Raw genomic sequence first — 329,447 nt, 5'->3', positions numbered from 1 at the left:
GGGCGCTTCCCTTCGGTCTTGCGTTTCCGACTCTATCAGATCTTTTCTCGATCCGATTTCCTCGGTGCTTTCCAGGTTCTCGCTCTCGCGTTTCCCTTTTCGGCGGTTCCGACTCTATCAGATCCTTTCGGCGTCTGACTCCCAGTCAGGGGGGTTTGCCTTCCCAGCTGTTGGGCCGTTCCGACGAGTGAGACTTTAGCGGATTCCTGGCTCCCGAGCTAATCGGGGGCCGACGTCCTTTCGAACGCGGATTCCTCATTTCGCAAATACGCACGCCAATGCAGTCGACACCGGAGCGTCGAATGAGTGGGTGGTGCTTGCGGAATGGCTGTCCGGGGACCGACCGGAGTCGGTGCTCACGTCGGACAACTCGGAGAACAGTACGGAGCGGTGCGGGGCGTGTCAACTCGCTCCCCAGGGGCACCCCCGGAGGCGTAGTGTGGAGGACGTGATGACGCGCACGTGTAGCCAGCTCTGGTGGGCCGCCTGACGGCGGCCGTACACACGTGTGCACTCAACGGCCGCCGCTTCGGCGGCCGTTCTCGTATCTCCCTCCGGGTCTTCGGGGGCCGGCCGCAGGAGCGGCGGTCCCGACCAGAAGGTGGAGTGGAGATGACTCGGGTCTTCAGCGGGATTCAGCCGACCGGGCACCTGACCCTGGGCAACTACCTGGGAGCCATGCGGCGCTGGGCAGAGGTGGACCAGCACCGGGCCGACTCGCTGTTCTGCGTGGTGGATCTGCACGCGCTGACCATGGACCACGATCCCGCGCGGGTGCGCAGGCTCAGCCGGCAGACGACCACGCTGTTGCTGGCGGCGGGGCTCGACCCCGAGGTGTGCACCGTGTTCCTGCAGAGCCATGTCGACGAGCACACGCGGCTGTCGTACCTGCTGGAGTGCGTGGCGACCGACGGGGAGATGCGGCGGATGATCCAGTACAAGGAGAAGGCGGCGAAGGAACGGGATCGCGGCGGGAGCGTGCGGCTGTCGCTGCTGACGTATCCGGTCCTGATGGCGGCGGACATCCTGGCGTACGGCACGGACGAGGTGCCGGTGGGTGAGGACCAGGCCCAGCACGTGGAGCTGGCCCGGGATGTGGCGGTGCGGTTCAACCAGCGGTACGGGCACACGTTCGTGGTGCCGAGGACGGCGCTGCCGCAGGTGGCGGCGCGGGTGATGAACCTCCAGGACCCAACGCGGAAGATGGGGAAGTCGGACAACTCGGGAGCGGGAGTCGTCTATCTGCTGGACGAGCCGGACGTGGTGCGCAAGAAGGTGCTGCGGGCCGTGACCGACAGCGGGCGGGAGGTCGTCTACGACCGGGCGGAGCGGCCCGGCGTCGCGAATCTGCTGGACATTCTCGCTGCGTGCACGGACGGGAACCCTGAGTCACTGGCGGACGTTTACGACTCGTACGGCTCTTTGAAGAGGGACACCGCGGAGGCGGTGGTGGAGGTGCTGCGGCCGGTGCAGGCCAGGCACCGGGAGCTGTGCGCCGATCCGGTGTATGTGGAGGGGGTGCTGCGGGATGGTGCGGAGAAGGCCCGGGCGTTGGCCAGGCCGACGGTCGATACGGCTTACCGGGCGATCGGGCTGCTGCCGCCCGTGGCGGAGCCTTCGCTGAGCGCCGCGCATTAGCCGGGCGGCGCTCCAGGAGGCCGGGCGGGTCAGTCCTTCTCGTCAGTCCTTCTTGCCGGAGGCGAGTTCGCGGCTGCGGTCGCGGGCGGCTTCGAGGGCGGCGATGAGGGCGGCTCGTACGCCGTGGTTCTCCAGTTCGCGGATGGCGTTGATCGTGGTGCCGGCCGGGGAGGTGACGTTCTCCCGGAGTTTGACCGGGTGCTCGCCGCTGTCGCGGAGCATCACGGCGGCGCCGATCGCGGACTGGACGATGAGGTCGTGGGCCTTGTCGCGGGGCAGGCCGAGCAGGATGCCCGCGTCGGTCATGGCTTCGACCAGGTAGAAGAAGTACGCCGGGCCGGAGCCGGACAGTGCGGTGCAGGCGTCCTGCTGGCTCTCCGGGACGCGGAGGGTCTTGCCGACGCCGCCGAAGATCTCCTCGGCGTGGGCGAGGTGTTCCTCGGTGGCGTGGCTGCCGGCGGAGATGACCGACATGGCCTCGTCGACGAGGGCGGGCGTGTTGGTCATGACACGGACGACGGGGGTGCCCGCTGCCAGGCGCTCCTCGAAGAAGGAGGTGGGGATGCCGGCGGCTCCGCTGATGATCAGGCGGTCGGCGGGGACGTGCGGGGCGAGTTCGTCCAGGAGGGTGCCCATGTCCTGCGGCTTGACCGTGAGGATCAGGATGTCGGCGGTCTTGGCGGCCTCGGCGTTGCCGACCGGGGTGACTCCGTAGCGGGTGCGGAGTTCCTCGGCGCGTTCCGGGCGGCGGGCGGTGACCAGGAGGTCGGCGGGGGACCAGCCGGCCCGGATCATTCCGCTGAGCAGGGCTTCGCCGATCTTGCCGGTGCCGAGGACTGCGACTTTCTGGCTCATGCGGTTCAGTCTGGCACCGGGGTGAGGTGCGCGGGTCCACTGTCCGGTGGGCGGAACGGGACCGGCCGGGGCTGTGGCCGGGCGCGGGCGGGGCCGGGCGCGGGCTGTGGCTAGGCCGTGCGGCGTCGTAGCGTCGCCGCTCCGAGGCCCAGGACGAGGACCGCGCAGCCGGCCACGATCAGGATGTCCCGGACGAAGGTCGCGGTGATGTCGCCGTGGTGCAGGACCTCGTTCATGCCGTCGACGGCGTACGACATCGGCAGGACGTCCGAGAGCGCCTCCAGGACGGGGTGCATGTCGGAACGGGGGGTGAACAGGCCGCAGAGGAGGAGCTGGGGAAAGATCACCGCGGGCATGAACTGGACCGCCTGGAATTCCGAGGCCGCGAAGGCCGAGACGAAGAGGCCGAGGGCCGTGCCGAGCAGGGCGTCGAGGAGGGCGACGAGGAGGAGCAGCCAGGGGGATCCGGTGACGTCGAGGCCGAGGAGCCAGACCGCGAGTCCGGTGGCGAGGGCGGACTGGACGACGGCGAGCGCGCCGAAGGCCAGGGCGTAGCCGGCGATGAGGTCGGCCTTGCCGAGGGGCAGGGCGAGGAGGCGTTCGAGGGTGCCGGAGGTGCGTTCGCGCAGGGTGGCGATGGAGGTGACCAGGAACATCGTGATCAGCGGGAAGACGCCGAGCAGCGAGGCGCCGATGGTGTCGAAGGTGCGGGGGCTCGCGTCGAAGACGTAGCGCAGCAGGATCAGCATCAGGCACGGGACGAGGATCATCAGCGCGATGGTGCGCGGGTCGTGGCGGAGCTGGCGCAGGACCCGGGCCGCGGTGGCGGTGGTGCGGGAGGCGTTGAGCGCGCTGGGGGCGGCGGCGGGGGCCGTCTGGGTGGTCGTACTCATGGGGTGCTCTCTTTCGTGCGGCCCGCGGCGGCCTCGTCGACCAGGTGGAGGAAGGCGGCCTCGACGGTGTCGGTGCCGGTGCGGGTGCGCAGGGCGTCCGGGGTGTCGTCGGCCAGGACCTCGCCCTCGCGCATGAGGAGGAGGCGGTGGCAGCGCTCGGCCTCGTCCATGACGTGGGAGGAGACGAGGAGGGTGGTGCCGCGGGTGGCGGCGAGGTCGTGGAAGAGGTTCCACAGGTCTCGGCGCAGGACGGGGTCGAGGCCGACGGTCGGTTCGTCGAGGACGAGGAGGTCGGGGGTGCCGAGGAGGGCGACGGCCAGGGAGACGCGGCCGCGCTGGCCGCCGGAGAGGTTGCCGGCCAGGGCGTCGGCGTGGCGGGTGAGGTCGACGTCGGCGATGGCCTGGGTGACGTGCTGGTGGCGGCGTTCGGCGGCGGCTCGGCCGGGGTCGAGGATCGCGGCGAAGTAGTCGAGGTTCTGGCGGACCGTGAGGTCGTCGTAGACGGAGGGGGCCTGGGTGACGTAGCCGACGCGGCTGCGCAGGGTGGGGTGACCGGCCGGATGGCCGAGGACGTTCAGGGTGCCGGTGACCTTGGCCTGGGTGCCGACGATCGAGCGCATGAGGGTGGATTTGCCGCAGCCGGAGGGGCCGAGCAGGCCGGTGATCCGGCCGCGGGGGACGGTGAAGCGGACGTGGTGGAGGACCGTGCGGGGGCCGCGGACGACGGTGAGCTCGTCGGCGTGGACGGCAGGGCCGGCGGGGGCCGGTGACGGGGGTGGTGGGTCCGCCGCATAATTCATCATGTGATGAATAATTGGGCTGGAGGTGTCGTGACGTCAAGGGGGTGGGTCTCGTGCGGGGTTGCGTCAGGGGGTACGGGCGACCAGGAGCAGGACGTCGTACGTCTCCTCGACCGTGCCGTCCGGGAAGACGTCGAGGAGGTGGGCGCGCTCCTCCTCCAGGAAGGCGGCCGTCCGTTCCGCGGGGGTGACGAGGAACGCCGAGTGGCTGCCGATGTTGGCGAGATGGGTGTCGATCGGGACGCGGCGGCTCCAGCGGACCGTGCGGCGCGCGAAGTCCAGGCGCCCACTGGGGTCGGCCGGCTGGTCGGGTCTGCCGGGCTTGCCGGCCTCGGCGGCGACGTCCGCGCCGAGGAAGCGGGCGGTGCGCCGACCGGCCTCCGCGGTCCACTGGACGTCCGGGGCGTGGGTGTTCCACCACAGGGCCAGCGCACCGCCCGGACGCAGTACGCGCAGTGCCTCCGGCACCGAGCGGGCCGGGTCGGTCCAGTGCCAGGCCTGGGCGTAGGTGACGAGGTCGGCGTGAGCGTCGGCGACGGGCAGGGCGTTGCCGTCGCCGCGGACCAGCGGGACGCGGGGCAGCGCGCGGCGGAACTCGGCGGCCATGCCCGCGCCTGGTTCCACGGCGAGGACGTCGGCGCCGCGGGCGTGCAGAAGGGCGGTCGCGATGCCGGTTCCGGCGCCGACGTCCACGGTCCGGGCGCCGGTCAGGGGGCGGCCGGCCAGTTCCTCGACGGCGTCGAAGAGGGCGGGCGGATAGGCCGGGCGGTTGGCGGCGTACTGGGCGGCGGCGGAGTCGAACGATCCGGCTCGGGCCGCGTGGAAGGCGTCAGGTTCGGCGGGTGACGGCTGGCCGGCGGTCATGGGGTCCTGTCTACGGCACCGCCGGCCGCCTGTCGTTCCGTTTCCGGCCTGCTATCCGCGGCGCTTCTTCCGGGACGGGTTGCCGGTGCGACGGGTGGTGCGGCGTTCGTGGGCCTCGCGTGCCTGCTCGTACTCCTCGCGGTGCAGCTTCTCGCCGGGTGCCTCGGTGAGGGAGCGGAAGAAGTAGGCGAGGAGGGAGCCGACGAAGCCGATGGCGAGCAGGCCGCGCAGGCCGGCCTGGCGCTGCGGGTCGTGGCGCTTGCCGAAGCCCTCCCAGGTGTTGCGGAAGGCGAGCGCGCTGCAGATCGCGAACATGACGATGACCAGCACGGTCACGAAGGAGCCGGTCTCGGCGATCCGGATGCCCTGGTAGGCGAAGCGCAGCACCAGGCAGGAGAGGGCGGCAGCGGCGAGGGAACCGGCGGCGACGCCGGCGCGGCGGGCCGCGTAGCCCTGGTCGTGGTTCACCCAGGACGTGCCGAAGAAGCGCAGGGGTTCGGGGCGGGGGCCGCCGCCCCGGGCCACGCCGTCGCCTCGGGTCACGCCGTCGCCCTGGGCCGCGCGGCCGGCGGTGCCCGCCGTGGTGTCCGGGGTGCCGGTTTCGTCGCTCACGGGACGATTATGGCTCCGGCCGTCCGCGGGCTCCCGGGCGGGGCGGGTCTCGGCCGGGAGCGGGCGGGCCACCCGGCGGGCCGGACCTCGGCCACCCGGCGGCCCGGACCTCGGCCGGCACGCGCTCCGCCCACGCGGCTCACCGGCCGGACGGAGCCCCGCGCGACCCGAACGGCCCCTCCCGCCAGGCCGGGGCCCTCCCATCCGGCCCGGGCCCTCCCGTCGGGCCGGCCCTCGACCGGCACCGGCTCCGTCCGTCCAGCTCACCGTCGGGATGGTCCCCCCTCCCCACCGGAACGGCCCGCCCCGTCGGGGCGATACCCCGGCGGGACGGGCCGTGGGGCCGGGGTCAGCCGCAGCGGGAGGCGACGTAGCCGTCGCTGCCCGTGCCGACGTAGGCGTCGGAGACGTACTCGCCGCTGTCGATGAGGTCCCAGATGTTGCTCGTGCCGTAGGTGCCCGACACGGTCGTACCGGGCGTCTGGCAGTAGATCGGCACCCGGACGCCCTCCGGCAGGACACGGACCAGGTTGTACTGGGTGCCCGGGCCGCTGCGGACGTTCAGCCGGACGCCCGGGGCGACGGCGTAGGTGCGGACGGCTGCCGCCGCCTGTACCGCCGTGCCCTCGCCGATGCCCTCGGTCTCCTGCGCGTGGTCGATCGACATGAGTGGTCCTCCCCCGTGTGTCACTGAAAACAGGCCGCGTGACGCATGTGCGCGACGCGCACGCAGACGCTAGCAAGCCGCCTCTGTCCCGTACGAGTCATCGACTAGGCTCCGTGCGTCGCGCGCGCGGACGAAGAGCACGGGGGTGGTCCATGTCGCCACAGCGCAACGGTGGAGCGGGCGCGGAAGCGGAACTTCCCGCATACGCCGGTCACTACCGGCTGGAGTCCTGTCTGGGATCCGGTGGCATGGGGGTCGTCCACCTCGCCCGGAGCACCTCGGGGATGCGGCTCGCGGTGAAGGTCGTACACGCCGAATTCGCCCGGGATCCCGAGTTCAGGGGTCGTTTCCGGCAGGAGGTGGCCGCCGCGCGCCGGGTCAGCGGTGCCTTCACGGCGCCCGTCGTGGACGCCGACCCGGAGGCCGAACGGCCCTGGATGGCCACCTCGTTCATCCCCGGCCCGACCCTCTCCGACCAGGTGAAGCGGAAGGGCCCCATGGCGCCCGAGCAGCTGCGCCGGCTGATGGCGGGGCTCGCCGAGGCGCTGCGGGACATCCACCGGGTCGGGGTGGTGCACCGGGATCTGAAGCCCAGCAACGTGCTGCTCGCCGAGGACGGTCCGAAGGTCATCGACTTCGGCATCTCCCGGCCGAAGGACAGCGAACTGCGCACCGAGACGGGGAAGTTGATCGGCACACCGCCGTTCATGGCGCCCGAGCAGTTCCGGCGCCCCCGTGAAGTGGGTCCGGCCGCCGACATCTTCGCGCTCGGCTCGGTCATGGTGCACGCGTCCACGGGGCGCGGGCCGTTCGACTCCGACAGCCCGTACGTCGTCGCCTACCAGGTGGTCCATGACGAGCCCGATCTGACGGGCGTGCCGGCGGGTCTCGCGCCGCTGGTGCTGCGCTGTCTGGCCAAGGAGCCCGCGGACCGGCCCACACCGGACGAGCTGATGCGGGAACTGCGCTCGGTGGCGGCCTCGTACGACACCCAGGCGTTCATACCGGCGCAGCGGACGGGTGAGGACGGCCCCGCGCCGGAGTCCGCACCGGAGTCCGCACCAGGGCCTGCGTCGCAAGCCGGACCGGAAGCCGCACCGGAAGCCGCCCCAGGCCCCGCACCGGAAGCCGCGTCGGAGTCCGGGTCCGTGAGTTCCTCGCGCCTCCGGTCCGCCGGGCGGCGCCGCGGCCGCGGACGGACGACGGCGCTGGCGGCCGGGGGCCTCGGGCTCGCGCTGGCAGGTGTGCTCACCGCGGTGTGGCTGCCGGGCGGAAACGATCAGGCACCCGGGGGCGGGGATCGGCCGTCCCTGACGGCGGCTGCCGGCGGCACCTGGACGGCCCGGCCGGCGGTCGGCGGCGAGGGCATGCCGCACTGCGCGTACGGGGCGGGGAAGGTGCTCTGCGCGCGCCCCGGTGTCGTCTTCGCGCTCTCGCCGGACGACGGCGGGCTGCTGTGGCGGCGCTCGGTCGGCACCTCGTCCACCAGCGGGCCGCCGGCCGTCTCCGGCGGGCTGGTGCAGCCGTACACGGACGGCGGCTCACGGCTCGCGGGGCTCGCCCCCGCGACCGGCGAGCAGGTGTGGCAGCGCCGGCTGCCCGCGGGGACGACGGTGCGGTACGCCGGCGGTACGGCCCTGCTCGCGGGCGCCGACGGCACGCTCACCGGGGTGGACGGCGCGACCGGCGCCACGCGCTGGCGCGGTGCCGTGCCCGGCCGGGGCGCGGCCGCCTTCGTGGCGTTCCCCGGCGAGCCGGTGGCCTGGGCGACGCGCACGTCCGCCGACGGGACGAGCACCCGGGTGACCGCCGTGGACCCGGAGACCGGCCGGGTACGCGGGGACGTACGGCTGCGGGGCTGGCTCAAGCCGTTCGCGGCGCGGGACGGTTCGGTGTTCTTCCTGGCGGTGGACAGCGCGTACGGCGCCGAGGAGATCGTCCGCTACACCCCCGCGACGGGCGCGACCAAGCGCGTCGGGCTGCCCTCCGTGCTCGACGGGGCGCACGCCACCGTGCACGGGAACGTCGTCTACGTGCTGGCCACCGGCGGCTCCCTGGACGCCGTGGACATGGCGTCGGGCCGGCACCTGTGGCACCTGGAGACGTCGGTGAGCCGCGGTTCGGTGCCCGTCGTGCAGGGCGGCCGGGTGTACTTCACCGCGAGCGACGGCCGGCTGCTGGCCGTGGACGCCCACGAGGGCCGGCTCGTCGGGCAGACGCCGGCGCGGCTGGGCGCGAACTCCGCCCGGGTGATGAGCACCCCGCCCGCCCCGGTGCCGGCCGGCGACCGCGTCCTGGCCGCCGCGCCGGACGGCACGGTCTTCGCCGTGGACGGCCGCAAGCCGTCGGACTGGGGCGCTGCCCGGTGACCGGACGCAGGGGCCGCCCCCGTCACAAGGCGACCCCTGCTGCGACCGGTCAGCCCAGCCGGGACACGTCGCGCACCGCGCCCTTGTCGGCGCTCGTCGCCATCGCCGCGTAGGCGCGCAGGGCGGCGGAGACCTTGCGGTCGCGGTTCTTCGGGGCGTAGACGCCGTTCAGGGCCTCGGCGCGGCGGGCCAGTTCGGCCTCGTCGACCAGCAACTCGATGGTGCGGCCCGGGATGTCGATGCGGATGCGGTCGCCGTCCTGGACCAGGGCGATGGTGCCGCCGGAGGCCGCCTCGGGGGATGCGTGGCCGATGGACAGGCCCGAGGTGCCGCCGGAGAAGCGGCCGTCGGTGATCAGGGCGCAGGTCTTGCCGAGGCCGCGGCCCTTCAGGTACGAGGTCGGGTACAGCATCTCCTGCATACCGGGGCCGCCCTTGGGGCCCTCGTAGCGGATGACGACGACGTCGCCGTCCTTGACCTCCTGGGTGAGGATCCGCTGGACGGCCTCCTCCTGGGACTCGCAGACGACCGCCGGGCCCTCGAAGGTCCAGATCGACTCGTCGACGCCGGCCGTCTTGACCACGCAGCCGTCGACGGCGAGGTTGCCGCGCAGGACCGCGAGGCCGCCGTCCTTGGAGTACGCGTGCTCGGCGGAGCGGATGCAGCCGTTCTCGGCGTCGTCGTCCAGGGACTCCCAGCGCTCGGACTGGGAGAAGGCCTCGGCGGAGCGGACGCAGCCGGGGGCCGCGTGCCACAGCTCGACCGCCTCCGGGGACGGGGAGCCGCCGCGCACGTCCCAGGTCTTCAGCCAGTCGGAGAGGGAGGGGCTGTGGACGGCGTGCACGTCCTCGTTGAGCAGGCCGGCGCGGTGCAGTTCGCCGAGGAGGGCGGGGATGCCGCCGGCGCGGTGCACGTCCTCCATGTAGTACGTGCGATTCTTGGCGACGTTGGGGGCCACCTTCGCCAGGCAGGGCACGCGGCGCGAGACGGCGTCGATCTCGTCCAGGCCGAACGGGACGCCGGCCTCCTGGGCGGCGGCCAGCAGGTGCAGGATCGTGTTGGTGGAGCCGCCCATCGCGATGTCCAGGGCCATGGCGTTCTCGAACGCCTGGAAGGTGGCGATGTTGCGGGGCAGGACGGTGTCGTCGTCCTGCTCGTAGTAGCGGCGGGTGACGTCCATGACCGTGCGGGCCGCGTTCTCGTACAGGGCGCGGCGGGCGGTGTGGGTGGCGAGGACCGAGCCGTTGCCGGGCAGGGACAGGCCGATGGCCTCGGTCAGGCAGTTCATCGAGTTGGCGGTGAACATGCCGGAACAGCTGCCGCAGGTCGGGCAGGCGTTCTCCTCGATGCGGAGGATGTCCTCGTCGGAGATCTTGTCGTTGACGGCGTCGGAGATCGCGTCGACCAGGTCGAGGGTGCGGACCGTGCCGTCCACGAGGGTGGCGCGGCCGGACTCCATGGGACCGCCGGAGACGAACACCGTCGGGATGTTCAGGCGCAGGGCCGCCATGAGCATGCCCGGGGTGATCTTGTCGCAGTTGGAGATGCAGACCAGGGCGTCGGCGCAGTGCGCCTCGACCATGTACTCGACCGAGTCCGCGATCAGGTCGCGGGACGGCAGGGAGTACAGCATGCCGCCGTGGCCCATGGCGATGCCGTCGTCGACGGCGATCGTGTTGAACTCGCGCGGGATGCCGCCCGCCTCCCTGATCGCCTCGCTGACGATCCGGCCGACCGGCTGGAGGTGGGTGTGGCCCGGCACGAACTCGGTGAACGAGTTGGCGACGGCGATGATCGGCTTCCGGCCGATGTCCGCACCGGGTACACCGGAGGCGCGCATAAGGGCGCGGGCGCCCGCCATGTTGCGGCCGTGGGTGACTGTGCGGGACCTCAGCTCGGGCATCGTCGCTCGCTCCTTCAGACGGATGTGGCTGCTATCGAGCGTACGCCGGTCATCCAGTGGGCGGGACAAGGTGTCCGAATCGCGGGACAACCGTTTCACGGGGCCGTCAGGTGCCCCTGTACGACGGGGGCGAGGCGGGCGATGACCTGCTCCGGGTCCGCCGACGCCAGCGGCTCCACTTTGATCACGTACCGCAGCATGGCGCACCCCACGAGCTGGGCGGCCGCCAGCTCGGCGCGCAGCTCGGCGTCCGGCAGCTCCACCTGGGCGGCGATGCGGCGCACCAGCTGGGCGGCGACCAGACGGCGGAAGACGGCGGCGGCCGTGTCGTTGTTGACGGCCGAGCGCACGATCGCCAGCAGCGGGGTACGGGTCGTGGGGTTCTCCCAGATGCCGAAGATGAACCGGGTCAGCCTTTCGCCGACGCCGTCCAGGGAGCCCTCGGCCGCCGCGTCCGGCGCGTTCAGCGCGGGCGCGAAGGCGACCTCGATGGCCGCCTCGAAGACCTGTTCCTTGGTGCCGAAGTAGTGGTGGACGAGCGCGGAGTCCACCCCGGCTGCCTTGGCGATGCCGCGTACGGACGTCTTCTCGTACCCGCGTGCGGAGAACTCCTCGCGGGCGGCGGCGAGGATACGGTCCCGGGTGCCGGCGGACTCGGTGCGCGGGGGTCGGCCACGGCGGCGGGCGGGGGGCCCGGGCGGGGTGGCGTCCGGCGGCGGGGTGGCGGTCACCGGCCGGACACCCGCACGGCGGCCGCGGTCAGGTGCTTGCGCGTGAACTCCAGGGCCTCGGCGAGGTCGGCCTCGCGCTCGGCGCCGGACATCGCCCGCCGGGTGTTGACCTCGATCACGACATGGCCGTCGAAGCCGGTGCGCACCAGGCGTTCCAGCAGCTCGGCGCAGGGCTGGGTGCCGCGGCCGGGGACCAGGTGCTCGTCCTTGGCCGAGCCCCGGCCGTCGGCGAGGTGGACGTGCCCGAGCCGGTCCCCCATGCGGTCGGCCATGTCCAGGGCGTCGCTGCGGGCCGTCGCCGTGTGGCTGAGATCGATCGTGAAGTGCCGGTAGTCGTCGTGGGTGACGTCCCAGTCGGGGGCGTAGGCGAGCATCTCGCGGTCGCGGTAGCGCCAGGGGTACATGTTCTCGACGGCGAACCGTACGTCCGTCTCGTCCGCCATCCGCCAGATCCCGTCGACGAAGTCCCGGGCGTACTGTCGCTGCCAGCGGAACGGCGGGTGCACTACGACGGTGGAGGCGCCCAGCTTCTCGGCCGCCGCCCGGGCCCGCTGGAGCTTCACCCAGGGGTCGGTGGACCAGACCCGCTGGGTGATCAGCAGGCAGGGGGCGTGGACGGCCAGGACCGGGACGCCGTGGTAGTCCGACAGGCGGCGCAGCGCCTCGATGTCCTGGCTGACCGGGTCGGTCCAGACCATGACCTCGACGCCGTCGTAACCGAGGCGCGCGGCGATCTCGAAGGCCGTCGCCGTCGACTCGGGGTAGACGGAGGCGGTCGAGAGCGCGATGCGCACGTCCACGTCCCTTGGTTCAGCCACGTCCGTCACCTTACGGCGCTGGGAGGCCGGGGTGTCGGGTGCCTGTTCGCCGTTGTGAGGTTTGCCATTCGGGCGCCTGCGGGTCGTTCGTGGCTTGTCGCGCCCCGCGGCGGAGCCGCGAGGAGATACGGACCCGCGCCCTTCGGGGGCGCTAATCCGAACCCATGTGGTCGAGGCGCCGGAGGATGACGCCCTCCCTCAGGGCCCAGGGGCAGATCTCCAGTTCCTCCACGCCGAAGAGGTCCATCGCGCCCTCGGCGACCAGGGCGCCGGCGAGGAGCTGGGCGGCCCTGCCGTCCGAGACGCCGGGGAGTTCGGCGCGCTGCTCGGTCGTCATGCCGGCCAGGCGCGGGACCCAGGCCTCCAGGGACTCGCGCTTGAGTTCGCGCTGCACGTAGAGGCCCTCGGTGCTGCGGGCGGCGCCGGCGATGCGGGCGAGCTGCTTGAAGGTCTTGGAGGTGGCGACCACGTGGTCGGGGGCGCCTATGCGGCTGAACTCGCCGACCGTGCGGGCGATCTCCGTGCGGACGTGCCGGCGCAGGGCGCGGACGTCCTCCGGGGCGGGCGGGTCGCCGGGCAGCCAGCCGGCGGTGAGGCGGCCGGCGCCGAGCGGCAGGGAGACCGCCGCGTCCGGTTCCTCGTCCATGCCGTAGGCGATCTCCAGGGAGCCGCCGCCGATGTCCAGGACCAGCAGTTTTCCGGCGGACCAGCCGAACCAGCGGCGGACGGCGAGGAAGGTGAGCCGGGCCTCCTCCTCGCCGGCGAGCACCTGGAGCCGTACGCCGGTCGCGTCGGCTACGCGCGCGAGGACGTCGTCGGCGTTGGTGGCCTCGCGGACGGCGGAGGTCGCGAACGGCAGCAGGTCCTCGACGCCCTTGTCCTCGGCGGCCTGCAGCGCGTCCTGTACGACGGCGATCAGCTTGTCGATGCCTTCGTCGCCGATGGCACCGCTGTCGTCGAGGAGCTGGGCGAGCCGAAGTTCGACCTTGTGCGAATGCGCGGGCAGCGGGCACGCGCCGGGGTGGGCGTCCACCACCAGCAGATGCACCGTGTTCGAACCCACGTCCAGGACACCGAGTCTCATGTACGGAAACGCTACTGCCAGAACGTCCCCGCTCGGTCCCCGGAGCGGTGCTTGGCCACTTACCCTGGACGAGTGCCAAAGACGAAAAAGGCAAAGCCCGACAAAACTGTCAAAACCGACAAGGCGGGCAAAGCTCATAAGACCGCCAAAGCCCCCAAGGAGGCGAGGATGAGCGACGAGAAGGGGCTCGACTTCGCCCGCGCCTGGGTGGAGTTTCCCGATCCGGCGGACGACGAGCAGGTGTTCCGCTGCGATCTGACATGGCTGACCTCTCGCTGGAACTGCATCTTCGGCAGTGGCTGCCAGGGCATCCAGGCGGGGCGCGCGGACGACGGCTGCTGCTCGCTGGGCGCGCACTTCTCCGACGAGGACGACGAGAAGCGGGTCGCCGGACACGTGGCCCGGCTCACGCCGGAGATCTGGCAGCACCATGCCGAGGGCACGCGGAACGGGTGGGTCTCCGAGGACGAGGAGGGCTCCCGGCAGACGCGGCCCTTCCAGGGGTCCTGTATCTTCCAGAACCGGCCCGGGTTCGCGGGCGGGGCGGGCTGCTCGCTGCACATCCTGGCGCTGAAGGAGGGGCGGGAGCCACTGGAGACCAAGCCGGACGTGTGCTGGCAGCTGCCGGTCCGGCGGACGTACGACTGGATCGACCGGCCGGACGACACGCGCGTGCTGCAGGTGTCCATCGGGGAGTACGACCGCCGGGGCTGGGGGCCGGGCGGCCACGACCTGCACTGGTGGTGCACCTCGGCGACGTCGGCACACGGCGCGGGTGAGCCGGTGTACGTCTCCTACCGGGCCGAGCTGACGGAACTGATGGGCAAGGCCGGCTACGACCGCCTGGCCGAGCTCTGCGAACAGCGCCTGGCATCCCAGCTCCCCCTCCTGGCTCCCCACCCGGCCGACCCAGCGCCGTAGCACCGGTCCCGGCAGCACTCGGCGGGGACGGGGGCCGGAGCGCTCGGAGGCCCGGGCGCAGGGCCTACGTGTCCGACGGGCTCGGAGTGTCCGTGGCCGTCGGGGTGGGTGTGGCGGGCTCGGTGTCCGTGGGCGACGGGGTGACCGGAGGCGGAGTCGGATCCGTGGGGGGCGGGGACTGGCTCGCCGGAGGGTCCGTGGGGGGCGTGCTGGGCGAGGCCGAGGGCGGCGTGGCGGTCGGCCGGGACGTGGGGCGGGTGGGGGCCGTGCCGTAGCCGTCGATCGTGACGACCGCGCCCGCCGGTGCCACCGCCACCCGGGCGTGCCAGTGGCCGGACGGCTCGCGCAGATGGTCGACGTACACCTTGACCGTCAACGTCTGCCCGGGCCGGAGGGTTCCCGAGGACTGGCTGAAGTAGAGCCAGGCGGCCGATGTGGACGCCGACCAGCGGACCTCGGCCGTCCCGGACGCCGTGAGGGTGATCAGCGTGGTGTCGCCGTCGCCGGCGGCGCCGACGGCCAGCTGCCCCGCCCCCTGCCCGCCCCTGCCGTCGACGCTGACGACCTCCACCGAGACGTCCGCCTTGCCGTCCTTGCCGATCCGGGCGCCCGGCCTGACGCTGGCGTTCCCCGCGTTCTCGTAGCCCCCGGCGGTGTCGCTGCCCAGCGCGTCGGGTCCCTGCGCCTCGCGCGCGGTCGCGGAGCGGCCGTCGTCGTCCCCGGCCGGCCCGCCCCGGTAGGCGGCCCACAGGGCGATCACCGGCGCGGCGACCACCGTGGCGACGACCGTCGTCGTGACGGCCCGCGCGCGCAGCCGGTCGCGGCGGGCCGCGCGGTCCTTGGGGTCCATCGGGAAGCCGCGCCGGTCGAAGCGGGGCACGGCCGCGCCCCGCGCGCGCGGGTGGCGGGCCAGCGCCATCTGCAGGTCCGCGCGCGGGGCCGCCAGGACGGGCAGCTCGGCGGGGGTGACCGTGACGCCGGGCCAGTGGCCGGAAACGGCGCGCTCGGCGGTGCGCCGGCAGCGCGGGCAGTCGTCGACGTGCCGGACCAGCTCGCGGCGCAGGGCCGTGCTGAGGACCAGCCGGCTGTCCCCGGTGAGGTGGGCCACGCTCGGACAGCCGCCGGTGTGCACCACGGCCAGGGCCGCGCGGGTGCGTTCGACCTCGCAGGCGGCGGAGGCGAGCAGCTCGCGCGCGGCGGCGGGCTCCATGCCGAGGACGGCGGCGACCTCGTGGGCGGCGAGGTGGTGCCGTACGGCGAGCTCCAGGGCCTCGCGCTGCTCGGGCGTCGTGCCGGCGGCCTCCGGCCAGGCCAGCAGGGCGAGTTCGCGGCGCCGCTCCTCCTGGAGGTCCGGCGCGACGGGCGGGTCCTGGTCCGCTTTCCCGGCGCCGCCGCGGCCCGCCGCGTGCGTGGCCTGACGTTTCTGCTTGGCCTCGGCGAGCTTGCGCAGGCAGGCCCAGCGGGCCAGCGCGTACAGCCAGGCCCGGCGGTCGGCGGCGGTCACCGGCACCCGGTGGCCGCGCCGCTCGGCCAGGGCGAGGACGTCGCCGAGGGCGGCGGTGGCCGTGTCGTGGTCGCACAGGACCGACAGGCAGTAGGTGAACAGGCCGTCCAGGTACGGCTCGTAGCGCGCCGGCGTGCGCTGGGCGACGGTGCGCGCGGCGGCACGGTCGCGTGCCTCTCGCTCCGCGCGCCGCGCTTCACGTGTCTCACGGGCCTCGCGGTGCGCCCGGTGGGCGCCGGTCGTGCGGGTCGTGGTCTCCGGACTGCTGCTCATCACCCGTGCGACCGTAGGCGGCGGCGGAGTGCCCGTTCTGGAACCTTGAGCACTTTTAATCCGTACGGGTGAAACGATCCCTCATAAGGGGACAGGAACCTTTTATTCCGCAGCCGGATGCCAGCGGTCGATGGCGCATTGAGGACCACTCGTCCGTGCTCCCCGGTCCCCCGCATCCGGCTTCCGGCCGCGTTGTCGGTGCCGGGGGCTACGGTTTCCGCATGGCTGCCCGAACCAAGACCACCAAGGACCGCCCGTCCTACCGCTGCACCGAGTGCGGCTGGCAGACGGCCAAGTGGCTCGGCCGCTGCCCGGAGTGCCAGGCCTGGGGCACGGTCGAGGAGTACGGCGCGCCCGCGGTCCGTACGACGGCTCCGGGCCGCGTCTCGACCTCCGCGCTGCCCATCGGCCAGGTCGACGGCCGGCAGGCCACCGCCCGCACGACCGGTGTGCCCGAGCTGGACCGGGTGCTCGGCGGCGGCCTGGTACCGGGAGCGGTCGTCCTGCTCGCGGGCGAGCCGGGCGTCGGCAAGTCCACCCTGCTGCTGGACGTGGCGGCCAAGTCGGCGAGCGCCGAGCACCGCACCCTCTACGTGACCGGTGAGGAGTCGGCGAGCCAGGTGCGGCTGCGCGCCGACCGCATCGGCGCCCTCGACGACCACCTGTACCTGGCCGCCGAGACCGACCTGGCCGCGGTCCTCGGCCACCTGGACGAGGTGAAGCCGTCCCTGCTGATCCTGGACTCGGTGCAGACGGTCGCCTCCCCGGAGATCGAGGGCGCGCCCGGCGGCATGGCCCAGGTGAGGGAGGTGGCGGGCGCCCTGATCCGGGCCTCGAAGGAGCGCGGCATGTCCACCCTCCTGGTGGGCCACGTCACCAAGGACGGCGCGATCGCCGGTCCCCGCCTGCTGGAGCACCTGGTGGACGTCGTCCTGCACTTCGAGGGCGACCGGCACGCGCGCCTGCGCCTGGTGCGCGGCGTGAAGAACCGCTACGGGGCGACCGACGAGGTCGGCTGCTTCGAGCTGCACGACGAGGGCATCACGGGCCTCGCCGATCCCAGCGGCCTGTTCCTGACCCGCCGCGCCGAACCGGTCCCGGGCACGTGCCTGACCGTCACCCTGGAGGGCCGCCGTCCGCTGGTGGCCGAGGTGCAGGCGCTGACCGTCGACTCCCAGATCCCCTCCCCGCGCCGTACGACGTCCGGACTGGAGACCTCCCGCGTCTCGATGATGCTGGCCGTCCTGGAGCAGCGCGGCCGGATCAGCGCGCTCGGCAAGCGGGACATCTACTCGGCGACGGTCGGCGGCGTGAAGCTGTCGGAGCCGGCCGCCGACCTCGCCATCGCGCTCGCGCTCGCCTCCGCCGCCAGCGACACCCCGCTGCCGAAGAACCTGGTGGCGATCGGCGAGGTGGGACTCGCGGGCGAGGTCAGACGGGTCACGGGCGTGCAGCGCAGGCTCTCCGAGGCGCACCGGCTGGGCTTCACGCACGCGCTCGTACCGACCGATCCGGGGAAGGTACCGACCGGCATGAAGGTCCTGGAAGTCGCCGACATGGGGGACGCGCTGCGGGTCCTGCCGCGCGCCCGTCGCCGAGAGGCCCCACGGGAGGCGGAGGAGCGCCGGTAGACTTTGCCCTGGTCTCGCCCGTCCGTACGAACCGAGTGCGGGGACGGGGGCGCGTCTGAACCTGCGACCGGAGGAGTGCAGTGGCAGCCAACGACCGGGCAGCAGCTCCCGGAAAGTCCGGTGGGAGTGCCGGTTCCGATGGCCTGATGCGCGCCTCGCTGAGCGCCGTGGCTCCTGGTACGGCCCTGCGCGACGGCCTGGAGCGGGTCCTGCGCGGCAACACCGGCGGGCTCATCGTGCTCGGTTCCGACAAGACGGTCGAGGTGATGTGCACGGGCGGTTTCGTGCTGGACGTGGAGTTCACCGCCACCCGGCTGCGGGAGCTGTGCAAGCTGGACGGCGGCATCGTGCTGTCGTCGGACCTGTCGAAGATCCTCCGGGCGGGCGTGCAGTTCGTGCCGGACGCGACCATTCCCACGGAGGAGACGGGCACGCGGCACCGCACGGCGGACCGGGTCTCGAAGCAGGTCGGCTTCCCGGTCGTCTCGGTCTCCCAGTCGATGCGGCTGATCGCCCTGTACGTGGACGGTCAGCGACGCGTCCTGGAGGACTCGGCGGCGATCCTCTCCCGCGCGAACCAGGCGCTGGCCACCCTGGAGCGGTACAAGCTCCGGCTGGACGAGGTCGCCGGCACGCTGTCGGCGCTGGAGATCGAGGACCTGGTGACGGTCCGGGACGTCTCGGCGGTCGCCCAGCGGCTGGAGATGGTCCGCCGGATCGCCACCGAGATCGCCGAGTACGTGGTCGAGTTGGGCACGGACGGCCGGCTTCTCGCCCTCCAGCTGGAGGAGTTGATCGCCGGCGTCGAGCCCGACCGCGAACTGGTCGTCCGGGACTACGTTCCGGAGCCCACGGCCAAGCGGTCCCGCACGGTCGACGAGGCGCTGGCCGAGCTGGACGCGCTGACCCACGCGGAGCTCCTCGAACTCGGCACGGTGGCGCGGGCGCTGGGCTACACCGGGTCCCCCGAGACCCTCGACTCGGCCGTGTCCCCGCGCGGCTTCCGGCTGCTGGCCAAGGTGCCGCGCCTGCCGGGTGCCATCATCGACCGGCTGGTGGAGCACTTCGGGGGCCTGCAGAAGCTGCTCGCCGCGAGCGTCGACGACCTGCAGGCCGTGGACGGGGTCGGCGAGGCCCGGGCGCGGAGCGTGCGGGAGGGGCTGTCCCGGCTGGCCGAGTCCTCGATCCTGGAGCGCTACGTCTGAGGTGCGGCCGGGCGCCCGGGAGCCAGGTGCCGGACGCCCTTTCAGCACGCCGCGGCTCGCCTGCCCCCGGGAGCGCCGGGGACCTGCGCGACCAGCCACGGCGTACCGGCACCGGGACGACGCGCCCGCGCCGCCCCGGTCTCAGTCGGCCGACAGCACGAACGAGGCCTGTGCCTTCGCGAAGCCCGGGGTCCTGGCCTCCAGCAGGTACGTGCCCGCCTTCGCCGAACCCCCGGAGGGCGTCGCGCAGTGGGCCGCGCTCGGCTTGCGGTCCCACTTCACGGTGTAGGTGATGCTCTGGCCGGCCGGGACCCGGAACACCAGGCTGCCCGCGCCCCGCGGGCAGTCGGCCGAGGACCAGAACGCGTCGTCACCGTCCGCCGGCGTGATCGTCAACACCGCGCTCTTCGGGCCGAGATCGACCTTGCAGTCTGCCGACGAGCCGTTCTTCGCGGTGAGTTCGAAGGTCGGCGTCTGGTCGGGCGAGTAGGAGTTGTGCTCGCTGCGCAGGCCCAACGTGACCGCGCCGGAGGTGCAGTCGGGCAGCGAGGAGGACGCCGGGAGCGCGTCGCCCGTATCGACGTCACCGCCCACGGCGGCCGTACCCGAGCCGCCGCCGGAGCCCGAGGACCCGTCGGCCGAGCCGTCCGAGCCGCCGGCACTACCGGAGGCGGAACCGGAGCCGCCGCCGCTGGAGTCGCCGCCGCCCGACTCCTCGCGACCGCCCGGGTGTTGGCTGATCGCGGGACCGGACTGGGTCGGTCCGGGCGTGATGGTGTGGGTGGGATTCTTGCCGTCGGACCCGTCGGCGTTCTTCTTGCCGCCCCCGCCGCCGGCGACGAAGACCAATGTGACCACCAGCGCCAACAGGGCGACCACGGACAGCAGTACGACCCTCCGACGCCAGTAGATGGAGGAGGGAAGCGGCCCGACCGGATTGCGCAGAGATCCCACGGCGCAAACTGTACGAGAGATCGTCGCGCTGGCTTGCGCCACCCGCCGCGCCGCCATCAACTTTTCCGGATCATCATTCCGGCAACTGCCGCAGGCGACACGGTTCTTCACATTTCGCCACGCTCGGTGACCGTATGGTCACCCATTCCGCCCGCCAACCCGTGGCAGGATCGGAAAGGCCATGACTGAGAAGCTGCACGCCCCTGTGATCGCCTGGTTCGACGCCCACGCCCGCGACCTCCCCTGGCGCCGCCCGGAGGCGGGCCCCTGGGGTGTGATGGTCAGCGAGTTCATGCTCCAGCAGACCCCGGTGAACCGGGTCCTGCCCGTCTACGAGGAGTGGCTGGCCCGCTGGCCGCGCCCGGCCGACCTCGCCAAGGAGGCACCGGGCGAGGCGGTGCGCGCCTGGGGCCGGCTCGGCTACCCGCGCCGCGCACTGCGCCTGCACGGGGCCGCGGTCGCCATAGCGGAGCGGCACGGCGGGGACGTACCGACGGATCACGCGCAGTTGCTGGCCCTGCCCGGCATCGGCGAGTACACGGCCGCCGCGGTGGCCTCGTTCGCGTACGGCCAGCGGCACGCGGTGCTGGACACCAATGTCCGCCGGGTCCTGGCGCGGGCGGTGACGGGGGTGCAGTACCCGCCGAACGCCACCACCGCGGCCGAGCGGCACCTGGCGCGGGAGCTGCTGCCCGCGGACGAGCGGACCGCCGCGCGGTGGGCCGCCGCCTCCATGGAGCTGGGCGCGCTGGTGTGCACGGCGAAGAACGAGGGGTGCGGGCGGTGCCCGATCGCCGCGCAGTGCGCCTGGCGGCTCGCGGGCAAGCCGGAGCACACGGGGCCGCCGCGCCGCGGGCAGACGTACGCCGGCACGGACCGGCAGGTGCGCGGCAAGCTGCTGGCCGTGCTGCGGGAGGCGCACGCGCCGGTGCCACAGGCGGTACTGGACCGGGTGTGGCACGAGCCGGTGCAGCGGGCCCGGGCGCTCGACGGGCTGGTCTCGGACGGTCTGGTGGAGCCGCTGCCCGGCGGCCTGTACCGGCTGCCGCACGGCTGACGCACAGACAGGTCACAGCGCCGAGGCGTCTGTTACGGAGCCCCCGAGCCGACAAAGCGCCTCATAAAGGGACATTCAAGCTGCCTCCTTTACCCCGTTCGTACTTCCGTTACACAACCGACGGATAGCCGATTGCCAGCCGCAGGCTGGTCCGCACAGCCCCGTGACAACCACTCCGTAGCTTCTTCTCCGTGCCCGGCGGACCACCGGGCACGGAGACAGCAGGACTTCGGGCGACAGCCGGAAGCACAACGGGGAACGGAGGCGGTTGAACATGGCCCAGGGCGAGGTGCTCGAATTCGAGGAGTACGTCCGCACCCGGCAGGACGCGCTGCTGCGCAGCGCACGCCGGCTCGTTCCGGACCCGGTCGACGCCCAGGACCTGCTGCAGACCGCGCTGGTACGGACGTACGGCCGCTGGGACGGCATCGCCGACAAGCGGCTCGCCGACGCCTACCTGCGCCGGGTCATGATCAACACCCGGACCGAGTGGTGGCGGGCGCGCAAGCTGGAGGAGGTGCCCACCGAGCAGCTGCCGGACGCCTCCGTGGAGGACTCCACCGAACAGCACGCCGACCGGGCCCTGCTGATGGATGTCATGAAGGTGCTCGCACCGAAGCAGCGCAGCGTCGTGGTGCTGCGACACTGGGAGCAGATGTCCACGGAGGAGACGGCCGCTGCCCTCGGCATGTCGGCCGGAACGGTCAAGAGCACGCTGCACCGGGCGCTCGCCCGGCTCCGCGAGGAGCTGGAGGCCCGCGATCTGGACGCACGCGCGCTGGAGCGTGAGGAGCGGGAGCGTTGCGCGGCCTGACCGGCACCGGACCCGAAGGGGTCCGAGGCAGTACACAGGCGGTGATCGCGGTGGGGGCCGCGCTCGCCGCCCTCGCCCTTTTCGTCGCCGCGTGCGGCAGCGGGGGCACGGGCGCCCGGGACGAGGGCCCGGCACACGCCTCGGCGATGACCGGGGCCGCCGCCTCCCCCTCCCCCGGCCCGGCGGAGCGTTACCAGCGGGTGGATCCGGTGGCGCTGATCAAGGGCGACCCGGAGGTGTCGGGCGTGGTCAAGCGGGAGCTGAAGCCGTGCAACGGTGACGAGTACCCGGTCGACGTCTCCTACGGCAATCTGACCGACGGGCCGGTGGACGACGTCGTCGTCAACGTACTGACCTGCGCCGACGCGGTCGGCATCGGCTCCTATGTGTACCGCGACGACGACGGCTCGTTCCAGAACGTCTTCAAGAGCGAGGAGTCCCCGGTCTACGCCGAGATCGACCAGGGCATCCTGTCGGTGACCCGGCAGTTCTACGAGAAGGGCGACCCGATCTCGACCCCGTCGGGTGAGATCGTGACCCCGTACAGATGGTCGTCGGGACGGTTCGCCCCGGGGAAGTCCGCCCGCACCGAGTACAGCAAGGCGGCCGGCGGGGGCCCGACGCCCGCACCGGACAACTGACCGGCCGCACGGGCCCCCGTAGGACACCCCGACCCCACGACACCACGAGGACTGAGAGCACCGGGATGGCAGACCAGACCCACGTCCTGTTCGTCGAGGACGACGACGTCATCCGCGAGGCCACCCAGCTCGCGCTGGAGCGGGACGGCTTCGCGGTCACCGCCATGCCCGACGGCCTGTCGGGCCTGGAGGCCTTCCGGGCGAACCGCCCCGACATCGCGTTGCTGGACGTCATGGTGCCGGGCCTGGACGGCGTCAGCCTGTGCCGCCGGATCCGGGACGAGTCGACCGTGCCGGTGATCATGCTGTCGGCGCGTGCCGACTCCATCGACGTCGTCCTCGGCCTGGAGGCGGGCGCCGACGACTATGTGACCAAGCCCTTCGACGGAGCCGTACTGGTCGCCCGCATCCGCGCGGTGCTGCGCCGCTTCGGGCACGCGGGCGGGGTTGCGCAGGACGAGTCCGCCTCCGAGGTCGGCGGCGGCACGCTGTCCTTCGGCGAGCTGGAGATCGACACCGACGGCATGGAGGTGCGCCGGGCCGGGCAGCCGGTGGCGCTGACGCCGACCGAGATGCGGCTGCTGCTGGAGTTCTCCTCCGCGCCGGGCACCGTGCTCTCCCGTGACAAGCTGCTGGAGCGCGTGTGGGACTACGGCTGGGGCGGGGACACCCGGGTCGTGGACGTGCATGTGCAGCGGTTGCGGCAGAAGATCGGCCAGGACCGGATCGAGACGGTCCGCGGCTTCGGCTACAAGCTGAAGGCCTGAGCGGAGCGGCGGCATGCGGGGGATTCTGCGGCACCCGGTCCGGCGTATGGAGCGCGCGGGCCTGCGCACCGGACTCAGATGGAAGGTCAGCGCGGCGATCGCGCTGGTGGCCGGCCTGGTGGCGATCGTGCTGAGCCTGGTCGTGCACAACGCGGCCCGGGTCTCCATGCTGGACAACGCGCGCGAGCTGGCCAACGACCGGGTCCTGATGGCCCAGCGCAACTACGAGCTGAACCGGGGGCGGGTCTTCCCCTACATCAAGGTCGACGACCCGGAGCTGCCGGCCACGCTGCGCGAGAAGGTCGAGCGGGGCCGCCGGGCCAGCGATGTCTCCGAGCACGGCGGCGCGGCGGACATCTGGGCGGCCGTCCCGTTGCAGGACGGGCATGTGCTGTCCCTGCACAGCCATCTGCCGGACCGCAGTTCCGGCATGCTCCAGGACCTGGACCAGGCCCTGGTCATCGGCTCGGTCGCGGTGGTGCTCGGCGGCAGCGCGCTGGGCGTGCTGATCGGCGGGCAGCTGTCCCGCCGGCTGCGCAAGGCGGCGGACGCGGCCACCCAGGCCGCCAACGGCGAGACCGACATCCGGGTGCAGGAGGCCATCGGCGGGGTCGTCCGGGACGAGACCGACGAACTGGCGCGCGCGGTGGACGCCATGGCGGACGCGCTGCGCCAGCGCCTGGAGGCCGAGCGGCGGGTCACCGCGGACATCGCGCACGAGCTGCGCACCCCGGTGACGGGCCTGCTGACGGCCGCGGAACTGCTGCCGCCGGGCCGGCCCACGGAACTGGTCCTGGACCGGGCCAAGGCCATGCGCACCCTGGTCGAGGACGTCCTTGAGGTGGCCCGGCTGGACGGCGCCTCGGAGCGGGCGGAGCTGCAGGACATCATGCTCGGCGAGTTCGTGGCGCGCCGGGTCGCGGCCAAGGGCCCGGACGTCACCGTGCGGGTGGTGCACGAGTCGGAGGTCACCACCGACCCGCGGCGGCTGGAGCGGGTGCTGTTCAACCTGCTCGCCAACGCGGCCCGGCACGGCCGGCCGCCCGTGGAGGTGACCGTGGAGGGCCGGGTCATCCGGGTCCGCGACCACGGTCCCGGCTTCCCGGAGGAGCTGCTCGCCGAGGGGCCGAGCCGGTTCCGCACCGGCAGCAAGGACCGCGCCGGGCAGGGCCACGGGCTCGGGCTGACCATCGCGGCGGGCCAGGCCCGGGTGCTGGGCGCCCGCCTGACGTTCCGCAACGTACGCCCCGTGGGCGCGCCCCCCGGTGTCCCCGCGGAGGGCGCGGTGGCCGTCCTGTGGCTGCCGGAGCACGCCCCCACCAACACGGGCAGCTACCCGGTGCTGCCGACGTCGGGCAGCGCCTGACCGAGGGCCTGCGGCAGCCGGCCGACGGTGCCACGGGGGTCTGACCTCGCACTCGAACCGGCGCCGGCCGGCGCGGACCCGGCGGTCCCGGGAGCGGGTGGGAACGGCCGAAGGCCCCGGTGGCGGACACGCACCGGGGCCTTCGGACTTAGGGATGCTCAGACGGCTTCGATCACGGCCTGCGGCGCCGGGTCGGCGCCCTCCGCGGGAGCCTGCGGGCCGGCGCCCTTGAGCGGCACCTCCTTGACGAACAGCGCCGCGATCAGCACCACCAGCGCGATCCCGGCACCGAGCAGGAACGCCGAGTGCGTGCCCGAGGACACCGCGTGCTGGTAGGCCTCGCGCGCCGCCGCCGGCAGCTTCTGCAGGCTCTTGGCGTCCAGCTGCGCCGACTTCTCGGTGATGTTCTTGCCCAGCGCGCCGGCCCGCTCGGCCATGACGTCCTGCACCCGGTGGTTGAACAGGGCGCCCATGATGGCCACGCCGAAGGAGGAGCCGAGGGTACGGAACAGGGTGGTCGAGGAGGAGGCCACGCCCATGTCCCTCATCTCCACGCTGTTCTGCGCGACCAGCATGGTGATCTGCATCAGGCAGCCCATGCCCGCGCCGACGACGGCCATGTAGATGCCGGAGGTCAGCCGGGTCGTACCGGTGTCCATCAGCGACAGCAGGTACATGCCGACGATCATCAGAGCACCGCCGGCGATCGGGAAGATCTTGTACCGGCCGCTGTTGGTGGTGACCCGGCCTGCGACCATCGAGGTCACGAGCATCGCGCCGAGCATCGGCAGGAGCAGCAGACCGGAGTTGGTCGCGGAGGCACCCTGCACGGCCTGCTGGTACAGCGGCAGGAACAGGGTGGCGCCGAACATCACGAAGCCGGTGATGAAGCCGATGACCGACATCAGGGTGAAGTTGCGGCTCTTGAAGATGTGCAGCGGCAGGACGGGCTCGGCGGCCCTGGTCTGCCAGAACACGAACCCGACCAGCGCGGCCACGCCGATGCCGATCAGCTCCATGATCCGCGCGGAGGTCCAGGCGTACTCGGTGCCGCCCCAGGTGGTGACCAGCACGATAGAGGTGATGCCGACGGTCAGCAGGACGACGCCCAGGTAGTCGATGCCGGCCTTGGAGCGCTTCCTCGGCAGGTGCAGCACGGCGGTGACCAGGGCGAGGGCGACCGCGCCCAGCGGCAGGTTGATGTAGAAGGCCCAGCGCCAGCCCCAGTTGTCGGTGATGGTGCCGCCGACCAGCGGGCCGCCGATCATCGCCAGCGCCATGACGCCGGCCATCATGCCCTGGTACTTGCCCCGCTCACGCGGGGGGATCAGGTCGCCGATGATCGCCATGACGCCGACCATCAGACCGCCGGCACCCAGGCCCTGCACGGCCCGGAACCCGATCAGCTGGCCCATGTCCTGGGCCATGCCGCTCAGCGCGGAGCCGACGAGGAAGATCACGATCGAGCTGAGGAAGGCGCCCTTGCGCCCGTACATGTCACCGAGCTTGCCCCAGATCGGGGTGGAGGCCGCGGTGGCCAGGGTGTAACCGGTGACGACCCAGGAGAGGTGCTCCAGGCCGCCCAGTTCGCCCACGATCGTGGGCATCGCGGTACCCACGATCATGTTGTCGAGCATCGCGAGCATCATCGCGATCATGAGTGCGAGCAGCACTACTCGCACACTCCTGGGCTGTTTGCCCTCTGCGGTGGTTTCGACTGTGTCCGCCATCGTCTTCCCGTTTCCCCCTGCGGCAGTACTTACTTGCCGCCCGGCTAGTTCTCACTACACTGGGAAGGTAGACGCGCTACTAGCCGGGCGTCAAGTAAGTTTCCGCCGGAGCGCGAGGAGTACGAGGATGGGCCTCACCATGGACGGCACCAAACAGCAGCGCCGCGGCAACACCCGCCAGCGCATCCAGGACGTGGCGCTCGCACTCTTCGCGGAGCAAGGCTACGAGAAGACCTCCCTGCGCGAGATCGCCGAGCGGCTCGACGTCACGAAGGCGGCTCTGTATTACCACTTCAAGACGAAGGAAGAGATCATCGTCAGCCTCTTCGAGGACCTGACGAAGCCCATCCTGGAACTGATCGAGTGGGGCCGGGGACAGCCGCACACACTGGAGACCAAGCAGGAGATCATCCGCCGCTACAGCGAGGCGCTCCAGGGCGCGGAGCCGCTGTTCCGCTTCATGCAGGAGAACCAGGCGACGGTACGGGAACTGCGCATCGGCGACACCTTCAAGGACCGGATGCGCGGCCTGCGGGACATCCTCATCGACCCGGAGGCCCAGCTGGTCGACCAGGTCCGCTCGGTCAGCGCGATGTTCACGCTGCACGCCGGGATGTTCGTGATGCAGGACATCGAAGGCGACCCCCGGAAGAAGCGCGAGGCCGTTCTGGAGGTCGCCCTGGACCTGGTCGCGCAGGCGCACGAGCACGCCCGCGGGACTGAGTAGGTCAGACCTTCACACCCTGGGCGCGCAGGAACGCGACCGGGTCGACGGCGGAGCCGTAGTTCGGGGTCGTACGGATCTCGAAGTGCAGGTGCGGGCCGGTGGAGTTGCCGGTGGAGCCGGACAGGGCGATGTGCTGGCCGGTCTTCACGATCTGGCCGGGCCGGACGTCGACCCGGGACAGGTGCGCGTACTGCGAGAAGGTGCCGTTGCCGTGCTGGATGACGACGGCGTTGCCGTACGCGGGGCCGTCACCGGCGCCGTTGGGGCCGGCCTTGACGACGGTGCCGCCGTGCGCGGCGACGACGTCGGTACCGGTCGGCACGGCGAAGTCCTGGCCGCTGTGCTTGGCGGCCCAGTGGCTGCCGGCCTGCGCGAAGCTCGCGGAGAGCGTGTAGCTCTTCACCGGGTCGACCCAGGAGCCGGCGGACGCGGTGGCCGCGCTCGCGACCCCGCCACCCAGCACGGCCGTGGCGCCGATTCCGGCAGCCAGAACGGTCACACGGGCGCGGAGCGAGGACGGGCGGGAAGAGCGGGACGTGAAGCGCTGGAACATCTGGACCTCATGGGCTGGGGAACGGGTCGGCCACCCGGCGTACGGACGTCCGGGAAGACATCCGGCCGAGCGACCAATCCTTGGTAACCGAACACCCCATCCATCCCAAAACGCCCCATCTACGGCAGCGGGTCGTAGATGCCCGTAAAACGAAACACTTTCTTGACAGCCCCGCCGCCCGGTCAACCGGCCCCTGACAACGGGTTCTTCCAGATGGAATTGCTAGGCAAAAGTCCCTTTTTATCCGCTTTTGCGCGCACGGTGTATCCCACTATCCCGGCTAGTACCGGACATTTCGCCTGTGCCCCTTATCACCGGCGCCGCATACCGAGGATCGCGGAAATGTGACGCAGACCTCTAGGCACCTACCCTCCGGTAACCCTACGGTTCCCCTCGCGCCACCCTCGCCTCAGATCATGCCCCTGACATTCAGAGACGCGAGAGGACCTCCCACCGATGACCAGACGCCCCTGGGCGCGCCGCATCTCCGTGACCGCCGTCTCCGTGGCCGCCCTGGCCGCGACGGCCGCCCCGGCCGAGGCGGCTACCACGAGCACCTCCTCCGCGAAGGTCGACTACGCCACCTGGCAGAAGGACTGCCGGACCGTCATGGACCAGGCCCTGCCGTACCTGAAGGACCGCATCGCCGCCGCCCGGCCCGGCGAGAAGCAGGCGATCGTCCTCGACATCGACAACACCACGCTGGAGACGGACTTCGGCTTCAGCTACCCCCAGCCGGCCAACAAGCCCGTCCTGGACGTCGCCCGGTACGCCCAGGAGCACGGCGTCTCGCTCTTCTTCGTCACCGCCAGGCCCGGCGTCCTGTACTGGCCCACCGAGTACAACCTCGAACACGACGGCTACGACGTCTCCGGCCTCCGCGTCCGCGGCCTGTTCGACCTCTTCAAGGACGTCGCCGCCTACAAGACCGCCCAGCGCGCCGACATCGAGAACGACGGCTACACGATCATCGCCAACATCGGCAACAGCGCCACCGACCTGTCCGGCGGGCACGCCGAGAAGACCTTCAAACTGCCCGACTACGACGGACAGTTGTCGTAGGACCGGGCGCGCCCGGCACAGGCAGCTCCATCGCCCGGAGCGGAGACAGCTCCATCGCACGGAACGGCGCCGGGAACGCCGGAGGGGCCGGTGCCCGAAGGCACCGGCCCCTCATGCTCGGCCGCTCCGCAGGATGCTTACGCGTCCTTGCTCAGGTTGGGACCGGCCCCGCCCGCGGCCTGCTCGATCGGCGGGACGTCCGGGAGGGCCGACTTCTCCTCGCCCCGGAAGGTGAAGGTCTGGGTGTCACCCTCGCCCTCGGTGTCCACGACCACGATGTGACCGGGGCGCAGCTCGCCGAAGAGGATCTTCTCCGACAGCGAGTCCTCGATCTCACGCTGGATCGTGCGACGCAGCGGACGCGCGCCCAGCACCGGGTCGTAACCCTTCTTGGCCAGCAGCTCCTTGGCGGACTGGGAGAGCTCGATGCCCATGTCCCGGTCCTTCAGGCGCTCGTCCACCTTGCCGATCATCAGGTCGACGATCCGCAGGATGTCGGCCTGCGTCAGCTGCGGGAAGACGACCACGTCGTCGACGCGGTTGAGGAACTCGGGGCGGAAGTGCTGCTTGAGCTCGTCCGACACCTTGTTCTTCATGCGCTCGTAGTTGGTCTTCGTGTCACCCGAGGCCGCGAAGCCCAGGTTGAAGCCCTTGGAGATGTCCCGGGTGCCGAGGTTGGTCGTCATGATGATGACCGTGTTCTTGAAGTCCACGACCCGGCCCTGGGAGTCGGTCAGGCGACCGTCCTCCAGGATCTGCAGCAGCGAGTTGAAGATATCCGGGTGGGCCTTCTCGACCTCGTCGAAGAGGACGACGGAGAACGGCTTGCGGCGCACCTTCTCGGTCAGCTGGCCGCCCTCCTCGTAGCCCACGTATCCGGGGGGCGAACCGAAGAGACGCGACACCGTGTGCTTCTCGCTGAACTCCGACATGTCGAGGGAGATCAGCGCGTCCTCGTCACCGAAGAGGAACTCGGCGAGCGCCTTGGACAGCTCGGTCTTACCGACACCGGACGGGCCGGCGAAGATGAACGAACCACCCGGACGCTTGGGGTCCTTCAGACCGGCACGCGTACGGCGGATCGCCTTCGACAGCGCCTTGACGGCGTCGTTCTGGCCGATGACCCGCTTGTGCAGCTCCTCCTCCATGCGGAGCAGGCGGCTGGACTCCTCCTCGGTCAGCTTGAAGACCGGGATGCCGGTGGCCGTGGCGAGGACCTCGGCGATCAGCTCGCCGTCGACCTCGGCGACGACGTCCATGTCGCCGGCCTTCCACTCCTTCTCCCGCTTGGCCTTGGCGGCCAGGAGCTGCTTCTCCTTGTCGCGCAGGGAGGCGGCCTTCTCGAAGTCCTGCGAGTCGATCGCGGACTCCTTGTCCCGGCGGACGGCGGCGATCTTCTCGTCGAACTCGCGCAGGTCCGGCGGAGCGGTCATCCGGCGGATGCGCATCCGGGAACCGGCCTCGTCGATCAGGTCGATCGCCTTGTCCGGCAGGAAGCGGTCGGAGATGTACCGGTCGGCCAGGGTGGCCGCCTGGACCAGGGCCTCGTCCGTGATGGAGACGCGGTGGTGGGCCTCGTACCGGTCACGGAGACCCTTGAGGATCTCGATCGTGTGCGGCAGGGACGGCTCGGCGACCTGGATGGGCTGGAAGCGGCGCTCCAGGGCCGCGTCCTTCTCCAGGTGCTTGCGGTACTCGTCCAGCGTGGTCGCACCGATGGTCTGCAGCTCACCGCGGGCCAGCATCGGCTTCAGGATGGAAGCGGCGTCGATGGCGCCCTCGGCGGCACCCGCACCGACCAGCGTGTGCAGCTCGTCGATGAACAGGATGATGTCGCCGCGGGTGCGGATCTCCTTGAGCACCTTCTTCAGGCGCTCCTCGAAGTCACCGCGGTAGCGGGAGCCGGCGACCAGGGCGCCGAGGTCCAGGGTGTAGAGGTGCTTGTCCTTGAGGGTCTCGGGCACCTCGCCCTTGACGATGGCCTGGGCCAGGCCCTCGACGACGGCGGTCTTGCCGACGCCGGGCTCACCGATCAGGACCGGGTTGTTCTTGGTGCGGCGGGACAGCACCTGCATGACCCGCTCGATCTCCTTCTCGCGCCCGATCACCGGGTCGAGCTTGGACTCACGAGCGGCCTGGGTGAGGTTCCGGCCGAACTGGTCCAGGACGAGGGAGGTCGAAGGCGTGCCCTCGGCCGGGCCGCCCGCGGCGGCGGTCTCCTTGCCCTGGTAACCGGAGAGCAGCTGGATGACCTGCTGCCGCACTCGGTTGAGGTCTGCACCCAGCTTGACCAGGACCTGGGCGGCGACGCCCTCGCCCTCGCGGATCAGGCCGAGCAGGATGTGCTCCGTGCCGATGTAGTTGTGGCCCAGCTGAAGGGCCTCGCGGAGCGACAGCTCCAGGACCTTCTTGGCACGGGGGGTGAAGGGGATGTGGCCGGACGGGGCCTGCTGGCCCTGGCCGATGATCTCCTCCACCTGCTGGCGGACCGCCTCAAGCGAAATGCCGAGGCTCTCCAGGGCCTTAGCGGCGACACCTTCGCCCTCGTGGATGAGACCCAGGAGGATGTGCTCGGTGCCGATGTAGTTGTGGTTGAGCATCCGGGCTTCTTCCTGAGCCAGGACGACAACCCGCCGCGCGCGGTCGGTGAACCTCTCGAACATCGTTAATCGCTCCTCAGAGCGGTCAGGCAGTGGGGGGAACTTCCCCTCCCTGTCCTTCCGCAGCTTAGTCCCGCAAGCGGGGACCGCTCATTCCAACTGCCGACACCGTCGATGGCCTCCTGACCGTGTGCGCCGACATCTGTCCCAACCCGATGGTGCGAGACGATGTTCCCGCAGGCCAGGCAGTTACCCCAGTCGCCAGTACGCCGATGGCGAACGTGAGACGGCCTGTCCTGCGTGTCGCCCCCTCCCACTAGGCATGTCTTACCCGCAGGGACTGACACTCCATGCGGGAAGCCCCGGTTCCCTCCGCTATGGGCGAACAACCTCGCGCCTCCCCGGGCCCCCGCGCGCACCGTTCTCCCGCACCGTGCGCAGCCGACAGGCCACCCAGCGTAACCTGGAGGGGGGCTGGGCGTTTCACTTGGCATGGTTGGCTCGGTCTCCACGACCTCCACGGTCCCCATGACTTCCACGGTCCCCCTTCCTCGCCGGCCCCTCGACCCGGACGCACTCCTGACGGGTGGTCCCTGTGCCGGCCCGGACGCCCGGGCCCGGCACTGGTACGAGAACGATCTGGGGTGGCCGACCGTGCCCGGACGGCCGTTGCGGCTGCTCACGGGGGTGCGGTTCGACGTGCTGGACGTGCCGGCCGAGGCGGGCGCACAGGCGCTCCGGCATCTCGCGCCGGGCTCCCCGGTCGCCCTGCGGGGCGAGCGGATGGAGTTGCTGGTGGCCGCGGGCGGCGCGGAGGAGCTGCCCGGGCTGCTGGACTGGCTTGAGTGGGGCGCCGTACGCCTGGACCTGCGGGTCCTGGGATCGGGCGACACCCTGGAAGCACCGCGTCCGCCCACCGCGGCCGCTGCTTCGGAGTTCGTGCAGGGGGCCGCCGTGTGGCTGCGGCCCCCTGAGCCCGGACGCGAGGTCGAGGCCTCGCTGCCGGCCATGCCGGCCATGCCGGCCGTATCCCCCGTGGAGCGCGAGGGGAGCGCTCCCGATTTGGTACGACTGCTGGACACGGTGGCAGCGCACTGTCACCGGGCCCGGCTGCGGCGCGCGTGCGCCGGCCACACCGCCGACCGGCGGGATCAGCCGTTGGCCTTCTCGTAGGCCTCACGGATGGACGCGGGAACCCGGCCGCGGTCGTTGACCTCGTAACCGTTCTCCTTGGCCCACGCGCGGATCGCCGCGGTGTCCTGGTTGCCGCCGGAAGCGGCACGCGCCTTTCCGCGCCCGCCGGAGGAGCGGCCACCGGTACGACGCCCACCCTTCACATAGGGATCAAGAAGGCTGCGCAGCTTGTCCGCATTGGCAGTCGTGAGATCGATCTCGTACGTCTTGCCGTCCAGCGCGAACGTCACGGTCTCGTCCGCCTCGCCGCCGTCGAGGTCGTCGACAAGAAGGACCTGAACCTTCTGTGCCACCGCATTTCCTTTCATCGATAACGTTGAGGGTCGGGGATGTGCGGCGTCCGCCGTTTCGCCGCCCCTGTTATATGCAGTACTGCAGTACGTCGGAAAGCAAACCGCTTTTGCCGGAAAAACACAAACCCTCGGGAGTGACCCGGCGGACCGCGCGCGCCCGGAAACATGCGCGTTTCGGACATAGGGCACCGGGGCAATGACGATCACAGATGCAGAAGCATCCGGCTGTTGCCCAAGGTGTTCGGCTTCACTCGTTCGAGACCCAGGAACTCCGCGACGCCCTCGTCATAGGAACGCAACAGCTCCGCGTACACATCGGTGTCGACCGGTGTCTCGCCGATCTCCACGAAGCCGTGCTTCCCGAAGAAGTCCACTTCGAAGGTCAGGCAGAAAACCCGGCGAACCCCGAGCCAGCGCGCGGTCTGGAGCAACTTCTCCAGCAACTGGTGGCCGACGCCGGCGCCCTTGAGGCCGGGCTTCACCGCCAGGGTGCGGACTTCCGCGAGGTCCTCCCACATGACGTGCAGCGCGCCGCAGCCGACCACCTCGGCGTTGTCGTCGCGTTCCGCGACCCAGAACTCCTGGATGTCCTCGTAAAGGGTGACCGTGGCTTTGTCGAGCAGGATGCGGCCGCGGACGTAGGCGTCGAGGAGGTCGCGTACGGCCGGGACATCGCTGGTCCGGGCCCGCCGGACGGTGATGGCTTTTGCGGGGACTTCGGGACGCTCTGCTGACATGGGCGGACGCTATCGCCCGGCCGCGTCCTCTGCCGAGCCGGGGTTCTCCTCTTGCCGGGCTTCGGGGGCTTCCCGGGTTTCTTCCGGGCCCTGGACGATGCGTACGGCGTCCCTGAGGGCCTGGCGCTGTTCCTCGCTCATCATGCCGAAGAAGGCGACGAGAGCGGCGGCGGGGTTGTCGCTCTGGGACCAGGCGTCGTTCATCAGGGCGGCGGCGTACGCGGCGCGTGTCGACACGGCCTCATATCGATAGGCCCGGCCTTCCGCCTCACGGCGGACCCAGCCCTTCTGATGGAGATTGTCCAAAACCGTCATCACGGTGGTGTACGCGATGGAGCGTTCCTGCTGCAGGTCTTCCAGGACTTCTCGAACGGTCACCGGGCGGTTCCACTTCCACACCCGCGTCATGACCGCGTCTTCGAGTTCTCCCAATGGGCGAGGCACACCTCAGAACAATAGTGGGAGATCCCGGCAATGGCGTGCCGGACGTGCGCTAGGACTGCAAACGCGAACAAAAAGGGCGTACGACTCACTGAGCGCGCGGGCGCCGGGAGTCGTACGCGGAGGCCGGCCGGGATGTACGGGAGGCCTGCGGGCCGCTCAGGCGTCGCCACCGGCGGAGGCGTTGCGCGCACCCTCCACGCGCGCGAGCGCGGCGTCGACCGCGGCGTCCTCCTTGGCCTTGGCGGCCCCGCCCTGGGTCTTCACGATCACCCTGACCACACCGATGAAGAACACGGCCATGACGACCGGGGGCACGAGCGCGGAGACGTAGTCCATGCCTCCAGAGTAGCCACGGAGACCCGGCCGAACGGCGCGGGGGCACACGAACCGCCGCGAAGCGCGCCGCGGACGAGCGGCCGTACGGGGGCCCCGACGGCGAAGCCGCCCCACGGGGCCACCCGCACCGGACCCCGGAACCCGCCCGGGCGGTACGAGTACCAGCGGTACGGGCGGGCCCCCGCGGACCGGAGGCCGCCGGCGGCGAGGTCGCCCCCACGTGGGCCACCCGCACCCGGCCGCGAAAGCCGCACGGGGTGCGGGTGGGAGACACAGGCCCCACGGGCCCGAGGCCGTCGGCGGCGGATCCGCGCCACGGGGCCCCGCGGGGGAGACGGGTCGGCCAGGGTCAGCCCGCGGCCAGTTGGCGGGGCTCCGGTGGGGTCGGCTTACGGCGGGGGAAGACCTCGCCCGGCGTCGGAACGGGCCGCTTCGGGGCCGTCGGCTCGGACGCGGGCGGCTCCGCGGGGCGGGGTGCCGGCTCCGGCCGGGGCTCCACGGGCTCCTGCGGGGCCTCCGACGGCTCCCCGGACTCCCCGGCGCCCTGGCGCACCCCGGTCTCCCCCGCGCCGCCCGCAAGGGCCGTCAGGCGCGTGCGCGCGGGCGGCACGGCGGGCGCCGGCACCTTCCGCGCGCCCTGCGCGAACCGCGCCCGTACGTCCTGCTCGGCCAGCGCCTGGCAGCGGTCCAGCAGCGCCGCCGCCGCGGGGTTCCCGCGCAGCGCCCGCAGCGCGGCGAGGTCGTCCGGCGTCGGCCGGTGCCCGGCCCCCAGCGCCTCCTCCAGGAGGGTCAGGTAACCGGAGACGGTGCCCGGCAGGGCGGCCCGGTAGCGGTCCAGGTCGGCCACCAGGAAGGCGCGCAGTCTGGCCCCCTCGCACATCGCCTCGTCGAGCGACTCGGCGAGCCGGAAGCAGTCCTGCACGTCCTCGGCGGAGGCGTGGCCGGGGTGGAGGGCGAGGGCGAGGGCGCGGCGGAGCACACGCAGCTCCTCCACGCCGAACGCCATGCCGCCGCGGGATCCGTATGGCGTGGGCATGCGGCGAAGCTACCGACTAATCGGACAAAAGTGAGGAATCCGGATGCCGGTACGTCGCGTGTCGCGCGGGTTTCCCTCGTCCGGTGTCACGGGCGGGGCCGGCACCCGCGCGGGGCGCCGGCCGTGCCTCACAGCCGCGAGACGTTCCGCTCGTACACCAGGCGCAGCCCGATCAGCGTCAGCCACGGCTGGTGCTCGTCGATCACCGAGGACTCCCCCAGCACCATCGGCGCGAGCCCGCCCGTGGCGATCACCGTGACGTCGTCCGGGTCGTCAGCCAGCTCCCGCGCCATCCGGCCGACCACACCGTCGACCTGTCCGGCGAAGCCGTACACGATGCCCGACTGCATGGCCTCGACGGTGTTCTTGCCGATCACGTTCCGGGGCCTGGCCACCTCGATCTTCCGCAGCTGGGCGGCCTTGACTCCCAGGGCCTCCACCGAGATCTCGATGCCCGGGGCGATGACCCCGCCGACGTACTCCCCGCGCGCGGAGACCGCGTCGAACGTGGTCGCCGTACCGAAGTCGACGACGATCGCCGGCCCGCCGTACAGCTCGTTCGCCGCGACCGCGTTGATGATGCGGTCGGCGCCGACCTCCTTGGGGTTGTCGAACTGGATCGGCACGCCGGTCTTCACCCCCGGCTCGACCAGCACCGCGGGCACGTCGCCGTAGTACCGCCGGGTGACCTCGCGCAGTTCGTGCAGCACCGACGGCACGGTCGCGCAGATCGCGATGCCGTCGATGCCGTCGCCCAGTTCCTCGCCGAGCAGCGGGTGCATGCCCATCAGGCCCTTGAGCAGCACCGCCAGCTCGTCCGCCGTGCGGCGCGCGTCCGTGGAGATGCGCCAGTGCTCGACGATGTCCTCGCCGTCGAACAGGCCGAGGACGGTGTGCGTGTTGCCGACGTCGATCGTGAGCAGCATGGCCGTTACTCCGCCTCGCGCAGGTCCAGGCCGATGTCCAGGATCGGCGAGGAGTGCGTGAGCGCGCCCACGGCCAGGAAGTCCACGCCGGTCCCGGCGTACGCGCGCGCGTTGGCGAGCGTCAGCCGCCCGGAGGCCTCCAGCAGCGCCCGGCCGCCGACGATGCCGACGGCCTCCTCGCACTCGCCGGGCGTGAAGTTGTCCAGCAGGATCAGGTCGGCGCCCGCGTCCACGACCTCGCGCAGCTGGTGCAGGGTGTCGACCTCGACCTCGATCGGCACCTCCGGGAAGGCCTGCCGTACGGCCTTGAATGCCTGCGCGACGCCGCCGGCGGCGACCACGTGGTTGTCCTTCACCAGGGCCGCGTCCGAGAGCGACATGCGGTGGTTGACTCCCCCGCCGCAGCGGACGGCGAACTTCTCCAGCGAGCGCAGGCCCGGAGTGGTCTTGCGGGTGTCCCGCACGCGCGCCTTGGTGCCCTCCAGCGCGTCCGCCCACGCGCGCGTGGCGGTCGCGATGCCGGACAGCCGGCACAGGATGTTCAGCGCGCTGCGCTCGGCGGTGAGCAGGTCACGCGTGCGCGTGGTGACCGACAGCAGCTTCTGCCCGGCCTCGATCCGGTCGCCGTCCTCCACGTGCCGCTCGACCTCGAACTCGTCCGTGCAGACCACGGAGAGCACGGCCTCGGCGACCCGGAGGCCGGCCACGACGCCCGCCTCGCGGGCGGTGAAGTCGGCGGTGGCCACCGCGTCCTCGGGGATGGTCGACACGGTCGTCACGTCCACGCCGCCGTCCAGGTCCTCCTGGATGGCGACGTTGGCGATGTCCTCGACCTCGACCGGGTCGAGTCCGGCAGCGGCCAGCAGCTCGGCGAGCGCGGGGTCGAGCCCGCACTCCGCGTACTCTGCGGCTTCCTCGTCTCCCTCGGCGCCGCAGGCGCAGCCGTCGCCGCAGCCGCCGGTCGGGGCGAGGGGAAGGTCGTCGGTGCTCACGTCTGTCACTGCTCCTGGGGCGCTGTTACCGGATAGGGGGGAAGTCTGCGGTGTCGGTGGTGCGTACGGCCAGCGACCGGTCGGGATTGAGCCGTACGACGATGTGGCGCCGCCAGTCGGCGTCGTCGCGCTCGGCGTGGTCCTCGCGCCAGTGGCATCCGCGGGTCTCCTCGCGCAGCCGGGCGGCGGTGACCAGGACCCGGGCCACGCACAGAAGGTTCGTCGCCTCCCAGGTGTCCACGCCGGGCTCGGCGGTCTTGCCGTTCTCCCGGAGCGCGTCCCGGGCCTCGGCGTGCAGCTTCTGCAGCTGGTCCGCGGCCTTGGCGAGGGACTCCTCCGAGCGCAGCACGCCGGCGCCCTCGCTCATGATCCGCTGGATGGCGAACCGGGTCTCGGGGGCGAGCAGCGGGTGCGCGGGCTTGCCGGGGTCCGGGACCGGAGCGGGCACGCGCGCGTGCAGGCCGCTGCCGGCGTGGGCGGCCGCGATGTCGGCGGCGATCCGCTCGGCGTAGACGAGCCCCTCCAGGAGGGAGTTGGAGGCGAGCCGGTTGGCGCCGTGCACACCGGTGCACGCGACCTCGCCGCACGCGTACAGGCCGGGGACGGTGGTCCGGCCGCGGGCGTCGGTGCGGACGCCCCCGGAGGCGTAGTGGGCGGCCGGGGCGATCGGGATGGGCTCGGTGACCGGGTCGATGCCGTTGGCCCGGCAGGCGGCCAGGATGGTCGGGAACCGGTGCTCCCACATGGCGGCGCCGAAGTGCCGGGCGTCCAGGAACATGTGCTCGGCGTCCTGCTCCTGCATCCGCCGCATGATGCCCTTGGCGACGACGTCCCGCGGCGCCAGCTCGGCCAGCTCGTGCTGCCCCACCATGAAGCGCACGCCGTCCGCGTCGACCAGGTGGGCGCCCTCGCCGCGCACCGCCTCCGAGACCAGCGGCTGCTGCCCCTCCGCGTCCGCGCCGAGGAACAGCACGGTCGGGTGGAACTGCACGAACTCCAGGTCGCTGACCTCCGCGCCCGCGCGCAGCGCCAGTGCCACGCCGTCGCCGGTCGACACGGACGGGTTGGTGGTCGCGGAGAACACCTGGCCCATGCCGCCGGTCGCGAGGACCACGGCGGGCGCGTGCACGGCGCCCACGCCGTCGTGCTGGCCCTCGCCCATCACGTGCAGGGTGACACCGGCCGTACGGCCCCCGGCGTCCGTCAGCAGGTCCAGCACCAGCGCGTTCTCGATCGTGCGCAGTCCGCGCGCGCGGACGGCCTCGACGAGGGCCCGGGAGATCTCCGCGCCGGTGGCGTCGCCGCCGGCGTGCGCGATGCGGCGCCGGTGGTGGCCGCCCTCACGGGTGAGTTCCAGTTCCCCCTCGGAGGACTCGTCGAAGTGCGCGCCGGTGTCGATGAGCCGCCGTACCGCGTCGGGGCCCTCGGTGACGAGGATCCGTACGGCCTCCTCGTCGCACAGGCCCACGCCCGCCACCAGGGTGTCGGCCAGGTGCTCCTCGGGGGTGTCGCCCTCGCCGAGGGCGGCGGCGATGCCGCCCTGCGCCCAGCGCGTGGAGCCGTCGTCCAAGCGGGCCTTGGTGACGACGACCGTGGTCAGCCCGGCGGCCTCGCAGCGCAGGGCCGCGGTCAGACCGGCCACCCCGGAACCGACGACGACCACGTCCGCGGAGATGGCCCAGCCGGGTGCGGGCGCGTGCAGTCGTATGCCTGTGCTGGTCACGAGGCGGCTCCGAAGGTGAGGGGGAGGTTGTCGATCAGCCGGGTGGCGCCGACCCGGGCGGCGACGGCGAGGACGGCCTCGCCGGTGAAGCCGTCGCCGATCTCGGTGAAGTCGGCGGGGTCGACCAGCGCGAGGTAGTCCAGCTTCAGCGGCGGGTCGAGGCGGGCGGCCTCCTCCAGCACCTGGCGGGCGGCGGCACGCACGGCCGCCGGGCCGCCGGGCGCGGCGGTGGCCACCGCGTGCGCGTCGGCCGCCGCGCGGGACTCGCCTATGGCACTCAGCGCCTCGGCACGCGCGTGCGTGGAGGGCACTTCCCGGGCCCGCGCGCGCAGCGCCTCCTGCGCCGCGTGCCGGTCCCGGCCGGCGAACAGCGCGTGGGACAGCGCGAGCGCGGTACGCCGCTCGTCCGGCGCGAGGTAGCGGTTGCGGCTGGACAGGGCGAGCCCGTCCTCCTCGCGCACGGTCGGTACGGCGACGATCTCGACGCCGAAGTTCAGGTCCCGCACCATGCGCCGGATCAGGGCCAGCTGCTGGGCGTCCTTCTGCCCGAAGAGGGCGACGTCGGGACGGGTGAGGTGCAGCAGCTTGGCGACGACGGTGAGCATGCCGTCGAAGTGCCCGGGCCGCGAGGCACCCTCAAGGCGCTCGCCCATGGGGCCCGCGGTGATGCGCACCTGGGGCTCGCCGCCCGGGTAGACCTCGTCCACGGAGGGCGCGAACACGGCGTCGGCGCCGGACCGCCCGGCCAGCTCCAGGTCGGCGTCCAGGGTGCGCGGGTAGCGGTCGAGGTCCTCCCCCGCACCGAACTGCAGCGGGTTCACGAAGACGGTGACGACGACCTCGCCGTCCGGGCCGGCGATCTCCCGCGCGGTGCGGATCAGGGTCGCGTGGCCCTCGTGCAGGGCACCCATGGTCATCACGACGGCGCGGCGGCCGTGGCGCACGCGCGCGTGCAGCTCTCCGGCAGTGCTCAGCAGGGCGGTGGTCATCGGTCGTTCCCCTCGGTGCCGTTCGTCCCCTCGGTGCCGTCGGTGCCGTTCGTGCCGCCGGTGCCGTCGCCTCGCCGGCTGCCGGGGCCCGCGTGGCCCGCGTCGGCGAGTACCCCGAGGAGGTCCTCGGCCAGCTCCGGCTTCAGCAGCCCGTGCGCGAGCGCGCGGTCCGCGGTCGCGCGGGCCATCGCCAGGTAGCCGGCCACGGTCTGCGGGGCGTGCTTGCGCAGCTCGGTGACGTGCGCGGCGACCGTACCGGCGTCCCCGCGCGCGACCGGCCCGGTCAGGGCGGCGTCACCGGAGCGCAGGGCGTTGTCGAGGGCGGCGCCGAGCAGCGGGCCGAGCATCCGGTCCGGGGCCGTCACGCCGGCCGTGCGCAGCAGCTCCATGGCCTGGGCGACCAGGGTGACCAGGTGGTTGGCGCCGAGGGCGAGGGCCGCGTGGTACAGCGGGCGGTTCTGCTCGCTGATCCACTCGGGCTCGCCGCCCATCTCGATGACCAGGGCCTCGGCGGCCAGCCGCAGCTCCTCGGGCGCGGTGACGCCGAAGGAGCAGCCCGCGAGGCGCTGGACGTCCACCGGCGTACCGGTGAAGGTCATCGCCGGGTGCAGGGCCAGCGGCAGCGCGCCCGCGCGCAGGGCGGGGTCCAGGACCTTCGCGCCGTACCGGCCGGAGGTGTGCACGAGCAGCTGTCCGGGCCGTACCGCGCCGGTCTCGGCGAGCCCGGCGACCAGGCCGGGCAGGGCGTCGTCGGGGACCGTGAGCAGCACCAGGTCGGCGCGCTGGAGGACCTCGGCGGGCGGCACCAGGGGGACGTCCGGGAGCATCGTCTCGGCGCGCCTGCGGGAGGCGTCGGAGACTCCGGAGACGGCCACCGGGCGGTGCCCGGCGAGCTGGAGGGACGCGGCCAGCGCGGGGCCCACGCGGCCGGCGCCGACGACGCCGACGGTGAGCCGCGCGGGGCGGTCCTTGAGGTCTGGCTGGTGGACTGTACTCACGCGACGGCGGCCTTCCCGTTCCAGTCCGCTCTGGGTACCGGACGATTTCTCGTCATGTTAACGCTATCCGGTGCGGCGGCGGCCGGCCGTCCACAGGCTGTGGGTCACGCCACGCGGCCGGCGTTGCCCGCGTGCGGGGAAACCCCGGTGCCCTCCCGGCCCCGGCGCGGCATGATCCACGGCATGACCGACACGGCTGAACAGGACACCGGACAGCGGACGCGCGAACGGCTGCGGGAGCGGCGCGCGGCGGCACAGCGGCAGTCCCGGCGCGCGCTGTCCCGCGCCGGCTGGGGGAGCCCGATCCGCGACCGTCTCGCGCACCTGATGGACGCGGCGGAGGAGGTGTACGACCTGGACGAGCCCGCCGACGTCTACGGCAACCGGATCGTGGCGGCCCTGGAGGAGCGGATCGCCGCGCTGCTCGGCACGGAGGCCGCCGCGTTCTTCCCGACGGGCACCATGGCCCAGCAGGTGGCCCTGCGCTGCTGGGCGGCCCGCACCGGCGACACGGCGGTGGCCCTGCACCCCCTGTCCCACCCCGAGGTGCACGAGCGGCACGCCTTCAGCCAGGTCAGCGGCTTGCGCCCGGTCCGGGTGGGCGAGGGGCGCCGGCTGCCCACGGCGGCCGAGATACGCGAGGCCGAGGAGCCCTTCGGCGCGCTCATGCTGGAACTGCCCCTCAGGGACGCCGGTTTCGTGCTGCCCACGTGGGAGGAGCTGACCGAGGTCGTCGAGGCGGCCCGGGAGCGCGACGCGGTGGTGCACTTCGACGGCGCGCGCCTGTGGGAGTGCACCGAGCACTTCGGGCACCCCCTCCAGGACATCGCGGGCCTCGCCGACAGCGTCTACGTCTCGCTCTACAAGTCCCTCGACGGATTCGGCGGTGCCGCGCTCGCCGGCCCCGGGACGCTGGTGGAGGAGGCGAAGACCTGGCGGCACCGGTACGGCGGCATGGTCTTCCAGCAGTTCCCGACCGCCCTGTCCGCGCTGATCGGCCTGGAGCGCGAGCTGCCCCGGCTGCCGGAGTACGTCCGGCACGCGCGCGTGGTGGCCGCCGCGCTGCGCGAGGGCTTCGCGGCGGCCGGGGTGCCCTGGGCGCGCGTCCACCCGGAGGTGCCGCACACCCACGAGTTCCAGGTCTGGCTGCCGTACGCGCCCGGCGTGGCGGCCGAGGCGGCCGTGCGGCAGGGCGAGGAGACGTCGGTGCTGCTCTTCGCGGACGCCTGGGACGAGGGCGGTCCCGGGCTCGCGTGCACGGAGGTCGCCGTCCGTTCCAGCGGCCTGGAGTGGACGGCCGACGACGTCCGTGCGGCCGTACGGGACTTCGTGGACCGCCTGCCGGACCCGGCGTGACCGCGCGCGGGTGGCGGGGTTAACCGAGCGCGCGGGGGCGCAGCCAGCGGGCCAGCGTGCGCCTGAGCCGACCGCGCGCCGGGCGTCCGGCGACGACCGCGCGGAAGCGCCGGTGGTCGCGCAGTTCGCGGGCGAGGCCGAGGTCGTGGCGGCCCGGCGCGGGCGGTTCGGGCTCGCCGTGCAGACGGGCGCGGTAGGTGTCGAGGAGGTACTGCTGGGTGATGCTCATGGCGGATCGCCTTCTCGGGACGGTGAGTGATCACGTGGCGTCACCGACCGCTCGGTGACCGATCGGGCTCCGCGGCTGCCCCGGTGCCCTCAGCCTGCCCCCCGGCCCGCGCCGATGTCCCGTGGATTGACGGCTGCCGTCAATCCACGCGGGCACTGTCGGTGGGCGGGTGCACGATGGAGGCCATGAGCGTGACCATCGACATCACCGGACTGCCCCCGGAGCGGGTCTGCGTCGTGCCTTCTCCGCTGGCGGAGCTGGGGATGGCGTTGCACGCGCTGAGCGAGCCCGGCCACCACCCCGACCTGCGCGGCTGGGCGACCGCCGTCTCCTCCCGGCTGGACCCCTGCCTGGCCGACCGGCTGTGCGAGGCGGACTTCCTGTGGCGCACGACGTTCTCGGACGTCTTCGCCCCGTTCGCCGGCCTCCCGGGCGGACGCGCGGTCCCCGGGGCCACGCTCGCCGAAGAGCTGGACCAGCTGGACAAGCTGACGGACGAACAATTCGTCAACGCGGCCCTGGAGTTCACCTGCCAGCTGCGCTACGACGTCCAGGAACCCGGCCCGCTGGACGACCCGGAGCTGCGCCGGCGCTCCCTGGAGCTGGCCGCCGCGCGCGGGGCCGTGCAGGAGCGGTTCACACGCCGTCTGCTGACCGATCCGCCGGCCGTGCGCGCCTGGTTCCGGCAGCTGATGCTGGACTGCGACGACGCCTTCTTCGCCGACACCTGGGCCCGTGTCCAGCCCCAGCTGGCCGCGGACGCCCGGCACAAGACCGAACTGCTGCGCCGCAAGGGCCTCGGCGAGGCCCTCGCGTCCCTGTCCGGGGCGGTCTCGCTGGACGAGGAGGCCGGGCTCGTCACGGTCGACAAGCTGCTGGTGGGCCGCACGGCCACCGGTGACGGCGGCCTGGTGCTGGTGCCGACCAGCCTCGGCTGGCCGCACGTGATGGTGCTGCACCGGTACGGCTGGCAGCCCTCCATCGCCTACCCGGCGAGCGTCCCCCGGCCGCAGGCCCCGTCCGTGGAGCAGCTGACGCGCCGGATGGAGGCGCTGGCGCACCCGGTGCGGATGCGGCTGTGCCGGCACCTCGCGCGCGCCGCGCACACCACGAGCGAACTGGCCGACGCGCACGGCATGTCGGCGCCCGAGATATCCCGGCACCTGACGGTGCTGAAGAAGGCGGGTCTGGTCACCGACTGCCGGCGCGGCCGGTACGTCCAGCACCAGCTGGACCTGTCCGCGGTGGCCCGGCTGGGCAGCGACTTCATCGAGGGCGTCCTGCGCTGAAGCGCCCCGGCCCGGGTGCCGTACGCGCGCGGGCGTGGCGCGCCGGAGCCCGCGCGGGACCGGCCGTCAGCCGCGGCCGCCGGCCCGCACCAGCCCCGTCTCGTAGGCCAGCACGACCACCTGTACCCGGTCGCGCAGACCGAGCTTGGTCAGGATGCGGCCCACATGGGTCTTCACGGTCGCCTCGCTCAGCACCAGCCGGGCCGCGATCTCGCCGTTGGACAGGCCCTGCGCCACCAGGATCATGACCTCGCGCTCGCGCTCGGTGAGCCGTTCCAGTTCCTTGTGCCGGGGCTCCTTGCCGGCGGCGGGCAGCATCGGCGCGAAGCGGTCCAGCAGGCGCCGGGTGGTGGAGGGCGCGACGACCGCGTCACCGCTGTGCACGGCACGGATGGCGGCCAGGAGATCGCCGGGCGGCACGTCCTTGAGCATGAAGCCGGAGGCACCCGCCTTCAGCCCGGAGAAGGCGTACTCGTCCAGGTCGAACGTGGTCAGGATGAGCACCTTCGGCGGCTCGGGCTCGGAGCAGATCCGCCGGGTGGCCTCCACGCCGTCCAGCTTCGGCATCCGGACGTCCATCAGGACGACGTCGACGGAGGTGGACCGCACCACCTGGAGGGCCTCCACGCCGTCGCCCGCCTCCGCGACGACCTCCATGTCCGGCTGCGCGGCGAGCACCATCCGGAATCCGGTGCGCAGCAGCACCTGGTCGTCGACGAGCATCACGCGGATCGTCATCTGGCCTCTTTCGTCATGCTGTGGGGTGGCTTCAGCCACAGGTGTTACAGGTGTCGACAAGGTGCGCGCCGCTGCGTCAGTGCGCCGGTTTGAGCGGCAGCAGGACGCTGATGCGGAATCCTCCGCCCGGGCGCGGGCCGGCGTCCAGGGTGCCACCGACCATGCCGACCCGCTCGCGCATGCCGATCAGGCCGTGGCCCTGCCCGTCGGCGCCGCCCTCCTCGTACAGCTCGTGCGGGGCGCCCTTGCCGTCGTCCTCGACCAGCAGGCCGAGACCGTCGTCGAAGTAGACCAGGCGCACGCTCGCGCCCGCGTCGGGCCCGCCGTGCTTGCGGGTGTTGGTGAGCGCCTCCTGCACGATCCGGTACGCGGTCAGCTCCACGCCGCTGGGCAGCGGGCGCGGGGTGCCCTCCACCTTGAAGTCGACCGGCAGGCCGGAGCTGCGGCACTGCTCGACGAGGTCGTCGATCTGGTCGACGTCGGGCTGCGGGACGTACTCCCCGCCCTCCTGGTGCTCGCCGGTGCGCAGCACGCCCAGCAGGCGGCGCATCTCGGCCAGGGCCTGGCGACCGGTCGAGGAGATCGTCTCCAGGGCCTTGCGCGCCTGGTCGGGCGCGGCGTCCATCACGTAGGCGGCGCCGTCGGCCTGGACGACCATCACCGAGACGTTGTGCGCGACGACGTCGTGCAGCTCGCGCGCGATCCGGGCGCGCTCGGCGGCCACCGCGACCTTCGACTGCGCCTCCCGCTCCTTCTCCAGACGGGCCGCGCGCTCCTCCAGCTGGGCGAAGTAGGCCCGCCGGGTGCGCATCGAGTCGCCCAGCACCCAGGCGAGGGCGAAGGGCACCGTCTGGAAGACGGCTATGGCGATCTGCCCGGCGAAACTGGCCTGCTCGGCCGGCCAGCGGATCTGGGCCACGGCCGCCGCGCAGAGGCTGACGGCGAGGGCGAGCCGGGAGGCCCAGCGCGCGCCGACCGCCGCGACCGTGTAGGTGATCACCAGCATGGCGAAGTCGGCGACGGTCGTCTCGACGTCCAGGGCCAGCTGGGCCAGCCCGACCACGAGGGCGACGAGCAGCATCGGCTCCGGGAAGCGGCGGCGCAGCGCCACGACGGCGCCCAGGACGGCGGACACGGCCATCCCCTCGGCGATGGTCCCGTGGTGACCGGGCACCCCGTCGAGGTTGACCACACTCACCGCGGACACGCCGAGCAGGGCGACGGCCCAGAAGCAGTCGACCCAGGTCGGGTGGCGGCGGAGGAAGTCGTAGAGGCGCTGCACGTAACCCAGCGTAGGGAAACCCGATGCGTGCAGGGGTCAACCGAAGGGCCGATCCGCACCCGGCGCGCGTACTCCGCAAGGTGGATGCCGTGATCATCTGTGTGCCTAGTCTGGTGCGGTGACGGATGAGACGACCGCGGAGGACTCCCGCCCGCGTCCCGGCCCGCGCGGCTGGCGTGCCGCGGCCGAGGCGGCCCTGTACGGCCCCGGCGGCTTCTACCGGCGCCCCGAGGGCCCGGCCGGCCACTTCCGTACGTCCGTGCACGCCTCCCCGCTCTTCGCGCGGGCCGTGGCCCGGCTGCTGTGCCGGGTCGACGCGGCCCTCGGCCGGCCCGCGGTGCTGGACTTCGTAGACATGGGCGCGGGGCGGGGCGAGCTGGCCGGCGGGGTGCTCGCCGCGCTGCCGGCCGACGTGGCTGCACGCGTGCGTACGTACGCCGTGGAGATCGCCGACCGCCCGGCCGGGCTGGACGGACGGATCACCTGGCGGAGCGACCTCCCGGACACCGTCACCGGGCTGCTGTTCGCCAACGAGTGGCTGGACAACGTGCCCGTGGACGTCGTGGAGGTGGACTCCGCGGGAGTGCCCCGGCTGGTCCTCGTGGCGGAGGACGGCTCGGAACGGCTCGGGGGGCCGGTGACGGGCGCGGCGGCCGACTGGCTCGCCCGCTGGTGGCCGCTGCCGGCCGAGGAGGGCCTGCGGGCGGAGATCGGGCTGCCCCGCGACCGGGCCTGGGCGGCGGCCGTGGACCGGGTGGCACGGGGACTGGCGGTGGCCGTGGACTACGCCCACACCCTGGATACGCGCCCCCCGTTCGGCACGCTCACCGGTTTCCGGGAGGGCCGTGAGACGGCACCGGTGCCGGACGGTTCGTGCGACATCACGGCCCATGTCGCCCTGGACGCGTGCGCGGCGGCGCCCGGTCCGACGTACCCGCCCTCCGGCGCGGCGCGCACGCCCTTCGGTACGGCGCGCACCTCCGCCGATGCCTCCTCCGATGCGCCCCTCACCCCGGCGCGCACCACACCTCGTACGCCCCGCGACGCGGCGCAGGAGCCCCGCAGTACGGCGCACCGGACCAGCGGAACAGCTCGCGAGCTTCTCCCCGCGCGCCTCCTCACGCAACGCGCTGCTCTGCGCGCCCTCGACCTCACCGACGCACGCCCCCCGCTGGCGCTGGCCTCCACGGACCCCGCCGCCTATGTGCGCGCGCTGGCGGGTGCGGGCGAGGCCGCCGAGCTGACGGCACCGGGCGGCCTCGGCGACTTCGGCTGGCTGCTCCAGCCGGTCGGCGTCCCGGACCCCCTGGAGCAGGAGCCGGAGGGCCGGTAGCCCGCACGGCCCCGCCGGCCGGCCTACTTGTCGATGTCGCCGACCACGAAGAACATCGACCCCAGGATCGCCACCATGTCCGCCACCAGGGTCCCCGGCAGCAGCTCGGTCAGCGCCTGGATGTTGTTGTAGGAGGCGGACCGCAGCTTCAGCCGGTACGGGGTCTTCTCACCCTTGCTGACCAGGTAGTAGCCGTTGATCCCGAGCGGGTTCTCGGTCCACGCGTACGTGTGCCCCTCGGGCGCCTTCAGCACCTTCGGCAGCCGCTGGTTGATCGGCCCGGGCGGCAGCCCGGCGAGCCGGTCCAGGCAGGCGTCGGCCAGGTCCAGCGCGTTGTGGGTCTGCGCCAGCAGCACCTCGAAGCGGGCGAGGCAGTCGCCCTCGCTCCGGGTCGCCACCTCCAGGACGTCCTGGAGGTCGCCGTAGGCCAGGTACGGCTCGTCACGGCGCAGGTCGAAGTCGACGCCCGAACCGCGCGCGATGGGCCCGCTCACGCCGTAGGCGTGCACCGCCTCGGGCGCGAGCGCGCCCACGCCCCGCGTGCGCCCCCGGAAGATCTCGTTGCCGAGCACCAGGTCGTCGAAGACGTCCATGCGGGAGCGCACGTCGGCGACGGCCGCACGCGCGCGGGCGGCCCAGCCGGCCGGCAGGTCCTCCTTGAGGCCGCCGACGCGGTTGAACATGTAGTGCATGCGCCCGCCGGAGACCTCCTCCATGACGTTCTGGAGCACCTCGCGCTCCCGGAAGGCGTAGAACACCGGAGTGATCCCGCCCAGCTCCAGCGGGTACGAGCCGAGGAACATCAGGTGGTTCAGCACCCGGTTCAGCTCGGCGAGCAGAGTGCGCGTCCACACCGCGCGCTCGGGGACCTCCATGCCGAGCATCCGCTCCACGGCGAGGACCACGCCCAGCTCGTTAGAGAACGCCGACAGCCAGTCGTGGCGGTTGGCCAGCACGATGATCTGCCGGTAGTCACGCGCCTCGAAGAGCTTCTCCGCACCGCGGTGCATGTAGCCGATGACCGGCTCCGCGTGCACGATGCGCTCCCCGTCCAGCACGAGCCTGAGCCGCAGCACGCCGTGCGTGGACGGGTGCTGTGGCCCGATGTTGAGCACCATGTCGGTGCTCTCCGCCGCGCCGCCGATACCGACCGTGGTCTCCGTCGTAGGAGTCATGGCCCCAGTTTCCCCTACGTACGCTGGGCCCATGGAAACGGGGAGCGGAACGGAGAGCCGGGACGGAACCGGAGCGCCGGCGGAACAGCCGGTGTGGCGCGCGCTGGAGCCCGGGCTGCTGCGCGTGCGCCGGCTGCTGCTGGCGGTGTGGACGGGGGTGCTCACGGTCGCGGCGGGCCTGCTGCCCGGGCTCCTGGCGGGGCCCGCGTGGGCGGCCTGCGCGCTGCTGCCGCCGGTGTGCGCCGCCTGGTGCTGGCGGCTGCTGGGCCGCAACTGGCGCTCCTGGCGGTACGCCGAGCGCGCCGACGACCTGCTGATCAGCCGCGGTGTGCTGTGGCGTGAGGAGACGGTGGTGCCGTACGGGCGGATGCAGCTGGTGGAGGTGACCTCCGGGCCCCTGGAGCGGCGCTTCGGGCTGGCCACCGTGCAGCTGCACACCGCGGCCGCCGCGACCGACGCGACCATCCCCGGCCTGGACCCGGCCGAGGCGGAGCGCCTGCGCGACCGGCTGACCGAGCTGGGCGAGGCACGATCGGCGGGCCTGTGACGTCCCCCGGCCGCGCCGGCGGCATACCGGAGACCCCGCCCGTCACCGAGCGCCGGCTGCACCCGGTCACGCCCTTCCGCCGTGCCTGGGCGCCGCTCACCGTGCTGGCCGGCTGGGCGGTGCACGACCCTGGCGGCGCCCAGGAGCAGCTCACGCGGCTGACCGGCACCATGCTGCTGCTGGGCGTCGCGGTGCTGGTACCGGCGGCCGGTCTCTACGGCTTCCTGTCCTGGTGGTTCACGCATTACGCCGTCACCGGCACCGAGCTGCGCATACGGACCGGACTGCTGTTCCGGCGCACCGCGCACATCCGCCTGGAGCGCATCCAGGCCGTGGACGTCTCCCGTCCGCTCCTCGCGCGCGTGGCGGGCGTGGCGAAGCTGCGGATCGACGTCGTCGGCACCGACGACAAGGACGAGCTGGCCTTCCTGGGCGAGCGGGAGGCCCGTGCCCTGCGCGCGGAACTGCTGGCGCGCGCGGCCGGTTTCGCACCCGAGACGGCACGGGAGGTCGGTGAGGCACCGGCGCGGGTGCTGCTGCACGTGCCACCGCGCGCGCTGGTCCGCTCCCTTCTGCTGACGGGCGCCACCTGGGGCTCGCTGTGCGCCGCGGTCGTCGTACCGACCGTGCTGTGGCTGGTCACCGGCAACCTGTGGACGGTGCTCGCCAGCGCCCTGCCGTTGTTCGGCGCGGCCGGCGCGAGCAGCGCGGGCCGGTTCGTCACCGAGTTCGACTGGACGGTGAGCGAGTCCCCGGACGGGCTGCGCATCGACCGCGGGCTGCTCGACCGGGCGCACGAGACGGTGCCGCCCGGCCGGGTGCAGACGGTGCGGATCGTGGAGCCGCTGCTGTGGCGGCGGCCCGGCTGGGTGCGGGTGGAACTGGACGTGGCCGGCTCCGCGAACTCGGTGCTGATTCCGGTCGCCCCGCGCGCGGTCGCCGAATCCGTCGTCGCGCGCGTGCTGCCCGGCGTGACGGTGCCCCGGGAGCTGTCGCGGGTACCGCGGCGGGCCCGGTGGTGCGTGCCGGTGTGGTGGCGCGGGCACCGGCTCGCGGTCACCGGCGCGGTGTTCGCCGCCCGGAGCGGTCTGCTGCGCCGCCGGCTCTCCCTGGTCCCGCACGCCAAGGTGCAGAGCGTACGGCTCACCCAGGGGCCCTGGAGGCGCCGCTGGGGGCTCGCCGACGTCCACGTCGACACGGGCGCAGGCAAGACGGTCACGGCCCGTCTGCGCGACGCGCAGGAGGCCGCGCGCCTCCTCCACGAGCAGGCGGAACGCTCCCGTACGGGCCGCCGCGACGCCCGCCCCGACCGCTGGATGACCACCGGCTAGCCCCTCCGCCGTCCTCACGCACCGGGCCCGGTCCCCCTCGGGGGGGGACCGGGCCCGGTGCGTACGGCCGACGGTGGCTCAGGAAGCGGCGCTGCGCAGCCGCTGGACGTCGATCTGTTCCGTCTCGTCGTGCGCCGTCAGGTCGATGATCTGGCCGACCTCCCGGGAGCGCGCGTCGGCGGGCTTGAAGCCGGCCTCGGCCTCGGCCTTGTGCACGGCGAGCGCCTCCGCTCCGACGACGTCGGCGAGGTCCTCGTTCTGCACGGAGTCCAGCGTGGCCTTCGGCGCGCCCTTCTGGGTGCCGAAGAAGTCGAACCCGCCCTCGACCACCGGCCGCCGCGCGGGCGGCGCCGGTACGACGGCCACCGCGGTCGGCACCGTGAAGTGCCCGGCGGGCGGCTGCCCCGCGGGCGTGGCGGTCTCGACCGGACGGGAGGCGTCCGTGCCGTCCGCGTGGTCCACACCATCCGTGCCGTCCGCGTTGTCCGCGTTGTCCGCGTTGTCCGCGTTGTCCGTCACGGCCTCCGGGGCACCTTCTCCTTTGGCGACGGCGCCGGCCCCGGCCTCGGCCCCGGCTTCGAAGGCGTGCTCCGCGGGAGCCTCCGGCGCGGCGGCCCCGGCCTCGGCGTCGGTGTCACCGCCGGCTTCCGCTCCGTCCGGTTCCCCGTCCGGCTCCACCTCGTCCGGCTCCACCTCGTCCGGCTCCGTCTCGTCCGGCTCGGCCTCGGACGCCTCGACGCCCTCCGCCTCGGCGTCGACGCCGGCCACGCGCTCGGGCTCCGGCTCGGGCTCGACGTCGGGCCCGGGCTCGCCCGGAGTCTCCCGGCCGAACCGGACCAGGGCCGTCAGGGCCTGCCGGTAGAGCTGAGCGCCCTCGGGTGAGAACACCGCGTACGCCGCCGGCTCGCCCTCCGAGACCATCGAGGCAGCCGGGGCCGTCGAAGCCGCCGAGCCCGCAGGGGCCCCGGCGCCGGCCGTCTCCGGCTCGGAACTGCGCGCGGGCGGCAGCGCGGGCGACGACGAGGGCTCGGGCGCCCCCGCTTCGAGTTCCAGCAGCCGCCGTCCCTCCAGCGCGCTGGCGCGCTCGGTCTCCGCGGTGGCGTACCGGCGCAGCAGGGCCGCGTGCTCGTTGCGCAGGCCGGCCAGTTCGGCCCGCTTGGCGCGCAGCCGCTGCTCCAGCTTGGCGCGCAGTTCGCGCGACTCCTCCAGGTCGGTCTCCAGTTCGGCGACCCGTTCCTCGAACCGCCACTCGTCGCCGGCACGCGCCCGCGTGAGCTCGGCGACCTGCTTGCCCGCCTGCGCGTCCCAGCGGCGCATCACGACCGCGCCGGCGACCGCCGTCGCGGCGGCCGCCGCGGCCAGCGCGCGCAGCACGGTGGCCTCTGAGAACACCCAGGGACCCAGCGCGCAGACGACGGAGACGCCGGCGATCGCCGACGGGGGCAACAGCCGGTGCAGAGGCGGGGAATGGCGGTGGCGTCCACGTGGCATGGCCAGAAACTTACCGCGCGTAGGCGAATCATGGGCCCCCGCCCCGTAAAAACCCGGCCGGGTCGCGGTCTTCACCGGACGGCGGCGCCTTCGCCCGGTCAACGGTCGGTGAGCCGTCCGCTGATCCACTGGAGGGTCGGCGGGATCTCGCGCCGCCAGGTGTTGAAGTTGTGCCCGCCGCTTTCGAGGATGATCGACGAGATCCGGGTCAGGTCCGTGGCCTGCACCCGCTCGATGAACCGCGTCGTGGCCTGGTAGTTGTGCTCGCCGACCTTGCTGCTGGTGACGAGCAGCGAGGTGTCCGGTGCCTCCTCGTGCTGGAGCATCCAGAACAGGTCGGCGCGGTTCTGCAGCTTCTTGTCGCCGTGGAAGAGGTCACCGGTCGTGGGGTCGATCGGCGCCTTGTAGTACGGCGAGAGGCCCGCGCCGGCCGCGTAGACGTAGGGGTGGTGCATGGCGAGCTTGAGCGCGCAGTAGCCGCCGGTGGAGTCACCGATGAGGCCCCAGCTGCCCGGCCGCTTGCCGGCCCGGTAGTGGGAGAGGACGGCATCCGGCAGATCCTTCGCAAAAAACGTTTCGGCTTGCGGCCCGCCCGGCACGTTCACGCATTCCGTGTCCCGCGGCGGCGCCACGGTCGGCCGCATCATCACCAGGATCATCGGCTGCATCCGCCCGTCCTTCGTCAGCCGCTGCGACGTGCTCGGGTAGTTCAGCTTGTCCACCAGCGACCGCGCGGTGCCCGGGTAACCGGTCAGCACGACCGCCGTCGGGAACGTACGCGTGCGGTACTGCGGTTGGAAGTACTCCGGCGGCAGGTACACGTACGCGGGCGTGACGATGTGGGTCGTACGGCCGACGATGTCGACCTTCTGGATCTGGCCGCCTATCTCCGGCCGCGAGGCGCGCACGCCGGGCACGTCGGAGGTGGAGACCACCTGGAGCGGGCCACCACTGCTCCCGTGGGCCGAGTGGTCGATGACCACACCCTGTTCGGTCTCCTTGCCGAACAGGTCGGCCCAGCTGGCGTAGAACCCGAACGCCTGGTTGGCGGCGAGCCCGACGGAGGCGAAGAGCGCCACCTGGGTGGACAGCAGCAGACCGACCCGCCCGCCGACGGCCCGCCAGTTCCGGCGCGCCAGCCGCGGCCACAGCCACACCGTGCCGACGAACAGCACGACGGCGATCAGAATCGCCAGCACCAGCACTTTGTTGCTCGTGAGACCCATGGCTGTTTCCTGCCTGCGCTTTCCGCCCGTTCCCGCCCGCACATCGGCGCGCGGGCTTGCCCGGGGCTTTCCTTGGCCTTTGACCCGACTTTCCGGTGGGGAGTGAACCTCCCTCCCCGAGACACCGTCCTAGAGGGCGCAATGTCGCCGGACGCCCGATCGGGCCCGGGTCCAAGGTCTCTCGCAGAACTACGGGATGCGATGTCTGTCAGGATAGATGGGGAAATGTCGGGCGGGGTTCCGAGCCGATCAAGCCGGGCGCGGCGCATACTGCGCGGCCCGCGTCCCGAGGCCGTTCCCGCTCTGGTCGGCCGGGCCGCCGCGATCGTCGGTGCCCTGGACATCGCCGCGGGCGTCTTCCCGCGCTTCCGGCACAGCCGTATGCACGCTATCGCGGAAGTCCTGCCGGGTTCGTTCGGCCCCTTCGCGGCGGCGCTCTCGCTCAGCGCGGGCGTGCTGTTGCTGCTGCTCGCGCACGGGCTGAGGCGCCGCAAGCGCCGGGCCTGGCGGGCCGCGGTCGCACTGCTCCCGGCGGGCGCCGCCGCCCAGTTCGCCTACCGGCACTCGATCGTCGGCGTGCTCATCGCGGTCGCGCTGCTGGTGCCGCTGCTGCGCCACCGGCAGCAGTTCGAGGCGCTGCCGGACCCGCGCAGCAGGTGGCGCGCGCTCGCCAACTTCGTCCTGATGAGCGCCGGTTCGGTCGCCCTGGGCCTGGTCATCGTCAGCGTCCACCCGAACCGGACGATCGGCGACCCGAGCCTGGCCGACCGGCTGACGCACGTCATCTACGGCCTGTTCGGCTTCGAGGGCCCGGTCGACTACCAGGGCAACACCTCCTGGACGGTCGCGTTCTCCCTCGGCGCCCTCGGCTGGATCACCGCGGCCACCACCATCTATCTGGCCTTCCGCCCCGAGCACCCGGCCGCGCGCCTCACCGAGCAGGACGAGTCCCGGCTGCGCGCGCTGCTGGAGAAGCACGGCCGGCGGGACTCGCTCGGCCACTTCGCGCTGCGCCGCGACAAGGCGGTCGTGTTCTCGCCCAGCGGCAAGGCCGCGGTCACCTACCGGGTCGTGTCCGGCGTGATGCTCGCCAGCGGCGACCCCATCGGGGACGTCGAGGCCTGGCCGGGCGCCATCGAGCGCTTCATGGACGAGGCCAAGGCCCACTCCTGGACGCCCGCGGTCATGGGCTGCTCGGAGACGGGCGGTGAGGTGTGGACCCGCGAGACCGGTCTGGACGCCCTGGAACTGGGCGACGAGGCGGTGGTGGACGTGGCGGATTTCTCGCTCGCCGGACGCGCGATGCGCAACGTGCGCCAGATGGTCAAGCGCATCGAGCGGGCCGGCTACGAAACCCGGGTCCGGCGCATCCGTGACCTCGGCGAGGCCGAACTGGAGCGGGTCCGCCGGGCGGCGGAGGACTGGCGCGGCACGGACACCGAGCGCGGCTTCTCCATGGCGCTCGGCCGCATCGGCGACCCCTCCGACGGGAACTGCCTGATCGCCACCGCCCACAAGCAGGACGACGAGCCGGGCGAGTACGGCGACCTGAAGGCGATCCTCCACTTCGTGCCCTGGGGTCCGGACGGCGCCTCGCTGGACCTGATGCGCCGTGACCGCAGCGCCGACCCCGGCATGAACGAACTGCTCATCGTCGCCGCCCTGCAGGCCGCCCCGAAGTTCGGCATCACCCGGGTCTCGCTGAACTTCGCGATGTTCCGCTCGGCTCTCGCGCGCGGCGAGAAGATCGGCGCCGGCCCGGTGCTGCGCGCCTGGCGCGGGCTGCTGGTGTTCCTCTCGCGCTGGTTCCAGATCGAGTCGCTGTACAAGTTCAACGCCAAGTTCCAGCCCCGCTGGGAGCCGCGGTTCGTGGTCTACCGGGCCTCCTCCGACCTGCCCCGCATCGGCTTCGCCGCCATGCAGGCGGAGGGCTTCGTCAACTTCGCGCTGCCGATGCCGCGCTTCCTGCGCCGGCGCCGGGCCGCCGCCGGGCGCCCGTGCGCGCACGCCGTGACCGAACGGGACGTCCGAGCGGCCTGAGCCGCGGACGCGCCGGATGGTACGGCCCGGGCGGAAGCCCCTCCCCCTCCAGCCCGGGGGCTTCCGCCCGGGCCGCCGCGCGTTCCCGGCATCCGCCTGGGCCTACGCTGAACGTATGAACAACCTCAGCGGGCGCGGCCGAGTGGCCGGCCTTCCGGCATGGGACCGGTGCGCGGTCATGGGGGTCGTGAACGTGACCCCCGACTCCTTCTCCGACGGCGGCCGCTGGTTCGACACGACCGTCGCCGTCAAGCACGGCCTGGATCTCGTCGCCGAGGGCGCGGACCTGGTCGACGTCGGCGGGGAGTCCACCCGGCCCGGCGCCACGCGCGTGGACGAGGCCGAGGAGCTGCGGCGGGTCATCCCCGTGGTGCGCGGCCTTGCCTCCGAGGGAGTCGTCGTCTCCGTCGACACCATGCGTGCCTCCGTCGCCGAACAGGCCCTCGCGGCCGGCGCCGCCCTCGTCAACGACGTCAGCGGCGGCCTCGCCGACCCCGCGATGATCCCGGTGGTCGCCGAGGCGGGCGCCCCCTTCGTCGTCATGCACTGGCGCGGCTTCCTCCAGGGCGGCAACGTCAAGGGCGTCTACGAGGACGTCGTCGGCGAGGTCGTGGACGAGCTGCACGCGCGCGTGGAGGCCGTGCTGGCCGGCGGCATCGCCCCGGACCGCATCGTCGTCGACCCCGGCCTGGGCTTCTCCAAGCAGGCCGAGCACGATCTCGCGCTCCTCGCCCGCCTGGACCGGCTGCGCGCCCTCGGTCATCCCCTGCTGGTCGCCGCCTCCCGCAAGCGGTTCCTCGGCCGGGTCCTCGCCGGACCGGAGGGCGCGCCCCCGCCGGCCCGGGAGCGCGACGCGGCCACGGCCGCCGTCTCCGCACTGGCGGCGCACGCCGGCGCCTGGGCGGTGCGCGTCCACGAGGTTCGCGCCACGGCGGACGCGGTGCGCGTCGCACGGGCCGTGGAGCAGGCGCGCGCGGCGGACCCCGCGCGCGGGACGGACAGCGAGCGCCGGGCGGACAGCGAGCGCCGGGCGGAAGGAGAGCGGTGAGCGCCCCCCATACCGACGTGGAGCAGGTGGAGGCCGCCAACACCGCCTTCTACGAGGCACTCGAACGCGGCGACTTCGAGGAGGTCTCCTCCCTCTGGCTGACCCCCGCCGACCTGGGCGTGGACGAGACCTACCACGATCCCGCGGACTCCGGCGTGATCTCGTGCGTGCACCCGGGCTGGCCGGTGCTCACCGGCCGCGGCGAGGTCCTCCGGTCGTACGCGCTGATCATGGCCAACACGGACTACATCCAGTTCTTCCTCACCGATGTCCACGTCTCGGTGACCGGCGACACCGCGCTGGTGACCTGCACGGAGAACATCCTGAGCGGCGGCCCCGCCGAGGAGGGCGCGGAACTGGGCCCGCTGGTCGGCCAGCTCGTCGTCGCCACCAACGTGTTCCGGCGCACCCCCTCCGGCTGGAAGCTGTGGTCCCACCACGCCTCCCCGGTGCTGGCCGAGACCGACGAGAGCGAGGACGAGGACCACGTGAACGGCGTCAACCCGGACGACGGCCCCCTGGCCTGACCCAACCCGGGCCTCCGGCACGCGGACCCGGTCCGGGACGTGGACGTCGACGCGTGGACGTCAACGTGGACGTGGTTGGAATCACCTCCCCGGGGTAGGAGCGGCTACCAGTCCATGGCAGGACCGGTTTCGCCGGGGGAAACACCCGGTGAACCCTGCGGGGAGCGAGCCGCGCCCACGCCCCCGCGGCCCGGCCCTGTCGGTGCCCGCAGGTAGATTCGTCCGAGACCGGTGTGCCGCCCGCACGCGGTACGGGCCGGTCGTTCCCGACGATTGCAGGAGTGATTCGCGTGGATCGTGTCGCGCTGCGCGGCCTCAAGGCCCGCGGGCACCACGGTGTGTTCCCCAAGGAGCGCGAGGAGGGCCAGACCTTCATCGTGGACCTGGTCCTCGGCCTGGACACCCGGCCGGCCGCGGCCGACGACGACCTGGCGAAGACCGTGCACTACGGCATCGTGGCCGAGGAGGTCGTGGCCGTGGTCGAGGGCGAGCCGGTGAACCTCATCGAGACCCTCGCCGAGCGGATCGCCCGGACCTGCCTGAAGCACGAAGGGGTCCAGGAGGTCGAGGTCTGCGTGCACAAGCCGGACGCCCCGATCACCGTCCCCTTCGACGACGTGACCGTCACCATCATCCGGAGCCGAGTATGACCCGACCTTTCCGCCAGGGTCACAGCGACCCGACCGTCCAGCCGGTGCCCGCCTCGGTCGTCGAGCAGGTGGACGCCGCCGACACCACGCTCAGCAACCCGAAGTGGGCCGTGATCTCCATCGGCTCCAACCTCGGCAACCGCCTGGAGACCCTCCAGGGGGCCGTCGACGCCCTGGAGGACACCCCGGGCGTCCGGGTGAAGGCCGTCTCCCCGGTGTACGAGACGGAGCCGTGGGGCGTGGACCCCGGCAGCCAGCCGTCGTACTTCAACGCGGTCGTGGTCCTGAAGACGACGCTGCCCCCGGCGTCCCTGCTGGAACGGGCGCACGCCGTCGAGGAGGCCTTCCACCGCGTCCGGGAGGAGCGCTGGGGCCCGCGCACGCTGGACGTCGACATCGTCGCCTACGCCGGCGTCACCTCCGACGACCCGCACCTCACGCTGCCCCACCCGCGCGCCCACGAGCGCGCGTTCGTGCTCGCGCCCTGGCACGACGTGGACCCCCAGGCACAGCTCCCCGGCCGCGGTGCGGTGGCCGATCTGCTGTCCGGTGTCACCCGCGAGGGTGTGGCGCCGCGCGCGGACCTGGAACTCCGGCTGCCCGAGTAGTCGTTAAGGTCGAGACGGATCAAGACCACGACGACCACCGTCCGTCCGGGACGGAGCGACCCGGGACGGTCCGGGGGAACTGAAGGGACACCGTGAGAGAGCTGCGCATCAGGGTGCTGGCGGGCGTGTTCGTCGTGGCCGGCGTCCTGTCCTGGGCGGGCGCCCGCCTCTGGAACTCGGTCGGGACCCTTCCCGGCGTCCCCCTGGCCGCTCCGGTGGTCCTCGCGCTGATCGCGGTGGTCCTGCTGTCCACGGCGCTCTCGCTGCGCGCCCGGCTGAAGGCGCAGCGCGAGCGCCGGCCGGGCGCCAAGGGCGTCGACCCGCTGATGGCCGCCCGCGCGGTCGTCTTCGGCCAGGCCAGCGCCCTGGTCGCCGCCCTCGTCTCCGGCATGTACGGCGGTACGGGCGTCTTCCTGCTGGAGCTGCTGGACATCCCGGCCCGCCGGGACCAGGCGATCTACGCCGGTCTCTCGGTGCTGGCCGGCCTCGGCGTGATAGCGGCCGCCCTGTTCCTGGAGCGGGTGTGCAAGCTCCCGGAGGACGACGACCAGAACCCCCCGGGAGCGGAGCCCGCGGCCTGAGGGGCGGCCCCGCCCGGCGGCGCGGTGGGCGCGGTCAGCGCGCCATGATGAGGCTCATCGCCTCGTTGCGCGTGGCGGCGTCCCGCAGCTGACCGCGCACGGCGGACGTTATGGTCTTCGCGCCCGGCTTGCGGATGCCGCGCATGGACATGCACATGTGCTCGCACTCGACCACCACGATGACGCCCCGCGGCTCCAGGATCTCCATCAGGGAGTCCGCGATCTGCGTGGTGAGGCGCTCCTGCACCTGCGGCCGGCGGGCGTAGACGTCGACCAGCCGGGCGAGCTTGGACAGGCCGGTGATCTTGCCGGTCTCGGACGGGATGTAGCCGACGTGGGCGACGCCCCGGAACGGCACCAGGTGGTGTTCGCAGGTCGAGTACACCTCGATGTCCTTCACCAGGACCATCTCGTCGTGCCCCAGATCGAACGTCGTCGTCAGGACGTCCTCCGGCTGCTGCCACAGGCCGGCGAAGATCTCCTTGTAGGCCCTCGCGACCCGGGCCGGCGTCTCCCGCAGCCCCTCGCGGTCCGGGTCCTCACCGACCGCGATCAGCAGCTCCCGTACGGCGTTCTCGGCGCGCTTCTCGTCGAACTCGCCGATGCGGCCCTCGCCGTCCAGCGTCACCGGGTCGGTCATCTGGTTCCTCGTTCCTGTGCCGTGCACGCGCGTGTGCCTCGCGCTCCGTGTGCGGACATGCGAAATGCCGCGCCCCCCAGGCTAGAACCTGGGGGGCGCGGCATCCATTCCGGCCCTGTGGCCGGAACAGGGTCAGCTCGCCGTCAGTTCTCCCGGCGGTCCTCCGGGGACTGCTCGGTCACCGGGGCGGACTCCGCCGCGGTCGACTTGGCCGTGCTGATCGCCGCCGCCGAGCCGTTCGCACCGTTGGTCAGTGCCAGCTCCTTCGGGGAGAGCACCGGCGGGCGGGTGGACGGGGTCCGGCGGGAGGAACCGGTCCAGGCGGGCCGCGGCGGGCGCTTGACGATGGTGGCGAAGATCTCGGCGATCTCCTCCTTGCCCAGCGTCTCCCTCTCCAGCAGCTGCAGGACGAGGTTGTCGAGCACGTCGCGGTTCTCGACCAGGATCTCCCAGGCCTCGTTGTGCGCCGTCTCGATCAGCTTCTTGACCTCCTCGTCCACCAGCGCGGCGACCTCTTCCGAGTAGTCGCGCTGGTGAGCCATCTCACGGCCGAGGAAGGGCTCGCTGTTGTCGCCGCCGAACTTGATCGCGCCGAGCCGCTCGGTCATGCCGTACTGCGTGACCATCGCACGGGCCAGGTTGGTGGCCTTCTCGATGTCGTTCGCGGCACCGGTGGTCGGGTCGTGGAAGACCAGTTCCTCGGCCGCCCGGCCGCCCAGCATGTAGGCGAGCTGGTCGAGCATCTCGTTGCGGGTGGTCGAGTACTTGTCCTCGTCCGGCAGGACCATCGTGTACCCGAGGGCACGGCCGCGGGACAGGATCGTGATCTTGTGGACGGGGTCGGAGTTCGGCGAGGCCGCCGCGACCAGGGCGTGACCGCCCTCGTGGTACGCGGTGATCTTCTTCTCCTTGTCCGACATGATCCGGGTCCGCTTCTGCGGGCCCGCGACCACGCGGTCGATCGCCTCGTCCAGCGCCTTGTTGTCGATCAGCTTCTGATCGCCCCGGGCGGTGAGCAGCGCGGCCTCGTTCAGCACGTTGGCGAGGTCGGCACCGGTCATACCCGGGGTGCGGCGGGCCACGGCGGACAGGTCGACGTCGGGCGCGACCGGCTTGCCCTTCTGGTGGACCTTGAGGATCTCCAGGCGGCCCTGGAGGTCCGGCGGGTCGACCGCGATCTGCCGGTCGAAGCGGCCCGGGCGCAGCAGCGCCGGGTCGAGGATGTCCGGGCGGTTCGTGGCGGCGATCAGGATGACGCCGCCCTTGACGTCGAAGCCGTCCATCTCGACCAGCAGCTGGTTCAGGGTCTGCTCGCGCTCGTCGTGACCGCCGCCGAGGCCGGCGCCGCGGTGGCGGCCGACCGCGTCGATCTCGTCGACGAAGACGATCGCCGGGGCGTTCGCCTTGGCCTGCTCGAACAGGTCACGGACCCGGGAGGCACCGACACCGACGAACATCTCGACGAAGTCGGAACCGGAGATCGAGTAGAAGGGGACGCCCGCCTCGCCGGCGACGGCGCGCGCGAGCAGGGTCTTGCCGGTGCCCGGACGGCCGTAGAGCAGCACGCCCTTGGGGATCTTGGCGCCGACGGCCTGGAACTTGGCCGGCTCCTGGAGGAACTCCTTGATCTCCTGGAGCTCCTCGACGGCCTCGTCGCAGCCCGCGACGTCGGAGAAGGTCGTCTTCGGGGTGTCCTTGGTGATGAGCTTCGCCTTGGACTTGCCGAAGTTCATGACCCGGGAGCCGCCGCCCTGCATCTGATTCATCAGGAACAGGAAGACGACCACGATCAGGACGAAGGGCAGCAGGGAGAGCAGGACGCCGACGAACGGGTTCTGCTTGGACGGCGAGACCGTGTAGCCGTCCGGAATCTGCTTGTCCTGGTACTTGGTCTGCAGCGACCCGGCGAGCTGTACGCCCTGGTCGCCGATGTAGCTCGCCTGGATCTTGGAGCTGCCGTCGACCTTCTGGCCGTCCTTGAGGGTGACCTTGATGGTCTGCTCGTCGCCTGTGGTCAGTTTGGCCGACTGGACCCTGTTGTCATTGATCGCCGCAACGACCTGGCCGGTGTCCACCGTCTTGTAGCCGCCGGACGAGCCGACGACCTGCATCAACACGACCACGGCAAGGACGGCCAGCACGATCCACATGACCGGCCCACGGAAGTATCGCTTCACGTCCATCCATACGGAGCGGTGCCGCCCCGTCCCTCCTGCCATAGTGAGTTTGATAAGACAGTTCTTCTGACGGTACCCCAGCAATGTTGCCCGAAGCCGCACGGAGCCGTTTCGACGGCTGGGAATCCCGTCTCTGCATGCTCCAACGGAACGGAACCCGCTGGGGTTCCCGATCGTCCTGCCGGGCTTGGGCCGAGTGGCTCAGCCCACGGCCCGGGGCGGCTCAGCCGCCGTAGACGTGAGGCGCGAGCGTACCCACGAACGGCAGGTTGCGGTACTTCTCGGCGTAGTCGAGGCCGTAGCCGACGACGAACTCGTTCGGGATGTCGAAGCCGACCCACTCCACGTCGATGGCGACCTTGGCGGCGTCCGGCTTGCGCAGCAGCGTGCACACCTTCAGGGAGGCGGGCTCGCGCGAGCCGAGGTTGTTGATCAGCCAGGACAGGGTCAGGCCGGAGTCGATGATGTCCTCGACGATCAGGACGTGCCTGCCCTTGATGTCGGTGTCCAGGTCCTTGAGGATCCGCACGACACCGGAGGACTGGGTGCCCGCGCCGTAGGAGGACACGGCCATCCAGTCCATGGTGACGGGGGTGGACAGCGCCCGGGCGAGGTCGGCCATGACCATCACCGCGCCCTTGAGGACGCCTACGATCAGCAGGTCCTTGCCCGCGTACTCCGCGTCGATCTTCGCGGCCAGCTCGGCCAGCTTCGCGTCGATCTCTTCCTTGGTGATGAGCACCTGCTGGAGGTCGGCACCCATGTCTTTCGCGTCCACCCGCATCACTTTCGGTCGTCCCGCACTTGAGGCCGCGTACGCGGCCACGGCTCCGGCCGCATGCACGGCCCCCGGCCGCCCGGCCCGCCGGAGGGTCGCTCCGGGAGGGTCGGGATTCAGCCTTGCCGAATCACCAGTCTGCCACCCTGCCGCTGGGCGACGACTTTGCCCGGGAGATTGATGACTCCCTGGCCGCGCCAGCCGGTGATCAGGCGGTCGACTTCCTCGATGTGGCGGGCGAACAGCGCGCCGGCCGGGGCGCCGGCCTCGATGGCGGCCCGGCGCAGGATCCGGCGGCGCACGGCGGGCGGGAGGGCGTACAGCTTGGCGCACTCCAGCAGGCCGGCGGCGTCCCGTACCGAGGCCTCGGCCTGGCGGGCCCAGGCGTCCAGGGCGTCGGCGTCGTCGCGGGAGAGCTGGGCGGTGCGGGCCAGCGCCTCCACGACACCCTTGCCGAGGGCCTTCTCCAGCGCGGGCAGGCCCTCGTGCCGCAGCCGGGAGCGGGTGTAGGCGGGGTCGGCGTTGTGCGGGTCGTCCCAGACGGGCAGGGACTGGACCATGCACGCCTTGCGGGCGGTCTGCCGGTCCAGCTGGAGGAAGGGCCGCCGGTAACGGCCGCCGGCCCCCGAGACCGCGGCCATGCCGGACAGGGAGCGGGTGCCGGAGCCGCGGGCGAGGCCCAGCAGGACGGTTTCGGCCTGGTCGTCGCGGGTGTGGCCGAGCAGGATCGCGGCGGCGCCGTGGCGTTCGGCGGCGGCGTCCAGGGCGGCGTAGCGGGCGTCCCGGGCGGCGGCCTCGGGGCCTCCCTCGCGGCCGACGGTCACGGCGACGGACTCGACCGGATCGAGTCCCAGTCCCCGCAGCCGCAGGGCGACCTCGTCGGCGCGGAGGTCGGAGCCGGGCTGGAGACCGTGGTCGACGGTGACCCCGCCGGCCCGGAGGCCGAGCCTGGGGGCCTCGAAGGCGAGGGCGGAGGCGAGGGCCATGGAGTCGGCGCCGCCGGAGCACGCGACGAGGACGAGCGGGGAGGGGGGCCGCTCGGCCGTCAGGGCGGGATGCGCGCCGGAGGGCTGCGGGCCGGGGTGCTCGCGGGAGGTCTGGTGGTCGTTCAGGATGTCGTGGAGGGCGCGGCGGACCGCCAGGCGTATCGCCGCGACCGCAGGATGGGGACCCATGTCCGGTTCCCTTCATGAAGTTGTCCGGGGGGTGAGCCCGAGTCGGTCACTCAGAGTGTGTAGATGGTGACAGAAGCGGGCCGTTCCCCGAGCATTGCACGCCTACGCATGGCCCACGGTCCCTCGGACGGGTGATTGGAGGGGCGTTCGCCTGCCGTCGGCCGGATTCGTTTCACGACCGCCCCACCCGTTCACGCCTCCGGCCTGCGGTGCACCCGTGTGACCCAGTCCGCCGGTTTGGCGATCTCGGCCTTCGTGGGCAGGGTGTTGGGCGAGGTCCACACCCGGTTGAAGCCGTCGACGCCGACCTGCTCGACCACGGCTCGTACGAACCGTTCGCCGTCCCGGTACTGCCTGAGTTTGGCATCCAGACCGAGCAGCTTGCGCAGGGCCGTGTCCAGGCGGGAGGCACCCTTCGCGCGACGCTGCTGGAACTTCTCGCGGATCTCCGCGACGGACGGTACGACGCTCGGGCCGACGCCGTCCATGACGAAGTCGGCATGCCCCTCCAGCAGGGACATCACGGCCGTCAGGCGGCCGAGGATCTCCCGCTGGGCGGGGGTCTGCACCAGCTCCACGAAGGAACGTCCGCCGTCCTCCTCCTCGCCCTCGGGCCGGCCGCCGACGAGGGACTGGGCGGCTTCCCTGATGCGCTCCAGGAAGGTCATGGGATCGACGTCGGTCTCCGCCAGGAACGACTGGATTTCGCCCTCCAGGTGGTCCCGGAGCCAGGGGACGGCGGTGAACTGCGTGCGGTGGGTCTCCTCGTGCAGGCACACCCACAGGCGGAAGTCGTGCGGCTCGACGTCGAGTTCGCGCTCCACGTGGACGATGTTGGGCGCGACGAGCAGCAGCCGGCCGCCGCCGTTCGCGCCGGCCGGGAGGTCGCGGGCGGCGGGGGCGAAGGTCTCGTACTGGCCGAGGACGCGGGAGGACAGGAACGACAGGAGCATGCCGAGCTCCACGCCGGTGACCTTGCCGCCGACGGCGCCGAGGACCGCGCTGCCCGGGTTGTTGCCGCGCCGTTCCTGCATCTTCTCCAGGAGCGGTTTGAGGATCTCCCGGAAGCCGGCGACGTTGGCGCGGACCCAGCCGGGCCGGTCGACGACGAGGACCGGGGTGTCGTGGGTCTCCTCGGTGCCCATACGAGTGAAGCCCCGGACGTGTCCTTCCGAGGCCTTCGCGTGCCGGCGCAGCTCCGCGACGACGGCCCTGGCCTCGTCGCGGCTGACGTCGGGACCGGGGCGCACGAGCCGTGTCGCGGTTGCCACCGCGAGGTTCCAGTCGACCATCCCGGGAGAAGCGGTGCCGCCGAAGCCAGTCATGCTGTCAACCGTACGTGAGCGCTCCCGCTTCGGGCAGGCCATGGGGGCCGCGGGGTGGCGGAGGCGTCCGCGGCCCCCGGGACGGCCGTCAGCCCGCCAGGGCCGTCGCCGCCTTGTCCAGGGCCGCCTGGGCCTCCGGGGCGCTGGTCGTGCCCGAGGCCAGGAAGGCGAAGGCCAGGAGCCGGCCGTTGCCGTCCACGACCGTGCCGGCCAGCGTGTTCACCCCGGTCAGGGTGCCGGTCTTGGCGCGTACGACACCGGCGGCGCCGTCGGCGTACCGGGTGCTCAGGGTGCCGGTGAAGCCGGCCACGGGCAGGCCGGTGAGGACCGGGCGCAGGCCGGGGCGCTGCGGGTCGCCCGCCTTGACCAGCAGCGCGGTCAGGAGGCCGGCCGTGAGCCGGTCGTCGCGGTCGAGGCCGCTGCCGTCGTGGAAGGCGGCACCCGCCATGGGCAGGCCGAGCTTGCGCAGCTGCGTGGCGATGGCCTCGGCGCCGCCGGAGAAGCTCGCCGGCTGCCCGCCGGCCAGGGCCGTGTGCCGGGCCAGGGCCTCCGCGATGTCGTTGTCGCTGTTGGTCAGCATCCGCTCGACCAGGGCGGACAGCGGCGGCGAGGAGACCGTCGCGAGGGTCTGCGCGCGCGTGCTGGCCTTGGAGGGGCCGGGGGACGTGGTGGTGATGCCGGCGTCCTTCAGGAAGCCGGCGAACCTGGCCGCCGCGTCGGCCGCCGGGTCGCCCACCCGGGTGACCGGGCCGCCGGCGGAGCCGTCGGTGCGGCCCTCGTCGACGGTGAGGGCGCTGACCGGGGCGAGGTTGTCGTTGACGCCGATGGGGTGCAGGGCCGGGCCGGTGAACAGGGTGGTGTCGTAGGAAAGCGTGATCTTGTGGATGCCGCGCCGGTCCAGCGCCTCGGCGGTGTCCGCCGCCAGCGCCCGCAGGCCGGCCCAGCCGTCGGTCCGGGCGTGCGCGGTGAGGGTGGGGTCGCCGCCGCCGACCAGGACGAGCTCGCGGGTGTCGGGTTCGAGGGCGGTGCGGGTGGTGAGGCGGTGGTCGGGGCCGAGGGCGGACAGTGCGGCGACGGCGGTGGCGATCTTGGTGGTGGAGGCGGGGGTGAGGGCCTTGCCGGCGTCGGCGCCGTACAGGCGGGTGCCGGTCGCGACGTCGACGACGGCGGCCGCGTGCGGGCCGGGCAGCGCGGGAGCGTCCAGGAGGGGCTTCAGGCGGCCGGTGAGGTCCTCGGGCGCCGGAGGGGCCTTCTTGGTGCCGACGGCGCTCGTGGTGCCGCCCAGGGCCGCCAGGACGGGTGCGGCGCTCGGCGCGGGCCGGAGCCCTCCGCCGGCCGTGCCGGAGCCGCCGTGATCTGCGCCACCTGACCGCTCCAGGGCGGCGGCCCGGTCCCGCTCGGCCGTACGCTGACCGTTGGCGTCCCAGGGACCGGTGACGGTCACCACGCCGGCGGCCAGCGCCAGGCCGGCGGTGGCGGCGCCCGCGGTGTACTGCCAGGTCCTGACGGTCCGGGGGAGACGGGGGAGGTGCCCAGGCCTGACGCGCACGGCCCTCGCCAGCCCCACGAGGCGCGGCCGGGCGGCCGTCACGGCGCTCGCCAGACGCGGTCGTACGGCGTTCGCGATCCGCGCCATCCGCGGTCTCGCGGCTCGCCAAGGCCCCAGCTCTGGCACGACCACCAGCCCCTTTCGCGATCACACACCTGCGTGAGGGACACTTAACCACCAGAACTATGTGCTGATCATGGAGGAGCCACCGGTGGAGTTCGACGTCACGATCGAGATCCCGAAGGGTTCGCGGAACAAGTACGAGGTGGACCACGAGACCGGTCGGATCCGCCTGGACCGTCGCCTCTTCACCTCGACCGCCTACCCGACCGACTACGGCTTCGTCGAGAACACCCTCGGCGAGGACGGCGACCCGCTGGACGCGCTGGTCATCCTGGACGAGCCGACCTTCCCGGGCTGCCTCATCCGCTGCCGCGCGATCGGCATGTTCCGGATGACCGACGAGGCGGGCGGCGACGACAAGCTGCTGTGCGTCCCGGCCACCGACCCGCGTGTGGAGCACCTGCGCGACATCCACCACGTGTCGGAGTTCGACCGCCTGGAGATCCAGCACTTCTTCGAGGTCTACAAGGACCTGGAGCCCGGCAAGTCGGTCGAGGGTGCCAACTGGGTGGGCCGCACGGACGCCGAGGTGGAGATCGAGCGGTCGTACAAGCGCTTCAAGGAGCAGGGCGGCCACTGACCGGCCGGTTTGTCTTCCGCGGGCCGCGGCACCCTGCGTGGGGTGGCGCGGCCCGTTTGCGTACCCATGCGCATACTGAGGCCTACGGAAGGTGTCGTTCAGGAAGCGGTGCGAGGTGACGGAGGCGGAGGACCGAAAGCCCCGGTCCGACGAGGCGCGGTACGACCCGGAGATCACGTCCGAGTTCGCGATTCCCCGGGGTCTGGACGTCCCCAAGGGCGATGACTCGGAGACGACCTCCGAGTTCGCCGTACCGCAGGGGCTGCAGACGCTGCAGCCGTCGACTGCCGAGCCGGAGGGGTCGGCGTTCAGTCCGCCGAGCACCTACAGCACGGAGCACGCCCCGGCCGCGTTCACGCCGGCCACCGGGGTGCCGCTGGTCAGCCTGGTCAAGGACGCGCCCTGGCAGGACCGGATGCGCACGATGCTGCGCATGCCGGTGGCCGAGCGGCCGGCGCCGGAGCCGGTGCAGCGGGTGGACGAGGGCGGCCCGGCCGTCCCGCGCGTGCTGGACCTGACCCTGCGTATCGGGGAGCTGCTGCTGGCCGGCGGCGAGGGCGCGGAGGACGTGGAGGCCGCGATGTTCGCGGTGTGCCGGTCCTACGGCCTGGACCGGTGCGAGCCGAACGTCACGTTCACGCTGCTGTCGATCTCGCACCAGCCGTCCCTGGTGGAGGACCCGGTGACGGCGTCCCGGACGGTACGGCGGCGGGGCACCGACTACACGCGCCTGGCGGCCGTGTTCCGGCTCGTGGACGATCTGACCGACCCGGAGACCCATGTCTCGCTGGAGGAGGCCTACCGGCGGCTGGCGGAGATCCGCCGCAACCGGCACCCGTACCCCGGCTGGGCGCTGACCCTGGCCAGCGGGCTGCTGGCCGGTGCGGCCTCCGTGCTGGTCGGCGGTGACGTGATCGTGTTCGTGGCGGCCGCGGTGGGCGCGATGCTCGGCGACCGGCTGGCGTGGCTGTGCGCGGGGCGCGGGCTGCCGGAGTTCTACCAGTTCACGGTGGCCGCGATGCCGCCTGCGGCGATCGGGGTGGCGCTGACGCTGGCGCACGTGAACGTGAACGGCTCCGCGGTGATCACCGGTGGGCTGTTCGCGCTGCTGCCCGGGCGGGCGCTGGTGGCGGGCGTGCAGGACGGGCTGACCGGCTTCTACATCACCGCCTCCGCCCGGCTGCTGGAGGTCATGTACTTCTTCGTCGGGATCGTCGTCGGCGTGCTGGTCGTCCTGTACTTCGGCGTGAAGATCGGCGGCAAGCTCAATCCGGACGCGGTGCCCACCATCTCCGAGCGGCCGCTGATCCAGATCGCGGCCTCGATGCTGCTCTCGCTGACCTTCGCCGTCCTGCTCCAGCAGGAACGGTCCACCGTGCTCTGGGTGACCCTCAACGGAGGTGTCGCCTGGTCGGTGTACGGCGCGATGCGCTATGCGGGCGACATCTCACCGGTGGCCTCCACGGCCGTGGCGGCGGGCCTGGTGGGACTGTTCGGGCAGCTGCTGTCCCGGTACCGGTTCGCCTCCGCGCTGCCGTACACGACGGCGGCGATCGGGCCGCTGCTGCCCGGTTCCGCGACGTATTTCGGGCTGCTGTCCATGGCGCAGAACGACGTGGACAAGGGGCTGGTGTCACTGGCCAAGGCCGCGTCGCTGGCGATGGCCATCGCGATCGGGGTCCACCTCGGGTCGGAGATCTCCCGGTTGTTCCTGCGGGTCGGCTCCGCCGGGAAGCGGCGGGCCGCCAAGCGGACCAGGGGGTTCTAGACCCCCGCCCCCGCGCGCCCCGGCCCCGCTACTGCCGGCGGTGGTCGTGCGGGTACTGATTCGGGTCGTACTGGTTCGGGTCGTACTGGTTCGGGTCGTACTGGTTCGGGTCGTACGGGTTGGGGTCGTACCCGTTCGGGTCGTACTGCTCCTGGCCCTGACCGTACTGGCCCTGATCGTGCCGCCGCTGGTCGTACGCCTGCTGCTGCTCGTACTGCTGCTGGTCGTACTGCTGCCGGCTGTACTGCTGCTGGTACTGCTGGTCGGGGTGGTGCTGCTGCGGTGCGTACTGCTGCTGGTCGTAGTACTCGTCGTAGCCCTGCTGCCGGTTCCAGTCCTGCTGCTGCGGCTGCTGCTGGTGCTGGTGCTGGTGCGGAGGCTGCTGGTACTGCGGCTGCTCCGGCTCGATGCGGCGCAGGCGGGTCGTGGCGTCGTCCATGACCGGGGGCTGCTGGTACTGCTGCCGGTACTGCGGCTGCGGCTGGGCGGGCTGCTGCGGGGACTGCGGCCGGGGCTCGGGCCGGTTCTGCTCGGCCTTCTTCTTGCTCTTGCTCCGCGCGCGGAGGAACTCGATCCCGATCGGGACCACGGAGACGAGGACGATCAGGATGAGGATCGCCTCGATGTTGTTCTTGACGAGGCCGATGTTGCCGAGCCAATGGCCGAGCAGGGTGACGCCCGCGCCCCACAGGACGCCACCGATGACGTTGAAGACCAGGAACGAGCGGTACTTCATGCCGCTGACGCCCGCGATGATCGGCGTGAACGTGCGCACGATCGGCACGAACCGGGCCAGGACCAGCGACTTCGGCCCGTACTTCTCGAAGAAATCGTGCGCCTTGGCGACGTTCTCCTGCTTGAACAGGCGCGAGTCCGGGCGGTTGAACAGGGACGGCCCGACCTTCCTGCCGAACATGTAGCCCGCCTGGTCGCCCAGGACCGCGGCGAGGCAGATCAGGGGGATCGCGGCCCACAGCGGGAAGTCCAGGTCGCCGGAGGTGATCAGCAGACCGCAAGTGAACAGCAGCGAGTCACCCGGCAGGAAGAAGCCGATGAGCAGGCCGGACTCGGCGAAGACGATGAGCAGCAGGCCCCAGACGCTGTAGGTGCTGAGCAGGTAGTCGGGGTCCAGCCAGCTCGGGCCGAGGGCGAGTGTCATCACGGGTCCGGGCTCCTGAGGGGGTGAAGGCGGCTGAACGTGGATGGGGCGCCGTACAAAACTATCAACGTGAGGCGACCGCACCGGGTTCCGCGCGGTCCCGGCCGGTGCCCGGGGCCGCGGGCCGGCCCCGGGCCGGGGCGTCAGGACGTGGTGTGCCGGTCCGCGTTGGCGAGGATCGCGTCGCGCAGGTGTTCGGCGAGGCCGGGGTGCATGGAGTCGTAGAACGCCTTGAAGCGCTCGTCGGAGACGTACATCCCGGCGAAGCACCGGTGCATCTCGTACGGGACCTCGAAGTAGTACCGGCTGATGTGCCGGCGGTGCTCCTCGGCCAGCTCCATGGCCGCCTCGCCGGCCGGCCGCTCGCCGGCGGCGACCAGGGCGGCGTACCGCTCGCCCCAGTCGTCGACCTCGGCCTGGATGCGCTTCCAGTCCTCCTTGGTGTAGCGGGCGGCGCGGCGCTGGGACTCGGCCCAGGCCTCGGTGTCGCCCCAGCGCTGCCCGGCCTCCTCGGCGTACTGTTCGGGGTCCTTGTCCCCGAACACCTCGAACCGCTCCTCCGGCGTCAGGTCGATGCCCATCGTGCGTGCCTCCATGGCTTGCTCCACGGCCGCGGCCATCTTCTGCAGCTTCTCGATCCGGGCGGTCAGCAGCCGGTGCTGGCGGCGCAGGTGGGTACGCGGGTCCGCGTCCGGATCGTCGAGCAGGGCCGCGACCTCGTCGAGCGGGAAGCCGAGCTCCCGGTAGAACAGGATCTGCTGGAGCCGGTCGAGATCGGCGTCGCTGTAGCGCCGGTGGCCGGCGTACGTCCGCTCACCGGGGGCGAGCAGCCCGATCTCGTCGTAGTGGTGCAGGGTGCGCACCGTGACGCCGGCGAACCCCGCGACCTGTCCCACGGAGTAGCTCACTTTCCGCTCCTTGTCGTCGGTACGCGTCCACGGTGGTGCCTCACGTCACGTGAGGTGCAAGCCGCATTCGGTTCGGGGTGTTTGATACGTTCTGTCCGCTTATGGTGAGCGCGTGGCCCAGGAGACGACGCAGGCGCCCCCGAGCGTCCCGACCGCCCCGGCACGGGCTCTGCTGCCGTTCATCCTGCCCGCCGTCGTCGTGGGGGTGGCCGCGAGCCTGGTCTTCGTCGGGGTGAGCTGGGCGGCGGAGCAGCTCCAGCGCGTGCTGTGGGGGCCGCTGCCCGACGCGCTGGGCGTGGGCCGCTGGTCCGTGCTGTGGATGTCCGTCATGCTCACGGCCACCGGGATCGCCGTGGGGCTGGTGGTCTGGAAGGTGCCCGGCCACGCCGGTCCCGACCCCGCCACCCTCGCGCTGCACTCCCCCGTCCTGCCGCCCGCCGTGCTGCCGGGCCTGGTGCTGGCCGCCGGGCTCATGCTGGCCGGCGGGCCCAGCCTCGGCCCGGAGAACCCGGTCATCGCCGTGAACGTGGGGCTCGCCGCCTGGCTCGGCGGGCGCCTCCTGCCCCGGACGCCGGGCGCCCTGTGGCCCGTCCTCGCGGAGTCCGGGACGATCGGCGCGCTGTTCGGCACGCCCGTGGCGGCGGCGCTGGTCATCTCCGAGGCGCTGGCGGGGCGGCCCATGCGGGGCCGGCTGTGGGACAACCTGTTCGCCCCGCTGACCGCCGGCGCGTGCGGGGCCATGACCACCACCCTGGTGTCCCACCCCACCTTCGACCTGGGCCTGCCGCCCCTGGACCACCCGCACGGGAAGGACCTGCTGGCCGCACTGGTGATCGCCCCGGTGGCCGCGGCGCTCGGCATGTGCGCCGTCTACGCCTTCCCGTACGTCCACACGGTCCTGGGGCGGCTGCGGCACCCGATGCTGATGCTGCCGGCCGGCGGGGTCCTGCTGGCCGGTCTCGCGGCCCTGGGCGGCCACCTCACGCTGTTCAAGGGCCTGTCCGAGATCGCGCAGCTGGCCCGCGACCCGGCGGGCTGGTCGGCGGGACAGTTCCTCACCATGGCGGTGGTGAAGCTGGCCGCGCTGCTCGTCGCCGCCTCCTGCGGCTTCCGGGGCGGCCGGATCTTCCCCGCGGTCTTCGTCGGCACCGCCCTCGGCCTCGCCGCGCACGCGCTGGTGCCGGCCGTGCAGCCCTCGCTGGGCGTGGCCACCGGCGTCCTCGGCATGCTCCTGGCGATCACCCGACAGGGCTGGGTGAGCCTGTTCACCGCCGCCGTCCTGGTCGCCTCGCCCGCCGTCCTCGCCCTGCTGTGCATCGCCTCGCTGCCGGCCTGGCTGCTGGTCACCGGCCGGCCGCAGATGCAGTTGTGCGCGGACGGCACCCCGGTCCGCTGACCCTCATCCCCCTTGGAGGCAACCCATGGCCCTGCACAAAGGCTCCGGCCGGCACGAGAAGCGGACGGTGTCCGTCAACCCCTTCTTCGGGGAGGCCAACCCGGTCGGCGGCATGACCGAGGCCCCGCCCACCCACCGGCTGCCGGACACCCCGCTGCCCCCGTCCACGGCGTACCAGCTGGTGCACGACGAGCTGATGCTGGACGGCAACGCCCGGCTGAACCTGGCCACCTTCGTCACCACCTGGATGGAGCCGCAGGCCGGGATGCTGATGGCGGAGTGCCGGGACAAGAACATGATCGACAAGGACGAGTACCCGCGCACGGCCGAGCTGGAGCGGCGCTGTGTGGCGATGCTCGCCGACCTGTGGAACGCGCCGGACCCGGCGACCGCGGTGGGCTGTTCGACGACCGGGTCCAGCGAGGCGTGCATGCTCGCCGGCATGGCGCTGAAGCGGCGCTGGACGAAGCGGAACGCCGACCGGTACCCGGGCGCGCGGCCCAATCTGGTGATGGGGGTCAACGTCCAGGTCTGCTGGGAGAAGTTCTGCAACTTCTGGGAAGTGGAGGCCCGGCTGGTCCCCATGGAGGGCGAGCGCTTCCACCTGGACCCGCAGGCCGCGGCCGGCCTGTGCGACGAGAACACCATCGGGGTCGTCGGCATCCTCGGTTCCACTTTCGACGGTTCCTACGAGCCGATCGCCGACCTGTGCGCGGCCCTGGACGCCCTCCAGGAGCGCACCGGGCTCGATGTCCCGGTGCACGTCGACGGTGCGTCCGGCGCAATGGTGGCGCCCTTCCTGGACGAGGACCTGGTGTGGGACTTCCGGCTGCCGCGCGTGGCGTCGATCAACTGCTCCGGCCACAAATACGGCCTGGTGTACCCGGGCGTCGGCTGGGCGCTGTGGCGGGACCCGGAGGCGCTGCCCGAGGAGCTGGTGTTCCGGGTGAACTACCTGGGCGGCGAGATGCCGACCTTCGCGCTGAACTTCTCCCGGCCCGGCGCCCAGGTGGTCGCGCAGTACTACACGTTCCTGCGGCTGGGCCGGGAGGGCTTCCGCGCGGTGCAGCAGTCCACGCGGGACGTGGCGCGCTCGCTCGCCGGCCGGATCGCCGCGCTCGGCGACTTCCGGCTGCTCACGCGCGGGGACCAGCTTCCGGTGTTCGCGCTGACCACGGCCGAGGACGTCACGTCGTACGACGTCTTCGACGTGTCCCGGCGGCTGCGCGAGGGCGGCTGGCTGGTGCCCGCCTACACCTTCCCGCCCCACCGGGAGGACCTGGCCGTGCTGCGGGTCGTGTGCCGCAACGGCTTCTCGCGCGACCTGGCCGACCTGTTCGTCGACGACCTGACCCGCCTGCTGCCGGAGCTACGGCGCCAGCCGCACCCGCTGACCCGGGACAAGGGCGCGGCCACCGGGTTCCACCACTGACTCTCCGCGTCCTGGGCGCCCCGGCATTCCGCGTCCTGGGCGGGCAGGCCGGCTAACGGTTCGCCCCCGCCGGTGATGGCGGGGCGGAGGCGGGAGCGGGGGCGGCCTGCTCGACGCGGGCGACCCGGCCGAGGCTCCACGGCTCGGGGCCGCCCCAGGGGGCTGGGTGAGCACCCCCGAGATCACTGCCCCCAGGAGCCGCCCTGCTCCAGCGCCACCAGTTCGAACGCGGTCCTGCCGTCCAGCGACTCGCGGACGATGTCGGCGTGACCGGCGTGCCGGGCCGTCTCGCGGATCAGGTGCAGGCAGAGCCAGCGCAGCGAGACCCGGCCCTCCGGCGGGAACCAGGGGTCGGGCGGCAGCGGGAAGGTGTCGTCCAGGCTGGGCGCAGAGCGGATGAACTTCTCCGTCTCGGCGGCCACCTGCTCCCAGTACGCCAGCTGCGAGGCGACCGTCTCGTCCCCGGTCAGCCGGAAGGTCTCGTGCCAGTTCGACTCGTCGCGCCGCACCGCCGGCGGCTCCTGCTTCGCCCGGGCGATCCAGCTCTGCTCGACCTCGGCGACGTGCTTGAGCAGGCCGCCCAGAGACAGCTCGCTGGCACTGGGGCGGGTACGGGCCTGCTCCTCGGTCAGCCCGAGCAGCGCCCGGCGGATCCCGCCGCGCTGCTCCTCGATGAACGCGAGCAGCGCCCCGCGCTCGTCGCCCTTCGCCTCCGCCGGAACGTGCGTGACCATGGCGTGCCGCCTTTCGTCGGGCCGTTCGCCGGGGCCGTTCCCCCGACACCGAAGACGCTACGGGCCAATGAGGACAGCTGCTGTCCTCATTGGCCCGGGGTGCGAAAAGGCGGGACCACGGAACAGGCCGGCCCGCGGAACAGGCCGGCCGCGGAACGGGCCGGACGGGAGCCGGGCAAGCGGCGCGCGGCTAGAAGGGGAAGCCGCTGCGGCCGTGCTGCACCGAGATCCACTTGACGGTGGTGAACGCCTCCAGCGTGGTCTCGCCGTTGAGGCGGCCGAGACCCGAGTGCTTCTCGCCACCGAAGGGCACGATCGGCTCGTCGTGGACCGTGCCGTCGTTCACGTGGAACATGCCGGTGTCGATCCGCTTGGCGAAGGCCACGCCCCGCTCGATGTCGCCCGTGTGCACGGCGCCGCTCAGGCCGTAAGGGGTGTCGTTGACGATCCGGACCGCCTCCTCCTCCCCGTCGAACGGGACCAGGAAGACGACGGGGCCGAAGACCTCCTGCTGGAGCAGCGGGGAGCCGGCGGGGACGCCGGTCAGTACGGTCGGCCCGACCAGGTTGTTGGTGGTGGTGCCGCGCACCAGCGCGGTGGCGCCCTCGGCGAGCGCCTGCTCCACGGTGCCCGAGACGGCGTTGGCCTGCGCGGAGTTGATCACCGGACCGATCACGGTCTCCGGGTCGCGCGGGTCGCCGACCTTGAGGGTGCGGACCTTGGCGACGAACTTCTCGGTGAACTCCTCGGCGACGGAGGCGTCCACGAGGACCCGGTTGGCGGCCATGCAGACCTGGCCCTGGTGCACGAACCGGCTGAAGACGGCCGCGTCCACCGCGTAGTCGATGTCCGCGTCGTCCAGTACCACCAGCGCGCTGTTGCCGCCCAGTTCGAGCACCGAGCGCTTGAAGTGCTTGGCGCAGACGGTGGCGACGTGCCGGCCGATCTTGTCCGAACCGGTGAAGGAGATGACCTTCGGGACGGGGTGCTCCAGGAACGCGTCACCGATCTCGGCGATGTCGGTGACGACCACGTTGAGCAGACCGCCGGGCAGCCCGGCCTCCTCGAAGATCTTCGCGAGCAGGGTGCCGCCGGCGATCGGGGTGTTCTGGTGCGGCTTGAGCACCACGGCGTTGCCGAGCGCGAGGGCCGGCGCTACCGACTTCAGCGACAGCAGGAAGGGGAAGTTGAACGGGCTGATCACGCCCACGACGCCGACCGGCACCCGGTAGACCCGGTTCTCCTTGCCCTCGGTCGGGGAGGGCAGGATCCTGCCCTCGGGGCGCAGCGCGAGGTGGACCGCCTCACGCAGGAACTCCTTGGCGAGGTGCAGTTCGAAACCGGCCTTCACGCGCGTGCCGCCGAGTTCGGCGATGATCAGGTCGGCTATCTCCTGCTCGCGGTCCTCTATCAGCCGCAGGGCCCGCTCGAACACCGCACGCCGGGCGTAGGGGTTGGTCTCGGCCCACTTCTTCTGGGCACGCGCGGCGGCCTGGTAGGCCTCGTCCACCTCGTCGACCGTGGCCACCGTGATCGAGGCCAGCTTCTCGTCGTCGTAGGGGTTGAAGTCGATGACGTCCCAGGAGCCGGTGCCCGGGCGCCACTCGCCGTCGATGTACTGCTGGGCCAGGTCGGTGAAGTAGGACGACATGTGATCCCTCAATCGCTAGCGGACACCAGATCCGTGCATGCCTGAGCGAGCGTCATCCTACTTGCAAGTAAAGGGAGTTGGGGCCGGTCAGGACAGTTGCAGCAGACCCCGCAGCAGGTCCCGGCTCTCGTCGGGCCCGGGGCTGTCCTGCTGGAGTTCCTTCAGGGCCTGCTCGTACTGGGCGACGTCCTCCCGTTTGTCCAGGTAGAGGGCGCTGGTCAGCTGCTCCAGGTAGACCACGTCGGACAGATCGGACTCGGGGAAGCTGAGGATGGTGAAGGCGCCGCTCTCGCCGGAGTGCCCGCCGAAGCTGAACGGCATGACCTGCAGGCGCACGTTGGGCCGCTCGGAGATGTCGATCAGGTGCTGGAACTGGCCGCGCATCACCTCGCGGTCGCCGTAGGGACGGCGCAGGGCGGCCTCGTCCAGGACGATGTGGAACTCGGGGGCGTTGTCGGCGAGCAGGTGCTTCTGCCGCTCCAGGCGCAGGGCGACCCGGCGTTCGACGTCGGCGGCGCTCGCGCCCTTCATGCCGCGCCGGACCACCGCGCGGGCGTAGTCGGCGGTCTGCAGCAGGCCGTGCACGAACTGCACCTCGTAGGCGCGGATCAGCGAGGCGGCGCCCTCCAGGCCCACGTAGGTGGGGAACCAGCTGGGCAGGACATCGGTGTAACTGTGCCACCAGCCCGCCACGTTGGCCTCACGGGCGAGGGAGAGCAGCGACTCGCGCTCCGCCTCGTCGGTGATGCCGTAGAGCGTCAGCAGGTCTTCGACGTCTCTCGTCTTGAAGCTCACCCGGCCCAGCTCCATCCGGCTGATCTTCGACTCGGAGGCGCGGATCGAGTATCCGGCCTTCTCCCGCGTGATCCCCCGTGTTTCACGCAGTCGCCTGAGTTGCGAGCCGAGCAGCATCCGCCGCACCACCGATCCGGGCTCTCCCGCGCTCACGTTCGCCAGCCTCCCCAACCGTCTTCAGGGGCCGAAGTCTGCCACTAAAACACTCCGAGCAGTACTCGCCCGGTTACGGAAACGGAAAGAGCTCGGCCGTTTCTGCCGGGCTCCGATCGGCAAGAGGTCCGGACCTCTGGCGGGATCGACGTGAAGATGGCAGAAAAAATGGCCAAGAAGCGGTACGGGCAGGGCCATTTCGGTCGCGTGCACGTGCATCTGCCCTTGCATCTGCTCTGCGCATCCGAAACCATGGTGCAGCGCCACCGCTGCATCGCAACGACCGCGAATTCCCGGGAGTGCCTCGCATGGGGACGAATGGATCGACCATGCTCAAGCCGTTACGGCAGGGCCTTCCGCCGCTGGATCCCGCGGCCGTGTCCGATGCCGCCTCCTGCGCCCTGCCCGCCCGTTTCGAGGCGGTGCGCGAGGCCCGGCGCTTCACCCGCGACACCCTGGACCGGTGGGACGTCGGGGACCGCTTCGACGACATCTGTCTCGTCGTCTCCGAACTCGTGACCAACGCCCTGCGGCACGCGGTGCCGGCCGCTCCGTGCCGGGGCGAGGCGCACCACCCGTGCGTGCGGCTGCACCTGATGCGGTGGAGCGGGCGGCTGGTGTGCGGGGTGCGCGACCCCAGCCACGAGACGCCGGTCCCGCGCGACTCGGACGACTTCTCCGCCGAGTCGGGCCGCGGGCTGTTCCTGGTCGAGTCCTTCGCCGACAGCTGGGGCTGGCACCCGCTCGCGGGCACGCTGGATGGCAAGGTGGTCTGGGCGATGTTCCGGCTGCCGGCGGCCGGCTGACCCGTTCCGCACCGGCGGACGCGCGATGTCTACGCGCGTCCACTGGTCACGTACGGATGCGGGTGCCTCCGACATCGTTGCCATCCGGCCCTCGCGGACGGACGGTCCGCGTCAGCTGGTTATCAGGTGGTCGAACTCGCCGTCCTTGATGCCGAGGAGCATCGCCTCGATCTCCGCGCGCGTGTAGACGAGCGCCGGCCCGTCCGGGAACCGGGAATTGCGTACGGCGACCTCGCCGCCCGGCAAGCGCGCGAACTCCACGCAGGAACCCTGCGAGTTGCTGTGCCTGCTCTTCTGCCAGGCCACTCCGTTCAGCTGCGTGGCAGCCATGCCGTTGTACACGTCGTACCCCCCGTACACGCCGTCGACGTCGCGGTCCACAGGTCGCTCCCCGGTGGTGCACTGGCTGGTGAGGCCATAGATGCTGTGGTCAACTGACCCGGATCATAACTTGGTTCACGTGCGGATGCGTGAGCAAATGCACGTGCACGAGGAGTGGTCCTGCGATTACAACCTTGACGTCCGCTTTACCCGAAGCCGTTCCGGCACCTGCCCTGGAACAGGCAGGACATGTCCCCGGGCCGTCCGGGTCGAACCCCTCGCGCACTAGGAAGAGACGCGCACCGCGCCCTTCATGTTCCAGGGTCCGGGTGACGGTCCGGTCGGCGGGGTTGGCCGAGATCACCGGCACCGGCCGGGAGGAGATCACCCAGCCGCCGGACGACCGATTTCGTCAGTGAGTGAAACGAGTGGAATGCGGGAGCGACGCCGCATCCCGGGCACCCCCCGGCCCGCGCCGGCAGCAACTGCTGTCGGGCCGTGACGCGGTCGACCCGGGCAACCGGGTGACCCGGGTGACCGAGTGACCCGGGTGACCGAGTGACCCGGGTGACCGAGTGACCCGGGTGACCGAGTGACCCGGGTGACCGAGTGGCGCGCGACTGCGGGTCCTGTCGCGGCGCACCGTGCGGGCGGGCGGTGGTCAGCGCTCCTCTCGGAAGTCGACGTGCCGGCCGGCGGCCGGGTCGTACTTGCGCAGCGTCATGCGGTCCGGGTCGTTGCGGCGGTTCTTGCGGGTCACGTAGGTGTAGCCGGTTCCGGCCGTGGACCGGAGCTTGACGACGGGGCGGAGTTCATTGCGTGCCATGCCGACATTTTACTGAAAATGAATCCCATTAGCATCACTGTTGCGGGAGAGCTACGTCACCGTGTCCACGCACTGCATGCCCACCAGGGCCGGTACGTCCCCGGCTGCGGGCGGGCGCGCCGGCCGTCAGGACGGTGGACACGATCGGCGCCGAGGCGGCAGGCGCCCGCCCCCGCGCCCGGGGTGTGAGGGTCCGCTGGCGAAGCAGCGCAGGATCGCGAGGTACGAGCGGCGCAAGGATGTGGTCGCCCGGTACGCCGAGCGCCGCGCCGGACCGAAGGAGATCATCCGCCGGCCCGCCACCCCCGACCGGACGGCTCGCCGCCCGGCGGGAACTGCGCCGCCGGCCCCGGGACGCCAGTGCCGCGCGCGTGCGGAGCCGCGACCGGGCCGACGGCCGTCCCCGCGGCTGCCTGCGCGTCTTCGGCCTGTCCCGCGGCTGCCTGCGCGCCCGGGCGCACCGGGGACACCTGCCCGGGGTGCGGAAGTCGTCCTGGTGACTCCTGGTAGCTTGCGCTGCGGGCCGTCCGGCGAGGGCGGCCGGCCGCTACCGCGGAGGGAGCTTTCCGGTGACTACTGCGAATGCGAGGGTGCGGGGCGCGGCCCTGGCCGCGGGACTGGCGGGCGCGCTGGCACTGACGGCGTGCGGCGGCGGTTCCGGGGACGGGGGCTCGGGAGGTTCCGGCGAGAAGGCCGGCGCCCCAGCCTCACCGGGCACGTCTGCGGGTACGGCCTCGCCGGGTGTGACCGGCGCTGCCGCCGGGCTCCAGGGCAGCTGGATCACCACCGCCGACGGCAAGATCGTGGCCCTGGTGGTCACCGGGAAGCAGGCCGGCGTCTTCGTGACCGGCGGGACCGTGTGCAGCGGGACCGCGGGGGCCGAGGACCGCATGCAGATGATCCACCTGACCTGCCGGGGCGGCGGCAAGGAGCGGACCACCGGCATGGTCGACTCCGTCAACGGCACGACGCTGAAGGTGACCTGGTCGGGCGAGACCGGCCAGGAGACCTACACCAAGGCCGAGGGCGGCAAGCTGCCGTCGGGGCTGCCGACGGCGCCCGCCAAGCGGTGAGGGCGCCCGCGGGGGGAGACGGCGGCGTCCGCGGGCGGGCGGGGCAGGCGCCCGGGAAGCGGCGAAGGCACCCCTGAAGCGGTGAATCGGACCGGGGCGCGTGATCGCGTCCCGGGCGCAGGGGCCATGATGCGGGGAGACCGTCCCGACCTCGATGGGAATCTGCTCATGCGCGCCATTCCGCTCACCGTCACCGCCCTCGCCGCCGCTGTGCTGCTGACCGCCTGCAACGACAGCGGCGGGAACAAGAACGGCAAGAGCGGCTCCGCCTGCGACATCGGCGGGGTCTCCGTGCAGATCGGCTCGGCGAGCGCGGCACCGGCCGCCGGCGACACCGGCGAGATCCCGGTGAGCCTCACCAACCAGAGCGCGCCCTGCACCCTGGAGCACTTCCCGGCCGTCGTGCTGAAGGGCGGCGGCAGCAAGGCCACCGTGCCCGTGCTCAAGGGCGCGAAGGCGCAGAAGCTGAAGCTGGCCAAGGGCGACTCCGCGTCCTTCTCCATCAGCTACGTGCGCGGCAAGGACGGCGCCGGGAACGCGCTGGCCGCGAAGACCGTGACGATCACCCTGCCCGGCTCGGACGCCAGCCGCAGCTTCCCGTGGACGTACGGCCCGGTCGCCGCCAAGGCCGACGGGAGCGGGCCGGACGCCTCCGTGAGCGCCTTCCAGCAGGTCGGCGACTGAGCCTCACTCCAGCCGCGGACGGGCCCTGACCTGCGCCCGGTCGGCCGCGCGGGCCCCCTCGGTCCAGCCCGCCGCGTCGCTCACCCCGCGCAGCCGGGTCGTGGTGGTCTCCGGGAACATCCGCTCCAGCCGGCCGGTGACGGCTATCGCGCGCGTGGCCAGCACCGGCAGCAGGTCCCGGGTCACCTGGGTCTCGGCGGCGGCCGCGAGCCGGTCGCCCACGCGGTGCGCGTAGGCCGCGAGGAACGACTGCCGGAAGGTCTTGGTCCGCTTGCGTCCGCCGGCCCGCTGGGCCGCCTCCGCCTTGGCCATCGCGTGCGTGGCCTGCACCAGCAGGGAGGTGTAGAGCATGTCGACCGCCTCCAGGTCGGCCTCGAAACCGACGACCGTGGAGAAGCCGAGCGGTTCGTTCCACACCGCGCGGCAGTGGTTCGCCGTGGCCACCGCGTCCAGCAGGACCGCCTTGGCCTGTTCGTACGGCGGCTCGACCCCGATGCGGCAGGCGCCGGGCGCGTCCGGCGCGGGCGCCCCGGCGGCGAGCAGCGCCTCGTCGACGCTGTGCCGTGCCATCAGCTCCTGCGCCTTGGCGGTGAGCGCTTCGGCCTCCTCCGGGTAGCCGGTCGCCTCGGCCTTGGCGAGCAGCGCGCGGATGCGGCCGAGCATGCGGGAGGCGGCCGGGCCGGGGGTGCGGCGGGACTCCTCCTCCAGGGGCTCCAGGGCGGGCAGCCGCAACAGCAGGCGGTAAAGCTCCAGGACGGCCGTGGCGTGGGAGAAGCGGTCGGCGGCGCGGTCGGGGCCGGCGGGCAGCGCCGCCAGCTGGTCGGCCCAGCGGCGCCCGCGCGGCCGGTCCCGCCCGGACTGCGTGCGGATCAGCTCGGCGGCCAGGCGGACGTGCGCCTCGTCCAGCTCCCGCCGCACCAGCCGTACGACGTCGGCGGGCTGCCAGCCACGCTGCCAGGCCGTCGCCACGAAGTCCTCGCCGCGCCGCGCGAGTTCGGCGTCGGCGGCCGGGTCCGCGGCGAGCAGCGAGGCGCCCGTGTCGAGGCCGGTGTCGGTGTCGTCGTAGAGGGCGGCCCGGAAGGCACGCTCGACGGTGCTGGCGGTACTGGTCACGCCGTCGATCGTGCCACGGCCGACCGACAGCGCGCGGCGGCCGTCCACAGGCTGTGGACAGTGGACCGGCACGGGGGCGCGCGACGGCATGGCGGCGAACGTGTGTCAACTGTTGGTTGACGATCCCAGGTGGGCAACCTACGGTTGACACCATGGCGACCAACCCGAACACCACGGCATCCGTGCGCCTCGACGACCTCATCGAGGCGATCAAGAAGGTTCACGACGAACCCCTCGAACAGCTCCAGGACGCGGTGATCGCCGCCGATCACCTCGGTGACGTGGCCGACCACCTGATCGGGCACTTCGTCGACCAGGCCCGCCGCTCCGGCGCGTCCTGGACCGACATCGGGCGCAGCATGGGCGTGACCCGGCAGGCGGCGCAGAAGCGGTTCGTGCCCAAGGAGTCCGCCGACCTCGACCCCAGCCAGGGCTTCAACCGCTACACCCCGCGCGCGCGGAACGTGGTCATGGCCGCGCACAACGAGGCGCTGGCCGCCCGCAACGCCGAGGGCCGCCCCGAGCACCTGGTCCTCGGCCTGCTGGCCGAACCGGACGGCCTGGCCGCGAAGGCGATCACCGCGCAGGGCATCCCGCAGGACGCCGTACGCCAGGCGGCGACGGCCGCGCTGCCGCCCGCCGCGGACGACGTCCCCGACCTCGTCCCCTACGGCCCCGAGGCCAAGAAGGTCCTGGAACTCACCTTCCGCGAGGCCCTCCGGCTCGGCCACGACTACATCGGCACCGAGCACCTCCTGCTCGCCCTGCTGGAGCACGAGAACGGCCAGGGCGTCCTGAGCGGCCTCGGCCTCACCAAGCCGGCCGTCGAGGAGTACGTCGCCAGGATCCTGGCGCTGCTGCTGGAGCAGCAGCAGACCGAGACTCCCGGTGAGCAGGGGTAGAACCGCAGGTCACAGCGATTGTCAGACCCCCCTGCCAGACTCGCCGTCATGACCGACCGGTGGGCTCTCGCACCGGCCGAGGACTCGGGCGTGGACGTCGCCCCCCTCGGCCCGGACGGGCTGCCCGCCGGACCGGTGCGGCGGGAGAGCGATCTCGCCGAAGCGGTGCGGAGCCGCCCGGAGGTGACGCGCTGGGTGTGGCGGTCGACCCCCGAGGTCTACCCGCGACTGCTCGCCACGGGGGTGCGAGTGGAGCGGTGCTACGACATCGAGGACGCCGAAACACTCCTGCTGGGCCACGAGGGACGGCACGGCGAGCCACGCTCGGCCGCCGCCGCCCTGGCCCGCCTCCGCGGCGGTCCCGTCCCGCCCGACCCGCCGCAGCGCGCGGCCGAACCCGGCGCGCAGTCCCCGCTGTTCGAGCCCGCCGGCACCCGGCTGCCCCTGCCCGACCTGATCGCCGTCTACGCCGAGCAGCTGCGGCGGCACGAGAAGACCGCCCACCCCGACCGGATGCGGCTGCTGACCGCCGCCGAGTCGGCCGGGATGCTGGTGGCCGCCGAGATGAACCACGCGGGCCTGCCCTGGAGCGCCGGGGTCCACCGCGAACTGCTGCACGGCCTGCTCGGCGAGCGGTACGCGGGCGGGGGCGAACCGCGCCGCCTCGCCGAACTGGCCGACCAGGTGTCCGCGGCCTTCGGCCGCCGGGTGCGGCCCGATCTGCCCACCGACGTGATCAAGGCCTTCGCCCAGGCCGGGATCAAGGTGAAGTCCACCCGCCGCTGGGAGATCCGGTCCGTCGACCACCCGGCCGTCGAACCGCTGCTGGAGTACAAGAAGCTCTACCGCATCTGGGTGGCACACGGCTGGTCCTGGCTGCAGGACTGGGTGCGCGAGGGCCGGTTCCGCCCCGAGTTCCTCGCCGGCGGCACGGTCACCGGGCGCTGGGTGACCAACGGCGGGGGCGCCCTGCAGATCCCCAAGGTGATCCGCCGCGCCGTGGTCGCCGACCCCGGCTGGCGGCTGGTGGTGGCCGACGCCGACCAGATGGAGCCGCGCGTGCTCGCCGCGATCTCCCGCGACCCCGGCCTGATGGAGGTGGCCGGCCGCGACAGCGACCTCTACCAGTCCGTCTCCGACCGCGCCTTCTCCGGCGACCGGGACCAGGCCAAGATCGCCGTGCTCGGCGCGGTCTACGGGCAGACCTCCGGCGACGGCCTGAAGAACCTCGCCGCGCTGCGCCGCCGCTTCCCGAAGGCCGTCGCCTACGTCGACGAGGCGGCCCGCGCGGGCGAGGAGGGCCGCCTGGTGCGCACCTGGCTGGGCCGTACCTGCCCGCCGGCCGCCGGGGCCGGCGGGGACGCGACGGAGGAGGCGGGCATCCCCGTCGGCGAGGAGGAACAGGACGGCCGGACCGGCTGGGCCGCCGGACACACCTCCGCCGACTCCCGCGCGCGGGGCCGCTTCACGCGCAACTTCGTCGTGCAGGGCAGCGCCGCCGACTGGGCCCTGCTGCTGCTCGCCGCGCTGCGCCGGACCCTGCGGGACATGGCGGCCGAACTGGTCTTCTTCCAGCACGACGAGGTGATCGTGCACTGCCCCGCCGAGGAGGCCGACGCCGTCGTCGAAGCCATCCGCGAGTCCGCCGCCCTCGCCGGCCGGCTGACCTTCGGCGACACACCGGTGCGGTTCCCGTTCACGACGGCGGTGGTGGAGTGCTATGCCGACGCCAAGTAGCCCGGTGCCGCCGGGCGGTCGGGCCGCCGGGGCGTCAGCTGGACAGGCTGCCGGGGCATCAGGCGGTCGGGCTGTCGGGGCGTCGAGCGGTCGAGCCGCCGGGGGGTCAGGTGGGCGGGCCGTCAGCCAGCAGCTCCCGCAGCTCCTCCAGGACCGCCTGCTCGTCGGTGCCGTCCAGCGCCACGCGGGCCGCGTGCCAGGCGTCGTACGCCTCCGCCCGCCGCCCCTGCTCGCGCAGCAGCAGCCCGTGCTGGTGCAGGCCCAGCCCGCCCGTGTAACGGTCGGCGCGGGCGTCGGCGCGGTCCAGCAGCTCGGCGCACTCGCCGGCCGCCCGGCCGGTCTCCCCCAGCTGCCGCAGCGCGCGGACCAGGCCGAGCCGGGTCTGGGACTCGCCGTGCCAGTCGCCGTGGCCGCCGAGGATGCGCAGGCTCTCCTCGAAGTGCCGGGCGGCGGCGGCCGGTTCACCGAGCGCGAGATGGGCGTAGCCGATGTTGCAGTGCGCCGAGTGCTGCACGATGACCGCGCCGATGGCGTCCCCGATCGCGAGCGAACGCCGGTGCTGCTCGATGGCGGCGCGCGGGTCGGTGTGCTCGTAGAGGTTGCCGAGGTGGCTGCGGGTGACGGCCTCGCCGTAGGGATCGTTCAGCAGCCGCGAGTAGGCGAGGCTCTGCCGCAGCGCCTCCCCCGACTCCTCGAACCGTCCCAGTCCCTCCAGCAGCAGCCCGCGGTTGTTCAGGCAGCGGCGGATCCGGGAGGCCGTGCCCAGCCGCTCCCAGATCTCCAGGGCCTGGTCGGTGAGGGCCAGGGCGTGGTTCTGCCGGCCGGTCAGGAAGTGCAGGCCCGACAGGTCGCCGAGGGCGTACGCCTCCGCCGCCGCGTCCCCGAGCCGCCGTGCCGCACCGAGCGCGGCCCCGCCCAGGACCTCCATCTCGGCGACCCGGCCGCTGCGCTGCACATAGGGGAAGAGCAGCCGTACGAGCGCGGAGAGGTGGGCGGCGGTGCGCGGCTCGTCGGCGTCCGCGTTCCGCGCCACCAGCGCGACGACGTTCTCCAGCTCCACCTCACCCCAGGCGAAGGCCTCCTCGGCCGACTCGAAGGGTGCCAGGGCGGCCACGTCCGCCGCGTGGCCGGCCGGCTGCGCGGAGGTCGGCCGCCGCCGGTCGTCCTGGTCGAGCCCCGGCTCCACGACCGCTGTCAGCACCCGCTCGGCCATGGCGGCGTACCAGCGCAGGGCGGTCAGGTCGGGGGTGGCGGGGGCCTGCTCGGGGCCGCTGGGAGCGCGGGCCGGGCCGGCGGTGCCGTTCGCGTTGCCGGGGCCATGCATGGCCGAGCCGCCCTGAGGTTCCGTCCCGGCCGATGCGGAAGCTCCGCCGGAGCCCTCGGCCGTCTCGACCGGGGCCGGAGCTGAGGCCGGGGCCGGGGCCGGCTGGAGGCTGCCGGCGTCCGCCAGTTCGCGGGCGAAGTCGCGGACCAGGTCGTGGGGTGCGTAGCGGCCGTACGCCGTCTCCTCCAGGAGGGCGACGTCGACCAGGCGGTCCAGCGCGGCCTCGGCGCGGCGCTCGTCGGTACCGGTGAGGCGGGCGATCAGCGGGGCGCCGTAGGTCGGCAGGTCGAGCGCGCCGATGTGGCGCAGGGCGAGGGCCGCGTCCCGGTCGGCCTCCCGCTCGGCGGCGGCGAGCGCGTCGTGGGCGACGGCCAGGGAGCGGCGGACGCTCAGGTCGTCGTACTCCAGGTGCCGCAGCCGCCCGCCGGTCTCGGCGAGTTGTCCGGCCAGCACGTCCGGGGTGAGGGCGCTGCGGGCGGCGAGCCGGGCGGCGACCACGCGCAGCGCCAGCGGCAGCCTGCCGGTCAGCTCGACCAGCGCATGGCCGGCGTCCAGTCCCGCGCGCCCGCTCACCGCGCGTAGCAGCGCCGCGCTGTCCTCGCCGGTCAGCGGGGAGAGCGGGAAGCGCCGGGCACCGTCGAGCGCGGTGAGCGGCGAACGGCTGGTGACGATCACCGCGCAGCCGGGCCCGGCCGGCAGCAGGGGCCGCACCTGGGCCGCGTTCGCCGCGTCGTCCAGGACCAGCAGGATGCGGGCGGGCGCGAGCAGCGAGCGGAGCAACGCGGCGGCGGCGTCGGGGTGTTCCGGGATGTTCCGGGGCTCGGCGCCGAGGTCGCGCAACAGGGCGGCGAGCGCCTGCGTGGCGGTGAGCGGGGTCATGCCGGGCGTGGCGCCGTGCAGGTTGACGTAGAGCTGCCCGTCAGTGAAACGTTCCCTCAGCTCATGGGCGACATGCAGGGCCAGCGCGCTCTTGCCGACGCCGGCCATACCGCTGATCACCACGACCGCGGGCGCCGGGGCGGGCGGCTCGGTCAGCGTGCGGCGCAGCTCGCTGCGCACGTCGGCACGGCCGGTGAACTGGGCCGGCGGGGCCGGCAGCTGGGCCGGGCGCGGGGTCTGCCGCGCGGTGCCCCCGTCACCGTCCCGCGCGGACGCGGGCGCCGCCGGAGAAGCGGAGGGCGCGGGCGGCGCGGAGGCGGCCGTGCCGTCCGGGGAAACGGCTTCCCCCGTGACGCCGGCGCCTCGGGACACGTCACCGCCGCGCCGCGGGTGTCCGTCCCGCCCGTCCGTCCGCTGGTCGCCGTACTCCTCGTCCCGACGCGCCTCGCCGCTGCCCCGCAGCACCTCGACATGCGCCTCGCGGACCGCCGGACCGGGTTCGATGCCGAGCTCCTCCACCAGGCGGGCGCGCAGGTCCCGGTGGACGGCGAGCGCTTCGGCCTGGCGGCCGGTGCGGTGCAGGGCGAGCATCAGCTGGCGGTGATACGCCTCGCGCAGGGGATGCTCGGCGACCAGCGCCGCCAGCTCCGGCACGAGCGCGGCCAAGCGGGCTCCGCCGAGGGCCAGTTCGGCGTCGTAGCGCCACTCCAGCAGGAACAGCCGGGCCTCCTCCAGACGCTGCACCAGCGCGTAACCGCCGATGTCGGCGGGGAGTCCGCTGAGCGGGGTGCCGCGCCAGAGCGCGAGCGCGCAGGCGCAGGCCCGTACGACGCCCGTCCAGTCCCGCCGGGCGTGCGCGGACCGCGCCTCGGCGACCCGGGCGTCGAAGACGTGCACGTCCAGCTCGCCGTGGTCGACCCGCAGCACATAGCCCGGCGGTACGGCCCTGAGCCGCTCGGGGTCGTCCAGGAGCCGGCGCAGCCGGGTGACGTGGTTGTGCAGGGACGCCTGCGCGGAGACGGGCGGCGCGCCGCCCCACAGCGCGTCCTTCAGCGCCTCGACCGACACGACCCGGCCGGGCTCCATCAGCAAAGTGGCGAGCAGGACGCGGACCTTGGGGCTGCCGATGGCCCGGACGCCGTTGTCGGGGTGGTCGTCGCCGGGGACCGGTGCGGTGGGTGCGTGGGGGGCCGGGGTGGGGGTACCGGAAGAGGAGTCGCCGGGAGGGGGGTCGTCGGGGGTGCCGGGGGTCCCGGGCGGGGGGTCGTACGGAATCCCGTACGGCGGTCGGTCGTAGAGGACCGGCGGCCCCAGCAGTCCGAAGCGCAGCTCGCACTGCCGCATCACGCCGCTCCACTGCCTTCCCGCGCGGTCGGGGCCGACCGTGCTCTGCGGCGGGCGTGTGCCCGCAGTTTCCTGGCGGAATTCCGCCCTGTCCACAACGGTTTCCCGCCACCTTCCGCTCGCCGGCCGACCGCCGGTCCGGCACCGGAGTCCGCCCGACCGTCGGGCATGTGGCGCTGCTGACGGACGAGTTCCGGCCAACCGCTCCGCGACCCGCCGACGAACCGTTGGCCACATGTTAGCGATCCGTTGGCGAATCCTGATGTGATCATTCCATCGGATCTGGCCCGACGGCGCGCGCGTGAGTCGCGTAACTCGGGGGAGTGTCGCCGCAGGCTGGGTCCGGGGACGACAAGGGCCCCGGCCGTCGGAGGTGAACGACCGGGGCCCCGTCCCGCCTTGCGCCGTGCGGGCGCCTCGCCTTCTCCCACGCGGACGTTCCGCCGTTCCCTTCCTCCTGCCGGCCCGCCTTGACGGTTTTCCCTGGCTCTGTCGGCAGTTCGCCTCCGTCGGCCACCTCAGATGACGGGCGGGCGCCCCAGCCGGGTCAGCCGCCACACCGTCCGCCAGCGCATCGGCCGCCGTTCGCCGGCCGGCTTCCGCAGCCCTTCCACGAACCCGCCGCACCACGCCCGGAGACCCGGCAGGGAGCGGGTGCGGGCGAGGGTGAGGAGCGTCCACAGCCCGAGGTGCACCGGGACGAGCGGCAGCGGCAGCCGGCGCCGGACGAGCCAGACGCGGTTGCGGGCGTTGACGCGGTAGTAGATGGCGTGCCGGGCCGGGGAGGTCCTGGGGTGCCGGAGGAGCAGTTCGGGGGCGTACAGGATCTTCCAGCCGGCGTCGGCGGCCCGCCACGCGAGGTCGGTCTCCTCGTGCGCGAAGAAGAACTCGGCGGGCCAGTCCCCGGTCTCGGCGAGCATCGCCATGCGCAGGGCGTGCCCGCCACCGAGGAAGCCGGTGACGTAGCCGCCGCGCATCGGGTCCGACTTGCCCACCCGGGGCACGTGCCGCTGCTGGGTCTCGCCGTGCTCGTCGGCGATACGGAAACCGACGATGCCGAGACGGGGGTCGGCCGCGTACAGGTCCCGTACCCGGCGCAGCACGTCGGCGTCGACGAGCAGCCCGTCGTCGTCCAGTTCCACGACGACGTCGACGTCCCCGAACTCCCGCAGCCGGCCGAGCGCGACGTTCCGGCCGCCCGGGCAGCCCAGGTTCTCCTCGACGTCGACGGTCGTGACCTCGCCGGGCAGCGAGAGCCGGCGGGCGAACTCGGGCAGCCGGCAGCCGTTTCCGACGATCACGATGCGGACGGGGGCGAGGTCCTGCTTGGCCACGGACTCCAGCAGGGCGTCGACCTCGGCGGGCCGGTTGCCCATCGTCACCACGGCGACGGCGATCCTCGGCTCCCCCACGTCCCACATCCCATCCGGCCGACGGCGGCACCACGCTCCGACCGCGCGCTGCCCGCCGTTCACCAGGATGTTGCTTCGGCGGCGGGGGTTCACCCGGCACGGGTTCACTTTGCCGCGTCTTTGATCCGGGTTTGTCACCGAGAACACCTGCAGCCGTCGGAGGCAACACCGCCACCAACGACGAAACCCCAGGTCAGCTGATTATCTGACCTGGGGTTCCAGTGGAGCCGCTTTCGGGATTCGAACCCGAGACCTACGCATTACGAGTGCGTTGCTCTGGCCATCTGAGCTAAAGCGGCGCGCTGCCCGCACCATGGTGCGATTGGCAACGTCGGTAAGTCTACACAGTTTCGGGAGGTGCTTCGTACCCGCCCCGGAGGGGGTGGTTCCGGGGCGGGCGGGAGGGGTCAGGAGCAGCGTTTACCGGGGGATGGCGGGGTGCCGTGCAGGAGGTAGGTGTCGATCGCGGTGTCGATGCAGGTGCTGCCGCGGCCGTACGCCGTGTGGCCGTCGCCGTCGTAGGTGAGGAGGCGGGCCGAGGAGAGCTGGGCGGCCAGGGAGCGGGCCCAGCGGTACGGTGTCGCCGGGTCGCGGACCGTGCCGACCACCACGATCGGCGCGGCTCCCTTCGCCTCGATGCGGTGCGGCCCGCCCGTCGCCCGCACCGGCCAGTACGTGCAGCTGAGCGCGGCCCAGGCCAGGCCCGGGCCGAAGACCGGGGACGCCTTCTCGAACGCGGGCAGCGCCTTCTCGACGCCCTCGGGGCCGCTGAAGGCGGGTGGCAGGTCCAGGCAGTTCACCGCGGCGTTGGCCATCATCAGATTGCTGTAGCGGTCGTCGGTGTCCCGCTCGTAGTAGCTGTCGGAGAGCGAGAGCAGGCCGGCGCCGTCGTTCTTCCTCATCGCCGAGGCCAGCGCCTCGCGAAGCTCCTGCCAGGTCCCCTCGTCGTACATGGACGCGATCACCCCGGTGGTGGCCAGCGCCTCCCCCAGCTTGCGGCCGTGCGCGTCGCCCGCCGGGATCGGGTGGGCGTCCAGCTTGCGGAAGAACGCCTGCAGGTGGTCGCCGGCCTGCGCGGGCGTCGTACCCCTGCCGCCGAGCGGGCAGTCGGAGTGCCGTACGCAGTCCTTCGCGAAGGCCCGGAACGCCGTCTCGAAGCCGGCCGTCTGGTCCAGGTTCAGCCTGCGGGCGTCCAGGGACGGGTCCATCGCCCCGTCCAGCACCATCCGGCCGACCCGCCCGGGGAACAGTCCGGCGTACGTCGCCCCGAGGAACGTGCCGTACGACGCCCCGACGTAGTTCAGCTTCCGGTCGCCGAGCGCCGCCCGCAGGATGTCCATGTCGCGTGCCGCCTCGACCGTGGAGACGTGCCGCAGCAGCCGCGCCGAGCGGGCCCCGCAGCTCTCCGCGAACCTCCGGTCGGCCGCGACCAGCGCCTTCCGCTCCTTGGCGTCGTCGGGGGTCATGTCCGTCTGCGTGTACGCGTCCATCTGCCGGCCGTCGAGGCATTCGACGGGCTCGCTGCGGGCGACGCCCCGCGGGTCCATCGCCACCATGTCGTAGCGGGCGCGGACCTGCGCCGGGTAGCCGACGCCGGCGTACTGCTGGAGGTACGCGATCGCCGAACCGCCCGGGCCGCCCGGGTTGACCAGCAGGGAGCCGAGCGGCTTGCCCTTGCCAGTGGCCTTCTTGCGGGCGACGGCGAGCCGGACGTCTCCCGCGTCGGGCTTGTCGTAGTCCAGCGGGGCCCGCATCGTCGCGCACTGGAACCCGGGGACGCCGCAGTCGCGCCACCGCAGCCGCTGGGCGTAGTACGGCGCCAGCGCCGACGGCGTCGCACGCGGCAGCTCGGCGAGCGCCGCCTCCACCCTCCCGCTCGCCGACGGGGTCGAGTTCCCGGACGAGCAGGCGGACACGAGCAGGGCGGCGGCCGCGAGGAAGCCGGCCGTCAGGCGGATCGCCGGCCGGGTGCGGGTGCGCCGGTGCCGGCGGGAGCGGGGGGATGGACTGGTACGCATCGGTCGAGCGTAACGCTGAGCGACGAGATGAATGCGGTACGTGGAGAAGGGTGGCCCGTACGAGGGACGAAGCCGGGTCGGCTCCTGCGTGTCGCGGGACCGGGGTCGCCCCTACGAGTGACATCCCCACGAGTCACATGGTGCGCGGCGCCTCACCCCGCGCGCAACGCCATCGTCATCGCCTCCACCGCCAGCAGCGGAGCCACATTGCGGTCCAGGGCCTCCCGGCACGCGGCGATCGCCTCGATCCGGCGAAGCGTGGACTCGGGCGTGCTGCCGCGGGCCAGCCGCTCCAGGGCGTCCTCGGCGTCGGCGTTGGCGAGCGCCACGCGGGTGCCGAGCTGCAGGGCGAGCACGTCGCGGTAGAAGGCGGTGAGGTCGCCGAGGGCGACGTCCAGGCTGTCGCGCTGCGTACGGGTTCTGCGGCGCTTCTGCATGTCCTCCAGGTCCTTCATCACCCCCGCCGTGCCGCGCGGCAGCCGGCCGCCCTGGGTCGCGCCGAGCGCCGCCTTCAGCTCCTCGGTCTCCTTGCCGTCCATCTCCTCGGCGAGCTGCTTGGCGTCCTCGGCGGCCGCGTCGACCAGCTCCTGGGCGGCCTTGAGGCAGGCACCGACCTCGTCCAGCCGCAGCGGCAGCTTCAGCACGGCGGCACGGCGCTCGCGGGCCGCCGGGTCGGTGGCCAGGCGCCGGGCACGTTCGACGTGGCCCTGGGTGGCACGGGCGGCCGACGCGGCGACCGCGGGCTCGATGCCGTCGCGCCGGACGAGCATGTCGGCGACCGCCTCGACCGGCGGGGTGCGCAGGTTCAGGTGGCGGCAGCGGGAGCGGATGGTCGGCAGGACGTCCTCGATGGACGGGGCGCACAGCAGCCAGACCGTGCGGGGCGCCGGCTCCTCGACCGCCTTGAGGACGGCGTTCGCCGACTTCTCGTTCAGCCGCTCGGCGTCCTCGACCAGGATGATCTGCCAGCGGCCGGTCGCCGGGGAGGTGAACGACTTGCGGACCGTGTCCCGCATGTCCTTGACCAGGATCTCGGCGCCGACCGCGGCGACCGTGGTGACGTCCGCGTGGGTGCCGAGCAGCGCGGTGTGGCAGCCGTCGCAGAAGCCGCAGCCGGGGGTGCCGCCGAGGGCGCGGTCGGGGCTCACGCACTGCAGGGCGGCGGCGAAGGCCCGCGCCGCCTGGTTCCGGCCCGCGCCGGGCGGCCCCGTGAACAGCCAGGCGTGGGTCATCTTCGACGCCTCGGGCAGCGGCTCGTCCGCGGCGGCGGCCGTGACGAGGGCGTCGGCGTCCCGCGCGGCCGCGTCGAGCACCGCGCTCACCTTCTCCTGCCCGACGAGGTCGTCCCACACGGTCATGGGTCACGCCGCCCTTCCGTCACATCCCGCATTCCAAACTCCATTGTGCGGGTGGGGACTGACAACGGGGACCGGCGGAGGGTGGGGGCGGTGGGGGGGACACGCTGACGGTGACGTGGTGGTGGGGTGGTGGCGCAGGGGTAGGGCGGGGTGGGGCCGGGGGTGGGGTGCGTCTGTCCGGCCCGGGCAGGGCGTGCCTGGCGGCGGAGCTGCTTCTTTCCGATGCGGGGGCGCCCGCGAGCCGCCCGGCGCCCCCGTCCGTGGCCCGGGGCCCCTGTGGCCGGCCGTCACCGGCGCCTGGCGGGACCACCTCACGGCCGCCCGGAGGCACCGCACCGCCGACGTCCCGGGCGCCCGGCCTCACCGGCCGCCCGGGACAGTGCCGCTCAGCCCCGGCGGCCCCGGCCGCGTCCCTTGCGGCCCTGTTCCTCGCCGGCGCCCTGGTCGCCGTCCTCCCCCTCGTCGTAGGAGCCCAGCAGTTCGTCGGCCAGCGTCGGCAGGTCGTCGAGCGGGGTCTCCTCGGCCCAGTCGGAGCGCGGTCGGGTGCGGGGCGTGCCGTCGGCGTCGAGCTGGGGCATCTCGCGCGTGCGCGGTTCGGAGCCGTCGGGGCCCGCGGCGGGCTGCTCGTCGCGGAAGAAACCGGGCGGCACCCGGTCCGACGGGGCGTCGTCCCGTACGGGCGGCAGCACCGCGGTCTCGGCCGGCGAACCCGGAGCCACCGCCGGCAGCTCGGCCGTCTCGTCGGCGGACACCGGCGGCAGCACGGCCGTCTCGTCCGCCGCGCCCGACGGCACCCTCGGCAGGACCGCGGTCTCCTCGGCCGCCGGCGGCTGCGGCAGCTCGGTGGTCGCCTCGGAGTCGGAGGGAACACCCCGGGTGTCCCGGGCGGCGCGCTCCTCGCGCACCGGACGCAGCACCGTCGTCTCCTCGTCCGTGCCCCGCGTGTCCGTGCCCCGCGTGTCCGTGCGCGCCGTCCCGCGCGCGGCCTCGTCCGGCGAGACCACAGGCGTGGGGACCGTCACCGCGTCCGGGACCACGCCCGGGGCCGCGGGCTGGGGCGCGCTGGGCCTGCGTGCCGCCGCGTCGGCGGCCGCCGCGGCCTCGGCGGCCTGCCGGCGGGCCTCCTCGGCCCGCAGCAGCGCCTCCTCCGCCTTGCGCTGCGCCGCCAGGCGCCGGGCTTCCTCCTCGGCGCGCAGCCGGGCCTGCCGGGCCTCTTCCTCGGCGCGCCGCCGAGCCTCTTCCTCGGCCTCCTTGCGGCGCCGCTCCTCCTCGGCCCTGCGGCGGGCCTCCTCCTCGGCGCGTGCCTTCTCCTCGGCGAGCAGCCGCTGCCGCTCCTCCTCCGCGCGCCGGCGCGCTTCCTCGGCCCGCTGCCGGGCCTCCTCCGCCTGCCGTTCGGCCTCGCGCCGCTGCGCCTCCTCCAGCTCGCGGCGCTTGCGCTCCTCCTCCTCGGCGCGCAGCCGGGCGAGCTGCTCCTCGCGCTCGCGCTCCAGGCGCTCCTCCTCGGCCTTGCGGGCGGCCTCTTCCTCGGCCTTGCGGCGGGCCTCCTCCTCGGCCTTCCTGCGGGCCTCTTCCTGGGCCTTGATCTCGGCCTCGGACAGCGGCAGCACGATGTCCAGGCGGTGCCGGATCACGGTGGTGACGGCCTCGGGCTCCTGCCCGGCGTCCACGACCAGGTAGCGGCCGGGGTCGGAGGCGGCCAGCGTGAGGAAACCGGCCCGCACGCGCGCGTGGAACTCCGCGGGCTCCGACTCCAGCCGGTCCGGCGCCTCGGTGAACCGCTCGCGGGCGGCCTCCGGGGAGACGTCCAGCAGGACGGTGAGGTGCGGCACGAGCCCGTTGGTGGCCCAGCGGTTGATGCGGGCGATCTCGGTCGGGGACAGGTCGCGGCCGGCACCCTGGTAGGCGACGGACGAGTCGATGTAGCGGTCGGAGATCACCACCGCGCCGCGCTCCAGGGCGGGGCGTACGACCGTGTCGACGTGCTCGGCGCGGTCGGCGGCGTACAGCAGTGCCTCCGCGCGGTGCGACAGGCCCGCCGAGGACACGTCCAGCAGGATCGAGCGCAGCCGCTTGCCCACCGGGGTGGCGCCGGGCTCGCGGGTGAGCACGACCTCGTGGCCCTTGGCGCGGATCCACTCGGCGAGGGCCTCGGCCTGGGTGGACTTGCCGGCGCCGTCGCCGCCCTCCAGGGCGATGAAGAAGCCGTTCGCCGCCGGCGTGGTGACCGGGTCGTCGCCGCCGAGCAGCGCGTCCCTGAGGTCCTGCCGCAGCGGCACCCCGGACCGGTCGTCGACCTTGGCGAGCACCAGCGCGGCCACCGGCAGCAGCAGCGCGCCGACCAGCATCAGCGTGAAGGCGGCACCGCCGTGCGCGAAGACGAACCTGCCGTTCTCCAGCCGGTGCGGGCCGATCAGTGCGGCGACCAGCGGCGCGACCAGGGCGCCGAGCGCTATGAAGACGCGGACCACGGCGTGCAGGTGCTCGGTGGTGCGCGCCCGGCGGTGGTCCTCGGTCTCCTGGTCGAGCAGGGTGTGCCCGGTGTGGGCGGCCACGCCCGCGGCGACACCGGCCAGCGTGACGATCAGCAGGACGGTGGTGACGTCCGGGACCAGCCCGGCGGCCAGCAGCGCGATGCCGGTGACGGCGATCGCCAGGGCCAGCAGGCGGCGGCGGGAGAGCGAGGGCAGCAGCGCGGGGGCGGACCGGACGCCGATGGCGACACCACCGGTCAGGCCCAGCACCAGCAGGCCGTAGAGCACCGGGCCGCCGCCGAGGTCCTTGGCGTGCAGCACGCATACCGCGACGGCCGCCGCGATGGCGCCCGCGACGCCGGCACAGGCCGGGACGAGCAGCGGGATGGCGCCCGTACGGCCCTTGTCGACGCCGGTGCCGGTGCGCGGGCGGCGCAGGCCCTCCAGCGGGGACCGCGCGCGCGGGGTGCGCGTGTCGGGCAGTTCCAGGTAGACCAGCACGGACAGCGAGGCGGCGAACAGGCCCGCCGCCACGTACGACCCGAGGGCCACGTGGTGCTGGTCGAACCAGGCCAGACCGGTGCCGAGCAGGTTGTTCAACAGGGCGGCGACGACCAGGGCGGCGGCCGCCAGCGGGATCGCCAGGAAGGTCGTACGCAGCGACAGGCGGCGCAGCGCGTCCAGGTGGTCCGGCAGCGGCCGTACCGTCGCGCCCTCCAGGGGCGGGGCCGGCAGCAGGGCGGGGGCGGCGCTCTCCCGGCACACGGTCCACAGCCGCTCGGCGACGCCGGTGACGAAGGCGGTGACCAACAGGACCGCGAGCGCGTTGTCCGGCGTCCAGTCGATCCACAAGGGCGCGGCGATCAGCAGGGCGGCGCGCAGGCCGTCGGCGCCGACCATGGTCCAGCGGCGGTCGAGCGGGCCCTCCTGGGCGGTGAGCGAGGTCAGCGGGCCGAGGAGGACGGCGCCGAAGAGCAGCGCGGCGAGGATGCGGGCCGCGAAGACCGTCGCCACTGCGAACGCCACGCCCCGGTAGCCGCCGCCGAAGGCCCCTTCGGCTATGGCCGCCTGGAGGACCAGGACGACCAGGACGAAGAGGGAGAGGGCGTCGCCGACTCCGCTCACCAGCTGCGCGCTCCACAGGCGCCTCAACTGCGGTCGGCGCAGCAGCGAACGAACGGCGCGCTCGCGGGAGTCCGCGACCAGGGCGTCGTCAGGTGCTGTGGTGTGGGCCGTTGGCTGCTCGGCTCGCGTCATGCGTTCAGCCTATCCGCAGCCACTGACACCACACCTCACGTGTCCGGCACGAGCGCGCCCCGGCACCGAGGCGGTGCCGGGGCGTTCGTTTCGCGAAGCCGACCGGGAAGCGACCGGCGGCGAGGGAGCCGCCGGGCCGCGCGGGGTCAGTCCTCCGCGCCCGAAGCCGCCGTCTTGGAAGCCGTCGCCTTCTTCGCGGTGGTCTTCTTGGCGGTCGTCTTCTTCGCGGCAGCCGTCGTCTTCTTCGCGGCCGTCTTCTTGGCGGCGGTCTTCTTCGCCGGTGCGGTCTTCTTCGCCACCGCCTTCTTCGCGGTCTTCTTGGCGGGAGCCTTCGCCCTCTTCTCGGCGAGCAGCTCGAAACCACGCTCCGGAGTGATCGCTTCGACGCTGTCGCCGGACCGGAGGGTCGCGTTCGTCTCCCCGTCGGTGACGTACGGGCCGAAGCGGCCGTCCTTGACCACGACCGGCTTGCCGGAGACCGGGTCCTCGCCCAGCTCCTTCAGCGGCGGCTTGGCGGCGGCCCGGCCACGCTGCTTGGGCTGGGCGTAGATCGCCTGGGCCTCCTCCAGCGTGATCGTGAAGATCTGGTCCTCGGCCTGCAGCGAGCGCGAGTCCGTGCCCTTCTTCAGGTACGGGCCGTAGCGGCCGTTCTGCGCGGTGATCTCCTGCCCGTCGGCGTCGGTGCCGACGACGCGCGGCAGCGACATCAGCCTGAGCGCGTCCTCGAGCGTCACCGTGTCGATCGACATGGACTTGAAGAGCGAGGCCGTCCGCGGCTTCACCGCGTTCTTGCCCGTCTTCGGGGTGCCCTCGGGGAGGATCTCCGTGACGTACGGGCCGTAGCGGCCGTCCTTGGCGACGATCGCGTGGCCGGTGGCCGGGTCCGTGCCCAGCTCGAAGTCGCCGCTGGGCTTGGCCAGCAGTTCCTCGGCCAGCTCGACGGTCAGCTCGTCCGGCGCCAGGTCGTCCGGGATGTCGGCGCGCTGGTGCTGCTCGGTGTCCTTCTCGCCGCGCTCGATGTACGGGCCGTAGCGGCCGACGCGGAGCACGATGTCGTTGCCCACCGGGAACGACGACACCTCGCGCGCGTCGATCGCGCCCAGGTCGGTCACCAGCTCCTTGAGGCCGCCGAGGTGGTCCCCGTCCCCGTTGCCGGCGTCGGCCGCGCCGCCCGTGGCCGTCCCCTCGCCGAAGTAGAAGCGCTTCAGCCACGGCACGGCCTTGGCCTCGCCCGCCGCGATGCGGTCGAGGTCGTCCTCCATCCTGGCCGTGAAGTCGTAGTCCACCAGCCGCCCGAAGTGCTTTTCGAGCAGGTTCACCACGGCGAAGGACAGGAAGGAGGGGACGAGTGCCGTGCCCTTCTTGAAGACGTAGCCGCGGTCGAGGATGGTGCCGATGATCGACGCGTACGTCGACGGGCGGCCGATCTCGCGCTCTTCCAGTTCCTTGACCAGGCTGGCCTCGGTGTAGCGGGCCGGGGGCTTGGTGGCGTGCCCGTCGACCGTGATCTCCTCGGCGGACAGCGCGTCGCCCTCGGAGACCTGCGGCAGCCGGCGCTCGCGGTCGTCCAGCTCGGCGTTCGGGTCGTCGGCACCCTCGACGTAGGCCTTCAGGAAGCCGTGGAAGGTGATCGTCTTGCCGGAGGCGCTGAACTCGACGTCACGGCCGTCGGCGGCCGCGCCGGCGATCTTCACCGTGACGCTGTTGCCGGTCGCGTCCTTCATCTGGGAGGCGACGGTCCGCTTCCAGATCAGCTCGTACAGCTTGAACTGGTCGCCGGTCAGTCCGGTCTCCGCAGGCGTGCGGAAACGATCACCCGAGGGACGGATCGCCTCGTGGGCCTCCTGCGCGTTCTTGACCTTGGCGGCGTAGACGCGCGGGGTGGCCGGCAGGTACTGGGCACCGTACAGCTGCGTGACCTGGGCGCGGGCCGCGGTGACCGCGGTGTCGCTCAGGGTCGTGGAGTCCGTACGCATGTACGTGATGTAGCCGTTCTCGTACAGCTTCTGGGCGATCTGCATGGTCGCCTTCGCGCCGAAGCCGAGCTTGCGGCTGGCCTCCTGCTGCAGCGTCGTCGTACGGAACGGGGCGTACGGCGAGCGGCGGTACGGCTTGGACTCGACGGACCGCACGGAGAAGCGGGTGTTCTCCAGGGCGGCGGCGAGGGCGCGGGCGTTCGCCTCGTCGAGGTGAAGGGTGTTCGCGCTCTTGAGCTGTCCCACGGAGTCGAAGTCGCGGCCCTGCGCGACCCGCCTGCCGTCGACGGTCTGCAGGCGGGCGACCAGCGACGACGGGTCCGACGAGTCTCCCGCACGGCCGGTCGCGAAGGTGCCCGTCAGGTCCCAGTACTCGGCGGAGCGGAACGCGATGCGCTCGCGTTCCCGCTCGACGACGAGTCGCGTGGCGACCGACTGGACACGGCCGGCCGACAGCCGGGGCATGACCTTCTTCCACAGGACCGGCGAGACCTCGTAGCCGTAGAGGCGGTCGAGGATGCGGCGGGTCTCCTGGGCGTCGACCATGCGCTGGTTGAGGTCGCGCGGGTTGGCGACGGCCTCGCGGATCGCGTCCTTGGTGATCTCGTGGAACACCATCCGCTTGACCGGGACCTTGGGCTTCAGGACCTCCAGGAGGTGCCAGGCGATGGCCTCGCCCTCGCGGTCCTCATCGGTGGCGAGGAATAGCTCGTCGGAGTCCTTCAGCAGGTCCTTGAGCTTCTTGACCTGGGCCTTCTTGTCGGCGTTGACGACATAGATCGGCTCGAAGTCGTGGTCGACGTCCACACCGAGCCGACGCACCTCGCCGGTGTACTTCTCCGGCACCTCCGCGGCGCCGTTGGGAAGGTCGCGGATGTGCCCGACGCTCGCCTCGACGATGTAGCCGGGGCCGAGGTAGCCCTTGATCGTCTTCGCCTTGGCAGGCGACTCGACGATGACGAGTCGGCGACCGCCTTGTGCGGTCTCGCTGGTCGGGGACAACTTCGCTCTTCTCTCCGGTCGACGCTGGCGCCTCCCCAGGCCTTGGTCCCGGGGTCGCGGCGTACTGCCTGGCTCGTGTGACGCTGCGGAGTGTGACGCTACATCCCGCCCCCGTGTCAAACGGGAAAAGCCCACAACGGCCACTCGAACGGTAACCCGACTACCGCCATTCCTGCCGCCCGGACCGCCCGGTCGCCCCCGCACCCCTGTCCGGAGCGTAACGCTCCCCTCACGCGGCGGACACGGTGCGCACCCGCCTCAGAGGCGGGTCAGGCAGTATCCGGAGAGGGCCAGCGCGGCCGCGGCGGCCACGCTCGCGACGGCGGCCGATGCGACGCGGTTCACACCCACGGCCACCGGCTCCCCGCGCCGCAGACGCGTGCCGGTCCAGGCCAGCAGACCGCCCCCGAACAGGGCGAACACCACTCCCGCGAAGATCGCCGGACCACTCTCCATCATTCGCCCGCCCCCTGCCCGCCGTCGGTTCCGCCCAGCGCGGGGAGGGTGGCACGCGCGGGCGGCGAACAGGCGACATCGGGGTGAACGGACGGCACGTCCCGGTTCGAACGTACGTCCGAACCGGGACGTGCCGAATTCCGTGCGCATATTTTTCCGGCCGTTTTCCGGGAGCGGGTCCGTTCCGGCCGCCGTCGGCATGTTCCGGGCGTGCATGCCCCCGGCATACGACGTCGATCGCAGCACGATCAGAAGATGATCGGACCGTGTCTACGACGGCTGGGGCACCGGGGGTACGGCAGCTGCCCGGCCCCCTCTCGCGGCCCCCTGCCCCCGGTCAGCGCACCGGCTCCAGGAAGCCCTGCTCCACCAGCAGCCGGATCTGCGCGGGCGTGCGGTCGCGGAGCAGCACCGGGTCCTCGCCGACGAGCTGCGCGATGGCGTCCAGGATCCGGCCCGCACTCAGCGTGCCGTCACACACGCCCGCGAACCCGGCGCCGACCGTGTCCACCTTCGTCGCCCGGCGCATCCCTCGGTGCTGGCGCAGCACCACGTGCTCCGGGTCCTCCGCGCCGGGCAGCCCGACCTGCTCCTGGACCACCTCGGCGACGAGCCGGAAGTGGCTGTCCAGCAGTGCCGCGTCGTCGTGCGCCCGGAGGTAGTCGAGCCGGTCGAAGTGCGCCCGGATCGTCTCCCCGAGCGGCTGCTCGACCGGGTGCGGCCACTCCTCCACGGTGACGACGGGCTCGGCGGACCCCGTCCTGCGCAGGGTGATCCAGCCGAAGCCGACCGCCCTGGCCTTGCGCGCCTCGAACTCGTCGAGCCAGGCGTCGTACCGCGCCTGGTACTCCGCCGGATCCCCATGGTGGTCACCGGCGTCCCTCAGCCACAGCTCGGCGTACTGCGTGACGTCCTGCACCTCGCGCTGCACGATCCAGGCATCGCACCCGCGCGGCACCCACGACCTGAGTCTGTCCTGCCAGTCCTCCCCCGCCACGTGCTGCCAGTTCGCGAGGAACTGCGCGAACCCGCCCTCGTTCAGCCGTTCCCCTGCCTCCTGAACGAGCGAGCGGCACAGATCGTCCCCGCCCATGCCACCGTCCCGGTACGTCAGCCGGGCGCGCGGGGAGATCACGAACGGCGGGTTGGAGACGATCAGGTCGAACCGCTCGTCGTTCCGGACCGGCTCGAACAGCGACCCCTCGCGCAGGTCGGCGGCGGGTGCACCGGACAGCGCCAGCGTGAGCGCCGTGATGTGCAGCGCGCGCGGGTTGAGGTCGGTCGCCGTCACGCGCGTGGCGTGCTGCGCGGCGTGCAGTGCCTGGATGCCGGAGCCGGTGCCGAGGTCCAGGGCGGAGGTGACGGGCGTGCGGACGGTGATGCCGGCGAGGGTGGTGGAGGCGCCGCCGACGCCCAGGACGACCCGCTCGTCGCGCCGGCCGATGCCGCCGGCCCCGCCGACCGCGCAGCCGAGGTCGGAGACGATGAACCAGTCCTCGCCGCCGGGACCGCCGTAGGGCCGTACGTCCACGGTGGCGGCCACCTCGTCGCCGCCCACGCGCGTGAGCCAGCCCGTCTCCAGCGCGTCCTCGACCGGCAGCACGCCCGCCACGCGCGCGTGCGGCACCGGCTGCTGGAGCAGGAACAGCCGTACCAGCGTCTCCAGCGGCGTGTCGCCACGGGTCGCCCGGAGCGCGGGCACGGTCTCGCTGCGGGCCAGCGCCGCGTAGGCGGCGGGGCCGAGCAGGTCGAGCAGCCCGTCGGCGGTGAAGGAGGCGGCCAGCAGCGCGTCCCTCAGGCGTGCGGCGCTGTCGGGCCGGTCGGAAGCGGGCAGGGGAGCGAGTCCGGAGTCAGTCACGCCCCCATTGTGGCCCGCGCCGGCCGCCCGGGGCCGCCTGCGCGCGGCCGTCCGCCGGCGTCGGGCCGCGGTCGCCGGCGCGGTCAGCCCGCGGTCGCCGCCGGCGCCGGGGAGGCGGTGGAGGAAGCGGCGACCTTGCAGCTGGGCTGCTTGGCCATCGCCTTCTTGACGTCCTCCTGCTCCAGCCGCTTCAGCGCCTGGGTGCCGCTGTCGCTCTGCTTGCCGATCTCCTTGGACTGGCCGGCGACGTCCTTGAGGCCGCGGGCGAACTTGCCCTGGTCCTTGGTGTCGAGCCCGTCGACCTTCTTCTTCAGCTCGGCGTACGACGAGGAGAGGCCGGCGAGGTTCTGCGCGGCGTCCTTCTGCAGCTTGGCGCCGCCGTCGACGCCGGGGGGCGCACCGGCGGTGTCGAGGGCGTCCGCGAGCGCCTTGTAACCGTCGGCCATGTCCTGGAATGCCTCGGCGTACGTCTTCTGGGCGCTCTTGGGCGGGAGGTTGCTGTCCGTGGCGATGGCCGCGATCGCGGCGTTGGCCGACCTGATCTTGGCGTTCGGCGCGGGAACCGCGTCGCACACCGTCTTGGCCCAGGACACCAGCTTGGGGTCGGGCCCCTTCTCACCGCTGTCGCTGCACCCGGACAACGCCACTACCAGTACCGCACCGCCGGACAGTGCGGCCGCGAGCTTCTTGTTCACCGGATCGGTCCCTTCCATGGCTCTCGGCCCCCGGAATCTACACGGCGAACGCACCCCCACCCCCCGCCGGTCGAGTCATAAGTGGGCTTTTGTGACCTTTCGCACCACGGGAGAGAAGGCTCACGACGAGGGCGGGCACACACGGAAGCGGGCGGCCGGCGCGTCAGCACGCGCCGGCCGCCCGCCCGTTGACCAGGCCTTGGCGACCGGTCCTAGGAAACGACCGCGGCGTCCGCCGAGTTGGCGACCCGCTGGGCGCTGTCGTCGTCACCGACGGCGATCCCGCGCCGCTTGGAGATGTACACAGCCACGACGATCACCAGCAGCGCCAGGACCGCGATCCCGATCCGCACGCCGAGGTTCTTGTCGTCGCCGTAGGAGAACCTGATCACCGCCGGGGCGATGAGCAGCGAGACCAGGTTCATGACCTTCAGCAGCGGGTTGATCGCGGGGCCGGCGGTGTCCTTGAAGGGATCGCCGACCGTGTCCCCGATCACCGTGGCCGCGTGCGCCTCACTGCCTTTGCCGCCGTGGTGGCCGTCCTCCACCAGCTTCTTGGCGTTGTCCCAGGCGCCACCGGAGTTGGCCAGGAACACCGCCATCAGCGTGCCCGCGCCGATCGCGCCGGCGAGGTAGGAGCCGAGCGCGCCGACGCCGAGCGTGAACCCGATGAAGATCGGCGCCATGACGGCGAGCAGACCAGGCGTGGCCAGCTCCCGCAGGGCGTCCCTGGTGCAGATGTCCACGACCTTCCCGTACTCGGGCTTCTCGGTGTAGTCCATGATCCCGGGGTGCTCGCGGAACTGCCGCCGCACCTCGAACACCACCGAACCGGCCGAGCGGGACACCGCGTTGATGGCCAGTCCGGAGAAGAGGAAGACGACCGCGGCGCCCGCGATCAGCCCGACGAGGTTGTTGGGCTGCGAGATGTCCAGCGACAGGCTGAGCGGCGAGCCCGGCCCGGTCAGCTTCACGCCGACGTCCTGCACGTTGGTGGTGATCGCGTCGCGGTACGACCCGAACAGCGCCGCGGCGGCCAGGACGGCGGTGGCGATGGCGATGCCCTTGGTGATGGCCTTGGTGGTGTTGCCGACGGCGTCCAGGTTGGTGAGCACCTGCGCGCCGGCGCCCTCGACGTCACCGGACATCTCGGCGATGCCCTGGGCGTTGTCGGAGACCGGTCCGAAGGTGTCCATGGCGACGATCACGCCGACCGTGGTGAGCAGGCCGGTGCCGGCCAGCGCCACCGCGAACAGCGCCAGCATGATCGACGTACCGCCGAGCAGGAACGCGCCGTAGACGCCGAGCCCGATGAGCAGCGCGGTGTAGACGGCCGACTCCAGGCCCACCGAGATGCCGGAGAGGACGACGGTGGCGGGTCCGGTGAGGGAGGTCTTGCCGATGTCCCGCACCGGGCGGCGGTTGGTCTCGGTGAAGTAGCCGGTCAGCTGCTGGATGACGGCGGCGAGCAGGATGCCGATGGCCACCGCGACCAGCGCGAGGATGCGCGGGTCGCCTTCCTTGCCCTTGATCGCCGCGTCGGTGACGCCCTTGAGGGCCGAGTACTTCGACGGCAGGTAGACGAAGACCGCGATCGCGACCAGTGCGAGGGAGATCACCGCGGAGATGAAGAAACCGCGGTTGATCGCCGTCATGCCGCTGCGGTCGGCGCGGCGCGGGGCGACCGCGAAGATGCCGATCATCGCGGTGAGCACGCCGATGGCCGGCACCAGCAGCGGGAACGCCAGCCCGGAGTCGCCGAAGGCGGCCTTGCCGAGGATCAGCGCGGCCACCAGGGTCACGGCGTACGACTCGAAGAGGTCGGCCGCCATGCCCGCGCAGTCGCCGACGTTGTCGCCCACGTTGTCGGCGATGGTCGCGGCATTGCGCGGGTCGTCCTCCGGAATGCCCTGCTCGACCTTGCCGACCAGGTCGGCGCCGACGTCGGCGGCCTTGGTGAAGATGCCGCCGCCCACGCGCATGAACATCGCGATCAGGGCGGCGCCGAGGCCGAAGCCCTCCAGCACCTTCGGCGCGTCGGCGGCGTACACCAGCACCACACAGGAGGCGCCCAGCAGGCCGAGCCCCACCGTGAACATGCCGACGACGCCGCCCGTACGAAATGCGATCTTCATCGCGGTGTGCGAGACGGTGGTGAGATCCTTTTCCGGTTCGCCTTCCGCCGGGGTTGCTTCCCGGGCCGCCGCGGCGACCCGCACATTGCTGCGTACGGCGAGCCACATGCCGATATAGCCGGTGGCCGCCGAGAACAACGCTCCGATCAGGAAGAACAGCGAGCGGCCGGCTCGCTGATTCCAGTCGTCCGCAGGCAGCAGCATGAGCAGGAAGAAGACGACGACGGCGAATACGCCGAGCGTGCGCAGCTGCCGGGCGAGATACGCCTTGGCGCCTTCCTGGACCGCCTCGGCGATCCGTTTCATGCTGTCGGTGCCCTCGCCGGCCGCCAGCACCTGGCGGACCAGGATCCCCGCGACCACCAGCGCGGCCACGGCGACCGCCGCGATAACGGCCACGATGATCCGGTTGTCGTCGGTCAGGACCGCGGCTGCGAGGGAAGAGGGGTGACCCAACTGACGTGGGGTAGAAAGCCCCGCCATTCGTCCTCCTTGACGCTTGGGCTGAGCTCAAGATGTGGACGGATTGTAGGTACCAGTGGGTGATCTAAACAGGGGACGGTAAACGGAATTGGCCTGCATGCACCTACAGCGAACCCGAAAGAAGTAATGCCCCTGAGGCATTGACGGCCAGTTGGGCGCTTGATCAAATTATCAGGCTTTTTGATCGTGAATTCCTTCACGAATTCCCCGGGGTATCCGGAAAACACGACAGGGGCCCTGCTCAGCAGGGCCCCTGTGCGATGGTTCGGGTACGGACGGTCCGGCCGGCCGGACCGGTCAGGCGAGTGCGGCGGCCGGCGGTGCGGTCGGCCAGGTCATGCGGATCAGGCCGCCGTCCTGGCCGGTGCTGACCTCCACGTCGTCGACGAGGCCGCTGATGACCGCGAGGCCCATCTCGTCCTCCTCGATCTCCGCATCGACGTCCTGCGCGGCCCCGGGCGTGTCGCCGCCCGGAACGGCGTGCGGCGCCTGGTCGCCGACCTCGATGGAGAACTGTTTCTCATCCTCGATCAGCGCCACCTTCACCGGTGCCGTGACGCCGCTGTTCTGGTGCAGTCCGACGGCGCGGGAGCAGGCCTCGCCCACGGCGAGCCGCACCTCGTCCAGGACGGCCTCGTCCACTCCGGCCCTGCGCGCCACCGCTGCCGCCACCAGCCGGGCGGTCCGGACGTGCTCGGGCAGCGCGCTGAAGCGGAGTTCGACGGTGGCCATGCATCCCCCTCGCGACTACGGGCGTGCGGTAGGGGGGCGGGGCCCCGGGCGCCCACACCCCAGGTGTACTTCTGTGCCCCGGCCCGCCTGCTACGCATCCTCTGCCGCTACGCATCCTCTGCGTCGGTCCGGGACGGAACCGGCCGGACGGGACTGGCCGGCGTCGAGCTCCCGCAGGAGCCCGTCGCCGGCAAGCGGTCCGGATCGACCGGTGACCGATCAGTCGACGACCGATCAGTCGGTGGCCGCCACCGCTTCCTCGACCGAGGTGTGGATCGGGAACACCTTGGTGAGGCCGGTGATCCGGAAGATCTTGAGAATGCGCTCCTGGTTGCAGACCAGGCGCAGCGAGCCCTCATGGGCACGCACCCGCTTCAGGCCGCCGACCAGCACGCCGAGCCCGGTGGAGTCGAGGAAGTCCACGCCCTCCATGTCGACGACGAGGTGGAAATTCCCGTCGTTCACCAGCTCGACCAGCTGCTCGCGCAGCTTGGGCGCGGTATATACGTCGATTTCGCCACCGACCTCGACGACCGTACGATCGCCGACGGTACGGGTCGACAGGGACAGGTCCACGGATCCTCCAGCACCTTGCTATCGAGCGGTTCGCCCCTTGGGCACCTCGGCTTGCGGCCCCCGGGACGCCACGCCAGCCGCGATGGCATTCAATCACTTACCGGCAGGCGTGCACGACGCCTTGACTCCATTGTCCGTCACGCCAGTGACACACTCGGTGCCGATGGCCAAGAATCACCGATCCGATCGATCCCAGGCCCACGAGGCATCCCGCCCGTCTCCGGGCACGATCCTGGACCGGCTCGCCTCCGGGCCGAGCCGGGCTGCGCGCATCACTCATACGGAGCACTTGCCCCCGCGCACGGGCCGCCATGCCGTCTGGCCTGAGCGGATTCGGTCCGAGGTGATCGCGGCCGTCCAGGCCTGCGGCATCGAGCACCCGTGGGCGCACCAGGCGCTGGCCGCGGAGCACGCCCTCGACGGCGACTCGGTGGTCGTCGCCACCGGCACCGCGTCCGGCAAGTCCCTCGCCTATCTCGTACCCGTCCTGTCCACCCTTCTGGGCGGCGCCGAGGCGCCGAACGGCCGTGGCGCCACCGCCCTCTACCTGTCCCCCACGAAGGCGCTCGCGGCGGACCAGTGCCGGTCGGTGAAGGAACTTTCACAACCTCTCGGCACCTCGGTACGGCCGGCCGTGTACGACGGCGACACACCGTTCGAGGAGCGGGAGTGGATCCGCCAGTACGCCAACTACGTCCTGACCAACCCGGACATGCTGCACCGCGGGATACTCCCCGCCCACCCGCGCTGGTCCTCCTTCCTGAAGTCGCTCAAGTACGTGGTCATCGACGAGTGCCACACCTACCGGGGCGTCTTCGGCTCGCACGTCGCCCAGGTGCTGCGCCGGCTGCGCCGCCTGTGCGCCCGCTACGGCTCCTCCCCCGTGTTCCTGCTGGCCTCGGCGACCGCCGCCGAACCCGCCGTCGCCGCCCGGCGGCTGACCGGCCTGCCGGTCGTGGAGGTCGCCGACGACGCCTCCCCCCGCGGAGAGCTGGTCTTCGCCCTCTGGGAGCCCCCGCTGACCGACCTCCAGGGCGAGCGGGGTGCACCCGTACGGCGTACCGCCACCGCCGAGACGGCCGACCTGCTGACCGACCTGACCGTGCAGGGCGTGCGCTCGGTCGCGTTCGTGCGGTCCCGGCGCGGCGCCGAGCTGATCTCGGTGATCGCCCAGGAGCGGCTCGCCGAGGTCGACCGTTCCCTGGTCCGGCGTGTCGCGGCCTACCGCGGCGGCTACCTCCCCGAGGAGCGCCGCGCCCTGGAACGCGCCCTGCACTCCGGCGAGCTCCTCGGCCTCGCCGCCACCATGGCCCTGGAGCTGGGCGTGGACGTCTCGGGCCTGGACGCGGTGGTGATCGCCGGCTACCCGGGCACGCGCGCCTCCCTGTGGCAGCAGGCGGGCCGCGCGGGCCGCTCCGGCCAGGGCGCCCTCGCGGTCCTCGTCGCCCGCGACGACCCGCTGGACACCTTCCTGGTCCACCACCCCGAGGCCCTGTTCGACCGGCCGGTGGAGTCGACCGTCCTCGACCCCGACAACCCCTACGTCCTCGCCCCGCACCTGTGCGCCGCCGCCGCGGAGCTGCCGCTGACCGAGGAGGACCTGGAGCTCTTCGGCCCCGCCTGCACGGACGTGCTGCCGCAGCTGGAGGCCGCGAAGCTGCTCCGCCGCCGGACCAGGGCCTGGCACTGGACCCGGCGGGAGCGGGCCGCCGACCTCACCGACATCCGCGGTGCCGGCGGCCGTCCGGTGCAGGTCGTCGAGTCCGGCACGGGCCGTCTGCTCGGCACGGTCGACGCGGGAGCCGCGCACTCCACGGTCCACGAGGGCGCCGTCCACCTGCACCAGGGCCGCACCTACCTGGTGCGCTCCCTCGACCTGGAGGACTCCGTCGCCCTCGTCGAGCAGGCCGACCCGCCGTACTCCACGGTCGCCCGCGACACCACGGCCATCTCCATCCTGGAGACGGACACGGAGATCCCGTGGGGCGCCGGCCGCCTCTGCTACGGCTCGGTGGAGGTCACCAACCAGGTGGTCTCCTACCTGCGCAGACGCCTGATCACCGGCGAAGTGCTGGGCGAGACGAAACTCGACCTCCCTCCTCGTACGCTGCGCACACGCGCGGTGTGGTGGACGGTCACCGAGGACCAGCTGGACGAGGCCCGGATCATCCCGGAGATCCTCGGCGGCTCCCTGCACGCCGCCGAGCACGCCTCCATCGGCATGCTGCCCCTCTTCGCGACCTGCGACCGCTGGGACATCGGCGGCGTCTCGATCCCGCTGCACCCCGACACGCTGCTCCCGACGGTCTTCGTCTACGACGGCCACCCCGGCGGCGCGGGCTTCGCCGAGCGCGCCTTCCACACGGCCCGCGCCTGGCTCACCGCCACCCGCGAGGCCATCGCCTCCTGCGAGTGCGAGGCCGGCTGCCCGTCCTGCATCCAGTCCCCCAAGTGCGGCAACGGCAACGACCCCCTGCACAAGAGGGGCGCGGTCCGCCTGCTCACGGTGCTGCTGCGGGGGGCACCGGAGGAGAAGCCGCCGGGGGATACCGGGGATGGGGAGCCGGGTCAGGGCTGAGCCGGGGGCGGGGGACCTAAGGCTCGGGGGCGGGGCGCGGAGGCGGGACTGGCGGCCGGCGGCTGGCGTACGCGGCTCAGGGGAAGTGCCGTGGGCTGGCGGACGGGGGCTGCCGCGCGGCTGCCCACACGCCTGCCACGTGGCTGCCCACGCGGCTGGTGGCTGGCAGTGCACTGGCGGCTGGCAGTGCGTGGCCGACGGCTAGCGGCGGGTGGCTATCAGCGTCCGGGCTGCTCAGCACCTCTCGGCGCCGGGGTGTCACGCGCACCCGGGAGGGCGGGTGGTGCGGCCCGGGCCCCGCCTGGTACGCCTGGCGAGGGCGTACCCGCCGCACCCGCCGACCCCGCCGTACTCGCCGCACCCGCCGGCCCCGGCGTTCCCGTTGGCCCCTGCGCTCCCGCCAGCCCCGGGGCTCCCGCCAGCCCCGCCACTCCCGGTGGCCCCGCTCTCGCCCTGACCTCCGCCGTGAACGGCCCCCGTCCCGCGGCCGCCGTCACCTCCGAGGTGTCGCCCACGATCACGCACCGCACCAACCGCACCTCCTGGGCCGCAGCCAGCCGCTCGGCCCGGGCGCAGGCCGCCGCGCCGCCCTCCGCCCAGTGGTCCGCCGCCGCGAGCGCGGCGAGGTCGGCGCCACCGGCCGCCCGGTGCCGTACGACGACGGCCTGCCCGAGCGCGAGCACGGCACCGAACACCACGCACAGCACGGCGATCGCCCCGAGACTCCAGACGGTGGCGGACCCCCGATCGGAGTCGTGCCCCCGCCCCGTGCCCCCAGCCCCGCTGCCCGGCGCCTCACCGCCGCGCTGCCGGCCCTTCCACCGCCTGTGCGGGGATCCGGCCCGCCGCGCGTCACCGGCGCCTCCATACCCCCCGCGCGCGTCGCCCCCACGCTTCACGGCCCCACCTCCCCCGCGCCCGGCGCCGCGCCGACCGTGTCCTCGGCGAGCGCCACAGCCTCCTCCCGTACCTCGAACGGCAGCCCGGTCAGCACCGGCGGCCTGGCCACCACCGTCACGTGGACCCGGTCACCCTCGCGGGTGACGGTCACCCGTGCTCCCCGCGGTGCCGCTTCCCGGGTCACCGTCACCACCGCGTCGGCCGGGTCCTGACGGGCGGCGGCCCGGGCGCCCGCACGGGCCGCGTCCACGCACTCGATCTGCGCCGCCACCACGAGCAGCCCCCAGACCAGCGCCATCGTGAACGCCACCAGCACGGACAGCACCACGGCCGCCTCCGCGGTCACGAACCCCCGGTCACCGCCTCGCTCACATCCGCGCACTGAGCGCCTTCTTCACGATGTCCTGCAGCTCCGCCTGGACCTGACCGCTGCTGACGACCTTGTAGAGCACGACCGCGAACGCGACGGCCGCGATGATCCCCATGGCGTACTCGGACGTCACCATTCCGGCGTCCTGGCGGCAAGCCCCGCGCAACCGGACCGCTGCATTCCTGATCTTCCTGAACTTCCCGAACTCCGCGATCTTCCTGAACATGTCGACCCCCGTGAGGTTCTGATCCGTTGCCGTCTGGGCGTTTACCTGATGTCCGTCTGCCGACCCGCTCCCGTCCCCTCACCCCCCTCCCCTCACCCCGTCCGCCAGTCCGATCACGACCGGCAGCACCCCGACCGCGATGAACGCGGGCAGGAAGCACAGGCCGACCGGCGCGGAGATCAGTACGGCCGCCCGGCGTGCCCGGGCCGTCGCCGTGCGGGCCCACTCCGCGCGCGCGTCCGACGCGAGGCGGGAGACCGGGCCGACCGCGGGCATCCCGGACTCGTCGGCCCGCTCCAGCAGCCGGGCCAGCGCATCCGCGCCGGGCAGCGCCGCCAAGCTCCGCCAGGCGCGGGCCGGTTCACCGCCGAGCCGGACCTCCGCCGCGCCGCGTGCCAGCGCCTGGCCGACAGGGCCGCCGAGCGCCTCACCCACCGCCTGGGCGGCGATCACCGGAGCGGCACCGGCCGCGATGCAGGCGGCCAGCAGGTCGGCGGCGAGGGGGAGTTGACGCGCGGCCCCGGCGGTGTCGATCACCTCCTGCTCCCCCGCGGAGGCCTGCCGGGCCCGCCACCGCCACAGCGCCGCCCCCACGCCCAGCCCGAGCAGGCATCCGGTGACCCCGCCGACCAGCACCCACGCACCGCCCGCCGCTCCCACCGCCGGCAGCCACCGCCGTACGGCACCGGGGATCACGAACGGCGCTCCGGCCGTCGGCACATCGAGCCCCAGCAGCTCGGCCACCCGGCGCCGCGCCCGATGCCGACGCCGCGCCAGCTCCAGCCGCCAGGCAGCCCATCCGAGGGCCGTCACGACGGCCACCGCCATCCCCAGCCTGTGGACAACGTCCCCGCTCACACCGCCCGCCCCCTCTCCGCCGTCCCGGCCTCCGGACTGCTCACCGCGTCACCCACCGACTGCCTCCCTCCGCCTCCACCTGCCGTCTCGCACACCGCCGGCCTCATACCGCCCGCCCTTCCATCGCCCACACCCGCACCCACATCCGCACCGGGCGCCACCTCCCACGTCCCTGCCTCACACCGCCTCCGCAGCCCGCACGATCCACACCGCCCACCACATCCCGGCCACCTCGAACAGCACCCCGGCCGTCAGGCAGCCGAAGCCGGCCCCGCTGTGCAGCAGAATCCGCAGGGGATCAGCGCCCATGGCCGAACCGAGCAGCAGGCCGAGGGCGGGCAGCGCGGCGAGCAGCAGCACGGTGGCGCGGGCGCCCGACAACTGGGCTTGCAGATCGGCACGCTGGTCGCGTTCGGCACGCAGGGCCCCGTCCAGCCGGTCCAGGCCGGCCGCCAGCCCGGCGCCCTGGTCCACGGCCACCCGCCAGCACGCGGCGAGTCCGAGCAGGCCTTCCGCGCCCGGCTGCCGCGCCGCCGCTGCGAGCGCGCCGGCCACGTCCCCGCCGAACCGTGCCGCCGCCACCACGGCCGCGTGTGTGTCGCCGAGCCCGCCGGAGTCCCGCGCGGCCCGCAGCAGCGCCTCCCCCGGCTGCCGTCCCGCCCGCACCTCGCCGGCGAGCGCCCCGCACAGGGAGATCACCGCGTCGGCCCGCCGCTCCCGGGTCCGCCGGGCCTGCCGGGCCAGCCGCATCCGGCGGAGCACCGGCACCCCGGCCGCCCCCGCGACGGCCGGAATCAGCGAGGCACCCAGCAGGGCGAGCACGAGCCCGGCGACGAACGCCCACCACTCGGCTCCCCACCGGCCGCACCGGCGCCGCAGTTCCGCGAGGGTCTCCTCCCAGACAGGCGGTCCCGTCACCACCGCGCCGCCGCCGGCCAGCAGCAGCCGTGCCCGCCGCAGCCCGTGGTGCCGCCCGCCCAGCAGCCAGGCCAACGCACCGCAGCAGACCAGCGCGGCCCCCATGGACGCTTCACCGACCATTCCGGTCACCTCTCCCCGCTCCTCGAACCTCATCCGTCGTCGTCCCGAACCCGACGGTCACTCCGGCAGCCGCGCCCGCGGCCTCGCGAAGGCGCTCCCGAACTCGGCCGGCACCCCCAGCAGTTGTCGCAGCCGCTCCCACCCTCGCTCCCGCACGAACGCCCGCTCGCCCCAGCGCAGGGCCGGTACCGTCCGCACCAGCCCGGTGCCGTCCCGCTCCAGCACGTGCACCTCGGCGATCCGGCGCCGCCCGGACCGGTCCCGTACGAGGTGCACCACGACCGAGAGGGCGGCCGCCAACTGGCTGTGGAGCGCTGCCCGGTCCAGTCCGGCGGCCGTGGCCAGCGCCTCCAGGCGGGCCGGCACGTCCGCGGCGGCGTTGGCGTGAACCGTGCAGCAGCCGCCCTCGTGGCCGGTGTTGAGGGCCGCGAGCAGGTGCACGACCTCGGGTCCGCGCACCTCGCCGACGACCAGCCGGTCCGGCCGCATCCGCAGCGCCTGCCGCACCAGGTCCTCCAGGCTGACCAGGCCGGCGCCTTCCTGGTTGGCGGGCCGGGTCTCCAGCCGGACGACGTGCGGGTGGTCCGGCCTCAGCTCGGCCGAGTCCTCGGCGAGCACGATGCGCTCACCCGGTCCGACGAGCCCGAGCAGGGCGCTCAGCAGGGTCGTCTTGCCGCATCCGGTCCCGCCGCTGACCAGGAAGGACAGTCGCGCCTCGACCAGCGCGCGCAGGATCCGGTCGCCGCCGGGCGGCACCGTGCCGGCCGCGACGAGCTCCTCGACGGTGAAGGCCCGGGGCCGCACCACCCGCAGGGCCAGGCAGGTGCAGCCGACGGCCACCGGGGGCAGCACCGCGTGGAGCCGGGTCCCGTCGGGCAGCCGGGCGTCCGCCCAGGGCCGGGCGTCGTCCAGCCGGCGTCCGGCCACGGCGGCCAGCCGCTGCGCGAGACGTCGTACGGCCGCCGCGTCGGGGAAGGCCACCGCCGTCAGCTCCAGGCCGCCGCCGCGGTCCACCCACACCCGGTCGGGGGCGGAGACCAGGACGTCGGTGACGTCCGGATCGGCGAGCAGCGGCTCCAGGGGGCCGCTGCCGACGAGTTCGGAGCGCAGGTGTTCGGCCGCGCCGAGCACCTCCGCGTCGCCGAGGACGCGGCCCTGTTCGCGCAGGGCCTGGGCCACGCGCGCGGGGGTGGGTTCGGCGCCGCTCTCGGCGAGCCAGCGGCGGACGCCGTCGAGCAGGGCCGCGCCGTCGCTCCGGTCGAGTCCCGGCACGGTCATCGGGTGCCTCCCGCCTCGACCAGGGCGCGCTCCCAGAAGTGCGCGCAGAAACGGGCGAGCGGTCCGCGTCCGGTCGCGCCCGGTGGTTTGGCGCCGCCCTGCGGGCGCAGCAGCGCCGGTTCGACGGGCACCTCACCGGCCAGCGGCAGGGCGAGCAGCCGGGCCACCTCGTGGTCGTCGAGGCCGGGTGCGTACGGCCCGCGGACCGCCACCCGCAGATCGCGCACGACCATGCCGACGGCGGAGGCGACGCGGCCGGCCGCCGCGACCGCCCGCAGCTCGGCCGGGACGACGAGCAGGGCGAGGTCGAGCTGGGCGAGGGCTTCGGCGACCCCGTCGTCGAGTCGGCGGGGCAGGTCGACCACGACCGTGCCGCCGCGCCGCCGCGCGGCGGCCAGCACCGCGCGGACCGCGGGCGGCGGTACGGCGACGCAGTCGCCACGGTCCCAGCTGAGCACGCGCAGGGAGTGCAGTTCGGGCAGCGACTCCTCCAGGGCGCCGCCGCCGACCCGGCCGCGGGAGGCGGCGAAGGCGGGCCAGCGCAGTCCTTCGGCGCTCTCGCCGCCGAGGAGTACGTCGAGTCCGCCGCCGAGCGGATCGGCGTCCACCAGGAGTGTGCGCAGTCCCTCGCGCGCGGAGGTGACGGCGAGGGCGCACGCGAGCGTGGACGCGCCGGCCCCGCCCCGGCCGCCGATCACCCCGACGGTGAGGGCCGGACGGCCGATGCCCTCGGCGACGTCCGCGATGCGGTCGACCAGCCATGGCTCGCCGTCGGGAAGCATCAGGACGTGGTCGGCGCCGATCTGGACGGCTCGTTTCCACACCCCCGAGTCGTCCTGATCGCGGCCCACCAGCACCACACCGGGCCGGCGCGCGGCCCCGCGCACCCGGCGGGCGGCGTCGTCACCGACGAGCACGAGCGGCGCGGTCGCCCAACGGTCGTCGGATTCCGGTACGCCGTGATGTACCTCGGGTGTGGCGCCCGCCGCCGCGCACAGGCGCAGCAGATCGTCCAGGAGAGCGGCGTCCTCGGTGAGGATGAGCGGCCGTCCGGGCCTGCTTGCGGAGCCGGGCGGCGGATCGTGTGCGACGGTTCCGGTCACGGGTGTTCCCCCTTCGCTGCGCGGGCCGCGCGATCGCTGCGACCGCGCGTTTCCCAAAGGTGTGAAGAACCGGCAAGCGGCCTCCATATGAACGGCCGACAGAAACCGGCCATACGCCCTCCGGCAATCGGAACCGGCCATGAACTCGCCGCGGCCGGAGTGCGCTGGAATCACGGTGCAGCGATCCGCGAAATGATGTGGATCTTGCTCGAAAACTGTGGACAGGCCGGAGCCTGTGAATATCTCCGTCACCCATACCGGTGACCCCTGTGCTGATCCGTGTGCGACTTCCGGAGAGGAGTCTGACGATTACCCTGAGTGAGCAATCATGGGCATGGCAAAGGAGCGGCCAAGGCGGCGAGAAGCCGGCCGTACAGCCGCGCGGAGAGAGGGGAGGAGCGGTAAAACGCATCCGGACATGCGACGACCCCCGCCGGGGGGGAGAGCGGGGGTCGTCCCCACGGCCGACTCGGGGGGGGAGGAGTCGGGCCGGGTTAGCACGGTCGCGAACGATCCGTGACTTCCATGGTGTACCCGAGAGCCCTCTCAGGCAAACCCACGCGCCCCACCTTACGCCGAATGGTGGGCGCCTATGCTCAGGGGCGTGGAAAACCACTCCTTGCCCCGCGCAGCCGCCTTCTTTGACCTGGACAAGACGGTCATTGCGAAGTCCAGCACGCTCACCTTCAGCAAGTCCTTCTACCAAGGCGGGCTGATCAACCGCAGGGCCGCGCTGCGTACCGCATATGCCCAGTTCGTCTTCCTCGCCGGCGGCCTGGACCACGACCAGATGGAGCGCATGCGCGAGTATCTCTCCGCACTGTGCCGCGGCTGGAACGTCCAGCAGGTCCGGGAGATCGTCGCCGAGACCCTGCACGATCTGATCGACCCGATCATCTACGACGAGGCCGCCTCACTCATCGAGGAGCATCACGCGGCCGGCCGGGACGTGGTGATCGTGTCCACCTCGGGCGCCGAGGTGGTCGAGCCGATCGGCGAGCTGCTGGGAGCGGACCGGGTGGTCGCCACCCGCATGGTGGTCGGCGAGGACGGCTGCTTCACCGGCGAGGTGGAGTACTACGCCTACGGCCCGACCAAGGCCGAGGCCATCAGGGAGCTGGCCGGCTCCGAGGGCTACGACCTCGACCGCTGCTACGCCTACAGCGACTCGGCGACCGACCTGCCGATGCTCAGGACGGTCGGGCACCCGCACGCCGTGAACCCGGATCGCGCGCTGCGCCGCGAGGCACTCTCGCGCGGGTGGCCGGTTCTGGAGTTCCGCCGTCCGGTCCCGCTCAAGAAACGGCTGCCCGGGTTCTCCGTCCCGCCCCGCCCCGCACTGGTCGCGGCGGCGGCCATAGGCGCGGCGGCGGCGACCGCAGGCCTCGTCTGGTACTCCAGCCGGCGACGCGGCACCGCCTGAACGAGCGCCCGTTTCACCCTGTTTGAAGGTGAAAGTAAAGAAGTGGCGGCTGGGGTTCCGCTTCCTCCCGACTCGCGGTACAAAGAGGTTAGGCCCGCGAGACCAAGGGACATCCGCGAGGATCACCTACCACTACGCACTGGCCCCACGGACCCCGCATGAACACCAGGCACCCACGCGACGTCGACCCGTCGATTACGGGCCAGCCGCACCAGGTGACGGGCAAAGCTCCCCGACCTGATGGGCGCATATCGAGGACGCTTGGTAACCCGGTGAGCATGCCAGCGGCGGTACGAGAACTCGTACCGCCGCAACCCTTTTCCGGGAGACCCGCGGCAGTCCTCTCCGGGCGTCCCGCCCAGCCCATTTCCGGGACCGGAGTCCCGCAGCGCCCTCAGGCCGCGCCGCGCTGCAGCGCCTCGCACACCGCGGTCGATTCGCGCACGCCCAGCTCGACGGCCCGGCCGCAGTGGGCGATCCAGGCCGCCACACCCTCGGGGGTGCCGGAGACGTACCCGTCCAGAGCGGCCAGGTAGGAGGCGCGGCCCAGCTCGGCGTGGCCGACCTCGGCCGGGCAGACCGCCTTCGGGTCGAGGCCGCTGCCGATCAGCACGATCCGCTCGGCCGCGCGCGCGACCAGACCGTTGTGGGACGTGAAGGGGCGCAGGGCGAGCAGTTCGCCGTGGACCACGGCGGCGGTCACCAGCGCGGGAGCGGAGGTGCCCGCGATGATCAGGTCCGCCAGCCCCTCCAGCCGGCCCGAGACCTCCTCGGCGCCCGGCAGCGGCAGCTCGATCAGCGGCTCGTCCACCGGTTCGCCGGCCTGGCGCGGCCTGCCGACCTGGTCGTCCCCGCTCGCCGCGGCCACCAGGTGCAGCCGGGCCAGCACCCGCAGGGGTGACTGGCGCCAGATGGACAGCAGCTGCCCCGCCTCCGCGGTGAGCCGCAGGGCCGCCCCCATGACGCGGGCCTCGGGATCGACACTGAAGTCGGTACGCCGGCGCACCTCCTCCAGGGCCCAGTCCGCGCCGGAGAGCGCCGCCGAGCCGCGGGCGCCGCGCAGGGCCGCCTCGGAGGTGATCTCGTTGCTGCGGCGCCGCATGACCCGGTGCCCGTAGACCCGGTCCACGGCCTTGCGCACGGATTCCACGGACTCGGCCACACCGGGCAGCGAGCCCAGGGCCGCGAGCGGGTCGGCGGTCGCGCCTGTCGTACTCATGAGTACGACATTACGCACCCCACCGGCCGACCCCACGAATGAGTGGTCTTCTTCACTTCCCCGTGACACTTACAGCTATCGACCGACTACTCTTGGTGAACATGAAAATTGCTTTCGTCGGGAAGGGCGGCAGCGGCAAGACCACGCTCTCCTCCCTTTTCGTCCGCCACCTCGTGGCCACGGGCGCCCCCGTGGTCGCCATCGACGCGGACATCAACCAGCACCTCGGTCCCGCGCTCGGGCTCGACGAGCGGGAGGCGGCCGCACTGCCCGCCATGGGCGAACAGCTGCCGCTGATCAAGGACTACCTGCGCGGCCACAACCCGCGCATCGCCTCGGCCGCGACGATGATCAAGACGACCCCGCCCGGCGAGGGGTCCCGGCTGGTCCGGGTGAGCGAGCCCAACCCGGTCTACGACGCCTGTGCGCGGCCGGTGGAACTCGACGGCGGCGCCGTCCGTTTGATGGCTACAGGCCCCTTCACGGACGCCGACCTGGGGGTCGCCTGCTACCACTCGAAGACGGGAGCGGTGGAGCTGTTCCTGAACCACCTCGTCGACGGCCCCGACGAGTACGTCGTGGTCGACATGACGGCCGGCTCGGACTCCTTCGCCTCCGGCATGTTCACCCGCTTCGACATGACGTTCCTCGTCGCCGAACCGACCCGGAAGGGGGTCTCCGTCTACCGCCAGTACAAGGAGTACGCCCGCGACTTCGGTGTCGCCCTGAAGGTCGTCGGCAACAAGATCCAGGAGCCGGACGACATCGACTTCCTGCGCGCGGAGGTCGGCGACGACCTGCTGGTGACGCTCGGGCGCTCGGACTGGGTACGTGCCATGGAGAAGGGCCGGCCACCCCGGTTCGACCTCCTGGAGGAGCCCAACGCCCGCGCCTTGGAGACACTCAGGGCCACCGTCGACGCCACCTACGAGCGGCGCGACTGGGAGCGCTACACCCGCCAGATGGTGCACTTCCACCTGAAGAACGCCGAGTCCTGGGGCAACGAGCGCACCGGGGCCGACCTGGCGGCGCAGGTCGACCCCCACTTCGTGCTCGGCGAGAGTGTGGCGACGTCGGTCTGACGTCTACAGTCTGTCCGCCGGCGCCCCGGGCACGCCCTTGGGCGCCGGAGCCGGGCGGCCGGAAAGGAAGGACGCCCAGCCCTGCCGGGGCGCCTCGCCCACGTTCAGGGTGCGCAGCTTCGCCAGAGTCTGCGGGTCCTGGGCGTCCAGCCAGTCGGCCAGCTGGTGGAAGGAGACGCAGCGCACCTCGGGCTTGGTGCACACCTCCTTCACCACGTCTTCGACGGCGCGCATGTAGGTGCCGCCGTTCCAGGACTCGAAGTGGTTGCCGATGATGAGGGGCGCGCGGTTGCCGTCGTAGGCCCGGTAGAAGCCCTTGAGGAGGCCGTCGCGCATCTGGTCGCCCCAGTAGTCGAACTTGTCGGGGTCGCCCTGGGTCTGGGTGCCGGACTGGTTGACCATGAAGTTGTAGTCCATGGTCAGCTGCTCGTAGGTGTGGCCCGGGAAGGGCACCAGCTGCATGGACAGGTCCCACAGGCCCTGCTTCTTCTTGGGCCAGACCTGGTTGTTCACTCCGCTGGAGTCGTAGCGGAAGCCCAGCCGGCGGGCGGCCTTCATGAAGTTCTTCTGCCCTTCCAGGCAGGGGGTGCGGGCGCCGATCAGCTCCCTGTCGTAGTCGAAGGGGAGCGGGGCCGCCTGCTTCATGCCGCTGTTGGTCCGCCAGGACTTCACGAACTTCTTGGCCTGGGCGATCTCGCTCTCCCACTCCTCCACCGACCAGGTGCCGACCCCGCCGTCGGGCCCGCAGAAATGGCCGTTGAAGTGGGTGCCGATCTCGTTGCCCTCCTGCCAGGCCAGCCGTACCTGCTCCAGGGTGTCGGCGATGCCCTGCTCGTCATTGAAGCCGATGTCGGAGCTGCCCGGCGCGTGCTGGGGCGGCTTGTACAGCTCGCGCTTCTCCTTCGGCAGCAGGTACACGCCGCTCAGGAAGTAGGTCATCGTCGCGTTGTTCTCCTTGGAGACCTCGCGGAAGTGCGAGAACAGCTTCTGGCTGTCCTCGCCCGCGCCGTCCCACGAGAACACGACGAACTGCGGGGGCTTCTGACCGGGGCTCAGGCGCTCGGCCCGGGGCAGATGCGGTTGGGATCCGGTGTAGGCGGTCGATCCGTCGCCGATCGGCCGCAGGACGCTGCCCGGCGCCGGCGCCCCCTGCTCCGGGCCGGGCGCCCCTTCCTTCGTGCCGCTGGAGTCGGTCGCGCAACCGGCGAACGACGCCGCACAGGCCGCGGCGACCATGGCGCCGACGGCGATCCTCTGGGTGGCGGCCATCTTCCGCCCACCTTCTTCCTTCTCTCAGGCACACGCTGACGAGGGCCGTTTTCTGCGGGTCTGCCGGGCTTGCGCCGGCAGCGCCGCAAAGGTCGCACGTGACCGAGGAGGAATTAGTACGACAAGCCGATGAACTGCTTACTTCACTCCAGTAGGCGATCATCTACCCCGTTTGCCCCTAAAAGCTATGCTCTGGCTTTACGTGCCATTACGGTTCTTTTACCGAGCGTTGAACCATCCCGCCGCTGCACGCCGTGACCCACGGCCGCGACCGAGCCCGCCCATCGCCGCGGGTCCCACCCAATCCGCGACCGCGCCGCCCCGGAGGAGACGGGAACATGCCAGCCTGCGCACCCCCTCACACCCAGCAACCCCACCCGCCGCACAGCCCCGCACCCGCACCCGCACCCCGCCGCTTCCGCGTGGCGGGCGCCGACCTGTCCGCGGCCGTCGCGGTGTTCCTGATCGCCCTGCCCCTGTCTCTCGGCATCGCCCTGGCCACCGGCGCCCCGCTCCAGGCCGGCCTGGTCGCCGCCGCGGTCGGCGGGATCGTCGCCGGCCGGCTGGGGGGCTGCCCGCTGCAGGTCAGCGGCCCCGCCGCCGGACTCACCGTGGTCACCGCCGATCTGATCCACCGTTACGGCTGGCGGGTGACCTGCGGCATCACCGTCCTCGCCGGTCTGGCCCAGCTCGGCCTCGGCTGCCTGCGGGTGGCGCGCGGCGCTCTCGCGGTCAGCCCGGCCGTGGTCCACGGCATGCTCGCCGGCATCGGCCTCACCATCGCCGTGGCCCAGCTGCACATCGTCCTGGGCGGCAGCCCGGACAGCTCCGTCCTCGCCAACCTGCGCCAGCTGCCCGCCCAGTTGGTCCGCCTGGACCCGGCCGCCGTGTCCATGAGCACCCTGACCCTGGCCCTGCTCATGGCCTGGCCGCGCCTGCCCGGCCGGGCGGGGCGGCTGCTGCGCCGGGTGCCGGCCGCCCTCGTCGCCGTCACCGGCGCCTCCCTTACCGCCGCCTTCGCCGGCCTGACCCTGCCCCGGGTGGAGCTGCCGTCCTGGCACAGTCACGCCCTGGCCGGACTGCCCGAGGGCCCGGCGCTCGGCATCGCGGCCGCCGTGCTCACCACCACCCTGGTGTGCAGCGTGCAGTCGCTGCTCGGCGCGGTGGCCGTGGACAAGCTGGTCGCCGCCCGGCCCGGCCCGCAGTCCCACGTCGGCCGCTCCGACCTGGACCGCGAGCTGCTCGGCCAGGGTGCCGCCAACATCGTCTCCGGGGCCCTCGGCGGACTGCCGATCGCGGGCGTGGCCGTACGCAGTACCGCGAATGTGAAATCCGGTGCGGTCAGCCGGAACTCCACGATGCTGCACGGCGTTCTCGTAGTAGTCGCCGCGCTGCTGATGGTCCCGGTCCTGGAGGAGATCCCGCTCGCCTCCCTCGCCGCCCTGGTGATGGCCGTCGGCATCCAGATGGTGTCCCTGCACCACATCCGCACGGTGACACGCCACCGCGAAGTGCCGGTCTACGCCGCGACCACCCTCGGCGTGGTGGCCCTCGGCGTCCTGCAGGGCGTGCTCCTCGGGATCGCCGTGGCGGTCGCCCTGGCCCTGCACCGCCTCGCCCGCACCCGCATCACCCACGAGGAGAAGGAAGGAGTCCATCACGTACAGATCCGAGGTCAGCTGACCTTCCTCGCGGTGCCCCGGCTCAGCCGGACCCTGCATCTCGTACCCCAAGGCGCCCACGCCGTCGTGGAGTTGGACGGTTCGTTCATGGACCACGCGGCGTACGAGTCACTGCAGGACTGGCGCAGCTCCCACTCCGCGCGGGGCGGCACGGCCGACCTGGCGGGCCGGCGTGGCGGGATCCGGACCGCCGAGCGGGCCCCGGCAACCGAGTGCCGGTGCCGCCCCTGGACCCCCTGGCGCAACCACCAGTCCTGCTTCGCCGCGGCCCCCGCCGCGGCGGCCGGGCAGGAGGCCGGCCGGGAACTGGCCCGTGGGATCAGCTCGTTCCAGCGGAACACCGCCCCGCTGGTGCGGGAGGAGCTGGCGCGGCTCGCCCGGGAGGGCCAGCGGCCGTCCCAGCTCTTCCTGACCTGCGCCGACTCCCGCCTCGTCACGTCGATGATCACGGCCAGTGGTCCCGGCGACCTGTTCGTCGTCCGCAACGTCGGCAACCTGGTGCCGCCGCCGGGCGAGAAGCACGGCGACGACTCGGTGGCCGCCGCCATCGAGTACGCGGTGGAGGTACTCGGGGTGCGCTCCATCACGGTGTGCGGCCACTCGGGGTGCGGGGCGATGCAGGCGCTGCTGACCAGCGGGACCGGCCGGTCGGACAGCTCGCTGGGCAGGTGGCTGCGGCACGGGCTGCCGAGCCTGGCGCGGACGGCCGGCGACCTCGGCGACCGGCCCCGGCTGGCCGGCCGGGCCCCCGCGGACGCGGTGGAACGGCTGTGCCTGGCCAACGTGGTCCAGCAGCTGGCGCACCTGCGCGCGCACGCGACGGTCGCCCGGGCGCTGGCCAGGGGGGAGCTGGAGCTGCACGGCATGTATTTCCACGTGGGCGAGGCACAGGCGTACCTGCTCGCACGAACGGATGGAGCAACGGTGTTCGAGGATGTCCCGGAAGGCGTCGGCGGAGGTGAGGAGGCACACGGAAGGTCCGGGACCATCAGTCCCGGACAGGTCTAAACCAATTTTGCCGTCGACCCTTGTCATCGGCCCCCCGCGTCTGATGAGCTGTGGCCTGGGACACAACGGACACCCTTGGAAAGGGAGATGTCGTGAGCAACGAGAGCCTGGCCAACCTGCTCAAGGAAGAACGCAGGTTCGCGCCGCCCGCCGACCTGGCGGCGCACGCCAACGTCACCGCGGAGGCGTACGAACAGGCCAAGGCTGACAGGCTCGGCTTCTGGGCCGAGCAGGCCCGCCGGCTGACCTGGGCCAAGGAACCGACCGAGACGCTGGACTGGTCGAACCCGCCGTTCGCGAAGTGGTTCAAGGACGGCGAGCTGAACGTCGCGTACAACTGCGTGGACCGGCACGTGGAGGCCGGACACGGGGACCGCGTCGCCATCCACTTCGAGGGCGAGCCCGGGGACAGCCGCGCGATCACCTACGCCGAGCTGAAGGACGAGGTCTCCCGGGCCGCCAACGCCCTGCTGGAGCTGGGCGTGCGCAAGGGCGACCGGGTCGCCATCTACATGCCGATGATCCCGGAGACCGCGATCGCGATGCTGGCCTCGGCCCGGATCGGCGCCGCCCACTCGGTCGTCTTCGGCGGCTTCTCGGCGGACGCGCTGGCGACCCGGATCAAGGACGCGGACGCCAAGGTCGTCATCACCGCCGACGGCGGCTACCGGCGCGGCAAGCCGTCCGCACTCAAGCCGGCCGTGGACGAGGCGATCGGCAAGGTCGACAACGTCGAGCACGTGCTGGTGGTGCGCCGTACCGGCCAGGAGGTCGCCTGGGACGGCGAGCGGGACCTGTGGTGGCACGAGGTGGTGGGCCGGCAGTCCGCCGAGCACACCCCGGAGGCGTTCGAAGCGGAGCACCCGCTGTTCATCCTCTACACCTCGGGCACGACGGGGAAGCCGAAGGGCATCCTGCACACCTCCGGCGGCTACCTCACCCAGGCGGCCTACACCCACTGGGCGGTCTTCGACCTCAAGCCGGAGACGGACGTGTACTGGTGCACGGCCGACGTCGGCTGGGTGACCGGGCACTCCTACATCGTGTACGGCCCGCTGGCCAACGGCGCGACGCAGGTGATGTACGAGGGCACGCCGGACACCCCGCACCAGGGCCGGTTCTGGGAGATCATCCAGAAGTACAAGGTCACTATCCTCTACACCGCGCCGACGGCGATCCGGACGTTCATGAAGTGGGGCGACGACATCCCCGCCAAGTTCGACCTGTCCTCCCTGCGCGTCCTCGGTTCGGTGGGCGAGCCCATCAACCCCGAGGCGTGGATCTGGTACCGCAAGCACATCGGTGCCGACACCACGCCGGTCGTGGACACCTGGTGGCAGACCGAGACCGGCGCCATGATGATCTCGCCGCTGCCCGGCGTCACCGAGGCCAAGCCGGGGTCCGCGCAGCGCCCGCTGCCCGGCATCAGCGCCACCGTCGTCGACGACGAGGCGAACGAGGTGCCGAACGGCGGCGGCGGTTACCTGGTGCTGACCGAGCCGTGGCCGTCGATGCTGCGCACCATCTGGGGCGACGACCAGCGGTTCATCGACACCTACTGGTCCCGTTTCGAGGGCACCTACTTCGCCGGGGACGGGGCGAAGAAGGACGACGACGGCGACATCTGGCTGCTGGGCCGGGTGGACGACGTGATGCTCGTCTCCGGGCACAACATCTCCACCACCGAGGTGGAGTCCGCGCTCGTCTCGCACCCGTCGGTCGCCGAGGCCGCCGTCGTGGGCGCCGCGGACGAGACCACCGGCCAGGCCATCGTCGCGTTCGTGATCCTGCGCGGCACGGCCTCGGAGACCGAGGCGCTCCTCGGCGAGCTGCGCGACCACGTCGGCGCCACGCTCGGCCCGATCGCCAAGCCCAAGCGGGTCCTGCCGGTGGCGGAGCTGCCGAAGACCCGCTCGGGCAAGATCATGCGCCGGCTGCTGCGGGACGTCGCCGAGAACCGCCAGCTCGGTGACGTGACCACGCTGACGGACTCCACGGTCATGGACCTCATCCAGACCAAGCTGCCCGCGGCGCCCAGCGAGGACTGAACGGCACTCCGAGGGGCACCCGGCCGGCGAACGTGCCGGGTGGCCCCCGGGCGTCTACGGTGAAGATCACCGGACCCGGCGCGCGGCACTTTAGGTAATCTAAGCAAAGTGCCGTTCGACGCGGCACGCCAGGTGCGCCGGGAAGTCTGGTCGGCATGTGAATTCCGCCTGCCCCCGGAGGTCTCCCGTGACCGCGCCCCGCACCAGCCCCCGCAAGGCCCTCGGCCGTCTGTCGCTGCCCGAGCGGACCTTCGTCACGGACGCGCTGCGCACCGAGACCGTCGGCGGTGTCCTGCTCCTCCTCGCCGCCGTGGCCGCGCTGCTCTGGGCGAACATCCCCGGCCTGCGCGACAGCTACGAGACGGTCAGCCACTTCCACCTCGGCCCCGGCGCGCTCGGCCTCCACCTCTCGGTCGCCCACTGGGCCGCCGACGGCCTGCTCGCCGTGTTCTTCTTCGTCGCCGGCATCGAGCTGAAGCGCGAGCTGGTCGCCGGGGACCTGCGCGACCCCAAGGCGGCCGTGCTGCCCGTGGTGGCCGCGCTGTGCGGGATGGCCGTACCGGCGCTGGTCTACACCCTCACCACCCTCGCCGGGGGCGGCTCCGCACAGGGCTGGGCCGTGCCCACCGCCACCGACATCGCCTTCGCGCTCGCCGTCCTCGCGGTCATCGGCACCTCCCTGCCCAGCGCCCTGCGCGCCTTCCTGCTCACCCTCGCGGTGGTCGACGACCTCTTCGCGATTCTGATCATCGCCGTGTTCTTCACCGACCGGCTGAACTTCGCCGCGCTCGGCGGGGCCGCCGCCGGCCTCGCCGTCTTCTGGCTGCTGCTGCGCAAGGGCGTACGCGGCTGGTACGTGTACGTACCGCTCGGGGTCGTCGTCTGGGCGCTGATGTACAACAGCGGCGTGCACGCCACCATCGCCGGCGTGGCGATGGGCCTGATGCTGCGCTGCACCACCCGGGAAGGTGAGGAGCACGCGCCGGGCGAGCACATCGAGCATCTGGTGCGGCCCCTGTCGGCCGGGCTCGCCGTACCGCTGTTCGCGCTCTTCAGCGCCGGTGTGTCGATATCCGGCGGGGCCCTCGCGGACGTGTTCACCAGACCCGAGACGCTCGGCGTCGTCCTGGGCCTGGTCGTGGGCAAGACCGCCGGCATCTTCGGCGGCACCTGGCTGACCGCCCGCTTCACCCGGGCGGAGCTGAGCGAGGACCTGCGGTGGGCCGACCTGTTCGCGGTGGCGTCCCTCGCCGGCATCGGGTTCACGGTCTCCCTGCTCATCGGCGAGCTGGCCTTCGCCGGCGACGCCGTACTGACCGACGAGGTGAAGGCGGCCGTCCTCACCGGCTCGCTGATCGCGGTGGTGTGCGCCACCGTGCTGCTGAAGCTGCGCAACGCCGAGTACCGCAGGCTGTGCGAGGCCGAGGAGCGCGACGAGGACCTCGACGGCATCCCCGACGTGTACGAGCAGGACGATCCGGCGTACCACCTGCGCATGGCCGAGATCCACGAGCGCAAGGCCGCCGAACACCGGCGGCTGGCGGCCGAGCGGACGGCCGAGGCGCGCCACGGTCTTGCGGAAGTGCCGGGCGGGGCAGGCGATGGGGACGACCGTCCGGCATGATCTGACGAGACGGTACAAACCAAGACGGTACGCAAGACGATGACGAGAGACCTCAGAGGGAGATCGCGATGAGCGCACCCGACGGCAGCCCGGTCGGCGCCGAACGCAGCATCGGCCAGCTGTTCGCCTCGGCGACGACCGAATTGTCGGCGCTGGTGCACGACGAGATCGCACTGGCCAAGGCCCAGCTCAAGCAGGACGTGAAGCGCGGCGCGGTGAGCGGCGGGGCGTTCTCCGTCGCCGGCGCGGTGCTGGTGTTCTCCCTGCCGATGCTCAACTTCGCGCTGGCGTACGGCATCAGGACCTGGAGCGGCTGGAACCTGGCCGTCTGCTTCCTGCTGTCCTTCGCGGCCAACGTGCTCGTCGCCGGATTCCTCGCGCTGCTCGGCGTGACGTTCGCGAAGAAGGCCAAGAAGGGCCGGGGCCCGCAGAAGGTGGCCGCCTCGATGAAGCAGTCCGCGGGCGTGCTGCAGAACGCCAAGCCGCATCCGCGGCGCCCGGAGCTGACCGGGGAGCAGACTCCCGCGGCCATCGAGGCTGTGGCACGCTCGTCGTCATGACGGAACCCGCCGCCCCCTCGGCCGTACGGATCGAAGGCCCCTGGATCCACAGGGACGTCGCCGCGAACGGCGCGCGTTTCCACATCGCCGAACTCGGCGACGGTCCCCTGGTGCTGCTCCTGCACGGCTTCCCGCAGTTCTGGTGGACGTGGCGGCACCAGCTGACCGCGCTCGCCGACGCGGGCTACCGGGCGGTGGCGATGGACCTGCGGGGTGTCGGCGGCAGCGACCGCACACCCCGCGGGTACGACCCCGCCAACCTCGCGCTGGACGTCACCGGTGTCATCCGCTCGCTCGGCGAACCGGACGCCGCCCTGGTCGGTCACGACCTCGGCGGCTATCTGGCGTGGACGGCGGCGGTCATGCGGCCCAAGCTGGTCCGGCGCCTGGCCGTGGTCTCCATGCCCCATCCGCGGCGCTGGCGCGCGGCGATGCTGCGCGACGCCCGGCAGACGGCCGCCAACTCCTACGTCTGGGGGTTCCAGCGGCCGTGGCTCCCCGAGCGCCAACTGACCGCGGACGGCGGCGCGCTGGTGGGCCGGCTGATCCGGGACTGGTCCGGGCCGCGGCTGCCGGAGGACGCGGCGGTGGAGACGTACCAGCGGGCGATGTGCATCCCCTCCACCGCGCACTGCGCGATCGAGCCGTACCGCTGGCTGGTGCGCTCCCTGGGCCGCCCGGACGGCGTGCAGTTCTACCGCCGGATGAAGCGGCCCGTGCGGGTGCCGACGCTGCATCTGCACGGCTCGCTGGACCCGGTGACGCGCACGCGCAGCGCGGCCGGTTCGGGCGAGTACGTCGAAGCGCCCTACCGCTGGCGGCTGTTCGACGGCCTCGGCCACTTCCCGCACGAGGAGGACCCGGCGGCGTTCTCCACCGAACTGGTCAACTGGCTGAAGGATCCCGAGCCCGACCGGTGACGGTACGGTGCGCGGAGTACCCGGTTCCTGAACACTCGTCCCCCGAACGGCCACATGCCCGCCGCATAGGCCAATTGGGGGCCGCGCGGGCGGTTATCGACCTTGGGGCGGGGGCACACGTCCGGGTATGGGCTGGACGCACGACTACAGTGACGCACCCCGCAACCGCCGCTCGGCCACGGGCCTGAGCACGCCTCAGCGAGGCACCCCGCAACTCGCGGAAGCGGACCCCCGGGTGGGGATCCCGCGCATCCTGCGCCGCCGGGCCCGCTGGGTCTCGGTGCGCCTGCGCCACACGCGGGACTGAGCGCCACCGTCCTCACAGGGCGCAGCTGTCCGTACCCACCTGCTCGTTCGCCGTACGCCCCCGCCGCACGTCGGGCTGGATCTCGTCCGCCGTCAGGGCGTAACCGGTGTCCGCGTCGTCGAGGGACTTGGCGAACACCACGCCGTACACCTTGCCGTCCGGTGTGAGCAGGGGGCCGCCGGAGTTGCCCTGGCGGACGGTGGCGTACAGCGAGTAGACGTCGCGGCGGACCGTGCCGCGGTGGTAGATGTCCGGGCCGTTGGCCGTGATGCGCCCGCGCACGCGCGCGGCACGCACGTCGTACGAGCCGTTCTCGGGGAAGCCCGCGACGATCGCGCCGGCACCACCGGACGCGTCCCGGTCGGTGAACCGCAACGCCTTCGCCCTCAGGTCCGGTACGTCGAGTACCGCGATGTCGCGCTTCCAGTCGTACAGCACGACCTTCGCGTCGTACTTGCGGCCCTCGCCGCCGATCTGCACCCGCGGCGCGTCCACACCGCCGACGACGTGCGCGTTGGTCATGACGCGGCGGTCGGCGAAGACGAAGCCGCTGCCCTCCAGGACCTTGCCGCAGCTCTGCGCGGTGCCGGTGACCTTGACGATGGACCGCTGGGCGTGGAAGGCCACCGGGCTGCCGGCGAGGGCCGGGTCGGGCGGCTCCACGTCCTTGATCGGCTCGTTGGCGAACGGGCTGAAGACCTGCGGGAAGCCGTTCTGCGCGAGGACGGCGGAGAAGTCGGCGAACCAGGTGTCGGCCTGCGCGGGCAGCGCCCGGGACACGCCGAGGAGCACCTTGGAGCCCCGGACCTCCTTGCCGAGCGTGGGCAGGGTCGTGCCGGCCAGGGCGGAGCCGATCAGCCAGGCGACCAGGAGCATGGCCACGACGTTGACCAGCGCGCCCCCGGTGGCGTCCAGGGCGCGGGCCGGGGACCAGGTGATGTACCGGCGCAGTTTGTTGCCGAGGTGGGTGGTCAGGGCCTGGCCGATGGAGGCGCAGACGATGACCACGACGACGGCCACGACGGCGGCGGTGGTGCCGACCTCCGCCTGGCCGGTCACGGCGTCCCAGACGACGGGCAGCGTGTACACGGCGACGAGGCCGCCGCCCAGGAACCCGATCACCGACAGGATGCCGACGACGAAGCCCTGGCGGTACCCCACCACCGCGAACCACACGGCCGCGACCAGCAACAGGATGTCCAGCACGTTCACGTACGACACCCTGTCATGCGTGCCAGTCGAGCGGGACCTGCTTCCCGTGGTCCCAGGGCCGCTCCCAGCCCGCGTAGTGCAGCAGCCGGTCGATCACCCCTGCCGTGAAACCCCACACCAGGGCCGATTCGACCAAGAATGCCGGACCGCTGTGGCCTCTGGGGTGGACGGCGGTGGCGCGGTTGGCGGGGTCCGTGAGATCCGCCACGGGCACGGTGAAGACCCGCGCCGTCTCGTTCGGGTCGACCACGCCGACCGGGCTGGGCTTGCGCCACCAGCCGAGCACGGGCGTGACGACGAAGCCGCTGACCGGGATGTACAGCCTCGGCAGCACGCCGATGAGCTGCACGCCGGACGGGTCGAGCCCGGTCTCCTCCTCCGCCTCGCGCAGCGCGGCCCGCAGCGGTCCCTCGCGCTGCGGATCGCCGTCCTCCGGATCCAGCGCGCCGCCCGGGAAGGACGGCTGGCCGGCGTGCGAACGCAGCGAGCCGGCGCGCTCCATGAGCAGCAGCTCCGGGCCGCGCTCGCCCTCGCCGAACAGGATCAGCACGGCAGACTGCCGTCCCGAGCCGTTCTCCGGCGGCAGGAAGCTGCTCAGCTGGAGCGGCTGGATCGTGTCGGCGGCGCGCACGACGGGCTCCAGCCAGTCCGGCAGCCCTTCCCTGCTGAACGTCACCGAACCGCCCTGTGTCTCACTTGCCCTCATCGCCACCCCCGCCGCTCTGCCCTCTCCAACGCCCGGGACCCCCGGGATCGTTCCGTCACGCGGCGCCCAGTGGCGGCGCCGGCCTGCCGCCCGCGTCGAGGTAGGCCTGCGGGGGCTTGAGCCGCTGGCCGGGGAAGCCGCCCTTCTCGTACTTGAGCAGCTTGGCGGCCTTCTCCGGGTCGGTCTCGCCCTCGCCGTAGGCCGGGCAGAGCGGGGCGATGGGGCAGGCGCCGCAGGCGGGCTTGCGGGCGTGGCAGATGCGGCGGCCGTGCCAGATCACGTGGTGGGACAGGTCGGTCCAGTCGCTCTTCGGGAAGAGCGCGCCGACCGCGGCCTCGATCTTGTCGGGGTCGGTCTCGTCGGTCCACCGCCAGCGCCGGACCAGCCGCTGGAAGTGGGTGTCCACGGTGATCCCGGGCCGGCCGAAGGCGTTGCCGAGGACGACGAAGGCGGTCTTGCGGCCGACACCGGGCAGCGTGACCAGGTCCTCCAGCTTTCCGGGCACCTCGCCGCCGAAGTTCTCCACGAGCGCCTTGGAGAGCCCTATGACCGACTTGGTCTTGGCCCGGAAGAAGCCGCAGGGCCGCAGGATCTCCTCGACCTCCTCCGGGACGGCCGCGGCGAGGTCCTCGGGGGTCGGGTACCTGGCGAAGAGCGCCGGCGTGGTCTGGTTGACGCGCAGGTCGGTGGTCTGGGCCGACAGCACGGTGGCGACCACCAGCTGGAAGGGGTTCTCGAAGTCCAGCTCGGGGTGGGCGTACGGGTACACCTCGGCCAGCTCGCGGTTGATGCGGCGGGCGCGGCGGACCAGCGCGGTGGGGGACTCGCCGGACGGTGGCCGGACGGCCGTCTTCCTGACGGGCGCGGCCTTCTTGGCGGGCTTTTCGACGGCGGCGGCCTTCTTCACGGCGGCGGGTACCTTTTTGGCTGATTTGCCTTTTTTATTACTTCCTCCGGGGCTCTGTTCGCCCACAGCGGAATCATGACGTGCAACCACCCGCCCAGCCCCCTTGTCCTGTGCTCTCACCGGCGATTTGGACACCCGGCCAGCCTAAAGCCCGGCACCGACATCCGCCCCGGACCCCGCGCAGCGGCCCCCGATCGGACCCCTGACGCTTACCCCGGGACACCTGTGCGGCATCCTTGTGACAGATCACACTGTTTGGACCGTCCGGCAAAATGGGGAACACGGTCCCCTGGCACATGGGGGAGCAAGATCCCCTGAGCAGGTCGACAAGGAGAGAACTCGTGGACGACGTTCTGCGGCGCAACCCGCTCTTCGCGGCACTCGACGACGAGCAGGCCGCGGAGCTTCGCGCCTCCATGAGTGAGGTGACCCTGGCACGCGGCGACTCCCTGTTCCATGAGGGAGACCCCGGGGACCGGCTGTACGTCGTCACCGAGGGCAAGGTCAAGCTGCACCGCACTTCCCCCGACGGCCGCGAGAACATGCTCGCCGTCGTCGGCCCCGGCGAGCTGATCGGTGAGCTGTCGCTGTTCGACCCGGGCCCCCGTACGGCCACCGCGACCGCGCTGACCGAGGTGAAGCTGCTCGGCCTCGGCCACGGCGACCTCCAGCCCTGGCTGAACGCCCGCCCCGAGGTGGCCGGCGCCCTGCTGCGCGCCGTCGCGCGCCGTCTGCGCAAGACCAACGACGCCATGTCCGACCTGGTCTTCTCCGACGTCCCCGGCCGTGTGGCACGCGCCCTGCTGGACCTCTCCCGCCGCTTCGGCGTGCAGTCCGAGGAGGGCATCCACGTCGTCCACGACCTCACCCAGGAGGAACTGGCCCAGCTGGTGGGCGCCTCCCGCGAGACCGTGAACAAGGCGCTGGCGGACTTCGCCCAGCGCGGGTGGCTCCGCCTGGAGGCGCGGGCCGTGATCCTGCTGGACGTGGAGCGGCTCGCCAAGCGCTCGCGCTGACGCCGTTCCCGGCCGTACGACACGGGGCCCGCTTCCCGCAAGCCGGCCCCCGTCGTCATGCCCCCGGGCCCGCCCGGGCCGAAATCCGGCTGCCCCGGTCCGCCGGGGACGGCACGGTGGGCGCATGACCGTGCTCCCCGTCCCCAGAGGCCTCGACGCCCAGGGCCGACTGACCCGCGAAGGCTCCCTCGCGCGCGTGCAGCCCGTCTTCCGTCCGGTCGTGGCCGCCGTCCGCGACCGGCTGCCGGCCGTCTTCGGCACCCGCCTGCACAGCGCCTACCTCTACGGGTCGATCCCGCGCGGCACCGCGCGCGTGGGACGCAGCGACCTGGACCTGCTGATCGCCCTGTGCGAGGAACCGGCCGACGCCGACCGGGCCGCCGTACAGGCCCTCGGGGAGGCGCTCGACCGGGAGTTCCCGCAGATCGACGGCGTCGGCACCCTGCTCCACGGCCGGGAGCGGCTGCTGAGCGACCTGGAGCGGTACGACCTGGGCTGGTTCGTCGCCTGCCTGTGCACCCCGCTGCTCGGCGACGACCTCGCCGCCCGCCTGCCCCGCTACCGCCCCGACTCCCTGCTGGCCCGCGAGACCAACGGCGACCTCGCGCGGTGGCTGCCCCGCTGGCGGGAACGGATCGCGCGGGCGGAGGACACCGAGGAGGCCCGCCGGCCGCTCGTCCGGTTCATGTCCCGCCACCTCGTCCGCACGGCCTTCACGCTCGTCATGCCCCGCTGGCAGGGCTGGACCAGCGACCTGCACGAGATGGCCGAGGTGTTCGGCGCCTACCACCCCGTGCGGGCCGCGCAGCTGCGTACGGCGGCCCGGTACGGCTACGAGCCGGCCGGCGACCCGGCGGTGCTGCGGTCGTACGTCGACGACCTGGGCCCCTGGCTCGCCGCCGAGTACGCGCGCGTGCACGGCGTGAAGGCACCGCGCCCGGACCAGGGCCTTCCCCTCGGCTCAGGCCGGCCCAGGCGGACCAGCCCGGCGTGAGCCGAACGGCAGGCCCTAGATCAGCCCGTGGTCGCTCAGGTAGTCCATCTGCGCGCGCACCGACAGCTCCGCCGCGGGCCACAGCGAACGGTCCACGTCGGCGTAGACGTGGGCGACGACCTGGGCCGCCGTGCGGTAGCCGTCCTCGACCGCGGTCTCCACCTGGGCGAGCCGGTGGGCGCGATGGGCGAGGTAGAACTCCACGGCGCCCTGCGCGTCCTCCAGGACCGGCCCGTGGCCCGGCAGGACGGTGTGCACGCCGTCGTCCACCGTCAGGGACCTCAGCCGCCGCAGCGAGTCCAGGTAGTCGCCGAGCCGGCCGTCGGGGTGCGCCACGACCGTCGTACCGCGGCCCAGGACGGTGTCGCCGGTCAGCACGGCCCGGTCGGCCGGCAGATGGAAGGACAGCGAGTCCGCGGTGTGCCCGGGGGTCGGCACCACCCTCAGCTCCAGGCCGCCGACGGTGATCACGTCACCGGCGGCCAGGCCCTCGTCGCCGAGCCGCAGCGCCGGGTCGAGGGCACGCACGCGCGTGGCGGTCAGCTCGGCGAACCGGGCGGCGCCCTCGGCGTGGTCGGGGTGGCCGTGGGTGAGCAGGGTCAGGGCTATGCGCTTGCCGGCCTTCTCGGCCGTGTCCACGACGTTGCGCAGGTGGCCGTCGTCCAGCGGACCGGGGTCGATCACCACGGCCAGGTCGGAGCCGGGCTCGGCGACGATCCAGGTGTTCGTGCCGTCCAGGGTCATCGCGGAGGCGTTCGGCGCGAGGACGTTGACCGCGCGTTCGGTGGCCGGGCCGGAGGAGACCTCGCCCCGGGGCTGGCCCGGCAGCACGCTTGCGTCGGTCATGCGGGGCCTCCACCGGTGGTCCGGGCGGGCGTCGGGGCGGTCGGGACGTGTTTGGTGAACTCGTCGTGCCCGGGCCAGGACAGGACGATCCCGCCGTCCTCCAGGCGGGCCCGGGCCAGCACCGGGGTCATGTCGCGCGCGGGCGCGCCGGCCAGCGCCTGCGCCGCGCTGCCGTACGGCAGCAGCTGGCGCAGGGTGGCGATGGTGGGCGGCATCATCAGCAGCTCGCCCCTGTCGTACCCGGCGGCGGCCTCCTCGGGACGGATCCACACCGTGCGGTCGGCCTCCGTGGAGGCGTTCCGGGTGCGCTGCCCCTCGGGGAGGGCGGCCACGAAGAACCAGGTGTCGTAGCGGCGGGCCTCGAACTCCGGGGTGATCCAGCGGGCCCACGCGCCCAGCAGGTCCGAGCGCAGCACCAGGCCGCGCCGGTCGAGGAACTCGGCGAAGGACAGCTCGCGCGCGACCAGGGCGGCGCGGTCGGCCTCCCAGTCGTCGCCCGTGGTGTCGCCGACGACCGAGTCGGGGTCGGGTCCGGCGAGCAGGACGCCGGCCTCCTCGTAGGTCTCCCGTACGGCGGCGCAGACGATCGCCTGGGCGCCCGCCTCGTCGACGCCGAGCCGGTCGGCCCACCACGCGCGCGCGGGGCCCGCCCAGCGGATCTGGCGGTCGTCGTCACGCGGGTCGACACCGCCTCCGGGATACGCGTACGCGCCTCCGGCGAAGGCCATGGAGGCGCGTCTGCGCAGCATGTGGACGACCGGACCGGCGGGCGTGTCCTTCAGCAGCAGCACCGTGGCCGCGCGCCTGGGGGTCACCGGGGTGAGCGTGCCTGCCGCGAGCGCGCGGATGCGGTCGGGCCACTCCGGGGGATACCACTGACCGTTCGCCATGGCCGGAGGCTATCCCGTGTAGGGCGAATGTTCGAGAGGTACCCGAGGTCAGGGGGGTTACTGAGCGAGTTCCACCTGGATCTCGACCTCGACCGGCGCGTCCAGCGGCAGCACCGCGACACCGACGGCGCTGCGGGCGTGCACGCCCTTGTCGCCCAGGACCTCGCCGAGCAGTTCACTGGCGCCGTTGACGACACCCGGCTGCCCGGTGAAGTCGGACGCCGAGGCAACGAAGCCGACGACCTTCACCACGCGCGCGATGCGGTCCAGGTCACCGACGACGGACTTCACGGCGGCCAGTGCGTTCAGCGCGCAGGTGCGGGCCAGCTCCTTGGCCTCCTCCGGCGTGACCTCGGCGCCCACCTTGCCGGTGACCGGCAGCTTGCCCTCCACCATCGGCAGCTGGCCGGCGGTGTAAACGTACACGCCGGACTGCACGGCCGGCTGGTAGGCGGCCAGCGGCGGCACGACGGCCGGCAGGGTCAGGCCCAGTTCGGCCAGCTTGGTCTCGACCGCGCTCACGCCGGCTTCTCCTGCTTCTCGCGCTTGAGGTAGGCCACGAGCGACTCCGGGTTCGGACCCGGCACGACCTGCACGAGCTCATAACCCTGATCGCCCCAGCTGTCCAGGATCTGCTTGGTGGCATGGATGAGCAGCGGCACGGTCTGGTATTCCCACTTCTTGGTCATGGGGGCGACTGTAGCCGCTGCGACCCGGGGGCCCGGCGGCCCACCACGGCCCCCGTTGTCCACAGCCTCCCGCGTGAGTGTCGGCGGGACTGGTTAGGCTCGAAGACGTGAGCAGGCTCCAGGTCGTCAGCGGCAAGGGCGGGACCGGAAAGACGACGGTCGCCGCCGCACTCGCGCTGGCCCTCGCGACCGAGGGGAAGCGGACGCTTCTCGTGGAGGTCGAGGGCCGGCAGGGAATCGCACAACTCTTCGAGACAGAAGCACTTCCCTACGAGGAGCGGAAGATCGCGGTCGCTCCGGGCGGAGGCGAGGTGTACGCCCTCGCGATCGACCCCGAACTGGCCCTTCTGGACTACCTCCAGATGTTCTACAAGCTCGGCGGCGCGGGCCGGGCCCTGAAGAAGCTCGGCGCGATCGACTTCGCCACCACCGTCGCGCCCGGGCTGAGAGACGTCCTGCTGACCGGCAAGGCGTGCGAGGCCGTGCGCCGCAAGGACAGGTCCGGGCGGTTCGTGTACGACTACGTCGTCATGGACGCCCCGCCGACGGGCCGCATCACCCGCTTCCTGAACGTCAACGACGAGGTGGCGGGCCTCGCGAAGATCGGCCCGATACACAATCAGGCGCAGGCCGTCATGCGGGTGCTGAAGTCTCCGGAGACGGCGGTGCACCTGGTGGCGCTGCTGGAGGAGATGCCGGTCCAGGAGACCGCCGACGGCATCGCCGAACTGCGCGCGGCCCGGCTTCCGGTGGGCCGGGTCATCGTGAACATGGTCCGGCCGGAGGTGTTGGACGCGGCCGATCTGGAACTCGTACGGACCGTGGAGCGTTCATCGGTTGCACAGGCGCTCTCGGCGGCCGGTCTGGGCGGGGCCCGGCGCGGCGGGAACGCCGAGAAGCTGGTGGACCCGCTGCTGGCCCAGGCCGCGGAGTACGCCGAGCGGTACGCGCTGGAGCAGGAGCAGCGCGCGGTCCTGGCCGAGCTGGGGCTGCCGCTGCACGAACTGCCGCTGCTCGCCGAGGGCATGGACCTCGCGGGCCTGTACGAACTCGCCACCGAGCTGCGGAAGCAGGGGTTGTCATGAGTGCGGACCGGGCCGAGGCATCCGAGACGGCCGCGGGGCCCGAGCAGGGCCGGCGCCTCTCCTCCGCGCGCGTGCTGGACGTGGACCCGCTGCTGGACGACCCGAAGACGCGGATCGTGGTGTGCTGCGGCTCGGGCGGGGTCGGCAAGACGACCACCGCGGCGGCCCTGGGCCTGCGGGCGGCCGAGCGGGGCCGCAAGGTGGTCGTGCTGACCATCGACCCGGCCAGGCGGCTGGCCCAGTCGATGGGCATCGACTCCCTCGACAACGTGCCGCGCCGGGTGAAGGGCACCGAGGGCGACGGCGAGCTGCACGCCATGATGCTCGACATGAAGCGCACCTTCGACGAGGTCGTGGAGGCGCACGCGGACCCCGAGCGGGCCGCCGCGATCCTGGCGAACCCCTTCTACCAGTCGCTCTCGGCGGGCTTCGCGGGCACGCAGGAGTACATGGCCATGGAGAAGCTGGGCCAGCTGCGGGCGAAGGACGAGTGGGACCTGATCGTGGTCGACACCCCGCCCTCCCGCTCCGCGCTGGACTTCCTGGACGCGCCCAAGCGGCTCGGCTCCTTCCTGGACGGCCGGCTCATCCGCCTGCTGACCGCTCCGGCCAAGCTCGGCGGCCGCGCGGGAATGGCGTTCCTCAACGTCGGCATGTCGATGATGACGGGCACCCTGGGCAAGCTGCTGGGCGGTCAGCTGCTGAAGGACGTCCAGACGTTCGTGGCCGCGATGGACACCACCTTCGGCGGTTTCCGTACGCGCGCGGACGCCACCTACAAGCTCCTCCAGGCACCCGGTACGGCGTTCCTGGTGGTGGCGGCGCCGGAGCGGGACGCGTTGCGCGAGGCGGCGTACTTCGTCCAGCGGCTGGCCGCGGAGCACATGCCGCTGGTGGGCCTGGTGCTCAACCGGGTCCACGGCAGCGGCGCCGGCCGGCTGTCGGCCGAGCGGGCGCTCGCCGCCGCGGAAAATCTTGAGGACCCCCGCATTGTCGATCAGGGGGACGGGAAAGCTGGACTTCGTAACTCTCCCGACACGTACGGCAGTTCACAACCTCCCGCACCCGAGACCGCAGTCACCGCTTCCGAGGAAGGCTCCCCCGCCGACACGGAACGCTCCGTCGACCAGCTCACCGCGGGTCTGCTCAGACTGCACGCCGACCGCATGCAGCTGCTCTCGCGGGAGCAGCGCACGCGGGACCGTTTCACCGCCCGCCACCCCGAGGTGGCGGTCGTCGAAGTACCCGCGCTGCCCGGTGACGTCCACGACCTCGCGGGCCTGCGCGACATCGGGGACCGACTGGCAGCCGCGCGCCCGGAGGCCCCGTAGGCCGCGGGCAGTCATGGCGGCACACGTGGCACACGCGGTAGGCGGCCGGTCGCCGACGCCCTGCGCGGCACACGCGGGCGGCACGCGGCCAGGGTCGCGGGCGCGCGAGTGGCGGCCGGAGCGCACGAACGGCGGTCGCGGGCGCGCGCGACCTGCGCGGAGGAGGCTCCGCACGGTACGGCACGGCACGGCGGGCGCGGGCGTCGTATGCGAGGAGCGCGACTCCCGCACGCGGCGGTCACGCGTACACCGTGAGCGGTGGTCACCAGTACGCCGTACGCAGCAGTCGTGACTCCGCGCACGGCGAGCACGGGCACGCCGTGAGCGGCGCTCGCGGAGGTGGCGGTTGCCGGTGGCGGGCCTTCCCGGACCATGCGCCCGGGATACGCCTTGAGTGGGTGCCCGAGTGAGTGCCCGAGGGGGGTGCCCTCAGCTCACCGCCGCGTAGTTCTCGTACACCTCGTCGTTGTCGAGGGGCACGATCCCGATGCCCCGCTCGTACTCCGAGCGGGCGGTTTCCAGCAGTCTGCGCCACGAGGTGACGGTGGGCCGGCGGCGCAGCAGCGCACGGCGCTCCCGCTCCGTCATGCCTCCCCACACGCCGAACTCGACGCGGTTGTCCAGCGCGTCCGCCAGGCACTCGGTGCGTACCGGACATCCGGTGCACACCGCCTTGGCCCTGTTCTGCGCTGCTCCCTGAACGAACAGTTCATCCGGATCGGTAGTGCGGCAGGCAGCCTGCGCACTCCAGTCGGTTACCCAGCCCATACCGGCGCCGTCCTCTCCCGAATCGAGGCTCCCCCACGGCGGCAGCGGCATATTCACCGCCGCCAGTTGAGGACGTTACGGAAGGTGGGCACAGCGCAACACCCCCTGCGGGCCCAATCTTGAATGGCCCGAACGGACTATGGGTAAGCGGCAGATCACCCGCGGGAGTGAGCTGGCGACATGCGTGATCATCCCGGCAAACCGGGACAGTCGTGGTACGTCACACCGGGGCGCCAGGCGACACACGCGGCGGAATCGGGCTCGTCCCCGCGGGAGACGGGACGCTCCCTGCGGATCCCCGGCTGCGTCCGGAACGATTCGGGGTCGCCGGACGTATAGCTACATGACCGCACTGCTGTGACAGTTGAGAGCAGCTTAGGCCAAGGCCTGGGCGCGTGTCCGGCGAATGGGAACGCAGACCCCCCGCTTTGCCGTGCCGTGATGCGGTCGCTCCTTCGGAACGCTCAACAGTACGGATTAGGCTGCCCCCATGCCAAAGAAGCGCTCGGGCGGCGGTCTGTCGCCCATGCAGCAGGCCGCCAAGTTCCTCGGTGTCAGTGTCCTTGCCGGAGCCGTGATGGCCGGCATCGCGCTGCCCGCGGCCGGCGCGCTGGGCCTAGCGGCCAAGGGCTCGGTCAAGGGCTTCGACGAGATCCCGGCCAACCTGAAGAGTCCCCAGCTGAGCCAGCGCACCACGATCCTGGACAACCGGGGCAAACAGATCGCGACCGTCTACTCCCGCGACCGTACGGTGGTCGACCTCAAGGACATCTCGCCGTACATGCAGAAGGCGATCGTCGCGATCGAGGACTCGCGCTTCTACAAGCACGGCGCCGTCGACCTCAAGGGCGTGCTGCGCGCCCTGAACAAGAACGCGCGGGAGGGCGGGGTCGCCCAGGGCGCCTCCACGCTCACCCAGCAGCTGGTGAAGAACTACTTCATCGAGGAGGCCGGCGACGACCCGACCAAGGTCGCCGAGGCCACCCAGCAGACCCTGGGCCGCAAGATCCGCGAGCTGAAGTACGCGATCCAGATCGAGGACAAGCTCGGCAAGAAGAAGATCCTTGAGAACTACCTGAACATCACCTTCTTCGGCGAGCAGGCCTACGGCGTCGAGGCCGCCTCCCAGCGGTACTTCTCCAAGCACGCCAAGGACCTGAACGTCCAGGAGTCGGCACTGCTGGCCGGCATCGTGCAGTCCCCGAGCCGGTACGACCCGGTGAACGACGAGGCGGAGGCCACCAAGCGGCGCAACACCGTCCTGCAGCGCATGGCGGAGCTGGGCGACATCTCCCAGAAGGAGGCCGACGAGGCCAAGGAAAAGCCGCTCGGCCTGCACACCAGCCGCCCCAAGAACGGCTGCATCACGGCCGCGAAGGGCGCCGGCTTCTTCTGTGACTACGTCCGCCAGGTCGTCCTCACCGACCCGGTCTTCGGCAAGAGCAGGGAGCAGCGGGCCAAGCTCTGGAACCAGGGCGGCCTGACCATCCGCACCACGCTGGACCCGCAGGCCCAGAAGTCCGCGCAGGCGTCCATCAAGGACCACGTCTACAAGAGCGACGCCGTGGCCACCGCCGCGAGCATCGTCGAGCCGGGCACCGGCAAGATCCTCGCGATGGGCCAGTCCCGCCCGTACGGCGTCAACGTCAAGAACGACGAGACGACGATCAACCTGTCCGTCAACTCGGACATGGGCGGCGGCGCCGGGTACCAGCCCGGTTCCACGTTCAAGCCGATCGTCGCCGCGGCGGCCGTCGAGGGCGGCAAGCCCCCGACGCAGGAGTACTCGTCGCCGTACGAGATGGCGTACCCGAGCCCGGTGTCCGCGTGCAACGGCAAGACGTGGCGCGACGACCCGTACAAGCCGACCAAGCTGACCAACGAGAACGAGTCGGAGCGCGGCCCGTACGCCATGAAGGAGGCGACCGCGAAGTCGGTCAACACCTACTACGTGCAGCTGATCAGCGACATCGGCATCTGCCCGGTCGTCGACATGGCCAAGAAGATGGGCGTGCAGCGCGCGGACGGCCGCAAGATCCAGCAGGCGCCGTCCATCGCGCTCGGCACCCAGGAGGTCTCGCCGCTGACCATGGCGAACGCGTACGCCACCTTCGCCTCGCGCGGGATGTACTGCACCCCGGTCGCCATCGAGTCGATCACCCAGAAGGTCGGCAGCGACCAGAAGTCCCTGGAGGTGCCGAAGTCGACCTGCTCGCGGGCGATGTCGGAGAACACCGCGGACACGGTCAGCACGCTCCTCAAGGGCGTGGTCGAGGACGGCACCGGCCAGGAGGCCGGTCTCGGCAGCCGCCCGAGCGCGGGCAAGACGGGTACGACGGACGAGCGCTTCGCGGCCTGGTTCGTCGGCTACACGCCCAACATGGCCGGCGCGGTCTGGGTCGGCGACCCGCAGCACAAGCGCAAGATGACCAACATCACCATCGGCGGCGTCCCGCACGACAAGGTCTACGGCGGTGAGGTCCCGGGCCCGATCTGGCGCGACATGATGAGCGGCGCCCTTGAGGGCAAGTCCGTGGAGGACTTCCACCTGGTCGACATCCCCGACGCCACCCACGAGGGTGATGATCAGGGAAAAGGAAGAAGGGGGAGGGACGACGGCAACAACGGGGACACAGCAGGGGGGGGCCCCGCGTTGTGGGGGGGGGCCGCCCCCGCCGTCGTGATCACGCAGATCCGGCTCCGCCGTCGTACCGGGCGGGGCGGCTGCCCTGCCCGAAGCCGCTGCCCGGAGCCGCTGCCCTGACCCGAGCCGCTGCTCAGCCCGGGTCCGCTGCTCAGCCCTGGAGGAGCTTCTTCACCGCGGCGGCGACGCGGCCGCCCTCGGCCTGGCCGGCCACCTTGGGGTTCACGATCTTCATGACGGCGCCCATGGCCCGCGGCCCCTCGGCGCCGGCCGCCTTGGCCTCCTCAACGGCCTGGGCGACGATCGCGGTCAGTTCCTCGTCGGACAGCTGCTTGGGCAGGTACTCGGCGAGCAGCTCGCCCTCCGCCTTCTCCCGCTCGGCCTGCTCCGGCCGGCCGCCCTGCGCGAAGGCCTCGGCCGCCTCGCGGCGCTTCTTCGCCTCGCGGGTGATCACCTTGAGGACCTCGTCGTCGGAGAGCTCCCGCTTCTCCTTGCCCGCGACCTCCTCCTTGGTGATCGCGGTGAGCGTCAGCCGGAGCGTCGAGGAGCGGAGCTCGTCGCGCTCCTTGATCGCGGCGTTGAGGTCGTCCTGCAGCTTCGACTTGAGCGTGGTGGTCATGGGCCGATTGTCGCAGGTACACGGCCGCTCACGCCCGCGCATTTAACCGGGCCGCCGGTCTCGCCGTACCCAACCGGTCTGACACGATGGGCACATGCGCGCGCGATACGGAATCCCCCTTGGCATCGTGGCGGCCGGCGCCGCCGGCCTGGTGTATGCGGCGGGCTTCGAGGCCCGTTCCTTCCGGCTCCGACGGGTCACCGTCCCCGTCCTGCCCCCGGGCATGCGTCCGCTGCGTGTGCTGCAGGTCTCCGACATCCACATGGTGAGCGGTCAGCGCAAGAAGCAGCGCTGGCTGCAGTCGCTGGCCGGGCTGCGCCCCGACTTCGTGATCAACACGGGCGACAACCTGTCGGACCCCGAGGGCGTCCCCGAGGTCCTCGACGCGCTCGGCCCGCTGATGGACTTCCCGGGCGCGTACGTCTTCGGCTCCAACGACTACTACGGCCCCCGGCTCCGCAACCCGGCCCGCTACCTGCTGGAGAAGACGAACGGACGGCACGGCCTGAACGGCAACCCGCCGGTGGTCGGCGCGATCCACAACCCGTGGGAGGACCTGCGGGACGGGTTCGACGCGGCGGGCTGGCTGAACCTGACGAACACGCGGGGGGTCCTCAAGATCGAGGGCGCCTCCGTCGAGCTGACCGGCCTGGACGACCCGCACATCAAGCGCGACCGGTACGCCCAGGTGGCCGGCGGCCCGTCCGGTACGTACGACTTCTCGCTCGGCGTGGTCCACGCGCCGTACCTGCGGGTACTGGACGCGTTCACGGCGGACGCCTACCCCCTGGTGCTGGCCGGCCACACCCACGGCGGCCAGCTGTGCATCCCCTTCTACGGCGCCCTGGTCACCAACTGCGACCTGGACACGGACCGCGTGAAGGGCCTCTCCACCCACACGGCGGAGGGCCACACCTCCTACCTGCACGTCTCGGCAGGCTGCGGCACCAGCCGCTACACCCCGGTCCGCTTCGCCTGCCCCCCGGAGGCGACGCTGCTGACCTTGGTGGGGCGGGAGTAGACGGGAGGCCCGTGGGACCTGTGAGGCGCGTGGGCCTGTGAGACGTGTGGGGCATGGGAGGCGCGCGGGGCGTCGGGGGCGTCCCGACCGTGGTTAACCCACCCGGCCGCATCCGCCTGGCCGCACCCCTCCCCCGCTCCTAGCGTGAGGGCATGACCGCCCCGATACCCAGGGAGATCCCGGAACTGCCAGCGATCCCGGGTCCGCCCCTGCTGCTGCCCGCCCCGGTCCCGGCCACGGCGGTGGTGGCGCCGGTCCGCCGCCCCCTGGCCGCCGTGTTCCGCCTAGTGACCGCCGCGGCGGCGGCGCTCGGCGTCGCCCTCGAACTCCTGCTGGGCTCCCCGGCCCGCGTCCTGAGCTACTTCAGCGTCCAGACCGGCGTCCTGCTGGCGGTGGTCATGTTCCTGTCGGCCAGACGGGCCTGGCACGCCCGCCGCCCGCTCCCCTCGGGAGTGAGTGGCGCCACACTCCTGTACGTCCTGACCAGCGCCCTCGTCTACCACCTGCTCCTGGGCCACGCGACGCCTCCGTTCTCCATGACGGGCGCGACGGCGGCACCGGAACGCTGGCACACCCAGTGGGCGGTCCTCCAGATCCTCCACACGCTCGTCCCGACGGCGGCCGTGCTGGACTGGCTCCTGCTCACCCCGGCGGCCCGCCTGCACCTGCGCCAGACGGCGGCCTGGCTCCTGTACCCCCTGGCCTACCTGACCTTCTTCCTCACCAGGGCCGCCTTCCTCCCACCCACCAGCCCGTCCCGCTACCTCTATCCCTTCCTGGACGTGGCGGCCCACGGCTACCGCATCACCCTGGCCAACGCCCTCCTCCTGGGCCTCGCGATCTACGCCCTGGCCCTCCTCCTGGTGGGCCTGGACCACACCCGCCCGACCCCCGTCCGCCGCCGCGCCTGAACCGGATTTCGTCCAGGGCCACCAGTGGGCTAAAGTAAACGTCGTCGCCGCGAAAAGCAGCGACAGCGGGGTGTAGCGCAGCTTGGCAGCGCGCTTCGTTCGGGACGAAGAGGTCGTGGGTTCAAATCCCGCCACCCCGACGCCGTAGTACCAGGTCAGGGGCCTGATCCGCATCGCGGGTCGGGCCCCTGAGTGGTTCCGGGGGCCATTTCGACTGCGCCGCGAACTCGACCTCAGCGACACCGATGCCCTGAACGTCGACGACCTCGCCGCCCACCTCAAGGTCAAGATCGTCAGCGCCGAGAAGCTCGTGAGCCGTACCCGCCTCGAAGAACTCGAACGAGTCCAGGCGTACGCTTTCTCCGCCGCGACCTTCCAGGTCTCCGGCAGGAACATCGTCGTCACCAACCCGCTCCGCACCCCGGGCCGCAGGGCCAGCGACGTGGCCCACGAGCTCTCCCACCTCGTCCTGAAGCATGACCTCACCGAGATCCGCGAAGTCAATGGCATGCCCTTCAGGACCTGCCGCCCCGACGAGGAAGAACAAGCCACTGCCTTTGGCGGAACACTCATGCTTCCCCGCCCCCTGCTGCTCGGCGCAGTCCGCCGCCAGTGGGGGCCAGCGCAGATCGCCGAGCACTACGGAGTGACCGAAGAGATGGCCCGATACCGGTACAACACCACTGGGGTGGCCAAACAGGCCCGAGGCCGCTGACGGCGCCGGAGGTAGGCGCTGTCAGTCTGCCGCTTGCCGCCGGGACGTGGCGCGGGAGCAGGCAAGTACTTCGGTTCGCGGACTCTGCGCATGTCGGGCCGCCGTCAGCACTGAATGACGCACGCGTACGAGTGTGTGACGGTACGTCGATACGCGATCACCGACCTTCTCGACGACCTTGCGGGAGCATCTGCCGCATCGGCACGTTCGTCAGGTCTGACCGCCTCGGTTAGCCATCACAGCCGAAGCCTCGGCCAGCACCACCCAGGCCGCCTTGGTCCCGCAGTTCGTGACCTGAAACCCCCACTGTCCCTGGGTCAGCTCGTTCACGATGTGCAGGCCCCGTCCGCGCTCAGTGTGCAGCCCGCTCACTGCCTCCGACGCGGTGGCTTCCGGCGAGGACACGGCAGCCAGGTAGAGGTCCGTAGGGAGAAGAGGATTCCCGTCGTGGATCTCGCAGATGTATCTTTCGGCAACAGAGCGAAGGTGTACCTCGTACGGGCCGCGCGCGTGCTCGTGCGCGTTCGCCACGAGCTCCGAGACGGCCAGGACTCCGTCGCTGACGACGTCTCCTGACAGGCCCAGATCCTTGAGGACACGTCGCAGAACCGCGCGGGCTTCGCCGGTCGGGTTGATGGTGTGGTCGGTCCAGCGGTACACGAGGCCGAGAGCGGCGGACGGCGCGCTGATCATCGGGCGGCGGACCTCCTGTGGGTGACGTCGGTGGCCGTCTCCCGGAGCTGCGACGTGGTCGCGGAAGCGCGTCAGGCACGCCGCTGAGAGGCGTACGGCCGCAGGAAGCACCCCGGCTTCGGGCGCGCGACCCCGGGAGGATCGTGGCTCAGGCACCAGCCATGAGACCGGTCGCGAGTCACGCACTCAACGATGGCCGCCGGTGCCCCTGATGCTCATGGGCGTTTATGAGCGCGAGGGCCAGCGAGCGAAGAGGCACTCCAGCGAGACCGCCGACCCGCCGTCGGCCTGGGCTTCCGCCCGTCTGGTCACTGGGAGTATGGGCGGGTGAGTGCTGACGTGTTGGGACGCTGGGTGCCGGATCGCCCCGAAGATGTGGCCACAGTCTTCGCCAATGCGGACTTCCCCTGGTGGATCGCCGGTGGCTACGCGATCGAACTCGCGGTCGGCCGCGAGCTGCGTGCACACGGCGATCTCGACGTCCTCGTCCTCCGGCGTGACCAGGGGCTCGTACATGAACTGCTGGCCGACTGGGACCTGTACGTGGCGGATCCGCCTGGCCAGGGGGAGTTGCGACCGTGGCGTCCTGGAGAGGTCCTTCGACCGCCGCTCCACGACATCTGGTGCCGCCGCACATCCAAGGCGCCCTGGTCGGTGCAGCTCATGCTGGACGAGGCCGAGGGAACCCAATGGGTCTCACGGCGCACCCCGGAGATCCGGCTCCCGATCGACATGCTCGGGCGGACGAGCAAGACCGGCATCCCATATCTCGCGCCCGAAGTGCAGCTCTTCTACAAGGCCAAGGCGACCCGGGACAAGGACGAGACCGACTTCGAAGCGGTACTGCCGCTGCTCGACGCTCCGGCACGCGCCTGGCTGACGGACGCGATCAAGGTGATCGCGCCCGGCCACCCCTGGATTCGCCGGCTCCTGCCGGTCAGCCAAACGTAAGCAGCGGAACGTCGTAGAGGTCGGGGTTCCGGGGCCGGGTCATGGTGGGCGACGTGACTTCCACGATCAGCAGCTCGCTGAGGAACTGGACCTTGGCGCTGAGAAGATGGCTCGTCCTGCCGTCGGCCGACTGGGCCTTCAGACCGGCGGAGACGTGGATGTGCGGGAGTATTCCGCCGGTGGCGGGGTCCTGGGCGAGGGTGCCGGCGCCGAACGCCTCGACGTTGGTTACGTACGTCTTCGCCCAGACCGGTGCGTCCGGGTCCGCGAGCTTCTCGCAAGCACCCACGATCTCGGCCTCCGCGAAGGCTCCGATGAACGAGGGGATGTAGCCCTGCCGGACGCCGTTGTCCCGGCAGAAGGTGGACAGCGCCTCAAAAAAGTCCTCCCCGTGGTCGAAGGTGACGCCGAAGGTACGGCCGACGGTCAGCTCGTGAGCACGCATGTGGCGGGAGTCTCCTGATGAGGTGGGATCAGCGGGCGGAGGCGGTGGTGAAGGTCTCGCGGACCGTCGCTCCGTCGGCGCCCTGGGCGAGCAGAGCGTGCAGGAGGAGCCGCGCCTGATACGGGCCGAGGTCTCCAGCGCCGATGAGCCCACGGCCGAGGAGGTCCTTCTCGGAGCCGGCGAAGCCGTACGTGTCGGACAGGACGGGGCCGTTGCCGATGCGGGAGGCGAGGACCACGGGGATACGGGACGCGAGCTTGGTGAGCCCTTCGACGAGACGCTCCGGGACGTGGCCGATACCGAAGGCCGCGACCACGAGTCCGTCGCAGTTGCCGTCCCACAGGTCGAGCAGAGTGCCGTCGTCGCCGAGGGTGACGGTGTAGAGCCCGACGCGCGCCCCACGGTCGGGGGTGCCGACTAGCGGTCCGCGGGACGGCAGGCCGCCCACCATCCGCACCCGGTTCTCCGCGATCCGCGCGATCGGGCCGCTTGCTGGTGAGGTGAAGGCGGCGGGGCTGGTGGTGTGGGACTTGCGGACGGTCCGGGCCGAGTGGATCTCGTCGCCGAGTACGACGAGGCAGCCGACTCCGCTGAGTTCAGGGTCGGCGGCGGCCAGGAAGGCGGCATGGAGGTTGGCCGGACCGTCGGCGCCGGGCAGGGTGGGGTTGCGCATCGCGCCGGTGACGACGACCGGCTGCTCGTGGCCGTGGTAGAGGTCGAGGAGGAAGGCGGTCTCCTCGATGGTGTCGGTGCCCTGCGTGATGACGACGCCGTTGACCTCTCCGGTCTCCAGCTCCGCCGCGATCTCGGCCGACAGTGCGGTGAGGTCCTCGAAGGTCAGGGAAGCGCCGGGCAGACGTCGGAAGTCCCGCACCTTGAGACCGATGCCACTCGTGGCCAACGCGGGTACCGCCGCAAGGAGTTCGTGGGCCGAAAGCGCCGGTACGACGCCTCCGGTGGTGGGATCCGTGGTCATGGCGATCGTGCCGCCGAGGGAGAAGACCGCCACGTTCCTGACTGACTCCGTCATTCCCCTGCTCCCCTGTCCGGACGCCGCTGAGCGCTGCCTCACGAGTGGTTCACGCAGGCTATCGGGTCGGCGCCGTCCGGGTACGCGGAATGATCACCATCTGCTCGGCCACGAACCGGCAGGCTGCCTCCAGCCCTTCGAGGCCGAGCAACCGGCTGCGGGGCCTGGCAAGCCGATCCGTACCGGCCGCCGACAACTGTGCGCACCGGCGACCGAGCCAAGAGGCGTCGAGGCGGAGGTACTCCGCCGTTGCCGCCAGGCGCTGCCCTGCCTGCCCGGCCGCCGTGGCCGAGTGCTGGCTGACGTGGCCCGTCACATCGGCGAACGTCCGCAGGGCTCCCGGCCGCGCGGTGACCGCGAGGCGAGACGCCCCCTCGGTCCGTACCCATGAGGCGATAACGGCCCGGCGCCCGTGGGAGAGCGCGAAGCCGTCGGTGTGAGCGAAGCCTCCGTCGTCGGTCACCCAGGTGCAGATGCCCAAGGACTCCATGAGCGCGACGGCGAGGAAGAGCAGAACGCGCTCGTACGCGGGCGAGGAGGCAACAGCAGTCTCGGGGACGCAGAACCCCCGGCCGCTGGTACCGCCCGGACTCCGGGGTGCCATTCGTTCGAGGTAGCGGTATTTGTGCCGGAAGAACAGCCACGTGGCAGCCTCTTCACCGCGCTGTTCCCTGGTCCAGAAGGCGGGCGCGTCACCCAGGTGGTCACGGTGGCCCAGGATGTACCGGGCGGCGGTCTCCGAGCCGATCAGCATCCGGGAGACTTCGGTCAGGTCCTGGTCGGAGGCGGCTGGTGAGCCTGGGGAAACGGTGAGCGACGCCAGCGATGTGTGCAGGGCTTGGTCGTCGCCGAGAAGTGCCGCCTCGAAGCCGGACACGGCCCAGAGGATGCCGTAGGTGAGATCGTCCAGTTCGTACGCGGCGGGGATGTCGACCGGGGTGGAGGCGGTAGCGCGGACGCCGCTCGACCGGGCGTCGGTGACGAACTGCCGGACCGCCCCGTCCACCGTGCGGTTCGCGACGACGAGCGCGCGCATCGGCATGGCGCGCCAGGGACCCAGCTCCGGGCGGGAGTCGAGCCTCAGGCTGTCCCCGAGGAAGGAGACCGCAGGAAGGGACAACACAGGAAGCGCCGTCGTCGGGACGGACCGGCCGGCGGGTAACAGAAGCTGGCCCGGCCCTTCGGGCAGCGTCGCATACCCACGGGCTCCGGTACCCGCCGTTCCCGGTCGCCCCGTGGAGTCCGGGGTGTGCGGATCGGCCGTGGGCAGGAGCCCGAGCAGCTCCTCCGGGACTCCGAGCGCATCGGTCCACTGGACGAACTGCCGTCGGTCGCGGATCTGTTTGAGCCCTCGTTCCAGTCTGCTGACCTCGGCCTGGTCGATGCTGACCATCCGCGCCACGCCGGCCTGGGAGAGGCCCGTGTGCTTCCTGAACAGCTTGACGACGGTGCCGAGTTCCCATGCAGCCACGGCTCGCCGGACCGTCGGATCACGCCAGAAGGCCGGGTCGGCCCGTCGGGCGGCCGGCCCGCCCTGGCACGAAGCGCATCGTGTACCGGCATTGAAGCGGCTGAGAAGGGCACCGCAGCGCGTACACCGCCGCTGTCCGCTGTCGACCATGGTGGGCATTCTCCCTCGTTCTGTGATCACCCGAGCACGTTCCGCTGATGGGGCTCATAAACACTCATAGGCGTGCGCCTTCGTAGCGGCCATCGTGGTGGAGCACCGCCGACCGGAGCCGCGTGCCGCGACTCCCCGGACGTGAGGATCCGACCTGTGACCTCCTTGACCCTGCCACCCCGGCCCCCCGGTTCGCCGCCGCTCGCCCATGCCTGGCAGACGCTGGCGGACGGGCTGCTGACCCAGCGGCTCCATCTCCATATCGACGAATGGCGGGCTGCTGTCGCCGAGGAGAAGGCGCTGCCGGACGTGCCGGGCGCCGATGTCTCCGTGCTGGCCCAACGCCCGTCGCCGCTGCCGGCAAGTGACGAGTCCGCGATGGCGCTGCTGGGGGACGCCGGGCTCGGCTTCTGGTGGGAGCTGCCCCAGAGGCACGGAGTGGAGTCGCGGAACCAGCGCGGGGCACTTCACCGCGCCGCCGACACCGCTGCCCAGAATCTGCTCGTTGAGCAGTCCGGGGCGTGCTGGTCCGACGCTGTGATCGCCGTCAGCGGCGCCGCCGCGTGGTGGGTGGGCTTCTTCGCGGTCATCCGCCACTGCGGGGTGCACCACATCACGCTGGAGCCGCACCCGAGCCCGGTCCATGAGCAGGCCCTGGGCACCGCCGTGAGCGTCGTGGCCCACGGCATGGCCACGCGGGTGCTGAAGACGGCGCTGCGCGACTCCGCCGACGACCAGGCCCTCCGCGCCACGTACTGCCGGGCCATCGAGGCCGGCATCTGCGCCGAGCCCGAACTACCCGAGCTCATCGATGAGTTGGCGGAGCTCCGGCTGGTGGACCTGGTATCCACCACGGCCCGCTGGCGAGGCCGCTTCACCAAGTACGCCGGCGGCACGGGGGCGGGGCAGGTCGAATGAACCACCGCTATCCGTTCATCGTCATCGAGGGGCTCGACGGCACCGGCAAGACGACGCTACGCAAGGGCCTGTTCCGGCTCTGGGAGGGGCTCTACGGCGTCACCCCGCTGTGCGTGCTCACCACCAACTTCCTCGCCGCCGACCAGGCCGCCGCCATCGTCACCGGCAAGTACCAGCCGAACGCCGGGAACCGTGACGCCTACCTGTCCGCGATCGCGTCGGACAAGCGGGCCACGCTGGATCGCCTTGTGCTCCCTCAGCGACCGGCCCGGCCCGTGATCGCGGATCGCTGGCTGCTCAGCGAGCTGGCCTTCTTCGCCGTGAAACACGGCATGAGGGCGTCGGAGACGTACGAGACGCTGGCCACGCACCTCACCGTGGTCCCCGATCTCACGCTCGTCCTGGACCTGGAGACCGACGCCTCGATGAGCCGGGCGCAGGCCCGACAGGGAGACGCCGTCCGAGCCGACTGGGACGTGCATGACGTCCAGAGCCGGGTTCGGGAGACCTATGAGGCCGTGGTGACGAAGCCCGACCAGTTCCCGCTCCTCGGCGACGTGGTCCGCCTGGATGCCCGCCGCCCCCGGTCCGAGGTGCTGCTCGCCGCCTGGGACGTACTGCGCGATCGACAGCTGGTACCGCCCATCGCCGCCCACACGGAAGGAGGAGAGACCTGTGACTGACGACACGAAGGCGAGGCGTCTGCGCGAGGCCCTCGGCGACAGCGAGCGGAAGCACCCTCTCCTGGCGATCGGTGCGGTGAACGCGCTCGCCGCGCACGTCGCGGCGGAGGCGGGCTTCGACGCCCTGTGGGTGAGCGGCCTGGAGGTGTCCGCGGCCTCCGGGCTACCGGACGCCAACGTCCTGGGCCCCCGGGACCTGTCCGACGTGGTCGCCTCGCTCGGCCGTGTCACCGAACTGCCTGTCGTCGTGGACATCGACAACGCGGGCGGCTCGGGGCGCACGGCGGAGCGGTTCGCCTACGACCTGATGCGCGCCGGAGCCGCGGCAGTGTGTGTCGAGGACAGCGCGTACCCCAAGTGCAACAGCTTCGCGGCCCACCGTGCCCAGAGCCTCGCCGACCGGGACCTGCTGTGCGAGCAGGTGGGGCGCATACGGAAGACCGCCGGTGACGGCCTCGTGGTCGTGGCCCGCACCGAGGCCCTGATCGCCGGCGAGGACATGACCACGGCGATCGCCCGCGCCGAGGCGTACGCCGACGCCGGAGCGGATGCGATCCTCATCCACTCCAAGGACGCGACCGGTGATCAGGCGCGGTCCATCGGACGCGCGTGGAACCACGGCGTACCGCTGGTCAGCGTGCCCACGGCGTTCCCCGACCTGAGCGCCGCCGAGCTCGGCGAGGCCGGCTTCCACCTCTGCATCTACGCGAACCAGCTCAGCCGTGCCGCCCTCGCGGGTATGCGCACCGCCGCTCGTCAGTTCCAGCGCGGAGGGAGCTTCCGCTCCACCGTCGCGGGGTCCCTCGCGGAGGTCGGCGACCTGATGCGCGTCGGCGAACCGGAGGCGCTGTCGTGCCTCTGACGCCCGAACTGCCTCGGATCAGCGTCTCCGTGAAGGCGGCGATCGTGCGCGACGGCGCCGTCCTGCTCCTGTCGTACGACGACGAGGCCGGGTTCCACTACAACCTCCCTGGCGGCAAGGCCCAGGTTGGCGAGGACCTGCGCCAGGCCGTGAACCGCAAGGTCGCGCAGGAGACCGGCCTGAAGGTCGTGGCCCGGCGTCTGCTGTGCGTCGTCGAGTACGTCCCTGAGTCGTGGCAGGGCGAGTTCGGGGACGTACAGAAGGTTCAGTTCAACTTCCTCGCCGAGCAGGTGGACGACGCCGAGCCGCGCATGCCGGAACCGCCGGACCCCATCCAGGTGGGCTTCGAGTGGGTTCCGCTGGAACGTCTGGGCCACGTGTACCTGCTGCCCCGGATCAACCGCCCGCTGTCGGCGGCGTTGAGCGGGGAGCTCGCCGACCCCTTCGTGGACAGGTGGTGACCTTCATGGATCCAGCGCTGAAGGATCTGCGGGAGTGGCTGTTGCGGGAGCACTCAGGGACGGTCTGTGCCGACCGACTCCACGTGATCGCCGCCGAGCTCGCCGACATGACCGCCTGCGGTCTGCCGGGAGCCGTGGTGGAACTCGGCTGCTACAGGGGCGCGATGGCCCTCTGGATCCGTAGCGTGCTCGACTCGCTGGGCGATCGCGACCGGGAGATCCACGTCTACGACTCCTTCCAGGGCATGCCCGCGCCCGGCGCCGAGGACTCGGACCACCTGGCGGCGGGCGAGCTCCAGTCGTCCCCGGACGACGTGCGCGTCACGCACGCGGCCTGGGGCAGGCCGGCGCCGGCCATCCATCCGGGGTGGTTCGACGAGACCCTTCCCAAGGAGCTGCCGGACGAGATCGCGTTCGCCTACCTGGACGGCGACTTCTACGACTCGACCCTCACGGGACTCACGCACTGCGTCACCCGCCTGGTGCCGACGGGTGTGTTGCTCGTCGACGACTACGCGGACACGGCGGTCAATCCACGAGCCTGGGACGGGCTCCCCGGGGTGAAGCGCGCCTGCGACGCGTACTTCGGCGCGCCGTCGCCCGTGACCGTCGTCGTGGGCGAGGGTGATCTGGCCTTCGGCCGGTACGAGAAGCCGGGGTCCCTCAGATGAGCGCAGTCCTCGTGGTGCGCGGAGCGGCGGACGCGGGTGCGATCCGCCGCGCGCTGCCAGCCGTCCCCGTGCACGACTTGCTGGACCTGAACTGGCCTCTGCCAGCCGACGCGGCCGTGGTCGTCTTGCGTTCCGGTGTCCGACTCGGAGAGCGGGAGCTCGACGCACTTCCTGAGCTGCGGCACGTCGTACGGACCGGCTCCGGCATCGACCACATCGACGTGAGCGCCCTCCAACGCCGTGGGATCACGCTGCACCGCAACGCCGAGGCCGGGGCGGCAGCCGTGGGCGAGTGGGTCCTCGCCGCTGCTCTCGCCCTGGCCCGGCGGATCCCCCTGGGGCAGCACGCGCTCATGCTCGGCCGCCACGAGAAAGAGGCGTGCATGGGTGTCTCACTCGGCACCCTGGCCGCAGGCGTCTGGGGCGCGGGTCCGGTGGGGCTGGCCGCCGGCCGGGCCCTCGCCCCACATGTAGCACGCACGGCCTACGCCACATGGCCGTCGAATCCCCCCGGCCTGCGGGAGGTGTCGCAGGCGACGCTCATGGAGCAGTCACAGGTGCACGTGGTCGCCCTGCCACTGCGTGCCACGACCCGGCAGTTCATCGGCGAGGCATTCCTGACACGCGTCGCTCCGCAGCAGCCCCTACTGATCTGCGCCGGGCGGCTGGAGACCCTCGATATCGCCGCCTGTCTGCGGGCCTTGGCGGACGGCGGACTCTCGGGCCTCGCACTCGACCCGGTCGAGCGGGAGCACCTGCCGCTCCTCACCGGCTCCACAGTGCCGCTCAACCTCTTGGCCTCGCCCCACATCGGCGCCCAGCGGTCCGACGTGCGCGGCGCGCTCGACCGATGGGCCGTCGATCTCCTCAGGGAGATCACCGCCGACGACGAGATCCTCATCGAAGGAGGCCGCTCGTGAACTCATCAGCACAGCTGCGCCGGGAGATTGCTGACGGAGTCGCCCGGGAGCTACTCGTCTCCGGCCTGGCTCGTGAGGTCTGGCTGGAGGGAGCGCTCGCCTGCGGCTTCGCCCACGCGGCCAGCGATATCGACCTGCGCGGCATCGTGGACGGCGACCTTCCGGCGTGGGAGTCGCGCATCGTGGACGGCGTCCGTGTCGACCTCCAGGCGGCGGCGCCGCAGCGGGCGGAGGAACTCCGTCACCTGCTCCGCTCCTTCGACGTCCGCCGCGACGACCTCGGATCGTTCCGCCGAGTACGCGCCTCGATGCACGACCTCATGTGTCTGCGCACCGCTCTCTCGTACGGCTCCGGACGCTGGGACCCGGTGCTCGATGCCGGGGAGTGCCAGGGCTACCGACGCTGGGCGGTCGCCGACCAGGCGGAGGTCGCGGCGAGTCTCGCCGAGGACCTGACCGGTCTCGTCGAAGACGGCCTGGCCGAACCCGCCCGCGTCGTGTGCCGGAAGCTGGAGACCTGCCTCACCGCGCTCGAGTGCGCGGCGGCTGGTCATCCGGTCCTGGGCGACAAGTGGCTGCCGCTGCTTGCCGGCGCTCCGTTCGGTCCGCCGATCGAGCCGGCCCACACGGAGACGTGGGAGTGGTTCCGTCCCGTTCAGCGACGCGTGGCCAGAGCGCTCCTGGGCTGCTGGCCCGTCGACGACCCGCTGCAGAAACCTCCCAACCTGGTTGGCCCTGACTCCGGCTGGCTACCGCAGCGGTACGCCGACGGGTGGTTCCTGCGCCGCAGCGACGTCCACATCCCCATCACCGGCGGACAGCTTCTCGGGTGGCTGTCCACGGTCTTCACCGATGGCGCGTAGACCGCGCCTCTCCTCCTCAGGAGTCCTCTCATGCCCGTCACCCGCACCGCCCCCATCGACCTGGAGAGCCTTTACGCCCCGCTGTCGAGCACCGGGCCGGACACGGCCGTCTCCGTCATCCTCAAGCTCCGCGGGGAGACCTGCGACATCGACTGCCTGTACTGCTTCGAGAAGCGCAAGGAGTCACCGGGCGGCGCCCGGATCAGCGCGGCGCAGGTCCACCGCCTCGGTTCGATCTTCTCCGGGCGTCCGCTCAGCGTCGAACTCCACGGCGGGGAGCCCCTGACCGCCGGCCGGGAACGGATCGCGGAGATCCTGGACGCGCTCGCCACACAGCCGAACGTCATCCGCGTGAGCCTCCAGACCAACGGCCTCCAACTCGACGACTCCTGGCTGGACCTGTTCGAGCGGCACTACTCGGAACTGGAGATCGGCATCTCCCTCGACGGGGACGCGCTGGGGAACTCGTGGCGAGTGGGCTACGACGGCCGCCCCACCTACCCGCGAGTGGTCGAAGCCCTGAAGCTCCTCGGCCGTCGGGAACGCCGCGTCGGCGTCATCTGCGCCGTCACCCCGTACGTCCTCGGTCGGGCCTCCGAGGTCATGGAGCACCTCGCATCCTTTCCCGCCGTGACGACGGTCAGCCTTGTGCCGTGCTTCGACGCGGCGGTCACCCGGTCGACCGCAGTGGCCGGATCTCGTGCGCCGACCAGTCGGGCACTCCAGCGGCGGGCCATCGGTCCCACCGGCCCGGCCTGGGCCGTCACGCCTCGTCAATACGCCGACTTCGTGTTGGAGGCCGCCCACCACTGGGTCGTTGACGGCGTGTTCCGCCGCGTCAAGCTGGAGCCCGTCGTGTCCGTCATCCGCCGTCTGAAGGGTCTGGGGACCCGTTCCTGTCACTTCTCCGATTTGAAGTGCGACCATGTCCTCACCCTCTATCCCGATGACCGCCTGGGAAGCTGTGACGAGCTGCCCTGGCCGCAGGCCGGCCTCGCCTCTCTCGGCGACGTCCACACCGAGGCGGACGTGGCCAGCGCCCAGGGCGGCTCTGCTTTGCTCCAGCAGGCACGCTCCCTGGTGACGAAGTGCACGACCTGCGACTACCGCGATACCTGCGGCGCGGGCTGCCCGGCGGTCCGGGTCCGATTCGCCGCCGCGGGCGACGAAGACGCGTACTGCGACCACCGCATGCGCCTGATCGACGGCGTCGCAGCCCTCCTCGCCCAGCCAGACCTTCCGCCCGGTGCAGCATGCTCCCGGTTGCGCTGGCGTCCCGTCCGCCCCAACACCATGCACCACGTCTCCGCCTTCCTGGCCCGCTGGGACGACCCCACCGCTCCCCGCTCGCCCGCGCGTCTCCAGGTCAGCGCCAACGGGAACATCAACACGGTCGGCCTCCCCGGCGTGCACGAGGCAGACGATCTCGACCCCCACCATCCCCAGTGGTACGCGGGCATCGAGCCCGGCATCCACCCGATCGTCGACGCGCTCACCTCAGGCTGGAACACCGTCACCTATGACAGCTGCCAGGGCCACGCCTACGCCGACCTCCCCGGAGCCGAGCCCCGATTCCTCTCGGTCGGCATCCTGCCGCGCGACAGCGCCGAGTACCCGCGAACAGCGGCACGCCTGTGCCATGCCGCCAGCCGAGCCGTGTCCTCCCTGCCCGGGACGTGTTCGCTGGTCCTCGGTCGCAGCGAACTCACGTGCCGCACCACCGGCCGGATCTATCCGACGCTCGACCTCCATCTCGTGCCCGCTGCCGGCACCACGTTGGCCGAGTACTTCGAGGACCTCGCCCAAGCGGTGCACGTACTCACGGTGGCACTCGCCGAAGCCGCCTCTGCCCCGCCCTCCACCTCCTGCGCGTGCGGAGGCAAGCAATGATCCACATAGCCGAGACTCTGTCCATCCGCACTGTGGAGGGCTTCCTCAAGCCGGACGAGATCGAGCGACTCAGCCTCGTCATGGACGACACACTCGGCTCCCTCGGGCGCGACCGGTACGGCACGGCCCGCCGCACCACCATCCACGAGATCCCCGGTCACTCCCCCGCCGAGGCGCAGGACGTCTACGAGCCGGCCGGCCGGATCGAGATGACCGAGATCCCGTACGAGGCGACCGACTTCCTCGACCAGGCTCTGCAGCTCCACATGGTCGCGATCACGCGCACGCTGCCGTCGGTCACCGGCCACCGGCCGTGGATCTACCTCGAATACGGGGCCGGCCAATACATCACCGCGCATGCCGACGGTATCGCCCCCGATCCCCTCACCCGTCCCCGCCAGATCGCCGCCGCGACGGTCACGCTCACGGACATCCACGACACCGGCGGCGCGTTCTACGTGGAGACCACGGGCAGCGACGCCGTCTGGACCGCCGACGAGGCGCCGATCGGATCGGGTTACGCCCAGGGAATGCGCTTCGCTCACGACGGGACAGACACGTCCTCGCCCTGGTTCCGCACCATGCCCCGCACTCGATGGAGCGTCGCACCCGCTCCCGGCACGCTCGTGGTCTTCGGCAGCCAGCTCGTCCACGGCACCGAACCTGTCCGCGCCGGCCGCGTTCGCAAGTTCCTCACGCTCCTCGTCTCCGAGTAGGGGGCTTCGCCGCCTTGACCGGCCCCCGCGGCCCGCCCCGCAGCGCCCCTTCCCCCGACTCACGGCCCCGACCAGAAGAGAGAGCGAGCAGTGGCAGAAGACAAGACGTTCGACGAGTTCCTGGAGGCGGTCGCCTCCCTGCGCGACAGCGACTCCGTGCGCACCACAGCGCACACCTCCAACGCGGCCACCGAGACCTGGCTGGCCACCACGGTGCAGCCCGACGCCGCTGAGCCCACCACCGAGTCCTGACCCGCCACGGGGCCGGGCCCGTCCGGTCCGGCCCCGTTCCACCCCCGGAGCCCCAGATGAGCGCTCTCTCCCTGGAAGCCACGGTCGCCCTCGGCGGCATCGCCGACCACCAGCACCTACAGACCAGCCGTATCGCCTCCGTACTCGGCAACCGCCTCGGCTCATCCGCCCTCGACTACGCCGTGGCTCACCACCTGCTCGAAGGCGCCGAACACGCGGCGCGCGCCCGCCACGCGGACCGCCTCGCCTGGTACCGCCGTACGACGGTACGAGACCTGACCCTCCTGTCGGCTGGCCCACACCTCGTGCTCAGCCCGTGTCCCGCGGACCTGCTCCGCTCAGAGATCTCCGAAACCGCGTACTACCTCATCGGCCCCGACACCAACCCCGCCCCACCCGAGGCCCTCGGCCTCGTTGGTGCCGCGATCGCCTCCGCGACCGAGCACGGCTTCGGGACCCTGCTCACCCAGCACGCCCCCGTCGTCTGCCTGCTCAACCATCGCCGACCTCACCAGACTCTCCACAGTTGGGCCCTCACCCGCCTCCCGGGCACCGTCTTCACCGACTACACCGCCCAACCCGAGGTCCTGGCCCGTGACCTGATCCACGAGGCCGCCCACAACTGGCTCAACGACGCCCTGGCCGCGTACGACGTGAGCCTCCCCGCCGACGTCACCTTCTTCTCACCCTGGCGGGGAACTCCTCGTCCCGTCTACGGCTTCCTTCACGCCTGCTGGGCCTTCTCCCTCACCGTGATGTACGTACGGAAAGCACGGCGCCGCGCCACAGGCGCCGTCGCACCCTTCCTCGACGCCTTCCTGCGCCAGCAGGCGGCCCAGTTCGCTGCCACGGCCGAGTGCTTGGATCAGGCCCTCACGTACGTGCCGACAAACGAAATCCGTGAACGCATCGGCCGAGCAGTCGGCGAGGTCGTGGGTCCCGCATAGCAACAGCCTGAGTTCGGTGGGGCTGGGGCAACCTCCTGGCGCAGGTCGCCTGACCAGCAGCTAAGCCTGAGCGGCCAGCTTCTTGCTGGCGGCGTCTAGACGGGCCAACGCGCGGCCCCGGCCAAGCAGTTCCATGGACTCGAACAGCGGGAGTCCGATCGTCCGGCCGGTGACCACGACCCGAAGGGGCGCCTGGGCCTTGCCCAGCTTCAGCCCGTGCTTCTCGCCGACGGCGAGCAGGACGGCCTTCAGGTCGTCCGCCTTCCAGTCCGCGACGCCGGCCAGCTCGGCGCGGGCGTCCGACAGGACCTGCCTTCATCGCCTTGTTCCACGACACCTCGTCCTCGACCGGCTCATCGAGGAAAAGGAAGTCCACATAGCTGGTGATCTCGGAAAGCAGCGCCAGCCGGGTCTGGGCCAGGGAAGCCGCCGCCTCGAAGACGTCCTTGTCGAACGCCTCTGGCCGCCACGGCGCGTAGGGGGCCACGAGCCACGGCGCGCAGGCGGCGGCGAACTGCTCCGGTGACAGGGTGCGGATGTACTCGCCGTTGAACGCCGTCAGCTTCTTCACGTCGAAGAAGGCCGGCGCTGTGTTCACGTCCTCGATCCGGAAGAGCTGCTCCAGCTCCTCGTACGGCCTGATCTCCCGGTCCTTCCCTAGTGCCGAAGCTGTTGCTGTTCCACGGGATCTCGCCCAGGTCCTCGCGGTGGTTCATGAGCAACTGCTCCGGCGCCAGGGCCGAGAAGTCCTCCGCCACGTAGAGACAGGAGAAGGTCATGCCATTCGGCGTGATCCCACGCCGGCCCTAAGTCTTCTTGAGGTGCTGTCGAAGTCGCATCGGCAGGGACTTCTCGGCCTTCCCCACGTAGACGAAATTGTCGTGCGGGTAGAGCTGGTAGACACCGGGGCGCTACAACAGCTGCTTGATGCTCACGTCACTCAAGGGGGCCCTGGTCAGCTTGGCGAGATCCGCCGCGAGCTGATCGCCGAATGCCTTCGGGTGAAGCTTCGGTGGTATGTCGACTCCTCCGGCCCCCTGCTCTCGCCGTCATGGCCCCCGTGGCCCTCCTCGTGCTTCTGCCGCTGTGGAGCGTACGACCTCACACGAGTTTCTGCGGCGCATGGGTCGCAATGAACACTACTCCGCGGTATGGTTCTGGCTGCACTGAACTGCTAGGAGTGGAAAATGCAACGGACGTCGGTGGAGCTCTTCGCGGGCGGGGGCGGGCTGGTCCAAGCCAGCACGAACACCGGCTTCCGGCACCTGCTGCTGAACGAGTTCGCGAAGAGGGCGTGCGAGACACTCGAGAGCAATCGCTTCGAGGCGTTTCCGGCGGACGTCGATTCCGATGTGCTGGCCAAGTGGCTGGACCAGATCGATGAGCAACGCGCGGAGGGCCTCGAAGCCGGGGGCGCCATTGAGCGGCCCCTGTACCCTCCCCTGGTCACCGGCGACGTCCGAGGGTTGGACATGCGCTTCCTCAGGGAGCGAGATGTCGACCTTCTGGCCGGCGGGCCACCATGCCAGCCGTTCAGCCTTGGTGGAGTCGCGAAGGGTGACGAGGACGAGCGGAACATGTTCCCGGAGATGTTCCGGGCGGTTCGCGAGATCCGTCCCAAGGCCGTCATCTGTGAGAATGTCCGCGGTCTCCTTCGTCCGTCCTTCAATCCCTACTTCGAGTACATCAAGCGCGAGCTGTCCCTGCCGTTCGTGAAGCGGCGACGGGGCGCCACGTGGCAGGAGCACGACCACGCGTTGCGGGAGCGGCTCGACGCGAAGGACACCGATCCGGCGGAGACCTACGCGGTCACCCAACACGCCGTGAACGCCGCTGACTACGGGGTGCCACAGATCCGCAACCGGGTGATCCTCCTGGCGTTCCGCGCCGACCTGGGCGTGGATCCGGATCTGGTCAAGCGCGCTGTCGCGCGCACCCACTCCCATGCGGCCCTCGCGCGGACGATCCTCGATGGCTCCTACTGGGACCGCCACAAGCAGGCAGACGCCAAGATTCCGAAGCGCGTCATCGATCTGGTGACCTCGCGCTACGCGAATGAGCAGCTGTCGTTCGAGAGCGGGGATGAGGAGCTCCAGCCATGGCTCACCCTTCGAGACGCGGTAATGGGGCTCCCCAAGATCAACACCAGCATGTTGGACAAGACGACGGAACAGGGCGGATTCCCCGACCACATCGGGTGGCCCGGAGCCAGGATCTACGACGGGCACACACCCAACGAACTCGACCGACCGGCCAAGACCGTCAAGGCCGGGGTGCACGGTGTGCCCGGTGGCGAGTCGGTCATGCAGCTCGACAACTTGGTGCGTGACGAGAAGACCGGCCAGTTGCGCCCCGAGCACCGCTACATGACCGTGCGCGAGACTGCCCGGGTCATGACATTCGGCGATGACTGGAGCATGGCGGGCCCGCGTGGTGAACGCATGAGGCAGCTGGGCAACGCGGTTCCCGTGAAGCTGGGCGAGGTGTTCACAAGCGCCGTCGCGAAAGCCCTCGACGACGCGGAACGGCGCTCATGAACGACGCCGCCGAATCCCGGCAGATGGGCTGGAGGGACAAGCCGCCGCCCGAGAGGGCCTGGCGGGGACGGCAGGGACGGACGAGGAAGGCGATCGTCGCCGAACAGGATCGTGCTGCGGGTGGCCGGGAGGGCCGCTATGTCAAGCGCAAAGACGGCGACTACGCGCTGGCCTCGATCACGCTGAAATTGTTGCCCAGGACTCGTCGGATCAGGGCCTATCTCCGCTGGTCGGAGGACGGGCGTTCGCCCTCCCTGTATGTCGGGGAAGTGGAACACCTGACGCGTGCGGCGAATCTCGAACAGGCTTGGCGGATCGCCAAGGACCGGGGATTGGTTGGAGAGCGTCCTCTCCCGGAAGGGTCGTGGGCGTCGTCCCCTGCCACACGGTCAACAATGCGCGGGAACCGAGGCCGCGACACGGCACCGGAACTACGTATCCGCTCACTGCTGCACCGCGAGGGTCTGCGCTACCGAGTATCGGCGCGGCCGCTTCCCGGGGTGCGGCGAACCGCCGACCTCGTCTTCACCCGCGCCCGTGTCGCCGTCTTCGTGGACGGGTGCTTCTGGCACGGGTGCCCCGATCACTGCCGCCCAGCGCGCACGAACAGTGACTTCTGGCGCGCCAAGATCGACGCAAACCGGGCCAGGGATGCCCAGACCGACCAGTTCCTGGCAGAGGCGGGATGGCGCGCCATCAGAATTTGGGAGCACGAGGATCCCGTACAAGCGGCGGGTCGGGTCGCCGCGGCCGTTCGCGACTTTGCGGCACGGAGTGATCACAACGTTCCGTGATTCAGAAGATCGCCGATGGCGTCGGAGGCTCGGCGCAGGACGATACGCCCGTCGCCGTCGCTGAACGCGAGCAGGTCGTCCCCAACGTTGATGCCGGCCTCGGCCAACAGCCCCAACGGTAGTTCGACGCGTCCATCGGGCTCTACGGATACCTCGGCGGGTTCACGGATCACGGGAGGAGTCTCCCAAGGACCGCCGGCATCTGCCACCGACGCTGCGGATCGTCGGGGGACCTTGCGATTGCGACGGTTGGCGGCTGCATCCCGCAACGTGCCGTAGACCTCTCAAGTGGATGGAGTGGCAGGGAACTTACCGCCGATTGTCAGTGGCACCCTCTACCCTCTTCATCACGCGTACGGCTCTACCCGAGCCGCGCGCCGAAACGCTGCCCGCGGCAGGGCTTCCTTCGGCGTGCCCACGCGAGACGAGGACAGGGGGTCCACCTGTGAAGATCACTCCTTCCGCGCGTGTGCTGCGCATGCTCGGTGAGATCGAGTTCGACGAGTGGCAGTGCATCGCGGAGCTGGTCGACAACGCCTTCGACGACTTCACGGAGATCCATCGATCCGGGACCCCCTGGGCGGGCGGGTATCGCGTCAGCGTCGAGCTCCCCGAATCCGCGCAGGGCCAGCTCGTGATCACCGACACCGGTCGCGGCATGACGTACGACCGGCTGGAGCGGGCCGTGCGGGCCGGCTGGTCGGGCAACGACATGCACGACAAGCTCGGCCTCTTCGGCATGGGGTTCAACGTCTCGACGGCGCGGCTCGGCAAGCGCACGCGCGTCCTCACCACGCGCCAGGGCGACACCGAGTGGATCGGTGTGGAGATCGACCTGGACCGCATCGGAGACGACTTCGAGGCCGAGGACATCACGGAGCCGAAGGCCGATCCCAACGAGCACGGCACGCGTATCGTCATTAGCCGCCTGCATCCCACGCGCGCTCGATGGCTGCAGAAGAACGGCTCGGCCCTGCGCAACATCCTGGGACAGGTCTACTCCTGGATCTTCCTGAACCGTCCGTTCGAGCTGTGGGTCGGCGGCTTCCAGGTGAAGCCAGTCCGGCACTGCCGTTGGGGAGACGACCGCTCGGTCCTCTACAACAACAAGGAGCGCATTCCCGCCTACATCGAGATCGACCAGAAGCTGGAGAATGGTCTCGCCTGTAGTGATTGCGGACAGTGGCAGCTCACTGATCGCGACGCCTGCGAGGACTGCGGGAGCGATCGGCTCACCGTTCGTGAGCGCCGGGTGCACGGATGGCTCGGCATCCAGCGTTACGTGCACAAGCACGATTACGGGATCGACTTCCTGCGCAACGGCCGCAAGATCCTCCGCTGGGACAAGCAGCTGTTCACCTGGCGCAACCCTGACGGAGCGGTGGGCAACGAGGAGCCGGAGTATCCGGTGGACCTCGCCCACCAGGGCGGCCGCATCATCGGGGAGATCCACCTCGACCACGTCCCAGTCACGTACCAGAAGGACGCCTTCGAGTACGGCGACCGCAGCTGGCGCTCGGCCGTCGAGATCGTGAGGGGGGTCGCGCCGCTACTGCCCCAGCGCGCGGCGAACCTTGAGTATGAGGAGAACACCAGTCCGCTCGCGCTCCTTTTCAAGGGATACCGTCGTAACGACGCCGGTCTGCGGTACCTGGTCCCGGGAGACGGCCGCAAGCCGATCCATGACGACACCCGTCGGTGGGGACATGAGTTCCACCGGGGCAACCCCGACTACCAGACCGATGAGCGCTGGTGGCAGGCGGTCCAGGACCACGAGGCGACCAAGAGCAGGGGCAAGAACGCGAAGGCGGCCGCCGTCACCCCTGGAAAGCCCGACGAGGCGGCCGTGATGGAGGCGCTTGGTTTCGACGGCGCGGAGATCGGCAGTCCGAGTTCCCCCGCGACCGGTCCGGACGAGACGAAGCCCGGTGCCCAGGCGCAGCCCCCGAAGGACGGCGAGTCCGCTCCCGCCGCGCCGACCCCGGAGAAGCGTAAGGAGACGCGGCAGGAACGCGTCACGCGCTACATGGAGAACTCCACCACCTACCCGGGCTTGAGTCGTTCCTTCGGCCACCCGCGCGTCGGCTTCGTCGAGGTCGAGGCGCGTCGGCTCACGGTGGGAAGCCTGACCGACGAGAACCTCCACCCCACTCCCGTCCTGCTGGACCAGCGCGGCGGCAACACTCTCGTGGCGTTCCTCGACCTCGATCATCCGATCTTCCAGAGGTTCGGAGCGGACCCGGCGGATCTGCTGCTCGCGGAGATCGCCGTGCTGCTCAGGGTGCAGACGAGTTCGGAGTGGAGCCACTCGGAGCTCATCGCGGCGATCCGGGCGGAGTCGCTGCCCGCCAGCGCTCTGGACGCCGAGATGATCAGTGCGGAGGCCAAGGAACTGCTGGCTGAGGTCCGTCGCCGGATGGCGTCCGAGCTGGACCGCGCCGGCGAGCCGGAGAAGGCGTTTCAGTTTCTCTCGCCTGATGAACTCACCCACACCGAGCACACCATGATCGCAAACGGCAAGGTCACCCGTACGACCGACCTCGGTGCGAGCGGTGAGTTCCTGCTGCACGTGCCCGCTCTTTTCCTGGTTCGTCTCGTCGAGTCGCTGCCGTCGCTGTTCATGGACAACCGCGTCTTCCAGGGTGTCTACGAGGGTGTCGCCTCCGCGTCCGCGCGGCGGCTCAGCCTCGCGCGCACGGTCGGCTACCTCTCCGATGTCGCGACGCAGGCGACCTACGCCGGGGCCAGCCTTCCGGACCAGCTGCTGCGGACGAGGCTGAGTATTCGTCTGCTGGCCGACGACCTCGCGGAGGAGAAGTGAGCGCCGTCTTCCTCTCGGCGGACGAGTTGCTGAGGGGAGGGCCAGCGGGTCTCACGCATGCCGTCGAACGGGCCCTCTGGTATCTCGGCTTCAACGACGTGCGTGTTATCGACGGCGCCGGCGACCAGGGCGCGGATCTCTTGGCGGTACGCGGTCGGGAGCAGTGGGTCTTCCAGTGCAAGTGGAAGGTCGGAGGGAAGGTCGACCGGAGCGGTGTCGACGACCTTGAGCGCGCGCGTACGTACTACCGCGCGGACAAGGCCATCCTGGTCACCAACACCGACATCAACGCGGCGGCGGAGGCCCGCCGCGTGGCGCTCAACGGAGTCGGCGTGCCGATCACCGTCTGGCACGGGGCGACCCTGCGGTCGATCGGGGACCGCATGCCCGAGACCGTTCCCGCGAAGTACGCCCTGCGCCCGTATCAGGTCGAGGCGGCGGACGCGGTGGTCCGGGACCTCGACGCCAACGGCACCGCGCTGCTCGTCCTCGCGACGGGTCTGGGGAAGACCGTGGTGGGCGGGGAGATCATCAGCCGTCACCTCAAGACCAATCCGAACGCCAGGATTCTCGTCGTCGCGCACATGAAGGACCTCGTCGCGCAGCTCGAGAAGGCGATGTGGCGGCACATCCCCAAGTACGTTCCCACGCGCCTGCTCACGGGAGAAAGTCGACCCGAAAGCCTCGACGGAGTCGTGGTCGGAACGGTCGAATCCGTTCTCAGTGCCGTACGCGTGGGCTACCGACCCGACCTCATCATGATCGATGAGACGCATCACGTGGCCGAGACCGGCAGGTTTGCGGAATTGCTCGACCTGTGTGGGAATGCTGAGCAGTTCGGCGTGACGGCGACACCCTGGCGCGGCGACAAGTTCGACATCACCTCCCGCTTCGGATATCCGAGCTTCAAGATGGGCATCGCGGAGGGCATGGCCGCTGGCTTCCTCTCAGCTGTCGACTACCGGCTGTACGTCGACAACGTTGACTGGAACGTCGTCCGGGACGCCAGCGTGCACGGTCAGTCGATCAAGGACCTCAACAAGTCCCTGTTCCTGCCGCAGCGCGACGAGGAGATCATCGAGCACTTCCGTGAGGCGTGGCGGACCACGACGGAACCGAGGGCCATCGTCTTCTGTCAGACCATCGAGCACGCCGAGCACATGGCCCGGTTGTTCGCCTCGTCCGACGCGGCGTGGGCCAACGCGTCCTTCCTGCACAGCGCACTCCCGCGGCAGCGACGCCAGATCCTGCTGAACGAGTTCCGGCTCGGCCGGGTGCCGGTAATCACGTGTGTCGATGTCTTCAACGAGGGCGTCGACGTCCCGGACGTGAACCTCATCGCCTTCCTGCGGGTCACACACAGCCGGCGGATCTTCGTCCAGCAACTCGGCCGCGGACTCCGACTCAGCCCCGGCAAGGAGGCCCTGAGGGTCCTCGACTTCGTGACCGACATCCGCAGGGTGGCGGCGACCTTGGACCTCCGGCGATCGCTGGAGGCCCAGGAGAGCGAGCACCTGCGCGTACGAATGCCGCACGCCTCCCGTATCCAATTCAGCGACGAGACCGTCGGGTCGCTGATGGACCACTGGATCCAGGACGCGGCGGACCTTGAGACCAAGGCGGACGAGGTTCGCCTTCAGTTCCCTCTGACGACTGGAATCGAATGACCAAGTACGCGATCCCCTCGGACCTGGAAGAAGAAGTCGTGCGTCTCCTCTACAGGCGGGCCGCCGACCTCAACTGGACCTATCTCACGGACACCGAGCGCACCCGTCACTATCAGGCGTGGACCTCCGACCCCGAGGTGGGAGGACGGCTCCTCCCGTTCATCGGGAAGCCGGAGAACGTCCGGCCGTGGCTCAAGGACAGGCCCATGAAGGAGTACATCCGGGCGACTTACGGGGTGGGCAAGTGGGCTCCGCTCGTAGTCAAGCCGGCCACTCCGGTCAGCGCTCTCGTCGACAAGGCCCTCGGTCACGGCTGGAACGTCGACCTTGAGACGCTCGACATCAAGCCGCTCTGCGTGACGATTCGCCACGAGGACGACGAGGAGATGGAGCGGCGCTTCGCCTGGGCGCCCATGCGCGACTTCAAGCATCTCGCGTGGGCGGCCATCGCGTCGCAGGCCGGCGGCGACCCCCTGCCATGGGTCATCTGCACGGTGGACTCGTTCGTTCGGAAGATCACCCCGGAGCAGAAGGCGACCAACGAGCGGATCGCGAAGCGGCTTGGTCTGATCAGCGCACACGTCACCGATGGCTGAACGGGGCTCCGCCATGACGAGGGACGACGACTGGCTTCAAGCTGCTTTCGGTGCGCTTCCTGCCCGGTCACGTCGCATGATTGAGGATCGTGCCGACGGGAAGACCCTCGGAAGTATCGGGCAGGAGCATGAGGTGAGCCGCGAACGGGTCCGCCAGTTGCTCCTGAAGGCGCAGGAGCATCTCTGTCTTGTCGCCGACGCCTTCGTGGATGACTGGCGTGATCGGCTCACCACCCTCACCGAGCGCTCGGCCGTGCCCCAGTCCGAGGTGTCGGCGTTGTTGGGCGTACGTGACCAGGTGGCCGTGGAGCCTCTTGTCGAAGCGGTCGGGGCTGAGCACCCATTGACGTGGGCTGGTCGTCTGCGCGGCTGGTGGACCCGCAGCCCTGGCGCACTGGAAGTGCTGCTTCGGCGAGGAGTGGAGGAGGCGCCGCTGCGTGGGGAGGACGTAGCGGTGACCTTCGCGGCTGCCGGAGTACCGGACGAGGTCCCCTTGCTGGATCTGCTCGGACATGCGGATAGCCCTCTGGTGCCTGGCTTCGGGGGAACTTGGTTGCGCCGTCGCGCCCGCGGAAGGGACGCGGCCTACCTCTTCCTCCTGGCGAATGGCGAACCCTGCCGCGCGGAGGAGTTGCTGGCGCCGACTGGGATCAGGCGGAAGTCCGCCGTCGCCGAGGCGCTCAGGCGGGACGAGAGGTTCGTGCAGCTCCGTCTGGAGGGTAAGTGGGCGCTGGCCGAATGGCCTCACCTGAATGTCACTCCGTACCCGAACGCCATGGAGGCCCTCGTCGCTGTGCTGACCGAACTGGGGCCGCTGCCCAAGGACGCTCTCTTCGTGAAGGTCGGCGAGCGCTACCCGGTGACCCTGTGGCGCCTGCACCAATGCCTGCTGGACGACAGGGTGGGCATCACGGAGGATGGCTTGATCGAGCTGGTCGCGCGAGGTGCTACCCCGATCGAGGAGAGCGAGCCGGCACGGCCGGCGAGGATGGCCGTCGATCCTGCGGGAAACGTCTTTGGCGTCCGGCTCACGGTGGACAAGGACATCCTTCGGGGTAGCGGCGTCGTCGTCAGCAGCTGGCTCACATGGCAGCTCGGAATGCGACAGGCCCCTATGGTCAGGACCTTCTCCATCGCCGGTCACCCCACACCGATCGTCCTCAAGCGGGCGACGAGCGCGGCCCAGATCTCCAGTCTGCGGGTGCTGGTGAAGGAGAACGGAATGGTGGGCGGCTGCGAATTCGTCCTCTTCCTCCGCACGGACGACTCGACGGCCCGCATCGAGCACGCGTGCACCCAACACATCTGCCCTGCGGCGAACGAGTCTGCCAGGACAGATGTGAGACCGCCGGGCGACTCCGCTCTTGAGCTGTCGCCGTAGGAGTTCGGTGAACCCCTGACGAGGGGCCGCATGGGGCAACGGGAGAAACGATGTTGGCGGCCGTGCGGGTTAGGCTCTTCCTCTCGGGGGCCCGGAGGGTCGGGCTCCGCTGCAACAGACGTCCAGCGTGTTAGCGGACAGGATGGCACGGACCGGGTCTGGCTGGCACTGAGGCAGTCGACGGGACTCACCCTGGGAGCCATCTGGGAGCCGACCCGCTCCCCGAGTCCCCTCTAAGCCACGTGGCACCAACCGATGCCACCCTTCCGACCTGCGGAAACGCGATCGAGGCTGGCAGGCTCACCAACCGAACGTCATTCGGGACGAAGAGGTCGTGGGTTCAAATCCCGCCACCCCGACAGCCGAAACAGCAGGTGAGGCACCTCCCAAATTTGGGAGGTGCCTCACCTGTCTCTGCATGCGTGTCCATCTGCGTGACTAACGCTTCCCGCGTATCTGCGGCCGCCGCTCCTGCGCCCCGAAGATGCCGTCCAGGACCACGGCAGGGTGACGACGATGTACGCGTACATCGAGGTTCCCTCGGCGCCCTTCAGCATGGCCTCGACCTGAGCGAAGGTGAGCGCCTTGGACCGGCGCCCCGCTTTGCCCCTGGGGCACCGAGCACAGCTCGACGACGTTCCGCTTCACCTTTCCCGGGCCATGACCCGCTTGACCGAGCGGTTCAGGCACGAGTGGATGGATTGGAGGGTGCGCGTGCTGAGCGTCTTCGCCTTGGCAGCAAGCCAACGATCCACGTCCTCGGCGCTCAGGTCGCGGAGCTTGCGAGCGCCGAGCGGCGGGATCGCACGGCCGTCTTCGTGGTCCCGCAACACCTCCTTGAGCTTGTTCTTCGCCTCCGTCTTGGTCTTGCCACTCCCCCGCTTCACGATCCGCTTGCCGCTCGGGCCGAAGCCCAGGTTCGCCGTGGCGAACATCCGTTGCCGCTTCTCGTCCCAGTGCAGGCCGCCGTCACCCCGGCTCCGACGCCTGGTCCTCAGGCCGCACGCTCCATCCGTCCAGCGATGAAGTCGCCCAGGGCGGAGGCGGGGATGCGCCGACACCGGCCGATGGTTACCGAGGGCAGCCGCCGCGTGCGGATCAGGTCGTACACCTTGGAGCGGCCGAGCCTGAGACGGGCCCGGTCGTGCAGCGGGTGGCCCGCCTCGGCGGCGCGTGCGCGGGCCAAGGCTTCGTTGTGGTCGGCGCGTTCCTGACGGAGGGCACCGAGGGTCACGGTGTAGGCCCGGGACTTGGTGGAGAAGTGGCTGCGGAAGCCGAGCATGTGGGCCCACTTGCGCAGGCGCAGGGCTTCCAGTTCGGATAGCCCACCGAGGTGCCAGCAGGTGAGGATCATCCGCCGGGCGTGGTCGGTGACGCCGGAGCCGATCAGGTCCGTGATCGGGTTGCGAATGGGACGGTCCAGGGTGCCGGCGGTCTCGGCGCCCTTGGTGGCGTACTTGGCGATGTAGGCGGCCACGGCCCGGCTGGACAGCTCCGAGCTGCCCGCGAAGTCGGCGGAGCGGATGGGGCGGATGTCGAGTTGGTCACCGAAGCGGAAGGTGTACGTGCGGCCGTCGAGCACGGGGCCGGGTGCTTCGGCGAGGCGGGCCGCCGGGCGGAGGCTCCGTTTTACGCACCGGGTTGCTCTCAGTTCGTTTCGTCTTGCTGCTGCCAGACACGAGGCCAGTTGCCGGACGGTGGAGGGGGCCCCAAGATGCCGAGGTCACGCCGTGCGAGAGCATAGAAGTCATCACGTGCTCGGCTCATCTGCCCGATTGCTCTCTCCCAGCCGGCAGGGTCGTCCTTCAGACCGCGAGCATAAAGTTCGACGTTCCACACAGCTTCGTGCCACTTTCGAGCCGCCGCTATGGTCTCAGCATCCCCGACGAGTAGCACCGTTTCCCACTCGGCTGCACGCCGCGCCTCGGCCTCGGCGAGCTGTGCCAGGCCCTGCTCCGGATCGAGCGGGTCCGCAGCGTGCTGGAACCCCCTTGCGGCCCCTATGCGCTGGGCGATGTTGATCTGATGCTTCAAGCTGTTCGCGTAGGACGCGTAGGTGTCCAGTCTCTTCTGATCCCAGCGTTCGGCTCTTGCCCGTCGCCACCGGCTCCGTTCCGTAAGGCTGGTTGCCACGTAGGAGCCGACGGCTCCCACGAGAACGCCGGCCAAAGCAGGCAACTGCTCCCACAATGTTGATCCCCCATGACTAACGCAGACAGTCGGAGACACAGTGCCGTACTCAGTGGCTTCGGGGTAGGCGGTATGCCCGCGATCTCATGCCGTGCAGCGCGCGCTTCGGCTTGCGCAGGCCCTCGTTGTAGCCATGCAGTCGCGGCGCGGCGTGGAACCGTCCTGCTATTCCGGGCGTGTTTTACTCGCCACGACGAAGCCCCGGACACTCACCCGACGATCACGGGGGACAAATCCCGCCACCCCGTCGCCGGTCAGAGGCCCATCACATGCTCGTGTGTTGCGGCAGTACGGCTACCGGGCCGTGAGATCGTGCCTCGGCCGGCCTGACATCCACACCTGACATCAACGACGGCGAACAGCGGCGGCGGCAAGCGGTCCGTGACGACTGTTGCAGGTGACTACGCGGCGGGAGCGACAGCGGCTTGTCGTTGGGCCGGGACGTTCGTGACTCCGTCGTGCGCCGGGGCGCCTTCCGCTCCACTCCTTGTGGTGGGTTTGGCTGGGTTGCTCCTTCCTGGGGTGTTGTGGCCGGGATGGTTGCCTCATGAGTGAGATGCGCGTAGTGCGTAGTGGGGCTGCGGCGGAGGTCCGGGCGGGCGGGGGGCCCCGGTGGGCGGGTGCGGGGAGGGTGCGTCCCCTGTGCCGGAGCGGGCATCGGCCGTGCTTCCGGCTCCTCCGGACGGGGCGGCGGTTTCGCTTACCGGTGCTGTGGGGGTTCGCGGTGCTGCTCGTCCTGGCCGCGAGCGCCGTCCCCGTTCAGCCTGCCCACGCCGGCAACGGAAGCACCTCGCCGTGTGCGCTGCAAGGACAGGGAAACACGGTCAACGAGGGGCAGAACACCGACCACACCCAGTTCCTGGATCCCATGGGGGTCAAGAACATCGGCGTGGTCTATGTGGACTTTCCCGATGTGGCCGGCGCCGGGGAGGTGGCGGACTACTACAACCTCCTGTCCCCGGCCGCCGACTGGGTGTGGAACGCCTCGTACGGCAAGACCTGGCTGAGCATGCGGCCGCTCGTGAACCGCTGGGTCCGGATGCCCTCGGCCTCCAACGCCTACGGCACCTCCAGTCCCACCTATCAGCAGCACACCCGGTACGTGACCGACGCGCTCCGGGCAGCGGCCGATGCCGGCGCCGACCTGGCCAGGTACGACCTGTTCTACATCGTCTCCACCGCTCACTCCCAGGTCAGCGGCTCCCACACGTGGTACTGGACACCCAGCCAGCCGATCGTCGTCAAGGGCACGACGATTCACTGGGCGGTGACGTTCGGCACCGACATGTGGCACTGGGGGCACAAGGTGGCCGACCACGAGACCGCCCACGTCTTCGGAGCTCCCGACCTGTACGCCTTCAGCGGCGACCAGCACCGGTACGTCGGCGGCTGGGACGTCATGGGCTACGTGGCCGGTGCCGCCCCGCAGTACTTCGGCTGGCTCTCCTGGAAGTTCGGCTGGACGGAGGACGGCCAGACCGTGTGCGTGTGGCAGAACAGGACCCAGAACACCGCCACGCTGAACGGTGTGGAGTACGTCGGCGGCACCAAGCTGCTGGTGGTCAGGACCGGTACCACCACCGCCTACGTCGCCGAGGCCCGCAGGAAGGCCCACAACGATTCCGGTGCCTGCTCCTCGGGCGTCGTCATCTACAGGGTCGACACCTCCGTCCCGAACGGCCAGGGACCGATCCGGGTGGTGCCCAACCCCAACGCCGCGGCGCCGCCGGCAGGCTGCGGCACGCTGGACATGGCCACCTGGCAGCCGGGGCAGACCTTCTACGACCGGGCCGCCGGCGTCCAGTTCACCGTCCGGTCCGCCGACGCCTACAACAGCACGGTGAACGCCATCAAGTGGTGACGTGTGAACAGCCCGTCGGTGGCTCCGAGACGAGACGGTGCGGCCACCGACGGGGTGGTTCGTCGGGTCGGGTCAGTCCTCGTTGGCGTCGAGGACGCGGCCCTTGAGCTTGATCGGGTTGGCGGCGCCCACCTTGAGCTGGCCGTCGGTGTAGCGGCCCGGGGTCGCGCCGTCGACGGCGGTGACCTGGGCGCCGTAGCCGAGGCACTCCTGGTTGGTGGACAGGTACGGGTTGTGGGTGAAGGTCATGGTGCGGCCGCCGTTGCCGAGGGTGCCCTGGGTGGTTTCCAGGTTGCCCTTCGCCTGGAGCGTGTTGACGTCGTGGTAGGCCCAGGAGAGCCAGCCGGTGAACACGAAGCCGGTGGGTGCCTTCAGGGTGAAGGTGATGTCTCCGGGGTTCACCGGCTCGGGGACGGTGCTGAGGATGCCGAAGCTGAGGTGGGCGGGGACTCCGCCCGGCGCGTCCTCGACGATGCCCTGCTGAAGGATGTAGAGCTTGCTCTCGGAACCCGGCTGGACGCCGGCTTGGGTCTGCGTGGCCATGGGTTTCCCTTCTGTGGATGGTTGCGTCCGCGTGAGCGGATCCGCCGGTGGCGGGCTTGGGGACCGGGCTCGCTCATGGACCGTCCGGCGCGGGGACGGCTGTCATGAGCCAGGCGAAGACGCCGAGTCGGTCGGTGCGTGGTCGGCCAGGAGCGGGCCGAGTACGGCCAGGGCGCCGAGGACGACGTCCTCGTAGAGGTAGAAGCCTGCTTCCAGCGGCGGCAGTTCCGCTTCGGTGCCCTCCGGGTCGGGTGCCGTATCGGCGATGTGGGCGGTGTCGCCGCCGGCTCCGGTCGGGTGGGCGGGCGTACCGAGCAGGTCGGTGAGATCCTGCGCGGCGCCCAGCAGCGCGCTGCGGGCGGTGCTGGTCAGCAGGCGCAGCGGGAGGTCGAAGGCAGCGGTCGTGCGCTGGCCGGGAACCAGCCTGGCCGCCGCCGGTGCCTCCTCGGTGGCCGCGGCGATCAGCTGCACGGGCAGCGTGCACGCGGAGACGATCCGCTCGGTGGGCATCACGGGTGGCGGGGCGCCGTCGACCATGAGGTCCTCCCACTCCATCAGGTCGAAGAGGAACTGACCGCCCTTGTACAGGGGCCAGGGCCGTACGGTGTCGAGCAGGAGGCGGGCGCGCTCGGGGGCTTCGCGGCGCAGGGCCACGCCGTGCCTGGCCAGGGTGCACAGGCACCGGCGCAGGCCGCTGTTGACGTGGCCCAGGAAGGCGAAGGCCCGGTGGTCGGTCGGGGTCAGCGGGCCGGTGGCGGTGGGGTCGGACGGCGGGGGCGAGGTGGTGGTCACAGTGGCCTTGAGGTGACGTAGTGGGCGATCTGCCGAAGGACGGCTTTGCCTTCGTTCTCGGGGATGAAGCGGAGGTCCTCTTCGAAGCGGGCGATCCCTTCCGCGGCCAGCCGGTCGGCGAGGTCGGTGGCGTACTCGATGGAGCCGTGCCGGCGCATGGCGGCGAGGAGTTCCTCGGCGTGCTGCTGGGTCTTGTCGGTACGGCGCTGCCGCAGCACGTCGAAGAGGCGGGGGCGCTCGTGGGCGTACGCGGTACGGAACAGGTGGATCAGCATCACCGTGCGCTTGCCTTCGAGCAGGTCACCGAGGGGCTCCTTGCCGTAGAGGGCCTCCTCGCCGACCAGGTTCAGGATGTCGTCCTGGATCTGGAAGGCGATGCCGATCAGGCGGAACGCCTCGTCGAACCGGCTCAGCACGGAAGGGTCGGTGACGCCGGCGCAGACGGCGCCGATGCGGCACGGGCTGATGCAGGTGTACCAGCCCGTCTTCTTGGTGCTCATCGTGAAGTAGGCGTCGTCGGTCCCGGGGACGACCTCGTGCCGGATCCAGCCCAGTTCCATGGCCTGGCCCTCGATGGACTCCCGGCACATGTGCACCGCCTCGTGGATGAGGCCGAGAGTACGGACGAGGCCGAGCGTTTCGAGGTTGGACAGGACGGCGTCGACGGCGAGCAGGTTCATCCCGTCGCCGACGTTGACGGCCAGGCCGAGGCCGTGTTCCTCGTGCATGGTCGGCAGGCCGCGCCGGTGGGTGGACTCGTCGGCGATGTCGTCGTGGACGAGGAAGCCGTTGTGGAACAGTTCCAGTGCGGCGGCGGCGCGTACGGCGTCGCCGGGACGCCCGCCGAAAGCGGCGCACGCGGCGATGGTCAGGGTGGGCCGCAGGCCCTTGCCCTGGCGGGCGGGGTAGGAGCGCATGAGGTCGTACAGCTCGGCACGCGGTTCCCGGTCCGGCAGCAGCCGTTCGATCTCCTCGTTGGTGCGGGCCCGGCACCGGAGCATGGTGTCCATCAGGTCCGCGTCCTGGACGGTGTCCTCCAGCGACCAGTCGGTGCTGGTACGGCCGTCCCACAGCAGGCGCGGCGCGGTGACGGCGGTGTCGCCGATCAGCGCGGGCGGTGCGGGCGCGTCCTCGGGCGAGCGTCGGGCGAGGAAGTCCAGTGCCGTCCAGCCGACCGGGTCGGCGTCGGGTTCCCGGGCGGCGGGTGTCGCGCCGCCCCACAGCTGCGGGGCCTGTTCGCGGTAGGCGCCCCACAGTTCCTGCATGCTGCGCAGGCCCGCCGCACGCTGGGACAGCAGGCTGAAGGCCCGCCAGACGGCGAGGGTGTCGTCGCGGGAGCCGCGGACGTCGAGGCTGTCGGGCAGGACCTGGTCGACGGGCGCGCGCTGGAGGTCGAACAGCAGGTTCATGGCCCGGTCGTCGAAGGCGACCTCGACATCGGGGTCCGGGCAGCGGTCCCGGTCCACCACGATACGGCTGTGCCGTGCGGTGAGGGTGGCGTGGCTGCCGTCGTTGAAGTGCAGGCCCAGCCGGATGCCGCGCATCTGGTCGGCCGCGGCGGCGAGGATCGCAGGCGCCCGGTCGGACAGGGCGGCGACGGTCTCGTCCAGCAGCCGGGCGCCGGTGAACGCGGGGACGGTCTCAGTCATGGGCTCCCCCGGCGAACTCCACGATGCCCCCGGTGTGGAAGCCGATACGGCGTCCGCCGACCCTGCCCTCCACGGTGCACGGGCCGAGGGTCTCGTGCACGCTGAACGGGTGCAGGCTGGTCTCGGACGGGTTGGCGATCCGGCCCGCCGTGTGCGAGCGGAAGTCGAGGACGAGACGGTCGTCACCGAGCCGGGCGGTGATCAGCAGGCGGCCGGGCACCGCGGCCATCGGCGGGGTGCCCAGCAGGCCCGCCAGCGGCGGCACCATCGCCACCCGGTCACGGTCCAGGCTGCCGCTCACCGCCACCCGCAGATTGCGCCGGGGGAAGTGACGGATCATGCGCCCGTCGCGCCACAGCATCACCGAGCCGTTGGCCGCGTCCGCGGGGCGGGCGGGCTGGATCAGGGTGAAGACGACCGCCGAGGGCGGGGCCTGGTCGGCGGGTCCCGAGGGGTCGTTGACGAATCCGAACACCCAGCCGCCGAGCGTGGGCCAGGACCACCGGCCGCGCACCCGCTCGTGATAGCCGAGCAGGTCCGTCTCCGTCGCCGTGCCGTCGCCGTGCCGGAGGGTTCCGGTGCCCAGCACGCCCGGCTCCGACTGCCAGCGCAGATGCTCGTCCTCGCCGAACGGCGCGCACTGCGAGGTACACGGCCTGCTGGTCCGGGTCAGCCGTACGTCCGCCGCCGGCGCCGCCGAGCGGGCCGCCACCCGGAACGCGCCGGGCTCTCCGTGCGGATGGGGCAGCCGGAAGGCCGACCAGGGCAGTTCGGGTTGTTCGGCGTTGAACTGCGTCGCACTCCAGCCGTGCTCCTCCCCGTAGAGGAGCAGGATCGCCATGTGCTGTCCCTCGGCCGCCGTGCCGGTACCGCTGCGGCGACCGGTGGCCGGGGCGCCCGGATCCGCGAGGACCGAGCCGGCGGAGGATCCCAGGACGGAGAGGTTCGCGATGAGCGCCTGCCGCCCGCACCGCGACAGGAACGCGTAGTGCAGCCACCTGCGGTCGAGCGGGTGGGCAAGCGGGGTATGCGGGAAGGGGCCCGGTGGGCCGAGACTCGGGAGGGCGGACGTGAGCACGTTTCGAACGCTAACTCAAAGTTACCGATTGCGTGCAAATTGTGACTGTCATGAGGGTGACCTGGGAGCACAGAAACGATTACCTCCGCATTCAGGGTTTGGGAACGCAAAGAGCCGCCCATGGTGGGTGGTTCGCCATGGACGGCTCCGGATCTCTCAGTCCTCGTCGTCCCCGAGGACGCTCGCCTTCAGGCGCACTTCCGGCTGGCCCGCGATCACCGCCCGGCCGTCGGTGTACCGGCCCGGCTCGGCGTCGCTCAGGGCGCGGACGCCGAGCGTGTAGACCAGGGCAGCCGCCGGGTGGCCGGGGGTGTTCAGGCGTGGCTCGTCCGTGACGGTCAGCGACCGGCCGTCGTCCCCGACCGTCCCCGTCGGGCCGCCGCCCGGGAGGACCGTGCGATCCGCGCGGTAGTACGCGCAGGTCACCCGGCCGTCGAAGACGAAACCCGTCGGAGCCGTGAAGTGGTGCTCCACCCGCCCCGGGGCCCAGGGGTCGGTGGAGGAGACCCGTACGTGGATCAGCTCGCTCTGCCCGCGCTGGACCTCCAGGCCGACCTCCTGCCGGACCAGCAGCCGGGCGGGCACGTCGTCGGTTCTCCTGTCCGGTTCGGGTTCCGGTTTCGGTTCCGGTTTCGGTTTCGGTTCCGGTTCCGGTTCCGGTTTCGGGTTCGGCTCCGGTTCGGGTTCGGCTTTCCGCTCCGGTTCACGCTCTCGCTCCGGCTCCGGCTCCGGCTTCTCCTCCCGTACCGGCTCGGTGGTCTCGGAGGACACGGGGGTGAGGGGCACGGCCGCGATCCGGTGGTGGAAGTTGTCCGCCACGAGCAGGCGCCCGGCCGGGTCCAGGGCGAGGCCGCACGGGTAGCGCAGCGCGGCGTGGACGACGGCACCGGGCGTGCCGTCGGACGCGGTGGCCTCGCCGGCGGCCGGATCCGGTTGCCCCGCGATGACGCGGGCCGCTCCGTCGGCCAGCCGCCACACGCGGTGTCCGGTCTGGTCGGCCACGTAGAGGGTGCCTTCACCGTCGACGGCCACCGCGCACGGTGCGCCCCAGTCGACCGCCTGGGCGCCGGCGTCCCCGTCCGGTGGTCCCGCCAGTACCCGAAGCGTTCCGTCCGGTTCGAGCAGCAGTACCCGCCGGCCCTCCGGGTCCGCGATGTGCAGCCGGCCCGCCGCGTCGACCGCCAGGCCGGCGGGAAGGAACACCTCGCCCGCGTCGGCCGCAGCGGAACCACCCGGCCTCCCGGAGGCGGCGACGACCGTGCTGATGACACCGTCGCCGTCGATCCTGCGCACGCGGGGAGTCCCCGCTTCCCCGACGTACAGCGATCCGGCGCCGTCGACGGCCAGGGCGCACGGGGCGTCCAGCCGCGCGCGGCCGGCCGGGCCGCCGTCACCGTCACCGTCGCCGCCGTCCTCGCCTCCGCCGCGCGAGCCGTCTCCCGCGACGGTGCCGATGACACCCGAGGGATCGATCCGGCGGACGCGGTGGTTCATCTCGTCGGCGACGAACACGGCTCCGTCCGGGGCGACCGCGAGCGCGGACGGGAAGCCGAGGCGGGCGCGTACCGCGTCGGCGCCGTCCCCGGCGAAACCCCGCAGTCCGTCCCCCGCGATCGTCGTCAGGGTGCCGGTGCCGTCGATCCGGCGGACCCGGTGGTTGGCGTGGTCGGCGACGAAGACCGCGCCGCCTCCCACGGCCACGGCCACGTCCGCGGGAAACGCCAGCTGTCCGTCCGGCGCGGGCTCGCCGTCGCCGGAGAACCCGGCCGTGCCATTGCCGGCCACGGTGCTCGGCAGACCGGCTCCGTCCGGCGTCTCCGGGGCCTCCCGCGCCTCCGGTGTCGCCGCTGTCGCCGGCGTCTCCGGCGTGCGCCGCCGCGCCGCGGATCCGGCCGTCACGCCGCCACCGCCCGGCAGGAGCGCGGCCGGGCCCCGATGGCGCCCGGCACCCTCCACGTCCACGGGCTCGTCTTCCACATCTCCGTCTCCTTCCACGCCCTCGTCGGTCCTTCCCCTGCATACCGGCCCGGCGGGCACCGCAGGAGCAGCCACCGCGCCCGCCACCCGCACGGGGTAGAAGCCCGGGAGGAACGGGCGGCGGGATCCGTACGGGAGGAAGGCGGCGGACGCCGACGATTCGGCAGGACACGGGGCGATGCGCCCCCCTCCGCGCCCCTGCGCTGCTTCCCGCCCCAACTGCACTCGAACAAGTGACGCAGGATCGATTCGGCATTCCAAACGGGCGAACGACGGCATACCACCCGTGAGTCCGGGCTAACGATGGACCCGGATGAAAGTCCGGTGCGTGCTGCGATGCCCACGCGAACGCCCCGCTCGAAGCCACGGGCGGCGGCCTGCGTTCCGTGTTCCGGACGCGACCCTCATGAACGACCGCGTTCGCCGGACGCGCGGCGTGCGGTGCCGAGCCGTGGCCGCCTCCCGCGGGCCCGGGCGCCCCGCACCAGGACGCTCTCTTTCCGTCGCACGCTTCGATCACAGCCCCAGGAGGAACCGGAGATGAGCACCGACGTCCAGACCAAGAAGGAAGCCTACAAGCGGGGGGAGGAACAGGGGCGCGCCGACGCGCTCGCCGGAAAGCCCTACGCCGACCCGCCGCGCGACGGCACACGCGGCGAGCAGGACCAGTACGCGAACGGCTACGACTGGGGCTACGAGCAGGGCCGTGCCCAGAAACTCGACCTCGTGGTGTGGCAGGAGGGCGGGGTCGAGGACGCTCCCGGGGGTCTCGGTACGACCATCAACATCTGCGTCCGCACGCCGAACTGGAGCGAGACGGTCGACGCCGGCGAACGCGAGCACGTCTTCACCGCCCCCACCGGATTCCGCTGGAACGGCACGGTGGGCGCACAGTACAAGCGCATCGACCAGACCACGGGCGGCGGCCTGCCCCCGGTCCATGCCACGGTCGGCGACGACGGACGCACCCTGACCTTCACCTACCACGTGCACCTGAACACCGGCAGCGACGACAAGGACTGCATCGTCTACACGTGCGGCCTCGAAGCCGTCGACGGTGCCGGGGCCGGCCGCCGCACCGACGGCGTCGCCCGGGTCGGCACCGCACCTCCGGCCAAGCTCAAGGCCGAGGTCATCGAGGACGAGGACTGAGAGAGCGGGAGCCAGACATCATGACCACCGTCGTCACCTCCGGCGTGTTCTCCTCCACCAGCCCCGCCATCTCACCGGTCAACGGCGTGGGCACCGATTACATCCAGTGGGGCAGCCCCGGCAGCCAGAGCGGGTACCAGTTCCGCGGCGAGGCAGCGGACGTCCAGCTCGACGGCACCGAGTTCGTCGTCGGCACCTTCGTGCACCGCAACAAGCCCACCAACGTCAGCCCGAGCCAGTTCGACGTCCAGCTGACCGTCAACGTCATGTTCGAGGACGGCAGCACGACCGACCTCGACTTCAGTTTCCACCATCACGAGACGCCCAACAGCACGGGTACCAGTCCGGCGGACGACGACCTGGTCGATCTGCAGACCTTCATCCACCCCCGGCCCGTCACGATCGACGGCAAGCAGTACCGGGCGGTGCTGAGCGGGTTCAAGCGCAACGGCCAGATCGTCCGGCGGTTCCGCAGCCCGGAGGGCGGCATCAACTTCGCCGACGTGGTGTGCATGTTCACGCTCGAAGAGCCCGACGTGATCATCTCCGGCCTGCGCTACCAGGGCACGGGCGCCGGCCAGGCGGACGAATACGTCGAGATCCTCAACAGGGGCGGCGGACCCCAGGACCTGACCGGCTGGAAGGTGGAGGCCAAGCCCACCGGACACTCGTTCCCCTTCCCCCCGGGGACGGTCGTCCAGCCCGGCCAGCGCTACCGCGTCTACACCAACGAGAGCCACCCGGAGTACGGCGGCTTCTCCTTCGGTTCCGCCGGCGAGGTCTGGCGGGACAAGGGCGGTATCGCCCGCCTGGTCGCGGACGACGGGTTCGTCGTCGACCAGTCCCCCTATTTGGACAAGGGGTTCGGCAACACCGGAACGCCCTGAGCCGGACCCGCCGGCCGCTCGCCGACAGGTGAGGCGGAAGCGCGCCTCACCTGTCGGCGCCGGTTCCGGTGCCGGCCCCGTGGGGTGACCAGCACCATGAGAAGGGCCCGCCCGCGCCCTGAGCGCCTGTCTCAGGGTGACGTCCGCGGTGGGACGAGGCTCCGGAAGGGCGGGCGGCGCAGGGCTTCGGAGAGGGACTGCTGCCAGTCGGCCAGGGGAGTCAGGCCGGCCTTCGACCAGTTGCCGTGGGCCAGGACGCTGTACGTGGGGCGGCGGGCGGGGGACGGGAAGGCCGAGGAGGGGATCGGGCTGATGCGGGCCGGGTCGAGGCCGGTCAGGCGGTAGGTCTCCCGGGCCAGGCCGCACCAGCTGGTGCTGCCGCCGGAGGTGCCGTGGTAGACGCCGGCCGGGGCCCGGCCGGCGTGGGCGGCTCGGCCCAGTTCCACCAGTTTGCGGGCCAGGGCGTACGACCAGGTGGGCTGGCCCCGCTGGTCGTCGACGACGTCCAGGGTGTCCCGCCGGGCGGCGAGCCGGAGCATCGTGGACACGAAGTTGGGGCCGTGTTCGCCGTACAGCCAGGCCGTGCGGACGGTGTAGCCGTGTTCCGGCAGCAGCTCGGCGACGGCCCGCTCGCCGGCCAGCTTCGAGCGGCCGTAGGCGTTGACCGGGCCGGTCGGTGCCGACTCCGGGTACGGCTCGGTGGCGTCCCCCGGCAGGACGTAGTCGGTGGAGACGTGGAGCAGCCGGGCCCCTGTTCCGGCGCAGGCGGCGGCGAGGTGGCGGACGCCGGTGCCGTTGACGGCGGTCGCCCGGTCCTCGGCCGTCTCCGCGCCGTCCACGTCCGTCCAGGCCGCGCAGTTCACCACCACGTCGTGGCCGCCGACCGCCTGGCGTACGGCGGCCGGGTCCGTGATGTCGAGACCGGCCCGGGTGACTGCGGTGACGTCCTCGCCGGACTGCTCCAGCACCGAGCACACGTCCCGGCCGAGCATCCCGCCGGCGCCCGTGACCAGCCAACGTATCTCCCTCATGGGGCCACACTCCGGCATACGGCTGGAGCGGGGTTCGAGCGGGGTTCGAATTCCGCTGGACACACCGGCCGACGCGGCTCGGATCCGGTGATTCGAGCGGGATTCAAGCCATGAGTGAGATGCCGTTGAAACGGTGTCGGCGAAGGCCATTTCCATGGGGGGTGAACCAGAATTCAATGACGACCACCGAGTGTGCCGAGGACGGCTCGGCGGCACTGCGCGACTGTCTGGCGCACTGGCCGAGCGGTGTCGCCGTGGTGACCACCGTGGACGGCGACGGGGTGCGGCGGGGATTCACCGCGACGGCCTTTTCGTCGCTCTCGGCGCGTCCGCCGCTGGTGCTGGTGTGCCTCGACCGGAGTGCCGACTGCCACCCCGCGTTCGACCGCGCCGGGGCGATGGCCGTGCACCTGCTCCGCGAGGACCAGGCAGGACTGGCCGAACGGTTCGCCACGAAGGGCGTGGACAAGTACGCGGGTGTGGCGTCCACGCCGGGGCTGGACCGGGTGCCGCTCCTGGACGGCGTGCTCGCCCGCATGGAGTGCGAGCTGGTCGACCGGTTCGACGGCGGCGACCACGTGATCCTGGTGGGGCTGGTCCGGCGCTCCGAGGTGTTTTCCGGCCGGCCGCTGGTCTACTGCGGTCGCGCCTTTCGTTCTCTGCCCGCGGAGGAAAGCGCCGGGAAAAGTCCGGTGTGACCCGTGGCGCTTTCCGTCCGAGGCCAGAAGTCGAGCTGTTCTCAAGCGACAGCCGCGAGCATTCCTCCCAACTTCCAGGAAGGAACTGTCATATGTCCAGACGCGTCGTGATCACCGGAATGGGGGTCCGCGCACCGGGGGCGTCCGGAACCGAGGAGTTCTGGGACCTGCTGAGCGCGGGTCGTACCGCGACCCGCCGGATCAGCTTCTTCGACCCCTCGCCCTACCGGTCCCAGGTGGCCGGCGAGTGCGACTTCGATCCCGTCGCCGAGGGGTTGAGCGCCAGAGAGATCCGTCGCATGGACCGGTCCGCGCAGTTCGCCGCCGTGTGCGCCGGCGACGCGATCGCGGACAGCGGCCTGGAGGTGGAGCGTCTGGATCCGTACCGGGTCGGTGTCAGCCTGGGCAGCGCGGTGGCCGCCTCCACCAGCCTGGACGTCGAGTACCAGGTGCTCTCCGACGCGGGGCGGCACTGGGCGGTGAGCCCCGAGTACCTGTCCCCGCACATGTTCGACTACCTCACCCCGGGGATCATGCCGGCCGAACTGGCGTGGCGGATCGGGGCCGAGGGTCCCGTGACGATGGTGTCCAACGGCTGCACCTCCGGGCTCGACGCGATCGGCAACGCCGTGCAGGTGATCCGGGAGGGCACGGCGGACATCATGCTGGCGGGCGCCACCGACACCCCGGTCACCCCGATCGTCGTCGCCTGCTTCGACGCGATCAAGGCCACGACCACGTACAACGACGACCCGGCGCACGCCTCGCGTCCCTTCGACGCCTCCCGCAACGGGTTCGTCCTGGCCGAGGGCTCGGCCATGTTCGTGCTGGAGACCCTGGACCACGCGCTGGAGCGGGGAGCCCCCATCTACGCCGAGGTGGGCGGCTACGCCACCCGCGGCAACGCGTACCACATGACCGGCCTGAAGAAGGACGGCCGGGAGATGGCCGAGGCGATAGGCGCCGCGCTGGCCGAGGCGGGCACGAACGCCGAGGACCTCGACTACGTCAACGCGCACGGCTCGGGCACCAAGCAGAACGACTGGCACGAGACGGCCGCGCTGAAGCGCAGCCTCGGGCACCACGCGTACGAGACCCCGGTCAGCTCGATCAAGTCGATGGTCGGTCACTCGCTGGGCGCGATCGGCTCCATCGAACTCGCCGCCTGTCTGCTGGCGATGAAGAACGGCGTCGTGCCGCCGACCGCCAACCTGCACGAGGCCGACCCGCAGTGCGACCTGGACTACGTGCCGGTCACCGCGCGGGAGAAGACGGTGGACACCGTGCTGAGCGTGGGCAGCGGCTTCGGTGGATTCCAGAGCGCAGTCGTGCTGAACCGGCCGGGAGGGACCCGATGACCACCGCTGTCGTGACGGGACTCGGTGTGGTGGCCCCCAACGGGGTCGGCACCGAGGACTACTGGAAGGCCACACTGGACGGCCGCGACGGGATCGCGGAGATCACCCGGTTCGACGCCACGCCCTACGCGGCCCGGCGAGCCGGTGAGGTGCTGGACTTCGACTCCGAGGAGCACATCCCGGCGCGGCTGCTGCCGCAGACCGACATCTCCACGCGGTACGCGCTGGCCGCCGCCGACTGGGCGCTCGCCGACGCCGCGGTGCAGCCGTCCGAGCTGGTCGACTACGACATGTCGGTGGTGACCTCCAACGCGCTGGGCGGGTTCGAGTTCACCCACCGGGAGCTGGCGAAGCTGTGGTCCAAGGGGCCGGAGCACGTGAGCGTCTACGAGTCGTTCGCCTGGTTCTACGCGGTCAACACCGGCCAGATCTCGATCCGGCACGGTATGCGCGGCCCCAACAAGGCGCTGGTCGCCGAGCAGGCGGGCGGTCTGGACGCGATCGGCCACGCCCGGCGGGCCGTCCGCCAGGGCACGGGCCTGGTCGTCACCGGCGGTGTGGACTCCGCCCTCGACCCGTGGGGCTGGGCCTCCCAGCTCGCCGGCGGCCGGGTGAGTGCCACCGCCTACCGGCCCTTCGACGTGCGGGCCGACGGCTGCATCCCGGGCGAGGGCGGCGCCCTGCTGGTCATGGAGGACCTGGCGGCGGCCCGCCGCCGGGGCGCCGGCCAGGTGTACGGCGCGATCACCGGGTACGCCGCCACCTTCGACCCGGCTCCCGGCTCGCCGCGTCCGCCGGCCCTGCGCCGGGCGATCGAGCTGGCGCTGCGGGACGCCGGTCTGTCCGCCGGCGAGGTGGACGTGGTCTTCGCCGACGCGGCCGGGGTCGGCGAGCTGGACCGGCAGGAGGCGGAGGCGATCTGCGCGGTCTTCGGGCCGTCCGGTGTTCCGGTGACCGCCCCGAAGGCGCTGACCGGCCGCCTCTACTCCGGTGGCGGGCCGCTGGACGTGGTCACCGCGCTGCTGTCCGTCCGCGACGGCGTGATCCCCGCGACCGCCCACGTCGACGAGGTCCCCGGCGACTACCGGCTGGACCTGGTCCGCGGCGAGCCGCGCTACCGGCCCGTGTCCCACGCCCTCGTGCTCGCCCGCGGCAAGTGGGGCTTCAACACGGCGATCGTCGTCAGCGCCCTGGGCGACTGAGCGACCTGGCACCCCTACGACTCACGGAACGAGGAACCACCATGAGCAAGCCCATCACGACGGACGAACTGCGCGACATCCTGGTGCGGTGCGCCGGCATCGACGACGCCGGCCGGGCGGACCGGGAGATCCTGGACCTGACCTTCGAGGAGCTGGGCTACGACTCGCTGGCCCTGATGGAGACGGCGGCCGTCCTGCAGCGGGAGTTCGGCATCGAGATCCCCGACGACGAGCTGTTCGCCACCGACACTCCGCGGGCGCTGCTCGACCGCGCCAACGGCGCGGTCGCGAACGCCGGCTGACGCCCGGACGTACGACGGCCGAGGCCGGCGGTCCTCCCGGGTGTCCGGGGGCCGCCGGCCTCGGCCGAGCAATGCCAGGCGGTACGTCAGCCCGCCAGGGGGGCGTACCCGGTGTCCGGCGTGAGGCCGAAGTCGCCCAGGCAGAGGGCGGAGGCGTTCTCCAGCACCTCCTGGTGCAGTCTCTGCAGCCGGTGCGAGGGCTCGACCCCCAACTCCCGCACCAGGGCGTCCCGCAGGTCCCGGAAGGCGGCGAGTGCCCGCCAGGTGGTCCCGGAACGGTGCAGGGCGACCATGAGCATGGCGCACAGGTTCTCGTGGAACGGGTTCTGGGCGACCAGCATCTGCAGCTCGGGAACGAGCGTGGCGTGCCTGCCCAGCATGAGGTCGGCGACGATGCGGCGTTCGAGCACCCGCATCCGGCTCTCCTCCAGGCCGATGATCTCGGCGTGGAGCACCTGTCCGGCCGGTACGTCCATCAGGGCGGGGCCCCGCCACAGGGCCAGCGCGCGGCCGAGGAGGCAGGACGCGCGGGTGGCGTCACCCGCCGCCAGCGCGGCGTCGCCCTCGGCCGAGAGTCGTTCGAACTCGCGAAGATCCGAGTAGGTCGGGTCGGCCATCAGCTGATAGCCGTTGAAGTGGGTGACGATGAAGTCCTTGGCGTCCCGGTGGGAGTCGGTGTCCAGCGACAGGGTGACCAGCCGCCGCAGCTGGAGGATGTATGTCTGCAATGTGCAAGCGCTGCTGCGCGGGATGTCGGTGCCCCAGACCTCGTCGACCAGGGTCGGGACCGGGGTGACCCGGCCACAGCGGACGGCGAGCAGTGCCAGCAGCTGTCTGGGCTTTCTCGCGGTCGGAACGATCGAGGTGCCGTTGACGGTCACGGTCATGGGCCCGAGCAGGCCGAGCTCCATGGTCCTGATGCGGTGATTTGCGGCAGTCATGACTGCGCCGTGGTGCGTGATGGTTCTCTACCCCCGTAGTACTTCCGCGGCTACCTGCGCACAATTTGTTGTAATGCGCACATATCCGCGGGTCTTTTGATCATAGGCTGGCCGCTCGGACGTGTCCACCAGCAAAGATCCGGGCGCACTCCATCGCGGATACACCGTTGTTCAGGCGCTCTCGCACAGGCTGTGCCGGACCGCATGGACTAGGACGGAAGGAGCCGTTCCGGCATGGCACGTTCGTTGAGGATGCTCTTCGTGGCCGCCGGCAGCCCGGCCACGGTGTTCGCGCTCGCCCCGCTCGCGACGGCCGCGCGCAACGCCGGTCACGACGTGGTCGTGGCCGCCACCGAGGACATGGTGCCGGTGGTCCTGGAGGCGGGGCTGCCCGGGGTGGCGGCCACGCACCGGACCATGCGCGCCTACATGTTCGAGACCCGGGACGGGACCCCGCTCGAACTGCCGGCGGACACCGCGACCCGGCTGCGCTTCGGCGGCCACGGCTTCGGACGGCTGGCGGCCGGCAGCCTGCCGGCCCTGCGCGCGCTCAGCCGGGACTGGCGTCCGGACGTCGTCGTCGGCGGCACCCTCTCCTTCGCCGCGGCGCTGCTCGCCGTGGAGCTGGGGGTGCCGTACGTCCGGCACGCCTGGGACATGGGCGAGCCGGCGGAGATGGACCACGGCGCCGCCGAGGAACTCGCTCCGGAGCTGGCCCGGCTCGGTCTGACCGGCCTGCCCGATCCACAGCTGTGGATACACATCTGCCCGCCGAGCGTGCTCGCACCGGACGCGCCGGCCGGGGCGGTGATGCGCTTCGTGCCCACGGGCCGGCAGCGCCGGCTGGAGCCGTGGATGTACACCGCCGCCGACCGGCCCCGGATCTGTGTCACGGCGGGCAGCCGGGTCAGCGGTGAGCAGGATGTCGACCACCTGGACCGGCTGGTGGCCGAGGTGGCGAGGACCGACGCCCGGGCGGAGGTGGTCATCGCCGCGCCGGACGACGTCGCGGCGGCCCTGACCGCCCGGCGGCCCGAGGTGCGGGCGGGCTGGCTGCCGCTGGCCACCGTGCTGCGCACCTGCCGTGCGCTGGTGCACGCGGGCGGGGGCCAGACGGCCCTGACGGCGATGCAGGCCGGGGTGCCGCAGCTGGTGGTGCCCAACATGCCCAAGCTGGTACCGCATTCCGAGCGGCTGTCGGCGTTCGGCGCGGCCGTCACCCTGCTGCCCGGGCAGGACACCCCGGAAGCCGTCGCCGCCGCCTGCCACCGGCTGGTGTCCCACCCGTCGTACACCGAACGGTCCCGCGAGCTGGCCTCTCGGATGGCCGCCCTGCCCGGACCCGCCGAGATCCTCACCTCGGTCGAGGACCTGGCAACGGCCTGACCCCCGTCAGCGGGACGACCTCGCCGGCCGCCGGATGCCGGAGGCCGGCGAGGAGACCGGCGAGGAGTCTGTCAGGGTCGCCGCCCGGCGGATGCCGGCGAACGGGCCGGTCAGCCGGGCCGGTCCGCCGCTCGGCGGATGGCGGCGAGGAGGTCGGCCTGGGCCAGGCAGCCGGCCGGTGACAGGTGGCCGGTGCGTACCGCCGTGACGAACGCGTCGAGCGTGTTGGCGACCTGGTCCTCCGGCGGCAGCGTGCGCGTGCGGAGGCCGTCCCGGGTCTCGACGACGATCTGCGGCGCGTGGTCCGCGGGCGGGGTGAAGGCGCGGTCGACGAGGATCCGGCCGGTGCTGCCCGACAGCTCGTACCGGGACCGGTAGGCGTCCTCCATGCCGAAGGTGAGATGCGCGACGGTCCCGTCGGGCGACCGCAGCAGCGCGGCACCGGCGATGTCGACCCGGCGGCCGGGACGGCGTTCGAGGACGGCGCCCCGGACCTCCAGCGGCCCCGGCAGCAGGTGCACGGCCGCGCGGACCGGATAGACGCCGACGTCGAAGAGGCTGCCGCCGCCCAGTTCGGGCTGGTGGCGGATGTCGTCCTCGGGCAGCCGCGGAATCGTGAACGTCGCGTGCAGCGAGCGCAGTTCGCCGATCGCGCCGTCCGCCACCAGCCGCCGGACCACCTCGTGCCGGCCGTGGTGGACGAACATGACGTTCTCCATCAGCACCAGGGACCGGGCACGGGCCCGGTCGAGCAGCTCGCGGGTGCGGGCCGGATCCGTGGTGAGCGGCTTCTCGGCGAGCACGTGCTTGCCCGCCTCCAGCGCCGCCTCGACCCAAGGGGCGTGCAGCGCCGCGGGCAGCGGGACGTACACGGCCTGGACGGTGTCGTCCGCGAGCAGCGCGTCGTACCCGACGACCGGCCGGCAGCCGAAGAGGCCGGCCGTCTCCGCCGCCTTGGCGGCGTCCCGGCTGGCGACCGCCGCGACCTCGATGAGCGGATGCGCCCGCATGGCGGGCAGCATGCGGCGCCGCGCGATCTCGGCGCAGCCCATGACTCCGACTCTCAGCACCTGGCGTCCTCCGTGGTTGGGGGCTGGTGTGGCCCCGCCACCTTCGCGGCAGCCCCTCGACGCCCGCTCGAAGGACGGCGGAAGCCGCTCCCGCCCGAGCGCCGCGTTGCCGAGAGTCGAGCGAACCACGAGCGCGGGCAGCGACTGTCGTAGGCGATCAGGCGTGGATACGGAGGTGGGACACGATGAGCGGGTCTCCGCGAGGTGGCTGGGCGGCGGACGGCTTCGCCGGGGTCGCCGAGGCGTTCGAGGCGAACTTCGCCGCGGGTGCGGAGGTGGGCGCCGGGGTGTGCGTCTATCACCGGGGCGAGCCGGTGGTCGATCTGTGGGGCGGGTTCGCGGACGAGGACCGGGTGGACCCCTGGCGTCCCGGCACGCTGGGGTTGCTGGCCTCGCCGACCAAGGCGCTGGTCGCCGTGGCGGCGTTGCGGCTGGTGGACCAGGGGCTGCTGGACCTCGACACCCCGATCGCCCGGTACTGGCCGGAGTTCGCGGCCCACGGCAAGGCGGGGATCACCCTGCGGATGGTGCTGGCCCACCGCTCCGGTGTGGTGTGCCTGGACCACGCGCCGATCACCAACGAAGGCATGCGCACCCATCTGCCGATCGCCGAGGCGCTCGCCGAGGCCCGGCCGGAGTGGGAGCCGGACACCGCGCACGGGTACCACGGGATCACCTTCGGCTACCTGGTCAGCGAGCTGCTGCGGCGGCGCACCGGGCGCACCGTCGGCAGGTACTTCGCCGAGGAGATCGCCGGACCGCTGGGCCTGGACTGCCACATCGGGGTGCCGGACGCCGGGTCCGTCCACCTGGCGACCATGTTCACCTCCAAGGCCGAGGCGCTCTTCGCCGGCGAGGACCGCGAGCTGGCCGCCTTCCTCGACCCGGGCACGCTGACCTACCGGGCGATGATGGGCAGTCTGGCCCTGGACGTGACGGCACTCGACCCGGCCTGGGAGGACCCCTCCTACGGCGGCCGGGCGAGCGCGCGGTCGCTGGCCCGCTTCATGGCCGCGCTGATCGGCGAGGTCGACGGGACGCGTCTGCTGAGCCCGGCGCTGCTCGCCGAGATGACGCGCATGCACTCCAAGGGCCACTGCCTGGTGACGCAGACCGACTGCAACTGGGGTCTGGGCGTGCAGCTGCCCGACCACGCGGTCTTCCCGGCCTCGGCCGGTCTGACCACCGCCTTCGGGCTGAGCGCCGCCAACGGCTCCTACCTGTTCGCCGACCCCGAGCACGACCTGGCCTTCGGTTACATGCAGAACGCCGGCTCGCCGGTGATGGGCACGCTGGACGACCGGCCCCGCCGGCTCATCGAGTCCGTCTACCGGAGCATCGGGACGATGCGGTAGCCGCGGGGCCGGGGCCGCCCGCCGCCGGCGGCGTCAGCCGTCGAGCCCCAGGGCGCTGACGGCGTACGACGCCGCGGCCGGCCCCGGTTGCAGCACCACGTGGCCCGCGGCGGAGTTGGCGTCGCGCCACAGCCGCTGCAACGGGTGGTGCACGCTGTGCCCGGCGGTGCCCGAGGCCCGGAACAGCTGGTTGACCGCGCTCACCAGCATGTCCGCCGCGAGAGCGGAGTCCCGCTGGTTGCGGGCCCGCTCCAGGGGGGTGGCCCGTGCGCCCAGGTCGGCGACGCGGGCGGCCCGTTCCAGCAGCGAGCGGGCCGCGTCGATCGTGCCGGAGGTGCGGGCGAGGGTCTCCTCGTAGAAGCCGCGGGACGGCCCGGGCTGCCGCGGGGACCAGGAGCGGATCTTCTGCGCGGCGTACGACGACCACAGGCCGAGCGCGCCCTCGGCGGCTCCCAGGATGGGCAGGGCGAAGAAGAGCCCGTTCACCGCCGTCAGGGGGACGTGATGGCAGCCGGGTGCGGCGGGGCCGGCGGCGCCTTCGAGGAGGCTGCTGAGAGGGAAGCTCAGGGCGGCGGGCACGAAGACGTCCTCGGCGATGAGCGTGTCGCTCCCGGTGGCCCGCATCCCGACGTCCGACCAGGTCCGCTCCAGCCGGTAGTCGGCGCGCGGGAGGGCGAACAGCCGCGGCTCGCCCTGCGCACCGGCCCCCGCGACGCCGCACACCAGCGCCCAGTCGGAGTGGGCGGCGGCGCTGATGTACTGCCAGGTGCCGGTCAGCAGCCAGCCGTCCTGGTGCGCGTGGGCCCGGCCGACCGGGGAGACACCGCCGACGATCAGGACGTCGGGCCCGTCCTGCCACACCCGCTTGCGGCCCTCCTCCGGCAGGTAGCCGGCCATTCTGGCCATGCTCGCCGCCAGGGACGCGCACCACGCCGTCGCCGGGCACCCGGCGCCGATCACGGCGACGGCGGCGGCGAACTCGGCGAAGGTGCCCGCCGTACCGCCGTGCTCCGCCGCCACGAAGTGGCGGGCGAATCCGGCCGCTGTGACCGCGCGCACCACGTCGGGACTCAGCTGCCATTCCTCTTCGGCTCGTCCGGCGTGGCGGGCCGCGAGCGCCGCGATGTCATGTGCGGCCCGTTCCATCCCTGCTTCGGGTGAAATAAGTTCGGGCATCTTTGGCCTCCTGGGCTCGGCTTGAGCGCCGATGCTGCACCGGGCTGTTCGCAGCGAGCTAGAACTCCGCTTGAGCTGGCGCTGTCCGATGGCTCCGGCGTGCCGTTCAAGTGAGCCTCAAGGTGCCTTTCAGAGGCTGAACAACGGTGACGTCGAGGAGACGACAGAGCGGAAAGCCTCCTCCGAAACAGCCATGGAAATCTGTCCGCTGCCCCCACGCAGCGGCCGAACCAGGGGGATCGAAATCATTCAGGACGTAATGGCGCGCGTGCCGGTTGAGGCGCTCGACGAGCAGACGATGGAAATCAGCGTGCTGGGCCCGGTCGGCGTCCGGATCGGCGGCCGCTCGGTGGTCCCGACCGCCGGCAAGCCCAAGCAGGTGCTCACCCTGCTCGCGCTGCGGTGCGGGCGCGTGGTGCCGGTGTCGACGCTGATGCAGGAGATCTGGGGCGACAAGGTGCCGCGCAGCGGGACCACGACCCTCCAGACGTACATCCTGCAGCTGCGCAAGCTCATCGCCGGAGCACTCCCGGCCTCTTCCCCGCTCAACGCGAAGGACCTGCTGGTCACCCACTTCAACGGCTACCAGCTCGCGATCGCGCCGGGCGCCTTCGACCTGCGCGAGTTCGAACGGCTCACCGCCGAGGGCGACGCCATGCTCGCGGCCGGCGACGCGGAGACCTCCTCGCGGCTGCTCGGGCGCGCGCTCCGGCTGTGGAACGGGCCGGCCCTGATGGACGTACCGGCCGGGCAGGTGCTGGAGATGGAGGCGATGGGCATGGAGGAGGCCCGGATGCGGGCCCAGGAGCTGCGCATCCTCGCCGACCTGCACCTGGGACGGCACGCCATGCTCATTCCCGAGCTGCGGATGCTCGTCGCCCAGTCCCCGATGCACGAGAACTTCTGCGCCATGCTGATGATCGCCCTGCAGCGCTCGGGCGCGCCGTGGCGGGCCCTGCAGGTCTTCCGCACCCTCCGGCAGACCCTGATCGGCGAGCTCGGCGTCGAACCCTCCAACCGGCTGCAACGACTGCACCAGGCCGTGCTGTCGAACGTCCCCGAACTGCCGCTCGCCGCATACGACCTGGTCTGACCGTCCGGTCGCCGATACCGGGAACCGCACCACGCCTAGGAGGCTTTCGTGTCCCCAGCAGCCAGTGAACCCGTCCTGCAGGAAGTGGCCGACGGTGTCTTCGCCTACGTCCAGCCGGAGGGCGGCTGGTGCGTCAACAACGCGGGCGTCATCGCGTCCGGCGGATCCGTCGCGCTGATCGACACCGCCGCGACCCGGGCGCGGGCCGAGCGCCTGCGCAGCGCGGTGCTCTCGGATGGCCGTCCGGCACCGTTCGCCCTGGTCAACACGCACTCGCACGGTGACCACACCTTCGGGAACTCGCTCTTCCCGGAGGCCACCGTCATCGCCCACGTCAACGCCCGCGACGAGATGGACCGGGCCGGGCTGCACCTGACCGAGCTGTGGCCGGACGTGGCCTGGGGCGGGGTCGAGGTGCGGCTCCCCTCGGTCACCTACCGGGACCGGCTGACCTTGCACGTCGGTGAACTGACCGCGGAGCTGCTGCACTTCGGGCTCGCGCACACCGCCAACGACACCGTCGTCTGGATACCCGAGCGCAAGGTGCTCTTCACCGGCGACATCGTCATGTCCGGCTTCACGCCGTTCGTGCCGCTGGGCTCGGTCGCCGGCTCGCTGAAGGTGATCGAGCGGCTGCGCGGCCTGGGCGCCACGACCGTGGTGACGGGGCACGGCCCGGTGGGCGGACCCGAACTGCTCGACGTCACCGAGGACTACCTGCGCTGGGTGCGGCAGCTGGCCGTGGACGGCATCGCCGCGGGCCGGGCACCGCTCGCCGTGGCGCGCGAGGCCGACCTCGGCCGGTTCGCCGCCCTCGGCGAGCCCGAGCGGCTGGTGGCCAACCTGCACCGCGCCTACGCCGAGCAGCTCACCCCGGAGGCGGAACCCGACTTCGACGTGCTGCTCAAGGAGATGGGCGTGATCTTCGGCGAGATGGTGGACTACCACGGCGGTCCGCTGACCTGCTGCGCCTGAGCCGTACGCCCCCCGGGGGCAGGCCCTCACCGGATGGACGAGGGCTGCCCCCGGCCGGGCCGGCCGGTCCGGCCGTCAGGCGCCGAGGCTGTCCCACAGGGCCGTCATGGACTCGTCCACGGTGAACCGGGGCCGCCAGTCCAGCGCGGAGCCGGCCCGGGTGATGTCGGCCCGGGTCCAGTCGCCGCCGTGGCTGTGCACCGTGCCGCCGGTCTCCCGGACGGCGTCCGCGGGCAGACCGGCGGCCCGCAGCAGCTCCCGCACGAGGAAGCGGACCGAGACGGCGGTCCCGCTGCCGATGTTCAGCAGCCGCGGCACCCCGGGCCGGACCGCCGCGCGCACGATCGCCTCCGCCGCGTCCCGTACGTCGACGTAGTCCCGGCGGGCGTCGGAGATCGACAGCTCGATCCCGTCGGACGGATCGGTGCCCCGCAGCCGGCGGGCGAGCGACCCCAGGAAGGTCTCGGCCGCGGGATGCGGTCCCAGGGTGTTGGCCAGCCGGACGACCACACCGTCGATGCCGTCGGGCCCGGTCGCGTCGAGCACCGTGCGGGAGGCGGCGAGCTTCACGCGCGCGTAGCGGCTCTCCGGCGCCGGGGGCAGTTCCTCGTGGATCGGGCTGCCCTCGGGCACCGGGCCGTACTCGTGCAGCGTGCCGATGTGCACCAGGCGCGGCCGGCCGGGCAGCCGGCGCAGCGCGTCGACGACGTGCTCGACGGGCCGGACGTTGAGCAGGTGCATCTCCTCGTCGGTGGCGCCCCACCCGGTGACGGCGTTGACCACGGTGCCGACGCCCTCGCGGGCGAGGACCGCGGCCAGTTCCCCGCCGTCGGCGGCCGCCAGGTCGAGCGGCACGAACCGGTACGGCGCCACGTGCGGCGCCGGCCTGCGGGCGACCGCGACCACCTCGTGGCCCTGCTCCGCGAAGGCGGCGCAGACCTGCCGGCCCACCGAGCCGGTGCCGCCGAGCACCGCGACGCGGGTGCGCACGGGCGTGCCGGTCACGCCCGCACCAGCCCGTCGACGCAGTCCTCGTACGTGGGCAGCAACCCCCGCTCCAGCGCCTCCGTCAGGCTCATCGCGGCACGGTCCCGGTCGGAGACGACGAATTCGATGCCCTCGGGCCAGGGAAGTCCGAGCGTGGGGTCGAACGGGTCTATCGCCTGCTCCAGCTCCGGCACGTAACTGGTCGACATCAGGTACGACATCATCGTGTCGTCCTCCAGCGCCAGGAAGGTGTGACCGACGCCGACGGGCAGGTACACCGCGCGGAAGGACTCGGCGTCCAGCTCGACGCAGTCCCACGCGCCGAACGTGGGCGAGCCGACCCGGATGTCCACGACGAAGTCGAGGGCCCGCCCGTGGGCGCAGTGGACGTATTTCGCCTGTCCGGGCGGGGCCGTGGTGAAGTGGATACCGCGCAGCACGCCGCGGGACGAGCGGCTGATGTTGCTCTGGGCCACCTGGAATTCGTGACCGACGTGGGACTGGAAGAGGGGCCCCTGCATCGGCGAGACGAACACCCCACGCCGGTCGGGAAAGAGGTCCGGCGTGAATTCGTAACTTCCCGGAACGGCGAGTTCGCGCACATGCATGACGCAATCCTTGGCTGTTGGCCGAATGATGGTGGGAGACTGCGTGACGATGCTGCCAGAGAATCGTCGGCACACGGAAGCGGGAGAGCCGGGCCGGCGAGGGCGCTCAAGTCATCCGCAATTGGTTTTCGAGCGGTTTCTCTCCGGCAGTCCAGTCGATTTCCAGAAGGGATCGGCAGGTTATTCCTCCCGGACTGTGTCGGGCGAGAGGAAATTGAATCCATGCGTGTTCTGTTCTGCGCTTTCCCTGCGACGGCGCATGTGCACCCCCTGGTCCCGTTGGCCTGGGCGTTGCAGAACGCCGGGCACGAGGTGCGCGTCGCCATCCATCCCGGTGCGGCCCACCTGGTGACCGAGGCCGGCCTCGCCCCGGTGCCGGTCGGCGCGGCGCTGACCGAGGTCATGGAGTGGAACGACAACTTCGAGAAGCTCGACTCGCTCACCGACTTCCTGTCGGTGGACGCCGCCCACGACGACGGCTGGGAGCGCAAGTGGGCCGGCATGACGAGGATGCTGGCCGGGTTCACGCCGATGCTCGGCGACCTCGTGGACTTCTGCCGGAGCTGGGGGCCCGACCTGGTGCTGTGGGACCCGTTCTGCGTGCCGGCCGCCGTCGCCGCCACGCTGACCGGCGCCGCGCAGGCGCGGTTCCTGTGGGGGCAGGACAACATCGGCTGGCTGAACGCGCGGTCGCGCGAGCGGCTGGCCCAGCGCGGCGCCGGCCCGGAGGAGGACCCGGTCACCGCGCTGATGCGCCCCATGCTGGAGCCGTACGGCCTCGCCCACCGTGAGGAACTGCTGCTCGGCCAGTGGTCCGTCGACCCGGTGCCCGCGCCGCTCCGGCTGCCCGTCGACCTCTCGTACGAGCCGGTCCGGCGGGTCCCCTACAACGGCAACCGGACCCCGCCCGCCTGGGTGCACGAGCGGCCCGAGCGGCCCCGGGTGTGCCTGTCGCTCGGCATGGGGGGCCGCGGCCGGCAGCTGTTCCGGGAGGCCGGGCTCTCCTTCGCCGACATGGTCGCCGCCCTGTCCGAGCTGGACATCGAGCTGGTCGCCACGCTGCACGCCGAGCAGCTGGCGACCGTGCAGGAGGTGCCGGACAACGTCCGGCTGGTGGAGTACGTGCCGCTGAACTACCTGCTGCCCAGCTGCTCGGCGCTGATCCACCACGGCGGCGGCGGAACCTTCGCGGCGGCCGGGGCGCACCGGGTGCCGCAGCTGGTCACCCCGCTGTCGATGTGGGGCGAGGCCCGCACCGCGCGGTACGTCGCCGACAGCGGCGCCGGGCTGATGCTGGAGCCGGGCGAGCTGACCGCCGAGTCGCTGTGCGCGGCGGTGCAGCGGCTGGTCACGGAGCCGTCGTTCCGTGCCGGGGCCGACCAGCTGCACTCGCTGATCCGGTCCATGCCCGGCCCGGACGAGGTGGTGCGCAGGCTGGAGGCGCTGACGGCCCAGCACCGCCCTCAGCGTCGTGCGGTGACGTTGTAGATGCCGAGCTCGGGCCACATGTAGGGAGCGGGCGCGCTGCGCACGCGCAGCCCGCGCTCCCGCAGGATCCGTTCCACGGCCTCCCGCTCCTCGCCCACCTCGACCACCAGGGAGCCGATCCTGGACCAGTCCTCCTCGGCGATGCCGTGGAGGACGTCCGGCTCCGCGCCCTCGACGTCGATCTTCACGAGGTCCACCGGGCCGTCCGGGACGGTCCGGCGGAGCACCCCGGACAGGGTCTCCACCTCGACGGTGAGGCGCGCGGCCTGGAAGAGCTCCGCCGCCTTGTCCGCGCCCAGGTGGCGCGCCATCAGCGCGCGCTGCGGGCCGAGCTGCTCCGGGCGGAGGGTGGAGTTCCCCGCGAGCCGCGGGAGGTGGGTGAACTCCGCGGCGGCGGCCGGCCGCGCGCCCAGGCAGGACTGCCGTACCAGGACGTCCTGCGTGACCCCGTGCAGGGCCAGGTTGCGCCGCAGCAGCCGCACGTTGCCGGGCACCGGCTCGAAGGCGAGCACCCGGGCCCGCGGGCGGTGCCGCTTGACCAGCAGGGTGAACAGCCCGATGCCCGCGCCGGCGTCGACGACGACGGGCGCCGGCGGCAGGTGGTCGAGGCGGTAGGTGTCGTCCTCGAAGAGCTCCTGGTAGCCGAAGCGGGCGGTGGCCTCGTCCTCGGCGTGGCAGGAGAACCCCTCGGCAAGTTCGATCAGTCGGGTGCCGTCGTCGGGCATGTGGTCCCCTTTCCCGGAGGGAGTGGCGGTGCGGGCGGAGGAGCCCGGCCGGGGCCGGGCTCCGTCCTGGACTACGCGTGCCGTGGCAGGGCCACCGCGGTGTACGCCGTGGTCGGCGTCGGCGGCAGCGGGAAGCGGGAGTTCGTCAGGTACAGCCGGTCGCCGTAGGGCGCGACGGCGCTCGGCGAGTCGAAGCGCGGGTCGGTGACCCGGCGGACCAGGGAGCCACGGGTGCCGTCCGGGGTGAGCCGGATCACCGCGAGGTCGGTCTGCGACGGCGCGTACAGCGTGCGGCCGTCGACGCAGATGCCGTTGGTGGTGGGGAACTTCGCGCCCTCGACGGCGACCCGGCGGGCGTCACCGGTGCGCGGGTCGACCCGGAACAGGGTGCCGCCGTCGACGTACTGGTTGACGACCAGCAGGGCCCGCCCGTCCGGGGTGCCCGCGATGCCCGCCCCGGTGATCTGCCACTGGGCGTCGCTCTGCCGCCACTCCCCCGTCAGCGGCAGGGTGACGATCCCGTCCCGTCCGGGCAGCGTGCCGCCCGGACCGAACGGCACCCCGAACAGGACGCCGTTGAGTCCGTCGGTGAACCAGGCGGCGTCCCGCGTGACCGTCGCGAGGTTCACGCAGGCGTTCGCGGCGCCCAGCCCCTCGTACGTCGTGAGCACCTCGCCGGTGCGGCCGTCCATGACGGTGATGGTCCGGCCCCAGCCGCCCCCGATGAACAGCCGTCCGCAGTGGTCCAGCGCGAGACCGATGGCGTTGTGCCCCGAGCCGAGCCCCTCGTTGATGAACTCGCCCTCGCCGGTGGACAGGTCGACCCGGTAGATCGCGGCGGTGAGCAGCGATCCGAAGTAGGCGAAGGGCAGCCTGCCGATCGCCAGGCCGTCCGGATGGAGCCCGTCGGGCAGCCGCAGGGTGGTCGGCCAGGACTCGCGCCCCGCCGGTTCGCCCGCCCAGGCCGGGCCCGCCGCGGCGCCGAGCACCGCCGCGCCGCCCACCGCCGCCCCCAGGCCGAGGAATCCCCGACGGGTCAGCACCTTGTTCCGCATGCCGTTTCTCCTCCTTGGAATGGACCGCCGCTGGGCGGTGGCCGCACGATCGCAGGCCGGGCCGGAGAACCGCTTGAGCGGCCCTTTCGCAAGCTGAAGCGGTGCTCAAGCGGCGGTGTAGGCCGCATCTGGAGACTGCGAGCTCCTGCCACCAGCCGAGAGTGAGTGTCTGCATTGGACAGGACCGCCTTCCTCTTCCCCGGCCAGGGCGCCCAGCGCGTGGGCATGGGGCTCGACCTGATGCGGCGTTGGCCCGGGCTGACCGAGAGCTACTACCGCCGCGCCGACGAACTGCTCGGCTTCGAACTGTCCCGGCTGTGCTGGGAGGGCCCGGCCACGGAGCTGCGGCAGATGCCCGTCACCCAGCCCGCCGTGGTGCTGACCAGCGTGGTGGCGCTCGAAGTGCTCCGCGCGCACGGTGTCGTACCGGATCTCGCCGCCGGGCACAGCCTGGGCGAGTTCAGCGCGCTGGTCTGCGCCGGCGTCCTGGACTGGACCGACGCGCTGCGGCTGGTCCGGCTGCGCGGCGAACTGATGAGGGCGGCGAACGCCCGGGTGCCGGGCAAGATGGCGGCGGTCGTCGGCCTGGACCTGGCGACGGTGGAGGAGCTGTGCCTCAAGGCCGCCGCCGCCTCCGGCGAGGTCGTGGAGGTCGCCAACCACAACGACTTCACCCAGGTGGTCGTCTCCGGGCAGACGGCCGCGGTCGACGCGCTCGCCCAGCTGGTCGGGCAGGCCGGCGCCGACCGCGTCGTGATGCTGAAGATCGGCGGTGCCGCGCACTGCACGCTCCTCGGCGGCGTCGAGGACGAGTTCGCCGCGGCCCTGGCGGACGTGGAGTTCCGCGATCCGGTGATCCCGGTCGTCTCCAGCTTCACCGCGGCACCGGTCCGGGACGGCGCCGAGGCGCGCGGCTGCCTGCTCCGCCAGTTCACCGGGCGGGTCGACTGGACCGGTACGGCGCAGCGGCTGGTGGCCGAGGGTGCGGGGAACCTGGTCGAGGTGGGCCCCGGCAAGGTCCTGGGCGGCCTGTGCCGGCGCATCACCCCGGGTGTGGTCACCCACCGGACCGACGACGAGCAGCAGCTGACCTCGACCCTGGCCGCCCTCGCGGGCCGGGCCGGCTGAACCGCCGGCCCGTACACGACGAAGGGGCGTTTCCCGGCTGCCGGCCGGGAAACGCCCCTTCGTCGTGGCGGATCAGTAGTTGCCGAGGCCGCCGCACACGTTCAGGGCCTGCGCGGTCACCGCGTCGCTGCCGGGACCGACCAGGTAGGCCACCATCGCGGCCACCTCCTCGGGTACGACGTACCGGCCGATCGGCACCCGGGCGCTCACCCGCTCGTGGACCTCCTCGGCCGGGACCTTCCACAGCCCGGAGTAGACCTCGCGCACGCGTTCGGCCATCGGCGTCTCCACGAACCCGGGGCAGACCGCGTTCACGGTCACCCCGGTCTTCGCCAGCTCCAGGCCGAGCGCCTTGCTGAACCCGACGACGCCGTGCTTGGCGGCCGAGTACGGGGCACCGTTGACGACGCCCTGCTTGCCGCCGGTGGACGCGATGTTGACGATGCGTCCCCAGCCGCGGTCCAGGATGCCGCCGTGGTTGAGGACCTCCTTGGTCATCATGAAGACGCTGTTGAGGTTGGTGTTGATCACGTCGAGCCAGAGCTCGTCGGGGACGTCCTTGGTGACGCCGCCGCCGGACCGGCCGGCGTTGTTCACCAGGACGTCCACCGGGCCGAACCGTTCGGTGGCGGCCCGGACGAAGGCGCGGACGTCCTCGCGGGAGGTGACGTCGCAGGCCCGGCCGTCGACGTCGAGCCCCTCGTCCTGGAGCTGCTTCACGGTCTCGGCGACGACGTCCTCGCGCCGCGCGCACAGGTACACCCGGGCGCCGTCCCGGGCCAGCCGGCGGGTGATCTCCAGGCCGATGCCGCTGGTGGCGCCGGTCACCAGGGCGACCAGAGGGGTGCGGGTCATGATTCCTCCTTGGCCGAGCGCTGTCCGACGCTCGAATAGACGGCTCGTACGAGCCGGTGGGCGCGGTCGTCGATGCTGCCCAGCTCGCGGGAGCCGGAGTTCTGCACGTAGGCGAAGGCGAGGTCGTGGCGCGGGTCGGCGAAGGTGAAGGTGCCGTTCGCGCCGTCGAAGCCGAACGCGGTGGTCAGGCCGGCCGAGGCCGGGAAGGTGGGGCTGTCGGGCAGCATGAAGCCCAGCCCCCAGGCGGTGGACATCATGGTGATCCGGCAGGGGCCCTCGGCGTGCACCCGGCCGATCTCGGCCGACATCCCGGGGCTGAGCAGCCGGAACCCGTCGACCTCGCCGACGAGTGCGGCGTACAGCCGGGCCAGGGACCGGGCGCTCGCCCAGCCGCCGTAGGACGGGTCCTCGGCCGTCGGCTCCGGTTCCGGGTCCAGGGCCATGCTGGCCACCGTCGACCGGTGGGTGAGCGACTCGGGCCTGCCCAGCTCGGTCAGCATGGCGATGGCGTCGCCGGGGTCACCGCCCGACATCACGTCCTCGGCCTTGGACTGGAGCATGGTGGCCAGGTGGACGGCGTCCGGATCGGGCAGGCCGATGTGGCAGTCCAGGCCCAGCGGCGCGGCGATCTCCTCGGCGAAGAAGACGCCGACCGTGCGGCCGGTGCGCCTGCGGATCAGTTCGCTGACCAGGTAGCCGAAGGTCACGGCGTGGTACCCGTGCGCGGTGTCCGGCTCCCACTCCGGGCGGGCCCCGGCGAGCGCCTCGGCGATCGGGGTGTGCCGGCGCATGTGGTCGGCGGTGATCGGGGCGTGGTCCAGGCAGACCACGCCGGAGCGGTGGCTCAGCACCATCCGCAGCGTGATCTTCTCCTTGCCGTGCGCGGCGAACTCCGGCCAGTGGTCGGCGATCGGCCGGTCCAGCTCCAGCACCCCGCGGTCCACCAGGAGCAGCGCCGCGGCGGTGACCAGTGCCTTGGTGGGCGAGGCGAGGACGCTCAGGGTCGACGCCCGCCACGGGTCGGTCCGGCCGGGGTCGGCGAAGCCGCCCCACAGGTCCACCACCGGCCGGCCGCGGTGGTAGACGCACACCGCCGCGCCGATCTCCTCGCCGTCGGCGAAGTGCCGCCGGAAGACCCGCGCCACCTCGGCGAAGACGCTGTCGCAGGAGCCGTCGTGGGGCAGGCCGCCGGGCTCACCCATGGCGCCACGACCCGGCGTGGTCGAGCGTGCTGCGGCTGTTGCGCCCCAGCGCGCCGCGGACGTACTCGCGCGCGTCGGCCAGCGTCTTGCCGGCGCCCAGCACCTCGGCGACGGCGCCCGGGTTGATCGCGACGGTGTGTTCGGCGGTCACCAGCACCTCGTCGCCCTCCCCGGCCAGCTCCCAGCGTCCGCTGTGGCCGAAGAGCAGCCGCGGCGGCACCAGCTGCTTGTAGACGATCAGCTGGCCGGGCACGCAGACCCGGACCGAGTGCGTGCTGTGCGTGGAGCCGTCCGCGGTGACCGTCTCCATCACCATGTCCTGGACGCCGGGCACGTCCTCCTTCAGCGTCACCCGCCGCACGTGCGGGAGGCGCTGCGGCCACAGGTCCGAGCGGTTCAGGAAGTCGTAGACCTCGGCGGCCGGGCGCCCCAGCGCGACCGTGTCGGTGAACGAGAACACCACGTCGTCGATCGCGTGGCCCAGTTCGGCGATCCGGGTCAGCGCCTCCAGCTCCACCGCGCTGTTGCGGTCGAGCGCGGAGGCGATCCAGCTGACCGTCTCCTGGCTGTCGTCGGCTGCGGTGAACTCGTGGAGCAGCACGATCTCGGTGCCGCCGTCCGGCAGCGGCCGGAAGTGCCACTCGCCGCCCATGCTGCCGATGGGGGCGGCGCTCTCCTCCTGGTCGAAGCGGATCCACAGCGCGTCCGGGTCGAGTTCGCGCCGGGACACCCAGGACTTGACCTCGCCGTTCACCTGGGCCCACAGCCGGAACCGCTCGGTGCGCGGGCCGCGGCTCAGGTGCTGGGCGTAGATGCTGGGCCCGAAGATGGCGGGCCAGCGTGTGACGTCGGCGGCCAGCTCGTAGAGGGTACGGGCCGGCGCCATCGAGTACCTGACGTGCTCGGTGCGCCGCAGCTCGGGCTGCCCGTCCCTCGTGGCCGGCCTGCCGTGCCGGCCGCCGACGGGGATACTGCTCATGGTGGTTCCTCTCCTCCTGGTGCGCGGCGAACCGGGCCGTGCGGCCACGGTCGGTGGCCGCGCCGGTCTGCTGCCGCTACCCGGTGGCGAGGCTCGCAGCGGGCGCTAGAGGACAGCTCAAGAGCCCGTGCCGGATCAGGCGAACGGCGGTGCGTCGGCCGTGGCGTTCAGCGCCGTCACCACGGTCTGCTCCTCGAAGTCGAAGTGGGACTCCAGGCGGCCGGCCAGCTCCTCCAGTTCGGCGCGCAGGCGTACCGGGTCGGACTCGCCGGGTACGAAGCCCTCGACGAGCGCCTGGATGGAGTCCTGGAGCTGGGCCACCACCTTGTGCTGCTCGCTCAGCTGGGCGAGCGCCGGGGCGAGCGCGGGGAACTGCGCGGCCAGCGAGGGGAAGACGGCCATGTCCTCGCCGGTGTGGTGGCGGCGCAGGGCGCCGCAGAAGCTGAGGCAGTGGGTGCGCATCTGCTGGGCGAGGTCCGGCGGGGTGGCCTCGATGGTGTCCGCGGTGCCGTCGATCACCCGGTCCGCCTGCTCGCGCAGCGTCCTCAGCTCGCCGCGCAGCCATTCGTGGACCTCGACGATCCAGTCGCCCATGCCCTTCACCCGCTCCTCGCCGGGCCGGGGCTCGATCCGGTGCAGGACGACGACGGGGATCTCGCGGGTGGTCTTGGCCTGGTAGTCGCCGTAGCCGGGGGCCTCGGCGACCACCCGCTCGAAGAGCCGGTCGCGTTCGGCTCCCTGCGGGACGGCGGCGATGGCCCGGTAGGTCTCCTCGCCGGTCTCGACCGTCACGATGGGGTTCTTGCGGATGTTGTGGTACCAGGCGGGATGCCGGTCCGATCCGTTCGCTGACGCGACGACGACGCCCTTGCCGTCGATGACGAGGTAGCCGAGGGGCGTCTCCCGGGGCTGCCCGGTCCTGGCCCCGGTCGTGGTCAGCACGGTCAGCGACCAGCCTTCGAACATTCCGGTCATCTTGCCGTTGTTCGCGCGGAACTCGGCGATGATCCGCCGCTGGAAATCGTTGACGTCGAAGCCGGACCAGTTGTTCTCGGCCTGTTCCTTGCTCATGCACTTCCTTTCGGATTCCATCCGGAAAGGAGGGCGGCTGCACAGGAGGACAACACAAAAAAACCCGCATGCCTACGCAGTGGAATGGGCGCAGTGAACCCCCGCTTCAGGGGTTGACGAAACTGCGAGAGACGGACGTGCCGGTCCCTGTGTTGGCTGAGTAGCCGCTACCTCCATACGTAGGCCCATACGGGGCTCACCAAGACTGTAACGCTGATCATCAACGGGTCGCAAGGCCGGCCGCCGCGCACCGGGCGCGGTCGGCCGGTCCTCAAGTCGCCCTCCGGCGCGGCCCTTTGCGAGGGCAATCCGCGGGCGGACGGCGCGTGCGGTCAGCCCGCCACGCCGGACTTCTCCAGTGCCTCCCTGGCCTGCTCCAGCACGGCCAGCCGGCCGGCCAGGTCGGTGTCGACGGCCGAGATCATGATGCTGAGCGTGGTCACTCCGGCCCCCGCGTAGGCCGCCATGCGTTCGGCGATCCGGTCGACCGGGCCGACCAGCGACGTACGGTCGATGAAGCCCGCCGGCACCGCCGCCGCCGCGCCCGCCCGGTCGCCCCGCCGCACCCGCAGGCTCACCTCGCGCGCCTCCTGCTCCCAGCCGAGCCGGGCGGCCAGCTTGCAGTAGAAGTTCCGCTCCGGGTCGCCGATCCCCATCAGGTGGGCGTAGTGCGCGCGCAGCAGGTCGACACAGCCCGCGATGTCGTCGCCCACCGAGGTGGCCAGGCACGGGATCACCTCGAAGCCGGCCATGGTGGAGCCGTGCAGGGCCCGCCCGGCGGCGATCCGCTCGACCGACTCGGCGACCTGCTCGGGTGCGGCGAAGACGCCGATCCAGCCGTCGGCCAGCTCCCCGGCCAGCCGGAGGTTGCGCGGCCCCACCGCGCCGAGGTAGACGGGGACCGAGGTGCCCGCCGGTTCGGTGATGACGTGCAGCGGTGCTCCGGCGGCGCCGGAGTACGGCAGCCGGTAGTGCTCGCCCGCGTAGACCACCGGCTCGCCGGAGAGCGCCTTGCGGACGATCTCCACGTACTCGCGGGTGCGTTCCAGCGGCCGGTCGAAGGGCACGCCGTACCAGCCGTCGGAGACGTCCGGGTTGGACACCCCGAGCCCGAGCCGGAACCGGCCGCCCGAGAGCGAGTTGAGGGTGGCCGCGGTGAGCGCGGCCAGCCCCGGGGTGCGGGCGGGGATCTGCATCACGCCCGAGGCCAGCCCGATCCGTTCGGTGCGGCCGGCGACCAGGCCGAGCACGCTGGCCGCGTCCGACCGGTAGCCCTCGGGGGCGAAGGCGACGTCGTAGCCGAGGCGTTCGGCGGTGACGGCCAGTTCCGACACGCCCTGGTAGGTCAGGTTCACGCCGAGCTTCACAGCGCCGGCTCCTTCCGGTTCAGATCAGCAGGTGGGCGCCGCCGTCGACGAGGACGACCTCGCCGGTGGTGTAGGTGGCGCGCTGCAGACCGGCCACGGCCTCGGCCACGTCCTCGGGCGTGCCGACCCGGCGCAGCGGTGTGGTGGCCTCGACCCGGGCCCGGATCTCGGTGAAGCCCTGGGTCCACGGGGTGTCGATCAGGCCCGGCGCGACCGCGTTGACCCGGACACCGGGTCCGAGCGCCCCGGCGAGCAGCCGGGTCATGTGGTCCACGGCGGCCTTGCTCACCGCGTAGGGGATCGAGCTGCCGGCCGGCCGGGTGCCGGCGACCGAGGAGATGTTGACGACGTGACCGCCGCCGGGCGCCTCGCGCAGCCACGGCACGGCCGCGACCGTCGTCTGCCAGGTGCCGACGACGTTCAGCCCGAGGATCCTGCGCCAGACGTCGCCGGTCACGGCGTCGAGGTCCGTGTGCGGGATCGGCTGGGTGACACCGGCGTTGTTGACCAGCAGGTCGAGCCGGCCGTACTCGGCGACGGCCTGCTCCACGAGCTGCCGGGCCTCGGTCTCGTCGGACACGTCGGCGCGGACGAACCTGGCGTCGGGCAGCGACGCGGCGAGTTCCTCGCCCGCCTCGGTGCTGCGCACCGCGTTCACGACGACCGCCATGCCCTCGGCGGCCATGCGGCGGGCCACGGCGGCGCCGATTCCCGACGACGATCCGGTGACGAGGGCGACCGGCTTGCCAGTCATGCGATTCCTTTCCGGGGGGACGAAAGACAGGACGGGAGACGGGGGTTCAGGCGGCGTCGAACATGTGGTCGTGCTCCACCCGGCGGGAGCGGTTGCGCACGTCGCCGCCCTCGATCACGAGGACGTCGTGCACCAGGCAGCTCGGGCCGACCACCGGCTGCTTGGCGCCGGGACGCGTGGTGAGGACCAGGGCGTAGAACGTCGCGTCGAAGGCGCCGTCCTCGCGCTCGGTCAGGTTGAGCATGCTGAACATGTGCCGCCGCTGCACCGGGTCGTCCGCGAAGCGGGTGTTGAACCGGTGCAGTTCCTCGATGATCCCGGCGTGGCCGCGGGCCGGCGGGACGCCGGGAGTGTGCTGGAACTCCCCGTCAGGGGTGAAGGTGTGCGCGTACTCCTCGAACCGGTTGCTGTCGAGGAGCTGGACCTGCCGGCCGTAGTGCTGGGAAGCGGCCGTGTAGACGTCCGTGAAGCTCGCCGTGCTGGGCATGCGGGTGGGGCCTTCCGCTGATCTGTGAGGTGGACGGGCCGGGGGTGCCCGGTCCCAGGGCAGCGAGTGTGCGCCCGGCGCCTTGAACGCGGCTTGAACCGGCGCTCCCGCGGCCGCCCGCACCCGCGCGGGACACCGGCGTTCCGGCGTACCTCCGGCACGGCTCCACCCCTGCTGAAGTGCCGGCCGCCACGCTGCGGCCGGAGGGAAGACCGGTGTCATCTGCTCGGGAGGCTCGTACATGAAGGCGCTCGTACTGTCCGGCGGGTCGGGGACCCGACTGCGCCCCATCACCCACACATCGGCGAAACAGCTGGTGCCGGTGGCCAACAAACCCGTTCTCTTCTACGGCCTGGAGGCGATCGCCGACGCCGGCATCACCGAGGTCGGCCTGGTGGTGGGGGACACCGCCGACGAGATCCGCGAGGCGGTCGGCGACGGCTCCCGCTTCGGCCTGGAGGTGACCTACATACGCCAGGACGCGCCGCGGGGCCTCGCCCACGCGGTCCTCGTGGCGCGGGACTTCCTCGGTGACGACGACTTCGTGATGTACCTCGGCGACAACTTCATCGTCGGCGGCATCACCGGCCTGGTGGACGACTTCCGCGCGGAGCGGCCGGACGCGGGCATCCTGCTGACCCGGGTGCTCGACCCCCGGGCCTTCGGCGTGGCGGAGCTGGACGCGGCGGGCCGGGTGGTCTCGCTGGTGGAGAAGCCGGAGTTCCCCAAGAGCGACCTCGCCCTGGTGGGCGTCTACCTCTTCACCCCGGCCGTGCACGAGGCCGTGCGTGCGGTACGGCCCTCCGCGCGCGGTGAGCTGGAGATCACCCACGCCCTCCAGTGGCTCATCGACCAGGGCCGGGACGTGCGGTCGACCACGATCTCCGGCTACTGGAAGGACACCGGCAACGTCGCCGACATGCTGGAGGTCAACCGGTCGGTCCTGGAGCGGATCGAGCCCCGCACGGCCGGGACGGTCGACGCCAGCAGCGAGATCATCGGCCGGGTCCGGATCGAGGAGGGCGCCCGGGTCAGCGGCAGCCGGGTCGTCGGCCCCGCGGTCATCGGTGCCGGCGCCGTGATCAGCGGCTCCTACGTCGGCCCCTTCACCTCCATCTCCGAGGGCTGCCGCATCGAGGACAGCGAGGTGGAGTACTCCATCCTGCTGCGGGACTCGACGCTCACCGGTGTCCGCCGGGTCGAGGCCTCGCTCATCGGCCGCGACGTCGAGGTGACGCCGGCCCCGCGTACCCCGTCCGCCCACCGGCTCGTGCTCGGTGACCACAGCAAGGTGCAGATCTCGTCATGACGACCCGACTCCTGGTGACCGGCGGCGCCGGTTTCATCGGCTCCCACTACGTCCGGACGCTGCTGGGCCCCCAGGGACCCGGCGACGTCCGGGTGACCGTACTGGACCGGCTCACCTACGCCGGCAACCTCGCCAACCTGGCGGAGGTGGAGGCCGATCCCCGGTTCTCCTTCGTCCAGGGCGACATCTGCGACCCCGGCACGGTGGAGCGGCTGGTGGCCGCGCACGACCAGGTCGTCCACTTCGCCGCCGAGTCCCACGTGGACCGCTCGATCGACGGCGGCGCGCAGTTCGTGCGCACCAACGTGCTGGGCACGCACACCCTGGTCGACGCCGCGCACCGGGCGGGCGTCGAGCGGTTCGTGCACATCTCCACCGACGAGGTCTACGGCTCGATCGACTCCGGTTCCTGGCCCGAGACCGATCCGCTGCGGCCCAACTCGCCGTACTCCGCGTCGAAGGCCTCCAGCGACCTGGTCGCGCTCGCCTACCACCGCACGCACGGCCTGGACGTCCGGGTGACCCGCTGCTCCAACAACTACGGCCACCACCAGTTCCCCGAGAAGCTCATCCCGCTGTTCATCACGCACCTGATGGAGGGCAGGAAGGTGCCGCTGTACGGCGACGGCGGGAACGTGCGGGACTGGCTGCACATAGACGACCACGTCCAGGGCATCGAACTGGTCCGCACCCGCGGGCGGGCGGGCGAGGTGTACAACATCGGCGGCGGAGAGGAGCTCTCCAACAACGACATCACCCGCATGCTCCTGGACGCCCTCGGGGCCGACTGGGACGGCAGCGTCGAGTACGTCGAGGACCGCAAGGGGCACGACCGCCGGTACTCGGTCGACTGGTCCAAGATCCGCACCGAGCTGGGGTACACCCCGCGCGTGCGGTTCGCGGAGGGTCTGGCCGCGACGGTCCGCTGGTACCGCGAGCACCGCGCCTGGTGGGAGCCGCTGACGGCGCGGGTCTGACCGCCCGCGCGGCGACCCGCGCGAGAACGCCCGGCCGGGAGATCCCGGCCGGGCGTTCTCGCGTGTCCGCGTGCCGCTAGACGGCCTGCGGCACGGGGGCGTCCAGCTCGGCGAAGGTGAGGAAGGTCAGCAGGCTCCTGGCCTCCACGTTGAGGTAGTTGCCGTAGCGGACGAACTCGGTGAGCTGGCGGAGCGTCATCCAGGCGTAGTTCTCCGGGACCTCGGCCGGGAAGTCGTCGGCGGCCTCGACCAGCATGTACCGGTTCTGGGCGTGGTAGAAGCGGCCGCCCTCCTCCGAGTGCACCGACTCGAAGCGGATCCGCTCCGGCGGCGCGGTGAGCACCTCGTCGAGGAACCTCGGCCGGGCGCCGCCCAGCGGGTAGTTGCCCGGCTGGCAGTGGACCGTCGGCGCCAGCTCGATCAGGTCGCCGGCCCCGGTCTCGGTCCTGGCCTGCACCAGCAGGTGCATCACCCCGCCGACGGTCCTGGCCAGGAAGGCGATGACGCCCTCGCTGCGGGGCTGGAGCATCACCTGGGACCAGCTGCCCACCTCGCGGCTGCTGGCCCGGACGTCCACCCCGATCACGGTGAAGTGCTTGCCCTCGTCCTGGGCGATGGTCCCGTCGGTGTGCGACCAGCCGCGCACCCGCGCCAGCGGCAGGCGCCGCCGGACCAGCGAGGAGCGGCACTTGGCGTCGGTGAACCAGCTCAGCAGCCGCGCCGTGTCGTGGTACGGCTCGGCGTCCGGCCGCCAGGCGCGCTCCAGCGCCCGGCGGAAGGTGCCGTCCCCGTGGGCGGGGCCGGTCCGCCGGAACGGTGTCGCGCCGGAGAGCACGGTCCGGGTGTCCATGTTGACGAGGTTGTCGACCCCGAGCAGTTCGCCGACCTGCTCCGCGCTCAGCCAGCAGAAGTCGTCGAGCAGTTCGACGTCCTCGTCCGTCTCGATGACCATGTTGCGGTTGCGCTTGCCCAGGAACCAGGAGGCCTGCTCGGACTGGAGCGCGTCGTGCAGCACGCGCCCGCGGTGCGGGGCGATGAAGTGCTCCAGGTAGGGGACCGGCTTACCGCCGTGCACCCGGGTGTAGTTGCTCTTCGTCGCCTGCACGGTCGGCGACAGCTGCACCAGGTTGACGTTGCCCGGTTCCATCTTGGCCTGCAGCAGGAAGTGCGGGACCCCGTGGAACCTCTTGACCAGGATCCCGAGGATCCCGTACTCGGGCTGGACGATGATCGGCTGCTGCCAGGCGTCCACCTCCCGTCCCGCGCCCCGGACGTCCAGCCCCTCTACGGAGAAGAAACGGCCGCTGCGGTGGACCAGGTTCCCGGTCGAGCGCTCGAACCGCCAGCCGTCGAGCCGGTCGAGGGGAACCCGGGACACCTGGTACTCGTGCGCCCGGCAGCGGTCGGCGAACCAGCTGCTGAAGTCTGCCGTGGTGGAAAACAAGTGGAGCTCCCAAGTGCTGTTCCGAGCCGGACGGTGCCTAGCGGGCGCCCAGTCCCCGTACGAGCCGGTCGATCACCGACGCGGGGCTGGGCTGGTCCGCCATCTCCGCGCTGACCGCCCGGGCGGCCTCCGTGAACGCGGGCTCGTCGAGCAGGCGGCGCACCAGCTCCCGCACCGACTCCAGCTCGATGTCGGCGAAGGGCAGCGCCAGACCCGCCTTGCAGTCGACCACGCGCTGGGCCACCAGGGGGTTGTCGGCGCCCTCGGGCAGGATCAGCTGGGGCACGCCGTGGTGCAGCGCGGCGGCCGTCGTACCGGAGCCGCCGTGGTGCACGATCAGCGAGCAGGTGCCCAGGAAGGCCGACAGCGGGAGGTAGCCGGGCAGCCGCACATTGGCGGGCAGCTCGCCCAGCGCCGCCACGTCCGTCGAGTGGTCGGCGAGGATCACCTCGGCGTCCAGTTCCCCGAGCGCCTGCATCAGCAGCCGCAGTTTGCTGCCGTCGGACATCAGCGGGATGACGGTGCCGAGGGTCAGGCAGATCCGCGGCCGGTCCGGGCGGTGCAGCGCCCACTCGGGCAGGAGACCGCCGCCGTTGTACGGGATGTAGCGCATCGGCCACCAGGGAGCGCCGCCCTCGCGGTCCTCGGCGTCCTCCGTGAGGCCGCCCAGGCTCGCCGGACGGGGGTCGATCCTGGCGACGAGGTCGGGCTCCCGGTCGCCGATGCCCAGCCGCTCGCGCAGCATGGCGATGAGCGGCGAGTGGTCGGGGATGACCCCGGTGCGGTGGTTCTGGGCACCGCTCGCCCGGACGCCCTCGTCCCGCATCGACCAGGAGACGCGGTTGCCGACCTCCAGCGCCGGGACCCCCAGGGCGGCGGCGGCCAGCATCCCCGCCGCGTGGTCGGACGGGTAGACCACGAGGTCCGCGCCGAACCGGCGGCCGGCCTCGATGGTGCCCTCGGTCATGGCCAGTGTGAACAGGTCGAAGGGACGCATCGCGCCGGCCAGCTCCCAGTACCCGGGCGGCAGCCCGTCTCCCGCTTCCTCGGTCTTCGGCGCCTGCCCCTTCGAACCGAGCAGCAGGTCGGCCCCGACGTCACGGGCCGGGAAGACGTCCACCGTCGGCAGCCCCGACTCGGCGGCGGCCTTGGTCACATAGGCGGTGGTCGCGAGCAGTACCTCGTGGCCGGCCGCCCGGGCGGCCCACGCCAAGGGGACCACGGGCAGCAGCAGCCCGTATCCGGGAGCGGCAGGGAAAAGAATTCTCATGGCCGGGATGCTGCCACAGAAAGGCCGTCTCCGGAGGGGTTGCTTTCACCGGCACCCGGGCGTTTCGGATACGCACTGCCGGGATTCTAGCGGGCCACGAGCGGGGCTCGACTATTCACGTGGAAATATCGCTGACGGGGGCGGGCCGGTGCCGGCCGACGCTCCGGAACCGGCGGAAGGAATGTACTGGTCATGGCCCTGAACCTCATTGAAATGGAAGAGGGATTCTCCTGCTACGCCAGCGGGGAGTTCGAAGCCCGATTCATCTACCAAGAGATATTCAAGGACAACAACTACGAGCAGCCCGGACTTCCGGAGGCGCCGTTCACCATCGATGTCGGTGCGAACATCGGGCTGTTCTCGCTGTACATGAAGCAGAAGTACCCGAAGGCCCGGATCATCGCCTTCGAACCCGCGCCGGAGAACTACCAGGCGCTGCAGCAGAACCTCGAACTGCACCAGGCCGGCGATGTCACCGTCTACCCGTACGCCGTCGGCTCCGAGGCCCGTGAGGCCACCTTCACCTACTACCCGGCGATGCCCGGCAACTCCACCCTCCACCCGGAGGAGAAGGTCCTGCAGAAGCGCCTGATGGGCGAGCGCCTCGGCGAGCAGGCGGCCACCGACCTGTTCCAGGCCTCGACGATCACGGTCACCGTGGACCGGCTGTCCCGCTTCCTGGCGGAGCACCACCCGGACGTCACGGTCATCGACCTGCTCAAGATCGACGTCGAGGGCGCGGAGCTGGAGGTGCTGCGCGGCATCGACGACGCGGACTGGGCGAAGGTGCAGAACGTCCTGCTGGAGGTGAACGACACCGACGGCGCGCTCGACCGGGTCGAGACCCTGCTGCGGGAGAAGGGCTTCACGGTCACCAGCGAGCCCGTGCCGCTGATGTGGGAGGAGATGGCGCTCCACTACGTCACCGCCCACCGCTGACCCCGCCGCACGGCGTGCCCGGCCCCGGCGAGGGGCGGGCACGCCGTGGCCGCGCCGGTCAGCGCGCGGTGCGGCCCACGCCCCGTCCGGCCAGGGCCATCACCCCGGCGACGGCGGCGGTCCCGGCGAGGCTGCCGATCACGACCAGGCCCACGCCGATCGCGAAGAGGCCGGTCGAGTCGTCCGACCAGTCGTACCAGGCCGCGGCCGTCAGCCCCGCCGTGGTGCCGGTGATCGCGCCCGCGACGTGCCCCCGGGACACGGCCCCGCACACCGGCACCAGCAGCGTCAGCACCAGCCCGATCACCTGCCACGCCTCGTACGGGCCGCTCGTCGAACCGTCCGGGTGCACGTCCCGCTGCTGGTCCCAGCCCAGCCAGGCGGCCCACGCCGCCAGGGCGACCAGGAACGGCACGAGGAACGGCAGGGTCCGCAGCGCGGGGGCGAGGAGTCGTCGGCGCACACCCCCAGCCTGTCGGCTCCGGGTGTCACCCGCCAGAGCCGAGGTACTCAAGGTGCGCCTGAGTACCCGGGTACGGCCGGGATCTAGGCTTCCGGACATGAAGGATGCCCCGTTGAACTTCTGGTCGCTCTACAGCCACGGCTTCGCGCGCATCGCCGCGTGCACGGGCCACACCGTCATCGCCGACCCGCGCGCCAACGCCGAAGCGGTCCTGCGCCAGGCCCGCGACTGCGCGGACGAGGGCGTCGCCGTCGCCGTCTTCCCCGAGCTGGGCCTCACCGGCTACTCGATCGAGGACCTGCTGCTCCAGGACGCCCTCCTCGACCAGGTCGAGGCGGCCCTCGCCACCGTGGTCGCCGGGTCGGCCGAGCTGCTGCCGGTGCTAGTCGTCGGTGCCCCGCTGCGCCACCGCCACCGGGTCTACAACTGCGCGGTGCTGGTGCACCGGGGCCGGATCCTCGGTGTCGTACCGAAGTCGTACCCGCCGAACTACCGGGAGTTCTACGAGCGCCGGCAGATCGCCGACGGCCACGACGAGCGCGGCGGCACCATCCGGATCGCCGGCGCCGAGGTGCCGTTCGGGGTGGACCTGCTGTTCGCCGCCGAGGACGTGCCCGGGCTGGTGCTGCACACGGAGATCTGCGAGGACATGTGGGTGCCGGTGCCGCCGAGCGCCGAGGCCGCCCTCGCCGGGGCCACCGTCCTGGTCAACCTCTCCGGCAGCCCGATCACCGTCGGCCGGGCCGAGGACCGCAAGCTGCTGTGCCGCTCGGCGTCCTCCCGCTGTCTCGCCGCCTACGTCTACGCGGCGGCCGGCCTGGGCGAGTCGACCACCGACCTGTCCTGGGACGGGCAGACCATGATCTACGAGAACGGGGTGCTGCTCGCCGAGTCCGACCGGTTCCCGCTCGGCGACCAGTACGCGGTCGCCGACGTCGACCTCGACCTGCTGCGGCAGGAGCGGCACCGGATGGGCACCTTCGACGACAACCGCCGGACCCACGCCGCCCGCACCGGGGACTTCCGGATCGTCTCCTTCGAGCTGGACCCGCCGCTCACCGACCTCGGGCTGCGCCGGCGCGTCGAGCGGTTCCCGTTCGTGCCCGCCGACCCCGAGCGGCTCGCCCAGGACTGCTACGAGGCCTACAACATCCAGGTCGCCGGGCTCCAGCAGCGGCTCGCCGCGATCGGCGGACCCAAGGTCGTCATCGGCGTTTCCGGCGGACTGGACTCCACGCACGCGCTGATCGTCGCCGCCCGGGCGATGGACCGCGCGGGCCGGCCGCGCAGCGACATCCTCGCCTTCACCCTGCCCGGCTTCGCCACCAGCGACCACACCAAGGACAACGCCCACAAGCTGATGCGCGCGCTCGGCGTCACCGCCGCCGAGCTGGACATCACGCCGACCGCGCGGCTGATGCTGAAGGAGATCGGCCACCCGTTCGCCTCCGGCGAGCCGGTGTACGACGTCACCTTCGAGAACGTCCAGGCCGGCCTGCGCACCGACTACCTGTTCCGGCTGGCCAACCAGCGCGGCGGCATCGTCCTCGGCACCGGCGACCTCTCCGAGCTGGCGCTCGGCTGGTCCACGTACGGCGTCGGCGACCAGATGAGCCACTACAACGTCAACTCCGGCGTGCCCAAGACCCTGATCCAGCACCTGATCCGCTGGGTCGTCAGCAGCGGGCAGTTCGACGACGGGACCGGCGAGATCCTCACCGCGATCCTGGACACCGAGATCAGCCCCGAGCTGGTGCCGGGCGAGGAGATGCAGTCCACCGAGTCGAAGATCGGCCCGTACGCGCTCCACGACTTCACCCTCTTCCAGGTGCTGCGCTACGGCTTCCGGCCCTCGAAGATCGCCTTCCTGGCCTGGCACGCCTGGCACGACCCGGACGCCGGCGCCTGGCCGCCCGGCTTCCCGGAGGCCAAGCGGGTGGCGTACGACCTGGCCGAGATCCGGCACTGGCTGGAGGTCTTCTGCCGCCGCTTCTTCGCGTTCTCCCAGTTCAAGCGCTCGGCGATGCCGAATGGCCCGAAGGTCTCGGCCGGCGGCTCCCTCTCCCCGCGCGGCGACTGGCGCGCCCCGTCCGACGGCAACGCCCGGGCCTGGCTGAGCGACCTGGAGCGCTTCGACTTCGACGGCGCGGCCGCCGGGCGGTAACCGGCACCGCCGGCTCAGGTGTTCCAGGTCTCGTCGTACGGGTCGCGCGGGGCCTGGACCGGACGGGTCGCGGTGACCAGCAGGTACGGGACGGGGCCGTTGTTGACCGGGTCGCGGGTCAGGCGGGGGGTGTACGTGCCCGTGACCTCCAGCCAGGCGTCCGGGCGCAGCACCGGCGGCAGTTCGCCGGTCAGCGCGATCTTCACCGGCAGGGCGTCCGCCGCGCAGCAGTTGAGGGCCATGCGGACCAGGTAGGGGCGGCCCGCCCGGTCCAGGGCGAGGAAGCCGGTGACCCGGACCTGACGGCCGTGCAGCGAGCGGCCGTGGCCGTAGGCCGCGCGGGAGGCGTAGTCCACGACCGACAGCGGCACCGGGTCGCCGGCCGGCAACGGGCCGTAGGCGTAGGGCTTCTGCAGGGCCGTGCCGGAGCGCAGGGCGCTGTACGAGCCGAGGGCCGGCGGGGCGATGAGGATCAGCGCGAGCAGCGGCAGCAGCAGGAGCCAGGACACGCGCGGCTCGGGGTGCGCGTGTCCCGGGCCGGACCGGGCGGCGCGGCGGCGCTCGTACCAGGCCGTCGCCACGGCCGCCGCGATCAGGACGGCGCCGGAGGCCAGCAGCAGGGGGCGCAGGCCCGCCTTGACGTAGCGCAGGTACAGGTCGGTGGCACCCGCGTGCAGCAGGGCGGCGCCGAGCAGGAACAGGACGGCCGCCTGGGCCTGGCGGTTCACAGCAGCACCGTCCCGGTCAGCACGGCGCCCGTGACGGCCAGCGCGAAGGTGGCGGGCGCGAACCGGAGCGCGAAGCCACGGCCGAAGGTGCCGGCCTGCATCGCGAACAGCTTGAGGTCGATCATCGGGCCCACCACCAGGAACACCAGCTTGGCCGTCGGGGAGAACTGGGTGAGGGAGGCCGCGACGAACGCGTCCGCCTCCGAGCAGATGGACAGCAGGACGGCCAGGACGGCCAGGGCGAGCACCGACACCACGGGCGTGCCGGCGGCCGCGCGCAGCCAGTCCGCCGGGACCGCCGCCTTCAGCGTGGCCGCGGCCGTCGCGCCGAGCACCAGGAAACCGCCGGCGTGCATGACGTCGTGCCGGACCGCGTCCCAGAACGCCTCCCCCCTGCCCGCGCCCTCGTGCGCGCCGTGGGCCGGCGGGCGCAGCCAGTCCGTGCGGCCCAGCCGCTGCCACAGCCAGCCCATCACGCAGGCCACCAGCAGGCTCGCCGCGAACCGGGCCAGGACCATCTCCGGGTGTCCGGGGAAGGCGACGGCGGTGGCGGTCAGCACCACCGGGTTGATGGCGGGCGCGGACAGCAGGAAGGCGAGGGCGGCGGCGGGGGTCACGCCCCGGCGCACCAGGGCGCCCGCCACCGGCACCGACGCGCACTCGCAGCCCGGCAGCACCGCGCCCGCGACGCCCGCCACCGGTACGGCCAGGGCGGGCCGGCGCGGCAGGGCGCGCGCGAAGAAGGACGCCGGGACGAACACCGCGATCGCCGCCGACAGCAGCACACCGAGCACCAGGAAGGGCAGCGCCTGCACGGTCACCGCCACGAACACCGTCATCCAGCTCTGCATCGCCGGGGTGCCCAGCAGCCCGCGGATCGGGGACTGGGCGAGCACGGCCAGCAGGAGCGTCAGCACCAGCACCAGCGGGGAGCTGAGCCGCCGGGCCCGCACGGGCTCGGCGGGGCCCGTATCCGCGCCGGGCGGGGCGTCTTCGGTGATGGCCACGGGTGGTTACCTCCGGCTGCTGGACTGCCTCCCCTTGCGTACGCGAGCCGTCTCCCGGCCGTTCAGGACGTTGCTGGAACCACGCATCTCCTTGGGGCACTCTTTTCCCTTGTGGCGAGCGTTCCGTACCAAGGGGGCCCGGGGGGCCGGCCGGCGCACATGGTGGTGTGCGGTGACGACGGGCTCGCGCACCGGCTGGCCGCCGAGCTGCGCGGGGTCCACGGCGAACAGGTCACCCTCGTCGTACCGCCGAACGAGCGCACCGCCCGGCCCCCCGTGGTCGGCCGGGCCCGGGCCGCGTCGGCGGCGCTGTTCGACCGCGTGGTCAGCGCCGCCGTGGGCACCGTCGGCCGGACCGGCGGCACCGGACCGCCCGCCGCCGGCACCGCCGCCCCGCGCCCGGACCCGGACGGGGTGCTGGAGGCGGAGGAGCTGACCGAGGCGGTGCTCGCCGAGGCCGGGGTGGCCCGGGCCGCCGCGCTGGCCCTCGTGTACGACGACGACGAGACCAACATCCGGGCCGCGCTGACCGCCCGTCGGCTCAACCCCCGGCTGCGGCTCGTCCTGCGCCTGTACAACCGGCGGCTGGGCCAGCACATCGAGGAACTCCTCGACCAGGCCGCCGCGTTGGCCGCCGGTGACGAGGACGGCGGACCGGACGCCGGCGCCGAGGCCTCCACGACCGTGCTGTCCGACGCCGACACCGCCGCGCCGGTGCTGGCCGCCACCGCCGTCGCCGGCACCAGCCGGGTCGTCCAGACCGAGGGCCTCCTGCTGCGTGCCGTGGAACGGCCGCTCACCGGACAGGACGGGACGGGCACCGGTCCCGGACTGTGCACCCTCGCCCTGTTGTCGGGCGGCGACCCGGACGGCGGTGGCGAGCACGAGCCGCGGCTGCTCCCCGACGACGAGGAGGTACGGCAGGCCGCCGGCCGCCAGGCCGTGGTGCTGGAACACGTCTCCGCCCCGGCCGGTGCGGAGTCCGCCGCGCCCACCCGCCGGATGACCGGCGTGATGCCGTTCGCCTCGCTCTTCTCCCGCCGGCTGCGCTGGTCCCTGGCCGGCCTGGTCGGCTGCGTGGTCGGCCTGGCCGTCGCCCTGTGGCTGGTCACCGGCATCCACCCGCTGCGCGCCTTCTACGTCACCCTGCTCGACCTCTTCGCGATCGACGACCCGGCCCTCAGGGAGCCGCTCGGCCGCCAGGTCCTGCAACTCCTCTCCGCGCTCGTCGGGTTGCTGCTCCTGCCGCTCCTGCTGGCCGCCGCGCTGGAGGCGTTCGGCACCTTCCGCACCGCCTCCACCCTGCGCAGACCCCCGCGCGGCCTGAGCGGGCACGTGGTCCTGCTCGGGCTCGGCAAGATCGGCACCCGGGTGCTGACACGGCTGCGGGAACTGAACATCCCCGTGGTGTGCGTCGAGTCCGACCCGGAGGCGCGCGGCCTGGCCACCGCCCGCCGGCTGCGGGTGCCGGTGGTCCTCGGGGACGTCACCCAGGAGGGCGTCCTGGAGGGCGCCCAGATCCACCGGGCCCAGGCCCTGCTGGCGGTGACCAGCTCCGACACCACCAACCTGGAGGCCGTGCTCTACGCCCGGACCGTACGCCCCGATCTCCGCGTGGTCCTGCGCCTGTACGACGACGACTTCGCCACCGCCGTCTACCGCACCCTGCGCACCGCCTACCCCCAGGCCCTGACCCGCAGCCGCAGCGTCACCCACCTGGCCGCCCCCGCCTTCGCCGGGGCGATGCTGGGCCGCCAGGTGCTGGGCGCCGTCGCCGTGGAACGCCGGGTGCTGCTGTTCGCCGCGATCGACGTGGACGGCCACCCCCGGCTGGAGGGCCGCACCGTCCGGGAGGCCTTCCACTCCGGTTCCTGGCGCGTCCTCGCCCTGCTGGGCCACCCGGCCACCTCCGCCGAGCACGTCCTGGCGAAGGGCGACCGGGTGGTGGTGGCGGCGACCCGGCGGGGGCTGGCCGAGCTGCGCTGACGCTACGCGGGCAGGTGCCGCCCGGCGAACTCCAGCTCCAGTCTCACCTGCTTGATCCGCTCGTCCACGACCAGGGAACCGTGTCCCGCGTCGTACCGGTACACCTCGTGGACCGCGCCGCGGGCCTCCAGTCTCTTGACGTAGTTGTCGATCTGGCGGATCGGGCAGCGGGGGTCGTTGACGCCGGCGGAGATGTGGACGGGGGCCTCGACCTGGTCGACGTAGGTCAGCGGGGAGGACGCGGCGAAGCGGTCCGGGACCTCCTCCGGGGTGCCGCCCAGCAGGGTGCGGTCCATGGCCTTCAGGGCCTCCATCTCGTCGTGGTACGCGGTGACGTAGTCCGCGACCGGCACGACGGCGATGCCCAGCGTCCAGGCGTCCGGCTGGGTGCCGAGGCCGAGCAGGGTGAGGTAGCCGCCCCAGGAGGCGCCGGTCAGGACGAGGCGGCCGGGGTCGGCGAGGCCGGAGGAGACGGCCCAGTCGCGCACCGCGGCCACGTCCTCCAGCTCGATCAGGCCGACCCGGTGCTTGAGGGCGTCGGTCCAGGCGCGGCCGTAGCCCGTGGAACCGCGGTAGTTGATGCGCACGACCGCGTACCCGTGGTCCACCCAGGCGGCCGGGCCCGCGGCGAAGGAGTCGCTGTCGTGCCAGGTCGGACCGCCGTGCAGGTCGAACACGGTGGGCAGCGGGCCGGTGGCGCCCGCCGGCTTCTGGACCAGGGCGTGGATACGGCCGCCGGGGCCCTCCACCCAGACGTCCTCCACCGGCACCGACGGCGGGCAGGCCATGCCCGGGGGGTCGAGCACCACTCCCCCGGCCGTGGACCGCACCACCGGGGGCTCGGCGGCCGACGACCACAGGTACTCCACGCTGCCGTCGGGGCGGGCCGTCGCGCCGGAGACCGTGCCGGGCGGGGTGGGGATGCGGGTCAGCTCGCGGGCCGCCAGGTCGTACCGGAACAGCTCGCTGCGGGCCTCGAAGCCGTGGACGACGAGCAGGGCGGAGCCGTCCGGGTACCACTCGGCGCTGACGTCACCGGGCAGGTCCAGGGCCAGGTCCGTCTCCCCGCCCGTCGCCACGTCCCACACCAGCGGCTCCCAGCGGCCCCGGCGCTGGTGGCCGACGAGCAGCCGGGTGTCGCCGTCGACCGGGGCGAAGCCCAGCACCTCCAGGCCCAGTTCCTCGGTGCCGCCCTTGGTGTCGTCCAGCTCGGCGACCGTCGTGCCGTCCGGGCGGAGCACCCGCAGCGCGGCGTGCATGGCGTCGCCGTGCTCGGTGTGCTCGACGGCGATCAGGGAGCCGTCGTGCGCGAGGTCGCCGACGCCCGCCGACTCGCGGTGCCGGTAGATCTCCACCGGGTCGGCGCCCTCGCGGGCCAGGTGGATCGTCGTGCCGTCCTCGTCCGTGGAGCGGCCGACGACCGCCGTGCGGCCGTCGCGGGACAGGGCCAGGCCGGCCGGGTAGGACGGGTCGAGACCGGGCACGGCCGGCTCGTCCGGACCGCCCGTGAAGGGCTGGCGGCGCCAGCTGCCGAACTCGTCGCCGTCCTTGTCGTCGAACCACCAGATCCACGCGCCGTCCGGGGAGAGCACGCCGTCCGTCGTGCCGTTCGGCCGGTCCGTCACCTGCCGCTGCTCACCCGTCGCCCTGTCCCAGGCGTACAGCTCGTACGTCCCGGTCGCGTTCGACACGAACAGGGAGCGGTCCGGTGCGTCCTCCGCCCAGTCGGGCAGGGAGACGCGCGGTGCGCGGAACCGCTTCTCCCAGTCCGGCATGTCCGGTGTGTCCGGCATCCTGCTCTCACTCATGGCCCCAGTCATGCGCCCATACTGCCTGGCCGCGCCGACAATTGGGTGGCGGGTGTGCGCAGCCTGTGGATAACTTTCCGCGCATGAGCGTTTCCGTGCCTTCGCCGCCCGTACCCGAGGGCTTTGCCCCGTCCGTCCCCGACGGCTGGCGCGAGGACAACCGGGCCATGTGGGACGAGCGTGTCCCCGTCCACGTCGCCGGTTCCTTCTACGATCTCGACGGCTTCCGCACCCGCCGGGACGACCTGCGGGACTTCGAGACGGCGGAGGTCGGGGACGTCACCGGGAAGTCGCTGCTGCACCTGCAGTGCCACATCGGCACCGACACCCTCTCCTGGGCCCACCGCGGCGCCGCCCGCGTCGTCGGCCTGGACTTCTCGGCACCGGCGGTGGAGACGGCCCGCGCCCTCGCGGCCGACCTCGGCTACGGCCCCGACCGGGCGGCCTTCGTCACCAGCGACGTGTACGACGCGGCCACCGCCGTGCCCGAGCCGTCGTACGACGTCGTCTACACCGGCCTGGGCGCCCTGTGCTGGCTGCCGGACATCCGGCGCTGGGCCGAGACGGCCGCCTCCCTCGTCGCGCCCGGCGGCTTCCTCTACCTCGCCGAGTTCCACCCGGTCACCGAGACCCTGGACGACGAGACCGGCACCCGGGTGGTGCGCGACTACTTCGCCCGGGACGCACAGGTGTGGAACGAACCGGGCACCTACGCCGACCTGGACGCCGTCACCGTCCACAACCGCAGCGTGGAGTGGCAGCACACGCTCGGGGACGTGGTCTCCGCGCTCGCCGCGACGGGGCTGCGCATCGAGTTCCTGCACGAGCACGACGTGTCGCTGTTCCCACGGTTCCGGAACTTCGAGGTGCGCGACGGCTACCACCGCTTCCCGGCGGGCCATCCGCGCATCCCGCTGATCTACTCCCTCAAGGCGAGCAGGGTGAACTGAGCGGGCAAGGGCCGCCCCGCGGCCGGGCCGCCGGGCCGGGCGCCGTACCGTGGAGGGCGTGTACCGGTTTCTGCTGACACCCCGCTGGTGGGGCATCAACGTCTTCGTGCTGCTCGCCATCCCCTTCTGCGTCTTCATGGGGTCGTGGCAGCTGGGCCGGTTCGAGGACCGGGTGCAGGACCACCGTGCCGTGACCGAGCAGGTCGCGGCCGGCCGGGACGAGGCCGCGCGCCCGCTGGACTCGATGCTGCCCGTCGACAAGGCCACGGCGGGCCGGCGGGTCACGGCGAGCGGGCGGTACGGCGAGCAGCTGCTGGTGCCCGGGCGCGAACTGGACGGCAAGCGCGGCTTCTACGTGCTGACGCTGCTGCGCACCGGCTCCGGGAAGGCGCTGCCCGTGGTGCGCGGCTGGCTGCCCGGTACGGCGCGCGCGGCCGAGGCGCCCGCGCCGCCCGCCGGCCAGGTCACCGTCACCGGCGCGCTGCAGGCGTCCGAGACGCCCGGGGACAACGGGGTGAGCGCGCAGGGCGGGCTGCCGGCCGGGCAGACGGCGGCGATCAGCACGGCCTCGCTGGTGAACCTCGTGCCGTACCGGCTGTACGACGCGTGGGTGACCCTGGACAAGGGGGACGCCGGGATGAAGGCCGTGCCCGCGAGCGCGCCGAGCGGCAGCGGGCTGGATCTGAAGGCGTTCCAGAACCTGGGCTACACCGGCGAGTGGTTCGTGTTCGCCGGGTTCGTGGTCTTCATGTGGTTCCGGTTGCTGCGGCGGGAGGTCGAGTTCCAGCGGGACGCCGCGCTGGGCCTGGTGCCCGAGGAGCAGACACCGGTGCCCAGCGCGTGACGGTCGGCCGGGCGTGGGGACGCTGCCCGGCTCCGCAGGGTGCCGCTTCCGCGGGACGGGGCTCCGCCCTGCCGCGGCGGTGGCCCCGTCGGCCCGCGGAGCGTCACGCGCCGGGCAGCACCCCGGTGTAGTAGACCGTCCCCGCGCAGGCGCCCGGTACCACCGCGCCGGCCGACGGGGCGCCGCCCTGAGCCGTGTGGGTGACCGCGATGCTGCCGTCGGCGGGGCCGTCCTCGGTGGCCAGCTGGGTGGTGGTGCCCGCCGAGGCGCCGGTGTCGGCCGTACCGCCGGAGGCACTCGCCTCCTGGCTCGGCGACGGGTCCGGCGACGGCTCGCTCGGGTCGGGGCCGCCGGTACCGGTGCCGCCGGTGGTGGGGCAGGTCTCCGAGGGCACGAAGGCGAACTTCTCCTCGTAGGCCGAGCCGGGCTGCAGCACCAGGGAGGAGACCTCCAGGGACGGGTCGGGCAGGGAGGCCGCCGCGTCCCCGGCGACGTGCCGGGCGCTGAAGACCTTGGCCGGGTCGGCGGCGCCCTGGGCGGTCGGCGTGATGGTGCCCGGGCCGCCGAGGATGCAGGCGGTGCCGGAGATGTTGGTGACGCGGAAGGTGCCGTAGACGACGCCGGCGGTGTCGGGGGCGTTCACCGTGCCGGTGGCGGAGCCCAGCTGGGCCGCCGTGCACGGCGGGGTGCCCGAGGCCGTCGTGGCGGTGGGCCCGGGGCCGCCGGCGGAGCCCCCGGTGTGGCCGCCCTTGTCGCTCTTGTCGTCGCTCTTGCCGGGGTCCTTGTCCGGCTTGACCGTCGTACTGGCGCCGTCCTTCTTGCCGCCCTTGTCGGCGCCCTTGTCCTTGCCCTGCCCGGTGCCGCCCTGGGCCTGGGAGCTCTGGCCGGCCATGGCGGTGTTGGGGTCGGACCCGCCGGCCTGGGAGACGTGCACGAGGGCGGGGACGGCGGTGCCGATGAACAGGGCCGCCGCGGCCACGCCGACGACCGCCTGCCGCTTGCGGGCGCGGCGCGCGGGGACGGCGCGGCGCAGGTGGTCCAGGGTGCCGGTGCGCGGCTGGATGCCGTCGACCGCCGAGTGCAGCAGCCGGCGCAAGGCCAGTTCGTCGGTGTCGAGCCCGTCCAGGCTGTGGACTCCGTCGAGCCCTTCGGGGCCCTGGTGTTCGGGGCCGTGGTTCACAGTTCCGTTCCCAGCGTGCGATGGCGTGTGCTGCTGCCCGGTGCGCTCTGTCGGCTCGTGCCAGGCATAGGGCTCGTGTCGTTCATGGGAGTGGCGCTCGTGGGAGTGGCCCTCATGGGAGCCGCCCCCTTCGGCGTGGTCGCTCATGCCGATGCCTCCATGGCCACCCGCAGCGCGGCGATGCCCCGCGAGCCGTACGCCTTCACCGAGCCCAGCGATATGCCGAGGGTCTCGGCGACCTGGGCCTCGGTCATGTCGGCGAAGTAGCGCAGCACGAGCACCTCGCGCTGGCGGCGCTGCAGACCCTTCATCGCCTTGATGAGGTCGCGGCGCTCCAGCTGGTCGTAGGCGCCCTCTTCCGCGCTCGCCATGTCGGGCATCGGCTTGGAGAGCAGCTTCAGGCCGAGGATGCGCCGGCGCAGCGTGGACCGGGAGAGGTTGACGACGGTCTGCCGCAGGTAGGCGAGGGTCTTCTCGGGGTCGCGGACGCGCTTGCGGGCCGAGTGGACGCGGATGAAGGCCTCCTGGACGACGTCCTCGCAGGAGGCGGTGTCGTCGAGGAGGAGTGCGGCGAGGCCGAGCAGCGAGCGGTAGTGCGCCCGGTAGGTCTCGGTGAGATGGTCGACGGTCGTCCCGGCGGCCTCGGTCGCCACGGCGCCCGCGGTCTCCTCGGCTCCGTCACGCTGACTGGGTATGCGGGCGGGCCGCGCTGCGGGCATGGGCGCGATCACCGGCATGCCGCCGGGCGGGCGGGGCCGGAGCGCCGCGCGGGGCCGCAGGGCAGTAGCGCCGCGGGCCGCAGTGAGTTCGAGTACCTCTGCCACGCCTGTTGGACACGTTTCCCCCCTCGGGGGTTGTACGTGCCGGGCGTCACATGTGCGACAACCGACGGTGCCTCAAGTGCCGTCATGCGTCCCGCTCTTCCCTTATGTCCCATTTGAACGGGCGTCCCCACGCCCCGATCACGGCGTCCCCACGCCAGGATCATCACGTCCTCAGGCCCCGCAAGGGTGACCGCAAAGACGCTCCCCGCCTCCGTACGGTTGCGGAAGGCGGGGAGTGAAATCCTCTGTCGCCGAGGGGGGACGGTTCAAGTGGATTGGACCATGCCCCTGGCCACACTTCTTACTCGGGTCCTACAAACCGGGCTGGGCGGGGGCGGAGTTCTCCGCCGCGATCAGCTCCGCGATCTGCGCGCAGTTCAGGGCGGCGCCCTTGCGCAGGTTGTCGCCGCACACGAACAGCTCCAGCGCGGTCGGGTCGTCCAGCGCCCGCCGTACCCGGCCCACCCAGGTCGGATCGGTGCCCGCCACGTCGGCGGGCGTGGGGAACTCGCCGGCGGCCGGGTCGTCGCACAGCACCACGCCCGGCGCGGTGGCGAGGATCTCGCGGGCGCCGTCGACGCCGACCTCCCGCTGGAAGCGGGCGTGGACGGTCAGCGAGTGCGTGGTGATCACCGGCACCCGGACACAGGTCACGGCGACCGGCAGCCTCGGCAGGCCGAGGATCTTCCGGGACTCGTCACGGACCTTCATCTCCTGCGACGACCAGCCGTCCTCGCGCAGCGAACCGACCCACGGTACGACGTTCAGCGCGACCGGCTCCGGGAACGGCCCGGTGTCCTCCCCGACGGCCCGCCGGAGGTCGCCGGGCTTGGTGCCCAGCTCGGTCCCGGCCACCAGGGACAACTGGGCCCGCAGCGTCTCCACGCCGGCCCGCCCGGCGCCGCTCACCGCCTGGTACGACGAGACGACCAGCTCGCGCAGCCCGAACTCGGCGTGCAGCGCGCCCAGGGCGACGATCATCGTCAGGGTGGTGCAGTCGGGGCTCGCGACGATCCCGCGCGGGCGGGACCGCACCGTGTGCGGATTGACCTCGGGCACGACGAGCGGCACGTCCGGGTCCGTCCGGAAGGCGCCGGAGTTGTCCACGACGACCGCGCCGCGCGCGGCGGCGACGGGCGCCCACTCGGCGGCGACCTCGTCGGGCACGTCGAACAGCGCGATGTCGACCCCGTCGAAGGAGTCCTCCGTCAGGGCCGTCACCTCGACCTCCGCCCCGCGCACGGTCAGCTTGCGGCCGGCCGAGCGCGGGGAGGCGATCAGGCGGATCTCGCCCCAGATGTCCGCCCGCTGGGACAGGATCTGGAGCATGACCGTGCCGACGGCCCCGGTCGCTCCCACGACCGCGAGCGTCGGCTTACCGGTCGGTGCCATCAGCGGCCCGTGCCTCCGTAGACGACGGCCTCGTCGCTGTCGGAGTCCAGCCCGAAGGCGGTGTGCACGGCGCGGACGGCCTCGGGGACGTCGTCGGCGCGGGTGACCACCGAGATGCGGATCTCGGAGGTCGAGATCAGCTCGATGTTCACCCCGGCGTCGCTGAGCGCCTCGAAGAACGCGGCGGTGACGCCCGGGTTGGTCTTCATACCGGCGCCGACCAGGGAGATCTTGCCGATCTGGTCGTCGTAGCGCAGCGAGTCGAAGCCGATGCCGGAGCGGTTCTTCTCCAGCGCGTCGATGGCCTTGCGGCCCTCGGTCTTCGGCAGCGTGAAGGAGATGTCCGTCAGGCCGGTGGAGGCGGCGGACACGTTCTGCACGACCATGTCGATGTTGATCTCGGCATCGGCGATGGTCCGGAAGATGGCGGCGGCCTCACCCGGCTTGTCCGGCACACCGACGACCGTGATCTTGGCCTCGGAGGTGTCGTGCGCGACACCGGAGATGATGGCCTGCTCCACCTTCTTGTCCCCAATCGGTTCACTGCTGACCCACGTGCCCTGCAGTCCGCTGAAGGACGACCGGACGTGGATCGGGATGTTGTAGCGGCGGGCGTACTCCACACAGCGGTGGAGCAGCACCTTGGAACCGGAGGCCGCGAGCTCCAGCATGTCCTCGAAGGAGATCCAGTCGATCTTCTTCGCCTTCTTCACCACGCGCGGGTCGGCGGTGAACACGCCGTCGACGTCGGTGTAGATCTCGCAGACCTCGGCGTCGAGCGCGGCGGCCAGCGCGACGGCCGTGGTGTCGGACCCGCCGCGCCCCAGCGTGGTGATGTCCTTCTTGTCCTGCGAGACGCCCTGGAAACCGGCGACGATGGCGATGTTGCCCTCGTCCAGCGCCGTCCTGATCCGGCCCGGCGTGACGTCGATGATCCGGGCTTTGTTGTGGACCGAGTCGGTGATGACGCCTGCCTGGCTGCCGGTGAACGACTGGGCCTCGTGGCCCAGGTTTTTGATCGCCATCGCCAGTAGGGCCATGGAGATCCGCTCTCCGGCGGTCAGCAGCATGTCGAATTCCCGCCCGGCAGGCATGGGAGAAACCTGCTCGGCGAGATCGATCAGCTCGTCCGTCGTGTCGCCCATCGCGGAAACGACGACGACAACCTGGTTGCCGTTCTTCTTCGCTTCCACGATCCGCTTGGCGACGCGCTTGATGCCCTCGGCATCGGCTACGGAGGAGCCTCCGTACTTCTGCACGACAAGGCCCACGTGCGCTCCTCGCTCGGTTCGTTTGTGTCGGCTCAGTCTATCGAGCGTCCGAATTCCACCACCCTGCTCCCGCATGGTGAGACATCCGGACGCCCGCCACCGGCACCTGCCCAGCGGTCCGCCGGACACTCGGAACGTGCCCGGGGTCACAGCCGCGGCGGGACGGGCGGCCTACTTCCCCGGCCGGATCCCGAGCGGCCCGCCGATCTCCTGGGCCATCACCCGGCCCGCCTCGAACTCCAGGGTCTCGTCGCCGATGTCCGCCTGGTCGGTGTCGAGCCCGTCCAGCTCCTCCAGGGGCTGGTTGAGGCGGACGTGGATGAGGACGGACTGGAGGGCGCGCAGCACCGCGGAGGCCGTCGGACCCCAGTTGGAGAAGTACGAGAACTGCCACCACCACAGGGCCTCGGTGGTGCGGCCGGCCCGGTAGTGGACCATGCCGTGCCGCAGGTCCGTGATGATGTCGGCGAGGTCGTCGGAGATCCGGGCGGGCACCGGCGCCTTGCGGGGCTCGTACGGGTCGAAGACCTCGGAGTAGACGTCGACCGGGTCCAGCAGCCGGGCGAAGTTCTCACGCAGCTCGTCCAGATCCGGTTCGGGGCCCGGGTCGGGCTCGTAGCGCTCCTCGGGGACGATGTCCTCGTGGGCGCCCAGCCGGCCGCCGGCCAGCAGGAGCTGGGAGACCTCAAGGAGGAGGAAGGGGACGGCCGATTCCGGTTCGTCGCCCCTCGCCACCTCCGTGACGGCCACCAGGAAGCTCTCGACCTGGTCCGCGATCTGGACGACGAAGTCGTCCGGGTTCTGCGTCGAGGCGTGCAGCGTGGCGTCAGACATCTAGGAGTCGTCTCCCCTCGAAGGCGCGGCCGAGGGTCACCTCGTCCGCGTATTCCAGGTCGCCACCCACCGGGAGGCCGCTGGCCAGGCGGGTGACCTTCAGGCCCATGGGCTTGATCATGCGGGCGAGGTACGTCGCCGTGGCCTCGCCCTCCAGATTCGGGTCCGTGGCCAGGATCAGTTCCGTGACCGTCCCGTCGGCCAACCGCGCGAGAAGTTCCCGTATACGCAGGTCGTCCGGTCCCACGCCCTCGATGGGGCTGATGGCGCCGCCGAGGACGTGGTACCGGCCGCGGAACTCACGGGTGCGCTCGATCGCGACGACGTCCTTGGGTTCCTCCACCACGCAGATGACGGAGGGGTCGCGGCGCGGGTCGCGGCAGATGCCGCACAGCTCCTCCTGTGCCACGTTGCCGCACGTGGCGCAGAAGCGGACCTTCGCCTTCACCTCCAGGAGGGCCTGCGCGAGCCGCTTCACGTCCGTCGGCTCGGCCTGCAGGATGTGGAAGGCGATCCGCTGCGCGCTCTTGGGACCGACGCCGGGCAGCCGCCCCAGCTCGTCGATGAGGTCCTGGACCACGCCTTCGTACAACGGACTGCCTTTCCTGGAGACCTTGCGGTACGTACGGTAGTCGGCTCCCGCCTCCGCTCGGAAGGCGGATGCCTCAGAACGGCAGGCCCGGGATGCCGCTGCCGCCGCCCAGCCCCTGGGCGAGGGGGCCCAGCTTCTGCTGCTGGAGCGCCTGGGCGTTCTCGGTGGCCGCCTGCACGGCCGCCACGACCAGGTCGGCGAGGGTCTCCGCCGTCTCCTCGGGCGTCGCGGCCTCCGGGTCCACCGCCTTCGGGTCGATCCTGAGGGCGCGCAGCTCGCCGGCGCCGGTCACGGTGGCCTGCACCAGTCCGCCGCCCGCCTGCCCGTCGACCTCCGTGTTCGCCAGCTCCTCCTGGGCCCGCTGCAGGTCCTGCTGCATCTTCTGGGCCTGCTGGAGCAACTGCTGCATATTGGCCTGGCCACCACCGGGAAACACGATCAGCTCCTTAGCGTCTTCTCCTTGAGCACGAGCCTACGTGGTCCACGCCCCCATCGCCCCGCCACTCTTTCGAGTGAGAAGTTCGGCAGTCGTATACCTGATCAAGGCCCCCGTCCGGGCGGAAAAGCTGGGAAAGCTCCCTCTCCGCCACCCATTGGGCGGTAGGAAGGGGGCCGCGCACCGGCATGAAATGTCACGCAAAGTGACCGGTGGTGAGCAGCGATCCGTCATCAGTAGGGAGTGCCGGGTGGGTCAGCCGGAGATGCAGCCCGAGGGTCCGCCTCAGGACGGGCGGGGCGAGGGTGCGGCCGGGCTGCGGCCGGGCGATCTGACCGGGCGGGCGTTCCCGCTCGGGGACTGGGGCGAGCCCGCCGAACGGCTCGACGAGCTGTACCGGTGGGTGGAGCGGCGGGCACTGGAGACGGCGGCCTGGTATCTGCGGGACCGGGTGTGGAAGCGGCGCGGGGCCCGCGTGCTGCGGATCGGGGCCGCGGCCGGCGCGGTGGCCGGGGCCGCGCTGCCCCTGCTGGAGCTGACCGGGGCGGCCGGCGGGGTCGCGCCCTGGGGCTGTCTGGCGCTGCTGCTCACGGCCGCCTGCGTCGGTGTCGACCGGTTCTTCGGCGTCACCTCCGGCTGGATAAGGGACGTCGCCACCGCCCAGGCGGTGCAGCGGCGGCTGCAGGTGTTCCAGTTCGACTGGGCCTCGGAGAGCGTGCGAGAGGTGCTGGGACCGGCGGAGGGCACGGCGAGCGAGGCGGCCGAGCGGTGCCTGTCGGTGCTGCGGCGCTTCTCGGAGGACATCACGGAGCTGGTGCGCACGGAGACCACCGACTGGATGGTGGAGTTCCGCACGGGGGCTGCGCCGCTGGGCATCCAGACGGCGGTGGCGGCGGTGCCGCGGCAGGAGGTCGGGGGCGGCGGGGGCCGCTTTCCCCTGCCCCCGGCGAACGGCAGCCGCCCAAACATGCCCCGGCAACGGCCCCCGGAGCCGCGCTAGGGGGGTGTCCCGGCCCCGGCCTACTCCTTGTCGTAGGTCAGGCTCTCCCCACCGCCGCGCTTCTCCCGCTTGAGCCGCCCGTCCGGCAGCAGGGTGACCTCGGTGGCCTCCCCCGGGGTGCAGGAGGATGCGGGTTCACCGCTGGTGACGGTGGACGGCCCGATCTCCAGCGGCCCGCTCCCGCCGGGCGCTTCGGTCAGCTCCGCCGCGAAGACGCAGTGGTACGACCCCCCGCCCTCGGTCGGCCCGTCCGCGACCAGTGTCAGCACGGTGTCGCCCACCTCGCCCTGCCGGATGGTCAGTTCGCGGGAGTTGGAGCCGGCCGCGTTGTCGATGGTCGTCCGCCAGGTGCCCAGGTAGCCCTCCGGGACCGTCCCGGCGGCGGAGGCGGACGGCGACGGCGACGACTCGGCGGGCGTGGCCGGGCCGGAGCCGTCCGGCGGCGCGGCGCGGGCGGTGGGCGCCGCGGTCACCCGGCCCTCGCCCTTGTCGTCCGCCGCGCCGCCGTTCTTCATCAGCGCGTACACCGAACCACCCGCACCGAGCGCGACGACCAGCGCGATCACCACGAGCAGCGCGGTGGACCGCCCGTTGCGCCGCTCCGGCTCCGCCGGGATCCCGGCGGCCACCGGCCCGTACGGCGGGGTGGCCCCGAGCCCGCCGCCCGGCCCCGCGTAGGGGTTGTACGACGGCTGGGCCCCGCCCCAGCTCCCGGGCCGGGGCGGGTAGCCGTAGGCGGCGGCCTGCGGATGCTGGGGGTGCGACTGCGGCTGCGGTGCCCCGAACGCCGCCCCGAACGCGGGAGGCACCGGCGGCGCACCGGGCGGCGGGGTACCGGGTGAGACGACGGTCGGCAGGTGGTTGACGGGGGCGGCCGGCCCGCCGTCGGACACGGGGGCGTGTTCGGGCGACGGGCCGGCACCGCCGGCGTCCGGCGCCGCCCGCGGCACCGGCGGGAGCGCGTGGCCCGGAGCGGCCGCCCCGCCGCCCTCCGGGTTCTCCACCTCCAGCAGCTGCACCGCGTGCCGCCCGAGCTGCGCGACCAGCGAACCCGGCAGCCAGGGGTCCCGGGACCGGCCCCCGGTCACGGTGTCCTCCACCCCGGTGCGCTCCAGGATCGCGTCCAGCGAGGGCCGGCTGCCCGGCTCCTTGCGCAGGCAGTCCCGTACCAGGTCGGCGATCCCCTCCGGGACTCCCGTCAGGTCCGGTTCCTCCTGGGCTATGCGGAACATCAGGGCGTGCGCCCCGCTGTCGGTGCCGCCGAAGGGCAGCACCCCGGTCGCCGCGTACGCCAGCACGGACCCGAGGCAGAACACGTCGCAGGCCGGGGTGATCCGGTCCCCGCGCACCTGCTCGGGCGCCATGAAGCCGGGCGAGCCGACGAGCGCCCCGGTGCGGGTGAGGCCCTCGCCGCCGGCGGTCGCCGTCTCCCGGGCCCGCGCTATGCCGAAGTCGATCACGCGCGGGCCGTCGATGGTGACCAGCACGTTGGACGGCTTGAGGTCCCGGTGCACGATCCCGGCCGCGTGGATGTCCTTCAGCGCGTGCGCGAGCCCCGCCGCCAGGATCCGTACCGACCGCTCGGGCAGTGCCCCGTGGTCGTGCCCGACGACCCGCTGCAGGCTCGGCCCGGCCACATAGCCGGTCGCCAGCCACGGCACGGCCGCCTCGGTGTCCGCGTCCAGCACGGGCGCGGTCCAGTACCCGCCGACCCGGCGCGCGGCCTGCACCTCCTGCCGGAAGCGCGCGCGGAACTCCTCCTGCGCGGCCAGCTCCTCCCGGACGAGCTTGACGGCGACCGTCCGCCCCCGGTCCGACCGGGCCAGGTACACGTGCCCCATGCCGCCCGCGCCGAGCCGTGCCAGCAGCCGGTATGCCCCGATCTGCGGCGGATCCCCCGGTCCCAGCTTCTCCATCCCCGCGCCGCCTTCCCCCCATAGGTATGCAACGACCGAGAATAGTGCGGCGGTACGAGGGCGGGAGCGGAGCTGGGTCTACGGTTCCGTAACAGGCCCGTCCGGTTCGTCCCCGGGCCGTCCTTTCCCGGGCCCTCCCGTCGACAACCTGTCGCGAATTCCCGTCGTCCACGGAACATCACGCCGATATGCCTTCCGCATCGCGGACATTTACGCTCACCGGCATGACCCCTCAGCCCAGCCCCGAAGCCGGCGCCGCGGTGAAGGCCGCGGACCGTGCGCACGTCTTCCACTCCTGGTCCGCCCAGGACCTCATCGACCCCCTCGCCGTCGCCGGCGCCGAGGGGTCGTACTTCTGGGACTACGACGGCACGCGGTATCTCGACTTCACCAGCGGCCTCGTCTTCACCAACATCGGCTACCAGCACCCCCGGGTCGTCGCCGCGATCCAGGAGCAGGCCGCGAAGCTCACCACCTTCGCGCCCGCGTTCGCCGTCGAGGCCCGCTCGGAGGCGGCCCGGCTGATCGCCGAGCGGACCCCCGGCGACCTCGACAAGATCTTCTTCACCAACGGCGGGGCGGACGCCGTCGAGCACGCGGTGCGCATGGCCCGGCTGCACACGGGCCGCCCGAAGGTGCTCTCGGCCTACCGCTCGTACCACGGCGGCACCCAGCAGGCCGTCAACCTCACCGGCGACCCGCGCCGCTGGGCCTCCGACAGCGCCGCCGCCGGCGTCGTCCACTTCTGGGCGCCGTTCCTCTACCGCTCCCGCTTCTACGCCGAGACCGAGGAGCAGGAGTGCGCCCGGGCGCTGGAGCACCTGGAGACGACGATCGCCTTCGAGGGCCCGGGGACGATCGCCGCGATCATCCTGGAGACCATCCCGGGCACCGCCGGGATCATGGTCCCGCCGCCCGGCTACCTGGCGGGCGTGCGCGAGCTGTGCGACAAGTACGGCATCGTCTTCATCCTGGACGAGGTCATGGCCGGCTTCGGCCGCACCGGCGAGTGGTTCGCGGCCGACCTGTTCGGCGTCACCCCCGACCTGATGACCTTCGCCAAGGGCGTGAACTCGGGGTACGTGCCGCTCGGCGGTGTGGCCATCTCCCAGGAGATCGCCGAGACCTTCGGCAAGCGGCCGTACCCGGGCGGGCTCACCTACTCCGGGCACCCGCTGGCCTGCGCCGCCGCCGTCGCCACGATCAACGTGATGGCGCAGGAGGGCGTGGTCGAGAACGCCAAGCGGCTCGGCGAGAGCGTCGTCGGCCCGGGCCTCGCCGCGCTGGCCGAGCGCCACCCGAGCGTCGGCGAGGTGCGCGGTACCGGCATGTTCTGGGCGCTGGAGCTGGTGCGGAACCGGGAGACCCGCGAGCCGCTGGTGCCGTACAACGCGGCCGGCGAGGCGAACGCCCCCATGGCCGCGTTCGCCGCCGCCGCCAAGCGGAACGGCCTGTGGCCCTTCGTGAACATGAACCGCACCCACGTGGTCCCGCCGTGCAACGCCACCGAGGCCGAGCTGAAGGCGGGCCTGGCCGCGCTCGACGCCGCGCTGAGCGCCGCCGACGAACACACCGTGTGACCGAACCACGGCTGCCGCCGGGCCGGTCCGAACGCGTAAGGTGACGTGCTCGTAAGCAAATGGACGCGTTTTATCCGCGCGTCCGTACGAGTACGTCACCCGGACGGGTGAGGAGAGGTCCGGACCATGCCCGGCAACGGCACCGTGACGCGCAGCACCCTGCGCCAGCAGATCGCGGACGCGCTCCGTGACGAGGTGCTGGCCGGGCGGCTGCGCCCGGGCCGGGCGTTCACCGTCAAGGAGATAGCCGACCAGTACGGCGTCTCCGCCACCCCCGTCCGCGAAGCGCTGGTCGACCTGTCCGCGCAGGGCATCCTGGAGGCCGACCAGCACCGCGGCTTCCGGCTGCCCGAGTACTCGCTCACCGACTACCGGGACATGATCGAGGCCCGCAGCCTGGTCACCGACGGCATGTTCCAGGCCCTCTCCACCGGCCACCCGGCCTTCCGCACCCCGCCCGAGGACCCGCGCACGGCCGCCGCCCTGGCCACCGTGCGCCGCCGCGGCGAGGAGGCCCAGCGCGCCGCGACCGCCGGCGACGTCACCGTCCTCATCGGCTACGACCTGCGGTTCTGGCGCGAGCTGAGCGCCCTGTTCGGCAACCCCTACCTCGGTGACTTCCTGCACCGCCTGCGCGTGCAGTCCTGGGTCTGCGCGGTGCAGCACCTGCTCCGCCTGCCCGACCTGCGCGGCCGGCTCTGGGCCGGGCACCCCGAACTGGTCGACGCGCTGGCCCGGCGCGAGGCCGAGGCCGCCCACGCGATCGTCGCCGCCGCCAACGCCCACTCACTGGCGCTGCTGGAACACCTGACCAACGGGTAAGTGACCGGTACGGTCCCTCCGTGCCGTCCGAGGGGAGCCGCCCCGGGGCCGTACCGACTACCCTTCCCTGACCACCTGCTGCCGTGCGTGATCACGCGCCTGCCGATGCGAGGAGCCCTCTTTTGGCCTGTGACCTGTGGCTGGTACCGCTCGTGGACGTGTTGTGCCACACCCCGGACAACCCCTTCGCCGAGGAACTCGCGCAGTACAACAAGGCCCTGGCCGAGGCCGGCCTGCCGCCGGTGCCGGTGTACCAGTACATGCCGGGCCTGTCCGGCGACGTCGCCCCGGTCGCCGGTTTCGACTACGACGCCCTGCACTTCCTGCGCCGGGTGTACCTGCTCCAGGTCTGCGGGCTGCCGGTGACGCCGGTGGACGAACTGGGCGGCGACTACGAGCAGTTGCTGGAGATGTTCGAGTCGACGGCCCAGCAGTCCCACCTGGTCTGGCACTACGACCACGCGGGCGCCTACGTCCCCGTGGACTTCCCGCACCCGCTGTCCAACGACGAACTCCTCGCCGGCGGCGGCCCCTTGGGCTCCGCCCAGACACTGCTGCGCGAACTCCAGTACGTCGCCCCGTCCATCGGCATCGACCCGGCCAACCCCCCGGCGCCCCCCGCCGCGCCCACGGCCCCCACGGAGCTGGAGGAACCGGCCGTCCCGGCCCCGTACGACCCCAGCCCCTTCGCCCGCGAACGCCACGTCTGGCTGGGCCTGCACGCGGCGGCGACCCGCTCCCTGGCCCAGGGCTCGATGATCGTGTTCAGCTGACGCCCGGGCCTACCCCGGCAGGCCGGGGACGCGGGCGATGAGGCGGATCACCGGGGGCCACAGCACCCCGGCCGCCATCAACAGCGACGGGCCGAGGTGCACCGGGCACACGAGCAGGGGCGGTCTGCCGTGGCGGACGACCTCGAAGACGGCCGGGTCCGAGCAGTCCGTGCCGCCGGCCCGGTGCCCCTCACCGCCGTACGGTCCCCGGCACAGCGCGCTCCGGTGGACGCCCATACGTCCATTGTCCACCGGGTACGACGACGCGACCGCCCGCCGGCGACGCCCGGGGAGGGCGGGCCGGCGGGCGGTCCAGTGCGGTGCCTAGAGGAACGAGTTGATCTCGATCGTCTCGTCGCGGCCCGGACCCACGCCGATCGCGGAGATCGGCGCGCCGGACATCTCCTCCAGCGCCTTGACGTAGTTCTGGGCGTTCTTCGGCAGGTCGGAGAAGGACTTCGCCTTGGTGATGTCCTCCGACCAGCCCGGCAGGGTCTCGTAGACCGGCTTGGCGTGGTGGAAGTCGGTCTGCGAGTACGGCAGCTCCTCGACCCGCCTGCCGTCGATCTCGTAGGCCACGCAGACCGGGATCTGCTCCCAGCCGGTGAGGACGTCCAGCTTGGTGAGGAAGAAGTCGGTCAGGCCGTTCACGCGGGTCGCGTAGCGGGCGATGACCGCGTCGAACCAGCCGCAGCGGCGGTCACGGCCGGTGGTGACGCCCCGCTCGCCGCCGATGCGGCGCAGCGCCTCGCCGTCCTCGTCGAACAGCTCGGTCGGGAACGGGCCGGCGCCGACGCGGGTCGTGTAGGCCTTGAGGATGCCGATGACGCGGCTGATCTTCGTGGGGCCCACGCCGGCGCCGGTGCAGGCGCCGCCCGCGGTCGGGTTGCTGGACGTCACGAACGGGTACGTGCCGTGGTCGATGTCCAGCAGGGTGCCCTGGCCGCCCTCGAAGAGCACGACCTTGTCGTCCTCCAGGGCCTGGTTCAGGACCAGCACCGTGTCGGCGACGTACGGCTTGATCTGCTCGGCGTAGCCCAGCAGCTCCTCGACCACCTGCTCGGCGGCGATGGCGCGCCGGTTGTAGAGCTTGGTCAGGATCTGGTTCTTGACGTCGAGGGCGGCCTCCACCTTCTGCTGGAGGATCGACTCGTCGTAGAGGTCCTGGACCCGGATGCCCACGCGGTTGATCTTGTCCGAGTAGGTCGGGCCGATGCCGCGGCCGGTCGTGCCGATCTTGCGCTTGCCGAGGAAGCGTTCCGTCACCTTGTCGACGGTCACGTTGTACGGCGTGATGATGTGCGCGTTACCACTGATCAGGAGCTTGGACGTGTCGACGCCTCGCTCGTTCAGACCGCTCAGCTCGGAGAGCAGGACCGACGGGTCGACGACGACGCCGTTGCCGATGACCGGGACACACGAGGGCGAGAGGATCCCGGAAGGGAGAAGGTGGAGGGCGTACTTCTGATCACCCACGACTACCGTGTGGCCGGCGTTGTTGCCGCCCTGGTAGCGCACCACATAGTCGACGGAACCACCGAGCAGGTCCGTCGCCTTTCCCTTGCCTTCGTCACCCCACTGAGCACCGAGCAGCACAAGTGCGGGCACGCGCGTACACCCCTTCCGGGCGGGGCATGTCCAAGGTCGGGGGCGTGGGCGTAAGGTTCACCGCCGCGTACCACCGCGACCGTCTTCGGTCGCACAACCGTCGGACCGGATGCCCCGGAATAGACGAAGCCCCTGGCGCAATAGCGCAAGGGGCTCTTGCACAAAGATGCTACCCGAGGAAGCGAGGCAGGACCGAGGTGGCGACTTTCGCGACGTCCGATCAGCTGCTGGTGATCATCGATCCGGCCGCGCGGCAGACGGACGCAGAGTCCGTACGCATCGCGAAAGACGTGCTCAGCGCGGGTGCGGCGACCAAGGTGTGTCTCCCGGAGGGGCCGGAGGAATTCGCCCGGGCACTGGGCCGTAGGGGGTCCCGGCGGCCGGTCCTGATCGGCGACGACCGGACGCTGGTGCGGGCCGTGACGCTGCTGCACCGGCAGCGGGAGCTGGCCCGGTGCGCGCTGGCGGTGGTGCCCGTGGGCCGTACCGCGCTCGCCGAGTCGCTCGGGGTGCCCTCCGGGGCGGTCGCGGCAGCTCGGGCGGTCCTGGACGGCGCCGAGCGCCGGCTGGACATGCTGGTCGACGACAGCGACGGGGTGGTGCTGGGCGCGCTCGGCATCCCGTCGGCGCCGGTCCGGGAGCCGGCCGCCCCGGTGCCGCTCTCCGCGGGCCGGTCCTGGTACCGCTCCCTGGTCCGGCTGGGCGCCCGCCCCGCCCGGCTGCCCGCCGTCCCCTCCCCCGGCGCGACCCGGCTGCGGGTGGAGGTCGACGGGGAGCCGGTGGTGGACCTGGACCAGCCGGTGGAGGCGGTGTCGGTGGCCCCGGGCCCCGGCGGGGTGGCCTCGGTGGAGGTGCGGCCCCTGTCGGTGGGCGCGGAGGCGACCCCGCTGCTGGCCTCCGGCCGCACGGTGACGGTCACGGGCGCCGACTTCCGCTACCGGGCCGACGCGACGGTCTGCGGGCCGGTACGGCGGCGGACCTGGCGGGTGATGGAGAGCGCCTGGGCGCTCACCCTGCCCGCCACGGGTCCGGCGACGGACATCTGACCGCGCCGGGGGCGGGTGGTCAGCGCAGCTCGACGCCCAGGCCCCGCAGGCCCCGGATCACGAAGTCCGGCTTCCGCTCCGGCTCGGCCGCCAGGGCCAGGGTCGGGGCCTGCCGGAGGAGGGCCCTCATGGAGGCGGCCAGCTCGATCCGGGCCAGGGGCGCGCCGATGCAGTAGTGGATGCCCGCGCTGAAGGAGATGTGCGGGTTGTCGGCGCGGGCGAGGTCCAGGCGGCCGGGGTCGGTGAAGACCGCCGGGTCGTGGTTGGCGGAGCCGAAGAGCAGGGCGACCTCCGCGCCCCTCGGGATCGTCGTGCCGTCGATCTCGATGTCGTCCAGGACCCAGCGTTCGAAGAGCTGGAGCGGGGTGTCGTAGCGCATCAGCTCCTCCACCGCGGACGGCACCAGGCCGTGGTCGGCGCGCAGGGCGGCCAGCTGGGCGGGGTTGCGGAACAGGGCCCACCAGCCGTTCACGGTCGCGTTGACGGTCGCCTCGTGACCGGCGTTGAGCAGCAGCACCGCCGTGGAGATCATCTCCTGCTCGGTGAGACGGTCGCCTGCGTCATGGGCCGCGATCAGCCCCGAGACCAGGTCCTCGCCGGGCTCCTTGCGGCGGGCCGCGATCAACTCCCGCAGGTACGCGGAGAACTCCACCGACGCCCGCACGGCCCTCGCGGCCGTCTCCTGCGGCGGGTTCAGCTCGTACATCCCGCAGATGTCCGCCGACCAGGGACGCAGCTGCCCCCGGTCCGCCTCCGGAATGCCCAGCATCTCGGCGATCACGGCCACCGGCAGCGGCTCCGCCACGTCGGTCAGCAGATCACCGCCGCCGTCGCGGACCAGGCCGGCCACCAGCTCGTCCGCCAGCGCCTCCACGTACGGCTTCAGCCGCTCCACCGTGCGCGGGGTGAACGCCTTCGACACCAGGCGCCGGATCCGGGTGTGGTCCGGCGGCTCCAGGTCGAGCATCCCGTGGTCGTTGAGGGTGTGGAACGGCTCGTGCTCCGGCGGGGGCGGGGTCCGGCCGAATTCCTCGTGGGTGAACCGGTGCAGGTGGGTGCGGCCGAGCCGGCGGTCCCGCAGCAGCGCCGAGACGTCCGCGTGGTGCGGGACCAGCCACTGGTCGGTCGGTTCGTACCGGATCACCCGGCCGCGGGAGCGCAGATCGGCGTAGGCGGGGTAGGGGTCGGCGACGAACGCCGGGTCCCAGGGGTCGAACGCGAGGTCGGTGGGGCCTGCCATGCGCGGACGCTAGCGCGCCGGACGACGCCTGGCCAGGGGGGCCCGCCCGCTCGGTTCCCCGAGGTGCGGTCAGCTCGGCGTCACCAGCCGGGCCTCGTAGGCGAACACCGCCGCCTGGGTGCGGTCGCGCAGGCCCAGTTTGACCAGGATGCGGCTCACATGGGTCTTGATCGTCGACTCCGCGACCACCAGACGCCCGGCGATCTCCGCGTTCGACAGGCCCTGCGCGATCAGGACCAGCACCTCCGTCTCGCGTTCCGTCAGCTCCCCGTACGCCGCCTGCGCCCCCGGCACCAGGCGGGGAGTGTCCGCCAGCCGGGAGAACTCCGTGATCAGCCGTTTGGTGACCGAGGGCGCCAGGAGCGCCTCGCCGGCCGCCACCACCCGCACCCCGTCGGCCAGCTGGCGCGCCGAGGCGTCCTTGAGCAGGAAGCCGGAGGCGCCCGCGCGCAGCGCCTGGTACACGTACTCGTCCAGGTCGAACGTGGTCAGCACCAGCACCTTCGCCGTCTCGTCGGCGGCGACGATCTCCCGGGTGGCCTCGATGCCGTTCAGCTCCGGCATGCGGATGTCCATCAGCACGACGTCCGGGGACAGTTCGCGGACCCGCTCGACCGCCTCCCGGCCGTTGACCGCCTCGCCGACGACCTCGATGCCCGGCATCGCGTTCAGCAGCACCGAGAAGCCCTCGCGGACCATCATCTGGTCGTCCGCGATCAGTACGCGGATCGTCATGCCCCGTCCTCGGTCGCAGGGGCCGCCGCCGGCACCGGCAGGAACACCGTCACCTCGTAGCCGCCCTCGGCCGTGGGGGCCGCCGTCATCTCGCCGCTCAGCATCGAGACCCGCTCGCGCATGCCCGTGAGCCCGTGCCCGGCGCCGGGCGAGGGCTTCACCAGGTGCGGGGCCGGCGGCGGCCCGTTGACCACGCGCAGGCCCAGGCCGCCGAGGACGTAGCCGATCTCGACCCGGGCGGTGGCACCCGGGGCGTGGCGCAGGGTGTTGCTGAGCGCCTCCTGCACGATCCGGTACGCCGACAGCTCCACACCCTGCGGCAGTTCGCGCACCGCGCCGGTCACCACCTTGTCCACCGCCGGCCCGGCCTCGCGCACATTGGCCAGCAGGCCGTCCAGGTCGGCCAGGGTGGGCTGCGGGGCGTCCGGGGCCGCGTAGTCCTCCGCGCGGACCACGCCGAGGACCCGGCGCAGCTCGGTCAGCGCCGCCACCGCGTTCTCCCGGATGGTGGCGAACGCCTTCTCCAGCTCCGGCGGCGGGTTCTCCACCCGGTAGGGCGCGGCCTCCGCCTGGATGGCGACCACCGACATGTGGTGGGCGACCACGTCGTGCAGCTCACGGGCGATCGTGGTGCGCTCCTCCAGCAGGGTGCGCCGGGAACGCTCGTGCTCGGTCACCGTCTGCTGCGCGGTCACCTCCTGCTCGGCCTGCCGGCGTATGTGCCGGACCGTGACGACCAGCAGGACCAGCGCGGACACCACCAGCATGGGCGCGGTGTCGGTGTCGTAGTGCCCGTAGCCGAAGACGGTCTCGGCGCAGAAGCCGTACAGCGCGGTCAGCAGCCACATCCAGGCGGCGGTGCGCGGGCGGGTGCGGATCGCGACGACGGTGAGCACCAGCAGGTGGGAGACGAGGCTGCCCGGCGGCCACGGCCAGCTGCCCCAGTCGCCGCCGAGGACGGCGGTGGCCGCGGTCGCCGCGAACGACAGCCAGAACGCGCCGACTGGACGCACCAGGGTCAGCAGCACCGGGACCAGGGCGAGCAGTCCGCACAGCACGCTCCCGCCGCCCGCGTCCGAGCCCGCCACCCCGGCGAGCATGGCCACGACCGCGCCGGCCGCCACCACCGCGTGCGGGGTCCAGGCCGCGTAGCCCTTCAGCCGCTCGGGGAGATGGCGGGTCAGGGGGCCGTCCACCGCCATGCGGGGCAGCGGCCGGTAGGCGAAGGCCTGGTGGAACAGGTCCTGCCGCAGCCCGCGCAGGGCGTCCGCGGCCGCGTGGAACTCGGGGCTGCGCGGCTTGTACGGCTCGAACGCGCCGTCCGGCGGATCCTGCGGCGTCGACTGCGTCTGGGTCGTCTCCATCACAGGGGAAACGGTAGGCGCGGGCCGGGCGCGCGGTCGTCCCCTTGGAGAAGGGTCCTTGGACGTCCCTCTCAGGTACTACGTGCCCGCCCGTGCCGGTCAGCGGCCCCCGGGCCGGACCACGCCCGACTCGTAGGCGAACACCGCCGCCTGGGTGCGGTCGCGCAGGCCCAGCTTGACCAGGATGCGGCCCACGTGGGTCTTCACGGTCTGCTCGGCCACGACCAGCCGCTCGGCGATCTCCGCGTTCGACAGGCCCTGCGCGATCAGCGCCAGCACCTCCGTCTCCCGCTCGGTGAGTTCGCCGACGCGCCGCTTGAGCGGGGCCCGGCCGCCGCTGCCGCCCCCGTCCAGGCGGGAGAACTCGGCGAGGAGCCGGCGGGTGATGCCGGGGGCCAGGAGGGCGTCGCCCGCGGCCACCACCCGCACCGCCTCGGCCAGTTTGTCCGCGGAGGCGTCCTTCAGCAGGAAGCCGGAGGCCCCGGCCCGCAGCGCCTCGTACACGTACTCGTCCAGGTCGAACGTGGTCAGCACCAGCACCCGGACGGCGGGGTGGTCCGCGGTGATCCGGCGGGTCGCCTCGATGCCGCCCAGTTCCGGCATCCGGACGTCCATCAGCACCACGTCCGGGGCGAGTTCGGCGGTCCGGGCGATCGCGTCCCGGCCGTGCACCGCCTGCCCGACCACCTCGATGCCGGGCTGCTTGTCGAGCAGCACGGTGAAGCCCTGCCGCACCATCTCCTGGTCGTCGGCGATGAGGACCCGGATGCTGCCGGTACCGCTCGTCATGGGTTCTGGTCTCCTGTCGGGGGCTGGTCGGGCGGGGTCGGGGCGCTATCCCGGGGGAGGAAGGCGGTGACGCTGAAGCCGCCGCCCGGGGTGCGCCGCGCGAGGACGTGGCCGCCGAGCATCGCCGCCCGCTCCCGCATGCCGAGCAGTCCGTGCCCGGCGCCCGGGGAGGGCGGGGCGGGGTACCGCGGCGGGGAGTTGGTCACCGCCAGGTGCAGGCCGTCCGGCCGGTGCCCGACCTCGACGCCGACCCGGGAACCCGGCGCGTGCCGCAGGGCGTTGCTGAGCGCCTCCTGCACGATGCGGTACGCCGACAGTTCCACTCCCGGAGCGTACGGCCGGACCTCGCCGACGACGTCCGCGGTCACCTCCAGTCCGGCCGCGCGGGTGTTCTCGATCAGCGCGTCGAGCCGGTCCAGGGTGGGCTGCGGGGCGTGCGGGGCCGCTCCGGCGCCGGAGGCGCCCAGGCCGTAGGGGTCCTCGGGGTTCTCGGAACGCAGCACGCCGAGCACCCGGCGCAGCTCGGTGAGCGCCTCCAGGGCGTTGCCGCGGATGCCGGCGAGGTTCTCCAGCAGTTCCTCGGAAGGCTCCTTCACCAGGTGGGGGGCCACCTGGGCCTGGATGGAGATCACCGACATGTGGTGGGCGACCACGTCGTGCAGTTCGCGGGCGATCCGGCTGCGCTCCTCCAGCAGGGTGCGGCGGGCCCGCTCCTCGGCGGTGATCGTCGTCTGCTGGACCAGTTCGCTGCGGGCCTGCTGGCGGCTGCGCAGGATCCCGCCGATCGACGCGGCGACGGCGAACAGACCGACGGCGACCGTGCCGGTGCCGGAGTAGTGCCCGGTCGCCAGGCCGGCTTCCAGGACGTAGGTCGCCAGGGCGGTCACGGCGGACACGGTCACCGTGCCGGCCGGCCGCACGCGCAGCGCGACGAGCAGCAGGACGGCCATGTGGGCCAGTAGTGCGGCCGTCGACCAGGGCCAGTTGGGGCCCGACGACGTCACCGACTCCAGGTGCGGGCGGGCCAGCAGGGCGGTGACGGCGGCGGCGGCCAGGGACAGCGCCCAGGCGGGCACGGGACGCCGGACGGCCAGGACGACGGCGACGGCCTGGAGGGACGTGGTGAGCAGGGCGACGGGGTAGGCGAGGCCGTACGACTCGGAGGCGTCGACGCCGCCGGCGAGGGCGATGGCCAGGCACGCCCAGGCCAGGAAGAGGTAGGTGAGGAGACGGACCCAGCGGTACCGGGAGAAGGGCGGCGCGTGGCGGGTGGGGGCCGCGCCCAGCCAGGCGCGCAGGCGCCGGCGGAGGCGGACGGTGTCGCCGGACGGGAGCCGCGGACCCTCGGCGGGTGCGGGGCTGGGGCTCGGGTCCGCGGGTGTCACGAGGTCAACCTTAGGCATGGTGGGTGGACTTCGTCGGCGGGAGGTGGCGGTGGACCACCCGGGACGGGCGGCCGCGGGGGCGGCGCGGGCCCTGCTCGTGGTGCCGGAAGGCCGCCCGGCACCCGGTCAGCGCCAGCAGGAACAGGGGCAGCCAGGCGAGGCGGTACGCCACCCAGGCCGGGGAGTCGGGTGCGGTGTGCAGGCCGGGCAGCCGGCCGGCCAGGAGACCCGTGGCCGTCACCGCCATCATGGCCGTCTGGTGCCACAGGAACACCGTCATCGCCGAGAGGTTGACGAGCGCCACCGCCGCCCACGCGAGCGGGCGGGCCAGCGCGCGGCGCAGCGGGTCGCACAGCAACAGCGCCAGGCCGCACTGGGCCAGGCCGAACGTGACGGCCGCCAGGGTCGGCGGGTCCAGGTTGGAGACCGCGCCGCCGGGGACACCCACCATGGACGCCGGGTAGCCCGCGCACCCGACGAGGGCCGCGGTGGCCGCCGTACCGCCGAGGAGCAGTACCCACGCCGAGCGCCTGCTGCGCAGCCCTCCCCGGGCCCGGGCCGCGCCCAGGGTGTAGGGGACCAGCCAGCCGGCGGCCAGGTTCACCCAGCCGAGCCAGGACGGGCCGAGGTGCAGGCCGAAGCGGAGCAGGTCCACGTGCAGGACGACGGCGAGCGGCCAGAGCGGGCTGAGGCGGGCGACGAGCGGGGTGGCGGCCGTCAGCGCGGCGAGGACCAGCAGGAACCACAGGGGGGACAGCGCCGGCTTCAGCAGGGTGTGCAGGGTGGCCGGGGAGGTGCCGGAGAGCAGCAGGACGGTGGCCGCCACCGTCCACAGGGCGAGGAGCGCGGCGACCGGGCGGAGCAGGCGGCCCAGGCGGGTCCGCAGCCAGTGGGCGTAGGAGTCGCCTCTCGCGCGGGCCGAGGCCAGACCGCGGGTGGCCACCTGACCGCCGACCAGGAAGAACACGGCCAGGGTCTGGAACAGCCAGGAGACCGGGGCCAGCCGGGGCATGTACTGCAGCGGGCTAGCCGTGTACAGCGCGCCGTCCCGCGCGACCACGGCGGTGACCAGCCAGTGGCCGAGGACGACGCCGAGGATCGCCAGGGCGCGCAGGGCGTCGACCGCGCGGTCGCGGGAGGCGGGGGTGGCGGCGTCCACGCGCCGGGCGGCCCGGCGGACCGTGTCCAGCGCGCGGTGCGGGGCGCGGGGGCTCGGCATCGGCTCAGCCACGGGTGACCTCCGAGGGGGTGTCGAGGGTGATCCGGGCGAGGTTGGCGAGGGAGGCCGAGCCCGGGGTGAAGTAGCCGCTGTGGTCGGCGCCGGCCGCGTCGAAGACCCGGGCGCCGAAGGCGGGGGAGACGGGGTCCGTGCCGAAGCCGACGGTGGTGCCGAAGAGGCCGGCGCGGACGTGCGGGACGTCCGCCACCCAGTCGCCGGCGCCGCGGGCCGCCCACACCCGGGCACGGGTGCGCAGGGCGGCGACGGAGTCCGCGGTGGTGCCGGGGCTGCCGACCAGGGCGATGTCGTCCGCGTCCAGCCCGGGGGCGGCCCGGCCGCAGACCACCGAGCCGTAGGAATGGCACAGGACGGAGAGGTGCGCGCCGGCCGGGGAGAGGGTGCGCAGCAGGCGGACGAGGGCGCGCAGGCCGGGGGCGGCTTCGTCGGCGCGGGCCGCGGTGGTCACGGTGGTGCTGACCGTGGCCGGGGTGGTGTAGCCGAGCCAGGCGACGACGGCGACGCGGGCGTGGTGGCGGGTGAGTTCCCCGTGCAGGGCGGCGGCGGCCCGGTGGAAGCGGCCGTAGGTGTCCAGGGAGGTGTCCGAGCCGGGGACCAGGACGGCGATGTGCCGTGCGCGCGTCAGGTCGCCGAAGACCTCGGTGGCGCGGCCCTCCCCCCGGCCGTCGAAGGCGAGGAGCCGGCGGGACGGGGAGGCGAGGGCGCGGTCCGCCGCGGCGCGGTGGGGGTCGCCGTGCGCGGCGGCCATGCGGGCGGCCTCGGCGGCGTTCTCCCGATTCGCCGCGTAGGCGGCGTTCAGGGTGGAGGGGGTGAGGGGCGTGGTGAGGAGGACCGGGGCCGGGGCGGGGATGCCGGGGCGGGCCGCGCCGGCGAGGGGGATGACGAGGGCGGCGGTGAGGAGGGCGGAGAGGAGAGTGCGCAGGGGGCGGGGACGCCGGGGGAGCACGGAGTCGCGGGACCGTGCGGCGGAACGGGGGTGCCCCATGGGTGACTTCCTTTCCGGGGGCCCGGGTGGGCCCTGCTGGAAAGGAAGGTACGGAGCCGGGGCCGTCGTCGGCGTCCCGCCGGGGAGCTGTCCGGGGAAGTGGCTCTCAGGTACTACGGGTAGCACCCGGGGCGGCCCCGAAGGGCCGGAACCCGGCTTCCTACCAGGCCAGTTGGGCGATCTCCTCGGCCACCACCGCGCACGCGTCGGCCGCCGGGTCGATCAGCGGGAAGTGGCCCACGTCCGCCAGCAGCGTCAGCCCGGCCACCTCCCCGGCCTTCGCCGCCGCGTCCGCGTACGACTCGGCCACCTGCTGCGGCACCACCAGGTCGCTCCGGCCCTGGACCAGGGTCGTGGCGATGCCCGTCGGCAGCAGCAGCACCGGGTCCGCGTACGGGCGGCGCAGGGCGAAACCGTCCTGTCCGCCGAGGAGTTGTGCGCAGGCGTGCCCGCAGACGTCCAGTTTCTCCGCCACCTCGAAGTCCGCGATCGGGGCGAGCGCGACGACACCGCGCAGCGGAGCCGGACCGTCCGTGCGCCAGGCGGCGTCGGCGGGGAGGACATGGCGGGCCGCCGCCCACAACGCCAGGTGGCCGCCCGCCGAGTGCCCGGTCAGGACCGTACGGCGGGGGTCCGCCTGCGGCAGCGCCTCGCGGACCAGCGCGGGCAGGGCGTCCAGGGCCGCCGCGACGTCGTCGAAGGTGTCGGGCCAGCGGCCGGCCGGCGGCGTGCCGTCGGCCGCGGCGTCCCCGGCGCCTCCCCGCCGGTACTCCACGTTGGCCACCGCGAAGCCCCTTCGGGCCAGGTAGTCCGCGAAGGGCGTGAGGTGGCGGCGGTCGTAGCGGGCGCGCCAGGCGCCGCCGTGCAGGACGACCACCAGCGGGGCGGGCGTGGCGGAGCCCGGGCCGGGGCGGGGAGCGTAGAAGTCGATCACCTGGTCGGGGTGGTCACCGTACGCGGCCGTGGCGTCGGGATCGACCGGGGCGTGCGAGAAGGCCGACTCCTCTTCGGCGGCGGCGCGGGCTGCTGCGGCGTCGTCCGGCATGCTCCAACCTCTCAGCGACAGGACACGTTCCGGCGGACCAGGTGGCGGACCGGCCGTTGGCCGGGACGGTATCAGGACGGTGACGTGCGCGGATACGGGCTTGTCACGCACGGTGAGGTCACCCGGCCGCGGGGCGGGAGGCCCGGGTCCCGCGCCGGTCGGCGCGGGACCCGGGCACCGCCCGTGCTAGGCCAGTTCCTCCGCCAGCACCCGGGCCGCCCGCTCCACGTCCCGGAAGCCCACGTACAGCGGCGTGAAGCCGAAGCGGAGGACGTCCGGATGCCGGAAGTCGCCCACCACACCCCGGCTGATCAGGCGTTTCATCACCTCGCCCGCGTCCGGGCAGCGCAGGGCGATCTGGCTGCCCCGCTCGGTGTGCCGCTCGGGGGTCACGCACTCCACCCGGCCGGGCTCGGTGTACTCGGCCACGCACCGCAGGAAGAAGTCCGTCAGCGCCAGGGACTTGGCGCGCACGACCGCGACGGAGACGCCGTCCCAGACGTCGAGGGCGGCTTCGAGCGCCAGCAGGGACAGGATGTCCGGCGTGCCGACCCGGCCGCGCACCGCGCCCGGCGCGGGGGCGTACGACGCACTCATGCCGAAGGGCTCGGCGTGCGAGTTCCAGCCGGGCAGCGGGGAGTCGAAACGGTCCTGCAGACCCTTGCGCACGTACAGGTACGCCGGTGAACCGGGCCCGCCGTTCAGGTACTTGTAGGTGCAGCCGACCGCGAGGTCGACGCCGTGCTCGTCCAGGCCGACCGGCAGCGCGCCCGCGCTGTGGCACAGGTCCCAGACCGCGAGGGCGCCGGCGGCGTGGACCGCGGCGGTGAGCGCCGGGAGATCGTGCAGCCGGCCGGTGCGGTAGTCGACGTGGTTGAGCAGCACCGCGGCCGTGCGCTCGCCCAGCGCCCCCGGCACCTCGGCCGGGGTCACCGGGCGCAGCGTACGGCCGGTCAGCCGGGCCGCCGACTCGGCGATGTAACCGTCCGTGGGGAAGGTCGTCGCGTCCACCAGGAGTTCGTCCCGGCCGGCGTCCGCCATGCGGATGGCGGCGACCACCGCCTTGAAGACGTTGACGCTGGTCGAGTCGCCGACGACGATCTGGCCGGGCGCCGCGCCGACCAGCGGGGCGATCCGGTCGCCGATCCGCTCGGGCGCCGTCCACCAGCCGCTCTCCTCCCAGGAGCGGATGCGCAGTTCGCCCCACTGGCGGCGGACGACGTCCGCGACCCGGTCGGGGACGTGCGCGGGCAGGGCGCCCAGGGAGTTGCCGTCGAGGTACACCACGTCGTCGAGGACGAAACGGTCGCGCAGGGACGCGAGTTCGTCGGCCTCGTCCAGTTTCCGCGCGAGCAGGGGCAGCTCAGACATGGGACCTCGCCGTCCACAGCTCGGGGAAGACGTTGTTCCTGGCGCGCTTCTCCAGCCAGGCCACGCCGGCGGAGCCGCCGGTGCCGGCCTTGGCGCCCATCGCGCGCCGGGTGGCGACCAGGTGGTCGTTGCGCCAGCGCCAGACCAGTTCGGCGACGTCGGTCAGCGCCTCTCCGAGCCGGGCCAGTTCGTCGCTCTCGTCGCCCGCGTAGACGGCGGTCCAGGCGGCCTCGACGGCCTCCGAGGACTCGTACCGCCGGGTGACGTCCCGGCGCAGCACGGAGTCGGGCACGGCGTGGCCGCGGCGCGCGAGGAGCCGTACCACCTCGTCGTACAGGCTCGGCTCGTGCAGGGCCTTCTCCAGTTCCGCGTGGACGCGGGGGGCACCGCGGTGCGGTACGAGCATGGAGGCGGACTTCTCGCCGAGCAGGAACTCCAGGCGCCGGTACATCGCCGACTGGAAGCCGGAGCCCTCGCCGAGCGCGCTGCGGTAGGAGTTGAACTGGGCCGGGGTCAGCTGGCCGAGCGGCTTCCAGGAGGCGTTCAGGGCCTCCAGTTCCCGCACGGAGCGCTTCAGCGCGGCGATCGCGGTGGGCACGTCGTCCGAGCGGAGCGCCCGGGCGGCGGTCTCCCACTCGTGCACGATGACGGTGAACCACAGCTCCATGACCTGGGTGGTCACCAGGAAGACCATCTCTCCGGGGTCGTCGGAGAGGGTGTGCTGGAGGTGGGTGAGGATGTCTGCCCTGACGTAGTCCTCGTACGGCGTCGTCCCCGCGAAATCCAGGTTCGGGGTCTCGGGCTCAGCGGCCTCGTGAAGGGGGTGAGCCTGTTGGGACATCGCTGTCTCCTGTTGTTACTCCGGGTAGCGGTCCGCCCCTGCCGATGCCGGCACGGGGGCCCCGGTCCCCACCCCGCATCCTCCGCAATGCCTCCGGCAACGGCAAGGCCCGTCTGCTGCCAGACGGGCCACACCGGTGACATCCCCGCGGGTCAGCCCAGGGTCTGGGCCGCCGTCGGCGAGGAGTCCTTCAGGAACTGCGTGCAGCGCTCGTACTCCTCCTGCTCGCCGATCGCCTGCGCGGCGCGGGCGAGGGCGTGCAGGGCGCGCAGGAAGCCGCGGTTCGGCTCGTGCTCCCAGGGGACGGGGCCGTGGCCCTTCCAGCCGCTGCGGCGCAGGGCGTCCAGGCCGCGGTGGTAGCCCGTACGGGCGTAGGCGTACGACTCCACGACCGAGCCCCGCTCGAACGCCTCGTCGGCCAGCTGGGCCCAGGCGAGGGAGGAGGTCGGGTGCTGGGCGGCGACGTCCGCGGGCGCGGTACCGTCCGCCAGGGCCTCGCGGGGCTCCGGGTCGTCGGGAAGGTGGGTCGGAGGCGGACCGCCGAGAAGGTTCTCGTGAATCGTCATGGGCCCAGTCTGGCGTACGGCACGCTACGCGGCTTGCCCGGTAGGCCCCACAGCCCACCCCGCAGCCAACGGCACTGCCCCCCCCCCAGGAACACGGGAAACCGCACGACCAACCACACTGCACCCACCCAGGGGCGCGGGGAACTGCGCGACCAGCCACAACGCACCCGCAGCCCGGCACGGCTGACAAGGACGCGGGAAACCGCACCACCGACCGCACCGCAACCCCCCAGGGGCGCGGGGAACTGCGCGACCAGCCACAACGCACCCGCAGCCCGGTACGACGCCCGGACCCCACGACGGAGCCGACAACGCACCCCGGCGGAGCCGACACGCACCCCCGGCGGAGCTACCCCCGGCCCCCCGCCTCCAGCGGCGGAGCCGTCACGCTGCCGTGCGTACGGCACTCCGGGCGCCGGCAGCCCGGCCCCGGGCGCCGGACCAGGGCGAACGCCACCGCGGCCCCCAGCACCAGCACCCCCGCGCACATCGGCATCGCCCGGCCGAACGCCGCGTCGAAGGCGTCCGGGGAGCGGTACGCCTCCGGCCCCATCCCGGCGAGCAGCGGGAGCGCCGCCACCGCCACCAGACCCGCCGCCCGCGCCGCCGCGTTGTTGATGCCGCTGGCCAGCCCCGCCCGGCCGGCGTCGACGGAGGCGAGGACCGTGGCGGTCAGCGGCGCCACCAGGGTGACCATGCCGGCGCCCATGACCAGCAGGGCCGGGAGTACGTCGGTGGGATAGTCCGCGTCCTTCCCCACCCGCAGCATCAGCAGCATCGCCGCCGCGCAGAGCAGGGGACCCACCGTCAGCGGCAGGCGCGGGCCCGTGCGGTCGGCGAGGGCGCCGGAGCGGGAGGAGAACAGCAGCATCAGGGCCGTGGTGGGGAGCAGCGCCGTACCCGCGGCCAGCGGCGAGTAGCCGGCCACCACCTGGAGCTGGAGGGCGGTGAGGAAGAAGAAGCCGCCGAACGCCGCGTACACGCACAGGGTGACCAGATTGACCGCCGTGAACTGGCGGGAGGCGAAGACGTCCGGCGGGAGCATCGGATCGGGGCGGTGCCGCTCGACCCGGACGAAGGCCACGGCGGCGGCCACGCCCGCCACCGCGGTCACCGGCACCGCCGCCGAACCGCTGCGGGCCTCGATGAGCGCGTACGTCAGCAGGGCCAGGGCGACGGCGCCCAGGGCCGCGCCGAGGACGTCGAAGCGGCCGTGCGCGCGGTCGCCGGCGGATTCCGGCACGTGCCGCAGGGCGACCGGCACGCACAGCAGCGCCAGCGGCACGTTGAGCAGGAACACCCAGCGCCAGCCGGGGCCGGTCACCAGCCAGCCGCCGAGGAAGGGGCCGACGGCCGCGCCGATGCCGCCGAAGCCGGACCACAGGCCGACCGCGCGGCTGCGGTCGTCGGGGTGGAAGGACGCCTGGATCAGCGCGAGGGAGCCGGGGGTGAGGAGGGCGCCGCCGATGCCCTGAAGTGCCCGCGCGGCGATCAGCACGGCGGGGTTCGGCGCGATTCCGCACAGCAGGGAGGCGGCGGCGAACCACACCACGCCCAGCACGAAGATCCTCCGCCGGCCGTAGCGGTCGCCGAGCGAGCCGCCCAGCAGGATCAGGCCGGCCAGCGTGACCATGTACGCGTTGACCGTCCACTGCAGGGCGGCGAGGTCGGCGTCGAGGTCGCGGCCGATGCGCGGCAGCGCGACGTTGACGACGGTGGAGTCCAGCATCGCCATGCTGGAGCCCAGGACCGTGGTGAGCAGGATCCACCTGCCCTGGGGCGAGGCCAGCCGGACGTCGGGCATGCCCCCAGGTATACAGCGGGCCCGGCGGCAGGAACAGCCGCCGGGCCCGCCGCACCCACCGCTTACTTGATCTTGTTGCCCGCCGAGCGCAGGTTCTGCGTGGCCTCGACGACACGCGCGGCCATGCTCGCCTCGGCCAGCTTGCCCCAGGTGCGCGGGTCGTAGGCCTTCTTGTTGCCGACCTCGCCGTCGACCTTCAGGACGCCGTCGTAGTTCGCGAACATGTGACCGGCGACCGGCCGGGTGAACGCGTACTGGGTGTCGGTGTCCAGGTTCATCTTCACCACGCCGTTCTCCAGCGCGGTCTGGATCTCCTGCTCGGTGGAGCCGGAACCGCCGTGGAAGACGAAGTCGAACGGAGCGGCCTTGCCGAACTTGGCGGCGACGCCGTCGTTCAGCTCCTTCAGCAGCTCCGGACGCAGGACGACGTTGCCCGGCTTGTACACGCCGTGCACGTTGCCGAAGGAGGCGGCCAGCAGGTAGCGGCCCTTCTCGCCCAGGCCCAGGGCCTCGGCGGTGCGGATCGCGTCGTCGACGGTGGTGTACAGCTCGTCGTTGATCTCGTGCGAGACGCCGTCCTCCTCGCCGCCGGTGGGGGTGATCTCCACCTCCAGGATGATCCTGGCGGCGCGGGCCTGCTCCAGCAGCTCCTGGGCGATCGCCAGGTTGTCGGCGAGGGTCTCCGCCGAGCCGTCCCACATGTGGGACTGGAACAGCGGGGTGAGACCGGCGTCGACACGCTTCTTGGAGAGCGCCAGCAGCGGACGCACGTACCCGTCCAGCTTGTCCTTCGGGCAGTGGTCGGTGTGCAGCGCGATGTTGACCGGGTACTTCTCGGCGACGATGTGCGCGAACTCGGCGAGCGCGACCGCGCCGGTGACCATGTCCTTGCTGTACTGACCGCCGAGGAACTCGGCACCGCCGGTCGAGATCTGGACGATGCCGTCGCTCTCCGCCTCCGCGAAGCCGCGCAGCGCCGCGTTCAGGGTCTGCGAGGAGGTCACGTTGATGGCCGGGTAGGCGAACTTGCCTGCCTTCGCCCGGTCGAGCATCTCGTTGTAGACCTCGGGGGTTGCGATGGGCATCTGTCCGCTCCTTGTGTTGCGGGTTGGGTTATGCGTTACGGCCCTGACCTAGACCTGGGGTTGCGACGTCATCGTCGGCCCCATCTTTCCAGACGAGGGGCGCGGCCAGGCGCCCCCGGTCAAGTCCAGGTCACACCGCGTCGTCAGTCCAGACCCAGTTCATCCTTCGAGAAGGCGAACACGTACGGCACACCCGCCTGCTCGGCGATCGCCTCGGCCGCGCCGGTGGCCCGGTCCACGATCGTGGCGACGGCGACGACCTCCGCGCCGGCCTCGCGCAGCGCCTCCACGGCGGTCAGCACGGAGCCGCCGGTGGTGGAGGTGTCCTCGACGGCCAGCACCCGGCGGCCCTTGACCTCGGCGCCCTCGATACGGCGCTGCAGACCGTGCGCCTTGCCCTGCTTGCGGACCACGAAGGCGTCCAGCGTCCTGCCGCGCGCGGCGGAGGCGTGCAGCATCGCGGTGGCCACCGGGTCGGCGCCCAGGGTGAGTCCGCCGACGGCCTCGTAGTCCAGGTCGGCGGTCAGGTCGAGCATGACCTGACCGACCAGCGGCGCCGCCTCGCCGTCCAGCGTGATGCGGCGGAGGTCGATGTAGTAGTCGGCTTCCTTGCCCGACGACAGGGTCACCTTGCCGTGCACCACGGCCTTGTCCTTGATCTGCTGCAGCAGCGCGCCGCGTGTGCCGGTGGGCATTGCTTCGTTGACGTCCGTCATGCCGACCAGCTTAGAGGCGCCGCCAGCTCCAGGTCGTCGCGGCCTCCAGCGGGTCCAGCGGGGTGACCAGGCGCGGAAGGGTGTTCAGCCCGTTCGGCGGACCGGTCTGCGGCTCGACGCAGACGGCCTCGGCCTGCTCGTCGTAGACCACCACCCACTCCTCGCGGCTGGTCACCCTCAGCTCCAGCTGCTCCGGCCAGGTGAGGGTGACGTCGACCCCGCCGGGCATGCCGAAGCAGTCGTCCCAGGGACCCGGCCGCGGGTCGACGCGGTTGCCGGTGGGCAGGTGGTCGGGCCCGCGCTCCTCCTGCCAGGCGGGCTTGAAGTCCAGCCGCACGTCCTGGCCGCCGAGGTTGCGGTGGAACCAGGGGTGCCAGCCGAGCTGGGCCGGGAAGGAGTCGTCGTAGGCCTCCACGGCCATCGTCAGCGTCAGGCTGTCCTCGGCGAGCGCGACGACGTGGGTGACGCGGCCGGGGTGCGGCCAGGGGTCGGTCAGCTCGTGCGTGATCACCGCCTCGTCCTCCGTGACGCGCGCGGTGCGCCAGGCGCCGTCGCGTGCGGTGCCGTGGATGGCGTGCGGCGGGGCGTTCAGCGGCATCTGGCGGACGGTCCCGCCGTCCAGGAAGCGGCCCTCCCGGGTCCGGCCGCACCAGGGCACCATCGGGAAGCAGCCGTAGCGCTCGCCCTGCCGCAGCAGCTCCACGCCGCCGATCCGGAGTCCGCCGATCCGGCCGCCGTGGCCGGGCCGTACGGTCACTTCCGCGTCGCCCGCGGTCAGCGTGATGTCTTCGTTACTCACGGGACCGACCCTACTGGGGCGATCAAGGGCGCGTGCGGGAAGTGGTCAGCGGCGCTTGCGCAGCGCGCGGGTGACCACGATCGCCGAGGCCAGGGCCAGCGCCGCGGCGGGGGCCGCCCAGCGCACGGCCGGGTTGCCGGTGACGGTCTGGGGGGCCGGGACGGGCGCGTACCGGCCGCGCGGCGGGGAGTGGTCGACCTCCTCGGCGCTGCGGCCGATCATCGTGCGGCGCGCGTGCGCGGCCTCGGCGGGCGGTTCGCCCGTGTCGGCGAAGTCGCCGGCGGGCCGGTCGGGGTGCGGGGCGCGGGCCGGGGTGCCGGTGGCGCCGGTCTCCGCGGCCGGCTCCGGCTGCTCGTCCCCGTCCGCCGCCAGGGTCTCCAGGAAGCGGGTCAGCAGCCTGGCCACCGCCACGGTCACCGCCTCCGCCGGCAGTTCCGTGATCCGGCCGGACGCGTCCGCGGTGCCCTGCGCCGTGACCGTGCAGCCGCCCTCGGTGTCCGTGAGGGTCAGGGTCAGGGCGAGTTTGACCGCGCCGGTGCCGCGGGACTCGGTGGCGTCGCCGTCGACGGCGTACGTGCCGTCCTCCCGGGGGGTGACGCGGGCGGTGCCCCGGTAGGTGACGGAGTGCCCGCCGACACGGAGTTTCAGCCGGCCGGTGAGCGGTTCGGCCCCGGCCTCCTGTTGCAGGCCGGGGACGGCCCGGGCCACGTGGGCCTGGTCGGCCAGCGCGGTACGGAGCCGCTCTGCGGGGACCGCGACGAAGACCTGGTGCTCCATGGTCCGGGAGCCTACCCAGTCACGGCCGGAACTCACCCGACCCCGCGGGGGCGCTCCGCCCCGGCCTGCGGTTCGCGCACCCGTCCCGGCCGGCCGGCGCGTGGGCGCCCGGCATCCGCCCCGCCCCCGCGCCGCCCGCTCGGCGGCGCCACCCGGACGCGCCCGCCCTCTCCCCAAGCGCCCCTCGCGGGCCCGGGGCAGCGCCCGCCCGGAGCGGCTCAGTACCTCGGATGCACCAGCGTCGACGCCCGCACCCCCCGGACCCGCGTCCGTTCCGCCGCGCGGGCGTCCGCCGCCAGGGCGGTCCGGGTCAGGGTGGCCGGGTGGCCGGCCGGCATGCGCAGGGGCGGCGGGACGGTGCCGGGGGCGGCGAGGAGGAAGCCCCAGTCGTGCGGGGCCCGGGACGTGCCGGTGGAGCGGTCGGGGCCGGGGGCGAAGCCGGTGCCGTGGCCGAGGACCCGGTAGGGGGAGACGGCGAACCCCGCGGTGCGCAGGGTCGCGGCGACGGTCCAGAAGGCGCGGGGGCGGGTGGTGACGGGGCCCGCGTGCACCACCAGGCGGCCGTCCGGGGCCAGCACGCGGCGGGCCAGCCCGTAGAACTCCTGGGAGTACAGCTTGGTGCTGGCGGTGATGCCGGGATCGGGGAGGTCGGCGACGACGACGTCGTACGCCGGCCCGCGCGCCCGCCGCAGCCAGCCGAGCGCGTCGGCGGTGGTGACGCGCACCCGCCGGTCGGCGAAGGCGTGCCCGTTGGCGGCGGACAGCCCGGGGTCGTGGCGCGCCAGGTCCACCAGACCGGGATCGAGTTCGACGACGTCGACGCGGCGCACCCCGCGCCGGCGCAGCACCTCGCGGGCGGCCAGGCCGTCACCGCCGCCGAGGATCAGCACCCGCGTGTGCGGGCCGGTCAGGGCGGGCCCGACCAGCGCCTCGTGGTAGCGCCGGGCGTCCCGGCCGCCGACGCGCAGGCGGCCGTCGAGGAACAGGTCGAGGGGCCGGCCGTGCGTGCCGCCGGCCAGCACGACCTCCTGGACCCCGGTCTGTACGGCCACCCGGACGCCGGAGCCGTACACGGCGCGCCGGGCGGCCCGTTCGAAGTCGCCGGCGAGGGCGGCGGCGGAGGCGAGGACACCGAGGACGACGAGGCCGGTGAGCAGCAGGGTCCAGCGGGCGCGGCGGGTGAGGTCGCGGCGGAACAGGCCGAGGACCAGGGCGCCGCCCGCGACCACGTTGACCGTGCCGGTCAGCAGCGCTCCGGTCAACTGGCCCAGGAACGGCAGGAGGAGGAAGGGGAAGGCGAGGCCGCCGACGAGAGCGCCGACGTAGTCCGCGGCGAACAGGTCGGCCACCGCGCCGCCCGCGTCCTGCCGCCGGATGCGCTGGATCAGCTCCATGAGCAGCGGGACCTCGGCGCCGATGAGCAGGCCGATGGCCAGGGAGAAGGCGACCAGGAGGCAGCACGGCCCGTCGGCCCACATCCCGCCCCAGCCGGCGGTCCAGGCGAAGACGGCGTACAGCGCCATGGCGCTGCAGCCGCCGACCAGCGCGAGGGCCGACTCGACGGCACCGAATCCGGCCGCCGCGTGCCAGCGCAGCCGTTTGGCGGCGAGCGAGCCGATGCCCATCGCGAACACCATCACGGACAGCACCACGGAGGCCTGGGTGACCGAGTCACCGATCAGGTAGGACGCGAAGGCGACGAGTTCGAGCTCGTACACGAGCCCGCAGGCGGCGCAGACGAAGACGCACACGAGGACCAGGAACCGCCCGGTGCCGGGCCGGACGGGCAGCCGGGCGGGGCCTGTCCAGGAGGGCGGGGCGCCCGGGGGCGCGGGGGCCTGCGGTTCGATCACGCTGCGACGTTACGTCACTCACTCGGGACGCTTCGTCACCCACACGTGTGGATCCGAGGGCATTTGACGGAGTGTTGGTTTGTACCGCCGTCACCTCGGCCGTGCCGCTTTCACCCGTGCCCCGACCCGGGTCCGGGTGGCCACCAGCTGCCCGTCCTGCGGATACGCGTGCCAGGTGCGCCAGTGCACCTGGCCCTCGTGCCGCTGGGCCAGCATCGCGGTGAAGGCGTGCGGGCTGCCGGGGAAGACACCGGCGAGGCCGTGCGGATGGTCGGAGACGAGGGCCAGCAACTCCTGGGCGCGGCCCGCGAACGAGCCGGGGGTGAGCACCTCCACGCGTGCGGCGAACTCGTACTCCCAGTCGCCGACCCGCTTGGCGACGCCCAGCGGCAGCGGGGTGCTGGAGCCGGGGATGCACGCGACCGTCTCCGAACAGATGCCCCGCTCCTCCTCCAGGAGCACCTGGTGGGACGCGCCGAGCAGCCGCAACTGCATCTTGGCGCCCGTGAGTTCGAGATCCAGCGCGGCGAGGGCGGGCAGCGGCTCGCGTCCCAGGGCCCAGGCGAGGTCGGCAGCACGCGTATCGGTGTAGGAGGTGTTCAGGGTCGTGAGCATGGATCGGCTCCGCTAACACGCAAATGAGGGGGAGAACGGCCATGTCAGCCCAGCCGGTCCGGCCGGGGCGGGGACTCTGGGGGAGGTCCGAGGGGCTGCGTTGGCGATGTAGAGGGAATCATGAACGGTGGCGCCGCCACAGCGTTTTTACCCAACTTAGCCGGGTTTCCATCCCCTAGAGGGCTACACAGCTCAACTGTTCAACCATGGCGTGCGCCGGGCGCGGGGACGGACGGGCCGGGCGCCCGCCGGAGAGTCCCTCCGGCGGGCGCCCGGCGGTGTGCGGCCCGGATGCGGTTGCCCCTGTTCCGGGAGGCCCGGCTGCCCCGTGTCAGCTGCCTCCCCCGCATCCGCCCCCGCCGCACGAGGACCCCCCGCCGCACGACGAACCTCCGCCGCAGGAGTGACCCCCGCAGGAGTGGCCCCCGTGTCCCCCGCCGTGACCGCCGTGACCTCCGTGTCCGCCGGACGAGCCGGAGTCACCGCCGCCGACCCACCAGCTGCTCGACCCGCTGCCCGTGGAGGACGACGAGGACGACGAGGACGACGAACCGTACGACCGGTTCCGCCCGCGGCCGCTCTTGTGCAGCGAGAGCCGGGCGTTCCGGCTGCGGCGGGCCCGGCCCGCCGCGAGGAACACGATCACGACCACCGCCAGGATGATGCCTGCGAACATGGCGCCCCCCTCCTTCCGTTCCCCCGAAGCGGCCCCCCGTGGGCGCCTCGCGTAACCGCGCAAGCGCGCGGTGCCGGGGGGATGCCCGTCCGCTTCCCGCCGCAAAGCAGAGTTGAGCAAGTTCTGAGGGTCCACTCGGGAAAACCCCCTCTGACCTGCGACGCAAGGTGACCCGGGGACCTTTCGGGACGATGTGCGGCAGGGCCGGAAGGGGAGTTGAGGAAACCGCGGGCCACAGCGCAGGATGGCCGGCATGACCTCCAGCGCACGTCCTCACCTCAACCGCCGGCTCGCCGCGTTCGGGACGACGATCTTCGCCGAGATGTCGGCGCTCGCCGCGGCGACCGGAGCGATCAACCTGGGCCAGGGCTTCCCCGACACCGACGGCCCCGAGGAGATCCGGGAGGCAGCCGTCCGGGCGCTCCGCGACGGCCGCGGCAACCAGTACCCGCCCGGCCCCGGCATCCCCGAGCTGCGCACCGCGATCACCGCGCACCAGCAGCGCCACTACGGCCTGTCCTACGACCCCGACACCGAGGTGCTGGTCACCGCGGGCGCGACCGAGGCGATCGCGGCCTCGCTGCTGGCGCTGGTCGAGCCGGGTGACGAGGTGGTGGCGCTGGAGCCGTACTACGACTCGTACGCGGCGAGCATCGCCATGGCGGGCGGCACCCGGGTGCCGGTGACGCTGCGGCCGCACGACGGCGGCTTCCGGCTGGACCTCGACGAGCTGCGGGCCGCCGTCACCGACCGCACCCGGCTGCTGCTGATCAACACCCCGCACAACCCGACCGGTACCGTCCTCACCCGCGCGGAGCTGGCCGCGATCGCCGAGCTGGCGGTGGAGCGGGACCTGCTGGTGGTGACCGACGAGGTGTACGAGCACCTGGTCTTCGACGGCGCCGGGCACCTGCCGCTGGCCACGTTCCCGGGGATGCGCGAGCGGACGGTGAGCATCGGCTCGGCCGGCAAGACGTTCTCGTTCACCGGGTGGAAGGTCGGCTGGGTGACGGCCGCGCCGGCGCTGGTGAGCGCGGTCCGCTCGGTGAAACAGTTCCTGACGTACGTGGCCTCGGGCCCGTTCCAGTACGCGGTGGCCGAGGCGCTCGCCCTGCCCGACTCCTACTTCGAGGAGTTCCGCCGGGGCATGCTGGCCCGCCGGGACATCCTGGCGGAGGGGCTCACGGCGGCGGGCTTCGAGGTGTTCCGGCCGGCCGGCACCTACTTCGTCACCACCGACATCCGGCCCCTCGGCGAGAAGGACGGCTTCGCCTTCTGCCGGGCCCTGCCGGAGCGGGCGGGCGTGGTCGCCATCCCGAACGCGGTGTTCTACGACGACCGGGAGGCGGGGGCGCCGTTCGTGCGCTTCGCCTTCTGCAAGCGGGAGGAGATCCTGCGGGAGGCGGCGGAGCGGCTGCGCCGCATGTGAGCGCGGACGGGTACGGTCCGGGGGCCGGAGCCCCCGGACCGGCCGAGGGGGCGGTTACTCCCCGTCGTCCTCGGGCTGCTCGGACTCGTTGACCTCCTGCTCCAGGCCGAGCTGCTCCACCAGCCACTTGTCGAACTCGATCGCGGCCCGCACCCAGCTGACCGTGGAGGAGACGAAGTGGTTGATGTCGACGCCCGTGCCGATCAGCATCTGGGCCTCGCCGATCAGACGGACGGTGCCGTCGTCGTGGGTGTGGGTGTACACCTTCGGCCACAGGGTGCGGCGGTTCCAGTCGTCGATCGATTCGAGCAGCTGCGGCTTCTCGTCGATCTTGTGCGGCCGGTCGTAGAAGGTCCGCACCGAGAAGATCGCCTGTTCGGCCTCTCCACGGAACATGAAGTAGGTGCGGAACTGCTCCCACGGCGCGGCGAGGTCACCCTCCTCGTCGACGACGTACTTCAGCTCCATCTGGTCGAGAAGCTGCTTCACCAGGTCCTGATCCGGGAGGACGGGGCCCGCCGGTCCTTCGGGCTGCGGTTCGGGCTGGCCCCCGAAATTCGGAATCGAGGACGGGTCGATGCTCACCGTGTTTTTCCCTTCATGCGGATGCCGCCATCCTCCCCCAGGAGGGGCGGGGGATGGCAACCCCGTGCCGCCTGTCAGCCCAGGGCGGAACGGGAACCGGCGCGGCGGCGGTGAGTGAGGATGTGGCCATGCGCATACCCGGAGCGGTACGAGTGGCCCTGTGGGTCCTGTGGTGGGGCTGTCTGGCCTTCTCGGTGTGGTTCTTCTGGACCCTGTACGACGCCATGAGCAGCGTCTGAGCGGACCGGCTCCACGGCCCCTCGCCCCGGCGGCCGGCCGGGACGAGGGGCCGTGGAGCGGCCGCGTGCGGCCTACAGGGTCTTGCCCGTCGCGGGGCCGACCAGCAGGCCCTCGCCGAAGCGGTCCACGCGGACCGTGTCGCCGTCCTTGACCTCGCCGGACAGGATCTCCTTGGCGAGCCGGTCGCCGATGGCGCTCTGCACCAGGCGGCGCAGCGGCCGGGCGCCGTACGCCGGGTCCAGGCCCTCCTCGGCCAGCCAGGCCAGCGCCTCGGGGGTGACCTCCAGGTTGAGCTGCCGCTCGGCCAGCCGCTTGGTGAGCCGGTCGATCTGGAGGCCCGCGATCCGCTCCAGCTCGGGCTTGGTCAGTGCCGAGAAGACCACCAGGTCGTCCAGCCGGTTGAGGAACTCCGGCTTGAAGGAGGACCGGACGACCTCCAGGACCTGCTCCTTCTTCTGCTCCTCGGAGCTGAGCGGGTCCATCAGGAACTGGCTGCCCAGGTTGGAGGTGAGCACCAGGATGGTGTTGCGGAAGTCGACCGTGCGGCCCTGTCCGTCCGTCAGCCGGCCGTCGTCCAGCACCTGGAGCAGGACGTCGAAGACCTCGGGGTGGGCCTTCTCCACCTCGTCCAGCAGGACCACGCTGTACGGGCGCCGGCGCACGGCCTCGGTGAGCTGGCCGCCCTCCTCGTAGCCCACGTAGCCGGGGGGCGCACCGACCAGGCGGGCCACGCTGTGCTTCTCGCCGTACTCCGACATGTCGATGCGGACCATGGCGCGCTCGTCGTCGAAGAGGAAGTCGGCGAGCGCCTTGGCGAGTTCGGTCTTGCCGACACCGGTCGGGCCGAGGAAGAGGAAGGACCCGGTGGGCCGGTCGGGGTCGGCGATCCCGGCCCGCGAGCGCCGTACGGCGTCGCTGACGGCGCGCACCGCCTCGCCCTGGCCGATGAGCCGCTTGCCGATCTCCTCCTCCATGCGCAGCAGCTTCTGCGTCTCGCCCTCCATCAGGCGGCCGGCGGGGATACCGGTCCAGGCGGCCACGACGTCGGCGATGTCGTCCGCGCCGACCTCCTCCTTGACCATGGTGTCCCTGGCGACCTCCTCCTCGGCCTCGGAGGCGAGCTCCAGCTCCTTCTCCAGCTGCGGGATCTCGCCGTAGAGCAGCTTGGCGGCGGTGTCGAAGTCGCCGTCGCGCTGGGCGCGTTCGGCCTGCCCGCGCAGGTCGTCCAGCCGCTCCTTCAGCTCACCGACCCGGTTGAGGGACTGCTTCTCCTTCTCCCAGCGTGCGGTCAGCCCGCGCAGCTCCTCCTCCTTGTCGGCGAGGTCGCGGCGCAGCTTCTCCAGGCGGGCGAGGGAGGCCGGGTCGGTCTCCTTGCCGATCGCCAGCTCCTCCATCCGCAGCCGGTCGACGGCACGCTGGAGTTCGTCGATCTCCACGGGCGAGGAGTCGATCTCCATCCGCAGCCGCGAGGCGGACTCGTCCACCAGGTCGATGGCCTTGTCGGGGAGGAAGCGGGAGGTGATGTACCGGTCGGACAGGGTGGCGGCGGCCACCAGCGCGCTGTCCGCGATCTGCACCTTGTGGTGGGCCTCGTACCGGCCCTTGAGCCCGCGCAGGATCGCGATGGTGTCCTCCACCGTCGGCTCGGCGACCAGCACCTGCTGGAAGCGCCGCTCCAGCGCGGGGTCCTTCTCGATCCGCTCCCGGTACTCGTCCAGCGTGGTGGCGCCCACCATCCGCAGTTCACCGCGGGCGAGCATGGGCTTGAGCATGTTGCCCGCGTCCATGGCGGAGTCGCCGCCGGCGCCGGCGCCCACGACGGTGTGCAGCTCGTCGATGAAGGTGATGATCTGCCCGTCGGAGTCCTTGATCTCGGCGAGGACGGCCTTCAGCCGCTCCTCGAACTCGCCGCGGTACTTCGCACCGGCCACCATCGCCCCGAGGTCGAGCGCGACCAGCCGCTTGTCCTTCAGCGACTCGGGCACGTCCCCCTTGACGATCCGCTGGGCGAGCCCTTCCACGACGGCGGTCTTGCCGACGCCGGGCTCACCGATGAGGACGGGGTTGTTCTTGGTACGGCGGCTCAGCACCTGCACGACCCGCCGGATCTCCTGGTCCCGCCCGATGACCGGGTCGAGCCGGCCCTCGCGGGCGGCGGCGGTGAAGTCGGTGCCGAACTTCTCCAGGGCCTTGTACTGGCCCTCCGGATCGGCGGTGGTCACGCGGCGTCCTCCCCTGGCCTTCTTGAAGGCCTCCAGCAGCTTCTTCGCCCCGGCGCCCTGCCGGACGAGCAGCTCGCCGGCGGCACCGCCCTGCGCGGCGACCCCGATCAGCAGGTGCTCGGTGGACAGGTACTCGTCGCCCAGCTCCTTCGCGCGCTCACCGGCGTCGGCGATCACGGCCAGCAGTTCCCGGTTGGGCTGCGGCGGCGCGACGGTGGACCCGGTCACGCTGGGCAGGCCGGCCAGGATCCGCTCCGTGCCGGCGCGTACGGCGGCCTGGTCGGCGTCCACGGCCGCGAGCAGGTCGGTGATGTTCTCGTTGTCCTGCCCCTGGAGCAGGGCCAGCAGCAGGTGGGCGGGGGTGAGGTCCGGGTGCCCCTCGGTCACGGCGCGATTGCTCGCCGCGTTGATCGCGTCCCGGCTCCTGTTGGTCAGCTCGGCGTCCACGGTGTCCGTTCTCCTCCTCGGCCTCGCACTGCTGACTTAACCAGCGTACACAAAGTTGAGTCTATTCCACTCAAGGTACGAACGGGAGGGCCCGCGGGTTTAGGTTGCGCGCATGACCAGGCACTCCGTAGACCCGGCTTCCCCCGGCGAGCCGTACCTCGCCTTCTGGCGCGAACGCCACCTGTGCACGCTGACCACGCTGCGCCCCGACGGCAGCCCGCACGTCGTACCGGTGGGCGTGACGTACGACCCCGGGGCGCGGCTGGCCCGGGTGATCACGAACGGGACGAGCGCCAAGGCGTGCCACGTGCGCGCGGCCGGGCCCGAGGGGGCGCGGGTGGCGGTGTGCCAGGTGGACGGCCGGCGCTGGGCGACGCTGGAGGGGCGGGCGTACGTGCGCACGGACCGCGAACGGGTCGCGGAGGCGGAGCGGCGCTACGCGCAGCGGTACGAGCGGACCCCGTCGCCGAACCCCGCTCGCGTGGTGATCGAGATCGAGGTGGAGCGGGCGCTGGGGCACGGCTGAGGTCCGACGGCTTTCGGCCACCGTGACAGAGTGCCGATACCCGGAAATGTCCCCGGAAACTGCAGCGGCGTCACCGTGTTCAGGTCACGGTGACGCCGCTGCGGGGGGAAGCGCCTGAGCGATGTGTTACGACGGGGGAATCGCGTCAGGCACTGCGGGGGGTGGCCGAGATGGTCCTCAGGTCGGACTCCTCCGGCTCGGTCAGCCGGTGGTCCCGCTGGTCCAGGTTCACAAAGATCATTCCGTACCGGATGGCACAGCGCACCGGCTGCGGCGCGCCACGCGGCTTGCGCAGGCACCGGAACGCCCGTACGTCCCCGTCCTCGTCCCGCGTGACGACGACCGGCTCCCCAAACACGGTCACCATCAGCGAGTCACCGCTGTGGGGGATGGCGGTGACCAGGTCGATGAAGTGCCAGCCGGAGCGGTAGGCGGTGGCCATTTCGCGACGGAAGGAGCGGTCGTCGGGTGGAGTAGTCATCAGTCAGCCCCAGGTGGTGTCGTCCGCACCATCGGAATGAGCCGATCCGGTGCTGTCCGCACTCACGGTGACCACCTTGGGAACCACTCCCCAGGTGGTGTCGCCGGCAGCGTCACGCTTCGCACCGGAGAGGCCACTCAGCGCGCCTATGGCCACAACGGTGGAGAAGGCGACGGCAAGCATCGACCGAAGCAATTTGTTGCGCATATTCGGCTTCGTCCTCACTTGAAGGTCCCCTCTTCCCCCGTCGAACAAGACGATGTCTCATTTGGGCACGTCATGGCCACACGATCGGTGCATCATGTTCCTGCATGTTCAGGACCCTGGGGGGTGGAGATTTGTCACCAAATCGGACCAAAGCGTCACATCCCCATGCGATGACTGAACTTTGCGAGGAGGGTAGCGGCCTTTACGCCAAGGCACTGCGTATGGGGCGGATAGCCCGTGCGGACGCGGAAGCCGCCCCCTGCCTCATGGAGTTCGCTCTCCTGCAGCCGGATCCCGACGACGCGAACTGGCTCCGCCCCACCCCTCCGTCGGTCGCCCTGGCCCAGCGGCTCAATCCGATCGAGCGCGAGATCTCCGACCGCCGGCGGCTGTCGATCGAACTGGCGGAGGTCTTCGAGCCGTTCATGGCGCTCAGCGCCCAGGACACCGCCTCCACCCACGCCATCTCGGTCCTGGAGGGCCTGGACCGCATCAACGCGGCTCTCGACGCCGCGACGGCCGAGTGCCGGTCCGAAGTGCTCACCGTGCAACCGACCAGCCGCCGCCTGGAGCACACCCTGATGCAGGGCCTGGAACGCGACCGGCCGCTCCTCGAACGTGGTGTGCGCATCAGGACGCTCTACCAGCACACCGCCCGCTACAGTCCGGAGACGCTCGGGTACGTGGCCCAGTTCTCCGTCGGCAAGGTGGAGTACCGGACCATCGACGAACTGGTCGAGCGGCTCATCATCTGCGACGAGACCGTCGCCTTCATACCCGTCCGCGACGATCGCCAAGTCGCGCTGGAACTCCGCCATCCCGGCCTGGTGCGCTACCTGATCAAGGTGTTCGAGTTCATGTGGGCCCGCGCGGTGCCGCTCAGCACCGGCGCTCCCTACGAGGCGGCCCCGGACGGCATCACGAACATCCAGCACTCCATCGCCAAACTGCTCGTCGAGGGCCTGGTGGACGAGGCCATCGCCCGCCGCCTCGGCATGAACGTCCGTACCTGCCGGGCCCACATCGCCAAACTCGCCCAGGCCCTCGGCAGCGGCAGCCGCGCCCAGCTCGGCTACCTCATCGCCCAGTCCGGCATCCTGGACCGGGACCACTGACGCCGACCGCACCGGCAGCGGGCGCCCAACAGGCCCACCCCGCCGAGGACATGTGCGCCCCGGGACGGGCCCCGGTCGCGCCCGTCGTGGCCCTGCCGGCCGCCCTTCGGCTGTTCCTGGTACCGGGCGGTGCGCGGCCGCACGCTCAGCAGCACCCGGTGGGCCTCCGCCATGGCCTCGGTGACGGCCGGGTCGATCCGCGCCTCGCCGTCGAGCCCGGCCACTCCCGTGTGCCCCCGAGCCGTCCGGACGCCCGTCCGCCGGCCGCACCTGGCGGAGCCCGCCGCCACGCTGGGCGGCGAGAGGCGGGCGCGGCCCGGGAGTCTCATCGCCCGGTCGGGGGTTCTTGGTCCGGCCCCGTGAGGGCGGTGGCCGGCAGGGTCGGGCGCCGGCCGTCCAGGCCGGCCTGGGCGATGCGGACGCCGAGCTGGGTGCGGCTGGCGGCGCCCAGGGTCTCGGACAGCCGGGCGATGTGGGCCCGGCAGGTGCGCACGCTGATGCCGAGCCGTTCGGCGATGACGGCGTCCTGGTGCCCCTCGGCGAGCAGTGCGGCGATGGACTGCTCCCGGTGCGAGATGCCCTCGATGCCGGTGTCGGGCAGCGGCGCGGTGAGCGGGATCGCGAGGCGCCAGAGGCGTTCGAAGACCGTGACCAGGTACTCCACCAGCGCCGGGTGGCGCAGTTCCAGGGCCATCGTGCGGTCGGCGTTGGCGGGGATGAACGCCACCGTGCGGTCGAAGAGGATGAGCCGGTCGATGACCTCGTCCAGGGTGCGGGCCTCCACCGTGTCGCCCATCAGCTCCAGGTAGTTCAGCAGGCCCTGGCCGTGCCGGGCCACGTGCGTGTAGAGGTCCCGCATCCGCACGCCCCGGCCGCGCAGCGCCAGCGCCCGGTGCAGGCCCTCGGTGAGTTCCGCCTCCCGCCGGATGCCGCCGGGCTGCACGGTGAGCACCTCGGTGGTGCACGCCTCGGTCGCCTCGTCCATCGCGGCCTGGATGCGGGAGAGTCCGTCCAGGACCCGGATGGCGCTGCCCTCGGCGGGTGCCAGCGCGTTCAGCCGCCGGCCCAGGCCCGCGTACCACTCGAACGCGGCCACCGCCGAGCCCATCCGCCGCTGGCTCTCGCTGACCTCGTCGTAGACCCCGCGCAGCAGCCGGGTCATGACCTCCTGCGGGGAGGTCGGCACCAGCCAGTCCATGTCGTCGGGGTCGGGGTGCAGCAGGGCCAGCTCCAGCAGACAGGGCACCGGTTCCGCGTCCGTGCGCGGCACCCGTCCCCGGCGCACGGCACGGGAGTACACCCGGTCCCCGGCCTCACACAGCCGGTCGGCACCGTGAGGATGCTCCTCCGCCCCGTGCCCGGCCATCGCCCATTCCACCCCCGGTGTGCTGCCACTTCCGCAGCGCAACTATGCGCGGCGCCGAAGGGGGTCCGCAACACGGCTCTCCCTGCGGCGGCCACCGGAAAACACCGCAGTGCCCCGCTTTCGGTGCCGTTCCGCTCCTCGCATCGCACCAAGATGACGGTGTGGCGCGGACGGGGCTCCCGGCGTCGTGGGTGCCGCTTCCCGCCCGGTGCCGCCGGCACCCGCAACGGCCCCGGCCGGGGTTCCGCCACCCCGGCCGGGCCGCACGAGAAGGGTGTACGGGCCTACCTGAGGCCGATCGCCGCGCAGGCGGCCTTGTACTTGGCGGTGCAGATGTCACCGACGCTGTAGATGCCGTCGGCGACGACGGTGTCCTTGATGCTGTGCTTGGTGAGCGCCGTCACCTGCACCAGCTTGGACGGGATGTCCTTGGCCGTGGGGCTGTCCACCCGGTCCTGGGTGAGGGCGTCGAACTGGATGTCCTTGCCCTGGATCTTGGTGACGGCGATCTGCGCGGCGGCCTCGGCCTCGTCCGGGTAGGACTTGTAGACGCTCATGTACTGCTCGCCGCCCACCACCCGCTGCACGGCGTCCAGTTCGGCGTCCTGGCCGGTGATCGGGGGCAGCGTGGTGACGCCGGCCGCCTTCAGGGCCTTGATGACGCCGCCGGCCATGCCGTCGTTGGCGGAGTAGACGCCGGCGATGTTGCTCTTGCCGATCTTGGCGATGGCCTTGGCCATGCCGGCCTCGGCGTTCTCCGGCTTCCAGTCGATGGCGTCGAAGCTGTCCGCGATGTCCACCTTGCCGTTCAGCTCGGAGAGCGCGCCCTCCTTGAACTGCTTGGCGTTGGGGTCGGTGGGCGAGCCGTTCACCATGACGATCTTGTCGGAGGTGTCGACGTTCGGCCCGAGCGCCTCCAGCAGGGTGCGGCCCTGCACCTCGCCGACGAGTTCGTTGTCGAAGGAGATGTAGGCGTCGATCGGGCCCTCGGCGAGCCGGTCGTAGGCGATGACCGGGATGCCCGCGTCCTTGGCCTTCTGCACCTCACCGGCGATGGAGTGCGCGTCCACCGCGTCGAGCAGGATGACGTCGGCCTTGCCGTCGATCATGTTCTGCATCTGCTCGGACTGCCGGGCGGCGCTCGCGTCGGCGTTGGCGTACTCCACCTTGCCCTGCTTCTTGGTGAGTTCAGCCACCTTGTCCCGGATGATGGGGTAGTCGAACTTGTCGTAGCGGGTGTTCGCCTTCTCCGGCAGCAGCAAGCCCACCGTGACGTCGTTGCCCTTGGTCGGGCTCGCGCTCGCGCCGTCCCCCGTCGCGTTCAGCACGCCGCAGCCGGCGAGCGAGAGGGTCATCGTGGACGCGGCCACGGATATGGCGATTCGACGCATTCGTGTGCTCACTTCAGGTGCGTTCCGGACGTGGGTGCTGCTATACGACCCAGGTGTCTGAAAAGACAACTTCGGGGCCGCACCCGGCGTCAAGGAGAATCACTTAACGAGTGCGCAACGCCACGCTCAGCTCCCCCTGTGAAGGTCACGCGAAACCACCTTCAAATACCCTTTACGGACCGTACATCCAAGGGGATTCACAGGCCCGCAAAGATCTGTACAACCAACCCGGCCGGTCACGAGTCGTGATCATGACGGCCCCGAGCCGCACTACGACTCGATCAGAGGACCGAATGAACTCAGCCAGCCGTGCGACCGCCACGGTCGTCGTACTCGCCGCCTCCGGTGCCCTGCTGGGCGCGGTCGCCCCGACCGCCTCCGCCGCGACCGGCTGCGCCGCGCCGGTCTACACCCGGCAGTTCTTCGCGAACACCACGTTCTCCGGCACCCCGAAGAAGGCGGACTGCGACAGCGCGGTCGCCGAGCAGTGGGGCACCGGCGCCCCCGCCACGGGCCTGCCCAAGGACAACTTCGGCGTCCGCTGGACCGTCACCCGCGACTTCGGCTCCGGCGGTCCCTTCGCCCTCACGGCCGCCGCGCAGGACGGCATCAGGGTCTACCTGGACGGCACCCGCAAGGTCGACCTCTGGAAGAACGTCTCGGCGACACAGAAGAAGACCGTCAACGTCAGCGTGCCGTCCGGCAGGCACACGCTCCGCGTGGACTTCGTGAACTGGACCGGCTCCGCGAACGTCTCCCTCGCCTACACGCCCCGCACCTCCCCCGACGTCGACAAGGTCAAGCCGCTGGTGCCTGCCGGTGCCGCGGTGACGTACGACTCCGCGACCGGCAAGGCGAAGGTCGGCTGGTCGGGGAACAAGGAGATGGACCTCGCCGGCTACCGCGTCTACCGGCGGCTGAAGGGCTTCCCGTACGAGGCGAAGCCGCTGGCGACGACCACCGCGACGACGTACACCGACGCCACCCTCCCGGTGACCGGCGACACGTACTACTACGAGGTCCGCGCCTACGACAAGGCCGGCAACGAGTCCGCGGGCACCGCGGACAAGCCGCTGACCACCGCCGACCGCACCGCGCCCGGCTCGCCGGCCGCCCTGACGGTCACCGACCCCTCCGAGAAGGACGGCCTGCGCATCGGCTGGTCCTACACGACCGGCGCGACCTCCTACCGGGTGTACCGGGCGGCGACCGCGAACGGCACCTACACCCGCCTGGGCGGCACCGGCGACCTGTCCTACCGGGACTCCACGGCCGTGGTGGGCACCACGTACTACTACCGGGTGACCGCGGTGGACGCGGCGGGCAACGAGTCCGCCCGTTCCGCCGCCCTCGCCGCCCAGCGCCGGGACGACACCCCGCCGCCCCTCGTCACCGGGCTGAAGGTCACCCCGACCGACTACGGCTTCGAGTTGACGTGGGACAAGAACCCGGCGCCCGACCTGCACCGGTACTCGGTCTACGCGGGCCGGGTGCTGAGCGACGGCGAGGAGCGGGTCTGCTCCGCCTCCCAGGACGCCTGGCTGATGCCCGACGAGACGTCCTACCGGTACACGTCGATCCCGGACGGCGAGGAGCGCTGCTTCTTCGTGGACGCCGTGGACACGAACTGGAACTCCCGCTACCAGTTGACCCGCGAGGCGAACGTGGTGGTCGCGACCGAGCTGGGCACGCCGCCGGCCGAGGGCGGCACCGAGCCGGGGTCCGCCGGCTGACAGGCATGCGGAAGAGGGGCCCGGCGTCCGGGCCCCTCTGCGTGCGCGGCTGAGCGCGTCAGTCCTGCTGCTGCCGTTTCGGCCGCCACACCACCAGCGCGCTGGTCTGCTGGACCTCCTGGTACGGCACCAGGTCGCGCCGGTATGAGGCGTGCACGGCGGCCTCGCGCTGCTGCATCGCCGCAGCGGCGCCGTCCAGGGCCGCCTGGAGCTCCGCGACGCGGGACTGGAGCGCGGCGACCTGGTTCTCCAGTTCGATGATGCGCTTGATGCCGGCCAGGTTGATGCCCTCGTCCTGCGACAGCTGCTGCACCTGGCGGAGCAGTTCGATGTCACGGGCCGAGTAGCGGCGGCCCCGGCCCGCGGTGCGGTCGGGCGAGACCAGGCCCAGGCGGTCGTACTGGCGCAGCGTCTGCGGGTGGAGTCCGGAGAGCTGGGCCGCCACCGAGATGACGTAGACCGGGGTCTCCTCGGTCAGTTCATACGGCCCACGAAAATTGTCACCGCGCCGACGGCCGTCCATCACTCTCAAGCTCCCTTCGCGGCCTCGAACAGCTCCGCCCGCGGGTCCTCGCCCGCGGTCGCCTCGCGATACGCCTCCAGTGCGTCACGAGCCTTCCCCGACACGTCCTTCGGGACACTCACCTCGACGGTGACCAGCAGATCGCCGCGGGTGCCGTCCTTGCGGACCGCGCCCTTGCCCCGCGCCCGCATGGTCCGGCCGTTCGGGGTGCCGGGCGGCAGCTTCAGGGTGACGGCCGGGCCGCCGAGGGTCGGCACCCGCACCTCGCCGCCGAGGGCCGCCTCGGTGAACGTCACCGGCACGGTGACGGTGAGGTTGTCGCCCTTGCGTCCGAACACGGGGTGCTCGCCGACGTGGACGACCACGTACAGGTCGCCGGCCGGGCCGCCCCGCTCGCCGGGCGCGCCCTTGCCGCGCAGCCGGATCCGCTGCCCGTCGGTGACGCCCGCCGGGATGCGGACCTGCATGGTGCGCGACGACTTGGCGCGTCCGCTGCCCTTGCACTCCAGGCAGGGGTGCTCGGCCATCAGACCGCGGCCCTTGCAGTCGGGGCAGGGGTCGGTGAGCGAGAAACCGCCACCGGAGCCCCGCGCGACCTGGCCGGTGCCGACGCAGGTCGGGCACACGCGCGGTGTGCCGTTCTTGTCGCCGGTGCCCGAGCAGGCCTTGCAGGGCGCCTGGGAGGACATCCTGAGCGGCACCGTGGCGCCCTCGATGGCCTCCGTGAAGCTGAGCGTGACCTCGGTGTCGATGTCCTGGCCGCGCCGGGGCTGGGTACGGCTCGTACCCGTGCCGCCGCGGTTGAACAGGCCTCCGAAGACGTCGCCGAGTCCGCCGCCGAAGCCTCCGCCCTGGGCGCCGCCCGCTCCTCCGAAGAGGTCGCCCAGGTCGAAGTTGAAGGAGCCGCCGGCCCCGCCCGGTCCGGGGCGGAAGCCGCCGTTGCCGAACAGCGCGCGCGCCTCGTCGTACTCCTTGCGCTTCTTGGGGTCGCCGAGGACGTCGTTCGCCTCGGAGATCTCCTTGAAGCGCTCCTCGGCCTTGGCGTTGCCCTTGTTGGCGTCCGGGTGGAACTCGCGGGCGAGCTTCCGGTACGCCTTCTTGATCTCGGCCTCGGTGGCGTCCTTGGGGACGCCGAGGACCTTGTAGTAGTCCTTCTCGATGAAGTCCTTGGTGCTCATCCTCGACGCACCCCCTTTCCGCGGTTCCCCTCAGTCCTCACGTCAGCCCTCGTCCGGGCCACCGCTCTCCTTGTCGTCGGCCGCCGGGGTGTTCTCCTCGGCGCCCTCGGCCTTGGTGCCCTGCGCGCCGGGCTGCGGCTCGGCGACGGCCACCCGCGCGGGGCGGATGGTGCGCTCGCCGATGCGGTACCCCGGCTGCAGGATCGCCACGCAGGTCGTCTCGGTGACGTCCGGTGCGTAACTGTGCATCAGGGCCTCGTGGATCGTCGGGTCGAAGGGCTCGCCCTCCTTGCCGAACTGCTGCAGGCCCATCTTGGCCGCGACGGTCTCCAGCGACTCGGCCACCGACTTGAAGCCGCCGACCAGCTCGCCGTGCTCCCGCGCCCGGCCGATGTCGTCGAGCACGGGCAGGAGCTCGGTCAGGAGGTTCGCGATGGCGATCTCCTTGACCGTGATCCGGTCCCGCTCGACCCGGCGGCGGTAGTTCTGGTACTCGGCCTGGAGCCGCTGGAGGTCCGCCGTGCGCTCGCCGAGCGCCGTGCGCACCTGGTCCAGCTGGGCGACCAGACCGGCGTTCTCTGTGCTCGCGTCCCCGGCCGGGGCCGCCCCCTCCTCGGAGGAGGAGGCGGCCTTCGGCTCGGCGTCGTCAGGGGTGGCGCCGGAGGGGACGTCGGGCTTCTCCTCGAAACCCGGGGTCTCCTCCGTCATTACGCGGCACCGTCCTTGCGCTCGTCGTCCACGATCTCGGCGTCCACCACGTCGTCGTCGGCGGCCTTGGCGCCACCGGCGGCCGCGCCCTCGGGACCGCCCGCGGCCTGCGCGCCCTGGGCGTCGGCGTAGAGCGCCTGGCCCAGCTTCTGCGAGACGGCGGCGACCTTCTCGGTGGCGCTGCGGATCTCGGCGGTGTTGTCACCCGCGGCGGACTCGCCCTTGAGGGCTTCCTTCAGCTCGCCGACCGCGGCCTCGACCTCGGTCTTGATCTCGCCGGGGACCTTGTCCTCGTTGTCCTTGAGGAACTTCTCGGTCTGGTAGACCAGCTGCTCGCCCTGGTTGCGGGCCTCGGCGGCCTCGCGGCGCTTGTGGTCCTCCTCCGCGTAGCGCTCGGCCTCCTCGCGCATGCGGTCGACCTCGTCCTTCGGGAGCGAGGAGCCGCCGGTGACGGTCATCTTCTGCTCCTTGCCGGTGCCGAGGTCCTTCGCCGTGACGTGCATGATGCCGTTGGCGTCGATGTCGAAGGAGACCTCGATCTGCGGGACGCCGCGGGGCGCCGGCGGCAGACCGGTCAGCTCGAACATGCCGAGCTTCTTGTTGTACGCGGCGATCTCGCGCTCGCCCTGGTAGACCTGGATCTGCACCGACGGCTGGTTGTCCTCGGCCGTGGTGAAGATCTCCGAGCGCTTGGTCGGGATCGTGGTGTTGCGCTCGATCAGCTTGGTCATGATGCCGCCCTTGGTCTCGATGCCGAGGGACAGCGGGGTGACGTCGAGCAGCAGGACGTCCTTGACCTCGCCCTTGAGGACACCGGCCTGGAGCGAGGCGCCGATGGCGACGACCTCGTCCGGGTTCACACCCTTGTTGGCCTCCTTGCCGCCGGTCAGCTCCTTGACGAGCTCGGCGACGGCGGGCATGCGGGTGGAGCCACCGACGAGGACGACGTGGTCGATCTCGTTGATGGAGATGCCGGCGTCCTTGATGACGTTGTGGAACGGCGTCTTGCAGCGCTCCAGCAGGTCGGCCGTCAGCTGCTGGAACTGGGCGCGCGTGAGCTTCTCGTCCAGGTGCAGCGGGCCCTCGGCGGACGCGGTGATGTAGGGCAGGTTGATCGAGGTCTCCGTGGAGGAGGACAGCTCGATCTTGGCCTTCTCGGCGGCCTCGCGCAGACGCTGCAGGGCCATCTTGTCCTTGGACAGGTCCACGCCGTGACCGGACTGGAACTGCTTGACCAGGTAGTCGACGACGCGCTGGTCCCAGTCGTCACCACCGAGGTGGTTGTCGCCGTTGGTGGCCTTCACCTCGACGACGCCGTCGCCGATCTCCAGCAGGGACACGTCGAAGGTGCCGCCGCCGAGGTCGAAGACGAGGATCGTCTGGTCGTCCTTGTCGAGGCCGTAGGCGAGCGCGGCCGCGGTGGGCTCGTTGACGATGCGCAGGACGTTCAGACCGGCGATCTCGCCGGCCTCCTTCGTCGCCTGGCGCTCGGAGTCGTTGAAGTAGGCCGGGACGGTGATGACCGCGTCCGTGACCTTCTCGCCCAGGTAGGCCTCGGCGTCCCGCTTCAGCTTCTGCAGGATGAACGCGGAGATCTGCTGCGGGTTGAAGTCCTTGCCGTCGAGCTGGATCTTCCAGTCGGTGCCCATGTGGCGCTTCACCGAGCGGATGGTCCGGTCCACGTTCGTGACCGCCTGGCGCTTGGCGACCTCGCCGACGAGCACTTCACCGTTCTTGGCGAAGGCGACGACGGACGGCGTGGTCCTGGCACCCTCGGCGTTGGTGATGACGGTGGGCTCGCCGCCCTCCAGAACGCTGACGACGGAGTTAGTCGTGCCCAGGTCGATGCCGACCGCACGTGCCATGGTTGATTCCTCCAGCTGACTTGAGTGGAACAGGCTCAAGTGTGCATGAGCAGAACCGCTGGGTCAACAGACCTGAGTCAGCCAGACTCAACTCTTATCCGTTCCTTACACGCAAGGGGCCGCTGACCTGCGTCGATGGCGGTCGGCGTCCGTGCGGAACGGGAATCAGAAGGAGTACGACGACGGCCAGCACCACCCCGCCGGCCACCCAGAGCACGGCCTTCTCCCCCGTCCACCCGGTGTGCACCAGCACCCCCACGAGCACCGAGGAGAAGGAGCCCGCCCCGAGCAGCACGACCGACCCGGGCGGGTTGAGCCCGAGGCGCCGCAGCCGGTGCGCGAGGTGGTCCGGGCCGCGCCGGAGCAGCGGGCGCCGGGCCACCCCCCGGGCGACGACCACCAGCAGGGCGTCGGCGACGGCCACGGCGCCGAGGCAGAACACCACCGCCGCGCTCGGACCGATGTCGTACCCCGCGCGCGTGAAGACGACCGCCGACGACAGCACGAACCCGGTGAACAGCGAGCCGCAGGCGCCGAGGCCGATCCGCGCGGGGTGCCAGTTGTGCATCAGGAAGCCGGTGAGGGCGGCGGCGACCACGCTCAGCAGCACGGCGAGCCCGTCCATCACCTCGGCGGCGGCGCACACCCCCGCGCCGAAGGCGGTGACCACGCCGACCGTCCCGGCCAGCCCGTCGGCGTGGTCGAGCCCCTTGAAGGCGAGGGTGGCCAGGACGATCCAGCCGACGGCCAGCATCCCGCCCGGCACGCCCGTCTCGTCGTACGGCACCACGCAGACCGCCGCCACGACCGTACCGGCGACGAGCACCCGCGAGCGCAGCCGCCACACGTCGGCCACCAGGCCGAGGCCGGCCACCGCGGCGGCGGCCACCAGCAGCTCGGCGACCCCTTCCCCGAGGGGGGCCACCCGGGTCCACTCCCCCGTTCCGGCGACCAGGCAGGTGACGACCACGACGGCGAGTCCCCCGAGCAGCGGCAGCGGACGCTGCCGGCGCCGGTCGAGGATTCCGGCCCTCAGGGCGGGCAGCCGGAGCACCGCCGCGAGCACGGCGGTGCAGAGCAGAGCGGCGGTGGCGGCGGCGATCCCGTAGAGCACGGCTCTAAGGTAGGGGCGAAAGTATCAATTCGGTACGAATAACACGATCCGATTGCCTGGCGGCGACCCAGATCACCCCGCGCTCTGCTGCATCCCGACGGAAGATGGGGGTAGTCTCAGACGGACTACATAAGTTACCGCTTAGTAATGTCGGCCGCCTCAGGAGCCCCAATGCAACTCGCCGCGATCATCGTGTCGCTGGTCCTGATCGTGGTCGGCGTGGCACTGTTCGGCCGCGCCCTCCTCCAGATCTTCAACCACCTGCGGCTGGGCCAGCCCGTGCCGGCCGGTACGCGGACCAACGATCCCGCACAACGCACCGTCACCCTGGCCAAGGAGTTCGTCGGCCACACGCGGATGAACCGCTGGGGCGTCGTGGGCGTGGCGCACTGGTTCGTGGCGGTGGGCTTCCTGACCCTGCTGCTGACGATCGTCAACGCCATCGGGCAGCTGTTCAAGGCCGACTGGATCCTGCCGGTCCTCGGCGACTGGGCGCCGTACAACGTCTACGTCGAGTTCATGGGCACGATGACGGTCCTCGGCATCGTCGCCCTGATCGCGATCCGCCAGCTGAGCCACCCGCGCAAGCCGGGCCGCAAGTCCCGCTTCGCCGGTTCCAACTTCGGCCAGGCGTACTTCGTCGAGACCGTCATCCTCATCGTCGGCGTCTGCATCTTCATGCTGCACGCCCTCGAAGGCGCCCAGCACCACGTGGACGGCTACGAGGCGTCCTTCTTCGTCTCCTACCCGGTGGTGTCGTGGCTGGAGGGCATGGACGTCTCCACCCTCCAGAACCTCACCTACTTCTTCGCCGGCCTGAAGATCGCCACCTCCTTCATCTGGATGATCACGGTCGCGCTCAAGACCGACATGGGCGTGGCCTGGCACCGCTTCCTGGCCTTCCCGAACATCTGGTTCAAGCGCAACGCCACCGGCGAGACCTCCCTCGGCGCCCTGCTCCCGATGACCTCCGGCGGCAAGCCGATCAACTTCGAGGACCCGGGCGAGGACGACGTCTTCGGCGTCTCCCAGGTCGAGCAGTTCTCCTGGAAGGGCCTGCTGGACTTCTCCACCTGCACCGAGTGCGGCCGCTGCCAGTCGCAGTGCCCCGCCTGGAACACCGGCAAGCCGCTCTCCCCGAAGCTGCTGATCATGTCGCTGCGGGACCACGCGCACGCCAAGGCGCCGTACCTGCTGGCCGGCGGCGGCAAGACCATGGAGGGCGAGGAGAAGGCGTCCGAGGAGGCCCTGAAGGACGTCCCCGCGGCCGCCCTGGCCGAGGCCGAGCGCCCGCTGGTCGGCACCGCCGAGGAGAACGGCGTCATCGACCCGGACGTCCTGTGGTCCTGCACCACCTGCGGCGCCTGCGTCGAGCAGTGCCCGGTGGACATCGAGCACGTCGACCACATCGTCGACATGCGCCGCTACCAGGTCATGATCGAGTCCGCGTTCCCGTCCGAGGCGGGCACGATGCTCAAGAACCTGGAGAAGAAGGGCAACCCCTGGGGCCTGGCCAAGAAGCAGCGCCTGGAGTGGACCAAGGAGGTCGACTTCGAGGTCCCGGTCGTCGGCAAGGACATCGAGGACCTCACCGAGGTCGAGTACCTGTACTGGGTCGGCTGCGCCGGCGCCCTGGAGGACCGCGCCAAGAAGACCACGAAGGCCTTCGCCGAGCTGCTGCACATCGCGGGCGTCAAGTTCGCGATCATGGGCGGCGACGAGAAGTGCACCGGTGACTCCGCCCGCCGCCTCGGCAACGAGCCCCTGTTCCAGGAGCTCGGCATGGAGAACGTGATGGCCCTGAACACGGCGTTCGGCGAGGAGCTGGACGACGAGGGCAAGGTCGTCGCGGAGTCCGCGAAGCCGAAGTCGGCGAAGAAGATCGTCGCCACCTGCCCGCACTGCCTCAACACGCTCGGCAACGAGTACCCGCAGCTCGGCGGCGACTACGAGGTCATCCACCACACCCAGCTGCTCCAGCACCTGGTGGACGAGGGCAAGCTGGTCCCGGTCACCCCCGTCGAGGGCATCATCACGTACCACGACCCGTGCTACCTGGGCCGCCACAACAAGATCTACACGCCCCCGCGCGAGATCATCGGCAAGGTCCCGGGCCTGCGCAACGAGGAGATGCACCGCCACAAGGAGCGCGGCTTCTGCTGCGGCGCCGGCGGCGCCCGGATGTGGATGGAAGAGCGCATCGGCAAGCGCATCAACAACGAGCGCGTCGACGAGGCCCTGTCCCTCAACCCGGACATCGTCTCCACCGCCTGCCCGTTCTGCCTGGTCATGCTGACCGACTCGGTCAACGGCAAGAAGAACGAGGGCAAGGCCAAGGAGTCCGTCCAGGTCGTGGACGTCGCCCAGCTGCTCCTCGACTCCGTCCGGACGCCGGTCGACCCGGCGGGCGAGGCCGAGACGGAGAGCGAGCCGGAGCCCGAGCCGGTGAAGTAACGGCCCCTGGAACCCGACGGCGCCCCCTGACCCGCACAGGCAGGGGGCGCCGTCGTACGTCCGTATGTCCGTCAGGCGCCCTTGGGCGCGGCCTGCTGCACCACCTCGAAGGACCACAGGGTCGAACCGGAGGCCGCCGGCCTCGGGCGCTCGCCGCCCTCGCCGCCGCCCTGGTGCGCGGATTTCATCGGCCCCTCCATCCAGGCCTGGAACGACTCCTCGTCACGCCAGCGGGTGTACACGAGGTACTGGTCGGTGCCCTCGACGGGGCGCAGCAGCTCGAACCACTCGAAGCCGTCGGAGTTCTCCACCGCGTGGGCCCGCGAGGCGAACCGCTGCTCCAGCACCTCCCGCTGCTCGGCGGGAACGGTCAGCACGTTGATCTTCACTACGCTCATGCGCCCATCCTGTCCCATGCGGCGGCCGGTGCCGCACGGCACTCGCGGCCCTTGCGCCGGCAAGGGGCCGGCCGGGGTACGGCGGCCCTGGCGACATCCCTGGCCCGCGGTGCCGCGGCCGTCCGGTTCCCCCTCGGACGGCACACTCGGCGGCCCCGCGTGCGGGTGGGCGGTGCTCCGGTGCCCCGCCGGCCGCCGTCGGACCGACGGCCGGGGCGGCCCGGCATCAGGATCGCGCCTGTTCCTCGGCCTCGGGCGACACCCCGGCCGTACCCACCCGCAGCTGCTCGGTGATCTGGACGAACGCGGCGCGCAGGTGTTCCGGGATCCCCAGGGCCGCCGCCGCCTGCTCGGCGGAGAGGGCCGCCGCCCCGGCCGGTGACGGCACGGCGGGCGGGGCGGGCGCCTGGGGCAGGTCCTCCTCCGTCAGCTTGCCGGACCGGATGAGGACGTCCCGGACGGGGACGCCGAGGGCCCGGGCGAGCCCCCGCATGGTGTCCAGGTCCGGCATGCTCTGTCGTTGCAGCAGCCGGGTGACGGCCGCCCGGTGCACGCCCGCGTCCTCGGCGAGCTTGGTCTTGCCGCCGCCACGCGGGCTGTCGATGTCGTAGCCGCGCGCCCGCATCACGTCTTCGACCCAGCCGGCGAAATCCTCGATGTGCTCGGCATCGCTCTTCATCTGTGGTGCTCCCCTGTTCTTCGCTTCCCCCCGTGCCCACTCTAGCGTTCGCGCGCACACGAAATATGTGGGTGCGCGCACGCACAGCGGTAAGGATTCCGTGAAAGGGCAGGCGCGTCGACCTCATCCGCCGAACCGGCCGGCAATGTCATATTCCATTGCGCGCGCCTGCGCAACATGTGACACTGTGTGCGCGCACGCAACAAGTAGTCCCGGAGCCCACCAGTGTGGCCTTCCCGGCCGCCCTGCCCGTCGGCCTCCTGTGCCGGACCGCCCGTCGACACCGCATCACCGCCGACAGCGCCTCACCGCCGAGACCGCCCCACCGCCCCACCGCCGACAGCGCCCCACCGTCGACACCACCCGCCGCCAAGCGATCGGAGTGCCCTTCCATGAGTTTCGACCCCGCCCGTCAGGACACCGCACGCGCCGCCCGCTGGATCGACATCCTCGCCCGCCAGTTCCCCGATCTGGTGGCGGAGCTGGCCCCGGGCGGTGGTCGCGCCGGCATCTCGGCCGGCCGCTCCCGTGGCGCCGGCGGCGGCGCGGGAGCGGCCCCGATCCGGCTCCACGTCTCCGACGCGCTGCGGGACATCACCGACGGCGTGACCGAACTGGAGGAGGCGGTACGGGACAAGCTGGGGCTCGGCCGCGCGCCGCGCGCCGACGTGCCGGAGCGGCTGCGCCGCATCGCCGGGCTGCTGGACCGGGTCGCCGGCCACCCCGCCCTCGCCCGCCACGTCCTGGACGAGTGCCGGCGCATGGCCCGCCGCGGCGGCCGCACCCTCGGCACGCCGGAGGCGATGGTCCGCGTCGACGGCCGCTGCCCGTGGTGCGACTCGGTCTCCCTGCGCGCGCTGCCCGCCGCGCGGACCGTCCTGTGCGTCAACCCCGGCTGCCGGTGCACGGATCCGGGGTGCGCGTGCGCCGGCGACCCGGGCCACCGGCACAGCTGGGCGGAGTCCGCGTGGGAGCGGCTCGCCCGGGAGTCCGGGGCTGACGCCGACGTGATCGCCGCACTGGTCGACGCCGCCGAGGCGGCGGAGGAGGCCGTCCGATGAGCCGTACGCCGAGCCGGCTGCTGCCCGCCGGGCCGACCCTGGTGACCGGCCCCGCGGCCGCGGCGGAAGCGGGGGTCACGGCCGCGACCGTGCGCAAGTGGGTGCAGCTGGGCCGGCTGACCGCGGCCGGCAAGCAGGGCCGGGCCCACCTCTTCCGCCTGGAGGACGTCTTCGCCGCCGAGCGGGCCGCGCGGGGGCGGTCCGGTCACGACTGACCGCGCCTGCCGTCCGATCGCCCCGTCGCACCCTGTGGTGCGGCGGGGCGATCCGCGTTCCCGGCCGCCGCCGCGGCTTCCCCGAAAACTCGGTGTTGCGCTCGCGCTCGCAACATGTCACAGTTGGTGCAGCGGCGGAGCTGTGCCCGGTGCCGGAAACGGCCCGGACACCGGCCCGCTGCTTCGTCGTAGCCATTCGCAGCCATCCCCTCCGCGAAGGGAGGCCCTCCCGTGGCCGATCCGACGGTCACCTTCCCCGACGTCGAACGACTCGTCGTCGACTACCTGAAGACCCGCGCCGAACTCGCCACCGCCACCGTGGACAACGTTCCGCCGGGCGGTTTCGACGGCACCCAGCAGGTCGTCCTGGTCTCCCGCTCCGGCGGGGCCTGGATCGACGACCAGCGTCTCGACCAGCCGCTGGTGGACTTCGAGGTCTACGGCCCCGACAAGACCACCGCGCACACCCTGGCCCTGAAGGTCCGCTCGGCAGTCCTCACGCTGCGCGGCACCCTCTACGGCACGGCGCGCGTCACCGACGTCGTCGAGGCCGACGGCCCGCGCTGGCTGCCCGACTGGAACCGGTCGGCGGCCAACCGCTACTACTCCACGGTCCGGCTGCTCATCCACACGGCCTGAGCGCCGCCCCCGAACAGGCCCTGCCCGCCTTCCCGTGAACGGCAGGGCCTTCGCGCTGTCCGGACACCTCCCGGTGCCGGGCGATTCACCATCCACTCAGAGGAGTTACGCATGGCTGGCAACAACGCCAACGAGATCCGCGTCGCCGGTACCGGACGCATCCTGGTCGCCCCGGTCGGCACGGCCGCGCCGACCGACACCGCCGCGGCCTGGGCGGCGGCCTGGAAGGACCTCGGCTACACCTCGCAGGACGGCATCAAGCTGTCCAAGAAGGACAAGCTGGACCCGGTCGAGACCTGGCAGTCCGTCTCCCCGGCCCGGTTCATCTACTCGGACCGCGACCTGACCGTGAAGTTCCAGCTGCTCCAGCTGAACGAGGACACCCTGCCGTTCTTCATGGGCGGCGACGCCCTCGCCGAGACGGCCACCGGCTCCGGCATCTACAAGTACGACCTGGCCGTCGCCCCGAAGTTCAACGAGAAGGCGCTGGGCATCGAGTTCACCGACGGCAGCTCGATCACCTACCGCTTCGTCATCCCGCGCGGCCAGGTCACCGAGACCGAGGAGCTGTCGCTGACCCGCACGGCCTCCATCAAGCTCGGCGTCACCTTCACGGCCCTGTCGGTCGACGACACCAAGCCGCTCGCCACCTTCCTGATGAAGGACCCGGCGTACAGCACGGCCTCCTGACCCTTCCCCTCCCCCGGCGGGCGGGCCGGGACGCACCCCCGCGTCCCGGCCCGCCCGCACCCCCATCCGCCTTTGTACGAACGGAGTTGATCCATGGCAGGCTTCGACGTCAGCGCCGCCCGGGCCCAGCGCCTGGAGGCGCTCGGCCGCAGCTGGTCGTTCACCATCGACGGCGACACCTTCACGCTCCCCACCGAGCTGACCCGCAAGACCGCCCACGCCCTGCGCCGGCTGGACGACAACGACGTGGACGGGCTGCTGCGCGTGCTGCTCGGCGACGCCCAGTACGCCCGGTTCGACCGGCACGACATCACCATGCAGGACATCGCCGCGATCATGGAGGCGTACGGCAAGGAGACCGGGCTCGGCCTGGGGGAAGGCTGAGCCTCGGCGAGCTGGTCGACGAGCACGCCGAGGCCCTGGAAGCGGACCTGCTCCGCCACTACGGCGTGGACCTGCTGGACTGGCACCGCGGACGGCTCTCCTCGCGCCGGCTCGCGGTGCTGGTCAGGCACCTGCCGCAGGACAGCGCGACGCTGCGGGAGCTGCACGGCGAGGCGGCCGACTGGTCGGTCGGCGACTACCTCCTCGCCGCCGTCGTCGACCAACTCGCCGAGGCCAACTGGATGTTCGCGACGGTCAACCGGGACGAGGACGCGGAACCGCTGGAGTACCCGAAGCCGGTACCGCGGCCGGGCGCGGCCGGACGGACGGACGGTGCGGACGCCGCCGAGCCGCCGTCCGATGCCCCGGAACCGCCGGCCCGCAAGCCCACGGCGACCGAACTGGCCCAGTTCTTCTCGTAGTCCCCCTCGGTTCCCCTTGTCGTAGTCAGGGAGCGATGACCCATGACGAGTTACACCCCCCTCAACGCACTCCCCTATCCCCAGCCCGCCGATCCCGCGAACCTGCCGCTGCACCTGCAGTCCCTGGCCGAGGGCATCGACGGGCGGACGGTCCTGCGGTACGCCACCGCCGCCGACCGGGACGCGGCGGTCACCGTCCCGGCGGCCGGCATGGTCGCCTGGCTGACCACCCCCGGGACGCTCAGCTACTACACGGGTTCGGCGTGGATCGCGCTCGGCGCGTGGAACACGTACACCCCCGCCTGGACGGCGACGACGACCGCGCCCGCGATCGGGAACGGCACGCTGACCGGCAAGTACGCGGTGGTGGGCAAGGTGTGCCACTTCACCACGCTGGTCACCTTCGGCTCGACGACGGCGTACGGGAGCGGCTTCTACAGCTTCGGCCTTCCGGTCACCGCCGGGGCGCTGGGCGGCCTGCCGCAGTTCCACGGCATGGCGACCGTGCCCGGCAACCGTGCGGTCCTCGTCGCCCAGCCGGGCGCGTCGACGGGCGCGACGTCGTACACGCTGTGGGGTCCGGCCTCGGCGTCCGCTTCCGGGATCGGGCAGATCGGCAGCGGGGGTGTGTTCGGCACGGCCTTCGCGAGCGGCAACGTCATCCGGATCGGCGGCACGTACGAGGTGGCCTGAAGCGCCCCCCTGTTTTCCGGTCGGCATCAGGAGGGTGTCGGGTATTCTCGATGGGTAATCGCTCATGTGTTCGATCACGGGGAGAGCGGTGCGGAGGGATGGGGCCGAGTGACGAAGAACGAGGGCGCGGGGCCGGGCGGGATCGACTACGTCGAGGCAACGGGCGAGCTGCGGCGCACGCTGGCCGAACGCCTGCGGGGGCGCCCCCTCCCTCCCGACCTGGTGGTCACCACGCGGTCGGAGATCGAACGGCGGGAGTTCCGGGCGTACGGGCAGGGCTGGCGCGACCGGGGCGAACACGAGGCGCGGCGGGCCGAGGGAACGGATCCGGCGGCCCGGACGGCGGACGGCGCGAAGGTCCTGCCGTTCCCGCAGACGCCCCCGGGCGCACCGGCGCCGCAGCCGCCGGACCCGCAGCCGCCCGTGCCGCAGCCGCCGGCGTCGCGGTCGCCCGGCCCGCACGCGCATCCGTCGGGCCCGCCGACGGCGCGTCCGCACCCCTCGGACGACCTGTCCTGAGTGCTCAGTGATCGAAGAAGTCCCGGCGGTCCTTCCGCCGGGACCTTCCGCGTTCCACCTTCGGTATGGTCGGCGCCTTCGACCGGGGGCTCTTCTGTGCGAACCGGGGACGCGGCGGGGCGGTGACCGCACCGCCGTCGACCGGTCCGTCGCCGCATGCGCCCTCCCCCTCCTCCGGCACGTCCTGCCGCTCCGGGAAGGGAATGATCTCTCCGCCTTCCAGCAAGGTCAGTTCGGGCCGGCGCAGCTGCGCGGGCAGGGAGGCGAGGGCATCTTTCCAGCCATGGGCGTACGCGGCGAACTCCCTCCGCTCGACCTCGGCTTCGGTGAACACGGCGTCCCCCTCGTCGCCGAACTCCTTGACCAGTCGCCGCAGTACCGCCAGGATCTCGGCCAGCTCGGCCTCCTGGCGGCGGTTTCCGCTCGCGTCCACCCCAGGTCGCCCTCACGCTCGACCGCACCACGAAGGCCGGCCCCGCCCCCTCGCCGCCCCCGGCCGGGAACGGCACGCCCACCTGCCTGACCGGGCGGATGGACATTACCTGATGCGCCGTCAACGAGCAGTTGCACACAACACACCGCGACCGGGAACCGATCCGCGACGCGACGAACACCGGCACAGCGCCGTGCTCGACACCGCCCTGCGCATCTACCGCAGGGCGCTGATCACCTCACCTCGCCGTCGCGGTCGTCATCACCATGTAGCGAACGTGATGACGATCGCCAGCACGCAGAAGAGGAGGAGCAGGCTGGAGCCGATGGTGAGCAGGAGCGCGACGCGGCCGGTCCCGACCTCGTCGGGCATCAGGACGTTGCTCAGGTCCTTCGGGTCGTAGACCACCTCGACCGTGCCACCGACCGAGACCGGAGGCCACTTGAACGGACCCACCGCGACCCGCTTGGAACCTCCCTCGACGGAGAACTGCACCAGCAGCTCGGTCCGGCCGTTCTCGTTCCGGGTCCCCACACATCTCGCCCGCGTCCGAATCCCGCGCGTCCGCAAGGCGCGCCCCCGCCAGTAGATCCCCCACGCGAAGAAGAGTACAAATCCCGCAATAACGGCAACAGGAATCGCCGGCCCGCCCATATCGCCCCCTCCGACATCAACAATCCGCCCCCCTCAATATCAGTTGCCACATCTGCAGTCAAGGAGGCGTGATCATGGCTCAGCACTCGATCGACGAAGTGCACAGTCAGGTCGTGGACATCAAGAAACAACTGGAGTCGGGAGGCGGCATAGCCTCCCGGGAATACATCGACAAGAAGTTCAAGGACGTCAAAATCGACAAGGAGGGGAAGAAGAAGGAAGAGGAGAAGAAGGACGAACCCTCACAGCTGGAGCAGTGGGCGAAGACCATCGGCTTCGGCCTCGATGAAGTTGTCAAAACTGTTCAGGATTTCAAGGTCAGTCAAGTGGCGTCCTGGTCCACTCTCGGAGCGGTGGTGGCAGGATTCCTGATCACTAATTTCTTCGACAAGGACGCGTTTATCACTGCCGTTCTCAAGAAGCGCGGCTATGAAAGGGATGAGCGGGGAATCCCGCGCAAGCGTGCACGAAACCAGGACGCACTCGAGGTCCCCATCACGACGATCGACATCGAACGCGTGAGGAACCTGCAGAAAGAGTCCATTGCGTTGTCCAAGTCCCTGATCCAACTCACCAAAGACGTCCGTACGGCCGCGCGCCAGATCGCCTGACCCGAAGGAGTAACCATGTCACTGGCACAGAGCGCGATCAGTGCCTCCGGATCGCTCGCGAGGTTCCGTACCTCGATCACCCAGACCGTGTCCGTGGTGGGGCGACTCCAGACCGCCGCCGCCACCGGTGGCTCCTCGCTGGACAAGCTGCGTGGGAACTCGGACCGGCTCAACACCTCCGCCGGGAAGCTCAAGTCCGCGCTGGGCCAGACCCACACGGGCCTCGACAAGATGAAGACCGCGGCGGGCGGAGCCGACGGCGGGCTCGGCAAGGCGCGTACCGGGACCGACAAGCTCAAGTCGTCCTTCGACAAGCTGAAGGCCGCCGCCAAGGGGGCCCACGGTGAGCTGAAGGGGGTCAAGCAGCAGTCGGACGCCGTCGAGAAGTCCGTCGGCAAGGCCGCGAAGAACGCCGACCGGGGCGGGAAGTCCATGGGCGGCCTCGGCAAGGGGCTCAAGGGCGCCTCGCTGGCGCAGAAGGGGCTGAACCTGGCGATGGCCGCCAACCCCTTCGGCCTGGTGATGACGCTGCTGACCCCGCTCATCGCGCAGTTCATCAACATGGACAAGATCACCAAGCTGCTGCAGAAGGGCGTCTCGTACGCCATGAAGGCCATCGGCTCCGCCGTGGGCGGCCTGGTGCACAACGCCGGCCCCCTGCTGCGCGGCCTCGGCAACGCGATGCTCGCCCCGATGACCGGCCTCGCCAACGCCCTGAACGGCCTGCTCGGCGCGCTCGCCGGGATCCACATCAGCATCCCGGACTGGGTGCCGAAGTTCGGCGGCCGCTCCTTCGGCTTCCCCCGCCTGCACGTGCCGGTCCCGCACCTGGCCACCGGCGGTGTCGTCCAGGCCCGCCCCGGCGGCACGCTCGCCCTGCTCGGCGAGGCCGGCGAGAACGAGGCCGTCATCCCGCTGTCCAAGCTGGAGCGGATGCTCGGGCACGGCGGCGGTCTGCGCACCCTCGCCGCCGCGGTGGAGCGGCTGGCCGACCGGCCCGTCGTCGTCCGGGTCGACTCGCAGGAGATCGCCCGCGCCGTGTTCCTCGGGCAGCGGCAGCTGTCCCGGCGGTAGCACCGCCCCGCAGAAGTACGCCTCCGGTCGACGGCTCACGCCCGTCGGCCTTTTTTCATGCCTTCAGGAGTCCTCATGGGAAACCTCTGGATCGGCCCGCCCGGCGCCATGACGGAGATCGACCAGGCCGCCAAGTCCTTCGACCGCAGCGCCGACCTCGGCGTCACCGAGTTCAAGTCGCTCGGCGGCCGGGTCACCGTCACCCGCAACCAGTCCCCCGTCCGCCGGCTGAAGCTGGCCTGGGACCTGCTCGCCCCGGCGCACGCGCGCACCCTGGACCGCATCGCCCGCCGCGTCGACGGCCCCGGCCCGGTGTACGTCGTCGACCCCGCCGCCGGCAACGTGCTCGGCGCGTCCCAGGCCGCCGGCACCGGCGTCCCCGGCGCGACGGACATCACCGGCCTCGCACAGTGGTTCAAGACCTCCACGACCGGCACGGTCGCCGAGAGCACCACCGCGCCCGGCACCTTCGTCTTCACCGCCGCCGACGCCAACAGCGCCGTTGGCTGGCGCCACACCAGCACCTTCGGCAACTTCCCCGTCTCCCCGGGTCTCCAGGTGTCCTTCCGGGCACCGGCCGCCCTGGCCGCGCTCGGCACGCTGAGCGTGGGCATCGACTTCAAGAAGGCCGACGGGAGCTGGCTCGCCTCCGCGACGGCCACCGGTCCCTACGTCACCGGCGCCGTCCCGGCGGGCGCCGTGTACGCCACCCCCACCGCCAAGCCGGGCGCCGCCGGCACCTACGCGCTCGCCGGTGCCTGCTTCACGTACGGCGGTACGGCGGAGGCCGGTGTCCCCGGCGACGGCCTGCCGCCGATGTCGGTCACCGGCTACAGCGACACCCCGGGCCGCCCGCTGCCCTACCGCAGCATCGGCCTCGACCTCGTGGAGGTGTCCGGTGCAGCGGGCTGACGACACCACCGCCGCCGCCCTGTCCGCCGGCGAGCGGACCACCCGGCACCGCACCCGGCTCGGCGGCAAGGACGTCTCCGCGCAGGTGCAGTCCTGGCAGCTGGAGCGGTCGTACGCCACCGACCTGCCGGCCGCGATGCGCGCCTTCTCCGGCTCCTCCGCCGCCCAGTTGCAGCTGCAGCTGTCCGGCGCGGGCGGGCGGACGGCCCCGGAGCTGTACTCGCCGTGGGCCGACCGGGCCACCGGCGACGTCGTGCGGCCCGGACAGTCCGTGGTCCACGAGGGCGGGGTCGGTGGCGCCACACTGCCCGCGTTCCGCGGCACGGTCCGCTCCCGTTCCGCCGCCTCCGGCGGTGACGCCGTCCAGATCACCGCGCTCGACGGGGCGGAGCGGCTGCGCGGCCCGGCCTGGCTGCCGAAGCCGTACGCCGGTTTCTACTGGAACCGCCCCGTCTCCTCGGCCACCTGGTGCGTGTCCGAACTGCTGCGTCAGGGCGGCCTGTACGCCTGCCCGCCGCCCCGTTACCCGGACTTCGCCGACGGCAAGCCGCTGACCCTGGTGTACGCCTCCCTGCACGGCGGGTTCAGCACCCCCTACGGCCAGCCGGAGGTCCTGCCCGACCCGGAGACGTACACCTTCAGCCGGGTGGGGGCCCCGCACGAGATGGCGCTGGTGCCCAAGCAGTCGCAATTGAAGGCGACCTGGTTCCCGCGCAGCCGGGTCACCGTCCCCGGCAGCAAGCTGTTCGCCGAGGTGTGGGTCGACAACTCCGTCCGCTACGACAGTGACAGCGGCGACGACGGGATCGGCAACGGCGACAAGGTCGTCCTCCAGCTGGACCTGAACCGCAACGGCTCGGACGTCGGCTTCCTGAAGCTCATCGTGAACTTCGCCGAGCGCTGGGTGCGCATCGTCTCCAACGACCTCGACTCCGTCTGGTACTTCCAGTGGACCTGGCCCGCGCTCAACCAGCGGGGCGCCTGGCACCTCGGCTTCTGGGTCGACACCGCGAACGGCACCACCAGCGTCCATCCGACCGTGCAGCCCCGGCTCACCGCGCCGGACGGCTCCCAGCTCCTCGGCGGCGAGGCGACCTTCTCCAACGCGGAAGCCCTGCAGTACGCCTCCGAGCTGTACCAGGTGTCCCTCTTCACCGACCTGCCCGCCGAGTGCCTGCAGGTCACCAGCGGGCTGCCGGCGATGCCGACGACAGCGGAGTTCGCGCACACCGGCACCTGGGCGTGGACGAAGAGCGTCGAACTGGACGACGTGGTCCTGCCGTTGTACGCGCTGCCCCGGGTCAGCGGCTCCCAGTGGGAGGTGCTCTCGCAGATCGCCAAGGCCAGCATGTCCACGGCCGAGATCGACGAGCGGGGCGTGTTCCGGTGGCGCAACCACACCCGGTTCGCCACCCGGCCCACCACCCCCGACCTCACCCTCACCAGCACCCGGGAGATCGCCTCGCTGACCGCCACCGAGGAGATCGACGCCTGCCGCAACTACTGCGTGCAGCCGTACCGGGACTGGCGGGGCGCCGGGTACGACACGGGCGTGCGGACCCAGGACAGCGTGGTCCGCGCCCTGCCGGCCCGCTCGACGACCACGGTCAAGTACCTGTTGTCGAACGACGAGTACGACATCAGTCCGCCCACCACCGACGACGACTCCGGCATCACCGGCGGCAGCAACGTCCGCTTCGGCACGGCGCCGACGGGCGGCACCGCCGTCAAGGGCATGGTGGACATGCTCATCCGCCGGGAGGACGGATACCTGGTCGTCCGGTACACCAACCGCGACACCCGGACGCTCTACACCGTCACCACCGACGGAAAGCCGTCCCTCGTCCTGGTCACGCTCAAGCCGAAGTCCGACGCCGTCGACCGGGTGGCGGTCGCCATGCTGGACGACCCGGCGAACGACCCGAACGGCGTCGCGAGCGAGAAGTACTACGGCCGGCAGGAGTACACCGCCGACAGCACCGACTGGATGCAGGACGCCGCCTCCGCCGCGGCCCTGGCGAAGGCGATGCGCAACGCGGGCGTGCTGCCCGTACCGGTCATCGGTGACGTCGACGTGCTGTACGACCCGCGCATCCAGCTCGGGGACGTCGTCCGCGTCGTCGACGGCACCGGTGCCGCCCTCGACACCCTCGCCTGGGTCGTCGGCATCCGCACCGCGGCCACCGCCGACGGCGGCGTCCAGCAGACCCTGACCCTGCGCGGGGTCGACCCGGGCGCCCTGCCGGCCGACTCCGGGCTGACCCCGGACGCGCCGAGCAGCCCGGCGCCGGTGCCCTCGGTGACGTACGCGGCGGTCACCGCCGCCTACCCGAAGCTGTCCGATCTCACCGCGTCCGGTCTGACCTGGGCCGCGGTCAAGGAGGGAGCACGTGTCTGAGACCACCGTGGACCAGGTGCCGCCCGCCTTGGACGACACCCCCGGCGACCCGGTCGTGATCCTGACGCCCGTCGAGGTCACCGTCACGCAGCTGCCGCCCGAGGAGCCGCCCGCGCCACCGGAGACCGACGAGGGCGCCGTGCTCGCCGAAGCGGAGCCGGGCCCCGCCCCGTCCGTACCCGCCCCACCGCCGGACGGGGACCCGTCCGACCCCGACCTCAGTGAGGAGCCGAGCCCCGTATGACCGCCTACACCCCGCTCAGCGGCATCCCCTACCCCCAGCCCACCGACCCGGCGAACCTGCCCCAGCACCTGCAGAGCCTCGCCGAGACCCTCGACGCCCGCACGATCCTGCGCTACGCGACCGCCGCCGCCCGCGACGCGGCCGTCACCACCCCGGCCGCCGGCATGGTCGCCTGGCTGTCCAGCCCCGGCCAGCTGACGTACTACACCGGCACGGCCTGGCTGCCGGTGGCGGCGACGCCGGTGTTCCTCTACAACAACGACGCCGGTACGACCACCTCGACCACCCCGGCCGAGACCCTCTCGGGCGCGACCGGCGACCCGCTGGTGGGCGCGTTCACCGCCCCGCCCAGCGGCAAGGTGATCATCACGGTGGGCGCCTGGATCAACTGCTCCATGGCCGCGTCCGGCTTCATGGGCGCGACCGTGAAGAAGCTCTCGGACAACTCGGTGTTCCTGGCGTCCTCCATCGACCGCGCCTGCTCGGTCTTCAACACCGACCGCGTCTCCGCGTCGAGCCAGTTCGTGGTCACCGGTCTCACCCCGGGCACGGCGTACTCGGCCACCCCGACGTACTGGTCCTCCGTGCCCTCCTCGGGCACCAACACGGTCGGCTACGACAACCGGTTCATCCGCGTCGACCCCGTCCTCTGACCCGCCGTACCGAACACCCGCCGTACCGAACACCCCGGAGCCCCGGTGTGCCGTGCCCGTCACGGCCGCCGGGGCTCCGGCGTTCCCGCCCCACGAGAGGAACCCCCATGGCGACACCCCTGTCCGCCTCCGCCTTCCGCGCCGCGCTGCGCGCCGAGGGCGTCCGGACCGCCGAGCACGGCACCTGGTCCACCCACAACCGCAACGCCATCGGCGCCTGGGGCCCGATGGCGGGCGTCATGCTGCACCACACGGTCGGCGCGGGCAGCGTCGACATCTGCCGTACCGGCCGCCCCGATCTGCCGGGCCCGCTGTGCATCGCGGTCATCGCCAAGGACGGCACGGCCCACCTGGTCGGCTACGGCCGCACCAACCACGCCGGCCGCGGCTCCCAGGCCGTCTACGACGCCGTCCGCACCGGCACGGCCCTCCCGGCCCGGCCGGGCCCGGACGCGGTCGACGGCAACGCCCACTTCTACGGCTTCGAGATCGAGAACTGGGGCAACGGACGCGACCCCTACCCCGAGGCCCAGCTGCTGGCCGTGGAGAGGATCGCGGCGGCGATCTGCCGGGCGCACGGCTGGGGCGCAGACCGCGTGATCGGCCACAAGGAGTGGACGACCCGCAAGATCGACCCCAGCTTCTCCATGCCGTCGATGCGCACCCGGATCGCCGGGCGGCTCGGCACGGGCACCGGCCCGGACCCGTACGAGCCGTTCCCGGGCCCGGCGTTCTTCACGGCCGGCCGGCACAGCGCGGTGATCACCGCGATGGGCCGGCGCCTGGTGGCGGAGGGCTGCGGCCGCTACGACCGCGGACCGGGCCCCGACTGGACGGAGGCGGACCGCCGCTCCTACGCGGCCTGGCAGCGCAAGCTCGGCTACACCGGCGCCGACGCCGACGGCGTCCCCGGCCGCACGAGCTGGACGAAGCTGCGCGTCCCGCGGGTGTGAGGGCCGACGACACCCATGTGCGAGACCGACGAGAACCGAGAACCTACGAGAACCGACGAGAACGGAGCCGGCGACATGACGGACTCGACCCGCAGGACCGTCCGTACGGCGGTCCAGACCCTGCTGGCGGTCGCGGCGGCCCTCCCCCTGCTGGCCGACGACCCCCGGCTGGCCGACCTGCCCGCGTTCGGCGCGCTGGTGACCGTGGCGGCGGCGGTCAGCCGGCTGATGTCGGCGCCCGCCGTGGAGAAGGCCCTGCCGCGGTGGCTGCGCAAGGGGGAGGAGGACGCACCGTGACGGGCCACCCGGGCGAGGGGGTCGCCCTGGAGCTGGAGCGGCTGCGCCGCTCGGTGGACGTCGGCTTCGCCACCACCCGCGGTGACCTGGCCCTCCTCCTGCAGCGCGCCGACCAGACCGACAAGACCCTCGGCGACCACGAGGACCGCCTCGACGCCCTGGAGCGCACCCGCTGGCCCCTGCCGTCGCTGGCCGCGGTCGTCTCCTGCACGGCCCTGGCGGTGACCCTGTGGGAGGCGGCCGGCAGATGACCCGGCCGGGGGCTCCCCGCCCGCCCGTCCGGGCGGCGGAGCCCCGCCCCGCGGCACACCGGCGACCGCGCACGGCACGGCACGGCAGCCCCGGGAACCCGTCGAACGCGCGTACAACCCTTGCCCGCCCCCGCGGGTCTCCTGATCGCCGGCCGCGCCGCCGTACAGGCGAGCGGCCCGCCCCCATCGTCTGCGGACGCCCCGCCCGGGGCGTCCCCCGCATGCAGCAGGAGACCGCATGCACGCGTACTCCCGACTCGCCCTCGCGACGGCCGCGGCCGCCGCTGTGACGGGCGGTCTGCTCACCTTCGCCGCCACGCCGGCCACCGCCGCCGACTCATCCCGGGTCGCCAGGGCCGACTTCAACGGCGACGGCATCGGCGACATCGCCACCTCGGCCGCCACCGCCTACGTCGGCGGCCACAAGGACGCCGGCCAGGTCGTCGTCCTGTACGGCACCTCCACCGGCGTCTCCGCCGCCAGGCGCACCACCCTCAGCCAGAACTCCGCCGGCGTCCCCGGCACCGCCGAGACCGGCGACCAGTTCGGCTACGACCTGGCGTACGCCGACTTCAACCACGACGGCTTCGACGACCTCGCCGTCGGCACCCCGCACGAGAAGGTCGGCACCGACACCAACGGCGGGGCCGTCACCCTCCTGTGGGGCTCCGGAAGCGGTCTGACCGGCAAAGGCGTGGAGATCCCCGACCCGGCCGCCGGCTCCCACGACTACTGGGGCCTGAACCTGGCCGCCGGCGACTTCGACGGCGACGGCAAGGCCGACCTGGTCGTCGGCAGCTCCGCCGCCACCCTCTACCTCTACAAGGGCGGCTTCACCGGCACCGGCACCCCGGGCAGCCGCACCACCGTCAAGCCGCCCATCGAGCCGGGCACCAACGACTACCCGTACGGGCCGATGAACCTCACCGCCGGCGACGTCAACGGCGACGGCCGCACCGACCTCGTCGTCGACGGCTACGAGACGAAGACCTCGTCCCACTGGAACACCAACTACTGGCTGCCCGGCACCGCGAACGGCCTGAGCACCGCCTCCGCCAAGGCCCTCAAGTCCGGCATCGTCACCGGCATCGGCGACATCAACCACGACGGCTTCGGCGACATCGTCACCGGCGCCTCCTGGGACAACAGGACCAGCGACGGCCACACCGTCCCCGACTCCGCCAAGGGCGGCCGCATCAGCGTCACCTACGGGTCCGCCGCCGGCCCCGCCGGCGTCAAGCTCATCAACCAGGACACCGGCAACGTGCCCGGCAGCTCCGAGACGGGCGACGGCTTCGGCTGGGACCTCGACCTCGGCGACGTCAACGGCGACGGCTGCCAGGACATCGTCGTCAGCTCCCCCAACGAGGACATCGGCGGCGTCACCAACACCGGCCAGGTCACCGTCCTGTACGGCTCCCGCACCGGTGTGAACACCACCTCCGGCGCCCAGGCCTTCGCCCAGTCCACCGCGGGCGTCCCGGGCGGCGACGAGAAGAACGACCTCTTCGGCGCCGACGTCAAGCTCGACGACGTCACCGGCGACGGGAAGGCCGACCTGGTGATCGGCTCGTACGAGAACGGCGGCGACGGCGCGATCACCTACCTGCCGTCCGACGGCAGGAAGATCACCACGTCCGGCTCGCGCGCCTTCGGCGTGGACACCGTGGGCGTCTCCGCCTCGGGCAGCCCGCAGCTCGGGGCGGTCTTCGCGGACTGAGCACGGGGGCATCCCGGAGGAACCCCGAGGACGGCCGCTGACGGCCCCTTAGGGGATGTCACAGGTCGGCAGCAAAGCCGGGCCCGGACCACCGGGCCCGGCGCATCGGCCGCCAGGACCAGGTACGTTCGATGACGTGGCTGGATTCAGGATCGGACGCGGGGGCCGGGACAACCGCACCCCCCAGGGACAACAGGCGCAGCACGGACCGTCGCACGGGCGCGGGCACGGCCCGGCTCAGCCCGGAGGACCGTCGTACGGTCAGCCGCCGTACGGCCGGCCGGGCCCCGCGGGCGCCCCGGGCGCCTCGTACGGCTACCCGTCGGCGCCGCAGCCGCCGTACCCGCAGCAGGGACGGTCGTACGGGCACCCCGGGCCCGGCGACGACGGACCGGAGTACTTCGGCGACGGCGGCCACCCGGGCCCCGGGCCCGGCACGCACGACCCGTACGCGGCCAACAACCCGGGCCACACCCAGGCCTTCTCCATCGACGAGGCCGCCGGCTACACCCAGGGCTCGACCTACCACGCCGGCGCCGCCGCGCCCGCCGCGCCGCTCGGGCCGCCCCTGCACTGGAAGGAACTGCTCAAGGGGATCGTCCTGTCCCCGAACGACACCTTCCTGCGCATGCGGGACTACACGATGTGGGCGCCCGCCGTCATCGTGACCTTCCTCTACGGCCTGCTCGCGGTCTTCGGCTTCGACGGCGCCCGCGAGGACGCGATCAACGCGACCCTGTCCAACGCGGTGCCGATCGTGCTGATCACGGCCGTCGTGATGGTGCTCGGCCTGTTCGTGCTGGGCGTCGTCACCCACACCCTGGCCCGCCAGCTCGGCGGTGACGGCGCCTGGCAGCCCACGGTGGGCCTGTCCATGCTGATCACGGCCCTCACGGACGCGCCCCGCCTGGTCGTCGCCATGTTCTTCGGCGGCGACGCCGGCTTCGTCCAGCTCCTCGGCTGGGCCACCTGGATCGGCGCGGGCGCCCTGCTGACCCTCATGGTCTCCCGCTCCCACGACCTGCCCTGGCCGAAGGCCCTGGGCGCGTCGGCGATCCAGCTGATCGCCCTGCTGTCGATCGTGAAGCTCGGCACGTTCTGATCCCCCGCCGTACAGGAAGGGCCCCCGGCACGGCAGCCGGGGGCCCTTCCTGTACGACCGTCGCCTCTCAGGCGTCGAGCACCTGCCCCGCCCGCTTCACCACCGGAGGCTCGACACTCCACGGGAAGTTGATCCAGTCGTCGGTGCGCTTCCAGACGTACTCGCACTTCACGAGCGAGTGGGGCTTCTCGTAGACCACCGCGGAGCGCACCTCGGCGACGGTGTCGAGGCAGAAGTCGCGCACCAGCTTGAGCGTCTTGCCGGTGTCGGCGACGTCGTCGGTGATCAGCACCTTCTTGTCGGAGAAGTCGATCACGTTGGGGACGGGCGCGAGCATGACCGGCATTTCGAGGGTCGTCCCCACACCGGTGTAGAACTCCACGTTTACGAGGTGGATGTTCTTGCAGTCCAGGGCGTAGGCGAGGCCGCCCGCGACGAAGACCCCGCCCCGGGCGATGCTCAGCACGATGTCCGGCTCGTACCCGTCGTCGGCGATGGTCTGCGCCAGCTCGCGGATGGCGGTCCCGAACCGCTCGTAGGTCAGGTTCTCCCGCACGTCTGCGCTGCTCATGCTGTCGTCGCCCTCACACCTGGGTCCGATGGAAATTGAGGTAGGACCGCGAGGCGGTCGGTCCGCGCTGCCCCTGGTACCGGGAGCCGTAGCGCTCGCTGCCGTACGGCGACTCGGCGGGCGAGGTCAGCCGGAACATGCACAGCTGCCCGATCTTCATCCCCGGCCACAGCTTGATCGGGAGCGTGGCCAGGTTGGACAGCTCCAGGGTGACGTGCCCGCTGAACCCGGGGTCGATGAACCCCGCGGTGGAGTGCGTGACCAGCCCCAGCCGCCCGAGCGAGCTCTTCCCCTCCAGCCGGGAGGCGAGATCGTCGGGCAGCGTGATCACCTCGTACGTGGAGGCGAGCACGAACTCCCCGGGGTGCAGGATGAACGGCTCGTCGCCCTCGGGCTCGACGAGCCGGGTGAGGTCGGCCTGCTCGACGGAGGGGTCGATGTGCGGGTACCGGTGGTTCTCGAACACCCGGAAGTACCGGTCCAGCCGTACGTCGATGCTCGACGGCTGCACCATGGTTTCGTCGTAGGGATCGATCCGTACCCGCCCGGCGTCGATCTCGGCCCGGATGTCCTTGTCAGAGAGAAGCACGTAGCGAGGATACGCAAGGCGCGCGGAGCCGTCGCAATCGCGACAACCCCGCGCGCCCGCTGTCACGGCCCGACTACGGGCGGTGGACCTGCTCCCTGGTCACCGCTTCTCCAGGACGACAGGCACGGCATTGCGGAGCCGGGCGCAGCGCGGGCACCGGACCAGCCGGCCGGGGCCGAGCCGCTCGGCCTGCTGCATCGGGAACGACGTGGTGCTGAAGACGTGCCCGTCCGCGCATCGGACGACGGTGCGTTCCATCAAGTCCCTCAAGTCCCTTCCCCAGGAGCCGCGTCCGGCGTTGCTGCCCGGACGACAAAAGCCACATTACGGGATCAAAGAGACGAGCTTCCACGCGGCACTCCGGCCCTCCCCGAGGCCTCCACGGTACGCCCCAACTCCGGCCGACCGCAGCCGGATCCCACCCCTGAAACCGGCTCAGACCCCCGGGATCCGAACACCGGGGGCCTGCGATGATGTAGAGTGAGCACCGCTCGGACACCGGCCCCTCGGGCCAGCGTCCGGACTTACGCGGGTGTAGTTTAATGGTAGAACATCAGCTTCCCAAGCTGAGAGCGCGAGTTCGATTCTCGTCACCCGCTCTTGCGACAAACCCCAGGCCAGCGGCCTGGGGTTTGCTTGTTGTCTAGTCCGATTTGAGGGCCGAGCTGCCCCCCATGAGACCTTCGGGGCCCGCCTCGTCCCAAATGGCGAGACAGGCTCAGGTGAACTGGATCATCAGCCGAGTTCAGGTACATGCCGTACCCCTCGCACAGGATGCCCAGGGCGAGGGTGCCGGAGATGCCGGCGGTCGCGGGTGGGGTCCAGGTTGGTGGGCTTCTCGTTGGGCGGCCAGGTGGTCCGCAAGCGCATCGGACCCGATCTCGCTCAGGCCCACAGGCTGCCGGATCGGCGAGCCCCTGCCAGCGTGGGTCATCCACAGGGGTGTGGAAGGGCAGCACGGGAATGCCGTGGGCGTCGAAGGGGCTGGCGTCGAGGTAACGCGGACCACCGGTGCCGCACAGACAGTGGGTACTACCGGTGGCTGGCGCAAGGTCGGCGAGGCGCTCGGAGCGGCCTTGCCGGGTCGGGATCGCGCTGCCGTCCCGCACCTTTCCCGACCAGCCATCAGGCGTTCGCCACCGCCGGCGTCAGGCGTGCCGCGCTCCGCAGCGAACGGGAAGCGGTCAAGGCGAAAAGATCTGTGGATCTTCGCGGCAACCTTTTCGGCCTCTCGGACCACTCAGCGTTGTCCGGCCAAGTGGTCCGGTCAGATGCAACAGCTGAAAGAGAGCACAGGCATGTCCCTGGAACGAGAGCACAGACATGTCCCCGGTCCACCCGCGTCATCGGCGGCGTCCCGCGGCGGCGGCCACCGTGCCGACGGCGGCGCGCGGGGTGGTCGCCCGAAGCACCGTGGCCGTCGGTTGCTCGCGCATCGGGGTCTCTGGGCGGGTCTCACCATGGTGGTCGTGGCCGGCTCGGCTGTCGTGGTCAGCCAGGCTTCGGCGGAGCAGAAAACCCTGGATCTGAAGAAGTGGTACGTGCTGGTCAACCGCAACAGCGGCAAGGTGCTGGACGACCGCGCCTTCGCCACGAACGACGGCGCGGCGGTGGTGCAGTGGGCGCGCCACGGCGGGGCCAACCAGCAGTGGCAGTTCATCGACGCGGGTGACGGGTACTACCGGCTGCAGAACCGGACCTCCGGCAAGGTGCTGGACGACCTCGGCTGGTCGAAGACCGCCGGCTCCGCCATCGTTCAGTGGAAAGACCTGAACGCCAAGAACCAGCAGTTCAAACTGGCCAAGTCGCCGAACGGCTACGTGCGTTTGGTCAATCGCTTCAGTGGCATGGCTGTCGGTGTCCGCAACGCCGCCAAGGCCGACGGGGGCAACGTCGTCCAGAACCGCGACCGGGGCGGTGCCGATCAGCAATGGAAGCTCGTCCCGGCCGGGAGTGTCGGCGGCGCCGGTACGCCCACCGCGCCGGGCGGCAGCGTTCCCGCAAGCCAGACTCCGAGCGACACGCGACCGTCGCCGTCGTCGCCCCCGGCCGGTGGTGGCAGCTCGACGAAACGCTTCATGGGCAGTGACAAGGTGCTCATCGGCGGCTCGATGTCCGACGCCTCGGCGACCGCCGCGCCGTTCGACATGCGCTACGCCTACGTACACAGCCGGCCCGCGCCCTCGTCGGACTACTACACGGCAGCGCGCTGCCAGGACGCGTGGTCGAGTTGGTGGGGCTGCTGGAACGGCAGCACCACGGCGCCCGGCACTTACGTGACCTGGCGGGACGACGTGGCGGCCCACGCGACGTACAAGGGCAGCCCGCGTCCACAGAAGATGCTCTGGACCTGGTACTCGTTGCGCGACCTCGGGGATGCGGCAGGCCAGGGCGACGGTCCGGGCGAGGTCAAGGCCATCAACCGGCTTGACCTGCTCACCCGGTACCTGAACGACTACCGTTTCTTCCTCCAGAAGATCGGCAAGTCGCACGACGCGATCGACCTTGAGCCCGACTTCTGGGGCTACGTCCGGTCGCTCGGCAATCCGCACCAGGTTCCCGCACAGGTCTCGGGCGCGAATCCGACGGATTGCGGATCGCAGGAGAACAGCGCCGCCGGACTCGCCCAGTGCCTCATCTCGATGGCGCACAAGTATGCGCCGAACACCGCCGTGGGGATGCACCTTTCTTGCTTCGACTGGGAGACCAGCACACAGGCTTGCGTCAAGGACTACGCGAGCCTCGGGGCGCAGAACGCCGACTTCCTGGCCAGCGATGTGTCGGACCGCGACGCAGGCTGGTACGCACAGCCGACCCACGGCGGCAGTGACCACTTCTGGACCGACCAGAAGGCCGCCGCCGCGCTGCGGTTCTACAAGACGATGGCCGAGTCCGTGGACAAGCCGGTGGTCCTGTGGCAGATCCCCGTGGGCAACATGGCGCAGAACAACACCCGCAACCATTACAAGGACGACAAGGTGGACTGGTTCTTCGCACACATGAACCAGGTCGCGAACGCCCATGTCGCCGGCCTGTTCTTCGGTCCAGGGCAGGAGGAACAGACCACGGTCGAGTCCGACGGCGGGAACCTGATCAACAAGACGATCGCCTATCACAACTCGGGCGGTACAGCACTCAAGTAGGTGAAGCCGACGAATGCGCCCCCATCTCCCTGGATGGGGGCGCATTTCGTCATCTTCGTCTTCGAGGGAAGCCGGGTTCGACCGCGAGGCCGGGACAGTGCGGCCGTTCCGGTCGAGGAATGCGCCGATGTGGCGGAAGGTGAATGCGGCCCGGCACGCCGGCGCCCACACCGCGCAGGACCAGGAGCCCACCCGTCAGCCCGACAAAGCTGCGCCGAGCCTCCGTCTGGCCCCCAAACGATCGGAGCCCCAGCCGATGCACGGCCGGGGCTCCTCGCGGTGGTGAGTGTCGATCAGGCGGGTCAGCGCTTCAGGGTGAGGATGCCGGGCCGGTACGGCAGGTTGTCGTAGGAGGTGTTCGGCGGTGTGTTGGGGGACTTGCCCTGGTAGAGGAACTGCAGGTTGCAGGGGTCGATGGTCATGGTCTGGTCGGGGTTGTTGCGGACCAGGTCGCCGTGGCTGATGTCGTTGGTCCAGGTGGCGCCGCTGTTGGCCTTGCCCGCGAAGGGGTTGGACTCGGTGGCGGCCTGCGGGGTCCACGGACCGTTCAGGCTGGTGGCGGTGAAGGAGCGGAAGTAGCGCTGCTCGCTCGCACCGCGAGCCTCGACGATCATGAGGTACTGGTTCTGGCCCTGGACCTTGTAGACCTGCGGTGCCTCGAACAGGTTCTTCACCGAGTCGCTCATGACGGTCGTGTACGACGAGCCGAAGCTGCCGGGGAAGTTGCCGATCGGCATGGTCGACTTGTAGATCTTGCCGTTGTCACCGGCGAAGAACAGGTACATGTTCTTGTCGTCGGCGATCAGGGTCTGGTCGATCGGGCCGGTGGCGGAGTCGGTGCGGGGGATGCTGCCGGTGAACAGCGGCTGCGGCGCGGACCAGCCGTTGGGGTTGGCGGGGTCGCTGGAGGTGCGGTAGCTGAAGGGCCCCGGACCCCACTGGTACGCCAGCACCCAGATCTTCTTGGGCGCGAAGTAGAACAGCGTGGGCGCCACCGCCTTCTCGCTCATGCCGGTCTGGCGGGCCGACGCCATGTCCGACCAGTTCGTGAAGGGGCTGAACGCCATCGAGCCGTAGGCCGAACCCGAGTAGTCCGACCCGTAGACCAGGTGCTTGCCGTTGTAGGTCACGGCGGTGAAGTCCTTCAGCGAGGCCCACCCGTTCGCCGGCTGCGCCAGCGCGTCCGTCGAGGTCCACCGGTATGTCGGCGGAAGAGCACACGTGTCGCTCTTCGGCGCCGCGGTCGGCTGGAAGTTCCAGCGCTGGTTGGCGCCGCCGCCGTTGGTGTCCCAGATCTGGACGGGAGTGCCGTTGGCGGTCCGACCGCCGGGGATCTCCAGCGCCCGGCCGCTGGCGACGTTGGTCAGCGTGTAGGAGCCGTCGCTGTTCCGGTTGGCCTTCCAGTGCTGGTGGGCGCCACCATTGGCGTCCCAGACCGTCATCCTCGTCCCGTTGGCCGTCTGGTTGGCCGGCTCGTCCAGTACCCGGCCGCTGGCGATATTGGTCAGGGTGTAGGAGCCGTCGCTGTTCCGGTTGGCCCGCCACTGCTGGTTGGAGGCGCCGCCGGCGTCCCACACCTGGAGCGGGGTGCCGTTGTCGTTCTGTCCCGCGGGCTCGTCGAGAACGCGTCCGGCGGCCGCGTTGGAGAGCGTGTAGACGGTGCCGGAGGTGATGCCCCCGGCCTGTGTGCCGCCGCTGCCGGTGCTGCCCAGGGCGGTGAGCACGGCGTTGTAGGCGGGCTTCTTGTTGCCGCCCGCGTCGAACAGCAGGGCGTTCTCACCGGTGCGCCAGGAGTCGCTGTCGCGGATGCCCCACACCGTGATGCCCGTGCAGCGAGCGACGTTCATGCACGCCTGTACGGCGTTGGTGTACGCGGTGGCGGACGCCTGGGCGATGTCGAGCTCGGTGATCTGCACGTCCACGCCGAGCGCGGCGAAGTTGGACAGGGTGGTCTGGAAGCTGGCCGGCGGGCCGCTGCTTCCGAAGTGGCTCTGGAAGCCGACGCAGTCGATGGGCACACCGCGGGACTTGAAGTCCTTGACCATCTTGTAGACGCCCTGTGTCTTGGCGTCGGACCAGTTCTCGATGTTGTAGTCGTTGTAGCAGAGCTTGGCGGAGGGGTCGGCGTCCCGGGCGGTGCGGAAGGCCTCCTCGATGAAGCCGTTGCCCAGTACGTCCTGGAACACGGAGCTGCGGTGCCGGCCGCTGCCGCCGTCGGCGAAGGCCTCGTTGACCACGTCCCAGGCGTAGATCTTGCCCTTGTAGTGGGTCATCTCCTGGGTGATGTGGTTCTTCATCACCGTGCGCAGGGTGCTGGCGTCGGTGATGGACCTGACCCAGCCGGGCAGTTGGGAGTGCCAGACCAGGGTGTGGCCGCGCAGGCGCTGGCCGTGCGCGGAGGCGTGGCTGACGATCGAGTCGGCGGCGGAGAAGGTGAACGACCCCCGGGAGGGTTCGACGGCGTCCCACTTCATCTCGTTCTCCGGGGTGATCATCTTGAATTCCCGGTCGAGAACGGCGGAGTACGTGGAGTCGCCGAGCCTGCCCGCGGCCACTGCCGTGCCGAAGTAGCGTCCGCTGCCGGCCGCCGCGTCGGCGGCCGTGGCCGGTGTGGCGGCCTCCGGCGTGCGTGCGGCCAGCGCGACCAGCGGTACGGCGGCACCCGCGGCGGCGAGGACCACGGCGGCGGCGAGCACGCGGCGGGTGGCCGGACGGCGACGATGAGAGCGGTTGTGATCTGACAACGACATGTCCTTCTGGCACAGCGGGCCTTGATCCGGCCTCGGTCACCCGCCAGTTGCCGCCACGCACACAAAGGTTGCCGCGACCGAGGGAAGAATCCTCTCGGCCGCCGTCACCATCCCCAACCCAGCGCCACGGCGACCTGCTGGCCATCATGGAGTACCCAGCGCGGAAAGCACCGCAGCGCCGGAGCCGTCGACCTCGTGGTAGCCGCCACGGCCGAGTTGCAGGGGCTCACTCTGCTGCACCGCGACCGGGACTTCGAGTGCATCGCCGCCGTCACCGGCCAGGCGCTCCAGTGGTACGGACCCGAGGCCGGCAAATGAACCAACTGCAAGCGTCGGCCGTTCCGCGAAAGCCACGACCGTCGACCTTTTGCGGCGTCGAACGGGCCTCACTCAAGCTCTGGGCACGCGCGAAGGCGTTCCCCGACTGGACGTCCGACCAAGCCTGGCCCCGGGCTGGTTGTGGCCCGGAGTGTCTAGGCTGTCACCGCTACGGAAGGGCGGTGCCATGGATGCCGACTCCCGGACCAGGGCAGCGATCGAGGAGCACTGGCGGGCTTCTGAACGCGGGGACACCGAAGCCGAGCACGCCATCTACGCCACGGACGCCGTCCTGGACTACCCGCAGTCAGGTGAGCGGTTCCGCGGCCGAGCGACGATCTCCGCGCAACGCGGCGGCCACCCGGCCGACCGACACTTCACCGTCCAGCGGATCACCGGCCATGCGAACCTATGGGTGAGCGAATGCCTCATCACCTACGACGGTGTGCCTTCGCACTCGGTGAGCATCATGGAATTCGCTGACCAGCACGTGGTGCACGAGACGCAGTACTTCGCCGGCCCCTTCGGCGCCCCGGCCTGGCGGGCCGCGCTCGCGGAGCCGATGCCGGGCCGGACCATCGCCGGAGCCTGAACTCGGCGCGGGTCGGGCGGCGACCGCCACCGCGGGGCGAGGTCGCCCGGGGGATGTGACCTTTGTCGCGGTACGGGTGTCCCAGACGCGTTCGCCGTTGTGCCAACCGCTGACGACGGTGGCAGCGGCACATGTCCCGTCGAGGGAGGTCACAGGGCTGTGGGCGGAAGTGCACGGCAGGAAGGCCGCGCCCACGGAGAGCAATATCTGTGCCCGTGAAATGAGATATAGGTGCGGGGCACGGCGAGTATTCCTCGGCCGCCGGACGGAGCGGAATTATCCACCGGGCACGGCCGATCGCACCGTGCTACGGTTTATCTCAGTTGCAGGTGTGGTTGCCAGAAGGTTTTTCCGACGGCTGATCATCACGGCGACACGGAATGCGCACAGGGCGTATTCCTGACACCGCCTCCGAAGGAGAAACAACATGGCTACTGGCACCGTGAAGTGGTTCAACGCCGAAAAGGGCTTCGGCTTCATCGAGCAGGACGGCGGCGGCCCCGACGTCTTCGCCCACTACTCGAACATCGCCGCCCAGGGCTTCCGCGAGCTGCTGGAAGGCCAGAAGGTGTCGTTCGACATCGCCCAGGGCCAGAAGGGCCCGACGGCCGAGAACATCGTTCCCGCCTGACGCACCGGCACCCCCGCGTAATTCGCAGCTGGGGCCCGCACCTTGGGGTGCGGGCCCCAGCTCGCTTCATTTCCAGGGTGATTCGGCCCTGTCGTTTTCGGCCCGTTCTCGCGATTCTCTGCGCCGCTCATTCTGCTGCTGAAATTCCTTGATACGTGCCCGCATCGAGGAAAGTTCCGCATGAACCGCACCCACTCCACTCGCGCACGCACCAATCGCGCATACGACCGTTTCGGAGGAAGCGCCGCCACGAGCCGCTCCGGCGTTCCGCGCCGTTCCGTCGGTTACGGAAACCGACAGCACGCGGGGGGCGAGTTCGCGCCGCCGAAGACGGTCACGCCCGCGTTGCCCGCTGTCGAGGCGTTCGCCGATCTCGCCATGCCGGCGCCGTTGCTGACCACGCTCGGCCACGAAGGCGTGACCGTACCGTTCCCGATCCAGGCGGCCACCCTGCCGAACTCCCTGGCCGGCCGTGACGTGCTCGGCCGCGGTCGCACCGGGTCGGGCAAGACTCTCGCCTTCGGCCTGGCGGTCCTCGCCCGTACGGCGGGCCGGCGCGCCGAGCCGCGCCGGCCACTGGCTCTGATCCTCGTCCCCACCCGTGAGCCCTGCCACGACCGACCCGAGGGCGCGCCCGTGGGCGAGGGTGAACCCACTCTCCTCCGAACCGCGTCCGCACTGCTCGGCGGCACCGGCCCCGTGGCCGTGTGAGGACGGGCGGGAGACCGCCCTCAGAATCCCGGTGGGGGTCCTGCCGACGCACGTCGGCAGGACCCCCACCGCTGTGTCGCCGTCCCCTGGGAAAGCGCCGGCCGGGCAACGGGGCGGAGGCAGCGTCCATCGGTTCGCCACCCGCTCCTGCCACACCGCCTCGGGAGCCAGCCGGCCGGTGATGACGGCGCCGCCGACGACCACGGTCGGCGACATCCGATTGCTCCGCTCGGACTCCACCGCGCGGAGATGACGACGAGCAGCTCATCAGGAGATCGCGGCAGGCTTCTTCCTTCATCAGAAGGGAAAATCTACTTTCGCACGAGTAGATTTTCGTCCCTGACATGGGTATGGTTCTTCTCGTAGACACGGTCGAACGAGACCCGCCAGACACGAACTGGCGGGTGGCTGAATACGAAGTACGCAGGTCAGTGCGGCTCCCGCGCCTCGAAGCCAGAGTGTTCCCAGAACGGTGACGGGACCGGGAGCCGCACTGGGCGGCTCGCACGCCCAGGAGCTGCCAACAGCAGTACCGGTTCACTCAGTGGTTGGTTCGAAGAGGAACGGAGGAGCAGACGCCATCAGGATCGCCCGGCCCGAGAAGCACTCGGACCGGGTACCGCAAGACCCCGGAAATGGATGGTGGTCCCCGGTCAAGCAGCTGCGATCCCCCCGCACCCCCCTCTGCCGGGCCGGGTAGCGGAAACAGAAGGTCGGCACAGCAGTAGGGCCGACAGATGGTGTTCAATCTCCTTCGGGGCCCTGGTGCCGTACGGCACCAGGGCCCCTCGACGCGTTGCACAGCGAGGTGACATGACATCGGACAACCCCCTGAATGATCGTCTGGACGACGACGACTACCCGGCGTACACGATGGGCCGGGCGGCAGAGATGCTCGGCGCCACCCCGGCCTTCCTCCGGGCCATCGGTGAGGCTCGTCTGATCACTCCGCTCCGCTCGGAGGGAGGACATCGCCGGTACTCCCGCTACCAACTGCGGATCGCCGCGCGCGCCCGCGAGCTCGTCGACAAGGGGACTCCGATCGAGGCCGCGTGCCGCATCGTCATCCTTGAGGACCAGCTCGAGGAAGCGCAGCGCATCAACGCCGAGTACCGCCGTGCCGCCAGCGAATCGGCGGGCAGCGCCGGCTCCGGCTGAACACGTGGGCTCGGGACGTATCCGGAACGCCGTCTGGCCGAAGGAGACTACGGCCCGGAAGGTCGCCCGCCGGCATCGACCACTCGCCCGCGCGGAACGCGACGAAGAGAGACAGCGGCACCAAGCGCGGAGCCCGTTCACGCAAGCACCTCGGCCGGCGTCCTTCGACGCCGTGCCCACAGCGTGCCCTTAAGGGCGGACAGCCACGGTCACAGCGAGCGATCCTGCGCCCTCAGGCACCACGCCAGAGTACAAACGCCCGGTTCAGAGGCCATGCAGTCGCCCAATCGCCGTCGCTTCCCAAGCTGAGAGCGCGAGTTCGATTCTCTGTTGTGTCCGGCGGTCGGTGGAGCGGGCAGGGGACGTGCCGGTCCCCGGCCCACTCAGGGGGCACGCCCAGCGGTCCCATGCCACGCTGGAGGTCGGTCCCAGCCCTCTGGATCCTGTGAGGAGCGGACATGGAGATCAAACCGCAGATGGTGGCCCTCCCCAAGGAAACCGACCATCTCGCGCAGGGGAAGTACGGTCCGATCTTCCCCAGGACCCCGGCGTGCTACGGGTTCACCATCATCGCTCCGATCAAGCCGGGCCGGGCCGAGGTGGTGCGTGCGCACGGCAACACGCTGGTCAAGGCACTGGAGGAAGATCCGTACCTGCTGGCGCCGTTGAAGCTGCACTATCTGCGCTGGGTTCTCTTCGACGACGACACGCGCTTCATGTACCAGGGGATCTTCGACACCGACTTCGACAAGTACACCGAGGACGCCGTCGCGCTGTTCACGAAGGTCGGCGCGAGCACCGTCTTCGAGAATCTCGAAGGGTTCCCCGAGGACTGGCGGACCAACCCCGAGGGATTCGTCAGGTACGTCCGTGAGCACCACTGTCCGAGCTTCATCGAGTACGGAGAGTATCCGTACGTGACGTCGGACGAGATCAAGAAGGCCCTGCGGATAAAGAGCGCCCTGTCGGAGATGCTCGACCAGATGCAGTGAGGCTGAAGGACATGAGCGAGGTCAGGACCGCACGGACGTACAACCAGCGGCACATTCCGCGGAAGTACACCCCCGGCGGACGGCGTGTGAGCATCTACGTCTCGTGGAGCTATCCGGCCGAGGCCGGCCGCAACGCGGCCGAGCTCGACAACCGGTTCTCCACGATGACCGAGGTCAGGCGGGTGGCCTGGCCCGCGTACGAAGACCCGAAGTGGTCGGACCCGTATCGGTTCCAGCAGGGCATCGCCGGATCACTGGAGCTGTTCTTCTGGGCCTGGGTGCCGTTCCAGGACTACGTCGAGGAGGTCACGGGGCATCCCGTCCCGGTGTACCAGCGCATCGACCAGGCGGGCTTCTTCACCCCGCTCGATGAGCGGGTGCTCGGGGACACGGACGTGCTGTTCGTGTTCGGGCTGGACCACGCGGTCACCGAGCAGGAGGCCCGGCCCGAGGAGATCGAGGCCCTGGGGGCGTTCCTCGGCCGGGAGGACGCCTGCCTCGTCCTCGGCCCGCACCACGACGTCGGCGCCTCGGACGACCTGAAGGTCCGGGAGATGGAGTACCGCCACCACGGCGATCCGCTGGTGCCCCGGCAGCAGCGGTTCGCCACCTACGTCAGGGACGTGATGAAGGGCCTCGGGGTGCCGGTCGTGAACCGGTACGGACTGCGTCCCGCGACGCGCGAGGGCAACCAGATCGCCCCTCTGTCCACGGTCCCGGACCTGGATCCGAAGGGGTGGCTGGAGGGGGTGACGAACTTCAACTTCCACCTGCACCTGCCCCACTACGACGTGACGACCGACGACCCGGACGCCGTCCGTGTGCTGGCCAGGCAGCCGATCGACACCGGCAGGCCGCATCCGTTCACCGAGGCCGGCAACACGGAGTTCAACATGTTCCTGTGGATGCCGCCCAGCGGTGACCGCGCGGCGGATCTGCTGCTGGCGGACTCGACGATCTTCAGTTCCCTGTTCGGCGGGGACGACAGCCTGCGGAACTTCTGGCGGAACCTCGTCTCCAAGTAAGGCGCGGAGGTCAACGGTGAGCGTACGCACGGACGTCCCGCTGGAACTCGACGACATCCAGCGTGGGGTGCTCAGTCCCCGGCCGACGCCGTATGCGGCGACCTATCTCGTCCTCCGCATCGACGACCGGGGTGATGGACGGGAGCTGATGCGGCGCGCGAGTACGGCGGTGACCTCCGCGGCGGACTCCGTCAGCCCTTTGGGGGAGACCTGGGTGAGTGTGGCCGTCACGTGCCGCGGCCTGGAGGCGCTGGGGGTGCCGCGCTCCTCGCTGGACACGTTCGCCTGGGAGTTCCGGCAGGGGATGGCCGCCCGGGCCGAAGCGCTGGGTGATGTGGGCGCGAGCAGCCCGCGGCACTGGGAAGCGCCGCTGGGCAGCCGGGACGTCCACGTGGTGCTCACAGCGGTCGCGCCCGACCCGGCGCACCTGGCGGCGGCCGTCGACCGGGCCCGGCCCGCCTACGAGCGGCTCTCCGGCGTGACGGCGACATGGCGGCAGGACTGCTACGCGCTGCCCACCGAGACCGAACACTTCGGATACCGCGACGGAGTCAGCCACCCGGCCGTCGAAGGCAGCGGCATACCGGGATCCAACCAGCTGGAAGTACCACTGAAAGCCGGCGAGTTCGTCGTGGGCTACCCGGACGAGATCGGCGGCAGCCGAACTCCCCAGCCGACCGTGCTGGGACGCAACGGCAGCTACGCGGTCTTCCGCAAACTCCACCAGGACGTCGCCGGGTTCCGGCGGTACCTGAAGGACAACTCCACCGGCCCCCAGGACGAAGAACTGATCGCCGCGAAGATCATGGGGCGCTGGCGCAGCGGTGCTCCCCTGGCGCTGGCCCCGCACGCCGACGATCCCGCGCTCGGCGCCGACCCGCACCGCCGTAACACCTTCCTGTACGAGAGCGACGACCCGTTGGGATTCAGGACGCCCGGCGGCTGCCACATCCGCCGCGCCAACCCCCGTGACGCCGCGGTGGCCGGAGAGGTGCGGCTGCACCGCATGATCCGGCGCGGCGCCGTCTACGGTCCGCCGCTGCCCGAGGGGGTGCTGGAGGACGACGGAGCCGACCGCGGCCTGATGTTCGCGTTCATCGGCGCACACCTCGGGCGGCAGTTCGAGTTCGTCCAGACGCAGTGGATGAACGACGGCGTCTTCTTCGGCGCGAACAACGCCCAGGACCCCGTCACCGGCACCCGTGACGGCTCCGCCGACTTCACCATCCCCCGGCGGCCGCTGCGTCGGCGCCTCGTCTCGTTGCCGCAGTTCGTCGTCACCCGGGGCGGCGAGTACTGCTTCCTGCCGAGCCTGACCGCCCTGCGCTGGCTCGGCGACCTCGATGACTGACCTGACCTGGACGATCCGTCCCGTGCGAGGGACGACTTTCGCCACCCCTGATCACTCGGGCCACAGCGGCTCCCGGCCGAAGTCGCTGCGCCGGCCCAGGCGCAGGCCGCACTCACTCACGTGGCTTGAGGCGAACCTGCACGCCCTCGATCGCCGTCCCCCAGCCTTCACCCCGCGCCAGGGCCTTTCGCCCCTCGTCGAGCATGCGCACCTGCATGCGGTCCGCCGCGCGCCTCAGCGTCCGCCACTGGGAGCCGGTCTCGAAGGCCCGTCGTGCGCGCTCGACGGAGATCTCGACGGCGCGGACAGCTGCCGTCACGTCTTCCACTTCCTCACCGGCGCTGCCGTCACCGTCGAGCGACCAGTCGATCCACACACTCACCTTGCGACAGTCTCACTGCACCCCCATGGTCACCACCTGCCCCGGACCGGGCGGCGCCCTGCCGGGGCCGTCGGTCCGTCGGCGTCGGCGTCGGTCAGGGGGTGCGGAGGGTGGCGGTGTACACGTCCGTGCGGTTCTGCGGTGAGTGGGAGTGGGTTTCGGTGAGCACCGCTCGTACTTTCCTGCCGTCAGTCGTCAGGCCTTGGTAGTCGCCGAGGAAGTAGCCGCCGGCGTACGGCGCCTGCAGCCAGTCGAAGATCCGGGAGATCCGGCGTTCGGTCCTGAGCTCCGGGTTTCCGTGGCGCAGCGTGGCCAGTTGGTAGGCGGTGGGCAGGGTGGTGGTGTTGCCGGGCCTGAGGAAACGGAGGTCGTAGTAGGTGAGCGCGACCGTGCCCCGCTCGGTGACCGCGATCGACGGGGAGAAGGCCGGCACGCCCTTGGGGCTGATCAGCTGAGGGCGCCCCCAGGTGCGTCCGCCGTCGGTGGACCGCACGAGCTGGACGGAGTCGGACTTTCCAGCGGAGAAGTCCGAGCCCTCGTAGGCCATGTACAGCGTGCCTGTCCTGGGGTCGACGGCCGGGCTCGGCAGGGTGGCCGCGGCGCGCAGCAGCCTGGTGGGGTCGTTCGGGTCGACCTCCGGTACGGAGGTGTCCCGGGCCACGGTGACCGGGGCGCTCCAGGTCCGTCCGGCGTCGGTCGAGGTGACCACCTGGTAGCGGGCTTTGACGACGGTGCTCAGGTCGTCGGAGTAGGTGATGCGGTCGAAGAAGTCGTACAGGGTGCCGGTGCGCCGGTCGGCGACGATCAGATGGCCGATGGTCTGGGTGTTGGGCACGGTGCCGGTGACGACGAACGGCCGGGCCTTGCTCCAGGTGCGGCCGCCGTCACGGGTGAGGGAGAGGTAGCCGGGGCCGTCGAGGGAACCGGGGCCGGGCGGGTCGTTGTCGAGGCGGTTCCACACCTGGTAGGCGGTGCCCTTGCGGATCGGGTCGGCGGTGAGTGACGGCTTGTCGTTGAAGAACGGCTGCTCGTCGACGTGCGTGGTGGTGAGGTTCCGCCACGTGCGGCCGCCGTCGCGGGAGGTGGCGGCCAGGAGGGCGCTGCGCGTGCTCTTCGTGAAGTCGACGCCTTCCCCGCCGGCGTAGACCGTGCCGTCCGGGCCGGTGCTCACCCAGGGGTCGGAGGCGCGTTCGTAGTCCGCGCCGCCGGGGGCGCACAGGCTGAACGGCAGCGTGCTCCGGTGGAAGGTGCGGCCGTCCGTGGTCCAGCCGGCCGCCAGGCCACGGGCGCCGCCGTCGTTCCAGCGGTCCTGCTGGAACACGGTGACCACGCGTTTGCGGTCGCGCGGATCGACGGACAGGTACGGCTCGACCTCGGTGCCCGGGTAGACGATGCTGTCGGGGGACCTCGCTCCGATGGTGCACTTCGCGTACGGGTCGCCGTGGGACACCTTGACCGGTGCTGTGCCGTCGGGGTTCCGGTCCGCTGCGGCGGGGGTCGCGCCGGTGAGCGTGACGAGCAGGAGCGCGGTGGTGGTGACGGCGGTCAGGGGCAGGAAGACGCGCATGAGGGATCTCCTCCGGGCCGGTGGCCGGGTACGGGACCGCCGTCATCGGGGCGGTCTGGGGCGCGGAGGGTTCCGGAACGCGGGGGTGGGGCGACTCCGCTTCGTCGATTTCGGCGTTGCGGCCGGTGCCCTTGATGGGCCGAACGACGGAGTCATTCCTGGGCCGGGGAGCATGGCTGAGCCGACCGGCGGGTGCACCGAGCCGGTCGGCTCCTTGGTCGTGCTGTTACGGCGCGCCCGTAGGGCCACGCCGGTGGGCGATGCCGGCGGGGGCGGCCGGACCGGTCGCCCGGCCGTGCGCCGTTGGGTCAGGTGATCGCCTGCGTGGTCCCGTCAGGCAGCACGCAGGTGTCGCCGGCGTAGGGGCGTGAAACGAGCTGTCCGCCGGCGGCCGTGCAGTCGTCTCTGGAGATGTCCGGAGACGAGGCGGCGGCGCCGACGGCACTCACACCGGCAAGGGTTGCCGCGGCCAGGGCGAGGCCCAGGATTCTGCGCATGCGCATGACTTCCTCCTTCTCTCGGGCGCCCTCGTGCGGCCTTCGGGAAGGACGGGGCCCTGGACGACGGCGCCCTCCTCCTCAGCATGGGCGCTCCGTATGGGGCCCGCGCGGCAGGGCTGGGGGCCGTGTCCGGGCGGTGACGTGCGCTGCGGCGGGAGCTACGGCAGGAGGGCTCACCGGAGCCGGGTCGTGGCCGGGCGCGCCGGGGCCGAGGAGGGGATGGGCCGTACCCGCCGCATCCGGTGCGGGCCGGCGGCTGTCGCGCGGGGTCCTCCTAGCGTGGTTCGTGGGCCGCCGCCCGGCAGGCTCCGGTCGCGGCGCCGCCCGCCACTCCGGCCGCGGTCAGCCCGGTGACACAGCCCTGCAGGTCTCCGACCACGCCCCGGCTGCAGGCCGCCGTGACGGAGTCGGACGCGGTGGCTCCGGCCAGTTCGGCCATCCGTGTGCAGGCGGGGATGTCCGCCCGGGCCGCGGGAGCGCTGAGGACCGCGCCGCCGAGGGTGAGGGTGAGGCCGGTGAGGGCACCGGCGATACGGGTCGACGTACGCATGGGACGGACCTGCCTTCCGGGTCGGTCGCGCGGTCCCGGTCCCGGCGGGCCGGAGCCGCGTGGTGAGGCCGCCTGGCGACGCCCGGTGGGTGGTGCCCCGGCCGGCGGGCCCGCGGACCGGCCGCACGATTGCGCGCCGCATCCGTCGGGCCGCACGGGACATGGTCGTCAGGCCGTGGGAGAGGGTCCCGGACGGGACGTGCTCGGGCCTCCGCTCGCGGGCCCCTCACTCCAGCGTCGCATCCTCTTCCCCGCCCGTCCTGGGCACCTGGCGGCAGTCACGCCGGGTGACCGGTACCGCCGCGAGGCGACCGGCTCACCGGAGCCGTCTGTCGCCGGGCTCGTGGGTCGTGGCCGGCGGTGCTTTCCCCGGGGGTGGCGTGGCCGGCGGCCGCCTGCGGTGTCGGCAGGCGTACCGGAGGCGGGATCTCAGGGTGTGGAGGCCATGGGCGGCCAGTGCTGCTGGGGTGACGTGCCGTCTTCGTACCAGGGTTCCGCGGCCGCGTACACGGGTGCGGCGGCCGGCACGGGGGCCTGGGCTGATGTCGTCCCGTCCGCGAGGGAGACTTCGGCGCCGTTCTGACGGGTGCCCCAGCCCGTCTTGGCGCAGGTGAGGATGCCGTACCAGCGAAGCCATCGGAACCAGGTCCAGGCCATGATGATCGCCAGCGGCATCATCAGCCAGGTGAGGAACCGGGACCGGATCCGCTCGTCGGTGCGGATGATGCCGAGGTAGCGCAGGCCCTGGGCCCAGCCGAGCAGGAAGGGTATCCACAGCATGCTGAGCGGGGGCCTGTTGTCGTAGGCGACCGGTTCCACCACCAGCAGCCACACGGTCACCATCTGGGTGAGGACCATCTGGATCCAGCGCATCGCGTGGAGCCAGAAGGCGGGCCGGGCCAGGGACAGGTACCGCATGCGCCAGATGGAGCGGATCGTGGAACCGCGCATCCACCGCAGGTACATCCGCCCGAAGTGGTTCCAGCGTTCCGGCATGGCCGTGAAGACGATGGCTGTCGTCTGCTGGACCGTCAGGCCGCGTTCCTGCGCGTACAGAGTGAGCATGCTGTCGTCGCTGAACGCGACGCCGCGGCCCATGAAGGTCTCGTTGAGGTAGGAGCCCAGGTTTTCCCGGACGACGGCGGCGCGGTAGGCCGCCAGCGGCCCCGAGTTGACCATGACGGCGCCCACGGCGGACTGCCCCGAACGGTCGACCATCTGCGAGGTGACGAACCACAGGTCGGTCGTCCGGGCCAGCAACTGGCTGCTGCGCCAGTGCAGGAGCGCCTTGCGGTGCTGCCTCCTGGCCTGCCGGACCGCCCCACGGGACGCCTGGCCCTGTGGCGGGCTGTAGACGGGGCGGCCGGGGCCCTTGTTGTTCGTCGCGATGACGATGCCTGCCACCGACTGCACGCGGCGCTTCGAGAGCGGCTTGAGGATCTCCTCCACCGCGTGCGGGTCGAGGTAGGAGTCGGAGTCCACCGTGATGTAGACGTCCGCCTCCGGGCTGGCTCCGACACCATGCGCCTGAGCGTGCCGCTTACCGCCGTTCGGTACCCGCTGCCACGTGGTGTGCACGCCCGCCTGCGGAGCTGCTGCCAGCCACCAGTCACGCACGGCCGCGTAGTCCGTGGTGGTGGAGCCGTCGTCGACGACATGGACGCTGTCGGGCCGGCGGGTCTGCTGCAGGAAGGACTCCAGACCCAGCTTCAGGTAGCCGGGGTCCTCGTTGTAGACCGGCATCAGGATCGACACGTGCAGTCGGTCCAGACGCTCCCGCGCCTTGGCGGGGACGCGGGTCGGCCGGTCCAGGTGGTAGAGCGTGACCTGGATGGCGAAGAGCACGAAGGTGCCGAGCCACACGAAGGACAGACGTCCGGTGGTCCGTGAGTCCCAGCTGGAGACGACGAGTACGTGGTGGGCGGTCCAGACGGTGAGCAGAGCCAGCCCGCAGATGGCGATCAGTACGGAGCCCGACCGGTGCTGCCAGGCGGACAGCACCGGTTCCTGCTCGCGGTGTCCGCGGCTCACTCCTCGCCCACGGACTGGCGCCTGCGGAAGCCCATACGGGTCACGAAGATTCCCGCCAGGACCACGCTGGCGGCCACGGCGACCATCCACCACCCGGTGTAGATGGTCACCCCGGCGACCGTGAGACCACCGGCGCCGGTCGCGGCGAGCTGCTGACCGTCCGACATAGAGAACTCCCCCCAGAAGTGAAGATTTTTTGTAGAAAGCGTGAAGATCATATGTGAACGTTGAAGGACTTCAGGCCTGGTGGACTGTGACCTGTGACACATCAGGCAACGAGGCGCGGCAAACCGACGTCTTTTTCAGGTTGACCATGTGGCGAAGCAGGGATCAGGGACGGCCGAGGGCGCGGTACTCCCAGCCCGCCGCGCGCCATTGGGCCGGATCCAGTGCGTGCCGGCCGTCGATGATGCGCTTTCGCGCGACGACGGCACCCATCGCCTCGGGGTCGACGAGACGGAACTCGTTCCACTCGGTGAGCAGTACGACGACATCGGCGCCCGCCGCCGCGGACATCGCGTCTGCGGCGTAGGTGAGTTCGGGATGGCCCCGTCGGGCGTTGTCCGTGGCCGCCGGGTCCGTGACCGTCACCTGCGCCCCGAGCCGATGCAGCGCGGTGGCGACGTCGAGGGCCGGAGCGTCGCGGATGTCGTCCGAGTTCGGCTTGAAGGCCGCACCCAGTGCCGCCACTCGCACGCCCGTGAGGTTGCCGCCGACGAGTTCCGCGACGAGCTCCACGGTGCGTTCCCGGCGCCGCTTGTTGATCGCGTCCACTTCCCGCAGGAAGCTGACCGCTTGGCCTACGCCCAGCTCTTCGGCGCGGTGGGCGAAGGCCCTGATGTCCTTGGGCAGACATCCGCCGCCGAACCCCAGGCCAGGCTTGAGGAAGCGGCCGCCGATCCGGTCGTCGTGGGACAGCGCCTCGGCGAGCCGGGTGACATCACCACCGGTGGCCTCGCAGATCTCGGCCATGGCGTTGATGTAGGAAATCTTCGTGGCGAGGAAGGAGTTGGCGGCCATCTTCACCAGCTCCGCCGTCGTCAGATCGGCGACCACGACCGGCGTCCCCTCGTCGATGACGGGGCCGAAGGCGGCGCGCAGCCGGCTCTCGGCCCAGTCGGAGGACACCCCGAAGACCAGCCGGTCGGGGTGCAATGTGTCGTCCACGGCGTACCCCTCGCGCAGGAACTCCGGGTTCCAGGCGACTTCGACCTCCCGTCCGGCAGGAGCGACACGCCGCACCAGCTCGGTGAGCCGGGCAGCCGTGCCGACCGGCACGGTCGACTTGCCGACGACGAGGGCACGCCGGCGAAGGTGTGCCGCCAGCTCGGTGACCGCGCTGTCCACGTATCGCAGGTCCGCGGCGTCCGAACCCGGCTGCTGCGGGGTGCCGACACAGATGAAGTGCACGTCGCCGAATTCCGCAGCGTCGGCGAAGCTCGTGGTGAACCGCAGGCGGCCGGAGTCGAGTGCCTTCGTCAGCAGCTCGGGAAGTCCCGGTTCGAAGAAGGGCACTTCGCCCGAGTTGAGCTTGCCGACCTTCCCCGCGTCCGCGTCCACGCCGAGGACGTGGAAGCCCAGGGTGGCCATGCAGATCGCATGGGTGGCCCCGAGGTAGCCCGTACCTATGACGGTCAGGCGGGGGGCCGGCTCGTCACTGTCAGCCGCTCCCCCGGGCACGGCGGGATCCGGTGCAGCGGTGGCTGCCATGCTCACACTCCATTTGCTTCGCCGGTGGCTACAGGGGTGCGAGCGGCGTCATGTCCCCCTGGGCAGGGGGAGGCCGGCCGCTTCGACGAAATCCGAAGCAGACCGCTTCATGCCGGAATCAGGCAGATACCCCGCCTGGCGGCAGTTCGTCCCCCAAAGTTGTAAGTAGCAAGAAGATAATCCACCGGAGGGAGATGTGAAGAACCCGCGAAGGCGTGTGACTTTATTGTGATCACAAGGACACCGGGTCGGTGTCCGTGTCGCAGGGGGGCGTGAACGCAGCGGCCCGGCCGGGGTGGTGGGCCCGGCCGGGCCGGCGGTGTCACGGTTGCGCGGGCAGTGACTCCAGGTAGGCCTCGCCGACGGACCTGGGGACCGCCATCAGCCAGGCGTCCACGACGAGGGGGGCCAGTTCCTCGGGGGTGAGGGCCGGCATGCGCAACTGGACCCAGTTGTAGCGCAGGTCGGAGGCGCGGGGCAGCTGGAACTTGTCGGGCTCGGAGGCGATCAGGGACTCGCGTTCCTCGCGGGGGAAGGCGAAGCCCATCGTGGTCTCGTCCGGGGAGACCGAGGCGTACACGATGCGGCCGACCTTGAACTTCACGTACTCCCGGACCAGATGCTCCTGGGTGCGGGGCAGGTGCAGTGCCGCCGCGCGGACGTCGTCGAGGGTGATCACGCGCCGCACCCCCGGTCCGGTGCGTAGTGGACCAGTTCGATCAGCAGGCTGGCCGGCGCCGGGGCGTACAGGAAGACCACCGTCATCCCGTCGCGCGCCCCCTTGCAGGGCTGGGCGTCGACCGCCGTGAAGCCCTGGGCGCGCAGCCGGGCCGTCTCGCTTTCGAGGTCGTCGACCTCGAAGGCGATGTGGTACAGCCCCGCGCCCTGGCGCTGCAGGCGGCCGCTGATGGCGGAGCGTTCCTGGGTCGGGGAGACGATCTCCACGGCCGGGTTGCCCAGGCCGCCCCCGAACTGCCAGAACTCGCAGGCCACCCCGTAGTCGTCGGCGTGCCCTTCGTCGTACTTGCGCATGCCGAGCGTGGTCATGAAGGCGGCAACACCATCGGGGTCCTCGGTGGCCAGCCCGATGTGGTCTATACGAAGGATCACCTTGTGTCCGTTCGAGTCAATGTGATGTACGCGTAGTCGTCCAGCATCTTCGCGAGTGGCCGTCCGGGACACCTGTACAGGACGGCGAGCTCTTCCTCCTCCAGGCCGCTGTCGGCCAGGACGCGCCGGGCCCAGTCCCGGTTCAGCCGCTGGTGCGCCACGTAGGCCGCGGCGTCCCGGGCGCCGTGCAGCCTGCGGGCGATGGCCTCGTCCCAGGGGACGAGGGTGCGCGGGCGCAGCCCGTGGAGGAGTTTCGAGGCGGCGGTCGCGCCCAGGGTGCGGGGGCGCTCCGGCGGGCCGACGCGGAGCGCGGACAGGTCGGCGTAGCACTCGCCGAGGGGCGCGATGTCGTCGTCGGTGAGTTCGCGCAGCGGGGTGTCCGGGCCCGGGAGGAGCGGGTACCAGCGCGCTGTCCACGCGCGCAGTGCGGGACCGAAGACGTCCGCCTCGCCGGGGCGGGGATAGCGGATCCTGCATCCCCAGGAGTTCAGCCATTTCAGCGCGGCGGGCGGGTCGTCGTGCGCCAGCGGCGCGTACGAGGCCGTCACCGGCGGAGCCGGCGCGTCGACGTCCCGGCCCAGGAAGGCGGCCACCGCGAGGTGCAGGCTCCGTACGGTCGGGGGCGACCACGCGGCGGGCGTGGCCGCGGTGTGCGCCGGGAGGGTCACGATGCCGCTTCCTGCGCGTCGGCGGCCGTCTCCAGCGGCGGCACCGGGGGTACGACGGCCTGCTCGGCCAGTGCGCGGCGGCGCCGGTTCAGCCGCAGGTAGAGCAGGGCGGCGCCGGCGACGACCAGCGGCCAGAGCAGGTAGAGGCCGGCCATGATCAGCAGGGCCGCCACGGCGACGCACGCGCCCAGCGCGGAGGCGTGTCCCTTGGTCCCCTTCGGGAGCAGCCGTACGGCGGCGGCCACGCCGACCGCGTAGACGGCCACGAACGAGCCGGTGGTGAGCAGGACGAGCGGCTCGGTGCCCAGGCCGGTGAGCTCCACGGCGAACAGGGCCAGGAAGGACAGGGCGGACACGACGGCGAGGCTGCGCCGCGGCACCTCTCCGGCGACGCTGCCGCGGGACATCCAGCCGGGCAGCGCGCCGTCGCGGGCGAGGGCGGCACCGAGGTTGGCGGCACCGGCGTAGTAGGCGTTCATGGCGCCGGTGGTGAGCAGCAGTGCCGCGCCCGCGGCGAGGTAGCGGGCGTTGCCGCCCAGGCCCCGGGCCATCAGGTCGCCGAGCGGGGCGTCGGAGTGGGAGGCGCCGGCCCCGAGGACGACGATGACCGCGAAGGCCACCAGCAGGTACAGCGTGCCCACGATCACCACGGCCGAGTAGGTGGCCCGGGGCAGGTCGCGCGCCGGGCGCTTGAACTCGCCGGCCAGGTGGGTGATCGCCTCCCAGCCCGCGAAGCTCCAGACCAGGAGCGCGGCCGCCGGCACGACCGCGGACCAGCCGTGCGGGGCGAAGGGTTCGAGGTTGGCCGTGTCCGCCTTCGGCAGCGACAGCGCGACGGAGATCAGCAGCAGCGTGACGAGCAGCCCGGCCAGCATGAACTGGAACCGTCCCGTCACGCGCAGGCCCATCGTGTTGGCGCCGGTGACCACGACCATCAGCCCGGCGGCGGTGACGGTCGTGGTGGTGGTGCCGCCGCCCACGGCGGAGGAGACGTAGGCGCCGCCGAAGAGGGCCGCGGCGGCCGCGCCCGGCGGTACGGCGAGGTAGAAGCACCAGCCGACGACGGCGGAGGCACGCTCGCCGAACGCCTTCCTGGCGTACGTCGACACCCCGCCCGCGTCGGGGTAGCGGGCACCCAGAGCGGCGAAGGCGGCGGCCAGCGGAGCCGACAGGACGACCAGGGCCAGCCAGGCCAGCAGCGACGCGGGGCCGGCCTTCTCGGCGGCGAGTGCGGGCAGGGCGATGACACCGGTGCCGAGCACGGCGCCCACGTACATCGCGGTGCCCTGGACCGCGCTGAGGGTTCCCCCGGAGGGTTCTGACGTTGCTTCGCTCATGCGGGCCAGCATGGCCTCGGGACTTCCGTCCGCACCATCGGCTGTTTTGACAACGTGCGCTAAATTACCGACATGCGTCCCCACGTCATCGCGATCGCCGTCACGGATGCCACACCGACGTTCGAACTGGCCGTGCCGTGCGAGGTGTTCGGGACCGACCGCTCCGATCTCGTGGACCCCTGGTACGAGCTGCGCATGTGCGGTGACCCGTCCGGCCCGCTGCGCACGGCGGCCGGTCTGCAGGTGCGCACCCCCTACAGTTTCGACGACCTGCTCGACGCCGACACCATCCTCGTCTCCGCGTGCGCCCGGCCGGTCCAGCTCGATCCGCCCGCGCGGCTGGTGGAGGTGCTGCGCGAGGCCCACGGCAGGGGCAAGCGGATCGTCTCGATCTGCACCGGCGCCTACGTGCTGGCCGCCGCGGGACTCCTGACGGGCCGTACGGCGACCACGCACTGGATGAACGCCGGGGACTTCGCGCACCGCTTCCCCGACGTCGACTTCGTCCCCTCCGCGCTCTACACCGACGAGGGCGACATCCTCACCTCGGCCGGCACCGGCTCGGCCATCGACCTGTGCCTGCACCTGGTGCGCCAGGACCACGGCGCGGCCGTCGCCAACGAGGTGGCCCGCCGGATGGTCGTACCGCCGCACCGGGAGGGCGGCCAGTCGCAGTACACCAAGCCCCTGGTGCGGGCGGAGGCGAGCGACGACCTCGCGCCGGTGCTGCAGTGGGCGCAGGAGCGGCTGCACGAGCCGCTGACCGTTCCGCAGCTCGCCCGGGTCGCCCGGCTGGGCGAGCGCACGTTCGCGCGCCGGTTCCGGGACCGGCTCGGCATCACCCCGCTGCAGTGGCTGCTCCAGCAGCGGGTCCGGCTGGCGCAGGAGCTGCTGGAGACCACGGACGAACCGGTGGAGCACATCGCGCGGCGCACCGGGTTCGGCACGGCCGCCAATCTCCGCTACCACTTCGGCCGGGTCACCACCGTCTCCCCGCAGACGTACCGGCATGTGTTCCGGCACCGGGCCGCGCAACTGGCCCGGAATTCCGTGGACGCGGGCGCCGTTCTGACGCCGTGAACGGAATCGCGCCCGTCAGGGGCAACTAGCCTTCCCGAACACCGGTTGTCAGGGGAACACCCCTTTGGTTTGCTCCCTGCATGTTGCAGCGAATCGAAGCGGAACAGTTAATCCCCGGTCGCGGCGAACCGATTCAGAACGGCGTGGTCGTATTCGACGGGAAGACCATCGATTACGCCGGTCCCGCCACCGAGGCCCCCCCGACCCCACAGGCGGACACGGTCCGCGCCCGCACGGTGATGCCGGGACTGTGGGACTGCCACGGCCACTTCATGGGTCTGCGCTCGGCGGACCTCAGCGTGCTGCCCCAGGAACCGATCGCCCTGCGTGCGGCCCGCATCACCACCGATCTGCGGGCCGCGCTGAACGCCGGGGTCACCTCCGTACGGGAGACCGGCGGCCTGGGCATCCACCTGGTCCGGGCGATCGAGGAGGGCACCGTCCTGGGCCCGTCGGTCTACCCGGCCGGCACCACCCTGTCGACCACCGGCGGCCACGCCGACCTGCACAGCTACCCGACGTCCTGGGTGGAGGACTTCGGGCACCTCGGCGGTGAGCTGCGGCTGGCCGACGGGCCCGCGGAGTGCGCACGGGCGGCGCGGGAGCAGCTGCGCCGCAACGCCAAGCTCATCAAGGTGTGCGCGTCCGGCGGTGTGCTGTCCGAGGTCGACCACCCGGTGCACCAGCAGTTCACGGACGCCGAGCTGCGCGCGATCGTGGAGGTCGCCGGGATGGCGGACCGTATCGTCGCCGCGCACTGCCACGGCAAGCCGGGCATCATGGCGTCCCTGGAGGCCGGGGTCACCACCATCGAGCACGGCACGTACCTCGACGAGGAGGCCGCCGTGGCCATGCGCGAGTGCGGGGCCATCCTCGTCACCACGCGCACGATCTTCCAGGAGCTGCTCGACAACGGCCACATGCTGCCGGAGTACGCCCTGAAGAAGCTGCAGGCGACGGCCGGCCGGCACGCGGAGGCCCTCACCATCGCCCGCGAGCAGGGCGTGACGATCGCCGCGGGCACCGACATCGCGCTCACCGGCACCGAGCTGCCCGACTCGTGGGGCCGCAACGGACGCGAGCTGCCGCTGCTGGTGAAGACGGGCATGACCGCGCTGGAGGCCATCGAGGCCGGCACCGCGACCGGCCCCGCCACCCTGGGACCGCAGGCGCCGCTGTCGGGGCAGCTGCGCGAGGGGTACGACGCCGACGTGCTGGTCCTCGACGAGGACCCGCTCGTGGACATCGAGGTGCTGGCGCAGCCCGAGCACATCACCGGGGTCTGGAAGGCCGGAGTCCGGGTCAAGTGACCAGTCGAGGAGAAGACATGAGCGACGCGGCACCATGGCTGCTGGAGATCCGGCTGTTCACCGTGAAGCCGGGACTGCGGGAGGAGTTCCACCGCATCAGCAGGGACGGCACGATCCCGCTCATGCGCGACTGCGGCATCACCGTGGTCGCGCACGGGCCGTCCCGGAACGACGAGGACGGCTACTACCTGCTGCGCGCCTTCCGTTCCGAGGAGGAGCGGGTGGCCCTGTCGCAGTCGGTGTACGCCACTGACGAGTGGCTGGCGAAGTACGACGAGGTGGTGCCGGAGATGATGGCGAGCTACCAGACCTCGGTGGTGCCCGTACCGGGCCCGGCGCTGGAGGAGTTCGCCCGGAGCCTGGCGACCGGCTGACCGGCCGCCGCGACGGCAGCACGACGGCCGCCGGCCCATGCGGGCCGGCGGCCGTTCCTCGTGTGCGGGGGGGGGCTACGCCTCGGCCGGCTGCACGGCCGGCTCGTCGGCCGGCTCGGTCCGGTCCGGGGCAGGCGTACGGACGGCGGCGACGCCGAGTCCCGCCGCGGCCAGGCCGATCACACCGAGCAGCGGCCAGACGTCGTGGCCGAGCCGTACGAACAGCAGGCCGCCGAGGACCGGTCCGATGGCCGTGCCGAGCGCGTGCATGAACTGGAACGCGCCGATGTACCGGCTGCGCAGGTGCGCGGGGCCCGCCGTCGCCGGGTGGGCGAAGATCGCGGGGCCGCCGATGATCTCACCGAGCGTCCAGACCAGGGTGGCGCCGATGATCACGGCGGCGCCCATCGGCATGCCGTACAGGGCCACGCCGAGGCCCACCAGGGCGAAGGACACACCCACCGTGATCTTCGTGCGCCACTGCTGGGTCACCTTCGTGAGCGGGAGCTCGAAGGCGATCACCAGGAAGCCGTTGAGGGAGACCGCGGCCGTGTACCAGAACAGGTCGAAGTCGTGGGCCTCCACGTCCAGCGGCAGCGTGGACAGGTACTGCACGTAGATGATCGCGTTGAACAGGGTGGCCGTCAGGTACAGCACGTACCGGCGGTCGCGGAGCATCGCCCGGTACCCCCCGGCCGTGCTCTCCTCCTCGGACGCGGCCGTGTCCGTCGCAGCCCGCGCGGCCCGGCGGGGCAGGACGACGGCCGCGACGAGGGCGTAGGCCAGCGCGATCACCGCCTCGCCCCAGAACAGCAGGGTGTAGCTCTCCCCGCCGAGGTGGTAGAGGCCGAGGCCGACCATGGGCGCGGCCATGGCCCCCACGTTCAGGCACCACCGGTACATGCCGAAGACGACGACCTGGCTGCTGCCCGAGGTGAGTTCGGAGAGCAGGGCGGCCGCGGCCGGCCGGTAGAGCTGGGCCATGAGGCTGGCCAGGACGACCGCCACGACGAGCGAGGGGTAGTTGGGCAGGTGGAGCAGCGCCGCGGTGAGGACCGCGGTGCCGGCCATGCCCAGGATCGTGGCGTTGCGGGCGCCGAGGCGGTCCGCGAGGGTGCCGCCGAGCAGCACGCCGGCCACGCCGCCCGCTCCGTAGGCGCCCAGTGCGTAGGACGCCTCGCTGTCGGAGTAGCCGCGGTAGGTCAGGTAGAGCACGATGAAGACGTTGAGGAATCCGCCCAGCTTGCTCAGCAGCACGCCCGCGAGGATGGTCTTCACGGCCGCCGACGAATTCCTGAACGTGGCCCAGATCGCCACGTTCTCGTCTTTTTTCTCCTCAGTTGCCATGCACGTTCAACTCATCTCTCGCATGGGGGCGTTGTGATCGCTTCGCACGTCCAGTGCCGACTCGGCGGCGTCCAGTACGGCGCCGCACTCCTCGACGGAGTCGCCGGTGGCGATGGCGAAGGCGATCCGCCCCCACACCGTGCCCTTCGGCGGAGGTGACACGACGGCGCCGGGCCTGGCCACGGCCACCAGTTCCTCGACCCCGGCGGGCAGGCCCGTCTCGCGGAACGTGACGGACTCGATCCGCGTGTCGTCGTGCTCGACGTAGAAGAAACGGATGCCCGCGACCCGACGGCGGGACGGGGCGGCGTCGGGCGTGATGCCGCAGGCGGCCCGCGCCGCCGCCAGCCCCGGATCGATGCCCGTGGCCAGCATGCCCAGGTAGGGGATCATGTCGCCGCCGAGCCGGCCGTTGACCTCGATCAGGCGCGGGCCGGCGGCGGTCAGCATGAACTCGCTGTGGGTCCAGCCGTCCCGGAAGCCGAGCGCGGTGTGGGTGTCCTGGAGGGCGTCCAGCAGCTGCGGATCGGTGAGCAGCGGATCGTCACCGTCCACGAAGTGGCCGGTCTCCTCCGCGTACGGCGGGTAGCCCACGACCTTGCGGCCGATGAACAGGGGCGTCACCTTGCCGTCCTGGACGACCGCGTCGACGCTGATCTCCGCTCCGGTCACCAGCTCCTCGACGAGGACCGGCTGGTCGGTGCTGTAGAGCAGCGGCTCGGGGTCGGGCCCCTTCATCCCGGCGGTGAACGCGAACTTCTCCGCCAGCTCCGCGGCGCCGTCGATGCGTACGACACCGAGGCTGGCCCCGAGTCCGCGCGGCTTGAGGATCACCGGGTAGCCGATCCGGCCGGCCGCGGCCAGGGCCTCGTCGAGCGTCTTGACCGGCAGGGAACGGGGCTGCGCGACCCCGGCGGCGTCGAGGGCCGCGCGGGTCTGGCCCTTGTCGCGCAGCCGCCAGATCACGTCCGGCTCGCCGTTGCGCAGTCCGAGCGCCTCGGCCACGTAGGAGGCGGCGTGGATGCGTCCCTCGTCCCAGCACAGCACGCCGGCGACGGGCGTGTCCGCGTGCAGCCGGCGGGCCGCGTCGGCCATCGCCGGGCCGTTCAGGGTGCTGGGCAGGACCGTCCAGCCGGATATGTACTCCTTCTCCCAGGTGGGCTCGTCCACATGGAAGAGGTGGATGTCGAACTCGCTGCGAATGGAGCGCAGCAGATACTCGCGATACGTCCGCATGCCCGTGGCCACCACGAGCAGCAGCGGCCGCTGCCCCGTCGCCGGCTGCACTTGTGTCATATTGCCTTTTCCCTTCAGGACTTGGGGTGGCCGAGCGTGCACGGACGTGGACGGGTCGGCCTCACGCTAGTGCCGGATACGAGGTGGGAATCCGGAGCGTCGGAAATTCGTCGCGTATGCGTCAGGAATTCGACTCCAGCACCGGCTCGCCGGCCATCACCCGCTCCCGCACCCGCTCCTCGCGGGTGACGGGCATGCGGCGTACGGCGGCGCGCAGCAACGGCGCGGCGAGCACGGAGGTCACGATCGCGACCAGGACGATGATCGTGTACATCTCGGTGGTGAGGATCCCGAGCCGCAGCCCGACCATCGCGATGATCACCTCGATCACCCCGCGGGAGTTCAGCCCCGCGCCGAGCGCGAGTCCCTCCCAGTGACCGAGCCGGCCCGCCCTGGCCCCCGCGTACGCCCCGGCGAACTTGCCGGCGATGGCGACGGCCAGCACGAGCAGGGCCGAGCCGGCCACCTCGGGGCGGGCCAGGGCGGTCAGGTCGATCCGCAGGCCCGCGGTCGCGAAGAACAGCGGGGCGAGGACGGTGACGGCGAAGACCCGCAGCGGGGCCAGCCGCTCCCGGTCGGCCTCCCCCGAGGAGCCGATCAGGACCCCGACGAGGAAGGCGCCGATGATCGCCTCCATGTGCAGGGCGTGACTGGCCGCCGCCCCCAGCACGATGAGCACCGTGCACAGGGCGGGCAGGGACTCGCCGTTGCCGGACCGGCCGGACCACCGCAGCAGGCGGCGGACCAGCGGGCGGCCCAGGAACACGGCACCGGCGAGGAGCCCGGCGAGACAGACCACGGACCAGACGATGTCCGGGCCGTGCACGCCGGTGGTGGCCATCGCCGAGACGACGGACAGCAGCAGCCAGCCGGCGATGTCGTCGACCACGGACGCGCCGACGATCAGCTGTCCGATGTCGCGGTGGAGCAGCCCCATGTCGAGCAGGGTCCTCGCGATGACCGGCAGCGCGCTGACGCACAGCGCGACCCCCGTGAACAGGGCGAAGACGGTGCGGTCCACGCCGTCGGCGAGGAGCGCGGCCGGCAGCGCCAGGGCCACGGCCAGACCGCCGGCGAAGGGCACCACGAGGCCGCCCGCGCTCACCAGGACGGCGGCCCTGCCCTTGCGGCGGACCAGCCCGAGGTCGACGTTCATGCCGGTGATGCCCACCAGCAGCAGCACGCCGAGTTGTCCCACCGCGTCGAGCAGGTGCATGGAGTCCGGCTGCCGGGGCAGCAGCCAGGCCGCGAAGCCGGGGGCCAGCGGGGTGAGCAGGGACGGCCCCAGCACCACGCCGGCGACGAGTTCGCCGGCGAGGGAGGGCAGGGCGGCCCGCCGGGCCAGCCCGCCGAGGAGGACGGCCGACCCCAGCAGGACCCCGACCTGGAGGAGGAACATCAGCAGTGCGTGCGCCCCCAGGGGGGACACGGGGGACACCGAGGACACGGACAGGCTCACGTCACGTGTCCTCGCGGTAGTACCAGTTCTCGGGGTTGATCATCCCGAACGGGTTCACCGGCCCGAATCCCCCGAGGTCGTTCGACACCTCGAAGAGCCTGATGGGGAAGTTCGGTGTGAAGATGACCGGCACCTGCTCGGCGATGAAGTCCTGGTAGGCGTAGAGCGCCTCCAGGTCGTCCGAGGTGACGGACGCCTCGATGAGCTGGTCGGCCCGGGGGTCGGTGTAGTTGCCGAAGTTGCCGCCCGCGCCGGTCTGGAACAGGATCTCGCCGCTCGGGTAGTGGTAGGCCCAGCCGCCGTTCCAGCAGGTCATCTCCCACAGGCAGTCGGGTCCGGCACTGCAGGGCGCGTCCTCGGCGACGAGCACCGAGCCGTACACCTCCTCCATGCGCAGCTCGATGCCGGCGGCGGCGGCGTCCTTCTGGTACTTCTCCATCAGCCGGGTCAGTGCCGGGCGCCCCTCCACGTAGCGCAGCGAGAAGCTCAGCTTGGTGCCCGCCGGTATGCCCTCGCCGGCCTGGCCGGGTCCGGTGCCGGGGTTCACGCAGACCGCAGGCGTCGTGCTGGTGTCCCAGCCGTTGGCCGCCAGCAGCTCCCGGGCGCGGTCGACGTCGAACGGCAGCGGCCAGGCTCCCTCGCGCTGCCGCGGGGAGACGAGGTCGGTCGCCGGGACCATCGGCACGGGGCCGTTCTGCCGGTAGGCGTAGCCCTGGTAGATGTCGCGCACGGCGGAGTCCTGGTCGAGCGTGCTCTGCAGCGCCTGCCGGAAGTACGTCTGCCGGAAGATCTTCCCGGCCACCGTGGGGTTGTTGTAGTTGAGGCAGAAGTAGCGGATGCAGAAGGCGGCCTGCGGCACCAGCGTGTAGTGCTCCGCCAGCGGGTTGGGCCCGCCCACGGTGGGGTCGGTGGCCGGCTCGGAGGCGAAGCTGAGCGGCAGGTAGCCGACCTGGATGCCGCCCTCGGCGCGCGGGCCGGCCTTGAGCAGCTCGTACTCCTCGTCGTCCGAGAACGTCGGCACCTGGCGGAACTCGTCCAGGTACGGCTTGTCGGGCCCGGAGTAGTGCTCGTTGGGCACGAAGGTGACCAGGCCCTCCAGCGTGTAGCTCTTCAGGCGCCAGGGGCCGCTGACCACGCTCCATATGGGGCTGTCGGCCCACCGGGTGCGGTGCTCGTTGCCCTCGTCGACGATGTCGCCCTGCTCCGCCATCAGGTAGTCGTAGACGGCGGCCACGTCGGCCAGGCCGCCGGAGGCGTCGGCGGGTCCGTCCGCGGTGCGGTCCCAGGCCTTGGGCAGCGGGGTGATGGTGCTGAGCTGGTTCATCAGCACCCACTTCTTCGAGTAGGCCTTGTCGAAGGTGAAGTAGACCGTGTCCTCGGCGAGTTTGCCGTACGAGGTCAGGTTGTCCGGGAAGTACCCGGGCACGTACTCGCCGTACCGGTCGCCCTTGACCTTCATCAGGTTCACCCAGAACAGCACGTTGTCCGCGCACAGGGTCTCGCCGTTGGACCACTTCCACGGCTTGACCTTCACCGTGACGGTCAGTCCGTCCTCGCTCCACTGCGGCGGCTCGCCGATGCTCTGGGCGTAGTCCACGTCCGGGGTGCCGCGGCTGCCGAAGTAGTACAGCGGCCGGTACATCAGCATCTGGAACTCGTAGATGTTCCGGGTCCCCATCCGCTCCGCGGGAGTGAAGGGGAAGATCACCGCGGGCGGGAACCCCGGGGCGCAGGCCCAGGTCACCGTGCCGCCCTTCCTGGGCGTGGACGACGTCATGACCTGACCTCCTTCAGGTACGAGACGCCCTGCGCCGCGTGGGCCCCGTAGCGCACCCACTCCTCGCGCAGGTCCACGCCGCCGTCCGCACGGATCTCGGGGGTGCTGCGGCAGCGCCCGGACACCACCTCGCCGTCGTCCAGGACCATGGAGTACGCGAAGTCCAGGGAGCCGTCGGGGGCGCAGACGCCGGTCAGCGAGCCGCGCCGGGCCCTGCCGCCGGAGAAGCTGCCCCACAGCAGGTCGCCCTCCTGCCGGTAGACCGCCGTACGTCCCTCGGCCTCCGCCTCGGCCGGGCGGAACCGGCGCCCGTCGTAGTTGATCATGCGTCGGCCCCCGGCACCCGGTCGCGGATCTCCAGCGTGCAGCACTTGGAGCTGCCGCCGGACTTCAGCAGCTCGGACAGGTCCACGCCGATCGGCACGAAACCGCGGCTCCACAGCGCGTCGATGAGGTGGGTGGCCTGCTCGGGCAGCAGCACGTGCCGGCCGTCGGACACCGCGTTCAGCCCGAACACCGCCGCGTCGTCCTCCGTCGCCTCGATCGCGTCCGGGTACAGGTCGCGCAGCTTCCGGCGGCTCTCGGCGGTGAAGGCCGCCGGGTAGTACATGATCTCCTCGTGGTCGAGCACGGCCAGGGCGGTGTCGAGGTGGTAGAAGCGCGGGTCGACCAGTTCCAGGGTCACCACCGGCAGGCCCAGGAAGCGCTCCGCCTCGGCGTGCGAGCGCCGGTCGGTGCGGAAGCCGGTGCCGGCCAGGATCCGGTCCCCGGTGACGAGGTAGTCGCCCTCGCCCTCGTTGATGTGCTCGCCGTCGTGGACCTGGTACCCGTGCGCACGGAACCAGTCGGCGTAGGCCGGGCCCTCGTCGGCGCGCTGCTCGTGGCGGAACCGGGCGGCCAGCACCTTGCCGTCGACGACGGTGGCGCCGTTGGCCGCGAACACCATGTCGGGCAGGCCGGGGACCGGTTCGATCAGCTCGACCTGGTGGCCGAGACCGAGGTAGAGGCTGCGCAGCCGCTCCCACTGGGCGACGGCGAGGGCGGTGTCGGTCGGCTTCTCCGGCTCCATCCAGGGGTTGATGGAGTAGACGACGTCGAAGTGGACCGGCGAGCACATCAGGTAGCGCCGGGGCCGCACCGTCCGGACGGGGCGGCCGCCCTCGGCCGCGGTGCTGCGGGGTGCGGGCGTGGTGTCTTGCTGCACTGTCGGTTCTCCTTGCGCAGAGGTGGGACGGGAGTCGTCGGACGGTGGGGCGGGGGTCAGGAGACCGCGGCGGACTCCTGCGGAGCCGGCCGGCGGAACGTGACCTTGATCCGGGAGGCGAAGTCGGTCATCGTGCGGAACGCCTCCTCCTGGGAGGCTCCCGTCGTCCCCAGGAAGCCGAGGATGGTGTTGCCGTCCGGGGGCCGGCGGATCACGTCGCCCGGCCGGGCGGTGATCTTCAGCAGGAAGACCCGGTCCGACTCGGCGACCTCCGGCGGCACCTCCACGTGGTCGACCACGCCCGCCTCGCTGATCAGGCACATGGCGGTGATGTGGGTGCCGGTCGGCCGGAAGTGCCGTACGTCGGGCCGCACGCCGCGCCCGATGTCCACCACGGCCCTGATCGGGTCGTGGTCGGCCGTCTTGCGCGCGATGAGGTCGAGGCCGCCCCCGCCGACGCGGGCGGCGATCTCCAGCAGGTGGGGCTCGCCGTCGTGGTACCTGACCTCGGCGTGCAGCACGCTGCGCCGCAGCCCCTGGGCGTGCGCCCCGGCCAGGACGGCCCGGCGGACCTTCTCGATCTCCTCGGGTCCCAGCGAGGTGGGCGCGTGGTGGACGTCGTCGTCGAAGGTGCCGCCCTCGGCGGTGATGCGGTCCACCACCGAGCCGAGGTAGACGTCGTCGTCCCAGACGACGGCTTCCATCAGGTACTCGCGGCCGTCCAGGAAGGACTCCACGAGCAGCCCGTTCGGGCCGAGGTCCACTCCTTCGGCCTCGGAGTTGACCCAGAACAGGTCGCGGATGCCCTCGGCCGCCTGGGCGTGCCGTACGGCCATCTCCTCGGGGGTGTCGACCCGGAAGACGAAGTGGCTGCCCGCGCCCAGGGTCGGCTTCAGGATGACCGGGTAGCCGAAGTCGGCCGCCGCCGCCAGCGCGTCGTCCAGGCTCTCCACCAGCCGGAAGGACGGGATCGGGGCGCCGGCCCGCTCGTAGGCCTGCCGCATCAGGTACTTGTTCCGGCTGCACACGGCGGCGGGTACGCCGATGCCCGGCAGGCCCAGCGCGTCGGCGACCGCGGCGACGGTGATGACGGAGGACTCGGAGAAGGTGATCACACCGTCGAAACGTTCCTCCGCGTGCCATTCCCGGGCCCTGGCGACGATGTCGTCGATCTTCCGGGAGCCCGCGGTCCGATAGCGGTCGGCCCGCCAGAAGTCCTCCGTGCCCTCCCCGTTGAGCACGTAGAGGTCGACGCCCAGGTCCTCCACCTGCCGGTAGCGGCCGTGGTAGTAGTTCAGGTACTGCACCGTCTCCAGCGTGAGCAGCTTCATGCCGCCACCTCCGTGCGTCCGGCGCCGTCCCGGGTGGCCAGCGGCAGCCGCGGCAGGGCGAACGGCGCTATCTTCTCGGGCTGTTCGGCGTTCAGGGCCAGCTCCACACCCGCGGCCGCCGCCTCGGCCGCCGTGTCGACGAGCAGCGGAGCGGCGCAGGCCAGCAGCGCCCGCACCTGGAGCAGCAGGTCGCCGGCGACGAGCGGGTCGTCGCCCTCGAGCGCGTCCTGGGCCGCCACCGCCAGCCGGCCGACCGCGGCGGTGACGTTCTCGGCGCTGCGGCCCAGGCTGAACGACTCCAGCCCGTAGGTGAGGCGGAACCGTTCGATGATCCCGGCGGCCCGGGCCCGGCCCACCGCGGTGGTCGGCAGCGGGCTCGCGGAGCCGGCCGGGGCGATGGCGGCGAGCGCCTCCGCCAGCCGGTTCCAGGGCCCGGTCAGCCGCCGCCCGGTCACCTCGGTCAGGGCCGCCGTGCTGAAGTTGGTGCGCTGGTACTCCGGTGCGGTCAGCGCCAGGTAGAAGCGGACCAGGTCCCTGGGCACCTCCGCCAGCAGGTCCGCCGACCAGATCAGGTGGTTGCGGCTGGTGGAGAACTTCTCGCCCTCCAGGTCGTAGAACTCGTTGCTGATGTTGGCCTCGGGCAGGACGTAGCGGTCGCCGTGCGCCATCAGCAGCACGAGGTCCATCAGACCCCAGTGGTAGACGTTGTCGAAGCCGTGGAAGTACACGAGCTCGGTCCCGTTCTCGGCCCGCCACAGCTCGTCGACGCTGTCGGTGGCCTCGCCGCGCTGCGCGGCCGACCACCAGGTGCTGTACATGACGGCCGGCATGGCCTCCACCCAGGGGTAGAGGATCTGCCCCGGCGTCTCCGGGAAGGGCGCCTCGATGCCCCAGTCGCCGGGCACCGTCACCGGTATCTCCGGCAGCGGACGGGCCAGCAGCTCGCGGACCAGCTGGGCGGCGTGCGGCCGCCAGCGGGGGAGCCGCTCGGCGAAGTAGGAGGTCAGCCGGTCCCGGTACTCCTCCATGGGCAGCACCAGGATGGTCGCCTCCCGGATGGTCACCGGGGAGTCGGGCTCCAGCACCGACCGCGGGCCGAGCAGTTCGTCGGCGTTGTTGGGGTGTCCGCACCCCTCGCACACGCCCCCGCTGCTGCCGGTCAGGCACACCGGGCAGTGGCCGGTCATCAGGCCGTCGTACAGGTACCGGCCGGTCTGCTCCGCGTACGGCAGCCGCACCGTGCGCTCGCGCAGGCGGCCGGCCTCGTGCAGCCGGGTGAAGAACTCCAGCACCGTGGCCCGGTAGCGGTCGTCGACGGGGGGCAGGCCCTGCATCGACAGGCCCATCGCGGTGATGGTCCGCTCGATCTGCGCGCTGGACGTGGCGCACAGCTGCTCCGGCGGTACGCCGAGCCGGCGGGCCGTGGTGGTGACGTAGGTCTGGCTGTCGTCGGTGCAGGTCGTGTAGATGACGTCCCGGCCGTCGGCCGCCAGGTAGCGGCTGTAGACGTCGCCCGCGAGGTACGGGCCGGCCATGTGCCCGATGTGCAGGTCGCCGTTGGGGGTGGGGGTCGCCGCGACGACGACGGCGCGGCGCTCGGCGCGCTCGCTCATGCCGTCTCCTCCTGGTGCCGGGCGCTGAACCGCTCGGCCAGCTCGGCGTCCCACCAGACCGCGTACATCTGGAAGTCGGCGTCCGACTCGTTGACGACCTGGTGCCGGGTACCGGGCTTGAAGTGGACGACGTCACCGGCGGTGAAGGGCACCTTCCGGCCCTCGCTGATGATCGCCGCCGCACCGGTCATGGCGATCCAGACCTCGTACTCGTGGTGGCTGTGCGGGCCGGATTCCGCGCCGGGCGGTACGACGCACCAGGAGCCCTCGAAGGGGGCGTTCAGGTCCGGCCAGGGGAACAGGCGCTGGGCGCGCAGACCGTTGTCCGGTGCGAGGTTGTCCCGGTCGAGCTCTCGGATTTCCACGTTCGTCTCCTCTGCCGCTCGTTGCGCTGACGAAGTTGGGCGG

General features: G+C 71.9%; 302 protein-coding genes, 3 tRNA genes and 7 pseudogenes. 132 read left to right on the top strand and 180 right to left on the bottom strand.

All coding sequences use genetic code 11. The features are described from left to right. Window positions 1-612: 612 nt before the first annotated feature. Entirely contained in the window at window positions 613-1,638 is a 1,026-nt protein-coding gene (gene trpS, locus IG05_RS0114925; RefSeq protein ID WP_030342789.1) for a tryptophan--tRNA ligase, read from the top strand. A gap of 42 nt (window positions 1,639-1,680) precedes the next feature. On the opposite strand, the gene proC is transcribed toward trpS, so the two are convergent. From proC to IG05_RS0114895, 6 genes are all read right to left on the bottom strand, one after another. Further along, the gene (gene proC / locus IG05_RS0114920) at window positions 1,681-2,493 is read right to left on the bottom strand and encodes a pyrroline-5-carboxylate reductase (protein ID WP_030342787.1); all 813 of its coding nucleotides are present in this window, start codon (window positions 2,491-2,493) and stop codon (window positions 1,681-1,683) included. 110 nt (window positions 2,494-2,603) lie between these two features. Then, on the bottom strand, window positions 2,604-3,386 hold the full coding sequence (locus IG05_RS0114915) for an ABC transporter permease (protein ID WP_030342785.1): 783 nt from the start codon (window positions 3,384-3,386) through the stop codon (window positions 2,604-2,606). After that, window positions 3,383-4,189 (bottom strand): ABC transporter ATP-binding protein, encoded by an 807-nt coding sequence (locus IG05_RS0114910; protein WP_030342782.1) that lies wholly within the window; start codon window positions 4,187-4,189, stop codon window positions 3,383-3,385. The genes IG05_RS0114915 and IG05_RS0114910 overlap by 4 nt, the downstream gene beginning before the upstream one ends. Window positions 4,190-4,252: 63 nt before the next feature. Further along, window positions 4,253-5,050: a class I SAM-dependent methyltransferase gene (locus IG05_RS0114905; protein ID WP_030342780.1), complete on the bottom strand. Its 798-nt coding sequence runs from the start codon at window positions 5,048-5,050 to the stop codon at window positions 4,253-4,255. Between the two features lie 51 nt (window positions 5,051-5,101). Further along, the gene (locus IG05_RS0114900; protein WP_037813747.1) at window positions 5,102-5,662 is read right to left on the bottom strand and encodes a hypothetical protein; all 561 of its coding nucleotides are present in this window, start codon (window positions 5,660-5,662) and stop codon (window positions 5,102-5,104) included. A gap of 349 nt (window positions 5,663-6,011) precedes the next feature. Then, on the bottom strand, window positions 6,012-6,329 hold the full coding sequence (locus IG05_RS0114895; protein WP_030342777.1) for an SH3 domain-containing protein: 318 nt from the start codon (window positions 6,327-6,329) through the stop codon (window positions 6,012-6,014). Window positions 6,330-6,481: 152 nt separating this feature from the next. On the opposite strand from IG05_RS0114895, the gene IG05_RS0114890 reads away from it, so the two are divergent. Next, window positions 6,482-8,698, top strand: a complete 2,217-nt coding sequence (locus IG05_RS0114890) for a serine/threonine-protein kinase (RefSeq protein WP_030342775.1) — start codon at window positions 6,482-6,484, stop codon at window positions 8,696-8,698. 49 nt (window positions 8,699-8,747) lie between these two features. Here IG05_RS0114890 and ilvD read toward each other — a convergent pair whose 3' ends face one another. From ilvD to IG05_RS0114870, 4 genes are all read right to left on the bottom strand, one after another. Continuing rightward, a complete protein-coding gene (ilvD, locus tag IG05_RS0114885; protein ID WP_030342773.1) occupies window positions 8,748-10,601 on the bottom strand; it encodes a dihydroxy-acid dehydratase in 1,854 nt (617 codons plus the stop codon). Between the two features lie 95 nt (window positions 10,602-10,696). Further along, the gene (locus IG05_RS0114880) at window positions 10,697-11,332 is read right to left on the bottom strand and encodes a TetR/AcrR family transcriptional regulator (protein ID WP_030342771.1); all 636 of its coding nucleotides are present in this window, start codon (window positions 11,330-11,332) and stop codon (window positions 10,697-10,699) included. Next, complete coding sequence (locus IG05_RS0114875; RefSeq protein ID WP_030342768.1) at window positions 11,329-12,150, bottom strand: sugar phosphate isomerase/epimerase family protein; 822 nt, start codon at window positions 12,148-12,150, stop codon at window positions 11,329-11,331. The genes IG05_RS0114880 and IG05_RS0114875 overlap by 4 nt, the downstream gene beginning before the upstream one ends. Before the next feature lie 151 nt (window positions 12,151-12,301). Beyond that, window positions 12,302-13,234, bottom strand: a complete 933-nt coding sequence (locus tag IG05_RS0114870; RefSeq protein ID WP_030342767.1) for a Ppx/GppA phosphatase family protein — start codon at window positions 13,232-13,234, stop codon at window positions 12,302-12,304. A 72-nt stretch (window positions 13,235-13,306) separates the two neighbouring features. On the opposite strand from IG05_RS0114870, the gene IG05_RS0114865 reads away from it, so the two are divergent. Beyond that, window positions 13,307-14,155 (top strand): hypothetical protein, encoded by an 849-nt coding sequence (locus tag IG05_RS0114865; protein ID WP_030342766.1) that lies wholly within the window; start codon window positions 13,307-13,309, stop codon window positions 14,153-14,155. 64 nt (window positions 14,156-14,219) lie between these two features. On the opposite strand, the gene IG05_RS0114860 is transcribed toward IG05_RS0114865, so the two are convergent. Continuing rightward, complete coding sequence (locus tag IG05_RS0114860; protein WP_037813745.1) at window positions 14,220-15,935, bottom strand: BACON domain-containing protein; 1,716 nt, start codon at window positions 15,933-15,935, stop codon at window positions 14,220-14,222. Window positions 15,936-16,153: 218 nt separating this feature from the next. On the opposite strand from IG05_RS0114860, the gene radA reads away from it, so the two are divergent. Together radA and disA are read left to right on the top strand one after the other, a co-directional pair. Beyond that, window positions 16,154-17,563 carry a DNA repair protein RadA gene (gene radA / locus IG05_RS0114855; protein WP_030342761.1) on the top strand — a complete coding sequence of 470 codons (1,410 nt, stop codon included), beginning with the start codon at window positions 16,154-16,156 and terminating at the stop codon, window positions 17,561-17,563. Window positions 17,564-17,643: 80 nt separating this feature from the next. Continuing rightward, on the top strand, window positions 17,644-18,768 hold the full coding sequence (gene disA / locus IG05_RS0114850; RefSeq protein ID WP_030342759.1) for a DNA integrity scanning diadenylate cyclase DisA: 1,125 nt from the start codon (window positions 17,644-17,646) through the stop codon (window positions 18,766-18,768). A gap of 141 nt (window positions 18,769-18,909) precedes the next feature. Here disA and IG05_RS0114845 read toward each other — a convergent pair whose 3' ends face one another. Beyond that, window positions 18,910-19,722: a hypothetical protein gene (locus IG05_RS0114845; RefSeq protein WP_199808316.1), complete on the bottom strand. Its 813-nt coding sequence runs from the start codon at window positions 19,720-19,722 to the stop codon at window positions 18,910-18,912. A 181-nt stretch (window positions 19,723-19,903) separates the two neighbouring features. Between IG05_RS0114845 and IG05_RS0114840 the strand changes: the two genes are divergently transcribed. From IG05_RS0114840 to cseC, 5 genes are all read left to right on the top strand, one after another. Beyond that, a complete protein-coding gene (locus IG05_RS0114840) occupies window positions 19,904-20,779 on the top strand; it encodes an A/G-specific adenine glycosylase (RefSeq protein WP_030342756.1) in 876 nt (291 codons plus the stop codon). Window positions 20,780-21,053: 274 nt separating this feature from the next. Then, a complete protein-coding gene (locus tag IG05_RS0114835; RefSeq protein ID WP_030342754.1) occupies window positions 21,054-21,593 on the top strand; it encodes a SigE family RNA polymerase sigma factor in 540 nt (179 codons plus the stop codon). Further along, on the top strand, window positions 21,581-22,234 hold the full coding sequence (locus IG05_RS0114830) for a hypothetical protein (protein ID WP_030342752.1): 654 nt from the start codon (window positions 21,581-21,583) through the stop codon (window positions 22,232-22,234). The genes IG05_RS0114835 and IG05_RS0114830 overlap by 13 nt, the downstream gene beginning before the upstream one ends. Before the next feature lie 65 nt (window positions 22,235-22,299). Continuing rightward, the gene (gene cseB, locus IG05_RS0114825; RefSeq protein WP_030342750.1) at window positions 22,300-23,001 is read left to right on the top strand and encodes a two-component system response regulator CseB; all 702 of its coding nucleotides are present in this window, start codon (window positions 22,300-22,302) and stop codon (window positions 22,999-23,001) included. A 13-nt stretch (window positions 23,002-23,014) separates the two neighbouring features. After that, window positions 23,015-24,367 carry a two-component system sensor histidine kinase CseC gene (cseC, locus tag IG05_RS0114820; protein ID WP_030342748.1) on the top strand — a complete coding sequence of 451 codons (1,353 nt, stop codon included), beginning with the start codon at window positions 23,015-23,017 and terminating at the stop codon, window positions 24,365-24,367. A 158-nt stretch (window positions 24,368-24,525) separates the two neighbouring features. On the opposite strand, the gene IG05_RS0114815 is transcribed toward cseC, so the two are convergent. Beyond that, on the bottom strand, window positions 24,526-26,097 hold the full coding sequence (locus tag IG05_RS0114815; RefSeq protein WP_030342746.1) for an MDR family MFS transporter: 1,572 nt from the start codon (window positions 26,095-26,097) through the stop codon (window positions 24,526-24,528). Between the two features lie 127 nt (window positions 26,098-26,224). Here IG05_RS0114815 and IG05_RS0114810 point away from each other — a divergent pair, with 127 nt between their 5' ends. Continuing rightward, the gene (locus IG05_RS0114810; RefSeq protein ID WP_030342744.1) at window positions 26,225-26,824 is read left to right on the top strand and encodes a TetR/AcrR family transcriptional regulator; all 600 of its coding nucleotides are present in this window, start codon (window positions 26,225-26,227) and stop codon (window positions 26,822-26,824) included. A gap of 1 nt (window position 26,825) precedes the next feature. Here IG05_RS0114810 and IG05_RS0114805 read toward each other — a convergent pair whose 3' ends face one another. Next, entirely contained in the window at window positions 26,826-27,377 is a 552-nt protein-coding gene (locus tag IG05_RS0114805) for a M23 family metallopeptidase (RefSeq protein ID WP_030342742.1), read from the bottom strand. Between the two features lie 456 nt (window positions 27,378-27,833). Between IG05_RS0114805 and IG05_RS0114800 the strand changes: the two genes are divergently transcribed. Beyond that, window positions 27,834-28,439: an HAD family acid phosphatase gene (locus tag IG05_RS0114800; RefSeq protein WP_030342740.1), complete on the top strand. Its 606-nt coding sequence runs from the start codon at window positions 27,834-27,836 to the stop codon at window positions 28,437-28,439. A 137-nt stretch (window positions 28,440-28,576) separates the two neighbouring features. Here IG05_RS0114800 and IG05_RS0114795 read toward each other — a convergent pair whose 3' ends face one another. Further along, window positions 28,577-31,102, bottom strand: coding sequence for an ATP-dependent Clp protease ATP-binding subunit (locus IG05_RS0114795; protein ID WP_030342738.1), 2,526 nt, complete (start codon window positions 31,100-31,102; stop codon window positions 28,577-28,579). A gap of 465 nt (window positions 31,103-31,567) precedes the next feature. Between IG05_RS0114795 and IG05_RS0114790 the strand changes: the two genes are divergently transcribed. Beyond that, a complete protein-coding gene (locus IG05_RS0114790; protein WP_234335862.1) occupies window positions 31,568-32,212 on the top strand; it encodes an SCO3374 family protein in 645 nt (214 codons plus the stop codon). On the opposite strand, the gene IG05_RS0114785 is transcribed toward IG05_RS0114790, so the two are convergent. The 10 genes from IG05_RS0114785 to IG05_RS0114740 form a co-directional block, all read right to left on the bottom strand. Beyond that, window positions 32,191-32,526, bottom strand: coding sequence for a histone-like nucleoid-structuring protein Lsr2 (locus IG05_RS0114785; RefSeq protein WP_030342734.1), 336 nt, complete (start codon window positions 32,524-32,526; stop codon window positions 32,191-32,193). The two genes, IG05_RS0114790 and IG05_RS0114785, sit on opposite strands and share 22 nt — an antisense overlap. Window positions 32,527-32,729: 203 nt before the next feature. Then, complete coding sequence (locus IG05_RS0114780) at window positions 32,730-33,263, bottom strand: amino-acid N-acetyltransferase (protein WP_030342732.1); 534 nt, start codon at window positions 33,261-33,263, stop codon at window positions 32,730-32,732. A gap of 9 nt (window positions 33,264-33,272) precedes the next feature. Then, on the bottom strand, window positions 33,273-33,695 hold the full coding sequence (locus tag IG05_RS0114775) for a BlaI/MecI/CopY family transcriptional regulator (protein ID WP_078894154.1): 423 nt from the start codon (window positions 33,693-33,695) through the stop codon (window positions 33,273-33,275). Window positions 33,696-33,863: 168 nt separating this feature from the next. Next, complete coding sequence (locus tag IG05_RS0114770; protein WP_030342727.1) at window positions 33,864-34,043, bottom strand: hypothetical protein; 180 nt, start codon at window positions 34,041-34,043, stop codon at window positions 33,864-33,866. Between the two features lie 349 nt (window positions 34,044-34,392). Continuing rightward, the gene (locus IG05_RS0114765; RefSeq protein WP_030342726.1) at window positions 34,393-35,049 is read right to left on the bottom strand and encodes a hypothetical protein; all 657 of its coding nucleotides are present in this window, start codon (window positions 35,047-35,049) and stop codon (window positions 34,393-34,395) included. A 158-nt stretch (window positions 35,050-35,207) separates the two neighbouring features. Then, window positions 35,208-36,005 (bottom strand): type III pantothenate kinase, encoded by a 798-nt coding sequence (locus tag IG05_RS0114760; protein ID WP_030342725.1) that lies wholly within the window; start codon window positions 36,003-36,005, stop codon window positions 35,208-35,210. Between the two features lie 5 nt (window positions 36,006-36,010). Next, the gene (gene nadC, locus IG05_RS0114755; RefSeq protein WP_030342724.1) at window positions 36,011-36,997 is read right to left on the bottom strand and encodes a carboxylating nicotinate-nucleotide diphosphorylase; all 987 of its coding nucleotides are present in this window, start codon (window positions 36,995-36,997) and stop codon (window positions 36,011-36,013) included. Between the two features lie 25 nt (window positions 36,998-37,022). Next, window positions 37,023-38,720, bottom strand: a complete 1,698-nt coding sequence (locus IG05_RS0114750; protein WP_030342723.1) for an L-aspartate oxidase — start codon at window positions 38,718-38,720, stop codon at window positions 37,023-37,025. Further along, entirely contained in the window at window positions 38,717-39,709 is a 993-nt protein-coding gene (gene panC / locus IG05_RS0114745; protein ID WP_030342722.1) for a pantoate--beta-alanine ligase, read from the bottom strand. Before panC ends, IG05_RS0114750 begins: the two co-directional genes overlap by 4 nt. Continuing rightward, the gene (locus IG05_RS0114740) at window positions 39,706-40,707 is read right to left on the bottom strand and encodes a Rossmann-like and DUF2520 domain-containing protein (protein ID WP_030342720.1); all 1,002 of its coding nucleotides are present in this window, start codon (window positions 40,705-40,707) and stop codon (window positions 39,706-39,708) included. Before IG05_RS0114740 ends, panC begins: the two co-directional genes overlap by 4 nt. Window positions 40,708-40,890: 183 nt before the next feature. On the opposite strand from IG05_RS0114740, the gene IG05_RS0114735 reads away from it, so the two are divergent. Further along, a complete protein-coding gene (locus IG05_RS0114735; RefSeq protein ID WP_234335861.1) occupies window positions 40,891-42,063 on the top strand; it encodes a threonine aldolase family protein in 1,173 nt (390 codons plus the stop codon). 19 nt (window positions 42,064-42,082) lie between these two features. On the opposite strand, the gene IG05_RS0114730 is transcribed toward IG05_RS0114735, so the two are convergent. After that, window positions 42,083-42,292, bottom strand: a complete 210-nt coding sequence (locus IG05_RS0114730; RefSeq protein ID WP_030342716.1) for a hypothetical protein — start codon at window positions 42,290-42,292, stop codon at window positions 42,083-42,085. Between the two features lie 185 nt (window positions 42,293-42,477). Here IG05_RS0114730 and IG05_RS0114725 point away from each other — a divergent pair, with 185 nt between their 5' ends. Next, window positions 42,478-43,581, top strand: coding sequence for a DUF5937 family protein (locus IG05_RS0114725; protein ID WP_030342713.1), 1,104 nt, complete (start codon window positions 42,478-42,480; stop codon window positions 43,579-43,581). 66 nt (window positions 43,582-43,647) lie between these two features. Here IG05_RS0114725 and IG05_RS0114720 read toward each other — a convergent pair whose 3' ends face one another. Together IG05_RS0114720 and IG05_RS0114715 are read right to left on the bottom strand one after the other, a co-directional pair. After that, the gene (locus IG05_RS0114720) at window positions 43,648-44,319 is read right to left on the bottom strand and encodes a response regulator (RefSeq protein WP_030342711.1); all 672 of its coding nucleotides are present in this window, start codon (window positions 44,317-44,319) and stop codon (window positions 43,648-43,650) included. Between the two features lie 76 nt (window positions 44,320-44,395). Beyond that, window positions 44,396-45,601, bottom strand: coding sequence for a sensor histidine kinase (locus IG05_RS0114715; protein WP_030342709.1), 1,206 nt, complete (start codon window positions 45,599-45,601; stop codon window positions 44,396-44,398). A 118-nt stretch (window positions 45,602-45,719) separates the two neighbouring features. On the opposite strand from IG05_RS0114715, the gene IG05_RS0114710 reads away from it, so the two are divergent. Continuing rightward, window positions 45,720-46,934: an SAM-dependent methyltransferase gene (locus tag IG05_RS0114710; protein WP_107051350.1), complete on the top strand. Its 1,215-nt coding sequence runs from the start codon at window positions 45,720-45,722 to the stop codon at window positions 46,932-46,934. 23 nt (window positions 46,935-46,957) lie between these two features. On the opposite strand, the gene IG05_RS0114705 is transcribed toward IG05_RS0114710, so the two are convergent. Next, the gene (locus IG05_RS0114705) at window positions 46,958-48,109 is read right to left on the bottom strand and encodes an NADH-quinone oxidoreductase subunit D (protein WP_030342704.1); all 1,152 of its coding nucleotides are present in this window, start codon (window positions 48,107-48,109) and stop codon (window positions 46,958-46,960) included. Window positions 48,110-48,140: 31 nt separating this feature from the next. On the opposite strand from IG05_RS0114705, the gene IG05_RS0114700 reads away from it, so the two are divergent. Together IG05_RS0114700 and IG05_RS0114695 are read left to right on the top strand one after the other, a co-directional pair. Continuing rightward, on the top strand, window positions 48,141-48,656 hold the full coding sequence (locus IG05_RS0114700; RefSeq protein WP_030342701.1) for a PH domain-containing protein: 516 nt from the start codon (window positions 48,141-48,143) through the stop codon (window positions 48,654-48,656). Continuing rightward, entirely contained in the window at window positions 48,653-49,987 is a 1,335-nt protein-coding gene (locus IG05_RS0114695; RefSeq protein ID WP_030342700.1) for a PH domain-containing protein, read from the top strand. The genes IG05_RS0114700 and IG05_RS0114695 overlap by 4 nt, the downstream gene beginning before the upstream one ends. Window positions 49,988-50,065: 78 nt before the next feature. Here the strand turns inward: IG05_RS0114695 and IG05_RS0114690 are convergent, their stop codons facing one another. Beyond that, on the bottom strand, window positions 50,066-51,478 hold the full coding sequence (locus IG05_RS0114690) for a hypothetical protein (protein ID WP_199808314.1): 1,413 nt from the start codon (window positions 51,476-51,478) through the stop codon (window positions 50,066-50,068). 98 nt (window positions 51,479-51,576) lie between these two features. Continuing rightward, entirely contained in the window at window positions 51,577-52,704 is a 1,128-nt protein-coding gene (locus IG05_RS0114685; protein ID WP_030342697.1) for an alpha/beta hydrolase, read from the bottom strand. A 225-nt stretch (window positions 52,705-52,929) separates the two neighbouring features. Here IG05_RS0114685 and IG05_RS0114680 point away from each other — a divergent pair, with 225 nt between their 5' ends. From IG05_RS0114680 to IG05_RS0114655, 6 genes are all read left to right on the top strand, one after another. Continuing rightward, the gene (locus IG05_RS0114680; protein ID WP_030342695.1) at window positions 52,930-54,744 is read left to right on the top strand and encodes a phosphatidylglycerol lysyltransferase domain-containing protein; all 1,815 of its coding nucleotides are present in this window, start codon (window positions 52,930-52,932) and stop codon (window positions 54,742-54,744) included. Window positions 54,745-54,859: 115 nt separating this feature from the next. Further along, entirely contained in the window at window positions 54,860-55,792 is a 933-nt protein-coding gene (gene folP / locus IG05_RS0114675; RefSeq protein WP_030342694.1) for a dihydropteroate synthase, read from the top strand. Further along, entirely contained in the window at window positions 55,789-56,319 is a 531-nt protein-coding gene (locus IG05_RS0114670; RefSeq protein WP_030342692.1) for a nuclear transport factor 2 family protein, read from the top strand. Before folP ends, IG05_RS0114670 begins: the two co-directional genes overlap by 4 nt. A 290-nt stretch (window positions 56,320-56,609) precedes the next feature. After that, a complete protein-coding gene (gene folB, locus IG05_RS0114665) occupies window positions 56,610-56,969 on the top strand; it encodes a dihydroneopterin aldolase (RefSeq protein WP_030342690.1) in 360 nt (119 codons plus the stop codon). Next, entirely contained in the window at window positions 56,966-57,577 is a 612-nt protein-coding gene (gene folK / locus IG05_RS0114660; protein WP_030342688.1) for a 2-amino-4-hydroxy-6-hydroxymethyldihydropteridine diphosphokinase, read from the top strand. Before folB ends, folK begins: the two co-directional genes overlap by 4 nt. A gap of 92 nt (window positions 57,578-57,669) precedes the next feature. Then, the gene (locus IG05_RS0114655) at window positions 57,670-58,158 is read left to right on the top strand and encodes a DUF3180 domain-containing protein (protein WP_030342686.1); all 489 of its coding nucleotides are present in this window, start codon (window positions 57,670-57,672) and stop codon (window positions 58,156-58,158) included. Window positions 58,159-58,192: 34 nt separating this feature from the next. Here IG05_RS0114655 and folE read toward each other — a convergent pair whose 3' ends face one another. The 6 genes from folE to dacB form a co-directional block, all read right to left on the bottom strand. After that, entirely contained in the window at window positions 58,193-58,798 is a 606-nt protein-coding gene (gene folE / locus IG05_RS0114650; RefSeq protein ID WP_030342684.1) for a GTP cyclohydrolase I FolE, read from the bottom strand. A 143-nt stretch (window positions 58,799-58,941) separates the two neighbouring features. Beyond that, window positions 58,942-60,981 (bottom strand): ATP-dependent zinc metalloprotease FtsH, encoded by a 2,040-nt coding sequence (ftsH, locus tag IG05_RS0114645; protein WP_030342682.1) that lies wholly within the window; start codon window positions 60,979-60,981, stop codon window positions 58,942-58,944. Window positions 60,982-61,198: 217 nt separating this feature from the next. Continuing rightward, window positions 61,199-61,759, bottom strand: a complete 561-nt coding sequence (hpt, locus tag IG05_RS0114640; RefSeq protein ID WP_030342680.1) for a hypoxanthine phosphoribosyltransferase — start codon at window positions 61,757-61,759, stop codon at window positions 61,199-61,201. A gap of 110 nt (window positions 61,760-61,869) precedes the next feature. Beyond that, entirely contained in the window at window positions 61,870-62,928 is a 1,059-nt protein-coding gene (tilS, locus tag IG05_RS0114635) for a tRNA lysidine(34) synthetase TilS (RefSeq protein ID WP_030342677.1), read from the bottom strand. A gap of 191 nt (window positions 62,929-63,119) precedes the next feature. Next, window positions 63,120-64,220: a zinc-dependent metalloprotease gene (locus tag IG05_RS0114630; RefSeq protein WP_030342675.1), complete on the bottom strand. Its 1,101-nt coding sequence runs from the start codon at window positions 64,218-64,220 to the stop codon at window positions 63,120-63,122. Window positions 64,221-64,341: 121 nt separating this feature from the next. Then, on the bottom strand, window positions 64,342-65,889 hold the full coding sequence (gene dacB / locus IG05_RS0114625; protein WP_030342673.1) for a D-alanyl-D-alanine carboxypeptidase/D-alanyl-D-alanine-endopeptidase: 1,548 nt from the start codon (window positions 65,887-65,889) through the stop codon (window positions 64,342-64,344). Between the two features lie 124 nt (window positions 65,890-66,013). Between dacB and IG05_RS0114620 the strand changes: the two genes are divergently transcribed. Together IG05_RS0114620 and IG05_RS0114615 are read left to right on the top strand one after the other, a co-directional pair. After that, on the top strand, window positions 66,014-66,505 hold the full coding sequence (locus tag IG05_RS0114620) for an inorganic diphosphatase (RefSeq protein ID WP_030342671.1): 492 nt from the start codon (window positions 66,014-66,016) through the stop codon (window positions 66,503-66,505). A 115-nt stretch (window positions 66,506-66,620) separates the two neighbouring features. Further along, entirely contained in the window at window positions 66,621-68,273 is a 1,653-nt protein-coding gene (locus IG05_RS0114615; protein WP_030342669.1) for a threonine/serine ThrE exporter family protein, read from the top strand. Between the two features lie 28 nt (window positions 68,274-68,301). Here IG05_RS0114615 and IG05_RS0114610 read toward each other — a convergent pair whose 3' ends face one another. Together IG05_RS0114610 and IG05_RS0114605 are read right to left on the bottom strand one after the other, a co-directional pair. Next, window positions 68,302-69,435, bottom strand: a complete 1,134-nt coding sequence (locus tag IG05_RS0114610) for a DedA family protein (RefSeq protein WP_030342667.1) — start codon at window positions 69,433-69,435, stop codon at window positions 68,302-68,304. A 140-nt stretch (window positions 69,436-69,575) separates the two neighbouring features. Then, window positions 69,576-70,340, bottom strand: coding sequence for a MerR family transcriptional regulator (locus IG05_RS0114605; protein ID WP_030342665.1), 765 nt, complete (start codon window positions 70,338-70,340; stop codon window positions 69,576-69,578). Window positions 70,341-70,452: 112 nt separating this feature from the next. On the opposite strand from IG05_RS0114605, the gene IG05_RS0114600 reads away from it, so the two are divergent. Then, window positions 70,453-71,736, top strand: coding sequence for an ion channel protein (locus tag IG05_RS0114600; protein WP_030342664.1), 1,284 nt, complete (start codon window positions 70,453-70,455; stop codon window positions 71,734-71,736). A 25-nt stretch (window positions 71,737-71,761) separates the two neighbouring features. Further along, the gene (locus IG05_RS0114595; protein ID WP_030342662.1) at window positions 71,762-73,168 is read left to right on the top strand and encodes a glutamate decarboxylase; all 1,407 of its coding nucleotides are present in this window, start codon (window positions 71,762-71,764) and stop codon (window positions 73,166-73,168) included. Between the two features lie 182 nt (window positions 73,169-73,350). Here the strand turns inward: IG05_RS0114595 and IG05_RS0114590 are convergent, their stop codons facing one another. From IG05_RS0114590 to IG05_RS0114580, 3 genes are all read right to left on the bottom strand, one after another. Then, window positions 73,351-73,902, bottom strand: a complete 552-nt coding sequence (locus IG05_RS0114590) for a DinB family protein (RefSeq protein WP_030342660.1) — start codon at window positions 73,900-73,902, stop codon at window positions 73,351-73,353. A 190-nt stretch (window positions 73,903-74,092) separates the two neighbouring features. Next, window positions 74,093-75,553: an aldehyde dehydrogenase family protein gene (locus IG05_RS0114585; protein WP_030342659.1), complete on the bottom strand. Its 1,461-nt coding sequence runs from the start codon at window positions 75,551-75,553 to the stop codon at window positions 74,093-74,095. An 87-nt stretch (window positions 75,554-75,640) separates the two neighbouring features. Then, window positions 75,641-76,465, bottom strand: coding sequence for a helix-turn-helix domain-containing protein (locus tag IG05_RS0114580; RefSeq protein WP_051789853.1), 825 nt, complete (start codon window positions 76,463-76,465; stop codon window positions 75,641-75,643). A gap of 344 nt (window positions 76,466-76,809) precedes the next feature. On the opposite strand from IG05_RS0114580, the gene IG05_RS0114575 reads away from it, so the two are divergent. Further along, entirely contained in the window at window positions 76,810-77,307 is a 498-nt protein-coding gene (locus IG05_RS0114575; RefSeq protein WP_234335860.1) for an ATP-binding protein, read from the top strand. A 111-nt stretch (window positions 77,308-77,418) separates the two neighbouring features. On the opposite strand, the gene IG05_RS0114570 is transcribed toward IG05_RS0114575, so the two are convergent. Further along, window positions 77,419-77,688, bottom strand: a complete 270-nt coding sequence (locus IG05_RS0114570) for a DUF397 domain-containing protein (RefSeq protein WP_030342654.1) — start codon at window positions 77,686-77,688, stop codon at window positions 77,419-77,421. 601 nt (window positions 77,689-78,289) lie between these two features. Then, window positions 78,290-78,454 carry a 50S ribosomal protein L33 gene (gene rpmG / locus IG05_RS0114560; protein ID WP_030342652.1) on the bottom strand — a complete coding sequence of 55 codons (165 nt, stop codon included), beginning with the start codon at window positions 78,452-78,454 and terminating at the stop codon, window positions 78,290-78,292. Window positions 78,455-78,650: 196 nt separating this feature from the next. Here rpmG and rpsN point away from each other — a divergent pair. The 3 genes and pseudogenes from rpsN (at window position 78,651) to IG05_RS0114545 (ending at window position 80,211) form a co-directional block, all read left to right on the top strand. Then, window positions 78,651-78,954 (top strand): annotated as a pseudogene (gene rpsN / locus IG05_RS42165) (30S ribosomal protein S14). 69 nt (window positions 78,955-79,023) lie between these two features. Then, a complete protein-coding gene (locus IG05_RS0114550) occupies window positions 79,024-79,527 on the top strand; it encodes a hypothetical protein (RefSeq protein WP_234335859.1) in 504 nt (167 codons plus the stop codon). A 168-nt stretch (window positions 79,528-79,695) separates the two neighbouring features. After that, entirely contained in the window at window positions 79,696-80,211 is a 516-nt protein-coding gene (locus IG05_RS0114545; RefSeq protein ID WP_030342649.1) for a DUF4232 domain-containing protein, read from the top strand. A gap of 3 nt (window positions 80,212-80,214) precedes the next feature. On the opposite strand, the gene IG05_RS0114540 is transcribed toward IG05_RS0114545, so the two are convergent. Beyond that, window positions 80,215-81,324 carry a DUF2786 domain-containing protein gene (locus tag IG05_RS0114540; RefSeq protein ID WP_199808313.1) on the bottom strand — a complete coding sequence of 370 codons (1,110 nt, stop codon included), beginning with the start codon at window positions 81,322-81,324 and terminating at the stop codon, window positions 80,215-80,217. 152 nt (window positions 81,325-81,476) lie between these two features. Here IG05_RS0114540 and IG05_RS0114535 point away from each other — a divergent pair, with 152 nt between their 5' ends. Next, complete coding sequence (locus IG05_RS0114535; RefSeq protein ID WP_030342645.1) at window positions 81,477-82,226, top strand: Clp protease N-terminal domain-containing protein; 750 nt, start codon at window positions 81,477-81,479, stop codon at window positions 82,224-82,226. A 48-nt stretch (window positions 82,227-82,274) separates the two neighbouring features. Continuing rightward, window positions 82,275-83,963, top strand: a complete 1,689-nt coding sequence (locus tag IG05_RS0114530; RefSeq protein ID WP_030342643.1) for a bifunctional 3'-5' exonuclease/DNA polymerase — start codon at window positions 82,275-82,277, stop codon at window positions 83,961-83,963. A gap of 106 nt (window positions 83,964-84,069) precedes the next feature. Here the strand turns inward: IG05_RS0114530 and IG05_RS0114525 are convergent, their stop codons facing one another. The 13 genes from IG05_RS0114525 to bldG form a co-directional block, all read right to left on the bottom strand. Beyond that, window positions 84,070-87,510 (bottom strand): AfsR/SARP family transcriptional regulator, encoded by a 3,441-nt coding sequence (locus IG05_RS0114525; RefSeq protein ID WP_030342641.1) that lies wholly within the window; start codon window positions 87,508-87,510, stop codon window positions 84,070-84,072. Window positions 87,511-88,028: 518 nt separating this feature from the next. Beyond that, the gene (locus IG05_RS0114520) at window positions 88,029-88,922 is read right to left on the bottom strand and encodes a glycosyltransferase family 2 protein (RefSeq protein WP_037813808.1); all 894 of its coding nucleotides are present in this window, start codon (window positions 88,920-88,922) and stop codon (window positions 88,029-88,031) included. 222 nt (window positions 88,923-89,144) lie between these two features. Continuing rightward, a tRNA-Thr gene (locus IG05_RS0114515) sits at window positions 89,145-89,221 on the bottom strand. A 108-nt stretch (window positions 89,222-89,329) separates the two neighbouring features. Further along, a complete protein-coding gene (locus tag IG05_RS0114510) occupies window positions 89,330-90,940 on the bottom strand; it encodes an alpha/beta hydrolase (protein ID WP_030342638.1) in 1,611 nt (536 codons plus the stop codon). A gap of 152 nt (window positions 90,941-91,092) precedes the next feature. Next, window positions 91,093-92,298 (bottom strand): DNA polymerase III subunit delta', encoded by a 1,206-nt coding sequence (locus IG05_RS0114505; protein WP_030342637.1) that lies wholly within the window; start codon window positions 92,296-92,298, stop codon window positions 91,093-91,095. A 386-nt stretch (window positions 92,299-92,684) separates the two neighbouring features. After that, the gene (gene tmk / locus IG05_RS0114500; RefSeq protein WP_030342636.1) at window positions 92,685-96,026 is read right to left on the bottom strand and encodes a dTMP kinase; all 3,342 of its coding nucleotides are present in this window, start codon (window positions 96,024-96,026) and stop codon (window positions 92,685-92,687) included. 146 nt (window positions 96,027-96,172) lie between these two features. Next, on the bottom strand, window positions 96,173-99,004 hold the full coding sequence (gene topA, locus IG05_RS0114495; RefSeq protein ID WP_030342635.1) for a type I DNA topoisomerase: 2,832 nt from the start codon (window positions 99,002-99,004) through the stop codon (window positions 96,173-96,175). A gap of 258 nt (window positions 99,005-99,262) precedes the next feature. Further along, the gene (locus IG05_RS0114490) at window positions 99,263-99,460 is read right to left on the bottom strand and encodes a hypothetical protein (protein ID WP_030342629.1); all 198 of its coding nucleotides are present in this window, start codon (window positions 99,458-99,460) and stop codon (window positions 99,263-99,265) included. 337 nt (window positions 99,461-99,797) lie between these two features. Beyond that, a complete protein-coding gene (locus IG05_RS0114485; RefSeq protein ID WP_030342628.1) occupies window positions 99,798-101,318 on the bottom strand; it encodes a N5-glutamine methyltransferase family protein in 1,521 nt (506 codons plus the stop codon). A gap of 83 nt (window positions 101,319-101,401) precedes the next feature. Beyond that, window positions 101,402-102,013 (bottom strand): hypothetical protein, encoded by a 612-nt coding sequence (locus tag IG05_RS0114480; protein ID WP_030342627.1) that lies wholly within the window; start codon window positions 102,011-102,013, stop codon window positions 101,402-101,404. 212 nt (window positions 102,014-102,225) lie between these two features. Then, window positions 102,226-104,631, bottom strand: a complete 2,406-nt coding sequence (locus IG05_RS0114475; protein WP_030342626.1) for a sodium-translocating pyrophosphatase — start codon at window positions 104,629-104,631, stop codon at window positions 102,226-102,228. Between the two features lie 297 nt (window positions 104,632-104,928). Further along, window positions 104,929-105,363 carry an ATP-binding protein gene (locus tag IG05_RS0114470; RefSeq protein ID WP_030342624.1) on the bottom strand — a complete coding sequence of 145 codons (435 nt, stop codon included), beginning with the start codon at window positions 105,361-105,363 and terminating at the stop codon, window positions 104,929-104,931. Between the two features lie 234 nt (window positions 105,364-105,597). Then, window positions 105,598-105,939 (bottom strand): anti-sigma factor antagonist BldG, encoded by a 342-nt coding sequence (gene bldG / locus IG05_RS0114465; protein ID WP_010986038.1) that lies wholly within the window; start codon window positions 105,937-105,939, stop codon window positions 105,598-105,600. Between the two features lie 82 nt (window positions 105,940-106,021). Between bldG and IG05_RS0114460 the strand changes: the two genes are divergently transcribed. Next, complete coding sequence (locus IG05_RS0114460) at window positions 106,022-108,517, top strand: DEAD/DEAH box helicase (protein WP_078894148.1); 2,496 nt, start codon at window positions 106,022-106,024, stop codon at window positions 108,515-108,517. 434 nt (window positions 108,518-108,951) lie between these two features. Here the strand turns inward: IG05_RS0114460 and IG05_RS49210 are convergent. From IG05_RS49210 to ssd, 7 genes and pseudogenes are all read right to left on the bottom strand, one after another. Then, a pseudogene (locus IG05_RS49210) lies at window positions 108,952-109,278 on the bottom strand (Rv3654c family TadE-like protein); the annotation flags it as partial. A 134-nt stretch (window positions 109,279-109,412) separates the two neighbouring features. After that, window positions 109,413-109,763, bottom strand: a complete 351-nt coding sequence (locus tag IG05_RS0114455) for a TadE family type IV pilus minor pilin (RefSeq protein WP_030342617.1) — start codon at window positions 109,761-109,763, stop codon at window positions 109,413-109,415. 22 nt (window positions 109,764-109,785) lie between these two features. After that, complete coding sequence (locus tag IG05_RS0114450; RefSeq protein WP_030342615.1) at window positions 109,786-110,013, bottom strand: DUF4244 domain-containing protein; 228 nt, start codon at window positions 110,011-110,013, stop codon at window positions 109,786-109,788. Window positions 110,014-110,091: 78 nt separating this feature from the next. Continuing rightward, a complete protein-coding gene (locus IG05_RS0114445) occupies window positions 110,092-110,871 on the bottom strand; it encodes a type II secretion system F family protein (RefSeq protein ID WP_030342614.1) in 780 nt (259 codons plus the stop codon). A gap of 177 nt (window positions 110,872-111,048) precedes the next feature. Further along, window positions 111,049-111,912: a type II secretion system F family protein gene (locus tag IG05_RS0114440; protein ID WP_030342612.1), complete on the bottom strand. Its 864-nt coding sequence runs from the start codon at window positions 111,910-111,912 to the stop codon at window positions 111,049-111,051. A gap of 57 nt (window positions 111,913-111,969) precedes the next feature. Continuing rightward, window positions 111,970-113,190 carry a TadA family conjugal transfer-associated ATPase gene (locus tag IG05_RS0114435; protein ID WP_051789831.1) on the bottom strand — a complete coding sequence of 407 codons (1,221 nt, stop codon included), beginning with the start codon at window positions 113,188-113,190 and terminating at the stop codon, window positions 111,970-111,972. Then, complete coding sequence (gene ssd / locus IG05_RS0114430) at window positions 113,187-114,293, bottom strand: septum site-determining protein Ssd (RefSeq protein ID WP_030342609.1); 1,107 nt, start codon at window positions 114,291-114,293, stop codon at window positions 113,187-113,189. The genes IG05_RS0114435 and ssd overlap by 4 nt, the downstream gene beginning before the upstream one ends. Before the next feature lie 592 nt (window positions 114,294-114,885). Here ssd and IG05_RS0114425 point away from each other — a divergent pair. Next, window positions 114,886-115,716: an HAD family hydrolase gene (locus IG05_RS0114425; RefSeq protein ID WP_030342607.1), complete on the top strand. Its 831-nt coding sequence runs from the start codon at window positions 114,886-114,888 to the stop codon at window positions 115,714-115,716. Window positions 115,717-116,110: 394 nt separating this feature from the next. Here the strand turns inward: IG05_RS0114425 and IG05_RS0114420 are convergent, their stop codons facing one another. Next, window positions 116,111-116,935, bottom strand: a complete 825-nt coding sequence (locus IG05_RS0114420) for a Fic family protein (RefSeq protein WP_030342605.1) — start codon at window positions 116,933-116,935, stop codon at window positions 116,111-116,113. Between the two features lie 101 nt (window positions 116,936-117,036). On the opposite strand from IG05_RS0114420, the gene IG05_RS0114415 reads away from it, so the two are divergent. Then, window positions 117,037-118,017 (top strand): ATP-binding protein, encoded by a 981-nt coding sequence (locus tag IG05_RS0114415; protein WP_030342604.1) that lies wholly within the window; start codon window positions 117,037-117,039, stop codon window positions 118,015-118,017. Window positions 118,018-118,020: 3 nt separating this feature from the next. Here IG05_RS0114415 and IG05_RS0114410 read toward each other — a convergent pair whose 3' ends face one another. Continuing rightward, on the bottom strand, window positions 118,021-119,286 hold the full coding sequence (locus IG05_RS0114410; RefSeq protein ID WP_030342602.1) for a hypothetical protein: 1,266 nt from the start codon (window positions 119,284-119,286) through the stop codon (window positions 118,021-118,023). A 338-nt stretch (window positions 119,287-119,624) separates the two neighbouring features. On the opposite strand from IG05_RS0114410, the gene IG05_RS0114405 reads away from it, so the two are divergent. From IG05_RS0114405 to IG05_RS49205, 6 genes are all read left to right on the top strand, one after another. Beyond that, window positions 119,625-121,976 carry a SulP family inorganic anion transporter gene (locus tag IG05_RS0114405; RefSeq protein ID WP_051789828.1) on the top strand — a complete coding sequence of 784 codons (2,352 nt, stop codon included), beginning with the start codon at window positions 119,625-119,627 and terminating at the stop codon, window positions 121,974-121,976. A gap of 92 nt (window positions 121,977-122,068) precedes the next feature. Beyond that, the gene (acs, locus tag IG05_RS0114400; RefSeq protein ID WP_030342599.1) at window positions 122,069-124,024 is read left to right on the top strand and encodes an acetate--CoA ligase; all 1,956 of its coding nucleotides are present in this window, start codon (window positions 122,069-122,071) and stop codon (window positions 124,022-124,024) included. A gap of 187 nt (window positions 124,025-124,211) precedes the next feature. Further along, entirely contained in the window at window positions 124,212-125,648 is a 1,437-nt protein-coding gene (gene nhaA / locus IG05_RS0114395) for a Na+/H+ antiporter NhaA (protein ID WP_030342597.1), read from the top strand. Window positions 125,649-125,716: 68 nt separating this feature from the next. Continuing rightward, window positions 125,717-126,208 (top strand): phage holin family protein, encoded by a 492-nt coding sequence (locus IG05_RS0114390; protein ID WP_030342595.1) that lies wholly within the window; start codon window positions 125,717-125,719, stop codon window positions 126,206-126,208. After that, a complete protein-coding gene (locus tag IG05_RS0114385) occupies window positions 126,205-127,128 on the top strand; it encodes an alpha/beta fold hydrolase (protein ID WP_030342594.1) in 924 nt (307 codons plus the stop codon). The genes IG05_RS0114390 and IG05_RS0114385 overlap by 4 nt, the downstream gene beginning before the upstream one ends. Window positions 127,129-127,255: 127 nt before the next feature. Beyond that, on the top strand, window positions 127,256-127,435 hold the full coding sequence (locus IG05_RS49205) for a hypothetical protein (RefSeq protein WP_078894142.1): 180 nt from the start codon (window positions 127,256-127,258) through the stop codon (window positions 127,433-127,435). Window positions 127,436-127,447: 12 nt separating this feature from the next. Here IG05_RS49205 and IG05_RS0114380 read toward each other — a convergent pair whose 3' ends face one another. The 3 genes from IG05_RS0114380 to nth are packed head-to-tail and all read right to left on the bottom strand — an operon-like array spanning window position 127,448 to window position 130,326. Then, window positions 127,448-128,647 carry a MarP family serine protease gene (locus tag IG05_RS0114380; protein ID WP_030342592.1) on the bottom strand — a complete coding sequence of 400 codons (1,200 nt, stop codon included), beginning with the start codon at window positions 128,645-128,647 and terminating at the stop codon, window positions 127,448-127,450. 13 nt (window positions 128,648-128,660) lie between these two features. Then, window positions 128,661-129,353, bottom strand: a complete 693-nt coding sequence (locus IG05_RS0114375; protein ID WP_078894140.1) for an NUDIX hydrolase — start codon at window positions 129,351-129,353, stop codon at window positions 128,661-128,663. Window positions 129,354-129,408: 55 nt separating this feature from the next. Then, window positions 129,409-130,326 (bottom strand): endonuclease III, encoded by a 918-nt coding sequence (nth, locus tag IG05_RS0114370; RefSeq protein ID WP_030342588.1) that lies wholly within the window; start codon window positions 130,324-130,326, stop codon window positions 129,409-129,411. Between the two features lie 275 nt (window positions 130,327-130,601). Here nth and IG05_RS0114365 point away from each other — a divergent pair, with 275 nt between their 5' ends. Both IG05_RS0114365 and IG05_RS0114360 read left to right on the top strand, forming a co-directional pair. Continuing rightward, window positions 130,602-131,276, top strand: coding sequence for a Crp/Fnr family transcriptional regulator (locus IG05_RS0114365; RefSeq protein WP_014674022.1), 675 nt, complete (start codon window positions 130,602-130,604; stop codon window positions 131,274-131,276). A 124-nt stretch (window positions 131,277-131,400) separates the two neighbouring features. Next, on the top strand, window positions 131,401-132,270 hold the full coding sequence (locus tag IG05_RS0114360; protein ID WP_051789823.1) for a nucleotidyltransferase domain-containing protein: 870 nt from the start codon (window positions 131,401-131,403) through the stop codon (window positions 132,268-132,270). A gap of 15 nt (window positions 132,271-132,285) precedes the next feature. Here the strand turns inward: IG05_RS0114360 and IG05_RS0114355 are convergent, their stop codons facing one another. The 4 genes from IG05_RS0114355 to IG05_RS48350 are packed head-to-tail and all read right to left on the bottom strand — an operon-like array spanning window position 132,286 to window position 134,695. Beyond that, window positions 132,286-133,116 carry an MBL fold metallo-hydrolase gene (locus IG05_RS0114355; RefSeq protein ID WP_030342584.1) on the bottom strand — a complete coding sequence of 277 codons (831 nt, stop codon included), beginning with the start codon at window positions 133,114-133,116 and terminating at the stop codon, window positions 132,286-132,288. Beyond that, window positions 133,113-134,006 carry an NUDIX hydrolase gene (locus tag IG05_RS0114350; protein ID WP_030342583.1) on the bottom strand — a complete coding sequence of 298 codons (894 nt, stop codon included), beginning with the start codon at window positions 134,004-134,006 and terminating at the stop codon, window positions 133,113-133,115. The genes IG05_RS0114355 and IG05_RS0114350 overlap by 4 nt, the downstream gene beginning before the upstream one ends. Before the next feature lie 57 nt (window positions 134,007-134,063). Next, window positions 134,064-134,528, bottom strand: a complete 465-nt coding sequence (locus tag IG05_RS0114345) for a RidA family protein (RefSeq protein WP_030342580.1) — start codon at window positions 134,526-134,528, stop codon at window positions 134,064-134,066. Next, window positions 134,525-134,695, bottom strand: coding sequence for a hypothetical protein (locus tag IG05_RS48350; RefSeq protein ID WP_184967365.1), 171 nt, complete (start codon window positions 134,693-134,695; stop codon window positions 134,525-134,527). Before IG05_RS48350 ends, IG05_RS0114345 begins: the two co-directional genes overlap by 4 nt. 107 nt (window positions 134,696-134,802) lie before the next feature. Between IG05_RS48350 and IG05_RS0114335 the strand changes: the two genes are divergently transcribed. Together IG05_RS0114335 and IG05_RS0114330 are read left to right on the top strand one after the other, a co-directional pair. Further along, window positions 134,803-135,780 (top strand): ArsA family ATPase, encoded by a 978-nt coding sequence (locus IG05_RS0114335; protein WP_030342578.1) that lies wholly within the window; start codon window positions 134,803-134,805, stop codon window positions 135,778-135,780. Then, window positions 135,777-137,111 (top strand): ArsA family ATPase, encoded by a 1,335-nt coding sequence (locus tag IG05_RS0114330; protein WP_030342576.1) that lies wholly within the window; start codon window positions 135,777-135,779, stop codon window positions 137,109-137,111. The genes IG05_RS0114335 and IG05_RS0114330 overlap by 4 nt, the downstream gene beginning before the upstream one ends. A gap of 429 nt (window positions 137,112-137,540) precedes the next feature. On the opposite strand, the gene wblA is transcribed toward IG05_RS0114330, so the two are convergent. Next, the gene (wblA, locus tag IG05_RS0114325; protein ID WP_030342575.1) at window positions 137,541-137,879 is read right to left on the bottom strand and encodes a transcriptional regulator WblA; all 339 of its coding nucleotides are present in this window, start codon (window positions 137,877-137,879) and stop codon (window positions 137,541-137,543) included. Window positions 137,880-138,369: 490 nt separating this feature from the next. Here wblA and IG05_RS0114320 point away from each other — a divergent pair, with 490 nt between their 5' ends. Further along, window positions 138,370-140,643, top strand: coding sequence for a transglycosylase domain-containing protein (locus IG05_RS0114320; protein WP_234335857.1), 2,274 nt, complete (start codon window positions 138,370-138,372; stop codon window positions 140,641-140,643). A gap of 31 nt (window positions 140,644-140,674) precedes the next feature. On the opposite strand, the gene IG05_RS0114315 is transcribed toward IG05_RS0114320, so the two are convergent. Further along, window positions 140,675-141,142 (bottom strand): GatB/YqeY domain-containing protein, encoded by a 468-nt coding sequence (locus tag IG05_RS0114315; protein ID WP_030342571.1) that lies wholly within the window; start codon window positions 141,140-141,142, stop codon window positions 140,675-140,677. Between the two features lie 94 nt (window positions 141,143-141,236). Here IG05_RS0114315 and IG05_RS0114310 point away from each other — a divergent pair, with 94 nt between their 5' ends. The 4 genes from IG05_RS0114310 to IG05_RS0114295 all read left to right on the top strand — a co-directional run bounded on the left by IG05_RS0114310 (window position 141,237) and on the right by IG05_RS0114295 (window position 143,789). After that, entirely contained in the window at window positions 141,237-142,163 is a 927-nt protein-coding gene (locus IG05_RS0114310) for a metallophosphoesterase (RefSeq protein ID WP_030342569.1), read from the top strand. A gap of 152 nt (window positions 142,164-142,315) precedes the next feature. Continuing rightward, a complete protein-coding gene (locus IG05_RS0114305) occupies window positions 142,316-143,074 on the top strand; it encodes a Pr6Pr family membrane protein (RefSeq protein WP_030342567.1) in 759 nt (252 codons plus the stop codon). A gap of 66 nt (window positions 143,075-143,140) precedes the next feature. Beyond that, a tRNA-Pro gene (locus tag IG05_RS0114300) sits at window positions 143,141-143,214 on the top strand. 170 nt (window positions 143,215-143,384) lie between these two features. Continuing rightward, entirely contained in the window at window positions 143,385-143,789 is a 405-nt protein-coding gene (locus IG05_RS0114295; protein WP_030342566.1) for an ImmA/IrrE family metallo-endopeptidase, read from the top strand. Between the two features lie 210 nt (window positions 143,790-143,999). Here the strand turns inward: IG05_RS0114295 and IG05_RS42160 are convergent, their stop codons facing one another. Further along, entirely contained in the window at window positions 144,000-144,482 is a 483-nt protein-coding gene (locus tag IG05_RS42160; RefSeq protein WP_051789820.1) for an ATP-binding protein, read from the bottom strand. Between the two features lie 327 nt (window positions 144,483-144,809). On the opposite strand from IG05_RS42160, the gene IG05_RS0114280 reads away from it, so the two are divergent. Beyond that, the gene (locus tag IG05_RS0114280; RefSeq protein ID WP_030342563.1) at window positions 144,810-145,433 is read left to right on the top strand and encodes a nucleotidyltransferase domain-containing protein; all 624 of its coding nucleotides are present in this window, start codon (window positions 144,810-144,812) and stop codon (window positions 145,431-145,433) included. Here the strand turns inward: IG05_RS0114280 and IG05_RS0114275 are convergent. From IG05_RS0114275 to IG05_RS0114265, 3 genes are read right to left on the bottom strand one after another with little or no spacing between them, the layout of a single operon-like run. After that, window positions 145,420-145,878 (bottom strand): PPC domain-containing DNA-binding protein, encoded by a 459-nt coding sequence (locus IG05_RS0114275; RefSeq protein ID WP_030342561.1) that lies wholly within the window; start codon window positions 145,876-145,878, stop codon window positions 145,420-145,422. The two genes, IG05_RS0114280 and IG05_RS0114275, sit on opposite strands and share 14 nt — an antisense overlap. A gap of 28 nt (window positions 145,879-145,906) precedes the next feature. Continuing rightward, window positions 145,907-146,908: an asparaginase gene (locus IG05_RS0114270; RefSeq protein ID WP_030342559.1), complete on the bottom strand. Its 1,002-nt coding sequence runs from the start codon at window positions 146,906-146,908 to the stop codon at window positions 145,907-145,909. 58 nt (window positions 146,909-146,966) lie between these two features. Next, the gene (locus IG05_RS0114265; protein ID WP_051789817.1) at window positions 146,967-148,379 is read right to left on the bottom strand and encodes a helix-turn-helix domain-containing protein; all 1,413 of its coding nucleotides are present in this window, start codon (window positions 148,377-148,379) and stop codon (window positions 146,967-146,969) included. A 306-nt stretch (window positions 148,380-148,685) separates the two neighbouring features. Here IG05_RS0114265 and IG05_RS48345 point away from each other — a divergent pair, with 306 nt between their 5' ends. The 11 genes from IG05_RS48345 to IG05_RS0114210 all read left to right on the top strand — a co-directional run bounded on the left by IG05_RS48345 (window position 148,686) and on the right by IG05_RS0114210 (window position 157,712). Then, window positions 148,686-149,447 carry a hypothetical protein gene (locus IG05_RS48345; protein ID WP_199808311.1) on the top strand — a complete coding sequence of 254 codons (762 nt, stop codon included), beginning with the start codon at window positions 148,686-148,688 and terminating at the stop codon, window positions 149,445-149,447. After that, a complete protein-coding gene (locus IG05_RS0114255; protein WP_030342554.1) occupies window positions 149,444-150,130 on the top strand; it encodes a dTMP kinase in 687 nt (228 codons plus the stop codon). Before IG05_RS48345 ends, IG05_RS0114255 begins: the two co-directional genes overlap by 4 nt. Further along, window positions 150,123-150,992 carry an isocitrate lyase/phosphoenolpyruvate mutase family protein gene (locus IG05_RS0114250; protein ID WP_030342552.1) on the top strand — a complete coding sequence of 290 codons (870 nt, stop codon included), beginning with the start codon at window positions 150,123-150,125 and terminating at the stop codon, window positions 150,990-150,992. Before IG05_RS0114255 ends, IG05_RS0114250 begins: the two co-directional genes overlap by 8 nt. After that, window positions 150,983-151,453: an NUDIX domain-containing protein gene (locus IG05_RS0114245; RefSeq protein WP_030342550.1), complete on the top strand. Its 471-nt coding sequence runs from the start codon at window positions 150,983-150,985 to the stop codon at window positions 151,451-151,453. Before IG05_RS0114250 ends, IG05_RS0114245 begins: the two co-directional genes overlap by 10 nt. 5 nt (window positions 151,454-151,458) lie before the next feature. Next, a complete protein-coding gene (locus IG05_RS0114240) occupies window positions 151,459-152,124 on the top strand; it encodes a TylF/MycF/NovP-related O-methyltransferase (RefSeq protein WP_030342549.1) in 666 nt (221 codons plus the stop codon). Then, window positions 152,121-153,044: an NAD(P)-dependent oxidoreductase gene (locus IG05_RS0114235; RefSeq protein ID WP_030342548.1), complete on the top strand. Its 924-nt coding sequence runs from the start codon at window positions 152,121-152,123 to the stop codon at window positions 153,042-153,044. The genes IG05_RS0114240 and IG05_RS0114235 overlap by 4 nt, the downstream gene beginning before the upstream one ends. After that, entirely contained in the window at window positions 153,041-153,907 is an 867-nt protein-coding gene (locus IG05_RS0114230; protein ID WP_051789815.1) for a hypothetical protein, read from the top strand. Before IG05_RS0114235 ends, IG05_RS0114230 begins: the two co-directional genes overlap by 4 nt. A gap of 30 nt (window positions 153,908-153,937) precedes the next feature. Beyond that, window positions 153,938-155,797, top strand: a complete 1,860-nt coding sequence (locus tag IG05_RS0114225; RefSeq protein ID WP_030342545.1) for a radical SAM protein — start codon at window positions 153,938-153,940, stop codon at window positions 155,795-155,797. Continuing rightward, window positions 155,794-156,513 carry a 2OG-Fe(II) oxygenase gene (locus IG05_RS0114220; RefSeq protein WP_030342543.1) on the top strand — a complete coding sequence of 240 codons (720 nt, stop codon included), beginning with the start codon at window positions 155,794-155,796 and terminating at the stop codon, window positions 156,511-156,513. Before IG05_RS0114225 ends, IG05_RS0114220 begins: the two co-directional genes overlap by 4 nt. 90 nt (window positions 156,514-156,603) lie before the next feature. Beyond that, window positions 156,604-156,765: a hypothetical protein gene (locus IG05_RS47780; RefSeq protein WP_158506780.1), complete on the top strand. Its 162-nt coding sequence runs from the start codon at window positions 156,604-156,606 to the stop codon at window positions 156,763-156,765. Window positions 156,766-156,821: 56 nt separating this feature from the next. Then, window positions 156,822-157,712 (top strand): aKG-HExxH-type peptide beta-hydroxylase, encoded by an 891-nt coding sequence (locus IG05_RS0114210; protein WP_051789812.1) that lies wholly within the window; start codon window positions 156,822-156,824, stop codon window positions 157,710-157,712. A 60-nt stretch (window positions 157,713-157,772) separates the two neighbouring features. On the opposite strand, the pseudogene IG05_RS49200 reads toward IG05_RS0114210, so the two are convergent. After that, window positions 157,773-158,370, bottom strand: a pseudogene (locus IG05_RS49200) (glutamate--tRNA ligase); the annotation flags it as partial. A gap of 529 nt (window positions 158,371-158,899) precedes the next feature. Here IG05_RS49200 and IG05_RS0114200 point away from each other — a divergent pair. Together IG05_RS0114200 and IG05_RS45015 are read left to right on the top strand one after the other, a co-directional pair. Beyond that, complete coding sequence (locus IG05_RS0114200) at window positions 158,900-160,249, top strand: DNA cytosine methyltransferase (RefSeq protein ID WP_037813726.1); 1,350 nt, start codon at window positions 158,900-158,902, stop codon at window positions 160,247-160,249. Then, the gene (locus IG05_RS45015) at window positions 160,246-161,043 is read left to right on the top strand and encodes a very short patch repair endonuclease (protein WP_234335856.1); all 798 of its coding nucleotides are present in this window, start codon (window positions 160,246-160,248) and stop codon (window positions 161,041-161,043) included. The genes IG05_RS0114200 and IG05_RS45015 overlap by 4 nt, the downstream gene beginning before the upstream one ends. Here the strand turns inward: IG05_RS45015 and IG05_RS0114195 are convergent. Next, window positions 161,028-161,216, bottom strand: coding sequence for a hypothetical protein (locus IG05_RS0114195; protein ID WP_030342538.1), 189 nt, complete (start codon window positions 161,214-161,216; stop codon window positions 161,028-161,030). The genes IG05_RS45015 and IG05_RS0114195 overlap by 16 nt on opposite strands. 305 nt (window positions 161,217-161,521) lie before the next feature. Between IG05_RS0114195 and IG05_RS0114190 the strand changes: the two genes are divergently transcribed. The 4 genes from IG05_RS0114190 to IG05_RS0114175 are packed head-to-tail and all read left to right on the top strand — an operon-like array spanning window position 161,522 to window position 167,508. Beyond that, the gene (locus IG05_RS0114190; RefSeq protein WP_078894172.1) at window positions 161,522-163,864 is read left to right on the top strand and encodes an ATP-binding protein; all 2,343 of its coding nucleotides are present in this window, start codon (window positions 161,522-161,524) and stop codon (window positions 163,862-163,864) included. Continuing rightward, window positions 163,861-165,531 (top strand): DEAD/DEAH box helicase family protein, encoded by a 1,671-nt coding sequence (locus IG05_RS0114185; RefSeq protein ID WP_030342535.1) that lies wholly within the window; start codon window positions 163,861-163,863, stop codon window positions 165,529-165,531. Before IG05_RS0114190 ends, IG05_RS0114185 begins: the two co-directional genes overlap by 4 nt. Beyond that, complete coding sequence (locus IG05_RS0114180; RefSeq protein ID WP_030342534.1) at window positions 165,528-166,127, top strand: hypothetical protein; 600 nt, start codon at window positions 165,528-165,530, stop codon at window positions 166,125-166,127. The genes IG05_RS0114185 and IG05_RS0114180 overlap by 4 nt, the downstream gene beginning before the upstream one ends. Before the next feature lie 13 nt (window positions 166,128-166,140). Further along, window positions 166,141-167,508 carry a sigma factor-like helix-turn-helix DNA-binding protein gene (locus IG05_RS0114175; protein WP_030342532.1) on the top strand — a complete coding sequence of 456 codons (1,368 nt, stop codon included), beginning with the start codon at window positions 166,141-166,143 and terminating at the stop codon, window positions 167,506-167,508. Between the two features lie 503 nt (window positions 167,509-168,011). Here the strand turns inward: IG05_RS0114175 and IG05_RS42150 are convergent. From IG05_RS42150 to IG05_RS45010, 4 genes and pseudogenes are all read right to left on the bottom strand, one after another. Continuing rightward, window positions 168,012-168,443 (bottom strand): annotated as a pseudogene (locus IG05_RS42150) (site-specific integrase); the annotation flags it as partial. A gap of 59 nt (window positions 168,444-168,502) precedes the next feature. Further along, window positions 168,503-168,658, bottom strand: coding sequence for a helix-turn-helix domain-containing protein (locus IG05_RS49195; protein WP_267883309.1), 156 nt, complete (start codon window positions 168,656-168,658; stop codon window positions 168,503-168,505). Next, window positions 168,650-169,132 (bottom strand): annotated as a pseudogene (locus IG05_RS0114165) (replication initiator); the annotation flags it as partial. The pseudogene IG05_RS0114165 and the gene IG05_RS49195, both read right to left, overlap by 9 nt. Before the next feature lie 23 nt (window positions 169,133-169,155). After that, window positions 169,156-169,542, bottom strand: coding sequence for a hypothetical protein (locus IG05_RS45010; protein WP_234335855.1), 387 nt, complete (start codon window positions 169,540-169,542; stop codon window positions 169,156-169,158). Between the two features lie 862 nt (window positions 169,543-170,404). On the opposite strand from IG05_RS45010, the gene IG05_RS0114160 reads away from it, so the two are divergent. Further along, window positions 170,405-171,559: a hypothetical protein gene (locus IG05_RS0114160; protein ID WP_051789805.1), complete on the top strand. Its 1,155-nt coding sequence runs from the start codon at window positions 170,405-170,407 to the stop codon at window positions 171,557-171,559. Window positions 171,560-171,631: 72 nt separating this feature from the next. Here the strand turns inward: IG05_RS0114160 and IG05_RS0114155 are convergent, their stop codons facing one another. From IG05_RS0114155 to IG05_RS0114135, 5 genes are all read right to left on the bottom strand, one after another. Next, on the bottom strand, window positions 171,632-172,102 hold the full coding sequence (locus IG05_RS0114155) for a hypothetical protein (RefSeq protein ID WP_030342527.1): 471 nt from the start codon (window positions 172,100-172,102) through the stop codon (window positions 171,632-171,634). Window positions 172,103-172,204: 102 nt separating this feature from the next. Further along, window positions 172,205-172,894 carry a hypothetical protein gene (locus IG05_RS0114150; RefSeq protein ID WP_030342525.1) on the bottom strand — a complete coding sequence of 230 codons (690 nt, stop codon included), beginning with the start codon at window positions 172,892-172,894 and terminating at the stop codon, window positions 172,205-172,207. Then, entirely contained in the window at window positions 172,891-174,543 is a 1,653-nt protein-coding gene (locus tag IG05_RS0114145) for a polyprenyl synthetase family protein (protein ID WP_030342524.1), read from the bottom strand. The genes IG05_RS0114150 and IG05_RS0114145 overlap by 4 nt, the downstream gene beginning before the upstream one ends. Further along, a complete protein-coding gene (locus IG05_RS0114140) occupies window positions 174,536-175,621 on the bottom strand; it encodes a hypothetical protein (protein ID WP_030342522.1) in 1,086 nt (361 codons plus the stop codon). The genes IG05_RS0114145 and IG05_RS0114140 overlap by 8 nt, the downstream gene beginning before the upstream one ends. A gap of 156 nt (window positions 175,622-175,777) precedes the next feature. Next, the gene (locus IG05_RS0114135; RefSeq protein ID WP_234335854.1) at window positions 175,778-177,598 is read right to left on the bottom strand and encodes a serine/threonine protein kinase; all 1,821 of its coding nucleotides are present in this window, start codon (window positions 177,596-177,598) and stop codon (window positions 175,778-175,780) included. Between the two features lie 540 nt (window positions 177,599-178,138). Between IG05_RS0114135 and IG05_RS0114130 the strand changes: the two genes are divergently transcribed. Together IG05_RS0114130 and IG05_RS0114125 are read left to right on the top strand one after the other, a co-directional pair. Next, complete coding sequence (locus tag IG05_RS0114130; protein ID WP_030342519.1) at window positions 178,139-178,750, top strand: hypothetical protein; 612 nt, start codon at window positions 178,139-178,141, stop codon at window positions 178,748-178,750. 20 nt (window positions 178,751-178,770) lie between these two features. After that, window positions 178,771-179,637: a lamin tail domain-containing protein gene (locus IG05_RS0114125; RefSeq protein WP_030342518.1), complete on the top strand. Its 867-nt coding sequence runs from the start codon at window positions 178,771-178,773 to the stop codon at window positions 179,635-179,637. A 131-nt stretch (window positions 179,638-179,768) separates the two neighbouring features. Here the strand turns inward: IG05_RS0114125 and rfbD are convergent, their stop codons facing one another. Beyond that, window positions 179,769-180,668 (bottom strand): dTDP-4-dehydrorhamnose reductase, encoded by a 900-nt coding sequence (gene rfbD, locus IG05_RS0114120; RefSeq protein WP_037813723.1) that lies wholly within the window; start codon window positions 180,666-180,668, stop codon window positions 179,769-179,771. Window positions 180,669-180,844: 176 nt separating this feature from the next. Between rfbD and IG05_RS0114115 the strand changes: the two genes are divergently transcribed. From IG05_RS0114115 to IG05_RS0114100, 4 genes are all read left to right on the top strand, one after another. Beyond that, window positions 180,845-181,366 carry a flavin reductase family protein gene (locus tag IG05_RS0114115; RefSeq protein ID WP_030342514.1) on the top strand — a complete coding sequence of 174 codons (522 nt, stop codon included), beginning with the start codon at window positions 180,845-180,847 and terminating at the stop codon, window positions 181,364-181,366. A 92-nt stretch (window positions 181,367-181,458) separates the two neighbouring features. Then, window positions 181,459-182,724: a beta-ketoacyl-[acyl-carrier-protein] synthase family protein gene (locus IG05_RS0114110; RefSeq protein ID WP_030342513.1), complete on the top strand. Its 1,266-nt coding sequence runs from the start codon at window positions 181,459-181,461 to the stop codon at window positions 182,722-182,724. Next, window positions 182,721-183,926 carry a ketosynthase chain-length factor gene (locus tag IG05_RS0114105; RefSeq protein WP_030342511.1) on the top strand — a complete coding sequence of 402 codons (1,206 nt, stop codon included), beginning with the start codon at window positions 182,721-182,723 and terminating at the stop codon, window positions 183,924-183,926. The genes IG05_RS0114110 and IG05_RS0114105 overlap by 4 nt, the downstream gene beginning before the upstream one ends. Before the next feature lie 41 nt (window positions 183,927-183,967). Next, a complete protein-coding gene (locus tag IG05_RS0114100; RefSeq protein ID WP_030342510.1) occupies window positions 183,968-184,228 on the top strand; it encodes an acyl carrier protein in 261 nt (86 codons plus the stop codon). 86 nt (window positions 184,229-184,314) lie between these two features. On the opposite strand, the gene IG05_RS0114095 is transcribed toward IG05_RS0114100, so the two are convergent. Then, on the bottom strand, window positions 184,315-185,169 hold the full coding sequence (locus IG05_RS0114095; protein ID WP_234335853.1) for an AfsR/SARP family transcriptional regulator: 855 nt from the start codon (window positions 185,167-185,169) through the stop codon (window positions 184,315-184,317). Window positions 185,170-185,403: 234 nt separating this feature from the next. On the opposite strand from IG05_RS0114095, the gene IG05_RS0114090 reads away from it, so the two are divergent. Further along, a complete protein-coding gene (locus IG05_RS0114090) occupies window positions 185,404-186,555 on the top strand; it encodes a glycosyltransferase (RefSeq protein ID WP_234335852.1) in 1,152 nt (383 codons plus the stop codon). Between the two features lie 110 nt (window positions 186,556-186,665). Here the strand turns inward: IG05_RS0114090 and IG05_RS0114085 are convergent, their stop codons facing one another. Continuing rightward, window positions 186,666-187,622: a Gfo/Idh/MocA family protein gene (locus IG05_RS0114085; RefSeq protein WP_267883308.1), complete on the bottom strand. Its 957-nt coding sequence runs from the start codon at window positions 187,620-187,622 to the stop codon at window positions 186,666-186,668. Window positions 187,623-187,810: 188 nt separating this feature from the next. Here IG05_RS0114085 and IG05_RS0114080 point away from each other — a divergent pair, with 188 nt between their 5' ends. Next, entirely contained in the window at window positions 187,811-188,980 is a 1,170-nt protein-coding gene (locus IG05_RS0114080; protein ID WP_030342503.1) for a serine hydrolase domain-containing protein, read from the top strand. 33 nt (window positions 188,981-189,013) lie between these two features. Here IG05_RS0114080 and IG05_RS0114075 read toward each other — a convergent pair whose 3' ends face one another. Further along, window positions 189,014-190,156, bottom strand: coding sequence for a hydrolase (locus IG05_RS0114075; RefSeq protein WP_030342502.1), 1,143 nt, complete (start codon window positions 190,154-190,156; stop codon window positions 189,014-189,016). Window positions 190,157-190,424: 268 nt separating this feature from the next. Between IG05_RS0114075 and IG05_RS0114070 the strand changes: the two genes are divergently transcribed. Continuing rightward, on the top strand, window positions 190,425-191,249 hold the full coding sequence (locus IG05_RS0114070; RefSeq protein ID WP_324605009.1) for an AfsR/SARP family transcriptional regulator: 825 nt from the start codon (window positions 190,425-190,427) through the stop codon (window positions 191,247-191,249). 48 nt (window positions 191,250-191,297) lie between these two features. Next, window positions 191,298-192,224, top strand: coding sequence for an MBL fold metallo-hydrolase (locus tag IG05_RS0114065; RefSeq protein ID WP_030342499.1), 927 nt, complete (start codon window positions 191,298-191,300; stop codon window positions 192,222-192,224). 75 nt (window positions 192,225-192,299) lie between these two features. On the opposite strand, the gene IG05_RS0114060 is transcribed toward IG05_RS0114065, so the two are convergent. Beyond that, window positions 192,300-193,229: an NAD-dependent epimerase/dehydratase family protein gene (locus IG05_RS0114060; protein ID WP_030342498.1), complete on the bottom strand. Its 930-nt coding sequence runs from the start codon at window positions 193,227-193,229 to the stop codon at window positions 192,300-192,302. After that, window positions 193,226-193,819 carry a dTDP-4-dehydrorhamnose 3,5-epimerase family protein gene (locus IG05_RS0114055; RefSeq protein WP_030342497.1) on the bottom strand — a complete coding sequence of 198 codons (594 nt, stop codon included), beginning with the start codon at window positions 193,817-193,819 and terminating at the stop codon, window positions 193,226-193,228. The genes IG05_RS0114060 and IG05_RS0114055 overlap by 4 nt, the downstream gene beginning before the upstream one ends. Window positions 193,820-194,041: 222 nt before the next feature. Here IG05_RS0114055 and IG05_RS0114050 point away from each other — a divergent pair, with 222 nt between their 5' ends. Further along, a complete protein-coding gene (locus IG05_RS0114050) occupies window positions 194,042-195,307 on the top strand; it encodes a nucleotide disphospho-sugar-binding domain-containing protein (RefSeq protein ID WP_030342495.1) in 1,266 nt (421 codons plus the stop codon). On the opposite strand, the gene IG05_RS0114045 is transcribed toward IG05_RS0114050, so the two are convergent. Then, window positions 195,283-196,032 carry an FkbM family methyltransferase gene (locus tag IG05_RS0114045; protein WP_051789800.1) on the bottom strand — a complete coding sequence of 250 codons (750 nt, stop codon included), beginning with the start codon at window positions 196,030-196,032 and terminating at the stop codon, window positions 195,283-195,285. The genes IG05_RS0114050 and IG05_RS0114045 overlap by 25 nt on opposite strands. 71 nt (window positions 196,033-196,103) lie before the next feature. After that, complete coding sequence (locus IG05_RS0114040) at window positions 196,104-197,087, bottom strand: SMP-30/gluconolactonase/LRE family protein (protein WP_030342492.1); 984 nt, start codon at window positions 197,085-197,087, stop codon at window positions 196,104-196,106. A gap of 174 nt (window positions 197,088-197,261) precedes the next feature. Between IG05_RS0114040 and fabD the strand changes: the two genes are divergently transcribed. Then, window positions 197,262-198,215: an ACP S-malonyltransferase gene (gene fabD / locus IG05_RS0114035; RefSeq protein WP_030342490.1), complete on the top strand. Its 954-nt coding sequence runs from the start codon at window positions 197,262-197,264 to the stop codon at window positions 198,213-198,215. A gap of 72 nt (window positions 198,216-198,287) precedes the next feature. On the opposite strand, the gene IG05_RS0114030 is transcribed toward fabD, so the two are convergent. The 7 genes from IG05_RS0114030 to IG05_RS0114000 all read right to left on the bottom strand — a co-directional run bounded on the left by IG05_RS0114030 (window position 198,288) and on the right by IG05_RS0114000 (window position 204,930). Continuing rightward, a complete protein-coding gene (locus tag IG05_RS0114030) occupies window positions 198,288-199,073 on the bottom strand; it encodes an SDR family NAD(P)-dependent oxidoreductase (protein ID WP_037813718.1) in 786 nt (261 codons plus the stop codon). After that, a complete protein-coding gene (locus tag IG05_RS0114025; RefSeq protein ID WP_051789796.1) occupies window positions 199,067-200,272 on the bottom strand; it encodes a serine hydrolase domain-containing protein in 1,206 nt (401 codons plus the stop codon). Before IG05_RS0114025 ends, IG05_RS0114030 begins: the two co-directional genes overlap by 7 nt. Next, on the bottom strand, window positions 200,265-201,251 hold the full coding sequence (locus IG05_RS0114020; RefSeq protein ID WP_078894128.1) for an aromatase/cyclase: 987 nt from the start codon (window positions 201,249-201,251) through the stop codon (window positions 200,265-200,267). Before IG05_RS0114020 ends, IG05_RS0114025 begins: the two co-directional genes overlap by 8 nt. 135 nt (window positions 201,252-201,386) lie before the next feature. Beyond that, complete coding sequence (locus IG05_RS0114015; RefSeq protein ID WP_078894126.1) at window positions 201,387-202,322, bottom strand: nitroreductase/quinone reductase family protein; 936 nt, start codon at window positions 202,320-202,322, stop codon at window positions 201,387-201,389. 332 nt (window positions 202,323-202,654) lie between these two features. Then, window positions 202,655-203,689, bottom strand: coding sequence for an LLM class flavin-dependent oxidoreductase (locus tag IG05_RS0114010; protein ID WP_030342482.1), 1,035 nt, complete (start codon window positions 203,687-203,689; stop codon window positions 202,655-202,657). 19 nt (window positions 203,690-203,708) lie between these two features. Then, window positions 203,709-204,443: an SDR family NAD(P)-dependent oxidoreductase gene (locus tag IG05_RS0114005; protein ID WP_030342480.1), complete on the bottom strand. Its 735-nt coding sequence runs from the start codon at window positions 204,441-204,443 to the stop codon at window positions 203,709-203,711. Window positions 204,444-204,489: 46 nt separating this feature from the next. Continuing rightward, the gene (locus IG05_RS0114000) at window positions 204,490-204,930 is read right to left on the bottom strand and encodes a nuclear transport factor 2 family protein (protein ID WP_030342478.1); all 441 of its coding nucleotides are present in this window, start codon (window positions 204,928-204,930) and stop codon (window positions 204,490-204,492) included. A gap of 241 nt (window positions 204,931-205,171) precedes the next feature. Between IG05_RS0114000 and IG05_RS0113990 the strand changes: the two genes are divergently transcribed. Both IG05_RS0113990 and rfbB read left to right on the top strand, forming a co-directional pair. Continuing rightward, the gene (locus IG05_RS0113990; RefSeq protein WP_030342476.1) at window positions 205,172-206,239 is read left to right on the top strand and encodes a glucose-1-phosphate thymidylyltransferase; all 1,068 of its coding nucleotides are present in this window, start codon (window positions 205,172-205,174) and stop codon (window positions 206,237-206,239) included. After that, window positions 206,236-207,216 (top strand): dTDP-glucose 4,6-dehydratase, encoded by a 981-nt coding sequence (gene rfbB, locus IG05_RS0113985; RefSeq protein WP_030342474.1) that lies wholly within the window; start codon window positions 206,236-206,238, stop codon window positions 207,214-207,216. Before IG05_RS0113990 ends, rfbB begins: the two co-directional genes overlap by 4 nt. Window positions 207,217-207,292: 76 nt before the next feature. Here rfbB and IG05_RS0113980 read toward each other — a convergent pair whose 3' ends face one another. Next, entirely contained in the window at window positions 207,293-208,660 is a 1,368-nt protein-coding gene (locus tag IG05_RS0113980) for an NDP-hexose 2,3-dehydratase family protein (RefSeq protein ID WP_030342472.1), read from the bottom strand. Window positions 208,661-208,697: 37 nt separating this feature from the next. Continuing rightward, window positions 208,698-209,930: a nucleotide disphospho-sugar-binding domain-containing protein gene (locus IG05_RS42145; protein WP_030342471.1), complete on the bottom strand. Its 1,233-nt coding sequence runs from the start codon at window positions 209,928-209,930 to the stop codon at window positions 208,698-208,700. 192 nt (window positions 209,931-210,122) lie between these two features. Between IG05_RS42145 and IG05_RS0113970 the strand changes: the two genes are divergently transcribed. Next, window positions 210,123-210,869: an FkbM family methyltransferase gene (locus IG05_RS0113970; RefSeq protein WP_078894124.1), complete on the top strand. Its 747-nt coding sequence runs from the start codon at window positions 210,123-210,125 to the stop codon at window positions 210,867-210,869. A 58-nt stretch (window positions 210,870-210,927) separates the two neighbouring features. Here the strand turns inward: IG05_RS0113970 and IG05_RS0113965 are convergent, their stop codons facing one another. Further along, window positions 210,928-211,332 (bottom strand): hypothetical protein, encoded by a 405-nt coding sequence (locus IG05_RS0113965; protein WP_037813715.1) that lies wholly within the window; start codon window positions 211,330-211,332, stop codon window positions 210,928-210,930. Window positions 211,333-211,429: 97 nt separating this feature from the next. Between IG05_RS0113965 and IG05_RS0113960 the strand changes: the two genes are divergently transcribed. Further along, on the top strand, window positions 211,430-213,496 hold the full coding sequence (locus tag IG05_RS0113960; RefSeq protein WP_030342466.1) for an NAD(+) synthase: 2,067 nt from the start codon (window positions 211,430-211,432) through the stop codon (window positions 213,494-213,496). Between the two features lie 14 nt (window positions 213,497-213,510). On the opposite strand, the gene IG05_RS0113955 is transcribed toward IG05_RS0113960, so the two are convergent. Further along, window positions 213,511-214,224, bottom strand: a complete 714-nt coding sequence (locus tag IG05_RS0113955) for a TIGR03943 family putative permease subunit (RefSeq protein ID WP_030342464.1) — start codon at window positions 214,222-214,224, stop codon at window positions 213,511-213,513. Then, on the bottom strand, window positions 214,221-215,231 hold the full coding sequence (locus IG05_RS0113950; RefSeq protein ID WP_030342463.1) for a permease: 1,011 nt from the start codon (window positions 215,229-215,231) through the stop codon (window positions 214,221-214,223). Before IG05_RS0113950 ends, IG05_RS0113955 begins: the two co-directional genes overlap by 4 nt. Window positions 215,232-215,390: 159 nt before the next feature. Here IG05_RS0113950 and IG05_RS0113945 point away from each other — a divergent pair, with 159 nt between their 5' ends. Continuing rightward, the gene (locus tag IG05_RS0113945) at window positions 215,391-217,217 is read left to right on the top strand and encodes an NAD(P)-binding protein (RefSeq protein ID WP_030342461.1); all 1,827 of its coding nucleotides are present in this window, start codon (window positions 215,391-215,393) and stop codon (window positions 217,215-217,217) included. A 2-nt stretch (window positions 217,218-217,219) separates the two neighbouring features. Here IG05_RS0113945 and IG05_RS0113940 read toward each other — a convergent pair whose 3' ends face one another. Then, window positions 217,220-219,025 carry a prolyl oligopeptidase family serine peptidase gene (locus IG05_RS0113940; RefSeq protein WP_030342460.1) on the bottom strand — a complete coding sequence of 602 codons (1,806 nt, stop codon included), beginning with the start codon at window positions 219,023-219,025 and terminating at the stop codon, window positions 217,220-217,222. A gap of 167 nt (window positions 219,026-219,192) precedes the next feature. Here IG05_RS0113940 and IG05_RS0113935 point away from each other — a divergent pair, with 167 nt between their 5' ends. Next, window positions 219,193-219,975: a class I SAM-dependent methyltransferase gene (locus IG05_RS0113935; RefSeq protein WP_037813796.1), complete on the top strand. Its 783-nt coding sequence runs from the start codon at window positions 219,193-219,195 to the stop codon at window positions 219,973-219,975. 58 nt (window positions 219,976-220,033) lie between these two features. Beyond that, window positions 220,034-220,819, top strand: a complete 786-nt coding sequence (locus tag IG05_RS0113930; protein WP_030342456.1) for an SURF1 family protein — start codon at window positions 220,034-220,036, stop codon at window positions 220,817-220,819. A gap of 103 nt (window positions 220,820-220,922) precedes the next feature. On the opposite strand, the gene IG05_RS0113925 is transcribed toward IG05_RS0113930, so the two are convergent. The 7 genes from IG05_RS0113925 to IG05_RS0113895 all read right to left on the bottom strand — a co-directional run bounded on the left by IG05_RS0113925 (window position 220,923) and on the right by IG05_RS0113895 (window position 227,348). After that, window positions 220,923-221,999, bottom strand: a complete 1,077-nt coding sequence (locus tag IG05_RS0113925; protein ID WP_030342454.1) for a hypothetical protein — start codon at window positions 221,997-221,999, stop codon at window positions 220,923-220,925. A 143-nt stretch (window positions 222,000-222,142) separates the two neighbouring features. After that, window positions 222,143-222,736 carry a SigE family RNA polymerase sigma factor gene (locus IG05_RS0113920; RefSeq protein WP_030342452.1) on the bottom strand — a complete coding sequence of 198 codons (594 nt, stop codon included), beginning with the start codon at window positions 222,734-222,736 and terminating at the stop codon, window positions 222,143-222,145. A 399-nt stretch (window positions 222,737-223,135) separates the two neighbouring features. Then, entirely contained in the window at window positions 223,136-224,215 is a 1,080-nt protein-coding gene (locus IG05_RS0113915; RefSeq protein ID WP_030342451.1) for an aspartate-semialdehyde dehydrogenase, read from the bottom strand. Continuing rightward, window positions 224,215-225,486 (bottom strand): aspartate kinase, encoded by a 1,272-nt coding sequence (locus tag IG05_RS0113910; RefSeq protein ID WP_030342449.1) that lies wholly within the window; start codon window positions 225,484-225,486, stop codon window positions 224,215-224,217. Before IG05_RS0113910 ends, IG05_RS0113915 begins: the two co-directional genes overlap by 1 nt. A gap of 171 nt (window positions 225,487-225,657) precedes the next feature. Next, window positions 225,658-226,320, bottom strand: coding sequence for a DUF5063 domain-containing protein (locus tag IG05_RS0113905; RefSeq protein ID WP_030342448.1), 663 nt, complete (start codon window positions 226,318-226,320; stop codon window positions 225,658-225,660). Next, window positions 226,313-226,912, bottom strand: coding sequence for a recombination mediator RecR (gene recR / locus IG05_RS0113900; RefSeq protein WP_030342446.1), 600 nt, complete (start codon window positions 226,910-226,912; stop codon window positions 226,313-226,315). Before recR ends, IG05_RS0113905 begins: the two co-directional genes overlap by 8 nt. A gap of 73 nt (window positions 226,913-226,985) precedes the next feature. Continuing rightward, the gene (locus IG05_RS0113895) at window positions 226,986-227,348 is read right to left on the bottom strand and encodes a YbaB/EbfC family nucleoid-associated protein (RefSeq protein ID WP_037813708.1); all 363 of its coding nucleotides are present in this window, start codon (window positions 227,346-227,348) and stop codon (window positions 226,986-226,988) included. A gap of 250 nt (window positions 227,349-227,598) precedes the next feature. Here IG05_RS0113895 and IG05_RS0113890 point away from each other — a divergent pair, with 250 nt between their 5' ends. Beyond that, window positions 227,599-228,348 (top strand): SLATT domain-containing protein, encoded by a 750-nt coding sequence (locus IG05_RS0113890; RefSeq protein ID WP_030342443.1) that lies wholly within the window; start codon window positions 227,599-227,601, stop codon window positions 228,346-228,348. 20 nt (window positions 228,349-228,368) lie between these two features. Here IG05_RS0113890 and IG05_RS0113885 read toward each other — a convergent pair whose 3' ends face one another. After that, the gene (locus IG05_RS0113885) at window positions 228,369-230,264 is read right to left on the bottom strand and encodes a serine/threonine-protein kinase (RefSeq protein WP_030342442.1); all 1,896 of its coding nucleotides are present in this window, start codon (window positions 230,262-230,264) and stop codon (window positions 228,369-228,371) included. A 224-nt stretch (window positions 230,265-230,488) separates the two neighbouring features. On the opposite strand from IG05_RS0113885, the gene IG05_RS0113880 reads away from it, so the two are divergent. The 3 genes from IG05_RS0113880 to IG05_RS0113870 all read left to right on the top strand — a co-directional run bounded on the left by IG05_RS0113880 (window position 230,489) and on the right by IG05_RS0113870 (window position 233,439). Then, on the top strand, window positions 230,489-231,844 hold the full coding sequence (locus IG05_RS0113880) for an aspartate aminotransferase family protein (RefSeq protein ID WP_030342440.1): 1,356 nt from the start codon (window positions 230,489-230,491) through the stop codon (window positions 231,842-231,844). A gap of 126 nt (window positions 231,845-231,970) precedes the next feature. After that, the gene (locus IG05_RS0113875; protein ID WP_030342438.1) at window positions 231,971-232,666 is read left to right on the top strand and encodes a GntR family transcriptional regulator; all 696 of its coding nucleotides are present in this window, start codon (window positions 231,971-231,973) and stop codon (window positions 232,664-232,666) included. A 122-nt stretch (window positions 232,667-232,788) separates the two neighbouring features. Beyond that, on the top strand, window positions 232,789-233,439 hold the full coding sequence (locus IG05_RS0113870; RefSeq protein ID WP_030342437.1) for a hypothetical protein: 651 nt from the start codon (window positions 232,789-232,791) through the stop codon (window positions 233,437-233,439). A gap of 9 nt (window positions 233,440-233,448) precedes the next feature. On the opposite strand, the gene IG05_RS0113865 is transcribed toward IG05_RS0113870, so the two are convergent. Then, on the bottom strand, window positions 233,449-233,676 hold the full coding sequence (locus IG05_RS0113865; protein WP_030342435.1) for a hypothetical protein: 228 nt from the start codon (window positions 233,674-233,676) through the stop codon (window positions 233,449-233,451). 87 nt (window positions 233,677-233,763) lie between these two features. Continuing rightward, entirely contained in the window at window positions 233,764-235,047 is a 1,284-nt protein-coding gene (locus tag IG05_RS0113860) for an adenylosuccinate synthase (protein ID WP_030342433.1), read from the bottom strand. A gap of 197 nt (window positions 235,048-235,244) precedes the next feature. Between IG05_RS0113860 and IG05_RS0113855 the strand changes: the two genes are divergently transcribed. Continuing rightward, entirely contained in the window at window positions 235,245-236,093 is an 849-nt protein-coding gene (locus tag IG05_RS0113855) for a hypothetical protein (protein WP_030342432.1), read from the top strand. Window positions 236,094-236,112: 19 nt separating this feature from the next. On the opposite strand, the gene IG05_RS0113850 is transcribed toward IG05_RS0113855, so the two are convergent. The 18 genes from IG05_RS0113850 to IG05_RS0113765 form a co-directional block, all read right to left on the bottom strand. Further along, complete coding sequence (locus IG05_RS0113850; protein WP_030342430.1) at window positions 236,113-237,333, bottom strand: cytochrome P450; 1,221 nt, start codon at window positions 237,331-237,333, stop codon at window positions 236,113-236,115. A 69-nt stretch (window positions 237,334-237,402) separates the two neighbouring features. Beyond that, a complete protein-coding gene (locus tag IG05_RS0113845; protein ID WP_030342428.1) occupies window positions 237,403-238,068 on the bottom strand; it encodes a response regulator in 666 nt (221 codons plus the stop codon). Beyond that, on the bottom strand, window positions 238,065-239,432 hold the full coding sequence (locus IG05_RS0113840) for a sensor histidine kinase (protein WP_037813793.1): 1,368 nt from the start codon (window positions 239,430-239,432) through the stop codon (window positions 238,065-238,067). Before IG05_RS0113840 ends, IG05_RS0113845 begins: the two co-directional genes overlap by 4 nt. Before the next feature lie 99 nt (window positions 239,433-239,531). Beyond that, a complete protein-coding gene (locus IG05_RS0113835) occupies window positions 239,532-240,221 on the bottom strand; it encodes a response regulator (RefSeq protein WP_030342425.1) in 690 nt (229 codons plus the stop codon). Beyond that, the gene (locus tag IG05_RS42140) at window positions 240,218-241,624 is read right to left on the bottom strand and encodes a histidine kinase (RefSeq protein WP_078894122.1); all 1,407 of its coding nucleotides are present in this window, start codon (window positions 241,622-241,624) and stop codon (window positions 240,218-240,220) included. The genes IG05_RS0113835 and IG05_RS42140 overlap by 4 nt, the downstream gene beginning before the upstream one ends. Continuing rightward, window positions 241,617-242,825: an acyltransferase family protein gene (locus tag IG05_RS0113825; RefSeq protein ID WP_051789788.1), complete on the bottom strand. Its 1,209-nt coding sequence runs from the start codon at window positions 242,823-242,825 to the stop codon at window positions 241,617-241,619. Before IG05_RS0113825 ends, IG05_RS42140 begins: the two co-directional genes overlap by 8 nt. A 4-nt stretch (window positions 242,826-242,829) precedes the next feature. Further along, complete coding sequence (locus IG05_RS0113820) at window positions 242,830-243,828, bottom strand: alpha/beta hydrolase (protein ID WP_030342421.1); 999 nt, start codon at window positions 243,826-243,828, stop codon at window positions 242,830-242,832. 160 nt (window positions 243,829-243,988) lie between these two features. Beyond that, complete coding sequence (locus IG05_RS0113815; RefSeq protein WP_030342419.1) at window positions 243,989-244,873, bottom strand: alpha/beta hydrolase; 885 nt, start codon at window positions 244,871-244,873, stop codon at window positions 243,989-243,991. 186 nt (window positions 244,874-245,059) lie between these two features. Then, window positions 245,060-246,244 carry a kynureninase gene (gene kynU, locus IG05_RS0113810; protein WP_030342418.1) on the bottom strand — a complete coding sequence of 395 codons (1,185 nt, stop codon included), beginning with the start codon at window positions 246,242-246,244 and terminating at the stop codon, window positions 245,060-245,062. Then, window positions 246,237-247,085 (bottom strand): tryptophan 2,3-dioxygenase family protein, encoded by an 849-nt coding sequence (locus IG05_RS0113805; protein WP_030342416.1) that lies wholly within the window; start codon window positions 247,083-247,085, stop codon window positions 246,237-246,239. The genes kynU and IG05_RS0113805 overlap by 8 nt, the downstream gene beginning before the upstream one ends. Window positions 247,086-247,237: 152 nt before the next feature. Then, window positions 247,238-247,651 carry a DUF3151 domain-containing protein gene (locus IG05_RS0113800; protein WP_030342414.1) on the bottom strand — a complete coding sequence of 138 codons (414 nt, stop codon included), beginning with the start codon at window positions 247,649-247,651 and terminating at the stop codon, window positions 247,238-247,240. Window positions 247,652-248,000: 349 nt separating this feature from the next. Beyond that, the gene (locus IG05_RS0113795) at window positions 248,001-249,455 is read right to left on the bottom strand and encodes an MFS transporter (protein WP_030342413.1); all 1,455 of its coding nucleotides are present in this window, start codon (window positions 249,453-249,455) and stop codon (window positions 248,001-248,003) included. Window positions 249,456-249,517: 62 nt separating this feature from the next. After that, entirely contained in the window at window positions 249,518-250,540 is a 1,023-nt protein-coding gene (gene fbaA / locus IG05_RS0113790; protein WP_030342411.1) for a class II fructose-bisphosphate aldolase, read from the bottom strand. A gap of 143 nt (window positions 250,541-250,683) precedes the next feature. Beyond that, on the bottom strand, window positions 250,684-251,235 hold the full coding sequence (pyrE, locus tag IG05_RS0113785; protein ID WP_030342409.1) for an orotate phosphoribosyltransferase: 552 nt from the start codon (window positions 251,233-251,235) through the stop codon (window positions 250,684-250,686). A gap of 31 nt (window positions 251,236-251,266) precedes the next feature. After that, on the bottom strand, window positions 251,267-252,055 hold the full coding sequence (locus tag IG05_RS0113780; RefSeq protein WP_030342408.1) for an aldose epimerase: 789 nt from the start codon (window positions 252,053-252,055) through the stop codon (window positions 251,267-251,269). A 45-nt stretch (window positions 252,056-252,100) separates the two neighbouring features. Next, window positions 252,101-252,832 carry an SRPBCC family protein gene (locus IG05_RS0113775; RefSeq protein WP_030342406.1) on the bottom strand — a complete coding sequence of 244 codons (732 nt, stop codon included), beginning with the start codon at window positions 252,830-252,832 and terminating at the stop codon, window positions 252,101-252,103. A gap of 218 nt (window positions 252,833-253,050) precedes the next feature. Further along, complete coding sequence (locus IG05_RS0113770; protein WP_030342404.1) at window positions 253,051-254,685, bottom strand: polyamine aminopropyltransferase; 1,635 nt, start codon at window positions 254,683-254,685, stop codon at window positions 253,051-253,053. A 90-nt stretch (window positions 254,686-254,775) separates the two neighbouring features. Next, window positions 254,776-255,300: a DUF2617 family protein gene (locus tag IG05_RS0113765; RefSeq protein WP_030342402.1), complete on the bottom strand. Its 525-nt coding sequence runs from the start codon at window positions 255,298-255,300 to the stop codon at window positions 254,776-254,778. A gap of 920 nt (window positions 255,301-256,220) precedes the next feature. Here IG05_RS0113765 and IG05_RS0113755 point away from each other — a divergent pair. Next, entirely contained in the window at window positions 256,221-257,405 is a 1,185-nt protein-coding gene (locus tag IG05_RS0113755) for a pyridoxal phosphate-dependent aminotransferase (RefSeq protein WP_030342399.1), read from the top strand. 54 nt (window positions 257,406-257,459) lie between these two features. Here IG05_RS0113755 and IG05_RS0113750 read toward each other — a convergent pair whose 3' ends face one another. Further along, complete coding sequence (locus IG05_RS0113750; protein WP_030342397.1) at window positions 257,460-257,990, bottom strand: YbjN domain-containing protein; 531 nt, start codon at window positions 257,988-257,990, stop codon at window positions 257,460-257,462. 311 nt (window positions 257,991-258,301) lie between these two features. Continuing rightward, window positions 258,302-260,899, bottom strand: coding sequence for an ATP-dependent chaperone ClpB (clpB, locus tag IG05_RS0113740; protein WP_030342395.1), 2,598 nt, complete (start codon window positions 260,897-260,899; stop codon window positions 258,302-258,304). Window positions 260,900-261,011: 112 nt separating this feature from the next. Between clpB and IG05_RS0113735 the strand changes: the two genes are divergently transcribed. Continuing rightward, window positions 261,012-261,425 carry a pyridoxamine 5'-phosphate oxidase family protein gene (locus IG05_RS0113735; protein ID WP_030342394.1) on the top strand — a complete coding sequence of 138 codons (414 nt, stop codon included), beginning with the start codon at window positions 261,012-261,014 and terminating at the stop codon, window positions 261,423-261,425. 145 nt (window positions 261,426-261,570) lie between these two features. On the opposite strand, the gene IG05_RS0113730 is transcribed toward IG05_RS0113735, so the two are convergent. Together IG05_RS0113730 and IG05_RS44995 are read right to left on the bottom strand one after the other, a co-directional pair. Beyond that, on the bottom strand, window positions 261,571-261,906 hold the full coding sequence (locus IG05_RS0113730) for a hypothetical protein (RefSeq protein WP_030342392.1): 336 nt from the start codon (window positions 261,904-261,906) through the stop codon (window positions 261,571-261,573). A gap of 3 nt (window positions 261,907-261,909) precedes the next feature. Further along, window positions 261,910-262,113: a hypothetical protein gene (locus IG05_RS44995; protein ID WP_078894118.1), complete on the bottom strand. Its 204-nt coding sequence runs from the start codon at window positions 262,111-262,113 to the stop codon at window positions 261,910-261,912. A 104-nt stretch (window positions 262,114-262,217) separates the two neighbouring features. On the opposite strand from IG05_RS44995, the gene IG05_RS0113725 reads away from it, so the two are divergent. Then, window positions 262,218-263,228: a helix-turn-helix transcriptional regulator gene (locus IG05_RS0113725; protein ID WP_420707596.1), complete on the top strand. Its 1,011-nt coding sequence runs from the start codon at window positions 262,218-262,220 to the stop codon at window positions 263,226-263,228. Here the strand turns inward: IG05_RS0113725 and IG05_RS0113720 are convergent. From IG05_RS0113720 to IG05_RS0113710, 3 genes are all read right to left on the bottom strand, one after another. Further along, on the bottom strand, window positions 263,186-263,452 hold the full coding sequence (locus IG05_RS0113720) for a hypothetical protein (RefSeq protein ID WP_030342389.1): 267 nt from the start codon (window positions 263,450-263,452) through the stop codon (window positions 263,186-263,188). The genes IG05_RS0113725 and IG05_RS0113720 overlap by 43 nt on opposite strands. Window positions 263,453-263,553: 101 nt before the next feature. Further along, window positions 263,554-264,594: a helix-turn-helix transcriptional regulator gene (locus tag IG05_RS0113715; RefSeq protein WP_030342387.1), complete on the bottom strand. Its 1,041-nt coding sequence runs from the start codon at window positions 264,592-264,594 to the stop codon at window positions 263,554-263,556. A 284-nt stretch (window positions 264,595-264,878) separates the two neighbouring features. Then, entirely contained in the window at window positions 264,879-265,985 is a 1,107-nt protein-coding gene (locus IG05_RS0113710) for a sugar ABC transporter substrate-binding protein (RefSeq protein WP_030342385.1), read from the bottom strand. A 293-nt stretch (window positions 265,986-266,278) separates the two neighbouring features. Between IG05_RS0113710 and IG05_RS0113705 the strand changes: the two genes are divergently transcribed. Beyond that, window positions 266,279-267,718: a PA14 domain-containing protein gene (locus IG05_RS0113705; protein WP_051789783.1), complete on the top strand. Its 1,440-nt coding sequence runs from the start codon at window positions 266,279-266,281 to the stop codon at window positions 267,716-267,718. A 58-nt stretch (window positions 267,719-267,776) separates the two neighbouring features. Here the strand turns inward: IG05_RS0113705 and IG05_RS0113700 are convergent, their stop codons facing one another. The 5 genes from IG05_RS0113700 to IG05_RS0113680 form a co-directional block, all read right to left on the bottom strand. After that, window positions 267,777-268,241: a heat shock protein transcriptional repressor HspR gene (locus tag IG05_RS0113700; protein ID WP_030342382.1), complete on the bottom strand. Its 465-nt coding sequence runs from the start codon at window positions 268,239-268,241 to the stop codon at window positions 267,777-267,779. Between the two features lie 5 nt (window positions 268,242-268,246). Beyond that, entirely contained in the window at window positions 268,247-269,419 is a 1,173-nt protein-coding gene (gene dnaJ / locus IG05_RS0113695) for a molecular chaperone DnaJ (protein ID WP_030342380.1), read from the bottom strand. 42 nt (window positions 269,420-269,461) lie between these two features. Further along, entirely contained in the window at window positions 269,462-270,127 is a 666-nt protein-coding gene (gene grpE / locus IG05_RS0113690) for a nucleotide exchange factor GrpE (RefSeq protein WP_030342379.1), read from the bottom strand. Next, window positions 270,127-271,992: a molecular chaperone DnaK gene (dnaK, locus tag IG05_RS0113685; protein ID WP_030342377.1), complete on the bottom strand. Its 1,866-nt coding sequence runs from the start codon at window positions 271,990-271,992 to the stop codon at window positions 270,127-270,129. Before dnaK ends, grpE begins: the two co-directional genes overlap by 1 nt. Window positions 271,993-272,086: 94 nt before the next feature. Beyond that, window positions 272,087-273,106: an MraY family glycosyltransferase gene (locus IG05_RS0113680; RefSeq protein ID WP_030342376.1), complete on the bottom strand. Its 1,020-nt coding sequence runs from the start codon at window positions 273,104-273,106 to the stop codon at window positions 272,087-272,089. A 171-nt stretch (window positions 273,107-273,277) separates the two neighbouring features. Here IG05_RS0113680 and IG05_RS0113675 point away from each other — a divergent pair, with 171 nt between their 5' ends. Continuing rightward, a complete protein-coding gene (locus tag IG05_RS0113675) occupies window positions 273,278-275,560 on the top strand; it encodes a (Fe-S)-binding protein (protein WP_030342374.1) in 2,283 nt (760 codons plus the stop codon). Between the two features lie 71 nt (window positions 275,561-275,631). On the opposite strand, the gene IG05_RS0113670 is transcribed toward IG05_RS0113675, so the two are convergent. Next, window positions 275,632-275,958: an antibiotic biosynthesis monooxygenase family protein gene (locus tag IG05_RS0113670; RefSeq protein ID WP_030342372.1), complete on the bottom strand. Its 327-nt coding sequence runs from the start codon at window positions 275,956-275,958 to the stop codon at window positions 275,632-275,634. A gap of 226 nt (window positions 275,959-276,184) precedes the next feature. Next, on the bottom strand, window positions 276,185-276,637 hold the full coding sequence (locus IG05_RS0113665; RefSeq protein ID WP_030342370.1) for a helix-turn-helix domain-containing protein: 453 nt from the start codon (window positions 276,635-276,637) through the stop codon (window positions 276,185-276,187). 392 nt (window positions 276,638-277,029) lie between these two features. On the opposite strand from IG05_RS0113665, the gene IG05_RS42135 reads away from it, so the two are divergent. From IG05_RS42135 to IG05_RS49940, 8 genes are all read left to right on the top strand, one after another. Beyond that, window positions 277,030-277,698, top strand: a complete 669-nt coding sequence (locus IG05_RS42135) for a hypothetical protein (protein ID WP_037813705.1) — start codon at window positions 277,030-277,032, stop codon at window positions 277,696-277,698. Then, window positions 277,695-277,913, top strand: coding sequence for a hypothetical protein (locus IG05_RS0113655; protein WP_030342367.1), 219 nt, complete (start codon window positions 277,695-277,697; stop codon window positions 277,911-277,913). Before IG05_RS42135 ends, IG05_RS0113655 begins: the two co-directional genes overlap by 4 nt. Window positions 277,914-278,144: 231 nt before the next feature. Then, window positions 278,145-278,552, top strand: a complete 408-nt coding sequence (locus IG05_RS0113650; protein ID WP_030342365.1) for a hypothetical protein — start codon at window positions 278,145-278,147, stop codon at window positions 278,550-278,552. 111 nt (window positions 278,553-278,663) lie between these two features. Further along, the gene (locus IG05_RS0113645; RefSeq protein WP_030342364.1) at window positions 278,664-279,242 is read left to right on the top strand and encodes a hypothetical protein; all 579 of its coding nucleotides are present in this window, start codon (window positions 278,664-278,666) and stop codon (window positions 279,240-279,242) included. 93 nt (window positions 279,243-279,335) lie between these two features. After that, window positions 279,336-279,626, top strand: a complete 291-nt coding sequence (locus tag IG05_RS0113640; RefSeq protein ID WP_030342363.1) for a hypothetical protein — start codon at window positions 279,336-279,338, stop codon at window positions 279,624-279,626. Window positions 279,627-279,691: 65 nt separating this feature from the next. After that, complete coding sequence (locus IG05_RS0113635) at window positions 279,692-280,048, top strand: hypothetical protein (protein WP_030342362.1); 357 nt, start codon at window positions 279,692-279,694, stop codon at window positions 280,046-280,048. A 42-nt stretch (window positions 280,049-280,090) separates the two neighbouring features. Next, complete coding sequence (locus tag IG05_RS43665; RefSeq protein WP_051789781.1) at window positions 280,091-280,741, top strand: hypothetical protein; 651 nt, start codon at window positions 280,091-280,093, stop codon at window positions 280,739-280,741. 108 nt (window positions 280,742-280,849) lie between these two features. Continuing rightward, window positions 280,850-281,260, top strand: a complete 411-nt coding sequence (locus tag IG05_RS49940; protein WP_051789779.1) for a hypothetical protein — start codon at window positions 280,850-280,852, stop codon at window positions 281,258-281,260. Window positions 281,261-281,264: 4 nt separating this feature from the next. On the opposite strand, the gene IG05_RS0113620 is transcribed toward IG05_RS49940, so the two are convergent. Further along, on the bottom strand, window positions 281,265-281,693 hold the full coding sequence (locus IG05_RS0113620) for a hypothetical protein (RefSeq protein WP_030342357.1): 429 nt from the start codon (window positions 281,691-281,693) through the stop codon (window positions 281,265-281,267). 261 nt (window positions 281,694-281,954) lie between these two features. After that, window positions 281,955-282,227 carry a hypothetical protein gene (locus IG05_RS0113615; RefSeq protein ID WP_030342355.1) on the bottom strand — a complete coding sequence of 91 codons (273 nt, stop codon included), beginning with the start codon at window positions 282,225-282,227 and terminating at the stop codon, window positions 281,955-281,957. Window positions 282,228-282,421: 194 nt separating this feature from the next. On the opposite strand from IG05_RS0113615, the gene IG05_RS0113610 reads away from it, so the two are divergent. The 11 genes from IG05_RS0113610 to IG05_RS0113560 all read left to right on the top strand — a co-directional run bounded on the left by IG05_RS0113610 (window position 282,422) and on the right by IG05_RS0113560 (window position 292,562). Beyond that, the gene (locus tag IG05_RS0113610) at window positions 282,422-282,958 is read left to right on the top strand and encodes a hypothetical protein (RefSeq protein ID WP_158838872.1); all 537 of its coding nucleotides are present in this window, start codon (window positions 282,422-282,424) and stop codon (window positions 282,956-282,958) included. A gap of 15 nt (window positions 282,959-282,973) precedes the next feature. After that, on the top strand, window positions 282,974-284,032 hold the full coding sequence (locus tag IG05_RS0113605) for a hypothetical protein (RefSeq protein WP_030342351.1): 1,059 nt from the start codon (window positions 282,974-282,976) through the stop codon (window positions 284,030-284,032). A gap of 75 nt (window positions 284,033-284,107) precedes the next feature. After that, entirely contained in the window at window positions 284,108-284,944 is an 837-nt protein-coding gene (locus IG05_RS0113600; protein WP_030342350.1) for a hypothetical protein, read from the top strand. Further along, window positions 284,931-287,342 (top strand): hypothetical protein, encoded by a 2,412-nt coding sequence (locus IG05_RS0113595; protein WP_030342348.1) that lies wholly within the window; start codon window positions 284,931-284,933, stop codon window positions 287,340-287,342. Before IG05_RS0113600 ends, IG05_RS0113595 begins: the two co-directional genes overlap by 14 nt. After that, window positions 287,335-287,586: a hypothetical protein gene (locus IG05_RS0113590; RefSeq protein ID WP_030342347.1), complete on the top strand. Its 252-nt coding sequence runs from the start codon at window positions 287,335-287,337 to the stop codon at window positions 287,584-287,586. The genes IG05_RS0113595 and IG05_RS0113590 overlap by 8 nt, the downstream gene beginning before the upstream one ends. Further along, the gene (locus IG05_RS43655; RefSeq protein WP_030342345.1) at window positions 287,583-288,239 is read left to right on the top strand and encodes a hypothetical protein; all 657 of its coding nucleotides are present in this window, start codon (window positions 287,583-287,585) and stop codon (window positions 288,237-288,239) included. Before IG05_RS0113590 ends, IG05_RS43655 begins: the two co-directional genes overlap by 4 nt. Window positions 288,240-288,346: 107 nt before the next feature. Continuing rightward, entirely contained in the window at window positions 288,347-289,192 is an 846-nt protein-coding gene (locus tag IG05_RS0113580) for a peptidoglycan-binding protein (RefSeq protein WP_030342344.1), read from the top strand. A 75-nt stretch (window positions 289,193-289,267) separates the two neighbouring features. Then, window positions 289,268-289,489 carry a hypothetical protein gene (locus IG05_RS0113575; RefSeq protein WP_030342342.1) on the top strand — a complete coding sequence of 74 codons (222 nt, stop codon included), beginning with the start codon at window positions 289,268-289,270 and terminating at the stop codon, window positions 289,487-289,489. Continuing rightward, window positions 289,486-289,740, top strand: a complete 255-nt coding sequence (locus IG05_RS0113570) for a hypothetical protein (RefSeq protein ID WP_030342341.1) — start codon at window positions 289,486-289,488, stop codon at window positions 289,738-289,740. The genes IG05_RS0113575 and IG05_RS0113570 overlap by 4 nt, the downstream gene beginning before the upstream one ends. 238 nt (window positions 289,741-289,978) lie before the next feature. After that, on the top strand, window positions 289,979-291,460 hold the full coding sequence (locus tag IG05_RS0113565; protein ID WP_030342340.1) for an FG-GAP and VCBS repeat-containing protein: 1,482 nt from the start codon (window positions 289,979-289,981) through the stop codon (window positions 291,458-291,460). 55 nt (window positions 291,461-291,515) lie between these two features. Beyond that, window positions 291,516-292,562, top strand: a complete 1,047-nt coding sequence (locus tag IG05_RS0113560; RefSeq protein WP_107051345.1) for a Yip1 family protein — start codon at window positions 291,516-291,518, stop codon at window positions 292,560-292,562. A gap of 67 nt (window positions 292,563-292,629) precedes the next feature. On the opposite strand, the gene IG05_RS0113555 is transcribed toward IG05_RS0113560, so the two are convergent. From IG05_RS0113555 to IG05_RS48340, 3 genes are all read right to left on the bottom strand, one after another. Beyond that, window positions 292,630-293,133 (bottom strand): phosphoribosyltransferase, encoded by a 504-nt coding sequence (locus IG05_RS0113555; RefSeq protein WP_030342337.1) that lies wholly within the window; start codon window positions 293,131-293,133, stop codon window positions 292,630-292,632. A gap of 13 nt (window positions 293,134-293,146) precedes the next feature. Next, entirely contained in the window at window positions 293,147-293,722 is a 576-nt protein-coding gene (gene dcd / locus IG05_RS0113550) for a dCTP deaminase (protein WP_014673940.1), read from the bottom strand. 99 nt (window positions 293,723-293,821) lie between these two features. Next, a complete protein-coding gene (locus IG05_RS48340) occupies window positions 293,822-293,980 on the bottom strand; it encodes a hypothetical protein (protein WP_199808310.1) in 159 nt (52 codons plus the stop codon). Window positions 293,981-294,250: 270 nt separating this feature from the next. Between IG05_RS48340 and IG05_RS0113540 the strand changes: the two genes are divergently transcribed. Both IG05_RS0113540 and IG05_RS0113535 read left to right on the top strand, forming a co-directional pair. Beyond that, window positions 294,251-294,321 (top strand) — tRNA-Gly (locus IG05_RS0113540). A gap of 861 nt (window positions 294,322-295,182) precedes the next feature. Then, window positions 295,183-296,865 (top strand): RICIN domain-containing protein, encoded by a 1,683-nt coding sequence (locus IG05_RS0113535; protein WP_030342335.1) that lies wholly within the window; start codon window positions 295,183-295,185, stop codon window positions 296,863-296,865. A gap of 302 nt (window positions 296,866-297,167) precedes the next feature. On the opposite strand, the gene IG05_RS0113530 is transcribed toward IG05_RS0113535, so the two are convergent. After that, entirely contained in the window at window positions 297,168-299,615 is a 2,448-nt protein-coding gene (locus IG05_RS0113530; protein ID WP_234335850.1) for a non-reducing end alpha-L-arabinofuranosidase family hydrolase, read from the bottom strand. Window positions 299,616-299,768: 153 nt separating this feature from the next. Here IG05_RS0113530 and IG05_RS42120 point away from each other — a divergent pair. The 8 genes and pseudogenes from IG05_RS42120 to IG05_RS0113490 all read left to right on the top strand — a co-directional run. After that, window positions 299,769-299,933 (top strand): annotated as a pseudogene (locus IG05_RS42120) (VapC toxin family PIN domain ribonuclease); the annotation flags it as partial. 187 nt (window positions 299,934-300,120) lie between these two features. Continuing rightward, entirely contained in the window at window positions 300,121-300,525 is a 405-nt protein-coding gene (locus IG05_RS0113520) for a nuclear transport factor 2 family protein (protein ID WP_030342331.1), read from the top strand. Window positions 300,526-300,952: 427 nt separating this feature from the next. Further along, window positions 300,953-301,156, top strand: coding sequence for a cold-shock protein (locus IG05_RS0113515; RefSeq protein ID WP_030342329.1), 204 nt, complete (start codon window positions 300,953-300,955; stop codon window positions 301,154-301,156). 180 nt (window positions 301,157-301,336) lie between these two features. Next, a pseudogene (locus IG05_RS0113510) lies at window positions 301,337-301,762 on the top strand (DEAD/DEAH box helicase); the annotation flags it as partial. A gap of 918 nt (window positions 301,763-302,680) precedes the next feature. After that, window positions 302,681-303,025 (top strand): MerR family transcriptional regulator, encoded by a 345-nt coding sequence (locus tag IG05_RS0113505; RefSeq protein ID WP_030342326.1) that lies wholly within the window; start codon window positions 302,681-302,683, stop codon window positions 303,023-303,025. A 458-nt stretch (window positions 303,026-303,483) separates the two neighbouring features. Then, window positions 303,484-304,017 (top strand): hypothetical protein, encoded by a 534-nt coding sequence (locus IG05_RS0113500; RefSeq protein WP_030342324.1) that lies wholly within the window; start codon window positions 303,484-303,486, stop codon window positions 304,015-304,017. 11 nt (window positions 304,018-304,028) lie between these two features. Continuing rightward, window positions 304,029-305,042: a hypothetical protein gene (locus tag IG05_RS0113495; protein WP_030342322.1), complete on the top strand. Its 1,014-nt coding sequence runs from the start codon at window positions 304,029-304,031 to the stop codon at window positions 305,040-305,042. A gap of 16 nt (window positions 305,043-305,058) precedes the next feature. Beyond that, the gene (locus tag IG05_RS0113490) at window positions 305,059-306,393 is read left to right on the top strand and encodes a Dyp-type peroxidase (RefSeq protein WP_030342321.1); all 1,335 of its coding nucleotides are present in this window, start codon (window positions 305,059-305,061) and stop codon (window positions 306,391-306,393) included. A 112-nt stretch (window positions 306,394-306,505) separates the two neighbouring features. Here the strand turns inward: IG05_RS0113490 and IG05_RS0113485 are convergent, their stop codons facing one another. The 11 genes from IG05_RS0113485 to IG05_RS0113435 all read right to left on the bottom strand — a co-directional run bounded on the left by IG05_RS0113485 (window position 306,506) and on the right by IG05_RS0113435 (window position 316,248). After that, window positions 306,506-306,775, bottom strand: a complete 270-nt coding sequence (locus tag IG05_RS0113485; RefSeq protein ID WP_158838870.1) for a hypothetical protein — start codon at window positions 306,773-306,775, stop codon at window positions 306,506-306,508. Window positions 306,776-306,869: 94 nt separating this feature from the next. Beyond that, the gene (locus IG05_RS0113480) at window positions 306,870-308,342 is read right to left on the bottom strand and encodes a sialidase family protein (protein WP_030342317.1); all 1,473 of its coding nucleotides are present in this window, start codon (window positions 308,340-308,342) and stop codon (window positions 306,870-306,872) included. Window positions 308,343-308,650: 308 nt separating this feature from the next. After that, window positions 308,651-308,845 (bottom strand): hypothetical protein, encoded by a 195-nt coding sequence (locus tag IG05_RS0113475; RefSeq protein ID WP_030342315.1) that lies wholly within the window; start codon window positions 308,843-308,845, stop codon window positions 308,651-308,653. Window positions 308,846-309,116: 271 nt separating this feature from the next. Next, window positions 309,117-309,392, bottom strand: coding sequence for a hypothetical protein (locus tag IG05_RS0113470; RefSeq protein WP_030342313.1), 276 nt, complete (start codon window positions 309,390-309,392; stop codon window positions 309,117-309,119). 429 nt (window positions 309,393-309,821) lie between these two features. Further along, the gene (locus IG05_RS42115) at window positions 309,822-311,423 is read right to left on the bottom strand and encodes a glycosyltransferase (RefSeq protein WP_234335849.1); all 1,602 of its coding nucleotides are present in this window, start codon (window positions 311,421-311,423) and stop codon (window positions 309,822-309,824) included. Continuing rightward, window positions 311,420-311,590 carry a hypothetical protein gene (locus tag IG05_RS0113460; protein ID WP_158838868.1) on the bottom strand — a complete coding sequence of 57 codons (171 nt, stop codon included), beginning with the start codon at window positions 311,588-311,590 and terminating at the stop codon, window positions 311,420-311,422. Before IG05_RS0113460 ends, IG05_RS42115 begins: the two co-directional genes overlap by 4 nt. 163 nt (window positions 311,591-311,753) lie before the next feature. After that, a complete protein-coding gene (locus IG05_RS0113455) occupies window positions 311,754-313,133 on the bottom strand; it encodes a UDP-glucose dehydrogenase family protein (RefSeq protein ID WP_051789777.1) in 1,380 nt (459 codons plus the stop codon). 322 nt (window positions 313,134-313,455) lie between these two features. Further along, complete coding sequence (locus tag IG05_RS0113450; protein WP_030342306.1) at window positions 313,456-313,812, bottom strand: MmcQ/YjbR family DNA-binding protein; 357 nt, start codon at window positions 313,810-313,812, stop codon at window positions 313,456-313,458. After that, window positions 313,809-314,243 carry a VOC family protein gene (locus tag IG05_RS0113445; protein WP_030342305.1) on the bottom strand — a complete coding sequence of 145 codons (435 nt, stop codon included), beginning with the start codon at window positions 314,241-314,243 and terminating at the stop codon, window positions 313,809-313,811. Before IG05_RS0113445 ends, IG05_RS0113450 begins: the two co-directional genes overlap by 4 nt. After that, window positions 314,240-314,911, bottom strand: a complete 672-nt coding sequence (locus tag IG05_RS0113440) for a hypothetical protein (RefSeq protein WP_051789771.1) — start codon at window positions 314,909-314,911, stop codon at window positions 314,240-314,242. The genes IG05_RS0113445 and IG05_RS0113440 overlap by 4 nt, the downstream gene beginning before the upstream one ends. After that, window positions 314,908-316,248, bottom strand: coding sequence for an APC family permease (locus IG05_RS0113435; protein WP_078894164.1), 1,341 nt, complete (start codon window positions 316,246-316,248; stop codon window positions 314,908-314,910). The genes IG05_RS0113440 and IG05_RS0113435 overlap by 4 nt, the downstream gene beginning before the upstream one ends. Window positions 316,249-316,320: 72 nt before the next feature. On the opposite strand from IG05_RS0113435, the gene IG05_RS0113430 reads away from it, so the two are divergent. From IG05_RS0113430 to IG05_RS0113420, 3 genes are all read left to right on the top strand, one after another. Continuing rightward, window positions 316,321-317,328, top strand: coding sequence for a GlxA family transcriptional regulator (locus IG05_RS0113430; RefSeq protein WP_051789769.1), 1,008 nt, complete (start codon window positions 316,321-316,323; stop codon window positions 317,326-317,328). Between the two features lie 143 nt (window positions 317,329-317,471). Then, window positions 317,472-318,638 carry a metal-dependent hydrolase family protein gene (locus IG05_RS0113425; protein ID WP_234335848.1) on the top strand — a complete coding sequence of 389 codons (1,167 nt, stop codon included), beginning with the start codon at window positions 317,472-317,474 and terminating at the stop codon, window positions 318,636-318,638. 17 nt (window positions 318,639-318,655) lie between these two features. Continuing rightward, complete coding sequence (locus IG05_RS0113420) at window positions 318,656-319,012, top strand: NIPSNAP family protein (protein WP_030342296.1); 357 nt, start codon at window positions 318,656-318,658, stop codon at window positions 319,010-319,012. A gap of 75 nt (window positions 319,013-319,087) precedes the next feature. Here IG05_RS0113420 and IG05_RS0113415 read toward each other — a convergent pair whose 3' ends face one another. The 9 genes from IG05_RS0113415 to IG05_RS0113375 form a co-directional block, all read right to left on the bottom strand. Beyond that, window positions 319,088-320,359, bottom strand: coding sequence for an MFS transporter (locus tag IG05_RS0113415; protein ID WP_030342295.1), 1,272 nt, complete (start codon window positions 320,357-320,359; stop codon window positions 319,088-319,090). 6 nt (window positions 320,360-320,365) lie between these two features. Further along, on the bottom strand, window positions 320,366-321,655 hold the full coding sequence (locus tag IG05_RS0113410) for an ATP-grasp domain-containing protein (RefSeq protein ID WP_037813697.1): 1,290 nt from the start codon (window positions 321,653-321,655) through the stop codon (window positions 320,366-320,368). Between the two features lie 121 nt (window positions 321,656-321,776). Beyond that, window positions 321,777-323,114, bottom strand: coding sequence for a cation:proton antiporter (locus tag IG05_RS0113405; protein ID WP_267883306.1), 1,338 nt, complete (start codon window positions 323,112-323,114; stop codon window positions 321,777-321,779). 1 nt (window position 323,115) lies between these two features. Continuing rightward, a complete protein-coding gene (locus tag IG05_RS0113400) occupies window positions 323,116-324,891 on the bottom strand; it encodes an ABC transporter substrate-binding protein (protein WP_030342290.1) in 1,776 nt (591 codons plus the stop codon). Continuing rightward, entirely contained in the window at window positions 324,888-325,217 is a 330-nt protein-coding gene (locus IG05_RS0113395) for a hypothetical protein (RefSeq protein WP_030342288.1), read from the bottom strand. The genes IG05_RS0113400 and IG05_RS0113395 overlap by 4 nt, the downstream gene beginning before the upstream one ends. Continuing rightward, a complete protein-coding gene (gene ddaH, locus IG05_RS0113390; RefSeq protein WP_420707595.1) occupies window positions 325,214-326,095 on the bottom strand; it encodes a dimethylargininase in 882 nt (293 codons plus the stop codon). The genes IG05_RS0113395 and ddaH overlap by 4 nt, the downstream gene beginning before the upstream one ends. A 56-nt stretch (window positions 326,096-326,151) precedes the next feature. Next, window positions 326,152-327,426 carry an ATP-grasp domain-containing protein gene (locus tag IG05_RS0113385; RefSeq protein WP_030342284.1) on the bottom strand — a complete coding sequence of 425 codons (1,275 nt, stop codon included), beginning with the start codon at window positions 327,424-327,426 and terminating at the stop codon, window positions 326,152-326,154. Further along, window positions 327,423-329,039 carry a class I tRNA ligase family protein gene (locus IG05_RS0113380; protein WP_051789764.1) on the bottom strand — a complete coding sequence of 539 codons (1,617 nt, stop codon included), beginning with the start codon at window positions 329,037-329,039 and terminating at the stop codon, window positions 327,423-327,425. Before IG05_RS0113380 ends, IG05_RS0113385 begins: the two co-directional genes overlap by 4 nt. After that, window positions 329,036-329,404: a cupin domain-containing protein gene (locus tag IG05_RS0113375; RefSeq protein WP_030342281.1), complete on the bottom strand. Its 369-nt coding sequence runs from the start codon at window positions 329,402-329,404 to the stop codon at window positions 329,036-329,038. Before IG05_RS0113375 ends, IG05_RS0113380 begins: the two co-directional genes overlap by 4 nt. Between the last annotated feature and the right edge of the window lie 43 nt (window positions 329,405-329,447).

Origin of the sequence: Streptomyces sp. NRRL S-1022 (assembly GCF_000720135.1) — a bacterium.
Classification (GTDB): Bacteria; Actinomycetota; Actinomycetes; order Streptomycetales; family Streptomycetaceae; genus Streptomyces.
The sequence above is the reverse complement of the archived record's forward strand: the minus strand, read 5'-3'. Positions and strand labels throughout refer to the sequence as shown.

What these genes read in the sequence shown, in the direction of transcription:
- IG05_RS0114040 (WP_030342492.1), bottom strand. Translation starts at nt 197,087, where the DNA reads ATGCGGAACAAGGTGCTGACCCGTCGGGGATTCCTCGGCCTGGGGGCG.
- IG05_RS0113805 (WP_030342416.1), bottom strand. Translation starts at nt 247,085, where the DNA reads ATGTCCCAACAGGCTCACCCCCTTCACGAGGCCGCTGAGCCCGAGACC.
- IG05_RS0114270 (WP_030342559.1), bottom strand. Translation starts at nt 146,908, where the DNA reads ATGACGGAGTCAGTCAGGAACGTGGCGGTCTTCTCCCTCGGCGGCACG.
- IG05_RS42160 (WP_051789820.1), bottom strand. Translation starts at nt 144,482, where the DNA reads ATGATCAGCGCGCCGTCCGCCGCTCTCGGCCTCGTGTACCGCTGGACC.
- hpt (WP_030342680.1), bottom strand. Translation starts at nt 61,759, where the DNA reads ATGCGGGTGGACGCGAAAGACATGGGTGCCGACCTCCAGCAGGTGCTC.
- IG05_RS0114700 (WP_030342701.1), top strand. Translation starts at nt 48,141, where the DNA reads ATGGAAACGGGGAGCGGAACGGAGAGCCGGGACGGAACCGGAGCGCCG.
- IG05_RS0113480 (WP_030342317.1), bottom strand. Translation starts at nt 308,342, where the DNA reads ATGCGCGTCTTCCTGCCCCTGACCGCCGTCACCACCACCGCGCTCCTG.
- IG05_RS48340 (WP_199808310.1), bottom strand. Translation starts at nt 293,980, where the DNA reads ATGGAACGCACCGTCGTCCGATGCGCGGACGGGCACGTCTTCAGCACC.
- IG05_RS0113420 (WP_030342296.1), top strand. Translation starts at nt 318,656, where the DNA reads ATGAGCGACGCGGCACCATGGCTGCTGGAGATCCGGCTGTTCACCGTG.
- IG05_RS0114050 (WP_030342495.1), top strand. Translation starts at nt 194,042, where the DNA reads ATGCGTGTTCTGTTCTGCGCTTTCCCTGCGACGGCGCATGTGCACCCC.
- IG05_RS0113835 (WP_030342425.1), bottom strand. Translation starts at nt 240,221, where the DNA reads ATGACGAGCGGTACCGGCAGCATCCGGGTCCTCATCGCCGACGACCAG.
- IG05_RS0113735 (WP_030342394.1), top strand. Translation starts at nt 261,012, where the DNA reads ATGACCAGGCACTCCGTAGACCCGGCTTCCCCCGGCGAGCCGTACCTC.
- IG05_RS0114275 (WP_030342561.1), bottom strand. Translation starts at nt 145,878, where the DNA reads ATGCGTGCTCACGAGCTGACCGTCGGCCGTACCTTCGGCGTCACCTTC.
- folP (WP_030342694.1), top strand. Translation starts at nt 54,860, where the DNA reads ATGAACAACCTCAGCGGGCGCGGCCGAGTGGCCGGCCTTCCGGCATGG.
- IG05_RS0113460 (WP_158838868.1), bottom strand. Translation starts at nt 311,590, where the DNA reads ATGTCGGACGGTCAGCAGCTCGCCGCGACCGGCGCCGGTGGTCTCACG.
- IG05_RS0113395 (WP_030342288.1), bottom strand. Translation starts at nt 325,217, where the DNA reads ATGATCAACTACGACGGGCGCCGGTTCCGCCCGGCCGAGGCGGAGGCC.
- IG05_RS0114475 (WP_030342626.1), bottom strand. Translation starts at nt 104,631, where the DNA reads ATGGCGGGGCTTTCTACCCCACGTCAGTTGGGTCACCCCTCTTCCCTC.
- IG05_RS0113905 (WP_030342448.1), bottom strand. Translation starts at nt 226,320, where the DNA reads ATGTCTGACGCCACGCTGCACGCCTCGACGCAGAACCCGGACGACTTC.
- IG05_RS0113520 (WP_030342331.1), top strand. Translation starts at nt 300,121, where the DNA reads ATGGATGCCGACTCCCGGACCAGGGCAGCGATCGAGGAGCACTGGCGG.
- IG05_RS0114800 (WP_030342740.1), top strand. Translation starts at nt 27,834, where the DNA reads ATGACCAGACGCCCCTGGGCGCGCCGCATCTCCGTGACCGCCGTCTCC.
- IG05_RS0113610 (WP_158838872.1), top strand. Translation starts at nt 282,422, where the DNA reads ATGGCTCAGCACTCGATCGACGAAGTGCACAGTCAGGTCGTGGACATC.
- IG05_RS0113940 (WP_030342460.1), bottom strand. Translation starts at nt 219,025, where the DNA reads ATGAGTGAGAGCAGGATGCCGGACACACCGGACATGCCGGACTGGGAG.
- IG05_RS0114535 (WP_030342645.1), top strand. Translation starts at nt 81,477, where the DNA reads ATGGCGACCAACCCGAACACCACGGCATCCGTGCGCCTCGACGACCTC.
- IG05_RS0114255 (WP_030342554.1), top strand. Translation starts at nt 149,444, where the DNA reads ATGAACCACCGCTATCCGTTCATCGTCATCGAGGGGCTCGACGGCACC.
- IG05_RS0114025 (WP_051789796.1), bottom strand. Translation starts at nt 200,272, where the DNA reads ATGGGTGAGCCCGGCGGCCTGCCCCACGACGGCTCCTGCGACAGCGTC.
- IG05_RS0113710 (WP_030342385.1), bottom strand. Translation starts at nt 265,985, where the DNA reads ATGCGTCGAATCGCCATATCCGTGGCCGCGTCCACGATGACCCTCTCG.
- IG05_RS43655 (WP_030342345.1), top strand. Translation starts at nt 287,583, where the DNA reads ATGACCGCCTACACCCCGCTCAGCGGCATCCCCTACCCCCAGCCCACC.
- IG05_RS0114545 (WP_030342649.1), top strand. Translation starts at nt 79,696, where the DNA reads ATGCGCGCCATTCCGCTCACCGTCACCGCCCTCGCCGCCGCTGTGCTG.
- grpE (WP_030342379.1), bottom strand. Translation starts at nt 270,127, where the DNA reads ATGACGGAGGAGACCCCGGGTTTCGAGGAGAAGCCCGACGTCCCCTCC.
- IG05_RS0113915 (WP_030342451.1), bottom strand. Translation starts at nt 224,215, where the DNA reads ATGGCACCGACCGGTAAGCCGACGCTCGCGGTCGTGGGAGCGACCGGG.
- IG05_RS0114080 (WP_030342503.1), top strand. Translation starts at nt 187,811, where the DNA reads ATGAGCGGGTCTCCGCGAGGTGGCTGGGCGGCGGACGGCTTCGCCGGG.
- IG05_RS0113840 (WP_037813793.1), bottom strand. Translation starts at nt 239,432, where the DNA reads ATGGAGACGACCCAGACGCAGTCGACGCCGCAGGATCCGCCGGACGGC.
- IG05_RS0114905 (WP_030342780.1), bottom strand. Translation starts at nt 5,050, where the DNA reads ATGACCGCCGGCCAGCCGTCACCCGCCGAACCTGACGCCTTCCACGCG.
- IG05_RS0114100 (WP_030342510.1), top strand. Translation starts at nt 183,968, where the DNA reads ATGAGCAAGCCCATCACGACGGACGAACTGCGCGACATCCTGGTGCGG.
- dacB (WP_030342673.1), bottom strand. Translation starts at nt 65,889, where the DNA reads ATGGCGCGGATCGCGAACGCCGTACGACCGCGTCTGGCGAGCGCCGTG.
- IG05_RS0114720 (WP_030342711.1), bottom strand. Translation starts at nt 44,319, where the DNA reads ATGACGATCCGCGTGATGCTCGTCGACGACCAGGTGCTGCTGCGCACC.
- IG05_RS0114870 (WP_030342767.1), bottom strand. Translation starts at nt 13,234, where the DNA reads ATGAGACTCGGTGTCCTGGACGTGGGTTCGAACACGGTGCATCTGCTG.
- IG05_RS0113575 (WP_030342342.1), top strand. Translation starts at nt 289,268, where the DNA reads ATGACGGACTCGACCCGCAGGACCGTCCGTACGGCGGTCCAGACCCTG.
- IG05_RS0114685 (WP_030342697.1), bottom strand. Translation starts at nt 52,704, where the DNA reads ATGGGTCTCACGAGCAACAAAGTGCTGGTGCTGGCGATTCTGATCGCC.
- IG05_RS0113580 (WP_030342344.1), top strand. Translation starts at nt 288,347, where the DNA reads ATGGCGACACCCCTGTCCGCCTCCGCCTTCCGCGCCGCGCTGCGCGCC.
- IG05_RS0114795 (WP_030342738.1), bottom strand. Translation starts at nt 31,102, where the DNA reads ATGTTCGAGAGGTTCACCGACCGCGCGCGGCGGGTTGTCGTCCTGGCT.
- IG05_RS0113970 (WP_078894124.1), top strand. Translation starts at nt 210,123, where the DNA reads ATGGCCCTGAACCTCATTGAAATGGAAGAGGGATTCTCCTGCTACGCC.
- IG05_RS0114505 (WP_030342637.1), bottom strand. Translation starts at nt 92,298, where the DNA reads ATGACCGTGTGGGACGACCTCGTCGGGCAGGAGAAGGTGAGCGCGGTG.
- IG05_RS0114790 (WP_234335862.1), top strand. Translation starts at nt 31,568, where the DNA reads ATGACTTCCACGGTCCCCCTTCCTCGCCGGCCCCTCGACCCGGACGCA.
- IG05_RS0114895 (WP_030342777.1), bottom strand. Translation starts at nt 6,329, where the DNA reads ATGTCGATCGACCACGCGCAGGAGACCGAGGGCATCGGCGAGGGCACG.
- IG05_RS0114210 (WP_051789812.1), top strand. Translation starts at nt 156,822, where the DNA reads ATGAGCGCTCTCTCCCTGGAAGCCACGGTCGCCCTCGGCGGCATCGCC.
- IG05_RS0114145 (WP_030342524.1), bottom strand. Translation starts at nt 174,543, where the DNA reads ATGACTGAGACCGTCCCCGCGTTCACCGGCGCCCGGCTGCTGGACGAG.
- IG05_RS0113935 (WP_037813796.1), top strand. Translation starts at nt 219,193, where the DNA reads ATGTGGGACGAGCGTGTCCCCGTCCACGTCGCCGGTTCCTTCTACGAT.
- IG05_RS45015 (WP_234335856.1), top strand. Translation starts at nt 160,246, where the DNA reads ATGAACGACGCCGCCGAATCCCGGCAGATGGGCTGGAGGGACAAGCCG.
- cseC (WP_030342748.1), top strand. Translation starts at nt 23,015, where the DNA reads ATGCGGGGGATTCTGCGGCACCCGGTCCGGCGTATGGAGCGCGCGGGC.
- IG05_RS0113705 (WP_051789783.1), top strand. Translation starts at nt 266,279, where the DNA reads ATGAACTCAGCCAGCCGTGCGACCGCCACGGTCGTCGTACTCGCCGCC.
- IG05_RS0113495 (WP_030342322.1), top strand. Translation starts at nt 304,029, where the DNA reads ATGAGCGAGGTCAGGACCGCACGGACGTACAACCAGCGGCACATTCCG.
- IG05_RS0113430 (WP_051789769.1), top strand. Translation starts at nt 316,321, where the DNA reads ATGCGTCCCCACGTCATCGCGATCGCCGTCACGGATGCCACACCGACG.
- IG05_RS0113820 (WP_030342421.1), bottom strand. Translation starts at nt 243,828, where the DNA reads ATGGGGCACCCCCGTTCCGCCGCACGGTCCCGCGACTCCGTGCTCCCC.
- IG05_RS49205 (WP_078894142.1), top strand. Translation starts at nt 127,256, where the DNA reads ATGGGCTGGACGCACGACTACAGTGACGCACCCCGCAACCGCCGCTCG.
- IG05_RS0113795 (WP_030342413.1), bottom strand. Translation starts at nt 249,455, where the DNA reads ATGCCCGACGTCCGGCTGGCCTCGCCCCAGGGCAGGTGGATCCTGCTC.
- wblA (WP_030342575.1), bottom strand. Translation starts at nt 137,879, where the DNA reads ATGGGCTGGGTAACCGACTGGAGTGCGCAGGCTGCCTGCCGCACTACC.
- IG05_RS0114305 (WP_030342567.1), top strand. Translation starts at nt 142,316, where the DNA reads ATGACCGCCCCGATACCCAGGGAGATCCCGGAACTGCCAGCGATCCCG.
- IG05_RS0114005 (WP_030342480.1), bottom strand. Translation starts at nt 204,443, where the DNA reads ATGACTGGCAAGCCGGTCGCCCTCGTCACCGGATCGTCGTCGGGAATC.
- IG05_RS0114585 (WP_030342659.1), bottom strand. Translation starts at nt 75,553, where the DNA reads ATGTCGTCCTACTTCACCGACCTGGCCCAGCAGTACATCGACGGCGAG.
- IG05_RS0114815 (WP_030342746.1), bottom strand. Translation starts at nt 26,097, where the DNA reads ATGGCGGACACAGTCGAAACCACCGCAGAGGGCAAACAGCCCAGGAGT.
- IG05_RS0113675 (WP_030342374.1), top strand. Translation starts at nt 273,278, where the DNA reads ATGCAACTCGCCGCGATCATCGTGTCGCTGGTCCTGATCGTGGTCGGC.
- IG05_RS0114415 (WP_030342604.1), top strand. Translation starts at nt 117,037, where the DNA reads ATGAAAATTGCTTTCGTCGGGAAGGGCGGCAGCGGCAAGACCACGCTC.
- IG05_RS0114730 (WP_030342716.1), bottom strand. Translation starts at nt 42,292, where the DNA reads ATGAGCATCACCCAGCAGTACCTCCTCGACACCTACCGCGCCCGTCTG.
- IG05_RS0113875 (WP_030342438.1), top strand. Translation starts at nt 231,971, where the DNA reads ATGCCCGGCAACGGCACCGTGACGCGCAGCACCCTGCGCCAGCAGATC.
- kynU (WP_030342418.1), bottom strand. Translation starts at nt 246,244, where the DNA reads ATGTCTGAGCTGCCCCTGCTCGCGCGGAAACTGGACGAGGCCGACGAA.
- IG05_RS0113500 (WP_030342324.1), top strand. Translation starts at nt 303,484, where the DNA reads ATGGAGATCAAACCGCAGATGGTGGCCCTCCCCAAGGAAACCGACCAT.
- IG05_RS0114115 (WP_030342514.1), top strand. Translation starts at nt 180,845, where the DNA reads ATGACGACCACCGAGTGTGCCGAGGACGGCTCGGCGGCACTGCGCGAC.
- IG05_RS0113600 (WP_030342350.1), top strand. Translation starts at nt 284,108, where the DNA reads ATGGGAAACCTCTGGATCGGCCCGCCCGGCGCCATGACGGAGATCGAC.
- IG05_RS0114735 (WP_234335861.1), top strand. Translation starts at nt 40,891, where the DNA reads ATGACCGACACGGCTGAACAGGACACCGGACAGCGGACGCGCGAACGG.
- IG05_RS0113475 (WP_030342315.1), bottom strand. Translation starts at nt 308,845, where the DNA reads ATGCGCATGCGCAGAATCCTGGGCCTCGCCCTGGCCGCGGCAACCCTT.
- IG05_RS0114310 (WP_030342569.1), top strand. Translation starts at nt 141,237, where the DNA reads ATGCGCGCGCGATACGGAATCCCCCTTGGCATCGTGGCGGCCGGCGCC.
- IG05_RS0114350 (WP_030342583.1), bottom strand. Translation starts at nt 134,006, where the DNA reads ATGGCGAACGGTCAGTGGTATCCCCCGGAGTGGCCCGACCGCATCCGC.
- IG05_RS0114090 (WP_234335852.1), top strand. Translation starts at nt 185,404, where the DNA reads ATGGCACGTTCGTTGAGGATGCTCTTCGTGGCCGCCGGCAGCCCGGCC.
- IG05_RS0114760 (WP_030342725.1), bottom strand. Translation starts at nt 36,005, where the DNA reads ATGCTGCTCACGATCGACGTCGGCAACACGCACACCGTCCTCGGCCTG.
- IG05_RS0114705 (WP_030342704.1), bottom strand. Translation starts at nt 48,109, where the DNA reads ATGACTCCTACGACGGAGACCACGGTCGGTATCGGCGGCGCGGCGGAG.
- IG05_RS0113880 (WP_030342440.1), top strand. Translation starts at nt 230,489, where the DNA reads ATGACCCCTCAGCCCAGCCCCGAAGCCGGCGCCGCGGTGAAGGCCGCG.
- IG05_RS0113640 (WP_030342363.1), top strand. Translation starts at nt 279,336, where the DNA reads ATGGCAGGCTTCGACGTCAGCGCCGCCCGGGCCCAGCGCCTGGAGGCG.
- ftsH (WP_030342682.1), bottom strand. Translation starts at nt 60,981, where the DNA reads ATGGACGTGAAGCGATACTTCCGTGGGCCGGTCATGTGGATCGTGCTG.
- IG05_RS0114510 (WP_030342638.1), bottom strand. Translation starts at nt 90,940, where the DNA reads ATGCGTACCAGTCCATCCCCCCGCTCCCGCCGGCACCGGCGCACCCGC.
- IG05_RS42145 (WP_030342471.1), bottom strand. Translation starts at nt 209,930, where the DNA reads ATGAGAATTCTTTTCCCTGCCGCTCCCGGATACGGGCTGCTGCTGCCC.
- IG05_RS0114375 (WP_078894140.1), bottom strand. Translation starts at nt 129,353, where the DNA reads ATGAGGGCAAGTGAGACACAGGGCGGTTCGGTGACGTTCAGCAGGGAA.
- IG05_RS0114910 (WP_030342782.1), bottom strand. Translation starts at nt 4,189, where the DNA reads ATGATGAATTATGCGGCGGACCCACCACCCCCGTCACCGGCCCCCGCC.
- IG05_RS0114630 (WP_030342675.1), bottom strand. Translation starts at nt 64,220, where the DNA reads ATGGTCGACTGGAACCTCGCGGTGGCAACCGCGACACGGCTCGTGCGC.
- IG05_RS0114000 (WP_030342478.1), bottom strand. Translation starts at nt 204,930, where the DNA reads ATGCCCAGCACGGCGAGCTTCACGGACGTCTACACGGCCGCTTCCCAG.
- tilS (WP_030342677.1), bottom strand. Translation starts at nt 62,928, where the DNA reads ATGGGTCCCCATCCTGCGGTCGCGGCGATACGCCTGGCGGTCCGCCGC.
- IG05_RS0113645 (WP_030342364.1), top strand. Translation starts at nt 278,664, where the DNA reads ATGGCTGGCAACAACGCCAACGAGATCCGCGTCGCCGGTACCGGACGC.
- rfbB (WP_030342474.1), top strand. Translation starts at nt 206,236, where the DNA reads ATGACGACCCGACTCCTGGTGACCGGCGGCGCCGGTTTCATCGGCTCC.
- IG05_RS0114590 (WP_030342660.1), bottom strand. Translation starts at nt 73,902, where the DNA reads ATGGTCACGCACGTTCCGGCGGAGGCGAAGGGCGACGAGCGCGGGGCG.
- radA (WP_030342761.1), top strand. Translation starts at nt 16,154, where the DNA reads ATGGCTGCCCGAACCAAGACCACCAAGGACCGCCCGTCCTACCGCTGC.
- IG05_RS0114840 (WP_030342756.1), top strand. Translation starts at nt 19,904, where the DNA reads ATGACTGAGAAGCTGCACGCCCCTGTGATCGCCTGGTTCGACGCCCAC.
- IG05_RS0113655 (WP_030342367.1), top strand. Translation starts at nt 277,695, where the DNA reads ATGAGCCGTACGCCGAGCCGGCTGCTGCCCGCCGGGCCGACCCTGGTG.
- IG05_RS0113470 (WP_030342313.1), bottom strand. Translation starts at nt 309,392, where the DNA reads ATGCGTACGTCGACCCGTATCGCCGGTGCCCTCACCGGCCTCACCCTC.
- IG05_RS0114810 (WP_030342744.1), top strand. Translation starts at nt 26,225, where the DNA reads ATGGGCCTCACCATGGACGGCACCAAACAGCAGCGCCGCGGCAACACC.
- IG05_RS0114095 (WP_234335853.1), bottom strand. Translation starts at nt 185,169, where the DNA reads ATGACTGCCGCAAATCACCGCATCAGGACCATGGAGCTCGGCCTGCTC.
- IG05_RS0113565 (WP_030342340.1), top strand. Translation starts at nt 289,979, where the DNA reads ATGCACGCGTACTCCCGACTCGCCCTCGCGACGGCCGCGGCCGCCGCT.
- IG05_RS0114015 (WP_078894126.1), bottom strand. Translation starts at nt 202,322, where the DNA reads ATGAGCAAGGAACAGGCCGAGAACAACTGGTCCGGCTTCGACGTCAAC.
- IG05_RS0113850 (WP_030342430.1), bottom strand. Translation starts at nt 237,333, where the DNA reads ATGGCAGGCCCCACCGACCTCGCGTTCGACCCCTGGGACCCGGCGTTC.
- IG05_RS0113990 (WP_030342476.1), top strand. Translation starts at nt 205,172, where the DNA reads ATGAAGGCGCTCGTACTGTCCGGCGGGTCGGGGACCCGACTGCGCCCC.
- IG05_RS0114805 (WP_030342742.1), bottom strand. Translation starts at nt 27,377, where the DNA reads ATGTTCCAGCGCTTCACGTCCCGCTCTTCCCGCCCGTCCTCGCTCCGC.
- IG05_RS0114190 (WP_078894172.1), top strand. Translation starts at nt 161,522, where the DNA reads ATGCTCGGTGAGATCGAGTTCGACGAGTGGCAGTGCATCGCGGAGCTG.
- IG05_RS0114055 (WP_030342497.1), bottom strand. Translation starts at nt 193,819, where the DNA reads ATGCATGTGCGCGAACTCGCCGTTCCGGGAAGTTACGAATTCACGCCG.
- proC (WP_030342787.1), bottom strand. Translation starts at nt 2,493, where the DNA reads ATGAGCCAGAAAGTCGCAGTCCTCGGCACCGGCAAGATCGGCGAAGCC.
- IG05_RS0113665 (WP_030342370.1), bottom strand. Translation starts at nt 276,637, where the DNA reads ATGAAGAGCGATGCCGAGCACATCGAGGATTTCGCCGGCTGGGTCGAA.
- IG05_RS0114155 (WP_030342527.1), bottom strand. Translation starts at nt 172,102, where the DNA reads ATGGCCACGCAGACCCAAGCCGGCGTCCAGCCGGGTTCCGAGAGCAAG.
- IG05_RS0113555 (WP_030342337.1), bottom strand. Translation starts at nt 293,133, where the DNA reads ATGAGCAGCGCAGACGTGCGGGAGAACCTGACCTACGAGCGGTTCGGG.
- IG05_RS0113505 (WP_030342326.1), top strand. Translation starts at nt 302,681, where the DNA reads ATGACATCGGACAACCCCCTGAATGATCGTCTGGACGACGACGACTAC.
- folE (WP_030342684.1), bottom strand. Translation starts at nt 58,798, where the DNA reads ATGACCGACCCGGTGACGCTGGACGGCGAGGGCCGCATCGGCGAGTTC.
- IG05_RS0114575 (WP_234335860.1), top strand. Translation starts at nt 76,810, where the DNA reads ATGGGGACGAATGGATCGACCATGCTCAAGCCGTTACGGCAGGGCCTT.
- IG05_RS0114385 (WP_030342594.1), top strand. Translation starts at nt 126,205, where the DNA reads ATGACGGAACCCGCCGCCCCCTCGGCCGTACGGATCGAAGGCCCCTGG.
- IG05_RS0113415 (WP_030342295.1), bottom strand. Translation starts at nt 320,359, where the DNA reads ATGGCAACTGAGGAGAAAAAAGACGAGAACGTGGCGATCTGGGCCACG.
- rpmG (WP_030342652.1), bottom strand. Translation starts at nt 78,454, where the DNA reads ATGGCACGCAATGAACTCCGCCCCGTCGTCAAGCTCCGGTCCACGGCC.
- IG05_RS0113535 (WP_030342335.1), top strand. Translation starts at nt 295,183, where the DNA reads ATGGTGGTCGTGGCCGGCTCGGCTGTCGTGGTCAGCCAGGCTTCGGCG.
- IG05_RS0114355 (WP_030342584.1), bottom strand. Translation starts at nt 133,116, where the DNA reads ATGACCGACGCAAGCGTGCTGCCGGGCCAGCCCCGGGGCGAGGTCTCC.
- IG05_RS0113560 (WP_107051345.1), top strand. Translation starts at nt 291,516, where the DNA reads ATGTCACAGGTCGGCAGCAAAGCCGGGCCCGGACCACCGGGCCCGGCG.
- IG05_RS0113380 (WP_051789764.1), bottom strand. Translation starts at nt 329,039, where the DNA reads ATGAGCGAGCGCGCCGAGCGCCGCGCCGTCGTCGTCGCGGCGACCCCC.
- tmk (WP_030342636.1), bottom strand. Translation starts at nt 96,026, where the DNA reads ATGACGCGAGCCGAGCAGCCAACGGCCCACACCACAGCACCTGACGAC.
- IG05_RS0114180 (WP_030342534.1), top strand. Translation starts at nt 165,528, where the DNA reads ATGACCAAGTACGCGATCCCCTCGGACCTGGAAGAAGAAGTCGTGCGT.
- IG05_RS0114360 (WP_051789823.1), top strand. Translation starts at nt 131,401, where the DNA reads ATGACCGTGCTCCCCGTCCCCAGAGGCCTCGACGCCCAGGGCCGACTG.
- IG05_RS44995 (WP_078894118.1), bottom strand. Translation starts at nt 262,113, where the DNA reads ATGCGCAACAAATTGCTTCGGTCGATGCTTGCCGTCGCCTTCTCCACC.
- IG05_RS0114890 (WP_030342775.1), top strand. Translation starts at nt 6,482, where the DNA reads ATGTCGCCACAGCGCAACGGTGGAGCGGGCGCGGAAGCGGAACTTCCC.
- IG05_RS0113800 (WP_030342414.1), bottom strand. Translation starts at nt 247,651, where the DNA reads ATGACGATTCACGAGAACCTTCTCGGCGGTCCGCCTCCGACCCACCTT.
- IG05_RS43665 (WP_051789781.1), top strand. Translation starts at nt 280,091, where the DNA reads ATGACGAGTTACACCCCCCTCAACGCACTCCCCTATCCCCAGCCCGCC.
- trpS (WP_030342789.1), top strand. Translation starts at nt 613, where the DNA reads ATGACTCGGGTCTTCAGCGGGATTCAGCCGACCGGGCACCTGACCCTG.
- IG05_RS0114690 (WP_199808314.1), bottom strand. Translation starts at nt 51,478, where the DNA reads ATGCCACGTGGACGCCACCGCCATTCCCCGCCTCTGCACCGGCTGTTG.
- IG05_RS0113865 (WP_030342435.1), bottom strand. Translation starts at nt 233,676, where the DNA reads ATGGGCGTCCACCGGAGCGCGCTGTGCCGGGGACCGTACGGCGGTGAG.
- IG05_RS0114450 (WP_030342615.1), bottom strand. Translation starts at nt 110,013, where the DNA reads ATGTTCAGGAAGATCGCGGAGTTCGGGAAGTTCAGGAAGATCAGGAAT.
- IG05_RS0114240 (WP_030342549.1), top strand. Translation starts at nt 151,459, where the DNA reads ATGGATCCAGCGCTGAAGGATCTGCGGGAGTGGCTGTTGCGGGAGCAC.
- IG05_RS0114220 (WP_030342543.1), top strand. Translation starts at nt 155,794, where the DNA reads ATGATCCACATAGCCGAGACTCTGTCCATCCGCACTGTGGAGGGCTTC.
- IG05_RS0113730 (WP_030342392.1), bottom strand. Translation starts at nt 261,906, where the DNA reads ATGACTACTCCACCCGACGACCGCTCCTTCCGTCGCGAAATGGCCACC.
- IG05_RS0114595 (WP_030342662.1), top strand. Translation starts at nt 71,762, where the DNA reads ATGGCCCTGCACAAAGGCTCCGGCCGGCACGAGAAGCGGACGGTGTCC.
- IG05_RS0113455 (WP_051789777.1), bottom strand. Translation starts at nt 313,133, where the DNA reads ATGGCAGCCACCGCTGCACCGGATCCCGCCGTGCCCGGGGGAGCGGCT.
- IG05_RS0114130 (WP_030342519.1), top strand. Translation starts at nt 178,139, where the DNA reads ATGAGCACCGACGTCCAGACCAAGAAGGAAGCCTACAAGCGGGGGGAG.
- pyrE (WP_030342409.1), bottom strand. Translation starts at nt 251,235, where the DNA reads ATGCCCACCGGCACACGCGGCGCGCTGCTGCAGCAGATCAAGGACAAG.
- IG05_RS0114110 (WP_030342513.1), top strand. Translation starts at nt 181,459, where the DNA reads ATGTCCAGACGCGTCGTGATCACCGGAATGGGGGTCCGCGCACCGGGG.
- IG05_RS0114780 (WP_030342732.1), bottom strand. Translation starts at nt 33,263, where the DNA reads ATGTCAGCAGAGCGTCCCGAAGTCCCCGCAAAAGCCATCACCGTCCGG.
- IG05_RS0113530 (WP_234335850.1), bottom strand. Translation starts at nt 299,615, where the DNA reads ATGTCGTTGTCAGATCACAACCGCTCTCATCGTCGCCGTCCGGCCACC.
- dnaK (WP_030342377.1), bottom strand. Translation starts at nt 271,992, where the DNA reads ATGGCACGTGCGGTCGGCATCGACCTGGGCACGACTAACTCCGTCGTC.
- ilvD (WP_030342773.1), bottom strand. Translation starts at nt 10,601, where the DNA reads ATGCCCGAGCTGAGGTCCCGCACAGTCACCCACGGCCGCAACATGGCG.
- IG05_RS0113845 (WP_030342428.1), bottom strand. Translation starts at nt 238,068, where the DNA reads ATGACGATCCGCGTACTGATCGCGGACGACCAGATGATGGTCCGCGAG.
- IG05_RS0114525 (WP_030342641.1), bottom strand. Translation starts at nt 87,510, where the DNA reads ATGCGGCAGTGCGAGCTGCGCTTCGGACTGCTGGGGCCGCCGGTCCTC.
- panC (WP_030342722.1), bottom strand. Translation starts at nt 39,709, where the DNA reads ATGACCACCGCCCTGCTGAGCACTGCCGGAGAGCTGCACGCGCGCGTG.
- IG05_RS0113700 (WP_030342382.1), bottom strand. Translation starts at nt 268,241, where the DNA reads ATGGACGGCCGTCGGCGCGGTGACAATTTTCGTGGGCCGTATGAACTG.
- IG05_RS0113775 (WP_030342406.1), bottom strand. Translation starts at nt 252,832, where the DNA reads ATGGAGCACCAGGTCTTCGTCGCGGTCCCCGCAGAGCGGCTCCGTACC.
- IG05_RS0114460 (WP_078894148.1), top strand. Translation starts at nt 106,022, where the DNA reads ATGGCATTCAATCACTTACCGGCAGGCGTGCACGACGCCTTGACTCCA.
- IG05_RS0114490 (WP_030342629.1), bottom strand. Translation starts at nt 99,460, where the DNA reads ATGGAGAGTGGTCCGGCGATCTTCGCGGGAGTGGTGTTCGCCCTGTTC.
- IG05_RS0113960 (WP_030342466.1), top strand. Translation starts at nt 211,430, where the DNA reads ATGAAGGATGCCCCGTTGAACTTCTGGTCGCTCTACAGCCACGGCTTC.
- IG05_RS0113385 (WP_030342284.1), bottom strand. Translation starts at nt 327,426, where the DNA reads ATGAAGCTGCTCACGCTGGAGACGGTGCAGTACCTGAACTACTACCAC.
- IG05_RS0114440 (WP_030342612.1), bottom strand. Translation starts at nt 111,912, where the DNA reads ATGGTCGGTGAAGCGTCCATGGGGGCCGCGCTGGTCTGCTGCGGTGCG.
- IG05_RS0114045 (WP_051789800.1), bottom strand. Translation starts at nt 196,032, where the DNA reads ATGCCCGACGACGGCACCCGACTGATCGAACTTGCCGAGGGGTTCTCC.
- IG05_RS0113920 (WP_030342452.1), bottom strand. Translation starts at nt 222,736, where the DNA reads ATGCCGGTGATCGCGCCCATGCCCGCAGCGCGGCCCGCCCGCATACCC.
- IG05_RS48350 (WP_184967365.1), bottom strand. Translation starts at nt 134,695, where the DNA reads ATGACCAAGAAGTGGGAATACCAGACCGTGCCGCTGCTCATCCATGCC.
- IG05_RS0114435 (WP_051789831.1), bottom strand. Translation starts at nt 113,190, where the DNA reads ATGACCGTGCCGGGACTCGACCGGAGCGACGGCGCGGCCCTGCTCGAC.
- IG05_RS0114725 (WP_030342713.1), top strand. Translation starts at nt 42,478, where the DNA reads ATGAGCGTGACCATCGACATCACCGGACTGCCCCCGGAGCGGGTCTGC.
- IG05_RS42135 (WP_037813705.1), top strand. Translation starts at nt 277,030, where the DNA reads ATGAGTTTCGACCCCGCCCGTCAGGACACCGCACGCGCCGCCCGCTGG.
- IG05_RS0114580 (WP_051789853.1), bottom strand. Translation starts at nt 76,465, where the DNA reads ATGCTGCTCGGCTCGCAACTCAGGCGACTGCGTGAAACACGGGGGATC.
- IG05_RS0114915 (WP_030342785.1), bottom strand. Translation starts at nt 3,386, where the DNA reads ATGAGTACGACCACCCAGACGGCCCCCGCCGCCGCCCCCAGCGCGCTC.
- IG05_RS0114235 (WP_030342548.1), top strand. Translation starts at nt 152,121, where the DNA reads ATGAGCGCAGTCCTCGTGGTGCGCGGAGCGGCGGACGCGGGTGCGATC.
- fbaA (WP_030342411.1), bottom strand. Translation starts at nt 250,540, where the DNA reads ATGCCCATCGCAACCCCCGAGGTCTACAACGAGATGCTCGACCGGGCG.
- IG05_RS0114020 (WP_078894128.1), bottom strand. Translation starts at nt 201,251, where the DNA reads ATGAGCAGTATCCCCGTCGGCGGCCGGCACGGCAGGCCGGCCACGAGG.
- IG05_RS0114330 (WP_030342576.1), top strand. Translation starts at nt 135,777, where the DNA reads ATGAGTGCGGACCGGGCCGAGGCATCCGAGACGGCCGCGGGGCCCGAG.
- IG05_RS0113755 (WP_030342399.1), top strand. Translation starts at nt 256,221, where the DNA reads ATGGCCGGCATGACCTCCAGCGCACGTCCTCACCTCAACCGCCGGCTC.
- IG05_RS0114530 (WP_030342643.1), top strand. Translation starts at nt 82,275, where the DNA reads ATGACCGACCGGTGGGCTCTCGCACCGGCCGAGGACTCGGGCGTGGAC.
- rfbD (WP_037813723.1), bottom strand. Translation starts at nt 180,668, where the DNA reads ATGAGGGAGATACGTTGGCTGGTCACGGGCGCCGGCGGGATGCTCGGC.
- IG05_RS0114390 (WP_030342595.1), top strand. Translation starts at nt 125,717, where the DNA reads ATGAGCGCACCCGACGGCAGCCCGGTCGGCGCCGAACGCAGCATCGGC.
- IG05_RS0113885 (WP_030342442.1), bottom strand. Translation starts at nt 230,264, where the DNA reads ATGGAGAAGCTGGGACCGGGGGATCCGCCGCAGATCGGGGCATACCGG.
- IG05_RS0113765 (WP_030342402.1), bottom strand. Translation starts at nt 255,300, where the DNA reads ATGCTCACGACCCTGAACACCTCCTACACCGATACGCGTGCTGCCGAC.
- IG05_RS42140 (WP_078894122.1), bottom strand. Translation starts at nt 241,624, where the DNA reads ATGCCTAAGGTTGACCTCGTGACACCCGCGGACCCGAGCCCCAGCCCC.
- IG05_RS0114075 (WP_030342502.1), bottom strand. Translation starts at nt 190,156, where the DNA reads ATGCCCGAACTTATTTCACCCGAAGCAGGGATGGAACGGGCCGCACAT.
- IG05_RS0114225 (WP_030342545.1), top strand. Translation starts at nt 153,938, where the DNA reads ATGCCCGTCACCCGCACCGCCCCCATCGACCTGGAGAGCCTTTACGCC.
- IG05_RS0114125 (WP_030342518.1), top strand. Translation starts at nt 178,771, where the DNA reads ATGACCACCGTCGTCACCTCCGGCGTGTTCTCCTCCACCAGCCCCGCC.
- IG05_RS0114200 (WP_037813726.1), top strand. Translation starts at nt 158,900, where the DNA reads ATGCAACGGACGTCGGTGGAGCTCTTCGCGGGCGGGGGCGGGCTGGTC.
- IG05_RS0113725 (WP_420707596.1), top strand. Translation starts at nt 262,218, where the DNA reads ATGTTCAGGACCCTGGGGGGTGGAGATTTGTCACCAAATCGGACCAAA.
- IG05_RS0113410 (WP_037813697.1), bottom strand. Translation starts at nt 321,655, where the DNA reads ATGACACAAGTGCAGCCGGCGACGGGGCAGCGGCCGCTGCTGCTCGTG.
- IG05_RS0114425 (WP_030342607.1), top strand. Translation starts at nt 114,886, where the DNA reads ATGCTCAGGGGCGTGGAAAACCACTCCTTGCCCCGCGCAGCCGCCTTC.
- IG05_RS0114470 (WP_030342624.1), bottom strand. Translation starts at nt 105,363, where the DNA reads ATGGCCACCGTCGAACTCCGCTTCAGCGCGCTGCCCGAGCACGTCCGG.
- IG05_RS0114680 (WP_030342695.1), top strand. Translation starts at nt 52,930, where the DNA reads ATGTCGGGCGGGGTTCCGAGCCGATCAAGCCGGGCGCGGCGCATACTG.
- IG05_RS0113435 (WP_078894164.1), bottom strand. Translation starts at nt 316,248, where the DNA reads ATGAGCGAAGCAACGTCAGAACCCTCCGGGGGAACCCTCAGCGCGGTC.
- IG05_RS0113670 (WP_030342372.1), bottom strand. Translation starts at nt 275,958, where the DNA reads ATGAGCGTAGTGAAGATCAACGTGCTGACCGTTCCCGCCGAGCAGCGG.
- IG05_RS0113715 (WP_030342387.1), bottom strand. Translation starts at nt 264,594, where the DNA reads ATGGCCGGGCACGGGGCGGAGGAGCATCCTCACGGTGCCGACCGGCTG.
- folK (WP_030342688.1), top strand. Translation starts at nt 56,966, where the DNA reads ATGACCCGACCTTTCCGCCAGGGTCACAGCGACCCGACCGTCCAGCCG.
- IG05_RS0113400 (WP_030342290.1), bottom strand. Translation starts at nt 324,891, where the DNA reads ATGACGTCGTCCACGCCCAGGAAGGGCGGCACGGTGACCTGGGCCTGC.
- IG05_RS0114105 (WP_030342511.1), top strand. Translation starts at nt 182,721, where the DNA reads ATGACCACCGCTGTCGTGACGGGACTCGGTGTGGTGGCCCCCAACGGG.
- IG05_RS0114320 (WP_234335857.1), top strand. Translation starts at nt 138,370, where the DNA reads ATGCCAAAGAAGCGCTCGGGCGGCGGTCTGTCGCCCATGCAGCAGGCC.
- IG05_RS0114835 (WP_030342754.1), top strand. Translation starts at nt 21,054, where the DNA reads ATGGCCCAGGGCGAGGTGCTCGAATTCGAGGAGTACGTCCGCACCCGG.
- IG05_RS0114410 (WP_030342602.1), bottom strand. Translation starts at nt 119,286, where the DNA reads ATGGCCGCCACCCAGAGGATCGCCGTCGGCGCCATGGTCGCCGCGGCC.
- cseB (WP_030342750.1), top strand. Translation starts at nt 22,300, where the DNA reads ATGGCAGACCAGACCCACGTCCTGTTCGTCGAGGACGACGACGTCATC.
- IG05_RS0114175 (WP_030342532.1), top strand. Translation starts at nt 166,141, where the DNA reads ATGACGAGGGACGACGACTGGCTTCAAGCTGCTTTCGGTGCGCTTCCT.
- IG05_RS0114315 (WP_030342571.1), bottom strand. Translation starts at nt 141,142, where the DNA reads ATGACCACCACGCTCAAGTCGAAGCTGCAGGACGACCTCAACGCCGCG.
- IG05_RS0114420 (WP_030342605.1), bottom strand. Translation starts at nt 116,935, where the DNA reads ATGAGTACGACAGGCGCGACCGCCGACCCGCTCGCGGCCCTGGGCTCG.
- IG05_RS0113945 (WP_030342461.1), top strand. Translation starts at nt 215,391, where the DNA reads ATGGTGGTGTGCGGTGACGACGGGCTCGCGCACCGGCTGGCCGCCGAG.
- dnaJ (WP_030342380.1), bottom strand. Translation starts at nt 269,419, where the DNA reads ATGAGCACCAAGGACTTCATCGAGAAGGACTACTACAAGGTCCTCGGC.
- IG05_RS0113515 (WP_030342329.1), top strand. Translation starts at nt 300,953, where the DNA reads ATGGCTACTGGCACCGTGAAGTGGTTCAACGCCGAAAAGGGCTTCGGC.
- IG05_RS0113605 (WP_030342351.1), top strand. Translation starts at nt 282,974, where the DNA reads ATGTCACTGGCACAGAGCGCGATCAGTGCCTCCGGATCGCTCGCGAGG.
- IG05_RS0114405 (WP_051789828.1), top strand. Translation starts at nt 119,625, where the DNA reads ATGCCAGCCTGCGCACCCCCTCACACCCAGCAACCCCACCCGCCGCAC.
- IG05_RS0113815 (WP_030342419.1), bottom strand. Translation starts at nt 244,873, where the DNA reads ATGCCGGACGACGCCGCAGCAGCCCGCGCCGCCGCCGAAGAGGAGTCG.
- IG05_RS0114770 (WP_030342727.1), bottom strand. Translation starts at nt 34,043, where the DNA reads ATGGACTACGTCTCCGCGCTCGTGCCCCCGGTCGTCATGGCCGTGTTC.
- IG05_RS0114765 (WP_030342726.1), bottom strand. Translation starts at nt 35,049, where the DNA reads ATGGCGTTCGGCGTGGAGGAGCTGCGTGTGCTCCGCCGCGCCCTCGCC.
- IG05_RS0113825 (WP_051789788.1), bottom strand. Translation starts at nt 242,825, where the DNA reads ATGCCGAGCCCCCGCGCCCCGCACCGCGCGCTGGACACGGTCCGCCGG.